373 protein-coding genes and 2 pseudogenes (1 of these 375 only partly in view) are annotated in these 461,373 nt (G+C 52.7%); 195 read left to right on the forward strand and 180 right to left on the reverse strand.

What is annotated here, in order from left to right:
• Nucleotides 1-61: 61 nt before the first annotated feature.
• Nucleotides 62-3,334 carry a DEAD/DEAH box helicase gene (locus IMCC3135_RS02725; protein ID WP_088916187.1) on the reverse strand — a complete coding sequence of 1,091 codons (3,273 nt, stop codon included), beginning with the start codon at nt 3,332-3,334 and terminating at the stop codon, nt 62-64.
• A gap of 312 nt (nt 3,335-3,646) precedes the next feature.
• Here IMCC3135_RS02725 and IMCC3135_RS02730 point away from each other — a divergent pair, with 312 nt between their 5' ends.
• The 4 genes from IMCC3135_RS02730 to IMCC3135_RS02745 are packed head-to-tail and all read left to right on the forward strand — an operon-like array spanning nt 3,647 to nt 8,893.
• Nucleotides 3,647-3,841 carry a hypothetical protein gene (locus tag IMCC3135_RS02730; protein WP_088916188.1) on the forward strand — a complete coding sequence of 65 codons (195 nt, stop codon included), beginning with the start codon at nt 3,647-3,649 and terminating at the stop codon, nt 3,839-3,841.
• The gene (locus tag IMCC3135_RS02735) at nt 3,835-5,061 is read left to right on the forward strand and encodes an ATP-binding protein (RefSeq protein ID WP_088916189.1); all 1,227 of its coding nucleotides are present in this window, start codon (nt 3,835-3,837) and stop codon (nt 5,059-5,061) included. Before IMCC3135_RS02730 ends, IMCC3135_RS02735 begins: the two co-directional genes overlap by 7 nt.
• A 9-nt stretch (nt 5,062-5,070) precedes the next feature.
• Nucleotides 5,071-8,163: a type I restriction endonuclease subunit R gene (locus IMCC3135_RS02740; protein WP_088916190.1), complete on the forward strand. Its 3,093-nt coding sequence runs from the start codon at nt 5,071-5,073 to the stop codon at nt 8,161-8,163.
• Nucleotides 8,164-8,179: 16 nt separating this feature from the next.
• Nucleotides 8,180-8,893 carry a M48 family metallopeptidase gene (locus IMCC3135_RS02745; RefSeq protein WP_088916191.1) on the forward strand — a complete coding sequence of 238 codons (714 nt, stop codon included), beginning with the start codon at nt 8,180-8,182 and terminating at the stop codon, nt 8,891-8,893.
• A 31-nt stretch (nt 8,894-8,924) separates the two neighbouring features.
• On the opposite strand, the gene IMCC3135_RS02750 is transcribed toward IMCC3135_RS02745, so the two are convergent.
• From IMCC3135_RS02750 to IMCC3135_RS02765, 3 genes are all read right to left on the reverse strand, one after another.
• Nucleotides 8,925-10,208 carry a type II toxin-antitoxin system HipA family toxin gene (locus tag IMCC3135_RS02750; RefSeq protein ID WP_236994733.1) on the reverse strand — a complete coding sequence of 428 codons (1,284 nt, stop codon included), beginning with the start codon at nt 10,206-10,208 and terminating at the stop codon, nt 8,925-8,927.
• The gene (locus tag IMCC3135_RS02755; protein ID WP_088916193.1) at nt 10,205-10,528 is read right to left on the reverse strand and encodes a helix-turn-helix domain-containing protein; all 324 of its coding nucleotides are present in this window, start codon (nt 10,526-10,528) and stop codon (nt 10,205-10,207) included. Before IMCC3135_RS02755 ends, IMCC3135_RS02750 begins: the two co-directional genes overlap by 4 nt.
• A gap of 329 nt (nt 10,529-10,857) precedes the next feature.
• Nucleotides 10,858-12,024, reverse strand: coding sequence for a Fic family protein (locus IMCC3135_RS02765; protein WP_088916194.1), 1,167 nt, complete (start codon nt 12,022-12,024; stop codon nt 10,858-10,860).
• 447 nt (nt 12,025-12,471) lie between these two features.
• Here IMCC3135_RS02765 and IMCC3135_RS02770 point away from each other — a divergent pair, with 447 nt between their 5' ends.
• The 3 genes from IMCC3135_RS02770 to IMCC3135_RS02785 all read left to right on the forward strand — a co-directional run bounded on the left by IMCC3135_RS02770 (nt 12,472) and on the right by IMCC3135_RS02785 (nt 15,885).
• A complete protein-coding gene (locus IMCC3135_RS02770; RefSeq protein WP_169727398.1) occupies nt 12,472-14,931 on the forward strand; it encodes a TOTE conflict system archaeo-eukaryotic primase domain-containing protein in 2,460 nt (819 codons plus the stop codon).
• A 410-nt stretch (nt 14,932-15,341) separates the two neighbouring features.
• Nucleotides 15,342-15,713: a hypothetical protein gene (locus IMCC3135_RS02780; protein WP_157735729.1), complete on the forward strand. Its 372-nt coding sequence runs from the start codon at nt 15,342-15,344 to the stop codon at nt 15,711-15,713.
• A 25-nt stretch (nt 15,714-15,738) separates the two neighbouring features.
• On the forward strand, nt 15,739-15,885 hold the full coding sequence (locus IMCC3135_RS02785) for a hypothetical protein (protein WP_157735730.1): 147 nt from the start codon (nt 15,739-15,741) through the stop codon (nt 15,883-15,885).
• 37 nt (nt 15,886-15,922) lie between these two features.
• On the opposite strand, the gene IMCC3135_RS02790 is transcribed toward IMCC3135_RS02785, so the two are convergent.
• Nucleotides 15,923-17,443 (reverse strand): DUF2786 domain-containing protein, encoded by a 1,521-nt coding sequence (locus IMCC3135_RS02790; RefSeq protein ID WP_088916198.1) that lies wholly within the window; start codon nt 17,441-17,443, stop codon nt 15,923-15,925.
• Nucleotides 17,444-17,515: 72 nt separating this feature from the next.
• Nucleotides 17,516-18,832: a hypothetical protein gene (locus IMCC3135_RS02795; protein WP_088916199.1), complete on the reverse strand. Its 1,317-nt coding sequence runs from the start codon at nt 18,830-18,832 to the stop codon at nt 17,516-17,518.
• 220 nt (nt 18,833-19,052) lie between these two features.
• Between IMCC3135_RS02795 and IMCC3135_RS02800 the strand changes: the two genes are divergently transcribed.
• The gene (locus IMCC3135_RS02800) at nt 19,053-19,472 is read left to right on the forward strand and encodes a hypothetical protein (protein ID WP_157735731.1); all 420 of its coding nucleotides are present in this window, start codon (nt 19,053-19,055) and stop codon (nt 19,470-19,472) included.
• 83 nt (nt 19,473-19,555) lie between these two features.
• Here the strand turns inward: IMCC3135_RS02800 and IMCC3135_RS02805 are convergent, their stop codons facing one another.
• Entirely contained in the window at nt 19,556-20,533 is a 978-nt protein-coding gene (locus tag IMCC3135_RS02805) for a helix-turn-helix transcriptional regulator (protein WP_088916201.1), read from the reverse strand.
• Between the two features lie 171 nt (nt 20,534-20,704).
• Here IMCC3135_RS02805 and IMCC3135_RS02810 point away from each other — a divergent pair, with 171 nt between their 5' ends.
• The 4 genes from IMCC3135_RS02810 (at nt 20,705) to IMCC3135_RS02830 (ending at nt 25,555) form a co-directional block, all read left to right on the forward strand.
• A complete protein-coding gene (locus tag IMCC3135_RS02810) occupies nt 20,705-21,364 on the forward strand; it encodes a glutathione S-transferase family protein (RefSeq protein ID WP_088916202.1) in 660 nt (219 codons plus the stop codon).
• 361 nt (nt 21,365-21,725) lie between these two features.
• On the forward strand, nt 21,726-22,913 hold the full coding sequence (locus tag IMCC3135_RS02820; RefSeq protein ID WP_088916204.1) for a phytanoyl-CoA dioxygenase family protein: 1,188 nt from the start codon (nt 21,726-21,728) through the stop codon (nt 22,911-22,913).
• Nucleotides 22,914-23,034: 121 nt separating this feature from the next.
• The gene (locus IMCC3135_RS02825) at nt 23,035-24,714 is read left to right on the forward strand and encodes a 2OG-Fe(II) oxygenase (RefSeq protein ID WP_088916205.1); all 1,680 of its coding nucleotides are present in this window, start codon (nt 23,035-23,037) and stop codon (nt 24,712-24,714) included.
• A 319-nt stretch (nt 24,715-25,033) separates the two neighbouring features.
• A complete protein-coding gene (locus IMCC3135_RS02830) occupies nt 25,034-25,555 on the forward strand; it encodes a GIY-YIG nuclease family protein (protein WP_088916206.1) in 522 nt (173 codons plus the stop codon).
• 20 nt (nt 25,556-25,575) lie between these two features.
• On the opposite strand, the gene IMCC3135_RS02835 is transcribed toward IMCC3135_RS02830, so the two are convergent.
• Together IMCC3135_RS02835 and IMCC3135_RS02840 are read right to left on the reverse strand one after the other, a co-directional pair.
• Nucleotides 25,576-26,418 carry a DUF1206 domain-containing protein gene (locus IMCC3135_RS02835; protein WP_088916207.1) on the reverse strand — a complete coding sequence of 281 codons (843 nt, stop codon included), beginning with the start codon at nt 26,416-26,418 and terminating at the stop codon, nt 25,576-25,578.
• Between the two features lie 39 nt (nt 26,419-26,457).
• The gene (locus tag IMCC3135_RS02840) at nt 26,458-26,709 is read right to left on the reverse strand and encodes a hypothetical protein (RefSeq protein WP_088916208.1); all 252 of its coding nucleotides are present in this window, start codon (nt 26,707-26,709) and stop codon (nt 26,458-26,460) included.
• Nucleotides 26,710-26,927: 218 nt separating this feature from the next.
• Here IMCC3135_RS02840 and IMCC3135_RS02845 point away from each other — a divergent pair, with 218 nt between their 5' ends.
• A complete protein-coding gene (locus IMCC3135_RS02845) occupies nt 26,928-27,083 on the forward strand; it encodes a hypothetical protein (RefSeq protein ID WP_205737878.1) in 156 nt (51 codons plus the stop codon).
• A gap of 229 nt (nt 27,084-27,312) precedes the next feature.
• Here IMCC3135_RS02845 and IMCC3135_RS02850 read toward each other — a convergent pair whose 3' ends face one another.
• Together IMCC3135_RS02850 and IMCC3135_RS02855 are read right to left on the reverse strand one after the other, a co-directional pair.
• Nucleotides 27,313-27,861: a hypothetical protein gene (locus IMCC3135_RS02850; protein WP_088916209.1), complete on the reverse strand. Its 549-nt coding sequence runs from the start codon at nt 27,859-27,861 to the stop codon at nt 27,313-27,315.
• A gap of 9 nt (nt 27,862-27,870) precedes the next feature.
• The gene (locus IMCC3135_RS02855; RefSeq protein WP_088916210.1) at nt 27,871-28,638 is read right to left on the reverse strand and encodes an MOSC domain-containing protein; all 768 of its coding nucleotides are present in this window, start codon (nt 28,636-28,638) and stop codon (nt 27,871-27,873) included.
• A 337-nt stretch (nt 28,639-28,975) separates the two neighbouring features.
• On the opposite strand from IMCC3135_RS02855, the gene IMCC3135_RS02860 reads away from it, so the two are divergent.
• Entirely contained in the window at nt 28,976-29,794 is an 819-nt protein-coding gene (locus IMCC3135_RS02860) for a histidinol-phosphatase (RefSeq protein ID WP_205737879.1), read from the forward strand.
• Between the two features lie 91 nt (nt 29,795-29,885).
• On the opposite strand, the gene IMCC3135_RS02865 is transcribed toward IMCC3135_RS02860, so the two are convergent.
• Both IMCC3135_RS02865 and IMCC3135_RS02870 read right to left on the reverse strand, forming a co-directional pair.
• Nucleotides 29,886-30,101 (reverse strand): hypothetical protein, encoded by a 216-nt coding sequence (locus tag IMCC3135_RS02865; RefSeq protein WP_088916211.1) that lies wholly within the window; start codon nt 30,099-30,101, stop codon nt 29,886-29,888.
• A gap of 163 nt (nt 30,102-30,264) precedes the next feature.
• Nucleotides 30,265-30,579, reverse strand: a complete 315-nt coding sequence (locus IMCC3135_RS02870) for a hypothetical protein (protein ID WP_088916212.1) — start codon at nt 30,577-30,579, stop codon at nt 30,265-30,267.
• Nucleotides 30,580-30,741: 162 nt separating this feature from the next.
• Here IMCC3135_RS02870 and IMCC3135_RS02875 point away from each other — a divergent pair, with 162 nt between their 5' ends.
• Nucleotides 30,742-31,149 (forward strand): thiol-disulfide oxidoreductase DCC family protein, encoded by a 408-nt coding sequence (locus tag IMCC3135_RS02875; protein ID WP_088916213.1) that lies wholly within the window; start codon nt 30,742-30,744, stop codon nt 31,147-31,149.
• A 5-nt stretch (nt 31,150-31,154) separates the two neighbouring features.
• On the opposite strand, the gene IMCC3135_RS02880 is transcribed toward IMCC3135_RS02875, so the two are convergent.
• The 4 genes from IMCC3135_RS02880 to IMCC3135_RS02895 all read right to left on the reverse strand — a co-directional run bounded on the left by IMCC3135_RS02880 (nt 31,155) and on the right by IMCC3135_RS02895 (nt 33,363).
• Nucleotides 31,155-31,295 carry a DUF2256 domain-containing protein gene (locus tag IMCC3135_RS02880; RefSeq protein ID WP_088916214.1) on the reverse strand — a complete coding sequence of 47 codons (141 nt, stop codon included), beginning with the start codon at nt 31,293-31,295 and terminating at the stop codon, nt 31,155-31,157.
• Nucleotides 31,295-32,416 (reverse strand): FAD-binding domain-containing protein, encoded by a 1,122-nt coding sequence (locus IMCC3135_RS02885; protein WP_088916215.1) that lies wholly within the window; start codon nt 32,414-32,416, stop codon nt 31,295-31,297. The genes IMCC3135_RS02880 and IMCC3135_RS02885 overlap by 1 nt, the downstream gene beginning before the upstream one ends.
• 2 nt (nt 32,417-32,418) lie before the next feature.
• Nucleotides 32,419-32,892 (reverse strand): DUF3429 domain-containing protein, encoded by a 474-nt coding sequence (locus IMCC3135_RS02890; protein WP_088916216.1) that lies wholly within the window; start codon nt 32,890-32,892, stop codon nt 32,419-32,421.
• A 195-nt stretch (nt 32,893-33,087) separates the two neighbouring features.
• On the reverse strand, nt 33,088-33,363 hold the full coding sequence (locus IMCC3135_RS02895) for a hypothetical protein (protein WP_088916217.1): 276 nt from the start codon (nt 33,361-33,363) through the stop codon (nt 33,088-33,090).
• A 174-nt stretch (nt 33,364-33,537) separates the two neighbouring features.
• Between IMCC3135_RS02895 and IMCC3135_RS02900 the strand changes: the two genes are divergently transcribed.
• Nucleotides 33,538-34,899, forward strand: coding sequence for an NAD(P)/FAD-dependent oxidoreductase (locus tag IMCC3135_RS02900; RefSeq protein ID WP_088916218.1), 1,362 nt, complete (start codon nt 33,538-33,540; stop codon nt 34,897-34,899).
• A gap of 25 nt (nt 34,900-34,924) precedes the next feature.
• On the opposite strand, the gene IMCC3135_RS02905 is transcribed toward IMCC3135_RS02900, so the two are convergent.
• Complete coding sequence (locus tag IMCC3135_RS02905) at nt 34,925-36,064, reverse strand: PQQ-dependent sugar dehydrogenase (protein WP_205737880.1); 1,140 nt, start codon at nt 36,062-36,064, stop codon at nt 34,925-34,927.
• A gap of 30 nt (nt 36,065-36,094) precedes the next feature.
• On the opposite strand from IMCC3135_RS02905, the gene IMCC3135_RS02910 reads away from it, so the two are divergent.
• Complete coding sequence (locus IMCC3135_RS02910) at nt 36,095-36,589, forward strand: hypothetical protein (protein WP_088916219.1); 495 nt, start codon at nt 36,095-36,097, stop codon at nt 36,587-36,589.
• 7 nt (nt 36,590-36,596) lie between these two features.
• Here the strand turns inward: IMCC3135_RS02910 and IMCC3135_RS02915 are convergent, their stop codons facing one another.
• The 8 genes from IMCC3135_RS02915 to IMCC3135_RS02950 are packed head-to-tail and all read right to left on the reverse strand — an operon-like array spanning nt 36,597 to nt 44,252.
• Nucleotides 36,597-38,072, reverse strand: coding sequence for an aldo/keto reductase (locus IMCC3135_RS02915; RefSeq protein ID WP_088916220.1), 1,476 nt, complete (start codon nt 38,070-38,072; stop codon nt 36,597-36,599).
• Nucleotides 38,073-38,095: 23 nt separating this feature from the next.
• Complete coding sequence (locus tag IMCC3135_RS02920; RefSeq protein WP_205737881.1) at nt 38,096-39,373, reverse strand: ABC transporter substrate-binding protein; 1,278 nt, start codon at nt 39,371-39,373, stop codon at nt 38,096-38,098.
• Nucleotides 39,370-40,383: a branched-chain amino acid ABC transporter permease gene (locus IMCC3135_RS02925; RefSeq protein WP_088916221.1), complete on the reverse strand. Its 1,014-nt coding sequence runs from the start codon at nt 40,381-40,383 to the stop codon at nt 39,370-39,372. Before IMCC3135_RS02925 ends, IMCC3135_RS02920 begins: the two co-directional genes overlap by 4 nt.
• Entirely contained in the window at nt 40,380-41,291 is a 912-nt protein-coding gene (locus IMCC3135_RS02930; RefSeq protein WP_088916222.1) for a branched-chain amino acid ABC transporter permease, read from the reverse strand. The genes IMCC3135_RS02925 and IMCC3135_RS02930 overlap by 4 nt, the downstream gene beginning before the upstream one ends.
• Complete coding sequence (locus IMCC3135_RS02935) at nt 41,272-42,027, reverse strand: ABC transporter ATP-binding protein (protein ID WP_088916223.1); 756 nt, start codon at nt 42,025-42,027, stop codon at nt 41,272-41,274. Before IMCC3135_RS02935 ends, IMCC3135_RS02930 begins: the two co-directional genes overlap by 20 nt.
• Nucleotides 42,027-42,821, reverse strand: coding sequence for an ABC transporter ATP-binding protein (locus IMCC3135_RS02940; RefSeq protein WP_088916224.1), 795 nt, complete (start codon nt 42,819-42,821; stop codon nt 42,027-42,029). The genes IMCC3135_RS02935 and IMCC3135_RS02940 overlap by 1 nt, the downstream gene beginning before the upstream one ends.
• Complete coding sequence (locus IMCC3135_RS02945; RefSeq protein WP_088916225.1) at nt 42,818-43,870, reverse strand: aldo/keto reductase; 1,053 nt, start codon at nt 43,868-43,870, stop codon at nt 42,818-42,820. Before IMCC3135_RS02945 ends, IMCC3135_RS02940 begins: the two co-directional genes overlap by 4 nt.
• A gap of 7 nt (nt 43,871-43,877) precedes the next feature.
• Nucleotides 43,878-44,252 (reverse strand): TIGR04076 family protein, encoded by a 375-nt coding sequence (locus IMCC3135_RS02950; protein ID WP_088916226.1) that lies wholly within the window; start codon nt 44,250-44,252, stop codon nt 43,878-43,880.
• A gap of 4 nt (nt 44,253-44,256) precedes the next feature.
• On the opposite strand from IMCC3135_RS02950, the gene IMCC3135_RS35190 reads away from it, so the two are divergent.
• Entirely contained in the window at nt 44,257-44,382 is a 126-nt protein-coding gene (locus IMCC3135_RS35190; RefSeq protein ID WP_257790401.1) for a hypothetical protein, read from the forward strand.
• Between the two features lie 64 nt (nt 44,383-44,446).
• Here IMCC3135_RS35190 and IMCC3135_RS02955 read toward each other — a convergent pair whose 3' ends face one another.
• From IMCC3135_RS02955 to IMCC3135_RS02975, 5 genes are all read right to left on the reverse strand, one after another.
• Nucleotides 44,447-46,738, reverse strand: a complete 2,292-nt coding sequence (locus IMCC3135_RS02955) for an IS4 family transposase (RefSeq protein WP_088916227.1) — start codon at nt 46,736-46,738, stop codon at nt 44,447-44,449.
• 386 nt (nt 46,739-47,124) lie between these two features.
• A complete protein-coding gene (locus tag IMCC3135_RS02960) occupies nt 47,125-48,726 on the reverse strand; it encodes a sulfotransferase (protein ID WP_088916228.1) in 1,602 nt (533 codons plus the stop codon).
• Entirely contained in the window at nt 48,726-49,097 is a 372-nt protein-coding gene (locus tag IMCC3135_RS34645) for a hypothetical protein (protein ID WP_088916229.1), read from the reverse strand. Before IMCC3135_RS34645 ends, IMCC3135_RS02960 begins: the two co-directional genes overlap by 1 nt.
• Nucleotides 49,094-50,479, reverse strand: a complete 1,386-nt coding sequence (locus tag IMCC3135_RS02970) for an arylsulfotransferase family protein (RefSeq protein WP_088916230.1) — start codon at nt 50,477-50,479, stop codon at nt 49,094-49,096. Before IMCC3135_RS02970 ends, IMCC3135_RS34645 begins: the two co-directional genes overlap by 4 nt.
• A 398-nt stretch (nt 50,480-50,877) precedes the next feature.
• Entirely contained in the window at nt 50,878-51,762 is an 885-nt protein-coding gene (locus IMCC3135_RS02975; RefSeq protein WP_088916231.1) for a LysR family transcriptional regulator, read from the reverse strand.
• Between the two features lie 106 nt (nt 51,763-51,868).
• Here IMCC3135_RS02975 and IMCC3135_RS02980 point away from each other — a divergent pair, with 106 nt between their 5' ends.
• The 20 genes from IMCC3135_RS02980 to IMCC3135_RS03075 all read left to right on the forward strand — a co-directional run bounded on the left by IMCC3135_RS02980 (nt 51,869) and on the right by IMCC3135_RS03075 (nt 71,845).
• Complete coding sequence (locus IMCC3135_RS02980) at nt 51,869-52,477, forward strand: short chain dehydrogenase (protein ID WP_088916232.1); 609 nt, start codon at nt 51,869-51,871, stop codon at nt 52,475-52,477.
• Nucleotides 52,478-52,680: 203 nt separating this feature from the next.
• Entirely contained in the window at nt 52,681-53,376 is a 696-nt protein-coding gene (locus IMCC3135_RS02985) for a pyridoxal-phosphate-dependent aminotransferase family protein (protein ID WP_088916233.1), read from the forward strand.
• Nucleotides 53,377-53,433: 57 nt separating this feature from the next.
• The gene (locus tag IMCC3135_RS02990; protein ID WP_236994734.1) at nt 53,434-54,480 is read left to right on the forward strand and encodes an RNA-guided endonuclease InsQ/TnpB family protein; all 1,047 of its coding nucleotides are present in this window, start codon (nt 53,434-53,436) and stop codon (nt 54,478-54,480) included.
• A complete protein-coding gene (locus tag IMCC3135_RS02995) occupies nt 54,480-55,097 on the forward strand; it encodes a pyridoxal-phosphate-dependent aminotransferase family protein (protein ID WP_088916235.1) in 618 nt (205 codons plus the stop codon). Before IMCC3135_RS02990 ends, IMCC3135_RS02995 begins: the two co-directional genes overlap by 1 nt.
• 222 nt (nt 55,098-55,319) lie before the next feature.
• On the forward strand, nt 55,320-55,967 hold the full coding sequence (locus IMCC3135_RS03000; RefSeq protein WP_088916236.1) for a DUF1523 family protein: 648 nt from the start codon (nt 55,320-55,322) through the stop codon (nt 55,965-55,967).
• A complete protein-coding gene (locus IMCC3135_RS03005) occupies nt 55,964-57,223 on the forward strand; it encodes a phosphoribosyltransferase domain-containing protein (protein ID WP_088916237.1) in 1,260 nt (419 codons plus the stop codon). Before IMCC3135_RS03000 ends, IMCC3135_RS03005 begins: the two co-directional genes overlap by 4 nt.
• On the forward strand, nt 57,220-57,960 hold the full coding sequence (locus IMCC3135_RS03010) for an HAD family hydrolase (protein WP_088916238.1): 741 nt from the start codon (nt 57,220-57,222) through the stop codon (nt 57,958-57,960). Before IMCC3135_RS03005 ends, IMCC3135_RS03010 begins: the two co-directional genes overlap by 4 nt.
• Nucleotides 57,960-59,063: a cysteine protease StiP domain-containing protein gene (locus IMCC3135_RS03015; RefSeq protein ID WP_088916239.1), complete on the forward strand. Its 1,104-nt coding sequence runs from the start codon at nt 57,960-57,962 to the stop codon at nt 59,061-59,063. Before IMCC3135_RS03010 ends, IMCC3135_RS03015 begins: the two co-directional genes overlap by 1 nt.
• Nucleotides 59,063-59,980, forward strand: coding sequence for an HpcH/HpaI aldolase/citrate lyase family protein (locus IMCC3135_RS03020; RefSeq protein ID WP_088916240.1), 918 nt, complete (start codon nt 59,063-59,065; stop codon nt 59,978-59,980). The genes IMCC3135_RS03015 and IMCC3135_RS03020 overlap by 1 nt, the downstream gene beginning before the upstream one ends.
• A gap of 513 nt (nt 59,981-60,493) precedes the next feature.
• Nucleotides 60,494-61,084: a TerD family protein gene (locus IMCC3135_RS03025; protein WP_088916241.1), complete on the forward strand. Its 591-nt coding sequence runs from the start codon at nt 60,494-60,496 to the stop codon at nt 61,082-61,084.
• Between the two features lie 10 nt (nt 61,085-61,094).
• A complete protein-coding gene (locus IMCC3135_RS03030) occupies nt 61,095-61,544 on the forward strand; it encodes a tellurite resistance TerB family protein (RefSeq protein WP_088916242.1) in 450 nt (149 codons plus the stop codon).
• 71 nt (nt 61,545-61,615) lie between these two features.
• Complete coding sequence (locus tag IMCC3135_RS03035) at nt 61,616-62,569, forward strand: calcium/sodium antiporter (protein ID WP_088916243.1); 954 nt, start codon at nt 61,616-61,618, stop codon at nt 62,567-62,569.
• Between the two features lie 104 nt (nt 62,570-62,673).
• Nucleotides 62,674-63,252, forward strand: coding sequence for a TerD family protein (locus tag IMCC3135_RS03040; RefSeq protein ID WP_088916244.1), 579 nt, complete (start codon nt 62,674-62,676; stop codon nt 63,250-63,252).
• Between the two features lie 101 nt (nt 63,253-63,353).
• Nucleotides 63,354-64,532, forward strand: a complete 1,179-nt coding sequence (locus IMCC3135_RS03045) for a TerD family protein (protein WP_088916245.1) — start codon at nt 63,354-63,356, stop codon at nt 64,530-64,532.
• A 16-nt stretch (nt 64,533-64,548) separates the two neighbouring features.
• On the forward strand, nt 64,549-65,190 hold the full coding sequence (locus IMCC3135_RS03050; protein WP_088916246.1) for a vWA domain-containing protein: 642 nt from the start codon (nt 64,549-64,551) through the stop codon (nt 65,188-65,190).
• A gap of 32 nt (nt 65,191-65,222) precedes the next feature.
• The gene (locus IMCC3135_RS03055; RefSeq protein ID WP_088916247.1) at nt 65,223-65,858 is read left to right on the forward strand and encodes a vWA domain-containing protein; all 636 of its coding nucleotides are present in this window, start codon (nt 65,223-65,225) and stop codon (nt 65,856-65,858) included.
• Nucleotides 65,858-66,919 carry a TerY-C metal binding domain-containing protein gene (locus IMCC3135_RS03060; protein ID WP_088921652.1) on the forward strand — a complete coding sequence of 354 codons (1,062 nt, stop codon included), beginning with the start codon at nt 65,858-65,860 and terminating at the stop codon, nt 66,917-66,919. The genes IMCC3135_RS03055 and IMCC3135_RS03060 overlap by 1 nt, the downstream gene beginning before the upstream one ends.
• Entirely contained in the window at nt 66,885-68,240 is a 1,356-nt protein-coding gene (locus IMCC3135_RS03065; protein ID WP_157735732.1) for a PP2C family serine/threonine-protein phosphatase, read from the forward strand. Before IMCC3135_RS03060 ends, IMCC3135_RS03065 begins: the two co-directional genes overlap by 35 nt.
• Nucleotides 68,227-69,717: a helix-hairpin-helix domain-containing protein gene (locus IMCC3135_RS03070; RefSeq protein ID WP_088916249.1), complete on the forward strand. Its 1,491-nt coding sequence runs from the start codon at nt 68,227-68,229 to the stop codon at nt 69,715-69,717. The genes IMCC3135_RS03065 and IMCC3135_RS03070 overlap by 14 nt, the downstream gene beginning before the upstream one ends.
• Nucleotides 69,718-69,898: 181 nt before the next feature.
• Nucleotides 69,899-71,845: a YecA/YgfB family protein gene (locus IMCC3135_RS03075; protein ID WP_088916250.1), complete on the forward strand. Its 1,947-nt coding sequence runs from the start codon at nt 69,899-69,901 to the stop codon at nt 71,843-71,845.
• A gap of 9 nt (nt 71,846-71,854) precedes the next feature.
• Here IMCC3135_RS03075 and IMCC3135_RS03080 read toward each other — a convergent pair whose 3' ends face one another.
• From IMCC3135_RS03080 to IMCC3135_RS03095, 5 genes are all read right to left on the reverse strand, one after another.
• Nucleotides 71,855-73,537 carry a hybrid sensor histidine kinase/response regulator gene (locus IMCC3135_RS03080; RefSeq protein WP_088916251.1) on the reverse strand — a complete coding sequence of 561 codons (1,683 nt, stop codon included), beginning with the start codon at nt 73,535-73,537 and terminating at the stop codon, nt 71,855-71,857.
• 271 nt (nt 73,538-73,808) lie between these two features.
• Nucleotides 73,809-73,928 carry a DUF6772 family protein gene (locus IMCC3135_RS35390; protein ID WP_418251416.1) on the reverse strand — a complete coding sequence of 40 codons (120 nt, stop codon included), beginning with the start codon at nt 73,926-73,928 and terminating at the stop codon, nt 73,809-73,811.
• A gap of 261 nt (nt 73,929-74,189) precedes the next feature.
• Nucleotides 74,190-75,224: a LacI family DNA-binding transcriptional regulator gene (locus tag IMCC3135_RS03085; protein WP_088916252.1), complete on the reverse strand. Its 1,035-nt coding sequence runs from the start codon at nt 75,222-75,224 to the stop codon at nt 74,190-74,192.
• Between the two features lie 12 nt (nt 75,225-75,236).
• Complete coding sequence (locus IMCC3135_RS03090; protein WP_157735733.1) at nt 75,237-76,154, reverse strand: dihydrodipicolinate synthase family protein; 918 nt, start codon at nt 76,152-76,154, stop codon at nt 75,237-75,239.
• 46 nt (nt 76,155-76,200) lie between these two features.
• The gene (locus IMCC3135_RS03095) at nt 76,201-78,774 is read right to left on the reverse strand and encodes an alpha-mannosidase (protein WP_088916254.1); all 2,574 of its coding nucleotides are present in this window, start codon (nt 78,772-78,774) and stop codon (nt 76,201-76,203) included.
• A 241-nt stretch (nt 78,775-79,015) separates the two neighbouring features.
• On the opposite strand from IMCC3135_RS03095, the gene IMCC3135_RS03100 reads away from it, so the two are divergent.
• The 5 genes from IMCC3135_RS03100 to IMCC3135_RS03120 are packed head-to-tail and all read left to right on the forward strand — an operon-like array spanning nt 79,016 to nt 84,728.
• Nucleotides 79,016-80,368 carry an extracellular solute-binding protein gene (locus tag IMCC3135_RS03100; protein ID WP_088916255.1) on the forward strand — a complete coding sequence of 451 codons (1,353 nt, stop codon included), beginning with the start codon at nt 79,016-79,018 and terminating at the stop codon, nt 80,366-80,368.
• A 30-nt stretch (nt 80,369-80,398) separates the two neighbouring features.
• Nucleotides 80,399-81,283, forward strand: coding sequence for a carbohydrate ABC transporter permease (locus IMCC3135_RS03105; protein ID WP_157735734.1), 885 nt, complete (start codon nt 80,399-80,401; stop codon nt 81,281-81,283).
• Nucleotides 81,280-82,128, forward strand: a complete 849-nt coding sequence (locus IMCC3135_RS03110) for a carbohydrate ABC transporter permease (RefSeq protein WP_205737882.1) — start codon at nt 81,280-81,282, stop codon at nt 82,126-82,128. Before IMCC3135_RS03105 ends, IMCC3135_RS03110 begins: the two co-directional genes overlap by 4 nt.
• Before the next feature lie 24 nt (nt 82,129-82,152).
• Nucleotides 82,153-83,586 carry a sulfatase-like hydrolase/transferase gene (locus IMCC3135_RS03115; protein WP_088916257.1) on the forward strand — a complete coding sequence of 478 codons (1,434 nt, stop codon included), beginning with the start codon at nt 82,153-82,155 and terminating at the stop codon, nt 83,584-83,586.
• A gap of 32 nt (nt 83,587-83,618) precedes the next feature.
• Nucleotides 83,619-84,728 (forward strand): ABC transporter ATP-binding protein, encoded by a 1,110-nt coding sequence (locus tag IMCC3135_RS03120; RefSeq protein ID WP_088916258.1) that lies wholly within the window; start codon nt 83,619-83,621, stop codon nt 84,726-84,728.
• A gap of 184 nt (nt 84,729-84,912) precedes the next feature.
• Here IMCC3135_RS03120 and IMCC3135_RS03125 read toward each other — a convergent pair whose 3' ends face one another.
• From IMCC3135_RS03125 to IMCC3135_RS03140, 4 genes are all read right to left on the reverse strand, one after another.
• The gene (locus IMCC3135_RS03125; RefSeq protein WP_088916259.1) at nt 84,913-85,593 is read right to left on the reverse strand and encodes an aspartate/glutamate racemase family protein; all 681 of its coding nucleotides are present in this window, start codon (nt 85,591-85,593) and stop codon (nt 84,913-84,915) included.
• A complete protein-coding gene (locus IMCC3135_RS03130) occupies nt 85,590-87,503 on the reverse strand; it encodes a TRAP transporter large permease (protein ID WP_088916260.1) in 1,914 nt (637 codons plus the stop codon). Before IMCC3135_RS03130 ends, IMCC3135_RS03125 begins: the two co-directional genes overlap by 4 nt.
• Before the next feature lie 72 nt (nt 87,504-87,575).
• A complete protein-coding gene (locus IMCC3135_RS03135) occupies nt 87,576-88,544 on the reverse strand; it encodes a TRAP transporter substrate-binding protein (RefSeq protein WP_088916261.1) in 969 nt (322 codons plus the stop codon).
• A 54-nt stretch (nt 88,545-88,598) separates the two neighbouring features.
• On the reverse strand, nt 88,599-88,868 hold the full coding sequence (locus tag IMCC3135_RS03140; protein WP_088916262.1) for an NnrU family protein: 270 nt from the start codon (nt 88,866-88,868) through the stop codon (nt 88,599-88,601).
• 162 nt (nt 88,869-89,030) lie between these two features.
• Here IMCC3135_RS03140 and IMCC3135_RS03145 point away from each other — a divergent pair.
• Both IMCC3135_RS03145 and IMCC3135_RS35175 read left to right on the forward strand, forming a co-directional pair.
• Nucleotides 89,031-89,906 (forward strand): annotated as a pseudogene (locus tag IMCC3135_RS03145) (RNA-guided endonuclease InsQ/TnpB family protein); the annotation flags it as partial.
• 38 nt (nt 89,907-89,944) lie between these two features.
• Nucleotides 89,945-90,115: a transposase gene (locus IMCC3135_RS35175; RefSeq protein WP_236994691.1), complete on the forward strand. Its 171-nt coding sequence runs from the start codon at nt 89,945-89,947 to the stop codon at nt 90,113-90,115.
• A gap of 100 nt (nt 90,116-90,215) precedes the next feature.
• Here IMCC3135_RS35175 and IMCC3135_RS35395 read toward each other — a convergent pair.
• Both IMCC3135_RS35395 and IMCC3135_RS03155 read right to left on the reverse strand, forming a co-directional pair.
• Nucleotides 90,216-90,452: pseudogene (locus IMCC3135_RS35395) on the reverse strand (NnrU family protein); the annotation flags it as partial.
• 183 nt (nt 90,453-90,635) lie between these two features.
• The gene (locus IMCC3135_RS03155) at nt 90,636-92,525 is read right to left on the reverse strand and encodes a hypothetical protein (RefSeq protein ID WP_157735735.1); all 1,890 of its coding nucleotides are present in this window, start codon (nt 92,523-92,525) and stop codon (nt 90,636-90,638) included.
• 382 nt (nt 92,526-92,907) lie between these two features.
• Between IMCC3135_RS03155 and IMCC3135_RS03160 the strand changes: the two genes are divergently transcribed.
• The 7 genes from IMCC3135_RS03160 to IMCC3135_RS03190 all read left to right on the forward strand — a co-directional run bounded on the left by IMCC3135_RS03160 (nt 92,908) and on the right by IMCC3135_RS03190 (nt 102,383).
• On the forward strand, nt 92,908-96,678 hold the full coding sequence (locus tag IMCC3135_RS03160; protein WP_088916264.1) for a hydantoinase B/oxoprolinase family protein: 3,771 nt from the start codon (nt 92,908-92,910) through the stop codon (nt 96,676-96,678).
• A gap of 4 nt (nt 96,679-96,682) precedes the next feature.
• Nucleotides 96,683-97,669: a TRAP transporter substrate-binding protein gene (locus IMCC3135_RS03165; protein ID WP_157735736.1), complete on the forward strand. Its 987-nt coding sequence runs from the start codon at nt 96,683-96,685 to the stop codon at nt 97,667-97,669.
• Nucleotides 97,670-97,738: 69 nt separating this feature from the next.
• Complete coding sequence (locus tag IMCC3135_RS03170) at nt 97,739-98,260, forward strand: TRAP transporter small permease subunit (protein ID WP_088916266.1); 522 nt, start codon at nt 97,739-97,741, stop codon at nt 98,258-98,260.
• The gene (locus IMCC3135_RS03175; protein WP_088916267.1) at nt 98,253-99,542 is read left to right on the forward strand and encodes a TRAP transporter large permease; all 1,290 of its coding nucleotides are present in this window, start codon (nt 98,253-98,255) and stop codon (nt 99,540-99,542) included. Before IMCC3135_RS03170 ends, IMCC3135_RS03175 begins: the two co-directional genes overlap by 8 nt.
• Nucleotides 99,539-100,255 carry a GntR family transcriptional regulator gene (locus tag IMCC3135_RS03180; protein ID WP_088916268.1) on the forward strand — a complete coding sequence of 239 codons (717 nt, stop codon included), beginning with the start codon at nt 99,539-99,541 and terminating at the stop codon, nt 100,253-100,255. The genes IMCC3135_RS03175 and IMCC3135_RS03180 overlap by 4 nt, the downstream gene beginning before the upstream one ends.
• A gap of 193 nt (nt 100,256-100,448) precedes the next feature.
• The gene (locus IMCC3135_RS03185; protein WP_088916269.1) at nt 100,449-101,213 is read left to right on the forward strand and encodes a FadR/GntR family transcriptional regulator; all 765 of its coding nucleotides are present in this window, start codon (nt 100,449-100,451) and stop codon (nt 101,211-101,213) included.
• Nucleotides 101,214-101,234: 21 nt separating this feature from the next.
• Nucleotides 101,235-102,383: a mandelate racemase/muconate lactonizing enzyme family protein gene (locus IMCC3135_RS03190; RefSeq protein ID WP_088916270.1), complete on the forward strand. Its 1,149-nt coding sequence runs from the start codon at nt 101,235-101,237 to the stop codon at nt 102,381-102,383.
• A 63-nt stretch (nt 102,384-102,446) separates the two neighbouring features.
• On the opposite strand, the gene IMCC3135_RS03195 is transcribed toward IMCC3135_RS03190, so the two are convergent.
• Nucleotides 102,447-104,114, reverse strand: coding sequence for a G protein-coupled receptor family protein (locus tag IMCC3135_RS03195; RefSeq protein WP_157735737.1), 1,668 nt, complete (start codon nt 104,112-104,114; stop codon nt 102,447-102,449).
• A gap of 198 nt (nt 104,115-104,312) precedes the next feature.
• On the opposite strand from IMCC3135_RS03195, the gene IMCC3135_RS03200 reads away from it, so the two are divergent.
• The 7 genes from IMCC3135_RS03200 (at nt 104,313) to IMCC3135_RS03230 (ending at nt 112,133) form a co-directional block, all read left to right on the forward strand.
• On the forward strand, nt 104,313-105,110 hold the full coding sequence (locus IMCC3135_RS03200) for a phytanoyl-CoA dioxygenase family protein (RefSeq protein ID WP_088916272.1): 798 nt from the start codon (nt 104,313-104,315) through the stop codon (nt 105,108-105,110).
• Nucleotides 105,111-105,390: 280 nt separating this feature from the next.
• On the forward strand, nt 105,391-106,125 hold the full coding sequence (locus IMCC3135_RS03205) for a GntR family transcriptional regulator (RefSeq protein WP_205737883.1): 735 nt from the start codon (nt 105,391-105,393) through the stop codon (nt 106,123-106,125).
• An 18-nt stretch (nt 106,126-106,143) separates the two neighbouring features.
• Complete coding sequence (locus IMCC3135_RS03210; RefSeq protein WP_088916274.1) at nt 106,144-107,163, forward strand: sugar ABC transporter substrate-binding protein; 1,020 nt, start codon at nt 106,144-106,146, stop codon at nt 107,161-107,163.
• A 262-nt stretch (nt 107,164-107,425) separates the two neighbouring features.
• Nucleotides 107,426-108,493 carry an ABC transporter permease gene (locus tag IMCC3135_RS03215; RefSeq protein WP_088916275.1) on the forward strand — a complete coding sequence of 356 codons (1,068 nt, stop codon included), beginning with the start codon at nt 107,426-107,428 and terminating at the stop codon, nt 108,491-108,493.
• Nucleotides 108,490-109,473, forward strand: a complete 984-nt coding sequence (locus tag IMCC3135_RS03220) for an ABC transporter permease (protein WP_088916276.1) — start codon at nt 108,490-108,492, stop codon at nt 109,471-109,473. Before IMCC3135_RS03215 ends, IMCC3135_RS03220 begins: the two co-directional genes overlap by 4 nt.
• The gene (locus tag IMCC3135_RS03225; RefSeq protein WP_088916277.1) at nt 109,470-111,044 is read left to right on the forward strand and encodes a sugar ABC transporter ATP-binding protein; all 1,575 of its coding nucleotides are present in this window, start codon (nt 109,470-109,472) and stop codon (nt 111,042-111,044) included. The genes IMCC3135_RS03220 and IMCC3135_RS03225 overlap by 4 nt, the downstream gene beginning before the upstream one ends.
• Before the next feature lie 78 nt (nt 111,045-111,122).
• Nucleotides 111,123-112,133, forward strand: a complete 1,011-nt coding sequence (locus IMCC3135_RS03230) for an aldo/keto reductase (protein WP_088916278.1) — start codon at nt 111,123-111,125, stop codon at nt 112,131-112,133.
• A gap of 77 nt (nt 112,134-112,210) precedes the next feature.
• Here the strand turns inward: IMCC3135_RS03230 and IMCC3135_RS03235 are convergent, their stop codons facing one another.
• Entirely contained in the window at nt 112,211-113,317 is a 1,107-nt protein-coding gene (locus IMCC3135_RS03235) for a hypothetical protein (RefSeq protein WP_088916279.1), read from the reverse strand.
• A 361-nt stretch (nt 113,318-113,678) separates the two neighbouring features.
• On the opposite strand from IMCC3135_RS03235, the gene IMCC3135_RS03240 reads away from it, so the two are divergent.
• From IMCC3135_RS03240 to IMCC3135_RS03255, 4 genes are all read left to right on the forward strand, one after another.
• Nucleotides 113,679-114,350 carry an alpha/beta fold hydrolase gene (locus tag IMCC3135_RS03240; protein ID WP_088916280.1) on the forward strand — a complete coding sequence of 224 codons (672 nt, stop codon included), beginning with the start codon at nt 113,679-113,681 and terminating at the stop codon, nt 114,348-114,350.
• Nucleotides 114,351-114,391: 41 nt separating this feature from the next.
• Entirely contained in the window at nt 114,392-115,414 is a 1,023-nt protein-coding gene (locus IMCC3135_RS03245) for a LacI family DNA-binding transcriptional regulator (RefSeq protein ID WP_157735738.1), read from the forward strand.
• A gap of 138 nt (nt 115,415-115,552) precedes the next feature.
• Nucleotides 115,553-116,224: an ABC transporter ATP-binding protein gene (locus IMCC3135_RS03250; RefSeq protein WP_088916281.1), complete on the forward strand. Its 672-nt coding sequence runs from the start codon at nt 115,553-115,555 to the stop codon at nt 116,222-116,224.
• Entirely contained in the window at nt 116,221-118,755 is a 2,535-nt protein-coding gene (locus IMCC3135_RS03255; RefSeq protein WP_088916282.1) for an ABC transporter permease, read from the forward strand. Before IMCC3135_RS03250 ends, IMCC3135_RS03255 begins: the two co-directional genes overlap by 4 nt.
• A gap of 103 nt (nt 118,756-118,858) precedes the next feature.
• Here IMCC3135_RS03255 and IMCC3135_RS03260 read toward each other — a convergent pair whose 3' ends face one another.
• The 3 genes from IMCC3135_RS03260 to IMCC3135_RS03270 all read right to left on the reverse strand — a co-directional run bounded on the left by IMCC3135_RS03260 (nt 118,859) and on the right by IMCC3135_RS03270 (nt 125,332).
• Complete coding sequence (locus IMCC3135_RS03260; protein ID WP_088916283.1) at nt 118,859-123,061, reverse strand: DEAD/DEAH box helicase; 4,203 nt, start codon at nt 123,059-123,061, stop codon at nt 118,859-118,861.
• 136 nt (nt 123,062-123,197) lie between these two features.
• On the reverse strand, nt 123,198-123,632 hold the full coding sequence (locus IMCC3135_RS03265; RefSeq protein ID WP_088916284.1) for a BLUF domain-containing protein: 435 nt from the start codon (nt 123,630-123,632) through the stop codon (nt 123,198-123,200).
• A complete protein-coding gene (locus tag IMCC3135_RS03270; RefSeq protein WP_088916285.1) occupies nt 123,629-125,332 on the reverse strand; it encodes a putative bifunctional diguanylate cyclase/phosphodiesterase in 1,704 nt (567 codons plus the stop codon). The genes IMCC3135_RS03265 and IMCC3135_RS03270 overlap by 4 nt, the downstream gene beginning before the upstream one ends.
• A gap of 97 nt (nt 125,333-125,429) precedes the next feature.
• Between IMCC3135_RS03270 and ggt the strand changes: the two genes are divergently transcribed.
• The gene (gene ggt / locus IMCC3135_RS03275) at nt 125,430-127,160 is read left to right on the forward strand and encodes a gamma-glutamyltransferase (RefSeq protein WP_088916286.1); all 1,731 of its coding nucleotides are present in this window, start codon (nt 125,430-125,432) and stop codon (nt 127,158-127,160) included.
• A gap of 109 nt (nt 127,161-127,269) precedes the next feature.
• Nucleotides 127,270-127,482, forward strand: coding sequence for a dodecin (locus IMCC3135_RS03280; RefSeq protein WP_088916287.1), 213 nt, complete (start codon nt 127,270-127,272; stop codon nt 127,480-127,482).
• A gap of 88 nt (nt 127,483-127,570) precedes the next feature.
• Here IMCC3135_RS03280 and IMCC3135_RS03285 read toward each other — a convergent pair whose 3' ends face one another.
• On the reverse strand, nt 127,571-128,020 hold the full coding sequence (locus IMCC3135_RS03285; protein WP_236994738.1) for a CreA family protein: 450 nt from the start codon (nt 128,018-128,020) through the stop codon (nt 127,571-127,573).
• A gap of 1,135 nt (nt 128,021-129,155) precedes the next feature.
• Here IMCC3135_RS03285 and IMCC3135_RS03290 point away from each other — a divergent pair.
• Nucleotides 129,156-131,396, forward strand: coding sequence for an NADP-dependent isocitrate dehydrogenase (locus IMCC3135_RS03290; RefSeq protein WP_088916288.1), 2,241 nt, complete (start codon nt 129,156-129,158; stop codon nt 131,394-131,396).
• Nucleotides 131,397-131,848: 452 nt separating this feature from the next.
• Nucleotides 131,849-132,535: a M23 family metallopeptidase gene (locus tag IMCC3135_RS03295; RefSeq protein WP_088916289.1), complete on the forward strand. Its 687-nt coding sequence runs from the start codon at nt 131,849-131,851 to the stop codon at nt 132,533-132,535.
• 47 nt (nt 132,536-132,582) lie between these two features.
• On the opposite strand, the gene IMCC3135_RS03300 is transcribed toward IMCC3135_RS03295, so the two are convergent.
• From IMCC3135_RS03300 to IMCC3135_RS03315, 4 genes are all read right to left on the reverse strand, one after another.
• Nucleotides 132,583-133,395: an autoinducer binding domain-containing protein gene (locus tag IMCC3135_RS03300; protein WP_088916290.1), complete on the reverse strand. Its 813-nt coding sequence runs from the start codon at nt 133,393-133,395 to the stop codon at nt 132,583-132,585.
• 427 nt (nt 133,396-133,822) lie between these two features.
• Nucleotides 133,823-134,404 (reverse strand): hypothetical protein, encoded by a 582-nt coding sequence (locus IMCC3135_RS03305; protein WP_088916291.1) that lies wholly within the window; start codon nt 134,402-134,404, stop codon nt 133,823-133,825.
• Nucleotides 134,405-134,615: 211 nt separating this feature from the next.
• Nucleotides 134,616-135,215, reverse strand: coding sequence for a hypothetical protein (locus IMCC3135_RS03310; RefSeq protein ID WP_088916292.1), 600 nt, complete (start codon nt 135,213-135,215; stop codon nt 134,616-134,618).
• 193 nt (nt 135,216-135,408) lie between these two features.
• Nucleotides 135,409-137,556, reverse strand: coding sequence for an autotransporter outer membrane beta-barrel domain-containing protein (locus IMCC3135_RS03315; RefSeq protein ID WP_088916293.1), 2,148 nt, complete (start codon nt 137,554-137,556; stop codon nt 135,409-135,411).
• A 291-nt stretch (nt 137,557-137,847) separates the two neighbouring features.
• On the opposite strand from IMCC3135_RS03315, the gene IMCC3135_RS03320 reads away from it, so the two are divergent.
• The 8 genes from IMCC3135_RS03320 to IMCC3135_RS33900 all read left to right on the forward strand — a co-directional run bounded on the left by IMCC3135_RS03320 (nt 137,848) and on the right by IMCC3135_RS33900 (nt 143,072).
• The gene (locus tag IMCC3135_RS03320) at nt 137,848-138,213 is read left to right on the forward strand and encodes a PRC-barrel domain-containing protein (protein ID WP_088916294.1); all 366 of its coding nucleotides are present in this window, start codon (nt 137,848-137,850) and stop codon (nt 138,211-138,213) included.
• A gap of 154 nt (nt 138,214-138,367) precedes the next feature.
• On the forward strand, nt 138,368-138,865 hold the full coding sequence (locus tag IMCC3135_RS03325) for a peptidase associated/transthyretin-like domain-containing protein (protein ID WP_088916295.1): 498 nt from the start codon (nt 138,368-138,370) through the stop codon (nt 138,863-138,865).
• 53 nt (nt 138,866-138,918) lie between these two features.
• The gene (locus IMCC3135_RS03330) at nt 138,919-139,416 is read left to right on the forward strand and encodes a ferric reductase-like transmembrane domain-containing protein (protein ID WP_088916296.1); all 498 of its coding nucleotides are present in this window, start codon (nt 138,919-138,921) and stop codon (nt 139,414-139,416) included.
• 43 nt (nt 139,417-139,459) lie between these two features.
• On the forward strand, nt 139,460-140,506 hold the full coding sequence (locus IMCC3135_RS03335) for an RNA-guided endonuclease InsQ/TnpB family protein (protein ID WP_236994739.1): 1,047 nt from the start codon (nt 139,460-139,462) through the stop codon (nt 140,504-140,506).
• 53 nt (nt 140,507-140,559) lie between these two features.
• The gene (locus IMCC3135_RS03340; RefSeq protein ID WP_205737884.1) at nt 140,560-140,709 is read left to right on the forward strand and encodes a hypothetical protein; all 150 of its coding nucleotides are present in this window, start codon (nt 140,560-140,562) and stop codon (nt 140,707-140,709) included.
• Between the two features lie 135 nt (nt 140,710-140,844).
• Complete coding sequence (locus IMCC3135_RS03345) at nt 140,845-141,777, forward strand: sulfurtransferase (RefSeq protein ID WP_088921656.1); 933 nt, start codon at nt 140,845-140,847, stop codon at nt 141,775-141,777.
• Nucleotides 141,778-141,783: 6 nt separating this feature from the next.
• Entirely contained in the window at nt 141,784-142,911 is a 1,128-nt protein-coding gene (locus IMCC3135_RS03350) for a YeeE/YedE family protein (RefSeq protein ID WP_205737885.1), read from the forward strand.
• A complete protein-coding gene (locus IMCC3135_RS33900; protein WP_157735739.1) occupies nt 142,908-143,072 on the forward strand; it encodes a hypothetical protein in 165 nt (54 codons plus the stop codon). Before IMCC3135_RS03350 ends, IMCC3135_RS33900 begins: the two co-directional genes overlap by 4 nt.
• A gap of 7 nt (nt 143,073-143,079) precedes the next feature.
• Here IMCC3135_RS33900 and IMCC3135_RS03355 read toward each other — a convergent pair whose 3' ends face one another.
• Nucleotides 143,080-143,514: a DUF6691 family protein gene (locus tag IMCC3135_RS03355; RefSeq protein WP_088916298.1), complete on the reverse strand. Its 435-nt coding sequence runs from the start codon at nt 143,512-143,514 to the stop codon at nt 143,080-143,082.
• Nucleotides 143,515-143,524: 10 nt separating this feature from the next.
• The gene (locus IMCC3135_RS03360) at nt 143,525-143,974 is read right to left on the reverse strand and encodes a YeeE/YedE family protein (protein WP_088916299.1); all 450 of its coding nucleotides are present in this window, start codon (nt 143,972-143,974) and stop codon (nt 143,525-143,527) included.
• Nucleotides 143,975-144,032: 58 nt separating this feature from the next.
• On the opposite strand from IMCC3135_RS03360, the gene IMCC3135_RS03365 reads away from it, so the two are divergent.
• The 3 genes from IMCC3135_RS03365 to IMCC3135_RS03375 all read left to right on the forward strand — a co-directional run bounded on the left by IMCC3135_RS03365 (nt 144,033) and on the right by IMCC3135_RS03375 (nt 146,140).
• A complete protein-coding gene (locus IMCC3135_RS03365) occupies nt 144,033-144,365 on the forward strand; it encodes an ArsR/SmtB family transcription factor (RefSeq protein ID WP_088916300.1) in 333 nt (110 codons plus the stop codon).
• Nucleotides 144,366-144,514: 149 nt separating this feature from the next.
• Nucleotides 144,515-145,201, forward strand: coding sequence for a fumarylacetoacetate hydrolase family protein (locus IMCC3135_RS03370; RefSeq protein ID WP_088916301.1), 687 nt, complete (start codon nt 144,515-144,517; stop codon nt 145,199-145,201).
• Nucleotides 145,202-145,378: 177 nt separating this feature from the next.
• Nucleotides 145,379-146,140, forward strand: coding sequence for a PRC-barrel domain-containing protein (locus IMCC3135_RS03375; RefSeq protein ID WP_088916302.1), 762 nt, complete (start codon nt 145,379-145,381; stop codon nt 146,138-146,140).
• A 48-nt stretch (nt 146,141-146,188) separates the two neighbouring features.
• Here IMCC3135_RS03375 and IMCC3135_RS33905 read toward each other — a convergent pair whose 3' ends face one another.
• Genes IMCC3135_RS33905 through IMCC3135_RS03395 form a run of 5 tightly spaced genes read right to left on the reverse strand, consistent with a single transcriptional unit; the run spans nt 146,189 to nt 153,407 of the window.
• Complete coding sequence (locus IMCC3135_RS33905) at nt 146,189-146,335, reverse strand: hypothetical protein (RefSeq protein ID WP_157735740.1); 147 nt, start codon at nt 146,333-146,335, stop codon at nt 146,189-146,191.
• Nucleotides 146,332-147,567: an FAD-dependent monooxygenase gene (locus IMCC3135_RS03380; RefSeq protein WP_088916303.1), complete on the reverse strand. Its 1,236-nt coding sequence runs from the start codon at nt 147,565-147,567 to the stop codon at nt 146,332-146,334. Before IMCC3135_RS03380 ends, IMCC3135_RS33905 begins: the two co-directional genes overlap by 4 nt.
• A 46-nt stretch (nt 147,568-147,613) precedes the next feature.
• Nucleotides 147,614-150,382, reverse strand: a complete 2,769-nt coding sequence (locus IMCC3135_RS03385) for a hybrid sensor histidine kinase/response regulator (RefSeq protein ID WP_088916304.1) — start codon at nt 150,380-150,382, stop codon at nt 147,614-147,616.
• Complete coding sequence (locus IMCC3135_RS03390) at nt 150,379-151,383, reverse strand: hypothetical protein (protein ID WP_088916305.1); 1,005 nt, start codon at nt 151,381-151,383, stop codon at nt 150,379-150,381. Before IMCC3135_RS03390 ends, IMCC3135_RS03385 begins: the two co-directional genes overlap by 4 nt.
• 14 nt (nt 151,384-151,397) lie before the next feature.
• Nucleotides 151,398-153,407: a TonB-dependent receptor plug domain-containing protein gene (locus IMCC3135_RS03395; RefSeq protein ID WP_157735741.1), complete on the reverse strand. Its 2,010-nt coding sequence runs from the start codon at nt 153,405-153,407 to the stop codon at nt 151,398-151,400.
• A 363-nt stretch (nt 153,408-153,770) separates the two neighbouring features.
• On the opposite strand from IMCC3135_RS03395, the gene IMCC3135_RS03400 reads away from it, so the two are divergent.
• From IMCC3135_RS03400 to IMCC3135_RS03410, 3 genes are all read left to right on the forward strand, one after another.
• The gene (locus IMCC3135_RS03400; protein WP_088916307.1) at nt 153,771-154,724 is read left to right on the forward strand and encodes a glutaminase; all 954 of its coding nucleotides are present in this window, start codon (nt 153,771-153,773) and stop codon (nt 154,722-154,724) included.
• 141 nt (nt 154,725-154,865) lie between these two features.
• Nucleotides 154,866-158,006, forward strand: a complete 3,141-nt coding sequence (locus IMCC3135_RS03405; RefSeq protein WP_088916308.1) for an ABC transporter transmembrane domain-containing protein — start codon at nt 154,866-154,868, stop codon at nt 158,004-158,006.
• Between the two features lie 66 nt (nt 158,007-158,072).
• Entirely contained in the window at nt 158,073-158,531 is a 459-nt protein-coding gene (locus IMCC3135_RS03410) for a Crp/Fnr family transcriptional regulator (RefSeq protein ID WP_088916309.1), read from the forward strand.
• A gap of 64 nt (nt 158,532-158,595) precedes the next feature.
• On the opposite strand, the gene IMCC3135_RS03415 is transcribed toward IMCC3135_RS03410, so the two are convergent.
• Both IMCC3135_RS03415 and IMCC3135_RS03420 read right to left on the reverse strand, forming a co-directional pair.
• Complete coding sequence (locus IMCC3135_RS03415) at nt 158,596-159,978, reverse strand: adenylate/guanylate cyclase domain-containing protein (RefSeq protein ID WP_088916310.1); 1,383 nt, start codon at nt 159,976-159,978, stop codon at nt 158,596-158,598.
• 97 nt (nt 159,979-160,075) lie between these two features.
• Complete coding sequence (locus IMCC3135_RS03420) at nt 160,076-161,287, reverse strand: DUF3095 domain-containing protein (RefSeq protein WP_088916311.1); 1,212 nt, start codon at nt 161,285-161,287, stop codon at nt 160,076-160,078.
• A 98-nt stretch (nt 161,288-161,385) separates the two neighbouring features.
• On the opposite strand from IMCC3135_RS03420, the gene hrpB reads away from it, so the two are divergent.
• The gene (gene hrpB / locus IMCC3135_RS03425; RefSeq protein WP_088916312.1) at nt 161,386-163,908 is read left to right on the forward strand and encodes an ATP-dependent helicase HrpB; all 2,523 of its coding nucleotides are present in this window, start codon (nt 161,386-161,388) and stop codon (nt 163,906-163,908) included.
• Here the strand turns inward: hrpB and IMCC3135_RS03430 are convergent.
• On the reverse strand, nt 163,903-165,324 hold the full coding sequence (locus tag IMCC3135_RS03430; protein ID WP_157735742.1) for a methyl-accepting chemotaxis protein: 1,422 nt from the start codon (nt 165,322-165,324) through the stop codon (nt 163,903-163,905). The two genes, hrpB and IMCC3135_RS03430, sit on opposite strands and share 6 nt — an antisense overlap.
• A 418-nt stretch (nt 165,325-165,742) precedes the next feature.
• Here IMCC3135_RS03430 and IMCC3135_RS03435 point away from each other — a divergent pair, with 418 nt between their 5' ends.
• From IMCC3135_RS03435 to IMCC3135_RS03445, 3 genes are read left to right on the forward strand one after another with little or no spacing between them, the layout of a single operon-like run.
• Entirely contained in the window at nt 165,743-166,588 is an 846-nt protein-coding gene (locus IMCC3135_RS03435; protein WP_236994740.1) for a glycosyltransferase family 2 protein, read from the forward strand.
• Between the two features lie 33 nt (nt 166,589-166,621).
• The gene (locus IMCC3135_RS03440; protein ID WP_088916314.1) at nt 166,622-167,317 is read left to right on the forward strand and encodes a TVP38/TMEM64 family protein; all 696 of its coding nucleotides are present in this window, start codon (nt 166,622-166,624) and stop codon (nt 167,315-167,317) included.
• The gene (locus IMCC3135_RS03445) at nt 167,314-169,017 is read left to right on the forward strand and encodes an ArnT family glycosyltransferase (RefSeq protein WP_088916315.1); all 1,704 of its coding nucleotides are present in this window, start codon (nt 167,314-167,316) and stop codon (nt 169,015-169,017) included. The genes IMCC3135_RS03440 and IMCC3135_RS03445 overlap by 4 nt, the downstream gene beginning before the upstream one ends.
• A 172-nt stretch (nt 169,018-169,189) precedes the next feature.
• Here the strand turns inward: IMCC3135_RS03445 and IMCC3135_RS03450 are convergent, their stop codons facing one another.
• The 6 genes from IMCC3135_RS03450 to IMCC3135_RS03475 all read right to left on the reverse strand — a co-directional run bounded on the left by IMCC3135_RS03450 (nt 169,190) and on the right by IMCC3135_RS03475 (nt 174,956).
• Nucleotides 169,190-169,600 (reverse strand): DUF6165 family protein, encoded by a 411-nt coding sequence (locus IMCC3135_RS03450; protein WP_088916316.1) that lies wholly within the window; start codon nt 169,598-169,600, stop codon nt 169,190-169,192.
• A 47-nt stretch (nt 169,601-169,647) separates the two neighbouring features.
• A complete protein-coding gene (locus IMCC3135_RS03455; protein WP_088921659.1) occupies nt 169,648-170,781 on the reverse strand; it encodes a glycosyltransferase family 9 protein in 1,134 nt (377 codons plus the stop codon).
• 35 nt (nt 170,782-170,816) lie between these two features.
• Nucleotides 170,817-171,611 carry a glycosyltransferase family 2 protein gene (locus IMCC3135_RS03460; protein WP_088916317.1) on the reverse strand — a complete coding sequence of 265 codons (795 nt, stop codon included), beginning with the start codon at nt 171,609-171,611 and terminating at the stop codon, nt 170,817-170,819.
• 94 nt (nt 171,612-171,705) lie between these two features.
• Nucleotides 171,706-172,788: a CDP-glycerol glycerophosphotransferase family protein gene (locus tag IMCC3135_RS03465; RefSeq protein ID WP_088916318.1), complete on the reverse strand. Its 1,083-nt coding sequence runs from the start codon at nt 172,786-172,788 to the stop codon at nt 171,706-171,708.
• A 52-nt stretch (nt 172,789-172,840) separates the two neighbouring features.
• Complete coding sequence (locus IMCC3135_RS03470) at nt 172,841-173,596, reverse strand: hypothetical protein (RefSeq protein ID WP_088916319.1); 756 nt, start codon at nt 173,594-173,596, stop codon at nt 172,841-172,843.
• A gap of 238 nt (nt 173,597-173,834) precedes the next feature.
• Nucleotides 173,835-174,956 (reverse strand): porin, encoded by a 1,122-nt coding sequence (locus IMCC3135_RS03475; protein ID WP_088916320.1) that lies wholly within the window; start codon nt 174,954-174,956, stop codon nt 173,835-173,837.
• On the opposite strand from IMCC3135_RS03475, the gene IMCC3135_RS03480 reads away from it, so the two are divergent.
• From IMCC3135_RS03480 to IMCC3135_RS03490, 3 genes are all read left to right on the forward strand, one after another.
• The gene (locus IMCC3135_RS03480; RefSeq protein ID WP_088916321.1) at nt 174,955-175,260 is read left to right on the forward strand and encodes a hypothetical protein; all 306 of its coding nucleotides are present in this window, start codon (nt 174,955-174,957) and stop codon (nt 175,258-175,260) included. The two genes, IMCC3135_RS03475 and IMCC3135_RS03480, sit on opposite strands and share 2 nt — an antisense overlap.
• Before the next feature lie 123 nt (nt 175,261-175,383).
• Nucleotides 175,384-176,706, forward strand: coding sequence for an AMP-binding protein (locus IMCC3135_RS03485; RefSeq protein ID WP_157735743.1), 1,323 nt, complete (start codon nt 175,384-175,386; stop codon nt 176,704-176,706).
• A complete protein-coding gene (locus IMCC3135_RS03490) occupies nt 176,703-177,806 on the forward strand; it encodes a thiolase family protein (protein WP_088916323.1) in 1,104 nt (367 codons plus the stop codon). The genes IMCC3135_RS03485 and IMCC3135_RS03490 overlap by 4 nt, the downstream gene beginning before the upstream one ends.
• A gap of 13 nt (nt 177,807-177,819) precedes the next feature.
• Here the strand turns inward: IMCC3135_RS03490 and IMCC3135_RS03495 are convergent, their stop codons facing one another.
• Both IMCC3135_RS03495 and IMCC3135_RS03500 read right to left on the reverse strand, forming a co-directional pair.
• Nucleotides 177,820-178,518, reverse strand: a complete 699-nt coding sequence (locus IMCC3135_RS03495; RefSeq protein WP_088916324.1) for a nitroreductase — start codon at nt 178,516-178,518, stop codon at nt 177,820-177,822.
• Nucleotides 178,519-178,521: 3 nt separating this feature from the next.
• Nucleotides 178,522-179,712, reverse strand: coding sequence for an ammonium transporter (locus IMCC3135_RS03500; RefSeq protein ID WP_088916325.1), 1,191 nt, complete (start codon nt 179,710-179,712; stop codon nt 178,522-178,524).
• 149 nt (nt 179,713-179,861) lie between these two features.
• Between IMCC3135_RS03500 and IMCC3135_RS03505 the strand changes: the two genes are divergently transcribed.
• Nucleotides 179,862-181,103: an MFS transporter gene (locus tag IMCC3135_RS03505; protein ID WP_169727401.1), complete on the forward strand. Its 1,242-nt coding sequence runs from the start codon at nt 179,862-179,864 to the stop codon at nt 181,101-181,103.
• Here IMCC3135_RS03505 and IMCC3135_RS03510 read toward each other — a convergent pair.
• From IMCC3135_RS03510 to IMCC3135_RS03520, 3 genes are read right to left on the reverse strand one after another with little or no spacing between them, the layout of a single operon-like run.
• Nucleotides 181,086-181,727 carry a cupin domain-containing protein gene (locus IMCC3135_RS03510; RefSeq protein WP_088916327.1) on the reverse strand — a complete coding sequence of 214 codons (642 nt, stop codon included), beginning with the start codon at nt 181,725-181,727 and terminating at the stop codon, nt 181,086-181,088. The two genes, IMCC3135_RS03505 and IMCC3135_RS03510, sit on opposite strands and share 18 nt — an antisense overlap.
• A gap of 57 nt (nt 181,728-181,784) precedes the next feature.
• On the reverse strand, nt 181,785-183,659 hold the full coding sequence (locus IMCC3135_RS03515) for a TRAP transporter permease (protein WP_205737886.1): 1,875 nt from the start codon (nt 183,657-183,659) through the stop codon (nt 181,785-181,787).
• 17 nt (nt 183,660-183,676) lie between these two features.
• Nucleotides 183,677-184,603, reverse strand: a complete 927-nt coding sequence (locus IMCC3135_RS03520; protein ID WP_205737887.1) for a TAXI family TRAP transporter solute-binding subunit — start codon at nt 184,601-184,603, stop codon at nt 183,677-183,679.
• Nucleotides 184,604-184,766: 163 nt separating this feature from the next.
• Between IMCC3135_RS03520 and IMCC3135_RS03525 the strand changes: the two genes are divergently transcribed.
• The 3 genes from IMCC3135_RS03525 (at nt 184,767) to fdhF (ending at nt 190,369) form a co-directional block, all read left to right on the forward strand.
• On the forward strand, nt 184,767-185,783 hold the full coding sequence (locus IMCC3135_RS03525; RefSeq protein WP_169727402.1) for a LysR family transcriptional regulator: 1,017 nt from the start codon (nt 184,767-184,769) through the stop codon (nt 185,781-185,783).
• Between the two features lie 92 nt (nt 185,784-185,875).
• Nucleotides 185,876-187,567 carry an NAD(P)H-dependent oxidoreductase subunit E gene (locus tag IMCC3135_RS03530; protein WP_088916329.1) on the forward strand — a complete coding sequence of 564 codons (1,692 nt, stop codon included), beginning with the start codon at nt 185,876-185,878 and terminating at the stop codon, nt 187,565-187,567.
• Nucleotides 187,568-190,369 (forward strand): formate dehydrogenase subunit alpha, encoded by a 2,802-nt coding sequence (gene fdhF, locus IMCC3135_RS03535; RefSeq protein WP_205737888.1) that lies wholly within the window; start codon nt 187,568-187,570, stop codon nt 190,367-190,369.
• Here the strand turns inward: fdhF and IMCC3135_RS03540 are convergent, their stop codons facing one another.
• Nucleotides 190,370-190,912: a hydrolase gene (locus IMCC3135_RS03540; RefSeq protein ID WP_088921663.1), complete on the reverse strand. Its 543-nt coding sequence runs from the start codon at nt 190,910-190,912 to the stop codon at nt 190,370-190,372.
• Nucleotides 190,913-191,032: 120 nt separating this feature from the next.
• On the opposite strand from IMCC3135_RS03540, the gene IMCC3135_RS03545 reads away from it, so the two are divergent.
• Both IMCC3135_RS03545 and IMCC3135_RS03550 read left to right on the forward strand, forming a co-directional pair.
• Nucleotides 191,033-192,709 carry a formate--tetrahydrofolate ligase gene (locus IMCC3135_RS03545; RefSeq protein ID WP_088916330.1) on the forward strand — a complete coding sequence of 559 codons (1,677 nt, stop codon included), beginning with the start codon at nt 191,033-191,035 and terminating at the stop codon, nt 192,707-192,709.
• A gap of 149 nt (nt 192,710-192,858) precedes the next feature.
• Nucleotides 192,859-194,028 carry a GAF domain-containing sensor histidine kinase gene (locus tag IMCC3135_RS03550; RefSeq protein ID WP_169727403.1) on the forward strand — a complete coding sequence of 390 codons (1,170 nt, stop codon included), beginning with the start codon at nt 192,859-192,861 and terminating at the stop codon, nt 194,026-194,028.
• 114 nt (nt 194,029-194,142) lie between these two features.
• On the opposite strand, the gene IMCC3135_RS03555 is transcribed toward IMCC3135_RS03550, so the two are convergent.
• Together IMCC3135_RS03555 and glgC are read right to left on the reverse strand one after the other, a co-directional pair.
• A complete protein-coding gene (locus IMCC3135_RS03555) occupies nt 194,143-195,705 on the reverse strand; it encodes an AMP-binding protein (protein WP_088916332.1) in 1,563 nt (520 codons plus the stop codon).
• A gap of 74 nt (nt 195,706-195,779) precedes the next feature.
• Nucleotides 195,780-197,039 (reverse strand): glucose-1-phosphate adenylyltransferase, encoded by a 1,260-nt coding sequence (gene glgC, locus IMCC3135_RS03560; protein WP_088916333.1) that lies wholly within the window; start codon nt 197,037-197,039, stop codon nt 195,780-195,782.
• A 305-nt stretch (nt 197,040-197,344) separates the two neighbouring features.
• On the opposite strand from glgC, the gene IMCC3135_RS03565 reads away from it, so the two are divergent.
• A complete protein-coding gene (locus tag IMCC3135_RS03565) occupies nt 197,345-198,595 on the forward strand; it encodes an MFS transporter (protein ID WP_088916334.1) in 1,251 nt (416 codons plus the stop codon).
• A gap of 199 nt (nt 198,596-198,794) precedes the next feature.
• A complete protein-coding gene (locus IMCC3135_RS03570; protein WP_088916335.1) occupies nt 198,795-200,579 on the forward strand; it encodes an SLC13 family permease in 1,785 nt (594 codons plus the stop codon).
• Between the two features lie 35 nt (nt 200,580-200,614).
• On the opposite strand, the gene IMCC3135_RS03575 is transcribed toward IMCC3135_RS03570, so the two are convergent.
• From IMCC3135_RS03575 to IMCC3135_RS03595, 5 genes are all read right to left on the reverse strand, one after another.
• Entirely contained in the window at nt 200,615-202,882 is a 2,268-nt protein-coding gene (locus tag IMCC3135_RS03575; protein ID WP_088916336.1) for an arginine/lysine/ornithine decarboxylase, read from the reverse strand.
• Between the two features lie 148 nt (nt 202,883-203,030).
• The gene (locus IMCC3135_RS03580) at nt 203,031-203,411 is read right to left on the reverse strand and encodes a DUF1850 domain-containing protein (RefSeq protein WP_088916337.1); all 381 of its coding nucleotides are present in this window, start codon (nt 203,409-203,411) and stop codon (nt 203,031-203,033) included.
• The gene (locus IMCC3135_RS03585) at nt 203,408-205,489 is read right to left on the reverse strand and encodes a TRAP transporter permease (RefSeq protein WP_088916338.1); all 2,082 of its coding nucleotides are present in this window, start codon (nt 205,487-205,489) and stop codon (nt 203,408-203,410) included. Before IMCC3135_RS03585 ends, IMCC3135_RS03580 begins: the two co-directional genes overlap by 4 nt.
• A gap of 41 nt (nt 205,490-205,530) precedes the next feature.
• Nucleotides 205,531-206,487: a TAXI family TRAP transporter solute-binding subunit gene (locus IMCC3135_RS03590; RefSeq protein ID WP_088916339.1), complete on the reverse strand. Its 957-nt coding sequence runs from the start codon at nt 206,485-206,487 to the stop codon at nt 205,531-205,533.
• A gap of 249 nt (nt 206,488-206,736) precedes the next feature.
• Nucleotides 206,737-209,166, reverse strand: coding sequence for a cation:proton antiporter (locus IMCC3135_RS03595; RefSeq protein WP_088916340.1), 2,430 nt, complete (start codon nt 209,164-209,166; stop codon nt 206,737-206,739).
• A 753-nt stretch (nt 209,167-209,919) separates the two neighbouring features.
• Here IMCC3135_RS03595 and IMCC3135_RS03600 point away from each other — a divergent pair.
• Together IMCC3135_RS03600 and IMCC3135_RS03605 are read left to right on the forward strand one after the other, a co-directional pair.
• Entirely contained in the window at nt 209,920-211,944 is a 2,025-nt protein-coding gene (locus IMCC3135_RS03600) for a hypothetical protein (protein ID WP_088916341.1), read from the forward strand.
• A gap of 370 nt (nt 211,945-212,314) precedes the next feature.
• Entirely contained in the window at nt 212,315-214,333 is a 2,019-nt protein-coding gene (locus IMCC3135_RS03605) for a putative bifunctional diguanylate cyclase/phosphodiesterase (RefSeq protein WP_169727404.1), read from the forward strand.
• Nucleotides 214,334-214,433: 100 nt separating this feature from the next.
• Here the strand turns inward: IMCC3135_RS03605 and IMCC3135_RS03610 are convergent, their stop codons facing one another.
• The 3 genes from IMCC3135_RS03610 to IMCC3135_RS03620 form a co-directional block, all read right to left on the reverse strand.
• On the reverse strand, nt 214,434-215,567 hold the full coding sequence (locus IMCC3135_RS03610) for a Rossmann-fold NAD(P)-binding domain-containing protein (protein WP_088916343.1): 1,134 nt from the start codon (nt 215,565-215,567) through the stop codon (nt 214,434-214,436).
• Nucleotides 215,567-216,490, reverse strand: a complete 924-nt coding sequence (locus tag IMCC3135_RS03615; protein ID WP_088916344.1) for a class I SAM-dependent methyltransferase — start codon at nt 216,488-216,490, stop codon at nt 215,567-215,569. The genes IMCC3135_RS03610 and IMCC3135_RS03615 overlap by 1 nt, the downstream gene beginning before the upstream one ends.
• Nucleotides 216,491-216,576: 86 nt before the next feature.
• Nucleotides 216,577-217,188 (reverse strand): DUF938 domain-containing protein, encoded by a 612-nt coding sequence (locus IMCC3135_RS03620; RefSeq protein WP_088916345.1) that lies wholly within the window; start codon nt 217,186-217,188, stop codon nt 216,577-216,579.
• 456 nt (nt 217,189-217,644) lie between these two features.
• Between IMCC3135_RS03620 and IMCC3135_RS03625 the strand changes: the two genes are divergently transcribed.
• From IMCC3135_RS03625 to IMCC3135_RS03635, 3 genes are read left to right on the forward strand one after another with little or no spacing between them, the layout of a single operon-like run.
• Complete coding sequence (locus IMCC3135_RS03625) at nt 217,645-219,567, forward strand: PrkA family serine protein kinase (protein ID WP_169727405.1); 1,923 nt, start codon at nt 217,645-217,647, stop codon at nt 219,565-219,567.
• Between the two features lie 16 nt (nt 219,568-219,583).
• Complete coding sequence (locus IMCC3135_RS03630; RefSeq protein ID WP_088916347.1) at nt 219,584-220,846, forward strand: YeaH/YhbH family protein; 1,263 nt, start codon at nt 219,584-219,586, stop codon at nt 220,844-220,846.
• On the forward strand, nt 220,843-222,345 hold the full coding sequence (locus IMCC3135_RS03635; RefSeq protein WP_088916348.1) for a SpoVR family protein: 1,503 nt from the start codon (nt 220,843-220,845) through the stop codon (nt 222,343-222,345). The genes IMCC3135_RS03630 and IMCC3135_RS03635 overlap by 4 nt, the downstream gene beginning before the upstream one ends.
• Before the next feature lie 111 nt (nt 222,346-222,456).
• On the opposite strand, the gene IMCC3135_RS03640 is transcribed toward IMCC3135_RS03635, so the two are convergent.
• A complete protein-coding gene (locus tag IMCC3135_RS03640; protein ID WP_088916349.1) occupies nt 222,457-222,804 on the reverse strand; it encodes a hypothetical protein in 348 nt (115 codons plus the stop codon).
• Nucleotides 222,805-222,960: 156 nt separating this feature from the next.
• Here IMCC3135_RS03640 and IMCC3135_RS03645 point away from each other — a divergent pair, with 156 nt between their 5' ends.
• The gene (locus IMCC3135_RS03645) at nt 222,961-224,607 is read left to right on the forward strand and encodes an FAD-binding dehydrogenase (protein ID WP_088916350.1); all 1,647 of its coding nucleotides are present in this window, start codon (nt 222,961-222,963) and stop codon (nt 224,605-224,607) included.
• A 95-nt stretch (nt 224,608-224,702) separates the two neighbouring features.
• Here the strand turns inward: IMCC3135_RS03645 and speB are convergent, their stop codons facing one another.
• The 3 genes from speB to IMCC3135_RS03660 form a co-directional block, all read right to left on the reverse strand.
• Nucleotides 224,703-225,515, reverse strand: a complete 813-nt coding sequence (speB, locus tag IMCC3135_RS03650) for an agmatinase (RefSeq protein WP_088916351.1) — start codon at nt 225,513-225,515, stop codon at nt 224,703-224,705.
• 273 nt (nt 225,516-225,788) lie between these two features.
• Nucleotides 225,789-226,190 (reverse strand): DUF4440 domain-containing protein, encoded by a 402-nt coding sequence (locus IMCC3135_RS03655; RefSeq protein WP_088916352.1) that lies wholly within the window; start codon nt 226,188-226,190, stop codon nt 225,789-225,791.
• Between the two features lie 48 nt (nt 226,191-226,238).
• Entirely contained in the window at nt 226,239-226,775 is a 537-nt protein-coding gene (locus IMCC3135_RS03660; RefSeq protein ID WP_088916353.1) for a peroxiredoxin-like family protein, read from the reverse strand.
• Nucleotides 226,776-226,849: 74 nt separating this feature from the next.
• On the opposite strand from IMCC3135_RS03660, the gene IMCC3135_RS03665 reads away from it, so the two are divergent.
• Nucleotides 226,850-227,467 carry a TetR/AcrR family transcriptional regulator gene (locus IMCC3135_RS03665; RefSeq protein ID WP_088916354.1) on the forward strand — a complete coding sequence of 206 codons (618 nt, stop codon included), beginning with the start codon at nt 226,850-226,852 and terminating at the stop codon, nt 227,465-227,467.
• Nucleotides 227,468-227,641: 174 nt separating this feature from the next.
• Here IMCC3135_RS03665 and IMCC3135_RS03670 read toward each other — a convergent pair whose 3' ends face one another.
• Together IMCC3135_RS03670 and IMCC3135_RS03675 are read right to left on the reverse strand one after the other, a co-directional pair.
• Nucleotides 227,642-228,292, reverse strand: coding sequence for a TenA family protein (locus IMCC3135_RS03670; protein ID WP_088916355.1), 651 nt, complete (start codon nt 228,290-228,292; stop codon nt 227,642-227,644).
• Nucleotides 228,293-228,465: 173 nt separating this feature from the next.
• Nucleotides 228,466-228,972, reverse strand: coding sequence for a CsbD family protein (locus IMCC3135_RS03675; protein WP_088916356.1), 507 nt, complete (start codon nt 228,970-228,972; stop codon nt 228,466-228,468).
• Between the two features lie 448 nt (nt 228,973-229,420).
• Here IMCC3135_RS03675 and IMCC3135_RS03680 point away from each other — a divergent pair, with 448 nt between their 5' ends.
• The 4 genes from IMCC3135_RS03680 to IMCC3135_RS03695 all read left to right on the forward strand — a co-directional run bounded on the left by IMCC3135_RS03680 (nt 229,421) and on the right by IMCC3135_RS03695 (nt 232,671).
• The gene (locus IMCC3135_RS03680; RefSeq protein WP_157735744.1) at nt 229,421-230,032 is read left to right on the forward strand and encodes a 3'-5' exonuclease; all 612 of its coding nucleotides are present in this window, start codon (nt 229,421-229,423) and stop codon (nt 230,030-230,032) included.
• A gap of 206 nt (nt 230,033-230,238) precedes the next feature.
• The gene (locus IMCC3135_RS03685; protein WP_088916358.1) at nt 230,239-230,829 is read left to right on the forward strand and encodes a TetR/AcrR family transcriptional regulator; all 591 of its coding nucleotides are present in this window, start codon (nt 230,239-230,241) and stop codon (nt 230,827-230,829) included.
• 117 nt (nt 230,830-230,946) lie between these two features.
• Nucleotides 230,947-231,981, forward strand: coding sequence for an NADP-dependent oxidoreductase (locus tag IMCC3135_RS03690; RefSeq protein WP_088916359.1), 1,035 nt, complete (start codon nt 230,947-230,949; stop codon nt 231,979-231,981).
• Between the two features lie 12 nt (nt 231,982-231,993).
• On the forward strand, nt 231,994-232,671 hold the full coding sequence (locus IMCC3135_RS03695) for a type 1 glutamine amidotransferase domain-containing protein (protein ID WP_088916360.1): 678 nt from the start codon (nt 231,994-231,996) through the stop codon (nt 232,669-232,671).
• Between the two features lie 79 nt (nt 232,672-232,750).
• On the opposite strand, the gene IMCC3135_RS03700 is transcribed toward IMCC3135_RS03695, so the two are convergent.
• Complete coding sequence (locus IMCC3135_RS03700; RefSeq protein ID WP_088916361.1) at nt 232,751-234,319, reverse strand: acetolactate synthase large subunit; 1,569 nt, start codon at nt 234,317-234,319, stop codon at nt 232,751-232,753.
• A 196-nt stretch (nt 234,320-234,515) separates the two neighbouring features.
• Here IMCC3135_RS03700 and IMCC3135_RS03705 point away from each other — a divergent pair, with 196 nt between their 5' ends.
• Complete coding sequence (locus IMCC3135_RS03705; protein WP_088916362.1) at nt 234,516-235,268, forward strand: 4Fe-4S dicluster domain-containing protein; 753 nt, start codon at nt 234,516-234,518, stop codon at nt 235,266-235,268.
• An 83-nt stretch (nt 235,269-235,351) separates the two neighbouring features.
• On the opposite strand, the gene acnA is transcribed toward IMCC3135_RS03705, so the two are convergent.
• The 4 genes from acnA to IMCC3135_RS03725 all read right to left on the reverse strand — a co-directional run bounded on the left by acnA (nt 235,352) and on the right by IMCC3135_RS03725 (nt 242,116).
• Nucleotides 235,352-238,135 (reverse strand): aconitate hydratase AcnA, encoded by a 2,784-nt coding sequence (acnA, locus tag IMCC3135_RS03710; protein WP_088916363.1) that lies wholly within the window; start codon nt 238,133-238,135, stop codon nt 235,352-235,354.
• Nucleotides 238,136-238,321: 186 nt separating this feature from the next.
• A complete protein-coding gene (locus IMCC3135_RS03715) occupies nt 238,322-239,608 on the reverse strand; it encodes an MFS transporter (protein ID WP_088916364.1) in 1,287 nt (428 codons plus the stop codon).
• Nucleotides 239,609-239,971: 363 nt separating this feature from the next.
• The gene (locus IMCC3135_RS03720) at nt 239,972-240,778 is read right to left on the reverse strand and encodes a MipA/OmpV family protein (RefSeq protein WP_088916365.1); all 807 of its coding nucleotides are present in this window, start codon (nt 240,776-240,778) and stop codon (nt 239,972-239,974) included.
• A 33-nt stretch (nt 240,779-240,811) separates the two neighbouring features.
• The gene (locus IMCC3135_RS03725; protein ID WP_088916366.1) at nt 240,812-242,116 is read right to left on the reverse strand and encodes a sensor histidine kinase; all 1,305 of its coding nucleotides are present in this window, start codon (nt 242,114-242,116) and stop codon (nt 240,812-240,814) included.
• Nucleotides 242,117-242,647: 531 nt separating this feature from the next.
• Here IMCC3135_RS03725 and IMCC3135_RS03730 point away from each other — a divergent pair.
• Nucleotides 242,648-246,445 (forward strand): response regulator, encoded by a 3,798-nt coding sequence (locus IMCC3135_RS03730; protein WP_205737889.1) that lies wholly within the window; start codon nt 242,648-242,650, stop codon nt 246,443-246,445.
• On the opposite strand, the gene IMCC3135_RS03735 is transcribed toward IMCC3135_RS03730, so the two are convergent.
• Nucleotides 246,402-246,698, reverse strand: coding sequence for a hypothetical protein (locus IMCC3135_RS03735; RefSeq protein ID WP_088916368.1), 297 nt, complete (start codon nt 246,696-246,698; stop codon nt 246,402-246,404). The two genes, IMCC3135_RS03730 and IMCC3135_RS03735, sit on opposite strands and share 44 nt — an antisense overlap.
• 205 nt (nt 246,699-246,903) lie before the next feature.
• On the opposite strand from IMCC3135_RS03735, the gene glgX reads away from it, so the two are divergent.
• From glgX to IMCC3135_RS03760, 5 genes are all read left to right on the forward strand, one after another.
• The gene (glgX, locus tag IMCC3135_RS03740) at nt 246,904-249,057 is read left to right on the forward strand and encodes a glycogen debranching protein GlgX (RefSeq protein WP_088916369.1); all 2,154 of its coding nucleotides are present in this window, start codon (nt 246,904-246,906) and stop codon (nt 249,055-249,057) included.
• 225 nt (nt 249,058-249,282) lie between these two features.
• On the forward strand, nt 249,283-249,579 hold the full coding sequence (locus tag IMCC3135_RS03745; protein WP_088916370.1) for a BON domain-containing protein: 297 nt from the start codon (nt 249,283-249,285) through the stop codon (nt 249,577-249,579).
• 386 nt (nt 249,580-249,965) lie between these two features.
• A complete protein-coding gene (locus IMCC3135_RS03750; RefSeq protein ID WP_088916371.1) occupies nt 249,966-250,445 on the forward strand; it encodes a hemerythrin domain-containing protein in 480 nt (159 codons plus the stop codon).
• 192 nt (nt 250,446-250,637) lie between these two features.
• Nucleotides 250,638-251,534 carry a hypothetical protein gene (locus IMCC3135_RS03755; protein WP_088916372.1) on the forward strand — a complete coding sequence of 299 codons (897 nt, stop codon included), beginning with the start codon at nt 250,638-250,640 and terminating at the stop codon, nt 251,532-251,534.
• Nucleotides 251,535-251,918: 384 nt separating this feature from the next.
• Nucleotides 251,919-253,889 carry a hybrid sensor histidine kinase/response regulator gene (locus IMCC3135_RS03760; RefSeq protein WP_088916373.1) on the forward strand — a complete coding sequence of 657 codons (1,971 nt, stop codon included), beginning with the start codon at nt 251,919-251,921 and terminating at the stop codon, nt 253,887-253,889.
• 69 nt (nt 253,890-253,958) lie between these two features.
• Here the strand turns inward: IMCC3135_RS03760 and IMCC3135_RS03765 are convergent, their stop codons facing one another.
• The gene (locus IMCC3135_RS03765) at nt 253,959-254,429 is read right to left on the reverse strand and encodes a MarR family winged helix-turn-helix transcriptional regulator (protein WP_088916374.1); all 471 of its coding nucleotides are present in this window, start codon (nt 254,427-254,429) and stop codon (nt 253,959-253,961) included.
• Between the two features lie 204 nt (nt 254,430-254,633).
• On the opposite strand from IMCC3135_RS03765, the gene IMCC3135_RS03770 reads away from it, so the two are divergent.
• Together IMCC3135_RS03770 and IMCC3135_RS03775 are read left to right on the forward strand one after the other, a co-directional pair.
• Nucleotides 254,634-255,065 (forward strand): organic hydroperoxide resistance protein, encoded by a 432-nt coding sequence (locus IMCC3135_RS03770; protein ID WP_088916375.1) that lies wholly within the window; start codon nt 254,634-254,636, stop codon nt 255,063-255,065.
• 45 nt (nt 255,066-255,110) lie between these two features.
• Complete coding sequence (locus IMCC3135_RS03775; RefSeq protein ID WP_088916376.1) at nt 255,111-255,413, forward strand: putative quinol monooxygenase; 303 nt, start codon at nt 255,111-255,113, stop codon at nt 255,411-255,413.
• 253 nt (nt 255,414-255,666) lie between these two features.
• On the opposite strand, the gene IMCC3135_RS03780 is transcribed toward IMCC3135_RS03775, so the two are convergent.
• Nucleotides 255,667-257,715: a gluzincin family metallopeptidase gene (locus IMCC3135_RS03780; RefSeq protein ID WP_088916377.1), complete on the reverse strand. Its 2,049-nt coding sequence runs from the start codon at nt 257,713-257,715 to the stop codon at nt 255,667-255,669.
• Between the two features lie 10 nt (nt 257,716-257,725).
• A complete protein-coding gene (locus IMCC3135_RS03785; RefSeq protein ID WP_088916378.1) occupies nt 257,726-260,710 on the reverse strand; it encodes a caspase family protein in 2,985 nt (994 codons plus the stop codon).
• A gap of 421 nt (nt 260,711-261,131) precedes the next feature.
• Here IMCC3135_RS03785 and IMCC3135_RS03790 point away from each other — a divergent pair, with 421 nt between their 5' ends.
• The 3 genes from IMCC3135_RS03790 to IMCC3135_RS03800 all read left to right on the forward strand — a co-directional run bounded on the left by IMCC3135_RS03790 (nt 261,132) and on the right by IMCC3135_RS03800 (nt 263,985).
• Nucleotides 261,132-262,556: an aminotransferase-like domain-containing protein gene (locus tag IMCC3135_RS03790; RefSeq protein WP_088916379.1), complete on the forward strand. Its 1,425-nt coding sequence runs from the start codon at nt 261,132-261,134 to the stop codon at nt 262,554-262,556.
• 260 nt (nt 262,557-262,816) lie between these two features.
• The gene (locus IMCC3135_RS03795; RefSeq protein WP_088916380.1) at nt 262,817-263,266 is read left to right on the forward strand and encodes a DM13 domain-containing protein; all 450 of its coding nucleotides are present in this window, start codon (nt 262,817-262,819) and stop codon (nt 263,264-263,266) included.
• Between the two features lie 134 nt (nt 263,267-263,400).
• Nucleotides 263,401-263,985, forward strand: a complete 585-nt coding sequence (locus IMCC3135_RS03800; RefSeq protein ID WP_205737890.1) for a hypothetical protein — start codon at nt 263,401-263,403, stop codon at nt 263,983-263,985.
• 144 nt (nt 263,986-264,129) lie between these two features.
• Here the strand turns inward: IMCC3135_RS03800 and IMCC3135_RS03805 are convergent, their stop codons facing one another.
• From IMCC3135_RS03805 to IMCC3135_RS03815, 3 genes are all read right to left on the reverse strand, one after another.
• Nucleotides 264,130-264,576, reverse strand: coding sequence for a sugar nucleotide-binding protein (locus IMCC3135_RS03805; RefSeq protein ID WP_088916381.1), 447 nt, complete (start codon nt 264,574-264,576; stop codon nt 264,130-264,132).
• A gap of 176 nt (nt 264,577-264,752) precedes the next feature.
• Entirely contained in the window at nt 264,753-266,060 is a 1,308-nt protein-coding gene (locus IMCC3135_RS03810) for a dipeptidase (RefSeq protein ID WP_088916382.1), read from the reverse strand.
• 244 nt (nt 266,061-266,304) lie between these two features.
• Complete coding sequence (locus tag IMCC3135_RS03815; protein ID WP_088921665.1) at nt 266,305-267,306, reverse strand: NAD(P)H-binding protein; 1,002 nt, start codon at nt 267,304-267,306, stop codon at nt 266,305-266,307.
• 114 nt (nt 267,307-267,420) lie between these two features.
• Between IMCC3135_RS03815 and IMCC3135_RS03820 the strand changes: the two genes are divergently transcribed.
• From IMCC3135_RS03820 to IMCC3135_RS03830, 3 genes are all read left to right on the forward strand, one after another.
• Nucleotides 267,421-268,302 (forward strand): LysR family transcriptional regulator, encoded by an 882-nt coding sequence (locus IMCC3135_RS03820; protein WP_088916383.1) that lies wholly within the window; start codon nt 267,421-267,423, stop codon nt 268,300-268,302.
• A 177-nt stretch (nt 268,303-268,479) separates the two neighbouring features.
• Nucleotides 268,480-269,205, forward strand: a complete 726-nt coding sequence (locus tag IMCC3135_RS03825) for a c-type cytochrome (protein ID WP_088916384.1) — start codon at nt 268,480-268,482, stop codon at nt 269,203-269,205.
• 8 nt (nt 269,206-269,213) lie between these two features.
• Nucleotides 269,214-270,452, forward strand: a complete 1,239-nt coding sequence (locus IMCC3135_RS03830) for a cytochrome c (RefSeq protein WP_205737891.1) — start codon at nt 269,214-269,216, stop codon at nt 270,450-270,452.
• A gap of 51 nt (nt 270,453-270,503) precedes the next feature.
• Here IMCC3135_RS03830 and IMCC3135_RS03835 read toward each other — a convergent pair whose 3' ends face one another.
• On the reverse strand, nt 270,504-271,940 hold the full coding sequence (locus IMCC3135_RS03835; RefSeq protein ID WP_088916386.1) for a phosphomannomutase: 1,437 nt from the start codon (nt 271,938-271,940) through the stop codon (nt 270,504-270,506).
• A 400-nt stretch (nt 271,941-272,340) separates the two neighbouring features.
• On the opposite strand from IMCC3135_RS03835, the gene IMCC3135_RS03840 reads away from it, so the two are divergent.
• Complete coding sequence (locus tag IMCC3135_RS03840) at nt 272,341-273,870, forward strand: aldehyde dehydrogenase (NADP(+)) (RefSeq protein ID WP_088916387.1); 1,530 nt, start codon at nt 272,341-272,343, stop codon at nt 273,868-273,870.
• 66 nt (nt 273,871-273,936) lie between these two features.
• Here IMCC3135_RS03840 and IMCC3135_RS03845 read toward each other — a convergent pair whose 3' ends face one another.
• Together IMCC3135_RS03845 and IMCC3135_RS03850 are read right to left on the reverse strand one after the other, a co-directional pair.
• Complete coding sequence (locus tag IMCC3135_RS03845) at nt 273,937-274,728, reverse strand: PRC-barrel domain containing protein (protein WP_088916388.1); 792 nt, start codon at nt 274,726-274,728, stop codon at nt 273,937-273,939.
• Between the two features lie 122 nt (nt 274,729-274,850).
• The gene (locus tag IMCC3135_RS03850) at nt 274,851-276,239 is read right to left on the reverse strand and encodes a class II fumarate hydratase (protein ID WP_088916389.1); all 1,389 of its coding nucleotides are present in this window, start codon (nt 276,237-276,239) and stop codon (nt 274,851-274,853) included.
• Between the two features lie 360 nt (nt 276,240-276,599).
• Here IMCC3135_RS03850 and IMCC3135_RS03855 point away from each other — a divergent pair, with 360 nt between their 5' ends.
• Nucleotides 276,600-276,995, forward strand: a complete 396-nt coding sequence (locus IMCC3135_RS03855; RefSeq protein ID WP_088916390.1) for a CBS domain-containing protein — start codon at nt 276,600-276,602, stop codon at nt 276,993-276,995.
• Between the two features lie 37 nt (nt 276,996-277,032).
• Nucleotides 277,033-277,962, forward strand: a complete 930-nt coding sequence (locus IMCC3135_RS03860; protein ID WP_088916391.1) for an isopenicillin N synthase family dioxygenase — start codon at nt 277,033-277,035, stop codon at nt 277,960-277,962.
• Nucleotides 277,963-277,988: 26 nt separating this feature from the next.
• On the opposite strand, the gene IMCC3135_RS03865 is transcribed toward IMCC3135_RS03860, so the two are convergent.
• The 7 genes from IMCC3135_RS03865 to IMCC3135_RS03900 form a co-directional block, all read right to left on the reverse strand.
• Complete coding sequence (locus IMCC3135_RS03865; RefSeq protein WP_157735746.1) at nt 277,989-279,419, reverse strand: sugar-binding protein; 1,431 nt, start codon at nt 279,417-279,419, stop codon at nt 277,989-277,991.
• Nucleotides 279,420-279,430: 11 nt separating this feature from the next.
• A complete protein-coding gene (locus tag IMCC3135_RS03870; RefSeq protein WP_088916393.1) occupies nt 279,431-280,075 on the reverse strand; it encodes a hypothetical protein in 645 nt (214 codons plus the stop codon).
• Nucleotides 280,076-280,215: 140 nt separating this feature from the next.
• Entirely contained in the window at nt 280,216-280,521 is a 306-nt protein-coding gene (locus IMCC3135_RS03875; protein WP_088916394.1) for a chaperone modulator CbpM, read from the reverse strand.
• A 1-nt stretch (nt 280,522) separates the two neighbouring features.
• On the reverse strand, nt 280,523-281,506 hold the full coding sequence (locus tag IMCC3135_RS03880; protein WP_088916395.1) for a DnaJ C-terminal domain-containing protein: 984 nt from the start codon (nt 281,504-281,506) through the stop codon (nt 280,523-280,525).
• Between the two features lie 132 nt (nt 281,507-281,638).
• Nucleotides 281,639-283,417: an SLC13 family permease gene (locus IMCC3135_RS03885; protein WP_088916396.1), complete on the reverse strand. Its 1,779-nt coding sequence runs from the start codon at nt 283,415-283,417 to the stop codon at nt 281,639-281,641.
• A 236-nt stretch (nt 283,418-283,653) separates the two neighbouring features.
• On the reverse strand, nt 283,654-284,463 hold the full coding sequence (locus tag IMCC3135_RS03895; RefSeq protein WP_236994741.1) for a DODA-type extradiol aromatic ring-opening family dioxygenase: 810 nt from the start codon (nt 284,461-284,463) through the stop codon (nt 283,654-283,656).
• Nucleotides 284,464-284,476: 13 nt separating this feature from the next.
• Nucleotides 284,477-284,920: a DoxX family protein gene (locus IMCC3135_RS03900; protein ID WP_088916399.1), complete on the reverse strand. Its 444-nt coding sequence runs from the start codon at nt 284,918-284,920 to the stop codon at nt 284,477-284,479.
• A 101-nt stretch (nt 284,921-285,021) separates the two neighbouring features.
• Between IMCC3135_RS03900 and IMCC3135_RS03905 the strand changes: the two genes are divergently transcribed.
• The 3 genes from IMCC3135_RS03905 (at nt 285,022) to IMCC3135_RS03915 (ending at nt 289,026) form a co-directional block, all read left to right on the forward strand.
• Nucleotides 285,022-285,933, forward strand: coding sequence for a LysR family transcriptional regulator (locus tag IMCC3135_RS03905; protein WP_205737892.1), 912 nt, complete (start codon nt 285,022-285,024; stop codon nt 285,931-285,933).
• Between the two features lie 243 nt (nt 285,934-286,176).
• Nucleotides 286,177-286,641, forward strand: a complete 465-nt coding sequence (locus IMCC3135_RS03910; RefSeq protein ID WP_088916400.1) for a (2Fe-2S)-binding protein — start codon at nt 286,177-286,179, stop codon at nt 286,639-286,641.
• Between the two features lie 3 nt (nt 286,642-286,644).
• Complete coding sequence (locus tag IMCC3135_RS03915) at nt 286,645-289,026, forward strand: xanthine dehydrogenase family protein molybdopterin-binding subunit (protein ID WP_088916401.1); 2,382 nt, start codon at nt 286,645-286,647, stop codon at nt 289,024-289,026.
• 16 nt (nt 289,027-289,042) lie between these two features.
• On the opposite strand, the gene IMCC3135_RS03920 is transcribed toward IMCC3135_RS03915, so the two are convergent.
• The 5 genes from IMCC3135_RS03920 to IMCC3135_RS03940 all read right to left on the reverse strand — a co-directional run bounded on the left by IMCC3135_RS03920 (nt 289,043) and on the right by IMCC3135_RS03940 (nt 293,720).
• Nucleotides 289,043-289,966, reverse strand: coding sequence for an SMP-30/gluconolactonase/LRE family protein (locus IMCC3135_RS03920; protein WP_088916402.1), 924 nt, complete (start codon nt 289,964-289,966; stop codon nt 289,043-289,045).
• Nucleotides 289,963-290,718, reverse strand: coding sequence for an SDR family NAD(P)-dependent oxidoreductase (locus tag IMCC3135_RS03925; RefSeq protein ID WP_088916403.1), 756 nt, complete (start codon nt 290,716-290,718; stop codon nt 289,963-289,965). Before IMCC3135_RS03925 ends, IMCC3135_RS03920 begins: the two co-directional genes overlap by 4 nt.
• 66 nt (nt 290,719-290,784) lie before the next feature.
• The gene (locus tag IMCC3135_RS03930) at nt 290,785-291,612 is read right to left on the reverse strand and encodes a carbohydrate ABC transporter permease (protein WP_088916404.1); all 828 of its coding nucleotides are present in this window, start codon (nt 291,610-291,612) and stop codon (nt 290,785-290,787) included.
• A complete protein-coding gene (locus tag IMCC3135_RS03935; protein WP_205737893.1) occupies nt 291,609-292,484 on the reverse strand; it encodes a carbohydrate ABC transporter permease in 876 nt (291 codons plus the stop codon). Before IMCC3135_RS03935 ends, IMCC3135_RS03930 begins: the two co-directional genes overlap by 4 nt.
• 9 nt (nt 292,485-292,493) lie before the next feature.
• Complete coding sequence (locus tag IMCC3135_RS03940) at nt 292,494-293,720, reverse strand: ABC transporter substrate-binding protein (RefSeq protein WP_088916405.1); 1,227 nt, start codon at nt 293,718-293,720, stop codon at nt 292,494-292,496.
• A 485-nt stretch (nt 293,721-294,205) separates the two neighbouring features.
• Between IMCC3135_RS03940 and IMCC3135_RS03945 the strand changes: the two genes are divergently transcribed.
• A complete protein-coding gene (locus IMCC3135_RS03945; RefSeq protein WP_088916406.1) occupies nt 294,206-295,396 on the forward strand; it encodes a lipid A deacylase LpxR family protein in 1,191 nt (396 codons plus the stop codon).
• A gap of 96 nt (nt 295,397-295,492) precedes the next feature.
• On the opposite strand, the gene IMCC3135_RS03950 is transcribed toward IMCC3135_RS03945, so the two are convergent.
• Complete coding sequence (locus tag IMCC3135_RS03950) at nt 295,493-296,182, reverse strand: NAD(P)H-binding protein (protein WP_088916407.1); 690 nt, start codon at nt 296,180-296,182, stop codon at nt 295,493-295,495.
• A gap of 298 nt (nt 296,183-296,480) precedes the next feature.
• On the opposite strand from IMCC3135_RS03950, the gene IMCC3135_RS03955 reads away from it, so the two are divergent.
• The 5 genes from IMCC3135_RS03955 (at nt 296,481) to IMCC3135_RS03975 (ending at nt 303,458) form a co-directional block, all read left to right on the forward strand.
• On the forward strand, nt 296,481-297,092 hold the full coding sequence (locus tag IMCC3135_RS03955) for a TetR/AcrR family transcriptional regulator (RefSeq protein ID WP_088916408.1): 612 nt from the start codon (nt 296,481-296,483) through the stop codon (nt 297,090-297,092).
• A gap of 117 nt (nt 297,093-297,209) precedes the next feature.
• Nucleotides 297,210-298,343 carry an MBL fold metallo-hydrolase gene (locus IMCC3135_RS03960; RefSeq protein WP_088916409.1) on the forward strand — a complete coding sequence of 378 codons (1,134 nt, stop codon included), beginning with the start codon at nt 297,210-297,212 and terminating at the stop codon, nt 298,341-298,343.
• Entirely contained in the window at nt 298,327-301,851 is a 3,525-nt protein-coding gene (locus tag IMCC3135_RS03965) for a TM0106 family RecB-like putative nuclease (protein ID WP_088916410.1), read from the forward strand. Before IMCC3135_RS03960 ends, IMCC3135_RS03965 begins: the two co-directional genes overlap by 17 nt.
• A complete protein-coding gene (locus tag IMCC3135_RS03970) occupies nt 301,844-302,512 on the forward strand; it encodes a helix-turn-helix domain-containing protein (RefSeq protein ID WP_088916411.1) in 669 nt (222 codons plus the stop codon). Before IMCC3135_RS03965 ends, IMCC3135_RS03970 begins: the two co-directional genes overlap by 8 nt.
• 43 nt (nt 302,513-302,555) lie before the next feature.
• Nucleotides 302,556-303,458 carry a DMT family transporter gene (locus IMCC3135_RS03975; protein ID WP_088916412.1) on the forward strand — a complete coding sequence of 301 codons (903 nt, stop codon included), beginning with the start codon at nt 302,556-302,558 and terminating at the stop codon, nt 303,456-303,458.
• A gap of 98 nt (nt 303,459-303,556) precedes the next feature.
• On the opposite strand, the gene IMCC3135_RS03980 is transcribed toward IMCC3135_RS03975, so the two are convergent.
• The 4 genes from IMCC3135_RS03980 to IMCC3135_RS03995 all read right to left on the reverse strand — a co-directional run bounded on the left by IMCC3135_RS03980 (nt 303,557) and on the right by IMCC3135_RS03995 (nt 308,611).
• Nucleotides 303,557-305,053: a tripartite tricarboxylate transporter permease gene (locus tag IMCC3135_RS03980; RefSeq protein WP_088916413.1), complete on the reverse strand. Its 1,497-nt coding sequence runs from the start codon at nt 305,051-305,053 to the stop codon at nt 303,557-303,559.
• A gap of 6 nt (nt 305,054-305,059) precedes the next feature.
• A complete protein-coding gene (locus tag IMCC3135_RS03985; RefSeq protein WP_088916414.1) occupies nt 305,060-305,548 on the reverse strand; it encodes a tripartite tricarboxylate transporter TctB family protein in 489 nt (162 codons plus the stop codon).
• A gap of 9 nt (nt 305,549-305,557) precedes the next feature.
• A complete protein-coding gene (locus tag IMCC3135_RS03990; RefSeq protein ID WP_088916415.1) occupies nt 305,558-306,550 on the reverse strand; it encodes a tripartite tricarboxylate transporter substrate binding protein in 993 nt (330 codons plus the stop codon).
• Between the two features lie 480 nt (nt 306,551-307,030).
• Entirely contained in the window at nt 307,031-308,611 is a 1,581-nt protein-coding gene (locus tag IMCC3135_RS03995; protein ID WP_157735747.1) for a hypothetical protein, read from the reverse strand.
• 307 nt (nt 308,612-308,918) lie between these two features.
• On the opposite strand from IMCC3135_RS03995, the gene IMCC3135_RS04000 reads away from it, so the two are divergent.
• Both IMCC3135_RS04000 and IMCC3135_RS04005 read left to right on the forward strand, forming a co-directional pair.
• Entirely contained in the window at nt 308,919-310,184 is a 1,266-nt protein-coding gene (locus IMCC3135_RS04000; RefSeq protein WP_088916417.1) for an ABC transporter substrate-binding protein, read from the forward strand.
• Between the two features lie 167 nt (nt 310,185-310,351).
• On the forward strand, nt 310,352-313,135 hold the full coding sequence (locus tag IMCC3135_RS04005; RefSeq protein ID WP_088916418.1) for a methyl-accepting chemotaxis protein: 2,784 nt from the start codon (nt 310,352-310,354) through the stop codon (nt 313,133-313,135).
• Between the two features lie 33 nt (nt 313,136-313,168).
• Here IMCC3135_RS04005 and IMCC3135_RS04010 read toward each other — a convergent pair whose 3' ends face one another.
• The 5 genes from IMCC3135_RS04010 to IMCC3135_RS04030 all read right to left on the reverse strand — a co-directional run bounded on the left by IMCC3135_RS04010 (nt 313,169) and on the right by IMCC3135_RS04030 (nt 319,094).
• Nucleotides 313,169-314,851, reverse strand: coding sequence for a BCCT family transporter (locus IMCC3135_RS04010; protein ID WP_088916419.1), 1,683 nt, complete (start codon nt 314,849-314,851; stop codon nt 313,169-313,171).
• Between the two features lie 487 nt (nt 314,852-315,338).
• A complete protein-coding gene (locus IMCC3135_RS04015) occupies nt 315,339-316,013 on the reverse strand; it encodes a response regulator (RefSeq protein WP_088916420.1) in 675 nt (224 codons plus the stop codon).
• 7 nt (nt 316,014-316,020) lie between these two features.
• A complete protein-coding gene (locus IMCC3135_RS04020; RefSeq protein ID WP_088916421.1) occupies nt 316,021-317,490 on the reverse strand; it encodes an ATP-binding protein in 1,470 nt (489 codons plus the stop codon).
• Between the two features lie 197 nt (nt 317,491-317,687).
• Nucleotides 317,688-317,918, reverse strand: coding sequence for a hypothetical protein (locus IMCC3135_RS04025; RefSeq protein WP_088916422.1), 231 nt, complete (start codon nt 317,916-317,918; stop codon nt 317,688-317,690).
• A gap of 12 nt (nt 317,919-317,930) precedes the next feature.
• The gene (locus IMCC3135_RS04030; RefSeq protein ID WP_205737894.1) at nt 317,931-319,094 is read right to left on the reverse strand and encodes a Na/Pi symporter; all 1,164 of its coding nucleotides are present in this window, start codon (nt 319,092-319,094) and stop codon (nt 317,931-317,933) included.
• 383 nt (nt 319,095-319,477) lie between these two features.
• Between IMCC3135_RS04030 and IMCC3135_RS04035 the strand changes: the two genes are divergently transcribed.
• On the forward strand, nt 319,478-320,581 hold the full coding sequence (locus IMCC3135_RS04035; RefSeq protein WP_088916424.1) for a mandelate racemase/muconate lactonizing enzyme family protein: 1,104 nt from the start codon (nt 319,478-319,480) through the stop codon (nt 320,579-320,581).
• Between the two features lie 18 nt (nt 320,582-320,599).
• Nucleotides 320,600-322,036 carry an aldehyde dehydrogenase family protein gene (locus tag IMCC3135_RS04040; RefSeq protein WP_088916425.1) on the forward strand — a complete coding sequence of 479 codons (1,437 nt, stop codon included), beginning with the start codon at nt 320,600-320,602 and terminating at the stop codon, nt 322,034-322,036.
• 12 nt (nt 322,037-322,048) lie between these two features.
• On the opposite strand, the gene IMCC3135_RS04045 is transcribed toward IMCC3135_RS04040, so the two are convergent.
• Entirely contained in the window at nt 322,049-322,762 is a 714-nt protein-coding gene (locus IMCC3135_RS04045) for an FCD domain-containing protein (RefSeq protein ID WP_088916426.1), read from the reverse strand.
• Between the two features lie 178 nt (nt 322,763-322,940).
• Between IMCC3135_RS04045 and IMCC3135_RS04050 the strand changes: the two genes are divergently transcribed.
• The 3 genes from IMCC3135_RS04050 to IMCC3135_RS04060 all read left to right on the forward strand — a co-directional run bounded on the left by IMCC3135_RS04050 (nt 322,941) and on the right by IMCC3135_RS04060 (nt 327,714).
• Nucleotides 322,941-323,237 (forward strand): helix-turn-helix domain-containing protein, encoded by a 297-nt coding sequence (locus IMCC3135_RS04050; RefSeq protein ID WP_088916427.1) that lies wholly within the window; start codon nt 322,941-322,943, stop codon nt 323,235-323,237.
• Between the two features lie 68 nt (nt 323,238-323,305).
• On the forward strand, nt 323,306-327,271 hold the full coding sequence (locus tag IMCC3135_RS04055; RefSeq protein ID WP_088916428.1) for a chemotaxis protein CheB: 3,966 nt from the start codon (nt 323,306-323,308) through the stop codon (nt 327,269-327,271).
• A gap of 5 nt (nt 327,272-327,276) precedes the next feature.
• Nucleotides 327,277-327,714: a response regulator gene (locus IMCC3135_RS04060; RefSeq protein WP_236994804.1), complete on the forward strand. Its 438-nt coding sequence runs from the start codon at nt 327,277-327,279 to the stop codon at nt 327,712-327,714.
• Between the two features lie 193 nt (nt 327,715-327,907).
• Here IMCC3135_RS04060 and IMCC3135_RS04065 read toward each other — a convergent pair whose 3' ends face one another.
• From IMCC3135_RS04065 to IMCC3135_RS04080, 4 genes are all read right to left on the reverse strand, one after another.
• Nucleotides 327,908-329,092, reverse strand: a complete 1,185-nt coding sequence (locus tag IMCC3135_RS04065; protein ID WP_088916430.1) for a patatin-like phospholipase family protein — start codon at nt 329,090-329,092, stop codon at nt 327,908-327,910.
• 187 nt (nt 329,093-329,279) lie between these two features.
• A complete protein-coding gene (locus IMCC3135_RS04070; RefSeq protein WP_088916431.1) occupies nt 329,280-330,878 on the reverse strand; it encodes an isocitrate lyase in 1,599 nt (532 codons plus the stop codon).
• Between the two features lie 80 nt (nt 330,879-330,958).
• Nucleotides 330,959-331,303 carry an aldolase/citrate lyase/malate synthase family protein gene (locus IMCC3135_RS04075; RefSeq protein WP_088916432.1) on the reverse strand — a complete coding sequence of 115 codons (345 nt, stop codon included), beginning with the start codon at nt 331,301-331,303 and terminating at the stop codon, nt 330,959-330,961.
• Nucleotides 331,304-331,518: 215 nt separating this feature from the next.
• Nucleotides 331,519-331,992 (reverse strand): Lrp/AsnC family transcriptional regulator, encoded by a 474-nt coding sequence (locus tag IMCC3135_RS04080; RefSeq protein WP_088916433.1) that lies wholly within the window; start codon nt 331,990-331,992, stop codon nt 331,519-331,521.
• Between the two features lie 114 nt (nt 331,993-332,106).
• Here IMCC3135_RS04080 and IMCC3135_RS04085 point away from each other — a divergent pair, with 114 nt between their 5' ends.
• From IMCC3135_RS04085 to IMCC3135_RS04120, 8 genes are all read left to right on the forward strand, one after another.
• Nucleotides 332,107-333,552 (forward strand): aminotransferase class V-fold PLP-dependent enzyme, encoded by a 1,446-nt coding sequence (locus IMCC3135_RS04085; RefSeq protein WP_088916434.1) that lies wholly within the window; start codon nt 332,107-332,109, stop codon nt 333,550-333,552.
• Nucleotides 333,553-333,607: 55 nt separating this feature from the next.
• Nucleotides 333,608-333,826, forward strand: coding sequence for a peptidoglycan-binding domain-containing protein (locus IMCC3135_RS04090; protein WP_088916435.1), 219 nt, complete (start codon nt 333,608-333,610; stop codon nt 333,824-333,826).
• Between the two features lie 78 nt (nt 333,827-333,904).
• Nucleotides 333,905-334,939, forward strand: coding sequence for a J domain-containing protein (locus IMCC3135_RS04095; protein ID WP_088916436.1), 1,035 nt, complete (start codon nt 333,905-333,907; stop codon nt 334,937-334,939).
• Between the two features lie 229 nt (nt 334,940-335,168).
• Nucleotides 335,169-336,695, forward strand: a complete 1,527-nt coding sequence (locus IMCC3135_RS04100; protein ID WP_088916437.1) for an efflux RND transporter periplasmic adaptor subunit — start codon at nt 335,169-335,171, stop codon at nt 336,693-336,695.
• The gene (locus IMCC3135_RS04105) at nt 336,692-338,839 is read left to right on the forward strand and encodes a hypothetical protein (RefSeq protein WP_088916438.1); all 2,148 of its coding nucleotides are present in this window, start codon (nt 336,692-336,694) and stop codon (nt 338,837-338,839) included. Before IMCC3135_RS04100 ends, IMCC3135_RS04105 begins: the two co-directional genes overlap by 4 nt.
• On the forward strand, nt 338,836-340,833 hold the full coding sequence (locus tag IMCC3135_RS04110) for a preprotein translocase subunit SecA (RefSeq protein ID WP_088916439.1): 1,998 nt from the start codon (nt 338,836-338,838) through the stop codon (nt 340,831-340,833). The genes IMCC3135_RS04105 and IMCC3135_RS04110 overlap by 4 nt, the downstream gene beginning before the upstream one ends.
• Before the next feature lie 10 nt (nt 340,834-340,843).
• Nucleotides 340,844-341,722, forward strand: a complete 879-nt coding sequence (locus tag IMCC3135_RS04115) for an efflux RND transporter periplasmic adaptor subunit (protein ID WP_157735748.1) — start codon at nt 340,844-340,846, stop codon at nt 341,720-341,722.
• 49 nt (nt 341,723-341,771) lie between these two features.
• Complete coding sequence (locus IMCC3135_RS04120) at nt 341,772-344,837, forward strand: sensor domain-containing protein (protein ID WP_088916441.1); 3,066 nt, start codon at nt 341,772-341,774, stop codon at nt 344,835-344,837.
• A 31-nt stretch (nt 344,838-344,868) separates the two neighbouring features.
• Here IMCC3135_RS04120 and IMCC3135_RS04125 read toward each other — a convergent pair whose 3' ends face one another.
• The 5 genes from IMCC3135_RS04125 to IMCC3135_RS04145 all read right to left on the reverse strand — a co-directional run bounded on the left by IMCC3135_RS04125 (nt 344,869) and on the right by IMCC3135_RS04145 (nt 349,953).
• On the reverse strand, nt 344,869-345,966 hold the full coding sequence (locus tag IMCC3135_RS04125) for an aminotransferase class I/II-fold pyridoxal phosphate-dependent enzyme (RefSeq protein ID WP_088916442.1): 1,098 nt from the start codon (nt 345,964-345,966) through the stop codon (nt 344,869-344,871).
• Between the two features lie 128 nt (nt 345,967-346,094).
• Nucleotides 346,095-346,913 carry an ABC transporter ATP-binding protein gene (locus IMCC3135_RS04130; RefSeq protein ID WP_205737895.1) on the reverse strand — a complete coding sequence of 273 codons (819 nt, stop codon included), beginning with the start codon at nt 346,911-346,913 and terminating at the stop codon, nt 346,095-346,097.
• A complete protein-coding gene (locus IMCC3135_RS04135; protein ID WP_205737896.1) occupies nt 346,904-347,926 on the reverse strand; it encodes a FecCD family ABC transporter permease in 1,023 nt (340 codons plus the stop codon). The genes IMCC3135_RS04130 and IMCC3135_RS04135 overlap by 10 nt, the downstream gene beginning before the upstream one ends.
• Nucleotides 347,923-348,999, reverse strand: a complete 1,077-nt coding sequence (locus tag IMCC3135_RS04140; RefSeq protein WP_205737897.1) for an iron ABC transporter substrate-binding protein — start codon at nt 348,997-348,999, stop codon at nt 347,923-347,925. Before IMCC3135_RS04140 ends, IMCC3135_RS04135 begins: the two co-directional genes overlap by 4 nt.
• 75 nt (nt 349,000-349,074) lie before the next feature.
• On the reverse strand, nt 349,075-349,953 hold the full coding sequence (locus tag IMCC3135_RS04145; RefSeq protein ID WP_088916445.1) for a molybdate ABC transporter substrate-binding protein: 879 nt from the start codon (nt 349,951-349,953) through the stop codon (nt 349,075-349,077).
• 220 nt (nt 349,954-350,173) lie between these two features.
• On the opposite strand from IMCC3135_RS04145, the gene IMCC3135_RS04150 reads away from it, so the two are divergent.
• A complete protein-coding gene (locus IMCC3135_RS04150) occupies nt 350,174-350,530 on the forward strand; it encodes a DUF3135 domain-containing protein (protein ID WP_157735749.1) in 357 nt (118 codons plus the stop codon).
• A 52-nt stretch (nt 350,531-350,582) separates the two neighbouring features.
• Here IMCC3135_RS04150 and IMCC3135_RS04155 read toward each other — a convergent pair whose 3' ends face one another.
• Nucleotides 350,583-351,566, reverse strand: coding sequence for an aldo/keto reductase (locus IMCC3135_RS04155; protein WP_088916447.1), 984 nt, complete (start codon nt 351,564-351,566; stop codon nt 350,583-350,585).
• An 87-nt stretch (nt 351,567-351,653) separates the two neighbouring features.
• On the opposite strand from IMCC3135_RS04155, the gene IMCC3135_RS04160 reads away from it, so the two are divergent.
• Both IMCC3135_RS04160 and IMCC3135_RS04165 read left to right on the forward strand, forming a co-directional pair.
• Complete coding sequence (locus IMCC3135_RS04160) at nt 351,654-352,556, forward strand: LysR family transcriptional regulator (protein ID WP_205737898.1); 903 nt, start codon at nt 351,654-351,656, stop codon at nt 352,554-352,556.
• A gap of 231 nt (nt 352,557-352,787) precedes the next feature.
• On the forward strand, nt 352,788-353,909 hold the full coding sequence (locus tag IMCC3135_RS04165; RefSeq protein ID WP_088916448.1) for a hypothetical protein: 1,122 nt from the start codon (nt 352,788-352,790) through the stop codon (nt 353,907-353,909).
• Nucleotides 353,910-353,952: 43 nt separating this feature from the next.
• Here IMCC3135_RS04165 and IMCC3135_RS04170 read toward each other — a convergent pair whose 3' ends face one another.
• Nucleotides 353,953-355,029: an NAD(P)-dependent oxidoreductase gene (locus IMCC3135_RS04170; protein ID WP_088916449.1), complete on the reverse strand. Its 1,077-nt coding sequence runs from the start codon at nt 355,027-355,029 to the stop codon at nt 353,953-353,955.
• Nucleotides 355,030-355,285: 256 nt separating this feature from the next.
• On the opposite strand from IMCC3135_RS04170, the gene IMCC3135_RS04175 reads away from it, so the two are divergent.
• The 12 genes from IMCC3135_RS04175 to IMCC3135_RS04230 all read left to right on the forward strand — a co-directional run bounded on the left by IMCC3135_RS04175 (nt 355,286) and on the right by IMCC3135_RS04230 (nt 383,277).
• On the forward strand, nt 355,286-357,121 hold the full coding sequence (locus tag IMCC3135_RS04175; RefSeq protein ID WP_088916450.1) for a sialate O-acetylesterase: 1,836 nt from the start codon (nt 355,286-355,288) through the stop codon (nt 357,119-357,121).
• Nucleotides 357,122-357,359: 238 nt separating this feature from the next.
• Nucleotides 357,360-358,415, forward strand: a complete 1,056-nt coding sequence (gene pstS / locus IMCC3135_RS04180) for a phosphate ABC transporter substrate-binding protein PstS (RefSeq protein WP_088921670.1) — start codon at nt 357,360-357,362, stop codon at nt 358,413-358,415.
• Between the two features lie 127 nt (nt 358,416-358,542).
• Nucleotides 358,543-359,520, forward strand: coding sequence for a phosphate ABC transporter permease subunit PstC (gene pstC, locus IMCC3135_RS04185; protein ID WP_088916451.1), 978 nt, complete (start codon nt 358,543-358,545; stop codon nt 359,518-359,520).
• Nucleotides 359,517-360,428, forward strand: a complete 912-nt coding sequence (pstA, locus tag IMCC3135_RS04190; protein ID WP_088916452.1) for a phosphate ABC transporter permease PstA — start codon at nt 359,517-359,519, stop codon at nt 360,426-360,428. Before pstC ends, pstA begins: the two co-directional genes overlap by 4 nt.
• 27 nt (nt 360,429-360,455) lie before the next feature.
• Nucleotides 360,456-361,298: a phosphate ABC transporter ATP-binding protein PstB gene (gene pstB, locus IMCC3135_RS04195; RefSeq protein WP_088916453.1), complete on the forward strand. Its 843-nt coding sequence runs from the start codon at nt 360,456-360,458 to the stop codon at nt 361,296-361,298.
• Between the two features lie 82 nt (nt 361,299-361,380).
• On the forward strand, nt 361,381-362,076 hold the full coding sequence (locus tag IMCC3135_RS04200; protein ID WP_157735750.1) for a hypothetical protein: 696 nt from the start codon (nt 361,381-361,383) through the stop codon (nt 362,074-362,076).
• Nucleotide 362,077: 1 nt separating this feature from the next.
• A complete protein-coding gene (locus tag IMCC3135_RS04205) occupies nt 362,078-362,344 on the forward strand; it encodes a hypothetical protein (RefSeq protein WP_088916455.1) in 267 nt (88 codons plus the stop codon).
• A gap of 47 nt (nt 362,345-362,391) precedes the next feature.
• On the forward strand, nt 362,392-363,558 hold the full coding sequence (locus IMCC3135_RS04210) for a pyridoxal phosphate-dependent aminotransferase (protein ID WP_088916456.1): 1,167 nt from the start codon (nt 362,392-362,394) through the stop codon (nt 363,556-363,558).
• Nucleotides 363,559-363,680: 122 nt separating this feature from the next.
• Nucleotides 363,681-365,252 carry a M28 family peptidase gene (locus tag IMCC3135_RS34650; protein WP_088916457.1) on the forward strand — a complete coding sequence of 524 codons (1,572 nt, stop codon included), beginning with the start codon at nt 363,681-363,683 and terminating at the stop codon, nt 365,250-365,252.
• Nucleotides 365,253-365,340: 88 nt separating this feature from the next.
• A complete protein-coding gene (locus IMCC3135_RS04220) occupies nt 365,341-366,030 on the forward strand; it encodes a glutathione S-transferase family protein (RefSeq protein ID WP_088916458.1) in 690 nt (229 codons plus the stop codon).
• A gap of 256 nt (nt 366,031-366,286) precedes the next feature.
• Nucleotides 366,287-366,838, forward strand: coding sequence for a hypothetical protein (locus IMCC3135_RS04225; RefSeq protein ID WP_088916459.1), 552 nt, complete (start codon nt 366,287-366,289; stop codon nt 366,836-366,838).
• Between the two features lie 521 nt (nt 366,839-367,359).
• Nucleotides 367,360-383,277 (forward strand): OmpA family protein, encoded by a 15,918-nt coding sequence (locus IMCC3135_RS04230; RefSeq protein WP_157735751.1) that lies wholly within the window; start codon nt 367,360-367,362, stop codon nt 383,275-383,277.
• Between the two features lie 165 nt (nt 383,278-383,442).
• Here the strand turns inward: IMCC3135_RS04230 and IMCC3135_RS04235 are convergent, their stop codons facing one another.
• From IMCC3135_RS04235 to IMCC3135_RS04260, 6 genes are all read right to left on the reverse strand, one after another.
• Nucleotides 383,443-384,672 (reverse strand): CaiB/BaiF CoA transferase family protein, encoded by a 1,230-nt coding sequence (locus tag IMCC3135_RS04235; RefSeq protein WP_088916461.1) that lies wholly within the window; start codon nt 384,670-384,672, stop codon nt 383,443-383,445.
• Nucleotides 384,673-385,452 (reverse strand): enoyl-CoA hydratase/isomerase family protein, encoded by a 780-nt coding sequence (locus IMCC3135_RS04240; protein ID WP_088916462.1) that lies wholly within the window; start codon nt 385,450-385,452, stop codon nt 384,673-384,675.
• Nucleotides 385,453-385,523: 71 nt separating this feature from the next.
• Nucleotides 385,524-386,804, reverse strand: coding sequence for a TRAP transporter large permease (locus tag IMCC3135_RS04245; RefSeq protein WP_088916463.1), 1,281 nt, complete (start codon nt 386,802-386,804; stop codon nt 385,524-385,526).
• Nucleotides 386,801-387,331: a TRAP transporter small permease gene (locus IMCC3135_RS04250; RefSeq protein WP_205737899.1), complete on the reverse strand. Its 531-nt coding sequence runs from the start codon at nt 387,329-387,331 to the stop codon at nt 386,801-386,803. The genes IMCC3135_RS04245 and IMCC3135_RS04250 overlap by 4 nt, the downstream gene beginning before the upstream one ends.
• Before the next feature lie 97 nt (nt 387,332-387,428).
• Complete coding sequence (locus IMCC3135_RS04255) at nt 387,429-388,409, reverse strand: TRAP transporter substrate-binding protein (protein ID WP_088916464.1); 981 nt, start codon at nt 388,407-388,409, stop codon at nt 387,429-387,431.
• 81 nt (nt 388,410-388,490) lie between these two features.
• Entirely contained in the window at nt 388,491-389,693 is a 1,203-nt protein-coding gene (locus tag IMCC3135_RS04260; RefSeq protein ID WP_205737900.1) for a pyridoxal-phosphate-dependent aminotransferase family protein, read from the reverse strand.
• Between the two features lie 38 nt (nt 389,694-389,731).
• Here IMCC3135_RS04260 and IMCC3135_RS04265 point away from each other — a divergent pair, with 38 nt between their 5' ends.
• From IMCC3135_RS04265 to IMCC3135_RS04280, 4 genes are all read left to right on the forward strand, one after another.
• The gene (locus IMCC3135_RS04265; RefSeq protein WP_088916465.1) at nt 389,732-392,704 is read left to right on the forward strand and encodes an FAD-binding and (Fe-S)-binding domain-containing protein; all 2,973 of its coding nucleotides are present in this window, start codon (nt 389,732-389,734) and stop codon (nt 392,702-392,704) included.
• 45 nt (nt 392,705-392,749) lie between these two features.
• Complete coding sequence (locus IMCC3135_RS04270) at nt 392,750-393,424, forward strand: GntR family transcriptional regulator (RefSeq protein WP_088916466.1); 675 nt, start codon at nt 392,750-392,752, stop codon at nt 393,422-393,424.
• 86 nt (nt 393,425-393,510) lie between these two features.
• Entirely contained in the window at nt 393,511-393,945 is a 435-nt protein-coding gene (locus tag IMCC3135_RS04275; RefSeq protein ID WP_236994742.1) for a GlcG/HbpS family heme-binding protein, read from the forward strand.
• An 89-nt stretch (nt 393,946-394,034) separates the two neighbouring features.
• Nucleotides 394,035-394,442, forward strand: coding sequence for a universal stress protein (locus tag IMCC3135_RS04280; protein WP_088916468.1), 408 nt, complete (start codon nt 394,035-394,037; stop codon nt 394,440-394,442).
• A 66-nt stretch (nt 394,443-394,508) separates the two neighbouring features.
• Here the strand turns inward: IMCC3135_RS04280 and IMCC3135_RS04285 are convergent, their stop codons facing one another.
• Entirely contained in the window at nt 394,509-396,392 is a 1,884-nt protein-coding gene (locus tag IMCC3135_RS04285) for an SLC13 family permease (RefSeq protein WP_088916469.1), read from the reverse strand.
• A gap of 194 nt (nt 396,393-396,586) precedes the next feature.
• Here IMCC3135_RS04285 and IMCC3135_RS34655 point away from each other — a divergent pair, with 194 nt between their 5' ends.
• From IMCC3135_RS34655 to acmB, 4 genes are all read left to right on the forward strand, one after another.
• A complete protein-coding gene (locus IMCC3135_RS34655; RefSeq protein ID WP_088916470.1) occupies nt 396,587-397,138 on the forward strand; it encodes a Rho termination factor N-terminal domain-containing protein in 552 nt (183 codons plus the stop codon).
• Nucleotides 397,139-397,384: 246 nt separating this feature from the next.
• A complete protein-coding gene (locus IMCC3135_RS04295; protein ID WP_088916471.1) occupies nt 397,385-398,308 on the forward strand; it encodes an AraC family transcriptional regulator in 924 nt (307 codons plus the stop codon).
• A gap of 256 nt (nt 398,309-398,564) precedes the next feature.
• On the forward strand, nt 398,565-400,208 hold the full coding sequence (locus IMCC3135_RS04300) for a flavin-containing monooxygenase (protein WP_088916472.1): 1,644 nt from the start codon (nt 398,565-398,567) through the stop codon (nt 400,206-400,208).
• Between the two features lie 68 nt (nt 400,209-400,276).
• Entirely contained in the window at nt 400,277-401,473 is a 1,197-nt protein-coding gene (acmB, locus tag IMCC3135_RS04305; RefSeq protein ID WP_088916473.1) for a methyl acetate hydrolase AcmB, read from the forward strand.
• A gap of 58 nt (nt 401,474-401,531) precedes the next feature.
• On the opposite strand, the gene IMCC3135_RS04310 is transcribed toward acmB, so the two are convergent.
• Complete coding sequence (locus IMCC3135_RS04310; RefSeq protein ID WP_088916474.1) at nt 401,532-402,032, reverse strand: lactoylglutathione lyase family protein; 501 nt, start codon at nt 402,030-402,032, stop codon at nt 401,532-401,534.
• Between the two features lie 107 nt (nt 402,033-402,139).
• Between IMCC3135_RS04310 and IMCC3135_RS04315 the strand changes: the two genes are divergently transcribed.
• Nucleotides 402,140-403,012, forward strand: a complete 873-nt coding sequence (locus IMCC3135_RS04315) for a LysR family transcriptional regulator (RefSeq protein ID WP_088916475.1) — start codon at nt 402,140-402,142, stop codon at nt 403,010-403,012.
• 55 nt (nt 403,013-403,067) lie between these two features.
• Here the strand turns inward: IMCC3135_RS04315 and IMCC3135_RS04320 are convergent, their stop codons facing one another.
• The gene (locus IMCC3135_RS04320) at nt 403,068-403,985 is read right to left on the reverse strand and encodes a LysR family transcriptional regulator (protein WP_088921673.1); all 918 of its coding nucleotides are present in this window, start codon (nt 403,983-403,985) and stop codon (nt 403,068-403,070) included.
• A 132-nt stretch (nt 403,986-404,117) separates the two neighbouring features.
• On the opposite strand from IMCC3135_RS04320, the gene IMCC3135_RS04325 reads away from it, so the two are divergent.
• Nucleotides 404,118-404,441: a DUF1127 domain-containing protein gene (locus tag IMCC3135_RS04325; RefSeq protein ID WP_088916476.1), complete on the forward strand. Its 324-nt coding sequence runs from the start codon at nt 404,118-404,120 to the stop codon at nt 404,439-404,441.
• 151 nt (nt 404,442-404,592) lie between these two features.
• Nucleotides 404,593-405,822 carry a threonine/serine exporter family protein gene (locus IMCC3135_RS04330; RefSeq protein ID WP_088916477.1) on the forward strand — a complete coding sequence of 410 codons (1,230 nt, stop codon included), beginning with the start codon at nt 404,593-404,595 and terminating at the stop codon, nt 405,820-405,822.
• Between the two features lie 72 nt (nt 405,823-405,894).
• Here IMCC3135_RS04330 and IMCC3135_RS04335 read toward each other — a convergent pair whose 3' ends face one another.
• Genes IMCC3135_RS04335 through IMCC3135_RS04365 form a run of 7 tightly spaced genes read right to left on the reverse strand, consistent with a single transcriptional unit; the run spans nt 405,895 to nt 415,618 of the window.
• Nucleotides 405,895-407,121, reverse strand: coding sequence for a polysaccharide biosynthesis protein (locus tag IMCC3135_RS04335; RefSeq protein ID WP_088916478.1), 1,227 nt, complete (start codon nt 407,119-407,121; stop codon nt 405,895-405,897).
• Nucleotides 407,118-408,047 carry a glycosyltransferase family 2 protein gene (locus IMCC3135_RS04340; RefSeq protein WP_088916479.1) on the reverse strand — a complete coding sequence of 310 codons (930 nt, stop codon included), beginning with the start codon at nt 408,045-408,047 and terminating at the stop codon, nt 407,118-407,120. Before IMCC3135_RS04340 ends, IMCC3135_RS04335 begins: the two co-directional genes overlap by 4 nt.
• Nucleotides 408,048-408,049: 2 nt before the next feature.
• Nucleotides 408,050-410,749: an exopolysaccharide transport family protein gene (locus IMCC3135_RS04345; RefSeq protein WP_088916480.1), complete on the reverse strand. Its 2,700-nt coding sequence runs from the start codon at nt 410,747-410,749 to the stop codon at nt 408,050-408,052.
• Between the two features lie 2 nt (nt 410,750-410,751).
• Nucleotides 410,752-412,350 carry an undecaprenyl-phosphate galactose phosphotransferase WbaP gene (gene wbaP / locus IMCC3135_RS04350; RefSeq protein ID WP_088916481.1) on the reverse strand — a complete coding sequence of 533 codons (1,599 nt, stop codon included), beginning with the start codon at nt 412,348-412,350 and terminating at the stop codon, nt 410,752-410,754.
• A gap of 42 nt (nt 412,351-412,392) precedes the next feature.
• On the reverse strand, nt 412,393-413,472 hold the full coding sequence (locus tag IMCC3135_RS04355) for a glycoside hydrolase family 26 protein (RefSeq protein WP_157735752.1): 1,080 nt from the start codon (nt 413,470-413,472) through the stop codon (nt 412,393-412,395).
• On the reverse strand, nt 413,469-414,719 hold the full coding sequence (locus IMCC3135_RS04360; RefSeq protein WP_157735753.1) for an O-antigen ligase family protein: 1,251 nt from the start codon (nt 414,717-414,719) through the stop codon (nt 413,469-413,471). Before IMCC3135_RS04360 ends, IMCC3135_RS04355 begins: the two co-directional genes overlap by 4 nt.
• Before the next feature lie 44 nt (nt 414,720-414,763).
• Nucleotides 414,764-415,618, reverse strand: coding sequence for a glycosyltransferase (locus IMCC3135_RS04365; RefSeq protein ID WP_088916484.1), 855 nt, complete (start codon nt 415,616-415,618; stop codon nt 414,764-414,766).
• Between the two features lie 143 nt (nt 415,619-415,761).
• Here IMCC3135_RS04365 and IMCC3135_RS04370 point away from each other — a divergent pair, with 143 nt between their 5' ends.
• Together IMCC3135_RS04370 and IMCC3135_RS04375 are read left to right on the forward strand one after the other, a co-directional pair.
• A complete protein-coding gene (locus tag IMCC3135_RS04370) occupies nt 415,762-416,871 on the forward strand; it encodes a glycosyltransferase (protein WP_157735754.1) in 1,110 nt (369 codons plus the stop codon).
• Between the two features lie 208 nt (nt 416,872-417,079).
• Nucleotides 417,080-418,063, forward strand: a complete 984-nt coding sequence (locus IMCC3135_RS04375; protein WP_088916486.1) for a polysaccharide deacetylase family protein — start codon at nt 417,080-417,082, stop codon at nt 418,061-418,063.
• Between the two features lie 107 nt (nt 418,064-418,170).
• On the opposite strand, the gene IMCC3135_RS04380 is transcribed toward IMCC3135_RS04375, so the two are convergent.
• The 5 genes from IMCC3135_RS04380 to IMCC3135_RS04400 all read right to left on the reverse strand — a co-directional run bounded on the left by IMCC3135_RS04380 (nt 418,171) and on the right by IMCC3135_RS04400 (nt 425,532).
• Nucleotides 418,171-420,351, reverse strand: a complete 2,181-nt coding sequence (locus IMCC3135_RS04380) for a N,N-dimethylformamidase beta subunit family domain-containing protein (RefSeq protein WP_157735755.1) — start codon at nt 420,349-420,351, stop codon at nt 418,171-418,173.
• 303 nt (nt 420,352-420,654) lie between these two features.
• Nucleotides 420,655-422,028, reverse strand: a complete 1,374-nt coding sequence (gene trkA, locus IMCC3135_RS04385) for a Trk system potassium transporter TrkA (protein ID WP_088916488.1) — start codon at nt 422,026-422,028, stop codon at nt 420,655-420,657.
• Nucleotides 422,029-422,077: 49 nt separating this feature from the next.
• A complete protein-coding gene (locus IMCC3135_RS04390) occupies nt 422,078-423,523 on the reverse strand; it encodes a TrkH family potassium uptake protein (RefSeq protein WP_088916489.1) in 1,446 nt (481 codons plus the stop codon).
• A 225-nt stretch (nt 423,524-423,748) separates the two neighbouring features.
• Nucleotides 423,749-424,384: a hypothetical protein gene (locus IMCC3135_RS04395; RefSeq protein ID WP_205737901.1), complete on the reverse strand. Its 636-nt coding sequence runs from the start codon at nt 424,382-424,384 to the stop codon at nt 423,749-423,751.
• 143 nt (nt 424,385-424,527) lie between these two features.
• A complete protein-coding gene (locus IMCC3135_RS04400; RefSeq protein ID WP_088916490.1) occupies nt 424,528-425,532 on the reverse strand; it encodes a YHYH protein in 1,005 nt (334 codons plus the stop codon).
• Nucleotides 425,533-425,716: 184 nt separating this feature from the next.
• On the opposite strand from IMCC3135_RS04400, the gene IMCC3135_RS04405 reads away from it, so the two are divergent.
• From IMCC3135_RS04405 to IMCC3135_RS04415, 3 genes are all read left to right on the forward strand, one after another.
• Nucleotides 425,717-426,115, forward strand: a complete 399-nt coding sequence (locus IMCC3135_RS04405) for a hypothetical protein (protein ID WP_157735756.1) — start codon at nt 425,717-425,719, stop codon at nt 426,113-426,115.
• A 161-nt stretch (nt 426,116-426,276) separates the two neighbouring features.
• Nucleotides 426,277-427,755, forward strand: coding sequence for a PepSY-associated TM helix domain-containing protein (locus IMCC3135_RS04410; protein WP_205737902.1), 1,479 nt, complete (start codon nt 426,277-426,279; stop codon nt 427,753-427,755).
• A 193-nt stretch (nt 427,756-427,948) separates the two neighbouring features.
• Entirely contained in the window at nt 427,949-430,252 is a 2,304-nt protein-coding gene (locus tag IMCC3135_RS04415; RefSeq protein ID WP_157735757.1) for a fatty acid cis/trans isomerase, read from the forward strand.
• Between the two features lie 92 nt (nt 430,253-430,344).
• Here IMCC3135_RS04415 and IMCC3135_RS04420 read toward each other — a convergent pair whose 3' ends face one another.
• Together IMCC3135_RS04420 and IMCC3135_RS04425 are read right to left on the reverse strand one after the other, a co-directional pair.
• The gene (locus tag IMCC3135_RS04420) at nt 430,345-431,583 is read right to left on the reverse strand and encodes an RNA-guided endonuclease InsQ/TnpB family protein (protein WP_088916494.1); all 1,239 of its coding nucleotides are present in this window, start codon (nt 431,581-431,583) and stop codon (nt 430,345-430,347) included.
• 326 nt (nt 431,584-431,909) lie between these two features.
• Nucleotides 431,910-433,250, reverse strand: coding sequence for an ISNCY family transposase (locus IMCC3135_RS04425; RefSeq protein WP_088916495.1), 1,341 nt, complete (start codon nt 433,248-433,250; stop codon nt 431,910-431,912).
• 222 nt (nt 433,251-433,472) lie between these two features.
• On the opposite strand from IMCC3135_RS04425, the gene IMCC3135_RS34930 reads away from it, so the two are divergent.
• On the forward strand, nt 433,473-433,982 hold the full coding sequence (locus tag IMCC3135_RS34930; RefSeq protein WP_088916496.1) for a DinB family protein: 510 nt from the start codon (nt 433,473-433,475) through the stop codon (nt 433,980-433,982).
• 72 nt (nt 433,983-434,054) lie between these two features.
• Here IMCC3135_RS34930 and IMCC3135_RS34660 read toward each other — a convergent pair whose 3' ends face one another.
• The 3 genes from IMCC3135_RS34660 to IMCC3135_RS04445 all read right to left on the reverse strand — a co-directional run bounded on the left by IMCC3135_RS34660 (nt 434,055) and on the right by IMCC3135_RS04445 (nt 435,257).
• Nucleotides 434,055-434,366: a hypothetical protein gene (locus tag IMCC3135_RS34660; RefSeq protein WP_088916497.1), complete on the reverse strand. Its 312-nt coding sequence runs from the start codon at nt 434,364-434,366 to the stop codon at nt 434,055-434,057.
• A 174-nt stretch (nt 434,367-434,540) separates the two neighbouring features.
• Nucleotides 434,541-434,906: an IS66 family transposase gene (locus IMCC3135_RS04440; protein ID WP_088916498.1), complete on the reverse strand. Its 366-nt coding sequence runs from the start codon at nt 434,904-434,906 to the stop codon at nt 434,541-434,543.
• A 72-nt stretch (nt 434,907-434,978) separates the two neighbouring features.
• On the reverse strand, nt 434,979-435,257 hold the full coding sequence (locus IMCC3135_RS04445; protein WP_088916499.1) for an IS66 family transposase: 279 nt from the start codon (nt 435,255-435,257) through the stop codon (nt 434,979-434,981).
• A gap of 90 nt (nt 435,258-435,347) precedes the next feature.
• Between IMCC3135_RS04445 and tnpC the strand changes: the two genes are divergently transcribed.
• Nucleotides 435,348-436,823 carry an IS66 family transposase gene (gene tnpC / locus IMCC3135_RS04450; RefSeq protein WP_088916500.1) on the forward strand — a complete coding sequence of 492 codons (1,476 nt, stop codon included), beginning with the start codon at nt 435,348-435,350 and terminating at the stop codon, nt 436,821-436,823.
• An 84-nt stretch (nt 436,824-436,907) separates the two neighbouring features.
• Here tnpC and IMCC3135_RS04455 read toward each other — a convergent pair whose 3' ends face one another.
• Entirely contained in the window at nt 436,908-437,111 is a 204-nt protein-coding gene (locus IMCC3135_RS04455) for a transposase (protein ID WP_088916501.1), read from the reverse strand.
• 230 nt (nt 437,112-437,341) lie between these two features.
• Here IMCC3135_RS04455 and IMCC3135_RS04460 point away from each other — a divergent pair, with 230 nt between their 5' ends.
• Complete coding sequence (locus IMCC3135_RS04460; protein WP_088916502.1) at nt 437,342-437,572, forward strand: lipopolysaccharide assembly protein LapA domain-containing protein; 231 nt, start codon at nt 437,342-437,344, stop codon at nt 437,570-437,572.
• Between the two features lie 23 nt (nt 437,573-437,595).
• On the opposite strand, the gene IMCC3135_RS04465 is transcribed toward IMCC3135_RS04460, so the two are convergent.
• The 3 genes from IMCC3135_RS04465 to IMCC3135_RS04475 form a co-directional block, all read right to left on the reverse strand.
• Complete coding sequence (locus IMCC3135_RS04465) at nt 437,596-438,564, reverse strand: aldo/keto reductase (RefSeq protein ID WP_088916503.1); 969 nt, start codon at nt 438,562-438,564, stop codon at nt 437,596-437,598.
• Between the two features lie 118 nt (nt 438,565-438,682).
• Nucleotides 438,683-439,078, reverse strand: a complete 396-nt coding sequence (locus IMCC3135_RS04470; protein WP_088916504.1) for a VOC family protein — start codon at nt 439,076-439,078, stop codon at nt 438,683-438,685.
• 115 nt (nt 439,079-439,193) lie between these two features.
• The gene (locus IMCC3135_RS04475; RefSeq protein WP_088916505.1) at nt 439,194-439,472 is read right to left on the reverse strand and encodes a ribbon-helix-helix domain-containing protein; all 279 of its coding nucleotides are present in this window, start codon (nt 439,470-439,472) and stop codon (nt 439,194-439,196) included.
• 216 nt (nt 439,473-439,688) lie between these two features.
• On the opposite strand from IMCC3135_RS04475, the gene rpe reads away from it, so the two are divergent.
• From rpe to IMCC3135_RS04500, 5 genes are all read left to right on the forward strand, one after another.
• On the forward strand, nt 439,689-440,366 hold the full coding sequence (gene rpe, locus IMCC3135_RS04480; RefSeq protein WP_088916506.1) for a ribulose-phosphate 3-epimerase: 678 nt from the start codon (nt 439,689-439,691) through the stop codon (nt 440,364-440,366).
• The gene (locus tag IMCC3135_RS04485; RefSeq protein ID WP_205737904.1) at nt 440,353-441,090 is read left to right on the forward strand and encodes a phosphoglycolate phosphatase; all 738 of its coding nucleotides are present in this window, start codon (nt 440,353-440,355) and stop codon (nt 441,088-441,090) included. The genes rpe and IMCC3135_RS04485 overlap by 14 nt, the downstream gene beginning before the upstream one ends.
• Nucleotides 441,091-441,239: 149 nt before the next feature.
• A complete protein-coding gene (locus IMCC3135_RS04490) occupies nt 441,240-442,271 on the forward strand; it encodes an ABC transporter substrate-binding protein (RefSeq protein ID WP_088916508.1) in 1,032 nt (343 codons plus the stop codon).
• 51 nt (nt 442,272-442,322) lie between these two features.
• Entirely contained in the window at nt 442,323-444,524 is a 2,202-nt protein-coding gene (locus tag IMCC3135_RS04495) for an ABC transporter permease (RefSeq protein WP_088916509.1), read from the forward strand.
• Nucleotides 444,525-444,545: 21 nt separating this feature from the next.
• The gene (locus IMCC3135_RS04500) at nt 444,546-445,634 is read left to right on the forward strand and encodes an ABC transporter ATP-binding protein (protein WP_088916510.1); all 1,089 of its coding nucleotides are present in this window, start codon (nt 444,546-444,548) and stop codon (nt 445,632-445,634) included.
• 5 nt (nt 445,635-445,639) lie between these two features.
• On the opposite strand, the gene IMCC3135_RS04505 is transcribed toward IMCC3135_RS04500, so the two are convergent.
• Entirely contained in the window at nt 445,640-446,542 is a 903-nt protein-coding gene (locus tag IMCC3135_RS04505; protein ID WP_205737905.1) for a cation diffusion facilitator family transporter, read from the reverse strand.
• Between the two features lie 177 nt (nt 446,543-446,719).
• Between IMCC3135_RS04505 and IMCC3135_RS04510 the strand changes: the two genes are divergently transcribed.
• Nucleotides 446,720-448,117, forward strand: coding sequence for an MATE family efflux transporter (locus tag IMCC3135_RS04510; RefSeq protein ID WP_157735759.1), 1,398 nt, complete (start codon nt 446,720-446,722; stop codon nt 448,115-448,117).
• Nucleotides 448,118-448,145: 28 nt separating this feature from the next.
• On the opposite strand, the gene IMCC3135_RS04515 is transcribed toward IMCC3135_RS04510, so the two are convergent.
• Nucleotides 448,146-449,003 carry an aldo/keto reductase family protein gene (locus IMCC3135_RS04515; RefSeq protein ID WP_157735760.1) on the reverse strand — a complete coding sequence of 286 codons (858 nt, stop codon included), beginning with the start codon at nt 449,001-449,003 and terminating at the stop codon, nt 448,146-448,148.
• Between the two features lie 233 nt (nt 449,004-449,236).
• Here IMCC3135_RS04515 and IMCC3135_RS04520 point away from each other — a divergent pair, with 233 nt between their 5' ends.
• The 3 genes from IMCC3135_RS04520 to IMCC3135_RS04530 all read left to right on the forward strand — a co-directional run bounded on the left by IMCC3135_RS04520 (nt 449,237) and on the right by IMCC3135_RS04530 (nt 451,492).
• On the forward strand, nt 449,237-450,097 hold the full coding sequence (locus IMCC3135_RS04520) for an RNA-guided endonuclease InsQ/TnpB family protein (RefSeq protein WP_236994744.1): 861 nt from the start codon (nt 449,237-449,239) through the stop codon (nt 450,095-450,097).
• Between the two features lie 181 nt (nt 450,098-450,278).
• Entirely contained in the window at nt 450,279-451,061 is a 783-nt protein-coding gene (locus tag IMCC3135_RS04525; RefSeq protein ID WP_088916514.1) for a 3-hydroxybutyrate dehydrogenase, read from the forward strand.
• A gap of 20 nt (nt 451,062-451,081) precedes the next feature.
• Complete coding sequence (locus tag IMCC3135_RS04530; RefSeq protein ID WP_088916515.1) at nt 451,082-451,492, forward strand: MAPEG family protein; 411 nt, start codon at nt 451,082-451,084, stop codon at nt 451,490-451,492.
• A gap of 17 nt (nt 451,493-451,509) precedes the next feature.
• On the opposite strand, the gene IMCC3135_RS04535 is transcribed toward IMCC3135_RS04530, so the two are convergent.
• Genes IMCC3135_RS04535 through nthA form a run of 4 tightly spaced genes read right to left on the reverse strand, consistent with a single transcriptional unit; the run spans nt 451,510 to nt 453,591 of the window.
• Nucleotides 451,510-451,866 carry a YajD family HNH nuclease gene (locus tag IMCC3135_RS04535; protein WP_088916516.1) on the reverse strand — a complete coding sequence of 119 codons (357 nt, stop codon included), beginning with the start codon at nt 451,864-451,866 and terminating at the stop codon, nt 451,510-451,512.
• A complete protein-coding gene (locus IMCC3135_RS04540; protein ID WP_088916517.1) occupies nt 451,866-452,246 on the reverse strand; it encodes a nitrile hydratase accessory protein in 381 nt (126 codons plus the stop codon). The genes IMCC3135_RS04535 and IMCC3135_RS04540 overlap by 1 nt, the downstream gene beginning before the upstream one ends.
• Entirely contained in the window at nt 452,243-452,923 is a 681-nt protein-coding gene (gene nthB, locus IMCC3135_RS04545) for a nitrile hydratase subunit beta (RefSeq protein WP_088916518.1), read from the reverse strand. The genes IMCC3135_RS04540 and nthB overlap by 4 nt, the downstream gene beginning before the upstream one ends.
• A complete protein-coding gene (nthA, locus tag IMCC3135_RS04550) occupies nt 452,920-453,591 on the reverse strand; it encodes a nitrile hydratase subunit alpha (protein ID WP_088916519.1) in 672 nt (223 codons plus the stop codon). The genes nthB and nthA overlap by 4 nt, the downstream gene beginning before the upstream one ends.
• A gap of 130 nt (nt 453,592-453,721) precedes the next feature.
• Between nthA and IMCC3135_RS04555 the strand changes: the two genes are divergently transcribed.
• Both IMCC3135_RS04555 and IMCC3135_RS04560 read left to right on the forward strand, forming a co-directional pair.
• Entirely contained in the window at nt 453,722-454,324 is a 603-nt protein-coding gene (locus IMCC3135_RS04555; RefSeq protein ID WP_088916520.1) for a YigZ family protein, read from the forward strand.
• 171 nt (nt 454,325-454,495) lie between these two features.
• Nucleotides 454,496-455,767: a glycosyltransferase gene (locus tag IMCC3135_RS04560; RefSeq protein WP_088916521.1), complete on the forward strand. Its 1,272-nt coding sequence runs from the start codon at nt 454,496-454,498 to the stop codon at nt 455,765-455,767.
• Nucleotides 455,768-455,795: 28 nt separating this feature from the next.
• On the opposite strand, the gene IMCC3135_RS04565 is transcribed toward IMCC3135_RS04560, so the two are convergent.
• From IMCC3135_RS04565 to IMCC3135_RS04575, 3 genes are all read right to left on the reverse strand, one after another.
• Nucleotides 455,796-456,260 (reverse strand): hypothetical protein, encoded by a 465-nt coding sequence (locus IMCC3135_RS04565; protein ID WP_205737906.1) that lies wholly within the window; start codon nt 456,258-456,260, stop codon nt 455,796-455,798.
• A 67-nt stretch (nt 456,261-456,327) separates the two neighbouring features.
• Nucleotides 456,328-457,032 carry a hypothetical protein gene (locus IMCC3135_RS04570; RefSeq protein WP_088916523.1) on the reverse strand — a complete coding sequence of 235 codons (705 nt, stop codon included), beginning with the start codon at nt 457,030-457,032 and terminating at the stop codon, nt 456,328-456,330.
• Nucleotides 457,033-457,103: 71 nt separating this feature from the next.
• A complete protein-coding gene (locus tag IMCC3135_RS04575) occupies nt 457,104-457,727 on the reverse strand; it encodes a hypothetical protein (protein WP_157735762.1) in 624 nt (207 codons plus the stop codon).
• Between the two features lie 292 nt (nt 457,728-458,019).
• Here IMCC3135_RS04575 and IMCC3135_RS04580 point away from each other — a divergent pair, with 292 nt between their 5' ends.
• A complete protein-coding gene (locus IMCC3135_RS04580; protein ID WP_088916525.1) occupies nt 458,020-459,726 on the forward strand; it encodes a methyl-accepting chemotaxis protein in 1,707 nt (568 codons plus the stop codon).
• A gap of 76 nt (nt 459,727-459,802) precedes the next feature.
• Here the strand turns inward: IMCC3135_RS04580 and IMCC3135_RS04585 are convergent, their stop codons facing one another.
• Both IMCC3135_RS04585 and IMCC3135_RS04590 read right to left on the reverse strand, forming a co-directional pair.
• Nucleotides 459,803-460,549 (reverse strand): SDR family oxidoreductase, encoded by a 747-nt coding sequence (locus tag IMCC3135_RS04585; protein ID WP_088916526.1) that lies wholly within the window; start codon nt 460,547-460,549, stop codon nt 459,803-459,805.
• 13 nt (nt 460,550-460,562) lie between these two features.
• Nucleotides 460,563-461,373 carry the 3' portion of an aldehyde dehydrogenase family protein gene (locus IMCC3135_RS04590; RefSeq protein WP_088916527.1) on the reverse strand. The gene runs 644 nt beyond the window's last position, so 811 of the gene's 1,455 nt are visible here — the last part of the coding sequence; the start codon falls outside the window, past its right edge; it ends in the stop codon at nt 460,563-460,565.

Consider the following 461,373-nt stretch of genomic DNA (forward strand, 5'->3'; position numbering starts at 1 on the left):
GTGTTTGGTGTGAAGATTGACGATCTCCAGAGCGCTTTGAGTAAGGTGCATCTGATCAAGACTAAATTTCCACAAAGGGTCGTTCAACCATTTCAAGCGTCTCCGACTTTGCATGCCTTTCAAGCCGATCTGCACACGTCGAAAAGTAATTGCATTGACGCCATTTCGATAAATCACCAATCACGTACAAGCGACGTTTTGCACGACTCACCGCGACGTTCAGAAGATTGGGTTTGCTGGAAGCCCATTGCCTTGCTCCTGCGCTTGAGGGATCGCTGCCAAGCACCAGCACCACAATGTTCGCCTCTTTTCCCTGAGTCGTGTGTACTGTGCCTGCATTGATACCCTCGAACCGTTTTGTTCGAGCGCGCAGTTGATCTGACACCGTCCGAAAAGGAGAGATCAGGAATATTTGAGAAGCATCAACGTTGAGTGACATGAGTTGTTCGAGTAGCTCCATCATCGCCTCTCCTTCGGCCTCAACCCAGTGACCGTCAGAGATTGCGCTACGGATGTCGATCCAGCAGCTAACTGGCCAGTCTGCCACTACTGGTTGCGATGAGTCCTTGTTGATCAAACCATTCACCATCAGGCCATCGTAAGCAATGGAGTTGCAGATGTCGAACATGGGTGCAGCGCAGCGGCGATGGACCCGTAGGGGTGAGCCAACCCAAACTGGTTCATCACCACTATTGATATAAGTCCCATAGGGCGAGGCACGATCAGCAAGGCGCTGCACCGACATGGTTCCAGGTGTCCAGGCTTGATCAACATCATGGTACTGTCTCAGCGCCTCCTGGGCCTTCAGGGAAATTGAAACAATGGGTTCGAGCTGCAGAGGGTCGCCAACAACCACCGCGCGACGTGCTCGCCAGAGGGCTCCAACAGCTTGCTGAGGTAGTGCTTGTCCTGCCTCGTCAACCAGTAGCCAGCCTAGCGACTCGCGACCCATTTGCGGGAACAGACGGGCGAATGAGGCAAAGGTGGTTGAGATGACAGGAACCACAAAAAACAAGGCGCGCCATGCGTCTGCCACAGTGTCGGCAGGTGCGTCGTCGGGCACCGATCCAGCCAATACGTCCATGGCGGCGTGCAGGCTCTGTCGCATCCGAACGGCATTTGCACGAATAAAAGCGCGGTGCAGTGCGAGAGCTGCGACGAAGACTTGTGAGCGTGCCTCGTTCCAGGTTTCGTCCACCCAAGGAGATGATAGCTCGCGTTTTGTATCGTTGCTCCAGTCTTCGGATTCCGGATCTGGAATGTCGATACCGAGGTTTTTGCCTGTCCTTGATTGATTTGCAGACAGACGAGAGTGCTTGTCTGTTAGCTCTGTCAGGTGATCGTGTGCCGCTCTGTAGTTGAACTGTTGATCGGAGAGCATCGTGGCCAATACCGATTGACTTCCAATCGCTGAGCTCAGATTGCTTTCGTCAGCTTCGGTCACTATCTCCAGCTGCTCATCTTTCGCACGCCACTTGCGAAAGGTTTTTCCCAGGGTGAAGATTATCTCAACCAGTCCCGGCCTGAAACGGCGGTGATCGAGGCGTTCATTTCTGGATGCCTCAAGCATGTTACGAGCCAGTGTCACTTCGTGTATTGCCTGTGCCAAGGCATCTTCCGAGTGGGACAAGCGAGTCTGGAGTTCGTCATGACGTGATCGATGAATAGCGATTTTTTTGGAAAGTGTACGTATGCGAATACCCTGTTCACAAATGTGCTGTCGCTCTTCCTGCAGGTGTTCAGACAGTTCAACGGCTATGTTGAATTCATCCACCGCAGCGTGCCAATCCACAGTCTCCTGACTGAATGCGTCAAGCAATGATTTCATACCGGGTAACTTCGGCTGTTCGGCCTCATCTGCATCTCTGTCAAACCAGAAGCGACTGCGAAACTCGTTTCGATTGGTACGGTTTCCTAGCTTCGCAGCCATCAGTCCCCAAGCCTCTTTATCGTCGCCCAAAATATGCGAGGCCAGATCCTGAAAATGGTCCATACCGTCAAGGGAGGTAGTATCGATTGCGTTTACTCCCGGGATTTCCATGGTCACGTTCGCGACAGCGCCGTTGTTGCTCGATGCGATGACGATCTCATAGCCATGAAAGGCTTCTTTCCAATGCCACACCGTACGTTGGTAGTCTCCTGCCTTCCAGCCGGTAGACTCTTCGAATGCGTCTTTTGGTGAGTCAAGCTCTGCCAGCCGTTGTGCGCGAGTGACATAAATGTTTGCGATCAGATCCCGCAGCAACGTTGTTTTACCTGTCCCCGGAGGTCCATTGACTGCTGCGATGCCTGAACTACCGTCCAGGGAATGTGCGATATTATTAACGGCGAATTGTTGGCTGGCGACGAGTGAATGTCCCTTGGGGCTTGGCCAGCGTGCAATAGGAAAAAACGCGGGTGACAGTGTTTCGAAGGTTGTATCGGGTGGGTCGTTGACATCAACTCGCAAGCCCTCGTCTAGATCCTCTGGTGCCGTCAAGTAGTTGGTGAGTGCTTTTCCAGCCGTGTTCACTTGGATATCGATAGCCACTCGGTCGAGATCGTCGACAAAGAAGCTGTTCAACAGGACAGGTTCATTCTTCGACTCGTCATTTTTTTCACTGATAATGGTGCTGCTGACTCGGCACTTCGGACTATCAATGAGAGGGCCGACGCCAAGGCTGTCTATAAATCCAAGGATTTCGGCAATCAGGTCATCGTGATCAAGCGGTTGTTCTGGCGTGTCGAAATCGTCGATGCCATGTTCGTCATGCTCCTGCTCATCCTGATCTGTTGGAAGATTGTCGAACAAATCTGGCTCAAGGGTCTCGTCGTGATTCGCCGATGAATCTTGCTTTTCATCGCGTAGAGCATGACGGTGTTCGAAATCCTCTCTTGCCGCTTTCTCAGTCTCAAAGAATCCGGTTAACCAATCGGGGGAGCTGGGTCCTGGGCTGAGCGTTCGACCGAGTGCCCATGCAAGGCTTGATAGCGCAAATGTATCGAGCAGGGGGCGTCCACTTTTGTCTACCTCAAAGGCGAACAGACAGTACGCACAATCACCTGGTCGATCGAAGGTGTCAGGGTTTTCACCGAAATGTCTGTCCAGAAGTTCATTGGCGGCAGTTGAGGTAAAGAGCCCGGCGTATACGGTATGTCGCCATGTCTGTTTGGGGCGAAGCTTGCGTCGATGCAGCGCATGGCTTGCCTGCCAAGGTAGAGGCTCCGATCCGAGCACGCGAAAGACAGGTTTTGTCTTGTCGTTCGGGTTTGCCGGAGGCGTCTTCTGCGCGGAGAACAGTTCAATAGCGCGCCAACTGGTCAGGATTCGTGATTGGACGGTAGATCGTGCCATAGTGATTGCGATTCCATGTCGCGCGCCCCGGTTCGGGGTAATGAAGTACAGGTGGCGAAAAAGAGCCTATACGAAGTCTATCTAAAGCCTATTTTGACAGGGATACGGCTGTAGGTATCAGCGTCGATTGCGTCAACGTATTTCGTTCGAGTAATGGAGTGGCATGAAGGGGCGAAAACAGACGCAGATAAGCGAATCTTGGTCTATCGGCTGCATGTATTTGTGCTGTCTGAAAAACTCAAATAATGTCAAAAATTCCATTGGGAGCGCGTGCCGGAAGCGCACGATGCTCGAGCGACTTAAGGACCACTGATGGTTATCAAGAAGACCGAACTCTATTCCTCCCTCTGGGCTAGCTGTGATGACATAGTGGCGCTCAAGGGTGATAGGGAGATCGGTGATAAAGTCAACAAGATCATCAGCGCCCTGGCGGAAGAGAACGATCTGGAGGGCATCATCGATCTGGCCCACTTCAACGATGAGGAAAGCAGGCATGAAGAATGTTAAAAGCTGAACTACTGGAAATCATCGGCAACGGCGAAGGCTCAGGAATAGAGTTCAAACGAGACGATATTCGTCCCGAACAACTGGCAAAAGAAGTGGTCGCACTGTGTAACTTCAAAGGCGGTAGGTTACTCCTCGGTGTGGAGGACGACGGTAGCATCAGCGGCGTGCAGAGGACGGATCTGGAGGAGTGGGTGATGAACTGTGTGCAAAGCAAAGTGCATCCGATAATGTTGCCATTCTTTGAAGTGATCAAGTTCGACAATGATAGGAGCGTTGCCGTTGTCAGTTTTCTTGAGGGTATTTCCAAGCCCTACGTGATGAGGCACGGCGGTAAGGAAGATATCTATGTCAGGGTGGGCTCTACATCCCAGTTGGCTACCCGCGAACAACAAATGTGGCTATTTGAAGCAGGCGGCATGTTGCACGCTGAAACCATGCCCGTGCCGCGAACAGACATAAGCTGTCTGGACAATGTTCGCCTGACTAACTACCTGGCTGATATTCTCAATGACCCTGACGTGCCAGGGAGCCCCGAGGCGTGGCTGTCGCGATTGCTGGGCTTGAGTTTCCTGGTGGAGGTGCAAGGGACTGTCTATTGTTCAATCGCAGGGTTATTGCTGTTCGGCAAAAGCCCTCGGCGATATTTGAAGCAGGCAGGCTTGCGACTGATGGTATTCAAGCATGAAGACAAGGAATACCAGGCCGAATTGGATGAAATTCTGGATGGTCCCTTGGTGGGACGATGGGATGTGGATGCGTCAGGCAAGCGGCTGCTCGATGGCGGTGTCATTGAACGTTTTGTAGACGCTATTACCGCTTTCGTGTCACAGCAAGCCGATTCGGTCAATGCCGAGTTCAGACGCGATACGCAGTGGTTCTATGCCCGCGATGCTCTGCGAGAGGTTGTTGTGAATGCGCTGGCTCATCGTGACTGGACGCGATTTGTCGATATTGAGGTGTCGGTGTACAGCGATAGGCTGGAGGTCATCAGTCCGGGTACATTGCCTAATTCGATGACCATTGAAAAAATGAAGGCAGGTCAGCGATCGCCGCGTAATTCGATTGTGATGGACGTGCTGCGCGATTACGGCTATGTGGATGCTCGTGGCATGGGTATACGAACAAAGGTGGTGCCGTTAACCCGTGCCTTGTCCGGCCGCGCCCCTGAGTTTGTCGTGACCGATGACTATTTGAAAACAACGCTGTACCGATCCGTTTGAGGGCGACCTATGAGTAACGTTGGCCAGCGCGAAGGCGTTATGCAGCAGCGTGTGGTGCAGTTCTTCCAGGCGGAGCTGGGTTATCGCTATCTGGGTAACTGGCAGTACCGGGAAGGCAATGCGAATGTCGATGTCAGCATTCTGACAGATTGGCTGCGGAGCCGAGGCATCAGCGAAGCGCTGATTGGTCGCGCCATACGTCAGCTCGATACAGCGGCTGCGCTGGGTGAAGGCAAGAGGCTCTACTACGCCAACAAGGACGTATATCAGCTATTGCGCTATGGGGTAAAGGACAAGGAAGGTGCCGGTGAGCATAATCAGACGGTCTGGCTGGTTGACTGGCAGAACCCGCAGGCAAATGATTTCGCCATTGCCGAAGAAGTGTCTATCAAGGGTGAGAACAAGAAGCGGCCCGATATCGTGTTGTACGTCAATGGCATCGCGCTCGGTGTACTGGAGCTGAAACGTTCCTCCGTTTCGGTGTCCGAAGGTATCAAACAGAATCTGGACAACCAGAAAAAGGCCTTTATCAGCAGCTTCTTCAGCACTCTGCAACTGGTGATGGCAGGTAACGATACACAAGGGCTGCGCTACGGCACTATCGAGACGCCTGAGCGCTATTACCTGGAGTGGAAAGAGGACATCGCCAGCACCTGGCAAAGTCCGTTGGATTTCCATCTGAGCCGGATTTGCAGCAAACCCAGATTCCTGCAGATCATTCATGACTTCATCGTGTATGACGCAGGCACCAAGAAAACCTGTCGGCACAACCAGTTCTTCGGCGTGGAGGCGGCAAAACAGTATGTCGCTCGGCGTGAAGGCGGCATCATCTGGCATACGCAAGGCTCGGGCAAGAGCTTGACGATGGTGTGGCTGGCCAAATGGATCAGTGAAAACGTAACCAACAGCCGTGTGCTGATCGTCACGGATCGTACAGAGCTGGACGAGCAAATCGAAAAGGTGTTCTCTGGTGTCGGCGAAGACATCTATCGCAGCAAGAGTGGTGCTGATCTGGTTGCCACACTGAACCAGCCGAACCCTTGGTTGATCTGTTCACTGGTACACAAGTTCGGGCGGCAGACAGATGCTGATGACAATGCTGCCGCCGAGGCCTTTATTGAAGAATTGAAGAAATCCCTGCCTTCAGGCTTTCGTGCAAAAGGCGAGTTGTTTGTCTTTGTGGATGAGTGTCACCGTACTCAGTCAGGCAAGTTGCACGAGGCGATGAAGGCCATTCTGCCCGAAGCGATGTTCGTCGGTTTTACCGGCACACCGCTGATGAAGAAGGACAAGAAAAAGTCCATCGAAGTGTTCGGATCGTTTATTCACACCTACAAGTTTGATCAGGCAGTGAAGGATGGCGTCGTGCTGGATCTTCGTTATGAGGCGCGCGATATTGATCAGACCATCAGTTCCCAGAAGAAGGTGGATGAGTGGTTTGAAGCCAAGACACGCGGTTTGTCACGGTTGGCGAAAATGCAGGTCAAGCAGAAGTGGGGCACCTTGCAGAAAGTGCTGTCCAGCAAATCTCGGCAACAGCAAATCGTCAACGATATCCTGATGGATATGGAAACCAAACCGCGTTTGATGGATGGACGCGGTAATGCGATGCTGGTCTGTTCCAGTGTGTATCAGGCCTGCAAGTCCTTTGAGATGTTCAGTCAGACGGAATTAGCCGGTAAGGTTGCCATCATCACCAGTTTTCAACCAACGGCTGCGAGTATCAAAGGCGAGGAAGCCGGAGAGGGGCAGACGGAAGAATTGTTCAAGTACGACACCTATCGCAAGATGCTGGCTGATTATTTCGAGCAGTCTGAAGAGGCTGCCGCTAATCGTGTAGAGGAGTTTGAGAAAGCCGCAAAAAAGCGATTTGTCGAAGATCCAGGTCAGTTGCGACTGGTGATTGTCGTAGACAAACTGCTGACAGGCTTTGATGCGCCGTCTGCAACGTATCTGTATATCGACAAACAGATGACTGATCACAACCTGTTTCAAGCCATTTGCCGTGTGAATCGTCTGGATGGTGATAGCAAAGAGTACGGCTATATCGTCGATTACAAGGATTTGTTTCGCTCACTGGACAAGGCCATCTCGGACTACACCCAGGAGGCCTTTGACGGCTACGATCAGGAGGACGTCGAAGGCTTGCTCAAGGATCGTCTGGAGTATGCGAAGCTGGATCTGGACAATGCCCTAGAGGCGGTACACGCCTTGTGCGAGCCGGTAAAGGCACCAAGAGATACCTCGGACTATATGCATTACTTCGGCACAGGCTCGGGGGCTGACGCCGACGAACTGAGCGAGAATGAAATGCTGCGGCTGACACTCTACAAGAGCGTAGCCAAGCTGCTGCGAGCCTATGTGAATGTCGCCAACGAAATGCCTGAGGCCGGGTATTCCGCGGCTGACATCGTCCGAATTCGCAATGAGGTCACACACTTTGAGAAGGTGCGTGATGAGGTGAAGCTGGGCAGTGGCGATCTGGTGGACATGAAGCGTTTTGAACCTGCCATGCGCCATTTGCTGGATATGTACATCAGGGCTGATGACAGCGAAACCTTGGTGGACTTTGACGAATTCGGTTTGGTTGAATTGATTGTGAACAAAGGCGTTGATGCGCTGGATGCCTTGCCTGAGGGGATCCGCAAGGACCCAGAGGCTATGGCAGAAGCGATCGAAAACAATGTGCGCAAGACTATCGTCGATGAGAATCCGGTCAACCCGAAATACTATGAGCAGATGTCTGTGTTGCTGGATGAGCTGATCGAGCTGCGTCGACAGAAAGCCATCGATTATCAGGAGTACCTGGAGCGGATTCTGGAGCTATCACGCAAGGTGGTTCGATCTGAATCCGCCACCACGGATTACCCCGCTTCCATGGATACCTCCGCCAAGCGGGCTATCTTTGATAATTTTGGCAAGGACGAGTTGCTGGCAACCAAGATCGACAGTGCGATTCGTTACACCAAGAAAGCTGACTGGGTGGGGGATCGGTTCAAGGAGCGAGAGGTGGCTAACGCAATTCGTGAGGAGACCTCAGCCTACACGCTGGACATCCAGCACGTAATGAATATTGCCAAGGCCCAGAAGGACTATCAGTGACCCGGCGTACACGTTAATGGAACTGCTCCAGATTGGTTCGATAGAGATGCGGCTAAACCGTAAAGCTATCAAGAATCTGCACATAAGCGTACTCCCTCCTGACGGGCGTGTCCGCATATCCGCACCAGAGCGAATGACGGATACTGCGATCCGTATGGCGGTAATCAGTCGAATTCCCTGGATAAGAAAGCAACAGAGTGAATTTGCAAAGCAGCCACGTCAGTCTGATCGGGAGATGGTCAGTGGCGAGTGCCACTATGTCTGGGGCAGGCCACATCGTTTGAACCTGGTTGAGCGTTTGGGTCGGCACGAGGTCACCGTCGGTGGTGGCAAGGTGCATCTTTATGTGAAGCCTGGGACTTCCGTTGAGAACAAGGCGCTGGTGTTGTCTGAGTTCTACCGTGATGCTCTCAAGGTGCGTATAGGGGCGCTACTGGGTGAATGGCAGGCACAGATTGGTGTGGAGACTGCGGGCTGGGGTGTGAAAAAAATGAAGACCAAATGGGGGAGTTGCAATACTATCAGTCGGCGTATTTTGTTGAATCTGGAGCTGGCTAAAAAACCACCCGAGTGTCTGGAGTTTGTTCTGGTACATGAACTGGTGCACCTGTTGGAGCGTAATCATAACGATCGATTCAAGGCGTATATGGATGAGTTCTTGCCTGATTGGCGTGAGCGGCGGAATTTGTTGAATAGTATGCCTTTGGGACATAGTAGTTGGGGGTATTAGATGCTGCTGATTGTATGCAGTCAATTTCCAATCAGGTCTCAATCCTGAAGTCTTCATGAAGTTTGCGCCAATGCGCTCTCAGCACTTGTTTGTGTTCATCAACCATCGGTGAGAGTTTCAAAGCTTCCGGCCATAATTCCCTTGCCTTGCACAGTGCGTCATTCAGATGCGGCTTGATTGCCCGCCATGGGATGCCTGACCTTTCAGCCCATGCCTGGAAATGCACCATGTTGGCTGCATACCATTCTTTCGTTTTGTTGAGATTCAGCGCGTACTGGGTTTCATTTTCGATATAGACGTTGGTTGTCACGATATCGTAGGCTGGAGATAGTCGTGGTGTGATCTTGTCGGGGTATGAAAAGCTCCAGTTCTTGAGGTGTGCATCGCCATTGGCCAAGAGCATATTCACCAGTAATCGCCGGGCAAACTGCTGAGCGTCGACGAGTCCGTCACCAGAAAAGTCATGAATGACTTTGCCAATATTCTCGTAATTAGCGGACGTATATTTTTCGTGTGGATACTTCACCAGAATTTGCGCAAAGTCTTCCATATGGATACGCTGATTTCCGGCACGGTCAAATCGTTTGATGGCGAAGGCCAATTTCTCGTCAGGCAGATTTATCTGTGGCAGATTGTCCAGCTTGTTGAGCTCAACGAGTTTTATCTCGGGAGTATCAACGCCTGCGAGCTCTGCCAGAGACATGGCTGTGAATTCATTCAGTGGTACAAATTTGTGTTTGGTCGATGGTGTTTTGATGATCCAGTCACCCAATTCATTGCCATTGGATAAATTGTAGCGTCCGTCGTTTTCTTTCATGGGAAATTTCATTTGCACGCCAGCCAGGGAAAAGCTGTTTTCTCGGCTGACTTTATCGAATTTTATTGCCTTGGCTTTTCCGTGTGTGCTGAGTACGTAGTCAGGCACGTCGTCAGGCTCCATAGGCGTAGCTACGATAGCCCCGGGTAGGTCCTCGCCTAAATACGAGAGAATGTGAAATTCATTATCGATGTGTACCTTCAGACCTTGTGCTACGAGTTCACGTAATGAGCCTTCTGGCAATAAATTCGAAAGAAGGGGGGGTAGCCGTTGTCTTCGCACCCATGGCTTGTTCATGAGTTTGTCAGCATTCGGAAATCCCGGGTGGGTTATCAAGCTGAAAGTCGGACGCTCAGGATCGTTCTTGAAGGTGTCGGCAATACTCAATACATTGCGCCCATTCCTGAAGCCTGCAAGGTAGCCTATCAGGACGTCGTGAATAGTGAGCTTCAATACATTTATCTCGTTGCTCACATCATTGCCAGGCCCTGTGTTCAATCGTTTTCTCCCAGTAATCCTTGCCATGGATCATCGTTGAGTGATTTCGTGCTTTCCTCGGTCGAGTGTCCAGCCTCATGCGATGTTGTGGCCTCGTCTGCCAATACAGCCAGCACGTCCTTCATCTTATCCTGAGGTACCAGCAGGAGTTCGCTTTTGAGCCCCTTGGCTATCAGCTCAAGGGTATCGAGTCGCGGATTACCTTTGGATTCCAACCTCTGGTATTGCTGACGCGATATCCCTACACGCAGGAACATATCGTGCTGCTTCAGTGCCAGCGCTATGCGACGTTTTTTGACCTGTTCGAGTAGAGAGTCCATGATGAAACATATAAGTTGCTATTTCTCTTGTAAGAAGCATATTAGTTGCTATTTTGTTTATTAGCAATATATAAGCTTCTTGTATGCCATCAACGATTCGATGAAAGCAGCATTTCACTAGCCGGTATTATGCGTTGGAGCAGATGTTCACTAACAACGTAGAAGCTTTCGATGCCGAGGGCAAAAGCCTGGGCGTTGTATTTGAAACGGCTACGCCGTTTGAAACACCAATGATGATGGAGGAGTTGGTAGGGTGGTATAACGCGCAAGCTTCCCGAGCCATTCTTGACGCTTTCCAGATCTACGAGCCTATCCGATTGCGATATCAATCAACTCGGCAGCTCCGTTCCTTCGTTGATCACGGAAATATACCCGCGATAGCAGAACACTCGGTTGCGTTGTTGAGATGTCATCTCTTCAACCAGTCCCAGTTGTTGTAATCTTTCCAGTGACTTGTTGACCGTTGCGGCACTGATGCCAGTTTTTGAAACGATAAAAGGAGAAGTAGCGATGGGTCTTTCCATGAATGCTCTATGTACATTCAGGGTAGCTGGTGCTGCGCGGCCAAGTGTGCTGATCAAGTCACGATCCTTCAGTGATAGTTCGTGCAGGCGTTTTGCCGTGTCTGTAGCTTGAGTCGCTGTTGTAATAACTGCCTGTGCAAAGTATTCCAGCCATGCTTCCCAATCGCCATCCTCCCGCACAGCATTCAACAGATCATAGTATTGCTGCCGATGCGTCTTGAAATACAAGCTGATGTAGAGCAGAGGCAGGTGTAGAACACCTTGATCGCACAAGATCAGGGTAATTAATAATCGGCCTAACCTGCCATTGCCATCTAGAAACGGATGGATGGTTTCAAACTGTACATGGGCGAGCGCTGCTTTGAGTACCGTAGACGTCTTATCGGGCTGATCATTGATGAATTTCTCAAGCTCACTCAGACATCCGGTTAGCTCCTGAACAGGGGGCGGGACAAATCTTGCGTTGCCTGGTCGGCTTCCACCAATCCAGTTTTGACTGGTCCGGAATTCACCTGGGGAAAACTTTCCACCACGGCTACCCTGCAACAGAATTTCGTGAATCTCCCTGATCAATCGCAGTGAGAGTGGAAATCCATCGGATAGCCGATTCAGGCCATGATCAAGCGCGGCCACGTAGTTGCTGACTTCACGAACATCAGCAGTTGGCACTCCAGGTATCTCGTCCAATTCGAAAAGCATCAGATCGGACAGTGAGGACTGAGTGCCTTCAATCATTGACGATACGACAGCTTCTTTGCGTACGTACATATACAAAAACAGTTGAACATCCGGCAGCAGAGTCGAGGCACTGTCCAAACGACCCAGAGCGAGCAACGCCTGGTCAAATATCTCACGAGTCTTGGAATTCCAATCAATCGGTGGGGTAGGTGGGAGTGGTGCCGGAACATAGGCGCGCACAGTCTCTCCCAATGTGGACGATTCTACATAGCGTCCTTGCAGACCTCTTTTCATAGGGGCTCGATGAAACTAAAATAGTGAAGTCTGTTAATATACTTTAGGTCCAAAACTAAAACAAGATGGGTTGCTTCAATCGGGTAATAGGTTGCCAAACCTATCGCATTCTCCCAGGCGCATATCTCGTGTCCGCAAACCCAACTTGTAGAAAACGAAGCTTTACTCTGATGTAGGACACGTACATTGCATCGACACGAAACAGCAACGTGTCGAAAAAAGTCATTTAAATCGACATGGTGGGTGACAGACCTTCAATAGTGACAAGTATTGCCAACGGTTTTCAGATGGAAGAGGGGTGGGCCTCAGGCGAGTACATGGTATAGGAGTATGAAGCGGGTATTAATGGATATCAGCGTCTTACATCGGAGCACAAATGCACATGACACATGACACATGACACATGGCGCTGACATATGTCTGCTAACGCTTCAGGCGGTTCAAGCCATGGAATCTAAAACAGACTACCTTCGCAATCTGGAAGCGCGTGTTCGATCGCTGGAGGCGGAAAACAAGGCACTGCGTGCGACGCTGGAAAACAGGAATACACCATCCGGAAATTCACCTGAGGAGGCGAGTGCAAAGAAGACTCCTCAGAGTGACAGCTCCTCTTATCCAACCGACAAGCACAATAGCCAGATCGAAACAGCATCAAGTACTCTGAGCCCTGAGGCCAAGATTGAACTGTTTCGAACTCGCTTTGCGGGTCGATCTGATCTCTATGCACGTCGTTGGGAGAGCCGTGATGGAAAGAAAAAAGGTTATTCTCCGGTGTGTGCGAACGAGTGGCGTGATGGCATTTGCAAAAAGCCGGTCGTTCGTTGCCACGAGTGTCTTCATCGGGCCTTCGAGCCGGTGACCGATGCCGTGGTGCGCGAGCATTTGACGGGTGCGCAAGTGGTCGGACTGTACGCGCTCGACGCGACAAGTCGCTGTCGTTTTATCGTTGCGGATTTCGATCATGATAGCTGGCAAGACGACACCCGTGCGCTGGTGCGCAGCTGTCGAGGACTCGACATTCCGGTGCTGTCCGAAATATCGCGCTCTGGCGATGGTGCGCACGTCTGGTTCTTCTTTGACACGCCGGTGGAGGCAGTGGCGGCCCGACGTCTGGTAACAGCGCTCATCGAACGAACATGCAGGGTTGAAAGGTTGATATCGCTCTCCAGCCACGATCGGCTGATCCCAAGCCAGGACAGCTTGACGGGCGCAGGGTTTGGATCGCTGGTTGCCCTTCCGTTGCAGAAATCCGCGCGAGAGCGTAATGCCAGTGTGTTTGTCGATGACGAACTTAGCCCGCTTGCAGATCAATGGCAGGCTCTGGAAGATGCTCCACTAATCAGTGCGGAGAAACTTCAGGTCTTGATCGAAATCGTCGAGGATGGGCATGGTGGGGCGGACTTGCGAGATGCTGAAGCAGACAAGACACCATGGCGACGATCGAGCCGCGGCGATGTAGTGTCTGTGTCACCTGCGGAGCTGCCTGCTCACCTGTCAATCACATTGGCGGACGGTATCTACATTGAGCGCTCAGATCTACCACAACCGCTTGTATACGCAATCGCTCGACTTGCCGCCTTTGCCAACCCGCATTGGCACGAACTTGAGCGAGTGCATCGTTCGACCTGGAAGATCGCACGCTTTGTTGACAAATCACAGTTGCTTCCACGGCATATACGCATACCGAGGGGCTGTACCGACGCAGTCTTTGAATTACTCGGCCGATATGAAATTCAATTGCAGGTTCAGGATGAACGAATCCATGGAACGCAGCTGCAAATCAAATTCACCGGAGAGCTGCTACCAGAACAGAAAGCCGCACTCAGCGTGCTGGTTGGTAGTGACACGGGCGTGCTGCATGCGCCACCTGGCTTTGGCAAGACTGTGACTGCCGCTGCTGTCATCGCCCAGCGTGGGTGTTCTACGCTTGTGGTTGTGCATACCACGGCGTTGCTTCGCCAATGGCGTACACGACTCGCCGAATTTCTGTCGGTGGCGACCAGTGAAATCGGTACGCTGGGTGGCGGGCGGAAAAGTCAGCTGACAGGCAGGCTTGATGTCGCGGGTGTGCGCTCTCTTGCAAAGTTGGATGACGACGAACTCGCTAGTGCCCTTGAACACTATGGTCAGATAATAGTGGATGAATGTCATCATGCCGGGGCAGCAACCCACACTCGGGTTCTGGAGGCCGTACGCTCGCGTTATGTACTGGGACTCACTGCAACACCCAAGCGTCGCGATGGCCTGGAACCGGTCATGTTCATGCACTGTGGGCCGGTGCGCCATCATGTTGCCGTGTCCGAAAACATGCCGATCGAACGAGTGCTGGAGCAGCTCGAATGGCCCGTCGTTCCGGATACACCTGCGGAAGCTTTGATTCAGGAAGTGCTCTCTGCAGTTGCTGAAGATCTTGCGCGTACGACCATGCTCGCCGCGGCGGCAGTCAAGGCATGGCGGCAAGGACGAAAGGTCCTGGTATTGACAGAAAGACGCGTACACATTGACGCACTGACTGAAGCAATCAGTCAGGTTGCCGGTGGTTCTGTTCCCGAACCCATCGTTCTGCACGGGAAACTGACAGCACGTGTGCGACGTGAAACGATGGAACGACTTGACAGGCTGACTGATGATGAACCTCGCTGTCTCGTCGCCACAGGACGACTCATCGGCGAAGGGTTCGACCACCCATCACTTGATACGGTGGTTTTTGCAATGCCATTTGCATGGCGAGGAACGCTGCAGCAATACCTTGGGCGCCTGGCGCGGGCGTCGCCGGGGAAGAGTAACATCTGTGTGATTGATGTGCGCGATACCGGGCATCCGATGCTGGAGTCGATGTGGCGGAAGCGGATGCGTGGTTACCGTGCACTGGGGTGGAAAAAGGTGACGAACAAGCAGCTGTTCTGACCCCTAAGCCAACCGTAGCGTGGTCGTCCAGCCTGAGCGCGCACCACTCGACATTATTACAGAAGGTCTGTCCCAACACGAATTAGAGGGCCAGGAAGAGAATGTTGAAGCGCTGATTATCGAAGAACTTCGGCGGCTGCACACGGGCGTACTGGCTCGCTATGGCCTACGGCCTTCTGAGTTTGTCACCTGGCAGTCACACCAGTAACGCTAGGGGATCGTGAAAAAATCAGGTATACCTTTCTGTTGGACGAATACGCGATTGTTCTCACTCTGATCGTAAGGGATTTCGACAAGAATAGAGACGAAGAAAACCGGAGCCGATCACGCGCTTGATGACGACCCGAAACCGTCAGAAAGGTCGTGTAGTCTGGTGCTCTTAACATGCAATGCCGACGGAGCAACAGGCCATGTCAGATTCAGACAAGTTGACCGCTGACGAGATCGACGATCTTCTCGAAGAGCTGCTAGTCGATGCCTACGGCGATGAGGAGCAGCTCACAGCACTGCACGAAGGCGTCGATGATGCCGTTGAGCTACCAATCGATGTGCTGATCACGGGTCAAACCATGTCGCTGGTCGGAATTGACTACGATGGAAATGCGCGTCGCGGGCTGGTGGCTCAATGCCTGAGTGATGATGGTCGTAAGCATCGCATCAGCTTTGCCGATGTACAGATTCCACCCCACACCATTGCCTACCGTTATCTCGCCGCGTATTGCCGATGGCTGGGAATCGAACCGGTTGTGCTGGCTCAAACGCAAGGGGCCAGTGGTCTGTAAGGTCGAATCGTCTCCAGCCGGGCTGATGCCGAAGTACGAAATGCAGCAGGTGCTGCCCGGGTTCGACCCGGACGATCTTGACGATTACGACTCTGAGCCGATCATCCAGGCCAATGAATTGCGAGAACTCGGAGAATATGAGGCGGCACATCAACCGTATGCCGATGTGTAAGCCGAGGCAGAGCCGGGGTGAGTCGTTTGTATGCACATCAATCGCGTCCAAGTAATGGCCGTGCCCTGCCACTCCCAACTTGCGGATCGAGTGATACGCGCGAGCCGTCTTCGCGTCCAGCACCCGCGGCCGCGTCGTCGATCGCGCCGCGGGCGCGCACCGTCGTCGTCCGGAGATCCTGACCGCACTCGCGCCGGACTATTTCAAGCTTCCTGACGGTGAGCGCAGTGCCGGTGGATGAACTTGCCCGTTCTTCGGTTTCGCGCTCGCTGACGATCGTAGTGACGCGACCGCTGACCTCTTTGGCGAACGCCAGCCGATAGTCGTAGGAGGCCATGCGTCCGGGTGGGAACTCGCCGGTGCGACGGCGAGCGGTGAGTGCGCGCTCAACCGACTCGCTCAGATAATCGAGAGTGAGACGGGCGACACGGACGTCGATGTCGTAGCCGCGAAAGTGTGCCCCGTCGGGGCCGCCGCTGACGAAAAGTACACCGTGCAATTTCGCCACCGCGATTGACAGGAACTGGATGTGCATCGGTACGCGCTTGCCAGCGTGCGCGCTCTGGCGGCCGAACTCGCTTGTTTCCAGATCCTTCTCGGCGATGCCGAATTTTGCCATCAGCGACTGGCAGCGCCGCAGCGCAATCTCAGCCTCGTGCGGCGAAGCTTCGGTTTCCTGGGCCATAGCGAAGAGCTTGCGCACACGTGCAAGTAACTTCTCGCGCGCCTCGGCATCCAGTGGCGCTTCAGGGGACGATTGCCTCGTTCCTGCAGTTCGATCCGATGGTGGTACATCTGTGCCGCCGGAAGATGGCCTGGAGCCTGTTGGCTCGGTCGCCACGCCAGGGGCGGTTCGGAAATCGGGTGGCTGGTGGGGTGGCTGGCGCGCTCCAGCAAAGAGGTGGCCTTCGGCGACGAGTGCATTAGTGGCCCAGGCTGCGAACACGTCGCTGGCCCGCGCGTGAGGTGGCAACGCTGCGACGATGTGAGGATCGAGTATCAGCAGGCCGTCGGCCAGTACGGCGCCGGCCGGCATTGGCAACACGCGCGCGTACAGAATGAGCCCGAGCGAGTAGTGGTTTGCAAGGCGCGGTTCGTGAACAGTGACAGCTACACCTGCCTCGGGTGATGCTCCCAGCCGCAATGAGCTATCGGATGTCACGTCGACCACTTCGCGCAGTTCGAAATCCGACTCAGCCAACTGCTGCAGCCAGCGCCTGCCTGTAGAAGACTCGCGCCTGGCGCGCTCCTTGGTATAGCGCGCGAGTGGCGTTCCTCGCTGCCCCGCTTTATCACCTCCCGTCAACCAGATGAGCATCGCCAGGATGCGCGTGGCCGTTGCGAAGGGTTCGCGCGCAAGCGCGGCCTGCACTTCAGAACTTGTTCGCCCAGAGTGCTTCACCACTTCGGTTGCAAGTTCGCTGACCGTTCGCGGAATGCCGTTGGCGCCCTCCGGTGTGCCCATGGCCCAGCCGAAGAGCCGATCGCGGGCCTTGTCTATATCTTTTTTCTGGCGTCCTAAACTTTTCAAAATCGGAATGCTCCAGGGTACGATCACAGTTTTAGTGCCATCCGCCTTTCGTTGATTAGCGGAGGACAGAGTGCGTGAGAACTGCGTGTCGCTGACGCGTCAGCGGTTTTTCTTCCTCGCCTTGCGGGCTGCCTTTCGGTCCGTTTTGCGCTTTGTTTTTTGCTTGCGTGCAGCGACCGGATCGAGAGGTGAAGCAGAGTTTCGCGTATCGTAAAAAGGATCAAAGCCTGCCAATGGCGACTGCATGTCGGCAATCCGCGCGTTGTATTCTGCCTGCATTTGCATCGCGCCTTCTGGCGTACTCGGGTCAATGCCCCTCGCACGCGCCTGCATGACCATCACCTTGGTTCGGCTGAAGTTTGTGCTGTCAGCCATCAAGGCCTCGAGCCGTTCGACTGATTCCGGTGCGTTGAGCCTGGCAAGGCATGCCGATGCCTGAGGCAGCGAGTACTCACGCTCGAGCCAGCGATAGAAGGCACGCAGGGATTCGATAAATGGGCGGGCGTAGTCAACATCCGCGCTGACCTTGCGAGGCACGATGTCGAAGACAACCTCTTCAAGTCCGCTGGCGTCGAGCGAGGCGACGGTGCTACCGATATGCGAAACAGCCCAATGAGCGAAGGTTTGCCAGTACCAGGTACCCTCCATCAGCTCCGAGGCTTCCGGTGAATGAGCGAAACGGCGGCCCAGACGGTATTCGATGGCGCGTCGTTCCGGTCCCTGGAGCAGCCAGCCATCATCTTTGGCCTCAAGCGCCCGCAGCCCGTCCAGCAGCGCACTCGCTGGCAGCGCCGCCTCGGCACCGAGCGGGCTGCCGGACAGCTCTACGTCGAACTCGCCGCCTCCAGCACTCACCACTCGAGTCACGGGCTCGCTTATCTGCCCTGCGACGAACGATTCGACTCCTTCTGAGCTTGCGTCGGGCGTCCAGGCGATTGCCGCAGCTACCGCCTCGAAAGCGGTCAGGTCATCAACATCGCCTGGACGCGGCTTGCCGGTGTCGTCGAAGAACCAGACCGACGGTACGGTGTCGCCCATGTTGCGCTCGTGTCGCTCAAGTTCGCTCTGAACGGCGGGGTGAGCCTCGGCCAGCGATCCAAATGTCAGTTCAAGGCGGGCGAATGCAGGGGCATTTTCCGGTACGCCATCCGTTGCTTCCAGCGCCAGCCAGGCCTGGTGATCATCGGGTCCTGCAAACAACGCGAAACCGCGACGCCCGCAGTTCAGTGCTAATGGGTGCAGCACAGCGTCGTTGATGCCCTGGCTGCCGATCGTCACGTACACCGGGAACCGAGTGCTTGACTCCCCTTGCCAGGGAGCAACGCGGTACAGACCTGCCATGGCCTCGAACCAGCCGTCCACAATGGACGGTAGCATGTCGTCGGAAAAATGCAGTGGGTAGTTGGCGTAAGGCATGGCGGTCCAGCAGGCGGTAAACGATACCTATTGTCGCGTATTTGATACCTTGTTTTGTTGCCGTTCAGAAGTGATTTTCATGTGACTCGCTGATTTATCCATCTGATTCGTCTCCCAAAACCTGATGCATCAGGCAACCGTCGTCCTTGACCCTGTCGATGACGGCGACCGGCGATCGCTCTGTGACTTCACGGTCGTCGGGTTGAAGAGAGGTAGATTCTTGCGTCTTCACTCATTCGCAGGGGCCTTCTGCAAAGCTCTGAATTCCCAGGGCGGCGATGTTGCTGGCCGCGTCTACATCGCGATCGTGCGAGCTTCCACACTCGACACAGCTCCACTGCCACTATCGCTCGCAGGCTCTGATGAACATATTGTTTTCACCACACCGTATCTGTTGATCGCACCGGGCGAGACTGAGTGGCTTGCTTATATGGACAGAGTGCTGCCCGCCGAGTCGCCTGCCAAGCGCCATGCCGCCTATCTGAACCATATGAAATATGGTCCTGCGCGTAACTACTGGACAGAGTTCGTATTTGAGGCCTATGTCAACTTCAAACCGGAAGTCATCTTTCTTGAGGGATTGCCCGATGTGGCAGAAAGCAGGCCTTGTTCACGGATCAACTTGCGGGACCAGGATTAGTGGTTCCGGTCTGTGAGTGCGTCGGCATTGGTGCGTCGGACAAGAGCCAACATCCCGTCATCCTGTATCTTCCGGTTGGACTACTAGCGCCCGGGGGCTTGCTTGTATAACGACGCCAGCCGAGCGACAACGTCACGAAGATAATCACGCAGCTCCACAGGCTCCAATACTTCCACCTCCGCTCCCAGTCTTAGCAGCTCACTGGCCGCCACTTCAACGGAGCCGACAGGCATCGTAGCCTCAAACCAGCCATCATCATCGGCATTGTCAGACACCTGCATACGCATCGCGCCATAACCCGGCAGTAGATGAGGGGATAGGCTTACCCCGAGTTCTGTCAGGCGTAGTCGGGCTTGATTGGGGTAGGACTCAGCCTCGAAGCGTTCGGTGCTGTCACGCCAGTAACGGGCGAGATCGAAGTCGTGCGGGCGCTCGAATACCGACTCTGTCTCATTGACTTCAATGACTCGGGATACGCGATAGGTGCGAATCTGTGCATCGGTGCAAGACACCAGGTACCAGGCACCGCCCTTGAGCACCAGTCCCAGGGGGGCGGTTTGCAGAGACTTTTCCTGTTTCCAGCTTTGATAACGCATATGTAGACGTCGACAGTTCCAGACGGCTGCTGCGATCGAGACAAGATGCTGAGGCTGATCCGGCTCACCAAACCAGGTGAGCGCATCGAGATGGAAACGGTTGCGGGCAAGCTCTGCGCTTTTGCGCAGGCCTTCGGGCAGTGCGACGGCAAGTTTCTGCTCGGCGCTGGCCATGATCGCACCCAGGCCCAGTTCAGCGGCCTGGCCGGGCAAGCCGGCCATGAACAGGGCTTGCGCTTCGCCAGCGGACACGCCATTAAGGGTCATCCGGTAACCCTCAAGCAGGCGATATCCGCCTTCGAATCCCCGCTCGCTGGTTAGCGGTATGCCTGCCAGTGTCAATTGGTCAATGTCGCGGTAGATGGTGCGCATTGACACCTCGTTCTCGGTGGCAAGCTGGGCTGCGGTGCGCAGGCCGTGGGCCTGCAAGGAGGTGAGAATGTTGATCAGTCGGCTGGCACGCATGCGGGTGATGGGAGAAGCGGTAAGTCGAAGGAGGAAGGCGAGACGCTGACAGGGAGGCAATTGACGATTCTGGTCCGGCCGTCAATCAGAGAAATATTTTACTAATATGACATTAGATGTCAGGTATGAGACGTCATCATGCTAGCTCTTCCACCGAGCCGGAGTCAAACGATGTCCACCGACAATACAATCACGCTTTTCTATTCCCCACAAACGCGTGCTGCAGGTATCCGTGTCATTCTCGAAGAACTCGGCGCATCCTACGATCTGCATGTCTTGAACATGAAGGTTGACGAGAATCACGACCCCGATTTCCTGGCGATCAATCCACTGGGCAAGGTGCCCACGATTCGTCATCACGGTACGGTCATAACCGAACAGGTCGCCATCGCCATCTATCTGGGAGATCTGTTTCCCGATGCCAGGCTTGCACCGGCGATTGACGATCCGCAGCGCGGCACTTATCTGCGCTGGCTGGTGTATTACGCGGCCTGCTTCGAGCCAGCACTGATGGACAAGTTCACACAGAATGAGGTGACCGATACCAGTCAGTCGGTTTATGGAGACTTTGACACGATGCTGGCAACACTCGAAACGGCACTCGCCGACGGCCCGTGGTTTCTGGGAGAGCGCATGAGCGTGGCCGATATATTGTGGGGTATTGCGCTCAACTGGACCATGACGTTCAAGCTGATTCCTGAGCGCCCTGTATTTCGCGAGTACGCTGATCGTGTCACTGCGCGTGCAGCGTTTATCAAGGTAGCCGCGGATGACGAACGTCTGGCGGCCGCGCATCAGGCCGTGGTCGATCAGCGACGAGGTGAGTGTTGACAGGGTGGTATACGTGCGCCAGGGTTGCGTTTGATGCCGAGTGCTGCCTGTCAATCTGATCACTGAGTCTATGTGCTCACTTGGCCCTCGTTCGATGACGGCAAGGACCGTATCCACTAAGAAGCTGTTCACCCTGGATGATGTCGAATTGCTTGTGCAACAGCCTGATGGACGATTTGAGGAACGGGGCCATACGGCAGGAATTGCATCGATGGAAAATCGATAGGCACGTTGATCATCTTGCCAGCAGCATGACGTGCATTGCCGGTTGCAAGCAGGAATAGTGTTTCTCACAAGATCAGAAAAATGCCAAATCATCCCTTATAATCAAACATAGAACGATCAACAAGAGAGAGAAGTCATGCTGACTCCAGCATCCGTGAATGAGCCCGTCTGGCTCGATAATGCAAGCTGTGATCTAAGCGAATTTGATGCTCATCAGAGTCAGCAAACCAACCCGAAGGACTATCCGCAAGCGATTCAAATTTCACAGCAGATCCCCGTCTATGATGGTTCTGCACTACTGGTGACGCTCGACGGTGATACGCAATGGCAGCCTGTCATGGCCGAATGGAATCGCTCTTTCAGGACAGGCCCTGGCATTATCGTGGTGAAAAGGGGATTCACTGATTTTGACCTTATCGATGCAGCGACCGACGCTCTTGAGAAGGTCATCCGAGAAGAGGAGGCGAGTAATGCCGGCAAGGGAGATCATTTTGCGACAGCCGGAGCCAATAGCCGGGTTTGGAATGCCCACGAAAAGCTGTGTATGCAAGATCCGGAGACCTACAGCCGATACAACGCCAATGAACTGGTGCGCCGTGTCAGCGAAGCCTGGCTTGGGCAGGGATATCAGATAACCACTCAGGTAAACGTGGTGCGACCAGGTGGCAAGGCGCAAACCGTTCATCGCGACTATCATATGGGATTCCAGACGATTGAACAATTGAAAAGCTACCCTGCCTGCCAGCACGCGCTGTCGGCACAGTTGACGCTGCAGGGAGCCATTGCGCACTGTGATGTCAGCCTGGAGAGTGGTCCCACCAAATTGCTGCCCTATTCGCAGAGCTACCTACCGGGCTATCTAGCCGTGCACTTACCAGAGTTTCAAGCCTATTTCGAAGCTCATCATGTTCAATTGTCGTTGGAAAAAGGCGATATGCTTTTCTTTAACCCGGCAACCTTTCATGCGGCTGGGGAAAATCGCACCACAGATATTCATCGATTCGTCAACCTGATGCAGATCGGATCTGCCTATGGCCGTTCGATTGAAATTGTTGACCGACTGAGAATATCGAAAGCGGTGTACGCCGGTTTACTTCAGCTTGTCGATGATGGCCAGCTCTCTATCCGCGAAGCGGACAATGTCATTGCAGCGACGGCTGAAGGCTATCCATTCCCGGCCAATCTTGATATCGATTCGCCCTTGAGTGGCATGGCTCCACCGAGCCAGCAGGACATCATGCGACAAGCCCTGGCTGAGCACTGGACGAATGAGAAGTTTTCGCAGGCGCTTGATGAGCAGGCTGGGCGTAAACGCTCTCACTGATACAGGTGGGATGTTTGTACTCAGTAATCAAAGCGGGAGTTCGTGATTTGGATTGATCATATTCGCCTCGGTCTCTTCAAAGTCTGAAGTAGAAACGTTACTACTATAGATAGGGAGTTGCATGTTCCTGATAGTGCTGATTACGATCGGTGACCTGCGCCTGCCGATTGCCATGACACGGGCCAAGGCGCTGGCCCGGATCGCGACCTCTGCACCATTCGGGTTGGGTCGTGCGACCGTGATCGATCCCAGCGTGCGCGATGTGGGTGAAATCAAGGCCTCGAAGGTTCGCTTCGATCGTCGCGCATGGAACCGTGAACTCAAGCCTGTGCTTGAGGCAATGCGTGTGGAGCTTGGTCTGCCTGATGGTCGGTTGAGCGCACGTCTCGACAAACTGCTGGTATACGGCCCCGGGCAATTCTTCAAGCCGCACAAGGATACCGAACGCAGCGACGAGATGATCGGCACACTGGTTGTCGTGCTGCCCTCTCGCCACAAAGGTGGCTCTCTGGTGATCAACCATCAGGGTGAAACCCGCCGGTTTGTAGTGCGTAATCCGGCAGACCCCTTGCTTCGATTGTTCGCGTTTTACGCAACCTGCGAGCATGAAGTGCGGCCGGTCTCCGAAGGTCATCGAGTGGTATTGAGTTTTGAATTACGATTCAAGTGCGCTGGTAAAAAAGGCCTCGTTGAGGTTGAACCGGCATTGGAGAAGGCGCTTGAATCCTGGTTTGATCCTGCAAGAGAGCCTGCCTGTTCCTACGCGCCTGATGCCGAAAAACTCGTCTTCCTGCTTGATCATGACTACAGCCAGCGCAGCTTGTCCTGGCAACGCCTCAAGGGTGTGGATCATCGTCGCGCCGAAGCTCTGCACGAGATCGAGTTGCTGCGCAGCTTTTCGCTGACCGCCGTGAAGCCTGCACACTTCAAGGCTCTGTTACCGCTTGGCCAGCACCATGGAGCCGACTTTTGTCAGACCTTGTTTGCACATTGGTCTGGTGTCTACCGACCGAAGGCCTTGCGAAAGTCGGCGTCAGGGTCTCGAAAGAATGGATACGGACGTGGCTTTGACCGGGAGTCCGACCGACATCGGCTTGACTGGTTGTCTTCATTTGCTGGTTTCTGCCGGCGAGTGAACGCCCTGAACGACGATGCCTGGAAAGCAGTTGTCGAGCCTGTGTTTGATACTCTGTACGAGATTGCCATCAAGGATCACGCGAAGCACCATGCCATGGTGTCAACAAGATCACGACGGCAGAACGTAGCGCGGGAATGTACGCAGATACAGTCTTTGCTGGAAGCTGCACAAGAGATCAATGGCAGCAAGGTCAATCAGATAATCGTCATGCTCATCCAGGAGCTTGAACACTATGCATCGGAAGTTCCTGTTGTTGTGCTCGAGCACCTGACGAAGTATGAGGCAGAAGGCAAACTCGATAAGGCACGAGAATCACTTGTAACAACAACTCGAAAGCTTGTGAAGCAACGGGCTGTCACAGCCATTCGTGCCAAGGATGATTGGCGGATTGATGTGCCGGCCTCGTGCAAGTGTGCCGACTGCCAAATGCTTATCCAGTTCCTGCAGTCTCGAGATCGATCAATCGATTTACCTCTGGCCAAGGAGCGACGCCAGCACCTGCACGGTCGAATTGAGAGATACGAGATTCCTGTTTCCCATTCCACTCGACGAGAAGGTCGTCCCTTTGTGCTTGAACTTCGCAAACTCCACAAGTTATTCGTGGAGGCTGCACAAGAACATGCCAGGGAAAATGAGTTACTTGAGAGGGCGGTGCTTGCATGAAGCTGGCAGGAGGCGGTAATCGCTGAGCCACGCTGTTGTCTCTCTTTCTCAAGGAGGGGGCCACGCATTGCCAATGCAGTCACAACTGTTGCTCAGAGCGCACAGATGGTTGCCTGTCTGGACGTTACATGAGGTATTTGCAGAGAAATAGCCTTGTGCTTCAATTGAATTCACCGGTCTTATTCCATCAGTTGTACCTTCGCGTGCAGGTTTTATTGCTTCGATGTTGCAAGCTGTGGCGAGCGAGTCCTGGTCAGCAACTTTGTCGCAGTTTGTCTGATTCGAGTATCTGTGTAGTGGGGTTCACTGGGCGGCGGCTATGAGTAAAGGCTATATTTATGCTGCTCGCCAACCCGGAGCGCGAGAGGTCAAGATTGGCAAGACTCGAAAAAACCCTGCGGTTCGGTTGGGTCAGCTCAACAATACCAGCGTATTCAAGGATCTCGAGTTCGAGTTTTTATTGTCGGTCAGCGATCATGATGCGGTGGAAAAAGCGGTGCATGTTTTGCTGGCCCAATATCGTGTGCGAAAAGACCGTGAGTTCTTCCGGTGTAGCCCACGCAAGGCACGCTCAGCTATCAAGCGCGCAGCAGTTGGGAGGGGGCGTTATTCGGTAGCAACAGCATCAGAAAAAGCGATTGGCACGGTGCGTCGTAGTTTGCAGCTACTGCTGGGCACTTCGCTGAGCATTCTTGGTCTTGGTGTAACGGCCGTATTGCTATTCATCATCTACGTGGATCCAGTGCCGCATGGCGAATCCGCCGTATGGATGTTGGGTTTGATGGCGGCATCCGCGACCATGCTGTGGTCGGGTTTCAATTTGATGCGCAGCAGAACCTGATTTCGTTACTAGTCGCTAAATCAGTCAAGCTGCTCTTCGAACTCTGCATCCTCTACATTGATTTGACGCCACATAGCCTCGCTGGCGCAGTAGGCAGAGAACAGCAGCAGCCCTATGCCAAGCACGATCAACAGCATATTACCGGCTGGCAGTTGCTGGACAAAATTCAGTGCTTCACTCAAGCCTGGAGGTTTGGTGTCAGTTGGAGTGACTGTCATTAAACGATAGAAAAGAAGTAGCGTAATTATGGCAAATACGGTGCCGCGTGCCAGTAATCCCAGTTTTGCTACGGGATGTACGATATCCATTCTGGCTTCAGCCTGATTGAAATGTTTGGCATACCCTCCTGTGAAAGCTTTGAACCAGTGAGCGATGGTGACCCCGGCAAAGACCATCATCATGACGAGCAGTACGGGCTTTGTGCCAATTGTGGAGGCGATGCGATCAGCAATGCTCGGCGACGAATCCGATCCGCTGTAGGGGAGCACTCCCAGCAGCGACAGGGCGTAGACAGTCAGCACGGCGTACGTTATCGCACTGGCAAGTAGTCCGCCCCTGACCACAAGACCTTTTGGCGACCACCCGTGGGAATCTGTATCCAGAAGCGATTGAATCAGGCGCCACATCACATAGCCGGACATACCCACAATCAATACACCGACAAGCGCTTTTCCGAACGGTTGTTCCAGCAACAGGCGCAGTGCCCCCTTGCTGTCGGTCTCACCGCTGTGGCCCAGACCGGACAGAACGGCAAATAATCCGATGATGAAATACACCAGGCTGCGAGATGCGTAACCGGTACGAGCCAGCTTTTTTATCCATTTCTGAGAAAGAAATCCGGTGTCTGAGGTAGCGGTGCTCATCTAATCAATGTTGTCCATGGGTTCAATCTCAAAAAGTCTTCAATCGTCCGAGTTGCGTCTGGTTACTGGAAGCAGAACCTGCAGGCTTTCAGGATGGGTTTTTAATTCCAGAGACTCGCCTGACGAAAACAGCTCACCATCGAGCATTCCCTTCGAGCGCCCTCGTTTGCCAGAAAATGTCAGCTCGTGTCCAGCCTCGTTCAGGGACTGCTCGAGTGTATTCCTGATGCTCTCCAGGCCAGCTGTGCACAGTGTTCCGCTACCGGGATTGACTACGACACTGATTTTCATGAGAGCCTGGCAGCCCGGCCCCCAACACGAGTCCACATAGCCCTAGTTCCACAGGTTGATCGTCCAATTGATATTCGTCAGGATTTGTGGAATATACAGTTGGTTGTTTCACGAGCCCTGAGTTCCAGATGTCGAACTGATATCTCCTTGACTACCAAGCTTGGTCAGATATGCTCCAGCACTGAATCTTAGAGTTGGCTAATACTACTCTGGCGTAAATGTTCCCTGAACTTGCATGTAGCTATTACAGTCTGAGTGTCAAGGCTCACTCTGGCGCAACCCTTCTGTACGTCACGCATGATCAGATTGAAGCCATGATGATGGCAACCCGTGTCGGTGTCCTGGATCAAGGTAATCTGATTCAGATCGGTTAACCCAGAAAGATCTATGAAAACCCGGGGGGCATTTGTGTAGCGAGTCACCTAGGTCTGATGGCTCTGATCCCTAACCCCTTCTTGCTGGAAATCACTAACGCCACTTTCTTCAAGGATCCTGAAAATTTCAAGAGTGAAGCGAGTGGTGACTATTACGCTCCGGCTTGATGCGGTCAAGCGCGAAGATCTTGAAGCGGCCGAAACACTGGGGGCGGATGCTTCAGTCCGGCTACGCACCATCATTTTGCCGCAAGTGATTCCTTACGCCATTTCGGGCTGAATTGAGCAAGAGAGACGAATAGAATCTATGAAAGCCGGTGAGGGTATGGAAGAGCAGGCCAAAGGGGGTGTCTGAAGTCTTTGGGAAAACCACCGAGCCAAACAGTAACTCTGTGCCTTCGGAGCCCTCTTGTGAATAGGGGCGAACCATCAACCAGGAGCCCGTGCTCGACTTCGGAAAGCGAAGCAGTATTTCATTGTCACACCGATTTTCCACACTCCAGGCAGAAAAGCGATTGTGGCTGCCTTGCGCTAGTGCTCTGGCATCTTCATCGGTGGAGGGGACGCGCAAAGTCAAGGCCAGTAACTTGCGCTCGATACTGAACGCCCGAGATGTATAGAACGCGTAGACAAAGTCTTGCAGGCTGATGTCCGCCTCGATGCGTGTCGAATAGCAGTCACAATAGTTGGGCACAGTGCCGGTTGTAGATGTGCCGGTGTAGGCTGCCAATAGTGAGCCTTGGGGGATGTCGCTGGCACTGGCACTGTGTGAAGGCATGTCCTTGTCTCAACCCAGCTCGACAATGCCGCCAACAGAGAGCACACCGCCGTGCTTGACCTGGGCATAGACACCCATATCCAGATGGCCATAATGCTCCCGCAGCATTTTAGGTGTGCGGATATCACGCTCACCGGTTTTCAGATTGACCTCTGTAGCAGGGCATCGTCGCGTGCGCTTCACTATCTTCAACCTTACTGAGCCAACGCTGATCTCTTGTCCGAGCATTTCCAGTTCAGAGAAGGCGGGTAAGCCTGAGATCTGGATGTTGGCGCGAAATCTGTTCGGATCGACATCCTGGCCAATCGCTTTTGAAAACGCATCGACACTGTCCAGATTGATGATGGACACCGCATTCATCATCTCGGTGGAATCCACCGATACATCGGTGAAACGATGGGGCGAGGCTTCATGAAGTTGCGGGGTCTCGTCATCGGACAATGACAGGTACGACTTGATAAATTGGCTGGCCTGCTGTTTTCCATCAACGGTGCCGATATCGAATCGTCCGCTATTCTCGGAGGCTGATAACGAAAGCACACCACTCTCCTCGTCATACTCGGTGCTGAGTAGTGCAAGGCTTGCATCCCGTGCCAGCATGTAGAACTTTGTCTTGGGTAGCGGCTTCGGGTCGGCAGGATCAAAGCCACTGTTGGGGCGTGCGAAGCCAAATTTGCGATCGCAGGGAAAGCCCTGGCCCATATTGAGAATGACACTGTCAAGTGCTTGAGCACTCAGACCTTTGACAGGGAACCGGTTTAACGCTTCAATCTTCATGATAGAGCTGACTTTGTCATTGTTTGGAGCATGGGCTTTCGGTCAGTTAATGATCAGACCGATGGGAGGGATAGCATCGCATCACTATCGCCTGATACTTGTGAGCATATCAGGCACACGCCATTGTTGCCTCCTGCCGTCGTCTCTGTAAGCGGCTCGCGCTCAAAGCCAGTGACATAGGTGTGAAATGAGGTTGAAGTCTCTACCCCTGATGCAAAGATAGCGCCTGCGCTAAACTCTACCGGCTTTCAGATTCTGTGCTGAGAGGCCAAAAGGCTCAGGTGGCCAGGACAACCTCATAGCCCTGATTCTGCTCCTATTACGGGATGCGCCTGACATGCAATTGTGCGAATATGCAGGAATGATGAAAATCCAGAAGAACTACCACACGCATACTCATCGCTGCAAACATGCCTCTCAGGATGTGTCGCACTACTGTGCCGCAGCCGTTGAGCAAGGCTTGAGCGTGTTGGGCATTTCAGATCACACCGCGCTGCCTGATAATCGCTGGCCACACATCCGGATGGATATCGGTGAGCTGCCTGATTATATCCGTGCGGTGGACGAGGCCATCAAAAGCTATCCCGAGCTGACGATCCTCAAAGGGGCTGAGTGTGAATATGCCGATGAATATCACGAATTCTTTGAAGACACTTTGCTGGGTGAACATCGCTTCGACTACCTTATCGGCGCTGCTCACTTCTTCCCGATGGAGGGCGAATGGCTAGGCTCATATGGAGGCACTGACAGCAAGGCCTCATTGCAAAGCTATGCGAAGTACTTCATCAAGTCGATGGAATCAGGGCTATTCGCTTTCATGGCTCATCCCGATCTATTCGGCAACAGCTATCTGACATGGGATGAAAATACGATTCATGCCTCTCGGGACATGCTGACTGCAGCGGCCGAGTTGCAGGTTCCGCTGGAAATCAACGGCTATGGTCTGCGCAAACCAAAGATTGACACGCCTTCTGGACGCCGCTGCATGTACCCCTGGTTACCGTTCTGGGAGCTGGCTAGCGAATACGATATTCGGGTCATCGTCAATTCCGATGCTCATCGACCTGAAGATGTCAGCAGCAATCTGCAAGAGGCGGCAGAGCTTGGAATCCGCTGTGGATTGAAGTTTGCCGACCTTGGGTATCTTGAGTCGTGAGGGAATCGCTGGGCGAATAGAAACTGTCGCCCGATTGTTTGACTATCTGGCCACTGCATGAGAGATTACCAGACGATCTGCTACAGCCTGCCTATGCCAGCCCTTCCAGTTGCTGTTTTTGCTCACGAACTATTTTCATGACGTTGCCTGCGCCACCCGCCAGATCCTGCAATGTCAGAAAAGGCGCTAGAGTGAACTTCCAGTTTGATGGCAGATTGTCCACAGGGTCGAGCCCGTGCGAAATACGCGCATTATTGACTTCCTGCAGTTTGGGATGCTTATCGCTGGTTGCAGTTGCATTGTTCATTTATAAAACTCCGTTTATTTCACGATTTTGATTGTTGAGTTTGAATCTGTGTGGGCGCTGTTACCAGCAACAACGCCTGACCAGTATCTCGGCATATGGCTGCTTGTATTGAATAGCAATATCATTTCCGAGCTTCATTTTGCGGTTCAGTGTGATTAGTGAACTAGATCATCATGTCTACCAATTGCCCGGAACGCTGACCCCCTCCAGACATATCAACGCCATTGCTTTCTAGCTCGCTATCAACAAAGGAGCGAATCTCTTCGAAGCTGGCACCTGAACTTTCAAGCTCCACCACGCCTGCGAGTACTGAATCCTTTGCATCATCCGTTAGCGAGCCGCCCAATTTCTGCATCGCGGAGGCGGCGTCAGGAAGTTCACCTTGTATGCCTCTTTCGGGAGGTGGGGCAGGCAGAGAGACTGCTTGAGCCTGGGATATGGTTGCCGACATGATGTCGGGTGAGGTACTCATGTTCATAAGCGGACTCCGTTGCTTCAGGTTACATGGGTTCAGGTTTCTTAACGGCTGCCGCGATGGCCACCTTGAACGCTGATCTTCGAATCTGTTAGGTGTACGCTCTGACTGGAACTCAGATCTGGATATCGTGAGCCATCCAGTCAAATCATGCGTAAAGGATGTATGAGAAACACAACACTATCAGCTCCGCTCGATTACGACACTCGATGCGATCTGACCGTCTACTACGACGGCGGCTGCCCTCTGTGCCGTCGTGAAATTGCTACCTACCAATCACTATCCGGTGCTGAACGTCTGAACTGGGAAGACGTAGCGCAGGCTGATGAGCGGGTTGCACCGGATCTGATGCGTTCCGATGCACTGGCTCGTATGCATGTACGTACCGCGGATGGCAAGCTTGTTCATGGGGCTCATGCCTTCGCCCTGATGTGGCAGGTTTTGCCTAAAACACGCTGGTTGGGGCGCCTGGCTGCTACACGTCCGGCCTTGTGGGTGCTGGAACCGGCGTATCGTGCATTCCTGAAGCTGCGGCCACTGTGGCGCAAGCAAGGCAGTGTTGTCTCGGATTGAGGCGCTCAAGTACGCGATTTACGTCGACAACGTTCTGAGCAGTACACGATACTTGGCCACAATCCGCGTGAAGCCCATTTTTTCCGGTTCTCGAAGCGTAGCTTGCAGACTGGGCAGATCTTGCTTTCGCGAGGTGGCGATGCCATCAGAGACCAGCGCTTCCCTTGACCTGTTTCCAGAATTTTGAAAAGCTCGGGAACGCCTCAGCAGGCAGAGGGTAGAGCCAGTTGCGTGGCTCTACGGTACCGGGCCAGCTATCACAAGCGGGGTACTCCAATCGTACGACCTCACTCCCACTGAGGTGATGATGGAGAGCTTCGATGCTGCCGTGCACTAGTATCGCACCGCAACGTTGCGCCCAGTGCTCTATCAACTGCCAACGCTGTGCGGCCATGGGCCAGCGTGTGTTGAGTTCGGCATCCACGAACACGATATGCTGATTGATATCGGTTCGCCAGCGAGGGTCAAGATTCCAGATTGAGTGCAAGGCCAGTGGCGCGTCGTGCTCCAGTGTCAGTTCATCCAGAGGGATGCCGGGCAGGCTCGATTCCAGATTCGGTGCCTGGCGCAGCTGCAGTGCCTCGGGTAGTGCCAGTGTCGGCAGTTCCTCATAGCTGACATCCAGCCAGCTGCCTTGCTGCTCAGTGCCGGCAAATCGGTTCAGGTTCTCCTGATTGGCGATGTATTGCTTGTCACTGAAACTACCTGCCACCCACTGCCAGCTGAGTGTATTGCTGGCAAGGTCGCCGTCGAGCAGGTGATAGTGCAACCAGCGCGCAGGCTCCAGCCAGTGTGTGTGTGCAAGATTACAGGCAATGGCGGCAACCCACATGCGGGCGTGGTTGTGTAGGGTGCCTTCATATAGAAGATGTTGCACAGTGGTATCAATAGCTTCGATCCCAGTGGCGCCGTTTAGCAAGGCTGTTGGCGCATGGTTGTGCTGTACACCGGGTTGCGCGTGACGCATGTCTGTGAAGATTGCATCGCCTTCAAGCTGCCAGTTACGATGGAAATACTCGCGCCAGGCCAATTCGAACAGCAGGCGGTAGCAGCTCTTGGCAGGGTGCTTCGCAAGTACAGCCTGTGCAACATCGCTGGTAGAGATCACGCCGTGTGTCAGGAAGGGGCCACACCAGGTAGTAGCGCCGTCCAGATAGTTGCGTGTACGGTCATATTCATGCGGGTCGATATCGGCCAGACGTGCAAGCACCTCATTGATCTCAACGAGAAAGTGATCAAGTCCCGGGGCGGTGATGACGGCGCTCATGGTTAGCCCGAAATCAACACGATAAAAGCGACCAGCAGCGAGGCCATAGCACCAGATGTCAGCATCAATCGCAGACGTGCGAACCAGTCGGGTAATTCATGACGCCTCGCGGCTGCTCGATCCTGCGCGTACTGAAGCGCAAATCCTGCTGTCAGTAGTAGTAGCGTGCTGCGTGTTTCGAGTAATAGAGCAAGCCAGGCAATCAGGCTGGGAAGAATACTCAGTGTCAAGGGTGCCCATTGTTCGAGCCGTGCCTCGTCATCGAGCAGCTTTCCCCATCGCACTCCGCCCAGAAAACTCAAAATGACGGCGCCATAAGCGCCGAGCGCATGTACCAGAAAATCACTGGAGAACATGGCTGGTAGCTGCGTGAATTGAACCAGGCACACAATCAGTGCGGTTGTAAAAAAGGGCAGAAGGCCGCCCAGCCCTAAGATCAGGGCTGGTCGCGGTATGGTTGCAGAGTGCCTATTCATGACGATGTTCCAGCTCCTGTAAGGGATTGATGGGGCTGGTAGGCTTATTCGTCAGCTGATGCGAAAGGGATCAGTTATTCGCCTGTCAATAAGCGAGATGATTGTGACATCAGCAGTGATGCAGGCCTCGTTCTCATGCAAATTTCAATGCCGGCTCAGCCGCTGGATTTGCTCCAGAGGCCGGGCGTATTGCTTTTAACTTCTGCGAATTCGCACCACTTTCATGCTCTCGAATTCCATCCCCGCAATCTCCTCTACCTGTGGGTAGTAGGTGAGGTTGACCGGTCCGCCTTCCAGGCTGCGGTTCATCTCCTTGCGGTTATATTTGAACGGTACGCTGTAGCCTTCCAGCATCAATGTATTGATGATCCATTCACCTCTTTCACGTTGTACGTGGCTGACTACTTTTACCGAGTCCAGTTGGTTAAGCAGGCCATGTTTCAACAAGAGCTTGTCAGGGTCAGATTTCACGGTTAGATTTTTCTCCTGCAATGTCCAAGCGGGTTAGTGTAAAACATTGAGGTACCCGTTGCCTGTTATGCAGCAACCAGGTCCTTGCCGTCGGCTATGCTCGAATCAGGGGCACATAAAGGCTAGCGTGGCAAGTGATTCGCATCGTTTATCGTAATTACAAGGAGTTGGAACTTGTCATCTCACTCTGCAGCTCCTATCAGTGCCTCTACTGCCATACAATTTTCAGACCCCATACCTGCTGAAGTTGATGTCGTTGTCATTGGCGGCGGTGTGATCGGAATCTTGACCGCGCTTTATCTCAACCGTCTGGGGCTCAGTGCCTATGTAGTAGAAAAAGGGCGCGTTGCCGGGGAGCAGTCATCGCGTAACTGGGGCTGGATTCGCCAGCTGGGTCGTGACGAGGCAGAGCTGCCTGTGATGATGGAGTCTTCAAGGCTCTGGCAGCAGCTGGATGCCGATACCGGCAAGCGCACAGGCTTTCGCCGTTCCGGCATTCTTTATCTTGCCAGCACTCAAAAAGAACTGGATAAGCAGGAAAAGTGGCTCGAGATTGGCAAGCGCCATCAGCTTGATGTGACCTTACTCGATGCCGCGTCTGTGGCGACTCGGGTGGGTACAGGATCTGGTGGTCGACGCTGGGCGGGCGGATTGTGGTCACCCGGCGATGGGCGTGCAGAGCCCTGGCTCGCCGTGCCTGCGATTGCCAGGCTAGCGCAGAGCGAGGGTGTCGGCATCCGCGAATCGTCGGCGGCTCGAACGATAGAAATGGCCGCTGGCAAGGTGAGCGGTGTTCACACCGAGCACGGATTCATCGCCGCATCACAGGTGATTGTTGCCGGAGGTGCCTGGTCATCGTTGTTGCTTAAAAATCTTGGTATTTCAATCCCGCAATTGACAGTGCGTTCGACGGTGGCACAGACCGCTCCGATGGCTGAGGTTTTTGCCGGTAGTGCACATGATGAAGAGCTGGCTTTTCGACGTAGAGAGGATGGTGGCTATACGATTACCAGCCTGGATGGCCATGATTTGCTGATCGGGCCTGATGCTTTTCGGCATCTACCCCGTTGGCTGTCGGTGGCCATGAAGTCTCTGGGGGATACCCGGTTCAGGCCGTATGCCCCCAAACACTATCCTGACGCCTGGGGAACAGCGCGACAGTGGTCACCGAATGAGCAGACACCTTTTGAGCGTTGTCGGGTGCTTGAGCCCGTACCCGATCAGCGCTGTATAGAAAGGGCGCGGCAGGGGTTTGCGCTACGGTTCCCAGAACTGGGTGCACCGCACATTCTGAATGCCTGGGCTGGCATGATCGACGCCATGCCGGATGTGGTTCCCGTGGTTGATCGGGTGCCGAGCTGTGAAGGTTTGATTGTCGCCACCGGGATGAGCGGCCATGGTTTTGGTATTGGCCCGGGTTTTGGCAAGGCGATTGCCAATCTGGCCGCAGGTCATGAAACCGGGCATGATTTGACGCGTTTCAGATTCTCGCGATTTACCGATGGTAGTCGGCTCGTGCCTGGGCCATCGTTGTGAGCCAACCGCTCAGTCCGGCAATCGGCTAAGGGTTGGGCGTGACGTGAAGCACCTTGCCCTCGGAAGAGTCGGTAAGAATGTACAAAGTGCCATCAGAGGCCACCCGAATATCACGCAGGCGTTTGCCCAATTCTGTGAGCAGGCTTTGCTGGGTCAGAGACTGGTCCTCGTTGATATGAACTCGGCGAACTTCTCGGGCTTTCAATGCGGCGACCAGCCAGTCACCTTGCAAGGCAGGGAAGGCGTCTCCGTGCCCGATAGCCATGCCTGCGGGGGCGATGGACGGGGTCCAGTGCAGCAAGGGTTGTTCTGTGCCGGGGTAGTGGGTAAACGGTGAAATGGCTGCACCTGAGTAGTCGTCACCGTAGGTGGCAATAGGCCAGCCGTAGTTGAGACCTGGTTCCATGCGATTGACTTCATCGCCACCGGCAGGACCGTGTTCGTGTGACAGAACCTTACCTGTGTCGGGGTGCACCACAATGGCCTGGGGGTTGCGATGCCCATAGCTCCATATTTCAGGCAACACCTTGACATCATCAACGAACGGATTGTCCGCGGGCACGCTGCCGTCATCATTGAGCCGCACGAAGGTACCCAGATGGCTATCGTTACGCTGAGCCTGTTCGCGATAATCGAAGCCGTCCCCGATAGCCAGCAGCAGGGTCTTGTCAGGTAGAAAAGCCATGCGACCACCGAAGTGCACCGGTGTATCTCTAAAGGGGGTGGCGGTAAACAGCACGGTGACATCTACGAGTGAGTTGTCCACCAGCCTGGCCCTGGCAAGTCGTGTGGCATTGGCATCGTCAGTACCGTAGGCATAGCTGAGGTAGAGCCAGCCATTCGTTTCAAAGTCCGGATGCAGAACCACATCAAAAAGCCCGCCCTGGCTTTTTGCAAAAACAGCAGGCACTCCGGTGACGGGTGCGGATACTTTGCCTTTATCAACGATTCGCAGTTGCCCAGCGCGTTCGGTGACCAGCAATCTGCCATCGGGTAAAAACGCAAGCGACCAGGGATGGTCCAGAGAGTCGGCTACTACCGTGATGGTATAGTCGTTAGGCGTTAGCGGCTCGTAGGCGGCGACCGATTGTGTGTGGCCGGCGAGCAGCATGACAAGCGCTGCGCTCAGGTGCGGCCGGCGGCGCAGCAATGGACGAATCATCATTGGCATTGAATCTGTATTGGCCCTGTAGCGATGCGAACAAATCTACTCAAGCTCTGCATCTCGTTTGCCCTGTCGGTGGTGGTGACGTATACGCTTGCCAGTGTTGCACACAGCCAGCAGGTGTTGGCGGGTCTTCTGAACCTGGACGTACGTATCTCGCTGACTGATCGTATCGTCATGGTCGCTGGCGACTGGCTTGGGTTGTATCTTTATCTGCTTGTGATTGCGATCGGGTTACTGATTGCGTTCACTGTCATGGCCTTGCTCAGGCGGTTTGTGTCAGTACCCGGAACACTGCTCTATACCGTGGGTGGCACGCTGGCTATGCTGGTCATCCTCATCTCCATGCGAGAACTGGGATCATTGACGCCTATTGCCGGTGCACGCGGAGCATTGGGCCTGTCCCTGCAGTGTCTGGCCGGAGCCATTGGCGGGGCTGTGTTTGGCGCAAGCCTTGGCCAGTCGCCCAGAGAGCCGCGAGCGGCAAGTTCAAATGTGACCTTGCCGCTCAGAGACCTGCTTTAATTTTTGCCTATCCAGAGATGAGGGCTTCGGCTTCGATTTCCACGCGATATTCCCCAACCAGTCTGCTGACTTCGATCAATGTGTTGGCCGGCAGACATTCATCGAAGTACCGTCCATGCACGCGTGACACCGTTTCCCAGTCGTCGGCATCGGTCAGGTAGATTCGTGTGCGGATGACATCGTTCAACGTGGCTCCCAGTGAGGCGAGACTGGCAGAAATCTTGTCGAGTATATAGGTTGTCTGAGCGCGTAAATCATCATGCCCGATGACCCGGTCGCTCTGGTGGGTGGCGGTAGTGCCGCTGACCAGAACACGATTGCCATCTCGCACCGCGCGGCTGTACCCACAGATGGGCTCGAATTCGCTGCCGCTGGAAATACGCCACCGGTCTTTGCGACCAGCCACGGCCTGTTTTTCGAACACCGGTGGCAGTGCGTCCAGATGGTCGCTCAAGTCGCCAGAGGCCGTCAGGAACGGCGGGCGACGATACTCGGTGCCGCAATCTCCGCGAATGGGGGTCAGCCGTTGTGTTGCTGACTGGATGCGTGCGAGATCGTCTTCCGTTAGTTCCAGGCTCAACAGGTTCTTGTTATCCTGGCGGTGCTGGCTGTCGGTGAGTCGGGCTCCCACGATGGTGCCGGTAACAGCCGCTTGTTGCATGACCCAGCGTGTGGCCACATTCGAAATCGATACATCGTGTTCCTTGGCGACGGTTGCCAGGGTTTGCAGTATTTTCTGATAGACCTGCCAGCCGCCAACCGCATGAATGAAGCGCTGATATTTCATTTTGCTCCAGTCGGGCACATCGGTAGGTTCGCTGGTATTGAGCCAGCGATCACCCAGAAAGCCACCGGCCAGGGTGCCGTATGCCAGCAGCCTGACACCGCTGCTCAGGCACAGCTCGCTCATATCGCCCAGGGCACGCTGATCAAGTACCGAAAGACAAACCTGATTGGTCGCTATTTCATGTCCGCAACTCAGCAGTACGGATAGATGATCGGTATCAAAATTGGTCAGGCCCAGCTGTCCGATCCAGCCTTCCTGCTTCAACTCCATCAGGTAGTCCATGACATCGATATAGCCGGGGTGATCAAAACTCCACCAGTGCAGCTGTAGTAGATCGATAGTCTCGACACCGAGGCGTTCACGGCGTTCCTGAATACCAGCGCGAACAGCCTCGCGCGTGCACTGATGCGGTTGTGGACACCATTTGGTAAACAGCTTCAAGTCGGTCGCCTGGTTGGATGCCAGCAGACGCGCCCTTGCACGTCCGGCAATCAATTCGGCGCTACCGTAATGATCGGCCATGTCAAAGCAGGGATATCCCGCCTGTACATAGCCGATCAGTTCTTCAGCGGCCTTGTCACAATCCAGCTCTTGACCTCCGCGCTCCAGATCGGCTACCTGCCAAAGGCCGGTAATGAGCGGTGTATTCTGCAAACCGAGAGTCTGCAGTGCATTTTTATTGGCTTGATCAGTCATGAGTGGATTGCTGTTGGTGTGTCTTATTTCGTAAGTTCTGCAATGAAGGCATTCACCTCATCGAGTGCGAAGTAGCTCTCTTCCTCAACGCCTGTCTCGCTGAACTTCCAGGCAACCGCAGGTGCGGACACATCACCATTGGCATCAAAGACCACGGCGCCGGTTGCACCTTGGTAGGAGACGTTTTTACCTTCGCCGAGTAATTCTCGAGCCTGCGCAAGTCCGGCTACATCAGGAAAGATAGGTGTTCCGGCAGGGTCTGTCACTCGTGGCACGCTGGCAGCAATGGCTGCACCGGTGAGTTCCGGAGCTGCATCCATGGCCAGCAGGGAAATCATGACCGCATCATAACTGTTGGGCAGGCCCGGGCCATTAGGTTCTGAATCAAACTTTGCCTTGTACATTTCTGTGAAAGTGTCGGCAGAGTCGGTGCGCGGCGGTGCTGTGTCATGGCCCACCAGTTTGGTCAGATACTGCATGCCAACACCATCGCGGAACTCATCGGATTTCAGGGAGTTGGCAGCAACGAATTCTTGCGTGCCACCCAGAGAGAGCCACTCGCGCACCAGTGAAATACCTTCTGCCGGGTAGAGCGCCATGTAAAGCGCCTCGGGCTTGGTCTTCAAAACTGAGGTCACTTCGGCACGGTAGGAGGCTTGCGCATCGTTGATGGCTGCAGAGGTGGTGACTTCAATGCCCAGCGTTTCCAGATCGGCGGCGACCAGTTTCCCCAGGTCTTGTCCCCAGTCATCGTTCTTGTAGAAAATACCAACGCTTTTATAGCCACGTTCTTGTATCAGTCTGGCCGCTACTGCTGCCTGATTACGTGTAGTCGCAAAGGTACGAAACCACAATCCCTTGGTTTTGCCTTCTTTGGCAACATCGGTAAACGCGGTGGAAGAAGAGCAGCAAGACATTTGCATGACGCCTGAAGGCGCGGTAACCGATGTCAGAATAGGCATGGAGACACCGCTTGATACGGCACCTATCAAGACAGGAACCTTGTCAAGATCAACCATGGCTTTCGCTGCATCGACACCGATTTTCGGATCGGCCTGACTATCACGCAGCACCATTTCGATGTCGCAGCCTTTGACGCCACCGGATTCATTGTAGAGCTCTACCGCAAACTGGGCTGTTTCTGCAATGGGTCGTCCCCAGTCAACCGATGTTGGTAGCACTGCGCCTATTTTTGTCGTGCAATCAGCAGCCTGGGCTGGTGAGAGTGGTGCGAATGAAGATAGACCGACAAGTGCCAGACTAAGCTTGAACAGAGGGATGTTTGCGGGTGTGATTTTCACTTGGCCTCCTGGGCGTGGGGTTTTCCTGAGTCTTCATTGCTGTGCCAGTCGACCGGGTCGGTTGCTGGTTTTGAATAGTGTCGTGTGCCGAGCTTTTCCGGCAATAGTCCTCGCGGACGCCACAGCAGTGTCAATACGATAATAGATCCGATAAGAATGTACTGAATGGAGCCGGTATATAGTTGCAGGTGAGTGGGTGCTACAGCCGTTAGTAGCCAGCCACTGCCAACCCAGCCTCCCCAGACGACAAGGGTGCCCAGCAAGGCGCCACGGTTGTTGCCACTGCCGCCGACGATCAACATGGCCCAGATCTGAAAGGTGAGGATAGGGGCCAGATCCTGTGGGCTGATGAAGGCATAGAAGGTGGCATAGAGTGCCCCCGACAGACCCATGATCATGGAGCCGATGACAAAGGCTGTCAGCCGAATTACCGGTGGTGATTTGCCTAGTGAGCGTGCAGCGCGCTCATTTTCTCGAACCGCTCGCAGCAATCTGCCGAACGGTGAGCGCACCAGTGTTTCGAGAAACACATAGACAATGATCAGGCAAATGACGACAAAGGCGAGAAACAGCAAGTTGTATTGCAAGGCGCCGTCGACCAGGGACTCGAAAGGCCTTTCAAAGCCACGTAGTCCGGTTGCACCACCGGTGAGGTAGCTTGCGTTCCTGACAACGGATTCCATGGCAATGGCAACTCCAAAGGTTGCGATCGCCAGATAGTCATGGCGCAGGCGAGTGGTGGCCAATCCCACCAGTACGGCCAGTATTCCTGACAGGGCGATGCCGCCTGATAATGCTACTGGATAGGGCAATCCGAAACCGCCCAGACCGTCGATTCTTTCCGGTCCTCCCAGTAGCATCATTCCGTAGGCCCCTGCACCGAAAAAAGCGACGATGCCACCGTTGAACAAACCGGTAAATCCCCACTGCAGATTGAGCCCCAGCACCGTGATGGCCAGGATCAGAGCGATGGTCAGAAAAAACGCCAGATAGGAAATAATGCCAATCACCGTTCTTCTCCGAACAGACCATTGGGTCTGAGATAGAGCACCAGCAATATGATGAGAAACGGTACCGCAGGTTTGTATCCGGTGGGAATGATCAGCAGCGCCATGCTGGAGGCCAATCCGACAATCAGTCCTCCCAGTGCAGCACCGTAGATACTGCCGATGCCACCGACAATGGCGGCGGCAAACAGCGAGAGCACCAGGTCGCGGCCCATGACGGGACTGAGTTGATTATTGAGGGCATAGCAGACGCCGGCAATAGCTGCCAGTGCTCCACCGAGCATCCATGCGAGTCGGACCATGGCGGCCAGATTGATGCCGTTGACCTGAGCCAGTACCGGATTCTCCGAGATAGCCGTGAGTGCAAAACCTACGGAGGTTCTGGAAATGAACAAATGCAGCGACACCATGACCAGTAGCGTCAATGCAAGTATGAACAGCTGATCGGCCTTGACCAGTAACAGAGGATCGCTGCTGAGCATCATGGCAAAGGCGATATCGCCATTGTAGTGAGTGGATTTCAGACCGTAGACAAGGCCGATGGCGTTGCGAATGATCAGGCTGATGCCAAAGGATGCAAAGACCATCGTCAGTGGGCCGGCTTGTTCGCGCAGTCGTTTAAAGACCAGGCGATCGATGATGGCTGCGATAACACCGGTAATCAACAAGGCACAGAGCATCGCGATTATCAGTGACACGCTCACGCTGAGCATGGGCAGTTTGCTGCTCAGAGAATTGGACAAGGCATTGAACACGGAATCCAGGGTCAGCGTGAAATAGGCGCCCATGGAGATCAGCTCGGCGTGTGAGAAATTCGCAAACCGCAGAATGTGCATGACCAGCGTCAGACCGATCGCACCGAGCGACAGAATCGAACCCACCAGGATTCCATCAAACAGACTTTGTAGCATGTGCCTCCACGCGGCGTACGCCCATATAGATTTCACCAAGAACAGGATCGTTCATCAGACTGCTTGCCTCGCCTTCGTACTGATTGCGCCCCTCGGCCAGAACATAGGCCCGGTCGGAGACCGTTAGGGCGGCTTTTACATTCTGTTCAACCATCAGAATCGCCACGTGTGAACGGGCAATGCCGGGAAGCATGCCGAGTACTTCCTGGGCCGCCTTGGGAGAAAGCCCAGCACTGGGCTCATCGAGCAGGAGTAATGTGGGGGAGGAGACCAGCGCCATGGCGACCGCCAGGAATTGGCGCTGACCACCTGACAGGGATCCTGCGCGAGCATTGAATTTTTCGGCTAGAACCGGGAACAGTTCCAGCATCGATTCAATTGCTTGCCGCGGGTTTGCATTGCAGCGACGTGCTGCCAGGCGCAGGTTCTGCTGCACGCTCATGGTGCGAAAGATGTTGTCCAGCTGAGGAACCAGCGCCACGCCCGATTGAGACAGTTTGTCAGGGCGGATACCTGTAATAAGTCGGTTGTCAAAGCTTACCGAGCCGGATTCGACACGCAACAGACCGGCAATGGCTTTGAGCAGTGTTGATTTGCCCGCCCCATTAGGACCGATGATGGAGACGATTTCTCCATGCTGCATGCTGAGGTTGATGTCCGAAATAATCGGCATGCCTTTCACATAACCTGCAGTCAGCTGCTGGACTTGCAGTCCGTTCTCAGATTCTGCAGCCATCAGGCAGGCACCATGTCCATATCGCCCAGATAGCTCTCCAGCAGCTCCTCGCAGTTCATGGCCTCGTCGGCGGTGCCTGTGAATATGACTCGACCGCTGGCCATGGCGATAATGGGTTGGCAGTGCCGCATGATCAGATCCATATTGTGTTCAATAATAAGAAAGCTCATCCCCTGGTCGTTGAGGGCGTGAATTCTTTCCATTAGAATGTGTGTCAATGCAGGGTTGACCCCCGCCGCTGGTTCGTCCAGCATGATCAGTTCGGGCTTGCCCATGAGAACGCGTGCCAGTTCCAGTAATTTTTGCTGACCACCAGAGAGGTTTCTGGCCGCCAGCATAGCTACCTTTGAGAGCGTCGTGAATTCCAGAATTTCGTGAGCGCGCTGCAGATGTTCACTTTCCTGTTTGCGAATAGCACCGGGCCTGAAGATGGGAGCCCAGAAGGTCTCACCCAGTTGTCCCGGGGCTGCAAGCATGAGATTGTCCAGCACGCTCATTTCAGGAAAGGGCTGCGGAATCTGAAATGTGCGAGCCAGTCCTTCGCGATAGACCTGGTCAGCCGTCAATGTCTGCAGTGGCTTTGAATTGAACAGGATGCTGCCCTGGTCGCAACGCGCCTCTCCCACAATGGTTTCGAACAAGGTTGATTTGCCGGCGCCATTGGGTCCGATCAGTCCGGTGATAGAGCCGCGTTCTATCGTTAACGAGACATCGTCTACCGCCGTAAGATCACCATAGTGTTTGCTCAGATTACGTACATCCAGCAGCACATCGCTTGAGGCCGAGGGCTTCATTTCGGTGTGTTGAGGTTGTATTTCATGATGCGACCGTGTGGCCCGTTACGATCACTCTCCAGCTCGTAAACGGATCCCCTGGGGCCCTTTGCTTGCGCTGTCACAGCTTCAATGGCCGCAAGGTTGGCAGCCGTCAGTGAGACTTCGAAGCTTGCCAGGGTCTCGTCAATATTGTCAGCGGTACGCGCCCCGATAATGGTGGCCGCGACTTGCGGTTGAGCCATCATGTAGCTGGTGGCAACGGCCGAGAGCGGTACATTATGTTCCTTGCCAATGCTGTCCAGCACTTGTAACAGGGACTGAAACAGATCCCAGCCGCCAAAATCTTCGATGATCAGACGGTATTTGATCAACGATCGGTTCTCGAAACTGAATCCCGGGTCTGGTTGTCCTAACCAGCGTGCGGTTAGAAATCCGCCTGCCAGTACGCCATAACACAGGATCTGTATGTTCGCATTCTCGCACCAGTGGCTGAAATCACCTGCTGGGCGTTTATCGAGCAATGAGTACTGGACCTGAGCAGAAACCATGTCGAAGTCATCGTCGACGAACGGCTGCATGGCAGATTCGTTCCAGTTGGTACAGCCCAGGTGGCGAATCTTGCCCTTGGCCTTGAGTTTTTTGAGCACATCCAGACTAGCCAGTGGATCACCGAGAGACAGATCCCACCAGAAGAACTGCACGAGGTGCAACTGATCCAGGTTCAGTCTCTTGAGTGATCGGTCAATGATGGCTTCGATGTCTTCGTGGCGAATACTGGTCAGCTTGTCAAGATCAGGAACCAGCTTGGTGTGGACCTGAATAAGCTCTTCGACTGGACCGGACTCACGTTGGCGCAGTTCCTTGACCGCGTCGCCAATCATGGCTTCCACACCGGTGTAGATATCGGCACAGTCGAAGGTGGTAATGCCACGATCGACGAAAGTGAGCATGTCATCAACCGCTTTCTGACGATCAAACGTGCCATGTCCGCCAGCCAGTTGCCAGCCGCCTTTGATGACACGGCTGATGTTGTAGCCGGGTCGAAGCTCAGTGCGAGAGATGCTCATGAATCGATTAATTGTCAGAAGTGGATGTTGCCCAATAAGGCGTACCACGTTTATCGGGCAGACCACTGGTTTGAGCGTGAGTGAAACGGCGTTTGTCCGTGCGGGTTATACGAAATTGGCCGCCACAGTGGGGATCGGGGCAGGCGATGCAGGCGTCTGTTGTCATCCAGTCGTGTTCATCGGTGGCGCGTTGTTTTGCCGGTAGCAACGGCAACAAGGCGGCCAGAGGGTAGAGCGGAAATTTGCCATCGGGGCCAAAAATCAGGTTCTCGCCGTGCATCAGAAAATATTGCCCCGGCTGATGATCGCAAACCATGGGTCTTTCGGTAGCGATAACCTCAACCTTGAGATCGTACAGCCAGAATTCCTTGGAGTCGCTCATGGGCATGGCAAAGTTGAAGGATGAACACGGAATGGGAGACTTGTCTCAGGCAATCTACCACGAACAATGTAATGCTCGCGAGTCGCGTCTTTTCAACTTCTGGGGAGGGGGGCCAATGGCATTCACTTAACAAAATAAGCCATTCACTTAATAAAACGGTTTTCGGCGGCCAGTGCTTTTCCCTGTTTTTTGCTTTAAGCCGTAATCGGTGTCTTTGCTGCGGCGAGTTTTGCTGGTTTTGGTGCTTTCCACTTGCCCACAGGCTTTCTTGAGCATCGCGCGTACGATCTGTTGGGGCGTAACTTCTGCCGGCACGTGCTAATGCTAGCGATAATGGTGTTCACGGTCTTGTTCAGCAGGTTGGTTTGTTGAAGTAACAAAGCTTCGATATGTCTAGCCACCGTCATGAGGCAGTTTTTGAAGTTCGCTTTAATGGCGTGCTTTTCACTTTCGCCTTGCTCGCTTTTTGATTGAAAGCCATCCTCACTGTGATTGGCAAATAATCGAGCGAGAGTGATGAGGTTAAAATGTGCAAAGAGTTCCTGCTTGACGCCTCGCTCGCTTTGAGCATGAAAGTCTTCGACTTTCATCAGCTGTTTGGATATTTTGTACAACTCTTCGACACCCCAGCGCGAGTGATAGACCGCTGACAGTTGCTCAATGCTGTATTTTTTCTGATCCCATAATGTGGTGCCCAGAATGTAGCTTGTTCCGCCAGCATCGTATTTCACTAACCGCAGCGCGAGTGCTGGGTAATCCGGCTGTGGGTCGTGCGCAGGTATGGATGTGCGCTTTGACTGGCTAGGAAAAATCTGGACGACGGCATCGATGTCATCGCTGTTGGCAAATGCTTCAACCACGCGACAGGCGGTTGTCTTGAGTCGAAAGATAGGGTGTATGTGACGTTTGTCATGCTCGTGCAGCATGTCATACGAGTAATATCCACGATCATAGACCACCACATCGGTTTCAGAGAGTGAGTTCAGGTGGCTGATCGCCATTTTGCGCTCATCGCGATGACTGGCCAAGTCAAAATCGATGGGAATTTTCGTTTTTAGCTCATAGAGGCAGCTCACAGTACCTTGTGGATAATGGGCATTGTCCGAGGGCGTTTTGTAGCCTGCGCGAATCAACTGCCGAGGTAAGTTCAATTTTGATCCATCAACAGCCATTAGACGATGGCCTTGCCATAGTTTTTTGGGGTCGGGTTTGGCTTGTTGAAGTATTTGAACCTGGAGTAACTTGAACACCTCTTCATCTAATTTGGCGCGAGCATTACAAAAAGCTGATGCTGCGACCGGCGTGGGTTGAGGAAGGTCTATGCCCAGAGTGCGGCACTGCTCCCAAAGCTCAGCGGTGGTGATGGCATAGCCTTGTTTGTTCGTTGAAAAAACCAGCCGGAAGATGAAGAGCATGATCAACAGTGAGTTCAACACGCGTTGACGCTTTTGCCATTGCCGATCGAAATCATGAGCAACGTGAATCACGGTGCCAATGATGTTTTGCCACAGCTGAACAAAGGGATCAGTTGGGCCCAGTGGTCTGGGCGTATGGCCTGTATTTCTAGAGTGTGCTTTACCTTTTTTGCGGACAAGCTCAGGGCCATTGATCAGTATGGGTTTGGGGTTCCGGGTCAGTGCAAAAACATAGACATCTTTCGCAGATTTACCCGGTGTGCTTTTAGTGGCAGATTGGCCTTTGGTCTGACCCAGGCATTGCCAATTGGCCGCGCGGTAGCAGGTGGCTTTGAATCTTGTCGGATCAATGAATGTCTCGACCAGCACGGGACGCGTGTGGTAGTTCGCCAGCCAATCATCGCTCAATTGTTTGCAGGCCATGGATAACGACTTTGAGGCCAGGCATTTCACTTTTACCCACGGGAAGATCAGGAATCGATTGTTATTGACTAGCAAATCCAGGTGTTTTTTGTATTTCTGTTCCTGCCAGCCAATCCATTGATCACGACAAGGTAGCGACTTGACGGCATAGCAGAACATCAGGCAGCCTAACTTTCGTCCTTGCGCATCGACAATGAAATAGCGCAAATGCGGCCCAATAGGTCGCCTGTAGCCCAGGTAATGATGCCTGTCGACTAGCTCGTTCCACAGCCCGATGTCGTGCTTGTCTGCGGCCAATTGAACCGTAATTGCCAGCTGGTCCAACGGCTCGTCGATGAGAGGTTGTTGCTCTGAGCGAGAAGTCGGTTTGATCTGCTTCTGCAGGCCTGGTCTCTTGGTCTCATCGATTGCTGGCAAGGACACAATGCCCAGTTTTTCCAGCGACTCCAGCGTGCTCAGGCAGGACTGAATCTTGTGCTTGCCCGCCGGTGTACACCAGCCTAGATGTTCGCTAATCGTATGAGCCAATTCCCGTCGGCTTAGTGCTGGAAAAGCGCGACAGGTTTCCTGGATGGTGCAGATTTGCTTGCGGGTAAATCGCTTGCCTGCAAAGGTGGTTGAGCTGAGGTTCTCTATGAGTGGATCCATGGCCCTTTCGACTGAAGTTGACGCACAGATAGTGTGTCAACTGTCGTGAAGCGAGTCAAGAGTTTTTTGAGGGACATCTCGGAAGTGTAGAATGTTCATACTAATCAGCCTGTTACAAAACTGCCCGTGACGGGGAAATTAGTTTGCTCCAAAATGAATGCCATTGGGAGGGGGGCTGTAGTTTGAGGACGCACGCTCGCACACAGCAGAGCTATGAGCTTGGGTGCGGATTGCTCATAGGGGCGTCGAGGCAGGGGAGGAAATTACACTTCCGATCTGTATTCCGGGAGTTTTGTTCTGCAGTAGAGGCGTCCGTGTTGGTGCTCTGCCCAGCAACCTTGCCGTGCCCTATGCTCCGGATCGAATTAGTGATTGTATATTTCAGACTAAGTGTTGTGAACAAAGCCCGTCTCTTGCAGGCGTGGCGAGTCACTCTTCTGGTACCCGGTGTAGCCCTGCGCGACAGAGCGTGCCGATAGCTGGCTGTAGATCGCCTCTGCCTCCAAGGCCAGATTGGTCGATAGATCTGACAAAGGTTCGGCAAGGCTACCTGGAGCACGCAGGCGTTTTGCTGCTGCCATCAGAGTCGTTGTCGCCACCTCATTGAGTTCCAGGTTTTTTGCCAGCTGACCCAAATCGGCGGAGCCGTTCTGCAGCAGTGATTCATAGCCAATGAACTGCGTACCTTCTGGTGCATGCTCTAGCACGTGGCGATAGGCATCAACCCAGTACTGTAGCCAGAACAAACGCTGTGTCGGATCGAGACTATTTTTTTCACTGAAGTGGATAGGACGAAAATTGGCTCCAAAGTCGTGATGACCAATCCAGCGCATGTAGTTGCGGGCAAACGCATCATTCTTGTGTATCTCAAGGAAACGCAAATGCTGGGTGTGCAGAGAGGCAACGTGAGTGGTGGGGTGTCGATAGCAGAGCAGCAGGTCTGCGTCACTGAACACCGAGCGAATGGCATCAAGACGGGACAGGTTTGCATTGTTCTTCGACAGGTAGCGCGATGACGAATTCAAGTGCTGCGTGTCGGAGTCTGAGGCGCTGGGCGTGGATGGATGTGCACCCTGCACGTTGAGCTCTTTCAGACAAACAAGCTTGCGCGCAAGATTGACGAAAGCGTCCGGCATGTTGGCGTCCAGGTCGGTAGGCATCAGTGTTCGCATACCACCGTCGTCAAACATCGACTTGCCCTGGTAACTCACCCAGAGCACTTCTTCAAAAGCTTCCGGGCTGTCGTAGGAAATAAGCATGCCATCGCCGTGTGCACGTTCCTGCCCCTCTCCCTGTTTACGTGAGCCTGAGCTCAGACGATTCCAGAGCAAGGGGTTGAGCACGAATGGCATTTGCCGGTAAGTGAAGCTGGCGAACTGGTCTGTGTCGTAGAGCAATTCCAGCAACAAGGTGGTACCTGCTCGTGGCAGGCCAGTGACGAACACCGGTCGCCTAACCTCAACATCAGTCAGATGTTTCTTGAAAAGATCATTTTCAACATCGCCGAGGATTTTCTGCAAGCCCGGATGAATGAAGGCAATCCGGTGCAACAGACGATCAAGGCTGGAATACTGGCTGGTACTGGAGTGTGAACTGGCAGGTTCGCCGACTGGCTTGAAGCGGGTATACAAAGCGACGCTGACAACCGCTGCGATCAGACCCTGCCAGGATGCCAGTAAATCACTGAGGCCGCCCGGGGATAGAGTGAACAGAGACTGGGCCATGGCAGCTACTGCCACGCAGGTCAGCAATACGCCGGCAAGTTTGGCAGTGAAGGTGAAGGTATCCTTCAGCACTTGCAGACTCATGCGTCTGACTGATACTTCTTTTTCTTCGTCCGATAGCGTCGTCGAACGAATTACTTTGATCGCCGCTGGAGCCACGTTGAACACTTTCTGGATATCGCTGATCACATTCAGACGAACAAACAGCTCGTAGAACAGGATTCCTATCAGACCGAACAGGGCAACAACGGCGAGCAGATTCATTACACCTGAGTTTCGGTTCGGTTAGTGGTGCCAGCTTCAGTCGTCTCGTTGAGTGCGACTGTATTGTTGGTGTCTTGCTTGTCCGGATGGGCTTGTGATGGGTTTTCTGCTTGTGTCTGGGGCATGTCAGGATGAGCTGTCTGTTCGGCGATCGTGGCGGCGGCCTGACTGGTAGCTGGATTCGACCCCGTTTTCTTTTTGTTGAAAGCGCGTTTTAGTGGATACCAGAAGAGCCCGAAGAGCGCGAGCACGATGGCGGCAAGCACGCCGAAGATGGTGCCAATTACACCCATACCCAGACCCGGACCCACGTAGGCCATGGCAGGTGCCGAGAACAGAATGAGTAGTGCGACGAGTGAGAGTTGTTTCATGAGGGTTGTCCGTTGTTGCAGGCAAAGTCGGCCGGCGCTATGTCGAAGTAGTCTTCTGGTAACCAGAGATAATCTGAGATGAAGGCGTTGTGCCCTTCATTGAAAATATTGTTGATTTCCAACAGGAGTCTGCCGTTCTTGTCGAACTCCATGGCACGCCCCTCGTAGGGCACCGTTATTTGCAGGGTGCCGTCCTGCAGATACTCATGCTTGCCCATGTACTGGCTGTAGAAACGAAAGTCGGGATCGATCTCTACGGTGCGAACTTGGCGAGTTTGCGGATCCATGGCGATGATGCTCGATTCGCCTCGATAGCCATTGTTGTTGTACACAGAGATTTCTCCATTGGCCGTGAAATCAGGATCATGCTGCTGGATCCAGGGGCCATGGCTCCACCATTTGATCTGGCGAGTATCCGGGGCCAGTACTGCCACCATGTTGATGTTGCGAAAGCTGAGTAACAGGTCACCGGCTTCGAACTGGGGAAAGGCATCGGCCATTTCTGGCCGCAGCACTTCCAGATCATTCGGATGGAACCGGTCGTAGACCACATGCCGCCCCTTGTAGTGTTCGAATCCTTTGCCGGGTACGATGGTGAAGATGGTGCGATTCTCAGAGGAGGTGTCGATGATGTCGTCGATCAGGCTGATCTCCTCGATCGTTTCACCGGTTTCAGGGTCGAAGCGGGTGAGGAACTGGTATTGATCGAATGCCGTTACTTCGCCATGCCAGGTCCAGAGACCGCCGCGTGGGTCGGCTGCGAAAGAATGATGAAAGGAACCCTTGCGTGACCACATCGGTTCACCGCAGGTGTCGTAACGAGTCATGACGTCACCCTTGTCACTGTTGACGATGACCGATCCATCTTTCATGACATGGAAGGCATGGGGCGCTTCTGAACCACCAGAGGGACCATCCGGATCCTGAACGTCGTAGTTCAGCAGACGCTCATGAACCTTTGCGCCGCTGCTGTCGAAGATCCACATACCAAACTCGCCCGATTTGGGTTCGTAGCCGAGCACTGCGCGGTAGCCAGCAAGCAGTGCGTCCGGATGGTGGGCGGTCCAGGTTTCCCGCGAAGCATTCTCCGGTGCTTTTCCAACCGCGTTCTCGGGGGCAAAGCCACCGACATCCCAGGCTTCCAGTAGTACTGACTTGGCACGTGTGATCGGCTTGTAGGGCCAGTATTTCTGGTTTGCGAAGTGCACGCCAATACCAAAGATGACAGCGACGCCCAGGAACCTCAGGGAAAATTGAGATACCTTGCGGGCAATGGCTTCGCCACGGGGTTCCACCATCGCATTATTTGCCTGGCTTGAAGCCGTTGACTCTATAGGCGCTGTGTTTTCGCCTCGTTCTGTGTCGGATTGCTTGTCACACATCAGTCTGATTGGTCGCTTGTCGTCTGCGATGTACCGCCGGTGGCGGGATGCAGATTCCGGATGAACATGGCACTGGAATCTGCCTCTGATCGATCAGGTAGAAGTCATGATCGTACGACCTTGAATCGTCGCACACTGATGACATTTCTTTTATGTATCTTTTGACACGTGAGTGGAAAAAAGCGCACCGAATGCCTTTCTTAACTATATGTCATGAAGCATTGGTGATTCTGCTGCCAGGCAGGCACGAGTAACTATCCAAGGGAGGTGCAATGACAATGAATACGACCAGATAATCAAGGCTGACACACAGCACACAGGTACGTCCAGGCGCGCAAAAACAAGAGGGCAATGTGTCTATCCACAGTCACCCAAACCGCGCAGGGACTCGAATATTTTCAATCAGCCCTTAAAAAATCGACAACCCAGTTGTGCAATGGATCTTGGTTCGAGCGGGGGTGCCAAGCTGTTATCACCTCAAAACTGACAGGGGATTCCTTCAGCTCAATAGTCGCCAATTTACTGTCAATCAATGCTCTGGATGGCAAAAAGGCAATCGCATCAGTAGTTTCAAGGTAGAGAGGCACGATGGAGAAGCAAGGGGCTGATATCACCACATTTCGTTCTAACCCGAATTGTTCAAACCAGCTATCAATCGAGCCCCGGAAGTTGGGTCTTGAAGGGGAGGCAATTATCTGTGGATGGCGCGCAATGGCTTCCAGGCTTAATTTCTTACCCACAACCGAAGAAGTTTTTGACGCGACACAGACATGATGCTCGGTAAATAAAGTGATACAGGGGTAATTGCTGGGCACAAAGTCTGGAAATGCGACAACCAGATTAACCCGGCCCGCGACCATGGCATCGTTCAAGGTGTCGATATCCAGATCTTGAATGATAATTTTCAACCTGGGGGCCTGTTGCCTGATCTTCGATAGCAAGTCGGGCAGTACGACCTGCTGGGCGTAGTCAGTGGCTGCTATCACATAGGTGCTGTCGATGAGGTGCGGCTCGAAGGAATCTGGAGTCAGCAGCTGCTCAAAATCGTGAAGAATGGCTTCGATTTTTTCGCCCAATTGTTCAGCCATAGGGGTGGGAATCAAGCCATTACTCTTGCGAAGGAATAACCTGTCGTCAAAGATATCTCTCAGCTTTCTCAACTGATCACTCACCGCTTGCTGTGTTAGCCCTACTTGCTGCGCAACACGAGACACATTTTTCTCCCGCAGCAGCGCCTGGAGTATCCGTAACTGTCTGATTTCCAGTCTATCAATCTTGCTCATACTTGTATCTCTAACAAGTGTTATCTGTTTCCAATTGTATCCCTGCGTCACTAACATAGCCACTGTAACGACGAAATGTCATGTTCACTCGCAGAAGGTTGTTGTAATGAAAAAAGTTATTGTTATTGGTGCATCAGGAAAAATCGGACAGGCAGCATTGACGGGACTGGGGCATCATGACGTTGTCACGGCAAGCCGTTCGGGCAATGGCTGCGATTATCAGGTTGATATAAGCGACGAAGCATCCATCAGAAGCCTGTTCAAAGAAGTAGGTTCTTTTGATGCCGTTGTAAATACAGTGGGTGTATGCGAATACGCCGATTTTGTAGATATGACTGAGCAGCAGTGGATGACCACCGTCATGAGCAAGATGATGGGGCAGATAAACCTGGTACGTATCGGCCAGGAATATATTAATGACGGTGGTTCATTTTCCCTCATAAGTGGCATTCTGAGCTCCAAGCCCATTGCGATGGCTATAGCAGACGCAACCACCAGTGGTGCCATTGATACATTTGTAAAATGTGTTGCTTATGAAATGCCCAGAGGCATTCGCATCAACGCGATCAATCCCACGGTTATTGATGAAGCCTGGGATGTTTATGGCGAAATGATGGCAGGTTTCCAGTCTGTGCCGGGTGCTTTGGTGGGTAAGGCGTTTGAAAGATCTGTTGATGGCTTTATTACGGGTGAAGTGATCGTTGTTGATGCTTGAAATTGACTGATAGACAACATTGTCCAGGCACAGCTGTCTGGTGGATCGGCCAGACAGCTGTGCGTCACTGATTTCAGCGTTAAAGATATGTTGGCATCACTGCCGATTGAAACTCGTTACTCAGTGGCGATTGGCATCCGTTGCGAGTTGCCGCGTGCAACTTGCAGGGTTAAGCTAGCGTTTTTTCAAGAACAGCACTGCTCATGTCGTTAGCTTTCGGTCGTGACCATCTGGCTATTCCAGGTCCCTCTGTCATTCCAGATCGGGTGTTGCGTGCCATGCACCGCAGTGCGCCCAACATCTATGCAGGGCCTTTGGTGGATCTCACCGCGGGTTTGTTGAGTGATCTGAAAAAGATTGCCCGCTGTGAAGGGCACGCAGTCTTTTATATAGGTAATGGACATGCTGGTTGGGAGGCAAGTCTGTGTAATACGCTGAGTCGCGGGGACCGGATACTGGCGTTGGTCACCGGTCGTTTTGGTCGAGGCTGGGTGCAAATGGCAAGAGGTCTTGGCATCGAGGTGGAAACGCTTGAGTTCGCTGAGGCCGAACCTGCTGGTCCGACACGTCTTCAGGCAGCTTTGCAAGCCGATACCAAGCATGCCTTCAAGGCGGTGATCACGGTGCAGACAGATACCTCCACCTCATCGACTAATGACATTCCAGCCTTGCGTCAGGCCATCGATGCCGCAGGACATCCGGCCCTGTTCATGGTCGATGCCATCGCCTCATTTGCCTGCGAACCCATGCAGATGCATGACTGGAGTGTGGATGTACTGATCACGGCCAGTCAGAAGGGCATGATGACACCTCCGGGGCTTGCCATCGTCTTCATCCCTTCAATTCCAAGGATACCCCGTCGTTCAGGGCGGGGAGGAATTGGAGTGCTGTATATATAGCCAGTGATTGCTGACCCTTCTGGGTGAATGGGGGCGGAACGGTTATACAATCGAGCTGTGAAATCAACATGCATCAAGGTTCTCAAAGTCAGGGTAAAAGATCGCCACGCGCCGCTTTTGCGCAGCATGGCGACTGAAGTCAATCAGGTATGGAACTACTGCAACGACCTGTCTGATCGTATGATTCGGGAGCGTGGTCGGTGGATGTCCGGATTTGACTTCTCTGCTTACACGGCGGGTGCCTCGAAGCAGTTCGAGCACATTGGCAGCAGTACGATTCAGGAAATTGCCGAACACTACGCCAGCAAACGCTTCTCGGCAAAGCGTCGCAAGCTGAGGTGGCGCAAGAGTTTTGGCGATAAACGCTCGTTGGGATGGGTGCCCTTCAAGGCTCGGGCAGCTCACTGGAAGCACGGGCAGGTCTTCTTTGCAGGTTCTCACTTCAAGGTATGGGACAGCTTCGGTCTTGCCAATTACAAGTTCAGGGCAGGTTGTTTCACTGAGGATGCTCGCGGTCGATGGTATTTTTGCATCTGTGTCTCGGTTGATCGCACGTGTCCCAAGGGGCAAGATAGTATTGGTATCGATCTTGGTCTGAAAACCGTTGCCACCTGCAGCGATGGCACCGTGCTGGAGGGACGTTGGTATCGCCACCTGGAGGGCAAGCTTGCCAAGGCCCAACGGGCAAGACGCAAGCGGCGCACCCGGGCGATTCACGCAAAAATCAGGAATCGCAGAGCAGATGCCCTGCATAAATTCAGCCGCCATCTGGTCAATCGATGCGGCGAGATCTACGTGGGAGATGTCAGTAGCTCGAAGCTGACAAAAACCACGATGGCCAAGTCTGTGCTTGACGCAAGCTGGGCCAGCTTCAAGACAATGCTCGACTACAAGAGCCAGCAGGCCGGTATTGTCTACCGAGAAATCAATGAAGCCTATACCACGCGAGCGTGCTCCGAATGCGGAGGCCTGTGCGGGCCGCAGGGAATAAGAGCTCTTTCGGTAAGAGACTGGCAATGTGTTGAATGTGGTGTTCAGCATGATCGTGACGTTAACGCGGCTCGAAATATTCTCCGTCTCGGCGCAGGACATTGCGCTCCTTAGTGGGAATCCTCTTTCTTCAGGGAGAGGAGGATGTCAACGGTGAGAAGGTCTGGCCACTGCATGATTCGGCGCAGCTGAACACACCCTATTGGGATTGGAAGCCAAGGGCCAATCCATCCGTGTTCCCCGATCACTTTGGTGGCACACCGCCAACGCACCATTTGTTCGGTTTGCGCGAAGCGGTAGATATGTTGCTTGAAGAGGACATGGAGCATGTGTGGCTACGGCATCGCATTCTGGCCACCTGTGTCTGGAAGGCGGTTGATGCCTGGGGTGCCGGTGGTCAGATGCGCTGTCATATTCCCACGCCCGCGTATCGTTCCACCGCGGTTACCGCCATCGATACGGGAGCAGGTGATGCCTTGCGACTGCGTAACTGGTGCGAAAGCAAGATGGGCGTGATTCTGGGGGTCGGGCTAAAACCGACGCCCAGCGCGACGCTGGTAGACAACGGCTTTCGCATAGGCCATATGGGTCATCTGAGCCCCGCCATGTTGTTTGGTACGCTTGGCTGTATCGATGCGGGGCTCAAAGCCCTCGATATAGCGCATGGTTCTGGCGCTCTGGAGGCTGCCAGCGCATGGATTGCCAGCGCCTCTGTACCTGATCAGTGCTAAATCTGTCATCGTACGTTATGTAATTGCACGGCACGTGCACTGCAGTAGCCTGCGGGCAAGGTGAATTTACTCAAGCTAAACAATGGCTTGAAACACGATATTCCCTTGTAGTTCGACAATATGGCTCTACATATGAGCTGGTGGATTCGACATGTTTTGCGGCGCACGCCGAGTACACGGTCAGAATTTGATTCAATAGCAGAAATATAAGAGAAAACCGAGATGAAACGTATACTGACCGTTAGAAATATCCTGATTGCGATCCCCCTGCTTGTTCTGCTGGTAGGCCTTCACTATGCGCTGCCACAGGTTGATGTTGTACGGGCTGTTGGTGTCGAGGTGAAGCGCGTCGATGTCAAGGAATCCGATGCCAGCCAAGGCCGTACGCGCGACGTCTATCAACTCCAGACGGAAACGCCGGATGGGACCCCGAAGGTTTATCGTAATGAGGACAATTTCCTCTACGGCAAGTTTGATTCTGCCGACCTGCAGACACAAATTCAATCATTTGCCGCTGACAAGCAGCTCGTTGCACTGCGCCATTACGGCTGGCGGTTGAAGTTGTTTTCCACCTTCCCGAACGCGATCAAAGTCTGGCCTGTGGAAGAAGGATACCGACATATTCCGGTCTTCAATATCGTCGTTCTGGCAGGTATTGGTTTCCTCATTTTCTTGGTGTACCGACGGGTTAACAGTGCTGTTGACAAATCACGTCAAGCCATCGAGTCAGCACGTGCCGAGCGTGCAGAAAAAGAAGCTGTAGCAGCACGTGAAGCCCAAGAGGCGGCATCACTCAGTCGTGAGGCTGAACGCAAAAAGGACAGTGATGTTGATGCATTCCTGAATTCGGACGGTAACAACAAAGATTGAACCCGCTAAATGATGCGGCTGCAAGTGTGACTGCAAGTGTGGCTGCAGGCGCAGTCAAGACGCCTCGCCGCCATGAGCTGGAAGCTGGTGTTCTGAGCCTTGTGACATCTCAGTCCGAGGCTCAGGATATTTTCAAAATTGCTGAGCGCATCAATCCCAAGCGCGCATTTCTATTTGTTTCCACCCTGCTTGGAAGGCACATTCCGGTTGATCCGGTAGAGCACCGGGCCGCTCTGCAGACACTTGCAGACGGTGTCCAGACACATCTTCTGGATGGCCCGGTCTTCGTTATGGGTTTTGCAGAAACTGCTGTGGGTATCGGAGCGGGTGTCTTTGATTGCCTCAGGATGGGAAATCCTGCGCGTAATATCGGCTACCTGACGACAACACGCTTTCCTGCACGGGGTGCGAGTGAATGGTTCTCGATTGAGGAAGGCCATTCGCATGCGGTGGACCACACCATTCTTGAGCCAGGTCCAGGAGTTGTACAACAGGGAGCTGACGCCACTTTGGTACTCGTCGATGACGAGACTACAACCGGCAAGACGTTCTCGGAATTGGCGGCAGGTCTGTGTGCGCAATCACAGCAGTTCGGGCGGGTAGTGCTGGTCACGCTCACGGATTGGTCCGATGACCAGGCACAGACGGCTGTCGAGGGTATTTTCAAGGGTGCTGATGTTTGCAGTGTGACCTTGCAAAAGGGATCCTGGAGCTGGACGCCGAAAGAGAACTGGACGCCGTCGGCCCTTCCAGGTGGCTGCAAAGCGCACCGTTCGCCCTGGATACCTGACGCTGATCAGACATTTGCAGCGCCTCGTCTGGGTCTGGCCTCTTCAGCAGCAAGACAGTCCGGTGAGGACATCCTGAGCGATCTGCAGCGTAGTGGTCTGCGCTCTACCGGCGCTGGAGATAAAGTGTTGGTGGTGGGCGCCGGCGAACATGTCTGGCAGCCGATGCTGGCAGCAGAAGCTCTGTGCGAGCGTGGTATTCACGCGCGTTTCATTACAACAACACGCTCGCCGATTCTTCAGGGCGACACTATTCGTCAAAAAGTGTCTTTCCCGGATCACTACGGCCAGGGCTTCTGGATGTATATGCATAACGTCACCCCCTCCGATTGGGATCGTATTCTGTTTTTTACCGAAACCGGTGTGGATGGATTACCCGCAGAGCTGATTGACTGGCTGGGTCAGGTCGATGTCATTGACGGATCGGGTGCCGTTACCGTTCTCAAGAGTGCTGTGGGAGCTGCATGATGCGTCCGATTATCTTCAGTGACCTTGACGATACGATCTTTCAGACTGCGCGCAAGATGCCCGATGGCGAGTTGGAGCACGCAACGCTGGCCTCTGAAGCCTTGAACGGTAGTCACTCGTATATGTCGCCTCCGCAGTCCCTGATGATGGATTGGTTGCTGGGATCGACCCGCTTCATTCCGGTGACAGCCCGTTCGACAGAGGCACTTGAGCGTTGCAAGCTGCCCTTCGATGATTATCAGGTCTGCAGTAACGGTGCCGTCATACTCATGCCCGATGGCACTCGGGATCTGGAATGGTTCGAGACCACGAAGGGTCATGCGGATGCCGCCGCAGAGTCTTTGAACGCGCTTCTTTCTTTCGTGCAGAATCAGACAGTGCCTGATCGTTTCAGATGCTGGATTGTCGAGGAGTTTGGCACGGGGTTCTATTTTTGCGTCAAATCGAATGAAGGTGCGGACAGGCTTGATGAGGTTGAAGAGGGCCTTGGCGATATTGCAGGTATCCAGTTTGTTCGTCATCGAAATGACAACAACCTTTCGTTTACACCCGCGGCGATCTCGAAGCGTCATGCCGTCGAATATCTGGCGGCCAAATTGCTTGATGAGGCACGGGTGCCGGTTTTTGGAATGGGCGACAGCCTGACGGATTTACCTTTCATGGCGACATGCGACATGTTGGTCATACCCAGAAACTCACAGATCGATCGAAAAATTCTGCACTCTGAGCGCTTTTGATGTCCCCAGCACTTTCGACCACCATTGCCGGATCCTACAAACCGGAGGATGTTACATTTTTACTCAAGCCGGTGCAGATTGTCCCGACTGACATCGAGACCAAAGAGCGGCTGATTCAAAGCGGCACTGCGCATTATTCCGAGATGATTTCAGAGGAGCGCAGGCCAGACGAGCGCTATCTGAAAATCTTTGAACAGGCTCGCAGCAAAGGCCAGGATCGCATCGCACGAGAGATTTCCGGTCTTGCCCGGCGCATTGCTGAGCGTGTGGCTGAAGGTTCGCTTGATCGGCAGATCACCTTGTGCTCGCTGGTCCGAGCCGGCGTGCCTTATGGGGTTTTGTTGCAGCGTGAGTTGTCAGCCATCGGTGTTGACACCCTGCATTACGGTATATCGATCATCCGTGATCGAGGGCTTGATCGTAATGCGGTGGAATTCATTCTGGGCAAGCGACCCGTGGGTGGGGTTGTCTTTGTTGACGGGTGGACTGGCAAGGGGGCGATTTCAACGGAGCTGGATAAATCCTGGTTAGAGATAACGGGCAGGCAAGCTGCGGAGCTAGTCGTTCTGGCAGACCCTGGTGGGTTTGCAACCCTGTCTGGTTCGCACGAGGACTGGTTGATTCCATCTGGCATTCTGGGGGCTAACGTTTCGGGTCTGATCAGCCGCTCTATCCTGAATGCAGATGTTATCGGTCCTGATGATTTTCACGGATCGGTGTCGGTGGATCATCTGGCTGATATCGATGTGTCGCTGGACTTTGTCGATCGCATAACGCAGCTAATGCCTGAGTACAGGGAAGCGGCTGAACCGCTGGCAGCATCGCAAGACAGGGCCGCGCTGCGCGCCCGGGCGCTTGCTTCGGTGCGTGCCATTGCACAGCTTTACAAGGTTGATAATCTTAATCGAATCAAGCCGGGTATTGCCGAGGCAACGCGGGCTGTCTTGCGTCGAAAACCTCAAAAGGCATTCGTACGCTCGTTTGATGACCCTGATCTTGAAGCCTTGATCCATCTATGTCGCACGGACGGTGTCGATCTGGTAGAAGATGCAGCATTGACCGGACCCTATCGGGCTATTACGTTGATCGAGAAGCTAGCCTGATGCAATTTGATTTTTCATCGTATGCACTGGGTGCTACGCTTTATATGCCCATTGTGCATCATCGCGTGCCTGCCTATTTGCGCGGCGAGCTTGAATTTCCCTCAACCTCCGTTGTACTTTGCCTCGAAGATGCGTTGGCAGAGAACGATGTGGCGCGCGGCATCGTGACGCTGAAGAATCTTTTGCGCACTTGCCCAATCAATTCGAAAACCCGCGTGTTCGTGCGTCCGCGCTCTCTGGAAATGGGATTGCAGCTTGCCGAATTCAGCGGGATCGACAAGATCGAAGGCTTTGTAGCGCCGAAGATCGTGCCTGAGACCGCAGCAGCCTGGATGGATCTGGCACAGTCAGCCAATCTTCGGATCATGCCGACAGTGGAGAGCTCAGAGTTTTTCGATCCGGGTCGTATAACGGCTCTGAGAGAGGCGCTGGATAATTATGACAAGCGCCTGATCGCTGCCATCAGGTTGGGTGGGAATGATTTGCTGGCAGCTATGGCTTTGCGCCGCCAATCTGGCATCACCTCATGGGAAGGCCCGCTGGCGTGGGTGTTGGCGATGGCCTCTTCCATGCTGATTTCGGCGGGATACCCGGTTGCGGCACCCGTGTTCGACATCATCGAGGACATTGAGACGTTAAAACGGGAGGTTGCTCAGGATGTGGCGGCCGGATTCATTTCTAAAACCGCGATCCATCCGGCGCAGATCCCCCACATTCACGATGCCTTTCGAGTTTCTGGCAAAGACATACATCAGGCACAAGCGATTCTGCAGGAAGGGGCTGGTGCGGTCTTTCAGATCGGCGGAATAATGTGTGAGCCTTCTACGCACAGGGCATGGGCAGAAAGAGTGCTTGCCAGATACGAGGTCTTTGGCATGCAGGAAATCGCAGGACGGCGCCTGAGTCTGGAAGGCTGAATAAGCAAGCTGTGTCAGTGATGAATGCTTCAGGTCAGACTCGGAACGAGTAATAAGATGATGCTCAGACTCTCTGAGATGCCTCTTGTCGCTGACACTACTGTGTTGTTCCTCGCATTTTCTATATTGTAATCTATGCTGGCAAGTGTCTTTCTGCAGCTGGTATTCGTCTTGTTGCGGGTGGTGTCAAGTGCGTAGCGCGTCAGCAGTGCGGCTGCAAATCCCTGGTTTTCACAGAGCTATTGCATCGAAAAAAATCTGATTTGTGCCTGACAACCGCATTGATCAGCCAGTTACCAGGGGAATGCCACGAGAGATGGAGCGACTGGCGAGTGTGCGGCCTGCAAGCTTTAATGAAGCTTTTGAAAAATATAGAGAAATGCTGGCCGATCTTCCGGGCTGTGTTGCAGCGCGGGTAAACATACTGAGCGGATATTTCGCCTCTTGTCATCTTGTTTTACGGATACATGCTAACTACCTTGCACTGTCACCTTTCACTATTTGGAGAAAAGAATGAGTATTTCGCTGACCAAGGGACAGACCGTGTCCCTGGAAAAGGACTCTGGCCTTTCGAAGGTTTTCATGGGATGTGGGTGGGATCCTGCACAGCCAAAGAAAAAGGGTTTTCTCAGCGGTCTGTTAGGCGGCGGTGGCGCCGATGAGATCGATCTAGATGCATCGGTTATTGTTTTTGATGCTGCCAAAAAGCAGATCGATCTGATCTGGTTTCAGCAACTGAAAGGCAAAGATGGCTCCATTCAACACAGCGGTGATAACCTGACAGGTGAAGGCGAGGGTGATGATGAGAAAATTCATGTTGATCTCAAGGCACTGAGCTCTGAGGCGAAGTATCTCGTCTTTACTGTCAACAGTTTTCGTGGTCAGACTTTTGATGAAGTGGACAATGCCTTCGCTCGTCTGGTTGATCAGGACAAGAACACCGAGATCTGCCGCTATACACTGAATGAGAAGGGCAAGCACACCGGTGTGGTCATGGCATCGATGGAAAAAACATCGTCGGGTTGGCAGCTGACTGCCCATGGCACTCCGACAAACGGTCGCACCGCAGAAGATCTTGCCGGTGCCGCATTAGCTGTAATTTAAGGAGAACATTATGCTCAACTGGTTAAAACAAAACGCTGAACAAGCGCGCTCGAAATTAACGGCTGAAGCCTCCAAGTTCAAGAACAAAGGCTTCATGGAAGCCGTTGTGAACGGCTGTGCTCTGGTCGCTGCAGCGGATGGCAATATTGATGCCTCCGAGAAGCAGAAGATGGCAGGCTTCATTGAGCGGGCCGATGAGCTGCAGCACTTTGAAATGCGTCAGGTCATTGAAGTTTTTCAAAAGGCCGCTGGCGATTTCGAGTTTGATCACGGAATCGGCAAGGCATCTGCGCTGAAGGTTATCGGCAAGATCAAAGGCAATGAAGAGCAGGCTCGACTGCTGGTACGCGTTGTTTGCGCTATCGGTGCGGCTGATGGTGATTTTGATGCACAAGAGAAAGCGATGGTTTCTGAAATTGTGCGTGAACTTGGTCTGAATGCTGCCGACTTTGATCTATAGATCTCTAACGTAAATCAGAGCACCGGGGTAGGTCGTCAGACTTACCCATTTTATCCAGGCAGGGAATATTAATGCACGAACTTGGTACTTATCAGCTGATTGTCATCGCAATCGGCGCTATTGCTTTTGGTGTTTACCTGCTTGTTAAGGGGGGTGACTGGACCGTTGATAATGCGGTTGTAGTTGCCGAAAGATCTGGTCTATCCAAGCACTTCATTGCTGCGACTGTCGTGGCTTTTGGTACTTCAGCGCCAGAGCTCTTTACGTCTATCAACGCCAACCTTTCGGGTTATCCCGGAATCTCGGTTGGTAATGTCATCGGTTCCAATATTGCCAACGTCCTGATGGTCATTGGTGTGGCGGCCATTTTGGCGCCTATCGTTATCAAACGCGCTGATGTGCGTGTGGATACGTTTGTGATGCTCGGGGCGACGGTGGCAATGGTTGTCGCCATCTTGTATGGCCTTCTGCCACGTTGGGGAGGCTTTGCGATGATCATCGCTATCGGCTTGTATGTTTTGTATCAGTACAAAGCCGCAAAGCTTGATGTCGATGAGAGTGAGGAGCACGAAGCAGGTGCTGTCAGCCCTGGTCTGATGTTGCTTCTCGGGATCGTTACGCTTCTGGTTGGCTCTGAACTTCTTGTTCAAGGCGCTGTAGCAGGTGGTGTGGCACTTGGTGTGCCTGAGGCAGTCATTGGCATGACCATGATCGCCTTCGGAACCTCTTTGCCAGAGCTGACTGCCAGTGTGGCCGCTGCTCGCAAGGGCCATTCGGAGATGATCATAGGCGGCATAATCGGATCGAATATTTTCAACATCCTGTCGGTCATGGCGTTCTCGGCGATCGCAAAACCACTGGTCATCGATAGTCGCTTTGCCTCCTTTGATATGATCGTGGTGGTGGCAGTGACCCTTCTCTTTGCAGCCTTTCTATTGTTTGCTGGAAGGATAGGGCGACTGGCTGGTGCGTTGATGAGCTTCGGCTATCTGGCGTTCTTTGGTGTTCAGTACTTCATGTCGTGATAGCGTGAAGGCAGCATCATTGATCTGTTCCATTATTATAAATTTACAACGTCCGTACACACCGTGCGGGTATTAACAACAAGCTTCATTGAGAGGAAATACAAATGGCTGTAACACTTCAGAAAGGCGGAAACGTATCCCTGAGCAAAGAAGCTCCAGGCCTGACTAAAGTCACCGTCGGTCTCGGTTGGGATCCTCGCGTCACAGATGGAACCGAGTTTGACCTCGATGCGTCTGTGTTTGTTTGCGGTGAAGATGGCAAGGTTCTGTCCGACAAGCATTTCGTTTTCTACAATAATGCCAAGAGCCCGGATGGCTCCGTTGAGCACACGGGTGACAACAAGACCGGTGAAGGCGACGGTGATGATGAGCAGGTGAAGATTGACCTCAGTGCTGTTCCAGCCGAAGTCAAGAAACTGGTTTTCGCCGTGACTATCCATGATGCCTCACAGCGCAGTCAGAACTTTGGTCAGGTGGCCAATGCCTTTATGCGTGTTATCAATCAGGATGGCGAAAAGGAACTGGCACGCTACGACCTGTCTGAAGATTATTCCGTTGAAACGGCAATGATCTTTGGTGAAGTCTATCGTCATAACGATGATTGGAAATTCAAGGCGATCGGTGCAGGCTTTGAAGGCGGCCTTGGACCATTGGCCTCTTCACACGGTGTGAACCTGGGATAAGTTTGTCCTCGTGGGACGCGGGTTGATGAAGGCCCGCGGCCCCCATTTTTATTGAGGATCTGTATAGGACAGGTCCTGTGCCAGCTTCTGGAAGATTCACCATGCCGACTCTTGCCATGGGCGCGAACGCGCCAATCTCATCGCGAAACTTCACGCTCGATGTGCATTTGCCGCAGGGGGCACAGATTGATGTGGCGGCTCTGCAGCTCTATGCCGGCGGCAAGGTACGGGGTGATGACGACATGTGCTTTTATAACCAGCCCTCGATTGGTGCTGGTGCACTGTCACTGCAAGTAAGCGGCGATAAGCAAAGCTTCACTTTCGATCTTGACAAGATCGGTGCTGATGTTGAAAAAATCGTGGTGAATGCGACTCTGGATAGCGGTGTGTTCAGTTCAGTCAGTAGTCTGAAAGTCTCGACAACCGAAGGTATCGAGATGCCCGTGGATACTTCTGGACGCACAGAAGCCGCGCTGATCCTTTGCGAGGTCTATAAACGCAACGATCAATGGAAAATTCGCAATGTGAGCCAGGGGTTCAATGGCGGCCTGCAAGCTCTGGCAGAACACTTCGGTGTTGAAGTGGCTGCTGCAGAAAGTCCAGCCCCCGCGCCAGCAGCTCCAACGCCAGCGCCAACACCTGCTGCAACACCTGCAGCGCCTGCCTCTTCCGTCAATCTTGACAAGGTCTCGCTGACTAAAAACGAAAGCAGCATCTCGCTCAAGAAGGATGACGGCAAGTTCGGTCGTATCCGTGTCAATCTCAACTGGAACCAGAAAACAAAATCCACCGGCCTGTTCGGGATGGGGAAACGTGGAATCGATCTTGATCTGGGCGCGTTTGTAGAATTCAAGAATGGCGAATTCGCTGTTATTCAGGCACTCGGAAAGGCCTTCGGCGATCTGGACAAACAACCCTTCGTCAAACTGATGGGAGACGACAGAACAGGTACTTCAACGGATGGCGAGTGGCTTGAGATAAATGGCGATGCCTGGCCCTCATTTCGTCGTGTTCTGATATTCGCATTTATCTATCAAGGTGCTGCTAACTGGCAGGAAACGGACGGTGTCATCCGAATGATGGTTCCAGGGCAGCCTGAAGTAGAAGTGCGCATGAATGAGTTGAATTCGAACAAGCGCGACATCATGTGCGCAGTGGCTCTGCTTGAAAATAACAATAACCAGATTCGCGTCAACCGAGAGGTCAGTTTCTTTGGCGGGCATGAACAGATGGATAAGGGCTATGGCTGGGGCATGAAGTGGCGCGCTGGTAGAAAATAACCGAGACAAAAAAGTTATGAGAAGGCTTCCCGTATATCTCCTGCTGGACACATCGACCTCGATGAGAGGTGAACCGATCAATGCCGTGCGTGACGGGCTTGATCTTCTGGTTAGCACATTGCGTCAGGATCCCTATGCCCTGGAGACGGCCTACCTTTCAGTCATTACTTTCGATACCTCTGCCAAACAGCTGGTTCCACTCACCGAACTGACTGATTTTCAGACACCGAGTATTGAGGCCAAGGGAGCAACATCGCTGGGCGAGGCGCTGTCTCTGGCTGCAGAGTGTATAGGCCGTGAGGTCCAGAAATCTGATGCTGAAACCAAAGGGGACTGGAAACCGCTTGTTTTTCTAATGACAGATGGTGCGCCGACAGACAGCTGGCAGAGGGGGCTCAAAGACTTTCGTGCCGCAAAGCCTGGCATGGTGATCTGCTGTGCCGCAGGACCGGGTGCCGATACAAAGGTGCTTGAAGAGATTTCCGAAATTGTGGTGACGCTCGATACCGCTGATGGGGCAACCATCGCCTCATTCTTCAAATGGGTATCCGCATCAATCACAACTTCCTCCCGAAAGGTCGATCTCAGCAAGAACGATGTCGGCGGTATAGAGGAGCTTCCGCCTACGCCCTCCGGTGTCAATCTTGCTAAGGGCTAAATTCTGATCCGGCATATCCATGAGCAAAACCTATGAGAAGACTTCCCGTTTATATGCTGCTGGATACATCCGGAAGCATGCAGGGCGAACCGATTGAGGCGGTAAATTCGGGTATGGAGACGCTGATTGGAGCGCTCCGTCAGGACCCCTATGCGCTCGAAACGGTGCATATGTCGGTGATGACCTTTGATGCCGACGCCAAGACCATCATTCCGTTGACACCACTTGAGGATGTGCTGTTACCGCAGATCACCACACCTCGCTCAGGCCCGACACATCTGGGACTGGCGCTGGAAACGCTGGGTGTTCAGGTAAGCAAGGATGTCATCAAGGGGAGCGATGCTGAAAAGGGCGACTGGGCTCCGTACCTTTTCATCATGACCGATGGCAAGCCCTCAGATACTCAGTTGTATGCCGAGCAATGTATCGCCATGCGCAAGCTTGGTTTTGCCAGCATCGTCGGTTGCGCGGCTGGTCCCAAGGCAAAAGAGGATGATCTGAAGCCATTGTGTGATCACATTGTGCGTCTGGACACCATGGACAGTAGTGCCTTTGCCAAGCTCTTCAAATGGGTATCTGAAATCATAGCCTCAGGTAACAAGAGCCTCGGTACCACTGAGACTAAAAGTCTGCCCCCGCCACCGCCTGAAATAAACGTGGTGTTCTGATGCGAAAGTTTCCCATCTATCTGCTTGTTGACGTGTCTGAGTCGATGGCGGGCGACGCCCTGACTCAGCTTGAAAATGGCATGCGTCAGATCACCGCAGACCTGATGCAAGACCCTCACGCTTTGGAGACTGCCTATCTTTCGGTGATCGCCTTCGCTGGCCGCGCAAGAACGCTGACGCCGCTAACGGAGCTGGTTGAGTTCGTGCCGCCGCACCTTCCCGTCGGTGGCGGTACCGGGCTTGGTTGTGCGCTTATGCATTTAATGGATGAAATCGATAACAATGTGACGCCCGGTTCGCCCGAGCGTAAAGGCGACTGGAAGCCTCTGGTGTTTCTGATCACCGATGGCGTGCCGACCGATGATGTTGAGCCAGCGATGCGGCGCTGGCAGGATAACTATGCGCATCGTGTTGCTATTGTTGCGGTGTCTATCGGTGGTGGTGGCGACCACAATATTCTGTCTCGACTCACGGACGACATTATTCCCTTCGACGACACGGTGGACGGTGCGTTCAAGAAATTCATAACCTGGATTACCAATTCGGTCAAAAGCTCAACGCGTAGTGTCACAACAGGTGGTGGTATTACGTTGAGCAAGCTGGGAGATGATGTGTCGGGGCGTAGTTTAAGCGGGATGCCATTCGAGGCGGTTGATGATCGGTATGCCGTTTTTGTTGGTCGTTGTACTGAAAACAAGGCGCCGTATGTTGTCAAATATGAGCGGCATATGAACCGGATGAATACTCAGGTTCCGCAACTCGAAGAGCTTTTCAAAACGAGAGATTACCTGCTAAAGGCTGCAGTGCCTGTACAGCAGGATTATTTCGAGCTGTGTGATGGTGAAAAAACAGATGCCAGTGTGAGCTCCACGCAACTGATAGGCCAGCCTGACTGCCCGCATTGTCACGCCCAGTTCGGTATGGCTGTCTGTGCCTGCGGCGGTATTCATTGCGTAAAGGGCGATGGTTTTTCTGTCTGCCCCTGGTGCACTGAGGTGGGTAACTACGGTTCTTCCGGTAAATCTGATGATGGCTTTGATATCGGACGAGGACGCGGGTGAGCAGATCCCCGGGGAGTTACCTGATGCACAGATTGCATTGCCATGTGAACTTGAAGCAGAGGAGGACGATGCGTTGATCATAGGACCAGGTGGTATTCCCAAGACCGGACTGGAGTCGTCGCAACCGGATCCGGACCGGGTCAATCTGAAAAATGGCAAGGCACACCAGTCGTATCAGACCTCTATTGAGGGCTATTCGAATATTGCCGTGAAGGACAATGGTGGCGCTGCGCTGGAAATTTCACCCGAGGGTGAAGTGTCAGGCGAGGCGATGGTCGCAGGTGAGTACACGCTGATCCTGGAAGCGCTTAAAGCGGGTCGGCCAGTTGCCATACGGGCACGCCTGTCAATTATCGCTGATCCTCGTGACTTGTGGAAAGCCATTGCCTCAGATCAGCAAGCACCCAATGCCAAGGTGGATGAAGCGTCTGATTACTGCCGAAGTGCTGAGGCTTTTATCGTGGCAGCCAGCAAGCGTGGCAGATCACATGCACAAGTGGGAAGTTATCGCGATGATGATTTTTCTATCCGGGCCGATACTGAGACAGGCTGGCATATTCTGATTGTTGCCGACGGTGCAGGATCGGCAGAGCTGAGTCGAGAAGGTAGCAGGATCGCTTGCGAGGTCGTACTTGCTGCTCTGCCGGTGCTGCTGGCGGAGAAGGTTGATCCTCGATTACAGAGTGTCGTCGAAGGCTATGCTGATGACCCGGAGTCTTGGGCGTTGATGGTGAGAGAGGAGTTGCTCAAACCAGTTCTGCCAGAAGCCGCCCTTGAAGCCGCTCGGGCGATTGAACTGGAGGCTGCTGAAACAGACCGCGAGCCGCAGGAATTTTCCACAACCCTCGTTATAGCCATTTCCAAAAAGGTGTCGGACAGGTGGTTTACCGCAAGTTTTTCGGTCGGGGATGGTGGGGTTGCCATATTTGATGTCGATAAAAATGAGGTTGCCGTGATCTGTCGACCCGATAGCGGTGAATACGCGGGCCAGACTCGCTTTCTTGCCTGTTCGGAATTTGATGACGCAAACGATCTCATGGGTCGTATCTTTGTTGATCTCAGAGAGAATTTTACGGTGCTGGCGGCAATGACCGACGGTGTCACTGATGCGAAATTTCCGACTGATGCGGCTTTGGAAAACTCGCAGATCTGGTCTGAGTTCTGGGCTGAGGACATCAGTAAGGAAGTTGATTTGCAATCGAATAATCCAGCTATCCAGGAGCAGATGCTGAGCTGGCTTGATTTCTGGTCACGCGGCAATCACGACGACAGAACCATTGCCTTGATGCTGCCGGAGCAAGCAGTTAATGAATGTGATTAGTCTGACATCCGAGAATGGGCAGCCTGTGTCTTTTGTCGATGAGATAATTGCTTCAGGCGCTATGAAAGACATCTATGTCAGTCCTGATAAAACCTATGTTGTGGGTTTTTTCAGGGATACACCGGACGCCGCTTTGAAAGAGCGCTTACGTGAGATTACTACACGCTATCGGAAAAACCTGTTCGAAAAGGAGGGCGGGGACTTCTGGAAAGACTACTTCTGCTGGCCTGTGGATACCGTTGAATACAACGGTCGCATGGGCGTCGTTGTCCCTTTTTATGCGTCGGATTTTTTCTTCGAATTTGGCTCGAAGAATGACGATATGCTGAACATTCGCGGCAAGGATAAAGAGGGGAAGTGGTTTGCTTCTGCCTCTAACAGAGAGAAGTTTCTTGATCCTCGCGAGAAGGGTAACTGGTTGACGCATCTGCAAATCTGCCTGTCTATCTCGCGAGCGGTACGGCGATTACATATGGCTGGTCTGGCACATTCTGACCTGAGCTACAAGAATGTCTTGATTGATCCGACAAGAGGCAAGGCATGCCTGATTGATATTGATGGTCTGGTCGTGCCCGGCAAGTTCCCACCTGATGTGGTGGGTACACCTGATTTCATCGCACCGGAAGTGATTTCTACTCAAGGTCTGGCCAAGAATGATGAGGCTCGATTTCTGCCATCCAGAACAACCGACAGACATGCGTTGGCTGTTCTGATCTATATGTACTTGTTCTTTCGGCATCCGCTTCGCGGGCGCAAGGTTTTTGATCCAGACCCTACGCGTGATGAGGAATTGGGTATGGGCAAGGATGCGCTCTTTGTCGAACATCCCACTGATGCCAGCAATCGTGTGCGTCCGAGTGATCTGCGGCCTCAGGCCATGCCCTGGGGGGATCCAGCAGAGCGCCCCTATACGATGGCTGGGCCACTGTTGCAGGAACTCTTTGAGCGTGCCTTCATTGTCGGCTTGCATGATCCGGATAAACGTCCTTCTGCCGCTGATTGGGAGAATGCACTGATACGTACCATGGATATGATCCAGCCCTGTTCGGCGTCTTGTGAGATGGGCTGGTTTGTTTTCGACAATACTCGTGCGCCGGTTTGTCCGCACTGTGGTACGCCTTATCGCGGAAAACTGCCCGTGCTCAATCTCTACTCCAGTCGAACCAAAGGCAGTTTTCATCCCGACAACCATCGCGTCATGGTCTGGGACGGGCAATCGCTTTTCCCTTGGCATGTGAACCGCACGGTGTTTCCCAATGAACACCTTGACCCTGCTTTGAAAAAGCGCATGGGTTATTTCCAGATGCATGGTGGCGACTGGTTTCTGGTGAATGAGGGTATGCCCGGCATGAGGGATATGTCTGCAGGCAAAGAGATTGCTATTGGCAGCAACGTAAAGCTTGAAGAGGGGACGCAAGTATTGCTGTCGCCTGATGAGGGTGGACGACTGATCCAGGTACAAATGGCCGGTGTCTGAATCACTTCGGTGCCACATCGAAGTCCCTGAAAGTGCATGGAGTCTCCGGCACAAGGTGTTTCAGTCATTTTACTGACGTCGGGGCTAACATAGCGCTCTTTGTCTGTCACCTTTGTGTGAGTACAACAGCATCATCTTCTGTCAGGATGTCAGTTACCTGGACAATATTGTTTGAGCAGCTATGCGTGAGCGCAACTCCGACGCGCCAAATGAACTGGAACATGTCCTTCAGGCAGCTGGCCTGCTGGTCTGCGGTGATGCCAAACCAGCTGAGTTCCTTGAATGGTTCCGGACAAGTGTGCCGGCCATGGCCCCGCGCTTTGCCAAATCTCTGTCTGATGCTGATGGTGGCTCTGGAGTCTTGATCTATGGCATGGGACGGGCTTTGTGGAGCGCAATGCCACAGCCGTCAAATCGCTATCGACCGCAGCCATTGCCCAAGCCGGATCGCAATGGCCGCTGCCCCTGTAGTTCGGGACGCAAGTTCAAGCAATGTTGCGCGCTGGCTGAACCTCCTCGAGAGATGTTTGAGTCCATGAATTTGTTGCGCTATGTGCTCGATGGCGAAAGCAAAGCGGCTTTGAGGCGAATCGATGCTAGTGTGATGGATCCGGCTGCGCTGGATGATGTCGCACAGCAGTGGACTCACGAAGGTAATTTTGAACGCGCCCTGGCACTGCTGGAGTCCGTGTTCGATGAAGGGGCAAAGCTTCCAAAGCATGCTGAGATGCTGCTGGACACTTTGTTTGATATCTGGCCTCCGAATCACAAGCCTCAGCGTCGCCGTCGCCTGGCTGAGCGGCTTGCCAATGGAGCGAGTCCGGCAGTTGCCTGCGTCGCTGTGCATCGCTGCATCTTGATGCTGGCGGACGAGAGCAAGATGGAGGAGGCCTGGGTTCGGTTTCACGCGGGCATGCGCCAGTATCCTAAGGAGGTGAACTTTGCCGGGTTGGAGATTACCTTGCTGCTCAGGGAAAATCGTCTGGACGAAGCAAAGCGTCGGGCAGAGTTCTGGGAGCACTGGTTGAGGCGTCAGGGTTCCCAGTATCACCCCTATGCCGAACGCCTCGTGTCCATGGCTGAATCTGGTGGTGGTCAAGGAGTACTTGAGCGATTGCGCGATGAGTGGCCCATGATCGACAAACTGGCAGAATTGATCGAGTCACAGCCTATAAGCGTTGATGGCTACGCACCTCGGCCTACTGATGCCGAAGCTCCTATTGTGCTGATGCCCGATTCCAGTATGGTTGCCATTGAACGACGGTGGTCAGAAGCCGGGGTTGGTGGCAAGCCGGCGCTGGTCATGTTCGATTCAGGTGATGAGCCAATGGATCTGGAGCAGATCATTGCCATGCTTGAACAGGATCCAGCTCTGCTGCATAGCTTTGATGTGCTAGATGATATAAGCCAGTCGCTGCAGACCTTAGCATCCGATTGGGCCGAGCTTGGTGCTGTAATGGAGCTCGTTCTGCAACGTGCAGAAACGATGCTGTTTGCTATCGTGACCGGCAAGATGAGTGCTGAATGGGTCAAGGCTGCCAGTTGGTGTGACGCCATACCCAATATCATTCATGAGATGCCGTGGGGTTTTCTGGAAAACCGACCGGCATTGCGCCTGATGGCTCGATATATCAATTATCTGAATTTCAACACCGTAGGTAGCTTCGAACGCTGGTTGCCTCGCGCTCGAGTCTTGCTGAAAATCAACCCGAACGATAACCATGGGTACCGTGAAATGGTCTCTATAGAGTTGTTGCGTCAGCGACGTCCAAGAGATGCTATGGCATTACTGGATCAGTACCCCGACGATGCAATGGGAGCGATAGTCATGAATCGGGTGTTGGCCTTGTTCTTACTGGAGCGAAAGACAGAGGCAGCAAGTACATTATGCAAAGGTGGCACTTGGCTGCGTGAGATACGCAAGGGGATAAAACAGGATAGCTACGCCAAGCCACGTGATATCAGCGAGTCCGGTATCACTATGGGTGGCCGTGATGAAGCGTGGTTCTACCGACAGGATATGCGCACTACCTGGAAGGAGGTTGGGGCCATGGAATGGTTGAAGCAACAGCCAGCGCCTGGAAAATTGCATCGAGGTGCGAACTCGTCAGTCGACGAGGGTGCGTGAACGTAGTCCTCAATCAGGCTCTTGTTGTTCTGCATACTCTTGTAGTATCGCATAGAGATTGTCCATATTCATGGGCTTGACCAAGTGGTGGTCAAACCCGGCATTGGTGCTACGAAGCCGGTCTTGTGCCTGCCCGTATCCGGTGCTTGCGATCAATAGCAAGGCTTTGTCAGGATAACCCTGGCGCAGCCTGCCAGCTATTTCATGACCACTGATGTCAGGTAAACCTATATCCAGCAGCAACACATCGGGAAACTGCTGTGCGACTGCATCAAGGGCCTGCTGTCCGGTTTCTGCCAGACGGACTCGATGACCTCGACGCTCCAGCAAACGAGCTAATGCGCGGATACTATCCAGGTTATCGTCAGTGAGGACTATATCCAGGGCTGATGAGATTGTCTTGGCCGCTTGTCTGTCGGTACTGCCTGTATTAATCGAGGCACAGCTCGCCGTGGGTAGATTGAGAGTGAAAGTGCTGCCCTTGCCGATGCCGTCACTGTGTACCTGAATTGAACCACCATGCAGCTGGGCCAGTTGACGAACCAGTGCAAGACCAAGTCCGAGTCCGTTTGCACCGGATGCACGGACATTTTTGACTTGTATGAAGGGGTCAAAAATACGGTTTGTATCAGCGGCCTCAATACCTTGCCCGGTGTCGCGCACTTTAATGGATACCGTATTGTCTGTTACAGCTGTACTGAGATGGATTTCACCCCCTTCGGGGGTGTAACGAATGGCATTGCTCAACAGGTTGACAACCATCTGTGTGAGGCGTGTGGTGTCAGCGTTGATGTGCACATCGTCAATGGGTGGCTCTAACGTCAGTGTCTGGGATTTGTTACGTGAGTCAGCCAGAACGGTTGCCAGTGAGTGCTCCAGAATGGGGCGCAAGGTTATCGTCTGCATGCTCAAAGAGACCTTGCCTCGGCTGATTCGAGACACATCCAGCAGATCGTCCAGTAGTCGAGTCAGTTGTGTGCATTGGCGTTTGAGCATCTGCACTGTGTCTGATTCGTCGGCAAACTGTTCATCCGCATCAATAACGCTCAAACCGTTATGTAATGCACTCAAGGGGTTGCGCAACTCGTGAGACAACATAGCCAGGTAGACATCCTTGCTCTCGTCAGCCTCTCGGAGCTGTTCGTTCATTTGTAGCAATTTGTCATGTTGCTGCTGAACTTGCTGTTTGAGCTGGCGTTCAGTCTTCAGTGTGGCCCGCAGGGAAATTCTGGCCATGACCTGATTGGCCAGAACTTTCAAGGCCTTTACCTGTTGAGGGTCGAGTATGCGGGGAACAGTGTCCAGAACACACAGCGTACCAATGGGCAGTTGTTCGTTGGAAACCAGAGGAATGCCAGCATAGAAACGCATGTGTACATCGTTATGCACCAGCGGATTCTGGCTGGTTCTGTCATCTTGAGTCGTATCAGGGATGACCAGCGGATCATCCGACAGAATCGCATGTGCGCAAACCGATTCCTGTAGTCCGGTCTGGGACGCCTTCAGTCCTACTCGCGCCTTGAACCACTGACGATCAGTATCGACCAGGCTGATGAGTGAAATAGGCGTTCCGCAGATCTGAGCAGCCAGTTCAACCAGTTCATCAAATTCGTCCTCCGGGTCTGAATCCAGAATGTCCAACGAATGCAACTCGTTGATTCTGCGTGCTTCCAATACGTGTTTTTCTGCCATCGTACCCGTTGAAGTCAGTTGCCGCGCTTCAGACAATTGGCGTGCCCGAGCATGAGTTTTAGCCGTTTGAAGGCTGAGTTCAAGAGTAGCAGCAATGGGTGCTGCTTGTTTGAGGATCGTGCGGTGTGTTTAATTCCGGGGAATGGCCAGAATTCCCGTGGTACCCAATTTGGTGTGTAACAGATACTCGGACTGCGTAATATTCTCGTCCATGACGGGCTGAGAATACGGGCGCTCTGGTTGGGGGGCAGGTTATAAAGAATGATACTTATCAGACTTTGAGGTGATGGGTGTCAGAACAAGAGACGTCGAAATGTCGATCGTTGCACTGGAAGGCCAGTGCCTGCATCGTCTCCAGATCGAAGACGAAGCGCAGGTAGCTCCAGCACACCCTAGTGGCGATCTCGTTGCAGCGCAGGCGTTGATCGCCTCACAGGTGAATTGTTGATCAGTGAGTATGCTGTGGCCGCCTCATTGCTGCATATACAATTGGCAGAGCGGGTGAATCTGTTTGTTGCTGAAAGAGGGTGAGGAGGAGCTTGAAAGTGCTCAGTCGCTAGACCTGGACTTTGAATTGAAGAATCTGTATTCTTTTTGTGCTGATGGGAGGGTGTTGGCTGGGCAAAGACAAGTATGAAATGTGCGTCTTATTTCAACGTACTGCTTTGACGGACTCTCGTTCTAAAAGGGTTGGCTGAATCAACACACGTGTCGCCGAGCCACGGTTTTCAGGGTGCTTCACTGCATTGATCAGGGCGTTGGCAGCTTCCCTGCCTAATTCATCAACGTTCTGACTTACCACTGTTAACGATGGACGCACAAGAGTCGTCCAATGCACGTCGTCATAACCGATCACCGAGATATCGTCCGGTATTGCAATGTCCAGATCCTGGCAACACCGATAAAGAATTTCAGAAACAACACTATTGGCAGCAATAATGGCGGTGACGCCTTGGCGTAGAGCGCTATTGAAAAACGTTTTGATAGAACTCTGCATGGCTTCCCGCGTTTCACCCAGCTGGAGAATCAACTCCTCGGGCGCTGTGAGGCCATCCTCTCTGAATGCGGATCGATATCCTTCCAATCTTGCACTGCCGCTGGTCCAACGCACGTGATCGATCATTATTGAAATGCGACGGTGACCCAAGTCCAGCAGGTGTCGTGTCGCAAGGTTGCCTCCGTCGAAGTTGTCGCTAGCGACTAATGACTGAGTGCGGATCACCGAGCGATCCAGTTGAATCACAGCTAACCCATGGTCGGTCAGTCGCGTGATGGCACTAGCGGAAACTGGTGTAATGGCAACTCCGGATACGTTCATTGCTATCAAGGATTCGGCAGCGAGCACCTCTTCCTCGGGGTCAGCCCGGTCCAGTATGAGGACAACATCATACCCGTGCGATCTTGCGATCCCTTCAAACCCTGCAGCGAGGTGTGCATAGAAGGGATCCCACAGATTGCTGACGACCAGTCCGATCTGATTGCTGGAGCGACGTCGCAAGTTGCGTGCGTTGACATCGGGGACATAGCCAAGCTCACGAGCGGTGTCGACGATGCGTTGACGTGCCTTGCCGGAGACATAGCCCTGCCCGCTCAATGCGCGAGAGACTGTCGACGTTGAGAGCTTCAGCTGAATTGCTATGTCTGTGATGGTCACCCGTTTGTCTGGCTCAGGTGTTTTCTCGACCATATCAGTATCTTCTCAGTTCGAACCGTCTAGGCGGTCATATCTGACCAGTAGTTGGTGTAAGGCGGCCAGGCCACTGCACTGATTGTAATCTGTGCCTCGTTTCAGCCTTCGCGAGAAAGAGGAAAGATTCACCCCATAAGCTTCTTGCAACAGGCACTTTGCCGAAGCCGGGTAGTCCTTTTCCAGTGCGGTGTCGCCAATAGTCAAGAGCAGTGAAAGCTCTTCCCCCGCATCGCCGCCTTCAGTCGCCACAGGTCCAAGGAGCTGCGGGACGATATTGGCCATCAAGCCACAAAACCCGTGTGCACCAAGTTGCATGGATACTCTGAACGAGGACATTTCGGCGTTGAAAAGTTGCAGGGGGCTGTCTGTTATGGCTTTAAGGCGTGCTTCGATAATCGCCGTGCTCTGTGAGGTGTCCTTCAAAAAAGTGAAGCGTCCACTGTCTGCTGCAAATGTAATGGCATCAAGGGACAATAGTCGCTTATACGGTAGTGGAGCTTCATACAGCCCGAGATCCCCATAGCTTGAATCGACAATGGTTCGGAGTTTGTCCAGTAGCGATACGTCGGATGCCTCCTCGGGAACAAGCGTCGATGCCAGAATGACCGCGGTGTTGGCGCCGGCATCTTGCACTTCCGCAATGCATTTCAACCAATCCTCAATGACCGTTGATTCAGGGTATATGGCTGCTGCGATTGATACCCTTCCATCTACTTGGCTGACTACGCGCGAGAGAACCTGCGCACGTTCCTCTGCTGACAGTGTGAATGGTTCTGCAGACAGTCCGGTTACTAGCAGGCCGGCGACCGATTGGTTTATGTAAAAGTCGACCAATCTGTCGAGTGCTTCAAAGTCGATATCACCCACTGTGTTGAAAGGGGTGAGTAATGGTGGCCAGATTTGCGGCTCATGCTTGGTTAAATTCATTGTTTTTGACCTGTGAAACAGACGTTGTGTCGTTTGGGTGGCGACATCATGAGTCGCGTGGTACTGCCCTTGGCAGTGGGTGATCCGGACGGAATTCCAGCAGATCGACTTCAAATGGCGCCACGTCATCCTGCGGTGGTATGACCCAGGATTTGATCTGCAAGGCTTCGAGCTCGACCGACAAGGGTCTGTTGTTGAGGAAGCCCAGCACCAACTCTTTTCGGCAGGTTATATTGCTGTGGTTCACTAGTCTGATCAGGGTATGGGAAGGGTCCTCTTCCCAGGGTTTGATCGCAGAGACCATCACGCCTGCAGCCTCATCGAGTCCATCTATCAGGCCTCGGGAGGTGTTTATCTCGCCTTCATGAAACGATTCCATCATGATGCGTAGCGGTGTGCATAGCTCTGCAGTCAACTGTTCGACGACGTTCAGGTCACCACCGTCTAACTGAGGCACGATTCGGCAGGTGAAGCGCTGAATGCCCTGATCCTGGTGAGAGTAGAGACGGTCCGGTGCCAGGGTTTCCGGGTCGTGCCACGCATAGACTGGGCTTCGCGCTATGGTGATACCCATGTCACCACCACAACAATCGTAGGCATACTTAGCATCATTGATGACGGTCAGCCTCGACTGTTCAGGGGCATGTTTATCACACACGCTGATCCAGCGTTGTCCCGGATTTTCGTTACCATCGGCAGGGCGCATAATGCTCCCTGTCTGTATCTGATAAAGCATTTGATCAGTCTTTATGGCTGATGGAAACCTGAGCTTCAGCAGTTTTCTTTGTTCGCGCCAATCAAGCGATACTTCCAGATCGATAACGTCGCTGTCTGCCGTGATCGAATAAACCTCGCTAAGCCTTGATGTACCCCAACTCGAATCGACGCGGATCGCGGCACGAATCGGTCCGCATTCAACGATGGTCAATGAGTCGACAACGAACGAAGATCCTGGCTGTGCGTATGACTCGACTCTGTGACCCCATGTATCAGATTGATCATCTGTCACGACGGTATGTGCGCAACCCGATGCTGGAGCGAAATTCACCTGACGATCCTTGAGTACCAGTTCGGAAACCCAGCCTGTGTTGGGATCGATCGTGACACGAAGGCAACTGTTTTCAAGTGTAGTACCGCAAGCTGTTACAGCCGCGGCAGCAAGGGTGGGAGGCGATTGTTTATCAACTTCCAGTCGGTATAGTTGATGACCCAATGCGGGTACTTGTGCTTCGAACAGGATTCGCCGGCGATACAGGTTGCGGAAAGAATCGTTCTCGCGCATTGTGGCCATGGGCTGTATCTGTTGCCAGCTAAGTTGCTTGCCTGCCTCGTCAGCCAGCGACCAGCTGCCGGTAGTGAAGGCGAGTTCGATCTCAACCATTGTTTTGATGGCAAACGGGTGTGGATTGAATACAAGCAGGGGTTGCGTTGCTTCATCCAAGGGTATGTGAATACTGCGAGCAATGGATTGCAACGCAAGGTTGGTGGCTTTATCGGCAGTAGCTATTACACCGCCGAGTTGATGTCGGGCGTCATCGTAGGCGGTTTCGATCGCACTGCCCGGCAGAATATCGTGGAACTGATTGAACAGCAGTGTCTTCCAGGCCGAGTCGAATTCATCGGTAGGGTAAGCTATGCCATGCAGTCGGTGCACGATCGTGGCAAAGCGCTCGGCCTCGAGCAGTCGTAACTCACCCCGCAGATTTATTCGTTTGATCTCGGAATGTGCCGAATAGCAACCCGCTGCGTGGCGCTGCAGTTCACCGTGCCAACGTGGCGGGACTAGCCCGCTACTGCGAACTTCTTCGAAAAATCGTTCTGGACCTGCGGGGATAAGCTCGCCGAAGCGGCCACTCTCATTGAGTGAATGAAGGCTTTGCAGGTTACGCCGCGTCGGGCCACCGCCATGATTGCCAACACCGAAAAATACCATTGCATCACCCAAGGTCGTGGGTGCAACTGTCTCTACCGCGCTCTGCATGTGAGATGCGATGTCTTCACCTCCGCAGCAGTATTCGTGTGGTATTCGATATGCCTGCACTGAGGTGCCGTCAATTCCGAGCCAGTCAAACCACGTGTAGGGCATGTCAGTCTCTGTCGGGCCGGGGCGTAAGAAACAATAACTATCGATACGTTGTTGGCGAAGAACCTGTGGCAAGGCTGCCGAGTGACCAAAAGGATCGGCATTCAATCCGAGTGAAGCAATGTGCCCGAAATGGCGCAACATGAAACGTTGTCCCAGCAAGCCCTGTCGGACAAAGGATTCGAGTGCCGGTAAGTTGCAATCCGGCTCGATCCACCAGCCTCCGACCAATGAAATGCGTCCTTGTTCGACGTATCGCTGTACTTGCTCGAACAGCTGAGGTTCACTCTCACGGACCCAATCAAGGACTGCCATCTGTTCAAGAGTGAACACATAGTTTTTATCTTCGGCCAGCAGTTTGATGGCTGCATGAACGGTAGCGCGAGCTTCCTGATAACCCTCAGTCCAGCGCCATAGCCATACGGGGTCCAGATGAGCGTGACCAACCATGAATATTCTATCGAAACGTGGGGCCGGCTTTGCGTTTGCAAGATCGTGCGGGGTCTCATGTGACATGTCTGCAGTTTGTCTGTTCATGGTGTTTTCTCAGTGCGAAGCCGCTAGGCGATCGATCAACAGACGCTGGTCATAGCAGGCTTTTTATGTGGGCACGATTGCATATTGTTTCCATTTTTCATCTCTTTCGTCAAGTGAATTAGTTCGGCGAAATTCGTTTTGCACTGCATTTAAGCATAGGTCATGCGAAAATTCGGGTTTGACACTGCAAAAATGTCTGGTATCGTTCCCACACTGCTTGTCGTAGCCACTGGAGTTTCCTATGCATATTCCCGTCAATTCAGCATTTACCGTCATTACGACGGCAGTGCTTGTGTCAACCATGAGCGCACCGGTTCTCGCCGCTGATCCATTGCGTGTCGTTTATCGTGCATCAAGCTATGTCACTGCGGTGATGGAAGCCGCTGAAACACAGTTCGAAGGCAAGCATCCCGGTGTGGATGTTGTTCTTGAACCAATAACCGCCTCTTCGCGTGACTATGCGACCAAAGTCGCATTGATGAATCAGTCCGCATCCACGGCTGCAGATATCATCTATGAGGATGGCTTCAGTGTTACTGCAGATGCAGCCGCGGGTTATCTGGAAAACATTACAAGCAGGGTCGATAACTGGGAGGATTGGAGCAAGTTCAATTCAGCGGCCAAACAGAACGGCATGTCTTTTATCGATGGCGAAGTCTATTCACTGCCAATGGGTACGGATACGCAAGGCATCTGGTACAACAAGAAGGTGTTTGCCGAAGCAGGTCTGCCTACTGACTGGCAACCGTCTAGCTGGGCCGATATTTCCGCGGTGGCCGCGACCATAAAATCAAAGTTGCCTGATGTAACGCCACTGAATATCTACGTCACCAAGGCGAGTGGTGAGGCCAGTACGATGCGCGGCTTGTTGAATCTCATCTCGGGTACGCCGGGATCACTTGCCGCGACTTTCATGGATCCTGCAGACAACAAATGGGTTATCGGTTCACAAGGATTCAGAGATGCGCTGACGTTCCTGAAGAGCGTGTATGACGAGGGGTACCTGGTGTCCAATGCCAGCCTTCAAGATCCGAACCTTGCTAATCTGATAGCGGAGCAGATGCTGCCAGAAGGCAAGGTGGCCATGTCCATTGATGGTAGCTGGATATGGAGCCGTTGGACAGAATCCGGCAATGCCACCTGGGAAGGTTGGAACGATGAAGTCGGAATTGCGATGATCCCTACTCAGAATGGTGAGACGCCTGGTTATACCAGCATGTCTGGTGGTTGGACGTTAGCGATGAGCTCCCACACGCCCGACAAGGATCTGGCTTTCGACTTCCTCACCACCGCGGTCAGCAAGGAGAACAGCCTTTCCTATGCCATGCTTGCGGGTGCCATCGCCGTGCGTGACGACTTGATGACCAACAGCGATTACCTTGAACAGAACCCGACTGCCGAATTCTTTTCGGGCCTGGTGCAGTACACGAACTTTCGGCCAGCGCTGGAGCTCTACCCACAGGTATCGTCATTGGTTCAGCAGACAATGGAAGCCGTCACGGTCGGGGGCGAGAGCGTCGACGACGCACTGTCTCGCTATGACAGTCAGCTTACTCGAATGGCAGGCAAGCAGTACGTCAAAGGAGCCGAGTAAATGACTGCCGGAGCCTCGGGGAATAGACTGGTGAAATCGCGAATGGTAGCGACCATCGCTCGGATCTTGCCTCTGGCTCCGGCCACGTTGATGATCGTAGGGTTCTTTCTGATTCCGATTCTCTGGGCAGTCTTCGCCTCGTTGACCAATCAAGGGTTAACCGGGGCGGCTGCAAGGAACCCTGTTTTTATCGGGCTCGAAAATTACTATTATCTTTTCACTGATTCCCGCACTTGGGATGCTCTGGCCCGTACTGCAGTATTCGTTGTGTTCTCGGTGCTCGGCCAGAATGTCATTGGATTCAGCATAGCCTACGCACGCCAGCGGGCTTCACAGATCGTGCAAAGTATTGTTACCACGGTGATGATCATTGCTTGGGTGGTGCCTGAAGTCGTAGCAGGCTATCTGTGGTATTCCTTTCTCAGTGCTGAGAGTGGTGCCTTGAATCAGTTCTTCAGTATGTTAGGAATGGAGCGTCAGGAATGGCTTGTTACCGATCCGCTGGCAGCTGTTATCTTCATCAACATCTGGCGAGGCTGCGCGTTCTCGTTGCTGATATACGGTGCTGCCCTGCAAGACGTGTCGAGCGAGGTGATTGAAGCTGCGGAGATTGATGGCGCGGGTTCGTTGCGCAAGATCTTTGGTGTCATTCTGCCTATCATCCGTCCGGTTATTCTGATCAATGTCGTGCTGACAACACTGGCAACATTGGGGGTTTTCGGTCTTATCTGGGTCGTAACCGCCGGCGGTCCGGGTACGCGTAGTGAAACCTTGCCAATTTATATGTATACCCAGGCGTATGACTTCGGCTTGATCGGATACGGTTCGGCTATCGCTGTGTTGTTGCTGAGTCTCGGCATGATCGCATCGTTGGTCTATGTCCGGCTTTTCAACATCGGAGACAAGCAGCCATGACTGATAGACAAGCACCCGGCATGTCCAAGTCGCGCGCCAGAATAACTGCCAATTTAGCATTGACGCTGGTGGCTCTTGCCTTTGTGGCACCTATGCTTTGGGTTGTGCTGGCAGCCTTCGACACCCGGGCGAGCTTGTCCTTGCAGTTGCCTGCGAATTGGAGTCTGGGGAATTTTGGCGCGATTCTTAACGAACGTACGACCATTCGTCCCTTCTTCAACAGTTTGCTCATTGCCACTGGTACATCCGCGCTGGTTGTGATAATTGCGCTGTTTGCGGGCTACCCATTGTCACGCTACAAATTGCGTTACGGCACGCATTACATCTACATAATTGTGTTTGCCAGCGCCTTGCCGGTCACCGCTATCATGGTGCCTGTCTATCTGATGTTCATCCATATCGGTATGGTCGATTCGCTGGCTGGCGTCATCCTGTTTCGTGCAGCCTCAGAGCTGCCCTTCGCCGTGTGGCTGATGAAAGGTTTCATGGATGCAATACCGACAGACCTGGAGGAGGCGGCCTGGGTGGAAGGAGCATCGCACTTTCAAAGCGCGACATATATACTGGTACCACTGCTCGCGCCCGGTATTACAACAATCTTTATCCTCAGTTTCATCGAGAATTGGGGTAATTTCATGGTGCCGTTCATGCTGCTGCAAAGTCGTGAGCTTTATCCAATGTCCGTATCTCTGTATTCGTTCTTCGGCGAATACGGTGATGCGATCTATGGGCAACTGGCAGCGTTCGCATTGCTATACACCTTGCCTACCATGCTGGTGTATTTCCTTATCCAAAAACCTTTGCAAAAGGGCGGGCTTCGGCTCGGTGGCGCGATGAAGACCTGAGATGATTGACAGGGGCTACCACGCATGAAAAAACAACCCAATATACTTTTTTTTCTGTCTGATCAGCATACGGTCTCAGCAATGAGTGATGTCGCCGATAACCCCGTGCGCACTCCAAATCTGGATTCGCTCTGTCGAGACGGGGTGCGATTCGATAATGCTTATTGCCAGAATCCGCTGTGCGTACCTAGCCGCTCATCGATGATTACCGGGCAATACTCGCGCAATAACGGAATATACGACAATCAACACATCCTTCCTTCTGATGGTGAGACGCTCGTCAGAAAGTTTTCACAGGCGGGGTATCGAACGGCACTGATCGGTAAATCTCATTTCAACGGTGAACAATTCCAAGGTTATCAGGAAAGACCTTACGGTGATTTTTTCGGTCAGGCCCATCAACCCGATCCGGTGCGTACACCCGAAAAAGGTGAGTCTGGCCTCGGTGACATCCTCGGTGATTCTGGTCCCTCCGGAATTCCTCTGAGCATGACACAGACAGAGATATGTGTCGCTGAAGCAAGCAAGTGGCTACAGAGCTGGGTATCACAGACATCCGATCGTCCTTTTTTCCTGAGTGTTCATTTTGACAAACCGCATTTTCCCATCAACCCACCACATCGGTATTTCGATGCATTGGAAGGTAGAGTCGAACTGCCTGATTATCCGTACGACTGGCTCGACAAGGCATCGCCATTCGTCAATGCAGCAGTGGCACACTGCAGTACGTCTCGACATCGATTGGACCGGGAGATCAATCTTCGAGCATTGACGGCTTATTATGGTTGCGTTGAATGGGTTGACGACGCCATAGGTCGAATATTGCACTCGCTGGATTATCTTGGTCTAACTGAAGATACCATCGTCGTCTACGCATCCGATCACGGTGAAATGGCGGCTCGTCGTGGGATGTGGCAAAAGACGGTATTTTTTGAAGACTCTGCCCGGGTGCCTCTGATTATTCGCGCTCCCAGTGGATGTGTCCCCGGTTTGCGCAGTAGACAGCTAGTGGGTCTGATTGATCTGTTTCCGACGCTATGCAAGAGTGCCGGTATCGCAGTACCTGACGGTATCGATGGAATTGATATTCGCCCTGCGCTGTTAGGTGCGTTGCTTCCGCGCAGAGACCTTTTTTGCGAAACGGCGATACTCAAACAACCGCAGCACGCTGGCTGCATGCTCCGGCATGACAAGTGGAAGTACTGTTTCTACCTTGATGGGCAGGAAGAGCTTTACGACCTGGATAACGATGCTGGTGAATGGACTAACCTGGCAGCGCTGAATGAATACGATGAGCTCTGCAGTGTTTTTCGCGAACGAGTAGTCGAGTTCTATCAGCCTGAACAGTTTGCCTCGCGCTATGCAGAGACACCCCGCATGCCGAGAGAAAAACATTTCTATCCTTTTTCCAATCAATTCATGGCAGGCAACGGTACGATTTACGATGCGCGACCGTGACTTTCAACGATCAGATAGCAGGCTGAAATAGCATGGCAGGGCTTTTACTCAAAGACGTCAAGAAGTCATACGCGGGTGTCGATGTCCTCAATGGCATTGATCTGGATGTGCAGGATGGGGAGTTTATTGTATTTGTCGGACCGTCAGGTTGTGGTAAATCCACGTTACTCCGAATGATTGCCGGTCTCGAGGAAATATCTGCAGGCGAGATATGGATTGATGACAAACTCTGTAATGACATACCCGCAAAATTGCGTGGCATTGCAATGGTGTTTCAGTCCTATGCGCTCTATCCGCACAAGACAGTCTTTCAGAACATGTCATTCGGGCTGCAGATCGCACGTACTCCCGCCGAACAGATCAAGACCAAGGTCAACGAGGCGGCGGAGATTCTCGAAATAACCCATCTGTTAGATCGGAAGCCTGGCCAATTATCCGGCGGGCAGCGGCAACGTGTCGCTATTGGTCGCGCTATTGTGAGAGACCCTAAGGTATTCCTTTTCGATGAGCCGTTGTCAAATCTTGATGCTGCCTTGCGTGTACACATGCGTATGGAGATCGCCAAATTGCATGCTGATCTGGACGCCACGATGGTGTACGTGACCCATGATCAAACTGAAGCGATGACACTGGCAGATCGCATCGTGGTGTTGGAGAGTGGTCTTGCTCGACAGATTGGTACGCCTCTGGAGCTTTATCATTTGCCTCGGGATATGTTTGTTGCTGGGTTTATAGGCTCGCCGAAGATGAATTTTCTGAAAGTTGTCGTCAAGGAAATTCTTGATGATCGAGTGATTGTTGCTGCGGAGGATATCGGTACCCTTTCAGTCCCCGTCAGGCCCGGGTCGACACTATCGATAGGCAACAAGGTTACGCTAGGTGTACGGCCGGAACACATTGGTCAGTGCACGAATGGCAGCGGCATAGATGCTGTCATTGAGGTGGCCGAGAATACGGGAGAGAACGCTTTGCTTAAATTGCGCACCTCCACAGACAGAACCTTGATGTGGAGCGTCAGTGGCGAGGAGCTGTGGAAGGTTGGTCAGCGTTGCTGTATTGAGCTCGGGCCTCGTAACCTGCAGTTGTTTGATGACGAGGGCATGGCACTTGTGCAGGTCAACAGGCCTAAAGTGCTTGAATGATATACATAAACAGAGTGCGGGTGCCAACTGGTAATGCGCTATGCCACGGCTTCTCGCACCGTAACACTGCTGCTGCCTTTCGATCGCCGGTAGTGAATCCCTTCATATGTTGATAAGGATAGTGTGCTAATGCTGGAGTTTATTTCCATTGACCTGATAAGGGCTCTCCACGTCCACACCGCAGCTACTTCACCAGCAAACGAGCACCATCCAGTATTGAGTAGACGGGTTTGCCTGTAGCAGCCTTGATGGCACTCGCGTAAGGAGGCAAATTTCCGCACTCCAGCAAGATGGCAGAGATACCGGGGTTGGTCTGGCACAGAGCGATTGCTTTCGCAACGACAGCGGCTTGAATGGCAGGCTGATCAATAGTGGTCAGTTGCTGTGACTTTTGCATAAGGAAGCACGAGGCAAAGGCCTTTTCGTCCTGCAACCCTGCGATAACTGCCTGCTCGGGCTGGATGCCAGCGGCGTCAAGTACAGCGGGCCCCAGTTGTTTGCTCGATGCGGTCATGACCCCCACAGGTCGTGAGCCATGCGTTGTCCAGATGAGCGGCAAAAGCGACAGGGCAGAAAGCATGACGGGTATATGTACGCTGCGAGCGATTTCATCCTGGGCCGTGACAAGGAAACCGCAGGTCGATGTCAGAGCGATAGCACCTTCGGTTTCAAGTTTCTGGGCCGCGGTGCAGAAGGCGGCGACCATCGCCGGCTCCGGGCGATCATTGCGGACGATGAGCGTGCTGTCTGCATTTTCCACAACCCGTGTTCTGGCCGGGAAATGATAGCTGGCAGGGTTGCCTGCATCCCCCAGGACACGCTCGAAGGCCGTGTCCAGCATCAAGATGCCGATAAATCCGGTCATGGCTGGCTGAGCAACTGTTCAGGCAGCCAGGTTGCCAGAGAAGGGAAATTGACTAGAATCACGACCATCAACAGCATGATTGCGAACATGGGCAGAGCGGTTTTGGCGATATAGGTGATGTCGTGCTTAGTCATGGATTGCAGCACGAACAAGTTGAAACCAATAGGCGGTGTGATTTGCGCCATCTCGACCACAACAACGATGAAGATACCGAACCAGATCAGATCGATGCCTGCGGCACGAATCATCGGCTCGATGATGGCCATGGTCAGCACCACGGCAGAGATGCCATCCAGAAACATGCCGATAATGATGTAGAACACCGTTAATGCGGCGATCAGGGCGATGGGTGACAGATTGAATTCAGCGATCCAGCCAGCAAGTGCCCGCGGTAGGCCGGTGAAGCCCATCGATAATGAGAGGAATGCGGCACCCATGAGAATAAGCGCGATCATGGCGCTGGTACGTGTAGCTCCGAGTAGGCTATCCAGAAATGTGCTCCAGTTCAGTGAACCTTGCAGGGCTGCCAGCACTAGTGCGCCGACCACACCAAAGGCTGCGGCCTCGGTGGGTGTGGCATAGCCTCCATACATTGAACCGATAACCACCACGACCAATGCAATGACAGGGATTAACAAGGTGGAGTTCTTCAAGGCAGCGACAAAGCCGATTTTGGCTTCGGGCGTAGGTCGCTCTGAGGGACGCAAAAAATACCAGGCAACGATATAGAGCATGAACATGGAGGCAAGAACAAGGCCTGGCAGAACGCCGGCCATGAAGAGCTTGGTGATGCTCTCCTTGACGGTAACGCCATAGACAATCAAGGTCAGAGAGGGCGGGATCATCAGTCCAAGGGTGGCAGCCCCTGCTAGTGTACCGATGGTCATGAACTCGGGATAGCCGCGCTTTTGCAATTCGGGTATCGACATTTTGCCAACGGTTGTCAGAGTGGCTGCCGAGGAGCCGGAGACTGCGGCAAATACGGTACAGCCGACCACGTTCGTATGCAGTAGTCCGCCGGGAATGCGTGCCATCCAGGGCGCTAGCCCTTTGAACATGTCTTCTGACAAGCGTGTGCGGTGAAGTATCTCTCCCATCCAGATGAACAAGGGCAGAGCCGTAAGAGTCCAACTGCTGGAGCTGGTCCAGACTGTGATGATCATGGCGTTGCCCGGGTTTCGGGACGTAAAGCCGATCATGCCGATATAGGCGACTCCCATCAGTGCAAGTCCAACCCAGATGCCTGATCCGAGCAGGAAGAACATCACAAAAAGGAAGATACCGATCTTCAATGCCACAGCGTCCCGATCAAAGCCGGTCATGGCCTGCAATGATGCATAGACAACAAGCAGTATTGCAGCGAGCATGATCGCCCGGCTTGTTTTGGAGTTCAGTAGGGCATCGGACCAATCCGCGTCACTGTCGGCGGCGTCTACACCCTGGTAGTTGGTCAATATGATCCGAGTCAGATTATCGACCACTGCAATGGCGAAGATCACAGCACCGATTGCCATGAAAGTTTGCGGTATCCACAGTGGTGTTGCGTCTTGTCCTTGGGAAATATCGTTGATCTGGGCTGACAGCAGGGTAGCCTTGACGGCATACCATGCCAGGAACACCGCTGACAGGCTGGCAAGCGTGTAGCACCAGATTTCCATCGCCCGTCGATAGCGTCCGGATTTGGTCACGAACAGGGCTACCCGTATATGGGCATTATGGTTGAAGGTATAGGCCATGGCCATGAATGAAGTCGCCGCCATGGCATAGCCTGCATATTGGGCGCCGCCAGCAAATAGCAGTCCGCTCCAGCGGGCAACCATCTGGGCAATGACCATTGTCAGGATTGCAACAAGGGCTACAGCGGCGACGACCCCTGATGCTTTATAAAGACCGTCCAACAGGCGACGCATGGCGGCTCCTTTACTCAATCAAAAATAGGGGAAACGCCTCGACCCGATACAGGGTCGAGGCAAGAGAGTTACTTACTTCTTGTAGGCATCTACGATGGCTGAGCCATCTTCACCTGCTTCTTCCAGCCATTCAGCGGTCATCGTCTCACCGATAGCAGCCAGGTCAGCAGCCAGCACTTCGCCGGGGTCAGAGACCGTCAGTCCATTCTCGGCCAGTGTGTTCACAAAGCCGCCAGACAATTCTGCCGCTTTTGCGGATCCACGAATTTCAGCTTCGGATGCCATGCTCATCAGGCACTCTTGTGAGGCAGCGGGCAATGCTTCGTAGGCTCCGGTATTCACAAAAATCGTGTTGCGTGGTAACCAGGCTTTGGCATCGTAAAAGTTGGTCAGATCTTCCCAGACTTTTTCGTCAACACCCGTCGAGCCGGAAGAGATGAACGCCTCAACCACGCCGGTAGCCAGCGCCTGCTTCAGTTCAGCGGCTTCGATCTGAGTGGGTACCATGTTCGCCAGTTCGGCGACACGAGCGGTAGCTGCGTTATAGGCACGAAATTTGAGACCTTCCGCGTCAGCCAGGCTGTTGACCTCTTTCGCAAAATACAATCCTTGTGGCGGCCAGGGCACTGAATACAACAGAGTCATGTTTTGCTTGTTCAGCAAGGCATTGAGTGTTGGTCGGGCCGCATCGCGCAAGGCGTCAGATGCCTCAAAAGAGGTCGCCAGAAACGGTACTGAATCATAGCCAAAGACGGCATTTTCATTGGCATGAGCAGACAGAAGTCGTTCGCCAATCTGGGCTTCGCCAACCTGTACGGCCCGTTTGATCTCATCACCCTTGAACAGAGAACCGCCTGCGTGAAGCGTGATATCAAGCTCGCCATCTGTACATTCACGAACGGCATCCACGAACATCTGAGCGTTTTCCGTGTGATAGTTGTTAGCTGGGTAGGCTACCGGCATATCCCAGCTCTCAGCTGATGCCACACCGCTGAGGGCAAGCGTTGCAATACTTGTTGTAAGCAGGGTTTTCATCATCATAATCAGTCTGTCCTGGTTGGTAAGTCCACCTGATCATAAGGCATCTAGGGCGACTCATGCACCAAATGGGCTGACTCCGATCAAGAGCCGGTGAGCCCACAGGACGAAAATCAACCAGGAGCCAATACCAAACACAACGGTAGCAGCGTCGTATGCCAGGCCCGGCGCGGTGGCGTATACCACTCCTGTGGCTCGATCCCGCTTGCATGAATTGATGTAGTCGAGTACTGCCCAGGCCAGAAATGCGCCGAACAGAATCAAGTCACCCAGCCTGCCATTAGCCAGCAGGTGGGCCGCGGCCCAAACCTTGACTCCCAGGACCATCGGATGGCCAACTGCCGCCTTGATCAGATGAGCAGCAAACCCCGTCGTTCAGGGCGGGGTCAGAGCGAACGTTAGAGCTGAAAATATTTTGTACTGTATAAAAAGACAGTATTTTAATAGCCAGAGGCTCTTTGTAGTGTAAGAAGCGGCTAAGATAACGTTATGAACCAGTCAGTTTCCAACCCTACACATTTGCGCACATTAAGGCTGCGTGTCAAAGACAAGCACGCCGCCGAGCTTGCTCGTCAGGCACGAGCCGTAAATTACGTCTGGAATTACATCAACGAGTTGTCAGAGCGTAGCATTCGCGAACGCGGTGTCTTTCTTTCGGCATTCGATCTCCATCGTTACACCACTGGCGCAAGCAAAGCGCTGGGATTGCATAGTCATACGGTGCAGAAAACAAGCGCCTCATACGTTCAGGCTAGAATTCAGTTCAGAAAACGCAAACTTGCCTGGCGCAAGAGCGGTGGTGTACGCCGCTCATTGGGTTGGGTGCCGTTCAATACCGGTCACGCCCGCTGGCGTAACGGCCAGGTGCATTTCAATGGCACCGCTTACGGTGTCTGGGATAGCTACGGATTGGCAGGCTTTACCCTTCGCTCGGGATCATTCAGTGAAGACAGTCGGGGCCGGTGGTATTTCAATGTCGCCGTAGAAACTGAAACAAAGCTGTCCGCGGGCAAAAGCGTTATCGGTATTGACCTGGGGTGCAAAGAGGCGGCAACGGCGAGTAATGCTGAAAAATTGCGTGGGCGTTGGTATCGTGACGACGAGAAAGCATTGGCAACGGCCCAGCGCGCGGGCAAGAAAAGACAGGTCAAGAAAATACATGCCAGAATCAAGAACCGGCGCAAAGAGGATACCCATCAATTTACAACCGGTCTGGTAGAGAAAAGTGGTGCGATATTTGTGGGAAATGTCTCATCCAAAGCGATGGTAAAAACAAACATGGCCAAGTCAGCGCTGGATGCTGGCTGGTATAGCCTCAAGAAGACTCTGGAATATAAATGCGCTAGCGCAGGGGTCCTCTATCAGGAAGTAAACGAGGCATATTCCACCCGAACCTGTTCTGAGTGCGGTGCACTCAGCGGTCCGAAAGGACTGAAAGAGCTCGGAATAAGCGGCCCGCGCAGGGGGAATGGAGCTGTGCTGAGTGTGGAAGCTCGCACGACCGCGATGTAAATGCGGCTCGCAACATTGCCGCTCTGGGAATTCAGAGTCTCGCAGGAGGAACCTACGAATGAATGAAGAGGTAAAGAATCCTCTTACTTCAGGGAGAGGAGAATTCAAGTGGTTGCCGGGAATGTAGGCTGCTGCAATCAGCACGAAGGCTATCAGGGTCAGCAGGCCGGCTATATGAGTCATCGCTATCGGCGGCGTCCAGATAAACACCGGGTTGAGGCGTGTCTGGGAATAGCCCATCACAATCAGGGCCAGAGCTGCCAGCGAGAGAATGGAATAGAGGCCCTTGTAGGTCTTCTCACCACGACTGGCAATGGTCGCGGTTCGCCAGTTATCGGCGAAAATTCGTACGGAATGCAAGCCGAGAAACAGCGCGAGGCCGATAAGCAATACGATCATGAGATCTGTCCTTCGTCCAGGTCAGCCTGAAGTGGCTTGCACCATGATGAGGCCTTGAAGGCTGACAGTGCCAACGTTTATAACAGAAAGTAATATGGCTATTGCCAAGTGCCGATGTGCTGGGCTTGCATATCGCCACTTGGCCTAGGGCGTATTTCTGGATCTGAGGGGGAGGGGGCCTGACTAGGGAATCGTGAAAGATTCCCGATGTACAGCAGTATTGAAGTCACCATTGGTAAACAGACGGACTTCGAACTGCCCAGTACCCAGGTACTGCTGCAAGAAGCCCAGCTCACCGTTGTCAGGGCCGCGTCCGCCTGGCTTCTGTGTGCCGTTGGTATATAGCCACATCAACAATTGACTATCTGGAGAACCTGCACGGGCAATGCTGACTCGATCACTCGTACCCTGATTGCTGTCTATGAAGTTTATGTACACCCGGGCTGGCGTCTCGTTTGTGCGGACCAGTGGTTGCAGTCGGTAAACTGCACTTGTCGGAGTGGCGGCTGCCACGGTGATGGGCTCGGGCACTTCAGCCGATTCCACTCTGGCGACTTGTACAGGCGTTACTGATTCAAGTGCGGGTGTTAGTGTCGGTGAAGGCGCTACTGCTGCCGTTGGGGTCAGGGCAGGAGGGCTTCCCAGGTTAACGGCGTATGTGTCGACAGAGCCTGAGTCGTGCCAGTCTGAATTGAACAGAATGCGTGACCCGCTCGGACTCATCACGGCATGTGGCTCACCAAAGTAGGCACCACGATAGCTGGATCCCCGGCTGGCCGATTTACCCATCGTTCGGGTATGGGCGAGGCGACAGGTATTCGGGTTATCAGGATTGGCGTAAGTCAGGCTCAGTTCCGAAAAAAGTAGCGGTGCACTTTTTCCATTCTTCAGATAGTCAAGGTTTCCATAGCCAATGGAGGTCATGGTCACCCAGCCCGGATTTTGTGTCGACATAGAGGACAGATGCACGCCCTTCAAGGGGTAGTTCCAGCCGGTGGTGCGTCCCACCATCACCTGGCAGCTACCTGACTGAATGTCGTGAGCAACAATGGCACCTTGACCCGCATCACTGTCAGCATTACAGCCGTTTTCCAATTCGTCGTATCGCGGAGAGAAAATGGCGTCATTTCCATTGGGCATTTGTCCGATAGTCAGGTGCTCAAGTTTAGGCACCTGATACTTATTGCCATTTCTAGCTGTGTAAGAGGCCTGGGTGCTGTCCAGGCGGTACAGAAAATTCATGCTCGAGTCGAACACACTGTCTTGTATGACAACCCTTTGGCCACTGGGCATGGGGGCCGCCGCAACATCCGGTCGGAAGCCGAACGCATTGCTGCCCTGAGGCTTGGCAGGGTCGAGAGTGACGGGTTGACTGATCGCTCCGGTGCGTACATTGACATGAAAGCTGATGTCGGATGAGTTGCCATTGACATCATTGTTCTGGCATCGCAGACCTACAAGATCCCCACCCAGCCCCTGAATATCGTTACCGCCTTTGGCAGTCTTGCCACGGCGTTGAGCAGGGCTGCCACAGATAGGGTCAAGGTCGGCGACCAAGCTGCGCTGTTGCGTTTGTACATTGTATTTAACCAGCTTGCCAAACAGAGGGTCATCGATTGGTCGGCGTTGTACGAAATACAAGGCTGAGGCGTTCTGCCTATCCCAGTAAATGCCTTCTATGTCAGCTGCGGCAAATTCCATTGGCCGTATATATTCATAGGTCTTGCCGTTATAGAGATGGTGTCCCGCGTCCTTGTCTCCTGTGTGGTAGAGCATCAATAGAGATTCGTCAGCATTCCACGGTTGCACGGTGTTGTACAAGGTGCGGTGTGCGGTGCCGTAAGGGGCATCGGTAACGCGAGTTACCTGAGTGCCAAATGCCGGGTCAGTGTAGGACTGTAGAGGGGCGGGCTTGGCCATGCTTGACACTACGCGGGAATCTCTGTCAGAGACTTTGCCGGCGCACCAGTCTTGTGCAACGGCCGGCAGGCTGTTGGGCAGAAGAACACACAGTGCAATCATGGTTGCTACCGATGTTGATTTGTTGACGCATTTACGCGCTTGCTCGCCCACGTTTACTCCCAGCAATTAACTATGACCGGGGCGACGGTATCTGAATCTGTGAGACTTCGCTTACGCTATAGGTTGCATATGTTGGTGGGTTGATTCCGTGATCCGCTGTAAACACGTCTAATTGCAGTTATCGCCCCGTTCTTGTGGGATTTCCTTTCAAGTACAAGGAATATGACAGCTTAGTAGGAATCCGGGACGAAGGTTGATTGTCCGGAAAGGTTGAATTCGAATCAGCTCGACGCTGCCCATTCGTTTGAAGACTCAGATGGTCTCGTCTGTACCTGCGACTGCCGTCTGTCTGTATGGCGTGTGTGATGGCGGTGGAGTTCAATTTATACCAAGAAATGTTGACACCTGTTGATAAAGTACGTACTTTAAAAACATGTTGAAATTAGCAATAGATATTGGCGGTACGTTCACCGATGTGGTGGCAGAGACTTCGGCTGGGTTATCGTCGATCAAGGTCTTGACTAGCCCGGGTTCTCCTGAGACTGCTGCAATATCGGGCATCTCTGAGTTGTTGAATCGGCTATCTGTCGGTTTTGATGAGATCGACAGTGTGGTTCATGGAACTACGCTTGCGACGAATGCGCTTATTGAACGTCGTGGTGCTAAAACCGCATTGATAACGACAGCTGGTTTTCGCGATGTGCTCGAAATGCGTAATGAAAAGCGTTTTGACCAATATGAATTGAACATTCAGATGCCGGAGCCCTTGATTGCGCGTCCATTGCGCATCGGAATTGAAGAAAGAACGCTGGCAGATGGCAGCATATTGAAGCAGCCGAACGACAAACAAATAGATTCGGTTTGCGAGCTGCTCAAGCAACAGGAAATAGAAGCGGTCGCTATCGGCTTTCTGCATTCTTATCGCAATGATAAAAATGAGCAGTATGTAGCATCACGAATTCACGAGGCATTGGGTGATCGTGTAACGATCTGTCAAAGTGCTGAGGTGTCGGGTGAAATCCGTGAGTTTGAACGTTTTTCAACGGTGTGCGCTAATGCCTACGTAAGGCCGTTGATGACTCACTACCTGGGGCGGCTTGAATCTGAATTAGAGCAACGCGGCTTTCGCGGTTCTTTCCTGATCATGCTATCCGACGGTGCATTAACTACCACGGAGCAGGCCAAGCGCTTTCCAATCCGTTTAGTAGAAGGCGGGCCGGCCGGTGGTGTTGCTTTGGCAGCCTTTGTTGCAAGAGAGATCCAATCACCTAAAGTGCTTTCATTGGATATTGGTGGCACTACTGCGAAAATCTGTTTTATAGAGAATGGCAAGCCACAAACCTCGCGTCGGTTTGAGATAGCACGATCATGGCGTGACACCAGAGGCAGCGGCTTGCCGGTTAATGTTCCTACAGTAGAGTTGGTGGAGATTGGCGCAGGTGGTGGTTCTATTGCCAGTGTTGATAGTTTGGGGCGGCTTAGAACGGGGCCGCAAAGTGCCAGTTCAGAGCCTGGCCCTGCCAGTTACAACAGAGGTGGTGCCGATCCGACAGTGACCGATGCTCATGTTGTTGTTGGTGGTATTGCCGCTGAAGGATTTGCCGAAGGGAAAATTGAGATTGTGCCGCAATGTGCTATTGATGCATTGGCAGAGAAAATACAATCGAAAGCGGATTTCGACAGTGTTGCGGATGCGGCTGCGGGCGTTATCGAGCTGGCCAATGAAACCATGGCAAATGCCGCAAGAGTGCATGGGATTGAACTTGGGCTTGATGTTTCAAGTTTCGACCTGCTGGTATCTGGTGGTGGAGGCGGTTTGCATGCAGCGCGTATCGCTGAGAAACTGGGTATATCTCGCATCATCGTACCTGCACATGCTGGCGTAGGCTCAGCTGTTGGTTTCTTACGCTCGCCTATTGCATTTGAAACTGCCATATCGGTGATCGAAACGATAGAGTCGATTGACTATGAGAGTCTCGACAAGCGTCTGCATAAAGCGTTGGAATACGTTCGTGATGTGGTCCTTACCGCGGTTGAGCCAGACAGCCTGGAAACGAGGATCGTCGCTGAGTTGCGCTACAAGGGACAAGGTCTGGAGCTTGGTATTGCCTTGACGCACGAGACTCATCTGAAAACAGCAATTCTAGAGTCAGAAGAGAAGTTCAAGCACCAGTATCAGCTTGTTACAGGATTTACGTTGAACAACGTTGATGTTGAGCTTGTATCACTAAGCGTGAAAGCCAGCGAAAAAGAGAAAATTGCAAACCCCAGAAATTATGAGTCGAACTCCGAACTTGTAAAGCCGATCGTTAGCGAGAGTGAGTTGGAACGTCTGGCAAGTCGTGATGTATACGTACAACAGCGCAAGGGGTTTCAGAAAACACCGGTTTCACCTCGTGCACAACTCGGCAGCTCCCTCTATCCGGGGCCTTTGATAATTTCCGAGGCACAAACTACAACAGTGGTGCCAGTGGCGTGGACTGCTCACCAATCCGAACACGGACATATTATTGTCGAAAGCAAGAAAGCAGATAACGCTTTGAATCTGGCTTCTGCGCGAAAACTGGACTTCATATCAAAAAACGTTCTCTGGAACCGGCTTGTTTCGGTATGTGAGGAGCAAGCCAATGCTTTGATGCGAGCGGCATTCGGAGCCATCGTCCGTGAGGCTGGAGATTTATCTGCCGGAGTTTTCAATGTTCGTGGTGAAATGTTGGCGCAGGCGGTGACCGGGACTCCCGGGCATGTGAATACGATGGCAGCATCGGTTAATGCAATGCTGGACATCATTCCCGCAGCGACATTGGTTTCGGGAGATGTACTAGTTACCAATGATCCATGGTTAGGTGCCGGGCATGTGTTTGATTTCGTTGTGGTCACGCCAGTGTTCATTGATAGTGAGATTGTTGCCTACTTTGCTTCTACCAGCCACGTCGTGGATGTGGGTGGCTTGGGGTGGTCGGCTGAGGGGCGTTCTGTTTATGAAGAAGGGGTGACGATACCCGTTATGCATCTTCGTAAGGGAGCGGTTATCAATGAGGATCTGCTAGGCATCGTTGTCACGAATTCGCGTGTGCCGCATGAGGCTCGTGGAGATATTCTATCCTTGCTCAGCTGCAATGATACGGCGGCATTCAGGCTGATTGAACTGATGCGGGAATATGGTCTTGCTGATCTGAACGATTTATCTGAATTCATATTCACACGTTCGGCTCAAGGAACGCAGGCTGGCCTTCAGAATGCGCCCAATGGCGTCTATCACAGCGAGATGATCATGGATGGTTACGATAGTCCGATCAAGCTGTGCGCGCGAATGGTGATCAGTGATGAACGGATTGATGTTGATTTGTCAGGCTCCTCGGCGGCGATAGATCGAGGTATAAACTGTCCACTGAATTACACTGCAGCTTATGCAGCATTCGGCATACGTGCTTTGCTGACTCCACAAGTGCCCAATAATCAAGCGTCGTTGCTTGCCATCCGAGTGAGCGCACCACCGGGCTTGATCGTCAGTGCAGAGAGGCCCGCACCGGTATCAGCACGACATGTTATCGGGCAGGCCTTACCTGATCTCATGTTTGGTTGTCTTGAACAAGCTTTGCCGGGTCACGTACTGGCTGAAAGTGCTGGTGCGCTATGGACCTTGTCATTGTCAGGTGCTGGCAAAAAGGCTTTCACTTCCTTGAATGTCGTTCTTGGTGGGATGGGTGCACGTCCTGAGACAGACGGATTATCCACTACGGCTTTTCCTTCTGGAGTCGGGGCTGTGCCTGTTGAGTCTGCTGAAGTCGCTGCCCCGTTGATTTATCATGCCAAGGAATTCATTGCCGATTCAGGCGGTGCGGGTAAATATCGCGGCGGGCTGTCACAACGACTGGAAGTGGGCTCGAATACCGGCGAGGATCTGACTTTATCGGCAGCCGCATTCGAACGATTGACTGATGGTCCGGCAGGAAGGCAGGGTGGTTTGGCGGGTGCCGCAGGGCAGGTGTTCCTGTCCAACGGAACACGCATAAAAAATAAGGGAATTCATAGAATCCCGGCAGGTGAAACTCTGGTTTTGCAAACGCCGGGTGGTGGCGGGTTCGGTGATCCTGCCCACCGTGACAGATCAGCAGTTGAGCGCGATCTGGCACACGGCCTGATCTCTACCGAGGCGGCTATGCACACCTATCACCTTGATGACTCTATTAATGAGGAATAATGCAATGCATGTGATTAAATCGATCGTCGCTGTTGCGGCTGTCATGTTTATCGGAAACACGGCTGCCAGTGCAGAAACAAAGTGGGATCTAAGTACGGCATGGGGCGCTAATAACTTCCATGCTGAAAGTGCCATAAAATTTGCTGATGCAGTACGGCAGTCTACAGACGGCTCTGTTGATATCACAGTCCATCTATCGGGCGAAATTGGTGTCAAGAGTACTGAGAAGCTCTCGGCAGTTGAAAACGGCATTGTGCAGATGGCCGATATGCTTCTGTTTTTGCAAGCGGGCGAAGCGCCGTTTCTTGGTGTTGATACCTTGCCCTATCTGATTCAAGGTCAGGATGAAATGAAAGCCTGGTTAGAGGTGGCAGGGCCCAAGTACGAAGAGATTTTCGAAGCTCACAATCAAAAGGTTTTGTATTACGTTCCCTGGCCATCGCCGGGTATATACACAGAGGATGCCGTTGTGAGCGCACAGGATATGGAAGGTTTGAGAATTCGCGCTTTTAATGCCACCTCATTTGAATTTTTGAAAAAGCTGGGTGCGGCACCTGTTGAGCTACCTTTTGGTGAGTTAGCAGCAGCCGTTGCAGCTGGCACCGTTGACGGTGCTGCCACTTCGACATCAACCGGTGTTAATTCCAAGTTGTATCAATTCACGGCCAATTTCAATCCGTTGAACTGGTCAACATCGCCAGATGCGGTGACTGTCAACCTTGATGCGTGGAATGCACTGAATGACGAGGAGCGTGCAATTATCGAGAAAATTGCCAACGACATGGAAGGTGAGTTCTGGGCAGCTTCAGCAGATGAGGACAGTTCTAAAACGAAGATACTGGAAGAGAATGGCATGAGCATTTCACAGGCGGATGATAGCTTGAATGCGAAAATGGCTGAAGCAGGGAAGGTGATGTGGGAAGCATTCTACACAGACGTACCAGATGCAAAAAACATTATCGATACCTACGTCGTTAAAGTGGGAAAGTAGTGGAGTCATGATGGCATCTGCAACAAGTCAGGTGGGAAAAGCGTTGGAGTTTCTGCATATGCTAAGCACATGAATCCTATTCTGAATCTGATTGATCGACTGTCGCACTTTGCCGAAAGTGCGGCAGTTGTTTTGATCTATGGCTATTGCGGGCTCATGCTTGCCGAAGTGTTTGCAAGGTCACAAGCACAAAGTTCTTCATTTTCGTGGGAGTACAGTCAGTACGCGATGGCCGCTATCTTGGCCCTGGCATCCGGGCCTGCTATTCGTACTGGAGTACATGTGCGCATTGGCGTCATCAGCGAGCATCTGTCAATTCGCCTGGCACGGTGGCTGGATGTGTGGGCGAATCTGATTGCTCTTTGTATTGTTTCACTTATTGTCTGGGCTATGTTCGAGAAGACCGGACGCTCATTTGATCGCAATATTCTGGCGACGACAGTGACCAAGACACCCTTGTGGATTCCGCAGCTTCTGGTGTTATGGGGCTTTGTCCAGTTATGGCTGGATTGTGCTGCACGTCTGTATCGACGCTATGCCGATTTACCGTTTGAGTGGAAAGAACTGGATACAGAGGTGAACGATGATTGATATTGCCATTGTCACCTTGCTGTTGTTTACAGCATTACTTGCAGGTTCTGTCTGGATCGGATTGTCGTTATTTGCCACAGGTTTTGTGTTGCTTGCTGTGTTCAAATCAAACATACCGATGGATGTTTTTGCTGGCGGTGTCATTTGGGGCGCGCTGATCCCCAAGTCTCTGTTGTCATTGCCTCTGTTTGTATTGATGAGCGAAGTATTGGTCACCGCCGGACTCGGTCGATCATTGTTCAAAGGCTTGTCGCCCTGGTTAGGGCGGCTTCCGGGTGGTCTTCTTCACGTCAATGTCGTTGGCTCTACACTCTTCGCCGCGGTATCGGGGTCTTCGGCAGCGACGACTGCCATTGTTGGTAAGGTCAGTCTGCCGGAGTTGCAGGCACGTGGCTACGACCGGCAGTTGGCGATGGGCTCCTTGGCAGGCGCTGGCACATTAGGCTTTCTGATTCCGCCATCAATCATCATGATCATTTACGGAGTTGTTGCAGAGCAATCTGTATTGGAATTGTTTGTGGCAGGCGTTATTCCTGGTTTGATGTTGGCTCTGCTGTACATGCTATACATAGCTTTTCACCAGTTACTCAGTGGAACCCAGCCGCAAGTCGCCAGACCGACATGGCAGGAACGGGCAAATTCTTTGAAAGACATTGGTCCGATAGCATTTCTTATCGTGGGCATCATGGGGTCGTTATATCTGGGATTGGCAAGCGTAAGTGAATTGGCTGCCATGGGAGTCCTGGGTGCCTTGCTGATAGCCACTGTCATGGGGAGACTCAGTTTTAGCGCATTTTTTGGAGCTGGCAGGAGAGCTGTCAGAACGTCTGCCATGATCGGCTTGATCATTGTTGGTGCCGCCTTGTTAAATGCAGCTTTCGGATTTCTGGGTATCCCCAAGGCGGTGGCAGGACTCATTGCAGGTTGGCAGTTGTCGCCGTTTATACTGATCGTCGTATTGCTGCTTTTCTATGCCATATTGGGAATGTTTCTTGATGGTACCTCGATTATTGTCATGACCCTGCCAATCACCTTGCCGCTAATTATCAATGCTGGCTACGATCCGGTCTGGTTTGGAGTGTTCGTTGTTGTGGCAGTTGAGATCAGTCAAATAACGCCACCGATTGGGTTCAATTTGTTCGTTATTCAATCACAAACAGGTGAAAGTATCGCGACGATTGCCCGTGCGGCATTACCGTTCTTTTTTATACTTCTAGGCTTTGCGTTATTGCTTGCGCTGTTTCCAAACCTGGCTCTGTGGTTGCCAGGAACATTGCAATGAGTGCGCTCTATCGACAAGTGTGTAAAAAAATACTGGATCAAATTGCGAGCGGTCAACGCAAAGTAGGTGATCGTCTACCACCAGAGGAAGAATTTGCGAGTGAGCTGGGGATCAGTCGCTCCACCTTGCGATTGGCCTTTGCCGAGTTAGAGGCTAGTGGTGTGGTACGCCGACGTAAACGTGCCGGAACGCAAATAATAGCGATGAAGCCGCAACCTAAATTCAGTATGGCAACCTCGGGTATACAGGACCTGTTGAGTCTTGGTCGCAATACTGAATTTCGCATTAACCATGTTTCAACGGTGCATTCAGATGATATCGATTTTCCAGGAGAGCATTACAGTGAAACTGCACATTGGTTGAAAGTGTGTGGTGCACGTACGATGAACGATGACCCTAGGCCATTCAGTACCAACCGAGTTTATGTTCCGGCCCGGTTTGCTGGTATTGAGCCGGTGCTGAAAACCGCAGACACCTCGGTTTTTCAAACGATAGAAGCGACTTTCGGAGTGTCTGTTAACCGAGTGACGCAGAGCACGCGAGCAATAGCCTGTCCACGAAAAGATGCTGACTTGCTAGGCTTGGAGCCAGGTTCACCCGTCTTGCAAATTGATGCAGCTCTTTATGTGCAGAAGGGTGAGTTGATGGAGTTGTCAGTTGCTATTTTCGACCCCTCTCGATTTCAGCTCTATAGTGATGTTTCTATCGAGTAAGTGCGCAAGCATTGCGCAACCGGTAGTTCCCTGCCTGAAGTTAAATGGTGACGCACATTGGGCAATAGGAGCAAATGATCTCCAGCAGCCAGCTCATCGTCAAGTCCAAGGTCTGTTTTTGGAGAGCGTATTTAATCGCTACTCTACCGACAAACATCTAGACAATTTAAACATCAGATGTTTAAATGGACTCATGACTGAACTTCTCTATTACGACTTGAAAGAGTCCAAAATGGTTGCCCCCGGGTTGGCGACACAGGTTTCTCGCGAGCTGGGGAGACGTATCGTCTCGGGCAGTTATGCTGAGGGTGGTCTGATCGATGACGAGAACAAGCTGGCAGAACGCTTCAGCGTTAGTAAGTCAGTTGTTCGTGAGGCGGTCAAACTGCTTGTTGGCAAGGGGTTACTTGATGTGCGTCGCGGCAGTGGTACTCGTGTCTGTGAACGTCGCCGTTGGATGTTGCTCGATGATGACGTCCTGGCCTGGCACCAGGCAGTAACACCAAAACCCCAGTTTTTGAGTCAGCTTATGGACATTCGCTTGATGATGGAGCCCAAGGCTGCAATGTGGGCTGCCGAGTTCGGGACGCAAAGCGCTCATGATGAGATCGAACATGCCCATTCAAAGATGGAAGCGGAGGCAAAATCGGTAGAGGACTTCGTGGTTGCCGATGCGCTGTTTCATCGTGCCATACTGCGCGCAGCCGATAATGAATTCCTGCTGAACCTGGAAGGTGTCATTTTCTCTGCGCTGTTGTCCTCCATCAAGCTGACGAATGCTGATCCTCGGGAAAACGCCAGCTCGATTCCTGTTCACCGCGCTGTAATGGACGCAATTCTTTCCCGTGACGCCGATGCCGCAGAGCAACAAATGCGAGCACACCTGGATGACACGATTGCCCGTCTGAGTGTGGCCGTGAAGGGCTTTGAACCCCGTTACAAGCCAAGCCAGACATGACCCTGTTTGATTGAACATCCTATGAAAATATCCTCCATAGAAATCTTCGTGTTGAAGACGCCATTGGCAGAGCCATTCGCTTTTTCTCAAGGGTGGGTCCATCAACGCGCAGCTACACTGGTGCGAATCACCACCGATAACGGTTTGACTGGGTGGGGTGAGGCTTTTGCCCAAGGGTTGGAGCCACCTGAGATATCGGCCGCGGTGATCGAACATGCGCTCAAGCCTCTGGTGCTTGGAGAGAACCCGCTCGATACCAATGTGCTATGGCACAAGATGTATAACCAGACTCGAGACTTTGGTCGCAAGGGGTCTGTTACGGCCGGGATCAGTGCTATCGACATTGCGCTGTGGGACATAGCGGGTCAGTACTATTCACAGCCGATTCATCAGTTATTGGGTGGTGCGTTTCGTAGTCATGTGGTTCCCTATGCAACCGGTTTTTATCGGATAAGCGGTCAGAAGGAAGCTGAGCGGTTAGCGGCTGAAGCCAAGGATCATCATGCGGCAGGATTCAAGGCAATGAAGATCAAATTGGGTTTTGGTGTGGCTGATGATATCGAGGTCATGGAAGCCATTCATGAGGCAGTTGGTCATCTTGATATTGATTTGATGGTCGACACCAATCATGCCTACGGGCGCTCAGATGCTTTGATTCTCGGCAAAACGTTGGAAAAATATGATGTGCGATGGTATGAGGAGCCGGTTGTTCCTGAAGATATTGAAGGCTATCGGGAATTGCGTACACGATTGTCAATACCCATTGCGGGCGGTGAGAATGAACATACGGCGTACGGATTTCGAGCGCTGATAGGTAGCCAGGCTATCGACGTTGCTCAGCCAGATATCGGTTCTTGCGGAGGGTTTACTGCGGTACGTGACATTACAGCACTGGCCCAGGCCCATGGCGTGTTAGTCAATCCTCATGTGTGGGGATCTGCGATAGCACAGGCAGCTTCAATTCAGTTGATTGCAACACTGCCGATCACCAATCATTCCTTGTTTCCACGAGAGCCTATTCTTGAATATGATCGATCTGCTCACCCGTTTCGTCAGCAATTGGTAAGTCAGCCTCTTGGCATTCGTGATGGTGTGGTGGCTATACCTGATGGTCCGGGTCTGGGGATCGAGGTGAATATGGATACAGTTGAGAAGTATCGCTCAAATTGATATCGCTGAGCACGAAAGCCACGTTTGATACTGACTTGGATGTCGTGCTCAGGGGATACCTTCTTACCGGGTTGCAGGCTGATGAATAGTTAGCTGCGGAAATGGAATGGTCCAGCCATTTTCATTGGCAACAGCTACACAGCTTTGCTGGATTAGCCGATGCAGTTTGAAGTAGTCACTCGCAACGGTACTGCTCATCATTGCGAAAACCAGAAAATCCAGTGACGAGGTATTGGCATTTGCCAGCTCGACAATCAGTTTGTTGATGTGCATTTCATAATTCGCATCGTGAAGAGTTTTTCGAACTTCGCGCTCCAGAGTCTGGGGGATTTCGGTCAGGCTTATTGACTGCAGGGAGTAGTCGAAACCAAAAGTAACCGATACACCGAAGGTTTCATCGCGGGAAAGATTGATGAGGTTTATCGCGTAGAACTCCTGTGTGTTGTAGGTCATCGACATGCCACCTCGTATCGAGATTTCGACAAGATCAGGTGTCTGGCACTTTATCTGTCCAAATGTGGTGTCAGGCAAAATCACATAGTCCCCCCGGTTGCTGGGGAACCACAGATTGTTCTTTACCGGCCTGGAAACCAGTGTTGCGATAACGTCCAGCGGCAGTCGGATGACTCCATCCAGTGCCGGGTTGCGAAGTACCGTGTAGAGGTTCAGCGATTCTATCTGCCAAGGCAGCCCGTTATAGATGACTCGCTCATCTTCCCTGACAGCACCCAGATTCAGTAACAGGCGGGCCTCTCTGACATAACGGGGCAGGTATTGCCTGAGTCCCAGAATGATTGCAACAATTACCAGAAAGGCCAGGGCCAGAAGCAACAGGTCCTCCCTGACGTACAGCACAACCAGGATGACAAAGACCGTGATCAAGGTCGTCACCAGGTAGAAGCTGTAGGCCAGCAACCGGAACCAGGTGCTATTGCGGCGTTGGTCCTTGGTAGTAAACCGGATGGTGTACATCCACCAAAGAAATCGCATCACCGCCCAGGTCAGAAAGGCGGCTGCCATGGCAATTGCCAGGGTGAGTCCACGGCCTAGCAAAAACAGTCGTGTCGCGGGCCAGACTCCCTGGAAGAAGGTTTCCTGGTCAGCGCTCAAACGTTCGAGCTGGGTTTGGGCAACCAGCCTATGCTGTTCATACTGAGCTTGTTCGTCCTGCCATTTGGAGAGAAGATCAGCGATTCGGCTGGCGGCGTTCGCATCCAGTGAATCGGCTGGAATGGCTTCCAGCTCGCTGACTGCCTGATGGGTGATCTGCAGTTGTGCTTCACTGCGATAAACCGTATCGCGTGCTTCGGCTACTTGACGCGGACGCTTGGTAATCGACTTCAGTGATTCGATCAAAGGGTTCAAAATATCCAGCAAATCCTGCCGCCAGTCGGTCTTAACAGCATCCGGATCATTCAGTAAGGCGGTATCAGTATTGCTTAGCGCGATCATCTCGAAGGCTGCGGACAAATTGCCGATATCACGATTCAGATTACTGAGCACCGTCTGTTTGTCGGCAGGTAGCTCCTCTGTCTTGTCGGTCTGTGTTTTTTCAAGCTCGACTTTCTGATCGACCTTCTTTTGCAGCAGCCGCGCCAATTCATCAAGGCGAATTGCCTGCAGATCCTTGCCATCAAGGCTCTGTTCTGGAACTTCAGGCTGGCTTTGTGCCAGTAGCTCAGTGACTGGCAAGCACAGGAGGAGCAGTAGGAAAATGAGGCGAATCTGCATGGGACTACTCGTTGACTTATGAATGACATAACAGGGGGGCGAGATAATGTCTGGCTTGATTCCTGCCGGCGGTTGTCTGTATACGCCTTTTGGCAGGGTCTGCGTATCTTTCGTCTCTGTTTTTCCAGAATACACTTTGTTGCCAACATGGTTGAATGCGATCATGGGAATCTGACAGGCTTTTCAGGTTGACCAGATATGCATCATCTCATCACGCAAGATCATGTCGATACGTTTCAGAAGGAGGGTGTTGTTCTGATTCGCTCTCTGTTTGATGATTATATTGAGATCATCCGCCAGGGTATCGAGCTGAATTTGAATGATCCGGGTCCTTATGCTGCGGAAAATTTGCAGAGCGGCGATTCGGGTCGATTTTTCGACGACTACTGTAACTGGCATCGGATTGCACCATTCGAAAAGGCCATTCGTGAGTCTGCCGTGGCAGAGGTTGCCGCCTCACTGATGAGCTCAAATAGTGTTCAACTGTTTCACGATCATGTGTTGATCAAGGAGCCCGGAACCGCCAAGCCCACGCCATGGCATCAGGATAGTCCTTACTATTTTGTCGATGGTATTCAGAACGTCTCTTTTTGGGTGCCACTGGACCATGTCAGCGATGCCACTCTGCGTTGTGTGGCAGGTTCACATCGATGGGAGAAGCCCGTGTTGCCGACTCGCTGGCTGGCGCAAGACAACTTCTATCCTGATGCGGATGACTATCAGCCCGTACCAGACCCTGACAGGGAAGGGATGGATATTCGCGAGTGGAGTCTTGAACCCGGGGACGCAGTTGCATTCAGCTTCTCAACGCTACATGGTGCGCGAGGCAATCATTCCAACACTCGACGACGAGCCTTCTCATTACGACTTCTGGGTGATGATGCCCGTTATGTCGAACGTCCGGGGCCCACATCACCACCATTTCCTGATCACGGCATGAGTGCGGGTGAGAGGTTGCGAGAAGACTGGTTTCCGACGATTTTCAGAACCCAATGATAATTATCTCTTTCATGCATTTTCCAATAGAGAATGCGAATCAGATCGGAAAGTTCTGAGTTGTTTGCAGTGCTGAGTAAGTTTATTATTTTTTTTGCGGCGCAAAACACTGAAAATAGCAGGTAGAGACAACCGTTCAATTCTGCTCAGTTCGGAGAAAGAGTTGCACGGGGAACGGCTACCGCATGGTTGCATCGAGAGCAATTATCTTCGAATTTTTATTTGCAGGTGATTTACTAAAATGGTAGTTTACTAGTGTGTCACTGCATTCGGAATGTTCGTGGAAAGAGTTATTCATATAGATACAGAGATTGATTCGAGCCTGCCGCTCGGTCCTCAAGTGTATGAATTGCTCAAGAAAGGTATTGTTCAGGCGCAGTTTAAACCTGGCGATCGTGCTTCAGAAGTGGAAATATCTCGACAACTGGAAGTCAGTCGACAACCTGTGCGTGAAGCATTTCTGAGGTTGCAGGCAGGGGGATTGCTCGATATTCGTCCGCAACGCGGTACTTTCGTGCAAAAAATATCTGTCAAGGCTGTATTGGATGCACGCTTTCTGCGTGAAGCAATCGAATCCGATATCGTCGCACTGGTTGCGGTCTCCAGAAAAGCTGCTGTCATCGCTGAATTGAAAAAACAGATCAAAGCGCAGCGCAAGGTGGCCAAAGCCGATCCTGTCAGCTTCATGAAACTGGATGATCTGTTTCATCGAACACTTGCTGAAGCAGCCGAAAAATCATCCGCCTGGCAATTCATCGAAGATCTTAAAACACAAATGGACCGAGTCCGTTTCCTGTCGTTCAACCACTTTCATGTCGAGCAGCTTATCGCTCAACATGTCTCCATTGTAGATGCTATCGAGTCTGGGTCGTCTACTGATGCTGTTCGGTATATCCGAAATCACTTGCGGGAAATCCTGAAGTCACTACCCATGATTTCCCATGAGCACCCTGACTATTTTGATCCGGTTAGTGATGAGCTTGCCGACACGACTACCATAATAAATATAAATTAATCCTCTTGGAGATACGTAATGTTTCGTAAGATATTGTTTGGTACATGCATCTCGCTGGTCGCCTTTACCGGTACGGTGTCCGCCGATAGTGACACCAAGGTTGCATTGGTGCCAGGTGGCCCTCACCCCTATTTTACTGCCTGGGAACAAGCGGGAAAAGACGCTGCCAAAGACTTTGGTCTTGCATCAGCGGACTATAAGGTTCCACAAAAATGGGAGCTGGGTGCACAGAATCAATTACTGGAAAGTCTGGTGACACAGGGATATAACGCTTTTCTGGTATTTCCGGGAGACCCGGTTGGTACAGTTGGTATCGTTGACGAATTGGTCGGAACCGGTGCAGTGGCCATGGCATTAGCAGGATGTTTGAGAGACCCATCTGAAGCGGTATTCTGCATGGGCACTGATACGGGTAACTCAGCCTATCTTGGCACGCAGGAGCTACTAGAGTCATTGGGAGGTGGAGAGGGTAAGAAGATCGTGCATTTCACCGGTTTTCTGGTCGATGCGAACACCAAGCTGCGCATTGATGCGGTTGAACAGGCCGCCTCAGAAGCTGGCGCTGAAGTTATTCAGGTCATTGCCGACATCGATGCACCAGAGCCCGCTGAAGAGAAGATCAATGCCTATCTGGCCGCGCACGCCGATGAGGTTGATGGCATCATCACGACGGCCTGGGTTCCGGCGGTCGTTGCAGCTAATGCTCTGCGAAAAATCGGTGACAAGCGCATCAAGATGGTTGGTATCGACCATGACGAGGTTCTTCTTCAAGCGGTAAAAGATGGCTTCGTACATGGAACGATGCTGCAAAACCCCTACGGTCAGGGATATATAGGTTCTTTCGCGGCTGACAAGCTGCGTCAAGGTTGTACCATCAAAGCTGATGCACCGTTCAAATCCAATGCACTGACTGACAAGTTCATTGACTCAGGTACTGTGTTTGCAGGTGTTGATGAAGTCGACGATTACGTCACTTCGATGCAGAGCATCACCAAGACACTGTTCGAAAGCTTCGAATCCACCTATCTGGATTGCTGAGTTCTTGTCTTGTCGCCGCCGACACGTCGCAGGTCTGACGCGTTGGTGGCGCACACTCTGGCAGACAAGTGCAAGCTATACGAGCTTGCACTTTTATCGACATAAGTCCGACACCCAGCGATTCATCAGACATCAAACCTTGGTAATGGCGTGCCCATTGCCGAGCGTTCGGGTGGCTGATGAATTCTGTGAAAAATCACAGTGCCCCGGTCTGTTACTGCCTTCGCCTGTCACCCTGTTTCAATAAGGATGTAGCTCCTGCATGAATAACTTCGGCAGCACACAGAGCCCCTCTCAAGACGTCGGGATTCTGGATGATGAAACGTCACCGGCGCCAGGTTCGGGCCGTCTGACTCAACAGTTACGCAGATTACTGCTGTCCAACGAGTTCGGATTGCTGGCACTAATCATAATATTTTCCATCATCTTCGCGATTGTGACGCCTGGTTTTACCTCTTCGTTCAGCTTGTTTGCGATGGGGCGTACAGCCGCAGTCAACATCATTATCGGATTCTCGATGATGGTGGTCATTGTCAGTGGTGGTCTCAATCTGTCGGTTGGCTCCATCGGTGTCTGTGTGGCAATGGGTGGTGGTTGGCTGATGCAGGTTGCAGGGTTTCCCTGGTATCTGGGTGTTGTCGGAGCGTTGGCACTGGGTGCCATGATTGGCGCACTGAATGGCGTCCTGATTGTCAAGACAGGGTTGCACAGCTTCATTATCACCCTGGCCACGATGAGTATATTTTTTGGTGTCATGATTTTCCTTACCCAGGCAGGCTCATTTCGTGAACTGCCGCCAGAGTATGTGACATTCGGTCGCATGAAGATCAATGGTGTGGTGTCGCCATTGCTGATTGTTACCCTGGTCGTTGGCGTGATTCTGGCCGTGTTTTTCAAATTGACAACTGCTGGCCGGCGACTGCTGGCAGCCGGTGCCAACCCCGACGCTGCAGAACTTTCCGGTATTCGGGTGGATCGCACCATTATTCTGTGTCATGCGATGTCTGGTGTGCTTGCCGGTATTGCAGGGCTGATGCTGGTGTCGCGGACCGGTGCAGCTATTCCTTCGATGGCTGGTCAACTGGGGCAAGACTGGTTGCTGCCAGCATTTCTGGGACCGGTATTGGGCGGTACACTGCTCACCGGTGGCCGTGCTTCGGTGCTTGGAACCTTACTGGGAGCTTTTCTGGTCACCTTGCTGACAACGGGCCTGTTGCTTTTGCAAGTTGGTGCGTTCTGGGTACAGACCTGTCTGGGCCTGTTACTGCTAGCGGCTGTACTGATAGATCTTCTTCGACGCTCCTACCTGGCTCGGCATAATCTCATATGAAACGTCAATTAAGCTCCTACCTGCAATCGGATTGGTTCGGACCGCTGCTCATCACCATAACGGCCATAGCTCTGGTCAGCTGGTTCAACCCTTCATTTCTGTCCCCGTTCAATATACAAATCCTTTTGCTGGCGATAGCCGTCAATGCTCTCATCGCCTATGCGCAAATGGTCATCATTGCCATTGGTCAGATGAACCTCTCCGTCGGTGCCATTGGTGGTTTAGTGGCTATTTCTTTTTCGGGTTTCATGGAAGTCTGGTCGATTCCGTGGCCAATCGCAGCTGTCATGGCATTAGCTGTAGGGCTGGCAGCTGGGTATCTCAATGGTTTTTTTGTAGCCATGACTGGCATCTCGGCTTTTATCATCACTCTGGCAACGCTGTCTATCTATAAGGGTTTGAACCTGGGTATTACTGAGGCGACACCTTTTTACAAGATTCCGGACATGGTCAAGAGTCTGGGTAATGACACTTTTATCCAGCCACTACCCTGGCTTGTAATACCAACAGTTATTGTGACTTTTGGTCTCTGGTATCTTCTGAATCGACTTCCTGTCGGGCGGTTCATTCTCGCTGTGGGTGGTAATGAACATGCCGCGGAACTGTCCGGAATATCTGTACGAAAAACCATTATCACTGCACATGTAATCTCAGGCTTTCTGGCTGGGCTGGCAGGCATCATGCTGGTGGCCCGTTTACAAATAGGACAGCCGACCATTGGCGATGACTGGTTGATCCTCTCGTTCGCCGCGCCGGTAATCGGCGGTGCCGTTTTAACAGGTGGGCATGTCAGTGTGGTCGGCACATTGCTGGGTGTTGTTATCGTTGCCATCATCACCCAGGTATTGGTGCTGTTCAACGTCGATCCATTTCTGGTGCAAGTGGTACTCGGGTTCCTGATCCTATGGGCTGTCGGCCTTAACAAGTTGCGAGAGGTCAGAGCGGCGAAGGTAACCGCTGAACAGGGAGCGATCGCATGAGCAATGTCGTTTTCCGAGCTGCCAATATCAGCAAATCGTTTCCGGGTGTCAAAGCACTACAAAACGTCACTCTGGAGCTGAACTCCGGTTCCATTCACGCGCTGTTAGGAGAGAATGGGGCCGGTAAGTCGACGCTGATAAAGATCATTACCGGTATCCACAGGCAAGATCAAGGCACGCTGATGCTCGGTGACCAGTCAGTTCAGCTGCACGGGCCGCGTGATGCTATTGCCCATGGGATCGGGGTCGTTCATCAGGAGCGCAATCTGATCCCCAGGTTCTCGATCAGTGAAAACATATTCCTTGAATCTCTTGGCAAGCAATCTCTGACCCGTATTGATTATCGGGCATTACATGAGCAGGCACGCGTCTGGCTCGATATGCTGGCGCTGGACGTAGACCCAGCCACTCCGGTGGCTAAGCTTAGTGTCGCGCAGATGCAACTGGTTGAAATTGCCAAGGCATTGTCGCTTAAGTCGAAGGTGTTATTGCTTGATGAGCCTACCGCCTCACTGACATCACACGAAACTGATACCTTATTCTCTGTTTTGCATCGTTTGCGTGACGGTGGTGCAAGCCTTGTATTCGTTAGTCACAAGCTTGAGGAGGTGCAGGAGATTTGCGATCAGGTGACGGTTCTTCGAGACGGGGTGAATGCCTGTGAAAGCCGGGCGATGGAGGGCCTTGATCGACAGGATATTGTCAAGTTGATGATTGGGCGTAGTGAGCAGATACCCGATTGGGCTGCTCGGACACGCTCTACCTCAGAAGTTGCGCTAGAGCTTCGCGATGTCTCTACTGAGTCAGGTCACCGGGATATCAATCTGCAAGTACGCCGGGCCGAGATTGTAGGTTTGTATGGATTGGTGGGAGCGGGTCGTACAGAGCTTGCCAAGAGTATTCTGGGTAAGTACCGCATTCAGAGTGGCAGTATCATTGTTGACGGTAAGCCCGCTGCCATTAATAGCGTAGCCGATGCGGTGAGTAAATATCATATTGGCTATGTTAGTGAAGACCGTAAGAAGGAAGGTCTTATTTTGATGCACTCGATAATCGAGAACGTTGGCATCACGGTGTGGGAGCAGCTTGGTAAAGCCAAGGCTTTGCTCACTAACCGAGCTGTCAAGAAGCACGTTGAGCCGTACATCAACAAGCTTGAAGTGAAAACACCTTCACTGAATCAGTTTGTCAACAATCTCTCAGGTGGTAATCAGCAGAAGGTCAGTGTTGCAAAATGGCTGGCGGCTGGTGTCAAGGTTCTCATTATCGATGAGCCATCTGTCGGAATCGATATAAAGACCAAAGCTTATCTGCACGAGTTGGTTCGGGAGCTGGCTGACAATGAGAACACAGCCATTCTGTTGATCTCCAGCGACATGCCAGAAATGATTACGCTGGCCGATCGTATCGTGGTGATGAATGATTTTCGTATCATGGGCGATATTGATAACACTCGCGAGTATGCAGCGATGAGTGAGGCGATCATGAACCTGATACATAGCAAGAAAACCATCCAGCCAAATAGCGAGGAGGATCCATCGGCGTCATCAGGTATTGGCATGGCAACATGAGCCCTGAGCATTCAGGGGTAGGTGAGTCGCTGTTCCACTGCGCATAGCTTGCAATAACAGGAAATTATAGGTACTGACATGAATTCCATCAAAATGCGACAACTTGGCAATAGCCAGGTTCGTGTCTCCGAATTGGGTCTGGGTTGTGCTTCCCTTGCAGGTGTAGGCAGTAGCGTGAGCGACAGCGATGCCAGAGCTACACTTAATGCAGCACTGGATGCGGGTATCAGCTATTTCGATACGGCCCCATTCTATGGCTACGGACGCTCGGAGCGTCTGGTTGGCGATGCTTTGCGAAAAGCCGAGGCGCCGATTCAGCTATCGAGCAAAGTGGGTCGTTTGCTGAAACCTTGTGCCGAACCACAGGTGGCTGACAGTGGATGGCCAGATGCCTTGCCCATGCAGCCACACTACGATTATTCCTATGATGGAGTGATGCGATCAGTGGAGGACAGTCTGCAACGGTTGGGCCTGGCCAGTATGGATATCGCTCTGATTCACGATATTGATATCTATACCCATGGCAAGGATATACAGAAGAGCATGATGGCAACAGCCATGTCAGGTGGCTACAAGGCGTTAGCGGAATTGCGTAGTGCAGGCGTGATCAAGGCGGTGGGGCTGGGTGTGAATGAAAATCAAGTGTGTATCGAGGCGCTTCAGCAGGGCGACTGGGATTGCTTTTTATTGGCCGGTCGATACACTTTGCTGGAACAATCGGCATTGGACGAGCTGTTTCCTGCCTGTGAAAAGGCCGGCACTTCAATCATTATTGGCGGACCATTCAATTCAGGGATACTTGTAGGAGGAAGTACATACAACTATGACGCAGCGCCTGCAGATGTGATGCAACGTGTCAGTTGTATCCAGCAGGTCTGTGCAGCACACAACGTTGAACTGGCAGCAGCAGCATTGCAGTTCACACTGCGTAGTTCTCTGGTGAGCAGTGTCATCCCAGGGCCAAGATCCGCTGCGGAATTCGCCTCTCTTCTCGCCTGGTATGAGGCGTCAATTCCAGATAGTTTGTGGTCCGATCTGCAATCCGAAGGTTTGTTGCGAGCAGATGCACCAACCCGACTGGAACCATAATAGCTCTGTCTTTTCAGGAAAGGCTTAACATTTTCTTGCGTATTGCTCTAACTTCCAGTCGTGATTGTGGGCTCAGTTCATCGACTCCCCACTGCCAGCCCGATCGGCATTCGATACACAAGACCCGCAGAGACAGCCCAGTCATCATCAAACGACAGGAACAATCCAAAGTTCTTGATACTTGGAAGGCCACCAGGGTATAAGTTGAAACGCAGATGTGTGGTGCCGGCATCGTTGTAGACCATGGAGGCAAGCAGGCTTTTTTCTCGGTCCAGAAACAGACCGATACTTGGACGCAGGTCGGCCTGGACGTTGCGTTGCCGGACGATTTCCTGCACGGCTGCCCCCACGCCCCAAGACAAACTATTACCGGAGGGCAGCGGGTGTGATAATCCCAGCAGATTATTCAATCCTGTGTAAACGAAGAGCCGTGCGTTTTTGATCGTCAGTCCCGGAGGTCTGTAGACATAGGAGATACCGGTATTCGTGAATTTATCTGAAGTCAGGTCCCAGGCACTGATAGCAGGCCAGATGGCTGGATCCAGTTTTTCTTGTATGTAGTGGGCAATTCGATCCTGGCTGAACAGCAAGATGCCAAGTGGTCGAAACAGGTAAACGTCTGCAACCGGGTCAGAGTCCGTCGTGTTCTGGACTTCGAGAGCTTCCTGCAATACTTCGCTGACCATGGCAAGGCTGGTTGCTGCCAGGCGCGGGTAGCGATAGCCTCTTGCGGTAAACCATTCAACATCACGACGATAGGCCATGCCGCCGCCCAGCAAATGCAGACCGTAGTTGGGTAGTGCTGCGAAACTGTCACGCCGGTATTCTGAATCGATCGGAAATATCTCTCTATTGATGAAGCGTTGGAAGCCTCCTTCGTTGTCAATAGATCGTTTTGGGTGCATCAGCTGCTCCCATGCCTGATCCAGATTGTCAGAAAAATTATCGGTGTCGAAATTTGCAGGTAACTGCAATGTATCAAGCGTGTAATCGAAGAATGCACTGGCAGGATTGTAGAGGGAGTCTGATCCGACGGTTTGCGGCCGGTAGTACTCGGGTGTTTCGGGTAGCGAAAACAGTTCTGAACCAGGCGAGTCAGGTGTCGCACAGCTCGAAGTGAGCAGACACAGGAGGGCTACCGGCAAGGCCGCGATACTGTTGAGGGCCTTAACGCCAATTGTCATATGAACAGAATCCGAGAATGTCTTTGTAACTGTCGGTGAGGTTGCCGAAGCAAATGATTCATGGTATCAACTGATTGCTTGATAGGTCCTAACGGAAGGGCATACCTTGGACATGTTTATGAAAGCGCTGTCATGTCCTGCTATTGATACACGGTTGATTTGTTGATATATGGTTACAGTTGTTTACCCTGTCGTGCACTAATGTTAACGTTAACCAACCGTCAGGCATTGCGCATGACAAATGGGGGCTCCTAGGGGCGAACATCGATACGGTTTTAAACGAGAGCAATACTCGTGCTGAGAATCTGACGAACAAGGCCAAGAACCCTGTTTCAAATTCCAGTTTTCCAGGGACAACGACATGAGCGCAGTGACATCAGAATACGTGGAATTAGATGATGACATCGGCATTCGTGTCATCCACTCCAAGCCCCAGCAGGGCAAGCACACCTTCGTTTTCCTGAATTCAATCGAGACGACTGCCGATACATGGGAAGACCGGATTGCGCCAGCGCTTCGCAAGCAACAGTACGGTACCTTGAGTTTTGATTATCGCTGTCAAGGCAAAACCGAATGCGGGCCAGATGCGGTGTTGGAGTCTGAGGAGATGGTTTCAGACATTGTGAGGGTGTTGGAAGCTCAACAGCCACATCGACCGGTCATGTGCGGCTTGTCGATCGGCGGACTTTTCGGAGCCAGGGCCATCGGAAAAGGTGCTCAGGCGGAAGCTATTGTGCTTATCAATACACTTCGCGGGGAAAACACGCACAGCGCAGGTGACAAGACGCTTGAAGCGAGCTGGGATTTTCCCTGGGAGTCGTTGGCAGTGCCGACACTGGTTTTCACCGGATCGCATGATCCACTTTCTGGAACTCAGAAAGCTGTTGAGGACATTCTGAAGAGAATTCCAGATATGAATTTGTTGGAGTATCCCGGTGACGGGAATTCTCTGCACTCAGAGTTTCCTGATGAATTTGTTGCAGATCTCATCAGTTATGCAAAGCTATTGGGACTGATAGGTGCGACGAAATAATGTTCATAGGTGTCGAATTTTACTAAGTACGGAGTGGTTTCTTGACTAGTTCATTTGGCACCAGGAAAAGAAATACGACGCAAGCCGATGTTGCAAAGCATGCAGGCGTAAGCATCATGACGGTGTCACGTGCTTTGAGTGGTTCTGGCAATATCTCGCCCGATACAAAGGAACGTATCAATAATTCCATGGAGGAGCTCGGTTACGTTTACAACACCGTTGCAGGCTCGCTGCGGAATCAGAGCAGCTCGATGGTCGCTGTTGTCATCCCTTCGGTTAATGATCTGGTCTTTGGCGAGATACTCAGTGGTGTCAATTCAGTGCTCAGGCCCAAAGGTTATTTCACGACTATTGGTGAGTCGTTTTTTGATCCGGAAGAAGAGTTCAAGGTCATCAAATCAATGTTGGCAATGCAGCCGGCAGGTATCATTCTCACGGGCGGGATTCATCACAAGCCTGAGCTTTTTGATTTGTTGAAAAAACGTAGTTGCCCGATACTACAGATGTGGGACACGGATAATCTGAATTTTGATTATCACGTGGGACCCTCTCAACGTGAGGTTGGTCAGATAGTTGCTGACCATCTCATAGAAAAGAAATATGAGTACATTGCGTATATCGGCGCTGAGTTGTCAATCGATGGTTGTGCAGACCAGCGATTCCAGTCTTTTCGCAGCAGGCTGTCTGAGGCAGGTATTTCAATTGAAACGGAGGTGGATGAAAATCTACCACGTCAGCCAGAATCAGGAAAAATACTGACCGAAAGGCTGCTTGCACGCTCTCCTCACGTCAACGCCATTCATTACCTGAATGACCCCATGGCTTTGGGTGGGCTTTCCTATTTATTTGATAAAGGGCTATCGGCTCCCAAGGATGTTGCTGTGGTGGGGTTCAATGGCTCGACACAGAAATTCTCCATTCGCACCAGGCTGACGACGGTTGATGTTCCCAAGTATGAGATTGGCAAGGTGTCGGGCGAAAAATTGCTGGCGTTGCTGAACGATGAGGGGGAGGGGCAGTTTTATCGATCTGAACTTCGGCTGATCGTTGGTGATACAAGCTGATAGCCTCTGAAGATTCTGGCGGCCATAGAATCTGAGTCACTCTATCGTACAATCAGTGAGTAGGGAACCTGAGCATCGTTAGACTGTCCCAGCTCCAATTACCCTGTCTTCATAACACTGACCTCGAGTTTGTTGGCCATGATCAGTCTGCAGAACATCGCCATGCAATACCGGATGGCTGGCGAATCCATCGATGTGCTGAAAGCACTGAATCTGGACATTGACGCACGTGAACGGGTTGCAATCGTCGGCCCCTCTGGCTCTGGTAAAACCACGCTGTTGCTATTGCTGACGGGTTTAGAGCAGCCCACCAGTGGTGAAATCATGATTGCCGGTCGCTCGCTTGCAACACTGGATCGCGATGCCCGTGCTGATCTCAGACGCGACACCATCGGGATCGTATTTCAATCATTTCATCTGATATCAAGCCTGACCGCCGAAGAGAACGTGGCATTGCCACTGGATATCGCCGGCCAACCCAATAGTGACAAACGGGCCCGTGAAATGCTTGCGCGGGTCGGGTTGAGTGAGCGGGGAGGGCATTATCCGGCCCAACTCTCCGGCGGTGAGCAGCAACGGGTGGCGATTGCCAGAGCACTGGTGCATGAGCCTGCGTTACTGGTTGCCGATGAACCGACTGGTAATCTGGATGAGCGTACCGGTGAGAGCATCATCGAGCTGTTGTTCTCGTTGAATCGCGAAAGTGGTACTACTCTGCTTCTGGTGACTCATGACCCTCAACTGGCCGCCCGTTGTGATCGCAGTCTGCGTCTGGAGAATGGCCAGTTGCACGCTGTTGTTGCCCCATGAAGATGCCGCAGCTTGCACGGCTTCTGCGTCTTTTGTGGAGAGACCTGGTCGGTAGTGGCACGCTGCGCTCGCTGTGGGTGTTCTGCGCCTGCCTGTTGCTGGGCATCACGCTTATCTCTGCGTGCAGTAGCTTGTTGGGACTGGTAGAGGATGGTCTGGCGAGCCAGCAGCGCGAAAACTTCGGTGGTGATCTGGTCGTGCGTGCCCGGGAGCCGTTGCCTGCCGAGCAGCGTGACTGGTTGGATGAGAATGCTCAGGTCTCGCTGCAGACTGAGCTGCGCACCATGATGGGAACCCAGGATGGTGACTTCACAGTGGTTGAAGTACAAAGTGTTGATAGTCAATATCCCCTATACGGTCAGGTACAACTGCAGCCGGAGCAGGATTTGCAATCTGCTGTGGCACGCTCAGCAGAGGGTGTCTGGGGGGCTGTTTACGATCCGGTATTGGCAGTCAGCCATGGTCTGGCTGTTGGCCAGCGTATCGATGTTGGTAATATCCAGCTTGAGCTACGTGCCGAGATTCTTGAGCAACCGGATCGTAGTCTGAGTGCCAATACGCGCGGGCCGCCGTTGATCATCGATGCTGAGGCACTGGAATTGACAGGGCTGCTGGGACCCACCAGTCTGGTTGATTACGATTATCGTATTCGTACTGAGGAGCCGGCCTCTGACTTTCGTGCACGTCTGCGCGGCAGTTTTCCTGAGGCGGATATCGAGATCCGGACACTCGCTGATCGAAGCGAACTGATTACCCAGCGGCTGGACCAGGTAGCTTCGGTGCTGTTGCTGATCGGGCTCACAACCTTGTTCATCGGTGGGTTAGGGGTTGCGAATAGCATTGCTGCCTGGATTGCCACCAAGCGCGGAATGCTGGCAACACTGCAAGCGCTGGGCGCTCGTGAGTGGCAAATCGGCTTTGTCTTTATTGGTCAGGTTATGCTGCTGGCCCTATTGTCGAGTACCGCTGGCGCTATCATTGGTTCCTCGATCGCCTGGTTTGCTTCGCGTACTCTGGCAACTGCGTTGCCGATATCCAGCGATGTGCTTGGACTGCTGTGGCCAACCGCACTAGCCATTGCTTTCGGTGTCCTGTCTGCCATTACTTTCGCATTGCCAAGTCTGGGGCGAACTCTGGCTGCAGATCCTATTGTGTTGTTGCGTGGCGCTACTGAATTCAATGCCCGGCTATCAGCAGGCTATCGTCGAATGACTGCCGCATTGGTGCTTGGCACGCTTGCGTTGATGTTGATTCTTCTGCCGGAACCTCTGGTAGGTATCGCCTTCATCGTTGTGGCAATCTTGCTGGTTGCGCTACTCGAGATGGTTATCGTGGCATTGCGATGGGGCGTGCGACGACTTCGGCAGTTGCGTGTTCTGGATGGACGTTTCACTCTGCAGATCGCAGCGGCTAACCTGTATCGACCAGGCAATACCTTGCGAGCCATGCTGCTGTCGCTGGGCAGTGCTCTGACGCTCTTGACTGCCGCCGCTCTTGTCATCGTTGCCACGCTTGACAGTCTGGGTAACACGGTACCTGAACGCTCGCCGTCACTGGTTTTCTATGATGTGCAGGCAGCAGAGTTGGAAGCCTTTGCTGAAACTCTCGAATCCTTGCCGGGGCATACCTCGCATGTGCTGGCGCCACTGGTTCTGGGTCGAATGACGCACATCAATGATGTGGCAATTGCTTCACGTGACAATGACCGACAAGCCGAAGAGGCGAATGATGAGCATAAGCTCAGTTATCGGGCCAGCGGTGTCGATAACACCCAGGTGGATCGTGGTGCCTGGTGGCCGGAAGATTATGCAGGTCCGACGCTGGTTGCGTTCGAGGATCGAGAGGCTGATCAACTGGGGCTCAATGTCGGAGACCGTTTGCGGTTCAGTGTCATGGGTGAGGTGGTGGAGGCAGAGCTTGCCGCAATTTACAGTCAGGCGCGATTCGAAACGCAATTCTGGTTAGAGGGTGTTTTCAGTGCGGGAGCACTGGATCCCTGGATTACCCGCTATATCGGTAGTGTCCATCTTGCCAAGGATCAGGATGTCGAGGCAATGCAGATGCTCGGGGCCGAGTTTCCGAGTGTTGTGACGATTCGTACCTCGCTACTGCTGGCTAATGTCCGTGCCATGCTGGGTGCGGCAGCCCTTGCTATAGGGCTGGTGGCTGCAATCTCCCTGACAGCCAGCCTGCTGGTCATGAGTAGTGTGATTGCCGCAACGACGCAGCGTCGTGTGTATGAGAGTGCAATCATGTATGCGCTCGGAGCTCGGCACGCAGCAATCCGCACCAGCCTGTTCATCGAGTATCTGTTGATGGCGCTGATACTGACCGTGTTTGCATTCACCGCCGGTAGTCTGATTGCCTGGGGAATACTCGAGTATTGGCTCAAGCTTGCGCAGGACGGTCTGTGGGTGACAGGGTTTAGTGTCGCATTCGCAGGCAGTGTGATCTGTCTTGCCGGAGGCGCGCTGTGGCTGATGCGCAGTCTGCGGGTCTCGCCAGCATTGTTGCTACAGCGAGGAGGGTGAGGGCTCGTGAAACAACAAGCTATCGTTTCCGGTGGCTCTGAACCCGCAATGATCCAGTTGGAGGGCTACTAGTCCTCCTCCTAATTATTGCGTGGGAGTGCTACTAGTCAGCACTCCCTTTCAATAATCGAATCATCGTGTCAGTATCAAATGCCGGACTGTCTGCACCTGCCAGTACCGAGTCGGCAAGATCTCGTTTGCTACCATGCAGCACTTGTATCTGTTCCTCGATGGTCCCGGTTGTCACCATGCGTACGATCGTCACCGGGCGTTGCTGACCGAGACGATGCGCGCGATCGGATGCCTGGTCCTCTACGGCAGGATTCCACCAAGGGTCCAGATGAATAACGTAATCCGCTGCAGTCAGATTCAATCCGGTTCCACCGGCCGTGAGTGATATCAAAAACACATCTCCGACCCCTCCCTGGAATGCGCTGACACGTGAGGTACGTTGTTTGGCAGGTACGCTGCCATCAATGTATTGATAGCTGATGGATTGTGCTATCAGATGTTGCTCGATAATTTTAAGGTGATCAACAAATTGTGAGAACACCAAGGCCTTGTGACCGCTGGCAATAAGCTCTGCCAGTGTGTCGGAAAACACGTCAAGCTTGGACGTGGGACCGGTCCAGCCGGGTGAAACAAGTGATGGGTTGCAGCACAGGCGTCGAAGCTTGGTCAGATAGGACAGAATGATGAACTTCTGCTTGCCAATATCCTGCGACTCGGAGCTGCCCTGTTCGAGTGATGCCAATGCTTCCTGGCGTATGGTTTCGTATAGCAGGGCTTCTTCGCCAGAGAGTTTGACGTCCAGTGTTATTTCGGTGCGAGCGGGCAGCTCCTTCAGGACATCGCGTTTGTGTCGACGTAGCAAAAAGGGCGACACCACCATTTGCAATTGCTCTCTGGCATGAAGATCGTTGTCACGCGTGATCGGCAGGGCGAAGCGTCGACGGAATGCTGTTTCGCTGCCCAGCAGTTGTGGGTTGAGAAATGCGAACAGGGAATGCAGGTCCATCAGATTGTTTTGTACGGGTGTGCCGGTAGTGACGATGCGAAAGTCGGCATGCAGTTGTCTGGCGCATTTGGCGCGTCGTGTTGCCGCATTCTTGATTGATTGTGCCTCGTCGAGTACGACGCTATGCCAATGCACTTTCTCCAGATACTCAATATCATTGACCAGTAATCCATAGCTGATAACAACGACATCGAAGGCAGAAATGTCAGTCAGCATTGCATGGCGTTGCTGAGTAATATCGGCATAGACGAGCATCTTCAGAGACGGGGCGAACCGCTGAGCTTCCTGCAGCCAGTTGCCGACCACCGAAGTAGGAGCGACCACCAGTGTTGGGCCGCCTTCTGCGCGTGACAGCAGTACCGCCAGCGCCTGGACCGTCTTGCCCAGACCCATATCGTCGGCCAGGCATGCTCCGGCGCCTATCTGGCCTAGTTGTGCAAGCCAGGCAAAACCTTCCTGCTGGTAAGTACGCAACTCGGCCTGCAGGGCCGCCGGTACAGTCGGTGTTTGCGTGAGAGCATCGCTGATACGTTGCCGTAGCTGCTTCCAGGTTTTGTCAGCCTTGATGGTGGCATTGTCGATAAGAGGATCCAGAGCCAGTAGTGCCATGGGATGTATTTGTGGTGCGGATGAGTCATCACGCTTCGGACGCGAGAAGGCCTGCAGGGTGTCCAGTTGCTGTTTCAGCGTTGTAGAGAGTGAGACGAAGTCCCCGTTGCCAAGCTCGATGAAGCGGGTACCTGGTTGCTCTGTCACTAGTTTTAGCAGGCGCTCAAGTGTCAGATCTTCGCCCGTGTCGCCCAGTGCCAGGGAACCACTGGCTGTGAACCAGTCCTTACCGCTTTTAACGCTCAGGTTGACCTGTTTGACGTTGGCCCGGGCCTTGATGCGAAATGGTAGCTCTTCAGGCCACAGGCAGCGTATGCCGGCTTCTTGCGCCTCTTCGAGTAACTCAAGGGCGTCAAGAGTTTCGTCGAGTACCATATGAGGTCGGCCATCGTAGTGACTGGCAAGCACTGATGATTGCATGACCATATTCTGTACATGGGTATTCTCCATGTCCAGGTCGCGTTGTACGGATTGGGAGCCTGTTGCTGTTTGCACATAAACAACCGAGCCACCCGTGCCTGCATCGAAGAAGGTACCTGATGCCGGGAGTGGTTCGACTCGTATCCGTACACGCAGGGAGCTGCCGAAAGGTTCGATGGCGAGTAAGGGGGCGGAGTCGCCTTCGACCAGGGAATCCTCAGCGACATCAGTATCGCCCTGTACCGAAATATCGCCCGCTAGTGAGTTAAGCAAACTGTGCAGGCGATCGCTTGCATTGCTGGGGACTCGCAGGCCGGCCGCGGGTATGGCCTCATCGATACGTCTGTGTGCAGCGGTGAAGTGAGTGACATTCAGACGACGATTGCCGGCGTCCAGTTCACTCAGATAATGACCACTCTTGAGTTCGGGTTCCACGATCAGTCGAATGGTGCCATCAGCTTCGCTGAGGTGCAGCACCGGTGGGCGTTCAACGACATCAACCCGTTCACCCTGTGGGTCGTAGACGCCGGGATGTCCAACCAGTTGATAGGTTGTTCTCTGGGTAGTCTCGTAAGTTGTAGCGCCTCCCCATCCGTAAGAGGCTACCTTCTGAATTGATCGGCTGGCCTTGAGGTCCTGATCGATCAGGTGCTCCATGGTATCTGCTTGCTCAAGCAGGCGCTTCAGAGCAACACGCCTGCCAGATGACCATTCACCATTCTTGCCGCGAGTCTGTTCAACCGGTGTGACTTCGACAGCGCTGCCGTGATGGTCGGACAGTTGCCATATCAGTCGCCTTGCCTTGGCGGTAGTATCCTTTTTCTTCTGTGTTTCAGGCCTTTTGGATTTGAGTGCCAGTTGTTCGAGCTCACGCAGGGAGTATTCCCATGGTTCTATGGGCGTTACCAGATGCGTCAGACTCTGAGCTCCCATTGCCTCCCGCCGAGCGTTGGCAGACTGCTCTGCAAACAGTGCGCGAATGTCGGGTTCCAGTTGTTCGGAGTTAGTAAAGCTTGCTTCCAGCACCGTCTGCAATTCGGCTACTACCCAGTGGTAACCACTCTGGCTGGCCTGTCTTGTGATCATCTGTAGCCAGTAATGGATACCTGTGTGGCTTTCTGGATAGTTGTAGTTAGAGTGCCAGCGCGAGGCAATGGCATACAGGGCACTGATGATGGAGGGAGAGCCGGGCACATAGAAGCTGCCTGAATGTGAGACTGGCTTGTCTGCGTTCTCGGCGGCGAGCAAGAGCAGATCCATGTCGGATTCGATCTTGAGTTTTGTACGCGCGGCAATCAGCGACTTCAATAAAGCTCGCGATTCAGTGGTATCCAGACGTACTAGTGAAAACAGGGCGATGCTGAAGCACAGAGTGTCGGGGTACAGAATGCGCTTTCTGGATCCGTTTCTTTCGATTTCGAGTGTCGCTTCAATGCTTGCCAGAGCCGCTTGATCGTCACCTTTCAGGGTGGAGATCATGGCGCGCAGGGCCTGACATTCCATCTGAACGTGCTTGATCTGAGGGCTTTTGAGCTCGATGCTTTTTATGAGCGTAATGGCCTTTTTGAACTTGCCTTGAAAGGCATACACTCTGGCCAGAAATGCCCTGTCGCGCTCATTGGGTGCAACGCTTTCGCAGCTCTTTGCAAACTCCTGGGTGGGGTGCAGAAAATGGATCAGATACGAGAGCCCGAATGTGCAGGCTACTTGCCGATGCTCCATAGGCAGGCGTTCCAGATAGGGCTTGGCGCGCGGCTCTGTCAACCATATCCAGATATGCGCGGGTAACCTCTCGTTGGCAAGTCGCTCAAAGGTGTCACCAATGAGTGCCAGGCGTACTTGTTGTTCGAGATGTTCGAAGGAGTTGAAATTGGGCCGGTAACTGTAGTGGGAGCCATAGCCAGGGCCGTGGCTGCTCTGCTCCAGCTCGTTGAGAATGAGCTTAGCTGTGCCGCGCTCATGCGCACTGACACAAAATCGCGTGAGGTTGCCGAGCAGGGCAAGAGGTCCCCGGGCTGCAACGCCTCGTACGCCTTCGACAGAAGGGAGCAACACCTGGGCTGCGACGAGTTCCTCGATGGCTTCGTTCAGTTGCGTAGATTTAAAGCCGCTCTCACCGGTGGTTGCTTTGCGTGCGCGATTGATCCACTGCAGCGCTTTGGAGCGTCCGGGGGCTTCGGGGTAGACAAGAGCGTAGCACTCAGCTACTTGCTCGGCGATGGGGGACAACTTGACGGGTGTGTTCGATACGGAAGGCATGAGGGGGAATTGTGCTGAGGGTTGCCGGTTTAGCTCATCTGTTTGAAAGACTGTACCGTATTTTGATCACCCTCTGTAACAGACAGCTTGTCAGTCACTCTGAATCATGAGTGCTGCTTGTTCTATCTGGCCGTGCCTAATGATCAGCTTCCAGCAACATGGCCTGTAGCGCCGCATGTACTTCATTGCCATCAAGTCGTTTAGGGTCAAATCCAGTATCTTGTGCAAGATCGAGCAACTTGGCTGGCCTTCCGGACTTTGCTCCAAGATAGGCCATTGACCACTGATTGAAGCTTCGTTCAGTAATCACATCGTATGCGAGCAGGGACACCTCAGCATGGCGCTCGTCACACTGTATACGCTCGAAGGTTTGTTCCACCCTATCCGGTGGGCCTTCAAGTACCTGGGCGAACAGACCTCGATTGAACATAAGTGCGCCAGTAACTCCCGAGCTGGCATTTGAAGCTCGTGCACTATCGAGTATTTTTACGACTTCCCGAGAGATGTGTTCATCGTCACCCGTGATGGTATTGCGGCTAACGTACACCACTCGAACCAGTGAATCTTTCATGTTCCCGTCCTGCTAAAGCCAGTTTGCTGACTGTAGTCGTCCAGAAAAGGGACAATCGATGAGGCCTCCATCGGGCGCGAAATAAGATACCCCTGAACCGCGTCGCAGCCTCCGTCTCGCAAACGATCATACTGCTCCCTGGTTTCGACACCTTCTGCCAGCGTGTTCATGCCCAGGCTGGCTCCCAGGCTGATAATGGTATTGACCATTGCATGAGTACCCTCGTCAACATCGCCTCGCACAAAAGCCTGGTCTATCTTTATCTTGGTAAATGGAAATCGACTCAGGTGGCTCAGCGACGAGTAGCCCGTGCCAAAATCATCCATGGCAATATCAACTCCCATCTGCCTGAGTACTGTCAATTGATTCAAGGCAGCTTCCGGATTGTGGAAGAGCAGGCCTTCGGTGACCTCAACTTCCAGGCGCGCTGATGCAAGCCCACTGCGGGTAAGAGCATCCTGCACGACGTCAGCCAGTTTGCCGTCATCGAACTGCAGGGGGGATACGTTCACGGCAACCGTCAGATCATCGGGCCAATGACAGGCCTGACGGCAGGCTTCAAGCATCACCCAGGCACCAATTCGTTGGATTTCGCCGGTCTCCTCCGCTATTGGCACGAATGACATTGGCGAAATAGAACCTCGGACAGGGTGCTCCCAGCGCAACAAGGCTTCAAACCCCATGAGTCTGCCCGTGCCAAGTTCTACCTGTGGTTGGTAGACCAGTCGGAACTGCTGCAAGGCGAGGGCACGGCGCAGTTCTATTTCCAGTTCTCGCTGCTCATGGGCTTCTTGCGCCATGCGAGGTTCAAAGAAGCATATTCGGTTGAGCGCGGATGATTTGGACTCCTGCAGGGCCAGCGTCGCGTTCTTCAGCAAGGTTTCTCCATCCTCAACCTCGTCGTCAAAAGTGGCTACACCAATACGTGCGCCAATATTCACTTGATTACCTTCAATCAGGAAAGGTCTGTTGAGTAGCTCTACGATACGGCTACCTACTTTCTCGGGTTGCTCGGATGTGGTGCCTTGCGGCTGGATGAGTAAAAATTCGTCACCACCTAGTCTGATGAGATGATCGGTGTCTCGAACGACCCGACGCAGCCTGCTGGCTACCATTTTGAGCAAGACGTCACCCACGGCATGACCGAGCGTGTCATTGACCCTTTTGAAACGGTCAAGATCAATCAGTAGAACGATAGCGTCGCCGGCCGCCTTCTCGCCCAGAGATTGTGATGCCTTGACAGCGGCACGGTCCGATTCGAGTAAAGACAGAGTTCGGTCCAGGGCTTGGCGATTGCCCAGATTAGTCAGTGAATCCAGTTCGATTTTCAGCCTGTCTGTCTTGTCCTGGCTGACATCAAGAGCGGTCAGCAGGCGTCGATCTGCACGCAGATTGCCGAGTTGCAGCTGCAGGGTGAGGCCTTGTGTATTCTGAATATCGAATACAGCTGCGTTCGGGGATACCAAGGCGGTTTGCAGCTTGGCGTCAGATGCCGCATCGAGATTACACGCGAGTGTCTCAAGAGTGTCGTCAACAGGTTTTTTGACGCCCAGCAACGTGAGCAATCGATCATTTTGGCTCAGCAGGCAGCCGGCATTATCGAGCACCGCAATTCCTGCAGGTCCTGTGAACGATGTTACGTCCAGAAAATCAGCCATGACTGCGCTATCTGGCATATCAGCAGGCTTCGGCTGGCTCATGAATACTTCTCCCTTTGTGAGGAACTAGCGGCCTCATGCCCGATGACTTGACAAAGCATAGGTTTCAATGATTAGTGACGATTTGTGGGAGAGAAACATGAATAGACGAATACCTATGGTTGCGTGCCTGATTGCAACGGTGCTTTCATCGCCCGTGGCACTGGCACAGGAAGCTGCAATCTATAGTGGCGCTGACAGGATTCACCCGGTTTGGGCCAGGCAGGCAATGGTGTCAGTGCAGGAGCGAGTGGCGGCCCAGATAGGTCTGGACATTCTTGCGAAGGGCGGTAATGCCGTCGATGCCAGTGTTGCCATCGCGTTAGCCATGGCTGTAACTTTGCCGCGTGCAGGCAATCTGGGAGGTGGTGGATTCATGATGGTTCATGAAGCCAAAACAGGAGAGACCAAAGCGATTGATTATCGTGAAATGGCTCCCGCCAGTGCAACTCGTGACATGTACCTTGATGCCAACGGTGATGCTGACAGTAAATTGTCGCGATTTCATGGGCTGGCTGTGGGTGTTCCCGGAACAGTTGCAGGCATGCAAGTCGCGCTGGATACCTATGGCAGCATGAGTCTGGCAGACGTCATCCAACCAGCGGTCAAACTGGCAGAAGAAGGCATTGTGGTTACCGCAGATCTTGCTGACAGTTTGAAGGGGCTTGAGAGTCGACTGAAAGCCTGGCCATCATCGGCAGCTATTTTCTACAAAGACGATGGCAGCTTCTATGAGCCTGGCGATATTCTGAAGCAGCCGGATCTTGCAGCAACACTCAAGCGTATTGCAGAGCAAGGTCCGGATGGATTTTACAAGGGTGACACTGCAGAAAAAATATCGGCATCTGTGCAGAAAGCAGGTGGTGGCATGAGTGTTGAAGATCTGGCCAATTATAAGGTGGAGATTCGTGAGCCTGTAACGGGCGACTATCGAGGTTATGAGATCGTATCCATGCCACCACCAAGCTCTGGCGGCACGCATATAGTGCAAATCCTGAATACGCTCGAGGGCTACCCGCTTGGCTTCCTGGGACATAACTCGGCGGAAACTATTCACCTGATGGCAGAGTCCATGAAGCGCGCCTACGCTGATCGCTCCGAGTATCTGGGTGATCCTGATTTTGTCGATGTGCCGGTAGCGGAGCTGACATCCAAAGCATACGCAGCTGATACCCGCAAAGAGATCAGCCTGAACATGACAACGCCTTCAGCATCCATTGCACCTGCTGACCTTGTTCCCTACGAAAGTAATGAGACAACGCATTTTTCAGTGGTGGACAAGGATGGGAATGCGGTTTCCAACACATACACGATCAACTTCTCCTACGGCTCAGGCATGGTCGCCGACGGTACGGGTGTGCTGATGAATAATGAGATGGATGATTTCTCGGCCAAGCCAGGTGTGCCTAACGGTTACGGTCTGATCGGTGGTGATGCCAATGCGGTGGAGGCGGGTAAAAGACCCTTGTCTTCCATGAGTCCGACCATGGTTCTCAAGGATGGTGATGTCTATCTGGTGACCGGTAGTCCTGGCGGATCAAGGATTATCACCACAACGCTGCAGGTCATTCTCAATGTAGTCGATCACGGCATGAACATCGCCGAGGCAACGGTTGCGCCAAGGATTCATCACCAATGGTTGCCGGATGTGCTGCGTGTGGAGGAGGGTATTAGTCAGGATACTATTGCCTTGCTGGAGGCCAAAGGTCATGACGTGGATCTGAAAGATGTCATGGGTTCCACTCAATCAATCCAGGTCGACAAAGAGAACGGCTTTCTATTCGGCTTTTCTGACACGCGTCAGGCGGGTGCTGCAACTTTGGGTTATTGAGCATGCATTCTCTACAACCGCTATTGCCAATGACCACGCGTCTGCAGTAGTTTGGTGCTGAAAGATGCGATACCACGAGTAACTCGAACCTACTGCAAAGGAGATATTAATGAACGATGACAGTCATGTGTACAAGAAAGTCGATCTGGTTGGTAGTTCAACAGAATCCATTGAAGGCGCGGTAAGCAACGCGGTTGAGCGTGCCAGTAAAACACTGAACAATCTCAATTGGTTCGAAATTGTACAAGTGCGTGGACACATCGAGGATGGCAAGGTTGCTCACTATCAGGTAGAGCTTAAAGTGGGTTTCAGGCTCGACTGATCAGGAGTATGTTTGTACGGGTAAATCTGCATGGCTGCAGATTTACCCGTCAAATCAAGAAAGGTCCGTCAAATTCAGTAGAGATTATCTAGTCTTCCCAAGTCACCTCTTGTCCGTACAGTGGTACGGTCGATAAAGCCATTTTGGCTGATCCGTCTTTCACCTGGGTGGCGTGAGAGAGATAGATCAGAGTCTTGCGCTCTTCATCGTATATCCGTGTCACATCAACCGACTTCCATAGTAACGATGTGCGCTTGGAGAAAACCTTCTCGCCGCCGTCGTCTTTTTCTATGTCGCCGATGGTGATGGGTCCGGTCTGACGGCACGAAATGGCAGAGTTGGAGGGGTCGCTGAAGATCTGGCCGTTACGTACCCGATCCAGCAGTCCGCGATCAAAGTAGGAGACATGGCAGGTCACACCCTTCACTTTCGGGTCATCTATCGCCTCGATTTTGATGTCACCGCCCAGCCAGTCAACGTTGACATCGCCAATCTCTTCTGCCAAAGCACCACCTGATGAAAGTACTACGGATGCCAAGAATGCAAGCGGGGCTGCGTAACGTCTGAATGGGGTTGGTATTCTTGTTTCAAGAGGCATGAGCATGGTCTTCAATTGATGGCTATATCCGTTGGAAGCATAACAATCTTGGGAGCGGTTGACCGCCACAATCAAAAAATGCATACCATGGATTTAGTAGTGCCTGATACCGACTGTGTTCGCTACTGTCCATGCTATACCTGCCGCACTTGAACCAATTGCGTCCTGATGTGCTAATTCTGCCTGTACTTCCCCGTGGAGATAGAGCACATCCATGACCGTGCGCAAAACTTCATTTCTTCAGGAGTCAGTCTTTGAAAACTTCAATACTACAATGCTGGCATCTACGGCGCCACCATGCCACCTTTGAACCTATCTTGCGGTCGCAATTTGGATATCGGAGTTGATAGCGGTAGTGAATCGCACAGACAGCGAGCAACAGAAACGCTAGAACAGCAAGCGGTTCTGGAACCCCTACAACATTATTCAGTATTATGGCTGCCAAGATAGCCACCTAGCGGGCTGTCCAGGTGATGTCCAAGCTCCTCGTTGAAGACGTTCTGTAATAGTGCAGGCTTGTCCGGCAGGCGGGCATCAAGATAGATGGTTCCACCATCTTCCGGAGAGTAGGCGCCATAATTGGTTGCCCCTAGACTCTCGGCATCGACAAAGCGAATGTTTGCGGGAAGCGGCGTATCGCCAGAGAGGATTTGTGTCGCGAGATGCTCGATTTGCTCGGGACTTGCTTTATCACCGAAGGCTGCTGTAACAGTTTGTCAGCGGTACCTGCCTGCGATGGCAAAGAGTGACTTGAGGTGTCGTTTTTTAGCCTGACAGATCTGTTAACGGTGGCAATGCTGTTCATCAATGTGCCGTGCTGTGTTCAGTTGCATTCGATGCTAGTCAGATCCAGAAGTTAGCATTATAAGGAAAAACCCTATTGTTTCCAAAATGTCATCTATGTGCTGCCGCTGACGCGATCTGGAAATTTGGACTGAATCGAGGAATGCGTGCCACAATTCAAGGATGCTCACCTCGATTTGGTGGACTCAGTCACGACTGTGTACTGGTTCTGTCTATACTACCTGCGCAAAACACGCTCTCTTTTGGCTAGCGATCAAGGAATCACAGCAAAATGTCAGATAAAAAGCAGAAAATCATCTACACCGGTACTGACGAGGCGCCGTTGCTCGCTACGGCCTCATTGCTCCCGATAATTCGAACCTTTACCTCTGCGGTCGGTATCGATGTGGAGCTTAGCGACATCTCGGTGGCAGCTCGGATGTTGGGGGAGTTTTCCGAGTTTCTGACCGAGGAGCAGCGCGTTCCTGACAATCTTGCTGAACTGGCTCGTCTGACGCTTGAGTCTGATACCAATATCATCAAGTTGCCCAATATCAGTGCATCAGTACAACAACTGAAAGCCTGCATCAAGGAGCTTCAGGCCAAAGGCTACGCCTTGCCTGACTTTCCAGAAGATCCGCAAACCGATGAAGAGCTACAGCTGCGAACTCGCTATGGGAAGATCATCGGTAGTGCGGTCAACCCGGTACTGCGAGAAGGTAACTCGGACCGTCGAGCCCCTAAGGCGGTCAAGGAATTTGCCAGAAAGCACCCGCATTCCATGAGCGAATGGAAGCAATGGTCACGCACACATGTTTCTCATATGCATGGTGGTGATTTCTATGACGGCGAGCAGTCCATGGTTCTGGACAAGGACCGCAAAGTAAAAATGGAAGTTGTCACCGATAGTGGCAAGACTGAGGTTCTGAAAGCCGAGATTCCGTTGTTGAAGAGCGAAATCATTGACCTGATGTTCATGAGCAAGAAAGAACTGTGCGAGTTCTACGAGCGCGAGATGGAAGACTGCCGACAGTCAGGCATTCTGTTTTCACTGCACGTCAAAGCCACCATGATGAAGGTCTCGCACCCAATTGTTTTTGGTCATGCGGTGAAGATCTATTACAAGGACGCATTTGCCAAGCACGGTGAGTTGTTTGATGAGCTGGGTATCAATGTCAACAATGGTATGGCGACTTTGTACGAGAAAATCGCCGAACTTCCAGCCTCCAAACGAGAAGAGATCGAACGCGATCTGCGCGCCTGCCAGGAGCATCGTCCAAGTCTTGCCATGGTGGACTCCTCCAGAGGAATCACCAACTTTCACTCGCCCAGTGATGTCATCGTCGATGCCTCCATGCCCGCCATGATTCGTTCCGGTGGTCAGATGTGGGGCGGTGATGGCAAGCTCTATGACTGCAAGGCGGTGATGCCGGAATCCACTTTCGCCCGTATCTATCAGGAAATGATCAATTTCTGTAAATGGCATGGCAACTTCGATCCAGTCACCATGGGTACTGTGCCCAACGTCGGATTGATGGCGCAGAAGGCAGAAGAATACGGCTCGCACGACAAGACATTCGAAACCTCAGAGCCGGGCGTTGCTCGAATCACAGATGTGGAGACAGGTGAAGTATTGCTGGAGCAACGTGTCGAGGAAGGTGATATCTGGCGTATGTGCCAGACTAAAGACGCACCTATCCAGGATTGGATCAAGCTGGCTGTCAGGCGCGCACGAGAGTCTGATACCCCCGTGGTTTTCTGGCTGGACCCTTACCGTCCACACGAAAACGAACTGATCAAGAAAGTCGAAGCCTGCCTCAAGGATCATGATACCGAAGGCCTCGATATCCAGATCATGTCGCAAGTCCGTGCCATGCGTTACACGCTGGAGCGAGTGGTTCGAGGCCTCGATACAATCTCTGCAACAGGTAATATACTGCGTGATTATCTGACGGATCTTTTCCCCATACTCGAATTGGGTACTAGTGCCAAGATGCTTTCCATCGTACCGTTGATGGCTGGTGGTGGTCTGTTTGAGACCGGTGCTGGTGGTTCTGCGCCGAAGCACGTCCAGCAATTAGTGGAAGAGAATCACCTGCGTTGGGATTCACTGGGTGAATTCCTGGCTCTGGCGGCATCCATCGAAGAGCTGAGTCTCAAGTTTGACAACAGCAAAGCCGGGATTCTGGCCTCAACGCTGGATGCGGCTACGGGCCGGTTACTGGACAACAACAGGTCTCCATCCCGCAAGGTAGGTGAGCTGGACAACCGGGGAAGCCATTTTTATCTGAGTCTCTACTGGGCAGAAGAGCTGGTCAAGCAAAGCGCGGATAAGGATCTGGCTGAGCATTTCAAGCCACTTTTTGAGCAACTGTCCAGCAAAGAAGAGCAGATCGTCAAGGAGCTTGCCGAAGTACAAGGCAAGGCCGTTGATATTGGTGGTTACTACCTCTCGGATCCTGAGCTGCGCAAAGCGGTGATGCGTCCTAGCGGAACGTTTAATGAAATCATGGACAGTGCCAGCTCCAGCTGAATCTGTTTCACGCAAGTGAAGTGAGGAAGCCGCGTAATTTCAACTTTTGCCAATAGGTGGGTGGTTGGAATTGCGCGGTGCAGTATTGTTTGTTTCAGGGTTCGTGCAATAAAGACTTGTTTCACGAGCCCTTAAAGCCTGGGTGCGTCTGAACATTATCAAGGGATGCTAGGCGTGTATCACAATTCGGCTGAATAATGCAGGTGCTTTGTGATGCAGTTCTCAAGGTGCCACCTGTTGCAACGCAGCGATTCTGTGTGCACGAATTGTGTGCTGGAGCTCAGGATTACAGGATAGTAGGGTTTCCTATCTATCTCGTATAGCCGCATTCCCCTAATCTATGGGGAGTGTCGACGCTATGGAGGGGTGTTGGCTTCATCAGCCAATTTACGCAGGGGACTTTTGCGAGTCTGCGTACTCTTTCAAGAGTGGCTATTCAAGGTAACTTGCCCATGCCATTCACCATGCATTCGAAACTTCACAGCGCTCCATCTTCCACTGTTCGTTCTGTTCGCAATACTCTGGCGTTCAGTTTTTCTGTCTTCGTGGCTGCTGGCTGTGCGACGGCTGATATACGTGAAGGACTCATCAAGGTATCTGAAGGTGTGCAGGAGGGCATCAACAAAGTAACGACAAAAGGCCCTGGTTCCGCCAATAATGGAGCGAGCGATGCCTTGGCTGTGGTGAGTAAATATCCGCTTAATGAAGCCCCTCATACACTGATGAAAAAGCCTGTTGCTGAAGGAAGGTTAACCTCAGGACATGGGTATCGATTCAGCCCTACCGGAGTTCCGATTCCCAAAAAGCACAAGGGGGTTGATTATTCTGCGCCGGCAGGCACGCCAGTCTATGCAGCTGGCAACGGCACCATTACAAAGCTCTACGAGAGCAAGAGCTATGGCAACTATATTCGCATAGCGCATGAGAACGATTTCTTCACAGCCTACGCTCATATGCAAGCGTTCGCGGATGGCTTGGATGTCGGCTCAGCGGTCACCAAAGGACAGATAATCGGAAATGTGGGCTCCACAGGTCGCTCCAGTGGAAATCATCTGCATTTCGAATTACTGCACAAGAGCAGTTTCATTGATCCATTGTTCGAATACACTCCGGCGACTGTGCAATCAGCTTCTCAATAGAGTGGCAGGTATTGCCAAGGTTGCTTGCCCCACCCCGGATTCGATCGTCAGAAAGTGAGCTTGTCAGAATAAGCGATGATATTCGCCAGGCCTGCATAGTAAAGCAGCTGATTCCGGTTGATGGTAGGCGGGTCTATTGGGCCAACGCCTGATACCTTGCGCCGTATCTTGAGCATGACCTGCTCCAGGTATTTCTCAGAACGATTCAACTTGCCGGCCATTTCTGCCTGACTTTTTCCGGAGGCCAATCCTGCTAGATATTGAATCTCAAGTTCATTCAGAGAGCCAAACACGGGCCGTGTAAAGTGACAGAGGAAGCCTGTGTTGGCAGATACCAGATTGTGGAACATTCGCGTCATTGAGTTCAGCATTGGTGAGCGAGAGTGTTGACGCAGTAGTGCCTGGCTACCGGTCTTGTCTTTGCTTATAAAACTGGCACCTGCTATCGCAACAGGTCCGCAAAGCAGCGGTAAAGTCACTCCATCGTAGAGTCCATAGTCACGTGACACATTCATGACCTCGCGACTTCTGGCGTCAGCATCCGTATAGGATTTACAGGTGCTGCCCCACCAATGTACAGGAGCCGAAATGCCGTCTCTAATAGCCTTGATAAGTGGGTCGTCCCGGTCCAGTCGCGCTTCGGCGTAGTAACTCAGTAAATCTACAGAGAATGTGCTGGACACCTGGAACAGTGGCTGGAAAGGAGAGTTTTCTTCGAGTACGGCACCGGGAATATAGGAATACAGAAGATCATCAAAACCGAGTTTGTGAACTTCCTTCTCTAACGCGCGGAAAGCCGAGTCCAAGTCGTTGGCAGCGTAAAGTGCTTCTGCATAGTCGGCTAACTGTAGGTTCGACATCCCACCTCCTCAACTTACTTAAGTTACCAAAGAGTAATACAGGCAATGGCGCTAGTGAAGCTAAAAGCACCGGGTACTAACAGATATGTGAGTTACATCATCTAAATAATTAGTCGAAAACTTGATGTGATTTCAACAGGATGATTTTGATGGGCATCTCTAAAAAAAATGCAATAGCGGAACCTATTCAGGAAGATGTTTTTTACGCTTCCTATACTAAATGCTAGTTTTACGACTACGATATTTGAACCTGCAAGATGAGGTATTCAAGGTCTTGGCAGAATGTTATGAAGATTTATCTAAGGGGTTGTTTCACGATCCCTAAAGTTCGTCTTTGCACCAAAAAAAGGTCGTTATTGTCAGCAACAACCCTTTTCATGATTCAACGCAGCGTTATTGCAATCAGCTGTCTTGATGGCTAACGGTATTAGAAAGTGACACAGATTGCTTGTGCTACAACCTCACCTGAGAACGTAGGAACCGTACATTTGTAAGTGTTGTCCGAGACAAAAGCATCCGCCTCAACAATGTCGGACGTGGAGCAGGCACCGCCAGACATATACTTTGTATATAACTCCTGATAAGCCCCTTGATAAACGTTAGGGCAGGCGGCCAGACAGGATTCACCCGGGCCTACATTCGTGCAGGTTTTGTGGACGGTAATGGTGTAGCCGTTTTCTGTATATTGACTGCCAGTACTATCAGTACTCTCGTCAACCGTAAAATCAACATTGTTCAGATAATTCGTTGTGCCGAAGTTGCCTGCATCATCAAAGGGAACAACGTTGTACTGTCCATTGTCGCTCAATGTGTATTGCTCTTTGCCTTTGACGGTATCGTAGTAGCGGTAGTCGAAATATATGTTGTAGCCTGTGGCGCCTTCCAGAGAGTCCCAGATCAGTTCATTGCCTTCGGCTCGGAGATTCTCTACAGAACCCAGTTCGGCTGCGTTGACGCTTGAGAAGGTCAAGGCGGCCAGGGCGAACAGTACGGAGATTATTTTCTTCATGCGATATAGTCCTCTGCGAGATTGATATTTTTTGCAGTAATCTGATGCTCATCAACGTCGTTACTGCAAGCCTGTCTCATGCGGTAATTACGTTGCCGGTTCAGTGAGGGTATAAAAGCATGTAGTGAGACCGGTGTCACTGATTTCTGACGGTAATAATACGTAGTTGCGAGTGTTTGGGGTTAGTCGAACCGTTCACACAGGACGTTGGTCAACGTAGCCAGATTTCAATTAATCCTTCAGAAGGGGATGGCTGGTAGTCTTCAAAATCTTCGATGGATATGTCATCGAACACCAGCCTCATGACGTCACCAACCACTTGTCCGGCCTCCCGATCAGCTGGATGGTAGTACCGAATCTGGTTGTGCTCGGGTACGGTGTCAACGATACGTTGTTGTACCTGATCGGCTCCCAGAGCGGAGAAAAGGGTCGATATCTGTCCTGCCAGGCGCGCCGTTGATTCGGTGGCGTGCATGACAATGCGAGCCGAGTTCACTGCGCCTAATCGGGTAATAAGCTCTGTTTGCGGGGACAGGTGGTCTGCGTCGACTTCTTTGGCGATGGACGGTAGCTCGAATGAAGAACTGTGGTTGGCTAAGCTTGCAGTATCAGACAAGGCTGCTGCCGGGGTCGGGATGTCTGAATTCAGTTCTGAATGAACATCAGAGCTCGCACTTACTCTGGGACCGTACACCGTCGCTGACACAGCGAGAACTGACAGGATACAAACCAGTAAATGAATTCTTTGCCAGGACCACTGTGGTGTTGGCAACGCTTGAGAATATACGGGGTTGCGGATGAGCTGATTCATTGTCTTTCCTCGTCAATTGAAGAAAACCTGCATAGTCTGCCGGGAATGAGGGATGGATCCATGCCTGCCATTAAGGCATGAACCCATTCCGATATACACGCAGCATGCATCATCTTATGCCTGCATCAAGCTCAGTTGCTCATAGCTGCCTGAGTGTTCATGGCCGAGGTAATCCCCGCCAGTTAATAAAAAATCACTGAAGTTGCAAAGCGACAGATTCAGGCTTGCTGATTGCGATGGATTCGTCAGCTGCCTGATCCATGGTGCCCTGCAGAGCCGATACATTACGATAGACCAGGACGCGGTCATTCGATTTTTCTGCGATGTACACACTGGACCCATCAAAAGCGATATCCACCGGATTGCCAAGCATGGACAAGGGGCCTGCAATGGTTGCAACGGGGGTAACTACGCCAGTGGCGGTTGAGGCTGTGTCGATGATATAAAAAGATCCATCAGTGGCGCTTGCTGCATCACCAACATCTGTAGCCATTACTGTATCAGTTGCTTCATCATGAACGATGCCATGAATGTTGCTGGTGACACCGTCGGCAGCAATTCGAAAGCTTCTGGTGGGTGTCGCACTGGCGCCCATGGCAAAAAAGTTGTCATAAACGAGTACATCACCACCGGTACCAGCTGCATACAATCTATCGTTTGCGGCGTCATAATCTGTATCCCAGATAGTGGCATCACCGGTATCCATGACGGTGAACATCGGCATGGCATCGCTACCTGCATTCGTGGATAAAACAACCAGACTTGCGGCAACGCTATCACTGCCTGTATCGGAAATGATAAGAGCACCTTGCTCACCTACAACTTCGATGCCTTTGGGACTAGTCAGTCCTGAGTTGGCTCCACCGATAACACGATCATAATTGTTCGAATTGTTGTCGGTGTTATCTCGGTTGGCGGCTCCATTTATTGCCAGTATGCCTTTGTCAGTGACGGTGGTGCCATCGGTGATATCAAATACCACATAGCCGTTACCACTTGAATCAAGCTGGATGTTTTCCAGAGTGCGAAATGATTGCTGGCCCGGATCACCTGTAACACTGGCTACTGAAATGGCAAGGCCGGTGTCCGCAACGCCTGTGACAGAAGGCTCTTCTATGACAGCGATACGTCCTACATTATCATTGTCGGCACCGGTGCCTGTATCCTGCTGTGGGCCAGGATTCTGGCTGACCAACAGCCTGGAAACACTATCGCCACTGACGATGTCAGATGTATCCTGGATAGTTTCGTTCATTCCCAGTGAGACGATGGACTCAGGTTTTGTAAACGCCATCTGGTAGCTGGGGGCGATATCTCCACTCAGCTCGCTTACACCATTGAAAACAAGGATGGCATCATTGGATTTTTCAGCAACGATAGCGTTGCCATCCAGGAGCACGACATCCACCGGATTGCCAAGCAGGGTCGCTGGTCCAGCGATGGGTGTTGCAGTGACTTCGCCATCCAGTGTTCCGTCATCTGAGAACACGTAGAGTGCGCCGTCGCTTGCTGAGTCTGCACTGCCGATGTCAGAGACGAGCACCGTACCATTTTCTGCTGAAACGCCATGAAAGTTGATCGACTGCTGTACGCCATCATCGCCAATAACCGTGATAAGGCGGCTGATGGCATCTTCGCCCAGGGTGACGCTGCCGGTCAGATCAAGCTGGCTGACATCGTCGATTACAGCCAGAGTGCCATTGGTCAATGCCAGGTAGAGCTTGTCTTCGGATTCTGAATGAAAGCCATCCCAGCAGCTGGCCGGAAGGTTAATGCTGCTGACGGCTTGGGCTTGTTCACCCGCTGTTGTAGAGAAAAACTTCAGATCTGCCTGATCGTCGGTAATGTCACATGAGGCCAGCAGGCCCATCGCGGGTAGTGCGAACAAGCCTTTGCCTGCAGTGCTGCCGATGATGCGGTCGTTGGCACCGAAGCTGTCCATGTCTGCACGGTAGGCAGCTCGATTGATTGCACGAATACCTTCACTACCTGCTGTGTCAGCATTCTGGTACAAAGTGCCGTCGGAAGTTGCGCTGAGTCCTTGATTGGCGCCAGTTGCCAATGTCTGGCTCATGGTCGCAAGATCGGGAGAGAAGACGCTGACGCTGCCAGCGCTTTGGCCATCGTTCATGGCAATAGCAAAGCGACCGGTTGGGATACTCATATCCGTGTTGCCAGTGTCAGTATCCATGTTCGATGAATCATCGTCGTTATCACTGCAAGCACTCAGCGTTAGTGCCATGGCGACCGCTAAAAACAGAGGGCGACGTGCCCAAAGCGTTGGTCGTTGGTTCAGTGTGATGAGCGATGTGGTGCTGTTGTCTGTTCGTTTGAATGTCATGTTTTCTTGCCTCAGATAGTGAGCTGATAGTTGGTCTTCAGTAGTCACTACGCACCGTTAAATGATCGAGATGCACTGTTGCAGAAAATATATTCAACCTGAAAAACAGGCTTGTAGCTGTTGTATTTCCGCGTCGAAATACTCTCTGTTGTGTCATGTTGAAAGTATTTCATTCGTCATCTTTACGGAGGTATCCGCATCATCCTATGTTCACGCCAAGCAGCAGTGTGTTCCTGCTTTTACGCACACAGTCTTTGGTGTTTTTATCATTACGCATTCGGAGCATTTACTATGATGTACAGACATTTGATACTTGCAGCCCTTCTTCCCGTCATGGCTACCGTTCAGGCACAAACTACATCCTGGATCGAAGTGGAGGATGGAGACATGATGATCCCGGCACTGTCGATGAGCGTCGATGAGATAGACGGGATGAGCATCTACGACAATACTGGCGAGCGCGTTGGTGAGGTCGACGATGTACTGGTTGGAGAGGATGGCACTACCATGGCAGCCTCTCTGGATATCGGTGGCTTTCTTGGTATGGGTGAAAGAGATGTCGTTCTGCCGCTGGAAAGTCTTACCAGGGGCGAGGATGGACTCCTGACGATGATGAGTAAAGAGGAGCTGGAATCGCTGCCGGAGTACGAAGACTAGTCATCTGGTGACAGGAGCGATGGTCGCGCGACAAAATCTTTGTCGCTATCTATAACGCTGCTGGCGGTTTCTGATGTGAACTTGAGCCACTTTTGCCTATCGTACGTATAGTGCCCCAAGACAATTCACAAACTGTGATTCAGGAGAAACCGCCATGGCAGTGCTGATTCGTGACCGTCGTTCCTTTCTGCTAAGTGCCGGGATGAGCAGTGTCGCCCTCCTGATGGCTCCCGGCGCTGTGATCAGGCCAGCGCGTGCACAGGCTGTGTTAGAGCCGACATCATCGATGCGCGGCGGTAGTAATAACTATTCACCCAATGCCCCGCTGGTCGAGAACCTTGGCACCGGTTTTCTGGTGTCCGGTACTGTGCGCCAGGCCGGTGATGGTGCACCGTTGGGTAATGTAAGAATCCAGATCTGGGCTGCAACCGCACGAGGCGGGGAGCGCGAGCCTAGTAATCATGGAAGCGTCATGAGTGCCGCGGACGGGACCTTCAGATTGGAAATGTCTCAGGTTGTGCCCAACTTTGGCCAGCCGCATGCTCACCTCGCCTATGATGATGAGCACTTCGAGACGGTGTTTCTACGCCCGGTCATGAGTAGTCCTGAAGATACGAGCGTACAGGCACATTTTGTACTCGCTTCGGCCTGAAACGCCAGACCGAACTCAGGAGTAGTCTCATCGCTAGTCGCACGGTTAATGTCATGATCTGGGCCTTTGTGGCCGGAATCGTCATGACGCCTGTCTTGATCGCGGCCGATAGTTCTCTGCTGGCCGGTAGAGAAGCTGCCTACATTGTTGGCGGCATGGCAGGCATTCTCGCACTGGCAGTATTGCTGCTGCAGCCACTTCTGGCGGTAGCTTGTCTTCCTGGCATCGCTTTGAGTCAGGCCCGGCGCTGGCATCGCTGGACGGGCACAGCGCTAGTTGTGGCCGTGGGTATTCACATAGGCGGACTTTATCTGACCAGTCCGCCCGACATGATCGATGCACTTCTGCTAATGGCCCCCACGCTGTACTCGCTGTTTGGTGTGATCGCGATGTGGGGCTTGATCCTTATTGTTCTTCTTGTCGCCGGGCGTTCCCGTCTGCGTCTCCGAGCCGCGCTATGGAGAATGGTTCATCCCTTCAATTCCAAGGATACCCCGCCGTTCAGGGCGGGGAGGAATTGGAATGCTGTATATATAACCAGCAGTTGTTGACCCTTCTGGGTGAATGGGGGCGGAACGGTTATACAATCGGGCTGTGAAATCAACATGCATCAAGGTTCTCAAAGTCAGGGTAAAAGATCGCCACGCGCCGCTTTTGCGCAGCATGGCGGCTGAAGTCAATCAGGTATGGAACTACTGCAACGACCTGTCTGATCGTATGATTCGGGAGCGTGGTCGGTGGATGTCCGGATTTGACTTCTCTGCTTACACGGTGGGTGCCTCGAAGCAGTTCGAGCACATTGGCAGCAGTACGATTCAGGAAACTGCCGAACACTACGCCAGCAAACGCTCCTCGGCAAAGCGTCGCAAGCTGAGGTGGCGCAAGAGTTTTGGCGATAAACGCTCGTTGGGGTGGGTGCCCTTCAAGGCTCGGGCAGCTCACTGGAAGCACGGGCAGGTCTTCTTTGCAGGTTCTCACTTCAAGGTATGGGACAGCTTCGGTCTTGCCAATTACAGGTTCAGGGCAGGTTGTTTCACTGAGGATGCTCGCGGTCGATGGTATTTTTGCATCTGTGTCTCGGTTGATCGCACGTGTCCCAAGGGGCAAGACAGTATAGGTATCGATCTTGGTCTGAAAACCGTTGCCACCTGCAGCGATGGCACCGTGCTGGAGGGACGTTGGTATCGCCACCTGGAAGGCAAGCTTGCCAAGGCACAGCGGGCAAGACGCAAGCGGCGCGCCCGAGCGATTCACGCAAAAATCAGGAATCGCAGAGCAGATGCCCTGCATAAATTCAGCCGCAATCTGGTCAATCGATGCGGCGAGATCTACGTGGGAGATGTCAGTAGCTCGAAGCTGACAAAAACCACGATGGCCAAGTCTGCGCTTGACGCAAGCTGGGCCAGCTTCAAGACAATGCTCGACTACAAGAGCCAGCAGGCCGGTATTGTCTACCGAGAAATCAATGAAGCCTATACCACGCGAGCGTGCTCCGAATGCGGAAGCCTGTGCGGACCGCAGGGAATAAGAGCTCTTTCGGTAAGAGACTGGCAATGTGTTGAATGTGGTGTTCAACATGATCGTGACGTTAACGCGGCTCGAAATATTCTCCGTCTCGGCGCAGGACATTGCGCTCCTTAGTGGGAGTCCTCTTTCTTTCTTTAGGGAGAGGAGGATGTCAAAACGCTCTGGCGATGATTGTGGTCGTTACCAGTGTCTCCCATGCGCTGATGATCGAGGGGACCATGGGGCAGGTGTCCAAGCTGGTTCTGTGTGTCAGTGTGCTGACAACCACCGTAGTGGTGACTGTAAGACTGCGTTTCATGAATGCCACAAAGCGGTAGCCGTGCTCGATTCTGTCGACTTTGTCTATTCTTGAGCTTCATCTGCGGTAGCACTCTATAATCGAGTCGTTAAAGATGACAGCTCCGGAACCTCTGAGTCTGTCGTATCACTCTTGCCACAAGGATAGAGAAACCATGAAATTTCAAGCCTGCCTGATGTCCGCGACGCTGCTGGGTTTTACCTCAGCCGTCTCGGCAGTCTCCTCTTTTGGCCCTCTTGTTACCCCGGCACAATTGTCGGAAGGGCTAGGCGATGTCCAGCCTCTGATACTGGATATTCGAGGTGACGACTATTCCAAGAGTCATATACCTGGCTCAATCTCTGCGCCTTATGGTCTGTTCAGGGGCCCGAAGGACAATCCTGGTCAGGTGCCCGATGTTGCGACTCTGGAGCAAACGTATGAGGCGCTTGGACTGGATACGGGGCGTGCGGTCGTTATTGTTCCTGCAGGCAAGGACGATTCTGATTTTGGAGCGGCAGCACGGGTGTACTGGACGCTGAAATCGTCCGGTTTCTCTGATCTTTCAATCCTCAACGGAGGTGCGCTGGCCTGGCAGAATCAGGATCTGGCGATGAATGCAGAAGCTGTGACCCCGCAACCGAGCGAACTGGAAATCACCTTTTCTGATAACTGGACTGCCCAGACGGAGGAGGTTGTAGCGGCAACCAGAGGTGAGGTGGATGCATTGCTACTTGACGCCCGGCCAGTTGATTTCTACGAAGGGCGCAAGAGTCACGGAGCGGCTGCACGTCCGGGCACTTTACCAGGTGCTGCGAATCTGGAGTACAGCTCGTTCTTTGATGCCGGCTCGCCGGCCATGTCCAGCAGTACAAGCTCTGCGAGTCTGCTGGAAAAGCTTGGCGTCGAAGAGGGTGAGGAAATCGTCTCCTTTTGTAATACCGGACATTGGGCCGCTACCAATTGGTTTGCGCTGTCCGAAGTTGCCGGGCTGGATAACGTCAAGCTGTACCCGGGGTCCATGGTCGAGTACTCGAATACCGACAACGAGATGGAAAATACGCCGGGCGTTGTCAAGAACTTCCTCAACAAGATCAAAGGTAACTGATTGTCAGTGAGCACCACGGTCGTAGAGGATAAGGTCGGACATCCGTTTTTACAGCGTAGCGCCCTGGTTGCGGCAGCACTGATTCTGGTGCTTGCTGTGGCCATTCTGGCAGGTGTGCGGTACGGGCTCATGCTGATGATCGGTTTGGGCTTCGGGCTGGCGCTGGAAGGTTTGCGGTTCGGCTTTGCAGGGCCATGGCGAGCCATGATTCTGAGGCGTGAGCCATCGGGAATTCTTGCGCAACTACTAGCCATCGGCATTGTGAGTGTTGTTGCCATCCCGTTGATCGAGATGAGTGGTGGTGAGTTGATCGGTGCCCAGGCGCCTGTGGGCTGGGCAATGATCGGTGGGGCCTTTGTCTTTGGCATGGCCATGCAGGTGGTGATGGGCTGCGGCTCGGGTACGCTGGTCAATGCAGGTTCCGGAAATCCTGTCGGTTTGCTCGCCTTGCCATTTTTTGCCATTGGCAGCTTTGCCGGTGCCTTTCATCTGTTTGCCTGGACTGAATTGGGAGCTTTGCCGGTGATTCGATTTACCGGCTGGAGCGGCGCTGTCATAACGCTGGTCGCGCTGGCAGGTGTCGCCGTGTGCTTTCTGCGTCAGGCAGCGCCTGAGAACCGCACCATCTCTCGTCGCTACGTGATAGCGGCAGTGATCATTGCTGTCCTGGCACTTCTGAACCTGGTGGTGGCAGGGCAACCCTGGGGCGTCGTTTATGGACTTGGAGTATGGGCGGCCAAAGGCGCTACCGCCGTCGGCGTCGACTTGTCAGGTTCGGCATTCTGGGCCGCTCCTGAGTCACTCGAGCGAGTCCAGTCCAGCCTGCTGACCGACTACACCTCGCTGACCAATATTGGCATCATGACGGGCGCATTCCTGGTTGCAAGCTGGCGCGCCGGAGGACTGTCGCAGAAACTTCCACGACTACCTCTGCGTGCCTGGTTGGCCACTATCGTGGCTGGATTTCTGTTGGGGTATTCGTCACGGCTAGCCTTTGGCTGTAACGTAGGCGCCTATTTTTCAGGGATATCCACTGGTAGTCTGCATGGCTGGGTGTGGTTTGTGGCAGCCTTTGCAGGGTCGATACAAGGCGTTCGACTGCGACCATTGCTGGGTCTGGAGGCTCGTTCATGACGCGCCGTGTGACGGCGGTAACAGGCCTGGCCTTGTTGTTCGCGCTGATAGTTGCAGACTTCATCGGCTCGCCACCCAACCCTTATCAGCAGCCTGCAATCGTTGCTCTAGGGTCAGGTGCTGCCAGTTCTGGTGGATTCTGCGGTGCCTTGCCAGAATAGAGCTGAATCAGACTTCCCTTCTTGCAAAGAGGGGAAGTGATTTTGCCCGCTTGCCTGCCATCATGCCCAGTAGCATGGCAGGCAGGAAGACCAGGATGCCTGGAGAGCCCATGGCAAGAGAGGTCCAGGCAGGGCCTGGGCAAAAACCGCCAATACCCCAGCCCATGCCGAATATGGCGGCACCTGTGAGCAGTGGTGCGTCAATGCTGCGGTTGGTGGGTACGTCGAATCGGGAGTTGAATGTCGGCGATTCGCGGCGCCATACAAGACGAAAACCGATGAAGGCGGTCAGAGAGGCGCCCCCCATCACGAATGCGAGGCTAGGGTCCCAGTAGCCGAAGATGTCGAGAAAGTTGAGGACCTTGGCTGGATCGGCCATGCCTGAAATTATCAACCCGAGACCAAAGATCAGGCCGGCGAGAAATCCTGTTGCGTTGCGCATGATGTGCTCCTTAGAAAACGTGGCGAACAAGCGTTGTGGTCAAGATGGCAACGAGAAGAAAGGTAATGACCGCCGCCAGAGAGCGGGTCGAAAGGCGTGCTAGTCCGCAGACACCGTGACCCGATGTGCAGCCTGACCCTAGTGCGGTGCCGATACCGACCAGTAGTCCGGCAATCAGCATCCCGACGAGATTTGTTGGCACGCTTTGCTGTGGAAACGAGCCTGATAGCAGCATTAGCGCTAACGGCGCTGCGATCAATCCAAAAAGAAAAGACAGGCGCCAGTCACGATCATCGGGCCCGCTCTGGCCGGGAAACAGGCCGATCAGCGCGTTTGTTATGCCGCTTATTCCGGCAATTTTGCCAAACAACCCCATCACCATGATTGCGCTAAGCCCGATCAGGGAGCCGCCGAGAAACGACAGCCACGGAGTGAATTCGGTCAGGACTGCTGGTTCCATCGGGTCAACCTTTGATGAGTATTGTTTGGGGAGAATGTTTCATTGTATAGTATTAGATATGTCTAAATTAGAAAATACTAATATTAAAGTTTCATCGTCTTCACTCAATGAGTTGCAGACGCGCGCGGCTAGTGTCGCTGAGCAGTTGGCATTGTTATCCAATACCAACCGATTGCTGGTTCTTTGCCATCTACTGGAAGGTGAGCAGTCGGTTGGCGACCTGCAATCTCAGTTGGAACTCAGTCAGTCAGCCCTTAGCCAGCATTTGAGCAAATTACGTGATGCCGGCATGGTTGCCACCCGGCGAGACAGGCAAACGATTTTCTACCGCATCGCCGATCCGCGAGTGCAGGAGATGATGGAGGCGCTTTATCGAATATATTGCGTATAAAGTGATATATACGCCATCATGTTGGCAGATTTAACTGCTAGTGGGTCTGTGGCGAGCTATGGCAGATTATTTCGAATGGTGTTCGTTGCGCCTCAATCCAGAGAAAACAACCGCCTTTAAAGCCAACCTACCAAAAAAAGGATATCCAGATGTCAGAATACGTAATAACGGCGCCGCTTCAGAGCTCATTGCCGGTGCGAGGCAGTAACAAGACATTTCCGGTGCGCCGGGTTTATTGCATAGGTCGAAACTATGCGGCTCATGCGATTGAAATGGGTCACGACCCTGATCGTGAGCCGCCTTTTTTCTTTCAAAAGAATCCGGACAACCTGGACACCACGGGAGAATTCCCCTATCCGGTGAAATCCTCTGATGTGCATCATGAGATCGAGTTGGTCGTGGCGCTGAAAAGCGGAGGCACTAACATTTCCGTAGAAAACGCTCTTGAGCATGTTTATGGCTATGCCACCTCACTGGACATGACCCGTCGTGATTTGCAGGGTGAGGCGAAAAAGGCGCAGCGTCCCTGGGAGATCGGTAAGTCATTCGAACGTTCAGCACCCTGTGGGCCACTGATACCCGCAGAAGAAATAGGCCACCCGGACAAGGGCCGTGTTGAGCTCAAGGTCAATGGGGAGGTTCGTCAGGAAGGTGATCTTGATCAGATGATCTGGAAGGTGCCTGAGATGATTGCCTACCTGTCTGATTATTACGAACTTGCTGCCGGTGACGTCATCATGTCCGGCACACCATCTGGCGTGGGTGCGATCAACAAGGGCGACGTCATGGAGTGCAGCATCGAAGGGGTGGGAGATCTGACGGTTACTGTTATCTGAATAGTTGTTTGATCAGTACATGAGAATCATGTGTGGTTCGGGGCGATTTGCGGGTGCATCTCGTCCTCCTTATAGCGTATTGGTGAGGCAGGGCAGGTAGAAATTCTTACAACGTTCCTGTTTTTACAGTGGGTAGTAGTACAAATAGGGGGAGTTTGAAAATCAGAGGAGAGAGTTATGACCTACTGTATTTTTTCAGATCTTCGCCATTATGAGGTCAGCAGCAGTACGGAGAATATCGGCAGGATCCACGATGTCTATCTGGATGATCAATCGTGGAAAGTGCGCTGGTTTGTGGTGGAAACAGGGCACTGGTTTTCATCCAACAAGGTGCTTCTGGATCCGCGAAAAGTTCTTGAAGTCTCACCGGAGACTCGAAACATCACTGTCTCTGCTTCCAAGGAGAGCATTCAAAATGCCCCCTCTGCCGAGCAGCATCCGCCTGTCAGTGATCAGAATGAGCAGAAGTACAATTACATCGTAACCAATCACGATACGCTTTTATTTACCGGCTACGCGGGTGCGATGATGCCGCCAACACTGGTCGAGCGAGCGCAGACGGCTACTTCGGCAGAGCAGGAACTGCAGGATTCCGTACGTCAGAGCTCGGACCGGCACTTGCGCAGTGCCAGTGAGTTGGACGGTTATACGGTGTCTGCCATTGATGACACGCTGGGGCCGCTATCGGATCTTGTCATCAATTCAGAGTCGTGGACTATCGATCTGCTGGCGCTTGACACCAGCAAGTGGCTGCCGGGCCGTACCGTCGTTATTTCGCCACAGTCTGTGGACAAGATTTCCTGGGACGAACGCAAGCTCATGGTCAAAATGGATAAGGAGACGATCGAGCAGAGTCCTGAACTAGGTGACTTGAAATCCATAGAAACCAGTTATATCAGCAGACTCAATGAGTTCTACCGATATCCCATGGTGTATTAAGGCGTGTAAGGGATAGTTAATTGTTTCACGATCCCTAAAGGGCAGGTATCAACGCTGACCTGTTTTGGTGTCACCCAAAAAACGGCCTGCCTTGGTCGGTGTACCGCGCCAGTACTGGACTGGAGTTTCAGTGGTTGTTCCCTGCTCCCAGTCTGGTCGCGGCGTGCCACACCCATCTGGGGTTAAGGAGCTCATGATGTTTGATTTACATTGGAAGACAGTAGAACGCAAGAATCTTTCAGCTGCGAGCTTGCCGCCAGCCCGGCCCATCGACCCGTGGCAAGGCATGCCGTTAGCAGGTACCCGCCAGTGGGTGCCTCCCAGCTCAACATCTCACCTGCGCAATATACAGTGGGCAGGGCCTTTAGTTCCAGCGTTTCGTTGACCGCATCCAGCCTCACACCACCAGCGGTTGATATTGCTTCGTCGATATCACGGAAACCCGTGTGTCTGATCGGACAGGCTTTCAGCAGTTGTGCCAGTTCCGCGTGCATGGGCAGCGGTTTGTTGAACTCCTGAAGCAGCGCCAATCGTGCCCCTGTCAGGCCCAGGGTCTTGCGTAGGTAATTGCTGGTTGATGTCTTGCCTCTGGGCTGTTGCAGTTTTTTCTGCAGCTGTTCCAGGCTCAAGTCAGGGAAGAGATCCAACAGCAAGTCCGACCCCTCTCTGATGGGTTTGGACATGCTGTAGATACCACTTCCTTCAAGGCCCTTGCTGGATATAACGAAATCACCTCGTGTCTGGTATTTACCTGCTTGTAGCTGAATATTCTTGACCGGTGCACCGAAGTGCGCTTGCATGTGTGAACTCCAATCCGCCTTGAGGCCGCAATTGGCCGGCGAAAATGGATCCAGTGCGACACCTGATGCTGCCAGGAGATCAGCCCATTGTCCATCAGAACCCAACCGACTCCAACTGGCGCCACCTAACGCCAGTACCGCAACTTTAGGTGTGATGTGTTCGCGTCCCGTCGGTGTTTCAAATACAAACTGCTTCCCATTCAGTCCTGTCCAGCGCCATTTTCGATTCAGTGTGGCGCCTGCGGATTCGAGTTGCAGAAGCCAGGCACGCAATAACGGGGAGCCTTTCATACTGATCGGGAAAACCCGTCCACTGCTCCCGGTGAAGACTTCCTGGCCCAATGATCGAGACCAGTTCTGCACTTGTTGTGCATCAAAGGCTGTAATCATTGGCTGCAGAAAATCGCTGGCTTCTCCATAATGGCTTAACAGTGTAGTGCTGGATTCATCCTTGGTCATGTTGAGGCCAGATTTTCCGGCCATCAGAAATTTGCGGGCAGGTGAGGGCTTGGCCTCGGCGATCATGACGCTATGCCCGGCATCCTGGATCATGTGCGCCGCCATGAGGCCGGCAGGGCCGCCACCGACGATCAGTGCATCGATAGTGCTGTGATGAATATCCTGCATGTTTTAGGAGGTCATTGACGTTGTTGAAAGACACATTCGATACTGCTCAGGCCGGAAGCGCATTGCATTCTTTTTCCGCACTCTGCAGCAAGCTCTTCAATTCGTAGGCAATAGCTTCTATTTTCACCCAATCCGCCCCGCTGCACTGTTTCTCCAAAGCTTCGGCGCAATTGGCTATCTGGTTGATCTGAAAGAGTCTGGACACACCTTTGACAGCATGTGCAGCTTCGAACAGGGCTTTTGCATTCTTCGCCTGCATGGCCTTGCGTATATTGTCAATGTGCCCGGGAATTTCGATTCCGTATGTCTTCATGGCGCCTTTGGCCCATTCCTCATCACCTCGAACTGCAGCCGCGCAAGCCTTGATATCAATCAATGGACCGACTTTTACCGGTTCTTCAAAGCTGTGCGGTTTGACCCATCTGGAAATGACTTCACTTATCTGTTGTACCGTGGCGGGCTTTGTCAGTAGATCGTCAAAGCCTGTCGATAAGGCCTTCTCTCTTGTTGTCTGATAAGCATCAGCAGTCATGGCTATGATGGGAATCTGGGCATTGATGCCGCCACTGTTGCGAATTCTTTCAGCCACCTGAAACCCATCCTGTATGGGCATATGAAGATCCAGTAAAACCATGTCAATGGATTCTGCTGCGACACAGGCCAGTGCCTCTTGGCCTGAGGATGCGTATATTCCCCGAACATTCAGGTATTCAAAGTACTGCATCAGCAGATCAATATTGAGGCTTTGATCATCGACAGCCAGTATGGTCAGAGTCTGGAAAGAATTCTTGGGTCTGTCATCCAGCAGCGAGTCGCCGGCGAACTCTTTAAAGCATTGGCCGCTGAGGGCAACCTGAACGTTTCTCTTGAGCTGGACCAGGGAGGGTGTTTTGACCACGTAACCGGTATATCCGGCGTGCATCAGACGACTCTCTATCTGCGGAGTGATCTGGCTGACCCATGCCAGATGGGCATTGTCAGCTTGTCCACTCACCTCACTCATTGCTGGTGCAGGCACTACTATAGGATCAATGGTGCCTGTCCAGCTGTTGGCAAGCATATGGTTGGAGATATTGGTAATGCAGATTGGAGGTATGTTCTGAATGGCGTCCTTGTTCAATACCTCATTGAGAACCAGATTCAACAGTCGCAGGTTGAGGCTTTGTAAGGGCTCGTAGTTGTCGCTATATACAACTCCCTCGACAGAGTCGTACAGTGTGGGAATGTCAGGTGCGCTTGCAGTCGAGACTTTGAAGGGGAGTGTTACCTCTATACGGGTGCCTACACCTTCCTCACTGTTCAGGCCGATGCTTCCGCCCAGCAGTTCTACTATTCCTTTACAAATAAACAAGCCAAGGCCGGTTCCTCCATAACGTCGTGTCGTGGACATGTCAACCTGGGTAAATGCCGAGAAAAGAGCTTCCTGTTTACCGATGGGTATGCCAATGCCCGTATCTTCAACGGTGAATAGTACCTGTCGGTAGCCGCGGTGACTTTCCAGTATCTCGGTGCTTAGAGATATATGACCTGACTGGGTGAATTTGATGGCGTTTGTCAGCAGATTGGATAAAACCTGCTTGACTCGAAATGGGTCGGTATAGGCGTCTCGCAATGACAAGTCAGGTAGTGGTGCCACATAAAGCTCGATACCTTTGTCTACTGCCTGCATGGCGACAGAACTAGTTACCTCTGCCAGCAAGCCCTCAAGGTTGGTGCTGATTGTTTCGACAACCAGGTTGCCTGACTCTATCTTGGATATGTCCAGAATATCCTCGATGAGGTAGAGCAAGGTGTTCGACGAATTCATGATCATGTCGAATTGATCGACGTGAGTGAGATCAAGATCCGACTTGTTCATCACGGACAAGGTGCCTATGATGACATTCAGTGGTGTACGGATTTCGTGGCTGACGTTGGCGACAAATTGTGATTTGAATGCACTGGCAGTCTCAGCCGTTGCACGAGCCTGTTCAAGCTCTGAATTTTTTGTCTCAAGTAGCGTCAGGGTATTCTGTAAATCCTCAGTTGCAAGCTTTATGGCGTCGCTTTGCATTGCATGAAAGCTCTGCAGTTCAGCTGACAGGAAGTTCATGCCTCGAGCCAATTCGTCCAGTTCACCGCCTTTGCCTAATGGCAGCACACTGACATATTCATTGCGTGCCAGAGAGCGCACTGACTCGCTCAGTGAACGCACCGGAACGATAACGGATTGGGCAAGTCGATATGCAGCCGTCAGTGCAATGAGAAGAACCAGTCCGACGAACAGAAATACGCGCCGAATCGTTGCGTATTGGTCCTCATAGGCCAGTGATAAATCGACATCCAGTTCGATATAGCCAATGGTTTGCAGGGGGCTTTCGAGCCGTCTGTTTTTCGGATCTTCAAACAGCGGATCTTCATAAAGAGTGAGGTCAGTGCGTTGTATTTCGGCATTGACCTGGCTGATCAAGGCCTGATCGGAGAATAGGTTTCTGGCAAAGCGTGCAAAGGCGCTGATATCGCCGAATTGATGATCAGATTCGATACGATGATAGATAACGGTCTTTGCAGAGTTGAGGTATTTGACTGCAAAAATGGATGAGACCGCGAGCACCGGTTGTGCGGCTTCTTGCAGTACTACCTGATTGTTGGTAGCAACACCGAATTCAGCAGCACGCGCAAGCGCCTGAGCGAGAGTCAGGGCTTTCTGAATTTCTGATTTTTCGCTATCCAGGACGCTATTGACGATGAAGAACAAGCTCATCATTACAGCAACCAGCATGGCAGGTGTAAACGCTACCAATATCAGGCGACCTGCGAATGACAGATTTCTCATGGCTCGAAGTCCGAATCTGTATAAGTTTTGTCTGCAGTGAAAACAAACGCCTTGATCAGGCCCAGTGATCTGGCAACACTCTGGTTATCGATCACAGAAAAATACTCCGGATAGATCAGGCTCTCACTCATATCGTTTGATCTGCGTGTTTCCCTGAGGCGATAAGCCACCTGGCGCAGTATCTGTGAGGGAGTAGAATAGCTGGTGATCAAGGCTCCAGCCTTGACGTATGCGCGACTGAATCCGATAACAGGCTTGCCATAGCCATAGGCCGTCAACAATACGGTGGATAGAGTTGAGGCGTTGTAAATACGGCTATCTGATGTGGCGATCAATGCGTCATGTGTTCTAAGTGCACCCTTGAGCTGCGCAGGCAGAGTTGATGATGCCTGATAGGAGTACAAGTCCAGAGTTGATGTGAGATCACCGGTTTTCTGGCCAGTGCCAAAACCTGCAAAATGAGAAAAATGTGTGAGTGATGGATAAACCCGATTGGCAATTTGCATTTGCCTGCTAACAGGTTGATCAATCACCAGAGCAGACACGAAAGTCGACTGGGACTTACGTAGAGCGGTATCCAGGCTGAGAAATCCTTCCTCGGTGAGCAGGGTGCAAAGTATGGGGGTATTGGCAGTTGCTTGCAGTGCTAGTTGACACCCCAGTTTACCGGTCGCCACGATAGTATCTGCATCTGGCCATTTGTAATCAGAAGAAGCCACTTCAGTGGCATTGATCTGCCATACATTCAAATCACTCATCTCTTCAGTTACGGCAACCTTGATCTGCAAATTGGCTTCTTGCCTGAGCCCTAGTATGAAGAGAATATTCGAAGTTTGAGGTTGTTCGGACTTCTGCGCAAGGGCTGCCGAAGAGGCCTCGATAGTGGCCTTTGCTGGCGTTTCATCAACGAACTGTGCGAAGGCAGGCAAGGTATGGCTGCCTGCCAGCAATATGGCTGACAGTGCCAGGAATTTCCCTGTTTTTAATACGCACGGGTGCATGTCGTCGAGAGGGCTTACGGCAATTGCACATTGAGTCGGGCGAAGTACAGGCTCTCTAACTGGTTTCTGTACAAATAGTCAGTTGTTCCACCCATGTCCAGTTCGGCCTGTAAGGCCAAGGTGATATTCATGCTCGCCAGTTTCAGGTTTTTTTCAAGTCTGAAATCCAGACGATTTACCTTGGACTCTACCTTGCTCACGTCATCCCAGATCCAGGTGCCGCTGTGATAAAACTCTGTGCTGAGGGTGAATTCTCTGGCAAGGCCAACGCTGCCGAATAGCGACAGTGTATGCCCCGGAATGAGCTTGCGCCGAGACAGGTCGGCGTCCTGATCGAAGGTGTGCGAATAGGCTGCCCGGAGCCGAATCTGGTGGCTCAGTTTGCGTTCAATCTGCAGTTCGGCGGTGCTGTATGTGTAATCGAATCTATTGCTGTAGGTCCGCGCAGCCTGGTCGAAATTGTCGCTGTCCACCCCCCTCAGAATAAGTGTGCTGATGGTGTCTCGTATTTCGTGGTAAGACAATTTGGCATCAATGCTCAGATTCTGTCCCGGGTTGTTGTAGTAGTAACCCAGATCAATGACATCGATGGTTTCCGGCTCCAGATTGCCTTCGCTGAGAATGAGCCGGTCGGTCAACACATCACCGTTGCTGATCATATATTCCTGTGTTACCTGACCTTCTTCTTCCAGCAGCAATGGTGTTCTGGTACCTCTGGAATAGCCCAGTCGAATCATTTTTCCGGGTGCGTATCGGTGCGTCAGGCTCAGCCGAGGTGAGGTTGAGATATCGCTGATTGAATTTTTCTCGACCAACAGACCACTGTTTAACAACCACTCCGGGTTGATGTTGAATTCTGAATGCGCAAAAACTCGTTGAGTTGACACAGTTCGAGTCAGCTCATCGTTGAAGATATAATGACCCTGGACGGAGTCCTGTCTCAGGGCGCCACCGAATACGATGCGATGTCTCTCGCTGAGACGCTTCGTTTTCTGAGCCTCAATTTCGTGTCTGGTGGAGTTTGAATCACGATTAATCGGAGCATCGACAGTCAAACCTGCAAAGTCGGGATTGCCGAAAACCTCGTCAAGGTTGAACGTCGTGGTGTTGTCATCCTGAATATCGAAATAGTTGTAGTAATACTGGACTCTGAGGGCGTCGTCAGCAGAGTGTGAGTGCTCCCATACAAATTGCGTATAGGCATTCGTGGCTTCACTGTAACTATTGAGATCGTTTTCTTCGACGACGGTGTCGACCTCGGTATGACCTCCCCGGATACCACCCAGATCTACAGACAGGCTGTCAATGGGGCTGATTTGCCAATGAGTGCTGATTGAGAGCAGTGCGCTGCGCTCCTTGTCCGGTATATTCCGGAAACCCTCATCACGTTCATTCTGAATCGTCACTCTGTAGTGTGAGTTGTCGCCAGATCCATGATATGACAGCGTTCCACTTCGGAATTCATTGCCGCCGGCCTCAGAATTCAGGTACCAGCCGGATCGTGACGCTGGGGCGCGAGTAGTGATACTGACGACAGCCCCGAAGGAGTTAGGGCCAAAGGTCGCAGCGTTGGGGCCTCGAGTGACTTCCACTCGTTCGATATCGGTCAAGGCGATGGGGAGTTCGCTCCAGGGAATGCCGCCATACAGAGGAACGTAGGTCGGGCGACCATCGATAACGAGCTGGAGTCGAGGGTTGTAACGTTCTGCAATACCGTTGTAGGTTGCAACAGGATTGCCATTCACCAGTCTGCCAATCTGAAACCCGGGAACCAGGCGCAGGATATCGACGATGGATCTGGCGCCGCTGAGCCTGATCATCTCTGCATCTATGACGGTCATGGATGCAGGGGCACTGGAAATGGGTTGTGTCAGCCTTGAGGCTGAAAGAACAATGGGTACATCGCTGTCAAACAACTCCAGCTCATCATGCGCATGTAACAGGCTGATAAATGCAGAAAAGCCATACAAGGCAGTTATCGACCAGGCAGTTTGATGCACACTAAAAGACGATAAAAAATGCACGTAATAGCCTCGGTTGGTATTTCTCCTGACGTCATCGCTCCGGGCCTGAAGAGTGCCTGCAATAACAGTACACATTCTTCATCAATGGGAGGTAGTGCCCGAATTGTTCGAGTACAAATGATGAAACTGCCGGTAGCAGCGTCTAGTGGGCATGATTATAGTGTGAAAAGCCAGAATCTGTTGTAGCAAGAAATTCACATTGGCCAAATGACGAGTAATTCCTGATGTGCTGTGATGCGGCTCTCTGAACTATGCAGCCAATTGCAGCTTTGATTGATTGACTGTGCTCTATACTGCTCTCTCTATGTGAGGAACGATGGCCGTTTCGCGCCGTAAATACGCTGATTTTCAGGATTCTCAATAATGACTTCCGGGTGTACACCGATTGCCGATGACCCAGATGCTCTGGTTGCAAAGCTGACTGAAATAGTCGACAGATTGCGAGTTGCTCCTGATCGGGGCAAAGTGGCTGACTATATTCCTGAGCTGGCCTGTATCGACCCCCATCAGTTCGGTTTATCGATTTGTCTATGTGACGGAACACAGATGAATTTTGGTGATGCCGAGACACCTTTCTCGATCCAGAGCGTGTCCAAGGCTTTCACCCTGGCAATAGCTCTGGGCCGGTTCGGCGAAGGTCTGTGGCGCCGAGTAGGGCGTGAGCCTTCCAGTAACGCATTCAACTCGGTCGTCGATCTGGAGCTTGAGAAAGGCAAGCCGCGAAACCCCTTTGTCAATGCGGGTGCCATTGTGGTTACCGACGAGATCATGGCCGGACGCGCGCCCAGGGATGCTCTGGCCGAAATTCTGTGGTTTGTCCGAACCGCTGCCGGGGACAACGCAATCTACATCGACGAGGCTCTAGCCAAGTCAGAGAAGGTAACCGGACATCGAAACTGGTCGTTGGCGCACTTCCTGAAATCATCCGGCAATTTGAAACACGAATGTGATCTGTCGCTGGGCACCTATTTCCATCAGTGTGCGATCGAGATGAATTGTGTTCAGCTGGCAAGAGCAGGTCGGTTTCTGGCTGGATTAAGTGCCAAGGATGAGCTGGTTTCGACCAGCCATGTGCGCAGCATCAATGCGCTGATGATGACGTGTGGGCACTATGACGGGTCCGGGGAATTTGCCTACCGCGTCGGATTTCCGGGCAAGAGTGGCGTGGGCGGTGGCATCATGGCCGTGGTGCCCGGTAAGGCCTCCATCGCAGTCTGGTCGCCAGGTCTGAATGAATACGGTAACTCGAAGCTGGGGACAATCGCCCTGGAAGAACTGTCGCTGGCCGCGGTCTGGTCGGTTTTCAGCGTCAATTGAGTGGAGCTTCTTTTGCATTGAAACGTTGTGAGGGTTACGATGGATCCTGACTACTGTGGGGCTCCTCTGAGCCGGCTCTCAGTGTCATTGTCCGGCTCATTAGTACACGAAATGGAACTGTCATCACAAGGGTTGCACTAGATGGAAGACGGCTTGTTTGCCTACATTCTGAAATACAGCAAGCGTCAGCAGGTCATCCTGATACTCATGACGGTGCTGTCGTTTCCATTTTACTATCTCAGTCTGGACCTGCCTAAAACCATCATCAATGAGGCTATCAGTGGAACCGAGTTTCCGGTTGATATTGGTTTTGCAGTATTCGGGTTTTCTGTTCAATTCGCCTCCTTGCAGCAAGTACCTTATCTGGTGCTACTGTGTCTCGTTTTTCTCGCTCTGGTATTGATCAACAGCGGGTTCAAGTACTTCATCAACATCTATCGCGGTACGCTGGGCGAGCGAATGCTCAGGCGCATGCGATTGCAGCTTGTTGAGCGCATCATGAAATTCCCATTGGCAAGGTTCAGGCGTACCAGCCAGGGTGAACTGGTCGCCATGGTCAACCAGGAAACCGAGCCATTGGGTGGTTTCATAGGCGAGGCGTTTTCCCTGCCCCTGTACCAGGGCGGTATGTTGCTGACCATTCTGATCTTCATGTTCGTGCAGGATTGGAAGTTGGGACTTGCGGCAATAGCTCTCTATCCATTGCAAGCGTGGCTGATACCCAAGTTGCAGATGCAGGTAAATCTGCTAAATCGGGAAAGAACCGTACACCTGCGTAACCTGGCAGAAAATCTGGGCGAAGTGGTTGCTGGAATCAATGAGATACATATCAACGATAACAGCACCTTTTACAAGGATCATTTCTCAAAGCTGCTTGGCGGTATTTTCAATATTCGTGTCAAGATTTACAGGAAGAAATTTTTCATAAAATTTCTGAACAACTCCATCGCTCAGGTAACCCCTTTTCTGTTCTTCCTGGTGGGCGGGATGCTCGTTATTCAGGGAAATATGTCCGTCGGTGCATTGGTAGCAGCGTTAGCAGCCTACAAGGATCTCTCCCCACCCTGGAAGGAGTTGCTTGCCTGGTACCAGGGGCAGGCCGATGCCCGAATGAAATTCACGATTCTGACAGAGCAATTCTATTTTCCCAGCAACGAGGCCCCGCGCCTTGAATCACTGACACCGAAATGGGTGTGTGATGCAGCGGAATTACCCATTGTCGTCAAGAATGTCAGCCTTAAACGGCATGACGGTATGCGTGAAATCGATAATGTTTCCTTGTCCATGGATCGTGGAGAATGGGTCTGCCTGGTGGGAACTGGAAACAGTGGCAAGAATGGTCTGGCGCAAATGCTTGCCGGTTTGCTGAATCCCAGTAGCGGTAAAATTCTGATTGCAGATCAGGATTTTTCACGAGTGCCTGAATTGACCATGGGCAGGATGGTGAGTTATGTGGGGCATGACTCCTATATATTCTCCGTATCAATTCTCGATAACTTGTTACTGAGTATCAAGTTCAGGCCACAGGAAACTTTGTTGACAGACACCTCGCCGGAGGGCGACATCTCGTTCAGACAATGGGCGGACGAGGCCCGGCTTTCGGGTAATAGCGAAGTTGCGTTCGACGCAGATTGGGTGGATCACAAAAGTGCGGGGGTTGAGAACGCTCATGAATTGGGTGAGGTCATCGGTGGCATTCTGCGAGACGTAGAGGTGGAAGATGAGCTTGTTCGCTATGCACTTGAACGAAAAATCAATCCAGACGATCACCCCGAGCTGACCGGACGGATACTTCAGGCCAGGAGTCTATTCAAGGAAAGGGTTATCGCAGAAGGTTTGGAATCAGTCGTCGACTTTCTTGATCCTGAACATTACAACGATAATGCATCACTGGCCGAAAACATTCTCTTCGGTATCTCAACCCATGAAATGTTATCGGTCGAAGGTTTGACGGAACATCCCATTCTACGAACACTGTTGATAGAGCGTGGGCTGGCGAAAACGCTTGATGATGCGGCCAGTAACGTTGCCCAGACAATGGTTGAGCTGTTCTCGGGTCTGCCACCAGGACATGAGTTCTTTGATCGCTACAGTTTCATTGATGCTGATGATCTGCCACGGCTCAAGACCATACTGGGCTTGCTGGAAAAGAATTCGAGCATGGACCAGCTGGAGATCAGCGACAGGAAATTGATTCGTTCGCTACCCTTCAAACTGATCCGTGGTCGTCATCGCCTGGGAGTGTTACAGGAAGAAGACAAGATCAAGGTTCTGCAAGTGCGAAAATCTTTTGCAAATGCGCTGGATGCCGAATCAAGCCAACAGATCGATTTCTTTTCCCCCGAGGATTACAACGCCTCGACGCCTATTGGTGAAAACATCTTGTTTGGGCGGGTGGTGTTTGGACGACTGGGGGCAGAAGACAAGGTTTATAACCTGATTCTGGAGGTACTTCGCAGTCTGGACTTGATAACGCCGTTGCTTGAAATCGGATTGTCTGCACCCTCTGGTCTGGCAGGGGGATTGCTCCCTGTGTCTCAGCGACAGAAACTGGTGCTTGCCAGAGCTTTGATCAAGCAACCGAAGGTACTGGTGGTCAACGAGGGGCTCAATGCGCTGGACGCAGAAGAGACAGAGCGGATACTTTTCAGGCTAAAGCAGCGATATCCGTTGTTAAGTCTGGTCTGGGTGGACAATCAACCTCGTTTTCCCTCAATGTTTGATCGAGTGGCTTATCTGAAGAGCGGCAAGCTGATGAAGCTTGAGGAGACATCGCCACGTGATAAGGAAGCTGACCCTGTTGTCGTTAGCCCAAGAGTCCGGACAGCGGATTCGGTTATGGATGACGAAAAAATATCACTGCTCAGTAGTATTCCACTATTCAGATTTCTGGATTATTCCCACCTGGCTCTCCTGTCAAATAATTGCGATACCATGGATTTCTCACTGGGTGATCGCCTGTTCAATCAGGGGGATGATGCCAATGCGCTCTATATCATTATCGAAGGTAAAGCGAGTGTATTGATCACAGATGGTGAGATGGAGCGTGAGGTAAGGGAGGTTGGTATCAACGAAGTGATCGGAGAGCTTGCCCTGCTTTCAAATGAGCCACGATCCGCATCAATCGAGGCAATAACCGATCTCACTGTGTTTCGTCTGGAAAGGGATACCTTTGTGGATATATTGCAGACGAATAGTGATATCGGTTTTCAGATATTGCAAGTCGTGGCAGATCGACTGATCACTACCAACAGAGAAATGATCAGTCTTATTCCATCGTAGACAGTAGGCCATTCGACCATCGCTGACTTCGACGAGGTGGTCAGTTGAGCAACCCAGAGCATCGCCATGAGCATTGAAGACGAATACGAAATTCTTAGTCGAATCGAACTTTTCGAGAGCCTCGAGTCCGTTCAGTTAAAGCGATTGATTTTTGTCAGCCAGCGCTATCAGTTGCAAGCGGGCGAGTATCTGTTTCGGCAGAATGATGCCTGTAACAGGGTGTTTGCGATATTGCAAGGAGAGTGTTCGGTGCTGGTCAACACGAATCATGGTGAGATTGCCCTGGCAGTCCAGGGAGTCGGTGATTTAGTGGGAGAAATGGCCGCTATATCAGGTGAGCCGCGTAATGCATCCATCCGCGCAAATACAGCGTGCGAAGTGATCGGTTTTGAGGCAAGCGATTTTATCAGCACAGTGACCAATCACCCTGATACCGCCTTGATGATGATGAAGATCCTGTCGGAGAGAATGGCCATTCTGCGTCGACAGCTGGATACCCTCAGGAACAAACAGCTGAATCAATAACAATCCGGCATACGGAGTTGTGACAGTTTATCGAAGTATATTTTGTGGACGAGCGCCAGGGCTTCTAGTTGTGTGTTCTTACAGCCTCATAGAGCATGACTGGAGAGCTTCGCCCACGTAGTATTCCCCGTCCTTTTTCCCTGAAATGAAACGTGTGATCATCGCAAAGTTGCATCGTTCTCAACGAGACCAGATTGGTTGAATTGTATTGTTTGCTCAAGACCTGCAGCCGTGAGGCAATGTTTACATTGTCCCCATAGACGGTGTAGCTCAATCGATCGCTGGTGCCGATGAAACCTCCAACCACGGTTCCTGTATTGATGCCGGCTCTGGTGGACAATCGTATTCCGCCTTCAAACCTGTAGGTGCTCAGAATTTCCTGAATTTCAAGCGCTGCTCTCACGGCACTATTAGCGTGATTGGCATCCTTGGTTGGCAGGTTGAAGCTGGCTAGAATGGCATCCCCCTGAAACTGGTTGATAACACCATGATTGCGTTCTATGGGCTCGGATATGACGTGAAAATATTCATTCAGAGTGGTGATGAGTTTTTCTGGTGGCAAGCGCTCGGCAAGGCTTGTAAACGAGATGAGATCAACGAACAGAATACTGGCTTCGCAGGATTCGGTCTGCGCATTGATTAGTGGTCCCTGGGTATTGGCGATTTGAGCGGCGACACCCTCTGGAACGAAACGTGACAGACTTTCCGCGGTGCGAGCTTCGACAATAGAGCGAATCAACAGTTGTCTGCCTCTGGCAATGGCGAGCGTCAGAATGGCGGTGACAACCAGAATCGATATCATCTTGTCGAGCTCACCGCCAATAAGAACACTATTGGATGTCAGATAGACAACATAGTCACGAGTAATGACAGAGCCCCCGGAATGATCTGTGATGGCAAGAATCATCAGAATCAGCCAGCCTGCAGCGCCAACAAGCCCGGACAAGAGCACCAATCCAGGCTCGAATCGCAGTGCGCGCAACGAGATGAAAATGAATATATACAGTAACGTCGGCGATTTGAGATAGAACGACGGAGGTTGCATGTACTGCAGGTGAAAGGACCAGATCAAACCCAGCAACAAGCCCATATCGACCAGCACTGAAAGCACCAGAACCCAATAGGCCAGACGCGATATATACGAAAAATACAGACGCAGGCAAGTAAAGATGAAGTAGGCACCGAGAAACAGGGGGACGGGTTCGAAATCGCTACCGATGGGTAAGGTGTTGGGAGCCATCGTGTAGAGGATGGCAAAAACGACCAGAATGGCAATCTGAATCCAGCTGATCAGGCGTTCACTGCTGTTCTGCTGCTTTTCTATTGCAATCTGAATGGACTCTGGCAGCTCCTCGGTAGACTGCTGCCAATTGAACAACCAGGCTTGTTTGGATTTGAACAGACTCAGTAGTTTCCGGTGAACGGACTCGGAGGTTTTTTCGAACAAGTGTCAGCCCCCGTTTGTTGCTAACCAGTTGCAACAGGCGCAGTTGCAAGAAGAACTGTCGATCGGTGGCAACACGGACACGCTTATTCGACTCCGTTCAAGGTAAAGGGTTCACTTTGACTTTGGTTTTGACTTGCACCGGATCATGAGAAGACAGTTGCACTTTGTAACCTTTTGCAGCCGACCAGAATCCGCCTTCATCACCGTCGATGAAATGCAGATGTTGGCTGGATTCAAGATCGAACAGCAAACAGGTCATGAGTGCTTGCTCGGTTTCAAAGATTCCGAAATCTATCTGGCCGCTTGCATGCATTTTTTCAAGTAACTCACGAATAGCCACGACTTGTTCATTCGTACAGTCAAGGACCATTCTGAGAACATCGTCGAATTTGCAAAAATCACTATTTGTCCGAATTTCTTCCTGATAGGCAGGAGGGTTGTAATGACCACCTTTCAGTTGGAGTAACTCCAGAATCCATTGGTTGAAGCTCGAGATGTACACTTCCATCAGTCGACGTATCAGTGTTTTTCCTGCTCGGGTCGCCTTCGCTTCTGCAAACAGGCCTTTGGGCGGCCAGCGAAAGCGAAGTGATTTGGTGTTCACCGGACTGGCCTGACTGAGCTCTGTTCCCATTCCATCAGAAAGTCGTTCGAGAAAATCCGAGAGGATGGTCTGACGTCCCTGAAAAGTGGAGGCCTGTGGCTTGATCAGCAGGCAGACAATTTTGCCTCGCTGGGCGCGCAGTGGCTCCCAACGGCAGGACAAGCCTGTCAGATCCGGCGGGCCGGGAAGAGTGCACTTCTTTACCACATAATTTGCCGACGTCTCGTTTGACTTGATGAGAGAGTCTGCAAGCTCCACACCACCACCGCCAAACATGGCAAGACAATTTCCCGGAGATGTCTCATAGCGGGCAACCAGTACATCGCTTCCCAGCTCCCGTACAACCTTGACAGGAACAAATCCGATTCTGAGTTCCAGGCCAAAGTCATCCTGAGCCAGCGATCGAGTACGAATGAGTGCGGCTTCGACGACGGGTTGTACAGCAGGGCTTATCAAAATGGTAGCGCCGTCGCCGCCGAATACGAACGGCCAGTCCCGGCTGCCTGTCGCGTTCTGTATGGCGCAGATTGCGGCACCACCCATCATGTTCACATCCTTGTACCGACCCTCGGCAACCGCTTTCGTGCTGCTTCGTATATCGGTAATGACGATCACCCAGTCCGCGGGGGCAGGGGAGAAGTTCTGCTCGTCGATAACACCGATAAACTGCGTTATTTTTGGAATATTGCTGAAAAAATCAGACATCGCTCTACCTATCCTGCAAAAGAGGCGAGAAGGACTGCACTGCCATCGTCTGAAAATCTGAATGGCGTGTTCTGATGTTTCATTGGACTCGCGATTAGATGAATGGATGGCGTAAGGTTACTGTAACCCATGTGAGAGCAACTCCCATTCATTCGCTACCCGAATCCTTGTCGACCCTGCCTGTTCTGGCACTGGCCGATGATATAGCCCAGGCTCTTGTCTGCGGTAATGTGCTGTTGCGGGCCGAGCCTGGTGCTGGCAAGAGTACGGGCTTGCCATTGGCGCTTCTACTCAATGCCGAGCCTGGTGGCAGAATCATTCTGCTGGAGCCTCGCAGGCTTGCCGCTCGTGCGGTTGCTGAGCGACTGGCATCGCATCTGGGAGAGCCTGTCGGGCAGCGCATAGGTCTTCGCATGCGTGGGGACACCCGCGTATCGCACAAGACGAGACTTGAGGTGGTGACCGAAGGGGTGCTGACACGCCTGTTACAGAGCGATCCGAGTCTGGAAGGGGTCGCGCTGGTCATTTTTGATGAGTTTCATGAGCGCAGTCTGCATGCGGATCTGGGGCTGGCGCTGTGTCTGGAAGTGCAGCAGGTATTGCGGGAAGATCTTCGCTTATTGCTGATGTCTGCCACCCTGGAAATGGAACAACTTCAGGATCAACTGCAAGATGTCAGACAGTTCCATTGCTCGGTACGTCAGCATCAGGTCGTGAGTCACTGGGAGGGCGATAGTACGGACCCGTTGCCAGCACGTATTGTGCGGACGGTGCTCAAGGTGCTGGCAGAGCATTCAGGTGATGTGCTCGTTTTTCTTCCAGGAGTTGCCGAAATCAACCGTACGGCAACGATGTTGCAGCCCCGGCTGGATGGCAATGTGTCATTGCATCGTTTGCACAGCGGTGTCGGTACGAATGCTCAGCTCAAGGCCACGGCGCCTGCCACGGAGTCGGATCGACGGGTGATTCTGGCGACAAGCCTGGCAGAGACCTCGATCACAATCGACGGTGTGCGGGTGGTTGTGGATTCCGGATTGGAACGACGCAGTCGGATTGACAGCAGTACCGGTGCACCGCGTCTGGAGACAGTCATGGCCAGTCAGGCCAGTGCTACCCAGCGTGCCGGACGTGCCGGACGCACGGCCCCCGGCGTTTGTTATCGTCTGTGGGGGGAGGTGGGGCATACCCGGCGATCAGCCCACTGGCAGCCAGAAATACAGCGTGTCGATCTGTCGTCGATGTTGCTGGAGTTGGGATTGTGGGGGGCGTCTATGGGGCAGGATTTGCCCTGGCTGGAGCCACCCCCGGCTGCCAGTCTGTCCAGAGCGCAGGCGTTACTTGAGCGTTTGGGGCTCTGGGAACGAGGGCAGCTGACGTTGCGTGGCAGAATGGCTGCCAGCTTGCCGGTGCATCCGCGTCTTGGACATATGCTTGTCTGGGCTGCGGAACACGGAGTCGCCTCATTAGCTGCTCGTTTAGCGGTATTGCTTGACGAGCAACAGCGAGGCCCGGGGTTCGTTGATCTTGAGCCGGTTCTGAACGAGATTTTGCCAGCATCATCAAAGCGACGTGTAGCTCAGTTGGCAGCGTCACTCAAAGTCGCGACACCCGGCAAGCATGGTCTGGGCCTCGAAACACCTTCGCCGGCAATACTGCTGGCGCAGGCGTTTCCAGACTGGGTCGCACAGCGTCGCCCCGGAGCTGCAGGCCGATTTCTTCTTGCGTGTGGTGCAGGTGCTGTTATTGATGAGAATGATGCGCTGGCACATGAGCCCTGGCTGGTTGTTGCCCAGCTCGGAGGTGCGGGTTCGCAGGCGCGTATCTTCAAGGCAATGGCGCTGGATATTGAAGAGCTGGAGCGTTGCTCTGCGGAGCATTTCACGGATATTGATCATCTGGACTGGGATGACAGACAGCAACGGGTGCTGGCCGAGCGGCGGGTAATGATCGGCAACCTGGTGGTTTCTACCAAGCCGATGCAGAACATCAGCGACAATGACCGGGCAAAGGCACTGATAGCGGGCATCAGACAACGAGGCTTGCAGGCGTTGCCCTGGACGGATGACTGTCGAGAGTGGCAGGCTCGTGCGCAACGCATGAGTGAATTGTCCATCGATGAGCGTATGGATGCGTTTCCAGCCGTTGATGACCCATCGCTGCTCGATCATCTGGATAGCTGGTTGCTGCCATGGTTGCAGGGCATGGGAACCATGAAATCATTGCAGCAGCTGGATCTGTACAAAACGCTGAATAACATGCTGAGCTATCAGCAACAGGTCGTGATGGACGAGTGGTTGCCGAGGCGTTATATCGTCCCCAGTGGCTCCCAGGTTCGTTTGAGCTATCTACAATCCGGCAATCCGGTATTGTCTGTGCGTTTGCAGGAAATGCTGGGTTGTGCGCAGAATCCGACCATAGCGAAGGGCCGGGTGCCACTCAAGGTCGAATTGTTATCACCAGCCCGGCGACCTGTACAGGTAACCGAAGATCTGGCAAATTTCTGGACTAACAGCTACCCGGCCGTGAAGAAGGATATGGCAGGGCGATATCCCAGGCATGTGTGGCCGGATGATCCATTGTCGGCGCAACCAACTTCACATGCCAAGCGCAGAAAGTCATGATGTATATCCTATTCTCAGGCCACCCCAGTGCCTTCCTGCGACATGGATGGGCGCGGAGCAATCGTACATCAGCACATGCTTGCCGTTGCCCATGTCGCGACGATAGGTCTGTAACAGAAAGCGTTGTGTATTCTGGCCAGCAGCAAGACCGGTGCGATCGTTGAATATGCGCCGATTACGGCTATGACTGTTGTTCCATTCGGGTTCTCCAAGCTTCTGAGGATACGAAAATTTCTTGTTATGCGTGGGTAAATAGCCGTTTCTGTCAACGGCTGCACAGAAGACAATACGAGGGTCAAAGTCGAGTATTTCTTCCAGAATCGGGCTGACAACCCGGTCGGTCAGTGGCACACAGCGAGTCATGAACTGTTGCGGGTCAGTATTTGTGATGGGCATATAGTCCTGATCAAACAAGCTATCCATGCTCAGTTCCTGATGCTTGACAGCATCCTCGAGTAGTTTGCCTATTCTTGCTGCGGTTCTCTGAACAGCATCAATGATGCTTGTATCGCGTACCTGACGACCGCTGCCAGCCACATGGGCGATCAGGTGTTCGCCTTGCAGTAGTAGCTGATTGACACGTTGATCAGCCTCTTGCAAAGCTTTGTTGGCGTCCTGCATTTCCAGTGCCGCCTTCTCTATGTTCGTGTGCATGGTCTCGCATTGGGTGAGAGACTGATTGGCTGCTGCAGCTATACGTGTCACCTCTGTCTGCATGGTGGATGTCATGTCGGAAAAACTTCTGACGGTGGAATTGATCACATTGACGCCAACATTCACGTTGTCAGCGACCTGACGTGTGTTACCTCCCGTCTGGATCAATTCGCCGACATTGCCTGCAACCTCTGAAATGCTCGTATCAATGACTCCGGCAGCAGCGGCCGTCTGGCTGGCCAGCAACTTCACCTCGCCTGCGACGACGGCAAAGCCTTTGCCAGCTTCACCTGCCCTGGCAGCTTCGATGGTTGCATTCAGAGCCAGCAGGTTGGTTAATCGGGCTACTGATTGAATGTCGTTTGACACCTGTCTGACACCACCCAGGCTTTCATTCAGTGAGCACAAGCGGTTCTCTATCAGGCTTACGCCATCGACCAGTTCAGAGATGCGCAGGGTTGCTGCGTTTACGGTGGTTTCAGATTCATGGTTGGCAGATTCAATACGGTTTATCTGCTGCTGTGCACTTCTACCTGCTTCATCAATATTGCGAGAGGCGCTGGAGAGATTTTGCGCCAACTGTGTTATCTCCAGCAGGTAGTCGGCCTGTCGATTAACACGCTCAAATACGGCGTCGACGTTACCTGCAATGTCGGCAATTTCAAGAATCAGGGCTTGCACCGCTATGAGAACGGATTCGGCAAATGCATCAACTTCGCCGCTGCTGTTCGTGTCGACTTCGGTTGGCGGCGGGATTTTCATGGCTTCTACGAAGATGAAAGGTGGTTTAAAATCAAGGACAATGACTGAATCAGTAGTAACAGCACTATTCACGCCACGTGATGAATGGCGCTTTGTTTACTTTTTGATTGCCTTTTTGTGAGCTGTTTCTCTGCTGGGGTAGAGCTGCACGGCAACTCGGAGTAAAATTGCACAGATCATCTGTTTTTCATGGACTTTGTCTGATCAAGGTCAATTGTTTGACAAGCGACTTCCCATTGAAAGCCGAATTTCCTGGTGTAAGTTCCTTTCGAAGACAAGGCTTGTTGCCGTGGTGATGTAATATTTACTCGATGTAATACAGTACGAATACATTCATTGGGCTATCGTTAGCGGATATATCTGACGATTGCCATATAACTCTCGTCCATCTCGAAAAATTCAAGAACGTAGCTTTCTTATGACAGTCTCGACTTACCCTGAAGATCCGAGCAGTGCCGCCATTGATATTCAGGTGTTGCCCGAGGTTGATCGTACGCAGACACACGTCAATGAGCATCCGGAGATGCCTCCGACGATCTCCATCGTTATTCCCGCGCATAACGAGCAGCACAATATAGAGCCGCTGTTATGGGAGATACACGACGTTCTCAGTCAGCTTCCGGATGCGGAGATCATCTTTGTAGACGATGGCAGCAAGGATCAGACTCTGGCGGAGCTGCGTCGCATGAAGCGAGACAATATTCCCGGCCTGCGCATTATTCAGCACACTCAAAGCACAGGGCAGAGTGCCGCCATTCTGTCAGGTGTACGGGCGGCACGAGGACATTTGATTGTCACTCTGGATGCAGACGGGCAAAACCCACCTTCTGATATACCCGGCATGGTGGCTCTGGCACAGGCCCAGCCCACCGGTACACATTTCTGTATTGCAGGTCATCGCTTTGAGCGACAGGATACACGCTGGAAAAAAGTGCAATCACGAATAGCCAATGCTGTCCGACAATCAATTCTTCGCGACGGTACGCCGGACACGGGATGTGCGCTAAAGGTTATACCCAGAGAGACCTGGTTACAGCTGCCATGCTTCAACCATATGCATCGCTTTTTGCCGGCGCTGGTTCAACAGACCGGTGGAGATGTCATCGTGCAGAAAGTTTCTCATCGTTCGCGTCAGTTTGATGAGTCAAAATATGCCATGCGTAACAGGGTCGGTGCCGGTCTTATCGATATGGCCGGAGTGCTGTGGCTTGGTTACCGGACACGTATTACTCAAGTCAGGGAATTGTCTGATGAGCAGGACTGAGGTTGTCAGTCTGAGCAACTGCATGCATTGAAGATGGGCAATTCTGATGTGGCTACTGCTACCGTTGCTACGCAGCCATCCGTTCTCTGGAGCATTCTGCGTGGCGTCGGCAAGCTGCTGTTTCTGGTTCTGATTCTCTGGTTTCTGCATGAGATGATGCCGGCTTCAGACACTCTGATGGCGGCTTGGCAGCGGTGGCTTGCCGGAGATCCAACCTCGACTCTGTTGCTGTTCATTGGTGGTGGCATTCTTTTCGTGGCCTTGGGCTTGCCTCGGCAGACGCTTGCCTTATTAGGTGGCTATGTCTACGGAACACTGTCCGGATGCTTATTGGCTCTGCTGGTCACTCTGGCTGGCAGTGTGCTGACCTATGCGGTGGCCAGAAGACTTGGGCGTCCTCTGTTGCAGCGGCGCTTTCCTGCACAAATTGCCAAATTTGATGACTGGACTGCGGATCATGTCTTCGCCAAAACACTCGCACTTCGACTTTTTCCCGTCGGTAGCAATCTGGCAACCAATATTGCCGCTGGTGTCAGTCATGCTCCACCCAGGCCTTTTTTCCTGGCGTCGCTGCTAGGTTTTGTACCGCAAACTGCGGTATTTGCCTTGAGTGGCACAGCCGTTGGGGATTCCAGTCTGTTTCACATGCTGATGGCTATTGCTCTTCTGATCGTATCCATTGTCACGGGTGGATACGTTGTTAACGTCTGGCGGCATCGTAATTCATGAATACTCGAATGGAAAACAACACCAGCGCTCTCTGGTGGATCCTTGGCTTGGCGGCACTTTTGTTTCTGGCTGGACTGGGTCTTCGAGATCCGTGGCCCGCTGATGAGCCTCGGTTTGCCCAGGTTGCCAGAGAAATGGTGCAATCAGGTCAATGGCTGTTTCCAACTCGCGGCGGAGAATTCTATTCTGACAAGCCTCCCGTATTCATGTGGGCGATCGCATCGATTTACTGGTTGACGGATAATCTGCGAGTCGCCTTTCTGTTGCCCTCGGCGTTATGCTCTTTGTTGACTGTCTGGTTAATGCATGATCTGGCGCTTCGGCTGTGGGATCGCAAGATCGCTATTCATGCCAGCCTGTTATTACTGGCGACTCTGCAATTTGTATTGCAGGCAAAGACTGCGCAGATAGATGCCATGGTTGCCAGTCTGATCATGCTGGCTTGTTATGGCTTGCTGCGCCACCTGATTCAAGGCAATGCCTTGGGTTGGTATCTGTTGGGCTGGTTTGCCATGGGTTTGGGTGTCATTACCAAAGGCGTCGGTTTTTTACCAGTTTTTCTGATACTTCCCTGGGTTTTGTTACTGCTCGCAGGCGGCCGACAACAGCTGGCCAAGCCCTCGTGGTGGTTGCTGGCAGGTGTCCCCTGTTTCCTGTTTGCCATTGCCCTGTGGGTGGTGCCCATGAGTCTTGCCGTCAATGCTGCCGGAGACCCTGCGCTGGACGCTTATCGCAATGACATTCTGTTTCGTCAAACGGGTACCCGATATGCCAATGCCTGGGCGCACGTAAAACCTTTTTACTACTATCTGGTATCGGTGATACCGGTACTCTGGCTGCCTACCATATTACTGCTGCCAGGCTTGATTGCTCCCTGGGGCAGAGCTTTTCGCGGGCGTGATCCGCGTATCGTGATGCCGTTGATCTGGATTCTTATCGTACTGGTATTCTTCAGTGCGAGCCCTGGCAAGCGTGGTGTCTATCTGTTGCCGCTGGTCCCGATGCTGTGTCTGGCGACAGCGCCGTTTCTGGCGGCACTGCTTGAACGACGCTGGGTCGCCTTGATCATGCGCGGTTTGCTGGCATTCCTGGCGGTGCTGTTCATCGGTGTTGCCGTTGCAGCTTTTGCCGGAAATGCAAGCCTGTTGGAAGCTGAAATCGAGCATGGTTTCGCCCCGTGGAACCTGATACTGACGGTGGGGCTGATCGCTTTTGTTGCGGCTGTACTGTGCCGATCTGGTGATCGTGTCGCTATGGCCTGGGCTGTGTTCATCGTGCCATTCTGGCTGCTGTATTCCACTTGGGCTTATAGTCTCGTCAATGCCGACAGAACGCCGGCGGCTGTCATGAATGCTGTCGAAGCAATTACCGATGAACAAGCCACGGTTGCACTAGTGGATTTTCGCGAGCAATACTTGCTGTTTTCACATCGCAAGATAACGCACTTTGGGTACAACACTCCGGCAGCAATGCAATTAGCCGAGGCTTGGCAGTGGCAGGGTGAAGCAGGGAATCGCTATGTCCTGTTAGCCGATGACAGGCTGCTGGATTGCTTTGATCCTAGCAAGGCAGTGCCGGTCGGTCGTGCCCATGGCCACGATTGGCGGCTGTATGCCGATACTGCGAGGAAGGATTCTTGTGCGACCCCAGAGCCGACGGTAGTCCGATACAACTATTGGCAGCCAGGCGCGCTTCGCTAAGAGCTGCGATAAACTGCCTGCTGACGACAGGCAGTAACATTATTGAGCTATTGAGCTATTGAGCTATTGAGCTATTGAGCTATTGAGCTATTGAGCTATTGAGCTATTGAGCTATTGAGCTATTGAGCTAAGGCAGAAAATACGTTGATTTTCTGCCGTGGAAAAGGCGGTGTCAGTCTTTGGTTTCGACGCGTCGATAATCGGCGTAGGACTTTTCTTCTACCAGTTCGTAGCCTTGCTCGATACTGATGGATCGCTTGAAAGCAGCTCGGTCATCATTGCGGACATAAACGGATCTGGCCAGCTCGATGAACTCCTGGTCAAATTCTGCCAGTGATTCCTTGATTCTGATTCTGTCCTCGATATCCCACAGGTCCGAGTTGACGGCTTTCAGGTTGCTACGCAGTTCGGCAATATTGGCCAGCAGTTCCTGGTCGAGTACGCTGACCTGATTCAGTTGTGCCAGCTCTGTTTTCACATTAGCGAGCTTGGCCGGATCAGAGATTCGTTCGGATTTGATCTCGAGAATGGTGATCTTGTCGATCAGCTCTCCGAGAGAGACGGGTATGAGAATCTGGCTCATCTGTATAAGTCGGTCAGTGTCAAATGAAGGGAGTGGGAAATATCAGTTTACTGATTTTCGCCGCCTGGCCACCCATGCGCATGAGCGAGGGCATCAATACGATCAATAACCGCTTCAAGACTGACAAGGTCCATGGCGCCGGGTTTTTCGACCTTGGTGCCCCAGGATACTTGCTCGGCCGTGCGATTCAGAAATTTCTGACAAGCTTCATTATACGCATCCACACACCATTGTCGACTGAGGTAGGGGCCACTGCGTTTCGGGTTGCTCGCCGCATGTAGACCGATGACGGGAGTTCTGGTGCAGGTCGCCATATGGGCAGGTCCTGAATCGGGGGATACAAGTGCTGCGGACTGGCTCAGCAAGGCCAGCATGCGCTTGATGGTGTCACGGCCGATCAGATCCACAGGTCTGGTTGTGCACTTGTCAAGAATCGCATCGCCCATGGTGCGTTCAAGCTCACTGGGGCCACCACAGAGCACTACCTGCATGCCGTACTTGTCGGCGACATGGTTTGCGATTCCCGCATATCCCTCAGCGTTCCAATTGCGCAATGCATGACTGGAACAGGGGCTGATCAGAAATGAGGGGCGGCCTCCCAGCTGTTCCCGGGCCCAGTCCAGATCAGATTCAGGAATGGGCACAGACCAGTCCAGTTCAGCGGGTGCTGCTCCGAGACTATCGGCAAAGCTCTGGAAAGCATCGACGACATGCTGGCCACTTTGAGCCGGTATGCGTCGATTGACAAACAAGCCATGCAAATCCCGAGAACGTGCCGTGTCGTACCCGATACGTAAGGGTGAGCGAACCAGGGTGCTGATGATGTTGGCTCGCAGAGAGACCTGGATATGCAGCAGAGCATCAAATTTTCTGCCCCGTAATTGCTTGTGCAACTGGAGCAGACCACGCCACCCGGATTTCTTGTTGAATGTGATGAACTCCACACTCGGCATGTCGTGAACCAGTTTGTGTTCAAAAGCACCAATGATCCAGGTCAATTGGGTATCTGGCCAGGCTTTTTGCAGCCGATTGACCAATGCCACTCCATGGGTGACGTCCCCCAGAGCTGACAGTCTGAGTATGCAGATGCTGCTCGGGGGCGTTTGCCCGGCCTGAGGGGCTTCAGCTGGGGTTGCAAACTCTGCGGAGCCCGACTCTGCGGAATCCGACTCAGCGGGCATTGACCCAGTAGGCTCCGGCAAATTCTGATCTGCATTCATCGCTTGGCCCTGCCTGTTTCGATCTTCTCCATCCTGGTGAGCGTCCACAGGCCGGCGTATTTATTGAAACTGTTTTGAGCGTAGGAGACGGCCGTAAGAAAGCCTATGCTCCCGTCAAGAAAGCCACCTCTGATGAAAAAGATGAGTATGAATGTCCAGAGGCCTCTTAAAACGGCCCCTGTAAGGCTGTGGCAACGCCGCCCCTTGCGAAAGTATTTCTGACTTCCCAGCCAGGCATACTCGACACTCTTGTGTTGTGCATGTCCATAGTTGCGATGAGTGAAATGCAATAGTCGACCCTTTAAGGTGATAGTGCGACCACTGGCGTGCAGCATTTTTTCATGGACTTCATCGTTGCTGAAGAATGTTCCTTCGCGCCACGTCATCCGCAACGGGGAGCGGGCACTACGACCGTAATCCAGTCGCTTTTCATAGATGGTGACTCCCCATTTCATTTTTACAGCGACAACGTCCTGCCTGTCGCGGGACAGGAACTCCTTCAAGGAATTCTGTAGCTCCTCGTCAAGTGCTTCGTCGGCGTCGATGGCAAGGACCCAGTCGTACTGTGCCTGCTCCAGCGCCCGCTGTTTTTGCAGGCCATAGCCGGGCCAGTCGGTTTGCCATATCTTGTCGGTGTACCGGCGCACAATATCCAGGGTGGCATCGGTGCTGCCACTGTCAAATACGATGATCTCGTTGGCAAGATCCTTGACAGATTCCAGGCAACGTTCGATTCGGTCGGCTTCATTCTTCGTAATAATGGTTACCGACAGGCTGTATTGATGGTTCACGTGCGGCTCTCTTGGCCTGGCTGGAGCATGTGGATTGTCCGGATACACGATAATCCCATGTGTTTTGCTCGCTTTGCGTCTAAAAGGTTGATCATCATGCCTTCTCCCGGCCAGGAGGACGCAATCGCCAGTAGGATAATTCTTTGCGCATCTTGAACTTTCTGATCAGGTTCAGTGGTTTGGAGCTGAGTGTTGGGGAGTTTTGTGCACTGTATTGATCGATTGCCTGTAACACACGTTCGGATGAAAGCCCGTCGGTATAGGGGTGCAATTGAGCATTGTAGTTCCTGATTGCTTCGATCAGGCTGGCAGGTCGCGTCAGAGCCTTTTGGATGGCGTCCATCAATTCTTCAGGGTTCTGAATGTCGATCAGCCAAGGTCCGGGGGTACGATTGCGTAACGTCACGACGGGTCGCTCAAGCTGCAGAAATTCCTGCAATATCGATGATGTATCGCAAACCATGACATCTGCCTTCGCCAGCCAGGGCAGCACATTGCTGGTCTCTATGAACTGATAATTGTCTGCCTGTATGGCCTTGTATTCAGCCACGGTAGAGGCAGACATTTTTGGATGAAACTGAACCATCCAATCCATGTCATTACGTGCAACGAGCTGCTTGATGACGGGGAGCAGTGGTAAAGCGCAACTCAAATTCTTTGTGAAGGTCGATGTCAGTATGATCGTTGGACGATGCCGCGGCTTGTGATCGACCGCTTGCTTGAACAGGGAGTCCATTTTAGGCCAGCCGGTCTCGGTTACCCTGAAATGCGGGTGTTCATGGCTCAACTGTTGAAAAACCTGCGTGGTACTGGGCCCGTGTGTGCAGTACAGGTCGAAAAATCCGCGGATAGCAAAATGTGAATCTACCCCACCATTGGATCGCTTGCGGGCATTGAAACCATGAAATACCTGTGTTTTGATGCCGGGAAGGAAGTGCGGCAGCGTATTCTGGGGCGTGATGACGGCCATGGGGTTGAAATCGAAGGCCTCACTCAGATTCGTGCACAACTGATCTGTGTCCTGCAGATAGTTCTCAGGATGCGCATTGCCATGGACAAACCAGGCTGCCAGGTCGCCACGTTGTCTGATTGCATCCTGAATCGGACGCAAGATCGGGAAGCTGTAGTCCTGATTGGCGTAAAGCAGATAGCGGCGAGGACTGTTTAGAGGGCTCATGCGGTCGGAAGTCTAGCCTGTCTGCCGAGTTGTCGAAAGTACTATTTAGTTGTTAGTCGAGTACCAGTTCGACGCTGAGTCCCATGAAATTGACACCACCGCCCTTACTGGCGAACAGGCCGAATACCGTCGATCGGTGGAAAACGCTGTAGCCTAAATAGACATCCTTGATGCCCGGCGAGAAGCGCTGTCCGCCATGCCCGAGCAAATGATTGAGTGATGTCTGCATGGTCCACTCCAGATAATTGGTCAGTTTGGCTGAGGTATCTGGCGCAAAATCCTCGACTTCAACAATAGGGATGCGGCTGACATAGCTCAGGCCTTCACCCAGTCCAATACGTAGTGGAAATTGGGATTTTCCCAGTTTGAAGTGCTTGTAGGCCTTGATGTAAAAGGCGGTGCCAATGGCATCAGGCTGAAATCCTCGTTCGCCGAAGTACTGGATGCTGGCATAGCTTACAACCTCGGCAGGCCAGCCAAACAGATCGTCGCGCAGGAAGCGGCCGACACTCAGGCTGGACAGGTTCGTCTTCTGGTCCGGTTGTTCGTAGTAGAACAGTATGGCTGGCCCGAAATCGCTTTCCGAGGCCGCTGCAAATTGAGCCTGAAGGTACAACGGCTTCTTCGAGGGCGCTGTATCGCCATCATCGATCAGCGTTTGAGGGGCAGGCTCGGCTGAAAGAGTCAGGGCAGGGAGGGAGGGCTGGTCTGCCCGGGCGGTCGGGCCCAGGAGTGCTGTACTCAGAAGCAGGAGGCAGCTGAGAATGCCTTGGCGCTTTCTGGCCAGCAGGTTATGGCTATGAGACAAGAGTGTGGATCCGAGTGTCGGGACAGAACAAGGTCAAATGATACGTTCAGTTCGGCACAAGGATAACCAATATCAGGCATTTGTTCTGTGCTGCCGGGTTGAGCCGGGCGACAACGCGATGCAGCAACTGCTCGGAGCTCAAAAAATGCATGAGCTTACCCCTTTGCAGTAATGCAAAGGAGAGGCGATCCCCGCCATCAGCTTGCCGCTGTGATGGCGAGGGCAGTATCTGTTTGGCTCAGAAAAGGTAGGCGGCGCCGACAGCAACACCGTCACCCAGGTCATCTTCACGGTCAAAGTAGGCAGCTTCGACAAATGTGTAGAGAGAGGGTGTCAGGTCATAGGTTGTGCCCAGCACGACCTCATTGAATGTCTCGTCGTCGTTGTTCGACACACCTGCTGCACTACTGAACTGGGTATTATCAACATCAACAAACTGGTAGGTTCCGTAGACATCTCCCGGACCATAGTGGTAGCGAGCTGACAAGGCATATCTGGCTTCATCGGCTACAAAATTTGTATCCCCAGAGTTGTATTGTTCTATTTTGAAAGCAAGGCGAAGATCGTCAGTGGGTTTGTACTGCATCGTCAGGCCGAACTGGTCACCGGCATCGAAGCTGCCTGCCACATTGCCATTGACGTCCAGAAACTGCCGTCCGGTTACATCACCGTCGTAGTTGTCCAGAGAATCGTAGACGAAGGCAATCTTGACTGCTCCGAGGGTGTATTCAGCGCCGCCAAAGAAGGCAGCTTTATCCGAATTGCCAATATTCTCGTCTTCATCGTTACCCTTCAACTGAAATCCTGCAGCCAGACGCAAGCCCTTGTAATCCGGTGAGAGGTATTGGAACTTATCGCCTTCACGATCAGTGCTGGTGGTGCCTTGAGTATTGAAACCATTCGTGCCCTGAATAGCGCTGTTGGAGTCGGATACATCGAAGAATTCATAGTTGCTGGCCGGATCCTGAATCCAGTCGTCGATCAGAGCATCCCAGGAGCCGACTCGTCCGTCGCCGTAACGTCCCTTGATTCCGAAGTAGGCCTGGTCTCCGGTGTCAATACCGTTCCCCGTCTTGATCTCGTCTGCATCAGATTCGAACTCGTACTTGAAGTAGGCGGTCAGGCTGTCGTTAAGAGAGTGCTCACCGGAGAAACCGATGGTGGAGCCGTTGTCTCCGAATTGACCGCGGGAGTCGGAACCGTTGTCGCCGTCTGCTGCCTGTACATTCCAGTAGGCGAACTGCAGGTTGCCGTACACGTTGAGTATCGTGCCGTCCTTGTTGAGCAGTTCAGCGGAATATGCGTTTGCCGACAAGCTCAGCGCCGCGGCGACGGTAGTTGCAATTATTGACTTTTTCATGACCCTGTCTCTTTTCTGTAATCTGACTGGTATGGAAAGTAGCCGGATGAGAGCCACTCATATTGTCTTTGCGTGTTTGACAAGTGTAAGTTTCGCGTCTATTCATTTCGCTGTGATTGCTGAATTCTTACGTTTATTTATATTGAATTTGTCTGGTGGTTGTGGGTGTGCCTGTGTAGTTGCAGTGCTGAGTGTGCTTGCCGCGTATAATGAGCTTGCTTCTGCGATGGAACAGGTTGATGCAGGTTTGCTGGCGCGTGGCGCCGACTCGCTGTTGCAATCAGTGCGCGATGGCATCGTTTAAAACGCCTCTCACTGACCTGGCATCCCAGACAAGAAGCTCAGACTCACATTGAAATATTCCTCAACTCATCGCTTCCAGCTGCACCCGTCCTCACATGTGCGAAATGCCAGGGGACAGGTGATCTTGCAGCTAGATGATATATCAGGCAGCTCAGGCAGGCCTGGCTCTGCAAGCTCTAATCCCGATGTCACGGCTGGCAAACTGCCTTCTGCTCAGGTTGATCAACGTCTGGCAGTGCGCTTTATCAGCGATGAGAGTCCGGAGCTTGCTCTGTATGACATCCTGCAAGCCTCATACGCTGATAGTCCGTTTTGTGTCATTCCGGCGAGTGTCGACAAGGCTGCATTTGAAGTTATAGTTGCCTCCGATGCGGCAGCTGGTGATGCGATCGGTGCAGGCCAAGCGCAAAGGACAGCTTACGACTACCCACAGTTTCAATGCCTGAGCTCCGGCACCAGTGGCGGCGCACGCCGGATTCAACGCTCTCAGCGGTCATGGATCAAAAGCTTCGATATCAATGCTTCACTGATGCAGGTAGGTACACAGGATAGCTATGCAATCGTGGGTACATTTTCGCATTCACTGCCGTTGTATGCCGCGCTGGAAGCCTGTCATCTGGGTGCCGACATACAGCTTCTTGGTGACTTGCGTCCCGATCGACAGTTGCAGGCCATAGAGGCGCTGGGCACCACGGTACTTTACCTTACACCTACCCAGGCCCGGCAGTTGTGTGGCGTGAAGCCGAACACACGTTCGCATCAGTTCAGCGTGCGGTATCTGTTGTGCGGAGGTGGAAAGCTTGATGAGAAAACACGCTCGGAGTTGAAGCGGTTATTTGCAGGGGCTGCGATTGTCGAATTCTACGGAGCTTCGGAAACCAGCTTCATTACGATGAGCACTGAGGACACACCGTCAGATTCTGTGGGATGTGCCTATCCGGGCGTATCGATCAGGGTTCTGGATGAGCAGGGTCAGCCTGTTTCGGGGAGCGGGGAAATATGGGTGAAAAGCAATTATCTATTTTCAGGTTACGCCAGCGGCGAGTGGCGGGACACACGACGAGCAGATGGCTACTTGTCCATTGGTGAAATGGGGCGGCTTGACGAGGCGGGGAATTTGTATCTGCGTGGGCGTAAATCACGTCAAGCCAACGTGGCAGACAACACCGTATTTTTGCAGGAGATCGAAGCGGTAATGATGCAGCATGCCGCTGTGCATCAGTGCGTGGTGGTGGCTAAACAGGATTCCCTGCGCGGGGAAATATTGATAGCAGTGGTTGAGGGAAAAATTGATGAGGTACTGCGAGTAGAGTTGCTCAAGCATGGGCGTAAGAGCTTAGGGGCCATTCTTGCACCGAAGCAGATTCTGTTTCTGGAGGTGCTGCCAGGGCTGAATGCCGGTAAGCCTGATATTCGAAAGATTCAAACCTGGGTGGATAATCTGTGAACAGTGTGATCGTTGCTGCAAAGCGAACGGCTGTTGCTCCAAGAGGCGGAGCGCTTTCAGCACTGAGCCTGCATGAATTGGCTGCCCCTGTCGTCAAGGCTTGTCTTGCACAATGTGGCATAGAGCCGTCGCAGGTTGACGAAATCATCGTGGGCAATGCATTGGGTGCTGGTGGTAACCCGGCCCGGCTCGTCGGCCTGGCTGCAGGTTTGCCTGAATCGGTTGCGGGTCTGAGCCTGGATCGCCAATGTTGTAGTGGGCTTGATGCGCTATTGATTGCAGATGCTCTTATTCGCTCTGGAAATGCCCGTATTGTGGTAGTGGGCGGTGTGGAGAGTTATTCGCAACGCCCCCATCGCTTCCGAACAATCCCCGGCTCGAAGGATCTGCAAGTCTACGATCAGCCAGCATTTACGCCGTGGCCGGATCGTGACCCTGATATGGCAGAGGCTGCGCAGGCACTGGCTGTGTCGCTGGGGATCGATGCACAGCAACAGGATGACTGGGCGATGGAAAGTCATCAAAAGGCACGTGTCAGCAATCAGCGATTACGTGAAGAAATCGTAGCGCTCAACGATCTGGTGTCTGATCCCTTCACCCGGGACCTGAGCCTTCGAACCTGTCATCGGGCCAAGCGGATTGCAGGTAGTATTTCTACTGCCAACACCGCGGTGGCAGCAGATGCAGCAGGCTTTTGCATTGTTGTTGCCGATGATCTGGCTAGAACCATGAAGGTGCCTCAGGTTCGAATAGTCGGCGGGCAGACGCTGGGCGCCAATCCGGATTTTCCAGGCTCAGCACCGGTTGCTGCGATGAGGCAGGTGATGAAGGCGCGGCACGTCAGTGCGCAGGAATTGCGGTTTGCTGAAATCATGGAGGCCTACGCTGCGCAGGCCATTGCCTGTATGCGACTTGCAGAGATTGATCCGGCGATTGTCAATGTTGGTGGTGGTGCTCTGGCAAGAGGTCATCCCATTGGTGCATCGGGAGCTATTCTCGCGGTACGTCTGTTTACAGAGTTGACACAAACCAGTGGTTACGGCCTTGCAGCTATTGCCGCGGCCGGAGGTCTGGGAACAGCGCTGTTACTGGAAGCCTGATCTGCTTTGGAATTTATTCTTCAAAGCCCTTGAACCAGGCGTAGTTTTCCAGGGGTTCGCGTGTGGTACGGCACTGATTGACAGGCTGCGTCGGGTCAGGCTTACCAAGGGCAATACCACAAACAACCATTTGCGAAGGGTCCAGATCAAGTGCGTCGTGTACGACATCGGCATGATTGGCCAGAGCGCCTATTCCCGAGGTCGCTAGCCCACGACTTTGGGCTGCCAGAAAAAAAGCCATGAGTGCCATGCCCAGATCCATGAAGCATCCCTTGCCCATGTCTCTTTGAATAGAGACGACGATACCGACCGGTGCGTTGAAGAATTGATAGTTGCGTCGGAACTGTTCGCGCCGGGCCTTGACGTCGCGTTTTGCGATGCCAAGTGCGTCATATAAAGCATAGCCTGCTGCCCGTTGGCGTTCCTTGAGCCTGGCAGGCATGGGGTCGGGGAAATAGCTGTATTCAGATACCATGGGTTGGTGATCCGTCATGGCCTCATCCAGTTTGCCTGTCAGACTCGCCAATGCACTACCGGTCAGGACATGGAATTCACCGGGCTGAAGATTGGCGCCACTGGGAGCTGTGCGAGCGCTGATCAGTAGATCTGCCACCGTGCTTTGGGATATGGGCTCCGGTAGAAATCCGCGCACTGAGCGACGCCTGCTAAGAAGTTCGTCAAAACTTGCTGGAATGGCAGGCGTCGCAGACATCGCTTAGTGAGTCGTTGAGGAGATCTTGTGGATGCTGATATCGGCTCCGTTGAATTCTTCCTCTTCTGACAGGCGAATTCCAACAAGCTTTTTCAACGTTCCGTAAATGACGAATCCACTGATCGTTGCTACGGTTATACCGGCCAGTGTGCCGATGACCTGGCTGAGCAGATTGACACCACCAAGTCCACCCAGGGCCTCAGTGCCAAAGATACCCGCGGCAATGCCGCCCCAGGCTCCGCATAACCCATGTAGAGGCCATACACCCAGAACATCATCGATGCGCAGTCGATTCTGTGCCAATGTAAAGGCGTAGACAAACAGGGCACCTGCAACCGCACCGACAATCAGTGAACCGATCGGGTGCATGACATCTGAACCTGCACAGACAGCAACAAGTCCGGCCAGGGGGCCGTTGTGCAGAAAGCCCGGATCGGCACGACCAGCCAGCAAAGCCGCGATAGCGCCGCCTGCCATAGCCATTAATGAATTGATGGCAACCAGGCCACTAACGCCGGCAACGCTCTGAGCTGACATGACATTGAAGCCGAACCAGCCGACAGTCAGTATCCATGCGCCCAGTGCGAGAAACGGGATGCTGCTGGGGGCAAAGTTAGCACCCGGGCCGCCGCTGCGACTATAGCGTCCTTGTCGTGCGCCCAGCAAAATGACGGCACCCAGTGCCAGCCAGCCACCCATGGCATGCACAACGATTGAACCTGCAAAATCATGAAAAGGTGCGCCTGTCAGTCCTTCCAGCCAGGCCTGAAAACCCAGATTACCGTTCCAGACGATACCTTCGAAGAAGGGGTACACGAAAGCCACAATGAGGACGGATGCGGCAACTTGTGGATAGAAGCGGGCGCGTTCTGCAATACCGCCGGAGATGATGGCTGGAATCGCTGCAGCGAAGGTCAACAAAAAGAAGAACTTGACCAGCTCGTAGCCATTGTTGACGGCTAGCTCAGAGGCCGGTGCAAAGAAATCGATACCGTAGGCAAGCGGATAGCCTATGAAAAAATAGGCGACAGTACAGACTGAAAAATCGGTGAATATCTTGACCAGGGCATTAACCTGGTTCTTTTCTCTGACAGTTCCCACTTCCAGAAAAGCAAATCCGGAGTGCATGAAAAGCACCAGGATTGCTCCCAGCAGCACGAATATGACATCGCTGCCCGCTTGCAATGATTCCATTTTGATCTCGACTTGGCAAAAAGCGCCTAATCATACCAATCGAAAGGTGTAACCGCACAAGCTCAAATGACTACCTTTGCCCCATTTTGGGGCAAGGTCCGGATAAGCGTATGATCCGCACAGGTTTCAATCAATCAGAGAGTCGTGGTATGTGGGCTGCAATTCGTGGATCGTGGTCGTTGTTTGTCGGCATGATCTTTCTCATGGTCAGTAATGGATTGCTGACCACCTTGCTCACTTTGCGCGGTAACTCTCTTGGGTTCAGTGACTCTGCTATCGGTTTGATGCAATCCGGATACCCGGTGGGTTCCCTGTTGGGTTGTCTGATCGCGCCACGACTGATCATGCGCGTTGGACATATTCGTATTTTTGCCGCACTTGCTTCAATCGCCAGTGCTGCTGCCCTCATGCATCTGGTTACTCAGGATGTGTGGAGTTGGGGTGCTATGCGCCTGCTCACCGGATTTTGCTTCTCGGGGCTGTACATTGTTGCTGAAAGCTGGTTGAACGGCACTGCCAGCAATAAAAATCGCGGTAGTTTGCTGTCGGTCTATTTTGTAATCCAGACGGGAGGCATTGCATTGGGGCAGCTACTACTCAATTTCTCAAATCCAGAAGGAGTTGTATTATTTGTTGTCGTCTCCATTCTGGTTTCGTTTTCACTGGTTCCCATGCTTGTATCGGATGATGCAATGCCACCCTATGAGCCGCCGGGAAGAATCACTCTGTCAGAGTTGTTTCGCCTGTCTCCGATGGGGCTGGCGGGTAGCTTTCTGAACGGCATTTCACAAACGATACTCTATGTTGCTTTGGCTCTTTATGGTAGTTCGCTGGGGTTGAGTAAAGGTGCCATTGGTGGCTTGATTGGCTGCATGACGCTGGGCGGTATGTTGTTTCAGTTCCCGCTTGGCAAGCTCTCCGATTTAATGGACAGACGCTTGTTCATTGCGGGTATTCCGGCTCTTTCGATTCCGATCTGTATCATGCTGGCGACATTGGAAAACCCGGCAGACAAGCTGTCTTTGCTCTACTTATTGGTAACCTTGCTCGGTGGTTTGACACTGCCCGTGTATTCCATTTGCATGGCGCATATGAATGACCACCTGGATCGCTCCCAGGTCGTTGCTGCCAGCGGCACACTGGTTTTGATACTGGCGGCAGGTATGACACTGGGGCCGACACTGGGCGGTTTTGCCATTGAGAATTTTGGGCCTGAAGGCATGTTCTATCTGCTGTCGCTCATCGCGCTGATGACAGCAATGACTGCATTGTTCAGGTTGTGGAATCGTCCTGCTATCAATGAGAACCGGGTGAATGCTGTTGCGGTGTCGTCAGCGTTAACGCCGGAAGCAACCGCTCTTTATTCCAAGGCTTCAGACCGGGAAGATTAAGGGTCCGTCACACAATAACTTGCGCAAGTTAGTATATGACGATCCCTTAGGGATTCCGGTTCTGTCATCCAAGGTAGCATCAGTTTGCGTGACGCCATCAATCAGTACAAAGACGATGACGCAAGGTACGGTGCCTCGATTAGCCCAGGCGTGGTTGGTGCCGCGTTGTATAACGCAATCTCCGGCTTTCAAATGCACGTCTTCCTTTTCCTCATCCATCATCATGGTGATTTCACCCGACAAGACAATCGCATAGTCCAGCGAGTTGGTTCGGTGCATCCAGGGATGACGTGCATTCTGTACGACATTATCACCGGCGCCCATTTCGGCGAATGCACTTTTACCGTCCAGTTTGGTCATGACCTCAGGGTCTTCCGGCATGAATTCTACCGTACGAAAAACACTACCATTGACTGGTGGGTGAAGAATGAAGGGTCCCTGATTACAGGTTTCAGTCGTACCATCATATTCGGCCGGTGTGCTGTGAGATAACCAGAAGTTGGTCAGGGTCACACCAGGGCGATTGTCGCGTTGGAGAATATCGGTCGCTACCTCATCAGATTCGATGATTGCCGAACCGTTGCTATCGTGGCCTGTTACCACACGCCTGAATTGTCTAGCCATTGGAGTTGATTTTGTCATGGGAATGAAGGGGGCTGCTTGATTACCGCCTGGTTCTGTTCAGGCGGTTACAGGGTTGTTTTTCTGATGTACGAATACGGCAGCTGCAATCAATACGAGTCCAATCAAGGCACTTGCCCAGCCTTGAAACAAAAGACAGAGACCCGCGACGCCGAACACGAGGCGAGATAGCCAACTTAGTGGACTGAATAGACAGCCCACCACAGCTGCGCCTATAGCGGTAATGCCAATGAAGCTTGTAATGACAGCTACCAGATTGTTGATCAGCCCGGACTGTAATAACAACGCCGGTGCATAGACAAAGGCGAATGGCAGTATGAAGCTGGTTATGGCATAGGCTGCCGCTGTCCAGCCAACCTTGTTGATGTTGGCACCCGCGATGCCGCCGGCCACATAGGCTGCCAATGCAACGGGTGGAGTAATGGTTGATATACAACCGTAATAGAAGACAAAAAAGTGGGCCGTCAGAGCGGGAACGCCAAGCTTGACCAGTGCCGGAGCTACGACAGTGGCCAGTATCAGGTAGGCCGCTGTGGTAGGCAGGCCCATGCCCAGAATGATCGAGGTAATCATGGTGAATACCAGCGCCAGAAACAGATAGCCATTAGAGGCCACATCAATGAGCAAGGCGATTTTCGAGCCCAGGCCTGAAATACCCAATATGCCAGCAATGATGCCGGCGGCAGCGCAAGCGGCTGTAATGGGCAATACGCTGATAGCACCTTCGGCGATACCGCCGCAAAGATTCTCAATCCAGACCTTGTCAATGCCTCTGCGCCGGATAATATCCAGTAACAACAAGGCGGCCATTGCCCACAAGGATGCCTTGAACGGCGAGTAGCCCATCAGCATCAGGCCGATGAGTGTTGCGAATGCGGCGATAAATGGCAGGCCCTGAAAAAGTACCGTAGTCAGAGGCCGGGTGTCGGCCTGACGCTCGGTGGCCGGCATGATGCCTGATTTTACCGCTTGCAAATGCACAATGATGAACGCGGAAGCAAAGAACAGCATGGCCGGCAAGATGGCGGTCGCCATGATCGTGGTATAGGGCACGCCGACAATTTCAGCCATGATGAATGCTGCAGCTCCCATCACTGGCGGCATGAGTTGTCCACCGGTCGAAGCTACGGCTTCTATCGCTCCGGCCTGATGTGGTTCATAGCCTTCGCGTTTCATGATAGGAATAGTGACGGTACCAGTCACGGCCACGTTGCCGGCGGCTGAGCCGGATACCATGCCGATCAGCGTGGAAAACAGTACTGCTGATTTTGCGCTGGCAGCTCGCAATCCATGCGTTGAGCGCACAGACAATTCGAAGAAAAAATCACCGGCTCCAAAGCGTGATAACAAGGCACCAAAAATGGTGAACACGATGATATAGGTGGAGGCGACGCCGACGGGTATGCCATACACGCCTTGCGTATCTGTTGTCAGGAATACAACAATGCGCTCTAGCCCGTAACCACGGCCATGGAGCACACCAGGCAGATAGGGGCTGAGAAAAGGGTAGCTGAAAAATACCAGAGCAATAGCTGCCAGTATCAGGCCTACACCGCGACGCGCTGCCTCGAATACCAGCAAGAGTATGACAAGCCCGGCGTAGTAATCGCCATTTTCTGTCAGGCCACCACTGAAAGCTATCTCTTTCCAGCGTGAAAGCATCCATGCGCCCGATGCCAACGTTGCAAGGATAAGCAATGTAGAGAAGGCGATATCAAGGCGACTGCCTTTATGGCGAGTCGCCAGAGGGACGGTGGCAAATAACAGCGAAAAGACCAACAGCACATGCAGCAGACGCATGGGCATTGTGGACATGCTGAACAGGCCTGAGACAGCTCCCAGATGAAAGGCGCCGAGGCCGAAGGCTGCGAAAAGTACTATCGAATCCTTCGCATTTGAGAGTGTCTTGAGCACAGTATATTTGCTACTTGTTATTTATTGAAATAGCGAGCTGCACCTTCATGTAAAGGTATGGACAGTCGTGTGGACATGGCAGGATCAATCTGTTTTGCGTTAGCATTTTCTGCTCTGAATTCGTCCAGATTGTCGAACACCGATGCCACAATTTTCTCTACGACATCTGCATCAGCAGAGCTTGGTACGATCAGCATGTTGCTTACGCCTATGACGGTCGCTGGTGCTTCGGTGTTGTAGACGTCGGCTGCTATTTCAACGGCGATATAGGAACTGACTTTATCCAGGGCCGCTTGTAGCTTGTCTGCTTCAAAGCTGATGAATCGAAGTTTCTGACCGGCAGCTGCCTGCATGACCGCACCTGCTGGATAGCCTGAGAGGGCGAGGGAGGCATCGACATTGCCGTCCGTCAGTTGGCTAAAACCGTCCGAATACGAAAGGAAGCTGGGGGTGAAATCATCCAGAGTCATCTCATGCAGAGGCAGTAGGAAATTCATGAAACCCAGAGTGCCACCACCTGCAGGGCCGACAGCCACACGTTTGCCTTTCAGGTCGGAAAAAGTCTGAATATCAGAATCATCCAGAACGACCATATGCAGGACGCTGGGGTGTAATGCAGCAACGGCACTGATCTCGATAGGTCCGGATTTATACGGACCGGCACCCGCTACTGCCAGGGCTGCCAGATTGTTGTTGGTGATCGCTATTTCGACCTCACCATCACCAATCAACCTGGGGTTCTGCACTGAGCCACCGGTGACAATCGGCACCATGCTGATATCCCCCCCGGCATGGTTGTTGACCAGATTGGAAATGCTCTGGCCCATGGGGTAGAACGCACCACCCAGGCTCGCCGTACCCATACGCAGTTCTTCAGCAGAAGCTGAGGACACTGCTGCAGCCATGACAGCGGCTACCGCTAATTTATTTAGTGTGAACATCATATGATCCCGGAATATTCTCACTGATGAAAATAATCGATAAATGATGTGAGTACAAGTATAAAATCGATTTAATGCATAATTTCTCATTATTTGCACTTTTTGTATGGTTCAGGTGACACTCAGCTGAATTGTCGTATCGATCGTTTGCATGGGTTCGAGTAACATGCTTCGTTCTAATGGTCCATCCGGAAGATACTTTCGCCGTGAGCTGACGGGCTTTGAATGGTCCGGATATTCCTGGAATTTTCGTGGACATTCCTACACCACCCCGCAGAATCATCAGAATGCCATGGCAAATTATCCGGAAATTCGTGATCTCCAGTTATTGCTGGCGCTGTCGCAACGCAAGCATTTCACGCAGGCGGCGGCTGATTGCGGTATCTCACAGCCTGCGTTTTCCGCCAGAATTCGTCGTCTGGAGGAAGATCTGGGGGTTCCCATTGTTCGCAGAGGCAACAAGTTTCTGGGTTTCACCAAGGATGGCGAACGTGTTATCCAGTGGGCCAGTAAAATTCTTGCGGACGCAGAAGGTTTACGGCAGGACATGGCGATTTCTCGCGGCGCACTGCGCGGTAACCTGGTTTTGGGCGTTGTCCCGACGGCCCTCATTTATGCCTCTGAGATATCCACCCGTCTGAGAAACACTCACCCCGGGCTGTCCATCAGAATCGTGTCTCAAACTTCAGCGCAAATCGTTCGCGAGCTGACTGAGTACTCCGTCGATGCCGGCATCGTCTACCGGGCTTATATGGACAATACGGCGCTGCGCTTCGAGTCCATCTATGACGAAGAATATGTTCTGCTGGTGTCAGAAGAGCATGCGCCTCGCAAACGTGGCACCGCAAGCTGGGCCGAGGCGGCAACTTTACCCTTGTGTCTGCTTAGCAAAGACATGCACTTTCGGCAAATCGTGGATAGCGCATTCGCGCAGGCGGGAGTCACGCCGGAACCGATAATGGAAACCAACGCATTCACCGCAGCGCTGGCTCAGGTAGCCATTGGCTCTGCAGCGACCATTGCCCCGGCAAAATTGGCTAACAGCCTGCTGTTAAATCGTCATACCGTGGTTCTGCAGCTGGTTGAACCGACCGTGTCTCACCAGATCGGCATCGCCGTTCTGGACCATGAGTTGAGTCTGCCAGCGATCTCGGTACTGCATGATACGGTGCGTGATAACTAAAACAGATCGTGCTATCCATAAATACGATTTGTAATTATGATCAATTTGGCTTCAGATACACTCGATTGAAGGTTTAAGTACTGGAGTTGGAAATGTCAGTAGTCACCACTACGACAGGTGTCTGGAAGTCCGGAAAGGGCAAAGGTCGCCGAACACCGAAAGGCAGACAATTTGACGATACGGCACTGGCAGAAGTGCGTGCCTTGCTGGGTGATCGTGAGCGTCGCAGGGACTTGCTGATTGAACACCTGCACCTGATTCAGGATGCCTACGGTCATCTGGCCATTCGGCATCTGCGGGCACTGGCTGAAGAGATGCGCTTGTCGCAGGCTGAGGTCTACGAAGTGGCGACTTTCTATTCCCATTTTGACGTGATCAGAGAGGATGAAACACCCCCTCCAGCTTTGACCATTCGAGTCTGTGATTCTCTGGCGTGCGAGATGGCAGGTGCTCAGCAGCTGATGACACAGCTTAAACAAGGGCTTGATCCCGCTAGTGTCAGAGTGCTCAGAGCGCCGTGTATGGGCCGGTGTGATACGGCCCCGGTGCTGGAGATTGGTCATCACCATATCGATAATGCAACTCCACAAAAGGTTCAGGAGGCCATCCGGGACGATAATACTCACGCGCATATGCCTGACTACGAGGCTTATGCTGCTTATTGTAGTGATGGGGGCTATGCCAGGCTGAGCGCGCTGCGAGACGGTGAGCAGACGCCGGAGCAGGTGCAAGAGCAGATTCTGTCTTCTGGTTTGCGTGGATTGGGAGGGGCTGGTTTCCCTTCTGGCAAGAAATGGTCATTTGTCAGAGCTGAAAGTGGCCCTCGCTACCTGGCTGTCAATGGAGATGAGGGCGAGCCTGGCACCTTCAAGGACCGTTACTATCTGGAGCGCACGCCGCATTTGTTTCTGGAGGGCATGCTGATTGCCGCCTGGGCTGTTGAAGCAGACAAGTGTTTCATCTATATGCGAGACGAATACCCGGCCGTACTGCAAATCTTGAAAAACGAGATCGAAGCGCTAGAGGCACAGGGTGTTGTGTCAAAAGGCTACATCGATCTGCGTCGTGGGGCGGGTGCCTATATCTGTGGCGAGGAGAGCGCCATGATCGAATCCATTGAAGGCAAGCGCGGCATACCGCGGCACCGTCCACCTTTCGTTGCTCAAAAAGGGGTCTTTGACCGACCGACTCTAGTGCACAACATCGAGACCTTGTACTGGATCGCACGTATCTGTCGTGAAGGGCATGAAGTGTTGTCGTCGGTGGAAAAAAACGGGCGCACCGGGCTGCGTTCCTATTCCATGTCCGGGCGCATCAATAACCCGGGTGTTTACCTGTTACCGGCAGGCTCCACCATCACGGATCTGATAGAGGCCGCTGGTGGCATGCTGGAGGGGCATGAATTCAAGGCCTACCAGCCTGGTGGACCCTCTGCGGGGCTATTGCCAGCGAGCATCAATGATGTACCCATGGACTTTGATACCTTGCAGGTACATGGCACGTTCATCGGTTCGGCTGCCATCGTTATCTTGTCCAACAAGGACAGCGCCAAATCAGCCGCGTTGAATATGCTGAGATTTTTCGAGGATGAAAGTTGCGGGCAATGCACCCCCTGTCGAGTCGGCTGTGAAAAAGCGGTGAAGCTGATGGAAAAGGATAAATGGGATAAGCCATTGCTTGATGAGTTGTGTACGGTCATGGTTGATGCTTCCATCTGCGGACTGGGCCAGGCGGCACCCAATCCGATTCGCATGACCATGAAACACTTTGCGGATGAGGTATAGATGATGATTGATTCCAACAGCAAGGATACGGTCACTTTTCTGCTCGACGGCGTTGAAGTGACTGCCAAATGTGATGAGTCTCTCTGGGAAATTGCCAAACGCCAGGGCACTCTGATTCCGCATCTGTGCCACAAGGATGCGCTCGGTTATCGCGCTGATGGTAATTGCCGGGCCTGCATGGTCGAGATAGAAGGCGAGCGTGTGCTGGCGGCCTCGTGCATACGCACACCCAGTGAGGGCATGGTGGTCAACACACAAAGCCCACGGCCGGTATCTGCACGAAAAATGGTGATCGAGATCCTGATGGCTGACCAGCCTGAAAAATCGACGGCTCACGATCAGTCATCGCACTTCTGGGATATGGCGGCGATGCAGGACATCTCTGTCAGCCGTTTTCCGAGCATGGAGCAGCAGCGTGTGCCTCTTCTGGATGCATCCCACCTGGCCATGAGCGTTAACCTGGATGCCTGCATTCACTGCAACCTGTGCGTACGCGCCTGTCGCGAAGTGCAGGTCAATGATGTCATTGGCATGTCGGGTCGTGGACACGATGCCAAGATCACTTTCGACTTTGATGATCCGATGGGTAGCTCCACCTGCGTGGCTTGCGGAGAATGTGTGCAGGCCTGTCCGACGGGTGCGCTGATGCCGGCAACTCTGCTGGATGCGGTGGGTGTCGGCGACAGCAAGTCATTTGACCGAGAAGTAAAAAGCGTTTGTTCGTATTGTGGCGTGGGTTGTCAGTTGTCCTTCAAGGTCAAGGATGAAAAAATTGCCTGGGTCGACGGTATCGATGGTCCATCCAACGAAAGCAGGCTGTGTGTGAAAGGTCGTTTCGGGTTTGACTATATTGCTCACCCGCACCGACTGACCAAGCCACTTATCCGCCGTGATGATGCGCCGGCGAAAGGTTTGAATGTTGACCCGGCAAACCCTTTTACACATTTTCGGGAGGCCTCTTGGGAGGAGGCGCTCGATTTTGCCGCGAAGGGCATGTCCAGACTTCGCGACGATACCGGCAAGCGTGTGGCAGGCTTCGGCTCAGCCAAATGCTCCAACGAAGAGGCCTACCTGTTCCAGAAGCTGATTCGTCAGGGTTTCGGGCATAACAATGTTGATCACTGTACCCGACTGTGCCACGCATCATCGGTGGCGGCTTTGTTGGAAAACGTCGGTGGGGGTGGCGTTACAGCAACCTTCAATGAAATCGAAAATGCCGATGTTGCGATTGTGATCGGTGCCAACCCCACTGAGAATCATCCGGTGGCGGCAACCTACTTCAAGCAGTTTGCCAAACGTGGCGGCAAGTTGATCATCATGGATCCGCGTGGCCAGGGATTGAAGCGTCATTCCTCACACATGCTGCAATTCCGTCCGGGTACTGACGTGGCCATGCTGAACGCCATCATGCATGTCATCGTTGAAGAAGAGCTGTATGACAAACAGTATATAGCCGGCTTTACGGAAAACTGGGAAGCGATGAAAGAGCATCTGACAGGCTTTCCTCCCAGCAAGATGTCAGAGCTTTGTGGTATCGATGAGGCAACCTTGCGCGATGTTGCCCGCACATTTGCCGGTGCACGTGCGGGCATGATCTTCTGGGGCATGGGGGTATCGCAGCATATTCACGGGACTGATAATTCACGTTGCCTGATCTCATTGGCACTGATGACAGGACAAATAGGGCGTTCGGGCACAGGACTGCATCCACTACGCGGACAGAACAACGTGCAGGGAGCATCCGATGCGGGTCTGATCCCCATGTTCCTGCCTGATTATCAATCGGTCGCCGATGATGGGGTGCGTTCCGCATTCAATGAAATCTGGGGCGGCGACATCATTGATCGTGAGAAAGGCCTGACGGTGGTTGAGATCATGGATGCGATACATGCGGATGAAATTCGCGGTATGTACATTCTGGGTGAGAACCCCGCCATGTCTGACCCTGATGCCGATCATGCACGCGATGCACTGGCAAAGCTTGAGCATCTGGTTGTACAGGATATCTTCCTGACTGAAACGGCCAACTATGCGGATGTCATCCTGCCTTCCTCTGCCTGGCCTGAGAAGACCGGGACTGTGACCAACACTAACAGACAGGTGCAGATGGGCAGACCTGCGGTGGCACCGCCAGGGGAGGCCAAAGAGGATTGGTGGATCACCGTGGAGCTTGCCAGACGTCTGGGGCTTGACTGGAGCTACACACATCCGTCGCAAGTCTTTGCCGAGATGAAGCTGTCGATGAAATCCTTCGACAACATTACCTGGGAACGGCTTGAGAAAGAAGCGGTTACCTATCCATCGTTGTCACCTGAAGATCCCGGTCAACCTATCCTGTTCGCCGACGGTTATCCTCGCCCGGATGGTCGTGCCCGTTTCACCCCTGCGAACGTGACTGCACCAGCCGAGGTGCCTGATGAGCAGTACCCGATGATACTCACAACAGGACGTCAACTGGAGCACTGGCATACCGGATCAATGACACGCCGTGCGGCTGTGCTGGACTGGGCTGAACCTGAGGCCAATGCATCCATGCATCCCAAGACCTTGCGTCGCCTGGGTATTGAACCGGGTAGCATCATGAAGGTGGAAACACGACGCGGTGCCATCAATATCATGGCGCGTGCTGATCGGGCAGTGTCCGAGGACATGATCTTCGTCCCGTTTGCCTATGTTGAGGCCTCGGCCAATATTCTGACCAATCCGAAACTTGATCCCGTTGGAAAGATTCCAGAATTCAAGTTCGCGGCATGCCGAGTGTCTGCAACCAGCGCTGATAGAGCCGTAGAACCTGCTGCCTGACTATTTGATGAGTGGCAATAGGGACTTGAATGTAGGAGTCCCTGCCTTGCCCAGCCATTCGAAGACCACCATCTCGGTGGTCACGATCTGCGCGCCGCATGCACTCAATCGGGTGTAGGCGGCGAGTTCGCTTTCGATTGTGCGAGAGGCGGTGGCATCAGAGACGACAAACACCTCATAGTCCATCTCGATCAGGCTGGCGGCAGTCTGCAAAACGCAGACATGAGCTTCCATGCCAGCGATCACAGCCTGTTTGCGATTGAGGTTTGTAAAGCTCTCATTGAAGGCCGGGTCTTTCATGCAGGAGAAATGTATTTTCTCTATAACGGGGGCGTCGCCTGCGGCAGCGGCAATTTCCGGAGCCGTTGCTCCCAGGCCTTTCGGGTACTGCTCAGACAGCAGGGCGGGAACGTCGCAGGCTTGTGCCGCGGTCAGTAGCAGCTTTGCATTTTGCATTGTTCTGACCGATGCCTGCATGGCTGGAGCTAGTTGCTCCTGAATGTCGATCACCAGTAATACTGAGTCCTTGGCCTGAATAAGCATATACATCTCCTGAGGTCTGATTGGCGCGGTTGGCAAAGCGAAATGTTGACATCACGGATATTATAGATCCGATTAGCTGGGTTGCTGATAGAGCGCACAACGAACCGGAATAAAATCAAAATGGCAGTCAAGACCGATATACAGATCGCACGTGAGGCCAGTAAACTTTCAATTCAGGAAATTGGCAAGAAGGTAGGGATTGATGAAAAATCGCTAGTACCTTATGGCCATGACAAGGCCAAGGTGTCTGCTGAGTTCATCAAGCAGCAAGCAGGCAAGCCCGATGGCAAGCTGATTCTGGTTACGGCAATCAATCCGACACCTGCCGGGGAAGGCAAAACCACGACGACGGTTGGTCTGGGCGATGGGTTCAATGCGATTGGCAAGAAAGCCATGATCTGCATACGCGAAGCCTCATTGGGGCCGTGTTTTGGTATGAAAGGGGGCGCTGCCGGTGGTGGTTATGCACAGGTTGTTCCCATGGAAGACATGAATCTGCACTTCACCGGTGATTTTCATGCCATCACATCGGCACACAATCTGTTGTCAGCGATGATCGATAATCATATCTACTGGGGGAATGAGTTGCAGATCGATTCGCGTCGTGTTGTGTGGCGCAGAGTCATGGATATGAACGATAGAGCACTGCGACAAATTACTGCAAGTCTGGGTGGTGCGACCAACGGTTATCCCAGTGAATCGGGTTTTGATATTACAGTGGCCTCGGAAGTCATGGCCATTCTGTGTCTGGCCAATGATCTTGAGGACCTTGAGAAACGATTGGGTGACATCATCGTGGCCTATCGACGTGATAAAACTCCGGTCTACTGTCGAGATATCAAGGCCGATGGCGCAATGACGGTCCTGCTCAAGGATGCAATGCAGCCTAATCTGGTACAGACACTGGAGAACAATCCTGCCTTTGTTCACGGCGGACCCTTTGCCAATATCGCCCATGGTTGTAATTCAGTCATTGCAACCAGGACGGCGCTAAAACTGGCTGACTATGTCGTTACCGAAGCAGGTTTTGGAGCAGACCTGGGGGCTGAGAAATTCCTGAATATCAAATGTCGCAAGGCTGGTCTCGCACCTGCCGCCGTCGTTCTTGTGGCCACGGTTCGTGCCATGAAAATGAATGGGGGCGTTACCAAGGGTGAGCTTGATCAGGAAAATGTCGAAGCCGTGAAAAGTGGTTGCGCTAACCTGGGCAGGCATATGGAAAACATCAAGCAATTTGGTGTGCCGGTTATTGTTGCCATCAATCACTTCACACTTGATACGGAAGCGGAAATTGCGGCGGTGAAAGCGTATGTGTCTGAACATGGCTCAGAGGCGATCGTCTGTAAACACTGGGCTTCAGGATCGGCAGGCATCAAAGAGCTGGCGACGCGTGTTGTGGAGACTGTTGAGAAAGACGAGGCTCGATTTGAGCCGCTGTACCCGGACGAAATGTCGTTGATGCAGAAGATTGAAACCATCTGTACACGCATCTATCGTGCGGATGAGGTCGTCGCAGACAAGGCGATTCGGACTCAGCTGAAGGCCTGGGAGAAGGCAGGTTACGGACACCTGCCAATCTGCATTGCCAAGACCCAATACTCGTTCACTATCGATCCTGAAAGACGTGGTGCACCTGAGGGGCACAGCGTACCGATACGTGAAGTCAGGTTGTCGGCGGGGGCCGGCTTCATCGTGGCCATCTGTGGTGCGATCATGACGATGCCAGGGCTTCCCCGAGTCCCATCAGCAGAAGTCATACGGCTGGATTCCGAGGGCCAGATCGAAGGCTTGTTCTAGAGACTTTTTATCTGGCGGCAGTGCCCGGTACATGGGGTGGATACGCCTCGTTGTTTGTGTAACGTAAATGGCATGTTTGTCGCATGACCGGGTTTATAGGCTCGCAATAACAAGGAATGCCTGTATCGGCTGCGTTGGAAATCAAGTTTATGGCTCAATTTACGCTAGAAGAACTGAATCTCGTCGATTCGGAAGGGGAGCCCACTTTCGACAATCTGACCAAGCTGGCGACAATGATTCTGGAAGTGCCTGTCTCTCTGCTCTCCTTTGTTCAGTTTGAAAAAGATCGGCAATACTTCAAGAGCCACTGTGGTCTGGATCTGCAGCTGACGCCTTTATCGCACTCGTTCTGTCGTATTGTTGTTGAAACGGGTGAATCATTGGTTGTTGAAGATGCCAGAATCAACCCCTTGGTCAAGGACAATCCTGCCATTGGTGAGTTGGGCGTTATCGCTTATCTGGGTTTTCCGGTGTTCATGCCGGACGGGGAACCGGTCGCCTCGTTTTGTGTAATTGATACACAGCCTCGCAAATGGAGCGAGGAGGACAAGCAGAAAGTGCAGAGCCTGGCAGCTTGCGCCTCTGACTCTGTCAGGTTGAAGTACGAGATAAAGCACGTAGAGATGATGCGTCAGGAGCAAAGAATCTTTGCCAATGCCATCGCTCATGACATGGCAGCACCATTGAATACCGTCAGTTATGTGCTCAATGAAATTCTGGATGAGTATGGCAACGTCATCGATGACGGTTTCAAGACATTAATCAACTTGACGCATAGTACGGTGGACCGAGCACGGCAAATGGTCGGGGATGTAATGGCATATAGCCAATTCATTAATCATGAATTTACTCCCGAAGCTATTGATCTGAATGAGCTGATGCAGGAGACGATGAATACCCTGCGAGGCGATATCGAACAGCTGCAGGCAGAAATCATTGCCGAGCCCTTGCCCACGATTCCGGGCAGTCGATTACAGCTGGCCATGTTGTTTCAGAATCTTGTCAGTAATGCCCTGAAATTCCACAATCCAGAAACGATTAACAAAGTACATGTCAGCGCCATTGACAAGGGCAAGTATGTGGAAATCTGCTTTGCCGACAACGGTATCGGTATTTCATCGAAATACCAGGAAAGAATATTCAAACTTTTCGAACGCCTGCATTCTACTGAAGAATACGCAGGTTCAGGCGTCGGTCTGGCATTGGTTCAGCGAGTAGCTCAGAACCACCAGGGTACCGTTAGTGTGGTATCCGACGGTGAGAATGGCACCGCATTTACGGTGAGGTTGCCAGCCCAATCCGGGGGCGTATCCAGTTAGTGGTGCTTGTCAAACCAGCTCCACTGGCCTGAATGGCCAATGGAACTGATGTTACAGGTCGTGAATCACGCCAATGAATTTGTTTGCCAAACCACTGGACCGAACACTCAGGGATTAGCTGTTTCTGAGAAACCTGCGCAGGATCTTGCCGCTGGCAGACTTGGGAATGCTGTCGATGAATTCAACTTCATGAATTTGCTTGTACGTTGCGACATGCGGCTTGACGAAGTTTCGGATGTCGTCGGCACTGGTTTGCGGCTCGCCGCCATCAGCGGCACTCTTGAGTACCACGAAAGCCTTGGGTAGCTCACCCGCTTCTTCGTCTGGTATGCCGATTACCGCGACATCTGTCACATCGGGGTGAGTGACGATAATGGCTTCAAGTTCGGCTGGAGCTACTTGAAATCCTTTGTATTTGATCAGCTCCTTGACTCGATCGACAATGCTCATATAGCCATCTGCATCGATCCGGCCGACGTCACCTGTACGTAACCAGCCATTCTCGTCGATCGTTTCCCGTGTGGCCTCCTCATTATTGAGATAGCCGAGCATGACCTGTGGGCCCTTGACCCAGAGCTCGCCTTCTTCATCAATCCCCAGGTCCTGACCATCTTCGCCGACAATCCGGGATAAGGTGTTGGAAACCGTAACGCCACTGGAGCCGGGACGGCTGTCGTAACCCGGTGTGATATGGCTGACAGGGCTGATTTCAGTCATGCCGTAGGCCTGTACCACTGGGCAACCCACACGCTGCGAAGCGGTTTCAGCCAGTTCGCCGCCCAGAGGGGCAGCGCCAGAGAAGATCTTGCGCAGACTGCTGATATCGTACTTCTCCAGAAGCGGTGTTTTTGCCAGGCCCAGAATAATGGGCGGTACGGCAAAATATTGGGTAATGCGATGCTTCTGGATCAGTTGCAGTGTTTGCTCCATATCAAATCGTGGCATGGTCACGATAGTTGCACCGGCAGTCAACAGACTTCCCATCAATACCTGCATTCCATAGATATGGAAAAAGGGTAGAACTGCAAGCCCTGCCTCGTCCGTGTCATATTGCACTGCAGCATTAATCTGAACAATATTAGCGACCAGATTGAAGTGACTGAGCATGACGCCTTTAGGCATACCGGTGGTGCCTGACGAATAGGGCAACACGACTGGGTGTTGCCGAACATCGACACTCACCTGTTCGATCTCTTCGCCCATTAGCTGGTCAATGTAGCGCAGCTTCTCCTGTTCTTGCATGCAAATCAGTTCTTTGCATGGGCTGCCTTTCGACGCTTCAGTGGCCACAGGCAGGCAGCTGATATCTGATATCAACAGGCAGGCATTTGAATTTTCGAGTTGCTTCGTTATCTCCTCAGCCGCATAGGCTGGATTGATGGTGGTCACGGTTCCACCACAGACGGCGATTGCATGAAAGACAACCGCGTAGTCCGGGCAGTTGGGGGCGATCAGACCCACTACATCACCGGGCTTGAGGCCCATTGACTGGAGTCCACCGGCTAGTTGGTGAATTTTGCTACGCAATTGTTCAAAGGTGTAAGCCTTGCCGCTGGGTCCATCGATGATGGCATCTCGATCGGGTACTCGTGATGCCTGTTGCAACACAAATTCGGTGATGGAAACCTCAGGAATGCTTACAGCTGGCAAGGGGCTGGCAAAAATATGTGACGTCATGGCTATTCAAGTTGGTTTTGATGACGTTACGTTAGCAGTCTTTTGCCATTCTCACAAACACTCTGAACCTTCTGTTAGAGCTGTACATCCTTGGGCACAACCACAATTCCATTAGGGGAGATGGAGAATCTTGCGGCGTCATCTTCTGCATCGTAGCCAATCCGTATCCCGGCCGGAATTCGAACATCCTTGTCAACGATGCAGCGGCGCAGTCTGGCACCGGCACCGACGTGAACATTGTCGAACAGAATGCTTGACTCGATTTGCGCTCCATCTTCGATCTTGACACGGGCAGACAGGATTGAATTGATAACTGTGCCTCCAGACACGATGGAACCGTTGCCGAGCATCGAATTCTCGATCGTACCGCGCGACGTTTCGTTGCCAGAAGTTACCCGTGCAGGAGGGTGTTGCCCCTGGTAGGTTCGGATAGGCCAGCTGTCCTGGTACAGATCCAATGGTGGATTGCTTGCCAGCAAATCCATATTGACGTCGAAATAGGAATCCACAGTGCCCACATCGCGCCAGTACCTGTCGGGCGTCACCCGGCCCTCATCACCACCAAACTGATAGCCCACGACCCGGCGTGAACGAATCAGCTCGGGCAGCAGGTCATGACCGAAATCATGTGAGGATTTGCTATTGGCATGGTCCTGGTTGAGTGCTTCACGCAGCACATCAGTATTGAATACATAGATTCCCATGGATGCCATTGCGACCTGGGAGTCACCCGGCAGCGTCGTCGGGTGGCTGGGCTTCTCTTCGAATGCTGTCACTCGATCACCTTCATCGACGCTCATGATGCCAAAGCCGGTAGCCTCCTTGACCGGCACGCGCATACAGGCGACTGAAAGGTCCGCATCCAGTTCTGCATGACGACGCAAAATGGCGGCATAGTCCATACGATAGATGTGATCGCCCGAGAGTATCAAAACGCGTTTTGCGCCACTGCGCTCCAGCAGATAGAGGTTCTGGAACAAGGCATCGGCCGTGCCTGAGTACCAGGATTCTCCGGTGCGCATCTGCGGTGGAACGGCGGTGACGTACTCGCCCATTTCAGGGTTGTAGATGGACCAGGCGTCGCGCAGATGCTTTTGCAGAGAGTGCGACTTGTACTGTGTCAGTACCAATACACGCCGGATTCCGGAGTGCAGGCAATTACTCAGGGGGAAGTCGATAATCCGGTACTTGCCCCCGAAAGGCACGCTGGGTTTTGCGCGATCGGCGGTCAGAGGATGCAGGCGAGAACCCTGACCTCCGGCCAGTAAAAAGCAAATCGTATCTTCGCTGCAAATATTCAATTTAGCTTGACCACCGTAAGTTGATTCACTCATAGCAAAAGCCTTCATTGACTCCGAGACTAACACCATCAGAGGCAAGTGCTTTAGTGATCAATCGTCGTTAGACATGTGATGGAAAGTATTTTCTGATGGCTGAAGAATGAAAATATCCAGTGTATTTGAGCGGGCGATGGGCAACATATCGCTTGTCTACAGACCTGCAAGTCCGGCAAACTCCGACTCTGAAAAAACGCAGCAAATTGCCTTGTGATTACGCGTCGATTCCGTTTCATAACCACTTGTCAAACCGCGTCGATCCAAATCGACATCCGCCACCTCACACCGACCTGAATCTGACTATGAACCGTCTCTCGGCCTGGACTCCTGAGCAGCGTCTCACTCTGTATTTCATGATGATGTACGGCTCAATCGGTTTGACAGGGCCCTTCTTCTCGCCCTGGTTACACCATTTGGGCGTCAGTGCTCAGATGACAGGATTGATCGTGGCTCTGCCATCGGCAGCCATGGTCGTTGCTGCTGTCTATCTGGGCAGTATCTCGGATCGTTTGTCTGATTGGCGCGTAGCCATCATTGCCTTTGACTGGGTAATACTCGTGCTCTTTTGCTGGATTGTGTTTCGACACGATGTCATCGACATCATCGTTGTCTGGACGCTGACGGGTCTGTTGATTGCCGTCAAGATTCCCATACTAGATGGTGCGACCTTGAGCCTGACTCGCAAGCGCGGTTCCCAGTACTCAAGAATTCGTGCGTTGGGTTCGGTAGGTTTCGTGATTGCCTTGCTGACGGGTGGTTTCGTATTCAATGTAGCGGGGCTGGATTGGTTTGTACCGGCTCTGGTAGTTGGGGCTCTGGTACGTGCGATTTGCTCGAGCATGTTGCCCAGGTTCAGAGAGCCATCAAGCGATACCACTATGCAGATCAGTGAGAAGCTTGCGGCGCCGGCCGACAACCTGGGTGCACCGGCGGGTAATCTGGCCATGTCCACCAACAGTCTGACAGCACCCTCTCTGCAGGGCGGGCTGAAACATAAAGGTTTTATCATGGTAATTGCAGGCTCGGCACTAATCAGTGGTTCGCATGCCTTCTTCAGCGCTTTTGCCATGTTGCACTGGATCGAGTCAGGTATCAGTACGCTGGTCAGTTCGCTGCTGTGGTGTTTCGCCGTGGTCATGGAGATAGCCTTGATGTGGTGCTTTACTGATGTTGCCAAGCGCTTGTCTTCGCGGCACTGCATGCTCGCCGCCGGTGCCATGGGTATCGTGCGCTGGAGCCTGTCAACCACGGATCAACCAGTGCCTGTTCTGTTTCTTCTACAGGGATTGCATGCACTGACGTTTGGCCTGCTGTTCATCGCAACGGTGACTTTCATTGCTCGTCGTGTGGACGACTCCATGGCAGCGCGTGCCCAGTCATTGTTTGCAACCTTCTCCACCGCCGCTCTGGCGATTGCAGTACTGATTTCTGGCACACTCTACAAATATGCAGGCGTGCAGGGCTACTGGCTCATGACGGGTATGTGTGTGTTCGGCATAGTACTGATCATGGCCAGCTATACCACTCGGCTTGATGACGATTTTCCGATGTAACCTACGTTGCCGACAAACTTTCCGGATTCACGACTGAAGCGTTTGATACTGTCGCTCTTGTCTGGCCCCTCCCACTCCAAAATATTCAATCTGAAAAGAGCGACTTGAACACCATCTCTTTCGACATACCAACTATCTGTAGTAGCCTGGTGCCGACAACAGAGTCAAACCTGCTGTCTGTCTGTGGATCCTTGCTGCAATGATCAATGCATGGCTTGAGCAACATGCGGCAGTGATCAGCCTTGTCATCCTGTTCATGATGCTGTTGGGCTTTTCCAGAGACAGGGCGCCACCCTCTGCCATCGCAGTTATCGGTGCAGCAGCGTTCATGTTGCTGGGCTATGTTGGTGAAAAGGATGCGTTGTCAGTCTTCTCTAACGGTGCCGTGATTGCGATAGCCTCAATGTTGATTCTCACCGCGGCTCTGGTCAGGACGGGAGTTCTGGAAGCGCTTGCCAGCAGAGTACTGGCGGTAGCAAAAATGAACCCGACAGTAGCGATCATCATGCTCTTGCTGATCGCGGTCATCTCCTCAGCGTTTGTCAACAGTACGCCGGTGGTTGTCATACTCATTCCATTAATGGTCAGCCTGGCGGCATCCATCAAGATCAGCTCGAAGCGCTTGCTGATTCCTCTGTCCTATATGGCCATCCTGGGCGGCACCTGCACCTTGATAGGAACCTCTACCAACCTTGTTGTCAACAGTATTGCCAAGAGTCTGGGGCATCCGGGGTTCGGCATTTTTGATATCACCGTAGTGGGTGTTTTCGTGGCGGTGGTAGGGGGAGTTTCACTATTGTTGATGAGCCGCTTTTTGTTACCGAAGAGCGCTCCGGGTTCGGATCAGCAGACTCCGACCCAGGCAAATATCATCACTGAAGTGCGTGTGTGTGAAAAATTCAGTGGACTGGGCGAGCCTTATGACGATGTGACGGTGCTCAAACCCCGCGGCATCAACGTTCTCGGTCTGTTTCGTTCTGGTGCCAGAATCGCCAGAGATAACAAGTCGCAGGTGAGCGCCAAGGATCACTGGATACTGCGCACCACTGCCAGCGAACTGGCGACTCTGGTGGCGCGCAAGAATCTGGATTTGGGCGTACGTGTGCGAAGCCGGCCTGCTCGTGACAGTGAGTTGCAGATTGAACGCTTTACGGTGTTAAGTGAGAGCCGTATTGTGGGTCGTCGGTTATCGGAAGCACATTTTCTGTCGCGCTTTCCGGTGTCCATCATTGGCGTGCGTCGCAATCGCAATCTGGCAGGCCCCGACCTGAACTCTCTGGTTGTGCATGCTGGCGATCAGCTATGGGTTGAAGGTAGTACCGTATCACTGCAAGGGGTGGCCCGCGATCCGTTTCTGGCTCAGTCATCCCGACCTGTGGAAAAACCGTTTCTGCGCGAGCGCGCAACCATAGCGCTGGCGACTCTGCTGGCAGTTATTACTGCATCGGCTTTTTCCTGGGCTAGTTTACCGGTTGCGGCAATCATTGGTATCGGTGTCCTGTTGGCAGTCAAGAGCCTGGAATCCTCAGACGCGTGGGCGGCTCTGAATGCCGAGGTGCTGATTCTCATCTATGGAATGCTGATCGTTGGTCTTGGACTGCAGAATACGGGTGCAGTCGATTTGATCATCACGCTCATCATGCCGTGGATGCAGATTGCATCCCCCTTTGTTGTCTTGCTGATCATCTATTCTCTGACATCACTGCTGACTGAAATGGTGACAAACAATGCGGTCGCTGTTGTCATGACACCACTTGCCATCAAGCTCGGTGAGCAACTGGGTACAGACCCCACGGCATTGATCGTTGCCGTCATGTTCGGTGCCAGTGCAAGCTTTGCAACGCCCGTGGGGTATCAGACCAATACCCTGGTGCATGTCGCCGGTAATTACCGGTTTGTGGAATTCCTGAAAATCGGTGTGCCCATGAATGTGATCGTTGGAATAGCCAGCTGTCTGGCTATCAACGTCTGGTTTGGTGCGTAGTCAGGAGCGCTCCAGGAGCGCTCCGTACGGGTTGATTACTGTTGACTGGCCTCCACCACTGATTGGAAGACGCAGTCGATAAAGTACTCGGTCTTGCCGTCGATCTCCTCAACCACGATTCCGTGTACGTCTGTGTCAAAGCCGGGAAAGTGGGTGTTGAAGGAGCGAGCAAATTGTAAGTATTCCACGATAGCCTTGTTGAACCGTTCACCCGGAATCAGCAGAGGAATGCCGGGAGGGTAGGGGGTCACCAGCATGGTTGTAACCCGACCTTCCAGCTCATCAATGGGGACACGATCCACCTCGTCATGCGCCAGACATTCAAAGGCATCGCTGGGTCGCATCACCGGTTCCATCGTGGACAGGTACATCTCGGTGGTGACACGCGAAATATCATGGTGACGGTATTGCTCATGAATCTGTTGTGCCAGATCCTGCAGGCCGACACGTTCATATCGCGGATTAGCGGCTACGAATTCAGGCATGACCTTCCAGAGTAGGCGGTTACTGTCGTAGTCATCCTTGAACTGCTGCAGTTCGGTGATCAGCGTATTCCACCGACCCTTGGTGATGCCGATCGTGAACATGACGAAGAAAGAATAGAGTCCGGTTTTCTCGACAACCACGCCGTGCTCGGCAAGGTAGCGTGTCACGATGGCGGCGGGTATGCCGCTTTTCTGAAACTTGCCATTGATATCCAGACCCGGGGTTACCAGAGTGGCCTTGATAGGGTCGAGCATATTGAAACCGGCAGCCAGCTTGCCGAAGCCGTGCCAGCGATCATTGCTGCGCAAAATCCAGTCCTTGCGATCATTGATGCCGTCGTCACCCAGATTCTTGGGGCCCCAGACACTGAACCACCAGGACTCCTTGTAGTCGGATCCAACCCGGCGCATGGCACGCCTGAATTCCAGAGCCTCGACGATCGACTCTTGTACCAGTGCCGTGCCGCCTGGAGCTTCCATCATGGCTGCAGACACATCACAGCTGGCAATGATGGCGTATTGCGGACTGGTGGAGGTGTGCATGAGATAGGATTCATTGAAGCGCGAGGTGTCAAACTTGCGGTTCTTCGAGTCTTGTACCAGTATTTGCGATGCCTGTGACAGACCTGCCAGCAGTTTATGAGTTGATTGTGTCGAGTACACGATGGCGTTTTCGCTGCGTGGTCGATCCTCTGCAATAGCGTGGTAGTCATGATAGAAATCATGGAACACGGCATGCGGTAACCAGGCCTCATCGAAGTGCAGATTATCGACCTGGTCTCCCATCACTTTCTTGATCATTTCGACGTTGTAGATGACGCCGTCATAGGTGGATTGAGTGATGGTCAGAATGCGGGGTCTTTTGGTTTTGTCCTTGACCAGTGGATGAGCATCAATCTTGGCCTGGATGCTTTTCTGTTCGAACTCTTCGCGCGGTATGGGCCCTATGATGCCCAGGTGATTGCGCGTCGGTTGCAGAAAAATGGGCACGGTGCCGGTCATGATGATGGCGTGCAGAATCGACTTGTGGCAATTGCGATCCACCAGCACCACATCGTCCGTACCGACATTCGAATGCCAGACAATCTTGTTGGATGTGGAAGTGCCGTTGGTGACGAAAAACAGATGATCCGCCTCAAAGATTCGCGCTGCGTTTTTCTCGGAGGCTGCCACCGGGCCGGTGTGATCCAGCAATTGCCCAAGTTCCTCCACAGAGCTGCAGACATCGGCACGTAACATGTTTTCGCCGAAGAACTGATGAAACATCTGTCCGACAGGTGCTTTCAGAAAGGCGACACCACCAGAGTGGCCCGGGCAGTGCCAGGAATAGGACCCATCATTGGCGTAGTCGAGTAAGGCCTTGAAGAAGGGCGGGGCCAGTGACGACAGATAGGCATTGGCCTCTCGAATGATATAGCGAGCAACGAACTCCGGTGTGTCCTCGAACATATGTATGAAGCCGTGCAATTCCTTGAGAACATCGCTGGGAATATGGCGTGAGGTGCGGGTTTCTCCAAATAGAAAAATGGGAATGTCGCTGTTACGCCGCCGCGTTTCCTGAATGAATGCGCGTAGTTCCTGAATGACAGGGTTCTCGTCAGAGTGTTCGCTGATTTCCTCATCATCAATGGACAAGATGAAGGCTGAAGCTCTTGCGGCCTGGTTAGCCACCCTGGCCACATCAAGGTAGGTGAAGCCCCCGACCACTTCCATACCTTGGTCCTCCAGTGCTTTACCAAGAGCACGGATACCTAGTCCACTGGCGGATTCTGCACGCCAGTCCTCGTCGATGATCACAACCGGAAAGCGAAATTTCATGACTAAACTCTCGAAGATGAGAAAAAGAACGCCGCTGTTGCATTGCTGGCGTCACAGTCGCGGATTATGCCCTTGTGTCAATTTATTTGGGGTTTTCTCGGTATTCAGCTTACCTGCATGGTCGCTCGCTCAAAGTGGCCAGATCGACTCAGTGGCTTTCAGCTTTTTCAGGGCAACTCCATAATTTTACGGCAGCCTCTGCCTGCTCACCCAGGCTCATGCATTCGTCAGCAACGCACAAGGTCCAGGGTGAAGCGGTGGCTCCGGAGGCTGACAGATGCAAAGCCGGTAGTGGTGGCAGGGTGGGTTGCCACTGCCACCAGCCATCGATCAGTTTTGCACCTTCGCCCGGGTCCATGCCGGCACCCGAACCTTTCACGCGTGCAGATTCCAGCACGAGGGCATTGTCTTCAATAACCCATGACTCCTGCCATTCAGTCTTCTCGACAGAATGAGTCCAGGAGAGCGTAAAGCTGGAAGTGCTCCAGCTGAACAAGGCGGCAGCCGTTGCTACGCACAGAGCACTCATGCACGCGATTGACGCCAGATCAGATAGCCGAACAGGCCTGCCAGTACAAAGCCGATCTCGTCAGCCAGGGGCAGTGATGCTATCAGGCTGAAGGCTGCAACGACGGCCAGTATTCGCATCGGCCAGCTCAGCGCCGATTTTGCATAGCCAATGACCGCAGAGCCCCACAGGCCAATCGCCAGTAGCACCTTGAAGACTATGTAGATGACAGCCAATGGGTAACCGATTGATTCTGCCAATGGGCCACCGTCCTGCAGCATCAATGCCGGGGTGTACACCGCCATATACGGAATCACAAAACCGGCGGCAGCCACCTTGATGGCTTCCATTGAGATCTTCAAGCCATTTTCCTTGGCAATCGGTGCGGCTGCAAAACAGGCCAGTGCTACCGGCGGTGTCAGATCAGCCAGGATGCCGAAGTAGAAGACAAACATGTGGCTGACGATCAGTGGCACGCCCAGTTCAAGAAGCGCAGGGCCGGCGATGGACGACGTGATGATGTAATTGGGAATGGTTGGAATACCCATTCCCAGAATGATGCAGGTGATCATGGTCAGCACCAGCGACAGGAACAGACTCTGCTCACCAATCGAGACGATGTATTGACCGAAGGTGTTGGCGGCACCGGTCAGCGTCATGGTGCCGATGATAATACCCACGACAGCGCAGGCAACGCCGACGGGCAAGGCGGTGCGTGCACCTTCTGCCAGAGAGTCACGGCAGATGACCAGTGTTTCACGGCCGCCCTGCGAAAAGGCATTCCAGCCGATCAGTACCAGCACGGCCAGCGAGACGACTTTGATGCCGAACTGCAGGAATGCAGCTGCTACAAGTCCCAGTGCAACCCAGAAGATAATACGCAACGGCCCTTCACCCAGACCCAGTGCAATCGAGCCACCCAGTATGAGCATGACCGTCAGACCCAGGCCAACGGTACCGGCAAACAGAGGGGTATAGCCGCTGAACAGCAACCAGACTAGTACACCCAGAGGTAGTAGCAGATACCAGCTTTTCTTGAGTGCTGCCATGGGCGAGGGCAGCTCGGATTTTGGAACGCCGACAAGGCCATGGCGTCCGGCTTCCAGATGAACCATGAGCAGAGCTGAAACAAAGTAGAGAACGGCGGGGATGATCGCTGCCTTGACGACATCGACATATTCGACGCCCAGTGTCTCTGCCATGATGAAAGCCACGGCACCCATGACGGGTGGCATAAGCTGACCGCCCATGGAGGCAGTGGCTTCGACGCCACCGGCAAAAGCCGAGCGATAACCGAAACGCTTCATGAGAGGGATGGTGAATTGACCCGTGGTCACCACGTTGGCGACACCGGAACCTGAAATGGTGCCCATCAGAGCTGATGAGATGACGGAGACCTTGGCGGCACCGCCCAGTTTGTGGCCGACCAGACCGAGCGATACATCAGTAAACAGACGAATCATGCCTGCCCGCTCGAGAAAGGAGCCAAACAGGATGAACAGGAAGATATAGGTGGACGAGACGTAGACAGGGATGCCGTAGATCCCTTCGGTCCCATAAGCCATATGATCAATGACCTGTTCGAAATCGTAGCCGCGATGATTCAGCGGAGAAGGCAGATGCTGGCCAAACAGACAGTAGGCCAGGAACAGACCGGCGATGATGGGCAGCGCGGGACCCATCAGTATCCAGGTGGACAGAAAGACCAGTACCAGGATGATGACACCGACGATGATGTCACGTTGCAAGGGGTCACCTGCACGCAGAAGCAAGTCGTTGTATTCCACCCATTGATACAAGGCAACGCCAACGCCTGCGACGGCGCAACCGATCATCAGCCAGCTGGCCCATGCCGGCCACTGACGCGACAGGGCTACCAGCGGCATGCCCAGTAGCAGCAGGAAGCCTACGTGCAAGGCGCGGACAATCTGACTGGGTAAATCCAGTAGGTGGGCCGCAGTGGCGATCTGGAAGACCGAGAAAGCCACTGCGATCCAGAACAGCATTCGGCCTGGTAAACCCATATCGAAAGCTCCTGCCGATACATCGTGTGCATCTATATTCTCGGGAGCTGCGGGTGTGGCTGAATTGCTGTTCATAGGCGTACTTTTTTATTGAAGGAGATTAGAAGGAGGGAGGGTTACAGCAGGCCTTTTTCCTTGTAATAACGCTCAGCACCCGGATGCAATGGCAGTGGCATTCCTGAAATTGCGGTTTCAAGTTTGATCTGCTTGGCTGCCTGATGAGCCGCTTCAAGTTCTGGCAGGTTCTCGAAAAGCTCTTTTGTCATGGCGTAGGCCATGTCATCGGAGACATCTTCATGAGTGATCAGAAAGTTCACAACAGCAACTGTCGGTACATCGGCATCCTGGCCTTTGTAGGTGCCAGCCGGAATGACCGCTTCGATGTAAGGTGCGCCAAGTGTCTCGACCAGCTCTCCAGGTACGGATACGACAGTGATGTCCAGAGCCGTAGCCAGATCCTTGATAGATGAAACGCCCAGACCTGCTGATTGCAGGGTGCCATCCAGTTGGCGATTCTTGATCAGCTCGACAGACTCTGCAAATGGCAGGAATTCTGTTTTACCCAGATCGTCGTAGCTCATGCCGGCTGCTGACATGATGGCGCGAGCATTGAGTTCGGTACCTGATTTTGCGGCACCCACTGACAGTCCCTTGCCTTTCAAGCTGGCCAGATCCGTGACACCACTTTCTTTGGAGGCGACGATCTGGATGAAGTTTGGATAAACAGCTGCAATCCCACGAAGCTTGTCCAGTGGTGCAGGGAAGCCAGCTTCGGCGTTGCCTTCCCAAGCCAGTTTTACAGAATCACCTAGTGCCAGAGCAAGCTCGCCACGACCTTTCTGCAGCAGGTTGAGGTTTTCTACAGACGCTTTGGTTGATTGCACCTGAGTGCGTACACCGTCGATCTTTTCGGCATAGATTTTTGACAGACCGACGCCCAGTGGATAGTAGACACCCGAAGTGCCGCCGGTGAGAATGTTGATGAACTCATCAGCATGTACCGCTGGAGTGGCGAGACTCAGCGCCAGCGAGCTGGTCACGGCGAGCAGGGTTTGGCGAACAGTGAACTTCATAGTGCGACTCCAATGAGGGTGTTTGAGTACTGATTCGTACTTCTATTGGCGAAAGATCGAAAGATCTGTGGCTCGATTGTGAAGTGATGGCGAGTTGTCTGCAAGCGACATGTGCATTCCAGACAAGGTCTTGGTGACGGCAGGGCCAGAAGCGCGCAAGAGGAATAATGCATGAAATTGCCGAATGGGCACAGCTCACAGGTGCTCAGGCAGGGACTGCCGCCAAATACATGGCGTGCGCGTGCGTTTTTAAACCAGATCCAGATTCAGCAAACCGTTGAAGCGGTCTTCAGTCACGACCAGCAATGTCGATGCAGTTGCCGCAATAGCCTCGGTCTTGTGCAGGTTTTCATGTGATCTGTTTATCGGTCCAAACATCTCGCCATGCAGCAGTCTGTGTGTCTTGCGATTGTCGGACTTCATGTCCACGGCACCGGAGATGACGCAATACACATTCTTGATCGGCTGTGTTTTCTTGATGATGATCGTGCCAGCATTGACATGGCGAGTGACCACTGCCTGACTCAATTTATCAAGAGTGGCATCGTCGAGTTCAGCAAAGCGCGGAAAGTGGCGTAGTAATTCTACCTTGTTCTTGGGCAATTTGAGTCGGGGGCGACGGGCAACATGACGCTGCCTGATCTCCCTGATAAGAGCTGAGTGCAATTCTGTTCCAATCAAACCATCGGCTCGCATATGGTCGTATTCACGCTCTTCCATTCGTAGCGTGATGCGTTGAATCAGGCGACGCTCCAGCTGTTCGGCGTAGCCAGGATACTGCCAGCGCAAGTCATCCAGAGCCCGGTCGAGGATCGCCTGCCTCTGACGCAGCAGCTCATGCAGAATATCAGCCACCTGGCGGGCATGAATGCGGCGGATGCGGTGATCAATGAAGGTGTGCAGATCCCGCAGAATCAGTTGGTGCGTCAGCAGAAGTTCGAATCGGTCAGAGGTCAGTGAGGCCAGTGGCTTGGATATTCCCAGGCAGTCGTAAAGCACGGCGCTGTTTTTGAAACTGTGCCCGAAACTCAGGCTTACCTCTGCCGCGCGCAAATAACCAGCCTTACCGTCAGTGCGTGTTGCCTCTATGATGCGATCCGCATTGGTAAGGGCCTGCTCGGACAAGCGCGAGGTGATGACTCGTTCACGCAGTCTTGCCAGGATACTGTCCCGTTCTGCTCCGGCAAGCGCAACCAGTGCAAGGGTCAGTCGACCCTGTTCGGGAATCCGGGCGTTGTCTTCTATGGTCTTTACTGCCCGATCAAGGCGCTGACCAAAGAGCTTGGCCTCTGAGCGGACGGTTTCGTGAGTCAGATTGTATTTGTCGGTGGCTTTTTCGACATCTTCACGTACAGTTTGCAGGGTCACGGCCAGCACTTGATTTGACAGCGCCTGATCCACCGACGAGAGTTTGTCGAGGCCAAGGTAGCTGATGACAAGGCGCAGGGTTGAACCTTGCACGATCAGTGTAAACAGGGTAAAGCCGGTTGCCAGTATGCCGACCATGCGTTTGACTTCGTCGGGTACCAGGACGCTTTCCGTCACGGCTAGCGCCAGTGCCAACGTGACAGCCCCTCGCAAGCCTCCCCAGAGAATGGCAATTCGATAAGGTTGTTCGACCGGAGGAGAGAGCCTCAGAGTCGACAGCAGTGGCATGAGAGCGAACAGGATCAGTGCCCTGGCTGTCATTGCCGCGGCAACCATCACCAGCACCAACACCATATCGGATAAATGCACTTGCTGAAGCAGACGTGGAATCAATAAGGCGGCCAGGATAAAGATCAGCGCTCCGGCCCAATGCGAAAGCAGGTCCCAGACTTCTCGCAGGTGTTGCCAGGTCTGCGGAGACAGGCGCGTTGGTCCGACAAAATTCAAGGTCATACCGGCGGTGACTACGGCAATGATGCCGGAGGCACCGATACTCTGTTCTGCCCCGATATATGCCAGATAGGGGACGGCCACTGAAATTGAAAGCTGAGCGAGTTCGAATCTGCCGGTAACTGCCATGAGCATGATCGCGATACGCGCGATGAGCCAGCCGATCAGTGCACCGCCGGCAATAAGCTGCGGGAATCCAGCCAGAGCGCTTTGCAGGCTCGGATCTGGAACGCCCTGCATTACCACGCCCATGAAAATGCCGAACAGGGCGATCGCAGCGGCGTCGTTCAGCAGGCTTTCACCCTCGATGATACGGCTCAGTCGTTGAGGTGCCGAGATTGATCGGAATATGCCAATGACGCCTGAGGGGTCGGTGGTGGAGACGATGGCACCGATCAGCAGGCAGGCTGCCAGCGGCAGCACCCCGGTCCAGAAGAGTGCGTAGCCGACGGCCAGTGCTGCAACCAGAACGGCGATGACGGCCAGCGCCAGAATAGGTACCCAGTCATCGAGCATGCGACGCAGATCCATGCCCAGAGTTGCCTGGAATAGCAAGGTCGGCAGGAACACATACATGAACACATTGGCCCGGATAGGCAGATCAACAATGGCTGCGGCCACCGGATTGAGAGCATCAGTCAGTTCGGTATGCAGAAAAAATGTTGATCCGGTACCGATGAGGATGCCGAGCAGAGCGAGCATCACAACATAGGGCAGGCGCATGCGCGCTGCCAATGGTTCGGCAAGGCCGATGACCAGAAACAGAGAGGCAATGACAGTTGTGATGACAACAATATTCATCGTTTCACAATATCGTTAAACGCAGCAGTGGGTATCATTCTGACAATATTAAAATTGTGAAAGCATTAAAAATAAATGGGTTAGGGCAGATCCTCATGCGTTTCGCTCTGGAGCCATCGGATCGTTTAATCTGAGTCAGACAGGTTCGATTGCAAGTGGTCGAAGGCCTGCACAAAACGAACCGCTTGTTGCTCTACTGTCTGGTGTTGGCACAAAGTTTCGAATGAGTCATCTCATTGAGGTGTCGTACCAGCCCCGTCGGTATTATACAGATGCCGATCAGGCTCGAATTCAGAGCCGGATTTTGCAATTTAGCTTAATCGGACCCATGTGCAGATCGAACCTGACTGAATGTCCGAGGCGGATGGCCGATAGGATTCAAGGGCGCGATTCTCGGATCCGCTACAGGGGTGCTGATGGTGTATCCGGACCCGACTCTGCCGGCATTCAGCGCCAGTGGCAGGCAGGAATTGGGCAGAAGAGACGTCGGTAGCCAGGTGACAAATGGGGAGGGGGCTGCGATCAGGGGCATGAGCAACTGGAATGCTTTACCTGAATCCGTTACGATTCCTTGACGCCTGAAGCAGCTGCTGACAAAAAAATGCACTTCTCGCGAGAATTTTGGCGGGCATACAGTATTTTCGGCATGCTGTTCCTGTTAGTGTCTTACAGAATAACCAGCCACAAATCTCTTGATGATGGTTTGTCTGGGCTGGTCGCAGATTTCAAACAGTAATAGGAGGCTATAAGCTGATGTGGAAGAAAGTAATTCCGGTTGCCGCTTTATTGATACTTGTCTGGATCGGGTTGAACCTGATGGTGGGCACCGGCGCTGAGGAGTCTGTGGCACATGCACCGGATGCTGAAACGCATGAGGCTGGTGATGAGACCGAAGCTGTTCATGTTGCTGAAAGCTCCACGGCCGATGCATCAACTACCACCGATCTGAGCGAAGAAGAGCCCGCCGAGGAAGTGGCTGCTGAGGAAGTAGTTGCCGAGGAAGTGGTTGCAGAAGAGAGTGTTGTCGAGGTAGAAGACGCTGACACGAGCACTGCCCCTGAGTCTGCGGACGAAACCACTGCTGCTGAAGCCGTTACTGCGGTAACAGCCGTGGCTGCCATTGCTGCATCAGCTGATGCGCTTGGCACAACGGATGAAGAATCAGCTCCGGCAGAAGAAGTGGCCGCCGTGGTTACCGAGACACCGGCTGACACAGAAGTAACGGCTGATGCAGAAGCAACGACCGATACAGAAGCAACGGCTGAAACAGAAGCAACGGCTGATGCAGAAGCAACGACTGATGCAGAAGTAACGACTGATGCAGAAGTAACGGCTGACGATGCTGCCGCGATTGAGCCTGTCGTTAATGAAAATGGCAACATTGTGGTGATGCGCTATCCGGCCGATCCCATCACAGGCGCGACCATCTACGACCAAGGCATGGTCGAAGTGGAGATCGAGCCGATGGATGAAGAAGTTGTCGAGACTGCACCAATACAGAGCACTGCAACACCGCAGCCTGCGAGTGAGATGGTGGCAGTTACTGAAGCGGAAGAAGTTGTTGAGCCTGTGATGGTCAAGAAAACGGTAATGCGTTACCCGACTGATCCGGAAACTGGAGCCAGCATTTTCGATCAAGGTATGGTCGAACAGGAAATTGAAGTAGAGCTGCAGCCAGGAGAAGAGGTCACAGAAGCAGAGACCGCTGACGAAGGTATTGTCGAAGAGACAACAACTGAGGAAGTAGCTGCAGAAGAGACAGCGCCGTCAGACAGTGAAGAAATAGCTGAATCGGATGCAACTGCCGATGAACAGTCCAATGTAGTAGCCGAGTCTGGAACTGAGTCAGATTCGGGTGACGCGGTGCAAATGCGTTATCCGACTGATCCGGTCACCGGCGCCACTATTTTTGACCAGGGCATGGTTGAAGTGGAAGTCGAGTCTGTTGATGAGTCAACAACGGATGAGGCTGTTGTGGAAGAGGATGCGACTGAAGCAGCTGCTGAAGAGGCAACTGCGCAGGCGACAACTGCAGAAGCGGCAACTGAAGAAGCAGCAACGTCAGAAGGTGACGGCATGGCTGAATCAGATGCAGCCTCTGAAGAGACGGCGACATCAGAAGTTGAAGAGGTCGCAGTATCAGATGTAGCTTCGGATGATGAGTCGAGCGAAGCTGGTGAAGCAACGGAGATGCGTTATCCGACAGATCCGGTAACGGGTGCCACTATTTACGACCAGGGTATGGTTGAAGTGGAAGTAGCTTCCGAAGAGGCAACTGAAGAAGAGAGTGCAGATTCTGATAGTGAGGCTGATGCCGAAAGTGCCGAGGCAGACGTCTCAGACGATTCTGCAGCTGACACCGAGACTGAAAGTGCTTCAACGCTCGACACGGCAACAGACGTTGTTGACACGGCGACAGCTACTGGAGGGGCCGCATCGATCACTGAGCGTGGCTCAATCAGTCTGGGGGCTATCAGTCGGACGCTGGGTGGCGTATTCGGTACTACGTCTTCAGTGTTGTCCAGTTCTCGTGACGAGGCTTCTGCAAAAGCTGCACTGCCTAGTCTGGAGGCTGCCAGCGCCAGCTTGAATGAAGTGGCTGCACAGTACGCAGATTTGCCAGCGTATGCCAAAGGCCCATTGGAAAAGGTTATCAAGGGCAGCATGTCCCGGTTGAAGCCGTTGGCTGATACAACATTGACTCGTGATGGTGTAGGAGCTGTTCTGATGCCGGTCATCGGTCCGATGCTTGAGACGATGGAAGCGCTGGTCGAATAACGATTACAGTCAGTCAGAAACGAAAAAAGGCGCCTGAGGGCGCCTTTTTTTGTGGTTGCATCGAAATGACAATCTTGCAGTATTAAAGGTGGTGGCGACTGAGTCAATGTGCTTGTATGGGGCAGTGACTTACTCTGCCATGGGAGTAACGTGTATCTAACACCGTTAGGTCATCTCAAGGCACGGAATATGCGGCCTTTATGGCAATAATCGGCTCGGGGAGTAACCTGTCCCAGGGCTACTATGTAGCTATCGGTGGTATCAGATGGTTAGTGTTGCTAGCTAGATAGCGAAATTTATGTAAAAGTTTGTCAACTCTTTGATTGACTGCTAAACCATTCCTTTGTGTACTATGCCTGTAAATGAGTACATGAAGTCCATTACATACCCGCTATCGCTGTTGAACACGCCTGTCTGGCTGTTTGATATAGATCGACTGCGTATCGTATGGGCAAACACCGCGGCGGTATCGTTGTGGAATGCCTCGACCCTGTATGAGCTGCAGCAGCGAGACATGGCTGATGGAATCTCACGAACAGTTCTTGAGCGCCTGAACCAGCACTATGATGACCTGACGGGCAACCTGACAAGCGTTGCGGAGCACTGGACATTCTATCCCAGAGGGCGACCGTGTTCCTTTGAATGTTTTATCAATGCTTTAGACGCACCTGAAGGTGAGCGTTGGCTGCTGGTCAATGCTTCCAGTGAAGACAAGGCATCCGATTCGGATACCTTGTACAGAAGCAGCGCTCTGCTACACACCTCGGTCAGTATCTCGGTGTTCGATCGACATGGCATGCTCAAGTATTTGAATCCGGCTGCGCGTCGCATGCTAGGCGCCAATTTACTGACTTTACCTGAGCGGTTTGTCGACAGACAGGATTGGCACCTGGCGCGTGACAAACTGACTCAAATGGCAGAGACACATATTGAAGCTCAGATGGTTACGGCCAACGGTACCGCCTGGCACAGCATGACTCTGGAGCTATGTCCGGACCCTGTTACGGGCAATAGTTCCATTCTCATGAGCGAGCAGGATGTATCCGATAGACGCGAAGCACAGCTGCGTGTTCATCAGCTTGCCTATAGCGACACACTGACAGGATTGCCGAATCGCACTTCCTGGCTGAACAAACTGACTGAGCGACTTGATATCGCTGATGATACTCAGCAACGATTGGGTATCCTGTTTGTCGATCTGGACCGCTTCAAACTGATCAACGATACGCTGGGACATGCTGTAGGCGATAAACTGCTTGTTGCGGTTGCCAGACGTCTGAGTGGTTGTGTTGATGGCGATCAGTATCTTGCTCGGTTGGGAGGAGACGAATTCACGCTTTTGATCAAGGAGAATACCGCCGAAGATCATTCGACGGAGATGGCCATGCGAATAGTGAAATCACTGGCTGCGCCGATGAACATAGACGGTCATGTGTTGTCCGTGACGCCCAGTATCGGTATCAGTCTGTACCCCGAACATGGATCTGATGCCAACCAGTTGATGCAGCAAGCGGATCTGGCCATGTACGCGGCTAAAGAATCAGGGGGTGGAGTACGCGTATTTCAGCCTCGCATGACCACGCAGATTCAGAGACGGTTGCTTATCGAAAATCAATTGCGAGAAGCGATCGACAAGAAGATTTTGCAGGTCTACTACCAGCCTAAACTGCATACCAGCGACGGCCATGTCATTGGTATGGAGGCCTTGATACGATGGGAACATCCGACATTGGGATGGGTCTCACCTACGGATTTTATTGCCGTTGCCGAGGAGACCGGCATGATCGGAGAAATCACACAGCTAGTGCTTTATGAAGCCATGCGCCAGCAAACACGGTGGGCGGCTGAGGGTTATGAAGTTTCGGTAGCCGTCAATGTTTCGCCGGTTGAATTCCGCCAAGGAGATTTTGTAGCAATAGTTCGCGAAGCCTTGTCGGTAACAGGGTGTTGCTCAAAATTTGTAGAGTTGGAAATAACCGAATCGATGCTGATGGCCGATAGCAGCACCATTCAGACAATTCTGGCTAGCCTGACCTCATTGGGAGTCAGACTCAGTATCGATGATTTTGGTTCGGGTTACAGCAACCTGGGTTATCTGCAAAAATTTCCGTTGGATAGCCTCAAGATCGACCGTACCTTTCTCAGCGATGGCGAGATCTCACCGGTGATCGATATGATTATCGGAATCGCCAGAACGCTCTGTCTGACGGTGGTTGCCGAAGGTGTGGAAACCATTGAGCAGCGCGAATTTCTGATCGCGCATGGTTGTGATCAATTACAGGGCTTTCTGTTTGCCAAGCCTTTGCAAGAACTACATGCTACACAATTTCTGAAGACCTATGCCGAGCCTGGCAACAGGTGGTCGCACAGAGCCATTGTAAGTACATAGGCAGCAGATCTGGCCCTGATTAGCGACCTGCAATGAGCCTTGACCCCTCGCGTCAGAGGTAAGGTATGTTCGCCAATCAGATTTAGGAGCCGCGCAAAGCTTAGCGCATCTCCAACCAGATGCTTGCAGGCAGAGCCTCCTCGTCGGCAGCCAGGGTATGAATGCCTGGCGCAGGTTTGCCATCCAGCAATTGCGGTACCAGCATGATCAGCTCTGCGAAGAGAAACTCCACGATTTCATCCGGAACACTGGCGCCTGTAAAGTTGACTGGATAACCTTCGTTGACCAGGTACAAGCGTCGTCCGTCGTGCAAAGTACATTGGCGTACATGCTTGTGCAGAATCGTTGATTCAGCGGTCAGACTTTCCAGATAGGGCAGATCAATTTCATGGTCCTTGGAAGAGCCGCTAACGAGAAAGCATCTATCGGGCAGTTGTTCCAGTAACGCCTTGTCTATCGAGCGTTTGCCGGTTGCGCCAACCACAATGGCGGGAGAGCGAGACAGTGAGACCCCGTAGCTTGGGTTGTGGCCATCGACAGCGGCCTCGACGACAGAGACCGTGTCAATATCCTTGACGCTGACACTCAGGCCGCGTTGACGCAAACTCTGGGCAACACCTTTGCCAACCCATCCGTAACCACAAACCAGGGCATCTCGACCTACCGTTGAGTAGCCAAGATCGCGCAGAATGTTATCCATCGCTGCAACAACGGCTTCGCCGACCTGCTTACCCTCAATTTCTTTCAGACGTGTCTGTGCAATGTTGAGCTGTGGAATGCGCAACTCCTCCAGTTGCTCCGCCACCCACACGCCTTGTTTGGTGATCTCCAGTGCGCCGACTACCGTGTCGCCACCGCAGTACGTTGGTTCATGCAAGGCGCGTATCGCAATACCTCCCACCTCGTGTATGACCAATCGTAGTTGTTGCTGCTCGCAACGGTCAATACATTCCTTCAATTCGGCGGCGACAACGTTTGTCAGCTCTGCGTAGGCCGGTGTCAGAACCCGTATTCCCATGGCACGAAGCTCATCGACTGCATCCGCAGAGCCTGAATAACTGATACCGATGACTGTATCGATGGGTATGTATTGATTCAGTTTGCGCAAAAGCCGGATGGTGTCCGGAAACAGGTGCTGTACGACAAACTGACGAGTATCCGGGTAGGTTTTCAATTGCAGGCGACGGCACATCTCGCCAAGAAAATCCGGATGAAAATCGGCCAATGCATCCATCAGTTGCTTATCCTGCTGCTTTTACGGGGTTTGGCAACAAACAGGATGTCATTGGACAGGGTCTTGAACAGAGGAATCTTGCCCAGTGTGCGTGACAGAAAAAGGTCTGCAGGCTTCAACCAGCTTTTTTCGAACGTGTGTGAGCGCAGATGACTGAACAGACGGCCCAGTCTATTGTCGGCTTTATAATGACGAGAGAACATGGGTAGGTAGGGGAGTACTGAAAGGTAGCCGACTCCCTGAACATCGAGAATATCAAAGTGCTTTTCTATGATTGCACGCCATTCAGCCTGGGTTAGCCGGATCTTGTGTTCGGGATAATGCAGATGAGGTAATTTGAGGCGATCAAGACGATAGAGCTGAGGCACGGTAATGATTACTTGTGCATCTTCGGGCATGGTAACGGCCACATGTTTGACAACCTCGCTCAAGTCATCGCTATCCTCGTGCAGGTGTTCCAGCACGTCCAGTAACATGACAACATTCGGACTCCAATCCATGGGGGTCTCAAGAGCACCTGGCTCGTTGAGGTCGACTACGGCGTCTGGTACGAAGGTGCTTTCATAGTCGATGCCAAAGTATCGTATACCAGGGTTCAATGCACTTAGAAAACGCTTGGCTACCTGTAAACCACAGCCAATGTCCATGAGTCTGGGCGTGTGCAGTCCCAGTGCTTTTATATGGTCGTTGACCAGTTGAAACTTGACGTAATTGAACAGATTGTTTTCCGGCGTCTTGAACAAACGTTCGACAAGATAGCTTGAACGAACGATTTGACAGGTCTGAGTTGCATCGGGTACCAGGTTAACGGTGTTATCGAAAATCTCAGAATCAGTTTCGGATTGGAGGGGGGTGGCGCTTACAGAATGATGCATGCTTAGTGGTTCCTTGGCAGCAACTATTTCTGCCAGTTTGAAAGTCACGAGTTGTTCTTAACATTTATCCATTGCAAGCTTGTTGCCATCAACTCACCTATACAGCGTTAACAACTGTGTTAGACGTAACTTGCTTACTCACGAGAACGTCCCCAGATCAGTAGATGGTTGTTGGCAGGCAGGCTGATTACACGTGCTGCGCTGAATCCGTTTTCGATGGCCAGTTGATCAAGTTCGCCTGTATCACGTATGCCGCTGTCCGGATCGGAGCTTCTTAATTGAAGGTCGAATTGCTGATTGCCCTCACTGATATGCTGGCCGTTGAACTTGTAAGGGCCGTAAATACACAGCTTGCCTGTATTACCCAGCAAGCTGGCTGCACGCCTGAACAATTGCCCTACCAGCGACCAGCTGACAATATGCAAGGTATTGGCGCTATAGCAAACGGATACCTTGATATCCGGGTTTTGTGTACAGCTCAGATCCAGTTCCAAAGGTGCCAGAATATTCTGGCAACCCGACTCGGCTATCCATTGCTGAATGCCCGGTAACTTGTCAGCCAGGTCAGTGGGCTGCCAGGTAACGTCAGGCAGGTGAGCTGCAAAGTGACTGAGGTGCTGGCCAGTCCCACTTCCAAATTCGAGCACGACATCGTCGGATATCAGTTCATCCTTCAACGTCTCTAGAATGAATTGCTTGTTGCGCTCGGCGGAAGGTGCGTAAGGCTTCTGGTTAGTTAATGACATTAGTGCTCTGTACTGTGGGGGACAAGTGTTAATCGAAAGCTGGCGTAGTGTTTTCCCGATTTTCTGTCAGTGTGCAGTTAAAGGAATGAAAGGAGGGTTTGGCAGATACGGAACAATTCGCCTGAAGGGCAGGTCATATGACCATGAATACGGTAACGAGAGATTGTAAGGTTGTGGCATCAGTGTCGGACTGTTTCTTGCAAAACGTGAACTGAGTCTGTTACCGAACAGCGTCATTTTCCATACTCGGTAGCGGGAAGCCATCATGCCACTCTCTCACTTTTTCTATCAAGCTCTCTCGGATTTCCATGTTTAAAGGACGAAATAATTTATCTGGATTGAACGCATTGGGAGCTTGCAACGTAACAATTTTAGTTGGTGTCATGAATAACTGATTATCGGCTGGGTTGCGCGCCTCTTCCGGCGTGTCACTGCGGTCGTACTGGAGGTTCTAACGTGAAACTGTTTGAAGCCTATCGAGAGACCTATGCCAAGGCTCGCGATGAAGAGATGTCTCTACTGGAGTATCTCGAACTGTGCCGGGAAGACCCGCTCGCTTATGCCAGTGCTTCCGAGCGCATGCTGGCTGCCATCGGTGAACCAGAATTCCTGGATACCCGCAATGATCCCCGCTTGTCCCGGATTTATTCCAATCGCATCATTCGGCGCTACCCTGCCTTTCGCGAGTTCTATGGAATGGAGGAGGCGATATCCCAGATTGTTTCCTACTTTACTCATGCCGCTCAAGGCCTGGAGGAGCGCAAACAGGTGCTCTACCTGCTCGGTCCTGTCGGTGGCGGCAAGTCGTCCATAGCCGAACGGCTCAAGTCGCTGATGGAGGAACATCCGATTTATGCATTGAAAGGTTCGCCTATCAATGAGTCACCATTGGGATTGTTCAATCCCGTTCGTGAAGCCGAGGAGTTGGAGGAAGAGTACAAGATTCCAAAGCGATATCTGACTGGCATCATGAGCCCCTGGGCCATCAAGCGCATGGCAGAGTTCGACGGTGATCTGACGCAGTTTCGGGTAGTTCGCGTGCAGCCTTCGGTTCTGCGCCAGGTCGCCATAGCCAAGACAGAACCAGGTGATGAGAACAATCAGGACATCTCATCGCTGGTCGGCAAGGTAGATATAAGGCAGCTTGAATCGTTCTCACAGGACGACCCTGATGCGTACAGCTACTCGGGTGGTTTGTGTCAGTCAAACCAGGGCATGCTTGAATTTGTCGAGATGTTCAAGGCACCCATCAAGATGCTGCATCCGTTGCTGACGGCAACTCAGGAAGGTAATTACAAAGGCACTGAAGGATTTTCCGCCATGCCGTATCAGGGCATGATTCTGGCGCATTCGAACGAATCAGAATGGCGCACCTTTCGTAATAACCGTAATAACGAGGCGTTCCTTGATCGTATCTACATCGTCAAGGTCCCGTATTGCCTGCAGGTGTCCGAAGAGGTTCAGATTTACGAAAAACTGCTTGCCAACAGTTCTCTGGCAGAAGCCGCCTGTGCTCCCGGTACATTGGACATGATGGCGCAATTCTCGGTTCTGTCTCGACTGGTGGATCCTGAAAATTCCAATATATTCACTAAAATGCGAGTGTACGATGGTGAAAATCTGAAGGATGTGGAGCCCAACGCCAAGTCGGTTCAGGAGTATCGCGATTTTGCCGGCATTGATGAAGGCATGAGTGGTATCTCGACACGCTTCGCCTACAAGGTCTTGTCCAGCGTATTCAATTACGACCAGGATGAGGTTGCGGCCAACCCTGTGCACCTGATGTATGTGTTGGAGCAACGCCTGTTGCGTGAACAGTTGCCAGATGATGTACAGCAGCGTTATGTCGAATTCATCAAGGCCTACTTGTCACCAAAATATGCAGAGTTTATCGGTAAGGAAATTCAGACCGCCTATCTGGAGTCCTATGCAGAGTATGGTCAGAATATCTTCGATCGTTATGTGACCTACGCTGATTACTGGATTCAGGATGAGGACTATCGTGATCCGGAAACGGGCGAGAGCTTTGATCGCTCTCAACTCAATGACGAGCTTGAGAAAATCGAGAAACCTGCAGGCATTGCCAATCCGAAGGACTTTCGAAACGAGATTGTCAATTTCGTGCTGCGGGCTCGTGCGAACAACACGGGCAAGAACCCATCGTGGACCAGTTACGAAAAGCTGCGTGAAGTGATCGAGAAGAAGATGTTCTCGAATACCGAAGAGCTGCTGCCGGTTATCTCGTTCAATGCGAAATCATCAAATGATGAGCGCAACAAGCATGACAGTTTTGTTGAGCGAATGATTGCCAAGGGATATACCGAAAAACAGGTCCGTCTCTTGTGCGAGTGGTACCTGCGAGTCAGAAAGTCGCAGTAACCGGAGTCCTCCGAACATGTCCATCATTATCGATAGACGTCTGAATGATCGTAACAAGAACGCGGCTAATCGAGCGCGTTTCATGCGGCGCTACAAGGCACAGATCAAGCACGCTGTGTCGGACATGGTGGCCGAGCGCTCAATCAAGGATGTCGAAAGCGGAGGCAAGGTAAAGCTGCCTGCGCGAGATGTTTCCGAGCCTCACCTGCACCACGGTGCAGGCGGGGATCGGGAAATGGTGTTGCCCGGCAACCGTGAGTTCAACGCGGGTGATCGTCTGAAACGTCCTGAGCAAGGGGGCGGTAAAGGCAAGGGTGATGGTGAAGGAGGGGGCGAAGGTGAAGACGATTTCACATTCGCTCTGTCCCGTGAAGAATTCATGAGTCTGTTTTTCGACGACCTGGAGCTGCCGCACCTGGTGCGTACCCAAGTGGGTGATATCAAGGAAGTGAAGCCGCAGAGAGCTGGCTATTCGTCGCAGGGTTCGCCAACCAATTTGTCAATCGTGCGCACCATGCGACAGGCCCTGGGACGGAGAATCGCACTGCAAAGTGGAGCCAAGCGTCGTCTGGCCGAGATAGAAGCACTGCAGGCGGACAGTGCTGGTGCCGAGGATGATGAGGTGGACGAGGCGGAGTTGGATTTGTTACGCCAGCGAATCAAACGGGTGCCTTTTCTTGATGATATCGATCTTCGATTCCGTAACCGCATCATGGTGCCAAAGCCCATGAGTCAGGCCGTGATGTTCTGTCTGATGGATGTCTCGGCATCGATGGATGAGCACCGTAAGGATCTGGCCAAGCGTTTCTACATACTGTTGCATCTGTTCCTGTCACGTAAGTACGAGCGTGTCGAAATCGTGTTCATCCGTCACACCGATAATGCGGATGAAGTGGATGAACAAACGTTCTTCAACGATCGCAAGACAGGTGGAACCGTGGTGCTCTCTGCACTTGAACTGATGCGAGAGATCATCGAAGCCCGTTATCCATCCGAGCAGTGGAATATCTATGGGGCGCAGGCCTCGGATGGCGATGCCTTTGGAGCTGATCCGGAGCGAAGTCGCGGTTTTCTGGAAAAGCATCTGTTGCCGTTGGTGCGTCATTACGCCTATATCGAAGTGAATGATCGTGAGATGTCTCGACTCTCGACACTGGCCTCGACTTATCAACGGGTCGAAGCACCGCACTTCTCCATGGTCACCGTGCGGGAGCATCGTGATATCTATCCGGTATTCCGAGAGCTGTTCACCACCGATGATGCGAGGACGGTAACATGACAAAACGCGAACCTTTGTCGCAGGGACCGGACTGGAATTTCGAATTGCTGGATCGCTATGATCAAGCGATCAAGGAAATTGCAGTCGATGAATTCGGTCTGGACTGCTATCCCAATCAGATCGAAATCATAGCCTCCGAGCAGATGCTGGACGCCTATGCCTCGGTCGGAATGCCAATCTCTTATCCGCACTGGTCCTTCGGCAAGCAGTTCATTATTCAAGAGGAGCAGTATCGAAAGGGTGCACAGGGGCTGGCCTATGAAATAGTGATCAATTCCGACCCCTGTATCTCTTATCTGATGGAAGAGAACTCGATGCCATTGCAAGGCCTGGTCATTGCACATGCATGCTACGGTCACAACTCGTTTTTCAAAGGCAATTATCTGTTCCGGCAATGGACCAGCGCTGACTCCATTGTTGATTACCTGGTTTTCGCCAAGAATTATGTCCGGCGTTGCGAGGAGCGATATGGCGTTGAGGCCGTCGAGGACATGTTCGATGCCTGTCATGCATTACGCGATTTTGGGGTGTCACGCTATCACCGCCCACCTCAGTTATCCATTGCCGAAGAGCTGGCACGCCAGCGCGAACGCGATGAATACGAATGGCAACGACACGATGAAATCTGGAGCACCGTTCCTAAAGCGTCTACGAAGGGTAAAGGCCCAAAGGCTGCCGGCAGCGTTGAGGAGTCGCAAGAGAACCTGCTGTATTTTCTGGAAAAGTGTTCGCCTAAACTTGCAGGTTGGCAGCGCGAGATCATTCGCATAGTGCGAAAGATGGGCCAGTACTTCTATCCGCAAGGTCAGACCAAGGTCATGAACGAGGGTTGGGCGACGTTCTGGCACTATACGATTCTTAACCGGATGTACGACAAGGGTCTGGTTGATGATGGGTTCATGATCGAGGTACTGGCCTCCCATTCCAACGTGATTGCACAGCGTGGTTTTGATGAGCGTGGCTACGGCGGGTTCAATCCGTATGCATTGGGATTTGCCATGTTCATGGATATCAAGCGTATTTGTGAAGATCCCACAGATGAGGATCGACACTGGTTTCCGGATATTGCGGGCACGCCCTGGTTGCCAGTGCTTGATTTTGCCATGCGTAACTACAAGGACGAGTCATTTATCCGACAGTATTTGTCACCCAGGCTGATTCGGCATTTTCATCTGTTTGCATTGTCGGACCATGAAGGCAAGGAGTACCTGGAAGTCGACAGTATTCATAATGAAGCGGGTTATCGCCGCGTTCGTCAATTGCTTTCGGATCAGTACAATCGTGATGGTCAGTTGCCGGATTTACAGATTACCGGCTTCGATCAGGATGGTGATCGCACACTTACCGTTCAGCATCGCATGCACCGTAATCGACCGCTGTCAGGTGATGCTGATGTTGTACTGAATCACCTTCGAAGACTGTGGGGATTTGATGTGCGGCTTGAGTCTGTCAATCAGGATGGGGAGGTGCTTGCCGAGCAGATGTACGAGGCCTCGTGAAGCGTAGTCGGCATGCACCATCCCATGATTGTGCATGTCGCTCGCGGACCCTGCAGAGGAGGTATCCGCAAGACAGCCCCAAGAGGCTTGTTCGCCCCTGATTGTTTACTGCTATTCGATAATCAGCTTGTTTAACGAGTGTTTGTCAGAGCTCTCTTCGACGACAGGTTCTCGTCCACCACGAAGTACTGAATTTCCTGCATCCAGTCCTCGCTGATCAATGGCAGGCGGATTGAGCCAGCCATCTTCGTGCATTTGTCCGCTTTGCGAATAGGCATCAAGTGCATTCTGATAGCACACCAACCTGACGTGTTCTTCCGGAATGCCTCGTTCGAGCGCCAACTTGGCAGTCTTGGCAACGCCCAGAGGTTCAGAAATTCCCCAGTCACAGGCAGAGTCGACCATGATTCGGTTGGCACCGTATTCGGCCAGAATATCCACCATACGGGCATTGCCCATCTTGGTTGACGGATAGAAAAACTGGTGACGATGCTATGTTATTAGTCAGGGGCTAATTCTTTGGCGACAGATTCCCACGTCAGTCGTGCTTTGGCAACGGCTTCTGAATGAATCGCACGCCATAATGTGAGTCACCTACGGGCAGAGGAGCAAAGTATGCAGCAGTCTGACGCTATAGTTGTTGGAGCCGGATTGGCAGGCCTGGTGGCTGCCGCCGAGCTGGCTGATCGCGGTAGGAGCGTTATCATCGTCGATCAGGAAGGCGAGAACTCGCTGGGAGGTCAAGCCTTCTGGTCGCTCGGTGGTCTGTTCATGATTGATACCCCCGAGCAGCGTCGCTTGAAAATTGTCGACTCACCTGAGCTTGCATTGGCTGACTGGATGGGGTCGGCGCAATTTGATCGGCAAGAAGATTATTGGCCGAGGCGTTGGGCCGAAGCTTATCTGGAGTTTGCTGCCGGGGATATGCGCAGCTGGCTTCACGGCATGGGGATGCGCTGGTTTCCAGTGGTGGGTTGGGCTGAGCGCGGAGGTAGCCTTGCAACGGGCCATGGGAATTCAGTTCCGCGTTTTCATATTACCTGGGGTGTGGGTCCCGGGGTGATCGAGCCTTTCATTGCACGCGTAACTGCGCATGTGCATAGCGGTAGAATTCAACTGAAGTTTCGTCATCGAGTCAGTCAGCTGGATATGACAGATGGGGTTGTCGTCGGTGTGAGTGGTGAGCAACTTGCCGTCGACACGGTGGAACGAGGCCAGCAAAGTAGTCGCGATGTCATTGCGGATTTCAGTTTGCAGGCGAGTAGCGTCATTGTGAGCTCAGGCGGCATTGGCGGGAATCTTGATCTGGTACGTCAGAATTGGCCAGTCGATCGACTTGGCGTTGCACCTGCGTCAATGATTTCGGGCGTGCCTGCCTATGTCGACGGGCGTATGCACGGTATTGCAAAATCGGCAGGTGCCGGCTTGATCAATACGGATCGCATGTGGCATTACACGGAAGGTGTCAAGAACTGGGACCCCATCTGGCCTGCACATGGTATCCGGGTCCTGCCAGGGCCCTCATCGCTGTGGTTTGATGCGTTTGGTAATCGCCTGTCCGCACCGTGCCTGCCTGGGTTTGATACGAACTTCACGCTTAAAAGAATACTTGCTTCGGGTAAGGACTACTCGTGGTTCGTGCTGACTCAAAAGATCATCGAAAAGGAGTTTGCACTTTCTGGTTCTGAACAGAATCCGGATCTACGTTCGAAGAAATGGCTGGAAGTCATCAAGGCTCGTCTGGGGCGGGGGGCAACGGATGCCGTGGAGGCGTTCAAGCGTGAAGGTGAAGATTTCATTGTGACCGATACTCTGGATGAACTGGTAGCGGGAATGAATCGTTGTGCGGGCAACCAACTGCTGAACGTGGAATCCATGCGCCAGCAAATTGAGGCGCGAGACGGACAGGTGGATAATCCCTTCTCCAAGGATGCGCAGGTTATTGCGATCCAGGCGGCTCGCCACTATCTGGGTGACAGACTTGTAAGAGTGGCAAAGCCACACAAGATACTGGACCCAGCCAATGGGCCACTAATTGCCGTGCGATTACATATTCTCACACGCAAGTCACTGGGAGGCATCCATACGAATCTGGATGGTCAGGTGCTTGATGCAGATGGCGAGACGATTGGCGGTTTGTATGCAGCTGGTGAGGTCGCAGGATTTGGTGGCGGTGGCTACCACGGGTATAACGCACTGGAAGGTACGTTTCTGGGTGGTTGCCTGTTTTCGGGGCTACGGGTGGGGCGGGCGGCAGGTTAGTCGGGTTGGGGCCTGTCAAAGTCTGGTGGTTGTGACAATCTCAGATCCAGAAGATCGATGCTGGGCCATAGCCATAAGTAGACACGGAACCGATCTTATCCGTCGTTTTTATCATCGAGCAGGCGACTTATCAGTTCTTTGCACACCTTGGCAGCAACCATGGCCGTCATACCGTAAGGATCACGATGCGGGTTGAGTTCCACGATATCAGCGCCGATCAATTTACCGCTAAAACTTTGAATGAGGGTTAAAACATCGCGTGTAGATAGGCCGCCGGGTTCAAAATGAGATACTCCCGGAGCAAATGCTGGGTCAAGCGCATCCAGATCGAAGCTTAGATAGACTGGGCCATCGAAGGCAATTTCCGAAACGCCGCTCAAATCCCGCATCTCATGAACCTCTACTCCGAACCGCTGGGCCTGATCGCGCTGGTGTGCATTCAGGGTGCGTATACCCACTTGTACTAGCCGTGCGATGTTGCCACTTTCCATCAATCGCGCAAAAGGAGATGCGTGACTGAACGGGTTTTGCAGCATATCGTCATACAGATCAGGATGCGCATCGATATGCAAGATGTTCAGTCCTTTATGCAGGCTGGCGTGGGCGTCGATCGCAGGGTAGGCCACCGAATGATCGCCTCCGAGACTGACAACATTGCCACCCGCATTGATCAACTCCCAAACCTTGCTGCGAATAGCATCAAAGGCTTCTTGCCGCTCCAGCCCTGTCAGAGATACATTGCCTGCATCAGCCCAAAGCGACTTGTCGCTCAAGTCATATCCGGACTCGGTAAACAGGTTCGCGCTATCGCTTTGCAGTGCTTCACGAATGCGATCCGGTGCCAGCGCGGGGCCTGTTAGAAAACTGGAGTTGTTGTCTTGTGGAAGGCCCAGTAACTTTATGGCCATATTTTGATAATTTCAGGGAAGCTCATGAATGTCGTACCTTAGGGATCGTGAAACAATTAACTATCATTTTCAGTCGTCCCTGCATCCTACCCTGCGGCGTTGTTCGGCGGTTGAATAGCAAGCTATTCGCCCTTCTCACGCCTTGCCGGACAGGCGGACTGGGCGTCCCCCAGGAACACCTGAAAATTGATACTTAATTATTTCACGATCCCTTAGCATCTGAGGACTGTCGTCCTGAGCAGGTATGTCTGTAGCTTCCATTGTGGGATTGGATCAGCTTTGTTCGGGGCGCAGGAAGATCACTTCGCGCATGACCTGCCATCGATCACTTTCAAACACCATGTCTATGCTGAGAGTTAAATCCATATTCTGACCATTCAGATCATTTTTACGGGACAGCAATACGTGTGCATTCTTGTCTTCCACGTCAATCTTGTGAAATTTTGCCCACGTTTTCATAGGTGGATCGCCTGCGTCACGCTTGGATCTGAACAGCTCGGTGAACATGGCTTTGTTAGCCGTATTGACGTTGTGCTCGGTGTCTATCATCAGGATCTGGAGGTCATCATGATAGATACGATCAAGTACATCGACGTTGTAGCTGGTTGCTGTTTGAATCAGTTCGTCGATGGCTTGTCGAACTTGTAGTTGCTCTGGAGTTTGAGTGTCGGGCATTGGAAATTTCTCTTGATGGACGTGATTGTTGTTGAATAGCGATTACTGCTAATCGATGTAAGTGCCTCGTATGGGGTAATTGTTTTTCGGATCACGGATGAAGCCCAAACCGGCAAGCAGGGAAGGAAGGTGAGGTCGAATGAATGGCACATTCGAAATGCTCGTTATTTGTACTTGTCCGGATTCGTTGACGATAAAAGCGCCAGGCTCTGCAAATGGTCGATCGGCTTCTTCTGCTGATCGTGGGTGGGAGATGAACAGGCCAAGTGCTTGCATCTGCTCTATCGTGAGCCCGTAGCCAACTTCGAATTGAAGTTGAAGAGGCTCGACTTGCGCTTGTGCCTTGTCTTGAGAGTCAGCTGATACTGCGACGACATCGACTCCCAATTCGTTGAAAGAGGACAATGATTCATTGAGTTCACTCAGAAACCTGCTGCATAAAGGGCAATGTTTACCGCGATAGACAATGACCAGCTGCCAGTCGTGTGGTGCTTTCGCAGATCCTAGAGATAGCGTTCCCCCATTGATATTGGGTACTTGCATTGCAGGAAAGGTATTGCCAGGTAGTAGTTTTTCAATCGTCATGTGTTCAGGTGACTCGCTATTTTGTAGTGATCGTTATATTATATGGGCAAACATGAAAGTCAAGGTGTTTTTTAATGAACGTTACAAAAAAGGCAGGCCGGCCCAAATTATTTGACAAGAATGAAGCCCTGCTAGCCGCAGTCAATGTGTTCTGGGAGCGTGGCTATGAGGGGGCTTCAGTCAAAAACCTGACCGAGGCCATGGGGATCAACAGCCCGAGTCTGTATGCAGAGTTCGGCGACAAGCACAATCTGTATCTGCAAGCGATTGATTGTTATGCCAACAATGACGCCTGCGCACCCTTGGTCGCAATTGAAGGGATTGAGGACATACACGTTGCCGTGCGAGCATTCCTGGATGCTGCTATCAACTACTCAACTGATCACGACAGCGGGGCCAAGGGTTGCTTTTTAGTCTCGTGTGTCTCAACGAGCGCAGGCCATGTAGAAGGCGTGTCCGAGCTGCTGTACGAGGCGATCGCGGCGACAGACGCGCGCATTACTGCCCGGTTTGATCTGGAAAAGAAGAAAGGGGGGTTGTCTCGCCAATTTCCATCCGCTGAGCGTGCTCGTCTATTGTTCGATCTACGTCAGGGTCTGGTGTTTCGAGCGCGCGCCGGTGTCAGCGCAAAAGTGCTGTCAAAGGATCTGGCTAACCTGGTTCAACTGGTGCTGGCTGACTCCGGTAAATAACAGGATCTGTGGAGTGCAGTACCGGCAATGGGCACGGCACTGTATTTTGAGCAGCACTCAGGCGCTGCTAAACGGCCGGAAACATGCCCGATTTCATCGGTTTAAGAGCCGTTTTTCCGTGAAAAACGCCTACAAATACCTAAAAATCAGCTAGTTATGAGGGTCTGACCTTCTTCAGGGGGTGAGGGCGGTGTCGAAGAAGGCTTTTTCCAGGCTGACGGTGCGGTGGAAAATGTCGGTAACGGCCTCTTTTTCCTCAGCATCAAGAGTTGGCCATGCTGCTTCCAGCTGTCCGCGCAGGTAGGCAACGAGCCCTTCGAACTCTGGACCGGCATGCAGGGTTATCCATTCTGCAAGGTAGAAGGGCAGTGTTTCCGGGGCAGGGTGGAACGGTGTTGCCCATTCCAGGTAGCTCCATTCTGCAACGACCAGAACCGCGATCATGCGTGAGTAGGAGCCGGATAGCCTGGCTTCGGTCATGATGGCTTGAAAGCCCTGGGTGGCGGGCCACAGTTCGGGCTCTTTCCAGTCCTGTTCAGTGACGGCCAGCGCCTCGAAGGAGCGATGAAAATAGGTGTTTTCCGGGCCGGTCACGACTGCCAGAAATTGTGCCAGTGGGATTGAATCCTGTAATGTAGGGGCATGTGCTATCGCAGAAGCTGCCAGGCGCACAAAGTTATCCAGAAAGGTGTAGTCCTGAACCAGGTAGGCCGCCATGCGGCTATCTGCAAGTGTTCCATCGGAGAGTTCGCGACAGAATTGATGCTGGGTAACGGCATTCCAGGTGGCCGAGCAGGATGTTTGCAGTTCTTCGGTTAGAGACATATCGGGCTTGAATGTTCCGGTGAGGTGTCAAAGTCCGATGAAGTATATCCGCGTTGCAGCAAGTACCTGTTAAAGAGGCTGCCAAGTACAGCTCTAGTAACGAGGGGAACAAGATCCCCTCGTTAGCATGCCGTTACAACGGCATGAATGACTAGCGTTGTTAAGCTCTGAAGTTACAGAGTTGACGCCCAATCGCTTACCTGGCTTTCAGCTGTGTCGCGATCCAGTCCGTATTTTTCTTGTACCAGAGTGACCAATGCATCGCGGTCGCCGTCAACGCTCAACAGCTCTTCTTCAGACAGGTCTGCCCAACGATCCTTGATGCTGCCGATCGAGTCTTGCCAGTTGCCTTGCAGATCAGTCCAGCCAGCGCTGTCGGCAGCATCTGCGATGGCATCTTTTGAAGAGTCCAGAGCTGCTGCAGCCGAGTCAGAGGCCTGGTTGAGTGCGTCTCCTGCTTCCCCGGCTGCGTTATCAGCGGCCTGTGTTGCTGTATCCGTTGCGTCTCCGACTGCAGTGGTGGTGCTATCAACAGCTTGTGATGCTGTATCAGTTGCTGATTCCTGGATTGTTGAGCTGGTCTCGCTGTCTACTGGCACAGGTTCTACTGTACCGCCACATCCCGTCAGAACGAGAGTCATGGCTGTGGCCAATACGAGGTTTCCGTTGAGTATGGACATTATTGCTGCTCTCCTGTTGCTTCACGAACACTGGACGAGTCGGTATGACACGTCTTCTGCGTGCAGCGTAACGAGTTCGAGCTCGCATTCATCCTTACAGGTCGGAACGGTTATCCCTGACGTGAATGCAAGCCGCATGGGCAGCCACTCCTGAGGATATGACATTTAGGTAATGATTTTTATACGTGACAGATTGCACAGATTTCGAGTTGGAATGTGTGCTTTGGAGGTCGTCTGATGTTACATGTCACGATGATGACTTGCGGGTGAACTTGTCAGTATTCAACTCTTTGCCATGCACGGGAGAGACTTTCATTGCCGTCTGTCGGCTGGCACGGGATAATGCCCGCTCTTTGGAAATACCGACTTGCTACATGACTTCTTTCGCCCTGCCTGTTCTTCTATGAGTACACTTTCAACATCGCCTCAAGCAGCACAGAATGCTGTTGTGAGCAGCGACATTGCTTATGCGGTAGTCGACTTTGAGACGACAGGGTTGAACCCGCAAGATGGTGATCGTGCTATCGAGATAGGTATATCGTTGTTTCGAGGTGGCAAGGAGGTGGATACATTCTCCTCGCTGATCAACCCTCAGATGCGAATTCCCGCGTTCATTACACAGCTGACTGGTATTTCCAATGCCATGGTAGCTGGTGCGCCAGGCCCATGCGAGGTGTTTCAGAATGCCCTGGACTTTGTCGGCGATGCTCAGCTTGTTGCACACAATGCAAGCTTTGATAGAAAATTCTGGCGCCGGGAGCTCTCTCTGGTGCTAGGGCTTGAATGCGATCGTGAGTTTGTCTGTACCTTGATGCTGGCCCGTCGTGTCTTTCAGTCCTTTCCGAGTCATCGTCTGGGGGAGATAGCCCGCGTATTGAACATTGATACGGGGAGAAGTCACAGGGCACTCGACGATGCACGCGTCACCACTATCATACTGGCCACCATGATGGATCGATTGCGACGCGCCCATCCAGAACAGCTGATTGATGCCTCATTTCTTCAGGCCTATCAGAAGAAGGCAAGAACCAAATTACCTGACTTGTCCAGCATCGTTTGAGCGCCGCGTTTCACGAATTTACAAATACGGGCACCGAAATCGAGGGCTAAGGCACGAGCGTGTACAGTCCGTGCATGTTTTTTCATAGCCATTCGCAGGCGACAGATAGTGAGCCGGGTTCAGGTTTTTGGAGGCAGGGTCAAGTCTTACAAATTTGTGATCTTCAAGCACTAGACGACCGGTCTAATCGTCCCTATAGTCTGTGCATGGACAAACGCAACCCGGATACTCAAACACATATACTGTCGACAGGCCGTCGCCTGACGGCGTTGAATGGCTATGCTGGCGTGGGCTTGAGCGAATTGCTCAAGGAAGCTGGAGTGCCCAAGGGCTCGTTCTACCATTACTTCCAATCCAAGGAGGCCTATGGTTGTGCCTTGTTGAAAGATTTTGCGAATGACTACGAAGAAAAACTGAGCAATACACTGAACCACCCAGGCAAAGATGGTCGTTCACGTCTGCTTGCCTATTTTGCCCAGTGGCGTAAACAGCAAACCGGCGACATCCCGGAAGAGCGCTGCCTGGTCGTCAAGCTGTCAGCTGAAGTGGCTGAGCTATCACCGGATATGAGTGAAATTCTGGAGCATAGTGTGAAGTTCATTGTTGATCGTCTGGCAGACACACTGCGCGAAGGTGTTGCTGATGGCTCGATAGGCGCCCATAAGGATTCCGCTGAGCTTGCCGGTACCCTCTATCACCTATGGTTGGGTGCAAGCCTGGTCGCTGGGCTTTCTCGAAAAAACACGGCTCTGACATCAGCCCTGCGGGTCACCAAAGTTCTGATTCCAGTGGTTTGATATTCAATTGCAATTCACTAATTCATGCTTTTGCCTGATGAGTAGACGACCGGTCTAGTTTGGCAATGGCATTCACTCACCTCATTTAACAACTTTTAGCTATACACGGAGAAATTCATGTCTCAATCAAAAACTACCAATCGCCAGATCGTACTGGCAGAACGTCCCAAGGGCGAGCCAACGCAGAATACATTGAAGCTGGAGGAGAATGCAGTTCCGACAGCGGGTGAAAACCAGATGTTGCTACGTACTGAATATCTCTCGCTGGACCCCTATATGCGTGGGCGTATGAGTGATGCACCCTCCTATGCACCACCGGTTGAGATTGGTGGTGTGATGGTTGGAGGTACGGTGGCAGAAGTTGTCGAGTCGAAGCTGGAAGGCTTTTCTGCAGGAGACTACGTACTTAGTTTCAGCGGTTGGCAGGATTACGCAGTATCGGACGGCACCGGCGTAACCAAACTGGGAAAAGAGTTTGAACACAGATCATGGGCGCTTGGCATCCTGGGCATGCCCGGATTCACGGCATGGGCTGGTTTGACCAAAATTGGAGCTCCCAAGGCTGGAGAGACCATTGCTGTTGCGGCAGCCACCGGTCCTGTCGGTGCAACCGTAGGGCAGATTGGCAAGATACTGGGTTGCCGTGTGGTTGGAATTGCCGGTGGTCCTGAGAAGTGTGAATACGCCGTGAAAGAGCTTGGTTTTGATGCTTGTATCGATCACAAGGCCGCAGATTTTGAAGAGCAGCTGGCCAAGGCAAGTCCTGATGGTATTGATGTCTACTTTGAAAACGTGGGCGGCAAGGTTCTGGATGCTGTCATCCCGTTGCTCAACCCCAATGCACGTGTACCGTTATGTGGCCTGGTATCTCAATACAATGCAACTGAGCTACCTGAAGGTCCGGATCGTATGAACTGGCTGATGGGTCAGATTCTGCGCAAGAAGATCAAAGTACAAGGTTTCATCATATTCGATGATTTTGGCCATCTTTATCCGGAATTTGCGAAAGAGATGAGTGCTTGGGTCGAGGAAGGCAAGGTCAAGTACCGCGAAGAGGTCATCGACGGTCTTGAGAATGCATCAGCAGCATTTGTCGGCTTGCTCAAAGGTGAAAACTTCGGCAAGCGCGTAATAAACGTCGGTTCTAACTAAAGGAATTCAGATATGAAAATTTTAATGGTATTAACTTCGCACGATCAACTCGGCGACACAGGCAATAAAACCGGATTCTGGTTGGAAGAATTTGCTGCTCCCTATTACGTCTTCAAGAATGCTGGAGCAGAGATTACTCTGGCGTCTCCTAAAGGCGGACAGCCACCGATCGATCCGAGCAGTGATGATGAAGGGTCTCAGACAGATGACACGCGTCGTTTCAAAGCGGATGAGGCGGCAAACAAGCACCTTGCTGCAACCGAAAAACTGTCGACCGTCGATGCGGCAGGTTTTGATGCCATCTTCTACCCGGGTGGTCATGGACCTTTGTGGGATCTGGCGGAAGACGCAGATAGCAAGCAGTTGATTGAAACGTTTTACACGGCAGGCAAGCCGGTTGGTGCGGTTTGTCATGCACCAGGGGTATTTCGTCATACGCTTCGTGCTGATGGCAAGCCACTGGTGTCAGGTTTGCGTGTTACCGGCTTTACCAATACAGAAGAAGAGGCTGTTGGCCTGACTAATGTTGTGCCTTTTCTGGTTGAAGATATGCTTAAGGAAAATGGCGGCACTTATGAGAAAGGTGCTGACTGGGCAAGTTTTGTGCTGCGTGATGGCAATCTTGTCACCGGTCAGAATCCGGCCTCGTCTGCAGCAGCAGCCAACGAACTTCTGGCATTGCTGAAATAACTGCTTGACGAGCCAAGGGAAGAGAGCCTGCAACGGTATGCGTGCTGCAGGCTCTCTTGTCTGGCGCAGTAAATTTTCCCTACAGGCGTGCCTCAATCAGGAACGGCCCCTGTGTGCTGGCAGCATGCTTGAGAGCCTCTTCAAGTTCTGCCACCGTTGCAACCTTGCGAGCAGCAACGCCCATACTTTCTGACATGGCAACCCAATCAAGGCTGGGGCGTGTCAAGTCCATCATGCTGAGGGCGATTTCACCACTGCTGGCCTGTACATTCTCCAACTCATACTTGAGAATATCGTAGCTTTGATTGGCTAGAATGATGGTGGTTATGTTCAGCGATTCGCGAGCCTGAGTCCACAATGATTGCACCGTGTACATGGCACTACCATCGCCTTCGAAGCAGAATACCGGTCGGTCAGGGGCTGCAATGGCTGCGCCCGTGGCCAGAGGTAAGCCGCCGCCAATAGAACCACCGCAGACCTCCAGCCAGTCATGAGTGTGAGAGCCCTGGGTGGCAGCAAAGATTTCTCTGCCAGCAGTAACGGACTCATCCACAACAATGGCATCTTCGGGAAGCAGTCGTGCGATCACATTGGCTAGAGAGCCGGGTGTCAGTGGTCCATCTTCACAACGTACCGGAAGCTCAAGAGGCTGTAGTTCCGCGATAACGTCGGTGGTGTCCAGTATGGCTTCCAGATCATCCAGTGCCTTAGGGACATTCTGGAACAAGCTGGCTAGCTGATGGGCTTCTGCTTTTTCGGAATAGAGCTCGCTGCGTGTATCAGGATAGGCGAAGAATGCTATGGGTGGTTTGGTGCCAATAGCGACGATATGTTCAAAATCTTCAAGCAAGGTGGTGGCGCTCTGCAGACGATATGGAATGGCATCGACTGGCACACGACCTGCACCACGTTCCATACGTGATTTGAAAGTCTCGCAGAAAAGGCTGGCACCACGGGCTTTTGCTATGCGAGCCACAGACTTCAAGGCATCGCTACGCAATGCGGCACCACCAATCACGATCGCAACGGACTCCCCGCTGTTCAATACTTCGGCGATGCGTTGCAGGTTTGCCGGATCAATTTCCTCAGGCGTTGAACCCTGATCATCTGTAAGCGTCGGAGAAGGATCTGACTGTGCCTTGCCAGTTGACGATTCCCATGCCGTATTGGCCGGTACGATCAGTGTCGCTATTTTTCCCGGTAAGCCACCAGCCGCGGCAACGGCATCAGCGCCATCACTAGCCAGGTTTGCAGCAGACTCACAGGTTCTGAGCCAATGCGAAACCGGAGCTGCCAAACCTGCGATATCCGAGGTTAATGGTGCATCGTGTGCGATATGCCAGCTTGCATGTTCGCCCACCATATTGACAATGGGTACGCCAGCTTTGCGAGCATTATGTAAATTGGCAATGCCGTTGGCCAGACCCGGGCCGGTATGCAGCAAGGTGACAGCCGGTTTTTCCGCCATGCGTGCATAGCCGTCGGCTGCACCTGTTACCACGCCTTCAAACAGGCCAAGCACGCATCGCATGCCACCGACCTTATCCAGGGCGGCGACAAAATGCATTTCAGACGTGCCGGGATTGGCGAAACAGACATCAACATCCGCATCCAGTAGCGAGCGGACAAGGCTTTCGGCACCGTTCAAAATGAATTCTCCAAGAATTTAGTAGTCTGAAATACTGGGTCTTGTATCCAGTCTGGTCACCATTGGTAGTGGACCAGAAGGTGCAGTATATCCGTCTTGCTGGCATCGGGTCGTCACAGCGTCTGGCAACAAAGATGTCGAGTTCGTGTAGCCTTGGCCAGTTCCATAGTCCAACGAACGATTGACTGGTTTCAACATGGCGGACGACCTTCCAAGCATTCATCAGATTCGAGTCTTGGCCTCTGAATATGGATTGGTTCTAAGAGGTGGATTCAGGACGAACGACAGTGACATCATTCCGGTGCACGAGTCGGGTCGCATACATTCTGGGGTTCTGCTGTTCGGTCAAACCGGATCGACACTATGGGATTACTTTGCCCGATCAGAAGAATACCTGGATGGCAAGGCTGATCCGATGGATCGCTGGAGTGCTCGGGTAGGGCGCAGGCTGGCAGAAAAGTCGGGTGGTACTGCCTTGTTACCATTCGATGGACCCCCCTGGTATCCCTTCCTTCGATGGGCGCAACGAGCAGAGAACATACGTTCTTCACCGTTGGGAATTCTGATGCATCCGCAACATGGCCTGTGGCATGCGTACCGGTTTGCCATTGCCTTGCCAGTGCTTGTCGAGGGCTTTGAAGAGTTGGAACATTCTTCTGCGAGGCACGTTGCCAGGCAGCACGCTACCGAGCGGCACGCCTGCGATTCGTGTGTTGCACGAGACTGCTTGAAGGCTTGTCCGGTTAACGCTTTTACGGAAGGCAAATACGATGTGGTTTCGTGTGCGAGCTATTTGCGCCAGAACGAACAATCAGACTGTCACCGGTCAGGGTGTCTGGCGCGCGCTGCGTGTCCGGAAGGGCAGGACTCCGTCTATGAGCTCGCTCATCGTCAGTTCCATATGCTGCAGTTCTATGCCTCACTCAAAAAGCCGATTGAGCTTTCATGAGAGAGGCAGACTTGCATTAAAATAATTTATAGCTTGACTTGCATACATCGATATCGCCAGCTGTCAGGACCCGATACCCGACATCACGCGCTAGTCGACAGAGCATCCTCACTCTGGTCACTGGCAAGTGAGCGCAAGACATAGTGAAGAATGCCGCCGTGACGATAGTAATCCCACTCAACCGGGGTGTCGATACGTATGTCGACGGTAAATTCCACGACCTTGCCATTGTCATTCTCGGCTCGTACATCCAGCGTGGCAGGGTGCTGATCGGCCGAGCTGATGGTGAAGCGTTCCTCGCCACTCAAACCGAGTGATTCGGCATCGTCGCCTTCCTGGTATTGCAGGGGCAATACGCCGAAGCCTATGAGATTGGATCGGTGTATACGCTCATAGCTTTGTGCGATAACAGCGCTGACTCCGAGCAGACGTGTGCCTTTTGCGGCCCAGTCACGACTGGAACCTGTGCCGTACTCGCGCCCGGCAAGCACGACCAGTGGCGTTTTTTCGCGTTGGTACTGCATGCCTGCAGCGTAGATACTCATCGATTCGCCATCAGGTAAATGACGCGTCACACTGCCTTCCGAGCCTGGAGCCAGTTGATTGCGCAGGCGCACATTGGCGAATGTGCCTCGCATCATGACTTCATGGTTGCCACGGCGTGAACCCAGACTGTTGAAATCACCCAGAGAAACACCCTGGGACAGAAGGTATTCACCTGCCGGGCTATCGGGAAGAATTGCACCCGCTGGCGAGATATGATCCGTCGTGACGCTGTCGCCGAGCATCACCAGACAACGCGCATCCTTGATAATGGGTGAGTCGACGATATTCGCGCTGATACCTTCGAAGAAGGGTGGTTTTTTCACATAGGTGGATTCGGGCCACTGATAGGTATTGCCTCCTGGCACATCCAGACGCTTCCATTCCTCGGCGCCTTCAAATACATCGGCGTAGCTCTTGCCAAACAGGCTTGAAGATACATGCGTCTCGACGGCCTCTGCCACCTCGGCGGCGCTTGGCCAGATATCGGTCAAAAAGACAGGCTTGCCGTCAGCATCTTCTCCCAACGGTTCTGTGGTCAGATCTATGCGCATGCTACCTGCCAGTGCATAAGCGACTACCAATGGGGGGGAGGCGAGGTAGTTGGTCTGTACTTCCTGATGAATCCGACCTTCGAAGTTACGGTTGCCGCTCAGCACAGAGGCTGCCACCAGCTTGCCTTTGCGAATAGCCTGGCTGACCTCCTCGGGTAGCGGGCCAGAGTTGCCGATACAGGTTGTGCAGCCAAAACCGACCACATGGAACCCAAGTTCGCGCAACGGCTGCATGAGCTCCGCAGATTCCAGATATTGCGGTACTACCTGCGAGCCTGGTGCAAGCGATGTCTTGACCCAGGGCTTTACCGTCAGGCCACGCTCACGTGCACGTTTGGCCAGCAGCCCTGCCGCCATCATGACTGCAGGGTTTGAGGTATTGGTGCATGATGTAATGGCTGCAATCACCACATCGCCATCGTGCAGGCGCATTGGCGCACCTTCCAGATCGAAGTCAATGTGCTTGACGGGAGGCGTGAGGTCACTGCCGATGGCGGTGTGTCCACCTTCACTATCGAACCTTGATTCCTGCTGGTTCTTAGCTGGCTTGATGTCAAGCGGCATCTCATCGAGTCGGCCCTCGTCAACAAGGTAACGATGAAAGCGATCACTGGCCTCGGACAGATCAATGCGATCCTGCGGTCGCTTTGGTCCGGCGATGCTGGGACGCACCTCAGAGAGGTCCAGCGTCACGGAGTCACTGTAGTTGGCTGCCTTGTCACCATCTTCGCGCCATAGTCCTTGTGCACGTGCGTAAGCTTCAACAAGATTGATACGGCTTTGATCACGGCCAGTCAGTCGCAGGTAGCGCAAGGTCTCGGCATCGATCGGGAAGATGCCGCAAGTAGCACCGTACTCAGGGGCCATATTACTGATAGTGGCGCGATCAGCCAGTGGCAAACTTGAAAGCCCGTCACCATGGAATTCGACAAACTTGCCAACAACTCCTTTGCTGCGCAACTTCTCGGTGACCATGAGAACCAGATCGGTTGCCGTGGTGCCGGCTGGCATTTTGCCTGTTATTTCAAACCCGACGACTTCGGGTATGAGTAGTGTGATGGCTTGTCCGAGCATGGCCGCTTCCGCCTCGATACCACCGACACCCCAACCCAGAACACCCAGGCCATTGATCATCGTGGTGTGAGAGTCGGTACCTACCAGAGTGTCTGGAAAGGCCATCAGTTTGTCACCTTCACGGCGCTCGGTGACAACATCGGCCAGATACTCCAGGTTCACTTGATGCACGATGCCGGTGCCCGGTGGAACGACACGGAAATTGTCAAATGCTTCCTGTCCCCAGCGCAGAAACTGGTAGCGCTCCTTGTTACGCTGGAATTCCAGTTTGCGGTTAAGATCCAGAGCATCCATGGAGGCAAATCGATCCACCATGACCGAATGATCGATGACGAGATCGACCGGAATCTGCGGATTGATCAAGGCAGGATCGGAGCCTAACTCCGCCATTGCATCGCGCATGGCCGCCAGATCCACGATGGCAGGAACCCCTGTGAAGTCTTGCAGGATTACGCGGGCCGGGGAGAAGCTGATCTGTTCGGCGGTGGCGCTGCCAGGTTGCCAGGTTGCCAATGCCTTGATGTGTTCTTGTGTAATGTCACGACCGTCTTCATGGCGTAACAGATTTTCAAGCAATATTTTCAATGAGAAGGGTAAGCGACTCACACCGAACTGCTTTTCAAGCTCGGTGATATTGTGAATGCTGAAAGACTTTCCTTCAACTTCGAGAGTCGATAACGTTGAGAAGCTGTTCATTCGTGGGCCTCCTGTTACTGGACCGAATTCCGTCTGCAAAATGCAGTGGATGCCTGACCTTCATCTGAAGGTGTCAGCAAGATATGTCAGTTAACTGAATTCAGTCTAACAGCCAGAAATACCGATGCCGGGCGTGTTCCTGTATCGGTAAAATTTTCAAAGCACCTGCAGTCGAAGCGCGTGAAATCAGAGTTCGCGAAGCCCTTTACCCAGCACCGCACCGGCCAGACTCATCAGTGAGAGAATCACTATTAACCATATCGGTTCGAAGAAAGTGGAGAGCACTCCCAGCAGAATACCGGTTGCAAGCAACAGTGCGCCTATGATCGTATTGGACAAGGCGACGTAGTCAACGCGCCTCTCTTTGCTGGCCATATCCACGATATAGGTTTTCCTGGCAACCCTGACGCCCTGATGAGAGATCTGCAGCCCGAAGAAGATCAGGGGTACAAGCCAGCTGGTATGCAGTAGCTCAGGGGTGGCAATATAAATGACCAAGGTCAGGGCTCCCAATAGAAATACCAGAAAACCTGACAGGATCATTGTACGACGGGAGGAGCGATCAGATAGTCGGCCCCAGACAACCGAGGATAGTAAATTTGCCAGCCCACCTGCGAGTAGCAGGCCTCCCAGGACACGAATGCCCGAGTCGTTATTGCCACTGAGCAGAATATAGTAAGGCGCTAATAGCGCTGAAGAGATATACAAGGCACGTACGGTAATGAACTTTGCAAGATCGCTGTCCTCTTGCAGCAAGCTTAGCCTCTGCTTTAGAGAGTTAGAGCGAGTCTTGCCATTGTCACGGCTTGATGCCGATTCATCAATAAAACCGTAGACCAGACTTGCCAGTAACCAGCATGCACAGGCGATCAGCAGCAGAACCACGATGGTGGAAATTGATTTTGCCGAGCTTTGCATCAGCAGATACCCGGCAACTGCACAACTGCTCAAACCAGCAATGGTTGCAGACCAGCCGGTAGTCTGACCACGCATCGACTTCGGGATGACGGCTCCCAGGACCGCTTTTGATGACAGGGAGCAAAGGCATCTGCCTAAACTGAATAGTGTTACCAGAGTGACGATCAATATGGCAGCGCTAAGACCTGTAAAAGTCAGGGCGGTCAAAACCACACCGAATATGGCCATGGCCTGAAAGACGGTTCCGGCCTGGTAGAGTCGCAGTTTTTTCGGACGTGATGTGACAGGGCCTGCCAATAATAATTGCGGCAACATTGAGCCGGCCTCACGTATCGGGACTATCAGGCTGATAGCGAAAGCTGGGGCACCCAAAGCCTGCATCAACCAGGTGAGTGTGATCTTGGGGCTGGCCAGCAAGTCTGCAAATTTGCTGAAAAAGTTTGTACAGCAAATCAGAAGAAATGCACGAGCGATCTGTTGTTTGTCGGCATCCGTAGCGTGTTCGTCCTGACCTTCGGTTAACTTGTTAACGACAGACACAGCTTGCAGGCGCATCAGCTCTGCTCGCCAGAGACTGTATTGACTGCGTATGCTGAGCAGTTGATAGCCGAGACAGGCATTGGCAACGGCACCCGGGTTGGGGCGTGCGCAATGGGAATAGTAAGTGAATTCATGAAGATGCCGTGCGTCAGTGGTAATACATCTTTTACCGCCAAGCCAGATCGGTTGGTTGAATTGTAATAGTTACCTGCTGTCACAGGTTTGCGGAGCTGTAAATCAGAGCGCTTAAGTGGTGCTCGATTAAACTGAGTCTTTGTCTCTTGTCTCTTGTCTCTTGTCTCTTGTCTCTTGTTCTGGTGTCTGGTGTCTGGTGTCTGGTGTCTGGTGTCTGGTGTCTGGTGTCTGGTCATGCAGATATCAAAATTGATAATTTGTGAATAATCCGCCGGTCCATTGCTCTTCTGCGCCTCGTAAGCTGATTACCGGGCTGTCTGCCAGCTCATCAGAAAAATGCTTGACGCTGACTGTCAGTCCGCCAGACCAGGGCCCGTCAAACTCCTGAATAATGGTCAGGGCCAACCCGATATCCTTAAGTCCTTTGTCTGCTTCGAATTCAGCAAGCGATGAAAGATTGCTGTCACTCTCATTGACTCCGAAGTAGGCACTATTGTATTCAGAATCAGCGTAAGCCAGCTGGAGCTGACCGATGGCAGTCGTTTTCGAGGAGAACTCCCGAAGCAGGCCAATGCTAATCGATAGCAAGGTGCCGTCATGACCGGCGCCAAAAGTGTCAGTAATGTCCAGTGAGGCAATAATCAAAGCTGGATCATCGATGCCAAGCATGTTCACGGGTATGCCGGATTGCAGGAACAAGCCGACTTCCAGGGCGTCGTCGATGGGCTCCATCAGGCGCACATTTTTATCTGAAATATCGGCTGAGCGCCCTTCGTCGTATCGCACGACAAAACCCGTATTGAGCTTGGGTGAAGGCACCAGATCCATTTGCAACTCTACGCCTCTGAGTGTCAGTCCGACTGGCCCCAGGAGGGTTTTGGCAGATGGCAATACTACGGGTTGGTACTTGTCCGCTCCCTGGTACTCAGGCTTCATGTAAACGCCCACGCCGATTTCATGAGCGGCAGCATTTCCAGCAAGTGCCAGCAAGCTGAGGGTGAGAGTTGTAAGAATTCTACAGTAGGTGCTTATATGGGCTCGGGGCTGCATAGCTCAAGTGCGTCTGTTTGTCTGCCTCGCGAGTCACTGTGTCCGCAATGGCTGTCGGATAAATGGAGCACCTGATACCCTTGGTATGATGGCGGGTGTGTCAGGTACCGGAATTGATAGTGTGAAGATACTACCTTTCCCCGCTTCACTTTCACAACTGATTGAACCGCCCAGCTTTCTCGCCAAGTTCTGGCTGATGACCAGTCCCAGGCCTTGATCAGGGTCCTGTTGAGAAAGCTCAGTGCCGGGTTCTGATAAAAGTTTGAGAAGTCTGTATTTTTGCTCGGCTCCGATACCTACGCCCGTATCCTTGACGATGAAGTTCAGGGTTCCCCCTTGTAAGGACTTGCCGCCGGATTCAAAGTTTGAAGAGGCAAGCTTTTCAGGTTCATACTGGATGAGTAATGTTACGCCGCCCTTATCGGTAAATTTGATGGCATTGCCAATCAGATTGATGATGATTCGCTTGAGAAGTTTTTGATCAGTCTGAATCAGGGCCGGTATATCGGGTGACCAATTGCACTCGAGTGATATCCGTTTCATTCTCGCCCTCAGGGATACGGTGTCTGAAATATCAACCATGAGTTCAGTGGGGGAAAACGATTTTTTACTGGGTTCAATATTTCCAGCCTCGATTTTTGATAAATCGAGTACGTCGTTGATGATGCTTAAAAGGTTCTCGGCATTGCGGTTGATCGTCTGCAGGTATTGCAGCGTTTCGTTGTTCGGCTCTTTTTCGATGAGTAAATCCGTATAGCCAAGAATTGCTGTCATGGGCGTACGGATTTCACGTGACATATTGGCCAGGAACATGTTCTTTGAATCATTCGCTGCTACGCTCATTCGACGCGCCTGCTGCAGCGATTTCACATGATCGTGGTTTTTCCTTATAACCTGGTCTGAATCAATCGGGAAGCTTGCGTGCCCCTCTGCGATTTTTGCGTTATCTCTGTCCGGATAATTGGGGTGCAAAAGAACCATCAATACATTGTCGTTATCCTGGCAGCCTTCAAGCTTGCTGATATGGACATGACAATGATGATAAGTGCCGTTCCTGTAGGCCCGGGCCGGGGTGTTGACAGGTGTCTCGTTTCGCCAGACTCGCGACAGGAGTGGGCGTAGACGTGACTTCAAACCTCTGCGGGCAACAATCGTGATATCCGGCAGTTCCGTTGAGAGTCCGGAGAAGTCATGCTGGACAAAATTGTCAGTTGAGCCCTTTGCAAAAAGGACTCGATTGTCCTTGTTGACTACAAATACAGCGTGTTCGATCTGCTGGGGCCATTGACGACGCACACAGGCAGCAAGGTCGATGGATTGCTCACAACCCTTTATCAAGTGAAGCTCCTGTTGAGTGAGTATTCTCCGAGATCATGGCTGCTACGGCCACCAGAAAGCCATGGTCATCACCATCACTTGTCGGCGTTCAGACGGCTGTAAATTCAAGCCAGATCACCCATTCAGCTTACCTCACTCGCCTAGCGCAATGCTTGTAAATACAGGCCCGAGTAACCTTCGCGTTCGAACATCCGGTGTGCAGTCCGACCTCCTTATCGTTCACAACAACGCAACTGCAGATACTGATTCAGGAAGGCGGCTGTGGACTTGGCGTTCCGTACGAGGCCAGATCATTTTTCGGTAGAAGTTCCGGTTCGGTTATTGGGCTCGCTCATTGATACCCACTCTGTCGGTGACCGGTCTGACAGGGCTCTCCCTGGTGTAAACTCGTTCAAGCTGCCCAGGATAGAGCCTGTCCAACGTGTTCGACATCAAATACCGACTGCTAGTGAGACTGACGAGGTGGTTATAAGCGGGTCTGCGGGACACTTATCCGCTAATACAGTGCAAAACGCCGCTGGGCCAATTATCGTGGCAATTGCTGCGCCTCGAAATGCGCAAGAGGGTCTGTGTGAGTTCTTGCAGGGTTTGGACTGCAAAGAGGCTTTGCTTGATGACATTATCGTCATCTATCTCGAGAAGGATCGTGATGAGGGTCAGGACAAACTTGCTGATTTGAGTCGATCAACAAGCTTGAGCATCATCGAGTGCAATTCCGGGATCAAACTCCAGGCAGGCAATCTTTATCTGATGCCCTCGGATAGCAGTATTTCGATCGAGCAGTATGTCCTGTCGATCAGTAAATCAGGAATACCAAACGCTGACCATGGTGGCCATTCACGTTTCGTTGATGAGTTTTTCATCTCACTTGCACAGAATCATGCGCCCCATGCTGTGGGTATTCTGCTCGGCGCAGTGGGGGGGGACGGCATAAAGGGGTTGCTGACATTGCAAAATGCTGGAGCCTGGACACTTTCCCATGCTTCCCAGCCGAAATGCTGGGACTCCAGGGCGGTCGTGGACGATCAGGAAGAATATTTACTGAAGCCCAGGGTCATGGGGGAAAAGCTTGCCAGCCAACTCTCTCATAAGAAAGTGAATTTTCAGCAAAGCGAAGAGATGCTACGCAAATCATTGCTTGCCGCGAATATGGATGCTTTCCATCTGGATTTTTCTGATAGGCAGATGTTACGCCAGGGAGGGCTGTCCAGACAGCTTGGTGTTCCTGAGTCGCTGGAGAACGAAGAGTATCTTGTCAGGATTCATTCAGGTGACAGGCTTGAGCGAGACCGTGCGATTGCATTCTGCACACCAGATCAATCACATTATCGAAACACCTATCGATTCACGAAGTCGGATGGCCAGGTTTGCTGGTTGTCGGAAGAGGGTGAAATACAATTTGATCATGCAGGCAACAAAGTTGCTCTGTCCGGTATATGCAGGGATGTTACTGGTGAACGACACCGGGAAGAAGGCCTGTTGGCAAAAGCGCGCGAGGCCATCAATCAAGAGGAGCGCTTGCGACGGGTTATAGATCATCAACTGGGCCTGGTGGGAATAATCGATCTTGATGGGACCTTGCTGGAAGTGGATAACACCTCCATGTCGATCACCGGTACAAGTCGAGAGCAGGTTATCGGCAAGCACTTCGCCGAAACAAGTTTCTGGAGTCATGACAAGGCGACATCGCAGCGTATCCGGGAGGCGATGCAGCATGCCTTTGAAGGTGAGGTGGTGCGATTCGATGTGGCGCTGGCCTCGACAAATGATCGCACGCTGATGATAGATTTCATGCTGGCACCTTTGTATGACGAACAGGGAGCCGTCGAGTTCCTGATTCCATCGGGTGTTGATATCAGTGAACGCAAGCAGGCTGAACAGGCTCTGCTTGCCAGTGAAAACCGGTTGCGAGTCGGTGTGGCTGTGGCTAATCTGGCATTGGCAGAAATTGACTATTTGTCCAATACAGCTCACTTGACCAAAGAGGCAGCTCAACTTTATGGGCTGGATGAATCGGTTTCATGCGTCAATCGAGAGCAGTTATATACGTTCATCCATGAAGATGACCGGGCACGGGTGCATGCCCTTATAGACAGACAACTGGCATCTTCAGACGGTGATTCGATTCATTGTCAGCACAGGTTGCAATTTTCGGATGGTAGTTTGCGTTGGGTGGAAGTGCGCATGCAGTTCTACTTCAAGAATGTGCACGGTAGCAGGCAACCCTATAAAAGCATTCTGGCTGCACGCGACATCACCGAGCAGAAGTCAGCGGACGGGCGCTTGCTGGAGAGTGAAAATCGCTTTCGAAACATGATCGACGATCTGCCAAATCTGATCTGGGTGCATGATGTCAAAGGACAGCTACAAACTGTCAACAGAACATTCCGGGAGTTTTTTGGAGCAGAATTGACCTGTGCCAATGGACAGGACTGGCGGGAGCTGATACACCCCGATGATGTGGATGAATACACTCGGGAGTTTGATGTCTGCGTTAGAGAGAGACGTGTGTTCAGAGCTCAGGCGCGCGTAAGAAATGCGGAAGGACAGTGGCGATGGCTGGAGTCGGTGGGCTTGCCACGCCTGTCCGACACGGGTGAGTTTCTTGGTTTTGCCGGCTCCAGTGGTGATGTCACAAAGCAACATGAATTCGAGAACAGCTTGCGTAAAGCCAGACGAGCTGCCGAAGTGGCTAATGAATCCAAGAGTGCATTTATTGCCAATATGAGCCATGAGATTCGCACACCGATGAGTGCGGTTCTAGGATATACCGAGCTTTTGGGCATGGAGGAGAAGGATCCGGAGAAACTTGAATTTCTGAGCATCATAAGGCGCAACGGTCATTTCCTGCTCGACATCATCAATGACATTCTAGACCTGTCCAAGGTCGAGGCAGGCAAGCTGGATATCGATAACACGTCGTTTGCCGTACAGGATATCGTCACTGATGTGCTGTCGATGATGAAAGCGCGAGCCAGTGAAAAGAATCTGAGCTTCAATGTGGAATACCGAACCGATATTCCCGCCACCATCAATAGTGATCCAAGACGATTGCAGCAGATTCTTGTCAATCTCATCGGCAATGCTGTGAAGTTTACCGAGGAAGGCGGTGTGCAGTTACTGGTCACGTATGGACAGGAAGATGGGTCTCGTCTGCATTTCAGTGTGGTGGATAGTGGTATTGGCATGTCCAGCGAAATACAGACTCGCCTGTTCACACCGTTCTCACAAGGAGATGATTCCGTCAGTCGCCTGTTTGGCGGTACCGGACTCGGGCTTGCCATTAGTCAGAGACTGGCAAGGTTGCTGGGGGGCGAGATCGTTGTCGATAGCGAAACGGGCCGCGGAAGTTGCTTCAGTTTTACCATCGCCGTGGGTGATGTCTCTGCCCAGCCACTGATCACGGTGAACAGTGATTACGCGGTTATGGTCGAGGAGCCGGCAGCGAATGATATAAAGCTGGACTGCTGTGTTCTGGTGGTGGACGATCAGCGTGACGTAAGGGTCATGGTCAAACGGTTTCTCGAAAAAGCGTCTGCAACCGTCTGCACGGCAGAGGATGGTATTGATGCTCTATCGCTTGTCCGGGAGTCGATGGAGGCGGGAAGTCCTTTGATCGATCTTGTATTGCTTGACATGCAAATGCCAAGACTTGATGGTTACAACACGGCCAGGCAACTCAGAGGCATGGGGTTCAAGGCTCCGATCGTGGCTTTGACCGCCGACGCTCTGCAAGCCGATATGACTATCTGCCTGACCAGCGGTTGTGACGCCTACTTGAGCAAGCCTGTTAATTCCCGCGACTTACTGACAACAATCAAACACTACACACAGCAAATCGAGCCTGCGGCTCTGGAAGATCAAAGGAGGCGTGTCGCGGCCAGTGCCGATAAAGCGGGGAATGGGACTGGCGCCATTGGTAGCTTGCCCGATGAGCGCTCAGGGGAATTAGCTGAAGGCAGTACCGGCTTGCAAGTATTGATTGTTGATGCTGTTGATGTTTGTCGCAGCTTGCAAAGGCTATTGGAAAGAAAAGGTATACGGGCAGATTGTGCGCACGATGGAAAAAGCGCATTGCAAAGGCTCTGCGACTTGAGGCCGAATGTAGTCATTCTGGATATCAATCTACCTGATATGAGCGGGTTGGAATTGGTAAAGCTCATGCGGGCCCAGCTCGATTCACCAGACACTCGGTTCATCGCGTTATCCGGGCATACCGGTAGCGAGAATTTTCAGCGCTCCCTAGCGGCAGGGTTTGACACCCACCTGGAGAAGCCGGTAGATATCAAAGAGTTACTGGCGGCAATTCGTATCGGGCGCGTGGACTGAGGGCTGCGCCAATTCGTGTGCCGGTATCCTCTGATGCATCTGGTCCAGAATCGTTTGCATGGTCCTGAAAATGCAAGACTGCACCATCCTGTTCTAGCAAAATGTTTTTCTCGCTATCATCTGGTGCAATCAGAATTATTGAATCAACGGCCTCTGAAGTCGTATGGTCTGCATCACTCTGCATGCTTGCCATGGTGGTAAAGCTTGCGGCACTCATGATGGTAACGAATCTAATGTAACGATGAGTGTCCATTTGAAGCTCTCCCGTCTCATACAACTACTCAGGGGTTAACATCCGGACTGATAAAACAGACCAGTCCGGGCACTGTATTTGGTTCTTGTACTCAGACTGGCAATCCTTGTAATTTTTATAGCCATAGTCTGTAAGGCATACCGCCAAATTGCAGAATAGTTCTGTTTTTCGTCTCAACAACGACATACCGGCACTACTTGCAAATATGAACCAGTTCAGTCACCAGAAACCAGAGTCTAAAAATCATAAACGTCCGCGCCCGTGGCCGGGCCGCCCATATCCGCTAGGCGCAACGTTTGATGGGACCGGTACTAATTTTGCCATCTTCTCCGAGATTGCCGAGCTGGTTCAGTTATGTCTGTTTGATGAAGATGGCAATGAACATCGTATCGATATAGAGGAGGTGGATGCCTTTGTCTGGCATATCTATTTACCGGATATTCAACCCGGGCAGCACTACGGTTATCGAGTTCATGGGCCGTATGATCCTGGCGCGGGGCATCGCTGTCAGAGTGAGAAGTTATTGATTGATCCTTATGCTCGTGCTATCGATGGTCAAATTGATGGTGACGAGTCTCTGTATGGCTACAAATTCGACTCTCCGGATACGCTCAACAGTGAGGATTCCGCGGCGCATACCATGAAGTCGGTAGTTATCAATCCGTACTTCAACTGGGGACATGACCGGCCACCCGCTCTCGAGTATCACGAGACGATCATCTACGAGGCACATGTAAAAGGCTTGACGATGACTCATCCAGGTGTGCCTGAGGAGTTGCGTGGCACCTATGCCGGCCTGGGTCATCCTGTCATTATTGACCACCTCGTCTCGTTGGGCATCACTGCCATTGAGTTGATGCCGGTGCATCAGTTTGTCAACGATCCGATTCTGGTTGACAAGGGTTTGTCCAATTATTGGGGATATAACACCATCGGCTTCTTTGCACCACACAACGATTATGCCGCATCCAATGTAGCGGGACAGCAGGTGCAGGAATTCAAGCAGATGGTCAAGGCGCTGCATGAGCATGACATCGAGGTCATACTCGATGTGGTCTACAACCATACAGCCGAGGGTAACCACCTGGGGCCGACTCTGTGTTTCAAGGGGGTCGACAACAGTGCCTATTATCGCCTGGTTGATGATGACAAGGAGCATTACTACGACACGACAGGGACGGGGAATTCACTACTGATGCGACACCCGTTTGTATTGCAGATGATCATGGATTCATTGCGATACTGGGTGCTGGAAATGCATGTAGACGGCTTTCGGTTCGATCTTGCTTCCACCCTGGCAAGACAATTCCACGAGGTTGATAAACTGTCAGTGTTCTTTCATCTCATGCAACAGGATCCGGTCATCAGCCAGGTAAAACTAATAGCAGAACCATGGGACGTTGGTGAAGGGGGATATCAAGTGGGCCGCTTTCCAGCCTTGTGGACTGAGTGGAATGGACAATACCGGGATACTGTCAGGGATTTCTGGCGTGGTGAGCCGGCAACTTTGGCAGAGTTTGCCAGTCGCCTCACTGGCTCATCCGATTTGTACGAACACAGTGGACGAAAACCCAAAGCATCAATCAATTTCGTAACCGCACACGATGGTTTCACGCTGTCAGATCTGGTGAGCTATAACGACAAGCACAATGAGGCCAACGGTGAGGACGGGCGTGATGGCGATAGTCACAACCGGTCCTGGAACTCAGGAGAAGAAGGTGTCAGCAATGAGCCTGCTATTCTCGCCTTGCGAGCGCGTCAACAACGCAACTTTCTGGTAACACTGCTGCTCTCACAAGGCGTTCCGATGATCAGTCACGGTGATGAAACGGGGCGAACGCAGTTGGGTAATAACAATGCCTATTGCCAGGATAGTCCGTTGGCATGGGTGGATTGGAAGCTTGATGAGGCGCGTACCGATTTACTGAAATTTGCCCGAATGCTGATCAAGCTGCGGCGAGACCATCCGGTATTTCGGCGGCGTCGGTTTCTTCGGGGGGAGAGTGGCAGTTGTGAGCCTGGCGAGGTAGCCTGGTTCAACGCGGGAGGAAGTCGCATGGAGGAGGGTGAGTGGAGTCAGGATCAAACGCTGTCCTTGATGGTTTTTCTGAACGGGAAAAAAATCGCGGAGCCAGACTCGAGAGGCGAGCGGGTGGTGGATGACAGTTTTCTCATGATATTCAATGCCTGTCCTTCAAGCACTGAATTTACTGTGCCGCTTGAGCTTGGCGCTGCATGGCAACGAGTGTTGTATACCGTTCATGCCTGCGAGGTTGAGCAGCACTATGTGGCGGGTGATGTCATGAGTCTGGAGGGCCATAGCACCGTACTGCTAATGCAGCAATCGACTCATTCTTGAGAACACGTTGCTCTATCGAGCATTCTCGTAGCGAAGGTGGTCGCGGTGCAATATCCAGATCCGAACAGCTCTGAGAACTCATTGAAAATTTGACACGCCACGTTTGCAAGTTCTGCATCAGGGTCGTTTAGACGGTGACAGTCGAACCTGATTTGTCTATCGTTACTTCCACACCTACACGACGCAAGTCATGTGAGTGAATTAATTGATCAACGAGGAGTAGCTATGAACAAGCGTACACAGATGTTGGGTATCGTATTGGCGACAGCTTTGAGTGCCGGTATCGGCGGTGCTGCCTATGCGGCAGGTTCCATGACCCCGGAAGAAACTGCAGCCGAACTGCAACAGGCATTCTCATTGGATGCAGATATTTCCCAGATAGTTGACGCAACAGTCAGAGATGGTGTGATTGTGTTGACCGGTACGGTCAACGATCAGCAGGCGTTGGATAAGGTACATGCGATCATTCGTGACATGGAGATTGATAGCAGCATGATCGAGGACAATGTAGGGAAGGACTAATATACGTGGCAGGAGCCTCACCTCTCAGGTGGCTTCTGACGGAACACGAATCAAGCTGATATAACAAGCTTATTGGTTAATTTCTCAACCGGATGTCAGCAAAGCTAGAACTAGTAGTATAAGACAACTGGGTTCGAGAGATTCTGGCCAGTTCTGTAGCACCAGCTTTATGCCGGGCTATGGTTCTGGCCATTTTCATGTCGAAAACAATGAGGGCCAATGCTGCTGTTTTTGACGGGATTGTTTTATCGGGAATTCTGGCTGATGTAAAAATTGCCTATTCTGCTTCTGCTCCGATGTAGAAATTCCAAGCTGCTTTCAGGTTGATGATGTGGTGATATTTTTTATGCACCCAAACAATTAATCGTCAATTGGAGAGAGCAGTCATGACTACGACTATTTACGAAAGAATCATTCAGGATCACACTCGCCATCGAGAGCTTCTGAACAAGCTCTCAGAAACATCCGGCGATAGTGATGATCGGCAGAGGGCTTGGAATGAATTCTATTACGATGTCAAGTCTCATGCTGCAGCTGAAGAGGAAACGTTCTACTCCCGGTTGATGGCTGACACAGATGGTCAGGATGATGCTCGTCATAGCGTCTCAGAGCATAAGGAGCTGGACGACATAATCGGCGAGTTGCACGAGATGGAGTTTTCCAGTCCGGTCTGGCTTGTCAAGTTCAAGACTCTCAAGCACGACTATGAGCACCATATGGATGAAGAGGAGAGCGATATCTTCGAAAAAGCCCGAGAGGTTTTTGATAAAGAAGAGTCAGGCGAGATTGGCAAAGCGTTTGTGAAACGCAAAATTGCAGAGCGTGAGCTGGTCGATGAGAAAGCTGAAGCGTCGCTCGAAGAGTGACTTGAAGTGTCTTTGGAAGTTCGGGTAAAGGCCTGAAATCCATTATTTAAATAACCTGAGTTGCATTAAAACGGAGAAGTTCAATGAACAGCATTATTTATCTTGTCGGGCTTGTAGTTATTGTATTGGCGATACTGTCATTTTTGGGTCTTCGGTGAAGAGTCAAAGGGCCATTAAGGGAGGGTTTCTGAAATGAATAGCGTACAAACTGCAAATGTCGTTGATGGAGCTGCAAGTGTCCCCCATGTGGACTGGTCAGCTATTTTTGCTGGAGCTCTGCTTGCCTCGGCGATAGGATTTATTCTGATGACTTTCGGATCAGGTCTTGGCTTGTCACTGGTTGACCCATTTGGCAAAGAGGGTGCTTCTCCTGTTCTGATTGCTGCCATGGTCGGTTTGTGGACAGCCTGGGTCGTGGTATCAAGTTTCATGGCGGGTGGTTACCTGGCTGGAAGAATGAGGCGACGTGCATTCGATGCATCCGAGCATGAAGTGGATGTTCGAGACGGCTCTCATGGCTTGGTTGTGTGGGCGATGGGTGTGCTGATTGCCGGCTATCTTGCGGCCAGTGGTATCGCTAATGTGACGGGAGCTGTTGCCTCATCCGCAGGCTCGGTGGTCTCCGCTAGTGCTAGTGCGATTGGTGAATCATCGGCAGATCCGATGGCACTTGTCACAGATTCTCTGATGCGTAAGGATGGCTCACAAAGCACGTCCGAAGACAATAGCTCTACTGGTATGTCTTCTCAAACGCGGGAAGAGGTCGCTAGATTATTGGCAAGCTCGGTAGCATCGGGCGACATCAAGCCGGAGGATCAGGCTTATCTGGCCTCTGTTGTGGAGCGTGTTACTGGCGTTGGTGCTGAAGAGGCCGAGAAGCGTGTTTCAACAGCGATCAGTACGGTGGAAGAGAGCGCCCAGAAGGCTAAGTCGGTCGCAGAGTCGGCACGCAAGTCGGGAATCCTGTTTACGTTCCTGGCTGCAGCGATTCTCATTATCAGCGCAGTGGCAGCCTGGTGGTCGGCAACTCTGGGTGGTAAACATCGTGACGAAGCTATTGACTTCAGTCATCTAACTCGTTGGAAGTGATCTGAGAGGTTGTTGATATGTACGGAATAATTGCATGGTTGTGTGGCGTACCCGTGATTGTGATCATCTTGGCCTACCTGATATTCTGATGTTGAGTAGTCGCAGGAACCGCTAGCCCGTGAGTTGACGGGGTTGGGGCGTGCATAACTCAAGTTCCAATCCTGTTCAACTCTGCCATGTTACCTGGCAATGCAGCTTAGAGCTTCTGAGCTAGCTGCGACGCTATTACACAGTGCACAATATAATGCTGATTTGTAGTGCGGAATATCCGGGAAGATAGAGGATCTACATTCGCACAAGCGATTGATGTACATTGTTAGGCAGTTCGTATTTGGCTTACGCATCGGTACTGTCGTTTAATGCAGATTTCAGCCTTTGGCACATATGTTCAGCTCTGACTCCGAAAAGTTGTTTGACCTGTTGTCTCTGGCACCTGATCTTGCGGTGCTGGTCACGAGTTCGGGTGGAGTCGTCAAGAGCGTTAACAAGGCGGCCAGTGATCTTTTTTGCAAGGACAAGGCTGAGCTGGAAGGGTGTCATCTTCTATCCACTCTGGTGGTGCCTGCTCGCCTTCTATCCGAGTCATTCACTGATTTTGCATCGCTTGCCCAGCAGGGGCTGGACGTGCGATTAGCGTCGAACGTGGATGAACACGTTTCGGTCAGAGTGATCGAACTGGAAGTGACGCCCGTCGAGTTTGCTGTGTCATTTACCAGAATTACCTTGCTCCAAGATTCTGGATTGCCGCAAGGCTCACACCCGGGTACGCGCGATCAGGCAGGGCTGTTGTTGTCGGTAGCTGAGGAGATTTCCGAGTTTGGCTGTTATAGCTGGGACATGGTTAAAGATGTGTTGGAATGGTCCGATGGCCTGTTTCGTATTTTCGATATTGATCGCAGTGACTTCTCCAGGACGGCTGAGGCATTTTTCAATCGACTGCATCCTTCAGATCGTGGTGAATTCAATGAGGCGCTTACTGATGCTGCAAGTGGTCATGGCCACTTTCATAGTACCGAGCGCATACTGAGGCCTAACGGGGATGTCCGCTGGATGCAAAGCCAGGGTCGGATGGTGTTCGACTCCAATGGCAAGCCGTTGAAGCTGACGGGTATCTGTCGTGATATCACAGAAAAAGTCGAGAACGGTAATGAGCTGCGAATGCAGATCGATGACCGAAAGGCGTTAGAGTCAAAGCTGCTGCAGACTCAGAAGCTGGAGGCTATTGGAAAGCTGAGTAGCGGGATCGCACATGATTTCAACAATCTGCTGACAGTCATCAGTTCCGGCTGCGATTTTCTGCAGATATTGCCACCGGAGGCCATGCGCGATGATGCTCGTGATCTGGTGCAGTCAATCAAGGAGGCAGGCGATCGCGCCAGTGAGCTGACTAGCCAGTTGCTTCTTTATAGCCGATCATCAACGGGCCAGCCCCAAGCGGTAGATCTTAACGCTGCGGTAGAGCAATCGAGGGAATTTCTGATACGTACCTTGCCCAAGAGTATCTCTATTTCACTGGTTCTTCATCCGGAAGCACCGATTCTGCATATAGATCCGACACAGCTCCAGCAGATAGTGCTGAACCTTGCCTTGAACGCCAAAGATGCCATGCCCGGTGGTGGGCAATTGGCGATAGAGACAGGGGTGGTCATGAGAGCATCGATATCCTCAGAAGACAGTGGCATGATTCGTTACGCGGTTCTGCAGGTCGTGGATACAGGTACCGGTGTATCCGAAGAACTGCGTTCACGTATGTTTGACCCCTTTTATACAACCAAGCCGACGGGTTCGGGTTCAGGTTTGGGATTGTCTGTGGTTTGGGGAATTGTTCATGCTGCGGGCGGGACTATCGAAGTAGAAAGTGAAATTGGCACAAGTACAAGTTTCCGTATCTTCCTGCCAATCAGCGCCCACGAGGAACCCGTGCGGGTTGGTACAACAGATAGAGTGTTCGCGGGAGGCAAAACCTCCATTCTGGTAATCGAAGACGAGGCAGCCGTATTGGCGATTGTCGAAGCTGCGCTACGGCATGCCGGTTTCGAGGTCACAGGCGTTACAGATCCGGTTGAGGCTATTCGTCTGGCAGCTAACCCGGCACATCGTATTGACTTGCTGGTTACAGATGTCAGTATGCCGACACTCAGCGGCCCCGAAGTGGTTAAGTCCATTCGTGGAGTTCGTTCAGCTACCTGGTTGCCAGTCCTGTTCATCAGCGGTAATGACCAGCATGTTCTGGAAAGAACGCATGGTATTCGTGCTGAAGAGAATAATCTGATACAGAAGCCGTTTCGTATCGCGGCTCTCATCAACAAGGTGGAAGAGGTTTTGTCGAATGCGGCGCAAAGAGATAAACACTAGATACTGAGAGGTCCGGGCTATTTCTGGTGGTGACTGAGAGCATCAGTAAGCCGATAGGACTCGCTGGCTTTAGTTGTTCTCTTTTATGAAAGTCTTGATCTTGTTCGTTTGTTTGATCAGTTTTTTCGCATTTGATTCACTCAAGTCGGTAGCACATCCCATCTGGCGAGGAATGTCTCGTGCTTTCTTGAACAAGGCGCGACCTTTGCTTGTCAGAAAAACTTCAACACGTCTTTCATCTGCAGTGCTGCGAACACGCGAGACCAGGCCAAGCTTTTCGAGTCGTTGAATTAGTGGCGTCGCGGTTGCCTGTTCCAGTTCGATATGGTCTGCCATCTCCTGAATGGACAAGCCATCGCCTTGCCAGAGCACCATCATGGCCAGATACTGTGGATAGGTTATTCCCAGCTTCTTGAGCAAGATCGAGTATTGTTTGGTAAAGGCTCTAGACAGCGAATACAGAGAAAAGCACACCTGCTCCTCTATACGTAATTCTCCTTCCTTGTCAGTGACTGAAGGGCGATTGGTGTTTGCAGTCATTTTTATCAACTTCCTGATTGGACTTGAACTTTTCATATACATAGCACACTATGTATATGACAATACGATATAAAGTGATCTGGCGCTTCGGTAATATTGGTCCTTTTTATGAGCCAAGTGCCTGAACAAGCCGCGATGACTGATTGGTTAACGTGTGCAGTTGTACCGATTACTCTTTTCAACCTACATCAGGAGCAGAACTAAATGAGTGTTGACGTAAAATATACAACCCAAGCCCGTGCAAATGGCGGACGTGATGGTAAGGCGCAAACGCTGGATGGTGCCTTCAGCGTCAATCTGACTACCCCTAAAGAACTCGGTGGTGCTGGTGGCGAAGGCAACAACCCTGAGCAATTGTTCGCGGCGGGCTATGCCGCCTGTTTTCTGGGAGCCATGAAGTTCGTCGCTGGCAATGAGGAAGGCTACTGCCAGGTCTCTGCTGAGACGACAGTAACTTCCGCGGTGGGTATCGGCCCTCGTTCCGAGGGTGGTTTCGGATTGGAAGTCTCGTTGGAAGTTGATATTCCGGGCGCTGAGAAGGCAGAGATAGATAAATTGGTCAAACGTGCGCATGAGGTTTGCCCTTATTCGAACGCGACACGCAACAATATTGATGTCAAACTTTCAGTTGCGTAAAGCAATTGCTGCGTTTTTCCCGATCAATCAATCAAGGGACTTCATATGATCCATGTAGTTGCAATCATCACAACCGAAGCTGGAAAGCGAGCCGAAGTGTTGGAGGCATTCGCGAAAATTGTGCCTCTGGTTCATGCCGAGTCAGGTTGCATTGAGTATCAACCCGTTACTGATGCCGATGGGGCAGGTTCCAATCAAACCCCATTGGGACCAGATACATTTATCGTTGCAGAAAAATGGGCCAGTATGGATGAGCTGAAAGCACATTCAGCCTCTGATCATATGGCTGAATATGCCAGGACCGTAAAGGGACTGATCGCAGGTAGAAAGGTTCATATACTGAACTGAGACCCGTAGGCTTGGTATCGGTTTGCTGAGTAGCCGGTGTCAAGATTGACACCGGCTTATAAAGATCATGTCCGATGGATGCTGGCTGGTTTTGCCAGCATCCATATCCTGCGATAGTTCAGCTCGTCGGCGTTGTTACCGTTATCGTCTCGCTGCGTCGTCGCAGTACGGGTCCTTCAGTTGCGTTGCTGGCATCCAATGAGTCTTGAGCCAGGTAGTCTGGGTAGCTTTTGTGCCTGTTTGCCCAGACTCTTCAAACGTTGTGTGTGCACATCATCTTGGCCAGGTCCTGCCGGGGGATCATATGGGTACCCGCCTGGTTCCACAGTGAGCTGCCCGCTTTTTGCATGAAGTCGAGCTGTTCCTGCATGCGGTGCTCAGTGTCATCGACCCGTTTGCGAATGATGTAGCGAATATTGCCTCGTGGGCCCACGATGACCGTTGCGCCGCCAAAGAAACTGAAAGAGCGTCCACCAGGCAACGATACATGCCGAACTTGCACGACTTCGGCCACGGTGTCGAAGGTCACTTCTTTATTTACACCGACGCGGCGTGCGGAACGTACGGACTCGATAATTGGCAAGGCATAACCACCGGACTTGAAGGCGCTACTCTCAGGGCTGACAAGCCCGAACTCACGTGCATATTTCGACTGGCTAACCAGAAAGCCGAGAGCGCCTGCCTGTCGTCGCATCTCTGCAACACTGACGGGTTTGGCTGGATCGCCGTCGAATTCCATGCTGCTGAAACTGAGTTTTTCCAATACTGGCAAAGTGATATCGGGTGAATGCCAGACCAGTTCGTCTTCGGTCATGGCGGAGGTACCTTCGCCAAAAATGCCGCGTTGGCCAAACGCTTTTATAATTGCCTCGCGGTAACCCAGATTGTCATCAGGCACGACATCGAAATCTGCCGTTATCAAGGCGCGCAGATAGTCGCCGAAGCGCACATCCACGGGCGGGCAGTAATCGATGGCGCGGATACAGATGCACAAGAACTGGTTGGCGATGCTTCTGACTTCGGACACCAGAATGTCCTGTAGTCCGCTGCCAAGATCACCCGGCGGTAATTCGCCGCTACCGGCGGTTGCCAGTTTCAGGTAGCGTCTGGTGCGACGTTCGTAGACCACCAGAAAGGCATTGAAGACGGCTCTGGCCAGTACCCGTCCCAGGCTATGTGCTTCAGTGCCTGCATCGTCATAGCACAGTATGGATGGCGATGAGTCAGTGCCGGGTGCGCGGTTGGTAAAATCCTCGGGTAAATCGATCAGAGTACGTAAAGCCTTGTTTTTTTTATCGAGGCCACGCCCAAACTCTTCGGCGATGTTGACCAGTACATCTGCATCCTGCAGTCGACCACGACACTTGCCGATGGCTGATTGCACAACTCCCTCGACAGTAAAATGCTGGAACACCGCAACCAGGTCCGCAAATGCTTCATGAAACGCGATCACATCCGGGTGGCTGGGCAGCATGAAATGAGCACGCAATCCATCCAGTAATGCATGGCTGGTCTCATGCACGATGACATCATGCGAGACACTGGTGAAAACATTACCAACGCCCTTTTTGACCACGGGAGTGGATTCTCGGGCTTTGAAATAGCCGAACACTATCTCGCCTGCAGCCCGGTCGTACCAGGCATTGGGTTCTTCGGCACCGTGTGGCCTGAGCAGTAGCCGATTACGGCGCTCGTCCCCATCACCACGACAGCGTGCAAACGCCCAGGCTACGTTCCGGCCGAGTGCTACCCGGAATTTGTCGTAGGTCTCCATCGCTACGGCATATACCATTTGCTGATGAAAACGAGGGTCCGATAAGGAGGGGGTGTAACCGTCCTGCATGACGACGTGTGGATGCTCAAGATCAGCCAAACTCCATGTGTCGTCACCTACGCCCCGGTTACTGACTTCCATGACAGAGCCACTGGGGCCTGTTGTCAGGGGCTCAAAGGGAACCTTGCATATGGCAATGCCGCTGTCAGAGGCTGTGAGTCCAGGATTTATCGAATAGACCCTGAGGCGTCGATACAGTGGTTCGTCCGGGGTACGTTCGTGTAATCGGGTGCACCATGCCAGAGCGATACGGGGGCTGATGACATAGAGCCGGCTTTCTCCGGGTTGGTGATCGGCAGATGGCTCGATATTGGACACTTTCGCATTCGATTCGTCAGGCGCCTTAATAGCTACAGTCTCTGCTACCTGGCTGGCCGCAGCTGATTTCAGGGATTTCTTCTTTCGCGTTTTCCGCGCCTTGCCGAATTTGAGAGTCCTGTCTTTGTCAAGCAGCTCGCTGTCATCCATCTCAGAATTCCTATGCTGACTCAGGGAGAGTTTGCTTGCTGCCGCCAGAGGCTTTGCTCTGCTGCCTCTTGTGCGCCGGTTGCAGAAAGACTGTCTGGTGCGCGGAAACATCACAATGAATCTCTGGCGTCTGACGTGGGTTGCTGCCAAACGATTGTAAAATTCGATTCAGAAAATCAGCGTTGTTCAGCCCGGAGGTGCCAGCGGCAATGATGGCGGTGGCGTGGCGTGTGAAGTCTCCCTGGCGATCACTTTCATAGGCGAGTTCCGAGGAACGGCAGGCGCTGAACAACACATCCTTTTGTATGACCGGGGCACGCGAAACTGCTTTCCTGATTTTTTTTATCTGTTTGATATAGGCCTTCTCCATTGCCTCGTTCGGTGACATGAAGCGAGCACGTACGTCAGTGTTGGACGTATCGCCAGCCATTCTGAGTGCGGCCCGTGTAGCGGAGCCCGAATGACAGCAATCGAAGAAGCAAGTCAGCGTGACTCCCTCGGGCAGGGTTTCGATGATCAAGCGCAGTTCATCATCAATGACCAGCCCATCGTCTCCAACGCCACAGTCGACGCCGCACAGGCATTCATCCAGTGCTGGTGTATCACCAGCGGCTTCATCCTCATCCAGGTCCTCGAACTGCGTGCCGTGTCCTGCGAATTGCAATGCCAGCTGGTCGCCTGGGCGGCTCGATTCCACCAGCTTGCGGACACTGTGGCGAATGTTATCGGCGGTCGCCTGACTATTTGTCAAAAGCTTTACTTCAAATCCCAGCGTGGTCAGCGTTTTCTTCCACAATTTTGCATCGGCAACGCAGCCTGCCAATGGACTGCGTATGTATTCATCAATACCGATGCACAGTGCCAGACGTCTTCCGTCAGAAGTGCTGACAGGGATATTCTGGTGTTTTTTCAGATTGTCGAACGTGTTCTCTGACGTCTCGATTTTTTGATTCTTGTTTTTCGATTTCTTGTTTTTCTTCTTGTTTTTCTTATTTTTATTTTTGTTGTTCTTTTTCCCGTTCGGCATGTCTGAAAGAGTTTCGTTTGACAATGTCGTGATGACGTTGTCACTTGCCTCCAGTTGGGCTGTCATCTTCGGCAAGTTGGCTACCCCGTTGTCAGGCTGTGCCCGGAGTGCGGAAAGATATTCAAGATTATCCGGCCAATCGAACTGTGCATTCCAGAAATCCTCAATGCCACGTGTACCTTGACCAGGGAAGGGTTCAATGGCCTCACCTGCGCGAAGGTCCAGTACACGTCGCAGTACGCTTTCCATGGTGGTCACATCGTCGTCGAAACCACTGTGTGTCAGCGATGTCGAGCCGTTGCCGGACTGGGAGTCAGGAGTGGGTGACCAGATCACTTCAGCCAGCTGGGAGCTGTGTCCATGCAGACCGAAAATTTGCCGCATCGCTACGTCACTTCGCAAGGATTCTTCCAGGCCTAGAATATCGGTCTGGCTACTATCCTCGAATGCTCTGGAGACCAGATAAAGTAATGATTTTTGATAAATCGATGCCACCGTGTCCTGCTTTTCCCGCCGTTTGTTCATGGTGAACAGGCTGAGTGGCCCGATACCGTTGCCCAGCAGAGGGGCCACGTTCTGGTGAAAGAGATCGTTACGAACGGCCGGTGCCAGGAAATTTGCAGTTTTAACGAGTACGGATTTCTCGACCAGCAATGGCATGAAGTGCGATAGAAAAATAGTACCTGCGCTGTGTCCCACAACGTGAACATCCACATGTTTGCCAGAACGTTTGATCAGCTCGGCAGTCTTCGCTGCAACATAGGCTGCACCATGGCCAGCGGTGCTGGCCAGCTCGGCGCTTGATTTCATGCCACCCCAGATCAGGCGTCCGCCAGCGGTGCGTGCAATCTGTTCGATGATCGGATCAGTGACGTTGTCAGTTACCCATTCCAACGGTCCACGAGTACTTGGTAATGGTCCTCGTGTGCGGCTGGCTGCTTCATCAACCAGTTGGCGAACTGTTTCAGCAAAGCCGGTTTCCCAGATGAAGAAAATGGGGTAGACACCGTTTGCCCGCCAGAAAGGCAATTGCTTGTTAGCCGTGAGCAACGCGTTTTTCTCCGAGACCAGCCCGCCGTGTGCATAGAACAGTAATTGCGCCTTGCGCCCCTCGGCTTTGGCTCGCTTGATCTCCTCGGGCAAGAGCTCGTCAAACAAACGATCGACATCGCTTGCCGTGGTTTCCAGCCTGCCTGTGGTGGATAGCAGGCCGCGCTCAAGATTCACGGTGTGGGCCGATAGAGCTTCCAGAACGCCAACATTGAGCTCGCCTTCTACTGAGCCCGTTCCACCGCGAGTATTCACGGGAGAGGCGTCGGCACTGCCATCGTGCTCGGTGGTGGACATGTCGTCAGTTTGCTCGGCATCGGGATTCATGCCACGCATTAGTTCGTAGGCCCTTGTTGCACGAGTAGGAAAGGGAACGCTGCCTCCTCGAGAGTTCTGTGTAGTGAGCTTGAATGCCGTGATCTGTTCAATCCAGTCGGACTTGTCTACGCTCGATCCCGGACAGGATTTACTCGACATCTCGTTGTGGAATCGCAAATGATGGGCATCCAGTTCGAAACGAGCCTGTATTGCCTTGATGACTGACAAGGTAGCCTGCACTTGGTCGCAGGCAATGTTTTCCTCATCGATATCGAAGTCGCCGATCATTTCGATCATGAATGGTCCGGCAGAACTGTTGCCGTTGAAGCCTCTGGCACTGGCAGGTGCCCAGTTGAAATTCCGGCACAACCAGATGGCCCCATTGGGCGCAATGGTCACATGTTGGCCAATATCGCTCCATTTATTGGTTTGCGTGTGGTATCGCCACATACCTTCGATGGTCGCCAGTCCCTTGTAGTCGGATTGACGAGGACGCCACGTATGGTGCAGGTGAACTTCAGTGATGCGACGTGAAAAAGGATAGGTAGAAACAATATCCTGAAACTCGTACAAATTTGCGGAATTGAATTCTCGTGCCATGATGACAGGCTCCTTGGTAACAATGGAACTGCATCTACGTTCAATGAATGGCGATATCCACAGGCAGATGCGATAGCCGATATGCTGATGATCAATAATTATTTAAACACCTTGTACTGGCAAGTGTTGGAGTTTTCAATGCAACTAACTGATAGTTCAGTGTATTGTGTGCACTTATGACATTTCATTGACGAATTCGTGTTCTACAGTGCTCAGGTAACCTCACAGATATTTCAGGAACGGTACGTTCTGGCATGAAATATTTGCAGCTGAACGAGAGTCGATCATTCTATATTGCAAGAGTGCCTCTTTGATTCGAATCTGTTTGATCGCCTTGAAAGTTGTATTTTTCAGGTCGTGTGGCTTGCAGAGAATTTCTGCTGCGGCACTCAGTACACGTACAGTTCAAAGGCGATAGGCAATGGTTCAATACAAGGCTTTGGCCAATGAGCTGGCACAGTTGATCGAGGCTGGCGAGTTGCGACCGGGTGAGCGGCTACCCTCGCTGCGTGATTGCAGTCGTCGTCGTGCATTAAGCGTCTCGACAGTGCTCAAGGCATATCACTTGCTCGAAGCACGAGGTTTTGTGCAGGCTACCCAGCGCTCGGGATTTCACGTAAACATCAGGGCAGACCAATACCCACAGCTGCCCTCGTCGTCGCAACCCGATATTGATACGGTGCAGGTGGGCAAGAGTGACTTGATTGGACAAGTGCTGCATGGCTTGAAGAACCAGAACGTCGTGCCGATGGGATCCGCATTTCCAGATCCGGCTTTGTTCCCGCTGGCGCGTTTGTCCCAATCCTTGTCACGCAGTATGCGAAAGCTGGACCCGTCACGTACGGTCATGGACATTGCCCCCGGTAATCCGGGTTTGCTGAGGCAGATCGCGCTGCGCTATCACCTGCAAGGATTTGAACTGGACACAGACGAGCTGTTAGTGACCAATGGGGCCATGGAGGCGCTGAATCTGTGCCTGCAGGCAGTTACGCGGCCGGGGGATGCCGTAGTGATCGAGTCCCCCAGTTTTTATGTCTGTCTGCAAGCTCTGGAGCGTCTGGGTCTGAGAGCGATTGAAGTGGCAACCGATCCGAGGCAAGGCATGGATCTGGAGGCTCTGGAAGTGGCGATCACCCGGCATCGGCCTGCTGCGGTATGGCTGATGAGTAATTTTCAGAACCCTTTGGGTAGTCTGATGCCTGAATCGTGCAAAAGGTCGTTGGCCGAACTACTTGTACGGCATCAGTTGCCGCTGATAGAAGATGATGTGTATGGCGAGCTATATTTTGGCAAGCGTCGTCCACCGCCAGTGAAGGCGTTCGACAAGGCGGGTCTGGTACTGCACTGTGGATCGTTTTCCAAATGTCTGGCTCCAGGCTACCGTATAGGCTGGGCGGCGGCTGGACGCTTCAGTCGACAGGTTCAACAACTGCAGTTAGGCACAAGCCTGTCAGCGGCGCTGCCATCACAGCTGGCTCTGGCCGACTATCTGGAAACCGGTGCCTTCGATACTCACCTGCGAGGACTGCGAGCTGTTTTGCAACGTAGGCGAGATGCCATGCTGGATTGCGTGCAGAGATTCTTTCCTGCCGATTGCCGGGTGACACAACCTCAGGGAGGCTATTTTTTGTGGTTGGAGCTTCCCGCTCACTATGATAGTTACCAGCTTTACAAGGCGGCGTTAAAGCAGGGGGTCAGTATTGCCCCAGGCAATCTGTTTGCTGCTCGTGATGATGCAATGCCGGGTTTTCGGCTGAACTACGGGCATCCATCGATCGAGGAGGCGGAGCGAGCGATGCAGCTGCTGGCGACTTTGTTGCCGGTGAGTAAAAGCGCAGCAAGCTGATTATTTCATATTGCTGCTGCAAATGGCCCAATGACCCGAAGAGGGCTAATGATGTCCATTCCTGCACCCTCAGCGACTAATCCTTGAGTGCTATTCGATATCCGGGCAAGACTATCGGTATATGAATGATAGACCTTTAGTAAAGATGGCAGTCGTGCCCTGCCGTATTCTGATCTCACTGAATTAACAAACGCGCTAACACGTTCAGGCCAATATCGCAGGCTGGCGGCGCAGCAACTCATGATCACCGGGAGATCGAAATGCAATTCACAAAATCCAGAAAAATGAACCGAACACGCAGTTTGCTAGCTGGCATCGTGTTAGCCGTTGTTGCCGTACAGACTATCAATTCTCCCGTTCTCGCTGGGGATGAACATGGGTTTGTCAGTAAGAAATATGACATTAAAGGTGGCTGGCAGATAGTAGAAGAGAACGGTAAGACGCTGATTCGCTTTGATAAGAGTTTCAAGACCAAAGGCGGCCCGGATCTGAAAGTGTTCCTCTCACCATTATCCATTGCTGATGTCTCCGGAAAAACGGCCACCGACAACTCTATACAGTTAGGCAAACTGCAGTCGATCACTGGCAGCCAGGACTACATCCTTCCAGATGGGCTGTCTCTGGAAGATTACAATAGTATTCTGGTGCATTGCGAGCAGTACAGCGTGCTCTGGGGGGGTAGTGATCTACACGCAGCTAAAAGTAACTAATTGCTTTATTAGTTCTGAGAGAGGCTTTCGTTCGGCGGCTAATGCCTTGGCTGCCGGACGTGGCCAGAAGGTTGATGACAACTGTTTTTTTACATCATCAATACAACTCCTATCATCAACTGAAATAAATCATCATGATCGTGACAACAGCTATCGAACCTTCGCCTGCCACATTGTCAGTTACAGATTCATTACCAACGCCTCGTCGATTAGCAGGATTTTCATCAGGTCTGATGGCCGCTACGGTCTCGTGGGCTTTGGCGGGCTGGTCAGGTTTTGTTCTCCTCTCATCCTTACCTTATAAGTTTTCCGGCCATCCAGCCACGCAGCATATATTTTCAACGATCGGTGAGTGGCTAGGTACAACCGTTAACGCGGACCTGGGTGCAACGTTTTCTGCTGTTGGTGCCAAAGGTGTTGGAACTATAGAGCTGATAACCGCAATTGTGCTTTTGCTACCGGCGTTGTTTTGGCTATACAGTAAAGCCGTCAGGCGCTCGGTGGGACTTTCACGGTCACTGTTTCATGCAGTAGGTGGAATAATGGCTACTTCATTGATGGCAGGTGCAGCGTTTTTTCATCTGTTCACACCACTAGGTGTGCAAGTGGTCGTTGAGGGCGTGTCCGACGGCGGCTCATTGTTCCGCTCTGCGCTGTCTGTACTCATAGCGGGATTGTTACTCGTTGCCCTTAATCACCAGGTACTGCTAAAGCGCTGATGGTTTCATCAGGCACGCTCTAGAATGCGTGTACCTCGTTAGAACACTTTTACGAGTTGTTGCGGGCAAGTACTTCCGCCACGCCCGGAACTGAGAGGCCTAGCGAACGAGCGCGGTCGAGCGATGAAGGATGCAGTGCTACGATCAACAAGTTCCAACCCGTAGATCAGTGAGGTCCGCACACACACACACAACATTGCCGTGGCAGGCCAGTGCTGCCGCCTCGGCGGCTGCCTTTGATTGGCCGTAGGCATTAATAGGATCAGGTCGCGCATCATCAGAGTAGGGTAGTGACGCTCCCGCGTGGACTATATCGCTCGAGACCACGATCAATCGTGACCCGACTGCCTTGGCAGCCTCGGCTACTCGCGCCGCCATCGTCTCGTTGGTGTTCAGTTTGTCGTCGTCTACTCCAGGGTTGATAGCGGCTGCATGAATAACGGCGTCAGGGCGGTATTTCTCGAAGAGCTCATGCAAATCGCCCGTCAGGTCGGCCTGCAACCATTCGACACTATCTCTTGTGGCACCAGTCGATGGCCGAGGTATCCGCTGGCACCGGTAATCAATAAGCGATTGTGGGGGGATTTCGATGCCATCTGTTCATTCAAGGTTGAGCTTTAAGTGAGCACATGATACATCGGCTTGCTGAGCCCGGACGTAAGGGGAGGGAGCTGGGTGATAGAAAAGATGTGCATAACCTGTATTATTCTTACTTGAAATATCCATATCTCAAAGTCAGCCTATACACAGCTTTTCCGGTGGGGTGATTAAACTTCTGCTTGAATCTGCGCTGCGACGGCTTGTGCTTCGTCGAGCACACGTAAGAGGTTGCCGCCCCATATCATGCCAATTTCATCTTCCGTGTAGCCTCGGCGTACCAGCTCGAGCGTTACGTTGAATGTTTCGGCTGCATTGTTCCAACCTTCTACACCACCGCCACCTTCAAAATCTGAGCTGATACCCACATGCTCGACACCGATCAGCTCGACCATGTAGTCAACGTGGTCAATCAGATCGGCAACATCCACCGGTGGGGTAATTGGATTGACTTCGGCAGCTATTCTTGGTGCGGCAGTTTCTTGAAGAGCGGCATAGCCATCTCGATAAGCTGATATTTCTTCGGGGGTGCCTGCAAAGACTTCTGACCAGGGTTTGATTTCAAAGCCTTCCTGTTCAGCAACTTCAGCCAGAACCACCTGCGAGGCTTCTTGCCAGGCCGTATTCTTGTCGGCATCCAGATAGGAGCGGAAAGCAACGGTCTGCACTACACCACCTTTGGCTGCCATCGCCAGCAATTGCTCGTCATCAATGTTACGACTGATATCCACGAGGGCGCGAGCAGCGGAGTGTGATGCGATGACTGGTGCACGTGATTGCTCTATGGCTTGCAGATTGGTCTGTTTGCCAGGATGTGAGATATCCACGATGATGCCCAGACGGTTCATTTCATCAATGGCTTGTACACCCAAGGCGCTCAAACCATCATTAACGAAGTCCTCTTCGGCTTCACCGGTATGAGAGTCGCCAAATTGATTATGACCGTTATGAGTCAAAGACATGTAGCGAGCGCCACGGTTGTAGAAGTCTTCTATGTTGTTCAGATCCAGCCCTAGCTGATAGGAGTTCTCCACACCGATCATAGCCACTTTCTTGCCGCTTTCGGAAATGCGGCGAACATCATCCGATGTCAGTGCCAGCTCGATTCGTTCGGGAGCATATTCCTCAACCAGTCGGTGAATGCCTTCGAACTTTGCGATGGCTTCGGCGTTGGCAGCAGCATAACCTTCCTCGTCGAGTTCGCCTTGTCCCACGTAAGCAACAAACCACGCTACATCGAGGCCGCCTTCTTCCATATTCCCTAGTGTGACCTGCGTGCTCAGATCCATGGAGTAATTGGATTCGGCTGTGAAGTTGCTTGCGCTGATATCGTCATGCGTGTCGATGGTGATCACGCGTTCATGAATACCCTGAGCCCTTAATACAAGTTCGGCCTCGCTCTCTGTTGGTGAATCTACCTCATCGTCAGAATCAGAGCAGCCGGCCAGCGCAAGAGAGACAGCCAGCGAGACTGTCATCAGGCTTCTGCGAGAGAGTAGAAAAGTGGGAGTTCGATTGATTCCTGATAATCTACGCATAAAGCAAAGTCCTGATGATTATGAATGTGCAATCCAAATTATCAGAACTATTTCGCATAAACGAATAGTTGCTGTAATGTAATTTTTTAGGAATTGCATGCAGTGTCTAAAGTCTCACAGGCCTGGGTGTTGGTCGTGAGTGCTCGTAGTTCAGCGCAAGTTTTAATGATTGCGACCTCGGAGGTCAAATCGATGTGCCCGGTAGAGCCTGCATGCCCTGCAGTGTCTGCCTTACGGCATCATCCAGCTCGGTTCGAGGTTCTTCCCCCAGCAGCTCCAACAATCGAGTGTTATCCAGACGTACCGGATGGCGCCATAATGGCAATACTTCCAGCGCCTCACGTGGAAAGCCGCCAAGAGGTGCCAAAAGACGCATGAGCCACCAGGGAAACTGACGAAGGGGAAGCTGATACCCGATAACACGCTCGACGGCATGAGCCATTGCTCGTCCGTTCTTGTCCCAGTGACCGGCAAATTGCAGACATTCGAACGAGCGGAGCGATGAGCGACGCTCGATCAGCTGAGCAAAGCACTCCGCCAGGTCGGGCAGATAGGCGTAAGCATGACCCGCACCATTGCCCACCGAAACGAACTTGCTCACCGGCCGAGTGGACGCCACCATGGCCTGGCTGAACCAGCTGGAGCGTGCGTTGGCTCCGAAGAAATCCCCGGCCCGCAGGATCAGACTGGGTACCTCAGGTGCCGCTGCCGCCAAGCGTTTTTCCATCTCTATGCGAATACGTCCCTTGCAGGTACGCACCGTTTGAGGCGTATGTTCCGAAATCACCGGGCTGCTTGCTGCATCGAAGTTGTACAGCGTGCCGGGCAATACGATACGTGCTCCTCCCTGAGCTCGCGCAGCAGCAATCGTATTGTCCAGCATGGGTAGAACCTGTGTTTTCCAGTGCCGATAGCCCGGTGGATTGACCGCATGGACAATGACATCGACTCCTTGGGCAACACGCTGCACATCGCCTTCGAGCATGGCGTCTCCCTGTTGCCAGTCAATACCGGTAGTGATGAGCTGGTCCCGCCTGGCTGCCTCTACATCACGCGCCAGGCCGATCACCTGCCAGTCCTTGCGAAGAAGCTTGTCGGCAATTTCGCTGCCGATACCTCCGGTTGCGCCCAGTACCAGTGCCCTGCCAGGGTGAGGTTCTATTCGTGCAAATGATTCACTATTCATCAATGCCTCCAATTGTCTGCTGTTCCGAATTAAAGACAACATAGCGCCGCTGATTCGCATTGAAAATTGACAATCTTCTTCTAATAGCTCATACATTTTTTATGAGCAAAAAATTTGGACTGGAATGATCAACGTGCCTTTCTGGCGGTCATCGAAACTGGCAGCCTCTCGGCGGCGGCACGTCGACTAGACGTGGCCCAGGCAACGGTGCGCAGCCGTATCGAGTCTTTGGAGGCGGTACTGGATACCGTGTTGTTCACCCGCTCGGTGAATGGACTGGTACCAACAGATCGTGCTCTGACCTTGATAGAGCCGGCACGCGCCATGGCCAATGCGTCGGCTGTCTTTGTTCGCACAGCCTCTGCCGATTCCAGCCAGATGGCCGGTGTTGTGCGCATCAGTGTCTCGGAATTTGTGGGGGTGGAGGTACTGCCTGCCATGCTCAAACCACTACGTCGGCTACATCCAAAGCTTGTTCTGGAAATCGATCTTTCCAATGCATCGGCGGCCATACTTGACCGGGAAGCCGACATTGCAGTTCGTATGCATCAACCACAACAAGGCTCCTTGATCGCCCGCAAGGTGGCCTCGGTAAAGCTGGGTCTGTATGCCCATCACGCATACCTGCAAATCCATGGCGAACCGACAGACGTTACAGAACTGGCAGGCCATGACTGGATTGGTCCGGACCGGGCCAGCAGGGATCTGGCCCTTGCCGCGAAAATGCTTCCCGACGTCAGCCGTCAGCGCTGCGTGATAAGCACCGACAGCCATCCGATGCAACTGGCAGCGGCACGTGCCGGATTGGGTATCGCAGCCATTCAATGTGTAAGCGGTGATGCTGATTCTGAGTTGCGGCGTGTACTGCCGGACCTGTCGATAGCCACACTGGACACCTGGATCGTGACCCATGCAAACCTTCGAAACGTACCGAAGGTTCGAGTGGTTATAGATCATTTAGCGGGTTGCTTCAGGCGCTATGGTGAGATGGCATGATGGGTGTGAGGTGTTTCAAGGTCCGTTCAAGGCACTTTGCCGATCTGCCAAATTTACGATCTGTGTCGATGCCAAGGCCTGATGCATAACAGTACTGTGCTTTTTTCTAATCTGTTATGCATTTGTGAATGACGTTTGTCCCTGTTCGGGAAGGCGACTCTGACGGATAATCGCCCCATGAACAGGATTCAACTCAAGAACACCGTGCTTTTGCTCCTGCTGCTTGGCGTGCAGTCTGCCGTGAACAGCGTATTGGCTGCCGAGCCTGATGTGGATGGAATGCGGGACAGGTTGCAGGCTTGCGCCGGTTGTCATGCTCAGACCGAGCAGACTGCGACTCAGGCTGAGTCTCGGGCCCAGATTTACTATCCGCCAATCGATGGTAAACCGGTGGAGTATCTCTATCAGCAGTTACTGAATTTTCGCGATGGGCGCAGAGATAATCCTTTGATGCAGCAGATGCTGGCGTATCTCAGCCCCGAATACCTGCACGAGATGGCTGCCTACTATGCACAAAGGCCATCCACTCATGTGCCAGTAAGCGCAGCAGATAGTGTGGAGCTGACGACAGGCTCAGAGCGAGCACGCAGGCTGGTGGAGAGCTCAGATGGTGATCGACCCGCTTGTACCGCCTGCCATGGCGACGATCTGAACGGAGACGGAGTGGCTATTCCAGGCTTGCGCGGACTGGGCGCTGTCTATATCACCGCTCAGCTGGGTGCCTGGCAGGCTGGCACTCGCAGCGCTCGCGAGCCCGATTGTATGGCTGATGTCGCCAAGGCACTCGATGGGGCTGATATCGCAGCGATTGCGCAATGGATAGCCAACGCACCGCCCGGGCCTGATCTGGCTGGATCTACCGCGCCACAAGAATTACCAGTGCCATGTGGAGCGGTGCAATGAGGCCCCTGTTGAAAATAACCGTAGGTATTCTGTTGTTGTCGAGTCTGCTCAGTGGTTGCTCAGAGGATACACAGCCGCAAGCAAGCCTCAGTCCTCTGGCTAGCCATTTCGACAATGTGGTGGAACGTGGTCAATATCTGGCACAGGCAGGTGATTGCACTGCCTGTCATACACAGATGGGTGAGCCGGAGTTCAGCGGTGGCAAGGCAATACCGACACCTTTTGGCAAGATATACACCAGCAATCTGACCTCGGACAAGCTCACCGGGCTGGGTGAATGGAATGCTGATGAATTCTGGCAGGCGATGCATCACGGAAAGTCGCGTGATGGTCGTAGCCTGTACCCGGCATTTCCGTATCCCAGCTACAGTCTGGTTACCCGTGATGATAGTGATGCTTTGTTTGCCTATCTGCAAACTGTTCCGGCAGTCGAGCAGTTGCCGCCTGAGAATGAATTACGATTTCCCTATAACACTCAACTGGCCCTGAATACCTGGCGAGCGCTCTTTTTCCGTCCGGAGGCTTTTTCACCGAACGAGCAACAGACGGAATCCTGGAATCGCGGCGCCTACCTGGTGCAAGGTCTGGGTCATTGTGCCGCCTGTCATACACCGCGCGGTGCACTGGGTAATTCAAAGACCGATATCGATCTGTCGGGTGCACACATTGAGGAGCTGGGCTGGGATGCGGTTTCTCTGACTCGCGGCGTGCTCAGTGAGAAAGACAAACAGGGGTTGGTAGAGCTGCTACAAACCGGAGTCAATGAACGTGATGTCTTGTCCGGTCCCATGGCTGAGGTGGTGCTGCATAGTTTGCAATACCTGAAGTCTGATGATCTGGGTGCCATGGCAGACTATCTGTCGAGCCTGCCTGAAAAGGCGACAGAAAAAGTCAGGCAATTGCGTGTCAGTGAGTCGTATACGCAGGAGTTGCGTGAGGCGGGGCAATCCATCTATGTTGAGCAATGCGCTGATTGTCATGGCAAGGATGGCCAGGGTGAGCCTTATCGGTATCCTGCGTTGGCAGGCAATCGCGGCGTCACCGCAGCATCACCGAACAATGCCATTCGACTGTTGGAAGCCGGAGGTTTTGGCGCCAGTACTCAAGGGCGGCCAAGGCCTTACGGCATGCCTTCATTCGCACATCAGCTCAGCGATGATGAGTCGGCTGCGGTGCTCAGCTACATTCGCGGCGCCTGGGGTAACTCTGCCTCCGCCGTATCACCTGAGGCGTTGCGCCAGCACTGAGAGGCAGGGATTTAAGGAGGGGGGCGATTCAGGCAGCCCCCCCGTCTCATATCAATCGAATGAGAGCGTCCGTACATTGTCTAAAGCCTGAAGTACGCAATCACAGGCCTCCTTGTAATTGTCAGCCTCTGCATAGCAGCGCAGCTCCGGGGCATTGCCGGATGGTCTGAGGTGAACAATGCGGCCATCTTCCAATGTCACTCTCAAGCCGTCAGTTGCATCTGTCTTGCTTATCACAAAGTTCTGAAAACCCAGCTTTTTCAATAAAGTGTCAGGGTCAGATTTTCCTTGTGCAATTATTTCCTGACTTCTTTCAGTGGCGAAGTCTTTGATACGATCGCTGTGCGTAAAACGCTGCGGAAGATCATTGACCAATGCTGAAATTGGTTCTTCGCCGGCTGCGAATAACGTCATGATTGCAGGCAGCATGGCATCACGCGTAGGCAGCGCTTTCAATGGTTGGCCGTTTAGCTGTAAATCGCTTCCCAGCAAGAAGCCACCGTTTGCTTCGAAACCAGCCACCGAATTGTATTTGCTGGTCAGATTGGAAAACTCTGCAATGACGTAAGGTGAGCCAATCCTTGTGCGTTCAACACAAGAAAATTTACCACTTGATTCAACGGCTGTATTACAGCTGACAGGAATTGCCAGGGCTTCGATGCCAAGTGCGCCGGCTGTTAACAAGCCAAGTATGTCACCGCGCAACCAGTCGCCATTTTCGTCAGACAGGAGTGGACGATCACCATCGCCATCCGTTGAGAACAGAGCATCAAGTTCATGCTCATTGCACCATGCTACCGCCTTGGCCTTGTCCTCTTCTGAAACCGCCTCGGTATCGATGGGTACAAATTGATCGCTACGCCCCAGGGAGATAACTTCAGCACCCAGATTCTCAAAAATACGGCAGTAGATATCCCGGCCAGCACTGGAGTGTTCGTAGATACCAATACGTTTTCCAGTCAACCAGGGGGTGGAGAAAATGGAGGTATAACGTGTGATGTAAGCACCTATGGCGCGATCGCTGGCTTCCAACTCTGGCAGATCGCCTAATTCAGAGAACTCAACCTGCTCAGTAAGGATGACTTTTTCATCCGCTTTGCTGATTTCACCATCGGGACGGTAAAATTTGAGTCCATTACGATCAAAAGGAATATGACTGCCCGTTACCATGATGGCGGGGATGCCATCTTCTTGTGCAACATAGGCTAAAGCAGGGGTCGGGACCACGCCGTAGTAATCGACATCAATATCCAGTTGTTTCAATGCAGCTGCACAAGCGCTGGCCATCTTGTAACTGCTAGGGCGGTTATCAATTGCCATTGCCACCTTTGGGACGTCGAAATTACGTTTCATGCCGACGATAAAGGCATGCGTAAATGCCGCACACACGTCAGGTGTCAACTGAGTTACCAGGGCACGAGCACCGCTAGTACCAAACGCAACGCCACTTTCCTCGATAACGGAAGAGCTGATCAGTTTTTTAGTCATAATATTCTAAACATCATTATGGAGGCAGTAAAGATATTGGCTGGCGAGGTTTTGTGGCGGAATAATTATAATAAGTAATAAGGTAATGCCAAGTCCGGTGAGTAATTCATGCATTTGGACTTGTACCGCCAATTGAGAATAAACAGCGGAGAAATGATGATTTTTGCTAGTGAAAAGTGCAGCCGTTGCTCAGCTCAGAATGATGAGGTACAGACGGCACTATTTCATCGCTAATCTGTAGACAACGATACCAGACTGTTGAATGCTGCGTCGATAAGTAGGGTCGGCGCAGGGCTCTTGACTGGATGACCGATGAGGGGCTATGCAAGCTGTAGTCTGAGCATTTATTCCGGATTGATTGCAAATGATAGAATAGGGTATTCACCAACAGGAACATCCTATGACGCTTTATGGCAGCCGTATTGCTGGCAAGATTCATGACGACGGTCCGGTCTTCGAAAATGATCCCGTATCCGGAGAACGCTCTTCATTCACCGTTGGAACACCAGAGCTGGTAGAGCAGGCGAGCAAGGCGGCGGCGGATGCTTTCAAGTCCTACGGTCGCACTACCCGTGTCGAGCGAGCGGAGTTTCTACGAACTATTGCTGCAGAAATCGAGTTACGGGGGCCGGCGATCACTGCCATGGGCGTTGCCGAAACCGGTTTGCCTGCTGGGCGTCTGGAGGGTGAGCGTGGCCGCACGACCGGTCAGCTGAAGTTGTTTGCCGAGCATATCGAGAAAGCTGAATATCTGGATATCCGTCATGATGCAGCGTTACCGGACAGAGCCCCTGCGCCTCGTCCTGATCTGCGTCTCATGCAACGACCACTGGGACCTGTGGCCGTCTTCGGAGCATCCAACTTCCCATTGGCGTTCTCTACTGCCGGCGGTGATACGGCCTCAGCCCTTGCCGCCGGTTGCCCGGTGGTCGTCAAAGGACACCCCGGACATCCGGGAACCGCCGCTATCGTAGGTGAAGCCATTGATGCTGCTGTGAGTAAATGCAACTTGCACCCTGGTACGTTTTCACTGCTTAATGATGGTGGGCCGGGCAATGAGGGGGCAGACAGTCGTGCGGTGGGCGCTGCACTGGTCCAGTCTCCTTTCATTAAGGCTGTTGGTTTTACCGGTTCTCTTGGTGGTGGTCGTGCCTTGTATGACCTTGCCAGCCGCCGGGCTGAACCCATCCCTTTCTTCGGTGAGCTAGGTTCTGTTAATCCGGTCTTTGTCTTGTCAGCGGCGGCCGAAGCACGTGGTGCACAGCTGGGCAAGGAGTGGGCCGGATCGCTGACAATGGGCGTCGGGCAGTTCTGCACCAATCCGGGTATCGTTGTAATTCCGTCAGAATCAGCGCAAGCGTTTGAAGAATCTGCCGTTGCCGCTTTGGCGGATGTACCTGAATCAGCAATGCTGACAAGTGGTATCGCCAGTGCCTATCGAAATGGTGTCAAGACTCTCTCCAATCATGCGGGTGTCCGGATAGTGCAAGCACCAGAGGCCGACGGGCGTGGTGCTGCTCCTGTTGTGCTTGCCGTCACCGCAGAAGATTTTATTGCCAATCCTGGCCTTGCCCATGAAGTATTTGGTCCAGTCGGCATCATTGTATCGACCCATTCCAACGAACAGATGCTGACGATTGCCCGTTCCATGGAAGGTCAGCTGACCAGCACCATGCAGCTTGACGAGGCTGATCATGCATTTGCGGCCGAGCTTCTGCCTGAGCTGGAAGAAATCGCGGGTCGTATTCTGTGCAACGGTTTTCCAACAGGCGTTGAAGTTGCTGATTCCATGATGCATGGTGGTCCATATCCGGCATCGACTCAGTCATCGACAACTTCGGTTGGCACGCTGGCTATACGGCGTTTTCTACGGCCTGTGTCTTACCAGAATTTCCCAGCAGGCTTGTTGCCATCTGACTTTGGCGCTTAGTCGTCAAGGCTTGTTTCAGTGAATGTACCAGTCGGATAGATTCCGACTGGTACTTGTTGGTCATCATCACATCATGGGGTAGAGGTAGTAGTCGGACAAGGTCGATACATAGCTGGTCTTGATGGCTTTGAGGTCACACAGTTGCGGGCTTTTTTCAATGGTCTGCTTGCTCATCGTGACGAACAGCTTGCTCTCCTCCCAGGAAATTCTCTCAATGGACTCAGGGGTGATGACCACCGTACGATCGGGCAGCCACTTGCTGGTGTCCAGCGCCAACAAGGTGATGTTCCATTGGTCTGTGTTGATAACCAGATCTGTCACCGGTCCCAGCTCCCCGTTGATTGCCGATACGGTATAGCCCAGAATTTCGCTGGCGCTGCGTAAATGCCGATCGGCGTAATCTGCATCCGAGACGTCGGCTTCCTGCTTGTCCATTTCCTGCTCTGCCAGAACCGCGGAACGTTCGATCAGGGTCTGGGGCATTAGCACTCCAGAGTAACCGGGAAAGAACAAGGTATCCTGCCCGAACGATGTATAGAGCAATTCGCTCTTGCGTTGCTCACCAACGGGGTGATGTTCATCAACGGAGGGAGCATTTTCAATATCCGCTTTGCTGATGGATACGTGAAAGGTGCGGGTGGCAGGGGATACCTGAGTAAAGTATTTGCTATCCAGCAGTATCTTGTTGGACGAGTACCAGTGTCCGGTTTCGACGACAAACCACTTGATGGCCCAGGTATCGTCGTCGAAGTAGATATCATGAATATTACCAAGCGTCTCATTGTCGTCGCTTGGCGATGTCTGGGTGCCGCTCTTGACATCATAGTGTCGCAGATCGGTGAAAATACAGTAGGTCATGTGCTTCTCCCGAATATCAGGGTAGAAACATCAATGTACTACCACCCGGATAGACAGGCAATCTTTGTAGTAATTACCCTCAGTCCTGTCGTTCTGACTGCCGGCAAGCCTGTATCAGCTGCCTAGTCCTTCTTTTCCGGTTTCCTGGTCAGTGACATGGGATTGAGCAGCTCTTCAAGCTGATTTCTGGGAAGATCCGTCATTTGCTCAGCTACCTCGACAATCGGCCTGCCTTCCTTGTAGGCGCGCTTCGCCACTTCTGCAGCCTTCAGATAGCCAATGTGTGGGTTCAAGGCGGTGGCTAGTATGGGATTGCGAAACAAGGCCTCTTGGATATGAGGCTCGTTGACCGTAAATCCACTAATGGCCTTGTCTGCAAGCAGGCGTGCACTTGAGCCGAGAAGCTCGATGCTGTCAAGCAGGCGACTGGCAATCAACGGCAGCATGACATTCAATTCAAAATTTCCCGACTGTCCGGCTATGCCGATGGTGGCATCATTGCCCATGACTTGAGCGGCAACCATGGCAGTAGACTCGGGTATGACTGGATTGACTTTGCCGGGCATGATTGATGAGCCTGGTTGTAGCTCAGGCAGTACTATTTCTCCCAGGCCCGCCAGAGGACCTGAATTCATCCAGCGCAGATCATTGCTTATTTTCATGAGGCTGACGGCACAGGTCCTGAGAATGCCTGACAGAGCAACTGCGACATCCTGAGTCGCCATCGCCGCATAGGCATTGTCGGTCGGTATGAATGCCATTTGCAGCTCGTCACTCATGTGTCTGCAGGTCAAGGAGGCAAAGCCTGCTGGTGCATTGACACCCGTACCAACAGCGGTACCGCCCAGTGCCAGTTGCTGCAGCATGCTTTGCTGCGATTCCAGACGCACCAGGTTGGCCTTGATCTGTGTCGACCATCCGCTCAGTACCTGTCCGAAGGTAATCGGCATGGCATCCATGAGATGTGTTCTGCCCGTTTTACACACCTCTGCCAGTTCGTCTGCTCTGCCATCAATACATTTCGCCAGATGCAATAGTGCCGGCATGAGATGGTGATGCAATGCCAGAGAGGCACTGATATGAATGCAGGAAGGAATGACATCATTACTGCTCTGGCTTTGATTAACGTGATCGTTCGGTTGTAGCGTCATTCCGCCCAGCTGACTGGCTAGCCTGGCAATCACTTCATTGGCGTTCATATTGGTACTGGTTCCTGAGCCAGTCTGAAAAACGTCGATGGGAAAATGCGTCATCAACTCAGGATCGTCCAGAAGCTGGTCACATGCCTTGATGATGGCTCCGGACATGGGGGCCGATAAGCCTTTCAGATCGTGGTTGGCTTGAGCGGCGGCACGTTTGACATGCAGTAAAGATATGATGAAACGCTGGGGAAGGGGTTGGCCGCTAACCGGAAAATTATTCACGGCTCGTTGTGTCTGAGCGCCATAGAGTGCTTCAAACGGCACTTCGATCTCACCCATGCTGTCCTTTTCGGTACGAGTCCGCTTCATTGTTGTTCTCTGATAATTCTATGCATGGCCATAGCCACTATTCTGACGGTATTCCCCTCCCTCAAATTCGCAACAGGCCTGACCAGAGAGCTGAAAGGTTACATTTTGTCGGCACAAGATTTTATTTGTCTGCCAACCTGATGACGAAAAGTGGCAGGAGCGACTCTTTCGTGCAAAAAATGTGACAGTTGTCTCATTGTGTGTCGGGGGCGTTGGCTCACCGATTGCACAGGGTCGAACTCAAATGACAACCCTGGATAACCTTAACGCAGTCGATACAGCTTGTATGGTCAGGGTAAAGGGTACATTACTGGCTAGTTAAGTCTGAACGGCCTGTTTTCAAGGCATCAAGGATAAGTAATGAACATTACCGAGTTAATGACCGACAGGGTTGCCACTGTGAGCATGGATGACCCGCTGAGTGTGGTCAAGAATGCTTTTGACAACTCTCGGTTTCATCATTTGCTGGTTGTAGATGCGGATGTGTTGGTCGGTGTCATCTCTGACCGTGACTTGCTGAAAGCCATGAGTCCCTTTTTGGGGACTGCTGCGGAGGTTAGGCGCGATATACAAACGATAGCGCAGCCGGTGCACAAGATCATGACCAGAAAACTGGTGACTCTGGGACCAGAGGCGCAGCTACAGGATGCCATTTCTGTCTTCAAGGAGCAGCAGATATCCTGTATTCCGATCGTTGATGGGATCGGGCAGCCAATTGGCATTGTCAGCTGGCGGGACATAATGAAGACGCTGTAAATGTGCCACACTGCCTGGTAGCTCAGGAGGTAGTCGCATGAACATTCCGCAACTCGACGCTCGATGTCTTTTTGATAGTGAACATCCGGATTACCAGGCCAGTCTTGCTCAAGTACGATTCGCTGCGCAGCAGGTCGGCTTCATGACGTTGACGAATACGTCTATGAGTAGCGACGATGTTCTTCAGGTGTTGGATATGTATCGTCGGTTTTTCAAGTTGCCGGCAGATACCAAGGCGGCTTGTGACATGGCGAAAACCGGTTCGAACCGTGGATGGGGCGCGCCTTACGCAGAACAGGTCGATCCTGATGCGAATCCTGATTTCAAGGAAGTGTTCGATAGTGGCTTGGAGCTGAGTGTCGATGACCCTCTGGCCAGGCATACCTACTACGCGCCGAACCGCTGGCCTGATGAGCCTGCAGATTTTCATTCAGTGATTTCAGGCTACTACCAACAAGTCACGAATATCTCATTGTCACTGTTGTGTGCCATTGCTCAGGCGATAGGGGAGCCAGCTGATTATTTTGCTGATAAATTCGATAAGCCGATGGCACTGCTGCGAGGTAATTACTACCCGCCACGTCCCGCGAGTGCTGCAGCCAAGGACTTTGGCATCGCCTCTCACACTGACTATGGTTGCCTGACACTACTGGCTACCGATGGTTCGCCTGGTTTGGAGGTGCAGACACGGCAATCGGGGTGGGTGTCTGTCAATGCGAGTCCGGGGACATTCATCATCAACTTCGGGGAAATGCTGCAAACGTGGAGCGATGGGAAAGTAGTGGCTACCCCGCACCGGGTCATCGGCGGTGAGAACGAGCGTATTTCAGTTCCATTTTTCTTCAATCCGCGTCATGACGTGAATGTGGCACCGCGTGGCGCTGATGAGAAAATGCTTGCCGGTGATCATTTGTCTGCTCGATATGATCAGACCTATGTTCACCGACAGACAGCTGCAAAACACTGATCGGGTGCTTTGCAGCTGGGTTCCCGCTATTCGAGGAGTAGTGTTCCGAAGACAGACGGATTTTGTTGTGCATCCGTATTACTGCCTGTTGGCTGATTCCAACTCCATTGAGAGATGAATCCCTCTATCCCGTCATCGTCGTTGATCATGAGTTCGAAACCAAACGGTTCGTCCGTATTGATACCGATGGCCGTCAGTGAAACACGGATTTCATAGATATCCTGATTGGTTTCCGGATTAGTCAGCCCGGCAGGGCCTTTTCCCGGTCCGGAAGCAAAAAGAACCGCCGATGAAAGGGTAGATGTGACGCCGGGAGCGCTACCATCAGTCAATGGCAATGTGCCCTCAGAGCTATCCTGCAACGGCAACAGGTAGTTGGAGTCGTTGTCGTCATAGCGCTGCAATTTACTATTGTCGGCATCCAGGAAAAGCTCAAGGCTGTCGTTTTGAGTACCCGCATCATCAGAATCACTTTGATGAGCCGTTTGGTTGTCAACCAGTACTACAACGTAGAGGTAGCGGCCGTCATGCATGGCTGCCCATCGATGTCCGGGGGAGTCATTGACACCATCAGGGTTCTGGCTTGATTGCAGCTTGTTGATCAGCAGGGGGGCACCACTGTTGTCTATCTGAATGGCTGCTGCCCACTCTCCGCTCAGATCGCCACCGGCGCCTGCGGTGGTCACGCCAGTGCCATCGATGAGCGGTGCGCTGAGTGAGGCGATTTGCGGGACGATAACATCTGCAAGTGTAGGCTCTGGCGTGATGTCAGGCGTTGTATCACTTGTTGGGTCAGTGTCGTCGGTTGTCGGTTCAGTACCCGTTGTTGGCTCAGTATCGCTGGTTGATTCAGTATCGCCTGCTGATTCCGAATCCGGTTCAACCTCGGTAGTTGGGGTTGACTCTGGTATCGATTCGGTAGGAAGTTGCGATGATGAATCAGTACTGCCATCATCAGAAGGATTGTTTGCAACCGAGCTGTCAGCTTGCAGAGGGTTAGTCCCATTGTGGCGTTCATCCAGATTGCTGATACCGTCACTGTCTGTGTCGATATCAGTTGAATAGTCGTTGGAATCTGTCCTTGTGACATTGCCATCTGCACTTACTTCAAGTGACTGGGTCTGGCTGGCCAGAGGGATGTCCTGTCCATCAAGGCTCTCCACCCAGGTAATCGTGGCGATATAGTTGCGGCCAGGTGTCACGTTGATAGTGCCGCTCCAGCTGCCGTCATCGTTCTTGACCAGATTAACGCTGGTTCCATTGGATAACCTGATTTGCGGGCTCAGGTTTTCCTGAACGACGGTCCCATCGTTCTGCAGTACGGCGGGTATGGTGACCGGAATGGAAGGCCTTGCTTTCAGAGTAGTAACTGAGCCGCCATCGGAGCACGATGCCAGCAAGGACAAGCCCAGAAATGCAAGTGTGGTTGCGAATGGAGATCTGTTAAAGGATCGCATGAAGGTGATTTTCATTGAACGTTGAATGTCAGGGGAACAATTTCAGAATCGTCCTCGCTGTCTTGAGCGGCTGAGGCGATGACACCTGCGGCGATAACGCCAAGTGTTATCTGGAACCAGCGTCTTTTAAGCAGTGGTGGTTTGTCGTCAGTGCTCACGGTGCCGTCGGCAATTGCCGGTTGTGCAGTGGCCGTAGCGGTGGTTTCAATAGGTTCTGCTGAGGCTGCCAGGAGGCGCTGGTAGGGGTCAAAGGCGTAGCCGCTGACGGTACGATTGCCGGATTCATCCTGCGCCTGTACATAATATTCGATGGTTCGCACATCGTTGAAATCAGTGGGAATCGAAACACTGAAATAACCGGTAGTGCCCAGTGATTCCATGGGAGCAGGTGAGTAAGGTAATTGACCAGCTCGGCGGTAGTAGAGCGTAACGCTCTGCAACTCGTTATCTTCCGCTATCTGGGCGGTAAAAACCTGTGTGCGATCAGCAGTGCCTTCGGCAAGCTCTTCCAGCTCTATGATTGGCGGAGTCGTGTCGAGGGGCGCGTCTGCGCTCTGAGCATGGCTATAGCCATTCCCCAGACACAGCAGCAGAATACTCAGGAATACACACTGAGATCGAATTTTAAAGCGGACACCCACTATGACTGACTCCACGCGAAAAGCGGCTCAGTATACGGAAGCTATTCGATCATGCTGCAATGCAATGCTGAGCGTTTGAGTACAGTTAGGTAATGTGCCTGGCTGGCTCTATAAGCCTAATATTAAAGGAGAAAACGAAATGCTCTGGTTTTTCATCAAACAATGAGTTGGCGTAATAATTCCAGTTCGGATCGCTGAGCTTCAATGGTGTCGAGCAGGCCAATGACTAGTGCCAGATGTGCAATGTCCAGCTCCAGTTCATGTTGCAGTTTCATCGCCTTGAGAATACGAATGAGGTGGGCCTGTTGGAAGTGCGACTCCACATCAGGTAGATCGTCGATCACCCCGTGATCGATGTAGCTGCCCAGTGTGCTTACCGTTATGTGGCACAGTGTGCATATTTCGGTTTGCGTATAGAGAATGTCTATCGATGCCACGTCGTGTTCGCTGTCATTTTGCATCTCATGCACTCCTCTTTCTGGCCATGTCGTCTGACCACAGATTTTTCATTGATTCGTAGAGTGCCCGTTGCTCGTCATTTTCTACCGCAGGTATGTCAACACGTAAAACGACAAGGTGATCGCCTGGTGTCTTGCCCGGAAAGCCACGACCTTTCAATCTGAGTTTCTTGCCGCCATTAGAGCCTGCCGGTATCGTCAATTTTACCGTGCCGGCAAGAGTTGGAGCTTCGATGACAGCACCAAGCGCAGCCTCCCAGGGGGCAATGGGTAGTACCGAGGTGACATTTCTGCCATCGAGTTGAAAGCGCTCGTCATCCTGTAATTTTATATCGATATAAAGATCACCCGCCGGTGTGCTGCCAGTACCCGGATTGCCCTGGCCTCGAAGCCGGATTCGCTGCCCGTCAAGGACGCCGGCAGGAATGGTCACTTTCAGAGTCTTGTCCTGCATCTTGATTGCTCCCGATGCATCTTCAGCGGGAACGCTTAGTGTCACGGGTACGATTGCACCGTTGAAGGCGTCAGCCAGTGATATCTGCAAGTGGCTGTGCAGGTCACGACTGGGTGGATTGAAACCTGCGCCAGAAGCATGTGCCTGTCCGCCTGCTTGCTGGTAGTCGTTGCCAAAAATTTCGCGAAAGAAGTCGCTGAAATCTTGCGGATTTTCTGAAGAAAATCCACCTTCGTGGGCACCAGACTGTCTTCGGCCTGAGCCATGTCCAGGCTGCCATCCCGGAGGGGGACGAAATTCATCCTGCGGGGAATTACCGGCGTAGATTCTGATCTGATCGTATTCGCGCCGCTTTTCCTTGTCTTTCAGAACGCTGTAGGCTTCACCGAGTGTCTTGAATTTTGCTTCGCTGTCAGATTCCTTGCTGACATCTGGATGAAATTTTCGAGCAAGTTTGCGATAGGCTCGCTTTATTTCAGCGGCATCAGCCTCCGGTTCTACACCCAAGACTTCGTAATAGTCAACGAATTCCATATGTTCATAGCCCTGATAGCATCTGGACGGGTCGCCCAGTGATTGCTATTCGTGCGTTTGCACGCTGTTATTGAAGATATGGATGAATCCGCTTCAAACAACGTCAGCGCACAATTTGCAATACACGATCCCTTACATCCAAACTAGCATGATCATCGGTACGGCAACACTGACGATCACGATATCCAGTAGCAAGCCGACGCGCCAGTAGTCGCCAAAGGAATATCCCCCGGGGCCCATCACCAGAGTATTGGATTGATGCCCGATAGGTGTGAGGTAGGGGGAGGCGGCCCCCACGGCCACAGCCATGAGAAACGGGTCGGCAGAAACTCCCAGTCCGGTTGCAAGGCTCAAGGCAATAGGGGCCATCAATACGGCAGTCGGTGTGTTGTGTACCAGATCGGACAACAGCATGGACACCGTCATAACCAGTATCAGCAGAGACCATACGGGCAAACCGTCGCTGACGCCGAGGATACCCTGTGCGATAAGCTCGGTTGCTCCGGTAGTCTGCAGAGCTTCGCCGATGGGTATGAGAAAACCGAGTAGCACGATTATCGGCCACTCTATGCTGCGATAGGCCGCTCGCAGCGATACCATTTTCATCAAAACCAGAATACCGACTACCGTGGTGAAGGCAATTTCGACCGGGACCCAGCCCATGGCTGCCACGAATATTCCCATTGCAAAGGTACCCGGAATCAGCAGCACCCCACGGCGTGGGTTTATTTCAAGACCACGGTTCTTGATACCCAGACAACCCAGTGTCTGACACAGCTGTTCGAGTGCCTGTGTTTCTCCTTGAAGCAAAAGTACATCACCAGTCTTGTATTTTATGTGTTTCAGACGGGTTCTGGCTGCATGGCCTTCGCGTGCTACGGCAAGCAGATTGACTCCGAAGCGTTGATGCATGCCGATACTGCGCATGGATAAACCTTCGATGGCGGAATTGGGCATGACGACCGCTTCAATGACCCGGACATCTGGAGATTTGAGCCAGTCAGGGTCAATGACCTCGGCACCGGCATCAAGCATTCCCGGATTCTCGAACAGAGGTTGCAGGGATTCACTATGCCCTTCCAGTATCAGTACGTCGCCAGGCTGCAGCAGCTCCATGGCCGAGGGTGCCATACGGCGCCGGTCCTTGCGCAAAATGAGCATGACAGCCACCTCGCCTTCACACATCAGTTCCAGTGCACCGACAGAGGTACCGATCAATTGCGAATCCGGTGGCACTCGAACCTCGGAAATATACCGTGCAATATGAAACTGTTCGGATGAATCCTGATCGGAACCACCCGGTCTGCCAGGCAGTAGGCGCCAGCCAATGGTCACAAGGTACAAAAGACCGGCCAGGGCAACCACGATTCCAACCGGTGTGAAATCGAACATGCTGAACGGTTCACCAACATTGTTTGCGCGAAAGGTGGCAATAATGATATTGGGTGGTGTCCCTACCAGAGTAACCAGGCCGCCAAGCAGGCTGGCAAAGGAGAGCGGGATGAGAAGTTTGGAGGCGGGGCGTTTAGATTTCTGAGCATCACGAAGTGTGATGGGCAGCATCAGTGCCAGTGCACCGATATTGTTCATGAAGGCTGAAAGAAATGCGGTGACGCCGCAATTAGCCGCAATCTGAGTGGTGATCGAGCCCCTGGCGTAGGCCAGGTATCTGAGAAACAGTTCTACTACACCGCACGATTGCAGTGCCTGACTGATGACCAGCACGCAGGCTACTGTAATGACCGCCGGGTGCGAGAACCCTTCGAAGGCATGATCCATGGGAACGATGCCAGCATAGACTGAGGTCAGAAGGGCAATACCGGCTACCACATCGTAACGCCAGTGATTCCAGACAAACAGAATCATGACGACTGCAAGTATGGAAAACACCGTTAGCTGATCCAGTGTCACGCAGATTTAGCTCCCGCTCAGATCGATGGCATATTGTAGACGGGTTGCAGGTTAACTGATCAAGCTACGTTGAATGCAAGGTTTTTCGGAATATGTCTATATAACCTCCTGGTTCTTGACGCAGCCGACTACATCAAAATCCAGAGAGGCGTTGCAGGGCCTACTGCACCGCAACAGGATCATCCAGACTGCATTGTTTGTCATTGCATCCTGTTCTGCTCGTGCAGATGGTCAGATTATTCAGCGAGAGGTGATTTACTGAAACGGAAGTTGGAGACGCTGATTCCTCCCATGAAATCACTCTCGTGATAGACCCGTTGCGATGGATCCTCCCCGGCAGCGCCCACAGCCACCATTAGCGGCAAAAGATGCTCTTCACGCGGATGAGCCTGCCGAGCCGATGGTGCATTTTCCCACTTGACCAGTGCGGCTGCGCGTTCTGTAGAGTCTGGCAAAGCCATCGACTTTTGTACCCAGTCATCAAACTCAGCAGATACCTGACGAGCATCGGGCCCGAAATTTTGCAGATTGTGGTAGCTCAGACCACTGCCGATGATCAGTATGCCTTGCTGTCTCAACGGCGCGAGCGCACGACCCATGGCCAGATGTTCAAGCGGGTCAAGCCCGTGTTTGAGTGACAACTGTACAACCGGAGTTGCTGCAAGGGGGTCGATGAGGGCCATGGGTGCATACATGCCATGGTCGAATCCGCGTTCGGCATCCTGTTGTGATGCAAAACCGTTGTCGCTGAGCAGGGTCTGGACCTGCTGTGCAAGCTCAGGGTTGCCGGGAGCCGGATATCTGATGGCGTAGGTGTGCTTGGGAAAGCCGTTGTAATCGTAGATCATGCCGGGCATGGGCTTACTGGTTACGGTGAATTCAGTGGCTTCCCAATGTGCAGAGACCATCAGTATTGCCCGCGGAATTGAACCCAGTTGTTGCGGTATCTTTTGCAGTGCGGAGCTAAGCCTGGCATAGGTGGCTCTCTGAGACTCCATCCATGGCCAGGGGCCACCACCGTGAGAAATAAAGTATGTGGGTAACAAGATCCTGGTTCTCCTAGATCCGTTTGTTCAAACGGGCATCTACCGACAGGTATCCGGCACCACTCAATACCAATGACAGGGTGACCGCCAGCAATGAGAGGGCAAATTCATAACCATCGTTGGCCAGGAACAGACCGTTGCTGAGGTGCACTGTGACGATGGCCATGATCATCGTGAAGGCCAGAACGGCAGCAGCAGGTCGCACCAGCAGACCAATGATCAGAGCCAGTCCACCAAAAAATTCTGCACTGCCAGACAGAAGCGCCATTTCGTAACCAGGCTGCAAGCCAATTGACTCCATGAATTGTGCGGTGCCTTCCAGGCCATAGCCGCCAAACCAGCCAAACAGCTTTTGCGCACCATGGGCCATGAAGATGATGCCCGCAGGTAGTCTCAAGGCCACGGGTGCCCAGTGTGCTTCAGTTGACAGTAGGCGGTTGAGTAAACGGTTGTTCATGAAGGCTTTCCGATGTAATAAGCGTGCATTTGAACAGTTGCATCGTTTAGGATAAACGTACAAAAACAGTACAATTTGTTTACTTATATGCAACAGTTGCCATGATTGATGTTTTAACAGGAATGCGCGTCTTTGTTTGTGTGGTTGAATCGGGCAGCTTTTCGGGTGCGGCAGAGAAGTTGGATCTTTCCAGAGGAATGACCTCACGTTACCTGGCTCAGATCGAGTCGCATCTGGGTGTGCGGTTACTCAATCGCACCACCAGAAAACTCTCAATGACGGCGGTAGGGCAAGACTATTACCAGAGGGCAGTGCAGGTGCTGGGTCTGGTGGATGAGGCCCAGCTTGCTGCCAGCTCAGAGGTGATCAAGCCACAAGGCACCTTGCGCATCAATGCGCCGTTGTCATTCAGCACCCACCATCTGGGCGAGGCCATCACGACGTATCTGCAGCGTTTTCCGGATATCAAAGTGGATCTATCGCTTGCAGATCGGGAGGTGAACCTGGTGGAGGAAGGTTTTGATCTGGCATTGCGTATCTCCCGTCGGATCGATCCTGCCCTGATCGCCAGGCCCATCACTCAGGTGCGTGTCATTGCCTGTGCCTCGCCCGCGTATATCAAAGAGCATGGATTCCCCGAGTCACCGGAAGAATTACAGCAACACAATTGCCTGACTTATGCTCATTCAAGCTCGTCGGGTGAATGGCATTTTCAGCAAAATGGACAACAATGTTCGGTACCCATCAAGGGCAATATGCATGGTAATAACGGAGATATGCTTTGCAGTGCTGCCGTTGCGGGTCTGGGTATCGTGTTGCAGCCGACCTTTCTTCTGTACAAACTGTTGCAGACAGGTCAACTGGTACGTGTGTTGCCTGATTGGGAGGCGCATTCACTTCATCTTTATGCCGTCTATTCGAATCGGCAATTTTTACCGTTGAAGTTGCGCAGTTTTATCGATTTTCTGGTGGGGCACTTTGGAGAAAATCCTGTCTGGGATGCCGAGCTTTGAGTGGCCAGCGTCCCTGGCGCTATTCTTTAGTATTGCCGTGCTTTAGTGATTGTGCTGACTTGCTGGTGTAGACATACTGATACACCGAATTACTCCAGTTAAGTGAATATTTTTGACAAGTCCCGGATGCACCAAAACCACTGTGCGCCATTGTCAGTACGGGAGTTGAGCGACAAAGATCCAGGACAGAAGCTTTGATACTTCTGCCGACCTGATAAACCAAAGACCATGAGGTGAATGACGATGATAGTTACTGTGAATGGTAAAGAGCATCAATATGACGGTGATCCGGCAATGCCACTACTCTGGTATGTCCGTGATGTGCTGGGTTTGACAGGCAGCAAGTTTGGTTGCGGCTCCGGCTTGTGCGGTGCCTGCACGATGCATCTGGATGGAAAATCGGTGCGCAGTTGCGTGTTACCGGTGCAGGCCGCCGAGGGGCTGACGGTTGTCACAATCGAAGGGCTTGACCCGGATGGTGATCATCCTGCGCAAAAAGCCTGGCGTGAGCATAACGTACCGCAATGCGGTTACTGTCAGGCTGGCCAGATCATGCAGGCGGCCTCATTGCTAGCCGAGAACAACACACCAACTGACAAGCAGATTACCGAGCATATGTCCGGCAATCTCTGTCGCTGTGGTTGTTATCAGCGAATCGAGGCTGCCGTGAAGTCTGCTGCCATCGAGCAGGCATCCAAAGGGGCATAGATCATGTTGAAATATATCGAGGAAGAGCTGGGTGGCTCAACCCAGAACTCAACGTCTGCAGTTGCGGGCAATATACTGATTGGAAAAGTCAGCTCGCGTCGTGACTTTCTGAAAACCCTGGGGATTTCTGGCGGTCTGGTCGTTGGCTTGCAGCTGCTACCTGCAGGCAGCGCGCTGGCCATGAAGCCCTATCCGACGGGGGCAGAAGCGATGCCTCACAAGACGGTGTCCGATCCATTGATTTTCGTTGCCATTGATAGCGATGGCACGGTTACGCTAGTCGCTCACAGGTCCGAGATGGGTACCGGCACACGCACCAGTTTGCCAATGGCCATCGCGGACGAGATGGAGGCAAATTTTGATCATGTCAGGATTGTTCAGGCCGAAGGCGATGAGCCGAAGTACGGTAATCAGGACACCGATGGCTCGCGTAGTTTGCGCCACTTCATTCAGCCTGCTCGGGAGATAGGTGCCTCTGTCCGTTTGATGCTGGAAGCGGCAGCAGCCGAAAAATGGAATGTGCCACTGGCGCAAGTCCGCGCTCGGGACCATGCCGTACGACTGCTTGACGGTAAAGGTGAGTCGGCGCAGGAATCCGGACAACGACTAGGCTATGGCGAGCTGGCTGAAGCGGCGATGGCCAATCCGGTACCGGCGTTCAGCGAACTCAAATTCAAGAGCGAAGATCAGTTCCGCTATATAGGTAGGGGCGAAGTACCGATCTATGACCTGCATGACATCACCACCGGCAAGGCCATTTATGGCGCTGATATCATACTGGAGGGCATGAAGTTTGCGGTTGTCGCACGGCCTCCTGTCGTGGGTGGTACCGTCAAATCATTTGATTCCACCGAAGCGATGAAGGTTGCCGGTGTGTCTCATATCATCGAAATTGCAGGTTCTTTGCCACCTGCGAAATTTGCACCGTTGGGTGGTATAGCGATAGTGGCGGATAGCACCTGGGCTGCCATCAAGGGCCGGGAAAAGCTTGTCATCGAGTGGGATAGTGGCCCACATGGTAATTTCAATACCAGCGAATATGAAGCACAAATGCGGGCAACAGCGGCAAAGCCTGGCACGGTAGTGCGATCGCAAGGTGATCCGGAAGCAACGTTTACCAACGCGGCCAAAGTGGTCACTGCCGACTATTATCAACCGCATATGGTGCATGCTCAAATGGAGCCTGTGGTTGCTGTGGCATCGTTGAGCGAGGGCAAGATGGAAATCTGGGCCCCGGTGCAGAGTCCTTACGGTGCTCGCCAGGATGTGGCGAAAACACTGGGTATGTCAGAGGACGATGTGCGCGTGAATGTCACCTTGCTCGGTGGCGGTTTCGGGCGTAAATCAAAATGCGACTACGTGATCGAGGCGGCCCTGGTCTCCAAGGAAGTGGGGGTACCGATCAAACTGCAGTGGACCAGAGAGGACGATATTCGTCACGGCTTCAACGCCACCACTTCAGTGGAGCGACTCGAAGCTGCCGTTGATGAGAATAACAAGGTCGTCGGCTGGCGGCACCGGTCTGTGTCTCCCACCATCTTTTCTCTGTTCGCTCCTGATCCGGGTATTGCAAGCGGCGTTGAAATGGGTATGGGGTTGGTGGATACCCCTTTTGATATTCCCAACATGTCCATCGAAACCGGTGAAGCCAAGGCGCATACTCGCATAGGCTGGTTTCGTTCCGTATCGAACGTGCCGCATGCGTTTGCTGCTCAGTCCTTTGTTGCAGAGCTTGCCCATTCATTGGGACGCGATCCGAAAGAGATGCTACTGGAATTGATTGGTCCGGGACGCAAGATCGATCCCGAGGCTGCCAATATGCCAAAGGATCTGTGGAATTATGGCGAACCCTATAGTGAATTTCCCAACGACACCGCCCGACTGCGCAACGTTATAGAGCTGGCAGCCGAGAAAGCCAACTGGGGACAATCTCTGTCCAAGGGGGAAGGTCTTGGCATTGCCGCGCATCGTAGTTTTGTCAGTTATGTGGCCACAGTGGTCAAGGTCAGAATTGATGAAAACGGCAACATAAAGATCCCTGAGGTCTATACCGCTATCGATTGTGGCTACTGCATAAATCCGGAACGCGTGCATTCACAGATAGAAGGCGCTGCAGTCATGGGGACTACGCTGGCATTCTATTCAGGACTGCACTATGAAAACGGTGCCGTCAAGGAGTCCAATTTTCATGATTATCCGGTGGCTCGTGTTACCTCCTACCCAGAGCGTGTCATGACACATATCGTCGATCATCCATTCTCGGTGCACGCAACGGGTGTGGGTGAGCCAGGTATCCCACCATTCGCACCGGCCCTGGCCAATGCGATTTTTGCAGCATCGGGCAAACGACTGCGTGATCTGCCTTTTGGTGACAAACTCGCCTAGAATCTGTGATGATCTTTTAAACAGTGGCGCCGAAGCTCTGACCTGGTTTGCCTGTTGTGCCAGACTCGATGGCAAACAGGCTGCCAGACAAGGGGGCTTCGGCAAGCTGTGTCTCGCTCAGCCCCACGCGTGCACTGGTGACAAACAGGGTTGAACCATCCACGCCTCCGAAAGAACAACTGGTGGGGCGAGGTACGGGAACGTTGATGATACGATCGATGCTGCCATCAGGTGCATAGCGAATGATGCAAGCTCCATCCCATTGCGCGCTCCATACATAGCCTTCGATATCAACGGCCAGTCCATCGGGGACACCTTTGCGGTATTTGTCAGGACCAGCAAAGACGCTTCTATTGCTTAAAGTGCCTGATTCCAGGTCAAAATCAAATCGATAGATAGTGGCTTTACCCGAGTCGGTGAAATAGAAGGTACGGTTGTCATCGCTCCAGCCAAGTCCGTTGCCGATATTCACTTTGTCCATCATGCAGCTCAGGCTGCCATCAGGGTCAATGCGCCAAAGTGAGGCTTGCTCGGAGGTGTCGCTCATGGACAGAGAGCTGGCCCATAGCCGACCCCTGGCATCACACTTGCCGTCATTGAAGCGATTGTCCGGCAGGTGAGCTTCGGGTTGTGCAAGTGTTGTGATCTTTCCGGAAGGATCGATTGCAAGAATGCCGGATTCACTACCGGCGATAAATCCACCCTCGACTCTGGGTACCGCAAGCCCCACCATCTCTGGCATCTGACGACGTATGAATGTTTTTTCATCCAGCGTGCCATCAGCTCCCATCTTGATCGACTGCAAGGCAGGGTTGACGATATCCACCCAGTAGAGTGTCTTTTCTGGTGCTGACCAGTGAGGCCCTTCACCCAGCTCATCAGTTCCATGAAATGCAAGACTGACACAAGCGTCACAGCTTGATTTTACTTTATTAGTCATAGTTCAGCACACAGCAAGGCGGACATGCCTTGATCGGCCAGCATGTCGCTGCCGCTCAAGGCTGTGGATGCGTCAGATAATAGAAACACAGCGCATTTAGCGACCTCAGCCACAGAGTTGTACCGCCCCGTGGCATGCCATGTGCGAAACATGGCCTCTGTTTCAGGCTCGTTTGCCGGACCGGCAGCTATAGTCTCGGTGCGGGTCAGGCCCGGGCTGAGAGAATTGACTCGTATGCCGTGTTTGCCCAGACTCCAGGCCATGGCGCGCGTCATGGCGACTATGGCTGCCTTGGTGCCTGCATACATCTCATAGCCGGCGGTTGTGGCACCTGCGTGATTGGAGGCAATGTTGACAATACTGCCACTGTGCCCATTCTCGCTCATGGTTCTGGCTACGGCCTGGGTCATCAGAAAGACCGAACGTTGATTGACACTCCACAGTGTCTCCAGTTTTTCTACTGACATACTGAGAAATGAATCGGTGATCGTAACGCCGGCATTGTTGACCAGTGCGTCTATGGGACCATGGGTGGCGATGACAGCGTCCACCCAGGAGGTAATACTGCTGGCATCGGCAACATCGAGTTGACGACAATCGATAGCGTCGCGCCCCGGGTAGTCCAGCTTGCCTTCCAGTGTGCCCACCACGACGCGAGCCCCGGCATCATGGCAGGCCTCGGCGATGCCGCGACCGATGCCAGCGCCTCCGCCGGTGACGATAACCAGTCTGTTTTCCAGTTCCTTGTTCATAGCTGCGTCAATAGAAGGATGAATGTGTAAAAAAAGGTGCCGGTCTTGCGCATGTCAGTGATCACTTCACTTCACTGCGCCGGCCGTGACCCCAGAGACAATACGCCGCTGGAAGAAGAGAAACAGGACAAGCAGTGGCAATGAGCCGAGAACCGCTGCCGGGAAAAGATCAGATGGTGACAGGTTGTGATTACCCACGAAACGATAGACGCTGATCATCACGGTAAATTTGGACTCGTCAGTGAGCAACAATAACGGATAGGTGAAATCGTTCCATACCATCAGCATGACGAACAGCGAAAGTGTTGCCGTGGCAGGGCCCAGCAGGGGGCGAATCACATGCCAGAAAATACGGAACTCAGAGCAATTATCCAAGCGTGCAGCCTCTTCGAGTTCTATCGGAATACCTCTGATGAATCCGGTGTAGAAAAAAACTGCCAGAGGCAGGTTCAGGGCGGTAAAGGCGAGGATCAGGCCCAGATAGGTATCCAGCAAGCCGATGTCCCGGAATATGACGTAGATGGGTGTGATGGTGACAAAGTTCGGTGTGGAAAGCCCCAGCGCCATCAGCAACACCAGTGCTCTGGCAAGCGGATTGGTATGGCGCGCCAGCGGATAGGCCGCCAGAGATCCGATGAATGAAACCAGTACCGTCACCGAGAGTGTAATGCCTACGGAGTTGAGCACACTGCGGGTGTAGTTCATCTTCGACAAGGCGTTGCGATAGTTATCAAAGTTCAGGCTTTCCGGCAGGCCTACCGGGTTCTGGGCAATCTCGGCACCGCTCTTGAACGACATGATGATCATGTAGAACACGGGCAACAGAATGAAGGCGACCATAATCAGGACCATGGCCGAGAGCAGCCAGCCACTGATGCGATGACGCAGTCTCATGTGTTCTCCTCACGGGATCGCAGGTAGCGGTTCTGGAGAAATGCGACCAACACCACCAGTATCAGCATGATGATGGACAGTGCGCTGGCAAAGCCGAACTTGTATTTGCCGAATAGCGAGTCGATGATATGCAGACTGAGCGTGCGGGTTGCACCATCGGGACCGCCGCGCGTCATGATGAACGGCAGCTCGAAGGTCTTTAAGGTGCCGATCGTGGACAGCGTGATGTTGATGGTGAAGCTTGAGGCCAGCAGTGGGACTTCAATATGGCGAAAGCGTTGCCAGTTGGAGGCACCTTCCAGTTTTGAGGCCTCTTCTATCTCGGAGGGAATGTTGGCATAACCGGCAAGAAAGATGGCTGTGGTGTAGCCGATGAACATCCAGATATGAGCAAAGGCGACAGCGAACAAGGCTGTGTTCGGATCACCGAGCCAGTTATGTTGCAAGCCGTCCAGGCCGATTGATGCCAGTGCGGCGTTGAGTCCGCCGTTGAACGGTGAGTAGATGAACTGCCAGACATAGCCGACGATGACAAAGGACATCATGGCCGGCGTGAACAAGGCGGCCCGACACAGATTTCTGACCGCTGGCAGCCGGTGCAGAAGGGCTGCAAAGAACAGCCCTATAATCGTCTGTATGAACACGACAATGACGGTGAAGAATATCGTGACCTTGAATGCGTCCAGATAGCGAGAGCGGGTAAAGATGCGTTCATAGTTCTTCCAGCCCACATCGCTGGCGATACCGACTCCGGTAAAGTCGGTAAAGCTCAGACGCAGCGACAATAGAATCGGGTAGACGAAGAACATCCCGATAACCAGAATCGCTGGCAGTGTGAACAGGAAGATGCGGTAGCGTCTGAGAGTTCGCACGAGCAGCGACTACTGATCTTCTATGATTTCGTCCCATCGAGACAGGACGTCAGCGGGATCTTTATCCAGATTCAGCAGGTAACCGGTCATGCTGTCAAAGATTTCAGATTCCAGTGGCTTGGGCCATTCGAGTACGCTGAACGGGAACATGATAGTGCCACCGTTATCGCGAGCGGCATCATACGGCGCTGCAACTTGCGACACGCCACTCTGGCCATCGACGAACGGGCTGTAGGCTGATTCTGCGACCAGCATGTCGTGCAGGTTGTCATTGTCAGTGAAGAATTCAACAAAGCGTTTAGCGGCATCTGGTTGATCAGACTTGGCAGCGATTGACCAGCCTATGCCGAACAGATCCAGTGCAACTCCCGATTCTTTGCTCGATGGGATAGGTGCAAAGACGAAATCCAGGTTTTCCGCTTCACTGAAGCTGGCAATATTCCAGGCGCCTTGCGCCATCATGGCAAAGTTGCCGGCCTTGAACTCTGACAGAGCGGTTGACCACGGATCCACACCTGCCTGGATTTCCGGATCAAAACATCCGGCATCTGCCAGGTCTGAAAAGGTCTCCAGAGTGCCGATAAAGGCCTCACTTTCAGAAAAGAGTTGCTCACCGGAACCTAATGCAGACGACTCCTGCGGTGCTGCCTCCAGGCCATTGGCGATGACATACAACGGGGCCGAGAAACCACCAGGGAAAAGCATGGGCTTGATGCCAGCCTCATCAAGTTTGGTGCAGGCAACTTTGAGGGCATCGATGGTGATGGGAGGTGTCTCGATTCCTACCTGGCGCAGCAGGTCCATATTGACGAAATTGCCCATGCCAATGACTTCCAGCGGCATGATGTGAATCTCATCACCGGTGTTGATGGCTGCTTGTACAGGCGGGGTTAGCCGATCAAACCACTCACCCTTGTCAAGCGGCGCCAGCAGGCCGGCATCTCCCCAGACTTTAACCAGCGGCATATCAGTCATCATGACATCGGGTGGGTTATCACCTTGCACTCGAGGCGGCAGGACGATATCGGTGTCGGTCCGACTGATATATGAAAAGTCGACGCTGACGTCCGGGTTGGCGCTTTCAAACTTCTTGATCAGGTCGGGGATGGCGGCTGGTTCGGAATCATTGCCCTTCCATGCAGTGACTTCCAGTGTGACAGCGTGTGCGACTGGTGCCGAGGCCAGTAGCGCGCCAGCACATACAAGTGGCAGAGATTGGTAGAAGAATCTTTTCATGGAATCCTGTTTCCCCTGGTAAGCAGAAGTGAGTAGAAATCGATAAACACCACTGGATAGTACACAATCTCACCCAAATAACACACTATCTATTGGCTGTTTATGCTTTTTGACGCGTTATTGTTCCTGTCCTGAATATAGACTTGTGACTGATAGGCCTGATAAGCCGGAGATTCGGTTGATTGACTGTTCCCGCGGTACAAGTCCTCTTGTTCCTGTCGTCAACGAATTCGCTGAGGCGCAGGCACACATTCCCCCCATATTCCTATCAGATCGAGACACAGCTGTTGCGTATTGACGTGATCGAATCGAGACTCTTGTGCTTTCTTACCGCGAAGTAAAGCACCCGCAAAACGAGCGACAGGTCTGGCAACGATAGTAGCCACACCCCGACGAGGCATGGCCTTTTCGTTAACGCAAGTCTGGCAGTGTTTTCGAGTTCAGGTTTCTGGAAATACTGATCAAAAAATAATAGGAATGATGCGGTGTACGACTTACAAGAAAAAGCGTTGCAGTTCATAAAGCGCGATAGATCAGTCTCTTTCCAGGCCGGCAATGACATCAGTGCCGTCCTGCTGGACAGCCAATCTTGCAAGCGTATCTCGAAGGCGGTTCTACCCGGATTGATGTTGGTCGCAAGTCTGGTTGGTAGTTCTGTTGTTCGAGCGGAAAATATCGAACATATTGAAGCTGAAAATACCGGTTGGTCTTTTCAGTTCGACAATGATGTGTTCGTTGGTGGAAACAAGGATCAGGATTACACCGGAGGCTTTGCGGTTACCTTGTCAGGTAATCGCGCCAACGGATACAGCTGGTCTCCAAACCGACTCAGACAATGGACAGATGACGCCCTCGGACTGAAGGCTTATCTGGGACAAGGATCCAGACAATATTCCAAGCATGCTCTGGAATGGGGGGCGGCCTTGTTTACACCCAACGACATCACTTCTGCGCAGGCCAATCCCAATGATCGTGCTTACGCCAGTCTGTTCTTTTTGAACAGTACGGAACAAACGGTGTTTCCCGAGCATGCCTTGTCAGTGAAGTCGAGCTTCACAGTGGGTCTGTTGGGACTGGATTTTGCGGACAATGTACAGAGTGGTATTCACAAATTGCTGGGCAGTACTCAACCAGAAGGTTGGGATAACCAGATTTCTTCTGGCGGTGAGCTGACGGCCCGATATGCGTTAAGTCTGCAGAAAACAGCCTTTCAGCGATATTACTCCAATGGTCTGAGTCAGGAATTCAACTGGACCGCAGATGCTGACGTGGGGTTCACCACCGGTTTTGGTGCTGGCTTCAACTGGCGTTTCGGGCGTATCGGCACGCCTTGGTGGACATTCAACCCGCATCAGTCCGAATACCTGAACCTGGGGTCAAACATTGCATCCGGTGTTGCTGAATATGACACGCGAGAGCGCTATATCTATGTTGGCAGCAGTGTCAATGTGAATATCTACAACTCGTTTCTTCAGGGTCAGTTTCGCAGTAGCCAGGTTGAGGCCGATGCCAGTGATGTAGAGCCGATCAGTGCGGATGTATGGGCTGGGGTCAGTGTTGAGGTTGCTCCAACTCTGCACGTAGAAGGTTTTGTCAGGGCACGATCACGAGAGCTGGACAAGCCTGATGCCAGAGCCCCATCCTGGGCTGGCATCATTGTCAGAAGAACCTTGTAGCAAAATACACCGTCAGTCGACGTTGTCGCTGTACTATCCCCGGACTGCCCTTGCGCCGCCCGGGGATAGCTCAATTAGAAAGCTTGCTCAGAAGACTCAATCAGTGGAAGAATCCAGTGCCATGAATTCCTGCCAATGCAAGACTTCAACGCCTGTTGAAGTCTTGCATTGGCTGTTGCGAGCAATAGCTGTTCCCAGTTTTTCCACAGCAATACCCCTGAACTTTCTCAGTGGACCCACCATGATGTGGCTCAGCGCAGGCCACAATGCCAGGGTCAAAGCCTGAGAGAAGCCGTAACGATTGTTCGGTGTGATGATCATGGAGGGTTGGAACAGACTGAGACGTTTGAAATTCAAGGCCAGCAGCGCCTCATTCAATTCGCCCTTGCTACGCAGATAGAACGAACGGGATTGGGCGTCAACACCCACAGAGCTCAATAATTGAAAGTGTTCAATGCCTGCTTGACGACAGTGCGTGGCGAAATCCAGTACAGCCTGTTTGTCGATGCGCAAGAAATCCTGCTTATCAACCTTGGAGGGCTCTCCGATACCCAAGGTGCAAATGGCGCACTGGTAGCCACTCAGTAAAGCCTGGTAGCTTTCCGGGTTCAGAATATCGATGCAATGTTGCTCGATATTCTCCTGATTGATTCCGGCCAGCTCTCGCCGGCCCAATAGAGCAAGTTTCCCCAGACCGGGCTCGCTGCGCAGTGCTGCAACAACCTCGCTGCCAACGGCACCTGTTGCACCCATCATGACAATATTCAATGGATTTGCATTTGACATGATCTAAGCCAGTCCGCCCAGCAGGCCTGAGCGCGCTGTTGGCGTAGTGTCAGAATGGCCGCCTTGATGGCGATACTAAGGCCTAAACCGGTAGAGGCTCCGGTAACCACAACAACCTGGGGACTGTTCATGATGATGCTTATTGCCTGAATAGATCAGAGGAATTCTGAATAGGTGGAAAAGAAAGGTAAACTCTCCAGTGTACTTTAGGGTAACAATAATCAGTTGTAAACCGAGCAGTGTACTTTTCGGTTAATATGGAGAGCATGCAACCAGCGCCGGGCACTATCAGCCGCTCATGACAAGCGATCAGACCTACAGCCAGCGCAAGCGTGCCGCTATTCTCAACGCCGCAGCGGAAGAGTTCCGGAGTAATGGCTACCGGGAAACCAGCATGGACCGGATTGCTGAAGTCGCGCAAGTGAGCAAGCGTACGGTATACAAGCATTTTCCCAGCAAGGATGATCTTTACCGGGCCATTACCCATGAGCTTGTCTTGCAGGAGCATTATTCGATTGATGGCAGCTATAACCAGCAGCAATCGCTACGTTCACAACTGATACATATTGCCACTCAAGAGGTGGCAGCCTTCAGCTCCGATACCTATCTGTCGAACATGCGAGTATTGCTGGGAGAAGCTTTCCGTTCGCCGGAAATCGTGCAGAAGGTCTTTCAGGATCTACCTGTTAACGGGGGCGCATTTTTCGAATGGATTAACGCCGCCATGGATGATGGACGTCTGCAGATAGAAGACCCGAGGCTTGCCACTCAGCAGTTGCTCTCTTTGCTCAAGGGGATCTTGTTCTGGCCACAGGCAATGTCGATGCAAGGGGCTGTCAGCATGAAAGCTCAAACAACGGTCATTGCCTCGGCCGTTGATATGTTTCTGGATCACTACGAAGTCAGATAGCGGGTAGTGCTCAAGCTCGACTAGTCATGGATAACCCCGGGCTAGATCCTGAATTTCCATGAGAGGTAGCTGCATCAGAGTGTGCGTCCATCTCCTGTTGTTATCGAATAAGAACTCATGAAAAAACGTTGGTTTCTTGTGCCTTTGGCATTGTTGGCTGTGCCGGTATTCGCCTTTCAGGCAGGCCTGTTTCCCGAATTAGGCGCACGCCCTGCGGCAGAGGATCGGCTGCGTTTTCTCGCCTCGGAAGCCTACAATCCAGAGGCTGGAATATTCGAGAATCGCAGAGCCGACCTGGTTGCACAGATGCAGGAGAATATGGAAACCATTCCCATGCTGCGCAAGTGGTTTGCCAAGCGGCCCGATGCCCGGCCTGTCAGCGAGTTACCGCAGCGTCAGCCAGATCTGCAGCAGTTTCTGTCAGCCAGTTCAGAGACGAAAATCATCTGGTTCGGGCATTCGACGTTCCTGTTGAATATCGCGGGTACGATCGTATTGGTTGATCCGGTGTTCGGTGACACGGCATCACCGGTGAGTTTCATGGTCAAACGATTCCAGCCTCCGGTACTTGAACTAGAGGAGCTGCCACCCATCGACATTATCCTGATCTCCCATGATCACTACGATCATCTGGATAAGCCAAGTATTGATTTCTTTGTTGACAAGGCGACCCAGTTCATAACCCCACTGGGGGTTGGTGTTCACCTGAAGCGTTGGGGAATCTCTGAACACAGAATTACCGAACGAGACTGGTGGCAATCGCATGAGTCGCATGGAGTGGAATTTACAGCAGCTCCCGCCCAGCATTTTTCGGGGCGTGATGGCGCGAACAATAATGAAACGCTATGGGCGTCCTGGGTAGTGGCAGGTCCTGCGACGCGCTTGTTCTTCAGTGGCGACTCAGGTTACGACACACATTTTTCACAGATCGGTGAACGCCTGGGACCGTTTGATCTGGCGTTCATGGAGAATGGTCAATATGATCAAGCCTGGCCGTATGTTCATATGCTACCCCCTGAGACAATCCAGGCATTCAAGGATGTTAATGCAAGTCGCTTGATGCCCGTGCACTGGGGTATGTTCGAACTGGCTTTTCACACTTGGTATGAGCCAGCAGCGGCTGTTAGTCGCCTGGCTGAGCAAGAGGGTATCGAGTTGGTGACGCCCATGTTGGGAGAGCTGATTACTCTCGATAATTCACTCAGAACAACCCACTGGTGGGAGACTGTTGCTCATGCGAATCCTGAATAACCGTCTTGTCTTCTCGCCCAGTGATCTGTCTGGATATCTGAGCAGTCCTTTCGCTTCATGGATGGATCGTTTTGCCCGTGAGTTTCCAGATCAGGCACCGCCGGCAGATGAGGCCGATGCCTTGCTGGGCGTGTTGGGTAAGCGAGGCCTTGAGCATGAAGCGGCGTTTGAACAGCGCTTCAGAGACGCAGGTCTGGAGGTCCTCAATATCGATGCTGAAGTTTGTGCTACTACAGAATCTCTTTCACTGTCAGCCGAAGAGGACATGGACAGGAGAAGACTGTGCACCGTTGAGGCTATCCGCTCTGGGGTCGATGTCATTGCACAGGCAACACTAGAGGGCGAACGTTTCGCAGGTGTTGCCGATTTTCTTGTCAAAGTGCCAGGTGCCAGTGAGCTGGGGAGCTATCACTATGAAGTATGGGATACCAAGCTTGCTAGCAGGATAAGACCCGGCTTTGTCATACAGCTGTGCTGCTATGTCGAGATGCTGGAGCAGATTCAAGGCTGCCGTGCAGAGCACTTGGTGGTTGTTCTGGGCGATAGGCGTGAAGAGCGTGTACGTCTGGTTGATTGTCAGGATTACTACCGTGCTCTGAAGCAGCAATTCCTGCAATTGCATGATGGCTGGAGCCGCGATGAAATGCCGTCACCAACCGCTTCGAGCAGTTATGGCCGTTGGTCTGGCTATGTCCAGTCCTGGCTGGAAAGCATTGATCATCTTTCCCAGGTGGCCACCATAACCGGTTCGCAGCTTGCACGTCTGGAGGCGGCCGGTATTGCAACGCGGGCAGCGTTGGCGGCTGTTGATGTCAGTGTGGCGGGCATTGATGATATGAGCTTGCAACGTCTGGCCAGGCAGGCCAGCTTGCAGATTCAGAGCCAGGGCTGTGCTGTGCCTGCCTACAGCTTGCTAGAGCAGCCTGTTGATATTGCTGCGGCTGATGCTCGGGAAGTGCTTCTGAGTGTCGGTGAATCTGGTGTTACAAACGGATTGTCACGTTTGCCTGCCTGGTGTCCAGAGGATGTATTTTTTGATATCGAAGGTTTTCCACTGGACACTGGCGGATTGGAGTATCTGTGGGGTTGCACCTATTTTGATGAGCAAAGTGAGCGAACATTTCGAGACTGGTGGGCACATGATTCAACGGCAGAGAGACAAGCCTTTGAAGGTTTCATAGACTGGATTTATGAGCGATGGCAGCGTGCGCCGACTATGCATGTCTATCACTATGCCAACTATGAGATAGCCGCCTGCCAGAGGCTGATGGGACGCTATGGAACTCGCGAACACGAACTCGATGAATTACTACGGGCCGATGTGTTCGTTGATCTGTATGTGGTCGTTCAGCAAAGTCTGCAGATTGGTGAGCCACGTTACTCGATCAAGAACGTCGAACGACTCTACCGAGGTGGTCGTGACACCGATGTGGGAAGTGGCGGTGATTCTGTGGTTGTTTATGAGCATTGGCGCGAACGCCACCAGGCAGGTGTGGAGGGAGATACCTGGCAGAACTCTGAGACTCTGAACAGTATTCGAAATTATAATATCGACGACTGCAACTCGACGCAGGAGCTTGTTGATTGGTTGCGCGAGCGGCAACAGGAACATGGCATTACGATACAGCTAGAGACTGGCGATAGTCAGGAAGTCATTCCCGATCAGGTGGTTAGTGCACGACTGGAAATGCGTGATCGTTTGCTACTCAATGCTGATACACAGCGCAAGGCTGAGGATTACATGACGGCCGCAGTCTCGGAGAACATGGCCGGATTGCTCGAGTTTCATCGCCGGGAAGCAAAACCTGCCTGGTGGCGCTACTTTGATCGTCACAGCAGTACACCCGAACAGCTGATGCATGATCCGGCCTGCCTGGCCAAATGCCTGCGAACGGGGCGTGAGCCATTCAAGCCAACTGAACGGGCCAGGAATTTGGCCTACGAATATGATTTTGGAACGATGCAGGATTTCAAGGGCCTGCCTGCCGCGGTCGAGTTGCTGGATGAGCGGGGTGATAATGACAAACCACTGCGTGCCACCGTGCTTCATGCACTGAGTGATTTTGCGCAGGGACGTCTGGTGTTGCAATCCGCAAAGGAACTGCCGACCACGGTGACGCTCATTCCTAATGAATTCATTAATCCGGCACCGATTCCCGATGCTATTGACGCCGTTGTCGAGCAGTGGCTGGAGCGCTCTGATGAGACCGGTAGCATTGACGATTTTCTGTTCCGTCGGGCTCCTCGGTTCAAACAGCCCAGGCCGGGTGCGATTGCATATGGCGACACCTCTGAGGAACGCCTGGCCGCAACCATTGAGGCGGTGCTGGATCTGGATGACAGCTATCTGACCATTCAAGGGCCGCCGGGTTGTGGCAAGTCATACACAGGGGCACGAATCATTGCAGCCTTGTGTGCTCAAGGCTGCAAGATCGGAATTTCCAGTAATAGTCATGCCGCCATTCAGAACCTGATGACAGGCGCTGCACGGTATTGCCAGGCACAGGGTGTCGCTGCAAGATTCCTGTGTTCACGACAGCCTGATGATGAGTTGGTGCAGTTGGGGGCGGAGCTCTTCAGCAACAGCAAGCTGGCAGCCGAACTGGCACCCGCGACCGTGGTGGGAACAACAGCCTGGGGTTTTGCCCGCAACGATCTGGCGGGGGAGTTTGACTACCTGTTGATTGATGAGGCGGGTCAGGTGTCTGTCGCCAATCTGTTGGCCATGAGTCGCTCTGCCCGCAATCTGGTGTTGCTGGGTGATCAGATGCAGCTGGGACAGCCCAGCCAGGGCTCGCATCCGGCTGAAAGCGGATTGTCGGTACTGGAGTATTTGCTCAAAGGACAGCCGACTATCGATGAGAACATGGGCGTTTTTCTTGGGACCACCTACCGGATGCACTCGCACATAAATCGCTATGTATCACAGAGATTCTACGACGGCAGACTCAAGTCAGTAGCGCAAACGGATGCCAGGGAGTTGTTGCCGGATGAGGCGCGTTTGCCAGAGCTTGATCGGAAGGCGGGTATCTGTTTTATTCCGGTTCAGCACACGGGCAACGCACAATCCAGTGAAGAGGAGGCCGTTGAAATTTTTCGTCTGGCAAGGTCGCTTCTGGGCCAGAGAGTCAAAACGTCTGCCAGTGATGACAGCTCAAAGCCTCTGGGCTGGAACGATCTGTTGTTTGTGGCGCCCTATAACCAGCAAGTCAAATTGCTGCAAGAGCGTCTTGGCGAGCAGGCACGTGTGGGCAGTGTTGACAGATTTCAGGGGCAGGAGGCTGCGGTGGTCTTTCTTAGTCTGTGCAGCAGTGATGCCGCTGAAGCACCACGTGGTATCGATTTTCTGTTCGATCCGAATCGCCTGAATGTAGCAATCTCGCGGGCACAGACGCTGGTCGTTGTTGTGGGTAACCCAGGACTTGCGACGACAAGAGTCTCGACGGTTGCGCAGCTGCGAAAGGTGAACCTGGTGGCAGGATTGCTTTATCATTCGGCAGATGAGTGAATCGGCACAAACACTGGATGGCATGGTCCGCCTCTATAGCGGAGACTATGCGGCGCATTCACACGATTACTCACAGATACTGTTCGGCATGAGTGGATGCCTTGAGCTGCAGCTGGAAGGGCGTGCCGCACGGGTGGATGCAACAACCGGGTTGGTGGTGCCGGCAGGCTATCAGCATAGTTACTGCAGTTATTCAGACTCGCGTGTCTGGGTTGTTGATACGGCACTCTATCGGGATCTGGACAAACCACGTGCCTTTCATTTACCGCTTGACTGGCAGCCCAGCTCGAAAGCGGTTGAGGTGCTTGCGGGTGTGAACGCCTCCCCGAGAGTTTTGCAGCGCCGTGGAGTCAATCCCTTGCTGCTGGAAGCCAAGGTTGGTGAATTTCTGCATGAGGCCTGGCCCATTGCGAGAATGGCGGCATTCTACGCCTTGTCGGTGCCGCAGTTTCATCGTCGCTGGAAGACGCTCACCGGTCAGACTCCACAGGCCTGGATACGAGCTCTGCGGCTGGATCAGGCTCAGAGCCTGCTGCAGGCAGGGCATTCTCTGGAAGCGGTTGCCAGTCAGGTCGGATACTGTTCAGCCAGTGCCTTGTGTTACGCATTGCAGCGAGACCGTGGTCTGGGTGCGCGTGAATTGCGTAGCACAGCGCGATAGTTTCTCGACATTGTCTGATCGATTCCTGATGCAATCTATCTCCATGAATAGACAATCACTTACCGGCATCATCTTGATACTGTGCGCAGCCATGCTGTGGGGAACCACGGGTACGGCACAAACCTTCGCGCCCCTGACGCTGTCATCGTACTGGGTTGGGAGCATGCGCTTGCTGGTAGCCGCCAGTTTCTTTCTACTGTGGTTGAGTTTGAGGAATGCGAGCGCGCTGCAACCGTCGCGTCTGCGCCAGTTGCCATGGATGGCTATTACGCTGGCTGCGGTGGGAATGGCCGTCTACAACCTGGCATTTTTTGCAGGCATTCGCGCCACCGGTGTTGCTTTGGGTACCGCGATGGCTCTGGGCAGTGGGCCCGTGTGGGCCGGTTTTCTGCAGATAGTCGTGACACGCCAAAAGCCATCCGGGCTCTGGTGGGCAGCTTTGTCGATCTGTGTACTAGGACTGGTAATGACAACGATGGGGTCTCAAGGCAGTCTCAGCCTGCCTGCATCGGGCATCGCGCTGTGCTTGCTAAGCGGTCTGTCCTACGCTGTTTACGCGCTGGCAACCAAGCAGATCGTAGCGAGCACGCCGCCAGAGGTAGCTACCGCTTCGGTATTTCTGCTGGCGGCGCTGATTGCCTTGCCAGCGGCGGGGCTGCTGGCCGGTAAGCCCATGATCAGTACCGGCGATGTGGTCGTGATGCTTTGGCTGGGCGTGGTGGCAACCGGTGTGGCTTATCTGTTGTTCACCACGGGGCTGAAGTTTGTCAGCAGTGCCACCGGCGTGGCGCTTGCCTTGGCCGAACCTGTGACCGCCGTTGTTCTGGCTGTTCTGATTGTCGGCGAGCGTCCCGCCTCAATTTCTTATGCGGGACTGGTACTGATGTTGTTGGGGCTGGGTATTCTGGTGAAATCAGAAGTGTCGGGGAGCGATGCTTCTGGCTGATCTGTATCTGGATAACGAGGTGACGGCAGCTGCAATCGAACTGCCGTCACGATGTCGAGATACAAGATATACGCCTTGTATCAGATGCCAGAAAAATATCAGGCTAGTCTGGGTTTTCTTAGTTGATTGATGATCAATCGAACGAGCGGAATGACCCAGATCAATATCACGATGACACCAAGGGTTGCAGCGATAGGGCGTGAGAAGAAGCCGGAGAACTCACCATCCGCCTTGATCATGGATGACATGAAGTTACTCTCCAGCATGGATCCGAGCACGATACCCAGAATGGTGGGTGCGACCGGAAAACCATTGCTTTCCATGATGTAGGCCAGCACGCCCATGAACAACATGACACTGATACCAAATACCGTGTTGTTGATGGCGAATGCACCGACCACACAGAACATCAGGATAATGGGAATCAGGACATGACGCGGCACACGAAGAATGTTTCGTGACAGTCGAATAGCCAGAAAGCCCAGTGGCAGCAATGCCAGGTTAGCCAGGAAGAAAACGATGAAAACAGCCTGTATCAGTTCCGGCTGATTCATGAAGACCGTTGGCCCCGGGTTCATGCCCTTCATGTACAGCACACCGATAACGATGGCCGTTATCGAATCGCCGGGAATACCAAATACCAGCGCAGGAATCCATGCACCTGCCAGACCTGCATTGTTGGCGGTACCTGCATCGACAAGACCCTCTGGGTGTCCAGTGCCGAATTTCTCCGGCTCTTTCGAGAAACGCTTGGACATGGCAAAGGCGATCCAGGCTGCAATGTCAGAACCAGCACCTGGCAAAATACCAACGACGGCACCAATGAAACCACCGCGGGCAACATTGAGCTTGTATTTGGACAGAATGCCGCCCAGCCCTCTGAACACATGCTTGGTGGCTTGCTGTGGTGCTGCTTGCTGATTCTCTGGTGAGGCAATGAAGCGCATGACTTCCGAGATGGCAAACATGCCGATCATGGCAGGGATGAAACTGATACCTCCCATCATTTCCACGCTACCGAAGGTAAATCGCGGATGACCAGCCGTAATGTCTATACCGATAGTTGCGATGAACAAGCCCAGTAGCAGGGATACAAAACTCTTGAGAGTTGAGCCGGAGGAGACGACCACGGCACAGGAAAGGCCCAGGCAGGCCAGCCAGAAATATTCGAAAGAAGAGAACTTGATGGCAAACTCAGCCAGAGCCGGTGCCGTCATGGCCAGGATCAGTGATCCGAAAATCCCCCCGATTGCCGAGCAGACAAGGCTGATGCCCAGGGCTGTTTCGGCCTTGCCCTTGCGGGTCATGGCGTAAGCTTCGTCGCAGTAGGCCGCAGAAGCAGGAGTACCGGGTATGCGCAGTAGTGCACCGGGTATATCGCCCGCGAATATGGCCATGGCCACGGTGGTGACAATGGCGGCAATGGCTGGAACCGGATCCATGAAGAAGGTGAACGGTATCAGCAGGGCGGCTGCCATGGTTGCTGTCAGCCCCGGAATGGAGCCTACGAACAGGCCGAACAAGGCTGAGGCGAGCATGACGCCCAGTACCTTGAAGTCAAAAACGAGTGCAAACGCTTGAAGTATCGTATCCATGTCAATCTACCCGAACAGATTGCCGGTGATACCCGCGGGCAATGGCACCAGCAGTACACGAGCAAAAAGCAGTTGCAACAGTACCGTGGTAACGATAGCGATGATGGCCGCTGACAGAAAAGAGGACCCCAGACGATAGAGAAGCGTGGCGAGTATGAGGAAGGCGAGGGGCAAGAAACCAATGGTGTCGGACAGTAGGATGTAGGCAATCAACAATCCGGGTACCAGCATCATGTTGATGCGTGTCGTGGGTGATTGAGCCCAGTCGCCGAGGACGACCCATTCATTGTCACCATTGTCTGGTGTACGTCTGGAGATGACGCCTCTGACGATGAGGATCAATCCGCATAGAGCCAGGCCACAACCGATAAGAATCGGGAACAGACTGGGACCGAATTTTTGACCGTGTAGTGATGGAAACGTAGTGCTGTACGTGATCTCCGCTAATGCGAAGATCACGAGCACCAAGCCGATGACGGCATCATTGAGGCGCATTGACAGTAATTACTTGGCCATACCGACAGCACTCATGACTTTGCCAAGTGATACGTCACTGGAAGCCATCCATTCAGCGAAGTCGTCACCGGATTTCCATTCAAGGCCAAAACCGCGACCTTTCATGAATTCCTGAAAGTCGTCAGACTTCCAGACGTTTTCAAGGGCTGCGGTGAGTGTCGCTGTAATATCATCAGGTAAACCCTTGGGAGCTGCGATACCACGCCATGCAGCCATCTGCCAATCGATGCCTGTTGCTTCATTCAAGGTTGGTACATCCGGATAAGCCTCTACACGCTCACTGCTCATGATGGCCAGCGACTTGACTTTGCCAGCATCGATGAGGCCTGCAGCTTCGACAATCGAGCAGGTAACAACATCAACACCCTCGGCAACCAGCTCTTGAAGAGCAGGGGCAGCACCTTGTGAAGGTACCCACGGTGCTGCATCAGGACTGATGTCGGCAGTGTTCAACATGCCGGCCATGGCCAGATGCCAGATGCCACCCTGGCCTGTGCCCGAGGATTTGTGCTTGCCACTGTCGGCTTTGATTGCGTCAATGACATCTTGTGCACTTTCCCAGGGAGAGTCGGCGCGTACCAGTAGACCTGAAGAATCAGCGTTGTACAGAGCAATAGGGGTGTAATCGGTGCCAGAGAGTTTCGTCAGGCCGGCCCAATGCATCATGCCGATTTCTACCGTGACAACACCAATGGTATAGCCATCGGGTTTTGCGTTTGCAATAGCTGAATGGCCAACGACACCACTACCACCGTCACGATTGACAACGTTGAATGGCTGGCCGAGTTCTTTTTCAAGCAAAGAACCTATCATTCGACCGGTCGCATCAGTGCCGCCGCCCGCGCTCCAGGGAACGATCAGTGTGACAGGGCGTTCTGGCCAGGCAGCCATTGCCGGAGTCATGGCCGCAGCCAGAAGTAAGGCGGCAATACTGCTGCCTAGAGTTGTCTTGTTGATTGAGCTTAAGATCTTTTTATACATGAACGGCTTCCTCACAAATGTGTCGGTCGGTGGGTGGTGACGGTGGTAGAGGCAAAAATAATACATTATTCCCCAGTAATGACTAGCCATTCTTTGCATTCACTATGAGGGACCGATTTGTTTGGAGATGTTTTTTTGCAGTGCAGGAAGTTTGGCAAGACTCTGAACAAGTGTCCGCTTCGGTAGGCTGACAAGCCGGAAACGCGTTGAATTGCCCAGGCAGAATCCATCGACAAGTCAAGGGGAAGGGGCGTGCTGTTATTGCCTGCGTTTCTCTTCAGAATACGCAACCAGGCTATGCACTGACCTGGTTTTTACTGGTCATGCTGAGTTTTTTGGAGTTGTATTATTACTCAGGGAGCCAGAATGATGGTGCTGTGCTCTACACAGATAGGGCGAATAATCCTATCTGTGTAGAGTGAATATACTTACCGATGCAGGGTGCTGCTCTTTAGGATTACCCTCAGAGCAGCGCACTTATCAGTATAAAGGAGGGGCGCTGACGCAATTGACCGATTCGCTGTTCTCCAGCAGCGTGCACTCGCTGTCTGACCAGGAGCTGTGCTCGTGTTGAGTCGTAGCTCCTGTCTCGTCGGTGATTGAAAGTGTGTAACCGGCCTCGCCTTGTGCCTCGACACTCATTGATTGTCCCAGATCATCGCTGATCATCAGCATTCCATCGCTGAACCAGGGGCTATCGTTCAAGTTGTCGCACATGAGGCCGAGTTCACCGTTTTCATCCAGAGTATCAATCTGCAATGGCTCGTACTCTGTCCACGGTGCGGTAACACGCATTGACAGTTGCAGGCAATTGGAGGCGTTGACGCGGTTGGTCCAGTCGTGCAAGGCGTTTTCGACAATGGTCGTATTGCCATCGGCTTCAGTAATGGTGTAGCGGCCTTTGAGCAGATGACGACCTGTGATTTGTTGATACTGTAGTGATTCCGTGTGTGTGCCTGAATCGGACAACAGGTCTGTTGGTGGGGCACTTCCCAACTCTGGAACTGTCCATCCCGTGTCCAGCATGAGTTGATGGCCGTCTTCATAGTCCAGAGTGTAGTTGCTGAAACTGCCTTCGATCTCCTCATTAATCGAATCCTCATCCCGGTAAACATGGACTTTGCCGGTGTGACGAACTCCGTCGAAATCGCAGCCTTGCATGTCATATCTGAAGGTTTGATTGCGCGAACTGGAATTGCTGAGTTCGTTCACTTCATAGCGGCCACCGTCCGGGCAATCCACTTTTTTCAGGCTGCCGGATAGCGTGTCATAGCCATCGCTGTTGATGGGGGTAATGACAAATCCCTTATCCCAGAGATCGCTGACTGGGGCGTAGTTGCTACCGGTGATCTGTACAAAACGGCGTATGAACTCGGTGTTGCCTGGATTGCCAATGGCCAGGTGATTGATTTGTTTGAGTAGAGCCATTGCGCCCTGATCGCTGAAGAGCGTGTAGGCTTGGCCGGGATCAGGCTCATTGTCTGTCGAACCTTCGCCGGTAAACACTGGTATCAGAACCGATTCCGAGCGGTTACCGTTCTGGTCCAACGCGGCTAATTCAATGGATTCCATTCCCTCTTCCAAGGCTGAATGATGGTCGAAAAAGGCGCTGGTACCGTTGCTTGCACTGAGTAGCTGAGCTTCGCTGTTACTGATTTCATAGCTCAGTGGTTCTGCTGCTCGATCCCAGAATATTTCGAAAACACCCAGTGAGTAGACTACCGCGTGTACATTGGTAGGCTTTGCCACAGAAGAGTGGGTGTCTGGCTGTGTGTTAACGATAACGGTGCCGCGGGCAATGACTTCATCTTCATCCAGAATCGCTTCGACTTCAAATTCATGGTTTTGTCCGGGCGCCAGAAGGTCTGTGTAATAGCTGATGCCATAGTCCTTTTCGCGAACAGCGATATCATCCATGCTGACGCGATATGTCAGATTACCAGTGGCGTTCTCTGGTAAGACTGTACGATCCCAGAACAACTCAGCGGCCGTCGTCGAATACACCGTCTGGCGAAGATTCATCGGTAGAGGGGAATCGTCAGCTGCTTGCGCGGATGCCATCGGTAGAAGGCCTAAATACAAGGCTAACCATGGGGTAGTTCGGGAGACTGCTTTTGCTTTAAATAGAAAGATCATCATGTCCTCAGGCTCTTTGCTTAGTGGTGGAGTTACAAACCGCTGTGGTTTGAACATGCAGTACAATGCAGTTGCATCGGAGGCTGACACTAGCATGTAGACATTTTCAGAAGCAGGTCAGCTGATGTTTGATGAAGAATGTAACAATCGGGAACGCTAATAGCTTTCAGAGGTGAATTGCATAGCCGCTATTCAGAAAAGGCAAACAGAAAGACGTCTCGGCGGCGTATCCATGGAATCTAGAAATACCTCCAGATATTTGATAACACTGCTGGTAGTCGCTCTATCTGGCATGCTCTCCAGTACCGCCATAGCGGACAAAGACATCATGGTGGGGCATCTCACTTACCACACGGGTGATTATGGGAGCTTTGGTCCCTTCTTTGATGGTGTTACGGATTTTACACTGGCAGTGATCAATGAAGACCCGCCACTGGGTCGAAGAATGTCTGCCATTCATCAGGACATCGGCACGATCGGAGAAGAGCGGGCGGTTAAAAAGCTCCTGAATATTGGCAAGGTTGAGATCGTGCTCAACGTAGCACACGAATATCTGAGCTACCGAGACTATCTTCTCAAGCGAATATCGTTTTTGAAAAAACCTCTGATGCCTTCTGTTCATGGTGGGGCCATAGATGCAATGTATGGAGGCAATGCAGAAGAGCCACTCTTCAGAGGTTCGCCAATGGACTCTGCTCAGAGTGCGGCGGCCATGCTATATATAAAGAATTCCGGGAAAAAGTCGGTGGTTCTTGTTGCAACAGAAAGTGCAGGTCATCTGTTGCAAATGGAAGCTGCTAAGAAGTCAGCGGAACGCCTGGGCATTCAGGTGCTAAAGTCAATGGTTATTCAGGACGACTGGACAGACTACAGCAGCGTGATTGAAGAAATTGCAGAAGTACAGGCAGAGGCCGTTGCGGTGTTCTCTGCACCTCGCAGTGGTGGTATTTTCATAAAAAATGCAGCAGAAGCGGGGAATTCCTGGTTTTTGGTTGGTACCAGTGAGTGGCAAGAGCAAGACTTCGTCAAAGAGGCGACGATAGAGGCTGTAAGAAAACATGAAGCGGTGGTTATGTCAGCGTATGCACATGCCCGCAGTCCCGCGTGGGGATACTACAAGAATGCCGCTGAAGCATCTGACCAGATAGATGTCATTGGTGATGTGGCTAATTCCTATGCCTTGCAGTATTACGATTTGCTGGTTGCCAGTGCTCTGGCCATAGAGAAAGCCGGAAAAATAGATGCGAGTAAATGGGCCAGTGCGATGTTTGCCGTTACCGCAGGTGGGGGAGAACTTGTCTACTCCTATGCGCAAGGCCTGGCTGCGATTCGTGCAGGCAAGGAAATCAACTACGATGGTGTAACCGGTTCGATGGAATTTACCGATACCGGTGTTGTAGCAGGCTTGTTCGGAATATTCGAGTGGGCCAGTGAAGATTCAGTGGTGCAGGTATCAACAGCCGACGGGGATGTGGTTGCTGAGCTGGGTCAAGAGTGAGATAGGAACTCAGAAAGGAATTTTTCAATGGTTGAACACACGATTATATTACGGCGAACGTGTGTCGCTCATTGCAAGCTGCTACAGATATGCTTCACCACGCTTTCAGCCTATCGATGGGTGCTCATGATTCTGAGTGATGGTGAGTTTGGAGTGGCAAAGTCCTCATGAAACAACTGAAGATGGGGATAAAATCCAAACTACTGGTCGCCTTTGGTCTGGTTGTGGGTACCACCTTGTTGGCGAGCACCATTGCCGTTAATTCTTACGGTACATTTTCGGCCTCTCTGCGAGAGATAACCGAAGTCAGCGTCCCTTTCATGTCTGAATCCATGGCCACCACGCAGTTGGCTGTCGAGTTGAATGCGGCCATTCCGGCCTTGTCGTCCGCTCGCATACAGTCAGATAGAATTGCAGAGCTGGAACGTATCAATATCAAAGTCGGCAGGCTGGAGCAGAAGTTTTCCGCTAACAAAGGTCTGGCTGGCTCAACGGAAGAGGTCAGCAAAAGTGTGAAGGCCATAAATTCGGTTCGAGAGCACCTTCAGACACTGGATCTGTCAGTCAGTGCTCGTATCGATGCGCTGGACAGTATCAAGATATTGATGCAGAAAATTGGTGTCATTCAGCGCCAGATCAATTCGGATTTGCTCGAGATATCCAACAAAGGCACCGCGGAATTCGAGGCGCTTGCCAGAGCCACATTTGCAGAGAACAGCGAGCAGGTTGATACCTTGATCGGCACGCGAATGCACCATCTGATCAACACGCTGAAGTTGCAGAACGCTGTGTCTACCTTTGAGTCTCTTGTACTTGCTACGGTGACGGGAGTCGCCAGAGAAGACTTGGCTGACATCAAGGCGTTGGCTTCAGCAACGGTACAAGACATCATACAGTTTCGACGTGAGATTTCGGTGGAGAACATTGATGACGTAGATTCGATGGATCTGGATATTGAAAAATTACTGAATATCGTCACGGACGAAGAATCATTCTTCAACAGCGTATCGGCAGGTTCTGCCACGATATCGAGCCCTGATTCAGGGGGCGCCGCAATCTCGGTTCGCGCGATGAAAACTCGTATTCTGGATGCACTCTCGCGAGCAGTGGAGGCCGAGAATTTCCTGATAATGCTGGATGGTAATGAGCTCTTGAACAAGTCCGAACAAATACTACCCAGGCTTATGTACGACGGGGTGGGACAACTAACAACCTTGCTTGAACTACGAGCTGAGCTGAATACGATTTCCGGTACGCTGGGGCAAGTTCCTCAGGTCAGTAATATTGCAGCAATGGAACCATTGAAAGAGCAGTATCGCTTGTCGCAGGGGCTGATCGAAAGGAGCCTGCCAAAGACCATTGACATACAGGGTATGCATGGTATCGCTGAGCAGGTCAAGGTCTTGTTCATGTTAGGTAACGATACTGATGGTATTTTCTATCATCGTGCGCAGGAATTGACTAGTGAGAAATCCATCCTTGAGTCAGTAGAGAAACTTGAGTCCATTCAGTCGGGTATCATTAATTACCTGGTAGATCGTGTGTATGAAAGTCGTGAGCAGGTGTCAAATGAGGGGGCTAAAGTCAATGGCTTGATTGACACTAGCCAGGCTCAGTTAATACTTGTTTCTGTGTTGAGTGTTCTGGTTACCGTGCTGGTGTTCTGGTTGCTGATTACTCGCAGTTTGCTCAAGCGTTTACTGCAAACCATCATCGCTCTCAAGTCACTTGCAGATGGAAAATACGATGTGTCCGTATCCATCAATGGCAATGATGAATTGACCGATCTTGCGAAGACCGTTGAAGTGTTCCGTCAAAATGGCATGACTGCGAAACAGCTGCAGGAAGAGCAGCAACGGCAAGCCGAGCAACAACGAAAGCTGGATCTTGAGTTGGCTGAAGAGGCGCAACTCAAACGTGATACGGAGTCAAAGCAGCATGATCTGGAGCAGGCCGAGGCTGCCATGCAACGTTCGGAGGCGTTGGAGTTACAGCAGCGTGTAGATCGCCTGCTGGCGGCAGTGAGTGCTGCGGCCAACGGAGATTTGAACTATCCGATTGACACTAACGGAGATGATCTTCCCGGGCAGATGGCGCGATCTCTTGATTTACTGTTTTCGGAGATGCGTTCGAGCATGCAGGCAATCAATACCAACTCCTATCAGTTGAGCAGTGCCTCTGAAAGGCTCTCTGCTCTGTCAGGAGATATGAACGAGTTGTCGAAGGCTAATGCAAACAATAGCCTGAAGGCCTCGCAAGTATCTGATGACGTAGACTCAGGCATCAATAGTGCGGCCGGAGCAGCTGAGGAACTCAGCGCATCCATAAAGCAAATTGCCCGTAATACGGCCGAAGCTGAGTCTGTCGCGGTAGAGGCTGTCAATCTTGTCCAAACCACCGATACAACTGTGCGAAAGCTAGCTGAGAGTAGCGTGGGTATCAGCTCTGTTATCAAAGTCATTACCTCGATTGCAGAGCAGACCAATCTATTGGCTCTGAACGCTACGATAGAGGCCGCTCGGGCGGGCGATGCAGGCAAGGGATTTGCCGTAGTGGCAGGTGAAGTGAAAGAGTTGGCGAAGGAGACAGCCAGGGCAACAGAACAGATCGAGTTGCGTATCAGTGATATTCGAACTGACACGGAGTCGGCTGTGACAGCAATACGATCAATATTCAATATTATCGGTCGTATCAGCGATATTCAGTCATCAATATCGGTGTCAGTCAATGAACAGGCAAGTGTGACCCAGGAGATCAGTCAGTCGGTATCCAGATCTGCCGATGGTAGCGAGGTTATATCGTTATTGATCAAGGATGTGGCCTTGAAGGCGCAAGGTAGTCAGAGCGCATCCAATGATGTGAAAACAGCGGCTCTCGAATTATCCGAAATGGCGACACAGCTGCAGCAGCTTGTGTCGCGATTTCAAAGTGATGCAAGCAAACCCCACTGACAGCACTGGCTGTCAGTGGGGCATGCAAGCCGTTTAGCTCGCGCTAGCTGCTTGCGCTTTATTGGCGCGTTGTTCAACCAGTGATTGTCGCAAACCAATGAACAGGCTGACACACAGTATCAACAGTACGACAGTAAACGGGAAGCCGGTTGAGACTGCCATCGCCTGAAGTGCTGTCAATGCTTCGGAACCACCAACCAGCAGCAGTGTCGCTGCCACAACGCCTTCAAAGGTGCACCAGAAAACACGTTGAGCCGCGGGTGCGTTGGTTTTGCCACCGGCGGTAATGGTGTCGATGACCAGTGACCCGGAATCTGAAGAGGTCACAAAGAAAACCAGTACCAGAAGGATGCCGAGCATTGAGGTGATCGTGGCGAATGGCATTTGCTCAAGCATGACGAACAACTTGAGCTCGAGTGCAACGTCCTTGACGGGGGCTGCTACATCAGCAATCACCTGGGCAATGGCTGTACCACCAAAGGCGCCCATCCACAGTACGCAGACAAACGTTGGAATGACCAATACGCAGAAAATGAATTCACGTACGGTTCTGCCACGTGAAACTCGTGCGATGAACATGCCGACAAAAGGTGACCAGGAGATCCACCAAGCCCAGTAGAAGCCAGTCCAGCCTTGTGAAAAGTTGGTGTCTTCACGTCCGAAAGGCATGGATAACGGAATGATGTCCTTGATGTAGGCAGCACCACCGGCAATGGTCGTGTCAAAAATCTCTGCAGTGGGTCCCAGTACAATGATGAACAGCAGAAGCAGGCCTGCCAGAATGATGTTGATCTCGGAGAGAATCTTGACGCCACCGTCGAGCCCTCGTAGAACCGATATCAGGGCAAGACCGGTGATGACTGCAATCAGGACCACCTTGGCAATACTACCGGTGCCCCAGCCAAACAGATGATTCAATCCGGCAAGTGCCTGCTCTGTTCCAAAACCCAGCGAGGTGGCCAGGCCAAATAATGTAGCAAACACCGCGATGATGTCGATGGTGTGTCCCCACCAGCCCCAGATGCGTTCCCCAAGGATGGGATAGAAAGCCGAACGCAAGGTCAGAGGCAAGCCACGATTATAGGTAAAGAAAGCCAGTGCCAGAGCCAGTACTGCATAGATGGCCCAGGGGTGTAGCGCCCAGTGAAAGATGGTGGCTGCCATGGCCAGATTTCTTGCTTCAATAACGTCGCCGCCGGCACCGCCCAGAGGGGCCCAATCGGTTCTCATGCCACCTTCCATTGTGACACCGCCCAGAGACGAGCCAAAGTGTGACATGGGTTCGGAGACACCGAAGAACATCAGGCCAATACCCATACCTGCTGCAAACAACATGGCAAACCAACCCATATAGCTGTAATCAGGCTTGGCATCTTCTCCACCCAATCTGACACCACCTAGTGGTGTGACAAGCAACATCAAACAGAAAAGAACAAAGATGTTGGCTGCACTCAGGAAGAACCAGTCAAATGTAGATGTCAGGTAAGGGCGCAACCAGCCAAAGAATTCGGTTGCTTGTGCCTGAAATACCAGAGTAATCAGTACAAACCCGACCACTGCCAGAGCAGATATGGGAAAGACAGGGTTGTGGATTTCGAGGCCAAAGGGGTTGGCATTGTCCTGGCCGATTTCAAAATCGGTTTCTATCGGGTGTGGTGCATTATCCATATGACCCTCAATCGGGTCCTCAGGGGGCGTGTCAACACGATCAGTCATACGCAGTTGTCCTGTGTTCTAGTGAATTCTGGTTGCAGAGCAAGCCGCAGGACTTGATGAACCACGAGGCGCTGGTAGCGCATTTACGACCATGGATGCCGAAGTGCACTAGCGCTGGCAGATGAGGTTGCCGCTAGTCAATCTGTAAAGAAAGTGACAGCCAGAGCAGCAGAATTGCCGCTTGATCCGAGTTGGCAGTCTACGCTAGACACTGTTGCATTGCCATTGTGACAGGCTGCCTGTAAATATGACATTCACTCTGAATATGAGTATTTGTGGTGAATGGATACCCGTCAAAGTGGCCTGAGATGGCCGTAGAGCCGCGTTTTCATGACCTGGGCAGAACAGCGGATGATGGAAAGCTGCGCGTCTGACAAAAACCTGTGAACAGAAGAGGGGGCAGGGCTAGAAACGATCGATTGGGCAATAATATGGGTTTGTCAATGCGTGTTATTGATAACAAGGGCGCATCGCCTGGAGTATAAATTCAGGGCTTTTCGAATTTATAGCCAATACCGTAGACCGAGTGTACGTACTCTGCTCCGGGGTGAAGGTCGTGAAGTTTCTGGCGCAGCTTCTTGACGTGGCTATCAATGGTGCGGTCACTGACAATGCGGTTGTCGGTATAGATCCGATGCATCAATTGGTCTCGGCTCAGAATATGCCCGGGCTTGTCATGTAGTGCCTTGAGCAGGAATAGCTCAACACGGGTCAGTTCGCAATGTGCGCCGTGGATGGTCACCATCGCTTTGGTCTCGTCCAGGAAGAAGCTTTCATCCTGATCGGCACCGTCGGTTTTTGGTTGACTGCGCCTGAGTACCGCCTTCACACGAGCGACTACTTCGCGTGGACTGTAAGGCTTGCAGATATAATCATCAGCACCAATTTCCAGGCCCAGAAGACGATCTATCTCCTCGACGCGAGCGGTCAGCATGATAATGGGCAGCTCAGTATTGGTCTTGCGCAACTCACGGCAGACACTCATGCCATCAAGTCCCGGTAACATCAAATCCAGCAAGAGCAGGGCAGGTGGCGCCTCAAGAATGCTTTTTAGAGCCTGCTCACCGTCGTGATATACGACGGTATCGAATCCTGCCTGGGTCAGATAGCCTTGCATCAGGTTAGCGAGTTTGGGCTCGTCTTCCACAATCGCAATCATCATGTTCGTTTTACCGGAAAAGTGGCAGATTGATACTGATTTTCAGGCCGCCGAGTTCAGAGTGTGAAGCGTTCACCTCACCATCATGAGCTTCCACAATTCGCTTGGCAATGGCAAGGCCAAGCCCCGCTCCACCGGTTGCGCGGTTACGTGAGGCTTCCACACGATACAAGGTATTGAAAAGAAGAGGTAGCTGATCATCGGTCACGCCGGGAGAGGCGTCTTCCCATGTAATGTGGATGTGTTCAGTTTGAATCTGGATGCCAATATTCACAGTGCCACCCGGATCGGTATAGCGAATCGAATTTTGCAGCAGGTTGTCGAACAACTGTTCCAGGCGCTGACGATCACCGCGTGTAAACAACGGTTTGCCGGGCTGGTCGATTTCCACACTGATATCTTTGGAATTGGCCAGAGGAGTAGCCGAGTGGCAGCGTGCCGCGATGATTGATACCAAGTCCAATGGTTCAAATTGATAATCCAGCGCGCCGATGTCCGACAAGGTCAGGCTGTGAAGATCGTTGATCAGTCGTGACAGGCGTAGCGATTCGCTGTGTAGTGATGCGATAGAGGTCTCATTCACTGGAATGACGCCATCAATCATGGCTTCCAGCTCCCCCTGCAAAATGGCAACGGGCGTACGCAGCTCGTGAGAGATTTCTGCCAGCCATTGTTGGCGAGCGCTCAGATTCTGATCCAATGTCATTGCCAGCCGGTTGATGTCGTGTGAGAGGTCGCCAATCTCATCCTTGCGATCAGAGTAGATACGATGCGTGAACTCCCCTTGGCTGATTCTACTTACGGCGCCCTTTATCTTGAGAATGGGGCCAACAAGGCGTGCCGCCAGAATAACAGCGAGCAAGGCTGAGAGCAGGATCACGAAAAGCGCACCGTAGGCAAAGCTTCGACGCTGTTGTTCGGAAAATACCTTGTCGAGCCCACCGGACAATTGCTGTCTCTGGAGGTAGCCAAGATAGCCTTCAATCTTGCCATTGACGCGAATAGGCAGCCAGATATGCTCAGGTTGACTGGAGCTCATGTGGCTGGGGCCGATCAGAATATGCCGTTGAGCATCAGCCAGTACCAGTTGGGCCGCAATCGTCAGAACAGTTTCCGAGCTGTCCAATGTCGCAGGCCGTGGAGGTGGCGGCCTGTCATCGTCCATTAATGGTGGTCTGGGATTTATTGCAGATTCAGGTGGATGCTCTGGGCCGCGAGGTGGCGAGGGGCGCTTGCCTGCATATTTCTGGAGCAAAGACTCCCAGGTTGGCAGCTCGTCGATCAGCCAGTTCCAGCTACCTGAGCGCTCGAAGCCTGCGCTCAGTTCATCGATCATGGGTGCAAGCTTTTGTATCTCACTCTGGTTGAGATAGCCTAGAAACCCACGATTAAAGCTCCAGCTGTTGAAGGCATATAAAAGTACGATAAGTAGCCCGCTACTCAGTAGCAGGCTCAGAAACAACTGGTATTTGAGGCGCATTGCGAACAGAGTTTATACCGGATTATCCGGCTATCGGCTCACAGCTCCGGCTTTACAGCAGTATCCTGATTCTTTGCACAATTCAATGTGTTGCACTGGATATCCAGACTTGACTCTGATGCCGTTCTTTACTGCATCAGTGGTGCAACTGTTTGACCAGCGCCGTGATGGAAAGCGGCACCGGTCATGTTCAGGGTTTATTTCGAACGACTGGATTGGGCTTCGTCTATCAGATAGCGCAAAAAATCCTGGATTGATCGCAAATTGAGCTCTGCATCTTTCATGTGCTGATCTAGATTGAGAATCTCGCGTTCCTGCGCCATCGCATCACGCTTCTCCAGCTCGGCTCTGAGCTCTGTCAGAGTCTTCTCTGTCTGACCAACCAGAATACGCAGGTTTTCGTTTGTCAGTGTTTTGAGTTCATTCATGGTTTCAGCTCCTCAAGCTAGCGCAGTGACACCGAGACAAACGCCGGGTATGACAAAGAAAACGCCCAGGATATAGGCCAGGGCAACTGACTTGTTCTCGGCAGCTGTCTGCCCTAGCCACTCTGCGGCTCTGACTGGCAAATATCTGAGGAAGGGCAAGCCGTAGATGACGATGACGCCAACCACGTTGTACGTAAGGTGGATGAAGGCGATTTGCAGGGCTGCTTCAGCGTTGCCAGTGACGGCTGTAGCTGCCAGAACGGCCGTCAGACAGGTACCGATATTGGCACCCAGTGTGAACGGGTAGATTTGCTTCAGTGTGAAGGCGCCAGAACCTGCCAGAGGCACCATCAGTGAGGTGGTGGTGGATGAGGATTGCACCAGGGTGGTCACCAGAGTGCCCGACAGGATTCCTGACAAGGGGCCGCGGCCGATGGCGGTGTGCATGATGTCGCGTGCTCTGCCCACCATCAGTTTCTTCAGTAAACGTCCCACCAGGGTGATGGAAAGAAATATCAGTGCAATACCGAATAGCGCCAGAACGACTCCGCCCAATGGGTCGCCCAGGGACAGGAATACATTTTTGGCCGTGTTGACCACAGGAGCGGTTGCCGTCTTGACGAAGTTCATGCTGCTCATGGAAGCATCGGCGCCGCCATAGAATGGCTGTGCAAGTAATTTGCCGGTCTTTTCCAGCAGACCGAATGCGATTTCCAGCGGCAGAAAGATCACCACTGAAAACAGATTGAAAAAATCATGCACAGTCGCAGCGGAGAACGCTCTTGAGAATTCCTTTTTCTCTCGCACATGGCCCAGTGAGACCAGCGTATTGGTTATCGAGGTGCCTATATTGGCGCCCATGACCATAGGTACTGCGACAGCAACCGGTAGGCCGCCAGCAACCAGGCCGACGATGATTGAGGTGACCGTAGAGGAGGACTGAATCAGGGCGGTGGCGACCGTGCCAACGACCAGACCAGCAAACGGATTGATGGCGAAGGCGAACAGTTGTTCGGCCTGATCACCCGTTGCCGCCTTGAAGCCGGAGCCAATCATGCCAACGGCACAGATCAGGAGATAGACGAGTGCCGCAACTCCCAGCCATTGTTGCCAGGTTCCCTTTTGCTCCCGTTCGAGGAGCCTCGCATCTGCCGGTTGATAGTCTGTCGTGGCCACTGTCAATGCTCGCTGTTGCAAAGTCGCCGAGGCTACTCAGGCTTGATGACAGAACGGTTAAAACGATGATTAAGGGGGCGTGATTCTTGATAGGTTTCTCATTTGCAATGTACCCGGATATCGCCTGCCGTTGTCGTGCAGCACGAGCCCAGCGGGTTTGTTGCCCGTGCTAGCCAAGTGGAGAGACCTTGATCGCGGGCTTTGCTAATCAGTGCAAATGTCGAATCATGTTTGATCGTACTAAAATACATTCTTCGAGTTTATGTCGCGCTATAACGATGTAAAAGTCAAACTTCTTGCGTGAGTGACTTCACTGTTGTACGATCAAACTATCTGCGGTTATACATTTTACCGCTGCACCGATTCGTTGGAGAGACGCTTTTATGCCCACGATTACCCGTATTGAAGTACGGCACCTGAAAGTGCCTCTGGACGAGGTGTTGGTAGATGCCAAGCACGGAGCACATACGCACTTCGAATTGATTGCCGTGATCATTGATACGGACGATGGTCTGTCGGGTACGGGGTATACCTACACGGGCGGCAAAGGTGGGCACGCTATCTCGGCCATGCTGACCCATGATCTGAAGCCATTTTTACTGGGGACCGATGCCGAACACGTTGAACGTCTGCATGATGATATGCAGTGGCATGTACATTATGTGGCCAGAGGCGGAATAGCCTCATTTGCCATCTCTGCCGTTGATATTGCCCTGTGGGATTTACGCGGCAAGCGCAGCAACGCACCCTTATGGGAAATGGCCGGCGGGGCGAGAAAAAGCTGCCGTGCCTATCGTGGTGGTATTGATCTGAATTTTCCATTGCCGCGTCTGCTGGATGAAGTTCGATCTTATCTTGAGCGCGGTTTCAATGGCGTGAAGATCAAGGTCGGACAACCGGCGTTAGCTGATGATGTTGCACGTGTCAAAGCGGTTCGTGAACTGATCGGGCCAGATTGCACTTTCATGGTCGATGCCAATTACTCCATGACGGTTAATGAAGCAATAGCGGCTTCCAGGGCATTCGAACCCTATGACATCTACTGGTTTGAAGAGCCGATCATTCCCGACGACTACGCCGGTTATGCACGTATTGCCGATGCGGTGGATATGCCGCTTGTCATGGGCGAGAATCTGCACACCGAATATGAATTCGGCTATGCCCTGGAGCGCTCCAGGCTCAGTTTTCTTCAGGCAGATGCTTCCAATTGCGGGGGAATTACCGGTTGGCTGCGGGCCGCTGGGATGGCTCGCAAGGCAGGGTTGGAAATTTCCAGTCATGGCATGCAGGAATTGCATGTGAGTCTGGTTTGCGCTCAGTCGAATGCCGGTTGGATCGAGGTTCATTCATTTCCGATTGATCGATATACCACTCGTCCATTCGAACTTGATAAATCACTGGCAGTCGCACCTGATATCGCAGGAACTGGAGTGGTGTTTGACTGGGACAAGCTTGCTCAACAGGCAGAGCGAATCTCTTTCCAATAAATCAGGTTGATTACTCAGATGACATATTATCGGTGTTTCATAGATAACGAATGGGTCGAAGCTATCAGTGGCAAGCGGCTATCGGTTGATAACCCTGCAACTGGCGAAGTTTTTGCTGAAGTGCCTGCCTGCGGTGCTGAAGATGCAGAGCGAGCTCTGCAATCATCGGAGCGGGCTCGGATGCAGTGGGCGTTGCTGCCTCCAGTCCAGCGTGCGGGATATCTGTACAAGATTTGCGATAGCTTGCAAGCTGAGCGTGATCACTTTGCCCGGCTGCTGGTCATGGAGCAGGGCAAGACTCTGGCAGAGGCAGAGTTCGAGGTAGATGACACGATTCGCTACATGGGCTATGCAGCGGAAGCTGCCCGACGAATTCAAGGAGAAATTCTGCCGGCTGATATGCCGAACGAACAGCTCTATATCCATCGTGTGCCCTATGGTGTAACGCTGGGTATCTGTGCCTACAACTATCCGCTGGCGTTGATTGGCCGAAAATTGGGGCCGGCGCTGGTGGCTGGTAACGTCATGATCATCAAACCTCATGAGTCCACACCGGTGACGGCCAGTGAGTTCTGCCGCCTGGTCGAGAAGGCTGGTTTACCCAAAGGGGTGGTGAACATGGTGACCGGAACCGGCCCCGAATTGGGTCAGAAGCTGGTGGAAAGTCCGATCACCAGAATGATCAGCGTGACAGGATCCATTCGAGCCGGACAGGCGATTGCAGCAGCTGCTGCAAAGAATCTGGCAGCATTATCGTTGGAGCTAGGTGGCAATGCCCCCTTTATTGTACTCAAGGATGCTGATATCGATGCCGCTGTTGAGGCGGCTGCAGTGGCCCGGTTTGCCAATGCCGGTCAGGTCTGTATTTGTAACGAAAGTGTTCTGGTCGAGGATAGTATCGCCGAAGAATTTACTGAAAAACTATTGAAAAGGGTGGCCGCTGTAAAACTGGCTGATCCCATGACTAATACAGGTATGGGGCCTGTGACAACCGCGGGCTCACTGGAACGCATTCAGGCAATGGTTGCACGTGGGGTTGCGGACGGTGCTGAAATTGCCATCGGCGGCAAGCGTGGTGAAGGTGAACAATTTGGCAATGGATATTGGTTTGAGCCCACCGTGCTGGTGAATGCCAGAGCTGATTCTGAGACGGTCACCGATGAATTGTTCGGGCCTGTGCTGCCCGTCGTCAGAATCGAGGGCTATGAAGAGGCACTGACCATTGCCAATAACAGGCAAGATGGTTTGTCAGCCTATCTGTGGACTCGTAATCCTTCGATATTCATGGACGCTATCAAAAGGCTGGAAACCGGCACCATCTTTCTTAACAAGGGCATCGTAGGCTACGTCAATGGCTACCACAATGGACACAAACTCAGTGGCCTGGGTGGTGAGGACGGAACTCACGGGCTGGAGGGCTATATGCAAAAACGCACGGTGTATATGGCCTACTAGCTGTCGAAGGAATCAGGACAGTTCGAAGGTATTCCTGACCAGATCCCAGGCGTTAGCCAGGTGGTAGTTCAGAGCCGCTTCGGCAGCATCCGGATCGCGGTTGAGGATGCCTTCGAAAATCAATTTGTGGGCCTTGTAATTTTCCTCGTTCCGCTCTGGCATGCGGGGCATGCGGTCCCAGTGAGGAGCTAGCCAGGATGTGAAACCGGCATGCACGGCGGGCAGAATAGGGTTGTCACCCAGTTCGTAAAGCACGCGATGGAACGCGGTGTCAGTCTTATAGAATAGTGCAGAGTCGTCGATGGCGTCACGGTTTGCGTTCAGGGCGTCTCTTAGGGTTTTGATGCCGTCTTTGTCTGCATGGCTGGCAGCATGGCGTACCAGACCAGATTCGATGAACACGCGCATCTTGTAGAGATTCTCAACGCCACCTTTGGCGGCAAGCATCTGCTGCACGATAGGTGTCGTGATGGCGAATGCCGTTTCCATACCCGGTTTGCGGATAGTGGGACGAAAACGAGGTTTGCAATCGAGCAGGCCCCGGTTCGACAAAGCGGTAATGGCTTCCCGAACCACCGTGCGACTGGCTTGGAACTCCTCCATCAATAGCCGCTCGGAAGGCAGTATGGCGCCTACAGACAGGCGTCCATCAAGAATGCGCTGTTCTACTTCCTGTACGATATCGTCGGCTCTGCGTTTGCCGTCGTCTTTCTGGTCGTGCGCCATCTTTACGTGATCTGGAAGAATGTAGAAACTGCGGATAGTCTAACGTATTGCAGCAGTAACATAAGTAAGGATTCCAGTAGGCAAAAGCACAAGGGGTACATGCGTGCGAGCCGCGCTGGCACAACGTGTGCACGAGCATGTCTGATTGCAACTGAATATTTCCAGGGGTTGGCTGGTCATGACGACTAACGAGGGTACGTATACTGCATTTACGCATGAGACAGTGCTGCTTCTTGGCCAGATGATCAAACTGGCCCGGATTCAACGCGGAATGAGTGAAAGCGACCTCGCTGTACGGGCCAATATGGCGCGTGGCATGTTGCAGAAAATCGAGAGGGGCAATATGGACGTCCCGGTCGGCTGCTTTTTCGAGGCATCTACGCTAGTGGGTCTGAAGTTATTCGAAACCGATGATATCGAACGTCTGAGAGAGCATCGGGCCAGGATTGTCGGCAAGATAGCAGCCAGCGGATAGGAGTAAGCGGATAGTTTGTTTCCGTTTCGGAATGTGCACTCATCGCCGTAGTGACAGAGCAAAGTAGAATGGAATCAAACGAATCGAGCGAACCCCAGCCTTTCTGGGTTGGCATCGGTGCCTCAGCAGGCGGGCTGGAGGCTTTGAGAGCAGTCGTCAGGCAACTGGATACAGGTCTCAACACGACGTATATCGTGGCGCAACACATGTCGCCACACCACAAGAGTCTGCTCACCGAAATAATTGGCCGGGAAACAACGTTACCTGTGCTTGATGTGACAAATAACCTGGTACCTGCTGCAGGTACCATCTATATCACGCCCCCGAACACGAATGTGCTCGTTAAAGAGGGTCGCATTTATCTGCAACAGCCTACCAACTCCAAAGTTACGCCGAAACCGAGCGTTGATCTGTTTCTGGCGAGTCTTGCCGTCAGTCAAGGCCCTGGTGCCATAGCCATTATCCTGTCAGGTACGGGTAGCGATGGTGCTGCGGGCATGAAGGCTATCAGTGAGGCGGGTGGGCTATGCATCGCACAGGACGAGCACACCGCAAAATACACCGGCATGCCGCTCGCCTCCCAAGACACCGGAATAGTCGATCTGGTCTTGTCGCCCGAAGAGATTGGCAAGGCCTTCCACCGTTTCATAGAGACACCTCGCAATCTGGACTCGCTCCAGAATGCGCAACTAAGCAATGATGCTCTGGAAGGTCTGATCCGACTACTCTACAAGCAGACTCGAGTCGATTTTCGTCACTACAAGACTGCCACGGTGCGGCGGCGCGTCGAGCGGCGTATGGCGGCGGTTGATGCATCATCAGTGGATGACTATCTTGATATCGCTCGCGAGTCGGAGGAGGAGGTGGGTCTTCTCTTCAAGGATCTGATGATCACAGTGACCTCGTTTTTCCGAGACCCTGACGAGTTCGATGCGCTCCGGCTCCATGTTGCGTTCTTGATCAAAGAGCGAAAGGGCAAGGACATAAGGGTATGGATCGCAGGTGTTGCCACCGGTGAAGAGGTTTACTCGATTGCCATGCTGTTTGCAGATGTCTTGGGTAGCCTGACGAATTTCAGTGCGGCCAAGTTACAATTCTTCGCCACGGATATAGATGCTGAAGCGATCACACTCGCACGACGCGGGTTCTATGCTGAAGCCTCACTGGGCGCACTCGACAACGAGCGGTTGAAGGCATACTTTGATCCCTCTCCAGGTGGCTATACGGTGAAGAAGTCGATTCGCGAGCGTGTCGTATTCTCACTGCATGATGTCACACGGGACCCGCCTTTTCAAAAAATCGATTTGATCAGTTGCAGGAATTTGCTGATCTATTTTCAGGCGTCTTTACAAGCGAAGGTCTTTGACCGGTTCCATTTCGCGTTGCGCGACAAGGCATTACTTTTTCTGGGCAAATCGGAGGCGGTCAGCGCCTCGCCGAAGTTGTTCTTGCCCTTGAGGCCAGACAAGCATATCTTCCGGCAGAGCTCAAGCCGACGCCAACGGATCGGCAGCCAGCCGTTAACGACAAGATACCTTGCACCGGTGGTGCGAGCCGACAGCAAGTCGGTCAGTGTCGAGCAGTTAAACGCCGTCGCGAATCAGTTGGAATCGCTGATTCGAGCCATTGGACCGAATGCTATTCTGGTCAACAGGGAGGTGCAGATTCTCAAGGTCTTTGGCAATATTGACGCCTACTCGGGTCTCTCTGCGAGCGCTCGTATTGACACCAGCGTAACCTCACTGCTACGTGAACCGTGGTCGCTGGACATCCGCACCGCGGTACCCTCTGTGCTGCGTAACGGCATCATGTACGAGGGGCTGGCACAGCAGGCACCCGCTGATGCAACACATCGGACTCGTCTCGTCATTTATCCTATGGCAGATCTTGAGCAAGAGAATCATCTTGCATTGGTCGTTTTCAAATCCTGGGTCGACAACTGCGAAGTTGCCGAGTACGACTCTGGCGACAATACGCTCCAGGCAGAGACCATCAGGGAGCTTACGCGCGAACTCGACATCGCCAGAGGTGATCTGCAGTTTACCGTTGAACAGCTGGAGACCGCTAACGAGGAATTGCAGGCACTCAATGAAGAATTCCAGTCGAGCAACGAAGAGTTGCAGTCGACGAATGAGGAGCTGGAAACTTCCAACGAGGAGTTGCAATCGACCAATGAGGAACTCTCAACGGTCAACGAGGAAATGAATGTCAATGCACAGCAGTTGAGAACAGTCAACGCCAGTCAGCGCAATATTCTTGACAATGTTCAAGCACCGATGATCGTAGTCGATCGACAACTCTATATCGTTGATTCGAGCCTGTCTGCGCAAATGTGGTTCCAGCTGCCTGCAGATGTGGAAGCGCCACATCTGTCCCGTTGCCGCCTGCCCATCGATTTCCCACCGATTGAGGCACTGGTTAATGAGGCTATAGAGCTGCGCAAAACACTGGTCAGAACGGTGATGCTTCAACGCACGAATTCGACGCTGTCGGTGGCGCCCTACTACGGCGTTGATGACATGTTGTCTGGCGTCATCGTGCAGATCAGCGACAACTCGGTTGCAGTCAGAAAAATGAAGGACGAGCTCGAACTTATTTTTGCACACACCCCAGCGGCAATCGTGTTGTGTGAGCGTGATGGCCGGGTTGTCAATGCCAACCCGAAGGCCTGCGAATGGCTTGGCTTCACACTGGAGCAGCCTCCAGCTGATATTCGCAATCTTCTGCCTGCGGATGTGCCGTTGACACTGGCCCATTGTGACCACACGAATGGCGTCGATTGCGAGCCAGTGAGTGGCAAGAAAATCTCACTCAAGGGTGCAGACGGTCATGCGCGTTGGGTGTCATTAAAGTCCGTTCCGTTCATGGCTGGAGAGAATGATCTTGAGATGGCGCTGGTTGTGCTTGAGGATGAGACTGAGCTGACCGATCAGCTCGCGCAGGCACGTGCGATGAATCATCATCTGTTGCTCGCAGAAAGTCTCTCGCAGGTGGGCTACTGGTCCGTTGGAGTGGGGGAGGCGAGCGAGGTGACGTGGTCTGATCAGGTGTACGTAATTCACGGTGTGGAGCGGACCAACTTCACGCCGAACCTGGAAAATGGGATCAATTTCTACCACGAAGATGACGTGACACTGGTTCGAGAGAGTCTTGCGACAGCCATACGGGAGCGCTCTGGATTCCGTTTTACGGCACGATTGCGTCGTGCAGACGGAGAGCTGCGCATAGTGCGTACTTTGGGTCTCGTTCAGCTGGACAAGAACAATGAGATTGCGTGCATATTTGGTGTCTTTCAGGACATCACCGAGGCTGAGTTGCGTGAGCGACGTCTTTGCGAGGCTCGCGATGAGCTTGAACGATCAAACGAGGAGCTCAGCCGTTTTTCATATGTCTGTTCGCACGATATGAAGGAGCCGGTGCGCCTGATCACATCGATGGTCGAGATGCTGCAAGAGCCAGAGACACGTGCAGACGAAGAGGATATGACTGAATTGCTCAAACGCATAGGCAATAATACTCATCGTCTGAACGCTATCATTGGTAGTCTGCTAGCTTACTCGCGCGTCGAGGCCCGCATTGAATTCATGCCAGTTGACCTGAACGTTGTCGCCGCCGAAATAAGCGAGAGCCTGTCATTGCTTGTCGCAGAACGGGGAGCGGAGCTGAAAATAGAAACTCTACCCACCGTGCAAGGGGCGCATGTGCATTTCACACAATTATTACAGAATCTGATCGGTAATTCGTTGAAGTACATGGATGGGCCTTCCCCTCTTGTGAAGGTACGCTCCCATATGATGGAGACCGGTTATAGCCTTATTATCGAGGACAACGGACCGGGTATACCGTTAGACATGCAGACAAAGATATTCGATATATTCACACGCCTTGAACTCAGTTCGGAGGTTGAGGGGACGGGGCTCGGTCTGGCAATTTGCAAACGGATAGTCAGTCAGTACGACGGCACGATCATCTGCACCGATAGTGATCTTGGTGGTGCACGCTTCACGATCTTGTTGCCGGAGAGGCTCCATTGAGCACAGTGCCTATTCATACAATTTACTATGTCGAGGACTCAGAAGATGAAGTTTATCTTGCAAAACGAATTCTGAAGCGTACGCAGCCTTCTCTGACGTTGCATCATTTCGAGCGTTTTGATTCCTTCCAGACCATGCTTGGCGAGGGGCTGAAGCTGGACGTCCAGGGCTCGATCATGGTGCTGGATCTGAACCTGAAGATTTGCAGTGGCATTGATTGTCTGAAGACTTTGCGTGAAGAAGAGCAGTGCGCCGGAATGCTGATCGGAATATGTACCGGTTCCGAGGATCCGGCGGATCGACGCGATGCATTGGAGTCGGGCGCAGATTATTTCATCGCAAAGCCATTGATACCGACGGGTCTTGAGAAAATCTGCAGTTGTATTGATGAGTTGGAATGGGTACCAGACAGTGAAGACGGACTCTACTTGCGACGTATCTGAGTGAGGTGTTGGCAGGCAGGGCAATACCTGTCGCTTTTACAGAGCTGGCTCAGCAGCCGTGGCTTCTGCCGCTTTGGCGGCAGCAGCATCTGTGTTAGCTCCTGCCCAGTACGAGCATCCACCAGCTTCGCTACAGTATTGTACCGGTTCGTTGATAATCACGAATGACGAGTCCTTGTCAGAAGTGTACCGATTAACGCTGTGAAAAAAAATTGACTATCTCCTCAGCCCGATTCAATCCGTCTTGTCGACCCAGTTCAATCAGTGTCCGTATGTACTCCTTGTCAAAGAGCAGATAGGAGCTCAGGCCCACGCCGCGTGGTCCGGTGGCACCCAGAATTCGTAACGCACTGCGCGTGGTTCTGGGCAGGTTGCGGATAAAGGGTGCGGCGAGGGAGTCCAGTCGTTGGCTGGGTGTTATGGACAGCAGCTCCAGTGGTTTTAGTTCGGACTCCATTCTCTGCTGCTCAGTCATGAGCTGGAGCGTGCGGTTGATCCGCTCCAGTCTTTCCACATCGCCGGCTACGCCATCCAGGAAAATACTGGCCATGACATGACCGCCAATCTGCCCCAGGCTGGGGTAGTCGGTCTGATGGTTTGAGCTCTGCAGGGCCTCTGCATCGTCCTCGACACGTCCGGCACCGATCACAACAATACGACGGGCCCCCAGATGTATGGCCGGACTGATGGGGGAGCTTTGACGCATGGCACCATCACCGAAGAATTCCAGACGTGCACCGATGGGCAATTGAGTGGCAGGAAATACCAGAGGGATAGCGCTGGATGCCATCAGGTGTTCCAACCCGATGGTGCATCGTTCGGCAAGTCGGCGTGTTCTTGTCCAGGGCTTTATATTGTTTCGAGACTGATAAAAGGTAATGTGCTGACCTGAGGAATAGCTTGACGTGCTGATCGCCAGAGCATCCAGATGGCCTTGGGCAATGGATTTTTCGATGGCACCGAAATCTATTTTTCTGCTTAGCATCTGGCGCAATGGCCGATTGTCGAATAATGAGCGTGGAGCCTCACGAATCAACCATCCCATGGATAGTGTGCTCAGCCAGTGAGCCGCGTTGGCAAGGGCTCCGGGGACATCTGTGCGGTAGACATCACACGGTTTGAAGGCACTCCATTCGGACACCAGTTGACGGACAGCCTGATCGTAGGATTCAGTATGACTGGCCAGCCAGGCAACATTGATCGCACCGGCGGATGTGCCACACAGTACGTTGAAAGGGAACGGTTGCTGGTAGTTTGGATCTGCGTTCAGCAGCTGGCGAATGGCATCCAGCACACCTATCTGGTAGGCGGCGCGGGCACCACCTCCACCGAGAATCAGCGCTGTTTTGGGGGCTGTTGACTTGAGCTTATCAGCCATGATTGAGCTGTCATGCAATTGAATAAGCGTATTGTAGGGGCGGCTGAAAAGGATAGCCAATTGTTTTCCAATCGACCCACACTAGCCTTTGGCTTTATCCCGGAACCACATGTGCTCAACGTAAAAGGGCTCCTGCCATTGGCAGGAGCCCTTCAATACAACTCAGAACTTCAGAAAACGTCAGACTCTAGCCAAACTGATTCATCGTGTTGTCTTTGCCTGAAGCCTTGAGTGCCTGAGCACCAGAGAAATACTCTTTGTGATCGTCACCAATGTTGGATCCGGACATATCCTGATGCTTGACGCAGGCCAGTCCTTCACGAATCTCACGACGTTGTATTTCGCGAACGTAGGCCAGCATGCCCTGGTCGCCGAAGTAGTCCTTGGCCAGTGAGTCAGTAGACTGCGCCGCAGTGTGGTAAGTCGGCAAAGTGATCAGGTGATGGAAGATACCGGCATGAGCGGCGGCATCAGACTGGAACGCCTGGATACGAGCATCGGCTTCCTGACCCAGTTCAGTCTGATCATAGTTCACACTCATCAGATCAGCACGATCGTAGTCTGTGACAGCGCGGCCTTCTTCCTGCCATGCATCGAATACCTGCTGGCGGAAGTTCAGTGTCCAGTTGAATGAAGGGCTGTTGTTATAGACCAGTTTTGCATTCGGGATATGTTCGCGGATGCGATTGACCATTCCTGCGATCTGGCCAACGTGTGGCTTTTCGGTTTCGATCCAGAGCAGGTCAGCGCCGTTTTGCAGGGCTGTGATGCAGTCAAGAACACAGCGATCTTCGCCAGTGCCAGACTTGAATTGTATGAGGCCATTAGGCAGGCGGTTCGGTTTGATCAGCTTGCTGCCCTGGCGGATAACCAGATCACCGGAATTAACCTGATCAAACGATTCGATTTCCTCGCCAGCGATGAAAGCGTTGTACTGATCACCCAGGTCACCTGCTTCACGAGATACTGGAATCTTCTGAGTCAGGCCAGCACCCAATGAATCGGTACGGGCAACGATGATTCCATCTTCAACACCCAGTTCCAGGAAGGCGTAGCGAATAGCGTTGATCTTGGCCAGAAAATCTTCATGAGGAACTGTAACCTTGCCATCCTGATGACCGCACTGCTTGACGTCTGATACCTGGTTTTCGATCTGCAGGCAGCAAGCACCGGCAAGAATCATTTTCTTGGCCAGCTGATAGGTCGCTTCTTCATTACCAAAGCCGGCGTCGATGTCAGCAATGATAGGTACAACATGTGTCTGGAAGTTGTCGATCTTGTCCATGACAGCTTTTTCTTGCACCTGGTTGCCTTCGGCGCGAGCGTTGTCCAGATCGGTGAACAGATGACGCAGTTCACGTGCATCTGCCTGCTTGAGGAATGTGTACAGCTCTTCGATCAGGTCAGAAACAGAAGTCTTTTCATGAATGGACTGATCTGGCAATGGACCGAACTCGGAACGCATTGCTGCGACCATCCAACCTGACAGATAGAGGTAGGTGCCTTTGGTTGTGCCAAAGTGCTTCTTTACCGAAATGAGTTTCTGTTGGCCGATGAAACCGTGCCAGCAACCCAGAGACTGCGTGTATTGGCTGGGGTCCTTGTCATAAGCTTCCATGTCCTGACGCATGATAGTCGCGGTGTAGCGTGCGATATCCAGTCCTGTTTTGAAACGGTTCTGCAATTGCATCCGTGCGACAGATTCGGGATTGATGGCAGACCAGCTTGTGCCATTGCGAGCGATTGAGTCGGCAGCTTCAGATGAAAGTGTTCGGTACTGATTCATTGGGTAAGTCCTGGCTATAAATTGGATCTTGAGAAGAAGGAGGTGGAAAAAAGCCCGCCTGCGTTAAGGTCGAGCTGGAGTTATAAGGAAGTATCTATTTGAGTAAGTAACTGCATTCTGTGCCCGGGATGGGCTTGTCCCTGTACCGCACATTGGCGACCAGGTTCTATTTCGACTTGAAGACCGTTGTGCTCCAGCAAGATGCAGCAGGGAGCTTCTTCAATGCCGCTGGCTTCGACAAACTGCGCAGGTTTTGCCAGACCTGTAGCACTGCCATCAGCCTGGATAACCAGCAGATGATCAAAATAGGAAAGGTAGGCAATTGCGGTGCCGTGCGAGCCTTCGGAAAGCGGAAAGCTATGATCCAGCATGTCAATTGCCTGATCCCAGCTGGTTGTTGTTCTGAATTGCTGATTCATGCCCATGGCTTTCACTCCCGAATGTGCGTCTGAAGACGTGGTGCCTGTCTAAAGGCTTAACGGCAGTTTAGAGAAAAACACATTAGAATTTCACAAAAGAAAATACACAGTGTGAATTACACAAAATGCGTTATGTTCAAATATTCACAAGTCTTTGAATACAAAGGAATAATGGGTTGTGGGTTTTTTGTGCAATGCAACAAGCTGTGTAAAATTATTTTCTACACAGATGGAGTCAGCGTGATTGGTCGCTGTTCTTCGATCGCTTCCATGGCGAAAAACGAGGTGACGGTGTCCAGTTCGACTGTCGCAATCAGTCGCCGGTAGACCGTATCGAAACTGTTCAAGTCCTGGGTGACGACCTTGAGCATGTAATCGTATTCACCCCCAATGCGGAAAAAATCAACGACTTCAGGAATGCTGGAAATATGTTCACTGAACTCGGTCAGCCACTGCGTGGAATGATGACGGGTACGAATCATGACAAACACCACCAGACTGGCGCCCAGTAAGTCGCGGTCCAGGATGACGGTGTGCTGGCGAATGACTCCTGCATCCTGTAACGCCTTGACCCGTCGCCAGCAGGCGTTCTGTGACAGATTGATTTTCTCGGCCAGGCTTCGTTGCGACTGAGAGGAGTCTTTTTGCAGCTCCTGTAAAAGCCGTATATCTACTTTATCTAGTTTTATGCTCATTCTTCGATCATATGATAGAGAAACAGAGTTAGGTAAGCATAAATAAGGCGAAATTATGCATTCTGAGTAACATAATATTCCGTTACGAGTTTTTGATCAGCGAATTGCACACACATGTCAGAGTCAGTCTTTTCCAAATTTTCAGCCATGCTGGCGCAGGAAGACCTGCTGGAGCGCCTGCGCGCAGGCTTGATCGGAAACGATGCCATGGTTGATGGGCCGTTTGGATCCAAGCCTCTGATTTACGCCGATTACGTTGCCTCTGGTAGGGCATTGCGGCAAATTGAACAGTTCGTGATGGAGGAAATTCTGCCTTTCTACTCCAACAGTCATACCGAAGCTTCTTATTGCGGCGGGTTCTGTACGCGCACACGCCAATCTGCCAGGCGTTACATTGCCGAGCAGCTGGGAGCTACGGATGAGTACAGCGTGCTGTTTACGGGGGCGGGTGCTACAGCTGGCATCAATAGAATTGTCAGCCTGCTGGGTCTGGCGCAAAGAGTACGTGAAGGCCAGCGCGTCGTCGTTCTGGTCGGACCCTATGAGCACCATTCGAACCTGTTGCCATGGCGCGAAACCGGAGCTTTGGTTGTTGAGCTTGCGGAAGCCGTTAGCGGTGGCCCGGATTTGCAGGATCTTGAACAGCAATTACAGCAGCATCAGGGCGCAGAGTGCATTGTGGGCGCTTTCTCTGCGGCATCCAATGTGACAGGCATCGTGACTGATGCCGATGCTGTCTGCCGATTGATGCATCAATACCATGCAATTTCTATCTGGGACTACGCCTGTGCCGCCCCCTACCTTCCGATGTCGTTGCAGGCAGGAACGGACACGGCAAAAGATGCCATCGTCTACTCTTCTCACAAGTTCACCGGGGGACCGGGTGCCTCGGGCGTTACCGTCATACGTAATGCCATTGCCAGCAGCACGACGCCGACCTGGCCCGGCGGTGGCACTGTGAGTTATGTATCACCCTGGAATCATGTCTATTCCGAGAGTCTGATTCATCGCGAGGAATCGGGAACACCCAATGTCATCGGCGATATCCGGGCGGCTTTGGTCCTGATGGTCAAGCAGGCCATGGGGGCCGACTGGTTGCAGGCTCGCCAGCAGCAATTACGATCCCGGGCCTTACAGCTCTGGCAGCAGAATCCGAATATTGAACTGATGGGCTCAACCACAGCTGAACATTGCCTGCCCATATTCTCGTTCAGGGTTCGTGACGGTGCCGGCGGATATGTTCACCATCAGCTATTTACGCGCCTTCTGAGTGATGTGCATGGCATTCAGGCACGCGGTGGATGCGCCTGTGCGGGCTCCTACGCACATCGTCTGTTGAGGTTGGATCAGCAGAACGCCGAAGCGGTGTTCGCTGCATTGAAAGCGGGGAACGAGGCGGAGAAGCCGGGTTGGGTTCGTCTGAATCTGTCCGCCCTGATGAGCGATGCCAAGGTCGATGAGGTCATCGACTCGGTAAACCGGCTGGCACTCAGTTCTGTTGACTATCAGAAACGCTATCAAGTGGACATTTCGACGGCCCAGTTTTTACCGCTCAATTGATCTGTTACTCTCGCGGGTATGATTTCCTGTGTTTGAGTGAGGTTTTGAAAGTCCGATGTCGTTGAATGATCGAGGCGCGCCCACGGCCTCAACCCAAAATGTAATGATGGTTCAGGAGAGCATGAAGGTCGCCGGGTTCTATCATGGGGATATTGATGGCCTGGCTGGCTCGAAGACGTACAACGCTGTTCGAGCCTACAAGAAGATGAATCATATGCCGGTCAATAATCAGCTGACTGATGAGTTCATTGAACATGTACGGGAACATGCCTGAAGAGACTAGCTGTATAATTATCCAGTAGTTACATCGGGCTCGTCTCCCAGCTCTCTCGGCTACCTGCAGACTGAGGGGATGAGAACACTGATCATCACCTCCGGCAAACGAGAGCACGGAGAGAATACGACACGGTTTCGACAATTGTGGGAGCAGGCAGAGCGCTTCTCGGCGCAAACCGCCGTGCTGGAATCAGAGCTGGACAGGCTGGCCGCACGGATCGAAGCGCATATTTTGCCGCTGGAACGTGAAGTGGGTGCACTTATTCGGCAAGTGCTGGTTCGGCAACTGGATTTTTCAAACAGAAAAACGCTGAGGAACTGGCAACGGGTCGAGCTGGAACGCAGAATCTCGACTCTTGTGTGTGATCTGGTGCAGATGGGACTACTTGATGCAGCCTTGCATGAACGACTCTCTGTGAGACTGGCTGCGAGTCTGGGGATTGCACTGGATGAGCAAAGTGGACTGTCTGCAGCTGAGCAAATAGACCGCTACCTGAATCATGAAATGGCTCAGTTCTACGATCCCTGCCAAGACGAATTCGAAGGCCTTCTGAACCATGAGAGTCAGAATTCTGCAGCGGGTACAACGGGTATTACGGCGTCAACAGGAGGCGAGACTCTGGACGATTCTGTCTTCAAACGCCTGTTCCGGCAGGCTGCGGCCGCCTTGCATCCGGATAAGGAAGCAGATAGTGAGCGGCTGGCAGAGAAGCACGAGTTGATGAAGCAACTGCTCAAAGCGCGCGAGGAGCGTGACCTGATCACTCTGCTGAGCCTGCATGAGCGATACGCCGTGGCGGATTCTGCCTTGAGTCGTGTCGATCAACAGCAGCTGGAGACCGTATTGCTTGAGCATCTGGAGAATCTGCATTGCCGACGCGATCAGATTGTCCACAAGTCTGCGGTGCACTGCATGGCGTTCCATCAGTTTCATGACAGAGTCCCGGCAGTAGTCGATGAGCTGATTGCTGAGTACATGGAAAGGTGCGAGCACAGGAAAGCTCCCTTGCGCCGCTTTGTGAGTGAAATTCACACGTTGAAGGATTATCAATCCCTGTTGAAAGACAACCGGGATGAAGACGAGGCGGATGAGAGGTTCATGGCCAGATAGTGAGCCATCAGAGCACGGAAGTGCTGCTCTGTACTTTCACGAGCGCTGATCTGAAAGTCGGCCTGATAGACAATTTGACAAACTATCACGCAGTTCGTCTCGACTGTCTGTCGGAGTTATCCAAAGGGTAAATGTATCGGATACAGATTTTTATCCACATGCCGATATTTCCGTAATCGTCACAATTACTGAGCATATGGATAGTCGCTGATAAGCGACTCGCAATCTCATGCGTGCTTCTCCCAAACCAGACTTGCCTACTGCCGACCCCGCTAAACTGGCGAAAGCAGACCGTGCTCCGGGCTTCGCGGCCAATGATTCGGGTAATGCACAGCCACGCGTCAAATCTGCATTGAATCGCCATATCGGTGATGCACGTACCGCTTTACTGGCGAAACGACAGGCTGTTGTGTTGCAGGTGCTGGCTGACTTCAGCAGCGAAGAGTCGTTGGAAAATGGACTGATTGCCGCGACCAATACCATCAAGAATCAGCTTCAATGCACACGCGTCTCATTCGGGCTGACTGTCAAGCAGCGCATCAGGGTAGTCGCCATATCGCAACAGGCTGATGTCAACGCCTGCACGGCAGAAGCCGAGTTACTGGCGGCCGCCATGCTAGAGGCCAGTCGCCAGGACGAGATGATCAGCCTTTGTGCCTCGAACCTCGGGGATAGTCGTTTACAGGCTCATCGACTGCTGTTGGCGGGACGTCCGGAGCACCAGATTGTATCTCTAGCTGTCTGTCATGAGGGAAAGTGCCTGGCTGTCATCTGTCTCGAGAGAGAGTCGTCAATCAGCATGTCGACGCTGACACTGCAATTAATCCGCAATGTGGCGGACACACTAGCGCCTCTGATCGCCGCACGGCGTACCAGTGAGCGCTCCTTGTACAGGCATGCACGGGATAGTTTGCTGAGCAGGACCAGCACCCTGGTCGCGATTCAGCATATGAAGCTCAAACTAAGCCTGATCTCGCTACTGGCGTTGATCCTTGCCGCCTCCTTGATCCAGGTTACCTACAACATCAAGGCACCGGCTGAACTGGTGCCCCTGGAGCGAAGAATCATCTCAGCTCCACGCGATGGCTACATTCGATCGGTTGAGACCGGAGCGGGAGACAATGTCACTGCCGGGGAGGTCTTGCTGCAGCTGGATACCGGAGAGTTGCGTGTCGAGCAATCACGCTGGAACAGTGAGCTGGCTGGAACAGCGACCAAATTTCGCACAGCCATGGCCACACGAGACCGACGCGAGATGGCCATATTGGGCGCTGAGTCAAGCAGGCTCAAGGCGCAGCTACAGCTGGTGGAAACACAATTGGCCCGCTCGGCCATAAAGGCACCGGTTACCGGCGTGATAGTCAGTGGTGAGTTGTCACAGATGGTGGGGGCTCCTGTGGAAAGAGGCCAGACACTGATGGAGATCGCCCCCCCAGAAGGTTATGAGGTCTATCTGATGGTTGATGAGAAAGACATCAACAGGATCAGTGTAGCGGACAAGGGCTACTTGTCACTGAAGGCACTATCTGGCGAACAGCTGGCGTTTTCTGTGTCGGCCATTCACCCCATCGGTATTGCCGAGGGTGGCTTCAACCGGTTTCGTGTGCAGGCAAACATTGAGCGAGGCGATGCGATTCTGTTGCCGGGACAAACAGGTGTTGGCAAGATCGATGTCGGTTCTGCCTCTGTTCTCTGGCTTATGACGCATGAATTCTCTGACTGGTTCCGGCAGAAATACTGGGAGTGGCTGGGATGAGCTTTGATTCATTGTTCAGCGAACATTGGTATCGAGTCAAGAATCTAACGCCGGTGTTGGCGGATGATGTTCAGGTTAGTCGGCACGTCTATCGTTTGCAGCCGTCTTACGTGCTGCGCCGAGCTTCGACACGTAGCTGGCATCGCATCGATACATCGGGCTACGAGTTACTTGACCGCTTCAACGGTCGCCGTACGGTTCAGGAAGTCTGGGAAGCCAGTCTCGCCCAGCAAAACGATAATGCGGCGAGTCAGGCAGATCTGATCAACCTGTTGTCGCAGCTGCATGATGCAGATTTGCTGGTTGTCGATGCAAGGCTGGATACTGAGCAATTACTGGGTCGACGCGATCGCTTGCAAGGTGCCGATAAACGGCAGCGATATGGGAACCCGCTGTTTCTGCGAATGCGCCTGATGGATCCGGATAGCATTGTGAGCCGGATTGATCGGTCCATTCCGCGTCACTGTTTTCGTGCACTGGCAACAGTGACAATAGCGATCTGGCTTCTGGCCTTGTTCATGTTAATGCCCCGCTGGGCAGAACTGGGTTTGCAGATTGCCGACAATCAATTGTTTGACCCCCTGAATATTCTGCTGGTGGGTGCAATCTATCCGGTGCTGAAACTGTTGCACGAGCTGGCGCATGCGCTGGTGGTGAAACGCTACGGTGGTGATGTACGAGAATTTGGCGTAGCCCTGCTGGTACTGGTGCCCAATCCGTATGTGGATGCGAGTGCGGCAAGCATGTTTGCCGACAAGCATCAAAGGATGCTAGTCAGTGCCGCAGGCATACTGGTGGAAGTCACGCTAGCTGCGCTGGCAACTTTTGTCTGGCTCAATTCTACCGGGCTGATGCAGAGCGTGGCCTTGTCCGTGATGCTGATCGGCTTTGCCTCCACGCTGCTGTTCAACGGCAACCCTTTGCTCAAGTTCGATGGTTATTTTCTGTTGGCAGATTGGTTGGAGATTCCCAATCTGGCTGCTAAATCCAGGCAGTATCTGCTGGCAAATCTGGCCAGAATGACAGGCTCCAAAGTTGCCTCGGAGGTATTGCTGGCTGATGAACGAGAAAAATACTGGCTGCTTGCCTATGGCATCTTGTCCAGTATCTACCGCATTGCCCTGATGTTCGTGATCGCCTGGGTACTATCGTCGCAGTACTTTTTCTTTGGTGGGCTGTTGGCGGTTTACGTATGCATCACATCCATGGTCCTGCCGTTATGGAAAGCCATTGGCTTTGTCGGCAATCAGGAGGGCAAGGTACGCCAGAGAATCATGATCAGCGGAGCTCTGGTTTTCTGTCTGTTCAGCGCTGCCACCGTTGCCTTGCCGCTGCCCAAGGTGACAGTGACAGACGGCATCGTATGGCTGCCAGAGCAGGCGGTGTTGAGAGTTGTTCAGGGGTGCGAGGTGGAAACACTGCATGTCGCACCCGGTTCACTCGTCGCCATCGGTGAGCCACTTTTTGACTGCGTTGCTACTGAGTGGTCAGCCGAGGTTCGAATGCTGGAAGCCGATCTGATCAAGATTGATGCGCAGAGAGCGGGATTGCTGATCACAGACCCTGCCAGGCATCAAAGGCTGGTGAGTGAGAGAACCTCCATACAGAGTAGTTACGAGCTGGCGCTAAATCGTTTGAGTTTGCGGCAGGTGGTGGCAGCTAGTACAGGTCAGTTTCTGGTGGAAGGTCGTACTGATCTGCAAGGGCGCTACCTGCAAGCGAACTCGGTTGCAGGTTTTGTTGTACCGCGCGATAGCCGTACCATCAGACTGGCGCTCACCCAGGCTGAAGCAAGCTGGATGGATAGGGTAGAACAGAAGATCGAAGTGCAGTTCGATAACGGTCTGGCATCACGACAGGTATTTGCAAGCCGAATTACCCGCAAGACACCGCAGGCCAGCCAGCAGGTCGCCTCTGCTGCATTGACGACCCTGGGTGGCGGCAAGTTGCCTGCTGAGACGGGGCAAGACGATGTGATGGTCAGAGAGCCTGTCTTCGATATCGAGTTGGCATGGCCGGATACGGCAATCGGGCAGGCCATTGGCACACGAGTGAAAGTACGGTTTGATCAAGGCTCGGCAACGTTACTCGAAAGATTCATGGTCTTTGCCAGGCACGTTCTGATCACGAGGCAAACGGCATGAGTCAGACACTCGCGGTCGCCCGGCCGGGTCTCAGGCTGGGACTTCGGCCAGAATCAACTGCATCGTTATCACAAAGTGAATTTGATGCTGTCATTGCTCGCTGGTTGAACCATCGAGTGGTGCCAGAGTTGCGTAGTCTAAGAAAGTTCAGAAAGCGCCTGCAGGCAATCGATGAGGCAGAGCGGCAGGTCGGGGGGCTGGATCTTGTGGCCCGCAATTGTGTCGTGATCTCGTTGCGTGAATCCCTTGCTGGCAAGCGACTTGAAACCAGTGATCTGGTACAGGCCTTCGCCTTGATTCGGCTTGCCATGGAGCAGAGCCTGGGCTTGAGGTTGCACGATGAGCAACTATATGCCGGCTGGTGCCTGTTGACAGGTAATTGCATTGAAATGCAGACCGGCGAGGGCAAGACTGTCACCGCAGTCTTGCCTGCTATCGTCATGGCTCTTGCTGGGGTTCCGGTGCATGTCATCACAGCGAATGAATATCTGGTGCAACGAGACTGTCGTGAGCTAAATGCCGTTTATCAATGGTTCGGCTTGAGGAGCGGTATTGTGCTGGCCGAGCAGGACGAGTCTGAACGCCGCTCTGCCTATGCCTGTGACATCGTCTATTGCACTCATCAGCAGGTCGTATTTGATTATCTCAGGGATAGTCGTGCGATGGAAAAACACCGTAGAGGCATTACTGAAAAGATTCGCAATCTGCTGGACGTTGAACCCTATACACCTCTGCTGCGTGGTCTGTGTTTTGCCATTGTTGACGAGATCGATAGCGTACTGATAGATGATGCTCGCACACCGCTCATACTGGCCGAGATCAGCAGCTCAGAGGATCTGAGCATGGCAGATGCCGCCATCGCTCTGGCTATGGCCCGAGGTCTTGAGGAGGGCCTGCACTACACTTTGAGGCATGAGTTGCGTCAGGCCCATCTTTCCAAGACGGGTTTACAAGTGATTCGTGAGCGTACGCAACAACTATCAGGGACATGGCAGTTCGAACGATATCGTCACGAACGAATTTCTCAGGCGCTGACGGCCTTGTATTTGTACAGGCCTGATGTGGATTATCTGGTGCAGGGCGGCCGGGTAGAGTTGATTGATCAATCAACCGGCAGGCCAACACCACAGCGTCGTCTGCAGCATGGCCTGCATCGCATTCTTGAAGTGAAGGAGCGATGTAACGTGGGAGATGAATCCAATCCGGTTTCATCCTTGAGTTTTCAACGGTTCTTCACCCGTTACCACCGATTGTGTGGGATGAGTGGAACTGTGTGGGAAGCCCGTCAGGAATTGCATCGTGTGTATGGTCCACGGGTGGTGTCTGTACCCACTGCGCAAAAATCACTTCGCAAGATCATTCCGACAAGAGTTGCGGTATCACGCAAGACACAGCTTGAGCTGGTAGCCCGTCAGATCGAACAGCTGCGTAGTGCGGGTCGTTCTGTGCTGATAGGGACCAGAACCGTGCAACTGTCTGATCAGACCAGCCAGTATTTGTCGCATATCGGTATCGAGCATACGGTGCTGAACGCCCGGCAGGATACCGAGGAGGCCAGTGTGATATCGCAGGCTGGCAGAAAAGCCCAGGTAACAGTGGCCACGAACATGGCAGGTCGAGGAACTGATATCAAGCCGGATCCGGAGGTTATAGAAGCCGGCGGCCTGCATGTTATCAATCTGGAAATGAATGATTCCAGACGGATTGATCGGCAGCTGCACGGGCGTTCTGCCCGGCAGGGAGACCCTGGTTCCTGTCAAGATTTTCTCAGTCTTGACGATGAATTGATAGTGAAGGAACTTAATCCCTTGCTCTACAGCTTGCTGAGCATATTGGTGAAGGCTTCAGGCAGTGGATCATCACTGCTGATTACAGCTCTGATCCGTTCAGCGCAAAGCAAGGTTGAGAGACGCCATCACGAGCAAAGACTGGCAGTGTCTAAAGGACAGACACGACTTCAACGTGCTCTCGCTATAGGCGGTGGCAGTGAATAGCATATGGATCATGAAAAAGTTAATTGATAGCTTGTCAGGGAAAAATGACTCAAGCGTCTGGGTGGCGGTAGTACTGCTGTGTGTCAGTACGGCTGTCAATGCCGAGGTGCGTATGTCTGACAGCCTTGAGGGCGATTATTCCCATGAGTGTTTGATCGAACCCAACCGGGTGCTGAAACTCGGTAGTGAAACTCAGGGGCTTGTCGATGTTCTGGAGGTGGATCGGGGAGACTACGTGAAAGCGGGTGATGTGGTCGCTCGTTTGAGATCGACTGTAGAGCGTGGTCGAGTAGAACAGGCCCGTAAACGTGCTGCCATGAAAGGCGAGATAAACGCACGCAAAGCAGATCTGGAGCTGACCAGTATTGTCTTGAAGCGCTCGGACAGACTGCACAAACAAGCATTGATTCCCTCACAGGAGCTGGATGAGGCTCGCGCACAGCATCGTGTCGCACAAGCGGCTCTGCGACAGGCTGAAGATACTGTCGATCAACTGAAACTGGATCTGGTGCGTGCGGAGGCCTTGCTGGCACAACGAATCATCCGCAGTCCTATTGATGGTGTGGTGGTCGAGCAGCATGCCTTTGCGGGTGAATACGTTCAGGACAATCCTGTTATAACCATCGCGCAACTGAATCCGTTGCGCGTTGAAGTCGTTTTGCCGTTGAAAGAATTTGGCAGATACGTCGTTGGTGATACGGCTGTCGTGAAACCGGAGCTGGGCGGTCCACCGGTTAATGCACGGGTGGATATTGTTGATCCATTGCTGGACGCCAGCAGTGGTACGTTCGGTATCCGGCTATTGCTGGATAATTCGAAGGGAGATCTGGTGGCCGGTCAGAAATGTGAAGTCACTATCAAAACTGAGAGCGCTGCCAGTGCAGGCTAACCCGCCACGACAGGCAGCGGTTGTCACAGGCACCAGGCCATAAATCACGATGAAAATCGTAACTGCATTCAGGGCCATGATGCAACGCTCGCAAGCGGTGAAGCTAGCCTTTAGTCTGTCCATGCTGCTGTTGTGTCTGTTGTTCATGGCTGACTTGTTGACGCTACGAGGTAATCCTGCCAATGAGCGGCAGGCTGCACGCAAGGTGGTCGCAGAGTCGCTGGCCATACAGTTGTCGACACTTGTCAATATTGCCGACAAGCGCGCATTGCAGCATGCCATCAGCGAATTCGTGATGCGCAACGAGGATGTTCTTGCTGCATCGATTGCTCGATTCTCAGGTGAGAAACTGGCAGAGTATGGTGAGCTTGATAAGCTGACTTACGTTAAAAGCCGTTCTACACCAACACATATGATCGTCCCTATTCTGGAGAATAAAGCGGTCTGGGGTAATGTGCGGGTGGCCTTCAGATCAGTCGGTAACCTGGTGGATGATCTTGTCTATTTCGGCTTTCTGGTGACAAGCGCTTTCCTGGCATTTGGTATTTTTCTCAAGCGAGTATTACTGCAGCTTGACCCCAGCAGGGCTGTACCCGTACGCGTGAATTCGGCTTTCAATCTGTTCTCCGAAGGTGTGGTCATCCTTGATTCCAATCTGTTGATCATGCTGACGAATCAATCGGCGGCCAGAATGCTGGACAAAGAGCCAGAAACGCAATTGGGTAAACGTATCGATGACTGGCCCTGGGTTAAGGATGAGGGTTGGCAGGCGCCGTGGGAAACCGCATTCAACACCGGTTTGGGTGTGTCGGAACAAAGTCTGTATCTGCAAGACAAGGGTGAACAACGACTGATCGTGGTGAGTTGCACACTCATTGGCGAAGAGGATCCGACCCGCAGTGGTGTCATGGTAACGCTCAATGACATGAGTGCCATGCAGAAGAAAAATCGAGAGCTCTCCGTCATCAACTATCAGTTGAAGAAATCGAAGGAATCCATCTCCGAGAAGAACCGTGAGCTGGAAACGCTGGCCTGGCGAGATCCTTTGACAGGTTTGTTGAATCGACGAAAATTTCTGGAAAATTTCCAGACTCTTCTGGAAGAGGCGTTAGAACATTCAAGACCACTGGTTTGCGTGATGCTTGATATAGATTTTTTCAAGGCGATCAATGACAACTATGGTCATGCGGCAGGTGATGAGGTTATTTGTGCGGTTGCCGCCCAGTTAAGTCTTGCCAGCCGAGAAACAGATATTGTCGGTCGCTATGGAGGTGAGGAATTCGTACTGGTCATGCCTGATACCACGATTGAGCAGGGCCTTGAAATATCAGATCGATTGCGGCTGAGCATATTGAAGCTGAGTGAGGATGTGACGGTGCCTGTGCCTCGGGTGGCTGCGAGCCTGGGAGTTGCAGATGTGCTGCTGGAAGCAGGTCATGACAGCACAGATGCGATGCTTGATCGCGCGGACAAGGCTTTGTACGGCGCCAAGGAGTCAGGCAGAAACCGGGTTGTGGCATTTGACCCTGACACGCTGGCACTGCTGGCGGCCAACAAAGCGGCCCATGAGGATCAGCAAGTGGTGGTCTCAAAAGGACAGGCCGAAAGCAGGGCTGACCAAGCTGCGTCCGAAGTTGACGAGAAGAACAGTAGAAGCACTGGGTTGTTTGCCCAGGCACCTGAAGACTCACACTCCCATGAAGCGGTACTGTCGGAACAGGCCGATGCTGTGAAAGCATTTGTCAGCAAGCACAATGAGGTTGTGGAGAGGCTCAAAAGCCACGACTTGCTGACACAGCTACCACTCAGACAGCTGTTCATGCATGCGGTGGAGAATGAACTATTGCGCGCAGACAGGCTGAGTCGTACGGTAGGAATCGTGTCAATCGAGATCAAGGAGCTGAGTCGCTTGCAGTCGAGTCTGGGGCATCAGGAAGTTGAAATAATGATCAAGGAGGTGATTGGCAAGATTCAGGAGGAGCTTCGGGCAAGCGATATGGTCACCCGTATCAATGAGGCCCACAGCATCTCTCATCTGGCAGAAAATGAATACGGCATATTACTGTCTGATCTGGCTGAATCCGAACAGGCCTTGCCTATCGTGACACGCATTCGACGTTTGTTGCTGGCTCCGATGGTTCTTAACGGCAAAACGATTTATCTTGGATTTAATATCGGAGTTGCATTATTTCCCGAGTGTGGCGACACAGCGGTTGATCTGGTGGAGGCTGCTACGCGGGCACGCATCGAGGCTGCCAAGCAACCAGAGAAAGTCTCCTATTTCTTCGCTTCGACCGATATGGAACGACAATCAAGAGAGTATCTTCAGCTTGAATCAGACCTGTACCTGGCGGTTGAAGAGAAAAAGCTTGAAGTCTATTTTCAACCAAAATTTGATCTGGCATCCCGTACCATCTCCAGTGTCGAGGCTTTGGTTCGTTGGAAAGATGAGACTCGTGGATTTGTGTCTCCTGTCGACTTCATCCCCATTGCTGAAACCAATGGGTTGATACGTCAGATTTTTCACCAGGTACTGGAAGCCTCATTGCAGCAGATTGTCGAATGGGATAATTTGAAGCTTGCGAAAATGAAAGTGTCGGTTAATCTTTCTGCCTCCCAATTGCGGGATCCGGAGCTGGTGTCACATGTATTGACAGCCCTTGACAATGTAGGTCTGGCGCCAGAACGACTGGAAATAGAGCTGACAGAGACATCGATCATTCAGTCACCACAGCGTGCACGCATAGCGCTGGGGCAGCTGCACGATGCAGGTGTGACCATCTCCATGGATGATTTTGGTACGGGATATACCTCCATTGGCCTGTTGGCAGAATTGCCGTTGGATTCTGTCAAGATAGATCGCTCTTTCATCGTCGCCATGCAGACCAGTGAGCGTAGTCGCGCCATTGTCGAATCGGTGATCAACATGGCGCACACTCTCAGACTGCTGGTGGTGGCCGAAGGTGTCGAAACCAACGAGCAGCTGACAACTCTGGATGCATTAGGCTGTAACGAAATACAGGGCTATCTGATCAGTCGTCCATTGCCGGGGCTGGAAATTACAGAACTGTTGCGACGTGAGACCCTGAGACGTGCCAGGTCCAGGGCTGCCTGAGATTCGAACGGTTCAAATCGACTGGCTTGCATCAGTTTTCCAGCAGCGCACCCAGAGCTTGCGCAAGCATGGCATGCTCGTTTTCTGTTCCCACACCAAAACGTATAAAACGGTCCTGGGGTGGGACCATGGGCTTGCGAAGGAATATTCCCTGCTCGTTCAGAGCTGCCAGTATTTCAGCCGCACGCTGACTTGAACCCATATCAACCGTGACGAAGTTGGTTGATGAACGCAGGTAGGGAAGTTGCAATGAGTCTGCAAGATCATAGATTCGTTGTCGACCTGCGCTGACTTTCTGCAAGACAGAGGGCAGTATCTTGGTATCCTCCAGGGAGGCTACTGCAGCAATCTGGGCGAGTCGATTGACTGCAAAATGATTGCGTATGCGATTGAATCCGGAGATCAGCTCAGGATTCCCCATGGCATAACCGATTCTCATGCCAGCCAGTCCATAGGCTTTGGAGAAGGTTCTGAAGCGGATGAGCTGTCGATTGTCCATATCCAGCTCAGGCAGTTCATGATCTGTCATGAATTCCGCATAGGCTTCATCCAGTAGCAAGATGCAACCCTCGGGAAGGCGCTCAATCATCGACTGGGTCACATCGGCTGACAGGCTGGTGCCCATGGGGTTATCCGGATTGGACAGATAAACGAGCCGAGCGTTGTGCTGTCTGGCGCAATCGATCAAGGCATCCGGGTCTTCGTGATGGTTTTTGTAAGGCACTGTGTGCAATACACCACCAAAGCCTGCAACATGATAATTGAATGTCGGATAGGCACCCAGCGAGGAGACAACCGGCGTGCCTGGTTCAATGGTCATTCTTACCGTTAATCCAAGCAGTGCATCTATTCCTGCATCAACACACAGGCAGTCCATATCAACGCCATGTTTCTGTGCCAGAAGTGAACGCAGGTCATGGTTTTCAGGGTCCCCGTACCAGCTGCAGCCGGATGTTCCTATGTGCTCACTGATGGCCAGAGCTGCCCGGGAAGAAATGCCGAATGCACTTTCATTGGCGCCCAGGCGAGCCTTGAATTGACTGCCGCGTTGCCGCTCGAGCGTTTCTGGTCCGGTGAAGGGAACACTGGCGGGCAGGCTTTTGAGCAGTGGCGTAAACGGTATGGACATGCAGAATTATCCTGAACGTGTGCTTGATGAACTCCGGCCAGCACAATGACTGTGCCGTTGTTCGCCTGAGCTGATCACAGGCAGGTGGCCTGTGTCGTGAACGGTGCAGAATAGCCTTAAACCGGCGCTCAGGGAAGCGCGGGCATACTGGGGCTGGCTGGCGAGTAGGTGGGAACACAGACCGTGTGGCCACTCTGGGTCTGTTCGACGCTCACCGGCGTACCGTAGGCCAGACTAAGCTTGTCGGCTGTGAGCGCTTGTTGCGGTCGGCCTTGGCCTATCACTGATTGAGCGTGCATCAGCAGCACATCGGCATTGAGGGTGAAGGCTTGATCCGGATTGTGGGTAGAGAGAATAATGCCGCGATTGGCTGATGCCATGGTGCGAGTCAATGCGGCTATCTGGCGCATCACGATCGCCTCGTTACCAAAATCGAGGCTGGCAGTCGGTTCATCCATGATGATGAAAGGTGTTTCCTGAGCCAGGGCACGAGCGATTAAAATCAGCTGCCTTTGTCCACCTGATAGTTGTGAATAGTCCTGATTTGCCAGTGAGGATATACCCAGTTGTGACAAGGCATTGTCCACCGCCAGATAGTCCTGCTTGCCGGGTTGGCCAAACAGGGGAAGGTGTGCTGCCCGCGCCATCATGACAACCTCCGCCGTGGTGTAGGGAAATGGTGGTGCATGTTGTTGCGGAACATAGGCGATCTGACGGGCAAGCCGGGTACGGCTCAGTTCGCAGATCGATGTGCCGTTCAGAATGATGTCACCATCCACAGGGGGAAGCAGACCCAGAATAGTCTTGAACAACGTAGTTTTTCCACAACCATTCGGGCCCAGCAAACAGAGAATCTGTCCTGAAGATAGATTGAAATCTATGCCCCGACACAAGGATAGGCCGCCATGGCCGATGCTCAGCTGATGCGTACGCAGGCTCAGTTCCACCCGCGCTTGCCTCTTGCCAGCAGAGCGATGAAAAAAGGTGCACCGATAACCGCTGTAAGAATACCTATTGGTGTTTCCACCTCGCTGAGGGTTCTGGCCAGGGTATCAATCAAGAGTAGGTATCCCGCGCCCAGCGCCATGGATGCGGGTAACAACCGTCCAAAACCAGGCCCGACAAGCATGCGTGCAATGTGTGGAATGACAAGACCTACCCAGCCGATGACACCGGCGATGGCGGTGACACTGGCGGTGATCAGTGTGGCGGCAACAATGACAGCCAGGCGTAGCTTGCCGGCATCCACGCCCAGGGTTTTGGCCTCTTCGTCTCCAAAGGCAAGTACATTGATACGCCAGCGCAGCAAGATCAGTGGTGTCAGGCCCAGCAGTACGGCAGGCAAGGCGGGTTTCATGTCAGTCAGAGTAATGCTGGCAAGTGAGCCCAGTAGCCAGAAAGTAATGGCAGGCAATTGATCGTAGGGGTCTGCCATGACTTTGAGCAGTGATGTCATGGCTCCCGCAAGAGCCCCGATCACCACACCTGTCAGTATGAGTGCCAGAGTTGGGTTGTTATTGTTGCCCAGACGTACCACCAGGCCTACCAGCAAGACTGCGCTCATGCCACCGACAAAAGCGCAAAGCTGGATCATGGCAACGGGAAGCGACAGGAATATGCCGAGTACAGCTCCCAGTCCGGCGCCGGCTGAGACACCCAGAATATCTGGTGAGACAAGCGGGTTTCTGAACATGGCCTGGTAAGTAGCACCCGATGCCGCCAGAGCAGCTCCTACCAGCAAGGCCGCCCCGATGCGCGGCAGGCGGATCTGCTGTACCACGATGTCAGCCTGAGGGTCGCCACTCAGACCAACAAGGGCCGCCAGAGCCTGACTTGCAGACAAGGAATAGGGGCCAATCATGATAGCGAACAGACTGGCTGCTGCCAGAGCCAGCAATATCAGGCCAGGCCCGATAAAACCGGTAGTCACCGGTAATCGGCGACGGCCAGAAGTGCTCATTCGGGAGGCTGGCCCTCTGCCCATGACAGCAGCACCTGTAGCTGCTCCTCATCCAGCTCAACGTGATACCAGTCCTGGTAGAACTGAGCCGCCTCCTCGCTGAGCTCGGTGTCCCATTGTTCCGGATACAGCAGACGTGACATCCACTGTAATCCGATAATCCGGTTGAGCGATGGTGGCCGGTCTATCCAGCCAAACGGTGCGGTAGGCGAGAGGTAGAACTGGTCTTCCTGCATCGCGCTGATACCTGCCCATAGAGGATTCTGGCGAGCATCGGCAAAGAAGTTCTGATCCCAGGTAACGATATAGTCGGGGTCGACGGCAATCATGTTTTCCATGGAGATCTCGACCAGCCCACCGTGACGCCCGTCGCCTGCATCAATGACATTTCTGCCACCGGCACGTTCGATGATTTCGGTATTGATAGAGCCTTTGCTGCCGGTTTCCAGGCCATCAGGACCGCGGGCCAGATAGACGCGAGGTCGGTCGCCTTCGGCGACTGCTGCGGTGATGGCATCGACACGTGAGAACAATTTTTCTGCCGCCCTTGCCAGAGCCTCACCGCGTTCGCTGGCGCCCAGAATATCGCCTGTCAGACGAAGGGCGGCCGGCGTTTGATCGAAGCGCCCGTCGATCAGCACATAGGGTATGCCAGTTTGTGCCTGGACCCTGTTGGCCAGATCAATATAGGTATCGCGGATCGAACCGAAGTCGATTATCAGATCCGGTTTGATGCTTAATACTGTCTCAAGGTTTGCCTCGCCTCCACGTCCGGTGAGTCTGCCGGTTTCAGGCAGGCTCTGATAGTCAGCTGCGATATAGGGGATCTCGTTCTTTCGCAACGCACGTGGCCAGCCGGCGAGTGTTTCAGGGCGCACAACATAGACCAGCACCGAGGCGGGAGGGCCGGCAGCGAACACGGTATTGATGGTATCGGGAATCTCAACCGTTCTGCCCGCACTATCGATGATGGAGCGTGAGGCGATGGCAGGCGAGCACAGTGTGCTGAGCATCACGACAAGGGTTGCAAAGCATAGAGACTTCCGACTGCTGGTGTCTTGTATCGATTCCATGATGGTGAACTATCCTTGTTGAGTCGGTGTCTGCTTCTGCTTTGCAGAAGGGGCAGGCTTGTAGATAGGCTGTTGTCAGCGAGGCAGTGTGACTGGGCTGAAACCGTAGCTGGCAAGTATTGACTGGGCGTCCGGCGAAAGAATGTGCAAAGCCAGTTGTGCCGCGTTTGAATGAGCATCGTTCATGACAGTCAGACCATAATCAGCACCCACGGCAAAAGCTTCCGGAACTTGCACTATGCCAAGAGCCGGTACTTCCTGTTGCGCCAGAACTGCGTTGGTACAATAAGTGAGAAAGATCTCTGCCTGATCACTGTCCATGACCCAGGCGTAGTTATTGCGCCCTTCTGGAGGCTGTTTGCTGTTGGGACCGCCGGTGAGTTGCAGGGATTTTCCTTCCAGGGTCTGTTGCGCACCTGGCTGTTGGGCATCTGTTTTTGCAAACAGCGTATAGGCATAGTCGCCGGATGGATCGGCTCTGGGGGTTGAGGTTGCGACGCGGTTGGATTCATCGAGCATGGCATCCAGCAAACCGTCGCTATCGACTGATAGTCCGGCAGCGGTAAGGGCGCATAGTTGGTTTCTGACGAACAGAACAACTGAAGTACTCTTGCCGGCACTTTGCAGAGTTTGCGGGTGACGCATGTTCGCTGAAGCAAAAAGATCGGCATGTTCGCCCGCCTCTATGCGTTCACGCAGCAAGCCGGAGGGGGCAAATTGTGTCTCTACAGCGATACCGGTCTGTTCTGACCACGCTTGAGCGATTTCACCCAATGCAACCTTCAGACTACCTGCTGCAAACAGTTTGACGGGCACCATGTCTGCGGAATTGTCCTGTTTATCCTGAGCGTAGGCGTGCAGCGAGCTACCCAGGCACAGGGCCGTTAATAATCCTATTCGTAACAAGCCGACAAGTAGATTCGGTTTGTTATTTACGCTGATGATATGCGTCATTATTGTGTTTAATTTACGATAATATTCAATATTTTGAAAGTTAACATAGAACTTGTCAGCAAGATATGCCCATCGTGCGGTGGATCGAAGCGTTATCCGGTAGACAGTACGAAGCAGTCACCTTTGCCTGTCTGCTGCGACTGTGGCGCAGGCCTCATTGCAGATGGCCGGTTTGTGGAAAATTGAGGCCATACAAACAAGCCACCGGGTAGCAAAATTCATGCGACAGAACAATGCCAGTGAATTCGACTTTGATGATTGGGCCGGGCTCTACCTGGAGAATCCGCAGGAGTTCGAGGCGCGTCGCCAGGCGACTCTGATGATTGAGATGACGCGCGGATCATCCGAGAATGCGACTGCTTCGCGAGCTTTACTTGATGCCTATGAGAAAGCTGCCAAGGGATGTTCGCCGGCGCAACGCATGAAAATTGCCAGTGAGATGATGATGGAATCAGCTCATCAGCTGAGTGCCGAGCTACAGATACTCAAGCAGACTCTGGAGCAGCTTGATCTTGACGTTCCTGCTCCAGATTCGGATTCTGTCTCGAGTCCAGAGCAGGTCACGAGCTCAAACTGAAGCTATGCCCCTGAAAATACACACGGATTCAGGCATTCAGGCATTCAGGCATTCAGGCATTCAGGCCCTTCATGCCTTCATCGGTGTAGCGTTGCCCGGCCACTTCCAGTTGTGCGATTGAGGTTTCCAGTTCGTCCAGCTGATTTTGTGGCAGTTGGATATCGCTAGCAGCTGCATTTTCTTCCAGGTAGGCGATGCGCTTGGTACCCGGAATGGGGACGATATTTTCGCCCTTGCTCAATAGCCAGGCTAGAGCGACCTGGGCGGCAGTGCAATTGTTACGCTCGGCCAGTGAATGAACAACCTCAACGATCGATAGATTGCTGCGTGCATTGTTACCTGTAAAGCGCGGTAATGCCGCTCTGAAATCGCCTTCCGGAAAGTTGCCCGAGGCGTCGAATGTACCGGTAAGAAAACCTCGACCCAATGGAGAGTAGGGAACGAAGCCAATGCCCAGTTCTTTGCAGGTGGGCAGAATATCGGCCTCCACATCACGGCTCCAGAGAGAGTATTCGGTCTGCAGTGCGGCAACCGGGTGTACCGCGTGAGCGCGTCGCAATGTGGCGGCACTGACCTCGCACAGACCAATGTGCCGAATCTTGCCTTCGCTGACCAATGCCGAGAGCGCATGCATCACCACTTCAATGTCCTGGTTGACGTCAATCCGGTGCACATAGTAAAGATCGATACAGTCAACACCGAGTCGACGCAATGAGGCTTCGCAGGCCGATCGGGCATATTCGGCACTGTTATTGATGGTGCGGGCATATTCTCCAGGCTTTCGGACAATGCCGAACTTTGTGGCAATCTGCATCGGTGAAGAGCATTGCTTGAGAAAGCGTGCGATCAGCTCTTCGTTGTGAAAGGGGCCATACATATCTGCGGTATCGATAAAGCTGATGCCCAGCTCGGCGGCGCGGTGTAGTACCTGCAGGGATTCTGTATCGTCATGCGGGCCATAAAATTCGCTCATTCCCATGCAGCCCAAACCCATCGCTGATACTTCAAGGTTTTCGGTTAGCTGTCGTCGCTGCATTGCCTCGTCTCCTGTTCGTGAAGTGAGCAGTATGGCTTTCCGGTTAAGATAAGACGACACCAAAAATCAGAAATCATTATTCCGAAAATGAAAAGCTCCAGTGTTGCCAAACTGCATTGGGATGATGCACCCGTTTTCCTGGCCATTGCCCGACAGGGCACTCTGAGTGCCGCTGCTCGTGAACTGGATCTGGGGGTCGCAACCGTCTCCCGGCGAATCGAACGACTTGAGTCTGGATTGGGGGTTGCGCTCTTTTTGCGTCATCAGTCCGGTTATACGCTGACCGATGAGGGCGCCGAACTGCTGTCCCGAGCCGAGACACTGGAGAGCGCCATGGCAGGGTTTCGCCCGGATACTTCGCCGACGGGTCCGGTGCGAGGTCATGTTCGGCTGGCAACGGCCGAAAATCTGGCCAATGGCGTCATCATTCCGGCGCTGGCACCTTTGCTGGTGGAGCATCCGCAATTAACCATCGATATCGTGACTGATGTGGCGAGTATAAATCTGCATCGACAGGATGCTGATCTTGCTGTACGTATGACAAGACCGAGTCGTGGCAATCTGAAAGTGAGAAGAGTCGGCACTCTGGGTCTGGGCTTGTATGGTTCGTCCGAATATCTGGCAAGCAGGCAGCCTTTGACAGATACGCTCGATTTTGAACATCATCGATTTATTGGCTGGTCCGATGTGCAGACAGACCTGCCGGCCGCGCAGTGGTTGGAGCGGGCTCTGCGAGGTGGTGTGCCTGTGTTGACCACCACCACTTTGAGCGCGCAGGTACAGGCGGCCAGTGCCGGTATCGGGCTGGCGGTACTACCGCACTTTCTAGCGCGTGATGCTGGCTTGCAGGCGCTACCTATTGTGCTCGGCATTGATCATCCAATATGGCTGGTTGTGCATTCCGATCTCAGTGCTTCCAGGCGAGTCCGAGTCGTGGCTGATCGTATAGCGCAAACATTGGCCAATGCGAGTTCGCGACTGGAAGGCTGATTGGTTTGAACAGGCGAGGTGAAACACTCATCAATCCGCTTGTTGATCCTGCACAGGTTACGTGATGCCTTGTTGTACGCTGCTACATCAAGTAGTTTTGATGTGTTGAACCTGAGATGGCCTCTATCAAGCTGAGGCAATTTTGCTTGTTCACGATGAGGGTCAAGAACGCAGGGCATGGATTCATCAGCCACTGTCGAGGTCGAGCGGCTAATCTGCCTGGGGTAATTCATGGAGTTATGGCATCTGTTTGTGCTCATCGCGCTTTTGCTGGCGGTGTTTCTGGTGGGCACCCAGATTACGTTCATGTTCCGTAGTCGTCGGGCTCGCAAGTCACGTGAAAAACTACGTGATCAGGCCGTTGACCGTGCGCTGGCCTCCAGACTGTTTGTCGGCGGCAGGGTCATTGGCAATGCTGACATGGAACCTTCGACTTCGATCAGCGAGCCTTGCGAAATGCAGATGGATGATGATGGTGCTGAACCGGAAGCGACTGTCACGCCGCCGACGCAAAGGGCATCGTCACCCAGCGATTACAGTCAGGATGAAGCCATGGTGCTACGCAGCAGGCTCCAGGAACAAGACGAGACAATCAGTCAGCTGCAGCAGGTACTGGATGAACTGACGACAACGACCGCGACACGCGAGTCAGTCAACTTTCTGCAAAAGCAGCTTTTAACCGCCAGAACGACCGTACAGCAGCAAGAGGCTGAACTCAAACAGCTGAGGCGCGAGATGGAGCAGCGACGGCCTCTTGCGGCAACGATGGCGGTTCAACCCGCGGATGAACAGGCATCCAGGCTGCTGATGGAGGAGCTTGATCAGGCGAATCAATTGAACCTTGTGATGCAGGAACAATTGTCTGAACAGTTGCGCCGTGCTGAGATCAAGGCAGAGGAGGCGCAGCAAAACGCTGTCGAATCAAATCGTTTGCGCGGTGAACTGGAAAGCTTACGTGCCGATCGTTCCATGGCTAAAGCCCGCATGGCAGAACTGCAGGTTCGAGTGGATGAGCAACAGATTGCGTTGGACGTGCTTATCAGTCAGCGTGCCGTCATCGATGCGTTGAGCGTGGCTTCACAGCCTGACGAGAATGAGCGTTCGTTTGTCAGGCCTGCGTATGAAAGCGTGGATGAGCACGACGATCTGAAAATAATCAAAGGCATTGGGCCGGTCATGGAGCAACGGTTACATGAGCTGGGGCTGACTACGTTCAGACAGCTGGCAGAATGTAGTGAACAGGATATCGAAGCCATTGCCACCGCTATCGGAACCTTTGCCGGGCACATCAAACGAGATGACTGGGTCGGCAAGGCCCGTGAACTGGCGGCATTCAGCAAGGATCCAGTCTGAGGGTTCGTGAAGCAGGCTCGTAAGAGATCAGATAGCCAATCAATCAGTCGACAGGCGATGAAGTGTCACGCTCGCCGGCAATCAGCGCAACCTTGTGAGCATCGCCGACGCTGGCAAGCTCGGCGACATGTTTGAGTTGTGCCACCTGCAGTTGTCTTGCCGGATTGTTGTTCAGGGTATTTTGCAGATCGTTGATAATCATGCGACCAATCAATTGACGGCCGCCGGCGACAGCTGCTGCTCTGTGTGGTGAGAGAATGACATTGCGTAGTGCTCTGAGCCGATGAGTGTTGGCCAGCGGTTCATCAGGAAAGACATCAATGGCCAGTCTGATATGACCACTGGCCACCGCATCGACGACCGCTTCGAAATCGATCAGGTGTGCACGACTAATCACAACCAGTAATGAAGCTTGTTGCATCAGAGCAATGGCACGCGCATCAAGCATCTGATAGTTCGATTGAGTGGGTGCTGCAGTGATGAAGACAACACGGCAACGTTGCAACAACTCATCAAATTCCACCAGTTCAACCGCTTCTGTAGTGGCTATCGATTTGTCCAGCCAGGGATCGTGCGCCATGACATTGACGTTGAATGGTTGCATGACCTTGCGAGTGGCTCGAGCGATAGATCCAAAGCCTACGAAGCCCACTGTACTGTTAAACAAGGTGAAATCAGTATCGGTATTGTCATTGAGCCATCGCTCTGTTCCCGTGCGAAAGTTTTCATGCTCGTTGATCAAACCACGGGCGCCTGCCAATGTCATGGCCAGTGCCATTTCGGCAACCGACTCCTGGAAGCCCGGAGCACAGCTGAGCACTTCTACACCACGTTCTCCACAGGCTTGATAATCCACCGTATCCGGAAAAGCGCCGGATACCTCGATGATGGTATGGAGTTGTGGGGCGCGAGCGAGACTGCTTGCATCCACTCTGGGGGACGCGGCTATCAGTACAGAGGCGCGTGGCCATGCCTCTTCCAGTATCTCTGCAGGTATGGGCGTATCCTTGCCCCAGACCACCTCAAAGAGTTGGTGCAGGCTCTCAAGCTCTTGTGGCGAAAACAGCTCGCTTATCTGACGCCAGTGGGCATCGAGTATCAAAGTGGGTCTGGTATGCATGTCTGGCAGGAAGAATTGACAACGCGGGAATTGATGATTTCACTACGAGGTGTGCGAGTCAATAGAGTGCGCCATTACGGTGCGCTGCGAGTCTGCAGCAGCTTTGCCTGCTGCCAGCAAGCTTGTGTACGGAACCTTCACTGTCTATGCTTTGCTACACTAGCTGGACTATTCTCGCGGATGTGGTTGATGCTGCGAACAGGGATGCCCCATACATGATGGCCAGATGCCTTTGTAGTCACGCACTGACAATCCAATGAAAAAATACTTGATTTTTGCGCTTCTAGGCGGGCTTGTGCTTGTCTCCGGTTGCGGCAACAGTAACTCTGGAGCCGTTGTCGGTTCGTCAACCACATCATCTGATAGTGAGGTTGCTGACGGTGCCGGGGTTGGCGGAAATCCGACGCTGCCTGATGCCGGCGGTGATACTGATTCTGGCAATGACACCGGAGGTACGGACGAGGCTGGTGATACTGGCAACGGGGCTGGTACGGATAGTAGCGACGGTGCCGGAAGTACAGATGGCGCAGTTGAGGGTGATAGTGGTTCGCAGCTGGATGATCTTGTCGTCACCGACGACATGCTTCCTCCTGGTAATCTTCGCGCTGTGCGTTACTCGGCTACCGCAGGCGAAGTATTCTGGGATGCATTATCGGATGCAGATGAAAATACTCGCTATCGGATTGAACGTGACGGCATTGTTCTGGCGACAGTATCCAGTCTCAGCTATTTTACCGAGACACTGCAGTTTGAAACTGTGCATACCATGACGGTCTATGTCGTTGCTGGAGAGTTGCGCAGCCAGTCGGCAACGATCACGTTCAATGAGCAGATTGATCCGCCAATCGCCGTTCATGAATTCGAGCTGGGCCTGGACCGCAATCGTGTATCGCTTGATGAAGGTAATGAGGCGGGAAGTACTTTCGTCATCAACATTGCTGCGCAAGGCAATGAGACGGTACAGCTGGAGATTCAAGGTCAGAGACCTGACGACACTGCGGGCATTACCATCGAGCTGGGCAAGTCTGTCTTGAGCAGTGAAGAGTCTGATACCAGCGTGACATTCAAGATGCCCGTTGGCATGCGCCCGATCATGGAGCAGGAACGCAGGTTCAATCTGATTGCAAGCAGTGGTGATCAAGTACGCCAGGCCGAGATCATTCTGGATGTGAAGCCAGTCAATGCACCTGATGTCTATCTGCTTATTGGTCAGAGCAACATGGTGGGCTCAAGCAAGACAGGTTTGAAGGAAGTGTATGCCGGTGGGCAAGACGAGCGAAGTGATCGCATCTGGCAACTCAATGTTGCTCCGAACAACAAACAGATCTTCAGTGGTTTCGATGATTTCCTCAATGAATCCAACAACGCTATAGAACCCCGTTTTATCGAAGCCGAGGATCCATTGCACGACCCTCGCAATCCGGTTGTACAGTTCAAAGGGGGCACGACAGTTGGCCCGTCACTGACATTTGCCAAGGCCGCTTTGGCCAGTACCACCCAGCGTATCTATCTGGTCCCGACTGCCTGGGGTGCTAGCGGTTTTTGTAATGTTACAGGGGAGCTGCTGGCCTGGAATGCCGGTACCTCCGATAATTCATCACTGGGAGGTAGCGGCTTACTGGAGCGAGCCTTGACGCGGTTGAATATGACCATGCGTGATACCGGTGGAATACTACGCGGGATTATCTGGCATCAAGGGGGGGCGGACTCCAATGATCAGGCCTGTGCAGATACGTATGCAGAAAACCTGAGACTGATGGTCGAGCGTTTGCGACGCGATGCGCCGCAGGATGCTCGAGGTCCAGCGGCCAGAGGTTCGCAGGCACCTATCCCCTTTATTGTGGGCACTCAGTCCAAGGGCGTTGATGATCGTGGTGATTACTCAAAGTGGCCTTCGACAAAGACTCAGGTAGATGCCGTACAGCGGAATATTTCTGCCATTGTTCCCTATGCAGACTGGGTCAATAATGATGATCTGGTGCCTCCCTCATACCCTTGTGGCTCAAGCTCTTGTGTGCACTTTGGAGCCACTGCCAATCGTGAGATAGGACGGCGGTTCTACGAAGCATTGACAAGGGTCTGGAGTCGCTGAGAGTCCTGTCCAGTCGCCTTGCTTCTTGTCACACTGTTGTCATGACAGCGGGCGGCAGCTTGCCCATTCAGGCAGTTTTTGTGTGAGCCGGGAAGGTTCCTTGTACGTTTCTTGATACTGGTGTTGTTAATTTCGAATAGATCCTGCGTTTGACATGTAACTGTCATATGGCGTTGTTACTGTGTGGACTTCAGTTTTCTTTGTCCACTTACGCTTAATCAGGATGTTTCGGAAATCCATGAACAGCCCACTATTCAGAAAATTAGCGCTCGCAACCGTCGGTGCATCCCTCGTTGTTGGCAGTTCACTTGTTAGTGCCGACACCAAGTTGATTGGCTCAGGTGCGAGCTTCCCATTCCCTATCTATTCCAAGTGGTTCAAGGATTTCAGTCAAGCCAGCGATGGTACGCGTATCGACTATCAGGCCAAGGGTTCAGGCGCTGGTATTCAGGATCTTGTAAACGGAACGGTTGACTTCGCAGCCAGTGATGCTGCCATGAATGAAGAGGAGATGGCTCAGGTTGAAGCCGGAGTTGTACTACTGCCTCTTACAGCTGGCGAAGTGGTATTGGCTTATAACCTCGACGGTGTTGATGAGTTGAAGTTGCCACGTGATGTTTATCCAAAAATATTCACCGGCCAGATCACCCAATGGAATGATGACGCTATCGCTGCGGCCAATCCGGGTGTTGAGCTGCCGGACGAAGAGATCACGGTAGTCGTGCGTTCCGATTCTTCTGGTACCACCTATGTCTTCAGTGGTCATCTGAGTGAGGTCAGTGAGTCATTCAAGTCAGAAATAGGTCAGGGTAAATCACCACAGTGGCCTCAAACACAGAACTTCGTGAAAGCGCCGAAGAATGATGGCATTACGGCAACCATCAAGCAGACACCCGGTGCCATCGGTTACATCGAGTATGGCTATGCCAAGTTGACCGGTGCCAAGTCTGCAATGCTTCAAAATGCGGCTGGAAATTACGTTGCAGCGGGCGCTGAAGCAGGCGCTGCCGCACTGGCCAGTGCCGAATTCTCGGACGGAACTCTGCCCAACAGCGATGTTCCCGATCTGATCTCCTGGATCTATGATCCTGCAGGTGATCAGGCTTACCCGATTGCCAGTTTTACATGGTTGCTTGCATACAAGGAACAGGACGATGACAAGGCAGCCGCTCTGCGTGATTTTGTTGAATACGCCATTACCGAAGGTCAGAAGAGTTCTGATGAATTGGGTTATATCCCACTGCCAGAAAATGTAATCGAGCGCGTTCGCTCTGCTGCAGCTCTCATTCAGTAAGTCACTGGACGCACAGGCAGTGCCCCGGGTCTTGGCGTGGCACTGTCTTGCGATATGACATCGAGATGTTGATATTCAGGTGCCAGGGTGCGCCTTTTTTTCTTCCAAAATACTGACAGGAGCCAGCATGGCCCGACATCAATTCAATGTATCCAGCTCCGTGGGCGGCGTTTGCGCTCCACCGAGCTCTCGGCAACTGACAAGTGATCTGTTGTTCAGAGGCCTCGCCTGGTGCTGTGCAGCGTTCATCATTCTTCTAACCGGCTACATTTTGTACAAGATCGGAGTGCAGGCGGTACCCGCCATGCAACAACATGGTCTGGGTTTTATCTTTGGTACAACCTGGGATGTTTCTCGAGACACCTTTGGTGTGTTGCCGGAGATCTGGGGTACGCTCTATAGCTCTCTGTTGGCGCTACTGATCGGTGGCACGTTTGGCGTTGCCATCGCAATATTTCTGACACAGGAATTCATCGGTCCCAGGCTTGCATCAGTGTTTCGCACCATTGTCGAGATGCTGGCAGCCATTCCTTCGGTTGTATTCGGTCTCTGGGGCATTTATGTGGTTATCCCCATGCTGCGTCCGATGTCAGAATTTCTCAATGAGTATCTGGGTTGGTTCCCGTTGTTTTCTACCGACCTGGCGGGTCCGGGCCTGGCACCTGCGGCGCTGGTGCTGGCCATCATGATATTGCCAACAGTGGCAGCTATCTCAGTCGATGCAATGCGCAGAATTCCCTACAAGGTGAAAGAAGCCGCTTATGGCATGGGAACAACGCGTTGGGAAGCTATTCTCAAGGTCATGTTGCCGACAGCATCTTCAGGCATTCTGGCAGCATTGGTATTGGGCTTTGGTCGGGCACTGGGCGAGACCATGGCATTGGCCATGCTCATCGGTAACAGCAATCAGATCAATATTTCGCTCTTTGCACCTGCCAATACGCTGGCATCCTTGCTGGCTTCAAGCTTTCCCGAAGCAGGCGTTGTCGAAGTTCAGGCGCTGATGTATGCCGCACTGGTACTACTTGCCATAACGTTTCTTGTGAATGTAGGTGGCCTGGCCATCCAGCAATACACGGTCAGAAAATTTGAGGGTAAACGATGAGCATCATCAATCCGACAGCTGCTGATTCTGTCAGCCTGGAGGTTGCTGTGCGCGCGATCCCGAAACTCGAACGTCAGACTTTCGAATCTCGTGCCATGAAGAGTGGCTTGTTGACCACATTGACCTGGGCGGCAGCCCTGGTTGCGGCTATACCTCTGTTTTCTGTGTTGTACATGCTGGTCGTTGAGGGTGCTGCCCGTATCGACTTTGAAGCCTTGACCGCATTGCCGCCTGCAGGCTTTGAGCAAGGTGGAGGTTTTGGCAACGCCATTGTAGGTACCTTGCTCATGGTAGGGATCGGGGCCTTGATTGCCGTTCCGCTGGGTATCATTGCGGCTATCTATCTCTCCATACTGGGCGCACAGACTCGTGTTGCAAAAGTGTCCCGTTTCCTGGCCAAGGTTCTCACCGGGCTACCCTCCATTTTGGCAGGAGTGTTTGCCTATGCTGCCGTTGTGGTCTGGATGGGAACCTACTCGGCCATTGCCGGCGGTATCGCTCTGGGTGTCTTGATGTTGCCAACCGTCATTCTCACGGCAGAGGAGTCCATGAAAGAGGTGCCACAGCGCATGAAGGATGCCGCCTTTGGTATGGGATGTACGCGTAGTCAGGTGGTCTGGAGTGTTGTCTTGCCGACAGGCCTGCCGGGTATTCTCACCGGCGTGATGCTGGCTGTGGCTGGGGCTGCGGGTGAGTCTGCACCGTTGCTGTTTACAGCACTATTCAGTAACTACTATGTGAGTGAGGTGGCAGAGCCGACGGCCTCCTTGTCGATTCTTATCTACAACTTTTCAGCCATGCCTTTTGATAACCAGATCTCGCTCGCGTGGGCAGCCTCTCTGGTTTTGGTGTTCATGGTTCTTGTCATCAATATACTTGCCAGGCTGCTTGGTCGGTCCAAGGTCTGATTAACCAGTCATAAAGGAATACATATCATGAATGCAAGTTTGACACCTTCTCGAATAACCATCAATCAGCCAGCGCCAGTGGCAAACGAAATCAGAGATGATATCGTTCTGGATTGCAAAGTGAAGGAAATTCACTACGGTGATTTTCTGGCTGTACGGGACAGTAATGTGCCTATTGCCAGAAAGCAGATTACCGGCTTTATCGGTCCGTCCGGCTGTGGCAAGAGTACGGTTCTGCGAAGTTTGAACCGAATGAACGATCTGATTGATACATTCAGGTTTGATGGTCAGGTGACTTATCACGGCAAGGATATCTATGCCAGCGATGTCGATCCGGTGGTTGTGCGCCGTTATATCGGTATGGTCTTTCAGCAGCCGAATCCGTTCTCCATGAGTATTTTCGATAACGTGGCATTTGGCTTGAAGCTCAACCGGTTCAAGGGGGATACGCACGAGAAGGTTGAAAAGGCTCTGCGTGGTGCGGCTTTGTGGGATGAAGTCAAAGGCAAGCTCAAGAACAGCGGACTGTCGTTATCTGGTGGGCAACAGCAGCGTCTGTGTATTGCGCGCGCAATTGCCACCGAACCAGAAGTGCTGTTGATGGATGAGCCTTGCTCGGCACTGGATCCGATTGCCACTCGTCAGGTAGAAGAGTTGATGTTGGAGTTGAAGGAAAATTTTGCAGTGGCACTGGTCACGCATAATATGCAGCAGGCGACACGGGTCGCTGACAAGACGGCATTTTTCGGTGTTGATATGTCTGCCGGTGGCAGAACCGGGTACCTGGTGGAGATGGGCGAAACTTCCCAGATCTTCAATCATCCTCGTGAGCAATTGACTCGTGAGTATGTTGCTGGCGAGTTCAGCTGATCGGTACTGACAGATGCAAGCTGTCAGATCTTGTGCGTTGACAGAAAGTAGTGGGTCAATGAATGCAGAACCAATCAGTGTAATGGCAAGCAGAACTGCCTGTCTGACCGGAGAGCGATTTGATCTGCGAGCAATCAGGCAGGCGCTGGCAGGCTTGCGGCACAATATGGATCGTGTCAATTATTTTCTGGACAACGATCAGGTTGACCTTAGCAGGCAGAGCGTCGACCAGATCGTACAGGCCTATGGGATGCTTGATCACTACGTGAGTATAGAGCTGCGATTACTGGCGCTGGGGCAATCTCGTGAAGTTCTGGCGCTGAATCATTGTGTGCTGTTTGGTCAGGAAAACACGGATAATCTGGATTACAGGAAAGCCTTCCGAGCCAATGAAAAACATTTCTATCGGGTTGGAAGCTCAGGTATTGGTGACATGCTCGAATGGTATTCGCGACACCGTAATCTGACGGTCTGGCGGCAGGCTGCCGGGATCTACCTGAACACGGTAGGTCCACCGCAATTGTTTCTAGAAGGCAACCACAGAACAGGTGTGCTGTTGGCCAACTACGTACTGGCCCGTGCCAACAAGTCGCCCCTCGTACTCGATGCTCAGCTAGCCCCGGACTGGTTCCGGCTGACAGAAAAAATTCGCAAGCGAAGAGGCAGTATTTTCGATCCGAAATACTGGTTTCGTTCGCTGGATATAGAGTTAGCGGACTTTATCCAGGCCAATGTCAACGAATGCTATCTGCGTTCAGATTCAGGAAACAGGTTCTGAGATGGGAGTATCTACAGCCAGCAAGTTAAGCCCAACGGAGCGAGCTGACGCTCTGTACCTGGATCTGTGCAAGCATTACGAAGGCGGGTCAGACAAGGAGGTGCGTGCTGCCGCCAAGCTGCTTCTGGTGGCGCTGGCACGCCTGCGTGAGCATGGCGGGGCCCATTGGGATGTGACCCTGGACGCTTACGTCAAAATTGCTAAAAGCCGTCCGGACAAGCTTGCCGCCATACTGCAGCAGGGCAACTCCAGCCGTCGCAATATGTAGTCGTCAGCAGGCTTGCGCCTGCTCTTGAACGGCGTCATGCTACTGCCATGAATAGTCGATCCATGCCCAGTAGTGCCCGTGCCGCCAGACTCAAACCCAGCCAGATTCGTGAGGTTGCAGAGCTGGGCATGACCTTGCCTGATGTCACGCCATTATGGTTCGGCGAGAGTGCCTGGCCCACCGGCGAGATTGCCGTGCAGGCGGCGATCTCAGCGCTCTCTGGCGGCGATCACTTCTATCAGCCCAATAGCGGCAAAATCAGTTTCAGGAATGCTATCTGCCAGTATCTGGAAAGCTGGTACGAACAACCGTTCGAACGGAGTCGTATCACGGTTACCGCCTCGGGTATGCAGGGTCTGGCGCTGACGGCTCAGGCGCTGATTGATCCGGGCGATCAAGTCGTTTGTATAGAGCCTGCCTGGCCGAACATGGCAGAGTGCTTTCAGATTGCCGGTGCCGATATCCGGACACTGGCTCTGGACATTGTCGATGATCAGTGGACGCTGGATCTGGACCACCTGATCAGTCTCATCACCCCCAGTACAAAAGCTCTGGTCATCAACTCGCCGTCCAACCCCACAGGTTGGGTCATGCCGGCGGCTGATCAGGCCAGTCTGCTGGAGCACTGCCGGAAGACGGGAACCTGGATCGTGGCGGATGATGTCTACGCTCGTCTGTATCGTCATGGTCCAGTTGCGCCGGGATTTTTGGCGTTGGCGACACCCGATGATCGTCTCATTTCGGTGTCCAGTTTTTCAAAGGCATGGTCCATGACGGGGTGGCGACTGGGGTGGATTACCGCACCTGCTGAATTGGAAGCCACCTTTGCGATGCTGACAGAATTCAATATTGCGGGACCGTCCGGCATTATTCAGCAGGCAGGCGAGCGAATGATCATCGATGGCGAGTCCGAGGTTGAGCTGCTGACTCAGCGTCTGCAAGCAGGGTACGCCCAGGTGGAAGCCTGTCTGGAGGCGATACCGACAGTGCGTTTCGTCAGGCCCGAGGGGGCATTCTATTGTTTCTTCGCAGTCGATGGCATGAGTGACAGCGTATCGTTTGCAAAAACGCTGCTGCACGATGCCAAGGTTGGGCTGGCTCCTGGTAGGGCCTTTGGACCGGCGGGGGAGGGTTATCTGAGGCTGTGTTACGCACAACCGAGTTCCACGCTGGAACCGGCACTTGAGCGCCTGCGCAGGGCGTTGACACGCTAGATCGATCGGTGTTTCGTCGTTGTGAGATAAATAAGGTGGCGACAAATAACCTATCTGGTGTATCTGAGAGTTACTTTAGTCTTTAGGATAGATTTCGTGCCAATTCAATACAGGAAGTAACGATGACTAACCGGGTTAGATTAAAAAGCGCTACGCATGTTCGTTCCGCCTCGCTGAGTACCGCGGCGGCCCTCCTGCTTGCTTCGCCAGCCTTCGCCGGGGTTGGGGTCGATACCTCGGCGTTGAATGATGCTGTAACGGCTGAGGGGGTATATGCCCATCTGGAGGTCTTTCAACAGATTGCCGATGACAATGGTGGCAACAGGGAAGCATCCAGCGAAGGCTTCTTCGCCTCTATTGATTACGTGGCCCGAGAAATGACGTTGGCGGGCTACCAGGTTTCAGTCCAGTTATTTCCTTATGTCGTCTTTGAAAACAGAACGCCACCGGAGCTGGACCAGATAGCACCGGTTGCGGCAAGCTATGAATTCAATGGTGATGAGGGTTTTGCCACTGCCACCTATTCAGGGGCTGGTGAAACGACGGCCATCGCCGAGCCAGTCGACGTCACTGTGCCTGCGGCGGCGGACGCCAATTCATCGACCAGTGGTTGCGAGGAGAGTGACTTTGCCGGATTCACAGCCGGCAATATAGCGTTAGTACAGCGCGGCACTTGCTCGTTCTTCATCAAAGCTGCCAATGCGGAAGCTGCCGGGGCTTCGGGTGTCATGATCTTCAACGAGGGGCAGGAAGGCAGAACCGATGTTGTGGGGGCGACCTTGGGTGAAGCCGGTGTGGGTATTCCTGTCATTGGTATTTCGCACGCCCTGGGCGCCTCTTTCGTTGAGACAGAAACAACGCTTCGCCTGAAGGTTGACGCTATTACAGAGGAGCGTGTCAGTGGCAATATTCTTGCGGACACCCCGATTGGCAAACCAGAGAAGACGCTGGTAGTCGGTGCTCATCTGGATTCAGTGGATGTTGGCCCGGGTATTAACGACAATGGCAGTGGTTCGGCTGCACTGCTTGAGATCGCCTTGCAGATGAGCAATCTTGGCATGCTGGATAGTGAAGAGACCGGTGTACGCAATCGTGTCCGGTTTGCCTGGTGGGGTGCGGAGGAAGCAGGTTTGCTGGGATCCGAGTACTACGTCTACAACCTGGAAGATTCACAGTTCGAGCAGATCGCAGCTAATCTGAACTTCGACATGGTGGGTTCTCCCAACTATGCACGTTTTGTCTACGATGGCGACGGTTCAGCATCCGAACAGGCAGGACCTGAAGGCTCTGCGTTCATCGAGTGGCTCTTCAATGACTACTTCATGGATCAAGGTCTGGCAGCTGCGCCAACCGCATTTGACGGTCGGTCCGATTATGGCCCTTTTATCGAAAATGGCATTCCGGCTGGTGGGCTCTTCACGGGCGCTGAGGATGTCAAGACTGAAGAGGAGGCCGCTATTTTCGGTGGTGTTGCAGGTGAGGCTTACGATGCGTGTTATCACGATGAATGCGACACGCTCGAGAACATCAATATGCAGGGCCTGGGTGAAATGTCTGATGCCGCAGCCTATGCCATCAACGTTCTGGCTGTGAACGATTTGCCTACTCCGGCGGCTAAGCTGCTTGGACGAAAGCTCAGCGTGGCCAATACCGCTATCACTCTGGACCACAGTGGTGAGTTCCTGAAGAAGTAGGATCGACTGAAGACAGACAATTCGGTGGAACGTTCAGCTAGGATGCAGGTCTCTGTTTACTTCTGATGCCACCGGATTTTCTATCTTCATGATCAAGTTCTATTACAGTCCTGCGCCAAACCCCATGAAAGTGGCACTCTTGCTGGCCGAAACGGGTCTGGAATTCGAAGCAGTTCCTGTCGATACTCGAAAGGGTGAGCAGTTTGCTCCGGATTTCGTAAAAATCAATCCCAACGGAAAAGTGCCTGTCATCGTTGACGGCGATGCGACTGTTTTCGACAGTAACGCCATCTTGCTGTATCTGGCAGACAAATCCGGACAGTTCGTACCGGCTATTGCAGATTCTGCCAAACGTGGACAGATGCTTTCCTGGTTGATGTTCATTGCCAGCGGTGTAGGTCCCTTCTCTGGACAATCAGTGCATTTTCGTCACGCGGCACCTGAGCCAAAAGAATATGCTCTGAATCGGTTTGATTTTGAAGCACATCGTCACTTCGCGGTACTGGAAGGCCATCTTGCCAACAATGCTTTCATGCTGGGTGATGACTACAGCATCGTGGACATGGCTTTCTGGGGCTGGGCGCGCATGATGCCTTTCGTGCTTGGTATCGAGAATCCATGGGAGCAATACCCGAACATCAAGCGCCTTCTTGATGTGGTTGATGCCAGGCCGGCCAGCGAAAGAGTCAAGGAAATTGTCAGCGCTCATGAGTTCAAGTCAGAAATGGACGATGAAGCCAGACGCTTCATGTTTCCTCAGAACGAACGACTGGCTTAGGGCTGAAATAAAATTCAGGTTTTTTTGTGACCTGAATCACGATAAAGGCGTGGGAGCTCGATTATGGGTTCCCACGATGCGATGTCAGGACGGCCCTCGCGCTGCACCCGCGCTGCCCATTGGTGTGCACAGATCGCATTTGACCATTAAGATGTTCCAGAGAATGGCCTTCACAGGGGTGCGATTCGTCAATAATGGACGTACACTTGTGTGATCTGCCTGTGCAGGTTGTCATCGGTAAATACTGGATTAGATTATGGGTAATGGTGTGCTGGTTTTCATTGTGGTTGTCGAGGCCGTTGTCATCATCTGGCTTGCCAGCAAGCTGAAGCAATATCAGAAGTTCGAACCGATGCTGAATGCGCAGCCAGAGACTCCGGCGGTGGCACCAGCCAGAACCGCGCTCACGCGTCCTGCTGCGCCGAAGTCTGCTCGTAGAGCTCCGGATGACAGTGATGACGATGATGATGAATTACTGGACATGCCCGGAGTCGAGCCGGAAACGAATATCGAGGAGGCCAAGCGTGTGCAGTTGGTCATGGCTCGCTGTCATTATGCCGAGTTCTACCTGGAGCAACTGGATGACGATTACGAACGTGGTCAGTTCAAGCACATCGTGAACAGTTGTATGAGCACCGCCAGTGGCATAGCTGATCCATTTTTCAAGGCCAGCGCCCTGGAACCCCTCATTGTGCTACTCGACAAGGCGGGTTGGAATGCCAAGCGCGACAAGCTGATGGCAGAGGTTGATGATGAGATCATTCATCAACGTATAGAAAGAGCGTTGGAAGAGAACGCAGCCAGTTAGCTTGACTAAGGGATCGTGAAACAATTAACTATCATTTTCAGTCGTCCCTGCATCCTGCCCTGCTGCGTTGTTCGGCGGTTGAATAGCCGGCTATTCGCCCTTCTCACGCCTTGCCGGACAGGCGGACTGGGCGTCTCCCAGGAACACCTGAAAATTGATACTTAATTATTTCACAATCCCTAAGCAATTGGCTGGCGACTACTAGCGAATTGCATTGTCAAATCCCCCATTGACGCTTTTATGAAAGTCAATCAACTGCTGTGTCTTGCGCAGTTGGCTTCAGTGCGGCCGATCACATGCCGCGGCAAGATAAGAGGGTGGCCCTCGCTGGGCTAAATCGAACCCACTGTTTGTTTGGGTATTCGAGCATTTTTCGCGAAAACTTGTAACAGGGTTATCTGCGTTTGCAGTGTGCAAATGAATGCTTTTGGTAAGTGGGTTGCAAGGTGAGTCGTTACGAATCACCTTGTGAGCTGCCTTGCGATGGACATGCGGGCAGTGATCTATAAAGGATCCACCTTATGCCCGTGCACCCCAAGACCCGGATGCTATCGACTCTACGTCGAACCGCAGTAGTGTCCCTCTCTGTCGGCCTTTCCGTTGTTCTGCACCCTGGCGATGTAAAAGCCGAGGGTGTTTTTCAGATGGGGCTTGGTCAGGCCTTGCTCGAATACGACACTGTCAAGCAGTTTGGTTATGCGACTGATGACGCTTCCGCATCGATGTATGTGGATATTTTGACCATAGGGGAGGTCATCAACGTGTCGCTGTGCGGTACGCAGAATAGCGATGATATAGAGATTGAAATTTATGCGCCGTCCGATGACGCCACTCCGATAGACACGCAGAGCAGTAGTACCAGCAACGTTAATTGTGGCGATCCGATGACGGCTCCATTGACTAATCCCTTTCGTTACCAGGCGCAGGAGACAGGCGCATATCGGCTGGTGTTGAAGAACAATTCGCAAACCGGAGCAGCGGGTCGATTTCTACGTTACGACTTCACTGTCACTCCAGATGTATTGACAGACCCTGATCCTACGGCTACTGATGGCCGATTCTGGAGCTATACATTCGGCTTCAATGCCAACGGTTTCTCCGAAACGCAGTCGACAGATGCTAATTACTTTGCATTGATTCCTGGTGGACGCCCAAGCACCAATTATGTCTGGATGCTGGATTTGAATAACTTCGCCGGTTTCTATTACAACCTGGTGGCGAACTCCCTGGGACTTGATGATCCGAACTCGGGCTACAGTGACGACACCACCGGTAATTCAGTGAGCTATGAATTTCCGATGTATGTCAGCTATCCGGTTGTGGCCGACCCACTGCCGACAGCGCCGCCGACTGTTACGAATGTGCGTTTTACTGATGATTCTGGACAGGATCACGCGATATCACCTGCGGGTGCTGATGGTTTGCAGGATAGTGGCAAGTTCGTGTTTGAAACTGATGTCACCGGCACCTACTCGATTCTGATCGATTTGAATCAGAACGAAATTTACGGCGACGCCGGTGATAGACAACTGCTCGGTTTGGTCACACCCGGGACAAATGAGGTGGTGTGGGATGGTACTGATGCAAGTGGTAATACACCTTCAGAGGGAACCTATTACGCTGAAGTTCAGGTTCATATGGGTGAATACCACTTTATTGCCAATGATGCAGAGACCAGTGGTGGCGGTACTGCTAATGGTTTGAGTATTTTTCAGGCGAAGAATGACGGCACCGTGTCCGATACTACTGTCTTCTGGGACGATGTTACGTTGTTGGGAGCAGGCGCTGGTGGAACAAGCAATACGCCATCGGGTGTTTCATCAGGCACACCAGCAGGCCAGCACACCTGGGGTGATTTTACAGGTACTAGCTTTGGTAACAATCGATATATCGACACCTATGTTTTTGGTCTGGCTACCACCGGCTACGCACCCTCTGTCATCGCCAGTGATAACACTGAACAAGTCAACTACGATGGTACCGTCACTGCTGACAACATCAGCGTACCGGGCGATTCAATCTCGATTACCGTGTCAGACACAGATCTGAATGCAGACAGCGGTGTTGCTGAAACGGTTAAAGTGGAAGTGCTCAACGACATCACCGGTGAAACTGAAACAGTTACCCTGACAGAAACCGGGCCGAACACCGGTGTACTGACTGGCACCATGTCGACTGTCGCAGGCACCACAGCAGGTAGCGATAACGACGGTACTCTCGTAACCGATGGTACTGACACGCTAACAGTGACCTACTGGGATCTGATTGCGGCAGACCATACTTCAAAAGAGCGTACCGTCGCACACACGGTTCTGGTTGACACCGACAGAGATGGTATCGCTGATATAGACGATCTGGACGATGACGGCGATGGCATCATCGATGTACTGGAAGGCGCTGGTGACAGCGACGGTGACGGCATCAGTGACTCACTGGATACCGACTCAGACAATGATGGCATTCTCGACGCCAACGAAGATAGTACCAGTCCTGTATTGCTTAATGCGGATGCGGATGGTGATGGCATTGACGATGCGGTCGATGTTGATATTACCAATGGGGATGATGATGACGGTAATGGCGTTGATGACGCTTTTGAGCCGACCGATAGTGACGGTGATGGCATAGCGGATCACCTTGATGGTGACAGTGATGCGGATGGTATCCCCGATATCATCGAAGGTTCTGTTGATTCTGATGGCGATACGATTCCCGATTATCTGGACCTGGATTCAGATGCGGACGGCATTGACGATGCGGTGGAGGACACCCGGACGCCAGCCTTGCTGGGAACCGATGCCGACAATGATGGTATCGATGATGCGATCGATGTTGATGTGACGAATGGTACAGATGCCGACGCTAACGGCATTGATGACGCACTGGAGCCCAGCGATACCGATGGTGATGGGGCTAACGATTTTCGGGATGTTGATTCTGATAATGACGGTATTCCCGATACGCTTGAAGGGAATGTGGACAGTGACGGAGATGGCACACCAGATTTTCTGGATACCGACTCGGACAACGATGGCATCCTTGATAGTGTGGAAGCCTCCAATGTTCCCGCTCTGACCAATAACGATGCAGACAACGATGGAATCGATGATGCGTTCGATGTCGATCTGACCAGTGGTGACGATGACAATGCCAATGGTATAGACGATGCTCTGGAGCCGATTGATTCAGATGGAGACGGCACGGCTGATTATCTGGATATCGACAGTGATGCTGATGGCATTGCCGATGTTTATGAAGGTTCAGTTGATAGTGACGGCGATAATATTGCCGACTACCTGGATACCGATTCGGACAACGACGGTATTCTTGATGCAGCTGAAGACAGTAATACCCCTGTATTACTAGGTTCGGATGCCGATAATGACGGCATTGACGATGCGCTTGATTTTGACTTGATAGGCGGCAACGATGCTGATGGCAACGGCATCAGTGATGCGGTAGAGCCTCAGGACAGTGATGCCGATGGCACGCCGGATCATCTGGATATCGATAGTGATGCCGATGGTATTGCCGACATTCTGGAAACCGCAATCGATTCTGATGGTGACGGTCAACCGGACTATCTGGACCTGGACAGTGATAACGATACGATTGTCGATTCTATTGAAGACAGCACCAGTCCAACCTTGCTCGGTACCGATGCCGACAATGACGGGATTGATGATGCGATCGATGTCGATGTGACAAGTGGTGACGATGATAATTTCAATGGTATAGACGATGCACTGGAGCCAAGCGACTCGGATGGTGACGGTATTGCCAACCACCTGGATAATGACAGTGATGCGGATGGCATTGCAGACGTACTGGAGCTGGCAACAGACACCGACGGTGACGGTGATCCGGATTATCTGGATCTGGATTCAGACAATGACGGCATTCTTGACGATGCGGAAGATACGACAAGTCCTGTCCTGTTGGGAACCGATGCGGACAACGATGGAATCGATGATGCGCTTGATGTAACAATTAGCGGTGGCGCAGATGTCAACAACAATGGCGTTGATGATACGTTCGAGCCGACGGATAGTGATGCCGATGGCACACCGGACCATCACGATCAGGACAGTGATGCGGATGGTATCCCCGACATCATCGAAGGCTCTGCCGATTCTGATGGCGACACTATTCCAGACTATCTGGATCTGGACTCGGATGCGGATGGTATTGACGATGCGGTCGAGGACACACGGACGCCAGCCTTGCTGGGAACCGATGCCGACAATGACGGTATCGATGATGCGATCGATGTTGACGTAACCAATGGTACAGATGCTGATAATAATGGCATTGATGACGCGTTGGAGCCCAGCGATACCGATGGTGATGGGGCTAACGATTTTCGGGATGTTGATTCGGATAATGATGGTATTCCCGATACGCTTGAAGGGAATGTGGACAGTGACGGTGATGGCACACCAGATTTTCTGGATACCGACTCGGACAACGATGGCATCCTTGATAGTGTGGAAGCCTCCAATGTTCCCGCTCTGACCAATAACGATGCAGACAACGATGGAATCGATGATGCGTTCGATGTCGATCTGACCAGTGGTGACGATGACAATGCCAATGGTATAGACGATGCTCTGGAGCCGATTGATTCAGATGGAGACGGCACGGCTGATTATCTGGATATCGACAGTGATGCTGATGGCATTGCCGATGTTTATGAAGGTTCAGTTGATAGTGACGGCGATAATATTGCCGACTACCTGGATACCGATTCGGACAACGACGGTATTCTTGATGCAGCTGAAGACAGTAATACCCCTGTATTACTAGGTTCGGATTCCGATAATGACGGCATTGACGATGCGCTTGATTTTGACTTGATAGGCGGCAACGATGCTGATGGCAACGGCATCAGTGATGCGGTAGAGCCTCAGGACAGTGATGCCGATGGTACGCCGGATCATCTGGATATCGATAGTGATGCCGATGGTATTGCCGACATTATTGAAACGGCCACCGATTCGGATGGCGACGGTCAACCGGATTATCTGGACCTGGACAGTGACAACGATACGATTGTCGATTCTATTGAAGACAGCACCAGTCCAACCTTGCTCGGTACCGATGCTGACAATGACGGGATTGATGATGCGATCGATGTAGATGTGACAGGTGGTGACGATGATAATTTCAATGGTATAGACGATGCGCTGGAGCCAAGCGACACGGATGGTGACGGTATTGCCAACCATCTGGATATCGACAGTGATGCGGATGGCATTGCAGACGTACTGGAGCTGGCAACAGATACAGACGGCGATGGCGAGGCAGATTTTCTGGATCTGGATTCAGACAATGACGGCATTCTTGACGATGCGGAAGATACGACAAGTCCTGTCCTGCTGGGAACCGATGCGGACAACGATGGAATCGATGATGCGCTTGATGTAACAATCAGCGGTGGCGATGATGCCAACAGTAATGGCGTGGATGACGCATTTGAGCCGACTGATAGTGATGGTGACACTATTCCTGATCATCGTGATCAGGACAGTGATGCGGATGGTATCCCCGATATCATCGAAGGCTCTGCCGATTCTGATGGCGACACTATCCCGGACTATCTGGATCTGGACTCCGATGCGGACGGTATTGACGACGCGGTCGAGGACACACGGACGCCAGTCTTGCTGGGAACCGATGCTGACAATGACGGTATCGACGATGCGATTGATGTCGATGTAACTAATGGTACCGATGCTGATAATAACGGCATTGATGACGCACTGGAGCCCACTGATACAGATGGCGACGGCACCCATGACTATCGGGATGCGGATTCTGACAACGACGGTATTCCAGATCATATTGAGGGTAATGGTGATACCGACGGCGATGGCACAGCAGACTTTTTGGATACCGACTCGGACAACGATGGCATCCTTGATAGTGTTGAAGCTTCCAATATGCCGGCACTGGCCAATAGCGATTCGGATAATGATGGAATCGACGATGCGTTCGATGTCGATCTGACCAGTGGTGACGATGACAATGCCAATGGTATAGACGATGCTCTGGAGCCGATTGATTCCGATGGTGACGGCACGGCTGATTACCTGGATATCGACAGTGATGCTGATGGCATTGCCGATGTTTATGAAGGGTCAGTAGATAGCGATGGCGATACCATTGCTGACTACCTGGATACCGACTCGGACAACGACGGTATTCTTGATGCCGCTGAAGACAGCAATACGCCTGTATTACTCGGTACGGATGCCGATAATGACGGCATTGATGATGCGCTGGATGTTGATCTGACAGGTGGCAGTGATCTTGATGGCAACGGCATTGATGATGCGGTAGAGCCACAGGACAGTGATGCTGATGGCACGCCGGATCATCTGGATATCGACAGTGATGCCGATGGTATTGCCGACATTATTGAAACGGCCACCGATTCGGATGGCGACGGTCAACCGGATTATCTGGACCTGGACAGTGACAACGATACGATTGTCGATTCTATTGAAGACAGCACCAGTCCAACCTTGCTCGGTACCGATGCTGACAATGACGGGATTGATGATGCGATCGATGTAGATGTGACAGGTGGTGACGATGATAATTTCAATGGTATAGACGATGCGCTGGAGCCGCTCGACTCAGACGATGACGGCACACCGGATCACCTGGATATTGACAGTGATGCCGATGGCATTGCTGATGTAATCGAACTGACTACCGATACCGACGGCGATGGCGATCCGGACTATCTGGATCTGGACTCGGACAATGACGGCCTGCTCGATGCCGCCGAAGACACAACCAGTCCTGTTCTGTTGGGAGCCGATGCAGACAACGATGGAATCGATGATGCGATTGATGTCGATGTCAGTGGTGGCACTGATGCCGACAGTAATGGCATCGATGATTCTCTGGAACCAACCGATAGCGATGCCGATGGCATACCTGATCATCACGACCAGGACAGTGATGCTGATGGTATCCCGGACATTATCGAAGGTTCCGTGGATACGGATGGCGACACCATTCCAGACTATCTGGATCTGGACTCCGATGCGGATGGCATTGATGACGCGGTCGAAGACACGACGACGCCGGTATTACTGGGAACCGATGCGGACAATGACGGCATCGACGATGCGATCGATGTCAACATGACGAACGGCACAGATGCCGACGGTAACGGCATTGATGACACTCTGGAGCCGACGGATACCGACGGTGACGGCGTTGCCGATCATAAAGATAGCGACAGTGATAGCGATGGCATTCCTGATAGTGTAGAAACGACCGTTGACAGTGATGGTGACTCTATTCCAGACTATCTGGACCTGGATAGCGATGCGGATGGCATTAACGACAACCTGGAAGCTGGTGCAAACCCGGCGACACCAGTCGATACCGACAACGATGGTACGCCTGATGTGCTGGATAGCGATTCAGATGGCGACGGCATTGACGATGTTGATGAAGGAGGCAGCGATTCGGATAGTGACGGCGTGCCAGACTATCGGGATACAGACTCCGACGGTGATGGTATTGATGATGCCGATGAAGGCACGGTCGATACTGACGGTGACACTATCCCTGACTACCTGGATGCAGATTCAGACAACGATGGCATCAACGACAGTGTCGAAGCCGGAACAGGTCCGGTAGCCACTGATACGGATTCAGACGGCACTCCGGACTATCTGGATGCTGACTCGGATGATGATGGTATTGACGATAGTGTCGAAGGACCCGGCGATAGCGATGGCGACAATATTGCCGACTATCAGGATACTGATTCAGATGGCGACGGCATTGCTGACAGCATCGAAGGTGTTGTTGATACCGATGGGGACGGCATTCCGAATTATCTGGATACCGACTCAGATGGTGATGGTATTCCTGATTCAGCTGAAACAACCGTGGATACCGACAGTGATGGCACCCCTGATTATCTGGATACTGATTCGGATGACGATGGCATCCTTGACAGCATCGAGGGTGATGTCGACAGCGATGGTGATGGCACTGCCGATTACAGAGACCTGGATAGCGACAATGACGGTATCAGTGATGCGGATGAAGGTGTTGTCGATACCGATGGTGACGGTGTAGTCGATTTCCTCGATACCGATGCGGATGACGATGGCATTCCAGATAGTGTGGAAGGCAGCAGTGATACCGATGGCGATGGCACAGCCGATTATCTGGACAGTGACAGTGACGACGATGGCATCCCTGATGTGGTTGAAAGTGGCATCGACTCTGATGGTGATGGCATCCTCAACTACGTCGATCTGGACAGCGACAATGATGGTTTGCCAGATAGCGTCGAAAGGGCTCTGGATCCGGACCACGATGGTATTGCTGACTATATTGATCTGGACAGCGATAACGATGGATTGTCAGATCTTCTTGAAGGCGGTTCTAACCTGGCACTGGATGCGGATGGTGATCTGCGCCTGGATGGTCCGTTTGGCGATAACGGTCTGGCTGATGCGATTGAAACCTCACCCGACAGTGGTATTTCGGATACCGATGGCGATGGAATAACCGATGTTGCAATCGATAGCGACGGCGACTCGGTACCTGACTACCTGGACCTTGATAGTGACAACGATGCGATCTCGGATGTCCTCGAGGCGGGCGGTGCTGACGCAGATGGGAATGCAGAGCAGGATGGTTTTATTGATGCCAATGGTGATGGCGTGAGCGATAACTTGATTGCGGTTCCTCTTGCAACGCCTGATTCTGATTCTGATGGCTTATATGATCATCTTGACCTGGACAGCGACGCAGATGGATTCTTTGATCTGGTCGAGGCTGGTGGAGACGATGTCGATAACAATGGCCTGGTCGATAACTTCACTGATGCAGACGGTGATGGCTATGATGATGCCAGCTCAGGTGGTGCGTTCAACAATACCGATACTGATGGCGACGGCATCCCTGATTCCATTGATGATGACTCGGACAACGACGGCATCAGTGATATCGAAGAAGGTGACGTTGATACCGATGGTGATGGCATCGTTGATCGATTGGACAGCGATTCGGATAACGACGGAATTCCGGATAGCATCGAAGGTGTTGTTGATACCGATAACGACGGAATCGCCGACTATCATGATACCGATAGTGACGCTGATGGCATTCCGGATTCGATTGAAGCAGGTGTGGATCCGAACAGTCCTGTCGACTCTGATGGCGACGGGGTGTCAGACTTTATCGACACCGATTCGGATGCAGACGGCATCAACGACAGTGTGGAAGGTAATGCCGATACCGACGGTGATGGGATCCATGACTATCTTGATAGCGATTCAGATGGTGATGGCATCGCAGACTCAATCGAAGGAACTGTAGATACCGATAATGACGGTATTGCCGATTATCGGGATACAGACTCTGACGGTGATGATGTTACCGATGCGATAGAGGGCACTGCCGATACTGATGCTGATGGTATTCCGAATTATCTGGACCTGGACTCCGATGGCGATGGTATTGCCGATAGCGTAGAAGGTCATACCGATACAGATGGTGATGGCATACCTGATTATCAGGATGAAGATTCAGATAATGATGGCATTCATGATTTTGTAGAAGGCTCGGTGGATACCGACGGTGATGGTGTCGTTGATGCTCTGGATACTGACTCGGACAACGATGGCATTCCAGATAGTCTGGAAGCCGGAAGCACACCCGACACGCCGGTTGATACTGACAATGACGGTACGCCAGACTATCTCGATGAAGACTCGGATGGCGACAGCATTCCCGATGCGACCGAGACGGCGCATGACACGGATGGTGATGGTGTCATGAACTACCTGGATGCCGACAGCGATGGTGACAATATTCCTGATGCCACTGAAGGCGCTGTGGATACTGACAACGACGGTGCTGCAGATTATGTGGATACCGACAGTGACCAGGATGGTATTGCGGATGTGACTGAAGGCGTTGTTGACACTGATAATGATGGCTTGAGAGATTCTGTGGATATCGACAGTGATAGCGACGGTATCCCGGATAGTGTTGAAGGTGCGATCGATACTGACGGTGATCTGGTTGCTGACTACCGTGATTCCGATAGCGACGCTGATGGCATCCCTGACAGTGTTGAGGCGGGAACTGATCCGCTGAACCCTGTGGATGCGGACGCTGATGGTGCACCGGATTATCTGGATACTGACAGTGACGCCGATGGCATTCCTGACAGCGTCGAAGCCGGAGCAACACCTGCGGTGCCACGCGATACCGATGGAGATTCAATTGCCGATTATCTGGATACAGATTCGGATGGCGATGGTATCTCTGATAGCGAAGAGGGCTCGGTTGACAGTGATGGCGATGGCATTCCGAACTCAACTGATCCGGATTCCAACAATGACGGCATTACCGATGAGGTTGCGGGTACTGATGATCCTGATGGCGACGGTATTCCAAGCTACCTGGATGATGATATCGACGGTGATGGAATTCCGAATAGTGCGGAGACTCTTGCCGATACGGATGGAGACGGTGTACCTAACTATCGGGACCTGGATAGCGACGGTGATCTGATTCCAGATGCCACTGATGGGACGGGTGATGCTGATGGCGATAGCGTGCCGAACTTCATGGATGTCGACAGCGATGGCGATGGCATTGGTGACACTGGCGAGGCCGGTAGTGAGCCTGAGTCTCCCGTTGATTCAGACGGCGATGGTGTTGCTGATTATCTGGATGATGATTCGGACAACGACACGATTCCCGATACGATTGAAGGCGTGATCGACAGTGATGCAGATGGTATAGCGAACTACCTTGATACAGAGTCTGACGGCGATGGCATTCCCGATATTCTGGAGAATGTAGTCGACACCGATGGTGATGGTGCATCAGATTATGTTGATCTGGATGCCGATGGCGACTCGCTGAGCGATGCGCTGGAAGCTGGCAGTAATCCTGAGAGCCCTGTTGATACCGATGCTGATGGCGTTGCAGACTTTCGCGATACCGACAGTGATAACGACGGTATCAGCGATAGTGATGAAGGTGTCGTTGATACTGATGGCGATGGCATCCCTGATGCCAATGATCCGGACTCCAATAACGATGGTATTCCGGATAGTGCGCTGAGTAATGCTGATACCGATGGTGACGGCATTGAAGACTATCTTGATAGCGATATCGATGGTGACGGTGTGCCTAACGTCAGTGAAAGTGCTGATGGTGAGAACACGGATACCGATGCGGATGGTATTCCCGATTACCTGGATACCGACTCGGATGGTGATGGTATTGCCGACTCTATTGAAGGTAGCAACGATGCGGATGGTGATGGTGTGCCGAACTTCATGGACACTGACAGTGATGGCGATGGCATCAATGATTCGGATGAGGCAGGTGCTGATACAACTTCACCTGTTGATACCGACACTGATGGAGTAGCGGATTATCTGGATACCGACGCCGATGGTGATGGTATCTCGGATATCACTGAAGGCTCTATTGATACAGATGCTGATGGAGTGCCAGATTATCTGGACCTGGATTCTGACGCTGATGGTATTGCTGACAACGTAGAAGGCAGCAGTGATGACGACGGTGACGGTGTGCCAGCCTATCTGGATACTGACTCAGACGGCGACGGTATTGCCGATGCCGTTGAAGGTGCCGAGGATGCGGATGCTGACGGCATAGCGAACTTTGCGGATACCGACAGTGACGGTGATGGCATCAGTGATTCGATTGAAGCCGGTAATGATGCAACCTCACCTGTTGACTCGGACAGTGATGGTACTCCGGACTATCTGGATACGGATAGCGATGGTGATGGTGTGTCTGATGCGCTTGAAGGTAGTGACGATGCTGATGGTGATGGTATCGCTAACTACCTGGATCTGGATTCCGACGGCGACGGTATTGCTGATAGTGAGGAAGGCGATACGGATACCGATGGAGATGGTGTACCGGATTCTCAGGACAACGACTCAGATAATGATGGTATCCCGGACGTTGTTGAAGGCTCGGTGGACACCGATAATGATGGTGTCATTGATTCTCTGGATACTGACTCGGACAACGATGGTATTCCGGATAATCTGGAAGCGGGAAGCGATCCTGCAGCCCCCATTGATACTGACAACGACGGTACGCCGGATTATCTGGACGGTGATTCGGACGGTGACTCCATTGCAGATGCGCTTGAAGGTGCGGTTGATACCGATGGTGATGGAGTACTGAACTATGTTGATAGTGACAGCGATGGCGACAATATTCCTGACGCCGTTGAGGGAGCTGTGGATACTGACAATGACGGTACTGCAGATTATGTGGATACCGACAGTGATCAGGACGGCATTGCTGACCTGGCCGAAGGTGTTGTTGATACTGACAATGATGGCTTGAGTGATGCCCTCGACGTTGATAGTGACAATGACGGTATTCCGGACAGTCTGGAAGGTGCGCTGGATACCGACGGTGATCTGATCGCTGACTATCGTGACGCAGACAGTGATGGTGACGGCATCCCTGATAGTGTGGAGGTGGGAAGTGATCCACTGAACCCTGTCGATACAGATGCTGATGGTGCGCCGGACTATCTGGATACTGACAGTGACGCCGATGGCATCGCCGACAGTGTTGAGGCTGGAGCGACTCCTGATGCGCCACGCGATACCGATAATGATGGCATTGCCGACTTTATCGATACCGATTCAGATGGCGATGGTATCCCGGACAGTGAAGAAGGGACTGTTGATAGTGATGGCGATGGTATTCCGAATGCAACGGATCCTGACTCCAACAATGACGGTATTCTCGACGCAGTCGCCGGCAGGGATGATCCTGATGGTGATGGTATTCCAAGCTATCTGGATGACGATATCGACGGCGATGGTATTCCGAACAGTGCAGAAACACTGGCAGATACCGATGGGGATGGTGTGCCGAACTATCGGGACCTGGATAGCGATGGTGATCAGATTTCCGATGCCACCGATGGTACGGGTGATGCTGATGGCGATGGGTCACCGAACTTTCTGGATATCGATTCGGATGGTGATGGTATTGGCGATGCGGGGGAGGCAGGTAGTAACGCTGCCTCACCGGTGGATTCTGATGCTGATGGTATTCCGGATTACCTGGATGATGATTCTGACAACGACACGATCCCCGACACGACTGAAGGTGTGGTCGACAGTGACGGAGATGGAGTAGCGAACTACCTCGATACTGATTCTGATGGCGATGGCATACCGGATTCTCTGGAAAATGTGGTCGACACCGATGGTGATGGTGCTTCAGATTATCTGGACCTGGATGCCGACGGTGACACGCTGAGTGATGCGCTGGAAGCGGGCAGTAATCCTGGCAGCCCGGTTGATACCGACGCCGATGGTGTTGCGGACTTCAGAGATACCGACAGTGACAACGACGGTATCAGTGATAGCGATGAGGGTGTGGTCGATAGTGATGGCGATGGCATTCCGGATTCCAGCGACACAGATTCGAACAACGATGGTATTCCGGATGCTGCGCTGGGTAACACTGACACCGATGGTGATGGTATCCCGGATTATCTGGATAGTGATATCGACGGTGATGGTGTACCCAACGTGAGTGAAAGTGCCGAGGGTGTGGATACTGATAACGATGGCTTACCGGACTATCTGGATACCGATGCGGATGGTGATGGTATTGCCGACGCCGATGAAGGTGCCAATGATGCTGATGGTGATGGTGTACCGAACTTCCTGGATACAGACAGCGATGGCGATGGTGTGAGTGATGCCGAAGAAGCTGGCGATAATGCGGGATCTCCGGTCGACTCGGATGGCGATGGTATTGCGGATTATCAGGATACAGACTCTGACGGTGATACCTTGCCTGACAACCTTGAAGGTACAGGTGATCCGGATGGTGATGGACTTTCGAACTATCGGGATACTGATTCAGACGGTGATGGCATTGCCGATGTCGAGGAAGGTATTGCAGATACAGACGGCGATGGGACGCCTGATTCGCAAGATACTGACTCGGATGGTGATGGCGTTAGCGACGTTGAAGAAGGCACTGGCGACACTGATGGTGACGGTGTACCTGACTCACAAGATGTTGATTCTGATGGTGATGGGGTAGATGACGTCGATGAAGGAAACGGAGATAGTGACGGCGACGGTGTACCTGATTCACTGGACACGGATTCGGATAATGATGGCATCAGCGATCAGATTGAGTTCGGAGCCGATGCGAGAAATCCTGTAGATACTGATGGGGATGGTGTTATCGATGCTCTGGATCTTGATAGTGACAATGATGGCATTCCGGATTCTCTTGAAGCTGGTGCGAACCCTGAATCACCGCTTGACAGCGATGGTGATGGGCTCATTGATGCTCTTGACCGGGACAGTGACAACGATGGCATGACCGATACGCTGGAAGCCGATGGTGAGGATGCTGATGGCGATGGTGTGATCGATAACTTCACTGACGAGAACGGAGATGGCATGGACGATGGTGCACAGGCCAATCCATTACCGGCCGAGGACTTTGATGCTGACGGGATCCGAAACTTCCGTGATCGGGATAGCGATAATGATGGCTTGACCGATGTGATGGAAACCCAGGGTTCTCAGGCTGATGCCAATCGAGACGGTGTCGTCGACGGCTTTGTTGATGATAATGGTAATGGCATGGATGATTCTCTTGAAAGTCGTCTGACTCGTGTTGAGCCTGATGATATTGATGGTGATGGCTTGCCGGACTATCTGGACATCGATAGCGATGGCGACGGTATCCTGGATCTGGTGGAAGCAGGGGGCGTGGATGCAGATAACGACGGTATCGTTGACAGCATGGCCGATAGCGACAATGACAGCATTCCTGACAGTGTCGATGTGGACCTGACGTTCGGTAGTGATGCGGATAATGATGGTATCGATGACAGTGCTGACATTGACTTCAATCCGGGATCGATCGATACCGATGGTGATGGAATCATCGATGAAAGAGATCCTGATATTGATGGTGATGGACTGGCCAACTTCCTGAGTGATGGATTTCAACCACTGCCTGATACGGATAACAACGGGGTTCCTGATGTAGAACAAGTGGATGAGCCCGATATCGGCGAAGCAGAGCCGGGAGTCATTCATACCGGTCTGGAAGGTGGTGGTTGTTCTATCAGTTCACGAGGTGCCAGAGATCCACTGTTGCCATTATTGGCTATATTCTCAGCACTTTATCTGCTGCGTCGGCATCGCGGAGTCACAACGGCGAGCTTGTTCGCCGGAGTGTTCAGTGTCACGTTCAGTGTGTTGGGGACAACCATGAGCAATGCCATTGCAGCAGAGAATCAGGTGTCGCAGCCTGAAGTTGCAAGTGATGGTTTTCCAGTCTTTCAGCTTGGCAACGATGAAGAACGGAAACTGAGACGCCAGTTCTATGCAGGTTTTGGAGTTGGCCGCAGTTGGCTCAACCCTGATACCAGCGAGGTAGATGGGGTTGGTACCAGTGACGGGATTCAAACCGGTTATCAATTGTTCCTCGGCTACGATATCAACAAGTGGCTTTCACTGGAAGTTCATGGTGCTGACCTGGGTTCTGCCGAGTTGTCACCGAGTGGTTCCATTAGCTACAGGACCTTCGGTGGCAGTGCATTGTTCTATGTCGGTGGTAATCGTGATCGTCAGAAGAGACGTGGCTTGAGCGGATTTGGACGCCTTGGTTATGGGTATCTGAGCAACCATAGAGATAGCGCATCGGTTAATTATGAGAAAGATAACGCCAATCACTTTCTGTACGGCCTGGGAGTTGAGTACATGGGCCGCCGCGGATTGGGAATACGGCTCGAGGGGAACTATATTGATGCGGATATCCGTTATAGCCAGCTAAGCCTCTTGTACCGGTTTGGTACCAACTCTGATGCTGAAAAGATTCGTCAAGTAGATCAGATGCCTGTGGCGGTAGCTGTCACGGCCCCCATCTCGGCATTGCCGGTTTTGAATGATAACGACAACGATGGAGTCAGTGATGATCAGGACAATTGCAAGCTGACAGGGGTAGAGGTCGCCGTTGATGAATTCGGATGTGGAATATTTGGTGGGATTATTGAAAATGTACACTTCTCGACAAATTCTGCATTGCTCTCGAGCCTGGCCAGGGGGCAGCTGGATGATGTCGTTGCTACGCTCAAAACCTTTCCGGGTACACAGCTTATTCTCTCGGCGCACACAGATAGCCGAGGGGCTGGTGAATACAATCAGAACCTGTCTGATCAGCGTGTTGTTTCTGTAGAACAGTATCTGCAAAAAGCAGGCGTTTCGCTGAGTCGTTTGAGACTGCGTCACTATGGTGAAACTCAGCCAGTTGAGAGCAATGCCACGACTGAAGGGCGACGTATGAACCGGAGAGTCGAACTTGCAGTTTGTCCCGATGGTTGCAAGATCAAATAGAAGAGGCAGTCTACAAAGTATAAGTTGGGTACAACGGCTGCCCCTGTTGGGGCAGCCGCGACCAGCATGGGTAGCGGCTGCAGTTACTGAGTGTCTGTGAAGCGCCAGAGCACATTCGCACTGGCGCTACCGTCATAGCCTGGTAGTCATTGACGCTCAAAGTGTTCAGGCAATCTGCACAATACCGTTGGCTACGAATTGTTCGAAGTCCGCATCTGTAAATCCTGCTTCTTCCAGTATTTCACGGCTATGCTGCCCTAGCAGTGGAGCTGCGCTGCGAATGCTGCCCGGTGTACCGTGGAACTTGACGGGTGAGCCCAGGGTTTTGACGGTTCCGGCACGCAGATGCTCCACTTCAACAATCATCTCTCGGGCCAGGGCCTGTGGATCCTGATGCATTTGCGGTATGTTGAGAATGGGGCCTGCGGGTATGCCTGCCTGGTTCAGAAGCTCCACCCATTCATCTGTTTTTTTCTGTTTGAAGTAGGGCTCCAGCTCGACTATCAGCTCGATTCTGTTCTGCATTCGCAGCGGATTGCTGGAAAAGCGAGCATCCTCGTTCAAGTGCGTTGCTTCAATAACGGCCAGCATTTTTTCCCAGTTCGCCTGATTGGCAGCTCCCAGGTTCATCCAGCCATCTTGCGTGGCGATGGCCTGATAGGGAGCATTCAGCGGGTGGGCGGAGCCTAAGGGTTCGGGAGCTTCGCCGGTGGCAAAGGCGATGGCCGACTGCCAGAAGGTATGGGTGATGCCAGCTTCGAACAGCGAGGTATCGACGCGTTGTCCCAATCCTGTTTGCAGTTTGGATGCGTAGGCGGCACTGACACCCATGGCGGCAAGAATGCCTGCGGTAATGTCGGTAATCGGTGGTCCGACCTTGACTGGTGGACGGTCCGGGCCTTCACCCGTGACCGACATCAGGCCGGACATGCCTTGTGCAATCAGATCGAATCCGCCTCGTTCCCTGTAGGGACCGGTACGACCAAAGCCTGAGATCTCGCAATAGATAAGACCCGGATTCAGTACTTTGAGCGTGTCGTAATCAAGACCGAGTCGCGCCATGGTGTCGTGGCGGTAGTTCTCGATCACCACATCGGCGCTTTCGAGGAGCTTTTTCAGTATTCGTTTGCCATCCTCCTGCTTCAGGTCCAGAGCAATGCCGCGTTTGTTGCGATTCATCATCATATAGGCGGCAGACTCGCCCTGGATATCCGGTGGCAGGAAACGCCGGCTGTCATCGCCGCCGCCTGTCTTTTCCACCTTGATGACATCGGCACCCATGTCAGCCAGTAGCAGGCCGCAGGCGGGGCCTGCCATGATATGCGCCAGTTCAATTACCTTCATGCCGCTCAGAGGACCTGAACGCTGTTTCACGTTGTCGGTACTGGCATCCATCTACTGTCCTCGCCACTGAGGTTTGCGCTTGGCCAGAAATGCATCCATGCCTTCGCGAAAATCCTCACTGGTATAGCATTGAACAATCAGGTCATCACCTTCTATATCGGCGGCGTGCTCTCGCAATCGACGCAAGCCTTCCTTGGAGGCTGCCATGGTCAGGGGGGCATGCTGTTGCAGTGTGGTGGCCAGTTCCATGGCACGGTTCAGGGGATCCGCAACGCATTCATTGATCAGCAAGGTTGCCAGTGCTTCATCTTTGGTGATGAGTCTGGCGGTGAGTAGAATATCCCGGGTCCTGGCTGCGCCCAGCAGTTCGACCAGTCGGGACAGATTGCTCAGAGAGAGGCAATTGCCCAAGGTGCGAGCGATCGGGAAACCGTACTTGATGTCCTCGCTGGCAACACGTAAATCACAACAGGCAGCGATGGCCGCACCACCGCCGGTACAGGCGCCACGAATGGCGGCAATGGTTGGAATGGGCAACGATTCCAGTACACCCATTACCCGGTCCATCGTGCGTTCGTAGTTCAGAGCATCATCGGCCGAGCTGAAGTCACGGAACTGGGAAATGTCGGTACCGGCGGCAAATGCCTTGTCACCGGCGCCAGTAATGATCAGTGCCCTGATATCCACTGAATGATCGAGAATGCTCTCGCAGATAGTTGCCAGCGTCTCATACATGCCAAAGGTCAGGGCGTTACGAGCCTCTGGCCGGTTGAATGTAATGATACCGATTCCGGACTGTTGTTCAAACAGGAGTTCGTTGTTTTCATTCATGAGCAGATTGACTAGTCGCAGTGTTTATCAAAGGCCCGCGGATATATGTTGTCATCGGTTGCGAATAACCTTTAGCGATAGAAGTATTCAACGAGGAACATGGGAATCGCCGGTATATAAGTACACATGATCAGCACAACCAGAAGCACGGCCACAAAGTATACGTTGACCTTGGAGACATCCCAGATATTGGCTTTGGCAATGGAGCAGGAGGTGATCAGCACCGAGGCAACCGGTGGTGTCTGCTGACCGATGGCCAGATTCAGTGTCACGATCAAACCAAAATGAACAGGGTCGATTCCTGCCAGTTCAATCAATGGCACAACGATGGGCACCACCAGAATAATGGCGGCAACTGAATGCAGAAAGAAGCCGATAACCAGAAAGAAGATATTCAAAATGAACAGGATGACGTACTTGTTGCTGGTCATGTCCATCATGCTCTGAGCCAGTTCTTGCGGTACCTGTGCACGGGTCAGAAATCCTCCCATGAGTACTGAAGCTGCAACCAGCAGCATCACCACTGCTGTCTGAATACCCCCTTCGATCATGGCCTGACGCAATCGTTTGACGTTGATCTCTCCGTAGTAGACTCCCAATCCCAAGGAGACAAGCACAGCCAGTCCTGCGGCCTCTGTTGCGGTGACGTAGCCGCCAAATATTCCGCCCAATATGATGACGGGCAACAAGAAGGTTGGCAGGGCTTCCTTGAAAGCCTGTTTGACGCGTTGGGTATTGAAAGATTCTTCTTTAGGCAGGTTGTACTTGCATGCAAATCCATAGGCCACACCCATCAGACCGGCAGCACCCAACAGTCCGGGTACCAGTCCTGCCACAAATAATTGTTCGATACTGGCATTGGCAGAAACACCGTAGACAATCATGGGAATAGAGGGTGGAATGATGATGGCCAGAGAGGCCGAAGATGAGGTTATTGCGGCTGCCAGAGGGCCTGAGTAACCGCGTTTCTTCATTTGCGGAATCATCACCGAACCCAGCGCTGCAACGTCCGCAACAGCCGAGCCGGATATCTCGGCAAAGAACAACGATACACCAATGTTCACCATCCCCAGGCCACCACGAACGAAACCGATCAGGGAGGCCACGAAGTTGATCAGTTTGTCTGTAATACCGCCCGCGTTCATGATGGCGCCCGCCAGTACAAACATGGGGATGGCGATCAGCGAGAATTTAGTGGAGCCGTCGTACATATCCAGTGCGACGGTGACAAGAGAGCTGACGCCTTCAGTGGCGACAAGACCGACAATGGCGGCTACAGCCAATGCCACGGCGATGGGTACGTTAATGCAAATCAGTAGTACCAGAACGATGAAAATTCCCAGAACATTCATGTGCGTTGCATCTCCGCTTCAATTTCAGCCTCTATCTCTGCGTGCTCAGCCGACTCACCGGCAGCTACCATGCGTAAATAGCTCGGTGCACTGATCAGCTCGCAAATAATGAACAACACGGCGCCGATGGGAATAACAGATTGGGTGAGTTGCACGGGTACCCAGCGCAGGCTGACCAGTGTATCGCCTTCAAGTACCAGAAGTACCTGCCAGCCAGCCCAGGCAAGCAGGATGAAGAAGGCCAGAAAGACCACTTCGGCAAACACTGCGGTATACATCCGCAATGGCATGGGAATGGCAAGCAGGACGCTGTCAAAACCGATGTGTTTGCGCTTGAGAACCGCTAATGCTCCGCCGTAGTAGGTGATCCATGCCAACGCGATACTGGCTACCTCGTCATACCAGGATAGGGAGGCATCCAGTTTTCGGTAGACGACAGATATGATGACGATGGTGGTCAGAGCCACCATCAGCAACATCAGAAACCACTCGAGCAGGCGCTCAAGCACATTGGAATATCGATTCACTGGAATTCCTCTCAAGGGTGCGACTGGCAGCCGTGCCACCCGAAGGCACGGCCACGCGGCAAAGCTTTACGCCTGAATAAGGCGCGCTGGTCGGCGATTACTTGGCCAGAGACTGGACGTTGGCGATCAGTTGGGCACCGCCATCAACCGAGCTCGCAAATTCATCATAAATTGGCTTGGATGCGGCAATAAAAGCCTCTTTGTCAGCTTCATTGACTTCAACACTGGCATCTTTGAGTTTTTGCAGAAGATCAGTTTCCAGCTGAGCTGCCATGGTGTAGACCGCTTCCTGAGATTCGGCAGCGGCGGCAATCAGATCACTCTGGATGTCTTCAGGCAACTTGGCAAAACCCTTGGAGGAAGTCAGTACATAGGCAGGGGTGTAGACATGGCCCGTGATGGATAAATACTGCTGTACTTCCTGGAATTTGGACGACCAGATTTGGGCGTAGGGGTTTTCCTGACCATCGATGACACCGGTTTTCAGGGCGGTAAAGACTTCTGACAATGCCATGGGCGTCGGGTTTGCACCATAGAGCTGAAACATCTTGACGCGCCATTCGCCATTGGGTGTGCGCAGTTTTATTCCCTTGAGGTCTTCAGGTACAAATACTGGTCTTGTATTATTGGTGATATGGCGAAAACCATTTTCAAAGTAGCTCAGTATCTTGTAGCCTTTTTTCTCGGCGGCCGCATTGAAAACACTGTCACCCATTTCAGCTTGAATGGCTTTCATGTGCTCGCGAGATTGCACGATATAAGGCATTTCGAAAACACCAAATTCATCGGCGACTGAGGACATGATGGATGAAGGCAGGGCAAATGTGATCTGTCCCAGTTTGAGCTTTTGCAGAAGCTCTTTGTCTTTACCAAGCTGGGAGGAACCAAAGGCTTGAACCTCGGCACGATCACCCAGCCTGGCATTGGCGTTCTTGACGAACTCGTCGACGGATGCCTCAAACAGTGAACCCGGATTACCGACATGACCAAATTTCAGGATCAGCTTTTCGGCAGAAGCCTGTCCTGCGCTCAGTGAGAGTGCGGCGCCGAGCAAGACGGTGGTTATCGTTCTTTTCATGGTGACTTTCTCCTCAATGTATCTGTCGCTAAAGCGACGAAAACCAGACACGCTAGCGAACTTACGCCGCCTTTGTCGTGTCTAGCTGGTTGATTTAAGGTAGTCCAGTGCTGCCTGTGTTCCGCCTCCCTGGTGTGGGACCTGGGCCAGATGCAATCCCATCTCAATGGCAGCCAGTGTGCCCAGTAGCATGACGTCGTTGAAGTCGCCCAAGTGGCCAATGCGGAATACCTTCCCCTGTACCTTTGACAGACCATTGCCCAGAGAGGTATTACAGTGTTCAAGAATGACCGAACGTAGTGCATCGGCATCGGTGCCATCGGGCACCCGCACGGCAGTCAGAACCGGTGAAAACTCTTCATCCACGGTGCATTGCACTTCCAGCCCCCAGGACTCTACCGCCGCTCGGGTGGCAGCTGCATGTCGCTTATGTCTGGCAAAGACATTATCCAGACCTTCCTCATGCAGCATGTCGATGGCTTCGGCCAGCCCGAACAGCAGGTTGGTTGCTGGGGTGTAAGGGAAATAGCCACGCTGGTTGGCTTCGATCATATCGCGCCACTGCCAGTAGGCATTGGGTAGAGTTGCTTTGGCATTCGCTGCCAGAGCCTTTTCGCTAACGGCGTTGAACGATAATCCCGGTGGCAACATCAGGCCTTTCTGGGAGCCTGATATAGCGACATCGACACCCCATTCATCGAAACGGAAGTCTGCTGAACCCAGACCGGAGATCGTATCCACCAGTAAAAGGGCTGGGTGTCCGGCCGCATCGATAGCTTCTCGAACCTTGGCGATTTGCGAGGTGCTACCCGTTGATGTCTCGTTATGTACGACGCAAACGGCCTTGATGCTGTGGCTGCTGTCCTGGCGCAGAGCTTCTTCGATAAGTGCCGGGTCCGCACCACCTCGCCAGTCTGTGCTGATCAGTTGTGGTTCCAGGCCGAGCTTCAGGGCCAGTTGTTGCCACAGGTAGGCAAAGTGGCCTGTTTCCACCATCAGCAATTTGTCGCCAGGGCTGAGCGTATTGACCAGCGCCGCCTCCCAGGCTCCGGTACCCGAAGCAGGGTAGATAACCACCGGCTGTACAGTTTTGAAAATGGTCTTGATACCACTCAATACTCGATGACCCAGATCGGCAAATCCGGGTCCGCGATGATCGACAACAGGCATGGCGATTGCCTGCAGGATGCGGTCCGGAACGGCGCTGGGGCCGGGAATTTGAAGGAAGTGACGGCCGGGCTGACGCATACGGTAAGGCTCCACAAGCAGTTGCTTAATTTGCATTTTGCATTCATTATTATTTTATTTTCTCGCGGATTGCAATGAATTCTTACGTTCCATCAGAATTTCTGCGTCGACTCAAGGCAGAAATGGCCGGCCCGGTACACGGTGATGTCTTCACGCGTGGTCGATATGCCACCGATGCATCCATCTATCAGATGATGCCTGCGGCCGTGGCGATTCCCAGGGATGTAGAGGACATACGGACAGCACTGGCACTGGCGCGAGAGTTCGAGGTGCCCATGACGCCCCGTGGCGGAGGTACCTCGCAGTGCGGTCAGACCGTCAATCGAGGTCTGATTCTGGACAACTCACGCCACCTGAATGGTTTGCTGGAACTGGATGTCGAAGCAGCACGTTGTGTGGTGCAGCCGGGCATTGTTCTCGATGAGCTCAATCGACTTCTGAAGCCCCATGGGCTCTGGTTTCCAGTCGATGTATCAACAGCCTCGCGAGCCACGATCGGTGGTATGGCTGCCAATAATTCCTGCGGCCAACGCTCTATTCATTACGGCACCATGCGACACAATGTGCACGCGATCGATGCCATTCTGCCCTCTGGTGAGCAGTTCCATTTCGGCGAAGTTCCAGTCTCTCTTGAGGGACTGGCCGGGGAGCAACGGGCATTGGTTCAGGAGCTCCTGAGCCTGGGGGCACACGAGTCTGCGAATATTCAGGAACGCTTTCCTTCGGTGTTGCGACGGGTGGGTGGTTACAATATTGACGCCCTGATGCCCTATGAATATGCCAAGGGTGGTGCGATGAACGCACGCCACAGCTACAAACTGGCTGATTTGCTGGTCGGCTCAGAAGGGACGCTTGCCTACTCTACGGCCATCGAGTTGAAATTGTGGCCGTTGCCACAGCAGCGAGTGTTGGGGATCTGTCATTTTCCGGGCTTCTATGAGGCCATGGATGCGACACAGCATCTGGTGGAACTGGGCCCTCATGCCGTTGAGTTGGTGGACAACACCATGGTGGCTCTGGCTCGTGATATTGATCTGTATCGGGACTCGGTGGCTGAGTTTGTGCGTGGTGATCCTGCCGCCTTGCTGATTGTCGAATTTGCTTTTGAAACCGAGGCTGAAAATCTGCGGCATCTGAGGTTGCTGCATGAACGCATGGCCGATCTGGGCTTCAGCTGGAAGGGGCAGGGCAAGTCATGGGGCGGTGTGGTGGAGGCAATTGATCCAGGCATGCAGGCACGCATCGGCGAGGTCAGAAAGGCGGGGCTGAACATCATGATGTCGATGAAGGCCGAAGGTAAACCGGTGTCCTTTGTCGAGGACTGTGCTGTGGATTTGCCGGATCTGGCTGAATACACCGCGGCCCTGACTGAGGTATTCAACAAGCACGGTACACCGGGCACCTGGTATGCCCATGCTTCGGTCGGTTGTTTGCATGTCAGGCCGGTACTGAACATGAAGCTGGAAAAGGATGCCAATACCATGCGCCAGATCGCCGAGGAGGCGTTTGATCTGGTACTCAAATACAAGGGCTCACACTCGGGCGAGCACGGAGATGGTATCTCGCGCTCCGAATTTCACACCAAGATGTTTGGTGAGCAGATGGTCAAGGCGTTTGAAACAATCAAGCGCCACTTTGATCCGCAGAATCTGTTCAATCCCGGAAAGATAGTCAATGCACCGCGCATGAACGATCGGGAGTTGTTTCGCTATCAGCCCGGCTACCGAATGGTCGAGATCAAGCAACAGCTGGATTGGTCTGCCTGGCCAGGTGCTAGTGGTGGTTTGCAGGGCGCTATCGAGATGTGCAACAACAATGGCGCCTGTCGCAAGACTGAAGGTGGAGTGATGTGCCCCTCGTATCGTGTGACGCGCGATGAGCAGCATGTGACGCGCGGGCGTGCCAATACCTTGCGACTGGCCATGTCCGGACAGCTGGGCGAGGAGGCGATGAGTTCCGATGCCATGCACGAGACCATGAAATTGTGCGTCTCCTGCAAAGCCTGTAAACGCGAATGTCCGACAGGTGTCGACATGGCCAGGATGAAAATTGAAGTGATGGCCGCCCGTGCCAGAAAGCATGGATATTCGCTCCAGCAGCGACTGGTGGCGCATTTGCCGCGTTATGCATTGCTGGCGTTCCGACTGCGATGGTTGTTCAATCTGCGTAATACCGTGCCGGCGCTGGCCTCGATGAGTGAATCATTGGTAGGCTTCTCAGCTCAGCGAAAGTTGCCCGTTTGGGCATCGCGGCCGTTTATGGAGAACGACTCTGTTGGTGATGGAAGCAAGGAGGTGGTACTGCTGGCAGATACTTTCAATACCTGGTTTGAACCTGAAAACCTCAGAGAAGCCCGAGTGGTATTGCGGGCAGCCGGCTACCGGGTGCATCTGGCCCAGTCACCGGGTCAGCGCAAGCTGTGCTGTGGGAGAACCTACCTGGCCACAGGCATGGTTGATCAGGCCAGGCTGGAGGCTCAGCGCATGGTGGATGCTCTGTTGCCGTGGGTGCAAAAAGGTGTACCTGTTGTGGGCCTGGAACCCAGTTGTCTGCTCACGCTGCGGGATGAGTTCAAGGCTCTGCTCCCTGGTCCGTCCACTCAGTTACTGGCAGACAATGCCTTTTTACTGGAAGAGCTGATTGTCAGAGACCATGAGGCAGGCACGCTTGACTGGAACTTGTCAGCTCCAGTTAGCCAGGTGCTGGTCCACGGACATTGTCATCAGAAAGCGCTCGGTGCTTTCAGCGCGGTACAGAAAACACTGGCTTTGATTCCGGGGCTGACAGTAAGTGTGGTTGATTCCAGTTGTTGTGGCATGGCAGGGGCCTTTGGTTACGGACGCGATACCGCCGCTGTGTCGATGCAGATGGCCGAACTGAGCTTGCTGCCAGCTGTTCGAGATGCTGAGCCCGATACACTCATCGTGGCGGACGGCACCTCCTGCCGACATCAGATAAGCGATGGAGCGGGCCGTGACGCCATTCACGTTGTACATGTGCTGGCAATGGCGCTGCGCAGTGCCGAGGCGCCGCATGGCACTGCCTGAGCAGCTTTCGGGATACAATGAACGTCCCCCAGTCAGGAGTTCCTCATGAGTGCTTTGGATCAAGTCGGTTCTATCAGCCGGCCTTCGCTGCACCAGGAACTGACAGACCGTTTGCGGAGCATGATCGTCGAAGGTGTATTGACCGCTGGCGAAAAGGTACCCGAACGAGAGCTGTGTGAAAAACTGGGAGTATCCCGCACGCCAATGCGTGAGGCGCTCAAGGTGCTGGCCTCAGATGGTCTGTTGACACTCGAGCCCAATCGCGGTGCCCGAGTGCGAGCCATTACCGTCGAAGAACTGGAAGAAGTATTCCCGCTGATGGGTGCGTTTGAAGCCCTGGCAGGTGAGCTGGCATGCGCACATATCAGTGCTGCTCAAGTCAAGGAGTTGAAGCGCGTTCACGAGCAGATGCTGGCGCGTTTTCGTGCCTCGGATATGCCAGGCTATTTCAAGCATAATCAGCGCATTCACGAGCTCATCATGCAAGCGGCTGGCAATAATACCTTGATCACGATGTACAGCTCACTCGCGGTGCGCGTCAGGCAAGCCCGTTATCTGGCAAACATGAGCGCAGAGCGCTGGCAACAGGCGGTAGATGAGCACGAGCAGATCATTCAGGCACTGGAGGATCGAGACGGTGAACGCCTGGCAGCTATCTTGAAGAAACACCTTGAAAACAAGTTTGCAGCAGTCAGGCAATGGATTGAAGATCAAGCCTGACCCCTGATTGTTCTGTTTTCCTATGAGCACGACCAGGGCTTGCCATCGGCATAGCCTTATCCATTCAACCAGTAGAGGAATGTATTGTGGAATTAACACTGGCAAACGCCAAGACTATTATCGAAGCCGCCTTTGTCGAGCAGGCCAAGCAGGGTTTCAAACCGATGTCTGTCACGGTACTTGGCGCAGGCGGCGCTCTCAAAGCCAGCGAAAGTCAGGATGGAACCAGCCAGCTACGGCCTAAAATTTCCCATGGAAAGGCGTATGGCGCATTTTCTCTGGGACTGGGGTCGCGTGCACTGTTTGAGCGAGCCAAAGCGGAGCCCTTCTTCATTCAGGCCATGAACTCATTGTGCGACGGAGCTCTGGTGCCTGTGCCAGGTGGTGTACTGATACGTACCCAAGAAGGCAAACTGATCGGCGCTGTCGGTATTACGGGCGATACGTCTGATAACGATGAGCAATGTGCGGTCGCCGGCATCGAAGCGGCTGGTCTGGTTGCTGACACCGGTGCCAGCTGAAAAGCGGGATAAGTCCAGACTGTATTGATATACGTCAATCGCCTCCTCCGAAGTTTTGTCTATCATGACTAAAAAGGAGGAGGTGATACATGTACAAACATATCCTGATACCCATCGAACTTGAGCACAATCGTGATGCTGGCGCTGCGATAGCTCTTGCAAAGAAACTTCTTGATGAGGGCGGACAGATAACCGCTTTGCACGTTATCGAGGCAATTCCGGGGTACGTTGTTGCGAACATGCCGGGCGACTATCTGACGACCCGACGCTCTGAAGCCATGGCGGCACTGGAAACAGAGATTGCCGGGGCCAGTGAAATCAAGGCGGTTGTTGTCGTCGGACATGCAGGCCGAACCATCCAGGAATTTGCACAGCAGCATGACAGCGACTGCATTGTCATGGCCTCGCACCAGCCTGGCATTCAGGACTATTTCATAGGCTCAACGGCCGCCTGGGTCGTTCGCCACAGTAAGTGTTCTGTACACGTCATTCGCTAGGGACGTGAAATAGTAGACTTCTCACGGCCACCAAGTTGCGATTCATCGTGTTCTGGTGTCTAGTCACTAGAACACGATATTCAACATGACCAGGGACACGATCAGAAACAGTACCGTCATGATGCCACCTGATTTGACGAAATCCTTAACCTTGTAGCCCGCCGGTCCCATGATCAGTGCATTGACCTGATGGGTCGGGATGATGAATGAGTTGGACGTGGATATTGCAACGGTCAGTGCGAATAGGGCCGGATCACCGCCAGCGGCGATTGCAATGGACACCGCAAGTGGCACCAGTAATACGGTAGCGCCCACGTTCGACATGATCAGGGAGAAAATGGTTGCCAGCACAGCGACGCCCGCCTGTAATCCCCAGATTGGCCAGCCATCAAGAATGTGAAGTATCTGCTGCGCAATCCAGGCTGCTGTATCGGTGTTTTGTACCGCTTGCCCCAGCGGAATCAGGCTGGCCAGAAGAAATACCGTATTCCAGCTGACTGCTCGATAGGCTTCATCCATGCTGAGGACTTTGGCCAGCAGCATGCCCACGGCCCCTGATAGCAGACACAGCGATAAGCGAATGTCGGTAAACAGAATCATGCACAGTGAGAGACAGAAGAATACAAGGGCCCAGCCTACTTTGTGAGGTCGTAGTTCTTCTTGCGGAAAGTCTGAAGTGACGACGACAAAGTCGGGATCACGCTTCAAGCGTGTCAGACGTTCCCAGCTGACATGTGCAACCAGCATGTCGCCTGCACGCAAGTCCACCAGGCCAATGGCGGTTGGTGCATGATCTTGGGTCTCGACGTGACTGAGCGTCTCCTCGCCACGATGGATCGCCAGAAGGCTCAAACCGTAAGTCTTGCGCAACAGGAGTTCGCGTGGTGATTTGCCGATCAGTTTTGAATCCGGCAGCAGGACGAGTTCTGCCACGCCTGCATTAGTCGATGCAAATTCTTCGGAGAAAACATCCAGGCTTTTTCTCAAACTGAGCCCGTTGGTGTCGGCAAAGCGGGCGACTGCCGCCAGTTCACCAATAATGGCCAGACGACAGGGCGCCTCTATTTCAGCAGTCAATACTTGGACCATCGAGATTTTTCCTCGATAGAACGTACTGATGATGTACAGATTGTTATCCAGGTTGATGTCGGCCAGGTGCTTGCCAACAAGCGGGCTGGCCGCCGGTACTTCCACCTCGAATACCGTGGACTTCAAACCGTAGACGCGTTCCAGATAGTGCGATGTTCCCTGACCGGTCGAGACATCGTTCATGGGAGGTTGCGCAGGCAGAACCCAGCGACCCAGAAACAGGAAATACGCAATACCGGTGAGAATCAGAGCAAAGCCAATCGGTGCCACTGAGAACAGGCCGAAGGGTTCCATCTGCAGATCTGCCGGCAGGCCATTGTTTGCAGTGGCGATCAAATCGTTGAGCAAGATCAGTGGCGAGGAGCCGACCATTGTCATCGTGCCGCCCAGAATGGCGCAGAAGCCCATGGGCATGAGTAATCGGTTCAAGGGGATCGAGGTGCGTGCTGATATTCGGCTGACCACGGGTAGAAACAGGGCCGCAGCCCCGACGTTCTGCATAAAGCTTGAAATAAAAGCCACAGTGCCAGAGATGATGGGCAGTACCCTGGCCTCTGTCGTGCCACCGTGTTTGAGAATGCTGGCAGCCACCTTGTTCATGAGGCCGGTTTTATCCAGGCCCGCACCTACGATCATGACGGCGATAATTGAAATGACGGCATTGGAAGCGAAGCCATCGAATAGATGAGTGACATCTGCCAGTCGCTCCAGCCCCGGGATGTAGCTGGCAATACCGAGCATCACTAACACCAGTAATGCGGCAAGATCGATACGGACGACTTCCGTTACGAACAGCAGGATGGTGAAGCATAATGCAGCACCGACGACGCCCATCTCGGTGGTGAATACGAGTTGTTCCATAAATATCCCTGTCTGCGCAGTTTGATAGTACAACATGGTGAATTCAGTCTTCGATTATCTGCACAGGTACCGCGCAGGGCTATGTGAGTCAGTAGCCAGTCAGTCTCTGTAAATAGTTCAAATTAGGCTCGATTTCTGATGCAAGACATTTAAGACGGCATTCTATTGCCAGTTGTCTGCAAAGTGAGAAAACTGTGATCAAGGAATTGAATAAAAGTATCAAGAAGAGACCGGTTGAGTGGTTGGCGATCGGAGCCGGTGTCATCGCAGTCGCTGTGGTTGCGCGAAAACTGACAGAGACACCCACACGTCGTGAGCAGTTGCTGGGCAATCTGCAAAGTGGACTAGGCCATGTTCGCCAGTCAGGAACCGAGCTCTGGCATGAGGGCGTGGACAGCGCACAGACGATGCAGAAAGAGGCCAGTGCATTGAAAGCATCCCTTGCCCCCGGGGCGGGACGTGAAAACAGCAGTTTGCTGGACAAGGTCACTAATCATGATGGCGCCATTGCCGCATTCATGGCCACCCTGTTGGCAAAGGGTGTATCCAGCTATTTCGAGTGGAAAAGTGCAGAAGAGGCTCGTGAACAAGGCCGCAAAACCTCCTCGTCCTCTAGCGATGACAACAGTGAACAGGCGCTGGATGAGATGACCGTGGTTGAATTGCGTAAAGAGGCTGCTGAAAAAGAAGTCGAAGGTCGCTCCAGTATGAACAAGGAAGACCTGGTAGAAGCTTTGAAGCAATAGCGACAGCCTTTTATTGCAGCCTCAATAAATCGTTTGCAGTGGCGGCAGGTCTGGCAACGTTTGCCGATCTGCCTTTATCCCGCTTGATGTCCATTTGTACCGCAGTCTTTGAAGTGATGGTAGATGAGGTGATGGCAATTCATAAAATACTTGAATAATTGGCACAGGACGGCGACACTGCGGTGAGCCCTTAGCCATCCGAGCGGTACTCTTGCAGGCGTGGGCACTGATAACAGATGCCCGTTCATGCCCCAGATATGCCAACCTGAGACCCTGATATCACCTGAAGAATTGCCTATCTGGGTGCCCGGAACCGTGATCAGTTCCAGCCAGAACCTGGGATGGAAGGAGGTCTCTCAATGTACCTACCAATACCATGGGCAGGATGTTGAGATTCCGCCAATGGAGCGCTTCTTGGTCGTCCGGTATCACTCGGGCGTGACACCGATGGATCGCCAGTTCGATGGGCACTGGACTCGAACAAAGTGCCAGCCTGGTCATTTTTCACTGCTGTCGCGTGCCGCCGCCTCGCACTGGCACTGGACCGACGATGTAGAAGTCTCACATCTGTATCTGTCCAATGAGCTGATGTCGCGTGTTGCCAGCGATATGCTGGACAAGGAGGTAAGCGAGATTCTGCTGCACGATGTGTTGCGAGGCTCAGACCCCGTAGTCAATCATATCGTCGACACGATGACACTCGAAGCGCGCAGTCAAAATCAGGGTAATGCGCTGTGTGCAGAAGCATTGGGTGTGCAGCTGGCCGTTTATCTGCTGCGCAGCTACGCCAACTGTATTGAGAAGGAGAGGCCTCTGAGTGGTCAGCTGAGCCAGGCTCAGGTGTCTAGACTGCAAGAATATATCGACGCGCATCTGCAGGACACCATCACACTGGCCGAGCTGGCAGCGGTGTTGAGCCTGGGTATCTGGACGTTCGGACGTCAGGTGCAACGAACACTTGGTTGTACCGCCCAGGCACTGGTGATGAAGCATCGAATCGAGCGAGCTCGAACACTACTGATCAAGGATCAGCTTGCGCTCAAACAGGTCGCCGCAGTCTGTGGTTTTTCAGACCAGGCCCATATGACACGCAGCTTTCGCACCCACACCGGTCTGACTCCCGGAGCATTCCAGAAATCCGGTAAGCGCTCGCAACAGCCACCTAGCTGACCAAGGTATCAGTCCCGGCACCTTGGCAATCGACGCTCTTGGGCTGCCAGCTGTGTTCAAAGAATTCACCAGAAGATTCAATACCCGCATTCCTCCAGTGCCTACAGTGATGATCCCGGAACACATAAGTATTGTGATCACGGGTCGCCAGTTGGTCGTCAGGTGCGTCAGGCGCTTCTCTACGAATACCTGATTTGACGCCCGGAAGGTATCCGCTTGTAGAGGCGGTCACTCATATCCACGAGGAGTTGTAATCATGAATGCACAAGCCAGTAAGCCGGATAGTTCAGCCAGCGGGCAGGCCACAAGAACCCTGGATGCCCTGATTATCGGAGCAGGTGTTGCCGGGCTCTACCAGCTGCATCAATTACGAGGGCAGGGACTGTCGGTCGGTGCTTACGACGCCGCTGGAGGCGTCGGCGGAACCTGGTACTGGAACCGCTATCCTGGCGCTAAATTTGATTCTGAGTCCTATATCTATCAGTACCTGTTTTCCGAAAAGCTTTACAAAGGCTGGCAGTGGAGTGAGCGATTTCCGGGGCAGCCTGAGATCGAGCGCTGGATGAATTATGTAGCAGATGAGCTGGATCTGAAAAAGGACATCCAGTTTGATACTCGTATAGACAGTGCTCATTATGACGAACAGCGGCAGCGCTGGGGCGTTGTCACCGATACAGGTGAACTTATCGATACGCAGTTTCTCGTGACGTGCTGCGGCATGCTCTCAGCCCCGCTCACCGATATGTTTCCTGGCCAGAAGGAATTCAAGGGCGAGATATTTCATACCTCTCGCTGGCCTCGTGAACCGGTTGATCTTGCCGGCAAGCGGGTTGGCGTCGTGGGTATCGGTGCAACAGGAATCCAGGTGATTCAGACCGTCGCAGACCAGGTGGACCAGCTCAAGGTCTTCGTCAGAACGCCTCAGTATGTCCTGCCAATGAAGAACCCATCCTATGGGCCGCAAGAGGTTGCGAAGTACCAGGGGCGGTTGGCGGAGTTGCGCAAGACTCTGCCAAATACCTTCGCAGGGTTCGAGTATGACTTCGAGGACGCATGGGCAGATTTGACACCCGAACAACGTCTCGCCCGACTCGAAGATACTCATGCCGACGGTTCTCTTAAACTCTGGCTTGCCTCATTCGCCGAGATGTTTTTCGATGCAGCAATCAGTGAGGAAGTTTCTGAATTTGTTCGCGAAAAGATGCGCAAGCGACTGGTTGACCCGGCACTGTGTGAGATGTTGATTCCATCCGACTACGGCTTCGGCACTCATCGCGTACCGTTGGAGACCAACTATCTGGAGGTCTATCTTCGAGATAATGTAGAAGCGATACCGGTCAAGGACAATCCCATAGAGCGCGTCGTACCTGAGGGCATACAGACTGCTGACGGCACTATCCATGAACTGGACGTCATCATCCTTGCGACTGGATTTGATGCCGGCACCGGTGCTCTGACACGCATCGATATCCGTGGGCGTGACAACCGCTCGCTCAAGGAGGAATGGGGGAAGGATATTCGCACCACCATGGGTTTGCAGATACACGGCTACCCCAATTTGTTTACAACAGCGGTACCTCTTGCACCATCCGCAGCGCTGTGCAACATGGCCACTTGCCTGCAGCAACAGACCGAATGGATCAGCAACTGTATCCACTACCTGCGTGACAAGGCACATCGAGTCATTGAACCCTTGGCAGAAACCGAAGAGCAGTGGGTTCAACACCATGACGAAACGGCCAATGCCACGCTGATCTCGAAGACCGACTCCTGGTATATGGGCAGCAACATACCGGGTAAACCGCGACGCATGTTGTCCTATTGCGGCGGAGTTGGCGCTTATAAAACCAAGTGCGATGAGGTGGCGAGTCGCGAGTACGAAGGCTTCAGCATGCAATAACAACAAGCCGAGTCCGAAGGTATGAACCCCCGAATACAAGCTTGAATTTCACACTACGGAGATTACTCATGAGCAAGACATTCGCACAAACCGCCGCCGATATTCTGGCCAACACCGTCGCAACTGCCCCCGGAGTTCCCGGGGTTGTTGCCATGGTGACCGACAAAGAGCAGAACATCTACGAAGGGGCCGCCGGCAAGCGCAGTATCGGTAAAGACGATGGCATGACGACTGACAGCACCTTCGCCATCTTCTCAACCACCAAGGCTATTACAGCTACCGCCGCCCTGCAGTTAGTGGAGCAAGGCAAGCTGGATCTGGATGCACCTGCCAGCCAGTATGCACCGGATATTGGCAAGCTTCAGGTTATCGAAGGCTTTGATGGTGATGGGACTCCCAGGTTGCGAGCCCCGAAACGCGAGATAACCACGCGTATGTTGCTGCTGCACACGGCAGGCTTCGGGTATGACTTCTTTAACGAAACTTACAATCGTCTGGCGCAGGAGCAGGGCCAGCCCAGTGTCATCACCGCTTCCAAAGAAGCTCTGATGACACCCTTGTTGCGAGATCCTGATGAGAGCTGGGAGTACGGCAGCAACATGGACTGGTGTGGTCAGGTGGTAGAAGGCATTACCGGTCTGCGACTTGGCGAGGTGTTCCAGAAGCGTATCTTTGAGCCTCTGGGTATCGAGGATATGACATTCGAACTCAATGACGATCTGCGTGCGCGACTGGCCATCATGCATGCACGTAACGGAGATGGATCGCTTGCGCCGATGGATTTTGAATTGCCTGACAAGCCGGAAGTCCACATGGGTGGTCATGGTCTTTACGGGACCGTTGGCGACTATATGCGCTTCATTCGCATGTGGCTCAATGATGGGCGTGGAGAGCATGGCCAGGTGCTCAAGCCGGAGACCGTACGGATGGCGGAAAAAAACCAGCTCGGCAGCAGAAAGATCTGTGCACTGCCGGGAGTGATCCCTTCATTGTCGAACGATGCTGAGTTCTTCCCTGGCCAGTCTAAATCCTGGGCATTCAGTTTCATGGTCAACGATGAACAGGCGCCTACCGGACGACCTGCTGGTGCTCTGGGCTGGGCAGGTCTTGCCAACTTGTTCTACTGGATCGATAGGCAGAGCGGCTATGGGGGTTTTTGGGCGACACAGATTCTACCCTTCGCCGATGCCGCCTCGTTTACCGGCTATATGGAGTTCGAGACTGCATTCTATGAGTCGCAGGCAAACTCATCGTCAGCAGGCTGAATTTCAGGGTGAAGGGCGCGCCATGTTCCGAGTGCAATCGGAACTGGCAGCTTCCCCACTAATAGGCACCCTCACTATAGATCAGTTCGTAGCTGTGGCTATAGATTTCCAGGACATTACCGAACGGGTCTTCCATATAGATCATGCGGTAGGGCTTTGATCCAGGGTAGTAGTAACGTGGCTTCTCCATTCGTTTCTTGCCGCCTGCGGCTACAATTCGATCTGCCAGTCCTTCTACATCAGGATCCTGTACAGAGAAGTGAAAGACGCCGGTTTTCCAGAACTCAAAATTATTTTCAGGATTGACCTGCCCTTTGAATTCAAACAGCTCGATACCGACGCGATCACCGGTGGACAGATGGGCGATACGGAACTTGTCCCAATTGCTGCCGAATACATCGGTACACATCTCACCAATAGCCGAGTCGTCTTCCGTGATTTCGGTGGGTTTCATGATCAGGTACCAGCCCATGATCTCGGTGTAGAACTCGACAGCTTTGTCCAGATCCGGTACTGAAATACCGATATGAGAAAAAGTACGTGGGTAGGTGGGTGTCATCAGCTGTTCTCTTGAGTTGTTTGGTGGGGTATCCAGAGAAAAGAGATTACTAAGTGCGTTTAAACAAGTAAAATTATCATTTGCGATGTTTATGAGTAATATTTGTAATGATAAATCCGGTCTTGTTACGTAGTTTCTGCACGCTCGTCGAGGTAGCGAACTTCACGCGAACGGCGGAACAGCTGAACATGACTCAATCAGGTGTCAGTCAGCATGTGCGTAAGCTGGAGGATCAGTTTGACCAGCCCCTGCTGATCAGGCATGGCAAACAATTCACGCTGACGGATGCGGGAGAACGCTTGTATCGAGAAGGGCGGGAGATCATCAGATCCTTGTCAGATCTGGAAAAACGTGTCGGAGCAGATCCCGCCTATGAAGGCCTGGTGCGGGTGGTATCTCCTGGCAGTGTCGGGCTCAAGCTCTATCGCCACCTGTTGAATCTGCAAAAGCGACACACCGGCCTGGTGATCGACTATCGCTTTGCGCCTAATTCTGACGTGGAGCGCCTGATTGCCGAACACAAGGTGGATATCGGATTCATGACAAGTCCATCGACACTGGATGAAGTCAGTTTCAAACCCGTAGCCGAAGAAGAGCTGCTGCTGGTTACACCCAGTGATGTGTTTGAGCCCAGCTGGGAACAATTATCATCACTGGGCTTTATTGATCATCCTGACGGCGCTTATCATGCGGGTCTGTTGCTAGGAGCCAATTACCCTGAATTCCAGCACAGTAAGCATTTCAAGCGCGCAGGGTTTTCAAATCAGATTAATCTGATTCTGGAACCGGTGAGTATGGGGTTGGGGTTTACTGTTTTGCCCTTTCATGCGGTCGCAGCTTTTCCAGAGCCTGATCACATCAGAGTGCATTCACTGGCGCAGAGTGTCAGCGAGACGCTCTACCTTTGCCTTCATACCAATAAGTTCGTGCCTGGTCGAGTTACAACTGTCATCAGCGAAGCTGAAGCGTGTCTCGAATAGAGGCCTGATTGTTTGCCAGTTTCTTTGAGTTCTATCCCGTTGCAAAGCTGTTTTTCTACAGGCCGCCGACCAGATTCAGGTCGGGTGTCTTCTGTGCATCAAAGCAGGCTCGAAGATGATCGGCAGCAGCTTCTGCTGGTTTGGAAATCTGATCCGACAGAATCATGCCCAAGGAATAGTTACCGGGTGAGGGCAGTCCTTCTTTCTCGCCCAGTGCCACGATGCCATTGATGCAGGCAGAGACCGGAATGGGGGCAACAGCAAGATCGGCCATGATGGCGGCTCGCTGGCCGGCAATATGGGCACTCATGAAAGCAATGCGGTAATCACGTTTTCCCTGGGTCAGGCTTTTGAGTCCCGCATTGCGCCAGGCACAACCCTCTTCCCAGACAGAAATGGGCAGTGGGTTTTGTTCATGAGCTACCCCATGTCGGGCGCCGGCCCAGGTCAGCGGTTCTTCGAAAAGAATCTCCATGTCATCGGCCTGTGCCGTATTCGGGGCACAAGTGACCATGGCCAGATCAAGCTCTCCAGCGCGTACTTTTCGCCGAAGATTGGTTGAGCTGTCGATCACCACATCGACGGTGATGGCGCAGTGTGTATGGGCAAATCGGCACAGTAGATTGGGCAGGGTGTGCTCCACCATGTCATCTGGGGCGCCCAGACGTACCACGCCCACCACGTCAGGTGAGACGAAGGTCGCCATCATGTCGCGATTCAAGGCGAGCATGCGTCTGCCATGCTGAACCAGTCTCTGGCCATCAGGTGTGGCAATGACCGAGCGGGAATCACGCTTGAACAAAGGCCGCTCAAGTAGAGCTTCGGCCTTCTTGACCTGCATGGACACGGCGGATGGCGTGCGGAAAAGCACTTCAGCCGCTGCAGAAAAGTTGCCGGTATCAGCTATCGCCACCAGAGTTCTGAGCGTGTCCAGTTCCAGTAAAGGTAGCTGTTTGGGAATGTCGGAGCTCATACGGCGTATATCCATCTTTCACGTTTACTGAAAGATACTATCAGAACTATTCGTTTGATGAATAGATGAGTTTGCCGCAAATTGTCTCTCAGGGTCTGCAATCGCAGGACCCGTAGAATTCGGAGAACGATCATGGCGACTATCTGCACCGAGCAAAACCGATCGGCTATCAGTGTTCAGTCAAACGGCGAAAAACCCTTCCAGCCAAGCAGGATGTCGCTGTTGCCACAGTTAGCGACCTTGCGCAGTGCATTCCGGCAATGGCTTGAACTGCGACGTGAGCAGCGGGACAGCCGTGATGCATTTGCGCATCTGCTCAAGCTTGATGATGCTCTGTTGCAGGACATTGGCGTTACCCGGGCCGAGGTTCAACGAGCGGCGAAATTGCCTCTGGCTGAAGACGCCGCTCAGGCGCTGTACGAGGCCACGGGCAGAAGTCGCAACAGACGAGTTTGACGACATGAGAGGTCTTGAGTCATCAAGACCTTGATTAAAGTGATGAGCCGCCGCTCTGGTAAGAATATTATGCGAGTATTCTTCTCTTCCAGAAAGCGTCTATCTGCACGCAGCCCTGGCCGCCTGGCTTCGTGGAACAAGAAAGTTTTAAATGGATGAACTGAAGAACATAGAACATCAGGACGCAACGGTGCGTATCCTGTTGGCTCATTTGGGGGCTGCCATGATTGCCACCGGTCAGGCTGCGCACGAGATTGAGGCAGAGCTTGTCGAGGTGGCAGATCGTCTGGGGTATCCACAACTTCAGGTGGCCGTGAGCCCGACGGGGTTGATTCTGTCGCTTTGCAGTGGGGATCCAGCCACGTACGAATCGGTGGTTGCACCTGTCCGGCTTGATCAGGCGAGCGAGGTGCATCGCATACGCCAGCAATTGATTCGTAGAAAAATGACGCCCGATGATGCTCTGGCTCTGCTGTCAACGCTTCGTGCCCGGCCTGTGCGCTACTCGGTGTGGCTTGCTCGGCTGGCGTGGGTCATGATCTCTCTCGGTATAGCGCTCATCCTGCAGCCGGGGTGGGCCAATGCGGCACTTGTCATTGTCTGTTCGGTCGTGGTCTACGGTCTCATGGCTGTGGGAAATCAGGCCCGGGTTCTGGCGTACCTGTTACCGACGGTTGCAGCGTTCGTCGTGACCATCATCGTTTTCGTCGCCGCAGAATTTGAGTGGATCGAAGGCCCACTAAGGACCATATTGCCGCCACTGGCCCCTCTGCTGCCAGGCGCGCTGATTGTGACCGGCCTGTCAGAACTAGCGGCAGGTCATATGCAGTCGGGTACCTCACGTCTGAGCTACGGTGTGGTCCAGCTAGGTCTGTTCGCAGTGGGGCTGATCGCTGCGACCAGCTTACTGAACGTGCCTGCGGAGATGATGGTCAATGTTCGGGTCGACAACATCGGCTGGTGGGCAGCGCCGGTAGGGCTGCTGCTGATCGCTGTTGGTATCTGTCTGATGGAGAGTATCGAATTGTCGCTAGTGCCCTGGGTATTGTTAGTGTTGCTGATGGCTTTTGGAGCTCAGCTGAGCGGGCAAACATTAGGGTCGGCTGCTATCGGCGGTTTTTTTGGAGCCATCGCGGCCAGCCTTTGTGCTTCTCTCGTTGAACAGATCCGACCCGAGTCGGCACGGCTCGTACTTTTTTTACCGGCGTTCTGGCTGCTGGTTCCCGGCAGTCTCGGACTCATCGGCGTTACCACTCTCGTTGCTGATCCGGGGCGGGCCATCGAGACGGGTCTTGAGGTGGCTACGGTGATTTGTGCCATTGCTCTTGGCTTGCTCATCGGCTCATCGGTGGGGCTGGCTTTGCGTGATCCTCAGGGATGAGTTGATATGTACTCTGGAGCTGACAGCAAGATCCCTTAGGGTTCGTGAAATAGTTAATTGTTTCACGAGCCCTTAGTGTCGACTCGCTGCGAAGTTTGCCATGGCCTCTTCGTGGACAAGATTCGCAAAGTAGATGACTAGCAGTCCGGCATTGAGCAAGGTCGATACGGCCACCAGCCAGGGTTCTGACAGCCACAGAACGACCGGTATGGAGAGCAGTAACGTGAGCACGGCGCATATTGCCCCAGTCTTGAACAGGTAGTGAAATTGACGACGAAGATGAAATTCGACGCTGTAGAGGATGACCTGGCTGTCAACAATATAGTAGGCACACCACAGGACCAGCAGTACCGGCAGTAGGGGTGTATCCAGTTCGCTTTTCCAGGATTGCATCAATGGCATGGCGAGATAGAGTGCTAGTGACCATCCCAGGGTGATGATCAGAAAGCCCAGTCTGGCCATCAATCTGAGCTTGCGTGCACTTGCTGCACGATTATGAACATAGTGTTCTCGTTGTACTGGCAGACTGATTTGCGACCAGGCATTGCTGATGAGTTGAATGGGGGCATACAGCTGACGAACGAAGTTGATCAGGCCCAGTAACTCGAAGCCACCGAGAATCGCAACGATGTAATTATAGGAGCGTGTCGTTGCCTCGTTCGCCAGGGCGCCCGCGACCGACCAGCGAACATCTCGCCAGATATACAGATAGCGCTTCCAGCGGAATCGACGCCGGCGTTTTTTCTGCAAGGCTGCACGAGAACGGATCCAGGGCAGCAGGAAAACGGCAGCACCTGCAGCACTGGAGAGCAGAGTGCTGGCGACATCCACGCGATGGTACAGCTGGAACCATGCGAACACGGAAAAGAAGATAAGGCTGGCCGCCAGCTCATAACGCATCGCCGCACTTCGGTCGTGCACGCTGAACTGGTAGGTCTTGACGAACTCTCGCAACTGTTGCGTAAACACGTAGGCAACAAAAGCCAGGGTTGGCGCCTTCATGATAAAAGCGATTATCAGGGATACGACTACGCCCAGAACCAGTGTGACAAGATGAAAAGTATAAAAGTCCGCGTAGTGATCGGCTACATGGCGTCGAGTGGCAAAGACGCTCATGGGAAGACTCACTAACGGTCGTTGCAAGGCGACTATGAGTCCTGAAATGGCAAAAAGCAGACTATAAAAGCCAAAGCTTATGAAGCTGGTCTGCTTGATCAGCCACATGGCTGCCATGAAATTGGTCAAGCTGGGCAGTCCTTGCGCCAGCGCTCCCGCCACGAAGCTGCGATGTTGATTCATGATTCAGTACGCAGACCCCTGAGACTGACATAGACGCTAGTCAATCGGGTGTAAAGGTAGGGTGCACTGCATTTTAGCAAGCACACAATGCGTGCGGGCACACTCATGGAGCTTGCTGCAGATAGGTGACGCATGAAGATTGGCAGTCCCGCGAATCTGCTTTCACGTGCTGCCAGCGGGCCAAGAATTCGTAATTGGCAAGCAGCACGAACATCTGGTGCCATGCTTGATTCAACTAAATTGAACCAGTAGCTGGACTGTTCGAAGCCGGTGGATTGCGTGAGACGTCCCTGGTCCATTTCGTCGTGCCAGATGGCCAGAGCCTCGGGCAACATGTGAAAGTGTGCATTGGCCTGAGCCAGACGACCCATGAAGTCGTAGTCCTCGTGGCGAGTCAGGTCTGTACGAAACCGGGTACGGCGTGCCAGTTCCACAGAGACTACCAGCGTGTCGGTTGACAGGATGCCACCGCGAACGAACAGATAGCGGTAGACCTCCTCTCCCGGTTCTATCAAATGTGAGGGAATGGCTGCGCGATGTCCCGCTGCTCTACAGATGTAGATACGAGAGCCAAGGCAAAGGTTATCCGGGTAGCCCAGTGCTTCAATCGCCCTGGCGCAAACGGCCAGCTTATCGAGAGTGAACTCGTCATCGGAATCCAGAAATGCGACATATTGCCCCGTCGCATTGTCCATCCCAACGTTGCGTGCGTTAGAGACGCCGTTGTTGGGTTCCACTCGGATACACGAGATACGTGAATCAGCCAAGGATTCGAGGCTTGCTGCGACCGGCTCATCAGAGCCGTCGTCGACAACGATCACTTCCAGATCATCCAGGCTTTGTTGCAAGCAGGAATGCACTGCACGCAGCAGAGCCTCCGGGCGATTGTAGACCGGTATGACTACGGAGAAGAGGGGACTGGGCATGTTCAGGCGACGTCTTTTTCAAGTTGCGCTTTCCCGTGTACCGGAACAACAGAGCGATAGTGAAGAATGTCCCGATGGACCGCGGACAAGGGAAATATCGTTATATTGCTTGTGAATGAATCACGTTCCATTCGATCAAGCATGGTCTGAGCCGCCTGTTGCGAATCGAACAATCCCAACAATACCACGTACTCCCCATGGCCTTCTCTGGTCTGTCTCATGTAGCAGGCTAACGGCATATCTGCTGCGTCTGCCATATAAGACTGACCGCTATCAGGACGCCTCATTGCTGTCATCACACAGAGCGTGAACCGTCGTGCTGATTGTCTGAGTAGCCAGGATTCGCCACGCAGGCGGTTTGCAGAGATCGTCGAAGCATTCGGCAATGCATGCTCAGCTACCCGGTCTGGCTGTTTGATGTTTTGTGAGTGTCGCTGGGCAAGCTCTGAGTCAGTTGCCGTGCCAGGCAGGTTTGCAGATAAAAACTGATGCACAGAACTCTGATGCCTGTTAGCGACGGGTGTTTGTCTACTCGTCGTCCCGGTCGCTCGTGCATGATGATGATCACTGGCAACATAGTTCAGGCAGGTTTCATCATCCAGATCGATATCCATACGATTGAGCATGATACCCAGCACGGCGTCATGGCTTATCTGCAATCTTTCAATTCCCCGATAGAGTCGGTCAAGATTGCCTGACAGATTCGCCGGGTTAGCCACAATCAATGACACATCAGCCAGTCTTGCAACAATTGAACTATCTGGCGTATCCAGTACAGGCGGCAGATCAAGCACTATTCGCGAGAAGCGAGTGGACAGCACATCTACAAGTTGTTGCAACGCGTTACTGGACAACAATTGTTCAATAGCCAGATCGCGAGATTGTTCAACAACCAGTAATTTATTATCCGTGCCGGTCTGTAGTTGCAAGCCCAGTCGATAGAGTCCGGTGCGCTTTTCCAGCTGCAGTACCTGTTCCAATGAGGCTTTTGCCAGATCAGCGTTGAGCAAATCATTTGAAGACAGAAAACGAGCATTCTTCGGACCGTTCGGTACACGTAGATCCAGATTGATCAACACAGTGGATTGTCTGGATTTTGCATAACACCTGGCAACAGCAAGGGCGAGTGTGCTGACTCCCGCGCCATGATTGAGTCCGGTCAGCATCAAGACCCGTCCCTCTCTGGCCAATGCGGTGTCGACGCTATGGCAAAGTGTGCGCACTGAGTGAGCCAGGCGCTGGTCTGCGAGTACCGCTTTTGTGCCAGCCAGTCGGCGCAGCATAGATGCTGATGGAATCCGGCCGAACCAGCTGGTGTTCTCAGGCAGCCTTGGCAAGCTGCTGATCGTGAAGCGACGAAACAGTCCGGAGACAATCAATAAGCCCAGGCAGCCCAGGGTTGCCAGTGCCGGTAACAGAAGCAACAAACTGCGCTGGTTGGGAAATTCAGCGGTATTACTGACCTGGCCGGAGGAGATGACTCTGGCAAACGGCTTTAGATTATCGATACTTGATGACTGGCTAAGCTCTCGCAGGCGGCTGGAGTAGAACTCCAGCCGGCCGACATCCGATTCGCGTTCGCGCTCCAATGCCAGCAGTTGCGCCCGACGTGACCAGGTGCCCGACTCGGCCTGTTCCAGTACCTGTAGTTCTGCGCTCAGAGCAGTGACGCGCAAATGGGCATTTTCAGTTGTGCCTTCCAGTACTTGCAAGGACTTGTCAATTTCGGTTTTTATATCACGGCGAGTACGACTCAACTGATTGCGTGTTTGCTGAACCTGCGGGTGCTTGTCGCCATAGGTCAGTGCCAACTGCCCCAGTTTCGTCTGCAGATCCAGTTCGTTGTTGCGCAATCTGGGCAACGCCTGAGAGATATCAGTGGAGGGCAGCGTGGCGAAGGCGGCAGGGTTTTCCGCCAGGGAGCGAGCCTGTTGCAGAAATGCTTCGGCAGCCGTACTTTGTGCTTGCGCCACTACTCGCTGTGCGTTGAGCTCGACGATGTTTTTCTCGGTGCGTGATTCGTCATCGGTGCCACTTTGCCCGACCTGTTGACGGTACTCGGCAATGCGGATTTCAGAGTCCGCTATTCGTGCTTCCAGTGTCTTGATTTCGCCAGACAGACGACGTGAGGCGATTGATTCCTGTTCTATCTTTCTTTCCAGTTCATGTTCAAGGTAGCGTGCCACAATTGCATTAACGACACGTGCTGCACGCCTCGCATCAGTGGATTCGAACTTGACGACAATCGCCCGGGAAATCCCCTTGCGCTGCAAGTCGAGTTGCTGCAGAAACTGATGGACGGCGGCAGGCAGGGCGGCATCTGAGGTGTCGCCCTTCGGGTTGAATTCTTCGGTGTCCAGTAGTCCTTCCGACTCCACCACACGGGCGGCCAGTTCGCTTGAATAGAGAATTTCGATCTCACTGGCGATGGCTTCACTGTCGATGACCAGACTGGTCAATGGCGTGTCGAATGTCGCAATGTCATTACTGGCTCTATCCAGGATAAGTACCGCTTCGGATTTATATTTCTGCTCTACAAAGGGTGTCAGGAAAAAAGTCACAGCCAGTGTCAGCAGGAACACCAGACTGAGTAGTCGCCAGCGAGTCCACAAGGGCGATAGAACGTCCAGCAAGGGGAGCTGTGAAGCAGCCTTGGACTGGTGCCGGGTTGACTCAATGGTAGAGGAAGTGCGTGTCTGCACGTTTAATAGACGCCCTTACGTTTTACGAAAAGTGGAAATGTGCGCAGCAGAGCGACTATGTCCTGCCAGAGTGACCAGTTTCGCACATAGCGAACATCGAGATCGACCCGTTCAGCATAGCTCAGATCATTTCGACCACTGGTCTGCCATAGACCGGTCATACCCGGCCTGGTCGCCTTGTAGTAGGCAAACTTGTCACCGTAACGATCGACCTCTTCATGCACGATAGGTCGAGGTCCCACCAGGCTCATATCGCCCTTCAAGACATTGAATAGTTGTGGTAATTCATCCAGGTTGGATTTGCGCAGAAAGCGTCCCAGTGGGGTGATGCGGGGATCGTTGCGTAATTTGAAGTCGCGATTCCATTCTCTGCGGGCGTCTTCATTACTAGCCAGTAATTCTGCCAGCACTTCATTGGCATTGACCACCATGCTGCGAAATTTCAGGCAGTCAAACGACCGACCGTGGCGACCGATGCGTGAGTGGGCAAATACCGCACTTCCGCCCTCGCGCCTCAGCTTCATGTAAAGGAACAGTAGTAATGGGCTCAAGACAACGATCAATGCGCTGGATATCAGTAAATCAAAAGTACGCTTTATGATGCGCGATGTTTTCTTTCTGAGATTGTTGTCCAGGCGCAGCATGATGCTGTCATGGCGAGTCACACCCATCAATTCGGTTCCGCTCAACGGTATGCCCATCAAAGGCGGGGCGATGATCACGTTCTCTGAATTCATCGTGAGTTTATCAAGCAATACCGTGTAGTACTGGAAGTCCTCCAGCGTATCCATGGCATACAGGATATGAGGGGCGTTATGATCACGAATGACGCTTGAAATCAGTTGTTCTGCCTGAAAGGAACTGAGGTAGCCTGTCTTGAAATTTTCCCCTGTTCCGGTCCGGCTGGCAGCCGTTTGCAGTTGGATAAAAGCGGCCATTCGATAGCCCATGGCTATGTCACAGCACAAGGCTTCGGCACTCTCGACTGCCCGATTACTGGTACCAATGATGACCAGAGGACGAAACCAGATTCCGGCCGCAGCCATCATACGCTTGACCAGCAATCGGGTCAGCGGATTGATCAGCAACAGGCAGGCAATAGAAAAGATGATCCATAATCGTGAGAAGTGCATGCGCAACATGAACAACACACTTGTGCCGATGGCTGCAGAATAGAGCGTCATCTTGGTCAGTTGGCTGACCTCTGTCCAGAAGGATTTGAAGCGAGAGTAGTGACCCCATCGGTATGACAGGAAAAGTTGCGCCATCACGAAGTAGCACAGCACGAATAATACTGTCTGTGGCACAGATTCCTTGGCGAACAGAGGTAGGTGGAATGAGGAACGGAGCAGTTTGGACAACACCCAGCCAATTGAAAAGGAGACGAGGATGGCGCACAGGTCGCCCAGCATCAGCAAGGCCCAGCGGTACTTCTCCAGGCGAGGGCTGCTCTCTTGCTCGTCTTCAATCCAACTGACCTGACCGATGGCGGGGTCCATCTGAGAAGACTTGCGAACAGCGTCGGTGCGTGACAAGGGAGGCTCATTTGATTGCCGAATATCAGGATGCACGCGTCCCTGTTTCTTCATGGTGTCTGTCATGGTGATACTCTACAATCCGTGTGTAAGGTGCTTGGTCATTGGCTAGTTTTCCAGAACATCGTTCGTGGAATCAGCACCCAGATATCTGGGTGATGCCGCGCGACGGGCAAACGTTTTCAAGGCTTGGGGCGAGCTGTCAATCCGCCAATCAGCATCCTTGTCGATATCGAACCAGACAAGCGCACGGATTTCCGGGTACTCAGCCTCTATGATGTCGAAAGTGCGTTCCAGGCAGACCGACTTGTCGGCCATTGTAAGATCCATCCAGGCTTGCACTTTGGGTGTGCCGGGAGCCTTCGCTTGCACCAGCTCTTTGCTGATCGTATAGTGTTCTGAACAGCCCATCTCGGCAATCATTCCCGGCTTGTCAAGCTTTCTCAGCATGTCGACCCAGCCCGTGAGCTTGTCCTTGTGATCAGGTGCCTGCGGTGCATCCGGAAAGTTGTACAGCGAGCTACCGACCCAATCGACCCATTCATCTCCCGGATAATATTGCAGTGCCCGTTTTGAACCGCTGTTCGGGCTCCAGACCATCACCGTCAATGGTGCGATCTTGCGTGCCAGTTGTGCAATATGCACAAATGCAGCTGCGTAGTCAGAGGGTGATTGTCGTGAATCATGAGCCTTCGTCCAGGGGTAGGAAGAGCCTTCCATCTCATGTGCAAATCGCAGGAACCAGGGTTGTCCGAACTTTGCTGCATCTTGCAGAAACGCTGTGATATAGGCGTCATGTTGACCCTTGGCGATATCGCGCAGCAGTGGATAGTCCTCTTGGCTGTAGTTGAACCAGGGCTCCCAACTGAGCATGGGCACGGCACCGAGTCTGGCGCTGGTCCGGATAAAGTCAATTGGAAAGTTGCTGCTGCCATCCGCCGTCCAGTCACGGAAAATAAGATGGATGGCCGGATCCTTGCCGGCGGCCTGCCCGTACTCCTTGAAGCGCCTTTGCGTGTCGGCCTCTTCCATGGTGGTGAAGGCACCCAGAAGCACCTTGCCCGGTGGCGGTAGTAACAAGTCATGTGTTGCCTTGTTTTCTGCCTGGACTGTGTTTGATCCTGCCATCCAGTACAAGGCACAGGCAAGCCAGACATACTTGCAACGGCTGGTTTTAGACATATTCATGATGCATTGGTGCTTTGCGGACGGTCCAGTACGAGGTAGAAAGCGGCGATGATAAACACGGTCCATTCGACGGAGAGTACTGATAACCAGGTGCTTTCCAGCAGGTTGTGCAGCATGACGAACAGAATGATGTTCACGCACAGAGCCACCTTTTTCCAATCGCTGACATCGCTCACCACGCGCTTGATACCCAAACCAACCACATAGAGCAACATGACGCCGAAAAAGCACAAACCGACCACGCCAGTCTGAACCAGGATATCCAGATAGCCGTTGTGGGCTTGTCCGAATTCGCGAACGCTGGGAAGATCCTCACGTATGGCAGGAGTGTCTGCACCCATGCCCCAGAAGCTGCCGAAGCCATGGCCCAGCCAGAAGGCCTCGTTGTGTTTTGCCAGTACGAAATCCCAGATCCAGATTCTTCCGGTCAGTGTCACATCGCCATAGAACAGTTTGAGCAAGCCGATAAGTGCGCGCGGCATGTCCACCGTGGCTATCACGAGCACAACGGCGGCCAGTACTATGATGAGCGCTTTCAAGCCCCCCAGTGAATGCAGGAGGCGCAAGGTCAGTAGCAGAAACATCAAGGCGCTGCATCCGGCAAACAGTGCCAGAGAAGTTTTTGACGCGGTCAGTACCAGAAAAACCAGAGAGACGATGGTTGCCAAGGCTGTAAAGACTGATTGACGACGCTGGCACAGGGTGGTGAGCCATGCAAACGTGATGGCTGATACGGCCATGATGCCGCCGGCCACATTCTTGTGAATGTGGATACCTTTCCAGCGACCGTCATGATCAATCGATTGGCTGTACAGAAACACCATGGACAACACATCGATCAATAGAACCACGCCGAGCACCGCGACCAGCGTTGGCAGGAGAAGGCGAGTGCGGTATAGGTAGTCGATCAATACACACAGGCTCACTGATACCAGTGTCACCATGCCGGCACGTCGAATCACAAACTCAGGAAACTGTGACCAACGTGAGGACAGTAGCAGGAATCCGCAGAACACCAGCGTGTACAACAACATGAGGATTGATACTCTACTGCGATGTCGTTCCACCAGAAATACCAGAGCAGCCAGAATGCACAGGCCAAACACGGCCAGCTGGCGAAAGACATCGGTCTCGCCGGATGAGTCGGCGATAAGCAGATTCTGATAGGGACGGCTGCCAATGAAAACAAAGCACAGATAGGCGCCGAACATCAGGGCAACGGCTCGTTCTTGTATAAGCAATGCCACGTGAACCGTTGTCCGGCTCCGCGCTTCCGGATACATCTGCATGCTCATCCGCGAAGAAAATTGTTCCGCAGGGAAGAGCGGTAAATGTGCCGGGCAAAGCCATTTGGCAGCAATCGGAATACCAGCCGGATCAGGGGATAAATCTGCTTGGTACTAAGACCATGTACCGCCTGTATTCCCTGTACGTAGGCACGGTATTCGATAAAGTGACGACGAAAGTGGCGACGTTCAAAAAACTTGTCTGTGACGCGCCAGTACATCAGACGTTCCTGCAGATTGGCAAGTTCGAGCCCGCGCTCAAGCACATCAAACAAAAATCCAAGGTCCTCATTGAGATAAAGTTCACGATAGCGCATCCCATGTGTGGTCAGCAAAGTGCGGCGCATACAATAACTGGGATGTAGCATGGGGTTGCCACGCGCGATGCCCTCTCGTATCGCAGCCGGTGAAGCTGGGTAATCACGCTGCGAGACAACACCACCGCTTTCATCAATTTCCCACGAATTACAACCGATCAGCGAAATCCGGGGGTTCGCCTCCAGCATGGCGACCTGGCGTTCAACTCTGGACGAATGTGCCAGATCATCCATGTCCATTCGCAGGACGATGGACTCATCTTCCAGGCAGTCGATGAGTTGGTTCAGGCCGTAGCTGAGACCCCGGTTTTCCTCACCTCGCACGATGCGGTAAAAATGCATCGCGTTCTGCTCGAGAAAACGCTCGTGTAATTCTGGTACTGGGCCATCGACGTAGAGATAAAGCCGAAGCTTCTCCTGGGGGTAACTCTGTCCGAGCATCGAGTCCAGGCTCTGACGAAAATAGTGAAGATCGTCGCGGCCGTACATGGTTGAGATAACGGCGGCGATTGGCTGATTCATGGTGACAGTAGACTGCTTCATGCGTGGGTGGAGACATCTTTGGGTGGATGTCGTAGATCAATGGCGCGGAACATAACCGTTAACCACTTCACATTTCATTGCCATCATGAAACATGTTATTCGTGATCGATTGCATTACTCTTCGATATCCAAGTAACTGTTAGTTGCCACGCCGTTTCAACGCCGTTTCGGTTGAAATGTGTCATGTTGGTAACACTGAGGAACGCACTCTGAACACCCAGAAGTTTCCGTCGATTCAAGCCATTTCAGAAAATCCAGCCGATACCGGATTGAGTCGCGAACGCTCGACTCACACGCAAGATGCCGTTGGCAAGAGAGCGCGTGTTGCTATCCTCATTCCAACTTTTCGTCGGCCCGATTCTCTCGAGTCCTTGCTGCGGATGATTGATGAGGCGGTGCGACACAATCAGCCATCACTGGAAGACAACTGGCAGCTGAAGATATTTATTGCCGACAATGATGCGACAGGGCGAGAAGGCAGCCAGCGAGCTGCCGAGTTGGACGAGGCCCTTGTCGTTGATCTTGAAATCATCGATGAACCCAGGCCTGGAGTGTCCTATGTTCGCAATCGGCTGGTAGCGGCGGCACTAGCGTGGCAAGCTCGTTACTTGTTGATGATCGATGATGATGAATGGCCGTCCGGCGACTGGATTTCCAATATGCTCAACACTGCCGAGCACTATTCAGCCGATATTGTTTCCGGGCCGGTGCGGCCGGATTTCGAAGTGAAGCCACCCGCCTGGATCATCGATAATTTCCTGTTTGACGATGTGCCACTATCGACGGGTGAGTTTCCCGACGTTCAACGCACAGGCAATACACTGCTGCGTAGTGAGCAATTGATCGATCAGCATCGATTTCCTGACAAAGAGTGGTTTTGTGTAGAGCTGGGCCGTATCGGCGGTGAGGATTCGCACCTCATTGAAGCTTTGGTCAAGGATGGTGCACGACATGTGTGGTGTGAAGAGGCCGCTGTCCACGAGCGGATTCCGGCTCAGCGCCTGAGCCTTGAGTACCTTGGTGCCAGAGCCTTTCGCTGTGGTAATGCGGGCATGCGCTATCGCTCGATGCTGATGCCCGGGCTGCACTGGAGCTGTATTCGAGTGGGCAAGAGCTTGTTCCTGTTCATGCGATGGCTGATGTTGAGCTATCGACTGCTCAGCCCCGGATTGAGGTCTTTGCACCAGCTGGACTGGCAGGTGATCCGGGGGCGTTTCAATGCTCATCTGGGGCGCTTTCAACAGTTCTACTGAGCGAATGTTCGAGTGCCGTTTTTCCCTCGGCACCGCAGGCAACGTAAAGGTAGATGTAGTTCTCAAATTACACGTCCGCTCATGCATTGACTGGGGCTCTTCTGTTAGGGTCCGACGATTCTCCTCTGACAGATTCGTATGTGACTGGCTGTTTGCCTCAAGGCCTTGATCGCTATTGTAAATTCCTTCCACCAGCGGCTGCTTGCTGATGGATATGCGCAGGTTTCTGATGCTTTGCGGTCGCAGTTTCTATCGACTGGGCCTGGCCGGATGGATTATTCAGATGCAGCCCGGGCGTGTTCGTGGCGTGCTCTATCATGCAATTGATAGCGACGACACAGCCTATAATCGTGGGTTGAAGCTATCAGTTTCCCCGGAAACGCTGGATAGCCAGTTAGCTTATTTCAGCCGTTACTATCAGTTCGCCGGATCGTCTGATACCGAAGCTGCGAAACATTCAGCCACGCTGGCGATCAGTTTCGATGATGGTTTTAGCTCGGTCTACCACAATGGCTGGCCAGTCCTGAAAAAGCACAAGGCACCTGCGTCAATATTTCTGGTGACGCGTGCCGTGCAGCAACAACTTCTATGGTTCAACGCGCTGAACTGGGCGCTACACCAACAGCCAGTGATTGCGCGCAAGATACTCGGCAGATATATTCAGAAGCCGTTGCCCAAATTACCACGGGACTGTGTTATCGAAGTGCAAGAGCACAGTTCTCCTGAGACCATCAGCAAGCTTCTGGAGGAACTCCATGAAGCGCTGCCCTTCGATAAGTCACAGACGCATTATCTGAGTCCTGTGCAGATCGAGGAGATGCGAGCTGGTGGCATCTCCTTCGGCTTTCACACTGTCGATCACTACAATCTGATTAATTGTGATGCCGAAGAGCTTGCCAGACAGTTGGATTCCAGTGCCTTGCGCTCTTTCGTGTCTGATCACTCGTTTGCCTATCCTTGCGGCTATTACGACGCCGATGTGCTCCGTGGTGCGCTGAGCCGTGGCTTCGATCCGTTGATGGGGGTCGGTCTGGACAACGGGCGGCATCATCATTGCCACCTTGACCGTGTGGAGATATACCACAGCAATGCGGCTGACATTTTTGCGCAGCTTGAAGTGGTAGAACCGCTACTTGCTCTGTTTCGTCGGTGGATGAGGCGCCAGACAGGTCAGCGCCCCAGTTTCCGATAATTAATTGTTTCACGATCCCCAAGTGCATCGTCACATTCAACCTTGAGCCAATACCTACACCAGGAGCGAGGGGTATATATTGATCAGGCGGTGTGGGTGGTAGGGGTTCAATTATTGGTTACTGTCACTGAGACATCATCGATCAGAATCTCGGTATTCTCGTTTGCATCGCTGCGCTGATTGCCGAAACCGCCGAGGGTGTACTGATGCGTACCTGCCGCAAGCGCACCCAGATCGATTGTGAACGTTTGCCAGTTCGTGCTTGGCCAGTCGCCACCATCTCCATCACCGGATACCCGTGCAATGTAGTCGTTTGGAGATGTGCCGTACAACTGACCATCCACGTCCAGCAACATTTCGCTGTAGGCGCCAATTTCGTAATCTGGTGTCTGTGAAAGCGCATAGCGGAAAGACATTGTCACATTGCTGCTGCTGGTCAGTTCAAAAGTGCTGCGCCAGCCGCCGGACATGTTGGTGGTGGCTACATCGTCGGCTCCGCCCAGTCGAATGGCAATACCACCGCCGGTGAAGCCGCGGCCAGGTGCGTAATAGCCGTTGGCGTGGGAATGATTGCTGGTGCTGTGAAAGGCGTCATCGAGATAGGAGAAACCGTCGGTGTCGGCGTCAAAGCTCATGGTGGTCAGCTTTGGAGTTGCCGGGTCGCCGTCGATGAATCGTTGCAGAATATTCTTCGTTACACTCTCGATGCGTGCATCCACGAACTCTTCGTGCTGCAGGGCCCAAGGCCAGGACATGGTGCCGGTTGCGAACACCCAGGCGCCACTGGGTGCCTGGTAGATCGATGCATTGGAGAGTGTGCTGGTGCCATCTCTGCCAGTGAAGGGGGAGGCTGCCAGGATAGTCTGGTTCTGACTGTCTGGCTTGACGACATCGGGGTACAGAGTGTCGACCTCGTAGCCGGTAATGCCACGTACGGTGTCTCCATCGCTGAACCCGGTACCGGCATAGACCCAGTGATCGCTATTGGTCACGACGTAGTCGGTGTTGAATGCCCACTCGTTGTCAGTGGTGTACTGAACGCCCACCAGCGATTGTTCTGGACGTCCCACATCACGCCAGCGAGTGCTTTCAAGTGCCGGGTTGGTCTCTGGGTCCAGTGACGGGCTTTTGTAGCAGATGATTACCCGGTCTGCGGCGCCGCTTGCATTCGCGGCAAAACGAATCTGCCAGTACACAGCGTTACTGCCGAGAAAGGCAATATCCTTACCACTGTCCCGCACCTGCTCTGCAGCGTCATACATGGCTTTCGACCAGTACTCGTCGTGGCCAGCCGAGATCAGTGCCTTGGCACGCTGTAGTCCAGCGGCGCCATTACGATGCAGATCGATATCGGTTGCATACGCGACGTCGTATCCATTTTTCTCAAGCCAGCCGACAAGGTAGTACTCCCAGCTAAAGAACTGCCCATCGCCCCAGCCTTCGTAGGGGCGATCGAATGAGACCTTGAGTGCGCGTGTGGTACCGCCACCAGTCAGTTCTGATGAGCTGTTGTATTCGTAGAGGCTTTTGCCGATATCGGCCAGTGTCGTCGCCGTTGGCATGACGCCTACGGAGTCCTCCTCCTGCTGTGCAAGGGTAAGCGGTTCGGCATTTCCAATCTCGGTTGCAGGGCTGATTTCCGGGTCGGGCTCATCGCCTATGGTCAGCCTTTGCGGCGTCTGATTCTGGATTCGAGGAAACGGGTTGTACGCCTGGTAGGTCGTGACGGGTTGCTGATACAGCAGGTCGGCTGTCCGTGCGTCATCACGTACTACGAAGCTGATGTAGTTTTCATAGCCTTGGCTGTTTGTAAGCTTGGCCAGATAGATTCCGCTGGTCCAGCTGGCAGGTACGGCCAGCGTGTAGGATATTTCCCACGGATAGCTCACCATGCCCGTTGCCGACTCATAGACAGGCATTACCTGAGTCGAGCCGTTCAATGAACTCGCACTCTTCATCAGACGGCCACCAGCGCCGTTATACCAACCCATGCGATAGACATCGATGTTGTATGTCTGAGTCGTGTTCACGCTGATGAAGAAATCAATGCTCTGGCCCTTGTTGACACTGGTGGCAGAGGCATATCCCTTGATTTGCTGATCGGTGTCGTTGGCCGAATTTGTGATTATCCATGCGTCGGTGCCAGAATTGGCATTTTCTGTAACGACAGGATTTTGACTCTGTGCCAGTGCGGCGACATTGGCGCCGAATAGCAACAGTGTTGCCAGCAACACTCCACACGTTTGACGAAGCGGGCAACGATTCGATTTACGATGCGCAATGTTCAAGGTATTCTACTCCATACAATATCGCACGCATTCTCATCTTTAGTGGCACGAATATCAAGAGCGTAAGCAGTATTAAACACGCATTCTGGATTAAGTTACTATACCGAAATGAAATAGTGCACTTAGGCACCAGCAACTGCGTTCAGAGCTTCGTCGGCAGTGCCGTAGATGTTTATATATTAATTATACAAGTCTGGAGCTGTTTACCATTTCAAGCAAGACCATCCATGTCTGGAATAATCAGAAGCAGATATTGGTCAGCTCATGCGAGAAAGAGCGTACTCCGAACGACGCTCTGACCTGCTAGACGAATGTGACGCCCACCTGAAAAAGACGTTCGACATCCTTGATTCGTCGCTTGTCGGTGAGGAAGATGACGATATGATCACCCGATTCAATGCAGACGTCTTTATGTGGAAATACGAGTTGTTCGCCCCTTGCGATCAAGCCGATGCTGACGCCCTCAGGCATTGAGAGTTTGCCGATACTGCGTCCAACAGCGCGCGAAGTCTGACGATCACCGTGTACCTTTATTTCGATGGCCTCGGCAGCGCCGCGTCGCAGGGAGTGCACGGCCAGAACATCACCGCGGCGAATATGAGCCAGCAATGCACCGATGGTGATTTGTGCAGGAGATACTGCAATGTCGATGGCACTTCCCTGGGCAATGTCGACATAGCTTGATCGGTTGATCAGACACAGGGTCTTGCGTGCGCCAAGTCGTTTGGCCAGCATCGAGGAGAGGATATTCGCTTCGTCATCGTTGGTGACGGCACAATAGACATCGGTATTTTCGATGTTCTCCTGTTTGAGCAAGTCGGCATCTGCTGCGTCGCCAAGTAGCACAATACTATTTTGCAGAGTTTTGGCCATGTGCAAAGCGTGGGCTTCGTCGATTTCTATCAGCTTGACCTGGTAGTTATTCTCCAGAGACAGCGCCAGCTTCTCGCCAATGTTGCCACCGCCTGCGATGATGATGCGTTTATAACGTTTACCCGATTCTCGGAAACCGACCAGTATTGCGGCTATGTCTTCACAGGCAGCAATGAAAAAGACCTCGTCGCCGACTTGAATCCGTGTTTGCCCATCCAGCTGGATGGATGTGTTGTCTCGGAACACAGCCACTACGCGAAACTCATGATCGGGCATATAGCTTGGCAAGTCGCGCAGTCGGACTCCCAATAGAGAGCCAGCTGATTTTGCTTCCACCGCTGCCATACGAGCCCTGCCATCAATAAAGTCCAGGACCTGAAGTACGCCGGGTTCTTCGATCAGGTGTTGTATATGCCGGGTCACCAGCTTTTCAGGGCTGATGATGTAGTCCACAGGGACGGCGGTGGGCGAAAACAGAGCCGGATACTGGAGGTAGTCGGTTGAGCGAATACGGGCCAGACATTTCTGCGTACTGAACAGGGAGTGTGCAACCTGGCAGGCAACCATGTTTGTCTCATCCCGACTGGTGACGGCCAACAGAAGATCGGCGTCCTCTATGCCGGCATCAATCAGGGTTGTCGGACTGGAGGCATTGCCCACCACTGTGCGGATATCGAGTCGGTCCTGAAGCTTCTTGAGCAGAACCGGGTTTTGATCAACTACGGTCAGATCATTGGCCTCGTTGGCCATTTCAACCGCGATACCGGCGCCCACCTGTCCAGCGCCCAGGACGATGATTTTCATGTGTGGATGATGCTCGGTAATACCAGATGTGTTCGCAAGTCTATCACCGTCAGTTTCGCCAGTAGGCAGGCAGGAACAGGATCAGCAGGGTGAAGACTTCCAGCCTGCCGACCAGCATGCCAAAAATACCCAACCACTTTACCGCTGCATTAACGTTCGAAAAATCGGCTGCCACATCGCCAAGCCCAGGACCCACAAGGGTGATGGTTGCCGTTACCGCACCAAAGGCGGATACCAGGTCGAGGCCGGCTCCCATCATGGCCAGAGTAAGAACCAGGCTGGTGACGATAAACAGCGTGTAGAAGCCCCAGATGGAAAACAGTAATTCATCAGGGATTGAACGGCGGCCCAGTTTGATCACAGAAACGGCTTGTGGATGAGCCATCTGAAACAACTGACGAACACCCAGCTTGGACAGCAGTATGATGCGCAGTACCTTGATGCCACCAGAGGTGGAGCCTGCGCAGCCGCCGACGTAAGCGATCAGCGCCATCACGAGGGGAGCATAAAGAGGCCAGTTAGCGAAATTTTCAGTCACAAAGCCGGTACTGGTCATCACCGAGACCACCTGAAAGACGGAGGTGCGTAAAGCTGAGCCTGTCGTCTGGTGCGCACCGGTACCAACCAGAGTGATTGTGATCAGGATAGTTGTCAGCAGCAATATCAGAATATAGCCACGAAACTCTGCATCCCTGGAGTAGGTACGCAGACTGCGATTACGCAGCGCGATGAAATGCAGAGCAAAGTTGGTACCGCCTGCAATCATGAAGACAATGGCGATGGTTTCGATCAGCGGGCTATCGTAGTAGGCAAGGCTGGCATCATGGGTTGAGAATCCGCCCGTAGCAATGGTCGACAATGAATGCCCGATGGCATCAAAGGGCTGCATGCCGGCACCCCAGTAGGCGAGGGCGCAGGCAATGGTCAGGCCCACGTAGATAATCCACAAGGAGCGGGCTGTTTCGGCAATGCGTGGGGTGATTTTTTCGTGTTTGGCAACACCCGAGGCTTCAGCCTTGTATAGCTGCATACCGCCGATGCCCAGCAGTGGCAGAACCGCAACGGCGAGCACAATAATCCCCATTCCCCCCAGCCATTGAATTTGCTGACGGTGATAGAGCAGGGAGCGAGGCAGGTCATCGAGGCCTGTGATGACAGTGGCACCGGTACCGGTGAAGCCTGACATGGACTCGAACATGGCATCCGTGAAATCCAGATGCAGACTGAGCAGGAAAGGCAGGCTGCTAACGGCGCCGAGCAGAATCCAGAAGAAGCTGACGACAAAATACCCTTCGCGCACACTGATTTCACTTGATTTGTCCCGCACGGGGAACCAGGTCAAAAGACCTGCTAGCAAGCAGACTGCCAGTGATAGTACAAAAACGGGCCATTGCTCATCTTCATAATAAAGAGAGAGCCCGATGGATGGTAGAAAGCTTGGGCTGTACAGCATCAACAACATGCCGAACAGACGAACAATAGGAGTCCAATGCATGTTTGTCTGGAGTATCAGCAGGCGGTGCTGCAACATCCCGTATCAGGATGGCGTGCAGGCACCGGCTGTTGCCAGAGTACAAGAGGATTATGAGCAGAAACAACCATTCAGTCTGAATGCCGATTAAAGTGCGAGTGCAATCGTACTCGAATGGCGACTGGGCTGTATGGTTTGTATGACTGGCTCTTGTGAATGGGCGGAAGCTAGCGTCCCTGCTGTCAAAGCCTATTCAGCGAAGCAATAGAAAAGCCCGTCGCCGCCGGTTCCCTGCAGATCTTCAATGCTGCAACCCCGTGAGCCGTGCGCCGAATTCCAGGCGGTCGGGTTGTCGCCGCCACCGGTTCGATCGTGGTGTCCGACCATGGCAGAGCCGGCGCCATTACTGGTCCAGTCGTCACAGGTACTGTCGGTGGCGTTGCCGTCTACGTCTGAGCCGGTCAGAATGTCGTGGCGATTCGGCTCATCGCCTCGACCGTTGATAACAGCCCCTGTTTCGCTGACAGAGGTCAGTTTTGTCAGATTGTTAGAGTCGCTGTGCAGGTTATCCACACTGGTTGCCACCACGATACCGTCTGCATTGAACCAGGGACCCGAACCAATGCGATCCCGGGCATTCTCAGTACTTGAGGACAGATAGGCCTTCCAGCTCTTGCCAGTTACACCTACAGAGCTTGCCAGTTCGCTGCAATACTCATCGGCACCTGCCAGTCCACCCAGATCGGCTCCACTGCCCGGATTCACACTGGTGATGAAGTAACTCATGCTGTTATCGGGAACTGCCGGAGTTTCTGATTTGATGGCAGAACAAGCGCTGAGCGCTGTGGTTGCCAGAGTGGTGATCAGTGCAGTTTTCAGATTCATGCGTCACATCCTTCGGGTTGTGGATTTGGTGAGTAAATCCGGAAAAATCGGAGCTTCCAGCTTATACGAGTGTCGTGATAGTTTCTATTTTTACTGGGTGGGTACTTCCACCTGATGCGCGGTGAACGCATCAGGTGCACTGCTCAGGGTTTTGGTCGAGGGCCTTGATCAGGACCTTGACCAGGACCCGGTCCAGGCATGCCATTGGCGGAACCGATTCCCTGCTTGGCCGTGGTGACAAAATTGTTCACTGCCTGAACACCTGAGAGGCAGGCGGGCAGGTTGGGAAACTGTGCTGTAGCGTGGTAATGATATTCACCCGACTGCGACTGCTCTGTCACACCCGTATGCCCGTTACAGACATCCAGGTCGGTGGGCAATGAGCCATTGGCATCGGTGCTGCCATACATCGCGTAGCCATCGAAGGCATAACCGAACAGCGCACTGCTTGATTGTGGTAGCGCACAGTCAGCATCTACATTTTCATGTGAGAAAACCGAGTTGATATCGGTGGCCGTTGCGTGCCAGTGGTACCAGCCACCCGGGTCGATATGGCCACCGCAGGTGTCCAGTGCTGGCAGATGCCCTGTTTGCAGTACTGAGGGAGCATCGGCAAAAATAGGCACACCGTCCAGAGCCAGACCCACCTTGGCGACGGTTCCCAGGTCGGTTAACGATTCTGCCTGTTGTGGTGCGACGGGAATGAGCACCGTCATTTCCACGGTTGTATCTTCTGCAGCTTCCAGACAAGTGTGATCTGATACGGGTCGACCCGCGGAAGGGTCTGAAATGTTGAGGTTGTCGCCTTCATCGGTGAAGTCGAATCCCAACGTCGCCAACATCTCGAAAAAGGCTCGATCCAGACGGTACAGACCTGCATCCTCGCCATCCCAGGCCCAGATGCCGCCGGTCTCATCCAGTGTTTGCGGGCAAAACGGCCCAATCTGGAGGTTGTCAGGTTTGTATTTGACAAGGAATTGAGCGCATTCGGCGGTTGCGCCTGTTTTAAGAGTGCACTCGACAATCTCGGGGCTGCTGAGTATCGCACCGTCGTCGAATCGGGAAAGGTCGATATCAGCATTAGCGTTGGAGGCCGCCAGCAGGAACATTCCCGCCAAACCCATGTTTTTAAGGTGTTTGCAGGTCATGTGATTGGATCAGGGCTCGGTTGAATTAACGCTGTCTTTAAGGGCATGCGATACCTGAGGGATAGCGATGATGTTCAGATGTCTGACATTAACAGCAGAATGTGCAGGGAATAGGGATGTGGCAACGAGGGCGTTAGTTTTTAAGGTGCCATGAAACATTGGCAGGACGATGCGTTATTATTGCGTGATGAGACTCTCACGCCGACATCGAAGACAGACCATTGCGTTGTTACGCATGGCTGTGGCGATGATGCTGGTCCTGTCTCTGGTCGCTCCCAAGATTGCTCTGTCAGCGTCTTTGCTGTGGGGCGATGGTTACCGTACGGTGGTTATCTGTACGGGTGCGCAGCTATTACGTGTGACAGTGTCACCCGAAGGTGAAATCATCAGTGATGTTACCGAAGAGTGGGTGGCCCCACATTGCGTACTGACTGACCACGATGTTGTAGCACTGCAGCGGGCCTGGCAACGGGCAGATTATCCGCAGTTCAATCGTGAAGTCGATGTTCCCCAGGTTGCGGTTGCCGCTCAGCCTCGCTGGTTTGGTCAGGCGGTATCCAGTCGCGGTCCCCCATTGGGTTGATGTTGCAGCACCGGATTCAACGGTGCTTTGTTATCTCCAAAACCCGAATCAGAGCTGATCGCTTCACCGCGTGAATCTGCCTTGTTGCGCATTTGAAAAAATCGCAAATGGTAGTCCGGTGTCGCCTGTGCTCGTCTGCAATCTGCCTGCGAATAACACACGTGAATACACAAACCCCGACGATAGATAGTTCCGAAAAACTTGTGCCTGCCGCCGCTGAAGTCACGCCTCCGCCTCCAGTTACGCCTCAAGTTTCGACTAAAACCACGACTCAAACCACGTCTCACAGCAAGTTGTACCTGGCTGCCTGGCGCTGGCATTTCTATGCTGGTCTTTATGTCATTCCATTTTTATTGATTCTGGCCATGACCGGAATGGCCATGCTATGGACCAGTACGCTGTTTGGCCGAGACGGCGAACGTATGACGGTTGTGATGCAAGGTGAGCCAATGGCGGTGTCTCAGCAAGCCGCCGCCGCGCAAAGTGCGGTCCCTGAAGGTGAACTGGTTCAGTACATTGCGCCGCTATCCCCAGATCTGGCAGCTATTTTCAGTATGAAAACGGCTGACGAGACCTTGAGCATTGCAGTGAATCCGTATACCGCTCAGGTACTTGATCAGACATCCAGAGAAAACAGCTGGTACAACCTGTTCGACAATATCCATGGCAGCCTGTTACTGGGCACCACCGGAGATCGACTGATAGAAATAGCAGCCTCTTTGTCGATGGTGCTAATCGCCACCGGCTTGTACCTCTGGTGGCCTAAAAAGACGGGTCTGTTGGCAGCGCTGATACCCAATGTCAGAGCCAGGGGGCGGGCCCTCTGGAAATCTCTGCACGTCAGTGTCGGTGTTTGGATATCCCTGCTGTTATTCGTGTTCTTGTTAACCGGACTATCCTGGGCGGGCGTCTGGGGTGAGAAGCTGGTGCAGGCATGGAACACGTTGCCTGCTGAGAAGTATGGAGCGCCACAATCAGAAGACATTCACGCCAGCATGAATCACGATGGTACCAAGCAGGTGCCTTGGGCACTGGAGCAGACGCCCATGCCGGCCTCAGGCTCTGATGCTGGCTCAGTTGTCATGACGGCTGCTATGCCAGTGGATATAGACAGTGTTGCAACACTCGCCCGAGGCTTGGGATTCGAACAGCGTTTCCAACTGAACCTGCCGCAGGGCGAGACTGGTGTCTGGACCATTTCGCGCGATTCAATGAGTTCGGATAGTACGGAAGCCACCACTGATCGAACCGTTCATGTTGATCAGTTCAGCGGCAAGGTGCTGGCAGATATCGGTTTTCAGGACTATTCGATCTATGGTCAGGCCATGGCTGCCGGTGTGGGTTTTCACATGGGAACTCTGGGTCTCTGGAACGTTGCGCTGAATACGGTGTTCTGCCTGTCCGTGATCTTCCTGTGCATCAGCGGTGCCATCATGTGGTGGAAACGACGGCCAGTGAATGCGGGCCGACTGGTTGCGCCTCCCATGCCTGCCAATATGCCGCATTGGCGTGGTGCCGCCTTGACGGGCTTGGCTATTTCCCTGTTCTTTCCGATGGCGGGTATTGCTTTACTGGTAGTGATGTTTGTCGATTTCTTGATTGTATCGCGGGTTCCGATGCTCAAACGGGCACTTTCCTGACCTGATTGCATTGTGCCGTTGTCTGCCTGCTCAGTTTGAGGCAGCAACGGCACGCTGTGCGCCTGCATCGACAGGCAGGTCACAATTCATCACGTCAGGCTACATTCGTCGAGCGATAAGTGACTGATTCACCGATATACTGCCAGCGAACCCGCAGAAGCTGACAGAACGGATGCATCGTTACCTTAGAATAATGTGGGCCCTCGCGTTTGCGATGGTTGTGGGCACGGCCTGTGTGCAAATGCAGCCAATCGGTGAACCTGAGACGGTGGTCGGGCAGGTGCGTGCGGAGCTGCCCGGGGACGCGATTGACAGGGTGGATTTTCTGACCGACGTCAAACCGATTCTCGACAATCGTTGTGTCGCCTGTCATGCCTGTTATGACGCCCCCTGTCAGCTCAAGGCAACGGCTGCTGAAGGCATGGCACGTGGTGCGACTCAGTCTCAGGTCTATCACATGACCCGCATCTTGCCGGCGGAGCCGACGCGTCTGTTCGTCGATGAGCAGACTACTGCCGGTTGGCGGGACAAGGGGTTCTTCGATGTGCTTGGTAAACAGCGCGACGGCAATGTTCAGGCCGGGTTGGTCAAGCGCTTTCTGGACCTGAAGAGCCAGCAAGCACCAGAGCAGTCAGGCGTGCTGCCTGATACCTACGATGTCCGACTGGGACGTGAGAACGAGTGCCCGACAGCGAGCGAGTTTGATAGTTACGCCGAACGACATCCCGAAGGCGGCATGCCTTACGCACTACCGGCATTAAGTGATGAAGAGCAGGATATTCTGGTGCGCTGGCTGGATACCGGTGCCCCGTACAGTAGCAAGGTCGTAACTGGGGCAGAATTTCAGGAGGAGCTGGAACGCTGGGAATTGTTCCTGAATCGTGACTCCAACAAAGGGCGTCTGACTTCACGCTATTTGTACGAACACCTCTATCTTGCACATCTGTATTTTCCTGACATTTCTGCCAATACTTTTTTCCGAGTGGTCCGCTCTGCCAGTCCGCCGGGCGAACCCATTCAGTATATCGGCACACGGCGGCCGTTTGATGACCCAGGTGTCGAGCGGGTGTATTACCGCCTCATGCCCGAGCGCGAAACGATCGTTGCCAAGAATCATAATCCCTATGTGCTCGATGCGGCCAGGCTGGCGCGGTTCGAAGCGTTGTTCTTTGACAAGGACTATGCAGTTGACAAGCTGCCGGGCTACAAGGCGGATAGCAATGCCAACCCGTTCGTGACCTTCGCAGCTTTACCGATGAAGAGCCGTTACCGGTTCATGCTGGAAGAGGCCCGATTCACGATCGCCAATTACATTCGCGGCAGCGTCTGTCGCGGTCAGATAGCGGTCAGCGTTATTCGTGATCGATTCTGGGTGGTGTTTCTGGATCCGGACTCTGCCATGAATGAGGCCCTGGCAAGTTTCCTGCCGACCATGAGTGGTGAGCTGGCGCTGGCCAATAGCAATGACTCCAGCAACGCGCTGTCACCCCTGTTGCACTGGGGGCACTACGAAAAGCTTGAACGCGCGCATCATAAAGCGCGTGATGAAGCACTGACCCAGTGGTTCTCTGATCGTGATATTTCTGTGGACCTGCTATGGAACGGTGACAATGGCGTGAACCCCAATGCAGCCTTGACAGTACTACGTCACGGTAACTACGCCGCCGTTGAACATGGCTTGCTGGGCCAGACGCCACCGGACACAGCCTGGGTCATTGACTACCCTCTGCTGGAACGCATTCATTATCTGCTGGTGGCAGGCTATGACGTGTTCGGAACCCTGGGGCATCAGCTCACCTCAAGAATGCATATGGATTTTTTGCGTATGCAAGGGGAGAAAAATCTCCTGAATTTCGTGCCTGCTGAAACGCGAAAGCAGATAAGAAAACAGTGGTATCGCGGAGCCCCACAAAGCGCGCTGGACTACATGGCCAACCCATCCTACGACAAGGTACCTTTCACCGGCATTGATTATCAGACCGATGAGCCTCTGATTGAACTGTACGGTTTGATTGGCGAGCGACTTGAAGCCATACAGCCTGCTGATCTGGCCGTTGATCAGAAGCTGGCGACACTGGAAACATTCAAAGGCGAGAAAACCACATTATTGCCACAGGTGATGTTGCTGCGCATCGATGGTGATGAGTCAGATTATGTCTCGATTATTCGTAACGATGCCCACTTGAACATGAGCTCGGTATTTGACGAGGCCAAGCAATTGATCCCGGCGGAGAATACGGTGACCGTACTGCGGGGTATTCGTGGCTATTATCCCAATGCACTGATGCAGATTGATGAGGCAGATATCGGAGCCTTTGTAGACAGCGTGCTGTCACTCAGCGATGAACAGAGTTATTCACGTCTGCTGGATGATTATGGAATTCGTCGATCAAATTCGAATTTCTGGGCACTGAGTGATGAGCTACATGCACAGTGGAAAGAGAGTGATCCGACCGGGTTTGGTATTCTGGATTACAGCAGGCTTGAGAATCGGTAAGCCTGTTTTTATAGCTATTAACGAGGTTGATTGAACATGTCTCTGTTGACGTCCTCCCCTCCCTGAAGAAAAAAAGGGGATTCCTACGGCGTTCAAGCACATGCCTGAATCGCTTCGGTGGGTTCCTGCTTCACTGGGGCTGCCTTAACTGCATGTTCGTGCAATTCAGGTCTAACGTCCCCTCCACAGGCCATCACGGCGTGTCCCGCCGCTACGATATTCTTTGCCGCATTAACATCGGCGTTCTCTGCATGCCCACAAGAGACACAGCAGAAGCTCTCTTGAATTTTGCGGTTCTCTTGCGCTATATGGCCACAGCCTGAGCATTGCTGACTGGTGTACTGAGCCGGCACCACGATCAAATCACCACCCGCCCACTTGAGTTTGTAGCCCAACTGTCGACGGAATTCACCCCAACCTTGATCGAGAATTGCTCGATTGAGACCCGATTTGGCCTTGACGTTTTTTCCTGGAGCTTGTCGGGTGCCGGAAGCCGAACGAGACATATTGCTGACCTTCAGGTCTTCGATACACACCACCGCGTGATTTTTGCAAATGAGGTGTGATTTCTGATGTAGGTAGTCGGCTCGGACATTGGCGATTCGAATATACAGGCGGGCAATTTTTGCTTTCTGTTTTTTCCAATTACGGGAATACTTGCACCGACGAGCCAGCGATCGCTGTGCGTGTGCCAATTGTCGTTGAAGTTGTGTAAAGCTGTTCTTTGGCAAATGAATGACGCCGTCGCTTTGTGCGGCAAAAATAGCAATGCCCAAGTCAAGACCAATCGCTGTTGTGGATGGGTGTAGAGGAGTATCAACCTGTTGCGCAGTTTGAATTGAAAAGAACCATTTACCGCCTCGCTCACTGACGGTGATATTGCGTAGCGTGCCGATGACATTACGGCTGTTTCGGTAGCGCATCCAGCCTAATTTAGGTAGAAAAATACGATTATTGGTCTGATCAAGCTTGAACTGTTTGGGCTCGGGGAAGCGAAAGCTATTCCCGCGGCCTTTCTTTTTGTACGAGGGGAAAGCAGCGCGTTTGGAAAAGAAGTTCTGATAGGCCCGATCAAGATCTTTCAGCGATTGCTGCAACGTTTGAGCGGGTGCTAGTTGAAGCCACAGTGTGGCTTGATCTTTACGCCAGGTTGTCAGGCTCTTGCACATCTGGACATAGCTGATGTACTTCAGTTCGGCCTTATGGTTCTCTTGCTGAAGTGCCAATGCCTTGTTGTAGACAAACCGGGAACAGCCTGCAAACTGCCACAGCTGGCGGGTTTGTTCACCATTGGGGCGTAGCTCGAACTTGAAGGCTTGTAGACGTTCCATGGACTGAATAATACACTGGACCGATAGAGAGTATGCCACAGATACCCATTAAATACTGTATTTATAAACAGCTATTAGAGGATGTATTATTACTATCGAATCAGGAAAATCTTCGAGCTAGTGCCTGTCCTGAAACAGTTGATTTGAGTGTTACTACCAGAATCGCATTTCTGCATAACTAAGAAGAGACTCCGCACGTCAATAAGTCAGGCAAAAGCGCCGGTTTACCGCAAATAACCACGTTTATGCCCGATTGGCGACCACGGCTCGACACAGACTTGTCAGCGGCAAGTCGTTTTCGTCACTAAAAGTCCCTGCGAGGAAGTTCAGGCTGAACTGAAGCGAACCATCCTCACCAGATTGTAGCTCAGTGCTGAGGACCAGACATACGCAACAAAACCGTCGTAGCCTTTCCACTTGGCTTTGCCCATCCCCAGTGCACGCTTGAGTTCGGAGATATTGCCCTCGATACCCGCGCGAAAGTTACGCAGTCTATCGAAGGTTTTTCTCTTTACCCCCATCTGGTGGTAGCCCAGCCCGCAACGCTTGTTGAACACGGTTCGATCAACTCCCTTTTCTCGGCCCAGCTGGACATTGGCCTGACTCGCATAGCCACCATCAGCCACCGTTTCACCAGGCAGGCAGCCGTAGTCTTTTTCGCTTGCTTCCAACACCGGCATGAACAGGGATTTATCCGATGGATTACCGTTTTCGATATTCAGGTAGGTCACAAAACCGTCGGCCTGAGTGGCCAAGTTGATTTTGTGGCCATATTGGACATCTCTGCTGGTTTTGACAATGATGTCCGTGTGTGGCTCAAACAGAGAGACTATTTTCTCTGAAGCCGGCACGGTCTCTTCTTGGAAAACACGGCGCTGCGTTTGATCAACCACCCTTAACAATAGTGAGCGATAGTGCTCTGCTTTTTCGCACCATATCGTAGCGGCATCAAGGTAGATCGATTCTTGGCGAATTTTCTCAATCGCCCTCTCAATTTGTTTCAATGTCAGCGCAACACACATCAGAAATTTGGGATAAAGCGCGTATTTCACAGGCTTTTTCGCGTGGAATATCTGAAAAGACAGCGATTTTGATTTTTTGCGTTGATCCGTGAATCGATGCTTGACGCCCGTTCTTTTCGCACTGTTCGCCATCATTCTGCTCAATACTCGAACACCGTCATTCAACAGCCCACTATCCAACGGTTTCGCAATATTGCTATCAGTCACTGTACTGTCAATGCGAACAGTATCCAAAGACAGTTCCCCTTCAATAGCCCAGTGCAATACAAACTGCTGATTGATCTGACTCAAGGTCTCGGCGCTCACTACTCGGATAGTGTTTTGCAAGACTGATTTGCTCGGCGAATGCCCAGAACGTAATCGAGCAAAAGCGCGGTAGCTGGGTGAATCAGACAAATGAAACGACAGTTGTCGGTAGCTGACACGCAGTATGCGTTTGAGAAGCAGACAACGAAAAATGCTTTCCAGGCTCAGCCCACAGGCGCCCGTTTTCGCAACATTCTTCTGGTTAAAATCTCGCTCGATCAGCGTGAGAGCGATCGGGTGTTCGTCCAACAATTCAGACAATCCCCGCAGCTGCTGGGCGTGCTCGTGCTCCGCATAGAAATCGAATATACTGCTTTGAGCATTGCGGGTCTCTCGCATGCGGGAATCCTCTTGGTGGTAGGTTTTTGTGTCGCAACTCAAACATACCAAAACCAAGAGGATTTTTTACATCTGCCGTGTAGGAATTCCTGCCAAATCAATCATTTAGGAGTTTCAGGACAGGCACGAGCTAGACGAAAAAGAGGCTCCGCCTCTAGCGCTATCCATCCCCGCCCTGAAGGACGAGGCTTTCCGCGCGTTGGGGTAAAGCAGTTCCAACTGATGGGCGATTACAACCGCTGGATGAACGAAAGTCTGTATGAGGCTGCATCCACGTTGCCGCCAGCTGTTCTGGCTGAAGACAGGGGAGCCTTTTTTTGCTCGCTATTGGGTACCTTCAATCATCTGCTGGTTGCCGATACCATCTGGTTGCAGCGGTTTGCTCATCATCCAGGCCGATTTTCAGCACTAGAGCCCTTGCTGAATAAACCGACAATGAGCACGCTTGATGAGGTGTTGTATGAAGACTTTCAGCAGCTACGTCAGGCAAGGCAGGGTATGGATGAGATGATCCTGGCTTTTGTCAAGGAAGCGAAAGAGGCTGACTATGAGCAGCTATTGGCCTATCGGAATACGAAAGACATTGCATTCCAAAAGCCGTTCGGCTCTTTGATGTTGCACTTTTTCAATCATCAGACACATCATAGAGGGCAGGTGACGGTGTTACTGAATCAGTTGGGAGTTGATTGTGGGGTGACTGATTTGCTGGTGCGGATTGGGGAAGAGAGCTAAAAGCTGCATTCGCGGTATCGAACGAGAAGCCTTCGTAGGTAGCCCGGCCCAGTGGGCGCCAATATCAGAGATTCATTGATCAGTACGCTTACGTATGGCTACTTCTATCCAGATGAAAATCTGGGTAAGAAAAACAGACAGACCGCCAGCCCAGAAACTACACAGCAACGTATTCTGCCAGTCCGTAAAACTTTTTCCACTACCAAAACCTAACGAGGCAAGCATGGAGTTCGCAGTTACAAAAATGATCGAAATAATAATTATGTAGAAGAAGGTCCGTTTACCTTGAGTTGGTAAATTAATCCAGTGTAATTTCAAACATATAAACATGGAAATATAATAGATCGGAAAGTTAATAACAGCCAAGAATAATGAATCACTCATGTCAAAATATTCTCATATGGTTGGTACGCAACAGGGTTGACATGATACTACTCGAAAAAATATCACTGAACGTCTCATTGGAATATAAGTCCGAGCGCAAATCCCACCTGGAGTATTTCTTCCAGCTGTTAGCCCCAAAATAGCGGCTTCTATTTAAGGAAAATTGATAACTACTCAGCCCACTGATACGATAGCTGGATTGAAGGCCTGACCTTGGAAGCTTTCGCGCAGGGAATCAAGTACATTGCGGCCCTGTTTTTTCGCCGTGGAAATGTAGCTACGAATCCGACAAAAGATGTCCGCACCTTGCTCGGAACGAAAGCAGCCCGATATCTTTAGTTTGGCCTTGATCATTCGCACATCACGCTCGGCCAGATTATTATCAAATGGCAGCGTCAGATCATAGAGAAATGCGAGCGTTTCAGCCTTGTATCTGAATAGCCGATCATGCAGGTTCTTCACCTTGTGTTGTTTGGCTCGCCCCGCTTCTTTGTCGTTGAAATTGGCACCACCGGCAGTTCGGCGCGCCCCTCGCGCAATATCCGATTGTAGCGTCGATCGTAGTGGTTAATGCGAGACTCATCGAGCATTAAGGCTCCCTTGACCCGAGCCTCATCGGTCTCCTTCTTGGCGCCCAGCAGGCAGGTGATCAACTTCTAGGCCCAGCATCTGTTGATGCTGCTCATGAGCATGGATGAGCTCACGCAGAAAGTGAGCGCCACACAGCACATGAAGGATGGCGAAGCGGAAATAGCTGGCCCAGCAGTCATGTACCGCGTATCCCTTGAATCCGTCAAGTATGCCCATCTCCATCATCGCCTCATGCCCACGTTTGAGGTGCCGACGGTAATAGGTCGCGTGCTCGGTGGCGGCCACATGCAGCCACTGCAGCTGCGTAAGCGTTCACAGCGTTGGAATAGCGTTTTCTGACTATGTAGGCTATTCTGAAGAAAAGGCCCTGCGAGTTTATTAGCCATCATCGTGCCCGATCCTCATCTATCAAATCCACCCCAAACGCTTGATGAGGCTCGCACTCAGATCGAGCAATTATGGGGTGTGGTCGGTCAGTTAGAATCGATAGTCTCAGATCTTAAAGCGCAAAATGAGGAGCTTGTTGAACAGATTCGAGAGCTGAACGAACGCATGGGCAAAAGCTCGCGTAACTCCTCCCGTCCACCCTCTTCAGACTCCACCTCGCAACGAGCCAACCGAAAAAAGAAACCCAGATCTACAAAACGAAAGGGTGCGCAGCCGGGTCATGAAAAGCACGAACGCCCGCTGGTACCCGAAAGTGATGTCGATCAGATTCAGCGCTATTTTCCGACCGCGGCCTGTGGCTGTGGTGGCTCTATTTTTGTCGATCCCGAGCCACGCTGTCGTCACCAGGTGTTTGATATCCCGGTGGTGCGTTTTTCAGTGATTGAGCATCAGCTGTTCGGTGGGCAATGCAACGGGTGTGGCAAACATCATTGCGCCCAGACTCCCGATAGCGTGCCTTCGGGGCAGATGGGCCCCAATCTGGTGGCACTTATCGCTCATCTGTCCGGGCGTTATCATTTGTCGATTCGTAATATTCAGGATTATCTGGTTGAGCACTGGCAGTTGCATTTCAGTCTCGGTGCCCTCTCTCAGGCTCAGGCAAAAGCGACGAGCGCATTAGGCGACCCGTACCGACAGATTGGCGATTTTGTTCGCCAACAACCCGTGGCGCATGCCGATGAAACACGGCATTTTCGCGGCAATGAGTGCCGTTGGCTGTGGTCGTTAGTGTGTGTGCAAGCTTGCTATTTCCTGACACAGGCCTCGCGCGGCAAAGAGGCTGCCGATAGGCTGTTAGGCGAATTCACAGGGTATTTGGTCACTGATGACTACGTGGGTTATAACCGTGTACCGGAAAGTCGTCGTCAACTGTGTTGGCCGCACCTGATTCGAAAATTCATCGATATTGCTGGACGGGTAAGCAATGGCGGCAAGATCGGACGCCGACTTTTATTACTTGCCCACGCGGTTATCCGCACCCGACATCGATGGCAAGATCAACTCATCGACGAGGCCGTTTATTACCGGCGAATGCAGCGACTACGCCGCAGCTTTCACCAGACGCTGGAGCGAGGTGCCCGGCTACGAATCGATGGGCGAACCAAACGTCAATGCCAACATCTTCTCAAGCGAGAATCGATGTGTTGGACCTTTCTCAAAGATCACAGAATCCCGCTAGACAACAATAGCGCTGAGCGTGCGCTTCGGCCCTATGTGATCTGGCGCAAGTTGAGTTTTGCCACTCAATCGTATCAAGGCGATCAGTTTCGTCCTTTGATACTGAGCATCGTGGGCACTGCACAACGGATAGGGATCTCAAGCTATCAGTTTATCCGCATCGCGTGTCACCAGTCGATGATTGAGGGCGAGGTGAAAGTGCGCTTCCCGTTTGATGCGCCTCGGTTAGCGACTAGCTGAAAGAATCAGTTGCGGTTCCTACACCCCGCATGCAGGACCGTGAACGGTTACTGCAGCTGCTTGCCCACGCGCAGACCGCTTTCGTCAAAGTGGGCCGGCCATATCTTTGACCCAGGAATCGAATTGCTCCAGATGATGGTAGGCACGGGTCAGGATATTATTCACAGTCCCTTCGCTAAGATGAATCTGGAACAGGTCCGCCATCGCCTCTTTGAGTCGTGCGTAAGGCAGCATCTGATACTGACTCAGATAGGACACTACGCCCTGAACCTCGGTGCCGTATTGCACTGACTGGTTGACGTTTTAGGAAAGGCGGCTTTGTTGCGACTCTGGCAACACGGGCATACCTTAATCTGTGCACGATGCTCGGTCGCCTCGATCTTGATCGGCGGGATATCGAATAGTAGTTACGCAAATAGATTGATAAAATATATTTATCAAAACAACAACTATATATAGTTTTACTTGATTATAAGTTTCGTCGATGATGTCAGCATCGACGTTGCACACACCTATCAATGAACACAAGACATTTACGCGCCCGAGTGGGTATCTCGATGATTCTGTTCCTGTTAGTGCTGATTTTTGGTGCGCAAAATGTTGGCCTGGTTGATATACATTTTTTGCGCTGGCGGTTTGAGATACCTCGCTCAGTACTGATTTCCATAGTGCTTCTGGTCGGGGTATTTATCGGCTGGAGTGCCCGTACATTGGGCGATGTTTTCAAATGCAAACCTAAAAACTCATGAGTACATCTTGCCGTTGTAGCGCGTTATCCCGGTTTATACACTCTGGAGGCTTCCGGGTCATCATAAGAAGGTATCAGTGTGGCCAGTTCAAGCCACAGGGCGTCAGGAATGTCTGCCTGTGCCCAGCCCAGTGTCTGATCAACCCGTTCGGGGTGAGTCACACCACAGATGGTAGAGGCGATGCGTGGGTCCTTCATCGAAAATTGCAGTGCCAGTGCGCCGATGGGAACCATATGCTCTGCACACAGGGCTTCTATATGACGCACGGGATCAAGCATGTTATCGCTGGCCTTCTGATACACATAACGAGGGTGCTCCACCGTGCCTTTGGCCAGCACGCCACCTGCGTAGGGTGCCGCGTTGAGAATACTGATGCCGCGTGCCGTGGCAAGGTTGAACATCTCGTTGGCATTGTGATTGACCAGGGTATAGCGGTTATGGCTGATCAGTGCATCGAAGTCCCAATCCCGCAACAAGGGCATCATGACATCGACATTGCCGGCAGCCAGTCCGATGGCCTGACACAAGCCTTCCTCCTTCATCTTGAATAGTTCGGGAAGTGCGCCGTTTGCAGATGTGATTTCATCTACTGAGGCGGCATGTTCCGGGTCATGCAAGTGCAGCAGATCAACTCGGGAGACGTTCATGGTCTCCAGGCTCTGCTCCAGGGATTCGCGTGCCCGGGCCGCATCAAAACGCCCAGTCTGCATGTCCCGGTCCAGTTTGGTTGCCAGAATAGCGCCCTCAGGCAGACCGCCCATGGCTTTGATCACATGGCCGATACGCTCCTCGCTTCTGCCGTCCCCATAGTTGCGGGAGGTATCCAGAAACGGATAGTCGCTGTTGAGGATGTAATCTATGGTCGCGTAGGCGCGATCTTCGGGTGTGTTGTAGCCGTAAGTGTTGGGCATGTCACCCAGGCCCGATGTGCCGAAGCAGAGCGTCGGAATTGCCAGTCCGGAATTTCCCAGGATCGTTTTTTTGTCTATCATTGCTCGGCGTCCAGTGAGTTACAAAAAAAAAGCTATCGTGCAGAGCATACCTGTGTGAATGGGGGGGCGTCCAAATGCATAGACAGTACTACTCTTGGAATACGCCCCAGACTTCACATTATTTAAAGCGTCCGTGATGTTGAAGCACCTCGATGGCGTAGCCATCAGGGTCGTTGACGAAGAAGAACTTGGCGAACAAAGCACCATCGCGATTGAATTCGACAATGTCACGAGGGGCAAAGCCAAGTGTCTTGAAACGTTCGTGTTCGCTGTCAAGATCCTCAACACAGAGCGCAAGATGGCCGTAGCCATTGCCCAGATCGTAGGCTTCCTTGTTGTCTTTATTGATAGTCAGCTCCAGCTCGAAGCTGTTCTCCTCATTGCTCAGATAGACGAGCGTGAATGTGTCGAAGTCCAATCGCTCTGCGATGGACAGGCCAAAGGCCTGCTGATAGAAATCGACGGATCGCTGCTCATCAAGCACACGAACCATTGAATGGATGGCTTTGGCCAAGGGACAACTCCTGATTAAGGTAAATATCGTTCATGGTAGGGGTTGCCAGTGTACCGTCAGGTGTTATCTGGATACCACTTGGACAAAATACTTGTAGCGCTGAGGAGGCGAGGCATCAGGCGACAGCTATCTCGGCCTGTTGTTCCAGATAGACCAGACAGGCACATCGCAGCAGTGATGCAAAGTTGCTTGATTCTCCATGCAGCGCTATCACTTCGGTGTGCACCTTGGAGATGAATTGCGGGGTGGAGATTGATTCGTTTTCAGCGATCTGATCAAGAATTTTCCAGAACTTGAACTCCAGGCGAACGCTGGTGCATTGCCCGTTGAGTCTGATCGAGCGGGTCTGATACTGATAGTTGCTGCGCTTCTGACCTGCAAATATTTCGCACATGGGAACCACGAAGCCATGTTGACGATGGGGATTCAGTGTAGCGCCAAATATTGGGCAGGTCACCTGCACAGGTGGCGGCTTACGGAGCGCCAGCTAGTCGCCAAGTTCGATATAGTAGGGCACCGGCTGAGACAGTGGGTTTGACAGGGCTTGAGCTTGTACCTTACTGGCCCTAATTACCCAGCTCAGACACGGTCCGTTTTCAGAGGAATTCCCATGTTCAGAATTGCACCCTCCATCCTGTCAGCTGATTTTGCCGAGCTGGGGGCCGAGGTCCGTAATGTCATCGCATCCGGTGCCGACTGGATTCACTTCGACGTAATGGACAACCATTACGTGCCCAACCTCACCATCGGCCCGGCGGTTGCCGCCGCCATCAAGCCGCATTGCGTGACGCCCACCGGTGAGGCTGTACCGCTGGATGTGCATCTGATGGTTCAACCCGTTGATGAGCTGGCCATGGCGTTCGCCAAGGCAGGTGCCGATCTGATCACATTTCATCCGGATGCCGAGCGGCATGTGGATCGTACCCTGCAGCTGATTCGTGATGCTGGCTGCAAGGCCGGCCTGGTGTTCAACCCGGCTATGCCGCTGGACATTCTGGAATGGACCATCGACAAGGTAGACATCATTCTGCTGATGAGCGTCAATCCGGGATTCGGTGGACAAAGCTTTATTGATCACACACTCAGAAAAATTGAAGCCACACGCAAACTGATTGATGCAACTGGTCGCGATATCCGCCTGGAAGTGGATGGCGGCATCAAGGTGGATAACATCTCACGCGTGGCATCAGCAGGTGCTGATACCTTTGTAGCAGGTAGTGCGATCTTCAATCAGCCTGACTACAAATACGTCATCGATGCCATGCGAGGCGAGCTTGAGAAAGTCTGATTCTTCCTCAGCGGGAAGAGTGCAGGGGATTGAGCTGATTGCCATCGATCTTGATGGCACTTTGGTGGATTCGGTCAAGGACATGCATGAAGCGGTGATTGCCATGCAAGCCGGTTTGTCGCTCGATGCATCCAGTGAGCAGCAGGTGCGTGGCTGGGTAGGAAACGGCATCGAGCGGCTGGTTCATCGGGCCTTGACGGGGGATATGCTCAAGGAAGCCGAGCCGGTACTCTTCGAGGATGCCTTGTCGGGTTTCAAGCAGGCCTATGCTGAAACCATAGGCCGCTATTCAACGCTGTATCCGGATGTTCGCGAAGGATTGCTCTGGATGGCGTCACAAGATATTCCGCTGGTCATGGTGACCAACAAGGCGTCTTTCTTTGCCAATATGCTGATAGAGCAGTTGCAGATCGATCAGTTCTTCGCTCACAAGATCGGGGGTGATGATGTGGCTGCGGCCAAGCCCGATCCAGAAGCACTGTTGCTGGCAGCCAGCTTATGCAAGGCATCAGCTGTAAATAGTGTACTCATTGGCGATTCGATTCATGACTTCAAGGCGGCTCGCGCTGCAGGCTTTCATTCGGTGGGAGTCAGTTATGGCTATAACCATGGTGTGCCGGTCAGAGAGCTGGATCCGTCGTTGGCTCCAGGTGTAGTTGTGGATTCTTTTAAGGAATTGCCTGAGGTACTTCAGAGTCTGGGAGATGTCTGGACTACTACATAATTCGTAGTGGCATCCCGAGTTGGTAATTCGACTGGTGACGAGTATTCCAATCTGTCATGATGTCCGGGCGTGTACGAGTCAGGCAACGACCTTTCAACACGCATCTGGCTGTATCAATCAGATCCGTACCACTGGGAGGAAACCACCGAATGAAACGTACCTTTACCGCTTTGAGTACTACAACTATCGCCTTGTTAGGCGCACTGTCCGGTCACGCCATGGCAGCAGAGAAGCTGACCTACTATTGTAGTGCGCAAGAAGACTGGTGCCAGTTGATGGCCACAGGATTTGAAGAAGAGACCGGTATCAAGGTCAACATGACTCGCAAGTCTTCGGGTGAGGTCATGGCCCAGATCAAGGCCGAGTCCAATAACCCTAAGGGTGATATCTGGTGGGGCGGCACCGGTGATCCACACCTGCAGGCTGCTGAAGAAGGCCTTCTGGAGCCGTACGTATCGCCCATGCGTGGAGAGCTGCATGATTGGGCCATCAAGCAGGCAGAGTCCGCCGGTGATGCCACCATCGGTATCTATTCTGGTGCTCTGGGATATGGCTATAACGAGGAAGTACTCGAAGCCAACAATTTGCCAGTGCCGGCTTGCTGGAAGGATCTGCTAAAGCCCGAGTACAAGGGGCACGTGCAGATGGCCAACCCGAATTCATCAGGAACGGCCTACACCACACTGGCCACCATCGTGCAATTGTTTGGTGAAGAAGAAGGCTTCGAGTTCATGAAAGGCCTGCATAAAAATATCAACCAGTATACAAAATCCGGATCAGCCCCCATCAAGGCGGCAGCCCGTGGCGAGAATACGATTGGTATTGTCTTCATGCATGATGCGGTTGCCCAGGCAGTCTCAGGCTTTCCTATCAAGGTGGTAGCGCCGTGTGAAGGGACCGGTTATGAGATTGGTGGCATGAGTATCATCAAGGGTGCCCGCAACCCGGAGAATGCCCAGAAGTTCTATGACTGGGCATTACAGGCCGATGTGCAAACTCGTGCTCTGGAAGTCAATGCCTTCCAGGTCATGTCCAACAAGGCGGCCGAGAGCTCGCCGATGGCCCCTGATATGGATAGCCTGACGCTGATCGACTATGACTTTGTGAAATACGGGTCTTCCGATGAGCGCAAGCGCCTACTGAAGAAATGGGACGACGAGGTCTCCGTCATTCCACAGTAAGCGATCTGTTGCAACGATTGATTTTCCCACGCTCATGACTGCGATATGCCTATGAACCGGACAATCGCGATCTGGCTGCTGGTCGGGGTGGCAGGCTTTTGCCTGCTACCCTGGTATGTGCTGGATGAGGGTTTGTGGAGTTTTGAATGGCTGTTCGATGGTTACCCCTTCGATACAGACTATGCGCCGGCTCTGTTTCTGCTGCTTCAGGGTGAGAAGCTCTGGTTAGCGCCGCTGGCGGTGTTCCTTGTCATGCCCGTCGCGGTCTTGTTTCACGACAAGAACCATTCGCAGTTCAGTCGTATTCTGTGTCTGGCCGGAGGCCTGGGCCTGGGCTATCTGCTCGTTCAGGGTTTTGCGATAGGTATTCGCGGCTGGAATGCGCAGTGGCTTCTGGCTGTGTTTGGCGAGCTGGATGATCGGCAATTTGGTTTTGGTTACGGCACCCTGCTGTTGGGTTGCAGTTTTCTGTTTTACCTGACCACCGGCATTGCGGCCCGTGGTGCCGTTAACGGCGATGTATTTGTGGTGGGGGCTATCGGCTTCGTCATGGCCATGGTGGGGGTGTTTATTTTCCTGCCGGTCATGTACATGCTGTCCAGCGCACTGCAGGATGGCGATGGACATTATTCATTGCTGGTATTTTTCAGTAAATTCCTGGACGACAAGATCTGGGGACTGTATTGCCTGAGCTCTTCCAGAAGCTGTGGTGTCGCCTGGAACTCTCTGTCGCTGGCCTTGGTGGTGGGCGCAACGACAACGCTACTGGGGCTGGTGTTTGCCCTGGTTGCCACGCGCTCCGGTTTCAGACAGGCGCACCTATTGCGGCCACTGACCGTTCTACCGATCATCACGCCGCCGTTTGTCATCGGCCTGGCCATCATTCTGCTTTTTGGTTTATCAGGTACGGTTACCCAGTTTGTCGCAGAGCTATTTGGTTTACAGCCCAGTCGCTGGGTCTATGGCATGCCCGGTGTGCTCATCGCGCAGCTGCTCTCGTTTACGCCCATCGCCTTCCTGGTTCTGATCGGTGTCGTGGAAGGGATTTCTCCCTCCATGGAAGAAGCCTCGCAGACGTTGCGAGCCAGTCGCTGGCAAACGTTCATGACCGTGTCACTGCCATTGATGAGACCGGGGCTGGCCAATGCCTTCCTGTTGGGGTTTATCGAGAGCATGGCTGACTTTGGCAACCCTCTGGTGCTGGGTGGAAATTTTGATGTGCTCTCCACCGAAATCTTCTTTGCCATCGTGGGTGCCCAGAATGATCAGGGCAAGGCGGCGGTACTGGCTATCGTGCTATTGATATTCACGCTGACAGCGTTCTACGCACAGCGTCGCTGGTTGGGCAAGAAGTCCTATACCACCAAGACGGGCAAGGGCGATGGTGGTGTACCTGCCGCGCTGCCCAAGCGGGTGATGTTTCCCTGCTATTTTCTGGTGACGGTATGGGGCACGTTCACACTGGTGGTGTACGGCATGATTGTCTATGGTGGTTTTGTTGAGTTGTGGGGGCTGGACCATACGCTGACCTTCAAACACTACATCACAGCCTTTGAGGTCACGTTAGGCGAGAATGGCATCAACTGGCGTGGCTCTGCCTGGGATTCGTTCTGGACCACGTTGAAGATTGCGGCAACGGCTGCGCCATTGACCGCAGCGGTCGGCCTGGTGACGGCCTACTTGCTGGTGCGACAGAATTTCAAGGGTAAAAGTGCGTTTGAATTTGGCACCATGCTCAGTTTTGCCATACCCGGAACGGTCATCGGGGTTGCCTATATTCTGGCGTTCAATGTGCCTCCGCTGGAACTGACTGGTACCGGCGTCATTCTGGTTATCAGCTTCATTTTTCGTAATATGCCGGTGGGTGTGCGTGCAGGAATTGCCTCCATGTCCCAGTTGGACAAGAGTCTCGATGAAGCTTCGCTGACACTGGGCGCCAATACCTGGCGCACCTTCAGAGAAGTGATTCTGCCGCTGATGCGGCCTGCCATTCTGGCGGCTCTGGTCTTCAGTTTCGTGCGCGCCATGACAGCCATCAGTGCCGTCATCTTTCTGGTTAGTGCCGAGCACAATATGGCAACCAGCTACATCATCGGTCGGGTGGAGAACAACGATTACGGTATTGCGATTGCCTACAGTACGACCCTGATTGTCGTTATGCTCATTGTCATTGCACTGATGCAGTTGCTGGTCGGTAAATCGACAACCAGCAGACGTTCTCCGGAACGTATGCCTGCCACCACCCTTCGATAACCGCGCTTACAGGTCTATTGCATGCATTCTTCAACCATCAAAAGCAAAGCGGCCTCTGTCGAGTTCAAGCAGGTCAGCAAGGTGTATGGCGGCAGCGTCAAGGCGGTGGACGATGTCTCTCTCTCAGTGAAGGCCGGTGAGCTGGTCACGCTGTTAGGTCCCTCTGGCTGTGGCAAAACGACAACACTGCGCATGATCGCAGGTCTGGAGATGGCGACGAGCGGCAGCATTCTGATCGGTGATGCCGATGTGACTCGGTTGCCAGCCACCGATCGGGATGTCTCCATGGTGTTCCAGTCCTACGCGCTGTTTCCGCATATGACAGTGTTCGAAAACGTCTCCTATGGTTTGCGAGTGTCGCGCATGAAAAAGGCTGAAGTACGCGATCGGGCCATGGCCGGTCTGGAGCTGGTGGGTCTGGCAGGCTACGGTGAGCGCCTGCCTAGTGAATTGTCAGGTGGCCAGCAGCAGCGGGTAGCGGTTGCCCGGGCCTTGGTGCTGGAGCCACAGGTTCTGTTGTTCGACGAACCCTTGTCCAATCTGGATGCCAAGCTGCGTCGTCAGGTACGCGAAGAGATCAGGGAGCTGCAGACATCTCTGGGGTTGACGGTTGTTTATGTGACTCATGATCAGGAAGAAGCCCTGGCGGTGTCTGATCGCATCATCGTGATGCGCAACGCCAGCATTGCCCAGACAGGGACGCCTCGTCAATTGTACGAAGAACCTGCTGACAGTTTTGTAGCAGACTTTATCGGTGAGGCCAATCTGGTCGATGTGAACATCGAATCGATTGATGCCGCCGACAGTGGTCTGGCGCTTCTGCATCTGGAAGGCGTCGAGTTGCGTTTACCCTCCAGAGGTTTGGCTCCGGGTGCTGCCAGACTTGCAGTAAGGCCAAATCGTATCGAACTGCTGGAAGGGCAGGTAGCGGATGGACTGGTAGCGCAGGTGGTGAAGTCAACCTACGTGGGCAATCACATGGAATATGTCATACGCCTGGCACACGGTGAATGGTTTGCTACCAGCGACGATGTTGATCGAACTCATCCGGTGGGCAGCACCGTGATGATACGCTTTCGTTCTTGCGGTCCAGTGCTGTTGGCAGCCTGACTGCGTTAATCAGAAGGTTCAACGTGTATCAGTACATCGGTCAGTGCGGGCAGCTTGGTCACCAGGTCGGTCTTGACCTGATGTGCAATGTCATGGCCCTTGCGGACGCTGATATCACCGTTGATGACCAGGTGCAGATCGACGTAGTGGGCAACACCGCATTTTCTGACGAAGCATTTTTCCGTATCGATGACGCCGCTGTGATTCACCGCAATCTGGCGTATGTCCTGAATCAGATCGTCGTGAAACTGCTCATCCATGAGTTCGCCCAGAGCCGGACGAAAGATCAGGTAGGCATTGATGACAATGACAGCCGCAGCGACCAGGGCGGCCCAATCATCGGCGTCTTCCCAGCCGTCCCCCATGACCAAGGCGATGGCAATACCGATGAAGGCGGCTAGTGAGGTAATGGCATCGCTGCGATGATGCCAGGCATCGGCCTTGAGAGTGGTGCTGCGTGTGGTATCGCCCTGATGAGAAACATGGCGGAATGCATATTCCTTGACGGCAATCACCAGGCCCAGAACCAGAAGTGTCCATGCCGCCGGTGGTGAGTGAGGTGTGCGAATGTGCTCGATGCTTTGAACCGCGATAAGCGATGCAGCGCCTAGCAGTAGGGCAACCACCACGAAAGTCAGCAAGGCTTCAGCGCGACCATGTCCATACGGGTGATTATCGTCGGCCGGTCGCATGGCAAACTGTAGCCCGAAAAACAGCAGTAGGGAGGAGAAGGCATCAGTCATGGACTCTATGGCATCGGCTATCAGCGCATAGGAATTCCCGAATACTCCCGCGACGCCCTTGATCAGAGCCAGCGTGAAATTGAGGAACAGGCCCGCTGTGATGGTGCGAAGAGCAATTTTGCGCACCATGGCGCTATTGTCGGTATCTTGCACGGGAATGTTCATCGTCGAGTTCAAGGGGGCATGGTAAAGGAAGCGGTACCGCCTGTCTCAAACTGCATGTCATACCCGAATAGCTGCTTTGCCTATACACTAGAGTGCTGTTTGCCGGGCTGATCATGCCGCACGTATTTTGCCTGTTGCATTTTTTGTTCATATGTCTTAATTCTCGGGGCTAGTGTCTTGTCTGTACCTGATCCACTACAAAATCCCGGCGTGGGACTGTTCAACTGGTGGAGTAATGCCGCCCTGCGCGCAGATCTGCGCCGAACCCTGCGGTTGGGCCTGCCTTTGATCGGTGCGCAACTGCTGCAGATTGGTAACGGCCTGATTGATGCCATTGTTGCCGGTCGCATTGGTCGTGGCGAGCTGGCCGCCGGCGGTATCGGTGGAAGTCTGTGGTTTGTCGTATCGCTTGCGTGTATCGGTCTCATGGCTGGCTTGTCTCCGACACTTTCGCGCCTTATTGGTGACCGGCGTCGAGCCTTTGTAGGGGCTGTTTTCCGGCAGGGCCTGTGGCTGGGTCTGGTGACGGGCCTGTTTGCGCTGGTCGTGCTGCTATTGGTTGCCGCGAATGTGCATCGTTTCCCGTTCGAGCCTGAGCTGCCGCCGTTAATTCGTCAATATCTGGTGGGTGCTAGCTGGAGTCTGCCGTTCTTTGCATTAGTCATGGCAGCTCGCAATGTCTGCGAGGCCACTAATCTGACGCGCCCTGTACTGCTGGTGACGTTCATGGGGCTGTTGGTCAACGTGGTTGCCAGCATGGGTCTGGGCCTGGGTTTGTGGGGCTTGCCCGAACTCGGTTTGTTCGGTATTGGTCTGGCTACGACCCTGGTCAACATCAGTATGGCTCTGGCGCTGCTTTTGTTACTGCGTGGCAAACGTTTCGCCCGCTTTGAATTGTTTGCGCGCTTCGACAAACCGGACTGGTCGCAGATTGGCCCCATGCTGTCGCTGTCCATTCCCATCTTTTTGGGCATGTTGTTCGAGGCCGGCCTGTTTGTCGCCACCTCCGTGCAGATGGGCATGATCGGTCTGGTGGAGGCGGGTGCGCATCAGATCGCCATCAGTGCCACAGCCTTCTGTTTCATGTTGCCGTTGGGCATGTCGTTCGCATTGACCGCTCGTATCGGACGGGTGGCGGGTCTGGGGCGAGTGGCTCCCGTGCAATTGCGTATAGCCAGCGGTGCGGTGCTGACGATTGGCATGGCGGTAATGACCGCATCGATTCTCATCTTGTTTCGTTATCAGATTGCGAGCGTCTACTCGGCCGATGTCGAACTGCAGCATTTTGCCGCCAGTCTGCTGATACTGAGCGCTATATTCCAGCTGTCAGACGCCTCGCAGATCATGCTGATCGGGGCGTTGCGCGGGCTGCACGATACGCGTGTGCCCATGCTTATCAATGCCTTTTCCTATTGGGTCATCGCCTTCGGATTTGGTGTTTTTTGCGCGCACGTACTGGAGCTGGGAGCCTATGGCTTGTGGTACGGCCTGATTACTGGTCTGACAGTAGCCTCTCTATTGCTGGGCCTGCGGCTCAGGAATCGTTTGAAACTACTGGCAGCCAGTGGCAGCTGAGCTTTGTCAGCGTAACTAGCTGACTGGTTCAGGGGCGAAAATACTTGATGCACGCTGGTCGCACTTGCTCCCAGCCCTCTTCAAAGGCCTCAACCAGGTCGGCGGGCAACGATCCTTCCGTTGTTGCCTGCATGTTCTGTTCAAAATGTTGCATCGAACTGGCGCCCAGGATAATACCGTGTTGCAGCCCTGCGGATTGCTGGGCAAGGGCTCTGTCTAGCGTTGCCAGCTCGGAGTGATGTCGTAGCCAGCGTATGGCAGCGACGGCAGGTTCAATACCTTCCGCGCGGCTGAGCTCGGTCATGCGGTTGATGACATCAAAGTAGGCCGGCTTCCAATAGCGATTCTGGTATCCGTTAGCACTGGCGAAGCGACCGCTGGTGGGGAGCGAGTCGACGGTTTGGTACTTGCCGGATAACAGTCCTCCTGCCAGTGGGTTGTAGGCATGAAAAGCGATGCCGTAGTTACTCAGGCAAGGAAACAGCTCGCGTTCAACATCGCGGGTCAGTGCGTTGTACATGCCTTGATAAACGGTGGGTTGAATCCATTCCTCTGCGCGGCAGATTTCAACGATTTCGGCCACTTGCCAGGCGGCGTAGTTACTCAGACCGAAGCGGACGAACTTGCCTTGCCAATGCAGGCTGGCCACCGCTCGCAGGCTGTCCCTGATAGGCACATCCAAGTCGGGTGAGTGCAGGTAGTAAAGGTCCAGAGAGCTCATGTTGAGGCGTTCCAGTGAGGTGCTCAACTGCTCGTTTATGGATGTCGGACTCAGGCCACCGGGCGCCGATGGGTTGGCTTTGCTGGCCATCATCGTGCCCGCCAGCTCGCCGCGTTGCTGCAGTTTTCCCAGCAATGTCTCCGTCTGACCCTTGCTTATAGACAAAGGCGGTGTCCAGTTCCTGATGACCGGCTACCCGAAATGACTTCACCATCTGGCTAGCGGTGTCGATATCAACCTGATCACTGAAGGTCATGGTGCCTAGAATGGTTTTCATCCCTTCAATTCCAAGGATACCCCGTCGTTCAGGGCGGGGAGGAATTGGAGTGCTGTATATATAGCCAGTGATTGTTGACCCTTCTGGGTGAATGGGGGCGGAACGGTTATACAATAGAGCTGTGAAATCAACATGCATCAAGGTTCTCAAAGTCAGGGTAAAAGATCGCCACGCGCCGCTTTTGCGCAGCATGGCGACTGAAGTCAATCAGGTATGGAACTACTGCAACGAGCTGTCTGATCGTATGATTCGGGAGCGTGGTCGGTGGATGTCCGGATTTGACTTCTCTACTTACACGGTTGGTGCCTCGAAGCAGTTCGAGCACATTGGCAGCAGTACGATTCAGGAAACGGCCGAACATTACGCCAGCAAACGCTTCTCGGCAAAGCGTCGCAAGCTGAGGTGGCGCAAGAGCTTTGGCGATAAACGCTCGTTGGGATGGGTGCCCTTCAAGGCTCGGGCAGCTCACTGGAAACACGGGCAGGTCTTCTTTGCAGGTTCTCACTTCAAGGTATGGGACAGCTTCGGTCTTGCCAATTACAAATTCAGGGCAGGTTGTTTCACTGAGGATGCTCGCGGTCGATGGTATTTTTGCATCTGTGTCTCGGTTGATCGCACGTGTCCCAAGGGGCAATTCAGCCGCAATCTGGTCAATCGATGCGGCGAGATCTACGTGGGAGATGTCAGTAGTTCGAAGCTGACAAAAACCACGATGGCCAAGTCTGCGCTTGACGCAAGCTGGGCCAGCTTCAAGACAATGCTCGATTACAAGAGCCAGCAGGCCGGTATTGTCTATCGAGAAATCAATGAAGCCTATACCACGCGAGCGTGCTCCGAATGCGGAAGCCTGTGCGGACCGCAGGGAATAAGAGCTCTTTCGGTAAGAGACTGGCAATGTGTTGAATGTGGTGTTCAGCATGATCGTGACGTTAACGCGGCTCGAAATATTCTCCGTCTCGGCGCAGGACATTGCGCTCCTTAGTGGGAATCCTTTTTCTTTAGGGAGAGGAGGATGTCAACAGCTATAAGTCCGGTGAGTAGGCTGCCAGTTTAAACCTGCAGTGGTCCTCATTTCCAGAGGCGGCAGTGGCACGATGGGTCCGGTAAACTAATGATGCCGTCGTTTGACAATATTTTTTTCCTTAAAATCGAGATTGATTGTGATGAGTGATTTGAAGACTGCACTGGTAACCGGATCCACCAGCGGTATTGGCCTGGGCATTGCCGAAGCACTGGCTGCCAAAGGCATGAACCTGGTACTCAACGGCCTGGAGTCTGCCGATGAGATCGAGCCTTTGCGTACGAGGTTGGAAGCTCTGTCGGGCGGCAAGGTCATTTATAGCTCCGCCAATCTCATGGATCCCGCGGCCATCAGAGAGCTGATGCAGACGGCGGCAGATACCTTTGGAGGCGTGGATATACTGGTCAACAACGCAGGCATGCAGTTCGTCTCGCCAGTCGAGGATTTCCCCGATGACAAGTGGGAAGCCATCATGTCCCTGAATCTGTCAGCCGCCTTTTACACCTGCAAGGCCGCAGTACCGTTCATGAAGCAGAAACAATGGGGTCGAATCATCAACATTGCCTCGGCACATGCGCTGGTTGCCTCGCCCTTCAAGTCCGCTTATGTGGCGGCCAAGCACGGCTTGCTGGGTCTGACCAAAACTCTGGCGCTGGAAGTGGCAGAGCAGGGCGTGACAGTCAATGCCATATGCCCGGGCTATGTGTGGACCCCGCTGGTGGAAAAGCAGATTCCTGATACTGCCAAGGCGCGTGGAATGACTGAGGAAGAGGTCATCAAGGATGTGCTGCTGGCAGCGCAACCGAACAAACAGTTCACCACAATCGAGCAGGTAACTGCGCTGGCGTTATTTCTGTGCTCCGACGACGCCCAGTCCATGACTGGCGGCGCTGTGTCGATTGATGGTGGTTGGACAGCTCACTAAATCAAAGGACAGAGATCATCATGACGACAGAACTGACGGTACTGGCCCTGGCAGGATTGCTACAGGGCATTCAATTCATGCTGATGGCGGTGCCGGTCAACCGGGAGATAGGCACATCCAAGACTATGTCGCCACGCGATGAGGCTCGCCTGGGGGGGCCTATCGGCAGTCAGGTCAGTGTGCCAACAGGCCGTCTGATCCGTGCCATGAATAACCACTTCGAGGCGTTGATATTGTTCACGATCGCCGTCGTAGTGATCAGCCAGTCGGGTCAATCCAGTGGATTCACAGGATTGTGTGCCTGGTCGTATCTGCTGGCCCGCCTGCTTTATATCCCTGCCTATGTCTTTGGCTGGGTGCCGTGGCGCTCCATCATCTGGGCGGTGAGTTTCCTGGCCTCCATGGCCATGATGCTGGCCGCACTGTTCTGACGATCGAGTTGTCCGGATCAGGGCTTTGTGAGCATTGATTTCAAATCGGCGAAGGGGTTGTGGGTGGCAACCTCGCCCTTGTCCTCTTTGCCGGTGGTTACTTGCTCGACATAGCGTTGATGTTCGTTGTCATGGCAGTAGACGCATAACAGCTCCCAGTTGGTGCCATCCTGCGGATTGTTGTCGTGATCGTGATCACGATGATGCACGGTCAGCTCTCTCAGGTTCGAATTGTCGAACTCTCGCATGCAGCGACCACACACCCAAGGGTAGAGCTTCAATGCACGTTGACGATAGCCGTTTTCGCGGGTGGAGTAGTCAGCCCGGGCATTGGCAACGATTTTGTCGAGTTTGTCGGAGTTTGGCTTTTTCATTATCGGGAAAGTTCGATGGGTTGTCCGTGAGGTGTGCGGCAGGCGGCTTCGTCCCAATCGTTGTGTAATCGGGCCAGTTCACTACGTTCGCCAATTCTTTTTTGCACGATCATGTGCTCAAGAGCTGATAGCCAGTGACTATAGTAGGTATCGCCCAGATCAGGGTCACCCTGTTGCTGGGCAGTGCGAATGCTTTCACTCAGTGTTGTCGCCCATTCCTGCCAGGTGAAAACCCCTTGTTCATGTAATGACAGTGTCATGGCGAATACCTCTGCCTCCCAGGGTTCGCTGAACACCGGACCTTCGGTGTCTCTGGGAATGGAGGGTAGTGCTTGTAACGCGGTGTCTGAATTCTTGTCGTTGGGGGTATTGTGGTTCATGATTGTGTACACAGGTAGGGTTCCCAGCAATCGACATGCACATCGCCACGCCGGGTCTCCTGCTCTCCCCATAGTTCGGTGGCGCTGAAGCGGATGTTGTACAGCCATTGAGGTTGTTCACCCTGTCCTAGCGCATGTGCATCGGGATAGATATGCGCACCATGGATCTTGTGAACGATGCCGGTGTGATTGCGAATGTAGGCCGGTAGGCGTGTGTGGGTGCTGCTGTGCAGGTTACGCACCCGGACCTGCTCGCCGAGAGCAAAGGCGGGGAGGCTGTCTACGGCTCGGTTGACCGGAGCCCCCTTGCGTAGCACCGTGCTGACATCCTTGGCAAGTAATACGCGTTTTACAGGGGCAGCTTTTGTCATCGACTTGCCTGAGGCCTGTTCTGCAGCTGTGATCAGCTGGTGATTCAACAGCAACCTCTCCAGCGACTGAAGCCAGACACGATAGTAGCCAATACTCAGATACTGCGCGGGCGGCAAACTTTCGCGTACCGAGCGTGATTCATCCAGGTTCCAGGTACCGGTTGCTCCCATCGCCAGTGTCATGGTGAGTACGTCCCGTTCCCAGTCATGATCGAACAGATGATCATCATGCAGGGTCTGGGTTTCAGATTCGGCTGCCAGAGGACCAAAGCCCTGAAGCCCGCCCATGTCATGGACGCCGTTCATGCGCTCTGGCCGGCAACGGGCAGAGCAAGCCCAGTACCTATCATCGAGTTGCGCGTAACCAGCGCGGCCAGCTGCTCCTCGCTCAGGTGTTCACTCTGGCTGGGTCGCTCTGGTATGACCAGGTACCGAACTTCGGCAGTAGAGTCCCAGACCGTGATGCGTCGGGATTCAGGCAGGATAACGCCAAATTCCTTGAGAACGCCTGCCGGATCAATAACCACTCGGGAGCGATAGGGTGCAGATTTGTACCAGGCTGGAGGCAGGCCAAGTACTGGCCAGGGATAGCAGGAGCACAGAGTGCAGACCACCATATTGTGAACATCGGCCGTATTTTCCACCGCCACCATGTGTTCCCCCTGTCGTCCACTGAAGTCCAGTGAGGCGATAGCGTCGGTGGCATCGTTCAATAGCCATTCGCGAAATTGGGGGTCAACCCATGAACGAGCTACCACGCGTGCACCATTGCGTGGACCTACCTGGTTCTCGTAGGTGTCTATCAGGGCGTTGAGGGTATCGGTTTTGATATAACCCTTGTCAATCAGCAGACTCTGCAGTGAGCGTACCCGTAAAGCGGTATCGTCCAGATGAGAGTGATCGTGCGGGTGGTCGTGTCCAGCAGCGCCATGAGGGTCGTCAGGGGTATTTCCAGTTTTATCTGTCGCAGTCATTGGCGTGTTGTTGGTTTGAACCGGGTTTCATCATCATACGGTCAGACTTGAGCACGTCAACCGCTCCGTTATTTCGAATTATCGAGTGCCGGTAGTAACGGCAGCTTGCGGGAGTTTGCTAAAGTGTGGAATGGACCGTTTTCTCACCCCCAGTAGCACGCAGCAGTTTGAATTGATTATCAAACGCTCGCGGTTCATCACCAGTGTCGGGCATGTTGCAGGACAGGTGGCGGCGCGTCAGTTCATCGAGCAGTGTCGCACTGAAATGCCCGATGCCAGCCATCACTGCTGGGCGATGGTGGCTGGGCCCCCGGATGATATCTATCTGCAGGATCAGAATGATGACGGCGAACCGAAGGGGACGGCGGGAAAACCAATTCTGAATGTCGTGCAGCACTCGGGACTGGGCAATATCGTTGTCGTGGTGACGCGTTATTTCGGGGGGATCAAACTGGGGGCAGGTGGATTGGTGCGTGCCTATAGTCAATCGGCGAGCCAGGCACTGCTCGCGCTGACAACTCGCGAGACGTTTGTCCGGCAGTGTGTGCAGGTAGAGCTGGCCTATGGGCTTCTGGATTCACTGGAGCACTGGTTGGCAGGTACCGACATTCTGATCGAAGAGCGTAAATTCGACACCAGCGTGCATCTGGCGTTAATGGTGCCGCTTGGGGACATGACAGTATTGCAAGAAAAGCTGGCCGTTCTGGGAGGCGGGGAGATTATCGCTGAGTAGTGAACTGGTTAACAGCCTAGTTATCAGACTGCATACTGGTCGATAGTCGCAGTTTTCGTGTAGTTCACGACTCTGGAATATGGGCCTACAGATGTTGGTCGCAGCAAGAATGCGGTGGTAAGCTTCTAGGCCCAAGGTGCGTAAGCCCAAGAGTCATTGCTCTCTTAAACTATGTTGACTGAAGATCGCCCCGAGCCGTGCACACAGCACGTGTCACCCCGAGCCTCGATCATCTCAGAAAGCCGCAAGCCTGCTGGTGTGCGAAAGGCTGCGCGTTCACAAGAGTCCAGCGACCTGCCTGATAACGTGTCTTACTTGCAAACTCCTCGACGATTGATGTTCGTTATCGAAGCCCTGACGGTCGGCGGTGCCGAGCACATGGTTGTCGATCTGGCCAATGAATTCGTCAAGCGCGGTGACGTGGTCCATGTTGTCTGCCTGAGTTCTCTGGGAGAGCTCTCTTCACGATTGTCACCTGATGTCTTCGTGCATCTGCTGAACAAGAAGCGGGGCATCGACTACAAGATTCCCGGACGCCTGCGAGCCTTGGCGAAAAAACATCGTGTTCAGGTAGTCAATTCACATTTGTGGACGGCCAATCTATGGACCCGCATTGCACTGGTGCGAAGTGGCATTCCTGTCGTGGTAACCGAACACAATCGGGATGTCTGGAAAAAGCTGCATAACCGGATCGCTGATCGTGCGTTGAGCCGAGTCACGGCCCAGTTGATAGCTGTATCACAGGATACCGCCAACTTCTATGCTGAAGATGTCGGCGTCGATGGCAAACTCATTTCAGTTGTCAATAATGGCGTGGATACCTCTTTGTACGCCAGTGGCAACGGCGCGGCGCTGCGTAGTGAACTGGCGGCACCCGGAGAATTTCTGATTGGAACGGTGGGACGCCTGGCGACAGCCAAGAATCATCCACGTCTGGTGGAAGCCGCTGCAATCATGCGTGATGCGGGTGTGTCGGTACGCGTCGTCATCGTGGGTGAGGGTCCGCAGCGTGATACTACCGAAGCGTGCATAGCAGATTTGAACATCGGTGATCGTGTTACGTTGCTGGGTGAGCGTAGTGATGTTCCGGATTTGCTGGCAGCGTTTGATGTGTTTGTGCTGTCCAGCGATCGAGAAGGGCACCCGTTATCCGCACTCGAAGCACAGGCAGCGGGTACGCCTGTCGTTTTGACTGATGCAGGTGGTAGTGCCGATGCCGTCTCGCGCAATGAGCATGGAGTGGGTGGTTTGCTGGTGGAGAAAAGTGCCGAAGCGCTGGCTGAGTGCCTGAGTGCTCTGGCCGTTGATCCACAGCGACTCCAGGAGATGTCTGCCTTTGCACAAAGCCACGCATCACATCATTTTGACAAGACGTTGATGATTGATCGTTATAGCGAGATCTTCGACAAGGTGAAGCGCAACAGCATTATCGCCAACAAGTAAGTTACAGCTGCAGCGGGCGTTTGACCTGCTATTTGAGTCGATCTTCGAGCCATGTTGTAATTCTGTCCTTGATTGAGGACGGGCGCCGGGTTGTCTGATTCCATTGATCCTGCTGATACTGCACGCAACTGAGTGAGTACAGTTGATTCTCTTCAATCTGCCCTTGTACCTGAATATCCGCGGGTGGGTTTTCCTGATGCCAGACTCCGTGAATTTCAGGTGGGCAATGCAGGCTGAACCAGTTGTTTCGATCCGGTTTCGCTAAATTCAGAAGGGTGTCGAGCGTTTGGGGTTCGATGGCGATTGTGATAGTGACGACATCTTCCGCATCCTCGATAGTCTGCACCTGGGATGTAGAACACACACCGGCAGTCTTGAAGTAGGCATCCAGCAACTGCTGGGACAGGGTCGGCTGTGCGCCGTGCGTCAGGCCGCTTAGCAGGTATGTACCGACAAGGAGCATGCCGGGCCGATGGGTCATGAAGTGTGACATTGCTGCTGCCGTCAGTCCCGCGTTACGCTGAGCTCCAGGGTTTTCAAGAGTCCTACCCTTGAACCTCTTAGTGCAAACGTCGAATACGATCGAACTTGGCGGTGCCGGATAATCGATAGAATCGCGCCAGCTCCTGGTGCAGACTGCGTTGATCGCCAGGTCCCGAAAATTCCTGTACCAGCCAATGACAGTAAGTGGCCGCGAAGTCACCTGCCGTCTTGTAGCGCTCATATAGTGTCGATCCGACGGGCGCAGTGTAGCGTACATTTCTGAATAATTGTCTGTGTAGCTGGTCTCTGCTGAGGGGGTCGGAACAGGACTCGAGTAGCAGCATGTACTTGTCTACCTCTGCCTGAAGCTCCATGTCCAGTGCCCGAAGTTGCCGGTCATGATGGGCATGCCAGAGTAGGCAGACGGCATGGCTAACGCCTTCTACAACAGTGCACAGGCTATCAATTGAGCCTTGATCGTAGGCGTATAGTGCACCCTTGTCATCGGTCTGCGTATGCTCGTTGGCAAGGCTCAATACATCCTGATCCAGATAGAGTGTAAATTCCAGAGAATCATCACTCTGACTGATGAAGATGGTCTCTTCTGTCATGTCGGCAGTATGATGGTCTCCAGTATCCGGGTTAGCCCCGTCAGTAGCCCCTGTCTCACTGGCCAGGTGCTGCGCCAGTTCGGCATCGTGTGATACGAAATGTTCTACCTGATAGGGTATGGCCAGATCATACTGAAGTTGCAATCTGGACTGCAGAGTCTCGACAAGCATGCAATAGCTCCATGATAGGGCAATGATAAAAACGTCAGGAGTGCGTTATATCGAATCGCAGTTATTACCAATCAATGCAAGCATGGTGTTTTGTTATTCTGGTTTTCGTCTATGAAGACACCCTGTCGTCTGAGTTCCCGGGCTAGTGTCGGGTGTTGTGTGTTTTCCCATTCATCCACCAGCTCCAGAAGATCTTTCTCGTGGCTGACTTGGCTCGGTATTGCTGATAGTACTTCGACATAGTCACTGAAATCAGTGGCCAGGGTCTCAAATATTCCCTGCAAAGCTCTGTCTCTACTGGATTGTGATGCCTCGTCCGCCAAGGTGGCATAGGCGGACTCGCCCATGGAGATGTAGTAGGAGACACCAATTGGTTTTCTATTCAATGCGCCGGAGAACAGACCGGCTACCACGATGGCAACATCACCGAGTCGCTGTAGCAGCAGGCGGCGTTCGTGTCTGCTTGCAGACTCCAGAGCCATTCTGTAGTACTCGGCCAAAGGGGTCAGAGTTGCGCCAGTGCCATTGTTGTCAAGAAACTGGTTGGTCTTCGAGTAATTGCATAGCAATTGAGTCAGGTACCAGACCGTTTCGTCGTTGCCGTCCAGCCTGAGTTTTCCTGTGGCTTGAACGATTCGTTCTCGAAAGAAATCCTGCAAACAGGTTGTTGGCTGAATAAGACAAGTTCTGGACATTGATACCATGTATCTACCCTCGATTTGTTCATTGCTGCATTCAGACTAGCGGCCTTCATGCCAGAGGCTTGATTGATATGCACTATGAAACCACTCTGCAGTAATTTATAACACTGAGTTGTGGTGGCCGGTTGTTAGCACTTGTGGGGTGTGAGTGCCAGAATCATCATGATCTTGGTGTACTTTGGCTTATAGCCTTAGCGTAACCCTGTGAAGCCATGCCCAGATAACCAGAATACGTACTGTCTGCCGCTAGAAAGGAACTGTGCAGGAAGATTAAGGTATAGCAAGCATGAAGTTGATGGGGATTGGTGGCAGGATCAACATTGTCTTGATTCTCGCAATTATTTGCGTGATGTCACCCGTGGTCATCACAGTGAACAATGCCAAGATGGAAAATGTCGAAAAGGCCAAGAACCTGTCGACTCAACTGGAGTTGCTCCTGCAGGAAGTCAGCGCTGTAGAGGAGAGCTATCAGGAGATATCCCAGCAGGAGAGAACTTCTGCCGCTGGTGGTTCACAGACGGCCAGCAGTCGCTTGCAGCAGGATTCACCCGAGCCGATAGGTCGAGTCTTTGATTTGCTGAGTGATTTTGAGCAAAGCTTCGTCCTGTTGCAGCGCGAGCAGATTGAAACGTTGCGTAAAGGGAACTATTGGGTACTGATGACCGCGCTGGTGGCTTGTGGCATCGCTGCTTTCTTCTTCTGGTTTTTTCTCAGGCAACAATTGGTCATCCCTTTACGCAGGCTTGAGACAGTTGCCAGGGATTTGCAGGAAGATAAGCCCGGAATGGTGGTGCCTTATGTCAAGAGGGGCGATGAACTCGGTCGTCTGGCGATGGCACTGGAGAATTTTCGGCGTCACCGTATTACCTCAATGGCGATGCAGCGTTCGGTTGAAAGCTCCCTGGAGGAGCGTGAACGCAAGAAGCAAGAAGCTATTCAGCATGACCTTGACAGGGAACGCATATTGGCCAAGTCACGTGAGCAGGGACACGTACTGGAGCTTGCCAGCATTGCGGCTGCCAGCGAAGAAATCCTGCGACATAGAATTGAACGCCTTTCCGAAGCTGTCAGTGCGGCCGCAGGTGGCAATCTGGGATATCTGTCAGCGAATCCTGAGCAGGGCATGCGACCGGATGATCACCTGGGCCGGATGACCAGCGATCTTGAGCAGCTATTTGGACAATTCAATCGTGATTTCACTTCAATCAAAGACGATGCCAGTCAGCTGAGTGAATCGGCGGTTTATCTGCAGAAGCTGGGCGAGTCGATCAATGATAGTGCTCAGCAAAATCATGAGCAGACTCAGAAAGTGCTGGCCGGTGCTCAGGGTGTGCGTGATGTATTGCTGCAAGTGTCCAATGATGTTTCGCAGATGGAAAGTGGTATGCAGGGCATATCCTGTAATGCAACCCAGGCATCAAGCGTTGCAACGCAGGCGGTGGAGCTTGCACAGAATACCGATACCACCATGCGCAAGCTGGCCGACTCCTCTGTTGATATCAACAACGTCATCAAGTTGATAACCTCCATCGCAGAGCAGACCAATTTGCTGGCTCTGAATGCAACGATTGAAGCGGCGCGGGCAGGAGATGCCGGTAAGGGCTTCGCGGTTGTAGCCAACGAAGTCAAGGAGCTTGCCAAGGAGACAAACAAGGCCACCGATGAAATTCAGCGTCGAATTGTTGCCATACGTACTGAGACCGGGCATGCCGTTGATGCTATCGGTAACATCAATCTGATCGTCTCGCAGATTGATGGATTGCAGGAAAATATCTCAGAGTCTGTAAGAGGTCAGACGAGTGTTGTACAGAGCGTTATTTCACTGATTGGCAGTGCTACCAAAGACAATACTTTTGTCAGGGGCATTCTGGTAGAGGTGCTCGAACGGCAGCGTACAACTCAGATATCGGCTGCAGAGGTGCGTAATTCCTCAGAAGCGTTACGCAACAGTGCTGAGGAGAGCCTGGTTATTACTCGTCGCTACGGGGATTGAGGGAGCGTAGAACAAAAAAGCTTCAATGAGATACTGAAGCTTGCCTGTGAACTGACGTTATTGTTTCACGAACTCGTTAGATGCAACGTCCGCCGTCAACCTCCATGCAGACACCGGTCACCATGCCGGCTTCATCGGAACACAGATAGCAGGCGGCATGGCCCATGTCTTCGGGAGTGGAGAATCGACCCAGAGGTATGGTTGATAGAAACTTTGCACGCATTTCAGGGGTGTCCTCGCCCATGAAGGTTTTCAGCAAAGGAGTTTCGCCCGCTACCGGGTTGATGGCATTGACTCGTATGCCTGATGCGGCAAGCTCGACGGCCATGCTGCGTGTCGCTGTAATCATCCAGCCTTTAGAGGCGTTGTACCAGCTCAGGTTGGGACGAGGACTGACGCCGGCAGTGGAGGCCACGTTCAGCACCACACCATAACCTTGCTTTTTCATGATTGGAATGATGTATTTGGCACTCAGAAAGACTGATTTTGCATTGACTGCCAGCACCCTGTCGAACATCTCCTCGCTGATGTCTTCCATGGGCTGAGGCGTGTGCGTCACACCTGCATTGTTGACCAGTATGTCTATATGACCAAAGGCATCCAGCGTCATCTTGCTCAGATTTTGCACATCGGCGGCGATACTCACATCGACAGCGCAGGCCAGAGCCTTCGGACCCAGTTCATTGGCGATGGATTGGGCGGCGTCAAAATTGATATCGGCGACCATGACCGATGCACCTTCTGTGATAAATTTTCTGGCAATGCCGGCACCGAAGCCGGATGCAGCACCGGTAACAATGGCTGTCTTGTTTTGCAGTCTCATGATTTTTTGTCGTTTAGTCGTGGCGGGCCGCTACGGTTTTAAGTGTAGAGAAACCATACAGCGCTTCAAAGCCTTTTTCGCGTCCATGTCCTGACTGGCCGGTTCCACCAAAGGGCAATTCGACACCACCCCCTGCACCATAGTTGTTGATGAAGACCTGGCCGGCTCGCAGTTGTCTGGCCATGCGCATCTGACGACCACCATCGCGGCTCCAGATAGAGGCGACCAGTCCAAAGTCGGTCCCGTTGGCAATGGCGATGGCCTCATCATCATCGTCAAAGGGTATGACGACCTGGACCGGACCGAATATCTCCTGCTGCGCCAGAATATGATCCGGGTTTACTTGTGTGAAGAGTGTCGGCGGTACATAGAACCCACCTGATGGGGCATCGTCAACGATACAACCCTGCGCCGCAGTACACAGCTCGCTACCTTGTTCAAGAAAGCCATTGACAATGTCTCTCTGTCTGGCGGAGATCAATGGGCCGAGGTCCAGATCAGACAGGGCCGGGCCAACCTGAAGACTGCGATAGCGTTCGGCCATACGTTCGACAACCTCATCATGACTCTGTCGCTGCACCAGAATACGAGACGAGGCCGAGCAGGTCTGTCCGGCATTCTGAATGCCGGCATTGACCAGAAAGGGCAGGGCCGCGTCCAGGTCGGCATCGTTGAAAACCAGTTGGGGGGATTTTCCGCCCAGCTCCAGTGTGACGGGGGCGACGTGGCTGGCGGCGGCGGTTTGAATAAGCTTGCCAACACCAGCTGATCCTGTGAACGAGATGTGGTGTACGCCAGGGTGGGCGCTAAGAGCCGCGCCAGCT

This window comes from Granulosicoccus antarcticus IMCC3135 (assembly GCF_002215215.1).
Lineage (GTDB): Bacteria > Pseudomonadota > Gammaproteobacteria > Granulosicoccales > Granulosicoccaceae > Granulosicoccus > Granulosicoccus antarcticus.

Excerpts from the sequence above, each read along its gene's own strand:
- IMCC3135_RS02725 (WP_088916187.1), bottom strand. The coding sequence starts at position 3,334 with ATGGCACGATCTACCGTCCAATCACGAATCCTGACCAGTTGGCGCGCT.
- IMCC3135_RS02730 (WP_088916188.1), top strand. The coding sequence starts at position 3,647 with ATGGTTATCAAGAAGACCGAACTCTATTCCTCCCTCTGGGCTAGCTGT.
- IMCC3135_RS02735 (WP_088916189.1), top strand. The coding sequence starts at position 3,835 with ATGTTAAAAGCTGAACTACTGGAAATCATCGGCAACGGCGAAGGCTCA.
- IMCC3135_RS02740 (WP_088916190.1), top strand. The coding sequence starts at position 5,071 with ATGAGTAACGTTGGCCAGCGCGAAGGCGTTATGCAGCAGCGTGTGGTG.
- IMCC3135_RS02745 (WP_088916191.1), top strand. The coding sequence starts at position 8,180 with ATGGAACTGCTCCAGATTGGTTCGATAGAGATGCGGCTAAACCGTAAA.
- IMCC3135_RS02755 (WP_088916193.1), bottom strand. The coding sequence starts at position 10,528 with ATGGACTCTCTACTCGAACAGGTCAAAAAACGTCGCATAGCGCTGGCA.
- IMCC3135_RS02765 (WP_088916194.1), bottom strand. The coding sequence starts at position 12,024 with ATGAAAAGAGGTCTGCAAGGACGCTATGTAGAATCGTCCACATTGGGA.
- IMCC3135_RS02770 (WP_169727398.1), top strand. The coding sequence starts at position 12,472 with ATGGAATCTAAAACAGACTACCTTCGCAATCTGGAAGCGCGTGTTCGA.
- IMCC3135_RS02780 (WP_157735729.1), top strand. The coding sequence starts at position 15,342 with ATGTCAGATTCAGACAAGTTGACCGCTGACGAGATCGACGATCTTCTC.
- IMCC3135_RS02785 (WP_157735730.1), top strand. The coding sequence starts at position 15,739 with ATGCCGAAGTACGAAATGCAGCAGGTGCTGCCCGGGTTCGACCCGGAC.
- IMCC3135_RS02795 (WP_088916199.1), bottom strand. The coding sequence starts at position 18,832 with ATGCCTTACGCCAACTACCCACTGCATTTTTCCGACGACATGCTACCG.
- IMCC3135_RS02805 (WP_088916201.1), bottom strand. The coding sequence starts at position 20,533 with ATGCGTGCCAGCCGACTGATCAACATTCTCACCTCCTTGCAGGCCCAC.
- IMCC3135_RS02810 (WP_088916202.1), top strand. The coding sequence starts at position 20,705 with ATGTCCACCGACAATACAATCACGCTTTTCTATTCCCCACAAACGCGT.
- IMCC3135_RS02820 (WP_088916204.1), top strand. The coding sequence starts at position 21,726 with ATGCTGACTCCAGCATCCGTGAATGAGCCCGTCTGGCTCGATAATGCA.
- IMCC3135_RS02825 (WP_088916205.1), top strand. The coding sequence starts at position 23,035 with ATGTTCCTGATAGTGCTGATTACGATCGGTGACCTGCGCCTGCCGATT.
- IMCC3135_RS02830 (WP_088916206.1), top strand. The coding sequence starts at position 25,034 with ATGAGTAAAGGCTATATTTATGCTGCTCGCCAACCCGGAGCGCGAGAG.
- IMCC3135_RS02835 (WP_088916207.1), bottom strand. The coding sequence starts at position 26,418 with ATGAGCACCGCTACCTCAGACACCGGATTTCTTTCTCAGAAATGGATA.
- IMCC3135_RS02840 (WP_088916208.1), bottom strand. The coding sequence starts at position 26,709 with ATGAAAATCAGTGTCGTAGTCAATCCCGGTAGCGGAACACTGTGCACA.
- IMCC3135_RS02845 (WP_205737878.1), top strand. The coding sequence starts at position 26,928 with ATGTTCCCTGAACTTGCATGTAGCTATTACAGTCTGAGTGTCAAGGCT.
- IMCC3135_RS02850 (WP_088916209.1), bottom strand. The coding sequence starts at position 27,861 with ATGCCTTCACACAGTGCCAGTGCCAGCGACATCCCCCAAGGCTCACTA.
- IMCC3135_RS02855 (WP_088916210.1), bottom strand. The coding sequence starts at position 28,638 with ATGAAGATTGAAGCGTTAAACCGGTTCCCTGTCAAAGGTCTGAGTGCT.
- IMCC3135_RS02860 (WP_205737879.1), top strand. The coding sequence starts at position 28,976 with ATGCAATTGTGCGAATATGCAGGAATGATGAAAATCCAGAAGAACTAC.
- IMCC3135_RS02865 (WP_088916211.1), bottom strand. The coding sequence starts at position 30,101 with ATGAACAATGCAACTGCAACCAGCGATAAGCATCCCAAACTGCAGGAA.
- IMCC3135_RS02870 (WP_088916212.1), bottom strand. The coding sequence starts at position 30,579 with ATGAACATGAGTACCTCACCCGACATCATGTCGGCAACCATATCCCAG.
- IMCC3135_RS02875 (WP_088916213.1), top strand. The coding sequence starts at position 30,742 with ATGAGAAACACAACACTATCAGCTCCGCTCGATTACGACACTCGATGC.
- IMCC3135_RS02880 (WP_088916214.1), bottom strand. The coding sequence starts at position 31,295 with ATGGCATCGCCACCTCGCGAAAGCAAGATCTGCCCAGTCTGCAAGCTA.
- IMCC3135_RS02885 (WP_088916215.1), bottom strand. The coding sequence starts at position 32,416 with ATGAGCGCCGTCATCACCGCCCCGGGACTTGATCACTTTCTCGTTGAG.
- IMCC3135_RS02890 (WP_088916216.1), bottom strand. The coding sequence starts at position 32,892 with ATGAATAGGCACTCTGCAACCATACCGCGACCAGCCCTGATCTTAGGG.
- IMCC3135_RS02905 (WP_205737880.1), bottom strand. The coding sequence starts at position 36,064 with ATGATGATTCGTCCATTGCTGCGCCGCCGGCCGCACCTGAGCGCAGCG.
- IMCC3135_RS02910 (WP_088916219.1), top strand. The coding sequence starts at position 36,095 with ATGCGAACAAATCTACTCAAGCTCTGCATCTCGTTTGCCCTGTCGGTG.
- IMCC3135_RS02915 (WP_088916220.1), bottom strand. The coding sequence starts at position 38,072 with ATGACTGATCAAGCCAATAAAAATGCACTGCAGACTCTCGGTTTGCAG.
- IMCC3135_RS02930 (WP_088916222.1), bottom strand. The coding sequence starts at position 41,291 with ATGCTACAAAGTCTGTTTGATGGAATCCTGGTGGGTTCGATTCTGTCG.
- IMCC3135_RS02935 (WP_088916223.1), bottom strand. The coding sequence starts at position 42,027 with ATGGCTGCAGAATCTGAGAACGGACTGCAAGTCCAGCAGCTGACTGCA.
- IMCC3135_RS02940 (WP_088916224.1), bottom strand. The coding sequence starts at position 42,821 with ATGAAGCCCTCGGCCTCAAGCGATGTGCTGCTGGATGTACGTAATCTG.
- IMCC3135_RS02945 (WP_088916225.1), bottom strand. The coding sequence starts at position 43,870 with ATGAGCATCTCTCGCACTGAGCTTCGACCCGGCTACAACATCAGCCGT.
- IMCC3135_RS02950 (WP_088916226.1), bottom strand. The coding sequence starts at position 44,252 with ATGAGCGACTCCAAGGAATTCTGGCTGTACGATCTCAAGGTTGAGGTT.
- IMCC3135_RS35190 (WP_257790401.1), top strand. The coding sequence starts at position 44,257 with ATGGCAAAGTTGAAGGATGAACACGGAATGGGAGACTTGTCTCAGGCA.
- IMCC3135_RS02955 (WP_088916227.1), bottom strand. The coding sequence starts at position 46,738 with ATGGATCCACTCATAGAGAACCTCAGCTCAACCACCTTTGCAGGCAAG.
- IMCC3135_RS02960 (WP_088916228.1), bottom strand. The coding sequence starts at position 48,726 with ATGAATCTGCTCGCCGTTGTTGCCCTGTTCGGTCTGATAGGAATCCTG.
- IMCC3135_RS34645 (WP_088916229.1), bottom strand. The coding sequence starts at position 49,097 with ATGAAACAACTCTCACTCGTCGCACTACTCATTCTGTTCTCGGCACCT.
- IMCC3135_RS02970 (WP_088916230.1), bottom strand. The coding sequence starts at position 50,479 with ATGTGTGACAAGCAATCCGACACAGAACGAGGCGAAAACACAGCGCCT.
- IMCC3135_RS02975 (WP_088916231.1), bottom strand. The coding sequence starts at position 51,762 with ATGAGCAAGATTGATAGACTGGAAATCAGACAGTTACGGATACTCCAG.
- IMCC3135_RS02980 (WP_088916232.1), top strand. The coding sequence starts at position 51,869 with ATGAAAAAAGTTATTGTTATTGGTGCATCAGGAAAAATCGGACAGGCA.
- IMCC3135_RS02985 (WP_088916233.1), top strand. The coding sequence starts at position 52,681 with ATGTCGTTAGCTTTCGGTCGTGACCATCTGGCTATTCCAGGTCCCTCT.
- IMCC3135_RS03000 (WP_088916236.1), top strand. The coding sequence starts at position 55,320 with ATGAAACGTATACTGACCGTTAGAAATATCCTGATTGCGATCCCCCTG.
- IMCC3135_RS03010 (WP_088916238.1), top strand. The coding sequence starts at position 57,220 with ATGATGCGTCCGATTATCTTCAGTGACCTTGACGATACGATCTTTCAG.
- IMCC3135_RS03015 (WP_088916239.1), top strand. The coding sequence starts at position 57,960 with ATGTCCCCAGCACTTTCGACCACCATTGCCGGATCCTACAAACCGGAG.
- IMCC3135_RS03020 (WP_088916240.1), top strand. The coding sequence starts at position 59,063 with ATGCAATTTGATTTTTCATCGTATGCACTGGGTGCTACGCTTTATATG.
- IMCC3135_RS03025 (WP_088916241.1), top strand. The coding sequence starts at position 60,494 with ATGAGTATTTCGCTGACCAAGGGACAGACCGTGTCCCTGGAAAAGGAC.
- IMCC3135_RS03030 (WP_088916242.1), top strand. The coding sequence starts at position 61,095 with ATGCTCAACTGGTTAAAACAAAACGCTGAACAAGCGCGCTCGAAATTA.
- IMCC3135_RS03035 (WP_088916243.1), top strand. The coding sequence starts at position 61,616 with ATGCACGAACTTGGTACTTATCAGCTGATTGTCATCGCAATCGGCGCT.
- IMCC3135_RS03040 (WP_088916244.1), top strand. The coding sequence starts at position 62,674 with ATGGCTGTAACACTTCAGAAAGGCGGAAACGTATCCCTGAGCAAAGAA.
- IMCC3135_RS03045 (WP_088916245.1), top strand. The coding sequence starts at position 63,354 with ATGCCGACTCTTGCCATGGGCGCGAACGCGCCAATCTCATCGCGAAAC.
- IMCC3135_RS03050 (WP_088916246.1), top strand. The coding sequence starts at position 64,549 with ATGAGAAGGCTTCCCGTATATCTCCTGCTGGACACATCGACCTCGATG.
- IMCC3135_RS03055 (WP_088916247.1), top strand. The coding sequence starts at position 65,223 with ATGAGAAGACTTCCCGTTTATATGCTGCTGGATACATCCGGAAGCATG.
- IMCC3135_RS03060 (WP_088921652.1), top strand. The coding sequence starts at position 65,858 with ATGCGAAAGTTTCCCATCTATCTGCTTGTTGACGTGTCTGAGTCGATG.
- IMCC3135_RS03065 (WP_157735732.1), top strand. The coding sequence starts at position 66,885 with ATGATGGCTTTGATATCGGACGAGGACGCGGGTGAGCAGATCCCCGGG.
- IMCC3135_RS03070 (WP_088916249.1), top strand. The coding sequence starts at position 68,227 with ATGAATGTGATTAGTCTGACATCCGAGAATGGGCAGCCTGTGTCTTTT.
- IMCC3135_RS03075 (WP_088916250.1), top strand. The coding sequence starts at position 69,899 with ATGCGTGAGCGCAACTCCGACGCGCCAAATGAACTGGAACATGTCCTT.
- IMCC3135_RS03080 (WP_088916251.1), bottom strand. The coding sequence starts at position 73,537 with ATGGCAGAAAAACACGTATTGGAAGCACGCAGAATCAACGAGTTGCAT.
- IMCC3135_RS03085 (WP_088916252.1), bottom strand. The coding sequence starts at position 75,224 with ATGGTCGAGAAAACACCTGAGCCAGACAAACGGGTGACCATCACAGAC.
- IMCC3135_RS03090 (WP_157735733.1), bottom strand. The coding sequence starts at position 76,154 with ATGAATTTAACCAAGCATGAGCCGCAAATCTGGCCACCATTACTCACC.
- IMCC3135_RS03095 (WP_088916254.1), bottom strand. The coding sequence starts at position 78,774 with ATGAACAGACAAACTGCAGACATGTCACATGAGACCCCGCACGATCTT.
- IMCC3135_RS03100 (WP_088916255.1), top strand. The coding sequence starts at position 79,016 with ATGCATATTCCCGTCAATTCAGCATTTACCGTCATTACGACGGCAGTG.
- IMCC3135_RS03110 (WP_205737882.1), top strand. The coding sequence starts at position 81,280 with ATGACTGATAGACAAGCACCCGGCATGTCCAAGTCGCGCGCCAGAATA.
- IMCC3135_RS03115 (WP_088916257.1), top strand. The coding sequence starts at position 82,153 with ATGAAAAAACAACCCAATATACTTTTTTTTCTGTCTGATCAGCATACG.
- IMCC3135_RS03120 (WP_088916258.1), top strand. The coding sequence starts at position 83,619 with ATGGCAGGGCTTTTACTCAAAGACGTCAAGAAGTCATACGCGGGTGTC.
- IMCC3135_RS03125 (WP_088916259.1), bottom strand. The coding sequence starts at position 85,593 with ATGACCGGATTTATCGGCATCTTGATGCTGGACACGGCCTTCGAGCGT.
- IMCC3135_RS03130 (WP_088916260.1), bottom strand. The coding sequence starts at position 87,503 with ATGCGTCGCCTGTTGGACGGTCTTTATAAAGCATCAGGGGTCGTCGCC.
- IMCC3135_RS03135 (WP_088916261.1), bottom strand. The coding sequence starts at position 88,544 with ATGATGATGAAAACCCTGCTTACAACAAGTATTGCAACGCTTGCCCTC.
- IMCC3135_RS03140 (WP_088916262.1), bottom strand. The coding sequence starts at position 88,868 with ATGGTCCTGGGAGTCAAGGTTTGGGCCGCGGCCCACCTGCTGGCTAAT.
- IMCC3135_RS03160 (WP_088916264.1), top strand. The coding sequence starts at position 92,908 with ATGTTGAAATTAGCAATAGATATTGGCGGTACGTTCACCGATGTGGTG.
- IMCC3135_RS03165 (WP_157735736.1), top strand. The coding sequence starts at position 96,683 with ATGCATGTGATTAAATCGATCGTCGCTGTTGCGGCTGTCATGTTTATC.
- IMCC3135_RS03170 (WP_088916266.1), top strand. The coding sequence starts at position 97,739 with ATGAATCCTATTCTGAATCTGATTGATCGACTGTCGCACTTTGCCGAA.
- IMCC3135_RS03175 (WP_088916267.1), top strand. The coding sequence starts at position 98,253 with ATGATTGATATTGCCATTGTCACCTTGCTGTTGTTTACAGCATTACTT.
- IMCC3135_RS03180 (WP_088916268.1), top strand. The coding sequence starts at position 99,539 with ATGAGTGCGCTCTATCGACAAGTGTGTAAAAAAATACTGGATCAAATT.
- IMCC3135_RS03185 (WP_088916269.1), top strand. The coding sequence starts at position 100,449 with ATGACTGAACTTCTCTATTACGACTTGAAAGAGTCCAAAATGGTTGCC.
- IMCC3135_RS03190 (WP_088916270.1), top strand. The coding sequence starts at position 101,235 with ATGAAAATATCCTCCATAGAAATCTTCGTGTTGAAGACGCCATTGGCA.
- IMCC3135_RS03195 (WP_157735737.1), bottom strand. The coding sequence starts at position 104,114 with ATGCAGATTCGCCTCATTTTCCTACTGCTCCTCCTGTGCTTGCCAGTC.
- IMCC3135_RS03200 (WP_088916272.1), top strand. The coding sequence starts at position 104,313 with ATGCATCATCTCATCACGCAAGATCATGTCGATACGTTTCAGAAGGAG.
- IMCC3135_RS03210 (WP_088916274.1), top strand. The coding sequence starts at position 106,144 with ATGTTTCGTAAGATATTGTTTGGTACATGCATCTCGCTGGTCGCCTTT.
- IMCC3135_RS03215 (WP_088916275.1), top strand. The coding sequence starts at position 107,426 with ATGAATAACTTCGGCAGCACACAGAGCCCCTCTCAAGACGTCGGGATT.
- IMCC3135_RS03220 (WP_088916276.1), top strand. The coding sequence starts at position 108,490 with ATGAAACGTCAATTAAGCTCCTACCTGCAATCGGATTGGTTCGGACCG.
- IMCC3135_RS03225 (WP_088916277.1), top strand. The coding sequence starts at position 109,470 with ATGAGCAATGTCGTTTTCCGAGCTGCCAATATCAGCAAATCGTTTCCG.
- IMCC3135_RS03230 (WP_088916278.1), top strand. The coding sequence starts at position 111,123 with ATGAATTCCATCAAAATGCGACAACTTGGCAATAGCCAGGTTCGTGTC.
- IMCC3135_RS03235 (WP_088916279.1), bottom strand. The coding sequence starts at position 113,317 with ATGACAATTGGCGTTAAGGCCCTCAACAGTATCGCGGCCTTGCCGGTA.
- IMCC3135_RS03240 (WP_088916280.1), top strand. The coding sequence starts at position 113,679 with ATGAGCGCAGTGACATCAGAATACGTGGAATTAGATGATGACATCGGC.
- IMCC3135_RS03250 (WP_088916281.1), top strand. The coding sequence starts at position 115,553 with ATGATCAGTCTGCAGAACATCGCCATGCAATACCGGATGGCTGGCGAA.
- IMCC3135_RS03255 (WP_088916282.1), top strand. The coding sequence starts at position 116,221 with ATGAAGATGCCGCAGCTTGCACGGCTTCTGCGTCTTTTGTGGAGAGAC.
- IMCC3135_RS03260 (WP_088916283.1), bottom strand. The coding sequence starts at position 123,061 with ATGCCTTCCGTATCGAACACACCCGTCAAGTTGTCCCCCATCGCCGAG.
- IMCC3135_RS03265 (WP_088916284.1), bottom strand. The coding sequence starts at position 123,632 with ATGAAAGATTCACTGGTTCGAGTGGTGTACGTTAGCCGCAATACCATC.
- IMCC3135_RS03270 (WP_088916285.1), bottom strand. The coding sequence starts at position 125,332 with ATGAGCCAGCCGAAGCCTGCTGATATGCCAGATAGCGCAGTCATGGCT.
- ggt (WP_088916286.1), top strand. The coding sequence starts at position 125,430 with ATGAATAGACGAATACCTATGGTTGCGTGCCTGATTGCAACGGTGCTT.
- IMCC3135_RS03280 (WP_088916287.1), top strand. The coding sequence starts at position 127,270 with ATGAACGATGACAGTCATGTGTACAAGAAAGTCGATCTGGTTGGTAGT.
- IMCC3135_RS03290 (WP_088916288.1), top strand. The coding sequence starts at position 129,156 with ATGTCAGATAAAAAGCAGAAAATCATCTACACCGGTACTGACGAGGCG.
- IMCC3135_RS03295 (WP_088916289.1), top strand. The coding sequence starts at position 131,849 with ATGCCATTCACCATGCATTCGAAACTTCACAGCGCTCCATCTTCCACT.
- IMCC3135_RS03300 (WP_088916290.1), bottom strand. The coding sequence starts at position 133,395 with ATGTCGAACCTACAGTTAGCCGACTATGCAGAAGCACTTTACGCTGCC.
- IMCC3135_RS03305 (WP_088916291.1), bottom strand. The coding sequence starts at position 134,404 with ATGAAGAAAATAATCTCCGTACTGTTCGCCCTGGCCGCCTTGACCTTC.
- IMCC3135_RS03310 (WP_088916292.1), bottom strand. The coding sequence starts at position 135,215 with ATGAATCAGCTCATCCGCAACCCCGTATATTCTCAAGCGTTGCCAACA.
- IMCC3135_RS03315 (WP_088916293.1), bottom strand. The coding sequence starts at position 137,556 with ATGACATTCAAACGAACAGACAACAGCACCACATCGCTCATCACACTG.
- IMCC3135_RS03320 (WP_088916294.1), top strand. The coding sequence starts at position 137,848 with ATGATGTACAGACATTTGATACTTGCAGCCCTTCTTCCCGTCATGGCT.
- IMCC3135_RS03325 (WP_088916295.1), top strand. The coding sequence starts at position 138,368 with ATGGCAGTGCTGATTCGTGACCGTCGTTCCTTTCTGCTAAGTGCCGGG.
- IMCC3135_RS03330 (WP_088916296.1), top strand. The coding sequence starts at position 138,919 with ATGATCTGGGCCTTTGTGGCCGGAATCGTCATGACGCCTGTCTTGATC.
- IMCC3135_RS03340 (WP_205737884.1), top strand. The coding sequence starts at position 140,560 with ATGATTGTGGTCGTTACCAGTGTCTCCCATGCGCTGATGATCGAGGGG.
- IMCC3135_RS03345 (WP_088921656.1), top strand. The coding sequence starts at position 140,845 with ATGAAATTTCAAGCCTGCCTGATGTCCGCGACGCTGCTGGGTTTTACC.
- IMCC3135_RS33900 (WP_157735739.1), top strand. The coding sequence starts at position 142,908 with ATGACGCGCCGTGTGACGGCGGTAACAGGCCTGGCCTTGTTGTTCGCG.
- IMCC3135_RS03355 (WP_088916298.1), bottom strand. The coding sequence starts at position 143,514 with ATGCGCAACGCAACAGGATTTCTCGCCGGCCTGATCTTTGGTCTCGGG.
- IMCC3135_RS03360 (WP_088916299.1), bottom strand. The coding sequence starts at position 143,974 with ATGGAACCAGCAGTCCTGACCGAATTCACTCCGTGGCTGTCGTTTCTC.
- IMCC3135_RS03365 (WP_088916300.1), top strand. The coding sequence starts at position 144,033 with ATGTCTAAATTAGAAAATACTAATATTAAAGTTTCATCGTCTTCACTC.
- IMCC3135_RS03370 (WP_088916301.1), top strand. The coding sequence starts at position 144,515 with ATGTCAGAATACGTAATAACGGCGCCGCTTCAGAGCTCATTGCCGGTG.
- IMCC3135_RS03375 (WP_088916302.1), top strand. The coding sequence starts at position 145,379 with ATGACCTACTGTATTTTTTCAGATCTTCGCCATTATGAGGTCAGCAGC.
- IMCC3135_RS33905 (WP_157735740.1), bottom strand. The coding sequence starts at position 146,335 with ATGAGCTCCTTAACCCCAGATGGGTGTGGCACGCCGCGACCAGACTGG.
- IMCC3135_RS03380 (WP_088916303.1), bottom strand. The coding sequence starts at position 147,567 with ATGCAGGATATTCATCACAGCACTATCGATGCACTGATCGTCGGTGGC.
- IMCC3135_RS03385 (WP_088916304.1), bottom strand. The coding sequence starts at position 150,382 with ATGAGAAATCTGTCATTCGCAGGTCGCCTGATATTGGTAGCGTTTACA.
- IMCC3135_RS03390 (WP_088916305.1), bottom strand. The coding sequence starts at position 151,383 with ATGCACCCGTGCGTATTAAAAACAGGGAAATTCCTGGCACTGTCAGCC.
- IMCC3135_RS03400 (WP_088916307.1), top strand. The coding sequence starts at position 153,771 with ATGACTTCCGGGTGTACACCGATTGCCGATGACCCAGATGCTCTGGTT.
- IMCC3135_RS03405 (WP_088916308.1), top strand. The coding sequence starts at position 154,866 with ATGGAAGACGGCTTGTTTGCCTACATTCTGAAATACAGCAAGCGTCAG.
- IMCC3135_RS03410 (WP_088916309.1), top strand. The coding sequence starts at position 158,073 with ATGAGCATTGAAGACGAATACGAAATTCTTAGTCGAATCGAACTTTTC.
- IMCC3135_RS03420 (WP_088916311.1), bottom strand. The coding sequence starts at position 161,287 with ATGTCTGATTTTTTCAGCAATATTCCAAAAATAACGCAGTTTATCGGT.
- hrpB (WP_088916312.1), top strand. The coding sequence starts at position 161,386 with ATGAATGGATGGCGTAAGGTTACTGTAACCCATGTGAGAGCAACTCCC.
- IMCC3135_RS03430 (WP_157735742.1), bottom strand. The coding sequence starts at position 165,324 with ATGAAAATCCCGCCGCCAACCGAAGTCGACACGAACAGCAGCGGCGAA.
- IMCC3135_RS03435 (WP_236994740.1), top strand. The coding sequence starts at position 165,743 with ATGACAGTCTCGACTTACCCTGAAGATCCGAGCAGTGCCGCCATTGAT.
- IMCC3135_RS03440 (WP_088916314.1), top strand. The coding sequence starts at position 166,622 with ATGGGCAATTCTGATGTGGCTACTGCTACCGTTGCTACGCAGCCATCC.
- IMCC3135_RS03445 (WP_088916315.1), top strand. The coding sequence starts at position 167,314 with ATGAATACTCGAATGGAAAACAACACCAGCGCTCTCTGGTGGATCCTT.
- IMCC3135_RS03450 (WP_088916316.1), bottom strand. The coding sequence starts at position 169,600 with ATGAGCCAGATTCTCATACCCGTCTCTCTCGGAGAGCTGATCGACAAG.
- IMCC3135_RS03455 (WP_088921659.1), bottom strand. The coding sequence starts at position 170,781 with ATGCCCGCTGAGTCGGATTCCGCAGAGTCGGGCTCCGCAGAGTTTGCA.
- IMCC3135_RS03465 (WP_088916318.1), bottom strand. The coding sequence starts at position 172,788 with ATGAGCCCTCTAAACAGTCCTCGCCGCTATCTGCTTTACGCCAATCAG.
- IMCC3135_RS03480 (WP_088916321.1), top strand. The coding sequence starts at position 174,955 with ATGACCCTGTCTCTTTTCTGTAATCTGACTGGTATGGAAAGTAGCCGG.
- IMCC3135_RS03475 (WP_088916320.1), bottom strand. The coding sequence starts at position 174,956 with ATGAAAAAGTCAATAATTGCAACTACCGTCGCCGCGGCGCTGAGCTTG.
- IMCC3135_RS03495 (WP_088916324.1), bottom strand. The coding sequence starts at position 178,518 with ATGTCTGCGACGCCTGCCATTCCAGCAAGTTTTGACGAACTTCTTAGC.
- IMCC3135_RS03500 (WP_088916325.1), bottom strand. The coding sequence starts at position 179,712 with ATGGAATCATTGCAAGCGGGCAGCGATGTCATATTCGTGCTGCTGGGA.
- IMCC3135_RS03505 (WP_169727401.1), top strand. The coding sequence starts at position 179,862 with ATGTGGGCTGCAATTCGTGGATCGTGGTCGTTGTTTGTCGGCATGATC.
- IMCC3135_RS03510 (WP_088916327.1), bottom strand. The coding sequence starts at position 181,727 with ATGGCTAGACAATTCAGGCGTGTGGTAACAGGCCACGATAGCAACGGT.
- IMCC3135_RS03520 (WP_205737887.1), bottom strand. The coding sequence starts at position 184,603 with ATGATGTTCACACTAAATAAATTAGCGGTAGCCGCTGTCATGGCTGCA.
- IMCC3135_RS03525 (WP_169727402.1), top strand. The coding sequence starts at position 184,767 with ATGCTTCGTTCTAATGGTCCATCCGGAAGATACTTTCGCCGTGAGCTG.
- IMCC3135_RS03530 (WP_088916329.1), top strand. The coding sequence starts at position 185,876 with ATGTCAGTAGTCACCACTACGACAGGTGTCTGGAAGTCCGGAAAGGGC.
- fdhF (WP_205737888.1), top strand. The coding sequence starts at position 187,568 with ATGATGATTGATTCCAACAGCAAGGATACGGTCACTTTTCTGCTCGAC.
- IMCC3135_RS03540 (WP_088921663.1), bottom strand. The coding sequence starts at position 190,912 with ATGCTTATTCAGGCCAAGGACTCAGTATTACTGGTGATCGACATTCAG.
- IMCC3135_RS03545 (WP_088916330.1), top strand. The coding sequence starts at position 191,033 with ATGGCAGTCAAGACCGATATACAGATCGCACGTGAGGCCAGTAAACTT.
- IMCC3135_RS03550 (WP_169727403.1), top strand. The coding sequence starts at position 192,859 with ATGGCTCAATTTACGCTAGAAGAACTGAATCTCGTCGATTCGGAAGGG.
- IMCC3135_RS03555 (WP_088916332.1), bottom strand. The coding sequence starts at position 195,705 with ATGACGTCACATATTTTTGCCAGCCCCTTGCCAGCTGTAAGCATTCCT.
- glgC (WP_088916333.1), bottom strand. The coding sequence starts at position 197,039 with ATGAGTGAATCAACTTACGGTGGTCAAGCTAAATTGAATATTTGCAGC.
- IMCC3135_RS03565 (WP_088916334.1), top strand. The coding sequence starts at position 197,345 with ATGAACCGTCTCTCGGCCTGGACTCCTGAGCAGCGTCTCACTCTGTAT.
- IMCC3135_RS03570 (WP_088916335.1), top strand. The coding sequence starts at position 198,795 with ATGATCAATGCATGGCTTGAGCAACATGCGGCAGTGATCAGCCTTGTC.
- IMCC3135_RS03575 (WP_088916336.1), bottom strand. The coding sequence starts at position 202,882 with ATGAAATTTCGCTTTCCGGTTGTGATCATCGACGAGGACTGGCGTGCA.
- IMCC3135_RS03580 (WP_088916337.1), bottom strand. The coding sequence starts at position 203,411 with ATGAGTGCTCTGTGCGTAGCAACGGCTGCCGCCTTGTTCAGCTGGAGC.
- IMCC3135_RS03585 (WP_088916338.1), bottom strand. The coding sequence starts at position 205,489 with ATGAACAGCAATTCAGCCACACCCGCAGCTCCCGAGAATATAGATGCA.
- IMCC3135_RS03590 (WP_088916339.1), bottom strand. The coding sequence starts at position 206,487 with ATGAAGTTCACTGTTCGCCAAACCCTGCTCGCCGTGACCAGCTCGCTG.
- IMCC3135_RS03595 (WP_088916340.1), bottom strand. The coding sequence starts at position 209,166 with ATGAATATTGTTGTCATCACAACTGTCATTGCCTCTCTGTTTCTGGTC.
- IMCC3135_RS03600 (WP_088916341.1), top strand. The coding sequence starts at position 209,920 with ATGTGGAAGAAAGTAATTCCGGTTGCCGCTTTATTGATACTTGTCTGG.
- IMCC3135_RS03605 (WP_169727404.1), top strand. The coding sequence starts at position 212,315 with ATGAAGTCCATTACATACCCGCTATCGCTGTTGAACACGCCTGTCTGG.
- IMCC3135_RS03610 (WP_088916343.1), bottom strand. The coding sequence starts at position 215,567 with ATGGATGCATTGGCCGATTTTCATCCGGATTTTCTTGGCGAGATGTGC.
- IMCC3135_RS03620 (WP_088916345.1), bottom strand. The coding sequence starts at position 217,188 with ATGTCATTAACTAACCAGAAGCCTTACGCACCTTCCGCCGAGCGCAAC.
- IMCC3135_RS03630 (WP_088916347.1), top strand. The coding sequence starts at position 219,584 with ATGTCCATCATTATCGATAGACGTCTGAATGATCGTAACAAGAACGCG.
- IMCC3135_RS03635 (WP_088916348.1), top strand. The coding sequence starts at position 220,843 with ATGACAAAACGCGAACCTTTGTCGCAGGGACCGGACTGGAATTTCGAA.
- IMCC3135_RS03640 (WP_088916349.1), bottom strand. The coding sequence starts at position 222,804 with ATGGGCAATGCCCGTATGGTGGATATTCTGGCCGAATACGGTGCCAAC.
- IMCC3135_RS03645 (WP_088916350.1), top strand. The coding sequence starts at position 222,961 with ATGCAGCAGTCTGACGCTATAGTTGTTGGAGCCGGATTGGCAGGCCTG.
- speB (WP_088916351.1), bottom strand. The coding sequence starts at position 225,515 with ATGGCCATAAAGTTACTGGGCCTTCCACAAGACAACAACTCCAGTTTT.
- IMCC3135_RS03655 (WP_088916352.1), bottom strand. The coding sequence starts at position 226,190 with ATGCCCGACACTCAAACTCCAGAGCAACTACAAGTTCGACAAGCCATC.
- IMCC3135_RS03660 (WP_088916353.1), bottom strand. The coding sequence starts at position 226,775 with ATGACGATTGAAAAACTACTACCTGGCAATACCTTTCCTGCAATGCAA.
- IMCC3135_RS03665 (WP_088916354.1), top strand. The coding sequence starts at position 226,850 with ATGAACGTTACAAAAAAGGCAGGCCGGCCCAAATTATTTGACAAGAAT.
- IMCC3135_RS03670 (WP_088916355.1), bottom strand. The coding sequence starts at position 228,292 with ATGTCTCTAACCGAAGAACTGCAAACATCCTGCTCGGCCACCTGGAAT.
- IMCC3135_RS03675 (WP_088916356.1), bottom strand. The coding sequence starts at position 228,972 with ATGTCCATACTCAACGGAAACCTCGTATTGGCCACAGCCATGACTCTC.
- IMCC3135_RS03685 (WP_088916358.1), top strand. The coding sequence starts at position 230,239 with ATGGACAAACGCAACCCGGATACTCAAACACATATACTGTCGACAGGC.
- IMCC3135_RS03690 (WP_088916359.1), top strand. The coding sequence starts at position 230,947 with ATGTCTCAATCAAAAACTACCAATCGCCAGATCGTACTGGCAGAACGT.
- IMCC3135_RS03695 (WP_088916360.1), top strand. The coding sequence starts at position 231,994 with ATGAAAATTTTAATGGTATTAACTTCGCACGATCAACTCGGCGACACA.
- IMCC3135_RS03705 (WP_088916362.1), top strand. The coding sequence starts at position 234,516 with ATGGCGGACGACCTTCCAAGCATTCATCAGATTCGAGTCTTGGCCTCT.
- acnA (WP_088916363.1), bottom strand. The coding sequence starts at position 238,135 with ATGAACAGCTTCTCAACGTTATCGACTCTCGAAGTTGAAGGAAAGTCT.
- IMCC3135_RS03715 (WP_088916364.1), bottom strand. The coding sequence starts at position 239,608 with ATGCGCCTGCAAGCTGTGTCTGTCGTTAACAAGTTAACCGAAGGTCAG.
- IMCC3135_RS03720 (WP_088916365.1), bottom strand. The coding sequence starts at position 240,778 with ATGCAGCCCCGAGCCCATATAAGCACCTACTGTAGAATTCTTACAACT.
- IMCC3135_RS03735 (WP_088916368.1), bottom strand. The coding sequence starts at position 246,698 with ATGGACACTCATCGTTACATTAGATTCGTTACCATCATGAGTGCCGCA.
- glgX (WP_088916369.1), top strand. The coding sequence starts at position 246,904 with ATGAACCAGTTCAGTCACCAGAAACCAGAGTCTAAAAATCATAAACGT.
- IMCC3135_RS03745 (WP_088916370.1), top strand. The coding sequence starts at position 249,283 with ATGAACAAGCGTACACAGATGTTGGGTATCGTATTGGCGACAGCTTTG.
- IMCC3135_RS03750 (WP_088916371.1), top strand. The coding sequence starts at position 249,966 with ATGACTACGACTATTTACGAAAGAATCATTCAGGATCACACTCGCCAT.
- IMCC3135_RS03755 (WP_088916372.1), top strand. The coding sequence starts at position 250,638 with ATGAATAGCGTACAAACTGCAAATGTCGTTGATGGAGCTGCAAGTGTC.
- IMCC3135_RS03760 (WP_088916373.1), top strand. The coding sequence starts at position 251,919 with ATGTTCAGCTCTGACTCCGAAAAGTTGTTTGACCTGTTGTCTCTGGCA.
- IMCC3135_RS03765 (WP_088916374.1), bottom strand. The coding sequence starts at position 254,429 with ATGACTGCAAACACCAATCGCCCTTCAGTCACTGACAAGGAAGGAGAA.
- IMCC3135_RS03770 (WP_088916375.1), top strand. The coding sequence starts at position 254,634 with ATGAGTGTTGACGTAAAATATACAACCCAAGCCCGTGCAAATGGCGGA.
- IMCC3135_RS03775 (WP_088916376.1), top strand. The coding sequence starts at position 255,111 with ATGATCCATGTAGTTGCAATCATCACAACCGAAGCTGGAAAGCGAGCC.
- IMCC3135_RS03780 (WP_088916377.1), bottom strand. The coding sequence starts at position 257,715 with ATGGATGACAGCGAGCTGCTTGACAAAGACAGGACTCTCAAATTCGGC.
- IMCC3135_RS03785 (WP_088916378.1), bottom strand. The coding sequence starts at position 260,710 with ATGGCACGAGAATTCAATTCCGCAAATTTGTACGAGTTTCAGGATATT.
- IMCC3135_RS03790 (WP_088916379.1), top strand. The coding sequence starts at position 261,132 with ATGGTTCAATACAAGGCTTTGGCCAATGAGCTGGCACAGTTGATCGAG.
- IMCC3135_RS03795 (WP_088916380.1), top strand. The coding sequence starts at position 262,817 with ATGCAATTCACAAAATCCAGAAAAATGAACCGAACACGCAGTTTGCTA.
- IMCC3135_RS03800 (WP_205737890.1), top strand. The coding sequence starts at position 263,401 with ATGATCGTGACAACAGCTATCGAACCTTCGCCTGCCACATTGTCAGTT.
- IMCC3135_RS03810 (WP_088916382.1), bottom strand. The coding sequence starts at position 266,060 with ATGACAGTCTCGCTGGCTGTCTCTCTTGCGCTGGCCGGCTGCTCTGAT.
- IMCC3135_RS03815 (WP_088921665.1), bottom strand. The coding sequence starts at position 267,306 with ATGAATAGTGAATCATTTGCACGAATAGAACCTCACCCTGGCAGGGCA.
- IMCC3135_RS03825 (WP_088916384.1), top strand. The coding sequence starts at position 268,480 with ATGAACAGGATTCAACTCAAGAACACCGTGCTTTTGCTCCTGCTGCTT.
- IMCC3135_RS03835 (WP_088916386.1), bottom strand. The coding sequence starts at position 271,940 with ATGACTAAAAAACTGATCAGCTCTTCCGTTATCGAGGAAAGTGGCGTT.
- IMCC3135_RS03840 (WP_088916387.1), top strand. The coding sequence starts at position 272,341 with ATGACGCTTTATGGCAGCCGTATTGCTGGCAAGATTCATGACGACGGT.
- IMCC3135_RS03845 (WP_088916388.1), bottom strand. The coding sequence starts at position 274,728 with ATGACCTACTGTATTTTCACCGATCTGCGACACTATGATGTCAAGAGC.
- IMCC3135_RS03850 (WP_088916389.1), bottom strand. The coding sequence starts at position 276,239 with ATGAAGCGGACTCGTACCGAAAAGGACAGCATGGGTGAGATCGAAGTG.
- IMCC3135_RS03855 (WP_088916390.1), top strand. The coding sequence starts at position 276,600 with ATGAACATTACCGAGTTAATGACCGACAGGGTTGCCACTGTGAGCATG.
- IMCC3135_RS03860 (WP_088916391.1), top strand. The coding sequence starts at position 277,033 with ATGAACATTCCGCAACTCGACGCTCGATGTCTTTTTGATAGTGAACAT.
- IMCC3135_RS03865 (WP_157735746.1), bottom strand. The coding sequence starts at position 279,419 with ATGCGATCCTTTAACAGATCTCCATTCGCAACCACACTTGCATTTCTG.
- IMCC3135_RS03875 (WP_088916394.1), bottom strand. The coding sequence starts at position 280,521 with ATGCAAAATGACAGCGAACACGACGTGGCATCGATAGACATTCTCTAT.
- IMCC3135_RS03880 (WP_088916395.1), bottom strand. The coding sequence starts at position 281,506 with ATGGAATTCGTTGACTATTACGAAGTCTTGGGTGTAGAACCGGAGGCT.
- IMCC3135_RS03900 (WP_088916399.1), bottom strand. The coding sequence starts at position 284,920 with ATGAACAACCGTTTACTCAACCGCCTACTGTCAACTGAAGCACACTGG.
- IMCC3135_RS03905 (WP_205737892.1), top strand. The coding sequence starts at position 285,022 with ATGATTGATGTTTTAACAGGAATGCGCGTCTTTGTTTGTGTGGTTGAA.
- IMCC3135_RS03910 (WP_088916400.1), top strand. The coding sequence starts at position 286,177 with ATGATAGTTACTGTGAATGGTAAAGAGCATCAATATGACGGTGATCCG.
- IMCC3135_RS03915 (WP_088916401.1), top strand. The coding sequence starts at position 286,645 with ATGTTGAAATATATCGAGGAAGAGCTGGGTGGCTCAACCCAGAACTCA.
- IMCC3135_RS03920 (WP_088916402.1), bottom strand. The coding sequence starts at position 289,966 with ATGACTAATAAAGTAAAATCAAGCTGTGACGCTTGTGTCAGTCTTGCA.
- IMCC3135_RS03925 (WP_088916403.1), bottom strand. The coding sequence starts at position 290,718 with ATGAACAAGGAACTGGAAAACAGACTGGTTATCGTCACCGGCGGAGGC.
- IMCC3135_RS03930 (WP_088916404.1), bottom strand. The coding sequence starts at position 291,612 with ATGAGACTGCGTCATCGCATCAGTGGCTGGCTGCTCTCGGCCATGGTC.
- IMCC3135_RS03940 (WP_088916405.1), bottom strand. The coding sequence starts at position 293,720 with ATGAAAAGATTCTTCTACCAATCTCTGCCACTTGTATGTGCTGGCGCG.
- IMCC3135_RS03950 (WP_088916407.1), bottom strand. The coding sequence starts at position 296,182 with ATGTCAAATGCAAATCCATTGAATATTGTCATGATGGGTGCAACAGGT.
- IMCC3135_RS03955 (WP_088916408.1), top strand. The coding sequence starts at position 296,481 with ATGACAAGCGATCAGACCTACAGCCAGCGCAAGCGTGCCGCTATTCTC.
- IMCC3135_RS03960 (WP_088916409.1), top strand. The coding sequence starts at position 297,210 with ATGAAAAAACGTTGGTTTCTTGTGCCTTTGGCATTGTTGGCTGTGCCG.
- IMCC3135_RS03965 (WP_088916410.1), top strand. The coding sequence starts at position 298,327 with ATGCGAATCCTGAATAACCGTCTTGTCTTCTCGCCCAGTGATCTGTCT.
- IMCC3135_RS03970 (WP_088916411.1), top strand. The coding sequence starts at position 301,844 with ATGAGTGAATCGGCACAAACACTGGATGGCATGGTCCGCCTCTATAGC.
- IMCC3135_RS03975 (WP_088916412.1), top strand. The coding sequence starts at position 302,556 with ATGAATAGACAATCACTTACCGGCATCATCTTGATACTGTGCGCAGCC.
- IMCC3135_RS03980 (WP_088916413.1), bottom strand. The coding sequence starts at position 305,053 with ATGGATACGATACTTCAAGCGTTTGCACTCGTTTTTGACTTCAAGGTA.
- IMCC3135_RS03985 (WP_088916414.1), bottom strand. The coding sequence starts at position 305,548 with ATGCGCCTCAATGATGCCGTCATCGGCTTGGTGCTCGTGATCTTCGCA.
- IMCC3135_RS03990 (WP_088916415.1), bottom strand. The coding sequence starts at position 306,550 with ATGTATAAAAAGATCTTAAGCTCAATCAACAAGACAACTCTAGGCAGC.
- IMCC3135_RS03995 (WP_157735747.1), bottom strand. The coding sequence starts at position 308,611 with ATGGCATCCGCGCAAGCAGCTGACGATTCCCCTCTACCGATGAATCTT.
- IMCC3135_RS04000 (WP_088916417.1), top strand. The coding sequence starts at position 308,919 with ATGGAATCTAGAAATACCTCCAGATATTTGATAACACTGCTGGTAGTC.
- IMCC3135_RS04005 (WP_088916418.1), top strand. The coding sequence starts at position 310,352 with ATGAAACAACTGAAGATGGGGATAAAATCCAAACTACTGGTCGCCTTT.
- IMCC3135_RS04010 (WP_088916419.1), bottom strand. The coding sequence starts at position 314,851 with ATGACTGATCGTGTTGACACGCCCCCTGAGGACCCGATTGAGGGTCAT.
- IMCC3135_RS04015 (WP_088916420.1), bottom strand. The coding sequence starts at position 316,013 with ATGATGATTGCGATTGTGGAAGACGAGCCCAAACTCGCTAACCTGATG.
- IMCC3135_RS04020 (WP_088916421.1), bottom strand. The coding sequence starts at position 317,490 with ATGCGCCTCAAATACCAGTTGTTTCTGAGCCTGCTACTGAGTAGCGGG.
- IMCC3135_RS04025 (WP_088916422.1), bottom strand. The coding sequence starts at position 317,918 with ATGAATGAACTCAAAACACTGACAAACGAAAACCTGCGTATTCTGGTT.
- IMCC3135_RS04035 (WP_088916424.1), top strand. The coding sequence starts at position 319,478 with ATGCCCACGATTACCCGTATTGAAGTACGGCACCTGAAAGTGCCTCTG.
- IMCC3135_RS04040 (WP_088916425.1), top strand. The coding sequence starts at position 320,600 with ATGACATATTATCGGTGTTTCATAGATAACGAATGGGTCGAAGCTATC.
- IMCC3135_RS04045 (WP_088916426.1), bottom strand. The coding sequence starts at position 322,762 with ATGGCGCACGACCAGAAAGACGACGGCAAACGCAGAGCCGACGATATC.
- IMCC3135_RS04050 (WP_088916427.1), top strand. The coding sequence starts at position 322,941 with ATGACGACTAACGAGGGTACGTATACTGCATTTACGCATGAGACAGTG.
- IMCC3135_RS04055 (WP_088916428.1), top strand. The coding sequence starts at position 323,306 with ATGGAATCAAACGAATCGAGCGAACCCCAGCCTTTCTGGGTTGGCATC.
- IMCC3135_RS04065 (WP_088916430.1), bottom strand. The coding sequence starts at position 329,092 with ATGGCTGATAAGCTCAAGTCAACAGCCCCCAAAACAGCGCTGATTCTC.
- IMCC3135_RS04070 (WP_088916431.1), bottom strand. The coding sequence starts at position 330,878 with ATGAATCAGTACCGAACACTTTCATCTGAAGCTGCCGACTCAATCGCT.
- IMCC3135_RS04075 (WP_088916432.1), bottom strand. The coding sequence starts at position 331,303 with ATGGGCATGAATCAGCAATTCAGAACAACAACCAGCTGGGATCAGGCA.
- IMCC3135_RS04080 (WP_088916433.1), bottom strand. The coding sequence starts at position 331,992 with ATGAGCATAAAACTAGATAAAGTAGATATACGGCTTTTACAGGAGCTG.
- IMCC3135_RS04085 (WP_088916434.1), top strand. The coding sequence starts at position 332,107 with ATGTCAGAGTCAGTCTTTTCCAAATTTTCAGCCATGCTGGCGCAGGAA.
- IMCC3135_RS04090 (WP_088916435.1), top strand. The coding sequence starts at position 333,608 with ATGTCGTTGAATGATCGAGGCGCGCCCACGGCCTCAACCCAAAATGTA.
- IMCC3135_RS04095 (WP_088916436.1), top strand. The coding sequence starts at position 333,905 with ATGAGAACACTGATCATCACCTCCGGCAAACGAGAGCACGGAGAGAAT.
- IMCC3135_RS04100 (WP_088916437.1), top strand. The coding sequence starts at position 335,169 with ATGCGTGCTTCTCCCAAACCAGACTTGCCTACTGCCGACCCCGCTAAA.
- IMCC3135_RS04105 (WP_088916438.1), top strand. The coding sequence starts at position 336,692 with ATGAGCTTTGATTCATTGTTCAGCGAACATTGGTATCGAGTCAAGAAT.
- IMCC3135_RS04110 (WP_088916439.1), top strand. The coding sequence starts at position 338,836 with ATGAGTCAGACACTCGCGGTCGCCCGGCCGGGTCTCAGGCTGGGACTT.
- IMCC3135_RS04115 (WP_157735748.1), top strand. The coding sequence starts at position 340,844 with ATGAAAAAGTTAATTGATAGCTTGTCAGGGAAAAATGACTCAAGCGTC.
- IMCC3135_RS04120 (WP_088916441.1), top strand. The coding sequence starts at position 341,772 with ATGAAAATCGTAACTGCATTCAGGGCCATGATGCAACGCTCGCAAGCG.
- IMCC3135_RS04125 (WP_088916442.1), bottom strand. The coding sequence starts at position 345,966 with ATGTCCATACCGTTTACGCCACTGCTCAAAAGCCTGCCCGCCAGTGTT.
- IMCC3135_RS04135 (WP_205737896.1), bottom strand. The coding sequence starts at position 347,926 with ATGAGCACTTCTGGCCGTCGCCGATTACCGGTGACTACCGGTTTTATC.
- IMCC3135_RS04140 (WP_205737897.1), bottom strand. The coding sequence starts at position 348,999 with ATGGAATCGATACAAGACACCAGCAGTCGGAAGTCTCTATGCTTTGCA.
- IMCC3135_RS04145 (WP_088916445.1), bottom strand. The coding sequence starts at position 349,953 with ATGACGCATATCATCAGCGTAAATAACAAACCGAATCTACTTGTCGGC.
- IMCC3135_RS04150 (WP_157735749.1), top strand. The coding sequence starts at position 350,174 with ATGCGACAGAACAATGCCAGTGAATTCGACTTTGATGATTGGGCCGGG.
- IMCC3135_RS04155 (WP_088916447.1), bottom strand. The coding sequence starts at position 351,566 with ATGCAGCGACGACAGCTAACCGAAAACCTTGAAGTATCAGCGATGGGT.
- IMCC3135_RS04160 (WP_205737898.1), top strand. The coding sequence starts at position 351,654 with ATGAAAAGCTCCAGTGTTGCCAAACTGCATTGGGATGATGCACCCGTT.
- IMCC3135_RS04165 (WP_088916448.1), top strand. The coding sequence starts at position 352,788 with ATGGAGTTATGGCATCTGTTTGTGCTCATCGCGCTTTTGCTGGCGGTG.
- IMCC3135_RS04170 (WP_088916449.1), bottom strand. The coding sequence starts at position 355,029 with ATGCATACCAGACCCACTTTGATACTCGATGCCCACTGGCGTCAGATA.
- IMCC3135_RS04175 (WP_088916450.1), top strand. The coding sequence starts at position 355,286 with ATGAAAAAATACTTGATTTTTGCGCTTCTAGGCGGGCTTGTGCTTGTC.
- pstS (WP_088921670.1), top strand. The coding sequence starts at position 357,360 with ATGAACAGCCCACTATTCAGAAAATTAGCGCTCGCAACCGTCGGTGCA.
- pstC (WP_088916451.1), top strand. The coding sequence starts at position 358,543 with ATGGCCCGACATCAATTCAATGTATCCAGCTCCGTGGGCGGCGTTTGC.
- pstA (WP_088916452.1), top strand. The coding sequence starts at position 359,517 with ATGAGCATCATCAATCCGACAGCTGCTGATTCTGTCAGCCTGGAGGTT.
- pstB (WP_088916453.1), top strand. The coding sequence starts at position 360,456 with ATGAATGCAAGTTTGACACCTTCTCGAATAACCATCAATCAGCCAGCG.
- IMCC3135_RS04200 (WP_157735750.1), top strand. The coding sequence starts at position 361,381 with ATGGCAAGCAGAACTGCCTGTCTGACCGGAGAGCGATTTGATCTGCGA.
- IMCC3135_RS04205 (WP_088916455.1), top strand. The coding sequence starts at position 362,078 with ATGGGAGTATCTACAGCCAGCAAGTTAAGCCCAACGGAGCGAGCTGAC.
- IMCC3135_RS04210 (WP_088916456.1), top strand. The coding sequence starts at position 362,392 with ATGAATAGTCGATCCATGCCCAGTAGTGCCCGTGCCGCCAGACTCAAA.
- IMCC3135_RS34650 (WP_088916457.1), top strand. The coding sequence starts at position 363,681 with ATGACTAACCGGGTTAGATTAAAAAGCGCTACGCATGTTCGTTCCGCC.
- IMCC3135_RS04220 (WP_088916458.1), top strand. The coding sequence starts at position 365,341 with ATGATCAAGTTCTATTACAGTCCTGCGCCAAACCCCATGAAAGTGGCA.
- IMCC3135_RS04225 (WP_088916459.1), top strand. The coding sequence starts at position 366,287 with ATGGGTAATGGTGTGCTGGTTTTCATTGTGGTTGTCGAGGCCGTTGTC.
- IMCC3135_RS04230 (WP_157735751.1), top strand. The coding sequence starts at position 367,360 with ATGCCCGTGCACCCCAAGACCCGGATGCTATCGACTCTACGTCGAACC.
- IMCC3135_RS04235 (WP_088916461.1), bottom strand. The coding sequence starts at position 384,672 with ATGGATGCCAGTACCGACAACGTGAAACAGCGTTCAGGTCCTCTGAGC.
- IMCC3135_RS04240 (WP_088916462.1), bottom strand. The coding sequence starts at position 385,452 with ATGAATGAAAACAACGAACTCCTGTTTGAACAACAGTCCGGAATCGGT.
- IMCC3135_RS04245 (WP_088916463.1), bottom strand. The coding sequence starts at position 386,804 with ATGAATGTTCTGGGAATTTTCATCGTTCTGGTACTACTGATTTGCATT.
- IMCC3135_RS04255 (WP_088916464.1), bottom strand. The coding sequence starts at position 388,409 with ATGAAAAGAACGATAACCACCGTCTTGCTCGGCGCCGCACTCTCACTG.
- IMCC3135_RS04260 (WP_205737900.1), bottom strand. The coding sequence starts at position 389,693 with ATGCAAATTAAGCAACTGCTTGTGGAGCCTTACCGTATGCGTCAGCCC.
- IMCC3135_RS04265 (WP_088916465.1), top strand. The coding sequence starts at position 389,732 with ATGAATTCTTACGTTCCATCAGAATTTCTGCGTCGACTCAAGGCAGAA.
- IMCC3135_RS04270 (WP_088916466.1), top strand. The coding sequence starts at position 392,750 with ATGAGTGCTTTGGATCAAGTCGGTTCTATCAGCCGGCCTTCGCTGCAC.
- IMCC3135_RS04280 (WP_088916468.1), top strand. The coding sequence starts at position 394,035 with ATGTACAAACATATCCTGATACCCATCGAACTTGAGCACAATCGTGAT.
- IMCC3135_RS04285 (WP_088916469.1), bottom strand. The coding sequence starts at position 396,392 with ATGGAACAACTCGTATTCACCACCGAGATGGGCGTCGTCGGTGCTGCA.
- IMCC3135_RS04295 (WP_088916471.1), top strand. The coding sequence starts at position 397,385 with ATGCCCCAGATATGCCAACCTGAGACCCTGATATCACCTGAAGAATTG.
- IMCC3135_RS04300 (WP_088916472.1), top strand. The coding sequence starts at position 398,565 with ATGAATGCACAAGCCAGTAAGCCGGATAGTTCAGCCAGCGGGCAGGCC.
- acmB (WP_088916473.1), top strand. The coding sequence starts at position 400,277 with ATGAGCAAGACATTCGCACAAACCGCCGCCGATATTCTGGCCAACACC.
- IMCC3135_RS04310 (WP_088916474.1), bottom strand. The coding sequence starts at position 402,032 with ATGACACCCACCTACCCACGTACTTTTTCTCATATCGGTATTTCAGTA.
- IMCC3135_RS04315 (WP_088916475.1), top strand. The coding sequence starts at position 402,140 with ATGATAAATCCGGTCTTGTTACGTAGTTTCTGCACGCTCGTCGAGGTA.
- IMCC3135_RS04320 (WP_088921673.1), bottom strand. The coding sequence starts at position 403,985 with ATGAGCTCCGACATTCCCAAACAGCTACCTTTACTGGAACTGGACACG.
- IMCC3135_RS04325 (WP_088916476.1), top strand. The coding sequence starts at position 404,118 with ATGGCGACTATCTGCACCGAGCAAAACCGATCGGCTATCAGTGTTCAG.
- IMCC3135_RS04330 (WP_088916477.1), top strand. The coding sequence starts at position 404,593 with ATGGATGAACTGAAGAACATAGAACATCAGGACGCAACGGTGCGTATC.
- IMCC3135_RS04335 (WP_088916478.1), bottom strand. The coding sequence starts at position 407,121 with ATGAATCAACATCGCAGCTTCGTGGCGGGAGCGCTGGCGCAAGGACTG.
- IMCC3135_RS04340 (WP_088916479.1), bottom strand. The coding sequence starts at position 408,047 with ATGCCCAGTCCCCTCTTCTCCGTAGTCATACCGGTCTACAATCGCCCG.
- wbaP (WP_088916481.1), bottom strand. The coding sequence starts at position 412,350 with ATGACAGACACCATGAAGAAACAGGGACGCGTGCATCCTGATATTCGG.
- IMCC3135_RS04355 (WP_157735752.1), bottom strand. The coding sequence starts at position 413,472 with ATGAATATGTCTAAAACCAGCCGTTGCAAGTATGTCTGGCTTGCCTGT.
- IMCC3135_RS04365 (WP_088916484.1), bottom strand. The coding sequence starts at position 415,618 with ATGAAGCAGTCTACTGTCACCATGAATCAGCCAATCGCCGCCGTTATC.
- IMCC3135_RS04375 (WP_088916486.1), top strand. The coding sequence starts at position 417,080 with ATGGATATGCGCAGGTTTCTGATGCTTTGCGGTCGCAGTTTCTATCGA.
- trkA (WP_088916488.1), bottom strand. The coding sequence starts at position 422,028 with ATGAAAATCATCGTCCTGGGCGCTGGACAGGTGGGCGCCGGTATCGCG.
- IMCC3135_RS04390 (WP_088916489.1), bottom strand. The coding sequence starts at position 423,523 with ATGCATTGGACTCCTATTGTTCGTCTGTTCGGCATGTTGTTGATGCTG.
- IMCC3135_RS04395 (WP_205737901.1), bottom strand. The coding sequence starts at position 424,384 with ATGAATCTGAAAACTGCACTGATCACCACTCTGGCAACCACAGCGCTC.
- IMCC3135_RS04400 (WP_088916490.1), bottom strand. The coding sequence starts at position 425,532 with ATGACCTGCAAACACCTTAAAAACATGGGTTTGGCGGGAATGTTCCTG.
- IMCC3135_RS04415 (WP_157735757.1), top strand. The coding sequence starts at position 427,949 with ATGTGGGCCCTCGCGTTTGCGATGGTTGTGGGCACGGCCTGTGTGCAA.
- IMCC3135_RS04420 (WP_088916494.1), bottom strand. The coding sequence starts at position 431,583 with ATGGAACGTCTACAAGCCTTCAAGTTCGAGCTACGCCCCAATGGTGAA.
- IMCC3135_RS04425 (WP_088916495.1), bottom strand. The coding sequence starts at position 433,250 with ATGCGAGAGACCCGCAATGCTCAAAGCAGTATATTCGATTTCTATGCG.
- IMCC3135_RS34930 (WP_088916496.1), top strand. The coding sequence starts at position 433,473 with ATGGGCGATTACAACCGCTGGATGAACGAAAGTCTGTATGAGGCTGCA.
- IMCC3135_RS34660 (WP_088916497.1), bottom strand. The coding sequence starts at position 434,366 with ATGAGTGATTCATTATTCTTGGCTGTTATTAACTTTCCGATCTATTAT.
- IMCC3135_RS04460 (WP_088916502.1), top strand. The coding sequence starts at position 437,342 with ATGAACACAAGACATTTACGCGCCCGAGTGGGTATCTCGATGATTCTG.
- IMCC3135_RS04465 (WP_088916503.1), bottom strand. The coding sequence starts at position 438,564 with ATGATAGACAAAAAAACGATCCTGGGAAATTCCGGACTGGCAATTCCG.
- IMCC3135_RS04475 (WP_088916505.1), bottom strand. The coding sequence starts at position 439,472 with ATGTGCGAAATATTTGCAGGTCAGAAGCGCAGCAACTATCAGTATCAG.
- rpe (WP_088916506.1), top strand. The coding sequence starts at position 439,689 with ATGTTCAGAATTGCACCCTCCATCCTGTCAGCTGATTTTGCCGAGCTG.
- IMCC3135_RS04490 (WP_088916508.1), top strand. The coding sequence starts at position 441,240 with ATGAAACGTACCTTTACCGCTTTGAGTACTACAACTATCGCCTTGTTA.
- IMCC3135_RS04495 (WP_088916509.1), top strand. The coding sequence starts at position 442,323 with ATGAACCGGACAATCGCGATCTGGCTGCTGGTCGGGGTGGCAGGCTTT.
- IMCC3135_RS04500 (WP_088916510.1), top strand. The coding sequence starts at position 444,546 with ATGCATTCTTCAACCATCAAAAGCAAAGCGGCCTCTGTCGAGTTCAAG.
- IMCC3135_RS04505 (WP_205737905.1), bottom strand. The coding sequence starts at position 446,542 with ATGAACATTCCCGTGCAAGATACCGACAATAGCGCCATGGTGCGCAAA.
- IMCC3135_RS04525 (WP_088916514.1), top strand. The coding sequence starts at position 450,279 with ATGAGTGATTTGAAGACTGCACTGGTAACCGGATCCACCAGCGGTATT.
- IMCC3135_RS04530 (WP_088916515.1), top strand. The coding sequence starts at position 451,082 with ATGACGACAGAACTGACGGTACTGGCCCTGGCAGGATTGCTACAGGGC.
- IMCC3135_RS04535 (WP_088916516.1), bottom strand. The coding sequence starts at position 451,866 with ATGAAAAAGCCAAACTCCGACAAACTCGACAAAATCGTTGCCAATGCC.
- IMCC3135_RS04540 (WP_088916517.1), bottom strand. The coding sequence starts at position 452,246 with ATGAACCACAATACCCCCAACGACAAGAATTCAGACACCGCGTTACAA.
- nthB (WP_088916518.1), bottom strand. The coding sequence starts at position 452,923 with ATGAACGGCGTCCATGACATGGGCGGGCTTCAGGGCTTTGGTCCTCTG.
- nthA (WP_088916519.1), bottom strand. The coding sequence starts at position 453,591 with ATGACTGCGACAGATAAAACTGGAAATACCCCTGACGACCCTCATGGC.
- IMCC3135_RS04555 (WP_088916520.1), top strand. The coding sequence starts at position 453,722 with ATGGACCGTTTTCTCACCCCCAGTAGCACGCAGCAGTTTGAATTGATT.
- IMCC3135_RS04560 (WP_088916521.1), top strand. The coding sequence starts at position 454,496 with ATGTTGACTGAAGATCGCCCCGAGCCGTGCACACAGCACGTGTCACCC.
- IMCC3135_RS04565 (WP_205737906.1), bottom strand. The coding sequence starts at position 456,260 with ATGTCACACTTCATGACCCATCGGCCCGGCATGCTCCTTGTCGGTACA.
- IMCC3135_RS04570 (WP_088916523.1), bottom strand. The coding sequence starts at position 457,032 with ATGCTTGTCGAGACTCTGCAGTCCAGATTGCAACTTCAGTATGATCTG.
- IMCC3135_RS04575 (WP_157735762.1), bottom strand. The coding sequence starts at position 457,727 with ATGTCCAGAACTTGTCTTATTCAGCCAACAACCTGTTTGCAGGATTTC.
- IMCC3135_RS04580 (WP_088916525.1), top strand. The coding sequence starts at position 458,020 with ATGAAGTTGATGGGGATTGGTGGCAGGATCAACATTGTCTTGATTCTC.
- IMCC3135_RS04585 (WP_088916526.1), bottom strand. The coding sequence starts at position 460,549 with ATGAGACTGCAAAACAAGACAGCCATTGTTACCGGTGCTGCATCCGGC.